The sequence below is a fragment of the Acinetobacter sp. HZNU-JH01 genome (assembly GCF_037996845.1).
In the GTDB taxonomy this organism is placed as follows: domain Bacteria; phylum Pseudomonadota; class Gammaproteobacteria; order Pseudomonadales; family Moraxellaceae; genus Acinetobacter; species Acinetobacter haemolyticus.
Window position 1 is genome coordinate 1268774 of record NZ_JBBMZX010000001.1, and the last position, 461373, is coordinate 1730146.

433 protein-coding genes, 14 tRNA genes, 3 rRNA genes and 3 pseudogenes (2 of these 453 only partly in view) are annotated in these 461373 nt (G+C 40.5%); 182 read left to right on the plus strand and 271 right to left on the minus strand.

Going from position 1 to position 461373, the window contains the following annotated elements; translation table 11 throughout:
- From gigA to AAC851_RS06055, 5 genes are all read left to right on the plus strand, one after another.
- A protein-coding gene (gene gigA, locus AAC851_RS06035) for an RsbU family protein phosphatase GigA (protein ID WP_004637991.1) crosses the window boundary here: on the plus strand, window positions 1–434 show its 3' end. 535 nt of this gene lie to the left of the window's left edge; only the last 434 of its 969 coding nucleotides appear in the window; its start codon lies beyond the left edge, outside the window; the stop codon is at window positions 432–434.
- A gap of 102 nt (window positions 435–536) precedes the next feature.
- Window positions 537–1058 carry an anti-anti-sigma factor GigB gene (gene gigB, locus AAC851_RS06040; protein ID WP_004637990.1) on the plus strand — a complete coding sequence of 174 codons (522 nt, stop codon included), beginning with the start codon at window positions 537–539 and terminating at the stop codon, window positions 1056–1058.
- Window positions 1059–1086: 28 nt separating this feature from the next.
- Window positions 1087–1911 carry a carbon-nitrogen hydrolase family protein gene (locus AAC851_RS06045; RefSeq protein WP_340600651.1) on the plus strand — a complete coding sequence of 275 codons (825 nt, stop codon included), beginning with the start codon at window positions 1087–1089 and terminating at the stop codon, window positions 1909–1911.
- A gap of 188 nt (window positions 1912–2099) precedes the next feature.
- On the plus strand, window positions 2100–2462 hold the full coding sequence (locus AAC851_RS06050; protein ID WP_262444313.1) for a DUF4951 domain-containing protein: 363 nt from the start codon (window positions 2100–2102) through the stop codon (window positions 2460–2462).
- A 152-nt stretch (window positions 2463–2614) separates the two neighbouring features.
- The gene (locus AAC851_RS06055; protein ID WP_005085262.1) at window positions 2615–3046 is read left to right on the plus strand and encodes an organic hydroperoxide resistance protein; all 432 of its coding nucleotides are present in this window, start codon (window positions 2615–2617) and stop codon (window positions 3044–3046) included.
- Between the two features lie 56 nt (window positions 3047–3102).
- Here AAC851_RS06055 and gspE read toward each other — a convergent pair whose 3' ends face one another.
- Window positions 3103–4593, minus strand: coding sequence for a type II secretion system ATPase GspE (gspE, locus tag AAC851_RS06060; protein WP_005085264.1), 1491 nt, complete (start codon window positions 4591–4593; stop codon window positions 3103–3105).
- A gap of 93 nt (window positions 4594–4686) precedes the next feature.
- On the opposite strand from gspE, the gene AAC851_RS06065 reads away from it, so the two are divergent.
- Window positions 4687–5505, plus strand: a complete 819-nt coding sequence (locus tag AAC851_RS06065) for a hypothetical protein (RefSeq protein WP_004637985.1) — start codon at window positions 4687–4689, stop codon at window positions 5503–5505.
- Window positions 5506–5514: 9 nt separating this feature from the next.
- A complete protein-coding gene (locus AAC851_RS06070) occupies window positions 5515–6432 on the plus strand; it encodes a mechanosensitive ion channel family protein (RefSeq protein WP_340600652.1) in 918 nt (305 codons plus the stop codon).
- On the opposite strand, the gene AAC851_RS06075 is transcribed toward AAC851_RS06070, so the two are convergent.
- Entirely contained in the window at window positions 6433–9303 is a 2871-nt protein-coding gene (locus tag AAC851_RS06075; protein WP_340600653.1) for a DUF2339 domain-containing protein, read from the minus strand.
- 187 nt (window positions 9304–9490) lie between these two features.
- Between AAC851_RS06075 and polA the strand changes: the two genes are divergently transcribed.
- A complete protein-coding gene (polA, locus tag AAC851_RS06080) occupies window positions 9491–12256 on the plus strand; it encodes a DNA polymerase I (RefSeq protein ID WP_005085272.1) in 2766 nt (921 codons plus the stop codon).
- 65 nt (window positions 12257–12321) lie between these two features.
- Here polA and AAC851_RS06085 read toward each other — a convergent pair whose 3' ends face one another.
- From AAC851_RS06085 to ppx, 5 genes are all read right to left on the minus strand, one after another.
- On the minus strand, window positions 12322–12870 hold the full coding sequence (locus AAC851_RS06085; protein WP_004637981.1) for a YggT family protein: 549 nt from the start codon (window positions 12868–12870) through the stop codon (window positions 12322–12324).
- 16 nt (window positions 12871–12886) lie between these two features.
- The gene (gene proC / locus AAC851_RS06090) at window positions 12887–13726 is read right to left on the minus strand and encodes a pyrroline-5-carboxylate reductase (protein WP_005085274.1); all 840 of its coding nucleotides are present in this window, start codon (window positions 13724–13726) and stop codon (window positions 12887–12889) included.
- Window positions 13727–13729: 3 nt separating this feature from the next.
- Entirely contained in the window at window positions 13730–15001 is a 1272-nt protein-coding gene (gene tilS, locus AAC851_RS06095) for a tRNA lysidine(34) synthetase TilS (protein WP_445290555.1), read from the minus strand.
- Window positions 15002–15057: 56 nt separating this feature from the next.
- Window positions 15058–15882, minus strand: coding sequence for an acetyl-CoA carboxylase carboxyltransferase subunit alpha (locus AAC851_RS06100; protein WP_017396254.1), 825 nt, complete (start codon window positions 15880–15882; stop codon window positions 15058–15060).
- 89 nt (window positions 15883–15971) lie between these two features.
- Window positions 15972–17492, minus strand: a complete 1521-nt coding sequence (ppx, locus tag AAC851_RS06105) for an exopolyphosphatase (RefSeq protein ID WP_004637977.1) — start codon at window positions 17490–17492, stop codon at window positions 15972–15974.
- Window positions 17493–17846: 354 nt separating this feature from the next.
- On the opposite strand from ppx, the gene trxA reads away from it, so the two are divergent.
- The 3 genes from trxA to AAC851_RS06120 all read left to right on the plus strand — a co-directional run bounded on the left by trxA (window position 17847) and on the right by AAC851_RS06120 (window position 20405).
- The gene (trxA, locus tag AAC851_RS06110; protein ID WP_004637976.1) at window positions 17847–18173 is read left to right on the plus strand and encodes a thioredoxin; all 327 of its coding nucleotides are present in this window, start codon (window positions 17847–17849) and stop codon (window positions 18171–18173) included.
- 331 nt (window positions 18174–18504) lie between these two features.
- Window positions 18505–19773: a transcription termination factor Rho gene (gene rho, locus AAC851_RS06115; RefSeq protein ID WP_005085280.1), complete on the plus strand. Its 1269-nt coding sequence runs from the start codon at window positions 18505–18507 to the stop codon at window positions 19771–19773.
- Window positions 19774–20168: 395 nt separating this feature from the next.
- Window positions 20169–20405 (plus strand): hypothetical protein, encoded by a 237-nt coding sequence (locus AAC851_RS06120; protein ID WP_005085282.1) that lies wholly within the window; start codon window positions 20169–20171, stop codon window positions 20403–20405.
- A gap of 93 nt (window positions 20406–20498) precedes the next feature.
- Here AAC851_RS06120 and AAC851_RS06125 read toward each other — a convergent pair whose 3' ends face one another.
- Genes AAC851_RS06125 through pheS form a run of 3 tightly spaced genes read right to left on the minus strand, consistent with a single transcriptional unit; the run spans window position 20499 to window position 24187 of the window.
- Entirely contained in the window at window positions 20499–20795 is a 297-nt protein-coding gene (locus tag AAC851_RS06125; RefSeq protein WP_004637973.1) for an integration host factor subunit alpha, read from the minus strand.
- Window positions 20792–23173: a phenylalanine--tRNA ligase subunit beta gene (gene pheT / locus AAC851_RS06130; protein WP_005085286.1), complete on the minus strand. Its 2382-nt coding sequence runs from the start codon at window positions 23171–23173 to the stop codon at window positions 20792–20794. Before pheT ends, AAC851_RS06125 begins: the two co-directional genes overlap by 4 nt.
- Window positions 23174–23206: 33 nt before the next feature.
- Window positions 23207–24187 carry a phenylalanine--tRNA ligase subunit alpha gene (gene pheS / locus AAC851_RS06135; protein WP_004637971.1) on the minus strand — a complete coding sequence of 327 codons (981 nt, stop codon included), beginning with the start codon at window positions 24185–24187 and terminating at the stop codon, window positions 23207–23209.
- Between the two features lie 156 nt (window positions 24188–24343).
- Here pheS and AAC851_RS06140 point away from each other — a divergent pair, with 156 nt between their 5' ends.
- Window positions 24344–25345: a hypothetical protein gene (locus AAC851_RS06140; RefSeq protein ID WP_005085288.1), complete on the plus strand. Its 1002-nt coding sequence runs from the start codon at window positions 24344–24346 to the stop codon at window positions 25343–25345.
- Here the strand turns inward: AAC851_RS06140 and AAC851_RS06145 are convergent.
- Entirely contained in the window at window positions 25330–25722 is a 393-nt protein-coding gene (locus AAC851_RS06145; protein WP_004637969.1) for a hypothetical protein, read from the minus strand. The genes AAC851_RS06140 and AAC851_RS06145 overlap by 16 nt on opposite strands.
- Before the next feature lie 72 nt (window positions 25723–25794).
- On the opposite strand from AAC851_RS06145, the gene AAC851_RS06150 reads away from it, so the two are divergent.
- Window positions 25795–26922 carry a hypothetical protein gene (locus AAC851_RS06150; protein WP_005085291.1) on the plus strand — a complete coding sequence of 376 codons (1128 nt, stop codon included), beginning with the start codon at window positions 25795–25797 and terminating at the stop codon, window positions 26920–26922.
- Between the two features lie 54 nt (window positions 26923–26976).
- Here the strand turns inward: AAC851_RS06150 and rplT are convergent, their stop codons facing one another.
- The 9 genes from rplT to thrS all read right to left on the minus strand — a co-directional run bounded on the left by rplT (window position 26977) and on the right by thrS (window position 33339).
- On the minus strand, window positions 26977–27336 hold the full coding sequence (rplT, locus tag AAC851_RS06155; RefSeq protein ID WP_000124858.1) for a 50S ribosomal protein L20: 360 nt from the start codon (window positions 27334–27336) through the stop codon (window positions 26977–26979).
- Between the two features lie 11 nt (window positions 27337–27347).
- Window positions 27348–27542, minus strand: coding sequence for a 50S ribosomal protein L35 (gene rpmI, locus AAC851_RS06160; RefSeq protein WP_004637967.1), 195 nt, complete (start codon window positions 27540–27542; stop codon window positions 27348–27350).
- A gap of 201 nt (window positions 27543–27743) precedes the next feature.
- Window positions 27744–28172, minus strand: coding sequence for a YqaA family protein (locus tag AAC851_RS06165; protein WP_004637966.1), 429 nt, complete (start codon window positions 28170–28172; stop codon window positions 27744–27746).
- A gap of 53 nt (window positions 28173–28225) precedes the next feature.
- Window positions 28226–29083, minus strand: coding sequence for an arylamine N-acetyltransferase family protein (locus tag AAC851_RS06170; protein WP_005085294.1), 858 nt, complete (start codon window positions 29081–29083; stop codon window positions 28226–28228).
- A gap of 122 nt (window positions 29084–29205) precedes the next feature.
- Window positions 29206–29637, minus strand: a complete 432-nt coding sequence (locus AAC851_RS06175; protein WP_017394385.1) for a hypothetical protein — start codon at window positions 29635–29637, stop codon at window positions 29206–29208.
- Window positions 29638–29645: 8 nt separating this feature from the next.
- Window positions 29646–30266 (minus strand): glutathione S-transferase N-terminal domain-containing protein, encoded by a 621-nt coding sequence (locus AAC851_RS06180; RefSeq protein ID WP_005085297.1) that lies wholly within the window; start codon window positions 30264–30266, stop codon window positions 29646–29648.
- A 137-nt stretch (window positions 30267–30403) separates the two neighbouring features.
- Complete coding sequence (locus AAC851_RS06185; RefSeq protein ID WP_005085298.1) at window positions 30404–30721, minus strand: DUF7709 family protein; 318 nt, start codon at window positions 30719–30721, stop codon at window positions 30404–30406.
- 138 nt (window positions 30722–30859) lie between these two features.
- Complete coding sequence (infC, locus tag AAC851_RS06190) at window positions 30860–31411, minus strand: translation initiation factor IF-3 (RefSeq protein WP_075316144.1); 552 nt, start codon at window positions 31409–31411, stop codon at window positions 30860–30862.
- A gap of 5 nt (window positions 31412–31416) precedes the next feature.
- Window positions 31417–33339: a threonine--tRNA ligase gene (thrS, locus tag AAC851_RS06195; protein WP_005085301.1), complete on the minus strand. Its 1923-nt coding sequence runs from the start codon at window positions 33337–33339 to the stop codon at window positions 31417–31419.
- A gap of 299 nt (window positions 33340–33638) precedes the next feature.
- Between thrS and AAC851_RS06200 the strand changes: the two genes are divergently transcribed.
- Window positions 33639–35282 carry an acyl-CoA synthetase gene (locus AAC851_RS06200; protein WP_005085303.1) on the plus strand — a complete coding sequence of 548 codons (1644 nt, stop codon included), beginning with the start codon at window positions 33639–33641 and terminating at the stop codon, window positions 35280–35282.
- Window positions 35283–35329: 47 nt separating this feature from the next.
- Here AAC851_RS06200 and yjgA read toward each other — a convergent pair whose 3' ends face one another.
- The 9 genes from yjgA to mazG form a co-directional block, all read right to left on the minus strand.
- Complete coding sequence (yjgA, locus tag AAC851_RS06205; RefSeq protein WP_004637958.1) at window positions 35330–35866, minus strand: ribosome biogenesis factor YjgA; 537 nt, start codon at window positions 35864–35866, stop codon at window positions 35330–35332.
- Between the two features lie 2 nt (window positions 35867–35868).
- The gene (locus tag AAC851_RS06210; protein ID WP_004637957.1) at window positions 35869–36138 is read right to left on the minus strand and encodes an HPr family phosphocarrier protein; all 270 of its coding nucleotides are present in this window, start codon (window positions 36136–36138) and stop codon (window positions 35869–35871) included.
- Window positions 36135–36986 carry an RNase adapter RapZ gene (rapZ, locus tag AAC851_RS06215; RefSeq protein WP_004637956.1) on the minus strand — a complete coding sequence of 284 codons (852 nt, stop codon included), beginning with the start codon at window positions 36984–36986 and terminating at the stop codon, window positions 36135–36137. Before rapZ ends, AAC851_RS06210 begins: the two co-directional genes overlap by 4 nt.
- A gap of 28 nt (window positions 36987–37014) precedes the next feature.
- The gene (gene panC, locus AAC851_RS06220; protein ID WP_004637955.1) at window positions 37015–37860 is read right to left on the minus strand and encodes a pantoate--beta-alanine ligase; all 846 of its coding nucleotides are present in this window, start codon (window positions 37858–37860) and stop codon (window positions 37015–37017) included.
- A 3-nt stretch (window positions 37861–37863) separates the two neighbouring features.
- The gene (gene panB / locus AAC851_RS06225; protein WP_004637954.1) at window positions 37864–38673 is read right to left on the minus strand and encodes a 3-methyl-2-oxobutanoate hydroxymethyltransferase; all 810 of its coding nucleotides are present in this window, start codon (window positions 38671–38673) and stop codon (window positions 37864–37866) included.
- Window positions 38674–38712: 39 nt separating this feature from the next.
- Window positions 38713–39201, minus strand: coding sequence for a 2-amino-4-hydroxy-6-hydroxymethyldihydropteridine diphosphokinase (gene folK, locus AAC851_RS06230; RefSeq protein WP_004637953.1), 489 nt, complete (start codon window positions 39199–39201; stop codon window positions 38713–38715).
- On the minus strand, window positions 39198–40649 hold the full coding sequence (pcnB, locus tag AAC851_RS06235) for a polynucleotide adenylyltransferase PcnB (RefSeq protein ID WP_004637952.1): 1452 nt from the start codon (window positions 40647–40649) through the stop codon (window positions 39198–39200). Before pcnB ends, folK begins: the two co-directional genes overlap by 4 nt.
- A gap of 138 nt (window positions 40650–40787) precedes the next feature.
- Window positions 40788–41213 carry a ComEA family DNA-binding protein gene (locus AAC851_RS06240; RefSeq protein ID WP_004637951.1) on the minus strand — a complete coding sequence of 142 codons (426 nt, stop codon included), beginning with the start codon at window positions 41211–41213 and terminating at the stop codon, window positions 40788–40790.
- Window positions 41182–41988: a nucleoside triphosphate pyrophosphohydrolase gene (mazG, locus tag AAC851_RS06245; RefSeq protein WP_004637950.1), complete on the minus strand. Its 807-nt coding sequence runs from the start codon at window positions 41986–41988 to the stop codon at window positions 41182–41184. Before mazG ends, AAC851_RS06240 begins: the two co-directional genes overlap by 32 nt.
- Before the next feature lie 96 nt (window positions 41989–42084).
- Between mazG and AAC851_RS06250 the strand changes: the two genes are divergently transcribed.
- Window positions 42085–42861 carry an SDR family oxidoreductase gene (locus AAC851_RS06250; RefSeq protein ID WP_005085306.1) on the plus strand — a complete coding sequence of 259 codons (777 nt, stop codon included), beginning with the start codon at window positions 42085–42087 and terminating at the stop codon, window positions 42859–42861.
- A gap of 351 nt (window positions 42862–43212) precedes the next feature.
- On the plus strand, window positions 43213–43641 hold the full coding sequence (locus AAC851_RS06255) for a hypothetical protein (protein ID WP_005085309.1): 429 nt from the start codon (window positions 43213–43215) through the stop codon (window positions 43639–43641).
- 126 nt (window positions 43642–43767) lie between these two features.
- On the opposite strand, the gene AAC851_RS06260 is transcribed toward AAC851_RS06255, so the two are convergent.
- The 4 genes from AAC851_RS06260 to cysM all read right to left on the minus strand — a co-directional run bounded on the left by AAC851_RS06260 (window position 43768) and on the right by cysM (window position 49336).
- Window positions 43768–46074 carry a RelA/SpoT family protein gene (locus AAC851_RS06260; protein WP_004637947.1) on the minus strand — a complete coding sequence of 769 codons (2307 nt, stop codon included), beginning with the start codon at window positions 46072–46074 and terminating at the stop codon, window positions 43768–43770.
- 46 nt (window positions 46075–46120) lie between these two features.
- Window positions 46121–47512, minus strand: coding sequence for a 23S rRNA (uracil(1939)-C(5))-methyltransferase RlmD (gene rlmD / locus AAC851_RS06265; protein ID WP_005085311.1), 1392 nt, complete (start codon window positions 47510–47512; stop codon window positions 46121–46123).
- Window positions 47513–47521: 9 nt separating this feature from the next.
- Window positions 47522–48343, minus strand: a complete 822-nt coding sequence (locus AAC851_RS06270; protein ID WP_004637945.1) for a 3'-5' exonuclease — start codon at window positions 48341–48343, stop codon at window positions 47522–47524.
- A 63-nt stretch (window positions 48344–48406) separates the two neighbouring features.
- On the minus strand, window positions 48407–49336 hold the full coding sequence (cysM, locus tag AAC851_RS06275; RefSeq protein ID WP_005085313.1) for a cysteine synthase CysM: 930 nt from the start codon (window positions 49334–49336) through the stop codon (window positions 48407–48409).
- Window positions 49337–49482: 146 nt separating this feature from the next.
- Here cysM and AAC851_RS06280 point away from each other — a divergent pair, with 146 nt between their 5' ends.
- The 6 genes from AAC851_RS06280 (at window position 49483) to AAC851_RS06305 (ending at window position 56385) form a co-directional block, all read left to right on the plus strand.
- Window positions 49483–52293, plus strand: a complete 2811-nt coding sequence (locus AAC851_RS06280) for a GacS-like sensor histidine kinase (protein ID WP_005085315.1) — start codon at window positions 49483–49485, stop codon at window positions 52291–52293.
- 77 nt (window positions 52294–52370) lie between these two features.
- The gene (locus tag AAC851_RS06285) at window positions 52371–53159 is read left to right on the plus strand and encodes a crotonase/enoyl-CoA hydratase family protein (protein ID WP_004637942.1); all 789 of its coding nucleotides are present in this window, start codon (window positions 52371–52373) and stop codon (window positions 53157–53159) included.
- Between the two features lie 75 nt (window positions 53160–53234).
- The gene (locus AAC851_RS06290; protein WP_005085317.1) at window positions 53235–54098 is read left to right on the plus strand and encodes an NAD(P)-dependent oxidoreductase; all 864 of its coding nucleotides are present in this window, start codon (window positions 53235–53237) and stop codon (window positions 54096–54098) included.
- Between the two features lie 25 nt (window positions 54099–54123).
- Entirely contained in the window at window positions 54124–54918 is a 795-nt protein-coding gene (locus AAC851_RS06295) for a hydroxypyruvate isomerase family protein (RefSeq protein WP_005085320.1), read from the plus strand.
- 81 nt (window positions 54919–54999) lie between these two features.
- Window positions 55000–55398: a ribosome silencing factor gene (rsfS, locus tag AAC851_RS06300; protein ID WP_004637939.1), complete on the plus strand. Its 399-nt coding sequence runs from the start codon at window positions 55000–55002 to the stop codon at window positions 55396–55398.
- Window positions 55399–55563: 165 nt separating this feature from the next.
- Window positions 55564–56385 (plus strand): SDR family NAD(P)-dependent oxidoreductase, encoded by an 822-nt coding sequence (locus AAC851_RS06305; protein ID WP_005085321.1) that lies wholly within the window; start codon window positions 55564–55566, stop codon window positions 56383–56385.
- Between the two features lie 61 nt (window positions 56386–56446).
- Here the strand turns inward: AAC851_RS06305 and AAC851_RS06310 are convergent, their stop codons facing one another.
- The 4 genes from AAC851_RS06310 to soxR form a co-directional block, all read right to left on the minus strand.
- Window positions 56447–57913 (minus strand): NAD(P)(+) transhydrogenase (Re/Si-specific) subunit beta, encoded by a 1467-nt coding sequence (locus AAC851_RS06310; protein WP_004637936.1) that lies wholly within the window; start codon window positions 57911–57913, stop codon window positions 56447–56449.
- A gap of 3 nt (window positions 57914–57916) precedes the next feature.
- Window positions 57917–58240 (minus strand): proton-translocating transhydrogenase family protein, encoded by a 324-nt coding sequence (locus AAC851_RS06315; RefSeq protein WP_004637935.1) that lies wholly within the window; start codon window positions 58238–58240, stop codon window positions 57917–57919.
- Between the two features lie 11 nt (window positions 58241–58251).
- Window positions 58252–59379: a Re/Si-specific NAD(P)(+) transhydrogenase subunit alpha gene (locus AAC851_RS06320; protein ID WP_005085324.1), complete on the minus strand. Its 1128-nt coding sequence runs from the start codon at window positions 59377–59379 to the stop codon at window positions 58252–58254.
- A 692-nt stretch (window positions 59380–60071) separates the two neighbouring features.
- Window positions 60072–60569, minus strand: a complete 498-nt coding sequence (gene soxR / locus AAC851_RS06325) for a redox-sensitive transcriptional activator SoxR (protein ID WP_005085327.1) — start codon at window positions 60567–60569, stop codon at window positions 60072–60074.
- Window positions 60570–60640: 71 nt separating this feature from the next.
- Here soxR and AAC851_RS06330 point away from each other — a divergent pair, with 71 nt between their 5' ends.
- Entirely contained in the window at window positions 60641–61060 is a 420-nt protein-coding gene (locus AAC851_RS06330; protein WP_005085329.1) for a RidA family protein, read from the plus strand.
- A gap of 16 nt (window positions 61061–61076) precedes the next feature.
- Window positions 61077–62264: an MFS transporter gene (locus tag AAC851_RS06335; protein WP_005092324.1), complete on the plus strand. Its 1188-nt coding sequence runs from the start codon at window positions 61077–61079 to the stop codon at window positions 62262–62264.
- A gap of 44 nt (window positions 62265–62308) precedes the next feature.
- On the opposite strand, the gene thpD is transcribed toward AAC851_RS06335, so the two are convergent.
- From thpD to AAC851_RS06390, 11 genes are all read right to left on the minus strand, one after another.
- The gene (thpD, locus tag AAC851_RS06340; RefSeq protein WP_134252856.1) at window positions 62309–63214 is read right to left on the minus strand and encodes an ectoine hydroxylase; all 906 of its coding nucleotides are present in this window, start codon (window positions 63212–63214) and stop codon (window positions 62309–62311) included.
- 2 nt (window positions 63215–63216) lie between these two features.
- Window positions 63217–63630, minus strand: coding sequence for an ectoine synthase (locus AAC851_RS06345; protein WP_005085334.1), 414 nt, complete (start codon window positions 63628–63630; stop codon window positions 63217–63219).
- Window positions 63627–64946, minus strand: coding sequence for a diaminobutyrate--2-oxoglutarate transaminase (gene ectB, locus AAC851_RS06350; protein WP_340600655.1), 1320 nt, complete (start codon window positions 64944–64946; stop codon window positions 63627–63629). The genes AAC851_RS06345 and ectB overlap by 4 nt, the downstream gene beginning before the upstream one ends.
- Before the next feature lie 45 nt (window positions 64947–64991).
- Window positions 64992–65567: a diaminobutyrate acetyltransferase gene (gene ectA / locus AAC851_RS06355; protein WP_340600656.1), complete on the minus strand. Its 576-nt coding sequence runs from the start codon at window positions 65565–65567 to the stop codon at window positions 64992–64994.
- Window positions 65568–65696: 129 nt separating this feature from the next.
- On the minus strand, window positions 65697–66131 hold the full coding sequence (locus tag AAC851_RS06360) for a MarR family winged helix-turn-helix transcriptional regulator (RefSeq protein ID WP_004637923.1): 435 nt from the start codon (window positions 66129–66131) through the stop codon (window positions 65697–65699).
- Between the two features lie 503 nt (window positions 66132–66634).
- Window positions 66635–67354, minus strand: coding sequence for an arsenical resistance protein ArsH (gene arsH / locus AAC851_RS06365; RefSeq protein WP_208464599.1), 720 nt, complete (start codon window positions 67352–67354; stop codon window positions 66635–66637).
- Window positions 67341–68387 (minus strand): ACR3 family arsenite efflux transporter, encoded by a 1047-nt coding sequence (arsB, locus tag AAC851_RS06370; RefSeq protein WP_017396226.1) that lies wholly within the window; start codon window positions 68385–68387, stop codon window positions 67341–67343. The genes arsH and arsB overlap by 14 nt, the downstream gene beginning before the upstream one ends.
- Before the next feature lie 11 nt (window positions 68388–68398).
- Entirely contained in the window at window positions 68399–68872 is a 474-nt protein-coding gene (locus AAC851_RS06375; protein WP_017396225.1) for an arsenate reductase ArsC, read from the minus strand.
- A 6-nt stretch (window positions 68873–68878) separates the two neighbouring features.
- Window positions 68879–69199 carry a metalloregulator ArsR/SmtB family transcription factor gene (locus tag AAC851_RS06380; protein WP_075316165.1) on the minus strand — a complete coding sequence of 107 codons (321 nt, stop codon included), beginning with the start codon at window positions 69197–69199 and terminating at the stop codon, window positions 68879–68881.
- A 58-nt stretch (window positions 69200–69257) separates the two neighbouring features.
- Window positions 69258–69692 (minus strand): arsenate reductase (glutaredoxin), encoded by a 435-nt coding sequence (gene arsC / locus AAC851_RS06385; protein ID WP_340600657.1) that lies wholly within the window; start codon window positions 69690–69692, stop codon window positions 69258–69260.
- 274 nt (window positions 69693–69966) lie between these two features.
- Window positions 69967–70560, minus strand: coding sequence for a LysE family translocator (locus tag AAC851_RS06390; RefSeq protein ID WP_340600658.1), 594 nt, complete (start codon window positions 70558–70560; stop codon window positions 69967–69969).
- Between the two features lie 518 nt (window positions 70561–71078).
- Here AAC851_RS06390 and dusA point away from each other — a divergent pair.
- Together dusA and AAC851_RS06400 are read left to right on the plus strand one after the other, a co-directional pair.
- Complete coding sequence (gene dusA, locus AAC851_RS06395; RefSeq protein ID WP_340600659.1) at window positions 71079–72098, plus strand: tRNA dihydrouridine(20/20a) synthase DusA; 1020 nt, start codon at window positions 71079–71081, stop codon at window positions 72096–72098.
- Window positions 72099–72355: 257 nt separating this feature from the next.
- Entirely contained in the window at window positions 72356–72811 is a 456-nt protein-coding gene (locus AAC851_RS06400) for a CHAP domain-containing protein (RefSeq protein WP_004637913.1), read from the plus strand.
- A gap of 22 nt (window positions 72812–72833) precedes the next feature.
- On the opposite strand, the gene AAC851_RS06405 is transcribed toward AAC851_RS06400, so the two are convergent.
- From AAC851_RS06405 to AAC851_RS06435, 7 genes are all read right to left on the minus strand, one after another.
- The gene (locus AAC851_RS06405) at window positions 72834–73622 is read right to left on the minus strand and encodes a tRNA threonylcarbamoyladenosine dehydratase (RefSeq protein ID WP_208464596.1); all 789 of its coding nucleotides are present in this window, start codon (window positions 73620–73622) and stop codon (window positions 72834–72836) included.
- A 91-nt stretch (window positions 73623–73713) separates the two neighbouring features.
- Window positions 73714–76470: an aconitate hydratase AcnA gene (gene acnA, locus AAC851_RS06410; RefSeq protein ID WP_340600660.1), complete on the minus strand. Its 2757-nt coding sequence runs from the start codon at window positions 76468–76470 to the stop codon at window positions 73714–73716.
- Window positions 76471–76595: 125 nt separating this feature from the next.
- Window positions 76596–77411 (minus strand): TatD family hydrolase, encoded by an 816-nt coding sequence (locus AAC851_RS06415; protein ID WP_340600661.1) that lies wholly within the window; start codon window positions 77409–77411, stop codon window positions 76596–76598.
- 61 nt (window positions 77412–77472) lie between these two features.
- Window positions 77473–78369, minus strand: a complete 897-nt coding sequence (locus AAC851_RS06420; RefSeq protein WP_125502105.1) for an RsiV family protein — start codon at window positions 78367–78369, stop codon at window positions 77473–77475.
- Window positions 78370–78475: 106 nt separating this feature from the next.
- Window positions 78476–79294 (minus strand): hypothetical protein, encoded by an 819-nt coding sequence (locus AAC851_RS06425; protein WP_100833245.1) that lies wholly within the window; start codon window positions 79292–79294, stop codon window positions 78476–78478.
- Window positions 79295–79367: 73 nt separating this feature from the next.
- Window positions 79368–80960, minus strand: a complete 1593-nt coding sequence (locus AAC851_RS06430; protein ID WP_004637906.1) for a peptide chain release factor 3 — start codon at window positions 80958–80960, stop codon at window positions 79368–79370.
- 170 nt (window positions 80961–81130) lie between these two features.
- Window positions 81131–81514 carry a DUF7668 domain-containing protein gene (locus tag AAC851_RS06435; RefSeq protein WP_100833244.1) on the minus strand — a complete coding sequence of 128 codons (384 nt, stop codon included), beginning with the start codon at window positions 81512–81514 and terminating at the stop codon, window positions 81131–81133.
- 277 nt (window positions 81515–81791) lie between these two features.
- Between AAC851_RS06435 and AAC851_RS06440 the strand changes: the two genes are divergently transcribed.
- The 4 genes from AAC851_RS06440 to AAC851_RS06455 all read left to right on the plus strand — a co-directional run bounded on the left by AAC851_RS06440 (window position 81792) and on the right by AAC851_RS06455 (window position 86234).
- Complete coding sequence (locus AAC851_RS06440; protein ID WP_100833243.1) at window positions 81792–82187, plus strand: carboxymuconolactone decarboxylase family protein; 396 nt, start codon at window positions 81792–81794, stop codon at window positions 82185–82187.
- Window positions 82188–82346: 159 nt separating this feature from the next.
- On the plus strand, window positions 82347–83858 hold the full coding sequence (locus AAC851_RS06445; protein ID WP_100833242.1) for a hypothetical protein: 1512 nt from the start codon (window positions 82347–82349) through the stop codon (window positions 83856–83858).
- Window positions 83859–84152: 294 nt separating this feature from the next.
- Window positions 84153–84860 carry a hypothetical protein gene (locus AAC851_RS06450; RefSeq protein WP_100833241.1) on the plus strand — a complete coding sequence of 236 codons (708 nt, stop codon included), beginning with the start codon at window positions 84153–84155 and terminating at the stop codon, window positions 84858–84860.
- Between the two features lie 228 nt (window positions 84861–85088).
- Window positions 85089–86234, plus strand: coding sequence for an alpha/beta fold hydrolase (locus AAC851_RS06455; RefSeq protein WP_100833240.1), 1146 nt, complete (start codon window positions 85089–85091; stop codon window positions 86232–86234).
- A 67-nt stretch (window positions 86235–86301) separates the two neighbouring features.
- Here the strand turns inward: AAC851_RS06455 and AAC851_RS06460 are convergent, their stop codons facing one another.
- From AAC851_RS06460 to AAC851_RS06475, 4 genes are all read right to left on the minus strand, one after another.
- On the minus strand, window positions 86302–88365 hold the full coding sequence (locus AAC851_RS06460) for a putative bifunctional diguanylate cyclase/phosphodiesterase (protein WP_100833239.1): 2064 nt from the start codon (window positions 88363–88365) through the stop codon (window positions 86302–86304).
- 674 nt (window positions 88366–89039) lie between these two features.
- Window positions 89040–90056: a ketol-acid reductoisomerase gene (ilvC, locus tag AAC851_RS06465; protein ID WP_004637893.1), complete on the minus strand. Its 1017-nt coding sequence runs from the start codon at window positions 90054–90056 to the stop codon at window positions 89040–89042.
- 105 nt (window positions 90057–90161) lie between these two features.
- Window positions 90162–90653 (minus strand): acetolactate synthase small subunit, encoded by a 492-nt coding sequence (gene ilvN / locus AAC851_RS06470; protein WP_004637892.1) that lies wholly within the window; start codon window positions 90651–90653, stop codon window positions 90162–90164.
- The gene (locus AAC851_RS06475) at window positions 90653–92377 is read right to left on the minus strand and encodes an acetolactate synthase 3 large subunit (RefSeq protein WP_125502089.1); all 1725 of its coding nucleotides are present in this window, start codon (window positions 92375–92377) and stop codon (window positions 90653–90655) included. The genes ilvN and AAC851_RS06475 overlap by 1 nt, the downstream gene beginning before the upstream one ends.
- Before the next feature lie 507 nt (window positions 92378–92884).
- On the opposite strand from AAC851_RS06475, the gene AAC851_RS06480 reads away from it, so the two are divergent.
- The 7 genes from AAC851_RS06480 (at window position 92885) to AAC851_RS06510 (ending at window position 102546) form a co-directional block, all read left to right on the plus strand.
- The gene (locus AAC851_RS06480; protein WP_153568859.1) at window positions 92885–93235 is read left to right on the plus strand and encodes a DUF4124 domain-containing protein; all 351 of its coding nucleotides are present in this window, start codon (window positions 92885–92887) and stop codon (window positions 93233–93235) included.
- A 143-nt stretch (window positions 93236–93378) separates the two neighbouring features.
- Window positions 93379–96003, plus strand: coding sequence for a leucine--tRNA ligase (gene leuS, locus AAC851_RS06485; RefSeq protein WP_153568860.1), 2625 nt, complete (start codon window positions 93379–93381; stop codon window positions 96001–96003).
- A gap of 207 nt (window positions 96004–96210) precedes the next feature.
- The gene (locus AAC851_RS06490) at window positions 96211–96720 is read left to right on the plus strand and encodes an LPS-assembly lipoprotein LptE (protein WP_005085445.1); all 510 of its coding nucleotides are present in this window, start codon (window positions 96211–96213) and stop codon (window positions 96718–96720) included.
- A gap of 9 nt (window positions 96721–96729) precedes the next feature.
- Window positions 96730–97725, plus strand: a complete 996-nt coding sequence (holA, locus tag AAC851_RS06495; protein WP_153568861.1) for a DNA polymerase III subunit delta — start codon at window positions 96730–96732, stop codon at window positions 97723–97725.
- Window positions 97726–97833: 108 nt separating this feature from the next.
- The gene (locus AAC851_RS06500; protein ID WP_151211275.1) at window positions 97834–99153 is read left to right on the plus strand and encodes a MacA family efflux pump subunit; all 1320 of its coding nucleotides are present in this window, start codon (window positions 97834–97836) and stop codon (window positions 99151–99153) included.
- A 1-nt stretch (window position 99154) separates the two neighbouring features.
- Complete coding sequence (locus tag AAC851_RS06505) at window positions 99155–101146, plus strand: MacB family efflux pump subunit (RefSeq protein WP_153568862.1); 1992 nt, start codon at window positions 99155–99157, stop codon at window positions 101144–101146.
- Window positions 101147–101157: 11 nt separating this feature from the next.
- Window positions 101158–102546: an efflux transporter outer membrane subunit gene (locus AAC851_RS06510; protein ID WP_153568863.1), complete on the plus strand. Its 1389-nt coding sequence runs from the start codon at window positions 101158–101160 to the stop codon at window positions 102544–102546.
- Between the two features lie 10 nt (window positions 102547–102556).
- Here AAC851_RS06510 and AAC851_RS06515 read toward each other — a convergent pair whose 3' ends face one another.
- On the minus strand, window positions 102557–102982 hold the full coding sequence (locus AAC851_RS06515) for a hypothetical protein (protein ID WP_323125760.1): 426 nt from the start codon (window positions 102980–102982) through the stop codon (window positions 102557–102559).
- Between the two features lie 344 nt (window positions 102983–103326).
- Here AAC851_RS06515 and AAC851_RS06520 point away from each other — a divergent pair, with 344 nt between their 5' ends.
- Together AAC851_RS06520 and AAC851_RS06525 are read left to right on the plus strand one after the other, a co-directional pair.
- Window positions 103327–104259: a ParA family protein gene (locus tag AAC851_RS06520; protein ID WP_153568864.1), complete on the plus strand. Its 933-nt coding sequence runs from the start codon at window positions 103327–103329 to the stop codon at window positions 104257–104259.
- Window positions 104260–104652: a hypothetical protein gene (locus tag AAC851_RS06525; protein WP_153568865.1), complete on the plus strand. Its 393-nt coding sequence runs from the start codon at window positions 104260–104262 to the stop codon at window positions 104650–104652. It begins immediately after the preceding gene.
- A 168-nt stretch (window positions 104653–104820) separates the two neighbouring features.
- Here the strand turns inward: AAC851_RS06525 and AAC851_RS06530 are convergent, their stop codons facing one another.
- The 3 genes from AAC851_RS06530 to orn form a co-directional block, all read right to left on the minus strand.
- Entirely contained in the window at window positions 104821–105624 is an 804-nt protein-coding gene (locus tag AAC851_RS06530; protein ID WP_035367398.1) for an enoyl-ACP reductase FabI, read from the minus strand.
- A gap of 199 nt (window positions 105625–105823) precedes the next feature.
- Window positions 105824–106552: a Bax inhibitor-1/YccA family protein gene (locus AAC851_RS06535; protein ID WP_017395631.1), complete on the minus strand. Its 729-nt coding sequence runs from the start codon at window positions 106550–106552 to the stop codon at window positions 105824–105826.
- A gap of 160 nt (window positions 106553–106712) precedes the next feature.
- Window positions 106713–107273 carry an oligoribonuclease gene (gene orn / locus AAC851_RS06540; protein WP_004637878.1) on the minus strand — a complete coding sequence of 187 codons (561 nt, stop codon included), beginning with the start codon at window positions 107271–107273 and terminating at the stop codon, window positions 106713–106715.
- A 124-nt stretch (window positions 107274–107397) separates the two neighbouring features.
- Here orn and rsgA point away from each other — a divergent pair, with 124 nt between their 5' ends.
- The 4 genes from rsgA (at window position 107398) to secB (ending at window position 109726) form a co-directional block, all read left to right on the plus strand.
- Window positions 107398–108456, plus strand: a complete 1059-nt coding sequence (rsgA, locus tag AAC851_RS06545; RefSeq protein ID WP_153568866.1) for a ribosome small subunit-dependent GTPase A — start codon at window positions 107398–107400, stop codon at window positions 108454–108456.
- A gap of 96 nt (window positions 108457–108552) precedes the next feature.
- A complete protein-coding gene (locus AAC851_RS06550; RefSeq protein WP_004637876.1) occupies window positions 108553–108969 on the plus strand; it encodes a rhodanese-like domain-containing protein in 417 nt (138 codons plus the stop codon).
- A 10-nt stretch (window positions 108970–108979) separates the two neighbouring features.
- Window positions 108980–109240, plus strand: coding sequence for a glutaredoxin 3 (grxC, locus tag AAC851_RS06555; protein WP_004637875.1), 261 nt, complete (start codon window positions 108980–108982; stop codon window positions 109238–109240).
- Window positions 109241–109267: 27 nt separating this feature from the next.
- Window positions 109268–109726, plus strand: coding sequence for a protein-export chaperone SecB (gene secB, locus AAC851_RS06560; protein WP_004637874.1), 459 nt, complete (start codon window positions 109268–109270; stop codon window positions 109724–109726).
- 54 nt (window positions 109727–109780) lie between these two features.
- Here secB and AAC851_RS06565 read toward each other — a convergent pair whose 3' ends face one another.
- From AAC851_RS06565 to coaBC, 6 genes are all read right to left on the minus strand, one after another.
- Complete coding sequence (locus AAC851_RS06565; RefSeq protein ID WP_161404853.1) at window positions 109781–110389, minus strand: alpha-ketoglutarate-dependent dioxygenase AlkB family protein; 609 nt, start codon at window positions 110387–110389, stop codon at window positions 109781–109783.
- The gene (locus AAC851_RS06570; protein ID WP_151211282.1) at window positions 110376–110621 is read right to left on the minus strand and encodes an Ada metal-binding domain-containing protein; all 246 of its coding nucleotides are present in this window, start codon (window positions 110619–110621) and stop codon (window positions 110376–110378) included. Before AAC851_RS06570 ends, AAC851_RS06565 begins: the two co-directional genes overlap by 14 nt.
- 4 nt (window positions 110622–110625) lie before the next feature.
- On the minus strand, window positions 110626–111363 hold the full coding sequence (locus tag AAC851_RS06575; protein WP_153568867.1) for a 2OG-Fe(II) oxygenase: 738 nt from the start codon (window positions 111361–111363) through the stop codon (window positions 110626–110628).
- The gene (locus tag AAC851_RS06580; protein ID WP_005085475.1) at window positions 111350–112195 is read right to left on the minus strand and encodes a methylated-DNA--[protein]-cysteine S-methyltransferase; all 846 of its coding nucleotides are present in this window, start codon (window positions 112193–112195) and stop codon (window positions 111350–111352) included. The genes AAC851_RS06575 and AAC851_RS06580 overlap by 14 nt, the downstream gene beginning before the upstream one ends.
- Window positions 112196–112361: 166 nt before the next feature.
- Window positions 112362–112739, minus strand: a complete 378-nt coding sequence (locus tag AAC851_RS06585; protein WP_153568868.1) for a cytochrome b562 — start codon at window positions 112737–112739, stop codon at window positions 112362–112364.
- Between the two features lie 156 nt (window positions 112740–112895).
- Window positions 112896–114149 carry a bifunctional phosphopantothenoylcysteine decarboxylase/phosphopantothenate--cysteine ligase CoaBC gene (coaBC, locus tag AAC851_RS06590; protein WP_005092210.1) on the minus strand — a complete coding sequence of 418 codons (1254 nt, stop codon included), beginning with the start codon at window positions 114147–114149 and terminating at the stop codon, window positions 112896–112898.
- A 114-nt stretch (window positions 114150–114263) separates the two neighbouring features.
- Between coaBC and radC the strand changes: the two genes are divergently transcribed.
- Window positions 114264–114998, plus strand: a complete 735-nt coding sequence (gene radC / locus AAC851_RS06595) for a RadC family protein (protein WP_075316220.1) — start codon at window positions 114264–114266, stop codon at window positions 114996–114998.
- A gap of 44 nt (window positions 114999–115042) precedes the next feature.
- Window positions 115043–115954 carry a bestrophin family protein gene (locus AAC851_RS06600; RefSeq protein WP_075316221.1) on the plus strand — a complete coding sequence of 304 codons (912 nt, stop codon included), beginning with the start codon at window positions 115043–115045 and terminating at the stop codon, window positions 115952–115954.
- Here AAC851_RS06600 and AAC851_RS06605 read toward each other — a convergent pair.
- Window positions 115949–116824 (minus strand): PHP domain-containing protein, encoded by an 876-nt coding sequence (locus AAC851_RS06605; protein ID WP_100833229.1) that lies wholly within the window; start codon window positions 116822–116824, stop codon window positions 115949–115951. The two genes, AAC851_RS06600 and AAC851_RS06605, sit on opposite strands and share 6 nt — an antisense overlap.
- Window positions 116825–116869: 45 nt before the next feature.
- On the opposite strand from AAC851_RS06605, the gene AAC851_RS06610 reads away from it, so the two are divergent.
- Genes AAC851_RS06610 through mnmC form a run of 4 tightly spaced genes read left to right on the plus strand, consistent with a single transcriptional unit; the run spans window position 116870 to window position 120148 of the window.
- Entirely contained in the window at window positions 116870–117481 is a 612-nt protein-coding gene (locus tag AAC851_RS06610) for an inner membrane-spanning protein YciB (protein WP_100833228.1), read from the plus strand.
- Window positions 117482–117503: 22 nt separating this feature from the next.
- A complete protein-coding gene (locus tag AAC851_RS06615; protein ID WP_004637863.1) occupies window positions 117504–117806 on the plus strand; it encodes a YciI family protein in 303 nt (100 codons plus the stop codon).
- Window positions 117807–117809: 3 nt separating this feature from the next.
- Window positions 117810–118223 carry a hypothetical protein gene (locus AAC851_RS06620; protein WP_100833227.1) on the plus strand — a complete coding sequence of 138 codons (414 nt, stop codon included), beginning with the start codon at window positions 117810–117812 and terminating at the stop codon, window positions 118221–118223.
- A 17-nt stretch (window positions 118224–118240) separates the two neighbouring features.
- Entirely contained in the window at window positions 118241–120148 is a 1908-nt protein-coding gene (gene mnmC / locus AAC851_RS06625) for an FAD-dependent 5-carboxymethylaminomethyl-2-thiouridine(34) oxidoreductase MnmC (RefSeq protein WP_340600662.1), read from the plus strand.
- An 87-nt stretch (window positions 120149–120235) separates the two neighbouring features.
- Here the strand turns inward: mnmC and AAC851_RS06630 are convergent, their stop codons facing one another.
- Window positions 120236–120550 carry a rhodanese-like domain-containing protein gene (locus tag AAC851_RS06630; RefSeq protein WP_004637860.1) on the minus strand — a complete coding sequence of 105 codons (315 nt, stop codon included), beginning with the start codon at window positions 120548–120550 and terminating at the stop codon, window positions 120236–120238.
- Between the two features lie 90 nt (window positions 120551–120640).
- On the opposite strand from AAC851_RS06630, the gene AAC851_RS06635 reads away from it, so the two are divergent.
- Both AAC851_RS06635 and AAC851_RS06640 read left to right on the plus strand, forming a co-directional pair.
- Complete coding sequence (locus AAC851_RS06635; RefSeq protein ID WP_004637859.1) at window positions 120641–121129, plus strand: YajQ family cyclic di-GMP-binding protein; 489 nt, start codon at window positions 120641–120643, stop codon at window positions 121127–121129.
- A gap of 14 nt (window positions 121130–121143) precedes the next feature.
- The gene (locus AAC851_RS06640; RefSeq protein ID WP_125502055.1) at window positions 121144–121638 is read left to right on the plus strand and encodes a DUF4442 domain-containing protein; all 495 of its coding nucleotides are present in this window, start codon (window positions 121144–121146) and stop codon (window positions 121636–121638) included.
- A 56-nt stretch (window positions 121639–121694) separates the two neighbouring features.
- On the opposite strand, the gene AAC851_RS06645 is transcribed toward AAC851_RS06640, so the two are convergent.
- The 4 genes from AAC851_RS06645 to AAC851_RS06660 are packed head-to-tail and all read right to left on the minus strand — an operon-like array spanning window position 121695 to window position 123985.
- Window positions 121695–122174, minus strand: coding sequence for a GAF domain-containing protein (locus AAC851_RS06645; protein ID WP_340600663.1), 480 nt, complete (start codon window positions 122172–122174; stop codon window positions 121695–121697).
- 59 nt (window positions 122175–122233) lie between these two features.
- On the minus strand, window positions 122234–122650 hold the full coding sequence (locus AAC851_RS06650) for an acyl-CoA thioesterase (protein ID WP_340600664.1): 417 nt from the start codon (window positions 122648–122650) through the stop codon (window positions 122234–122236).
- Between the two features lies 1 nt (window position 122651).
- The gene (trxC, locus tag AAC851_RS06655; RefSeq protein ID WP_161984771.1) at window positions 122652–123089 is read right to left on the minus strand and encodes a thioredoxin TrxC; all 438 of its coding nucleotides are present in this window, start codon (window positions 123087–123089) and stop codon (window positions 122652–122654) included.
- The gene (locus AAC851_RS06660; protein ID WP_340600665.1) at window positions 123089–123985 is read right to left on the minus strand and encodes an alpha/beta hydrolase; all 897 of its coding nucleotides are present in this window, start codon (window positions 123983–123985) and stop codon (window positions 123089–123091) included. Before AAC851_RS06660 ends, trxC begins: the two co-directional genes overlap by 1 nt.
- 123 nt (window positions 123986–124108) lie before the next feature.
- On the opposite strand from AAC851_RS06660, the gene AAC851_RS06665 reads away from it, so the two are divergent.
- Together AAC851_RS06665 and AAC851_RS06670 are read left to right on the plus strand one after the other, a co-directional pair.
- Window positions 124109–124444 (plus strand): TIGR01244 family sulfur transferase, encoded by a 336-nt coding sequence (locus AAC851_RS06665; protein ID WP_004637851.1) that lies wholly within the window; start codon window positions 124109–124111, stop codon window positions 124442–124444.
- Window positions 124445–124825: 381 nt separating this feature from the next.
- Complete coding sequence (locus AAC851_RS06670; protein ID WP_340600666.1) at window positions 124826–126010, plus strand: hypothetical protein; 1185 nt, start codon at window positions 124826–124828, stop codon at window positions 126008–126010.
- A 157-nt stretch (window positions 126011–126167) separates the two neighbouring features.
- On the opposite strand, the gene rrf is transcribed toward AAC851_RS06670, so the two are convergent.
- The 5 genes from rrf to AAC851_RS06695 all read right to left on the minus strand — a co-directional run bounded on the left by rrf (window position 126168) and on the right by AAC851_RS06695 (window position 131449).
- Window positions 126168–126282, minus strand: a 5S ribosomal RNA gene (gene rrf / locus AAC851_RS06675).
- A 172-nt stretch (window positions 126283–126454) separates the two neighbouring features.
- Window positions 126455–129346 (minus strand): 23S ribosomal RNA (locus tag AAC851_RS06680).
- Between the two features lie 317 nt (window positions 129347–129663).
- Window positions 129664–129739: transfer RNA gene (locus AAC851_RS06685), tRNA-Ala, on the minus strand.
- 36 nt (window positions 129740–129775) lie between these two features.
- Window positions 129776–129852 (minus strand) — tRNA-Ile (locus AAC851_RS06690).
- Between the two features lie 59 nt (window positions 129853–129911).
- Window positions 129912–131449, minus strand: a 16S ribosomal RNA gene (locus tag AAC851_RS06695).
- The 16S, 23S and 5S rRNA genes sit together here with 2 tRNA genes alongside, the layout of an rRNA operon.
- 566 nt (window positions 131450–132015) lie before the next feature.
- On the opposite strand from AAC851_RS06695, the gene AAC851_RS06700 reads away from it, so the two are divergent.
- The 3 genes from AAC851_RS06700 to AAC851_RS06710 are packed head-to-tail and all read left to right on the plus strand — an operon-like array spanning window position 132016 to window position 134194.
- Window positions 132016–132477 carry a YfiR family protein gene (locus AAC851_RS06700; protein WP_335985028.1) on the plus strand — a complete coding sequence of 154 codons (462 nt, stop codon included), beginning with the start codon at window positions 132016–132018 and terminating at the stop codon, window positions 132475–132477.
- A 5-nt stretch (window positions 132478–132482) separates the two neighbouring features.
- The gene (locus tag AAC851_RS06705) at window positions 132483–133706 is read left to right on the plus strand and encodes a diguanylate cyclase domain-containing protein (protein WP_151211590.1); all 1224 of its coding nucleotides are present in this window, start codon (window positions 132483–132485) and stop codon (window positions 133704–133706) included.
- 8 nt (window positions 133707–133714) lie between these two features.
- On the plus strand, window positions 133715–134194 hold the full coding sequence (locus AAC851_RS06710) for an OmpA family protein (RefSeq protein ID WP_100833219.1): 480 nt from the start codon (window positions 133715–133717) through the stop codon (window positions 134192–134194).
- Between the two features lie 56 nt (window positions 134195–134250).
- On the opposite strand, the gene AAC851_RS06715 is transcribed toward AAC851_RS06710, so the two are convergent.
- A complete protein-coding gene (locus tag AAC851_RS06715) occupies window positions 134251–135261 on the minus strand; it encodes a metallophosphoesterase (protein WP_100833218.1) in 1011 nt (336 codons plus the stop codon).
- 167 nt (window positions 135262–135428) lie between these two features.
- Between AAC851_RS06715 and AAC851_RS06720 the strand changes: the two genes are divergently transcribed.
- Entirely contained in the window at window positions 135429–136991 is a 1563-nt protein-coding gene (locus AAC851_RS06720; protein WP_227553777.1) for a phospholipase D family protein, read from the plus strand.
- Here the strand turns inward: AAC851_RS06720 and AAC851_RS06725 are convergent.
- On the minus strand, window positions 136984–137814 hold the full coding sequence (locus AAC851_RS06725; RefSeq protein WP_100833216.1) for a lysophospholipid acyltransferase family protein: 831 nt from the start codon (window positions 137812–137814) through the stop codon (window positions 136984–136986). The two genes, AAC851_RS06720 and AAC851_RS06725, sit on opposite strands and share 8 nt — an antisense overlap.
- Window positions 137815–138013: 199 nt before the next feature.
- Between AAC851_RS06725 and AAC851_RS06730 the strand changes: the two genes are divergently transcribed.
- The 5 genes from AAC851_RS06730 (at window position 138014) to AAC851_RS06750 (ending at window position 141217) form a co-directional block, all read left to right on the plus strand.
- Window positions 138014–138154 carry a hypothetical protein gene (locus tag AAC851_RS06730; RefSeq protein WP_004640892.1) on the plus strand — a complete coding sequence of 47 codons (141 nt, stop codon included), beginning with the start codon at window positions 138014–138016 and terminating at the stop codon, window positions 138152–138154.
- Window positions 138155–138228: 74 nt separating this feature from the next.
- A complete protein-coding gene (gene hflX / locus AAC851_RS06735) occupies window positions 138229–139569 on the plus strand; it encodes a ribosome rescue GTPase HflX (protein ID WP_100833215.1) in 1341 nt (446 codons plus the stop codon).
- A gap of 74 nt (window positions 139570–139643) precedes the next feature.
- Window positions 139644–140006 carry a hypothetical protein gene (locus AAC851_RS06740; protein WP_004640895.1) on the plus strand — a complete coding sequence of 121 codons (363 nt, stop codon included), beginning with the start codon at window positions 139644–139646 and terminating at the stop codon, window positions 140004–140006.
- A gap of 10 nt (window positions 140007–140016) precedes the next feature.
- Window positions 140017–140685, plus strand: coding sequence for an LrgB family protein (locus AAC851_RS06745; RefSeq protein WP_004640897.1), 669 nt, complete (start codon window positions 140017–140019; stop codon window positions 140683–140685).
- Between the two features lie 88 nt (window positions 140686–140773).
- The gene (locus AAC851_RS06750) at window positions 140774–141217 is read left to right on the plus strand and encodes a DUF2147 domain-containing protein (RefSeq protein WP_075314751.1); all 444 of its coding nucleotides are present in this window, start codon (window positions 140774–140776) and stop codon (window positions 141215–141217) included.
- A 72-nt stretch (window positions 141218–141289) separates the two neighbouring features.
- On the opposite strand, the gene AAC851_RS06755 is transcribed toward AAC851_RS06750, so the two are convergent.
- Complete coding sequence (locus tag AAC851_RS06755) at window positions 141290–143473, minus strand: carboxy terminal-processing peptidase (protein ID WP_075314748.1); 2184 nt, start codon at window positions 143471–143473, stop codon at window positions 141290–141292.
- A 248-nt stretch (window positions 143474–143721) separates the two neighbouring features.
- Here AAC851_RS06755 and nagZ point away from each other — a divergent pair, with 248 nt between their 5' ends.
- Together nagZ and AAC851_RS06765 are read left to right on the plus strand one after the other, a co-directional pair.
- Window positions 143722–144744, plus strand: coding sequence for a beta-N-acetylhexosaminidase (nagZ, locus tag AAC851_RS06760; RefSeq protein ID WP_005088267.1), 1023 nt, complete (start codon window positions 143722–143724; stop codon window positions 144742–144744).
- Between the two features lie 319 nt (window positions 144745–145063).
- Window positions 145064–145906 (plus strand): class I SAM-dependent methyltransferase, encoded by an 843-nt coding sequence (locus AAC851_RS06765; RefSeq protein ID WP_004640907.1) that lies wholly within the window; start codon window positions 145064–145066, stop codon window positions 145904–145906.
- Window positions 145907–145971: 65 nt separating this feature from the next.
- On the opposite strand, the gene AAC851_RS06770 is transcribed toward AAC851_RS06765, so the two are convergent.
- On the minus strand, window positions 145972–147282 hold the full coding sequence (locus tag AAC851_RS06770) for an alpha/beta fold hydrolase (RefSeq protein WP_151211589.1): 1311 nt from the start codon (window positions 147280–147282) through the stop codon (window positions 145972–145974).
- 353 nt (window positions 147283–147635) lie between these two features.
- Between AAC851_RS06770 and AAC851_RS06775 the strand changes: the two genes are divergently transcribed.
- From AAC851_RS06775 to pta, 3 genes are all read left to right on the plus strand, one after another.
- Window positions 147636–148901, plus strand: coding sequence for a glutamate-5-semialdehyde dehydrogenase (locus tag AAC851_RS06775; RefSeq protein ID WP_004640911.1), 1266 nt, complete (start codon window positions 147636–147638; stop codon window positions 148899–148901).
- 303 nt (window positions 148902–149204) lie between these two features.
- Entirely contained in the window at window positions 149205–150380 is a 1176-nt protein-coding gene (locus AAC851_RS06780; RefSeq protein ID WP_004640913.1) for an acetate/propionate family kinase, read from the plus strand.
- A 26-nt stretch (window positions 150381–150406) separates the two neighbouring features.
- On the plus strand, window positions 150407–152542 hold the full coding sequence (gene pta, locus AAC851_RS06785; RefSeq protein WP_004640914.1) for a phosphate acetyltransferase: 2136 nt from the start codon (window positions 150407–150409) through the stop codon (window positions 152540–152542).
- Between the two features lie 33 nt (window positions 152543–152575).
- Here pta and AAC851_RS06790 read toward each other — a convergent pair whose 3' ends face one another.
- Together AAC851_RS06790 and AAC851_RS06795 are read right to left on the minus strand one after the other, a co-directional pair.
- On the minus strand, window positions 152576–153181 hold the full coding sequence (locus AAC851_RS06790) for a class I SAM-dependent methyltransferase (RefSeq protein ID WP_340600667.1): 606 nt from the start codon (window positions 153179–153181) through the stop codon (window positions 152576–152578).
- Window positions 153182–153211: 30 nt separating this feature from the next.
- Window positions 153212–154120: a DMT family transporter gene (locus AAC851_RS06795; RefSeq protein ID WP_340600668.1), complete on the minus strand. Its 909-nt coding sequence runs from the start codon at window positions 154118–154120 to the stop codon at window positions 153212–153214.
- Between the two features lie 179 nt (window positions 154121–154299).
- Between AAC851_RS06795 and AAC851_RS06800 the strand changes: the two genes are divergently transcribed.
- From AAC851_RS06800 to AAC851_RS06810, 3 genes are all read left to right on the plus strand, one after another.
- Window positions 154300–155160, plus strand: a complete 861-nt coding sequence (locus tag AAC851_RS06800; RefSeq protein ID WP_004640920.1) for a helix-turn-helix transcriptional regulator — start codon at window positions 154300–154302, stop codon at window positions 155158–155160.
- A 189-nt stretch (window positions 155161–155349) separates the two neighbouring features.
- Entirely contained in the window at window positions 155350–156876 is a 1527-nt protein-coding gene (locus AAC851_RS06805) for a fumarate hydratase (RefSeq protein WP_004640921.1), read from the plus strand.
- A gap of 150 nt (window positions 156877–157026) precedes the next feature.
- Window positions 157027–158283 (plus strand): carbohydrate porin, encoded by a 1257-nt coding sequence (locus AAC851_RS06810; protein ID WP_125503045.1) that lies wholly within the window; start codon window positions 157027–157029, stop codon window positions 158281–158283.
- Window positions 158284–158351: 68 nt separating this feature from the next.
- Here the strand turns inward: AAC851_RS06810 and AAC851_RS06815 are convergent, their stop codons facing one another.
- The 4 genes from AAC851_RS06815 to tig form a co-directional block, all read right to left on the minus strand.
- Window positions 158352–159068, minus strand: coding sequence for a DUF2846 domain-containing protein (locus tag AAC851_RS06815; protein ID WP_004640925.1), 717 nt, complete (start codon window positions 159066–159068; stop codon window positions 158352–158354).
- 160 nt (window positions 159069–159228) lie between these two features.
- Window positions 159229–160539, minus strand: coding sequence for an ATP-dependent Clp protease ATP-binding subunit ClpX (clpX, locus tag AAC851_RS06820; protein WP_004640927.1), 1311 nt, complete (start codon window positions 160537–160539; stop codon window positions 159229–159231).
- 27 nt (window positions 160540–160566) lie between these two features.
- Window positions 160567–161172: an ATP-dependent Clp endopeptidase proteolytic subunit ClpP gene (clpP, locus tag AAC851_RS06825; protein WP_004640929.1), complete on the minus strand. Its 606-nt coding sequence runs from the start codon at window positions 161170–161172 to the stop codon at window positions 160567–160569.
- 206 nt (window positions 161173–161378) lie between these two features.
- Complete coding sequence (gene tig, locus AAC851_RS06830) at window positions 161379–162710, minus strand: trigger factor (RefSeq protein WP_004640930.1); 1332 nt, start codon at window positions 162708–162710, stop codon at window positions 161379–161381.
- Window positions 162711–162967: 257 nt separating this feature from the next.
- Here tig and AAC851_RS06835 point away from each other — a divergent pair, with 257 nt between their 5' ends.
- From AAC851_RS06835 to AAC851_RS06885, 11 genes are all read left to right on the plus strand, one after another.
- Complete coding sequence (locus AAC851_RS06835) at window positions 162968–165157, plus strand: TonB-dependent receptor domain-containing protein (protein WP_340600669.1); 2190 nt, start codon at window positions 162968–162970, stop codon at window positions 165155–165157.
- Between the two features lie 593 nt (window positions 165158–165750).
- Window positions 165751–167445, plus strand: coding sequence for a 2-isopropylmalate synthase (leuA, locus tag AAC851_RS06840; RefSeq protein ID WP_161401490.1), 1695 nt, complete (start codon window positions 165751–165753; stop codon window positions 167443–167445).
- Window positions 167446–167526: 81 nt separating this feature from the next.
- A complete protein-coding gene (gene metX / locus AAC851_RS06845; RefSeq protein WP_005086773.1) occupies window positions 167527–168687 on the plus strand; it encodes a homoserine O-succinyltransferase MetX in 1161 nt (386 codons plus the stop codon).
- Window positions 168687–169280: a methionine biosynthesis protein MetW gene (metW, locus tag AAC851_RS06850; protein ID WP_005086774.1), complete on the plus strand. Its 594-nt coding sequence runs from the start codon at window positions 168687–168689 to the stop codon at window positions 169278–169280. The genes metX and metW overlap by 1 nt, the downstream gene beginning before the upstream one ends.
- A complete protein-coding gene (locus AAC851_RS06855) occupies window positions 169277–169864 on the plus strand; it encodes a tetratricopeptide repeat protein (RefSeq protein ID WP_109441563.1) in 588 nt (195 codons plus the stop codon). Before metW ends, AAC851_RS06855 begins: the two co-directional genes overlap by 4 nt.
- Before the next feature lie 132 nt (window positions 169865–169996).
- Complete coding sequence (locus tag AAC851_RS06860; RefSeq protein ID WP_335985062.1) at window positions 169997–170452, plus strand: hypothetical protein; 456 nt, start codon at window positions 169997–169999, stop codon at window positions 170450–170452.
- A gap of 109 nt (window positions 170453–170561) precedes the next feature.
- The gene (gene rdgB / locus AAC851_RS06865; protein WP_340600670.1) at window positions 170562–171185 is read left to right on the plus strand and encodes an RdgB/HAM1 family non-canonical purine NTP pyrophosphatase; all 624 of its coding nucleotides are present in this window, start codon (window positions 170562–170564) and stop codon (window positions 171183–171185) included.
- A 150-nt stretch (window positions 171186–171335) separates the two neighbouring features.
- Window positions 171336–171554, plus strand: coding sequence for a Sec-independent protein translocase subunit TatA (tatA, locus tag AAC851_RS06870; protein WP_004640952.1), 219 nt, complete (start codon window positions 171336–171338; stop codon window positions 171552–171554).
- Between the two features lie 12 nt (window positions 171555–171566).
- Window positions 171567–172016 carry a Sec-independent protein translocase protein TatB gene (tatB, locus tag AAC851_RS06875; RefSeq protein ID WP_004640954.1) on the plus strand — a complete coding sequence of 150 codons (450 nt, stop codon included), beginning with the start codon at window positions 171567–171569 and terminating at the stop codon, window positions 172014–172016.
- A 71-nt stretch (window positions 172017–172087) separates the two neighbouring features.
- Entirely contained in the window at window positions 172088–172801 is a 714-nt protein-coding gene (tatC, locus tag AAC851_RS06880) for a twin-arginine translocase subunit TatC (RefSeq protein ID WP_370736364.1), read from the plus strand.
- A gap of 173 nt (window positions 172802–172974) precedes the next feature.
- The gene (locus AAC851_RS06885) at window positions 172975–175308 is read left to right on the plus strand and encodes a PhoX family protein (RefSeq protein WP_340600671.1); all 2334 of its coding nucleotides are present in this window, start codon (window positions 172975–172977) and stop codon (window positions 175306–175308) included.
- Window positions 175309–175365: 57 nt separating this feature from the next.
- Here the strand turns inward: AAC851_RS06885 and AAC851_RS06890 are convergent, their stop codons facing one another.
- Complete coding sequence (locus AAC851_RS06890; protein ID WP_075314716.1) at window positions 175366–176148, minus strand: NRDE family protein; 783 nt, start codon at window positions 176146–176148, stop codon at window positions 175366–175368.
- Between the two features lie 106 nt (window positions 176149–176254).
- Between AAC851_RS06890 and lgt the strand changes: the two genes are divergently transcribed.
- Entirely contained in the window at window positions 176255–177067 is an 813-nt protein-coding gene (gene lgt, locus AAC851_RS06895) for a prolipoprotein diacylglyceryl transferase (RefSeq protein WP_004640964.1), read from the plus strand.
- Between the two features lie 35 nt (window positions 177068–177102).
- Here the strand turns inward: lgt and wrbA are convergent, their stop codons facing one another.
- Window positions 177103–177693: an NAD(P)H:quinone oxidoreductase gene (gene wrbA / locus AAC851_RS06900; protein WP_004640966.1), complete on the minus strand. Its 591-nt coding sequence runs from the start codon at window positions 177691–177693 to the stop codon at window positions 177103–177105.
- Between the two features lie 115 nt (window positions 177694–177808).
- Here wrbA and AAC851_RS06905 point away from each other — a divergent pair, with 115 nt between their 5' ends.
- The gene (locus AAC851_RS06905) at window positions 177809–179059 is read left to right on the plus strand and encodes a YihY family inner membrane protein (protein WP_100833194.1); all 1251 of its coding nucleotides are present in this window, start codon (window positions 177809–177811) and stop codon (window positions 179057–179059) included.
- 27 nt (window positions 179060–179086) lie between these two features.
- Here AAC851_RS06905 and AAC851_RS06910 read toward each other — a convergent pair whose 3' ends face one another.
- Window positions 179087–179995: a DMT family transporter gene (locus tag AAC851_RS06910; protein ID WP_340600672.1), complete on the minus strand. Its 909-nt coding sequence runs from the start codon at window positions 179993–179995 to the stop codon at window positions 179087–179089.
- Window positions 179996–180102: 107 nt separating this feature from the next.
- On the opposite strand from AAC851_RS06910, the gene AAC851_RS06915 reads away from it, so the two are divergent.
- A complete protein-coding gene (locus tag AAC851_RS06915; protein ID WP_075314712.1) occupies window positions 180103–180906 on the plus strand; it encodes an AraC family transcriptional regulator in 804 nt (267 codons plus the stop codon).
- Window positions 180907–180949: 43 nt separating this feature from the next.
- Here the strand turns inward: AAC851_RS06915 and AAC851_RS06920 are convergent, their stop codons facing one another.
- Together AAC851_RS06920 and AAC851_RS06925 are read right to left on the minus strand one after the other, a co-directional pair.
- The gene (locus tag AAC851_RS06920; protein ID WP_265937439.1) at window positions 180950–181624 is read right to left on the minus strand and encodes a fumarylacetoacetate hydrolase family protein; all 675 of its coding nucleotides are present in this window, start codon (window positions 181622–181624) and stop codon (window positions 180950–180952) included.
- A gap of 8 nt (window positions 181625–181632) precedes the next feature.
- Complete coding sequence (locus AAC851_RS06925; protein ID WP_004640980.1) at window positions 181633–182130, minus strand: YcxB family protein; 498 nt, start codon at window positions 182128–182130, stop codon at window positions 181633–181635.
- Between the two features lie 155 nt (window positions 182131–182285).
- Between AAC851_RS06925 and AAC851_RS06930 the strand changes: the two genes are divergently transcribed.
- Complete coding sequence (locus tag AAC851_RS06930) at window positions 182286–183581, plus strand: SRPBCC family protein (protein ID WP_340600673.1); 1296 nt, start codon at window positions 182286–182288, stop codon at window positions 183579–183581.
- 49 nt (window positions 183582–183630) lie between these two features.
- Here AAC851_RS06930 and AAC851_RS06935 read toward each other — a convergent pair.
- Window positions 183631–183707: transfer RNA gene (locus AAC851_RS06935), tRNA-Arg, on the minus strand.
- A gap of 513 nt (window positions 183708–184220) precedes the next feature.
- Here AAC851_RS06935 and AAC851_RS06940 point away from each other — a divergent pair.
- The 8 genes from AAC851_RS06940 (at window position 184221) to AAC851_RS06975 (ending at window position 201872) form a co-directional block, all read left to right on the plus strand.
- Window positions 184221–189794: a beta strand repeat-containing protein gene (locus AAC851_RS06940; protein ID WP_340600674.1), complete on the plus strand. Its 5574-nt coding sequence runs from the start codon at window positions 184221–184223 to the stop codon at window positions 189792–189794.
- An 83-nt stretch (window positions 189795–189877) separates the two neighbouring features.
- A protein-coding gene (locus tag AAC851_RS06945) for an IS3 family transposase (RefSeq protein WP_340600307.1) occupies window positions 189878–191256 on the plus strand; the annotation gives its coding sequence in 2 pieces (ribosomal slippage) (window positions 189878–190405 and window positions 190408–191256; 1377 coding nt in all).
- 620 nt (window positions 191257–191876) lie between these two features.
- The gene (locus tag AAC851_RS06950; RefSeq protein WP_445290550.1) at window positions 191877–195539 is read left to right on the plus strand and encodes a beta strand repeat-containing protein; all 3663 of its coding nucleotides are present in this window, start codon (window positions 191877–191879) and stop codon (window positions 195537–195539) included.
- Window positions 195540–196069: 530 nt separating this feature from the next.
- Window positions 196070–197179 (plus strand): porin, encoded by a 1110-nt coding sequence (locus AAC851_RS06955; protein WP_004640990.1) that lies wholly within the window; start codon window positions 196070–196072, stop codon window positions 197177–197179.
- A gap of 516 nt (window positions 197180–197695) precedes the next feature.
- Window positions 197696–198691 (plus strand): tripartite tricarboxylate transporter substrate binding protein, encoded by a 996-nt coding sequence (locus AAC851_RS06960; RefSeq protein ID WP_005086808.1) that lies wholly within the window; start codon window positions 197696–197698, stop codon window positions 198689–198691.
- A gap of 96 nt (window positions 198692–198787) precedes the next feature.
- On the plus strand, window positions 198788–199231 hold the full coding sequence (locus AAC851_RS06965; RefSeq protein ID WP_017395342.1) for a tripartite tricarboxylate transporter TctB family protein: 444 nt from the start codon (window positions 198788–198790) through the stop codon (window positions 199229–199231).
- Between the two features lie 14 nt (window positions 199232–199245).
- Window positions 199246–200742 carry a tripartite tricarboxylate transporter permease gene (locus tag AAC851_RS06970; RefSeq protein ID WP_005086812.1) on the plus strand — a complete coding sequence of 499 codons (1497 nt, stop codon included), beginning with the start codon at window positions 199246–199248 and terminating at the stop codon, window positions 200740–200742.
- Between the two features lie 65 nt (window positions 200743–200807).
- Window positions 200808–201872, plus strand: coding sequence for an AbrB family transcriptional regulator (locus AAC851_RS06975; protein ID WP_340600675.1), 1065 nt, complete (start codon window positions 200808–200810; stop codon window positions 201870–201872).
- Window positions 201873–201891: 19 nt separating this feature from the next.
- Here AAC851_RS06975 and AAC851_RS06980 read toward each other — a convergent pair.
- From AAC851_RS06980 to AAC851_RS06990, 3 genes are all read right to left on the minus strand, one after another.
- Window positions 201892–201968, minus strand: a tRNA-Arg gene (locus tag AAC851_RS06980).
- Between the two features lie 47 nt (window positions 201969–202015).
- A tRNA-Arg gene (locus tag AAC851_RS06985) sits at window positions 202016–202092 on the minus strand.
- 11 nt (window positions 202093–202103) lie between these two features.
- Window positions 202104–202193: transfer RNA gene (locus tag AAC851_RS06990), tRNA-Ser, on the minus strand.
- A 258-nt stretch (window positions 202194–202451) separates the two neighbouring features.
- On the opposite strand from AAC851_RS06990, the gene rnr reads away from it, so the two are divergent.
- The 5 genes from rnr (at window position 202452) to AAC851_RS07015 (ending at window position 208759) form a co-directional block, all read left to right on the plus strand.
- A complete protein-coding gene (gene rnr / locus AAC851_RS06995; RefSeq protein WP_340600676.1) occupies window positions 202452–204890 on the plus strand; it encodes a ribonuclease R in 2439 nt (812 codons plus the stop codon).
- Window positions 204891–205081: 191 nt separating this feature from the next.
- Entirely contained in the window at window positions 205082–207121 is a 2040-nt protein-coding gene (locus tag AAC851_RS07000) for a M3 family metallopeptidase (RefSeq protein WP_340600677.1), read from the plus strand.
- Window positions 207122–207159: 38 nt separating this feature from the next.
- A complete protein-coding gene (locus AAC851_RS07005; RefSeq protein ID WP_005086820.1) occupies window positions 207160–207366 on the plus strand; it encodes a YheV family putative metal-binding protein in 207 nt (68 codons plus the stop codon).
- Window positions 207367–207378: 12 nt separating this feature from the next.
- Complete coding sequence (locus AAC851_RS07010) at window positions 207379–207828, plus strand: hypothetical protein (RefSeq protein ID WP_004641011.1); 450 nt, start codon at window positions 207379–207381, stop codon at window positions 207826–207828.
- Window positions 207829–207889: 61 nt separating this feature from the next.
- Entirely contained in the window at window positions 207890–208759 is an 870-nt protein-coding gene (locus tag AAC851_RS07015; RefSeq protein ID WP_005086823.1) for a DMT family transporter, read from the plus strand.
- Between the two features lie 111 nt (window positions 208760–208870).
- On the opposite strand, the gene AAC851_RS07020 is transcribed toward AAC851_RS07015, so the two are convergent.
- The 6 genes from AAC851_RS07020 to AAC851_RS07045 all read right to left on the minus strand — a co-directional run bounded on the left by AAC851_RS07020 (window position 208871) and on the right by AAC851_RS07045 (window position 214426).
- A complete protein-coding gene (locus AAC851_RS07020) occupies window positions 208871–211081 on the minus strand; it encodes a TRAP transporter large permease subunit (protein WP_004641016.1) in 2211 nt (736 codons plus the stop codon).
- Window positions 211082–211258: 177 nt separating this feature from the next.
- Window positions 211259–211840, minus strand: a complete 582-nt coding sequence (gene rrtA, locus AAC851_RS07025) for a rhombosortase (protein WP_125503235.1) — start codon at window positions 211838–211840, stop codon at window positions 211259–211261.
- 127 nt (window positions 211841–211967) lie between these two features.
- Complete coding sequence (locus AAC851_RS07030; protein WP_125503237.1) at window positions 211968–213011, minus strand: hypothetical protein; 1044 nt, start codon at window positions 213009–213011, stop codon at window positions 211968–211970.
- Window positions 213012–213370: 359 nt separating this feature from the next.
- The gene (locus tag AAC851_RS07035; RefSeq protein WP_171261742.1) at window positions 213371–213577 is read right to left on the minus strand and encodes a hypothetical protein; all 207 of its coding nucleotides are present in this window, start codon (window positions 213575–213577) and stop codon (window positions 213371–213373) included.
- A 209-nt stretch (window positions 213578–213786) separates the two neighbouring features.
- Window positions 213787–214182 (minus strand): hypothetical protein, encoded by a 396-nt coding sequence (locus AAC851_RS07040; RefSeq protein ID WP_005088316.1) that lies wholly within the window; start codon window positions 214180–214182, stop codon window positions 213787–213789.
- Window positions 214169–214426: an FAD assembly factor SdhE gene (locus AAC851_RS07045; protein WP_100833185.1), complete on the minus strand. Its 258-nt coding sequence runs from the start codon at window positions 214424–214426 to the stop codon at window positions 214169–214171. Before AAC851_RS07045 ends, AAC851_RS07040 begins: the two co-directional genes overlap by 14 nt.
- Window positions 214427–214612: 186 nt before the next feature.
- Between AAC851_RS07045 and AAC851_RS07050 the strand changes: the two genes are divergently transcribed.
- Complete coding sequence (locus AAC851_RS07050) at window positions 214613–215785, plus strand: acyl-CoA dehydrogenase family protein (RefSeq protein WP_005086825.1); 1173 nt, start codon at window positions 214613–214615, stop codon at window positions 215783–215785.
- Between the two features lie 51 nt (window positions 215786–215836).
- Here the strand turns inward: AAC851_RS07050 and AAC851_RS07055 are convergent, their stop codons facing one another.
- From AAC851_RS07055 to AAC851_RS07210, 32 genes and pseudogenes are all read right to left on the minus strand, one after another.
- On the minus strand, window positions 215837–216334 hold the full coding sequence (locus AAC851_RS07055; RefSeq protein ID WP_005088321.1) for a DUF2059 domain-containing protein: 498 nt from the start codon (window positions 216332–216334) through the stop codon (window positions 215837–215839).
- Between the two features lie 122 nt (window positions 216335–216456).
- Window positions 216457–217947: a flavin-containing monooxygenase gene (locus AAC851_RS07060; RefSeq protein ID WP_005086827.1), complete on the minus strand. Its 1491-nt coding sequence runs from the start codon at window positions 217945–217947 to the stop codon at window positions 216457–216459.
- Between the two features lie 378 nt (window positions 217948–218325).
- Window positions 218326–218823 carry a GNAT family N-acetyltransferase gene (locus AAC851_RS07065; protein ID WP_125502915.1) on the minus strand — a complete coding sequence of 166 codons (498 nt, stop codon included), beginning with the start codon at window positions 218821–218823 and terminating at the stop codon, window positions 218326–218328.
- 160 nt (window positions 218824–218983) lie between these two features.
- Complete coding sequence (gene rplQ / locus AAC851_RS07070; protein ID WP_004641032.1) at window positions 218984–219349, minus strand: 50S ribosomal protein L17; 366 nt, start codon at window positions 219347–219349, stop codon at window positions 218984–218986.
- An 18-nt stretch (window positions 219350–219367) separates the two neighbouring features.
- Entirely contained in the window at window positions 219368–220375 is a 1008-nt protein-coding gene (locus AAC851_RS07075; RefSeq protein ID WP_004641033.1) for a DNA-directed RNA polymerase subunit alpha, read from the minus strand.
- Between the two features lie 18 nt (window positions 220376–220393).
- The gene (gene rpsD, locus AAC851_RS07080) at window positions 220394–221020 is read right to left on the minus strand and encodes a 30S ribosomal protein S4 (RefSeq protein WP_075314690.1); all 627 of its coding nucleotides are present in this window, start codon (window positions 221018–221020) and stop codon (window positions 220394–220396) included.
- 12 nt (window positions 221021–221032) lie between these two features.
- The gene (rpsK, locus tag AAC851_RS07085; RefSeq protein WP_004641037.1) at window positions 221033–221419 is read right to left on the minus strand and encodes a 30S ribosomal protein S11; all 387 of its coding nucleotides are present in this window, start codon (window positions 221417–221419) and stop codon (window positions 221033–221035) included.
- A 19-nt stretch (window positions 221420–221438) separates the two neighbouring features.
- A complete protein-coding gene (gene rpsM, locus AAC851_RS07090) occupies window positions 221439–221795 on the minus strand; it encodes a 30S ribosomal protein S13 (RefSeq protein ID WP_004641038.1) in 357 nt (118 codons plus the stop codon).
- A 107-nt stretch (window positions 221796–221902) separates the two neighbouring features.
- Window positions 221903–222019, minus strand: coding sequence for a 50S ribosomal protein L36 (gene rpmJ / locus AAC851_RS07095; protein WP_000867907.1), 117 nt, complete (start codon window positions 222017–222019; stop codon window positions 221903–221905).
- A gap of 21 nt (window positions 222020–222040) precedes the next feature.
- The gene (secY, locus tag AAC851_RS07100) at window positions 222041–223360 is read right to left on the minus strand and encodes a preprotein translocase subunit SecY (protein ID WP_171055818.1); all 1320 of its coding nucleotides are present in this window, start codon (window positions 223358–223360) and stop codon (window positions 222041–222043) included.
- A gap of 45 nt (window positions 223361–223405) precedes the next feature.
- Window positions 223406–223846 (minus strand): 50S ribosomal protein L15, encoded by a 441-nt coding sequence (gene rplO / locus AAC851_RS07105; RefSeq protein WP_004641042.1) that lies wholly within the window; start codon window positions 223844–223846, stop codon window positions 223406–223408.
- A 4-nt stretch (window positions 223847–223850) separates the two neighbouring features.
- Window positions 223851–224027 (minus strand): 50S ribosomal protein L30, encoded by a 177-nt coding sequence (rpmD, locus tag AAC851_RS07110; RefSeq protein WP_000849088.1) that lies wholly within the window; start codon window positions 224025–224027, stop codon window positions 223851–223853.
- A gap of 6 nt (window positions 224028–224033) precedes the next feature.
- Window positions 224034–224531 carry a 30S ribosomal protein S5 gene (gene rpsE, locus AAC851_RS07115; protein ID WP_001141025.1) on the minus strand — a complete coding sequence of 166 codons (498 nt, stop codon included), beginning with the start codon at window positions 224529–224531 and terminating at the stop codon, window positions 224034–224036.
- A gap of 2 nt (window positions 224532–224533) precedes the next feature.
- Window positions 224534–224884, minus strand: coding sequence for a 50S ribosomal protein L18 (gene rplR, locus AAC851_RS07120; RefSeq protein ID WP_004641044.1), 351 nt, complete (start codon window positions 224882–224884; stop codon window positions 224534–224536).
- 14 nt (window positions 224885–224898) lie between these two features.
- Window positions 224899–225432, minus strand: coding sequence for a 50S ribosomal protein L6 (gene rplF, locus AAC851_RS07125; RefSeq protein WP_004641046.1), 534 nt, complete (start codon window positions 225430–225432; stop codon window positions 224899–224901).
- A gap of 13 nt (window positions 225433–225445) precedes the next feature.
- Entirely contained in the window at window positions 225446–225841 is a 396-nt protein-coding gene (gene rpsH / locus AAC851_RS07130; protein WP_004641048.1) for a 30S ribosomal protein S8, read from the minus strand.
- An 11-nt stretch (window positions 225842–225852) separates the two neighbouring features.
- The gene (gene rpsN / locus AAC851_RS07135; protein ID WP_004641050.1) at window positions 225853–226158 is read right to left on the minus strand and encodes a 30S ribosomal protein S14; all 306 of its coding nucleotides are present in this window, start codon (window positions 226156–226158) and stop codon (window positions 225853–225855) included.
- Between the two features lie 9 nt (window positions 226159–226167).
- Window positions 226168–226704 (minus strand): 50S ribosomal protein L5, encoded by a 537-nt coding sequence (gene rplE / locus AAC851_RS07140; RefSeq protein ID WP_004641052.1) that lies wholly within the window; start codon window positions 226702–226704, stop codon window positions 226168–226170.
- A gap of 15 nt (window positions 226705–226719) precedes the next feature.
- Window positions 226720–227037 carry a 50S ribosomal protein L24 gene (rplX, locus tag AAC851_RS07145; protein ID WP_004641054.1) on the minus strand — a complete coding sequence of 106 codons (318 nt, stop codon included), beginning with the start codon at window positions 227035–227037 and terminating at the stop codon, window positions 226720–226722.
- 9 nt (window positions 227038–227046) lie between these two features.
- On the minus strand, window positions 227047–227415 hold the full coding sequence (rplN, locus tag AAC851_RS07150; protein WP_004657680.1) for a 50S ribosomal protein L14: 369 nt from the start codon (window positions 227413–227415) through the stop codon (window positions 227047–227049).
- A gap of 92 nt (window positions 227416–227507) precedes the next feature.
- The gene (gene rpsQ / locus AAC851_RS07155; protein ID WP_004641057.1) at window positions 227508–227765 is read right to left on the minus strand and encodes a 30S ribosomal protein S17; all 258 of its coding nucleotides are present in this window, start codon (window positions 227763–227765) and stop codon (window positions 227508–227510) included.
- Window positions 227762–227959: a 50S ribosomal protein L29 gene (gene rpmC / locus AAC851_RS07160; RefSeq protein WP_000849927.1), complete on the minus strand. Its 198-nt coding sequence runs from the start codon at window positions 227957–227959 to the stop codon at window positions 227762–227764. Before rpmC ends, rpsQ begins: the two co-directional genes overlap by 4 nt.
- Window positions 227959–228372, minus strand: coding sequence for a 50S ribosomal protein L16 (rplP, locus tag AAC851_RS07165; protein ID WP_004641059.1), 414 nt, complete (start codon window positions 228370–228372; stop codon window positions 227959–227961). Before rplP ends, rpmC begins: the two co-directional genes overlap by 1 nt.
- Window positions 228312–229128: pseudogene (gene rpsC / locus AAC851_RS07170) on the minus strand (30S ribosomal protein S3). Before rpsC ends, rplP begins: the two are co-directional and overlap by 61 nt.
- A 1-nt stretch (window position 229129) precedes the next feature.
- Window positions 229130–229459, minus strand: coding sequence for a 50S ribosomal protein L22 (rplV, locus tag AAC851_RS07175; RefSeq protein WP_005086837.1), 330 nt, complete (start codon window positions 229457–229459; stop codon window positions 229130–229132).
- Window positions 229460–229470: 11 nt separating this feature from the next.
- Window positions 229471–229746 (minus strand): 30S ribosomal protein S19, encoded by a 276-nt coding sequence (gene rpsS / locus AAC851_RS07180; RefSeq protein WP_004641066.1) that lies wholly within the window; start codon window positions 229744–229746, stop codon window positions 229471–229473.
- 13 nt (window positions 229747–229759) lie between these two features.
- A complete protein-coding gene (gene rplB, locus AAC851_RS07185; protein ID WP_004641068.1) occupies window positions 229760–230584 on the minus strand; it encodes a 50S ribosomal protein L2 in 825 nt (274 codons plus the stop codon).
- Window positions 230585–230595: 11 nt separating this feature from the next.
- On the minus strand, window positions 230596–230916 hold the full coding sequence (gene rplW, locus AAC851_RS07190; protein WP_004641070.1) for a 50S ribosomal protein L23: 321 nt from the start codon (window positions 230914–230916) through the stop codon (window positions 230596–230598).
- Entirely contained in the window at window positions 230913–231515 is a 603-nt protein-coding gene (gene rplD, locus AAC851_RS07195; protein ID WP_004641072.1) for a 50S ribosomal protein L4, read from the minus strand. Before rplD ends, rplW begins: the two co-directional genes overlap by 4 nt.
- A gap of 11 nt (window positions 231516–231526) precedes the next feature.
- On the minus strand, window positions 231527–232165 hold the full coding sequence (gene rplC, locus AAC851_RS07200; protein WP_005086841.1) for a 50S ribosomal protein L3: 639 nt from the start codon (window positions 232163–232165) through the stop codon (window positions 231527–231529).
- Window positions 232166–232222: 57 nt separating this feature from the next.
- Window positions 232223–232534 carry a 30S ribosomal protein S10 gene (rpsJ, locus tag AAC851_RS07205; protein WP_000070912.1) on the minus strand — a complete coding sequence of 104 codons (312 nt, stop codon included), beginning with the start codon at window positions 232532–232534 and terminating at the stop codon, window positions 232223–232225.
- Between the two features lie 229 nt (window positions 232535–232763).
- Window positions 232764–233492 carry a type 1 glutamine amidotransferase gene (locus tag AAC851_RS07210; RefSeq protein WP_004641076.1) on the minus strand — a complete coding sequence of 243 codons (729 nt, stop codon included), beginning with the start codon at window positions 233490–233492 and terminating at the stop codon, window positions 232764–232766.
- Window positions 233493–233660: 168 nt separating this feature from the next.
- Here AAC851_RS07210 and AAC851_RS07215 point away from each other — a divergent pair, with 168 nt between their 5' ends.
- From AAC851_RS07215 to AAC851_RS07240, 6 genes are all read left to right on the plus strand, one after another.
- Window positions 233661–234854 (plus strand): PLP-dependent transferase, encoded by a 1194-nt coding sequence (locus AAC851_RS07215; protein ID WP_017395327.1) that lies wholly within the window; start codon window positions 233661–233663, stop codon window positions 234852–234854.
- Window positions 234855–234873: 19 nt separating this feature from the next.
- Window positions 234874–236421 carry a helicase HerA-like domain-containing protein gene (locus tag AAC851_RS07220; protein WP_109441517.1) on the plus strand — a complete coding sequence of 516 codons (1548 nt, stop codon included), beginning with the start codon at window positions 234874–234876 and terminating at the stop codon, window positions 236419–236421.
- A gap of 143 nt (window positions 236422–236564) precedes the next feature.
- The gene (hmpA, locus tag AAC851_RS07225) at window positions 236565–237776 is read left to right on the plus strand and encodes an NO-inducible flavohemoprotein (protein ID WP_017395325.1); all 1212 of its coding nucleotides are present in this window, start codon (window positions 236565–236567) and stop codon (window positions 237774–237776) included.
- Window positions 237777–237855: 79 nt separating this feature from the next.
- The gene (locus tag AAC851_RS07230; protein WP_113996644.1) at window positions 237856–238308 is read left to right on the plus strand and encodes an RrF2 family transcriptional regulator; all 453 of its coding nucleotides are present in this window, start codon (window positions 237856–237858) and stop codon (window positions 238306–238308) included.
- Between the two features lie 71 nt (window positions 238309–238379).
- The gene (gene yihA, locus AAC851_RS07235) at window positions 238380–239156 is read left to right on the plus strand and encodes a ribosome biogenesis GTP-binding protein YihA/YsxC (RefSeq protein ID WP_004641084.1); all 777 of its coding nucleotides are present in this window, start codon (window positions 238380–238382) and stop codon (window positions 239154–239156) included.
- A 129-nt stretch (window positions 239157–239285) separates the two neighbouring features.
- Window positions 239286–240230, plus strand: a complete 945-nt coding sequence (locus AAC851_RS07240; RefSeq protein WP_004641087.1) for a metal-dependent hydrolase — start codon at window positions 239286–239288, stop codon at window positions 240228–240230.
- 74 nt (window positions 240231–240304) lie between these two features.
- Here the strand turns inward: AAC851_RS07240 and AAC851_RS07245 are convergent, their stop codons facing one another.
- The 3 genes from AAC851_RS07245 to AAC851_RS07255 form a co-directional block, all read right to left on the minus strand.
- Window positions 240305–242470: a TonB-dependent receptor family protein gene (locus AAC851_RS07245; RefSeq protein WP_445290551.1), complete on the minus strand. Its 2166-nt coding sequence runs from the start codon at window positions 242468–242470 to the stop codon at window positions 240305–240307.
- A gap of 318 nt (window positions 242471–242788) precedes the next feature.
- Window positions 242789–244030, minus strand: a complete 1242-nt coding sequence (locus AAC851_RS07250; protein ID WP_075314678.1) for a dicarboxylate/amino acid:cation symporter — start codon at window positions 244028–244030, stop codon at window positions 242789–242791.
- Window positions 244031–244158: 128 nt separating this feature from the next.
- Window positions 244159–245031, minus strand: coding sequence for an acyl-CoA thioesterase (locus AAC851_RS07255; protein ID WP_005088334.1), 873 nt, complete (start codon window positions 245029–245031; stop codon window positions 244159–244161).
- A 358-nt stretch (window positions 245032–245389) separates the two neighbouring features.
- On the opposite strand from AAC851_RS07255, the gene plsB reads away from it, so the two are divergent.
- Entirely contained in the window at window positions 245390–247942 is a 2553-nt protein-coding gene (plsB, locus tag AAC851_RS07260) for a glycerol-3-phosphate 1-O-acyltransferase PlsB (RefSeq protein WP_004641098.1), read from the plus strand.
- 49 nt (window positions 247943–247991) lie between these two features.
- On the opposite strand, the gene AAC851_RS07265 is transcribed toward plsB, so the two are convergent.
- On the minus strand, window positions 247992–248972 hold the full coding sequence (locus AAC851_RS07265; protein ID WP_005086855.1) for a putative solute-binding protein: 981 nt from the start codon (window positions 248970–248972) through the stop codon (window positions 247992–247994).
- A 143-nt stretch (window positions 248973–249115) separates the two neighbouring features.
- The gene (locus AAC851_RS07270) at window positions 249116–249943 is read right to left on the minus strand and encodes an NAD-dependent epimerase/dehydratase family protein (protein ID WP_340600679.1); all 828 of its coding nucleotides are present in this window, start codon (window positions 249941–249943) and stop codon (window positions 249116–249118) included.
- 18 nt (window positions 249944–249961) lie between these two features.
- Between AAC851_RS07270 and recG the strand changes: the two genes are divergently transcribed.
- Together recG and AAC851_RS07280 are read left to right on the plus strand one after the other, a co-directional pair.
- Window positions 249962–252007: an ATP-dependent DNA helicase RecG gene (recG, locus tag AAC851_RS07275; protein ID WP_340600680.1), complete on the plus strand. Its 2046-nt coding sequence runs from the start codon at window positions 249962–249964 to the stop codon at window positions 252005–252007.
- Window positions 252000–252659, plus strand: a complete 660-nt coding sequence (locus AAC851_RS07280) for a ComF family protein (RefSeq protein WP_340600681.1) — start codon at window positions 252000–252002, stop codon at window positions 252657–252659. Before recG ends, AAC851_RS07280 begins: the two co-directional genes overlap by 8 nt.
- Here the strand turns inward: AAC851_RS07280 and AAC851_RS07285 are convergent.
- Complete coding sequence (locus AAC851_RS07285) at window positions 252628–253035, minus strand: NUDIX hydrolase (protein WP_020846335.1); 408 nt, start codon at window positions 253033–253035, stop codon at window positions 252628–252630. The genes AAC851_RS07280 and AAC851_RS07285 overlap by 32 nt on opposite strands.
- Before the next feature lie 10 nt (window positions 253036–253045).
- The gene (locus tag AAC851_RS07290) at window positions 253046–253630 is read right to left on the minus strand and encodes an LOG family protein (protein ID WP_340600682.1); all 585 of its coding nucleotides are present in this window, start codon (window positions 253628–253630) and stop codon (window positions 253046–253048) included.
- 173 nt (window positions 253631–253803) lie between these two features.
- Here AAC851_RS07290 and AAC851_RS07295 point away from each other — a divergent pair, with 173 nt between their 5' ends.
- Both AAC851_RS07295 and AAC851_RS07300 read left to right on the plus strand, forming a co-directional pair.
- Entirely contained in the window at window positions 253804–254820 is a 1017-nt protein-coding gene (locus tag AAC851_RS07295; RefSeq protein ID WP_005086867.1) for a CorA family divalent cation transporter, read from the plus strand.
- Window position 254821: 1 nt separating this feature from the next.
- Window positions 254822–255364, plus strand: a complete 543-nt coding sequence (locus AAC851_RS07300) for a hypothetical protein (protein WP_340600683.1) — start codon at window positions 254822–254824, stop codon at window positions 255362–255364.
- Between the two features lie 50 nt (window positions 255365–255414).
- On the opposite strand, the gene AAC851_RS07305 is transcribed toward AAC851_RS07300, so the two are convergent.
- From AAC851_RS07305 to dxs, 8 genes are all read right to left on the minus strand, one after another.
- The gene (locus AAC851_RS07305) at window positions 255415–255702 is read right to left on the minus strand and encodes an STAS domain-containing protein (RefSeq protein ID WP_004641115.1); all 288 of its coding nucleotides are present in this window, start codon (window positions 255700–255702) and stop codon (window positions 255415–255417) included.
- Window positions 255703–255713: 11 nt separating this feature from the next.
- Entirely contained in the window at window positions 255714–256346 is a 633-nt protein-coding gene (locus tag AAC851_RS07310; RefSeq protein WP_004641117.1) for an MlaC/ttg2D family ABC transporter substrate-binding protein, read from the minus strand.
- Between the two features lie 19 nt (window positions 256347–256365).
- Window positions 256366–257028, minus strand: coding sequence for an outer membrane lipid asymmetry maintenance protein MlaD (mlaD, locus tag AAC851_RS07315; protein ID WP_340600684.1), 663 nt, complete (start codon window positions 257026–257028; stop codon window positions 256366–256368).
- The gene (mlaE, locus tag AAC851_RS07320) at window positions 257028–257804 is read right to left on the minus strand and encodes a lipid asymmetry maintenance ABC transporter permease subunit MlaE (RefSeq protein WP_004641120.1); all 777 of its coding nucleotides are present in this window, start codon (window positions 257802–257804) and stop codon (window positions 257028–257030) included. Before mlaE ends, mlaD begins: the two co-directional genes overlap by 1 nt.
- Window positions 257801–258619, minus strand: coding sequence for an ABC transporter ATP-binding protein (locus AAC851_RS07325; protein ID WP_005086872.1), 819 nt, complete (start codon window positions 258617–258619; stop codon window positions 257801–257803). Before AAC851_RS07325 ends, mlaE begins: the two co-directional genes overlap by 4 nt.
- 418 nt (window positions 258620–259037) lie before the next feature.
- Complete coding sequence (locus AAC851_RS07330) at window positions 259038–260966, minus strand: DEAD/DEAH box helicase (RefSeq protein WP_005086875.1); 1929 nt, start codon at window positions 260964–260966, stop codon at window positions 259038–259040.
- Between the two features lie 423 nt (window positions 260967–261389).
- Complete coding sequence (locus AAC851_RS07335; RefSeq protein ID WP_004641131.1) at window positions 261390–262220, minus strand: inositol monophosphatase family protein; 831 nt, start codon at window positions 262218–262220, stop codon at window positions 261390–261392.
- Between the two features lie 131 nt (window positions 262221–262351).
- Window positions 262352–264247, minus strand: coding sequence for a 1-deoxy-D-xylulose-5-phosphate synthase (dxs, locus tag AAC851_RS07340; protein ID WP_075314652.1), 1896 nt, complete (start codon window positions 264245–264247; stop codon window positions 262352–262354).
- Window positions 264248–264553: 306 nt separating this feature from the next.
- On the opposite strand from dxs, the gene ribA reads away from it, so the two are divergent.
- The 5 genes from ribA to aroE all read left to right on the plus strand — a co-directional run bounded on the left by ribA (window position 264554) and on the right by aroE (window position 267874).
- The gene (gene ribA, locus AAC851_RS07345) at window positions 264554–265156 is read left to right on the plus strand and encodes a GTP cyclohydrolase II (RefSeq protein ID WP_026056260.1); all 603 of its coding nucleotides are present in this window, start codon (window positions 264554–264556) and stop codon (window positions 265154–265156) included.
- Window positions 265157–265286: 130 nt separating this feature from the next.
- Window positions 265287–266228: an oxygen-dependent coproporphyrinogen oxidase gene (gene hemF / locus AAC851_RS07350; protein ID WP_340600685.1), complete on the plus strand. Its 942-nt coding sequence runs from the start codon at window positions 265287–265289 to the stop codon at window positions 266226–266228.
- A gap of 110 nt (window positions 266229–266338) precedes the next feature.
- Window positions 266339–266611, plus strand: coding sequence for a type II toxin-antitoxin system Phd/YefM family antitoxin (locus AAC851_RS07355; protein WP_335962453.1), 273 nt, complete (start codon window positions 266339–266341; stop codon window positions 266609–266611).
- Window positions 266605–267036, plus strand: a complete 432-nt coding sequence (locus tag AAC851_RS07360; RefSeq protein WP_335962455.1) for a type II toxin-antitoxin system VapC family toxin — start codon at window positions 266605–266607, stop codon at window positions 267034–267036. Before AAC851_RS07355 ends, AAC851_RS07360 begins: the two co-directional genes overlap by 7 nt.
- A 49-nt stretch (window positions 267037–267085) precedes the next feature.
- A complete protein-coding gene (gene aroE, locus AAC851_RS07365; RefSeq protein ID WP_340600686.1) occupies window positions 267086–267874 on the plus strand; it encodes a shikimate dehydrogenase in 789 nt (262 codons plus the stop codon).
- 49 nt (window positions 267875–267923) lie between these two features.
- Here the strand turns inward: aroE and AAC851_RS07370 are convergent, their stop codons facing one another.
- Complete coding sequence (locus AAC851_RS07370) at window positions 267924–270275, minus strand: hypothetical protein (RefSeq protein WP_340600687.1); 2352 nt, start codon at window positions 270273–270275, stop codon at window positions 267924–267926.
- A 240-nt stretch (window positions 270276–270515) separates the two neighbouring features.
- Here AAC851_RS07370 and AAC851_RS07375 point away from each other — a divergent pair, with 240 nt between their 5' ends.
- Window positions 270516–272339 (plus strand): acyl-CoA dehydrogenase C-terminal domain-containing protein, encoded by a 1824-nt coding sequence (locus tag AAC851_RS07375; protein ID WP_340600688.1) that lies wholly within the window; start codon window positions 270516–270518, stop codon window positions 272337–272339.
- A gap of 52 nt (window positions 272340–272391) precedes the next feature.
- On the opposite strand, the gene AAC851_RS07380 is transcribed toward AAC851_RS07375, so the two are convergent.
- Window positions 272392–273036, minus strand: coding sequence for a hypothetical protein (locus AAC851_RS07380; protein WP_004641147.1), 645 nt, complete (start codon window positions 273034–273036; stop codon window positions 272392–272394).
- A 352-nt stretch (window positions 273037–273388) separates the two neighbouring features.
- Here AAC851_RS07380 and AAC851_RS07385 point away from each other — a divergent pair, with 352 nt between their 5' ends.
- On the plus strand, window positions 273389–273658 hold the full coding sequence (locus tag AAC851_RS07385) for a PspC domain-containing protein (protein ID WP_004641148.1): 270 nt from the start codon (window positions 273389–273391) through the stop codon (window positions 273656–273658).
- A gap of 71 nt (window positions 273659–273729) precedes the next feature.
- On the opposite strand, the gene AAC851_RS07390 is transcribed toward AAC851_RS07385, so the two are convergent.
- Window positions 273730–274845 carry an HPP family protein gene (locus AAC851_RS07390; protein WP_445290552.1) on the minus strand — a complete coding sequence of 372 codons (1116 nt, stop codon included), beginning with the start codon at window positions 274843–274845 and terminating at the stop codon, window positions 273730–273732.
- Between the two features lie 612 nt (window positions 274846–275457).
- Here AAC851_RS07390 and AAC851_RS07395 point away from each other — a divergent pair.
- Window positions 275458–276873, plus strand: a complete 1416-nt coding sequence (locus AAC851_RS07395) for an SLC13 family permease (protein ID WP_075314646.1) — start codon at window positions 275458–275460, stop codon at window positions 276871–276873.
- A gap of 52 nt (window positions 276874–276925) precedes the next feature.
- On the opposite strand, the gene AAC851_RS07400 is transcribed toward AAC851_RS07395, so the two are convergent.
- The 3 genes from AAC851_RS07400 to AAC851_RS07410 all read right to left on the minus strand — a co-directional run bounded on the left by AAC851_RS07400 (window position 276926) and on the right by AAC851_RS07410 (window position 279907).
- Window positions 276926–277720 (minus strand): TIGR03915 family putative DNA repair protein, encoded by a 795-nt coding sequence (locus AAC851_RS07400; RefSeq protein ID WP_340600690.1) that lies wholly within the window; start codon window positions 277718–277720, stop codon window positions 276926–276928.
- Between the two features lie 2 nt (window positions 277721–277722).
- On the minus strand, window positions 277723–278985 hold the full coding sequence (locus AAC851_RS07405) for a putative DNA modification/repair radical SAM protein (RefSeq protein ID WP_160124165.1): 1263 nt from the start codon (window positions 278983–278985) through the stop codon (window positions 277723–277725).
- Window positions 278986–279094: 109 nt separating this feature from the next.
- Window positions 279095–279907, minus strand: a complete 813-nt coding sequence (locus tag AAC851_RS07410) for a DUF2971 domain-containing protein (RefSeq protein WP_160124164.1) — start codon at window positions 279905–279907, stop codon at window positions 279095–279097.
- A gap of 136 nt (window positions 279908–280043) precedes the next feature.
- Here AAC851_RS07410 and glyQ point away from each other — a divergent pair, with 136 nt between their 5' ends.
- The 5 genes from glyQ to AAC851_RS07435 all read left to right on the plus strand — a co-directional run bounded on the left by glyQ (window position 280044) and on the right by AAC851_RS07435 (window position 285042).
- Window positions 280044–281033, plus strand: coding sequence for a glycine--tRNA ligase subunit alpha (gene glyQ, locus AAC851_RS07415; RefSeq protein WP_150024909.1), 990 nt, complete (start codon window positions 280044–280046; stop codon window positions 281031–281033).
- Window positions 281033–283102 (plus strand): glycine--tRNA ligase subunit beta, encoded by a 2070-nt coding sequence (glyS, locus tag AAC851_RS07420; protein WP_340600691.1) that lies wholly within the window; start codon window positions 281033–281035, stop codon window positions 283100–283102. The genes glyQ and glyS overlap by 1 nt, the downstream gene beginning before the upstream one ends.
- 79 nt (window positions 283103–283181) lie before the next feature.
- Window positions 283182–284141: a COG2958 family protein gene (locus AAC851_RS07425; RefSeq protein ID WP_100833168.1), complete on the plus strand. Its 960-nt coding sequence runs from the start codon at window positions 283182–283184 to the stop codon at window positions 284139–284141.
- A 1-nt stretch (window position 284142) separates the two neighbouring features.
- Window positions 284143–284562: a hypothetical protein gene (locus tag AAC851_RS07430; RefSeq protein ID WP_340600692.1), complete on the plus strand. Its 420-nt coding sequence runs from the start codon at window positions 284143–284145 to the stop codon at window positions 284560–284562.
- 66 nt (window positions 284563–284628) lie between these two features.
- Window positions 284629–285042, plus strand: coding sequence for a hypothetical protein (locus AAC851_RS07435; RefSeq protein ID WP_340600693.1), 414 nt, complete (start codon window positions 284629–284631; stop codon window positions 285040–285042).
- 94 nt (window positions 285043–285136) lie between these two features.
- Here AAC851_RS07435 and AAC851_RS07440 read toward each other — a convergent pair whose 3' ends face one another.
- Both AAC851_RS07440 and AAC851_RS07445 read right to left on the minus strand, forming a co-directional pair.
- Window positions 285137–286483: a S8 family peptidase gene (locus AAC851_RS07440; protein ID WP_340600694.1), complete on the minus strand. Its 1347-nt coding sequence runs from the start codon at window positions 286481–286483 to the stop codon at window positions 285137–285139.
- A 70-nt stretch (window positions 286484–286553) separates the two neighbouring features.
- Window positions 286554–286865 (minus strand): hypothetical protein, encoded by a 312-nt coding sequence (locus tag AAC851_RS07445; RefSeq protein ID WP_134251408.1) that lies wholly within the window; start codon window positions 286863–286865, stop codon window positions 286554–286556.
- Window positions 286866–287454: 589 nt separating this feature from the next.
- Here AAC851_RS07445 and AAC851_RS07450 point away from each other — a divergent pair.
- Complete coding sequence (locus tag AAC851_RS07450; RefSeq protein ID WP_325771358.1) at window positions 287455–288030, plus strand: hypothetical protein; 576 nt, start codon at window positions 287455–287457, stop codon at window positions 288028–288030.
- A 70-nt stretch (window positions 288031–288100) separates the two neighbouring features.
- Here the strand turns inward: AAC851_RS07450 and AAC851_RS07455 are convergent, their stop codons facing one another.
- Window positions 288101–289372: a hypothetical protein gene (locus AAC851_RS07455; RefSeq protein WP_008941183.1), complete on the minus strand. Its 1272-nt coding sequence runs from the start codon at window positions 289370–289372 to the stop codon at window positions 288101–288103.
- 112 nt (window positions 289373–289484) lie between these two features.
- On the opposite strand from AAC851_RS07455, the gene AAC851_RS07460 reads away from it, so the two are divergent.
- Together AAC851_RS07460 and AAC851_RS07465 are read left to right on the plus strand one after the other, a co-directional pair.
- Window positions 289485–290264, plus strand: coding sequence for a class I SAM-dependent methyltransferase (locus AAC851_RS07460; protein ID WP_004641198.1), 780 nt, complete (start codon window positions 289485–289487; stop codon window positions 290262–290264).
- A gap of 8 nt (window positions 290265–290272) precedes the next feature.
- On the plus strand, window positions 290273–290815 hold the full coding sequence (locus AAC851_RS07465; protein WP_017395949.1) for a hypothetical protein: 543 nt from the start codon (window positions 290273–290275) through the stop codon (window positions 290813–290815).
- Window positions 290816–290894: 79 nt separating this feature from the next.
- Here AAC851_RS07465 and AAC851_RS07470 read toward each other — a convergent pair whose 3' ends face one another.
- Window positions 290895–291458 carry a hypothetical protein gene (locus tag AAC851_RS07470; RefSeq protein ID WP_004641202.1) on the minus strand — a complete coding sequence of 188 codons (564 nt, stop codon included), beginning with the start codon at window positions 291456–291458 and terminating at the stop codon, window positions 290895–290897.
- A 169-nt stretch (window positions 291459–291627) separates the two neighbouring features.
- On the opposite strand from AAC851_RS07470, the gene AAC851_RS07475 reads away from it, so the two are divergent.
- Window positions 291628–292260: a class I SAM-dependent methyltransferase gene (locus AAC851_RS07475; RefSeq protein WP_340600695.1), complete on the plus strand. Its 633-nt coding sequence runs from the start codon at window positions 291628–291630 to the stop codon at window positions 292258–292260.
- Here the strand turns inward: AAC851_RS07475 and AAC851_RS07480 are convergent.
- On the minus strand, window positions 292257–292724 hold the full coding sequence (locus tag AAC851_RS07480) for a Holliday junction resolvase-like protein (protein ID WP_005086937.1): 468 nt from the start codon (window positions 292722–292724) through the stop codon (window positions 292257–292259). The genes AAC851_RS07475 and AAC851_RS07480 overlap by 4 nt on opposite strands.
- A 132-nt stretch (window positions 292725–292856) precedes the next feature.
- On the opposite strand from AAC851_RS07480, the gene AAC851_RS07485 reads away from it, so the two are divergent.
- Together AAC851_RS07485 and AAC851_RS07490 are read left to right on the plus strand one after the other, a co-directional pair.
- A complete protein-coding gene (locus AAC851_RS07485) occupies window positions 292857–293501 on the plus strand; it encodes a ParA family protein (protein WP_004641207.1) in 645 nt (214 codons plus the stop codon).
- A 121-nt stretch (window positions 293502–293622) separates the two neighbouring features.
- Entirely contained in the window at window positions 293623–294720 is a 1098-nt protein-coding gene (locus tag AAC851_RS07490; RefSeq protein WP_340601038.1) for an AI-2E family transporter, read from the plus strand.
- A gap of 91 nt (window positions 294721–294811) precedes the next feature.
- Here AAC851_RS07490 and craA read toward each other — a convergent pair whose 3' ends face one another.
- A complete protein-coding gene (gene craA, locus AAC851_RS07495; RefSeq protein WP_340601039.1) occupies window positions 294812–296041 on the minus strand; it encodes a chloramphenicol efflux MFS transporter CraA in 1230 nt (409 codons plus the stop codon).
- 351 nt (window positions 296042–296392) lie between these two features.
- Complete coding sequence (locus AAC851_RS07500) at window positions 296393–296764, minus strand: hypothetical protein (protein ID WP_340600696.1); 372 nt, start codon at window positions 296762–296764, stop codon at window positions 296393–296395.
- A 252-nt stretch (window positions 296765–297016) separates the two neighbouring features.
- Here AAC851_RS07500 and AAC851_RS07505 point away from each other — a divergent pair, with 252 nt between their 5' ends.
- Together AAC851_RS07505 and AAC851_RS07510 are read left to right on the plus strand one after the other, a co-directional pair.
- Complete coding sequence (locus AAC851_RS07505) at window positions 297017–297607, plus strand: NAD(P)H-dependent oxidoreductase (protein ID WP_340600697.1); 591 nt, start codon at window positions 297017–297019, stop codon at window positions 297605–297607.
- A gap of 12 nt (window positions 297608–297619) precedes the next feature.
- A complete protein-coding gene (locus AAC851_RS07510) occupies window positions 297620–297934 on the plus strand; it encodes a putative quinol monooxygenase (protein WP_340600698.1) in 315 nt (104 codons plus the stop codon).
- Between the two features lie 296 nt (window positions 297935–298230).
- Here AAC851_RS07510 and AAC851_RS07515 read toward each other — a convergent pair whose 3' ends face one another.
- The 3 genes from AAC851_RS07515 to AAC851_RS07525 all read right to left on the minus strand — a co-directional run bounded on the left by AAC851_RS07515 (window position 298231) and on the right by AAC851_RS07525 (window position 301987).
- Complete coding sequence (locus tag AAC851_RS07515) at window positions 298231–298995, minus strand: nucleotidyltransferase domain-containing protein (protein WP_340600699.1); 765 nt, start codon at window positions 298993–298995, stop codon at window positions 298231–298233.
- Window positions 298992–300512 carry an anti-phage dCTP deaminase gene (locus tag AAC851_RS07520; RefSeq protein ID WP_227554105.1) on the minus strand — a complete coding sequence of 507 codons (1521 nt, stop codon included), beginning with the start codon at window positions 300510–300512 and terminating at the stop codon, window positions 298992–298994. The genes AAC851_RS07515 and AAC851_RS07520 overlap by 4 nt, the downstream gene beginning before the upstream one ends.
- Window positions 300513–300577: 65 nt before the next feature.
- Window positions 300578–301987 (minus strand): FAD-binding oxidoreductase, encoded by a 1410-nt coding sequence (locus tag AAC851_RS07525; protein WP_161411338.1) that lies wholly within the window; start codon window positions 301985–301987, stop codon window positions 300578–300580.
- Between the two features lie 361 nt (window positions 301988–302348).
- On the opposite strand from AAC851_RS07525, the gene serA reads away from it, so the two are divergent.
- Window positions 302349–303581: a phosphoglycerate dehydrogenase gene (gene serA / locus AAC851_RS07530; protein ID WP_075314614.1), complete on the plus strand. Its 1233-nt coding sequence runs from the start codon at window positions 302349–302351 to the stop codon at window positions 303579–303581.
- A 54-nt stretch (window positions 303582–303635) separates the two neighbouring features.
- On the opposite strand, the gene AAC851_RS07535 is transcribed toward serA, so the two are convergent.
- Window positions 303636–304463 (minus strand): M23 family metallopeptidase, encoded by an 828-nt coding sequence (locus AAC851_RS07535; protein ID WP_161401354.1) that lies wholly within the window; start codon window positions 304461–304463, stop codon window positions 303636–303638.
- A gap of 428 nt (window positions 304464–304891) precedes the next feature.
- On the opposite strand from AAC851_RS07535, the gene AAC851_RS07540 reads away from it, so the two are divergent.
- Window positions 304892–305773: an EamA family transporter gene (locus AAC851_RS07540; RefSeq protein ID WP_075314612.1), complete on the plus strand. Its 882-nt coding sequence runs from the start codon at window positions 304892–304894 to the stop codon at window positions 305771–305773.
- A complete protein-coding gene (locus AAC851_RS07545) occupies window positions 305770–306636 on the plus strand; it encodes an EamA family transporter (RefSeq protein WP_075314610.1) in 867 nt (288 codons plus the stop codon). Before AAC851_RS07540 ends, AAC851_RS07545 begins: the two co-directional genes overlap by 4 nt.
- 24 nt (window positions 306637–306660) lie before the next feature.
- Here AAC851_RS07545 and AAC851_RS07550 read toward each other — a convergent pair whose 3' ends face one another.
- The 3 genes from AAC851_RS07550 to truB form a co-directional block, all read right to left on the minus strand.
- Complete coding sequence (locus tag AAC851_RS07550; protein WP_335982842.1) at window positions 306661–307107, minus strand: hemerythrin domain-containing protein; 447 nt, start codon at window positions 307105–307107, stop codon at window positions 306661–306663.
- 146 nt (window positions 307108–307253) lie between these two features.
- Window positions 307254–308024, minus strand: a complete 771-nt coding sequence (locus AAC851_RS07555; RefSeq protein WP_075314606.1) for a TSUP family transporter — start codon at window positions 308022–308024, stop codon at window positions 307254–307256.
- Between the two features lie 11 nt (window positions 308025–308035).
- A complete protein-coding gene (gene truB, locus AAC851_RS07560; protein WP_075314604.1) occupies window positions 308036–308929 on the minus strand; it encodes a tRNA pseudouridine(55) synthase TruB in 894 nt (297 codons plus the stop codon).
- Window positions 308930–309065: 136 nt separating this feature from the next.
- Between truB and AAC851_RS07565 the strand changes: the two genes are divergently transcribed.
- Together AAC851_RS07565 and AAC851_RS07570 are read left to right on the plus strand one after the other, a co-directional pair.
- On the plus strand, window positions 309066–310112 hold the full coding sequence (locus tag AAC851_RS07565) for a lipase secretion chaperone (protein ID WP_335982837.1): 1047 nt from the start codon (window positions 309066–309068) through the stop codon (window positions 310110–310112).
- A gap of 103 nt (window positions 310113–310215) precedes the next feature.
- Window positions 310216–311190: an esterase/lipase family protein gene (locus tag AAC851_RS07570; RefSeq protein ID WP_340600700.1), complete on the plus strand. Its 975-nt coding sequence runs from the start codon at window positions 310216–310218 to the stop codon at window positions 311188–311190.
- Between the two features lie 61 nt (window positions 311191–311251).
- Here the strand turns inward: AAC851_RS07570 and rplS are convergent, their stop codons facing one another.
- From rplS to ispH, 18 genes are all read right to left on the minus strand, one after another.
- Window positions 311252–311623 carry a 50S ribosomal protein L19 gene (rplS, locus tag AAC851_RS07575; RefSeq protein ID WP_004641247.1) on the minus strand — a complete coding sequence of 124 codons (372 nt, stop codon included), beginning with the start codon at window positions 311621–311623 and terminating at the stop codon, window positions 311252–311254.
- Between the two features lie 135 nt (window positions 311624–311758).
- A complete protein-coding gene (gene trmD / locus AAC851_RS07580; RefSeq protein WP_004641249.1) occupies window positions 311759–312499 on the minus strand; it encodes a tRNA (guanosine(37)-N1)-methyltransferase TrmD in 741 nt (246 codons plus the stop codon).
- A 45-nt stretch (window positions 312500–312544) separates the two neighbouring features.
- Entirely contained in the window at window positions 312545–313093 is a 549-nt protein-coding gene (gene rimM, locus AAC851_RS07585; RefSeq protein ID WP_004641251.1) for a ribosome maturation factor RimM, read from the minus strand.
- 18 nt (window positions 313094–313111) lie between these two features.
- Window positions 313112–313369 (minus strand): 30S ribosomal protein S16, encoded by a 258-nt coding sequence (gene rpsP, locus AAC851_RS07590; protein ID WP_004641253.1) that lies wholly within the window; start codon window positions 313367–313369, stop codon window positions 313112–313114.
- 165 nt (window positions 313370–313534) lie between these two features.
- On the minus strand, window positions 313535–314014 hold the full coding sequence (locus tag AAC851_RS07595; protein ID WP_340600701.1) for a type IV pilin protein: 480 nt from the start codon (window positions 314012–314014) through the stop codon (window positions 313535–313537).
- Window positions 313998–318239 carry a PilC/PilY family type IV pilus protein gene (locus AAC851_RS07600; protein ID WP_340600702.1) on the minus strand — a complete coding sequence of 1414 codons (4242 nt, stop codon included), beginning with the start codon at window positions 318237–318239 and terminating at the stop codon, window positions 313998–314000. The genes AAC851_RS07595 and AAC851_RS07600 overlap by 17 nt, the downstream gene beginning before the upstream one ends.
- A gap of 13 nt (window positions 318240–318252) precedes the next feature.
- A complete protein-coding gene (locus tag AAC851_RS07605) occupies window positions 318253–318987 on the minus strand; it encodes a pilus assembly PilX family protein (protein ID WP_004641259.1) in 735 nt (244 codons plus the stop codon).
- 2 nt (window positions 318988–318989) lie between these two features.
- Window positions 318990–319937, minus strand: coding sequence for a PilW family protein (locus tag AAC851_RS07610; RefSeq protein ID WP_252716628.1), 948 nt, complete (start codon window positions 319935–319937; stop codon window positions 318990–318992).
- Window positions 319938–320121: 184 nt separating this feature from the next.
- Window positions 320122–320610, minus strand: a complete 489-nt coding sequence (pilV, locus tag AAC851_RS07615) for a type IV pilus modification protein PilV (protein ID WP_004641261.1) — start codon at window positions 320608–320610, stop codon at window positions 320122–320124.
- On the minus strand, window positions 320607–321203 hold the full coding sequence (locus AAC851_RS07620) for a pilus assembly FimT family protein (RefSeq protein WP_340600703.1): 597 nt from the start codon (window positions 321201–321203) through the stop codon (window positions 320607–320609). Before AAC851_RS07620 ends, pilV (AAC851_RS07615) begins: the two co-directional genes overlap by 4 nt.
- Before the next feature lie 275 nt (window positions 321204–321478).
- Entirely contained in the window at window positions 321479–321937 is a 459-nt protein-coding gene (locus tag AAC851_RS07625) for a type IV pilin protein (protein ID WP_004641266.1), read from the minus strand.
- Entirely contained in the window at window positions 321931–322428 is a 498-nt protein-coding gene (locus tag AAC851_RS07630; protein ID WP_340600704.1) for a type IV pilin protein, read from the minus strand. Before AAC851_RS07630 ends, AAC851_RS07625 begins: the two co-directional genes overlap by 7 nt.
- A 9-nt stretch (window positions 322429–322437) precedes the next feature.
- Entirely contained in the window at window positions 322438–326448 is a 4011-nt protein-coding gene (locus AAC851_RS07635) for a pilus assembly protein (RefSeq protein ID WP_340600705.1), read from the minus strand.
- Window positions 326449–326464: 16 nt separating this feature from the next.
- On the minus strand, window positions 326465–327253 hold the full coding sequence (locus AAC851_RS07640) for a hypothetical protein (RefSeq protein ID WP_005086993.1): 789 nt from the start codon (window positions 327251–327253) through the stop codon (window positions 326465–326467).
- Complete coding sequence (locus AAC851_RS07645; RefSeq protein ID WP_320532904.1) at window positions 327250–328383, minus strand: PilW family protein; 1134 nt, start codon at window positions 328381–328383, stop codon at window positions 327250–327252. Before AAC851_RS07645 ends, AAC851_RS07640 begins: the two co-directional genes overlap by 4 nt.
- Before the next feature lies 1 nt (window position 328384).
- Window positions 328385–328885, minus strand: a complete 501-nt coding sequence (gene pilV, locus AAC851_RS07650) for a type IV pilus modification protein PilV (protein ID WP_005086996.1) — start codon at window positions 328883–328885, stop codon at window positions 328385–328387.
- Entirely contained in the window at window positions 328885–329373 is a 489-nt protein-coding gene (locus AAC851_RS07655; protein ID WP_340600706.1) for a pilus assembly FimT family protein, read from the minus strand. The genes pilV (AAC851_RS07650) and AAC851_RS07655 overlap by 1 nt, the downstream gene beginning before the upstream one ends.
- A 140-nt stretch (window positions 329374–329513) precedes the next feature.
- Window positions 329514–330464 carry a 4-hydroxy-3-methylbut-2-enyl diphosphate reductase gene (gene ispH / locus AAC851_RS07660; protein WP_017396547.1) on the minus strand — a complete coding sequence of 317 codons (951 nt, stop codon included), beginning with the start codon at window positions 330462–330464 and terminating at the stop codon, window positions 329514–329516.
- Window positions 330465–330566: 102 nt separating this feature from the next.
- On the opposite strand from ispH, the gene gmk reads away from it, so the two are divergent.
- The 6 genes from gmk to bfr all read left to right on the plus strand — a co-directional run bounded on the left by gmk (window position 330567) and on the right by bfr (window position 335526).
- Window positions 330567–331190: a guanylate kinase gene (gmk, locus tag AAC851_RS07665; protein ID WP_325771336.1), complete on the plus strand. Its 624-nt coding sequence runs from the start codon at window positions 330567–330569 to the stop codon at window positions 331188–331190.
- A 69-nt stretch (window positions 331191–331259) separates the two neighbouring features.
- Entirely contained in the window at window positions 331260–331538 is a 279-nt protein-coding gene (gene rpoZ, locus AAC851_RS07670) for a DNA-directed RNA polymerase subunit omega (RefSeq protein WP_004641282.1), read from the plus strand.
- A 233-nt stretch (window positions 331539–331771) separates the two neighbouring features.
- Window positions 331772–333880, plus strand: a complete 2109-nt coding sequence (locus AAC851_RS07675; RefSeq protein ID WP_005088484.1) for a RelA/SpoT family protein — start codon at window positions 331772–331774, stop codon at window positions 333878–333880.
- 100 nt (window positions 333881–333980) lie between these two features.
- Entirely contained in the window at window positions 333981–334361 is a 381-nt protein-coding gene (locus AAC851_RS07680) for a RidA family protein (protein WP_004641286.1), read from the plus strand.
- A gap of 246 nt (window positions 334362–334607) precedes the next feature.
- Window positions 334608–334802: a bacterioferritin-associated ferredoxin gene (locus tag AAC851_RS07685; protein ID WP_004641287.1), complete on the plus strand. Its 195-nt coding sequence runs from the start codon at window positions 334608–334610 to the stop codon at window positions 334800–334802.
- A gap of 259 nt (window positions 334803–335061) precedes the next feature.
- Window positions 335062–335526 (plus strand): heteropolymeric bacterioferritin subunit Bfr, encoded by a 465-nt coding sequence (bfr, locus tag AAC851_RS07690; protein WP_008941153.1) that lies wholly within the window; start codon window positions 335062–335064, stop codon window positions 335524–335526.
- A 49-nt stretch (window positions 335527–335575) separates the two neighbouring features.
- Here the strand turns inward: bfr and AAC851_RS07695 are convergent, their stop codons facing one another.
- The 25 genes and pseudogenes from AAC851_RS07695 to AAC851_RS07815 form a co-directional block, all read right to left on the minus strand.
- The gene (locus tag AAC851_RS07695; protein ID WP_340600707.1) at window positions 335576–337213 is read right to left on the minus strand and encodes a PglL family O-oligosaccharyltransferase; all 1638 of its coding nucleotides are present in this window, start codon (window positions 337211–337213) and stop codon (window positions 335576–335578) included.
- A 73-nt stretch (window positions 337214–337286) separates the two neighbouring features.
- Entirely contained in the window at window positions 337287–337832 is a 546-nt protein-coding gene (locus tag AAC851_RS07700) for a Uma2 family endonuclease (protein ID WP_340600708.1), read from the minus strand.
- A 162-nt stretch (window positions 337833–337994) separates the two neighbouring features.
- Window positions 337995–338504 (minus strand): acetyltransferase, encoded by a 510-nt coding sequence (locus AAC851_RS07705; protein WP_340600709.1) that lies wholly within the window; start codon window positions 338502–338504, stop codon window positions 337995–337997.
- A 36-nt stretch (window positions 338505–338540) separates the two neighbouring features.
- Window positions 338541–338717, minus strand: a complete 177-nt coding sequence (locus AAC851_RS07710; protein ID WP_340600710.1) for a hypothetical protein — start codon at window positions 338715–338717, stop codon at window positions 338541–338543.
- A gap of 80 nt (window positions 338718–338797) precedes the next feature.
- Window positions 338798–339480: pseudogene (gene tfpZ / locus AAC851_RS07715) on the minus strand (TfpX/TfpZ family type IV pilin accessory protein).
- A 61-nt stretch (window positions 339481–339541) separates the two neighbouring features.
- A complete protein-coding gene (locus tag AAC851_RS07720) occupies window positions 339542–339955 on the minus strand; it encodes a prepilin-type N-terminal cleavage/methylation domain-containing protein (RefSeq protein ID WP_340600711.1) in 414 nt (137 codons plus the stop codon).
- A gap of 118 nt (window positions 339956–340073) precedes the next feature.
- Window positions 340074–341543, minus strand: coding sequence for a pilin glycosylation ligase domain-containing protein (locus tag AAC851_RS07725; protein WP_340600712.1), 1470 nt, complete (start codon window positions 341541–341543; stop codon window positions 340074–340076).
- A gap of 46 nt (window positions 341544–341589) precedes the next feature.
- A complete protein-coding gene (locus AAC851_RS07730; protein ID WP_445290556.1) occupies window positions 341590–342045 on the minus strand; it encodes a pilin in 456 nt (151 codons plus the stop codon).
- A gap of 365 nt (window positions 342046–342410) precedes the next feature.
- Window positions 342411–343601 (minus strand): Fic family protein, encoded by a 1191-nt coding sequence (locus AAC851_RS07735; RefSeq protein ID WP_340600714.1) that lies wholly within the window; start codon window positions 343599–343601, stop codon window positions 342411–342413.
- A 149-nt stretch (window positions 343602–343750) separates the two neighbouring features.
- Window positions 343751–344161, minus strand: a complete 411-nt coding sequence (gene vapC / locus AAC851_RS07740) for a type II toxin-antitoxin system tRNA(fMet)-specific endonuclease VapC (protein ID WP_008941148.1) — start codon at window positions 344159–344161, stop codon at window positions 343751–343753.
- Entirely contained in the window at window positions 344162–344389 is a 228-nt protein-coding gene (vapB, locus tag AAC851_RS07745) for a type II toxin-antitoxin system VapB family antitoxin (protein WP_161409140.1), read from the minus strand.
- 54 nt (window positions 344390–344443) lie between these two features.
- Window positions 344444–345004 (minus strand): TPM domain-containing protein, encoded by a 561-nt coding sequence (locus AAC851_RS07750; RefSeq protein ID WP_340600715.1) that lies wholly within the window; start codon window positions 345002–345004, stop codon window positions 344444–344446.
- Entirely contained in the window at window positions 344998–346056 is a 1059-nt protein-coding gene (locus AAC851_RS07755) for a TPM domain-containing protein (RefSeq protein WP_320532898.1), read from the minus strand. Before AAC851_RS07755 ends, AAC851_RS07750 begins: the two co-directional genes overlap by 7 nt.
- Before the next feature lie 24 nt (window positions 346057–346080).
- On the minus strand, window positions 346081–346671 hold the full coding sequence (locus tag AAC851_RS07760; protein WP_004641306.1) for a LemA family protein: 591 nt from the start codon (window positions 346669–346671) through the stop codon (window positions 346081–346083).
- Window positions 346672–346844: 173 nt separating this feature from the next.
- Window positions 346845–347735, minus strand: a complete 891-nt coding sequence (locus tag AAC851_RS07765) for a metal-dependent hydrolase (RefSeq protein WP_320532897.1) — start codon at window positions 347733–347735, stop codon at window positions 346845–346847.
- A 170-nt stretch (window positions 347736–347905) separates the two neighbouring features.
- Window positions 347906–349327: an FAD-dependent oxidoreductase gene (locus AAC851_RS07770; protein ID WP_005087020.1), complete on the minus strand. Its 1422-nt coding sequence runs from the start codon at window positions 349325–349327 to the stop codon at window positions 347906–347908.
- Between the two features lie 71 nt (window positions 349328–349398).
- Window positions 349399–353877 carry a glutamate synthase large subunit gene (gltB, locus tag AAC851_RS07775; protein ID WP_340600716.1) on the minus strand — a complete coding sequence of 1493 codons (4479 nt, stop codon included), beginning with the start codon at window positions 353875–353877 and terminating at the stop codon, window positions 349399–349401.
- Window positions 353878–354338: 461 nt separating this feature from the next.
- On the minus strand, window positions 354339–355211 hold the full coding sequence (locus tag AAC851_RS07780; RefSeq protein ID WP_340600717.1) for a hypothetical protein: 873 nt from the start codon (window positions 355209–355211) through the stop codon (window positions 354339–354341).
- 15 nt (window positions 355212–355226) lie between these two features.
- Complete coding sequence (gene aroB / locus AAC851_RS07785) at window positions 355227–356312, minus strand: 3-dehydroquinate synthase (protein ID WP_325771328.1); 1086 nt, start codon at window positions 356310–356312, stop codon at window positions 355227–355229.
- Window positions 356313–356331: 19 nt separating this feature from the next.
- Window positions 356332–356874 carry a shikimate kinase AroK gene (gene aroK / locus AAC851_RS07790; RefSeq protein WP_005087029.1) on the minus strand — a complete coding sequence of 181 codons (543 nt, stop codon included), beginning with the start codon at window positions 356872–356874 and terminating at the stop codon, window positions 356332–356334.
- 38 nt (window positions 356875–356912) lie between these two features.
- On the minus strand, window positions 356913–359045 hold the full coding sequence (pilQ, locus tag AAC851_RS07795; protein ID WP_167365854.1) for a type IV pilus secretin PilQ family protein: 2133 nt from the start codon (window positions 359043–359045) through the stop codon (window positions 356913–356915).
- 61 nt (window positions 359046–359106) lie between these two features.
- Window positions 359107–359634, minus strand: a complete 528-nt coding sequence (locus AAC851_RS07800; RefSeq protein ID WP_005088514.1) for a pilus assembly protein PilP — start codon at window positions 359632–359634, stop codon at window positions 359107–359109.
- Entirely contained in the window at window positions 359634–360344 is a 711-nt protein-coding gene (locus tag AAC851_RS07805) for a type 4a pilus biogenesis protein PilO (RefSeq protein ID WP_005088515.1), read from the minus strand. The genes AAC851_RS07800 and AAC851_RS07805 overlap by 1 nt, the downstream gene beginning before the upstream one ends.
- Window positions 360341–360985, minus strand: coding sequence for a PilN domain-containing protein (locus AAC851_RS07810; protein ID WP_004641325.1), 645 nt, complete (start codon window positions 360983–360985; stop codon window positions 360341–360343). Before AAC851_RS07810 ends, AAC851_RS07805 begins: the two co-directional genes overlap by 4 nt.
- Window positions 360985–362043 carry a pilus assembly protein PilM gene (locus tag AAC851_RS07815; RefSeq protein ID WP_004641327.1) on the minus strand — a complete coding sequence of 353 codons (1059 nt, stop codon included), beginning with the start codon at window positions 362041–362043 and terminating at the stop codon, window positions 360985–360987. The genes AAC851_RS07810 and AAC851_RS07815 overlap by 1 nt, the downstream gene beginning before the upstream one ends.
- A 163-nt stretch (window positions 362044–362206) precedes the next feature.
- On the opposite strand from AAC851_RS07815, the gene ponA reads away from it, so the two are divergent.
- Entirely contained in the window at window positions 362207–364798 is a 2592-nt protein-coding gene (ponA, locus tag AAC851_RS07820) for a penicillin-binding protein PBP1a (protein ID WP_026070395.1), read from the plus strand.
- 28 nt (window positions 364799–364826) lie between these two features.
- Here ponA and AAC851_RS07825 read toward each other — a convergent pair whose 3' ends face one another.
- From AAC851_RS07825 to rsmH, 7 genes are all read right to left on the minus strand, one after another.
- The gene (locus tag AAC851_RS07825) at window positions 364827–365645 is read right to left on the minus strand and encodes a putative RNA methyltransferase (RefSeq protein ID WP_340600718.1); all 819 of its coding nucleotides are present in this window, start codon (window positions 365643–365645) and stop codon (window positions 364827–364829) included.
- 62 nt (window positions 365646–365707) lie between these two features.
- Window positions 365708–366826 carry a phospho-N-acetylmuramoyl-pentapeptide-transferase gene (mraY, locus tag AAC851_RS07830; protein ID WP_005087040.1) on the minus strand — a complete coding sequence of 373 codons (1119 nt, stop codon included), beginning with the start codon at window positions 366824–366826 and terminating at the stop codon, window positions 365708–365710.
- The gene (locus AAC851_RS07835; RefSeq protein ID WP_340600719.1) at window positions 366827–368224 is read right to left on the minus strand and encodes a UDP-N-acetylmuramoyl-tripeptide--D-alanyl-D-alanine ligase; all 1398 of its coding nucleotides are present in this window, start codon (window positions 368222–368224) and stop codon (window positions 366827–366829) included.
- 22 nt (window positions 368225–368246) lie between these two features.
- Complete coding sequence (locus AAC851_RS07840) at window positions 368247–369746, minus strand: UDP-N-acetylmuramoyl-L-alanyl-D-glutamate--2,6-diaminopimelate ligase (protein WP_340600720.1); 1500 nt, start codon at window positions 369744–369746, stop codon at window positions 368247–368249.
- A 7-nt stretch (window positions 369747–369753) separates the two neighbouring features.
- Window positions 369754–371583 carry a penicillin-binding protein PBP3 gene (gene ftsI, locus AAC851_RS07845; protein WP_004641338.1) on the minus strand — a complete coding sequence of 610 codons (1830 nt, stop codon included), beginning with the start codon at window positions 371581–371583 and terminating at the stop codon, window positions 369754–369756.
- Between the two features lie 10 nt (window positions 371584–371593).
- A complete protein-coding gene (ftsL, locus tag AAC851_RS07850; RefSeq protein ID WP_004641340.1) occupies window positions 371594–371932 on the minus strand; it encodes a cell division protein FtsL in 339 nt (112 codons plus the stop codon).
- Complete coding sequence (gene rsmH, locus AAC851_RS07855; RefSeq protein ID WP_340600721.1) at window positions 371932–372855, minus strand: 16S rRNA (cytosine(1402)-N(4))-methyltransferase RsmH; 924 nt, start codon at window positions 372853–372855, stop codon at window positions 371932–371934. Before rsmH ends, ftsL begins: the two co-directional genes overlap by 1 nt.
- A gap of 419 nt (window positions 372856–373274) precedes the next feature.
- On the opposite strand from rsmH, the gene AAC851_RS07860 reads away from it, so the two are divergent.
- From AAC851_RS07860 to AAC851_RS07890, 7 genes are all read left to right on the plus strand, one after another.
- Window positions 373275–373514, plus strand: coding sequence for a DUF4179 domain-containing protein (locus AAC851_RS07860; protein ID WP_445290557.1), 240 nt, complete (start codon window positions 373275–373277; stop codon window positions 373512–373514).
- A gap of 105 nt (window positions 373515–373619) precedes the next feature.
- Complete coding sequence (gene gltX / locus AAC851_RS07865; protein WP_340600723.1) at window positions 373620–375128, plus strand: glutamate--tRNA ligase; 1509 nt, start codon at window positions 373620–373622, stop codon at window positions 375126–375128.
- Window positions 375129–375186: 58 nt separating this feature from the next.
- Window positions 375187–375262, plus strand: a tRNA-Ala gene (locus tag AAC851_RS07870).
- Between the two features lie 121 nt (window positions 375263–375383).
- Window positions 375384–375459 (plus strand) — tRNA-Glu (locus AAC851_RS07875).
- 111 nt (window positions 375460–375570) lie between these two features.
- On the plus strand, window positions 375571–376986 hold the full coding sequence (locus tag AAC851_RS07880) for an amino acid permease (RefSeq protein ID WP_340600724.1): 1416 nt from the start codon (window positions 375571–375573) through the stop codon (window positions 376984–376986).
- 214 nt (window positions 376987–377200) lie between these two features.
- A tRNA-Glu gene (locus tag AAC851_RS07885) sits at window positions 377201–377276 on the plus strand.
- 31 nt (window positions 377277–377307) lie between these two features.
- Window positions 377308–377383, plus strand: a tRNA-Glu gene (locus tag AAC851_RS07890).
- Between the two features lie 56 nt (window positions 377384–377439).
- Here the strand turns inward: AAC851_RS07890 and AAC851_RS07895 are convergent.
- Together AAC851_RS07895 and AAC851_RS07900 are read right to left on the minus strand one after the other, a co-directional pair.
- Window positions 377440–378375, minus strand: a complete 936-nt coding sequence (locus AAC851_RS07895) for a hypothetical protein (protein ID WP_004641354.1) — start codon at window positions 378373–378375, stop codon at window positions 377440–377442.
- 168 nt (window positions 378376–378543) lie between these two features.
- Window positions 378544–380163, minus strand: a complete 1620-nt coding sequence (locus AAC851_RS07900) for a hypothetical protein (protein WP_340600725.1) — start codon at window positions 380161–380163, stop codon at window positions 378544–378546.
- A gap of 226 nt (window positions 380164–380389) precedes the next feature.
- Between AAC851_RS07900 and AAC851_RS07905 the strand changes: the two genes are divergently transcribed.
- Window positions 380390–380728 carry a hypothetical protein gene (locus AAC851_RS07905; RefSeq protein ID WP_004641358.1) on the plus strand — a complete coding sequence of 113 codons (339 nt, stop codon included), beginning with the start codon at window positions 380390–380392 and terminating at the stop codon, window positions 380726–380728.
- Window positions 380729–380752: 24 nt separating this feature from the next.
- On the opposite strand, the gene AAC851_RS07910 is transcribed toward AAC851_RS07905, so the two are convergent.
- The 7 genes from AAC851_RS07910 to AAC851_RS07940 form a co-directional block, all read right to left on the minus strand.
- A complete protein-coding gene (locus tag AAC851_RS07910; protein ID WP_005087053.1) occupies window positions 380753–381697 on the minus strand; it encodes a cation diffusion facilitator family transporter in 945 nt (314 codons plus the stop codon).
- Window positions 381698–381909: 212 nt separating this feature from the next.
- On the minus strand, window positions 381910–385071 hold the full coding sequence (locus AAC851_RS07915; protein ID WP_160126437.1) for an efflux RND transporter permease subunit: 3162 nt from the start codon (window positions 385069–385071) through the stop codon (window positions 381910–381912).
- On the minus strand, window positions 385061–386302 hold the full coding sequence (locus tag AAC851_RS07920) for an efflux RND transporter periplasmic adaptor subunit (protein WP_160126436.1): 1242 nt from the start codon (window positions 386300–386302) through the stop codon (window positions 385061–385063). The genes AAC851_RS07915 and AAC851_RS07920 overlap by 11 nt, the downstream gene beginning before the upstream one ends.
- 4 nt (window positions 386303–386306) lie before the next feature.
- Window positions 386307–387728 carry a TolC family protein gene (locus AAC851_RS07925; RefSeq protein WP_161419758.1) on the minus strand — a complete coding sequence of 474 codons (1422 nt, stop codon included), beginning with the start codon at window positions 387726–387728 and terminating at the stop codon, window positions 386307–386309.
- 54 nt (window positions 387729–387782) lie between these two features.
- Entirely contained in the window at window positions 387783–388211 is a 429-nt protein-coding gene (locus AAC851_RS07930) for a cation efflux protein, CzcI-like (protein ID WP_005088536.1), read from the minus strand.
- 150 nt (window positions 388212–388361) lie between these two features.
- Window positions 388362–388547, minus strand: coding sequence for a hypothetical protein (locus AAC851_RS07935; RefSeq protein WP_161419757.1), 186 nt, complete (start codon window positions 388545–388547; stop codon window positions 388362–388364).
- A gap of 163 nt (window positions 388548–388710) precedes the next feature.
- Window positions 388711–389070, minus strand: a complete 360-nt coding sequence (locus AAC851_RS07940) for a cation efflux protein, CzcI-like (RefSeq protein ID WP_445290553.1) — start codon at window positions 389068–389070, stop codon at window positions 388711–388713.
- Between the two features lie 211 nt (window positions 389071–389281).
- Between AAC851_RS07940 and AAC851_RS07945 the strand changes: the two genes are divergently transcribed.
- Both AAC851_RS07945 and AAC851_RS07950 read left to right on the plus strand, forming a co-directional pair.
- Window positions 389282–389974 carry a hypothetical protein gene (locus tag AAC851_RS07945; RefSeq protein ID WP_340600727.1) on the plus strand — a complete coding sequence of 231 codons (693 nt, stop codon included), beginning with the start codon at window positions 389282–389284 and terminating at the stop codon, window positions 389972–389974.
- Between the two features lie 145 nt (window positions 389975–390119).
- A complete protein-coding gene (locus tag AAC851_RS07950) occupies window positions 390120–390335 on the plus strand; it encodes a hypothetical protein (RefSeq protein WP_340600728.1) in 216 nt (71 codons plus the stop codon).
- A gap of 40 nt (window positions 390336–390375) precedes the next feature.
- Here the strand turns inward: AAC851_RS07950 and ettA are convergent, their stop codons facing one another.
- Window positions 390376–392037, minus strand: coding sequence for an energy-dependent translational throttle protein EttA (gene ettA / locus AAC851_RS07955; RefSeq protein ID WP_262570607.1), 1662 nt, complete (start codon window positions 392035–392037; stop codon window positions 390376–390378).
- Between the two features lie 305 nt (window positions 392038–392342).
- Between ettA and AAC851_RS07960 the strand changes: the two genes are divergently transcribed.
- Window positions 392343–393620 carry an O-acetylhomoserine aminocarboxypropyltransferase/cysteine synthase family protein gene (locus tag AAC851_RS07960; RefSeq protein WP_004641379.1) on the plus strand — a complete coding sequence of 426 codons (1278 nt, stop codon included), beginning with the start codon at window positions 392343–392345 and terminating at the stop codon, window positions 393618–393620.
- Between the two features lie 249 nt (window positions 393621–393869).
- On the plus strand, window positions 393870–394757 hold the full coding sequence (locus tag AAC851_RS07965) for an SDR family NAD(P)-dependent oxidoreductase (RefSeq protein ID WP_004641380.1): 888 nt from the start codon (window positions 393870–393872) through the stop codon (window positions 394755–394757).
- Between the two features lie 108 nt (window positions 394758–394865).
- Here the strand turns inward: AAC851_RS07965 and AAC851_RS07970 are convergent, their stop codons facing one another.
- Entirely contained in the window at window positions 394866–395960 is a 1095-nt protein-coding gene (locus AAC851_RS07970; protein WP_340600729.1) for an SDR family oxidoreductase, read from the minus strand.
- A gap of 100 nt (window positions 395961–396060) precedes the next feature.
- Between AAC851_RS07970 and AAC851_RS07975 the strand changes: the two genes are divergently transcribed.
- Window positions 396061–396438, plus strand: a complete 378-nt coding sequence (locus tag AAC851_RS07975) for a MerR family DNA-binding protein (protein ID WP_151211506.1) — start codon at window positions 396061–396063, stop codon at window positions 396436–396438.
- Window positions 396439–396579: 141 nt separating this feature from the next.
- On the opposite strand, the gene AAC851_RS07980 is transcribed toward AAC851_RS07975, so the two are convergent.
- Complete coding sequence (locus AAC851_RS07980) at window positions 396580–397344, minus strand: HD domain-containing protein (RefSeq protein ID WP_340600730.1); 765 nt, start codon at window positions 397342–397344, stop codon at window positions 396580–396582.
- Window positions 397345–397444: 100 nt separating this feature from the next.
- Window positions 397445–398329, minus strand: a complete 885-nt coding sequence (locus tag AAC851_RS07985) for a LysR family transcriptional regulator (protein ID WP_075314513.1) — start codon at window positions 398327–398329, stop codon at window positions 397445–397447.
- 107 nt (window positions 398330–398436) lie between these two features.
- Here AAC851_RS07985 and AAC851_RS07990 point away from each other — a divergent pair, with 107 nt between their 5' ends.
- Window positions 398437–399192 carry an SDR family oxidoreductase gene (locus AAC851_RS07990; protein ID WP_075316482.1) on the plus strand — a complete coding sequence of 252 codons (756 nt, stop codon included), beginning with the start codon at window positions 398437–398439 and terminating at the stop codon, window positions 399190–399192.
- Window positions 399193–399240: 48 nt separating this feature from the next.
- Here the strand turns inward: AAC851_RS07990 and AAC851_RS07995 are convergent, their stop codons facing one another.
- The 4 genes from AAC851_RS07995 to AAC851_RS08010 all read right to left on the minus strand — a co-directional run bounded on the left by AAC851_RS07995 (window position 399241) and on the right by AAC851_RS08010 (window position 403692).
- On the minus strand, window positions 399241–399558 hold the full coding sequence (locus AAC851_RS07995; protein WP_005087073.1) for an AzlD domain-containing protein: 318 nt from the start codon (window positions 399556–399558) through the stop codon (window positions 399241–399243).
- Window positions 399555–400265: an AzlC family ABC transporter permease gene (locus AAC851_RS08000; protein WP_075314511.1), complete on the minus strand. Its 711-nt coding sequence runs from the start codon at window positions 400263–400265 to the stop codon at window positions 399555–399557. The genes AAC851_RS07995 and AAC851_RS08000 overlap by 4 nt, the downstream gene beginning before the upstream one ends.
- Window positions 400266–400343: 78 nt before the next feature.
- Window positions 400344–401174 carry an AraC family transcriptional regulator gene (locus AAC851_RS08005; protein WP_160126824.1) on the minus strand — a complete coding sequence of 277 codons (831 nt, stop codon included), beginning with the start codon at window positions 401172–401174 and terminating at the stop codon, window positions 400344–400346.
- A 160-nt stretch (window positions 401175–401334) separates the two neighbouring features.
- Window positions 401335–403692, minus strand: coding sequence for a Tex family protein (locus tag AAC851_RS08010; RefSeq protein WP_340600732.1), 2358 nt, complete (start codon window positions 403690–403692; stop codon window positions 401335–401337).
- 388 nt (window positions 403693–404080) lie between these two features.
- On the opposite strand from AAC851_RS08010, the gene ompR reads away from it, so the two are divergent.
- From ompR to AAC851_RS08025, 3 genes are all read left to right on the plus strand, one after another.
- Entirely contained in the window at window positions 404081–404845 is a 765-nt protein-coding gene (gene ompR / locus AAC851_RS08015; RefSeq protein ID WP_004641409.1) for an osmolarity response regulator transcription factor OmpR, read from the plus strand.
- A gap of 18 nt (window positions 404846–404863) precedes the next feature.
- Window positions 404864–406318 (plus strand): ATP-binding protein, encoded by a 1455-nt coding sequence (locus tag AAC851_RS08020; RefSeq protein WP_004641411.1) that lies wholly within the window; start codon window positions 404864–404866, stop codon window positions 406316–406318.
- A 121-nt stretch (window positions 406319–406439) separates the two neighbouring features.
- Window positions 406440–407954: an acetyl-CoA hydrolase/transferase family protein gene (locus tag AAC851_RS08025; RefSeq protein WP_340600733.1), complete on the plus strand. Its 1515-nt coding sequence runs from the start codon at window positions 406440–406442 to the stop codon at window positions 407952–407954.
- A gap of 136 nt (window positions 407955–408090) precedes the next feature.
- Here the strand turns inward: AAC851_RS08025 and AAC851_RS08030 are convergent, their stop codons facing one another.
- The 5 genes from AAC851_RS08030 to AAC851_RS08050 all read right to left on the minus strand — a co-directional run bounded on the left by AAC851_RS08030 (window position 408091) and on the right by AAC851_RS08050 (window position 410338).
- Window positions 408091–408810: a hypothetical protein gene (locus AAC851_RS08030; RefSeq protein ID WP_161409116.1), complete on the minus strand. Its 720-nt coding sequence runs from the start codon at window positions 408808–408810 to the stop codon at window positions 408091–408093.
- A gap of 66 nt (window positions 408811–408876) precedes the next feature.
- On the minus strand, window positions 408877–409308 hold the full coding sequence (locus tag AAC851_RS08035) for a hypothetical protein (RefSeq protein WP_340600734.1): 432 nt from the start codon (window positions 409306–409308) through the stop codon (window positions 408877–408879).
- A gap of 262 nt (window positions 409309–409570) precedes the next feature.
- Window positions 409571–409646, minus strand: a tRNA-Phe gene (locus AAC851_RS08040).
- 137 nt (window positions 409647–409783) lie between these two features.
- Window positions 409784–409859 (minus strand) — tRNA-Phe (locus AAC851_RS08045).
- A 101-nt stretch (window positions 409860–409960) separates the two neighbouring features.
- Window positions 409961–410338, minus strand: a complete 378-nt coding sequence (locus tag AAC851_RS08050) for a GNAT family N-acetyltransferase (protein ID WP_125502257.1) — start codon at window positions 410336–410338, stop codon at window positions 409961–409963.
- Between the two features lie 104 nt (window positions 410339–410442).
- Here AAC851_RS08050 and hisB point away from each other — a divergent pair, with 104 nt between their 5' ends.
- Entirely contained in the window at window positions 410443–411036 is a 594-nt protein-coding gene (gene hisB, locus AAC851_RS08055) for an imidazoleglycerol-phosphate dehydratase HisB (protein WP_002116767.1), read from the plus strand.
- Window positions 411036–411653, plus strand: coding sequence for an imidazole glycerol phosphate synthase subunit HisH (hisH, locus tag AAC851_RS08060; protein ID WP_004641424.1), 618 nt, complete (start codon window positions 411036–411038; stop codon window positions 411651–411653). Before hisB ends, hisH begins: the two co-directional genes overlap by 1 nt.
- 46 nt (window positions 411654–411699) lie before the next feature.
- Here the strand turns inward: hisH and AAC851_RS08065 are convergent, their stop codons facing one another.
- Complete coding sequence (locus tag AAC851_RS08065; RefSeq protein ID WP_075314499.1) at window positions 411700–412356, minus strand: hypothetical protein; 657 nt, start codon at window positions 412354–412356, stop codon at window positions 411700–411702.
- 213 nt (window positions 412357–412569) lie between these two features.
- Between AAC851_RS08065 and AAC851_RS08070 the strand changes: the two genes are divergently transcribed.
- The 4 genes from AAC851_RS08070 to AAC851_RS08085 all read left to right on the plus strand — a co-directional run bounded on the left by AAC851_RS08070 (window position 412570) and on the right by AAC851_RS08085 (window position 416570).
- Entirely contained in the window at window positions 412570–413109 is a 540-nt protein-coding gene (locus AAC851_RS08070) for a DUF805 domain-containing protein (RefSeq protein WP_075314497.1), read from the plus strand.
- A 167-nt stretch (window positions 413110–413276) separates the two neighbouring features.
- The gene (gene hisA / locus AAC851_RS08075) at window positions 413277–414008 is read left to right on the plus strand and encodes a 1-(5-phosphoribosyl)-5-[(5-phosphoribosylamino)methylideneamino]imidazole-4-carboxamide isomerase (protein WP_005087083.1); all 732 of its coding nucleotides are present in this window, start codon (window positions 413277–413279) and stop codon (window positions 414006–414008) included.
- Window positions 414009–414244: 236 nt separating this feature from the next.
- Window positions 414245–415699 (plus strand): SulP family inorganic anion transporter, encoded by a 1455-nt coding sequence (locus AAC851_RS08080; RefSeq protein WP_150024811.1) that lies wholly within the window; start codon window positions 414245–414247, stop codon window positions 415697–415699.
- Complete coding sequence (locus AAC851_RS08085; protein ID WP_340600735.1) at window positions 415686–416570, plus strand: DMT family transporter; 885 nt, start codon at window positions 415686–415688, stop codon at window positions 416568–416570. The genes AAC851_RS08080 and AAC851_RS08085 overlap by 14 nt, the downstream gene beginning before the upstream one ends.
- A 36-nt stretch (window positions 416571–416606) precedes the next feature.
- On the opposite strand, the gene AAC851_RS08090 is transcribed toward AAC851_RS08085, so the two are convergent.
- The 3 genes from AAC851_RS08090 to AAC851_RS08100 are packed head-to-tail and all read right to left on the minus strand — an operon-like array spanning window position 416607 to window position 418613.
- The gene (locus tag AAC851_RS08090; protein WP_150024808.1) at window positions 416607–416999 is read right to left on the minus strand and encodes a DUF4870 family protein; all 393 of its coding nucleotides are present in this window, start codon (window positions 416997–416999) and stop codon (window positions 416607–416609) included.
- A gap of 36 nt (window positions 417000–417035) precedes the next feature.
- Window positions 417036–417653, minus strand: coding sequence for a DUF1294 domain-containing protein (locus AAC851_RS08095; protein ID WP_017395073.1), 618 nt, complete (start codon window positions 417651–417653; stop codon window positions 417036–417038).
- 9 nt (window positions 417654–417662) lie between these two features.
- The gene (locus tag AAC851_RS08100; RefSeq protein WP_153568359.1) at window positions 417663–418613 is read right to left on the minus strand and encodes a homoserine kinase; all 951 of its coding nucleotides are present in this window, start codon (window positions 418611–418613) and stop codon (window positions 417663–417665) included.
- 112 nt (window positions 418614–418725) lie between these two features.
- Here AAC851_RS08100 and hisF point away from each other — a divergent pair, with 112 nt between their 5' ends.
- Window positions 418726–419484, plus strand: coding sequence for an imidazole glycerol phosphate synthase subunit HisF (gene hisF, locus AAC851_RS08105; protein ID WP_004641438.1), 759 nt, complete (start codon window positions 418726–418728; stop codon window positions 419482–419484).
- A gap of 301 nt (window positions 419485–419785) precedes the next feature.
- Here the strand turns inward: hisF and AAC851_RS08110 are convergent, their stop codons facing one another.
- Complete coding sequence (locus AAC851_RS08110; RefSeq protein WP_161419756.1) at window positions 419786–420433, minus strand: sterol desaturase family protein; 648 nt, start codon at window positions 420431–420433, stop codon at window positions 419786–419788.
- 115 nt (window positions 420434–420548) lie between these two features.
- Here AAC851_RS08110 and AAC851_RS08115 point away from each other — a divergent pair, with 115 nt between their 5' ends.
- Window positions 420549–421556 carry an AraC family transcriptional regulator gene (locus AAC851_RS08115; RefSeq protein WP_100833088.1) on the plus strand — a complete coding sequence of 336 codons (1008 nt, stop codon included), beginning with the start codon at window positions 420549–420551 and terminating at the stop codon, window positions 421554–421556.
- A gap of 169 nt (window positions 421557–421725) precedes the next feature.
- Window positions 421726–421851 (plus strand): annotated as a pseudogene (locus AAC851_RS08120) (aquaporin); the annotation flags it as partial.
- Between the two features lie 69 nt (window positions 421852–421920).
- Here the strand turns inward: AAC851_RS08120 and AAC851_RS08125 are convergent.
- Together AAC851_RS08125 and AAC851_RS08130 are read right to left on the minus strand one after the other, a co-directional pair.
- On the minus strand, window positions 421921–422163 hold the full coding sequence (locus tag AAC851_RS08125; protein ID WP_075314483.1) for a hypothetical protein: 243 nt from the start codon (window positions 422161–422163) through the stop codon (window positions 421921–421923).
- Window positions 422164–422234: 71 nt separating this feature from the next.
- Window positions 422235–423311, minus strand: coding sequence for a DNA/RNA non-specific endonuclease (locus AAC851_RS08130; RefSeq protein ID WP_100833087.1), 1077 nt, complete (start codon window positions 423309–423311; stop codon window positions 422235–422237).
- Window positions 423312–423546: 235 nt separating this feature from the next.
- Here AAC851_RS08130 and AAC851_RS08135 point away from each other — a divergent pair, with 235 nt between their 5' ends.
- A complete protein-coding gene (locus tag AAC851_RS08135; protein WP_008942576.1) occupies window positions 423547–424704 on the plus strand; it encodes an IS4 family transposase in 1158 nt (385 codons plus the stop codon).
- A gap of 46 nt (window positions 424705–424750) precedes the next feature.
- On the opposite strand, the gene AAC851_RS08140 is transcribed toward AAC851_RS08135, so the two are convergent.
- Window positions 424751–426631 (minus strand): potassium transporter Kup, encoded by a 1881-nt coding sequence (locus tag AAC851_RS08140; RefSeq protein ID WP_075314479.1) that lies wholly within the window; start codon window positions 426629–426631, stop codon window positions 424751–424753.
- A gap of 121 nt (window positions 426632–426752) precedes the next feature.
- Between AAC851_RS08140 and AAC851_RS08145 the strand changes: the two genes are divergently transcribed.
- Together AAC851_RS08145 and AAC851_RS08150 are read left to right on the plus strand one after the other, a co-directional pair.
- Window positions 426753–426843, plus strand: a tRNA-Ser gene (locus AAC851_RS08145).
- Between the two features lie 344 nt (window positions 426844–427187).
- A complete protein-coding gene (locus AAC851_RS08150; RefSeq protein WP_171456354.1) occupies window positions 427188–427346 on the plus strand; it encodes a hypothetical protein in 159 nt (52 codons plus the stop codon).
- Here AAC851_RS08150 and AAC851_RS08155 read toward each other — a convergent pair.
- Together AAC851_RS08155 and AAC851_RS08160 are read right to left on the minus strand one after the other, a co-directional pair.
- A complete protein-coding gene (locus AAC851_RS08155; RefSeq protein ID WP_262569023.1) occupies window positions 427340–427957 on the minus strand; it encodes a Fic/DOC family protein in 618 nt (205 codons plus the stop codon). The two genes, AAC851_RS08150 and AAC851_RS08155, sit on opposite strands and share 7 nt — an antisense overlap.
- Before the next feature lie 45 nt (window positions 427958–428002).
- On the minus strand, window positions 428003–428707 hold the full coding sequence (locus AAC851_RS08160) for a type I restriction endonuclease subunit R, EcoR124 family (protein ID WP_316965035.1): 705 nt from the start codon (window positions 428705–428707) through the stop codon (window positions 428003–428005).
- A gap of 133 nt (window positions 428708–428840) precedes the next feature.
- Between AAC851_RS08160 and AAC851_RS08165 the strand changes: the two genes are divergently transcribed.
- Window positions 428841–428916 (plus strand) — tRNA-Thr (locus tag AAC851_RS08165).
- 49 nt (window positions 428917–428965) lie between these two features.
- Here the strand turns inward: AAC851_RS08165 and AAC851_RS08170 are convergent.
- The 3 genes from AAC851_RS08170 to AAC851_RS08180 all read right to left on the minus strand — a co-directional run bounded on the left by AAC851_RS08170 (window position 428966) and on the right by AAC851_RS08180 (window position 432388).
- Window positions 428966–429793 carry an SAM-dependent methyltransferase gene (locus tag AAC851_RS08170; RefSeq protein ID WP_125503178.1) on the minus strand — a complete coding sequence of 276 codons (828 nt, stop codon included), beginning with the start codon at window positions 429791–429793 and terminating at the stop codon, window positions 428966–428968.
- A gap of 1 nt (window position 429794) precedes the next feature.
- A complete protein-coding gene (locus AAC851_RS08175) occupies window positions 429795–431093 on the minus strand; it encodes an FAD-dependent oxidoreductase (protein WP_005088626.1) in 1299 nt (432 codons plus the stop codon).
- Between the two features lie 434 nt (window positions 431094–431527).
- The gene (locus AAC851_RS08180; RefSeq protein ID WP_340600736.1) at window positions 431528–432388 is read right to left on the minus strand and encodes a pirin family protein; all 861 of its coding nucleotides are present in this window, start codon (window positions 432386–432388) and stop codon (window positions 431528–431530) included.
- 285 nt (window positions 432389–432673) lie between these two features.
- Between AAC851_RS08180 and ycaC the strand changes: the two genes are divergently transcribed.
- Together ycaC and AAC851_RS08190 are read left to right on the plus strand one after the other, a co-directional pair.
- Window positions 432674–433300 (plus strand): isochorismate family cysteine hydrolase YcaC, encoded by a 627-nt coding sequence (ycaC, locus tag AAC851_RS08185; protein WP_340600737.1) that lies wholly within the window; start codon window positions 432674–432676, stop codon window positions 433298–433300.
- A gap of 23 nt (window positions 433301–433323) precedes the next feature.
- Window positions 433324–434295, plus strand: coding sequence for a LysR substrate-binding domain-containing protein (locus AAC851_RS08190; RefSeq protein ID WP_340601040.1), 972 nt, complete (start codon window positions 433324–433326; stop codon window positions 434293–434295).
- Between the two features lie 8 nt (window positions 434296–434303).
- Here the strand turns inward: AAC851_RS08190 and AAC851_RS08195 are convergent, their stop codons facing one another.
- Window positions 434304–435224, minus strand: a complete 921-nt coding sequence (locus tag AAC851_RS08195; RefSeq protein ID WP_340600738.1) for a LysR substrate-binding domain-containing protein — start codon at window positions 435222–435224, stop codon at window positions 434304–434306.
- A gap of 136 nt (window positions 435225–435360) precedes the next feature.
- Between AAC851_RS08195 and AAC851_RS08200 the strand changes: the two genes are divergently transcribed.
- On the plus strand, window positions 435361–436038 hold the full coding sequence (locus AAC851_RS08200) for a hydrolase (protein WP_340600739.1): 678 nt from the start codon (window positions 435361–435363) through the stop codon (window positions 436036–436038).
- Window positions 436039–436130: 92 nt separating this feature from the next.
- On the opposite strand, the gene AAC851_RS08205 is transcribed toward AAC851_RS08200, so the two are convergent.
- Together AAC851_RS08205 and gabT are read right to left on the minus strand one after the other, a co-directional pair.
- Entirely contained in the window at window positions 436131–437579 is a 1449-nt protein-coding gene (locus tag AAC851_RS08205; protein WP_340600740.1) for an NAD-dependent succinate-semialdehyde dehydrogenase, read from the minus strand.
- Window positions 437576–438868: a 4-aminobutyrate--2-oxoglutarate transaminase gene (gabT, locus tag AAC851_RS08210; RefSeq protein ID WP_340600741.1), complete on the minus strand. Its 1293-nt coding sequence runs from the start codon at window positions 438866–438868 to the stop codon at window positions 437576–437578. The genes AAC851_RS08205 and gabT overlap by 4 nt, the downstream gene beginning before the upstream one ends.
- Before the next feature lie 154 nt (window positions 438869–439022).
- Between gabT and pdxR the strand changes: the two genes are divergently transcribed.
- On the plus strand, window positions 439023–440525 hold the full coding sequence (gene pdxR / locus AAC851_RS08215) for a MocR-like pyridoxine biosynthesis transcription factor PdxR (RefSeq protein WP_008941075.1): 1503 nt from the start codon (window positions 439023–439025) through the stop codon (window positions 440523–440525).
- A 57-nt stretch (window positions 440526–440582) separates the two neighbouring features.
- Here the strand turns inward: pdxR and AAC851_RS08220 are convergent, their stop codons facing one another.
- The 4 genes from AAC851_RS08220 to AAC851_RS08235 all read right to left on the minus strand — a co-directional run bounded on the left by AAC851_RS08220 (window position 440583) and on the right by AAC851_RS08235 (window position 445628).
- Window positions 440583–442016, minus strand: coding sequence for an amino acid permease (locus AAC851_RS08220; RefSeq protein ID WP_017396719.1), 1434 nt, complete (start codon window positions 442014–442016; stop codon window positions 440583–440585).
- Window positions 442017–442416: 400 nt separating this feature from the next.
- The gene (gene ssb, locus AAC851_RS08225; RefSeq protein ID WP_004641476.1) at window positions 442417–442998 is read right to left on the minus strand and encodes a single-stranded DNA-binding protein; all 582 of its coding nucleotides are present in this window, start codon (window positions 442996–442998) and stop codon (window positions 442417–442419) included.
- A 51-nt stretch (window positions 442999–443049) separates the two neighbouring features.
- Window positions 443050–444414, minus strand: coding sequence for an MFS transporter (locus AAC851_RS08230; RefSeq protein ID WP_004641478.1), 1365 nt, complete (start codon window positions 444412–444414; stop codon window positions 443050–443052).
- Window positions 444415–444545: 131 nt separating this feature from the next.
- Window positions 444546–445628: a DUF475 domain-containing protein gene (locus AAC851_RS08235; RefSeq protein WP_004641480.1), complete on the minus strand. Its 1083-nt coding sequence runs from the start codon at window positions 445626–445628 to the stop codon at window positions 444546–444548.
- 172 nt (window positions 445629–445800) lie between these two features.
- Between AAC851_RS08235 and tenA the strand changes: the two genes are divergently transcribed.
- A complete protein-coding gene (gene tenA / locus AAC851_RS08240; protein ID WP_340600742.1) occupies window positions 445801–446475 on the plus strand; it encodes a thiaminase II in 675 nt (224 codons plus the stop codon).
- 151 nt (window positions 446476–446626) lie between these two features.
- On the opposite strand, the gene AAC851_RS08245 is transcribed toward tenA, so the two are convergent.
- Together AAC851_RS08245 and AAC851_RS08250 are read right to left on the minus strand one after the other, a co-directional pair.
- The gene (locus AAC851_RS08245; protein ID WP_340600744.1) at window positions 446627–446980 is read right to left on the minus strand and encodes a DUF1304 domain-containing protein; all 354 of its coding nucleotides are present in this window, start codon (window positions 446978–446980) and stop codon (window positions 446627–446629) included.
- A 55-nt stretch (window positions 446981–447035) separates the two neighbouring features.
- The gene (locus AAC851_RS08250; RefSeq protein ID WP_340600745.1) at window positions 447036–447608 is read right to left on the minus strand and encodes a DUF2939 domain-containing protein; all 573 of its coding nucleotides are present in this window, start codon (window positions 447606–447608) and stop codon (window positions 447036–447038) included.
- Between the two features lie 260 nt (window positions 447609–447868).
- Between AAC851_RS08250 and uvrA the strand changes: the two genes are divergently transcribed.
- Window positions 447869–450700 carry an excinuclease ABC subunit UvrA gene (gene uvrA / locus AAC851_RS08255; protein WP_340600746.1) on the plus strand — a complete coding sequence of 944 codons (2832 nt, stop codon included), beginning with the start codon at window positions 447869–447871 and terminating at the stop codon, window positions 450698–450700.
- A gap of 23 nt (window positions 450701–450723) precedes the next feature.
- Here the strand turns inward: uvrA and AAC851_RS08260 are convergent, their stop codons facing one another.
- The 3 genes from AAC851_RS08260 to blaOXA form a co-directional block, all read right to left on the minus strand.
- The gene (locus AAC851_RS08260; RefSeq protein WP_005087150.1) at window positions 450724–452487 is read right to left on the minus strand and encodes a P-loop NTPase fold protein; all 1764 of its coding nucleotides are present in this window, start codon (window positions 452485–452487) and stop codon (window positions 450724–450726) included.
- Between the two features lie 53 nt (window positions 452488–452540).
- Complete coding sequence (locus AAC851_RS08265; RefSeq protein WP_340600747.1) at window positions 452541–454265, minus strand: GGDEF domain-containing protein; 1725 nt, start codon at window positions 454263–454265, stop codon at window positions 452541–452543.
- Window positions 454266–454595: 330 nt separating this feature from the next.
- Window positions 454596–455423, minus strand: coding sequence for an OXA-214 family carbapenem-hydrolyzing class D beta-lactamase (gene blaOXA / locus AAC851_RS08270; protein WP_340600748.1), 828 nt, complete (start codon window positions 455421–455423; stop codon window positions 454596–454598).
- A 717-nt stretch (window positions 455424–456140) separates the two neighbouring features.
- On the opposite strand from blaOXA, the gene omp33-36 reads away from it, so the two are divergent.
- A complete protein-coding gene (gene omp33-36, locus AAC851_RS08275; RefSeq protein ID WP_257787227.1) occupies window positions 456141–457064 on the plus strand; it encodes a porin Omp33-36 in 924 nt (307 codons plus the stop codon).
- A gap of 119 nt (window positions 457065–457183) precedes the next feature.
- Here the strand turns inward: omp33-36 and AAC851_RS08280 are convergent, their stop codons facing one another.
- Window positions 457184–457837: a response regulator gene (locus AAC851_RS08280; protein WP_075314441.1), complete on the minus strand. Its 654-nt coding sequence runs from the start codon at window positions 457835–457837 to the stop codon at window positions 457184–457186.
- 350 nt (window positions 457838–458187) lie between these two features.
- Here AAC851_RS08280 and msuE point away from each other — a divergent pair, with 350 nt between their 5' ends.
- Together msuE and sfnG are read left to right on the plus strand one after the other, a co-directional pair.
- Window positions 458188–458928 (plus strand): FMN reductase, encoded by a 741-nt coding sequence (msuE, locus tag AAC851_RS08285; RefSeq protein WP_075314439.1) that lies wholly within the window; start codon window positions 458188–458190, stop codon window positions 458926–458928.
- Window positions 458929–458951: 23 nt separating this feature from the next.
- Window positions 458952–460058 carry a dimethylsulfone monooxygenase SfnG gene (sfnG, locus tag AAC851_RS08290; protein WP_004641501.1) on the plus strand — a complete coding sequence of 369 codons (1107 nt, stop codon included), beginning with the start codon at window positions 458952–458954 and terminating at the stop codon, window positions 460056–460058.
- Between the two features lie 84 nt (window positions 460059–460142).
- Here the strand turns inward: sfnG and acs are convergent, their stop codons facing one another.
- Window positions 460143–461373, minus strand: partial view of an acetate--CoA ligase gene (gene acs / locus AAC851_RS08295; protein ID WP_075314437.1) — the 3' portion only. Its footprint extends 728 nt past the window's final position; the window shows 1231 of its 1959 coding nt (coding positions 729–1959); the start codon falls outside the window, past its right edge; its stop codon occupies window positions 460143–460145.

A 461373-nucleotide genomic window follows, 5' to 3' on the forward strand; every position in this document is an offset into this window, starting at 1 on the left:
CCTTTCATGGTCGTTCAAAAACACCAAGTCAATTGATAAAAAAACTGAATGCCATGTTGATGCAAGAAAATATTGAAAAACATATTACAATGGTTGCTGCTATTCTAAATTTAGAAACCAATGAAGTACGTTGGTCTAGTGCGGGGCACTACCCCCCTCCAATTATTTTTGAACCAAACCAACCACCACAAATTTTAACCACGAGTAGTTTTCCTTTAGGTCTTACAGAAGAACTAGACGTGGAAGAACATCATTGCATCCTCAACCCTCAAGCACGGTTTATTTTATGCTCAGATGGCGCATTAGAACCTTTTGATGGCAGGCTCAATGATCAGTTCAACCAATTAGTTGAACATCTTCAGAACAATGCTTTCCAAGCTCCTGAACATGTTGCTGACGATATAGCAATCCTAAGTCTCTGTCGATTGAATTAACTTTAAAATCAATATTTTAACCAAGTCACACCATCCAAGTACTTGTGTCTAGAATATCACTATGGGATAATTTTATATCCTTTCTCTGAAAATGGCATTTATATGTCAACAGGTCATGTTGAATATGCAAGTTTGAACGGAACGCATATTTTCAAGCTTATTGGCGAAGTGCGTGCTCACTCTTGTATAAGTCTAGACAAACTACTCAACCGAATTGAACAGCAGCAAAATGTTGTTGGTGCAATCGTTGACTTAACCCAAACCACATTTATTGACAGTACTGTTTTAGGCATACTGGCAAAATTAGGTTTAAAGCTTAAGCAAGCTCACAACATACAAGCTGTCATGCTTTCAACGAATCCAGATATTACAACCTTGGCCAATAGTATGGGCTTAGGGCAAGTATTTGTGATTTTAAATTATTGTGGCGATCCAAATGTATGCACTTTAGAGCTTACAGAAGAACATGTCACACATAGTGCTATGTTAAATACTGTACTTGATGCGCACAAAACGCTGATGCGCTTAAATGAAAACAACCAGAATATGTTTGAACCACTGGTTAAACAGTTGCAAAAAGAACAAGACTGCTTGAGTAATGATGATCACAAGCAAAATGCTTAATCATTAAATTATATATTTCGGCTAGCTTATGACCTTACTTTCCGTTGTACAAATGAACTCCCAAGATGATATTGAATTAAATTTCTCTATTATCGAATCATTGATTCAACAAAGTAAGGATCAAGCTGCTGAGCTAATCGTTTTTCCTGAAAACTTTGTTTGTTTTGCCGCAGGTAAACAACGTCAGACTGCAGAACAATTTGAAAGTATTCAAAAACGTTTAGAAGATTTAGCACATCGTCATCAGATCTGGATTATCGCTGGCACACTTCCTTGTCCATACCGCCCTAATGGTTCAATCATTTCTGACGGTCGGGTTCGTACGGTAAGTTTATGCATTAGTCCTGAAGGTACTGAAGCACGTTATGACAAAATTCACTTATTTGATGTTCAAGTCGGTGATGCTGTAGGCGGTTATCAAGAATCAAAGTTTTTTGAACCTGGCGATGAAACCATTATTGCCAAAACTCCTTTTGGCAATATTGGTCTTATGGTCTGCTATGATCTGCGCTTCCCTGAGCTGGCTCTAACACTGCGCCAACAAGGAGCCAATATTTTAACAGCACCTGCAGCATTTACTTACACGACAGGTCAGTTGCATTGGCAACTACTGCTTCAAGCACGTGCGATGGACAGCCAATGCTATGTTCTTGGTGCAGCACAACAAGGATGGCATGGGCAACAACACCAAACATGGGGACATGCAGCTATAACAGATAGCCGTGGACAGCTCCTGCAAATATTGAACACTGAAGGTCATGCTTTAATTACCAGTGCAATTGATCTAACAGAACAAAAGACCATTCGTCTCTCAATGCCATTGATGCAACATCGTCGATTATTGAACTATTAATTTTTATCCCAAATACTTGTGATCAGCATAATTGAAAAATTTAAATCTGACTGAACTGGTCAATTTTCAGCTATATGCTGGGATTAAATCGTGATTTAATACAAATGATTAAATGACTTAAAACCAAAGCAAAATTGTGCTTTGATTTAATCACCACTCACGACCATTTTTATTTTAAGCTTTAATTCATGTTTAGATTGATTGCAGCATTTTTACTTCTTGGGGCTACTACACAGCTACACGCAACATCAGTAGATGAAAATACACACGAGTCAACACCGACATCCACTCATTCAATGACACCACAAAATTTATCTTTAAATGCATTTGGTCAGTGGGTTATTGGCTGGGGTACAGGTCCAGAAGGTGCGAGACAGCGTCTAGATTATATTCAACGTGAAGATGTGGTGATTATTAAACAAAAAGGCACAACACTGGAAATGATTCGTGCATGGCAACAATATTATGAAAACGAAGTCCAGAATAATGCCAACAATCCAACAGCACGCTATCGTGCTCGCCTGATGAAAAAAATTGCAGACTTATGGTAATTTTTTCTTGTAATCTTTCTTTCAGTATTCGCATAAGTCTCAGCACTTATGCTTTTTTATTTTAAGGGTATAGCAACGTTTGCTGACTTGTATTTTAATTTAGATCAAGTACGATCAAATGGCATTGAATAGTATTATTAGGAATAAGAATTATGTCTCTTGAACAAGTTGTTTATCGCGCAAAAGCAAAAGCGACTGGTGGTCGTGATGGTCGTGCCACCTCTTCTGATGGTGTATTGGATGTCAAATTAGGTGTTCCCAAAGAAATGGGCGGTGCTGGTGGTGAAGTGACCAATCCTGAACAGCTTTTCGCTGCTGGTTATTCGGCATGTTTCTTAGGTGCTATGAAGTTTGTCGCAAACCGAGATAAATTAAAAATTACCCAAGATGCTTATGTCGAAGGTGAAGTTGGGATTGGCCCCATTCCGAATGGTTTTGGGATCGAAGTCACATTGAATGTGTATCTAATTGGCTTGGAACAGGCTGAAGCTGAACAACTTGTAGCAGCAGCGCATATCGTCTGCCCTTATTCAAATGCGACACGCAATAATATCGATGTAAATTTTAATATCGTAACTGCTTAACCAAATAAAAAACAGCATGCATTAGCATGCTGTTTTTTTATAATCTTAATTAAAGCTTACTCTTCAGCAGCTTCATTGGTAACTCGTAAGACTTCCTCTAAAGTGGTCTTACCTGCTAATACCTTTAATAAGCCATCATCACGAATAGACGCAGCTTGACGACGTGCATGATTTTCCAACTCATATTCAGCAGCATTACCATGAATCAAACGGCGCATTGACTCATCGACAGGAACAATTTCATAAATCGCGGTTCGCCCACTAAAGCCTACATGTGAGCATTTATCGCAACCATGAGGTTCTGGCAGCTCCATATGCTCATCTACTTTTAGATGTTGAAAGACTTGCCGCTCAAAAGCATCAGCTTTACGCCAAGTCACACAATGCGGACATAGGGTTCGAACCAGACGCTGTGCAATCACACCAATCAATGAGCTTGCCAGCAAGAAGGGTTCAATTCCCATATCTTTTAAGCGTGTCACCGCACCAATTGCAGTATTGGTATGTAGCGTTGATAACACCAAGTGACCCGTTAAAGAGGCTTGTACTGCAATTTCAGCAGTTTCTAAATCACGGATCTCCCCCACCATCACCACATCAGGATCTTGACGTAACATCGCTTTGAGTGCACGTGCAAAGGTCATATCCACTTTGGTATTCACTTGCGTTTGCCCAATGCCTTCCAATTGATATTCGATTGGGTCTTCAGCCGTCAGAATATTGCGCGTATTGTCATTCAGATCAGAGAGGGCTGCATATAGAGTAGTGGTTTTACCCGAACCTGTTGGTCCAGTTACCAAGATAATGCCATGAGGACGATGCACCAACTGAGTCAAACGATCATAATCATTTTGCATTAAGCCTAAATGGGTCATATTTAAACGCCCAGCTTGCTTATCCAACAAACGCATTACCACACGTTCACCATGCGATGATGGCAATGTTGAAACACGCACATCGACTTCACGTCCAGCAAGACGTAATGAAATACGACCATCCTGAGGGATACGCTTTTCAGCAATATCCAACTTTGCCATGACTTTGATACGTGAAACCAATAACGGTGCTAATTCACGGCGTGGTTGTACGATTTCTCGAAGCTGACCATCCACTCGTAAACGTACTGAAAGTTTTTTCTCGAAAGCTTCGATATGAATATCAGATGCGCTTACTCGAATCGCTTCGGACAATAAGGCATTGATCAACCTGACGATTGGCGCATCATCTTCTTGATCCATTAAATCTTCAGCCTCAGGTACTTGATCAGCGAGACTCAATAAATCAGGATGATCTTCCAAGCCTGCCGCAACTTGCTGCGACTCACCTGTATCCCCGGCATAGCTCGAACTTAATAAAGCATGAAACTCTTGATCGGTACACAATTGATCATGTCCCGACTTCCCCAAAATTCGTCGAGCTTCCTGCAAAGCAATTCGCGCAGTATCCTTACGCCGCACAATAAAAACTTGATCGCCTTCGTAACGGAACAAAACACCATGACGTTTGGCAAAACTATAAGGAATTTGTATTTGTTTAAGTATTTGCATCACACAAATAATGATAAGAGAAAGTATTGAGTGTACTCTAAGCAGATTACAGCGTGAAGTCTGTTTAGCATACTCACAAAGGAATTTTGCATCTTGTCTCAAAATAATCAATACGAAACTCCACATTCAAACAGTTTGAAGTGGTGGGGCGAACAAAAATTCGATATTCAGCAAGCCAAAGCTTGGCAATTCGGTTCATTGCTATTCCGCCTTACCCGTGGAATCAAAGAATGGCGTCTAGAATATCATCGCCCTCAATCTCAGCATGACTATGAGCAGCAATGGCAAGCGTTGCTGGATACAGAGTTTGCAATGCCACACCCTGCAAAAATTGAACGCTATATGTTTCACAAAACCAATGATAGCTTTCATTTAATGCCTCGCTTAGCAGATCGATCTGTGGTAATTAAACCCGTCGATCCGATTTATATCCCCGCAGGTCAACGTGGTACGCTCTATATCAGCACACCGTTATGGATTGCAGGCTTGGTGGATGGCTTAACCGAACCGTTATTCGACATTCCTGTCATTCAACCTAAAGACACTTGGTTTGGTAAAAGTCCTCAACAAGGTGAAGTTTGTTACGCCACTTCTGTTGATGGTCGAACTGATCTCAACTTATTACCACCCCGTGCCTTCCGAGCCGTTACACCGATTGAATTTCACAACACCAGTCATCACCAATTACGTTTTGATCGAATGAATGTCCCCGTTCCTGCACTGCCGCTATTCTATAGTGAAGGCACTGGACGACTATGGACCTCGAAAATTAAAGTTTATTATGATGGTGAAGAGTTAGTTCGTATTCGAATTGAAAATCGAACACCACATCAGGCAGGTGAAGTCACTTATATTCATCCTCCACGCTCACCCAATAGTACTTTTTTAAATATGTTTGATTCATTCTTTTAAGAGGTTGCTATGCCAGATACTAATATTCCAAAAGATGTTGCTAGCAACCTCACCAGTATTTTCACCAATATTAATTTTGAACGGCTCAGTGAAATCACAGTCGCGATTATTTTGTGTTTTATCGGGTTTGTGATCGCTCGATTAGTATCCAATGCTTTTATCCGCACGATTGGCAGCCGTTTCAATGCACACCAACGCTTACTGTGGCGTCGGGGTATTTTTTACTTTATTTTCTTGTTATTCATTATGACCAGCTTGAGGGAAGCTGGCTTTAAACTTAGTGTCTTCTTAGGTGCAGCGGGTATCTTAACTGTAGCTTTGGGTTTTGCTTCACAGACTTCTGCCACCAACTTGATTAGCGGTCTATTCTTGATTGGTGAAGGCTCATTTGAAGTCGGTGATACCATTCAAATCACGCTCATTCGTGGTCAGACTATTGAAGGTGAAGTCATCTCAATCGACCTCTTATCCGTCAAACTCCTGACTTTGGATAATGTCTATATTCGCCTCCCCAATGAACAACTGATTCGAACTCCAGTAATGAACTTATCAAAGTATCCGATACGAAGGATTCCCATCACATTGGCGATTAATTTCCATGAAGATATTATTAAAGTCAGACAAGTTCTATTGGAAGTTGCTACAAAATATCCACTGGTCATGGATGATCCAAAACCCGCAGTCGCTGTCACAGCATTTAGAGAATCAACCATTGAACTTTTATTTTCTGTGTGGTGTCGTCAAGAAAATGCATTGAAAGTACGCGATGAAATGCAAGAACGTGTTCGCAATGGATTCTTGGAAAACTCAATCGAAATCCCAGTGCCTAAAATGGGCTTAATTGACCGACCTCAACCTTTAGAAAATGATGAAATCGATCAATACGCAAACCAGAAAGCACTCAAAAAAGAACCGAAAGAGAGTTAATCAGCTCTCTTTCTCAGTCTGATCAAGTACAGGTGGCAATGGCGCTAAATAGGCAATCACCAACATAATTGCCCCTGAACCAATAAATGAAATAACACGCGTCAACGTACCACTTTGAGATAAGTCCAGTAATAACAGCTTAGCAACTACGATTGCCAATAATGCCGCCCCAACAAACCAAATCTGACGAAGATGGCGGCGACTAGAAAAAGTCATCAAAATAAATGCCAAAATAACCCAAAGCAACGTTAAGCTTAATTGCACATCACCATTCGACCAAATTTCCACACTCCATAGTGGTGTGTTGAAATAATGATGCATTGCTCGCACCACCACACTACTCAAAACCAATAATCCCATCAAAATCGTCGAGACTTTGAAGCTCCATTCAATTGAACGTTCAGTACTGAAGTCATGGTGATAAATAATCCAAATCAGACCAGCAAACATCAACAATGAGAAAATATCAGTAAAATTTAACAGTGGGAAAAAGTAATATTGCTCAGCAGAATAAGGATCTAAACTAATCAACAACAACCAGAACAAGGTTAAGCACCAAACAGGTAATTGTTGAAGTAACTGCATTCGTTTTGAGCTAAATGACCACACCCCATAGAGAAGTGGAACAATTGCAAGTGCGACAATCGGCATCGCTGGAAATAGAGCTAAACCAATAATCGCCAGACTTAACCACAACAAGGTTGACCAAATATCTGTATATACTTTGGAATTAGAAAATTTGAGACGAAGTAGCATCAGACTGAGAAGCACTGCCGCCAGCGCAAAAGTGGCCTGACTTAAAGCACTTGGCCAATGCCATACTGCATATACGTTTGCTGCAAAACTTGCTGCATAAAGTAAAAATAACAGACCCGCCAACAAGATCAACTGAATACGATCCCAACGGACTTGGCCTTTGTAATCAACAAGCAAGCTATAAATTACGAGTAATCCAGTTGCAATCGCTAAATATGGACTCAAACCATGTTGTTGCCATTGCATGAATTCCACACCTGCAATCGCTCCTGCATACATACCCAAAATGACAAATATGCCACTTAGCATACGTGCACTGAAATATTTCTCCACATCCTGATAATGTAGTAAATAAAATGCTGAAATGAATTGAGCCAATGCATAAATCATAGTACTCAAAATTGGAAATTGCTCAGTTGACCAAACCTGAAAAATCAATGCCACTGAGCTTAACAACACTAAGGCAACCCCAATATAACGGCTAAGACGATAACGTTCCGTTACCCCCCAAACAATTAAAGCAGTTCCTTGAATTACCCACCCCGTTGAAGTCCAATGTGCACCTTTGGCCAATGGAAAAATCAGTGCCAAAAATACGACTGCAAGAATAAAAAAGCTTTTTGCCAAAATCGAAAGCTGTGGATATTGGCGCTTAATCCAGATATTTAAAACTAAATAAATTAAGGCAAGCGCAACAGCTCCCCAAGTCAATGCTTGAGTCGAGTTATGCATCAGATAAGCATGCAGAGAAAAACCCAATACGGGCACACTAAAAATCAACCCGATATCTAAAATCGGCTGTAAACGAGGCATATCTAGTTTTACATCATCATGCTGCTTTTGAGCACGTAACATCAACTGGCTATAGCGAACACTCAACCAAATAAATAGTGCAATATGCAACCAGAGGATGATATCCAGCGTATTAAACTGTTGACGATCAGCATAAATGCCAATCACAGCACCGCCGATTAACATCGTGGCAAAAAAAGCAATTTGATGCAGAATTTTCCAAGGCTGAATAAAATTAACAACAGCAACGGCTAGGTTAATAAGGAAGTAATAAGAAAACAGAAAAATTACATCTGGATGGTGTTGCGGAATCACCAACGGCGCAAGATAAGCCATGGTCAATGCCAACAATGCCAAATACAAGGCTTGTTGCTTTAGACTGAGATAAACAGTCAGCGAGAGCAAAATCACAAATAAAATGCTTGCACTCGTTAGACTTGCAATCACACTAAAATGATGTGAGAAGATCAATGTCAGAAAAACAACTGCCAATCCCAAACCTTGTAAAGCAACTGCAAATAACTGATTTTTCTTTTGTAATATATATCCTACAAATGTCGTTATACCTCCAGCAGCGGCAATAAAGCCAAGCTTAGCACTCAAACTTAACTGCCAATGTTCGCTTGCAAATCGAAGCAATAAGACAACCCCAACCATAAGTACAGCCACGGCAACACGCAAAATAGGATTACCATGCATCATCCAATCAACAGCAGGTCGCCACCATGTTGGTTGTTCGATTTGTTTTGAACTCATCTCATCTATAGAGGATTGTGTGGTTTGATCATGCACAGGTGGTTGATCAGCACGCATCCATGCTGGCTGCTCTGATTGTGAACCGGAAGCGGATAATGACGATTGTGGTAATGGGGCTTGAGTCAAGGAATCTGGATTTTGGAGTTGTGGGGACACCTTCGTAAGATTGTCAGTTTTAGACAGACTCTGATGATATTGCTCTAAATGTAAAAGTCTCGTTTGAAATGCACTCATGGTTTGAATCAGACACAAAGTAAGCACCAATAATGCCCCACCCGCTAACCACATCCACGTATTGGCATAAGCAAAAAGTGCAATCAGTGAAGTACTATATATAACGATTCGTTGAACAGTAATACTCGCCGTTTGTGCGAAATAACTGGGTGCAGCCTGTTCCAATTGGCGTAAACGCTGATGAATCTCAGAAAGAATGTGCACAATAACGACAGTTAGACCAATTGCCGCGGCAACAATTGTTGCTTGCCACTGGAAAGCAACAGCAAAACCCAACAAAACAGTCAATGCAATTAAAACAATAATAATTCCCTGTTTATCTTTTTTATACATAGGCTTAGATCAATAATGACAAATTTATTAAATCTATCTTACTGGATCACTGGGTAAGCAGCTATTTTTACATACAAAATTCTGCAATTTTTAAACGACACCAGCCGCCGCCTGATCACACCACAACAGGGACAACCCAGACTTTTTCACGTAAAATACCCGTCAGTTCATAATAAGGATTTGCACAATGCCACCTTTTGTCTTGGTTGACGGGTCTTATTTTTTATTTCGTGCTTTTCACGCATTACCACCATTAACCACATCTACTGGCTTACATACCAATGCAATACGTGGTGCAAGTTCTGCGATTCAAAAACTCATGCGTCGCACTCAACCGACGCACATGGCGGTTATTTTTGATACACCAGAGCCCACCTTTAGGCATAAATTATCACCAATTTATAAAGGTGATCGCCCAAGCATGCCTGAGGAGTTATCACAACAAATTCCTTATTTACATGCACTGATCAAAGCACTAGGCATTCCCCTTTACAGCCTTCCTGGTGCTGAAGCCGATGACATTATTGGCACATTAACCAAACGTGCGCTTTCAGAAGGTCACCATGTTCTTATCTCAACAGGAGATAAAGATATGGCGCAACTTGTCAATCCACATGTAAAGCTAGAGGATAGTTTCAAAGAGCGTGTTCTTGATGAAGCAGGTGTTTTAGAAAAGTTTGGGGTACATCCACATCAAATTATTGATTATCTTACGTTGATGGGCGACGCCTCTGATGGCATCATGGGAGTTCCTGGCGTAGGTGCTAAAACAGCAGCAAAGCTACTCACCGAATATGGCTCACTCGACAATATCATTGCCAATGTAGATCAACTCAAAGGCAAAATTAGCCAGAATATCAAAGATAATTTGGACAATATTAAAATTGACCATCAGCTTGCGAGTATAGTCTGTGATCTTGATTTAGCCTTAGATTGGCATGATCTTAAACTCAGCAATCCGAATATTAATCAATTACGTGATCTCTATACTGAATTAGAATTTCGTAATCAATTACAGTCTTTGGATCATCCTAACAACCCAAATACGCCTGCATATCAACAGACCTCGCAAAGTATTGTTAAATCAGAACAGAAAACTGAGCAAGTCATCGCCGAGGATCATGCCAATCTCTCTAGTCAAGATGATCAATTAGGTGATGCAACTTATCATACGGTGCTCACGCAAGCAGATTGGGCGACATTGTTGCAACGCATGCAACAAGCAGATCATTTTGCGATTGATACAGAAACAACCAATTTAGATTATCGTATTGCTGAACTTGTTGGTTTCTCAGTCGCATTTGATGCACATGATGCCTATTATGTTCCTGTTGCTCATGATTATGAAGGAGCACCTGAACAACTCAATCGTGAACATGTTCTGGAACAGATCAAACCGATTCTCGAAAACGAACAAGTAAAGAAAATCGGACACCATTTAAAATATGATGCTCATATCTTTGCCAATCATGGTATTACGATCCAAGGTTGGTACTTCGACACCATGCTCGCTTCTTATGTATTGAATGCAGCAGCGACACGACATGGTATGGATGATGTAGCACGCGTTTATCTCAGCCATTTAACAACCACTTTTGAACAAATCGCAGGCAAAGGTGCGAAACAAAAAACCTTTAACCAAATTGAACTCGAAGTTGCTGCGCACTATGCTGCTGAAGATGCTCATGTAACCTACCGTCTATATGAAGTGTTATCCGCTAAACTTAAACATCATCCTGAACTTGTAAATATTCTACATAACATCGAAATGCCTGTTGCACGCGTACTAACAGGTATGGAAGAAGATGGGATTAAGCTTGACCACGCATTCCTAGATCAACTCAGCGTTGAATTCTCTGAAACTATGCAAACTTTAGAGAATCAAGCCACCGAATTAGCAGGCGAAGCATTTAACATCGCCTCTCCAAAACAAGTTGGTGAGGTGCTATTTGATCGTTTAGGCCTCAAAGGTGGTAAAAAAACAGCTACTGGTCAATACAGCACCAGTGAAAGTATTCTAGAAAAAATCGAGCATCCTTTAGCAGAAGTAATTTTAGAGCATCGTGGTTTAGCTAAACTTAAAAATACTTATACAGATCGCTTGGTTGAACAATCGCATGATTCTACACACCGTGTACACACAAGCTATCATCAAGCTTTGACAGCGACTGGACGCTTATCTTCAACCGATCCAAACCTACAAAATATCCCAATTCGTACACCGATTGGTCGTCAAATCCGCAGAGCTTTTATTGCACCCGAAGGTCGCGTCTTGTTGGCAGCCGATTATTCACAAATTGAACTTCGTCTCATGGCGCATTTTTCTCAAGATGATGCGCTGGTCCATGCGTTCCAACAAGGTCAGGATGTGCATCGTCGTACTGCTGCGGAAGTGCTTGGTATTGATATTGAAGATGTTACCAATGACCAACGCCGTCAAGCGAAAGCCGTCAATTTCGGTTTGCTTTATGGGATGTCTGAATTTGGTTTAACCCGCCAATTAGGGTTTACACGGGAAGAATCTCGTAGCTATATTGCACGTTATTTCCAGCGTTATCCGGGCGTTTTGGATTATATGGAACGCACCCGTCAAATTGCTCGTGAACAAGGCTTTGTAGAAACCATTCTAGGTCGTCGTCTGTATACACCTGATATTTTGGCAAACAATAAAATGATCAAACAAGCTGCTGAACGTGCTGCGATTAATGCACCACTGCAAGGTAGTGCCGCCGACATCATTAAACTTGCCATGATCGCAGTCGATAAAATTTTACCAAAAGACCAAGCAAAACTTTTACTTCAAGTACATGATGAATTGGTATTTGAAGCAGATGAAACGATTGCAGATGAGCTATCTAAACAAATTGCGGAGGTGATGCAATCTGTCTTAGATATTTCAGTTCCTTTCGTGGTAGAGGTGGGCCAAGGTCAAAATTGGGACGCTGCACACTAATCCTTTGTAATAAAAAAGAGATGCTCAGCATCTCTTTTTTATTGACTCATATTCTAAAATCAAGCTTAGATAATCGCTCTGAGCATGGTTTCAGCAACAAACAATACCAAAAATGCAAGAATCGGTGATAAATCAATCATCCCCATATTCGGCATTACTTTACGGAATGGCGCAAGAATTGGCTCAACCAGTTCCTGAATAACCTCAATATATGGCGATCTGAATTGTGAAAGCATCATAATCCAGCTACAAATAATAAAAGCAAAAATCATATATTTAAGTAAGGTCACCAAAGACAATAACATTTCTTTGATCGTCGAAACGATAAAGTAAATGGTGCTTCCTGTGCCAATACCCGATAAATGCTTTTCTCCCCACATTTTCAAGAAATAAAGCAAAACCACCAAAATTAATGCTGCTAAATTTACTCGCCCTTTGCCAACGGTTGGGAAAATACGACCAAATATATCTACAATCTTGGTTGCTTTCGCAGTGGAAAGCACCACAGGATTATAAGGACTGACTGCCGCCAATTGCATTAAAAAACGGAAAAAGACCAATAAAATTGCAACATTGATCAAAACACCAAAAATTAGCGCAGAACTAGCACCCATAATTGTCTTATCCTACTTAAACCGATTTAGTCTTGTCACTCAACTCTTGCGCTAGCTCTTGGCTACGCTTTTGAGCCGCTGCAAGTGCTGCTTGAATATTCTGTGAAATCTGGGCACGATCAAACACCTCTAATGCTGCCTGCGTCGTACCATTTGGAGAAGTCACATTTTTACGTAACTCTGCTGGAGAATTAGAGCTGGTTATTGCCATTTGCGCCGCGCCTAAAGCTGTCTGCAAAGTCAATGCTGTTGCTACTTTTTCATCCAAACCAAGATTCTTTCCTGCGCGAATCATACTTTCCATTAAATAGAAAAAGTAAGCTGGGCCAGAACCGGATACCGCTGTCACTGCATCTATTTGGGCCTCATTATCCACCCAAATCGTCAAACCAGTCGCCGCTAAAATTTGACTGGTTAATTCACGGTCTTGCGTCCCTACTGCCGCTGGAGCATAGATCCCATGCGCACCCGTTTGAACCAATGCTGGTGTATTTGGCATCACCCGAACAACTCGTTGACTTCCACCAATTAAGTCTGAAATGGTTTGAATCTCTGCGCCAGCAATAATTGAGATCACAAGTTTATCTGACAACAGCCCTTTTAATGGTTGTAATACCGTTGCCAACACTTGTGGTTTAACTGCCAGAACAACCACATCCGCATTTTTAATCGCTTCGAGATTATCTGTGGTGGTCTGAACGCCTTTTTCTTCTAATATTTGACGAATCTGCTCAACAGGATCTGAAACTGTAATGCGTGTTACGGGTAAACCGCGTGAAAGTAACCCACCAATCAAGGCCTGCGCCATGTTACCGCCGCCAATAAAACAGATATTTTGATTCAATGAAGTCGCCATGTCCTACTCGTGATATGAAAAAGACTGATCAGAAAAATCATTACAGTCAGAAATTAAACTTGGTTGCCAACCGCCCTGTACCACATACTCAGATTGCGCCAACCAAAAACCCTTTGGGCTAAAAACCCCAAGCATAACATTATCTACGACTAATATTTGAATTGTATGACGTAACCAAGGCAAAATCTGTGCTTCTTGTATCGCTTTTTTTAGCGGCCAATGCCCCACTCGACCATAGAGATGAATTTTTTCCCCACCTTGTCGCTTGAGCAACTTTAATTCTCGTCCAAGTAATTCTGGCGCAAGCCCAACTGTTTGAGAAATAATTTCAAATTTTCCAGCAGCAACCTGTATAGATTGCCCTGCAAAAAAACAGAGGGGGGATATATTGGGGATCGTCGATACTTTTTCAGCATAAAGCTCATCATGCGTAAGACGATATAATCTTTTCTGATAGCGCAGGTAATAATATGGATGAATATGCAAACTAGCCTGTGCGTCTGGCTTAGAAAAAATAACTTCATTTTGTAGACGCTTGACCATCTCATAACTTGGACGATATTGCCCATCACCTTTAATCCAAGCTGAAAGTAATTGGCGTTGCCGTGCAGTGGAAAGCTGAGCTAACTGCTCTAAATCAAGCTGATGATCGACAACACATTGCTGATAATCTGCCTTTAACACATCATCCAAGATTTCAGCAGCATCCTGCATTAAATAACTTGTTCGTGCTACAGCTAACTGCATTTTAGGGAAGCGCTTTTCTAAGACGCCCCATAACTCCTCTCTACACCACGCTCGATCATAATGAATATCCGAATTGGTCGGATCAATCACATATTCAAAGCCGAGTTGATTTGACCATTGTTCAATCTGTTCTCGGCTTAAATCTAAGAAAGGTCGCCAAATGGTAAAATCTTTTCGATTGTCAATTTGCTGCATTGCAGCCAACCCATTGACACCAGCCCCAGAAAATAACCGAAGTAATAAAGTTTCAGCTTGATCCTGTTGATGATGTGCCAGCACAAGAATTTCATGGCCATCTAAATGTTGTTGATACGCTTGATAACGGACATGCCGTGCTTGTTGTTCTAAATTGCCTGCATCAACAGATACTTTTTGAATAATACAAGGGATATTCAAAGCTTCAGACTGCTGTTGTACAAGTATTCCCCATTCAGCACTCATCTGCTGTAGCTGATGATCAATATAAATTGCACGGATTTGCTTGGGGAAAATTTCAGACATTAGATACAGCAACAGCATGGAATCCATGCCGCCGCTACACCCAATTAAGAATTGAGCTTTTTCTGTAAAATGCTGTGCTTGAGTTAAGACGCGATGCCTAAATTGCTGCTGCCAAACTTCATTAAACGTTGATAACGTGCGTCGCATCGTGCTTGTGCATCCATTGGTTGCAATTCATCTAAAGCTTGTTTTAACACATCTTTTAGGTCATGCATGACTTTTTCAGGATTTAAATGAGCACCTTCACCTTCATCCACAACGTATTCAACAATACCTAAAGCCTTTAATTTATCAGCAGTTAATGCTAATGCTTCACTAGCTTGTGCTGCCTTTTCAGCTGTCTTCCATAAAATAGACGCACAACCTTCAGGAGAAATCACTGAATAAATACTATGTGACAACATAATCACACGATCAGCAACACCAATACCAAGCGCACCACCCGAACCACCTTCACCCAATACAGTGGCAATTACAGGAACTTTTAAACTAGAAAGTTGTGCCAAACTGGTCGCGATCGCTTCTGCTTGACCACGCTCCTCAGCACCTACGCCAGGATAAGCACCCATAGTATCAACAAAGGTAAATACTGGTAAATTAAACCGTTCAGCCATATCCAGTAAACGTTGCGATTTACGGTATCCTTCAGGATTACACATACCGAAGTTGTGCTGTAACTTTTCACGAGTACTTCGTCCACGATGTTGACCAACCACCATGACTGGATGACCGTCAAAACGAGCCAAACCACCAATCATTGCACCATCATCACCAAATAAACGATCACCATGTAGTGCATCAAACTCGGTAAAAATTTCACTTACATAATCAAGAAATTGCGGACGCTCAGGATGGCGTGCAATTTGAACCGTAGTCCAAGCCTTGGACTGAGTCGCTTTATTTTTCATACGTCGTAGAAAATCCCTAACAAGGATATAAGGTATATTGACACTTTATAAGCCGCGTATAATTAACTCAAAGGTCAACAATCCTTATGTTAATCAACAAATTTGTCTGACTGAATATTTAACTCAATGTCCCAATTTTTAAATTGCACTTGCTCATCATGCAAGTCAGCAACTAACAAAGGCCATTGTTTAGCATCGCCAGATACGCTCAATTGCCATTGTTGATCATTTACCACACTCAGTTCAATGGCAGGAAGCATCTGATCGCTACGACTATGGTTAAGTAAAACAGCTAGGCGAAGTAATAGACAAAGATAGACTAAATGCTTTCCTCCCACCTTAAAAACATCATTTTTTGCATCAGCACGTAACTTACGTCGATGATGCGAAACGAGATGTGAAAGATGATTTTGATCAATTTGAGAGAAGCCTGGAATATCCGAATGTTGCAATAAATATGCTCCATGTCGATGATATCCGCCATGACTAATTGCTAAACCAATTTCATGTAAATAAGCGGCACGACGCAGTAAGTCACTGTCTTCAGTCGTTAAATTTAAGGCATCAGCAACACGATCAAATAAATGTTGCGCAGTTTTGACGACACGTTCTGCTTGCTTAGGATCAGCGTTGTAACGTCCCATCAATGCTTGAACACTACGATCACGAATATCTTCATGTTGGAAACGACCCAGTAAGTCATACATGACACCTTCGCGTAATGCACCATCCGAATAGGCAAGTTTATCAATATCTAATACATCAAAAATTGCATACAAAATCGCCACCCCTGCTGGCAAAACTGCTCGACGATCTTCGCGTAGACCTTCAAAGTCAATTTCAGATGTATGCTTAAATTTGAGTAAACGATCTTTTAATTTATAAAGTCCTTCTCGGGTGAGATTTTCTTGCTCATCACTCCATCCAAGGTGCACTAAAATCTGGCGACAAGCTTTAATGGTACCACTCGAACCGACCACGGTATCCCAACCGACGGATTTATAAGTATTGGCAATACCTGACATTTCTTTGCGTGCAGCAACTACTGCCTTGTCAAAAGCTTTGGTTGAAATCTCACCATCAGCGAAGTAGGCTTTGCTATATGCCACACAGCCCATTTGCAAGGACTCAGTATGTAGTGGTTCAAATTTCTCACCGATGATAAACTCAGTTGAACCACCACCAATATCGACCACCAAACGACGTCCACCATTGGCCATGGTATGGGAAACCCCAAGATAGATCAGACGCGCTTCTTCACGACCTGCAATGATTTCAATGGGTTTAGGTAAAATTTCAGCAGCCTTCTGGATAAATTCATGTCCATTTTTCGCTTGTCTAAGCGCATTCGTTGCTACGATCCTCAAACGATTCGGCTGAACTGAACTCAAACGCCCGACAAAACGCGCTAAACAAGCTAAGCCTCTTTGCTGTGCAGCTTCAGTTAAATTTTTATTTTCATCGAGTCCAGCAGCTAACTGTACTTTTTCTGACATTGAAGCAACTTTTTTCACTTCACCGTGATCAACACGAGCTATTGCGAGATGGAAACTATTTGATCCCATATCAATCGCAGCAAGTAATTCCTCATCAATCAGAAAATCAGACATTATTTATATAAACCCATGCTCAATTCACGCATTAGAGTAATTCACACGCTTAGAATTTTAAAGTCATTTTCATCAATAAAAACCAGGTATTTCACTTTTCTTGCATAAATCATTGTATAAGTCGATGATCGGCATCGTGAGCAACCATTAGACTTTTTACTTCGAAACTTGAATAATCGTAATCAACCCTTACATAAATAGAGTCCGTTGATACTCGAGGTATGCTTTGCGGTGTAGGCTAAAACAACACGAATGAGGCATACATTCATGAAATATCGACAGACCCTCACGTAGCAATGTAATATTCACTCTGAAATTGAATTGATACTTTTTTAAAAAATTTGGAGCAATCCCATGTCTGCGACTATTGTTAATACATCTGATGAAAACTTCCAAGCAGATGTTTTAGATGCTGAAACTCCCGTTCTTGTTGATTTTTGGGCTGGCTGGTGTGCGCCTTGTAAAGCAATCGCACCTGTACTTGAAGATCTATCAAATGAGTACGAAGGCAAAGTCAAAATCGTCAAAGTTGATGTTACTGCTTGCGAAGAAACAGCTGTGAAATACAACATCCGTAATATCCCAGCATTACTTATGTTTAAAAACGGTGAAGTCGTTGCTCAACAAGTTGGTGCAGCACCGCGTTCTAAACTTGCAGCATTTATCGATCAAAACATCTAATTTATAGATGTTTTTATGTCTATCTGCGGAACTACGTTTTTATTGAACAGCGTAGTCCGCGGTAAACATTGACAACACAGCCAATTAGGTCTATATTTCTCGATCAAGAAGCTTTGAATGGAATCTACTTCATTGCGCTTCTTACAAGACACAAAACATAAGATCGCCGCTCGGCAATAACAATTGTTTTCACATTTCTCTCTGAAACAATGAACCAGACTACTGAATCGTGGTTGTTTAAATACAATTACCTCAGCATGTATGTACGCGGTCGATTTTTTATTCTTCCCTTAACGTAGTCCTCCACTTATTCCATTCTGTCTGACCACTTATGAACTTAACTGAACTCAAGAAAAAACCCATTGGCGAACTCATTAAAATTGCGGAGTTTATGGGCCTTGAAGGCATGGCACGTAACCGCAAACAAGATATTATTTTTGCTATTTTAAAACGCCATGCAATGAATGGCGAAGAAATTTTTGGTGATGGCGTTCTCGAAATCCTTTCTGATGGTTTTGGTTTTTTACGCTCCGCTGCTGGTTCATATTTAGCTGGACCAGATGACATTTATGTCAGTCCATCCCAAATTCGTCGTTTTAACTTACGTACAGGTGACACGATCACTGGTACGATTCGCCCACCAAAAGAAGGTGAGCGTTACTTTGCCTTATTAAAAGTCAACCAAATTAATTACGACACACCTGAAAACTCACGTAATAAAATTTTATTCGAAAACTTAACACCTCTATTCCCAACCGAACAACTTGTTATGGAGTTGGGTAATGGTACAACTGAAGATTTAACAGCACGTGTTGTCGATTTGGTTGCGCCGATTGGTAAAGGTCAACGTTCAATCATTGTTGCACCGCCTAAAGCGGGTAAAACCATGTTATTACAGAACATCGCTCAATCGATCGTCCGTAATAATCCAGAAGTTTTTCTTATCGTACTTTTAATCGACGAACGTCCTGAAGAAGTAACAGAAATGGAACGTACTGTCCGTGGTGAAGTGGTTGCATCTACATTTGATGAAGCACCTGCTCGTCATGTACAAGTTGCAGAAATGGTCATCGAAAAAGCAAAACGTTTAGTCGAGCATAAAAAAGATGTCGTGATTCTGCTTGACTCGATTACACGTCTAGCTCGTGCATACAACACCGTGATTCCATCTTCAGGTAAAGTCTTGACGGGTGGTGTAGATGCACACGCATTAGAACGACCAAAACGTTTCTTTGGTGCAGCCCGTAATATCGAAGAAGGTGGTTCACTCACCATCATCTCTACTGCTTTGATCGAAACTGGCAGTAAAATGGATGATGTGATCTATGAGGAATTCAAAGGTACAGGTAACCAAGAGATCACACTTGATCGCCGAATTGCTGAAAAACGCGTTTTCCCTGCGATGAATATCAAAAAATCAGGAACACGTCGTGAAGAACGCCTCATGGACGAAGATAACCTTCGTAAAGTATGGATTCTCCGTAAACTGCTTCACCCAATGGATGAGTTAGCAGCAATGGAGTTCTTACTAGATCGCATGAAAGAAACCAAAACCAATGATGACTTTTTTGATCAGATGAAACGCAAAGCAGCAAACTAATCTACTGTGCGACCCAAAGCAGCCACCTTTATGGTGGCTGTTGTTATTTGGTTGACATGGTTACATAATGGTTACAATTTACCTTGTTTTTATCAAAATCCACTATCCAATTGATTTAAATATAAATAAATATACCCTCAAAAGCATTTTGTTCAATATCTCCGATTTATAAACACTAATCCATAGTTATTTTCTATCAAAAAATAACCAATTTTTGTCCATTTTTGACGTTTTGCCAGACAGAATAGTAGTAATTCATGATGCGCTTTGATAGGATAGCAACTGACTAGTTAGGCTGCTCCCTGCGTTATTTCCTAAAAATTTTAGGAAAAATAAAAGCACAAACAGACTAACTCAGGTTCTTTTTAATCTCACAATTTTATGAGAGTGATGCCATGTTATTCAAAAAATTTGCTGTTATTGCTGCTGTTGCAACTACTTTAGCTTTCGTTGGTTGCTCTAAGAAAGAAGAAGCACCTGCTACTGACGCAACTGCTGCTGCTTCTGAAGCTGTAGCTGCTGCTTCTGAAGCTCAAACTGAAGTTGCTGCTGCTGCTTCTGAAGTTGCTGCTGCTGCTTCTGAAGTTGCTGTTGCTGCATCTGAAGCTGCTCCAGCTTCTGCTGCTCAATAATCTATTTATAGATTATAAAAAAAGAGAACCTTTGGTTCTCTTTTTTTACGCCTATACTTTCTGAGATTCAAAAAGTTAAGATGAAAAAGCAGATCAATCGACCTGCTCGTTCCCCACACGCTGTCTAAATTTTTGACCTGCTCTGAACGTTACTACACGGCGCGCAGAAATTGGAATCTCCTCACCCGTTTTAGGATTACGTCCAGGACGCTCACGCTTATCACGTAGCTCAAAATTACCGAATCCAGAAAGTTTGACTTGTTCGCCAGAAATTAATGCCTGACTAATTTCGTCAAAAAACAACTCGACCATTTGTTTTGCTTCACGACGATTTAAACTCGTTAGCTCACTTAAATGGTCCGCCATATCTGCTTTTGTTAATGCTGTCATGAGGCCCTCAATGTCGCTTGATAAGTGTTTTCCAACACTTGAATAATGTTATCCATACCAGATTTGATTTCAGCATCTTCAAGCGTACGAGCCGGATGTTGCCACAACAATGCAAAAGCTAAAGAGCGCTTGCCTTGTTCAACCCCTTGCCCCGTATACACATCGAACAACCATGTGGAGTCAAGTAACTCACCACCTGTTTGTTCAATCATGCGCTGAATATCTTTCACTTCAATATTATCAGAGATTAAAAGCGCAATATCACGTCTAACCGATGGAAAACGTGATAATTCTGTAAAATTAGATACATAAGATTGCAAAACTGCTTGCTGATCTAGCTCAGCAACCCATGTTGTACCCAAATCTAAATCATTTTCCAAAGAAGGATGCAAACGCCCCAAGTAACCAATTGACTGTCCATTTACCAAAATTTCAGCTGATTGTCCTGGGTGTAGCCATGCTCTCTGCGTACGAGCAAACTCTGCCTTCACTCGACCTGCTGCCAAAATTTCTTCAATTTCACCTTTAAAATCAAAGAAATCCATTGCTTGAGGTTTTACATGCCATGATTCAGGTGCAAGTGAACCCACAGCAATCAATGCCAACGTTGGAATCTGCTTAAGATCATGGATATCTTTTGCACCTTGATAGTCAAAACGTAAGCCTAACTCAAAGAAGCGGACACGATGTTGTTGACGATTCAAGTTATATTGCACACAAGGAATCAAGCTTGAAAGTAACGTACTACGCATCGCAGCTAGATCACTTGAAATCGGATTAGCCAACATCAAGGGCTGTACAGCTGGATTCAGTTGTTTTTCCAATTTTGCATCAGCAAAACTAAAACTAATCGCTTCTTGATAGCCTAAAGTTGCTACGGTTTGACGTAGTTGTGCAATTTCAAAACGATCTTGATACTTCTCTAACTTCACATCAATCTTTGGCAAACTGATTTGGATGTTGTCATAGCCATGAATACGTGCAACTTCTTCAACTAAGTCTTGATAGATTGCGATATCATAACGATGCGATGGAGGAATCACATTCCACTCACCTTGTGCTGTCGTTTCAACCACACAACCTAAACGCATCAACGCATCTGCGATAAAATCACCCGCGACCTCATAACCCAGTAGTTGATCCACTTGAGCCTGCTTTAACTGAATCGCTTCACGCGTTGGCAATAAAGCCACTTGTTCAGCAACCGTAATTGGACCAAACTCACCACCAGCAAATGTCTGAATCAACTCACATGCACGATGCATCGCGATGATTGGCAATTCAAAATCAACGCCACGTTCATAACGCTGTGATGAATCAGTATGTAAGCCAAAACGACGCGCACGACCAGCTATTGCTAAAGGTGCAAAAAATGCACTTTCTAAGAAAATATCTTGTGTTTCATCCGTAACAGAAGAGTCTAAGCCTCCCATGATGCCAGCAATCGCCAATGCTTTTTGATCATCCGCAATGACCATGATGTCATCTTGCAATTCAACTTCTTGATCATTTAGCAGCATCAATTTTTCTTTTGGCTGAGCTTGACGGACTTGAATCGAACCTTTTATCTTCGTCAAATCAAAAGCATGCATTGGTTGACCCAACTCAAGTAACACATAGTTGGTAATATCAACCAAAATACTATGGGTACGAATACCTGAGTGAGCTAGAGCTTGTTCCATCCACTCTGGTGTAGGGGCTTTCACATTCACATTTTTGATAATACGACCTAAATAACGCGGCGTACCTTCAGTCGTGATGATGACTGCTTTTTCATCAGTGATGGTTGCAGGAACAGGTTGAATATCAGGTTCATTCATCTTCAACTGATTGATTACTGCGATTTCTCGTGCAATACCACGAATACTAAAACAGTCACCACGGTTTGGCGTGATACTGATGTCAATCACATTGTCATCAAGTTTTAAATATTCACGGATATTCATGCCAACAGGTGCATCAGCAGGAAGCTCTAACAAGCCATCAATCTTGTCTTCTAAATCAATTTCAGAAGCACCACATAGCATGCCTTGTGATTCAATACCACGAAGCTTGCCTTTTTTAATTTTGAAATCGCCTGGTAACACTGCACCAATGGTGGCAACAGGTGCTTTCATCCCCACACGAACATTTGGCGCCCCACAAACAATCTGTAATGGCTCACCCGAACCAACATTTACAGTCGTGACACGCAAACGATCTGCATCTGGATGCTGCTCAACCGTCAGAACTTCACCAACAACCACGCCTGTAAATGGCTTTGCCACAGGCGCTAACTCATCAACTTCTAAGCCAAGCATGGTCAATTGATCAGACAATGTATTGCTATCAATTGCTGGATTAACCCACGTGCGTAACCAATTTTCACTAATTTTCATGTGTATAAACCTTATTTAATCCTGAAAAACTGTTTAGGCAAACTGGCGTAAGAAACGCACATCATTTTGGTAGAACATACGTAAGTCATTAATGCCATAACGTAACATTGCAAAACGCTCTACCCCTAAACCAAAAGCAAAGCCTTTGTACTTATCAGGATCAATACCTGCAGCACGTAATACATTTGGATGTACCATGCCACAGCCCAAAACTTCTAACCAACGACCACGCTCATCCATAATATCCACTTCAGCACTTGGCTCAGTGAATGGGAAATAGGATGGACGGAAACGTACTTTTAAATCTTTTTCAAAAAATTCAGTGAGCAAATTAATCAACAGACCTTTTAATTCTGCAAAACTGGTGTTTTCGGCAACGTACAAACCTTCGATCTGATGAAACATCGGTGAATGCGTTTGATCTGAGTCACAACGATAAACACGGCCAGGACACACAATACGGATTGGTGGCTGATTGGTTTCCATCGTACGGATTTGCACACCCGAAGTATGAGTACGGAGTAAATGAGTTGCATCAAAATAGAAAGTATCGTGCATTGCACGTGCTGGGTGATGCCCCGGAATATTCAATGCCTCAAAGTTGTGATAATCATCTTCAACTTCTGGACCATGTGCCACTTGGAAACCTGCTTTGGTAAAGAACTGACAAATACGCTCTTGAACTTGGGTCACCGGGTGGATACTTCCCATACGTTGACCGCGGCCAGGTAAAGTAATATCAATGGTCTCACTCGCTAATTTTTTAGCAAGCTCAGCTTGTTGTAATGTTTGTTGACGCTCAGTCAATGCAGCGTTGATCGCTTCACGAACAGCATGAATAGCAGCACCTTGTACTTTACGCTCTTCAGGATCCATTTTTCCAAGTGCTTTCGATTGCTCTGCAAGCTGGCTTTTTTTCCCTGTAAATTGCACACGTACTTGATCGAGTGCAGCAAGGTCTTGAGCCGCTGCAATGGCAGCAAGCGCTTCAGTGGTCAGGGCTTCCAGTGACATAGTAACTCTCAAAGCAACAAATTATAGAAATATAATAAAACGCTATAGTTTATCAGCTTTTTACCTATTTTTTGAAGATTAAGCCTATTGAAAAAACATATGTCGCAACAATTTGCTAAAATCTTTCTTATCGCTAAAAGTCAAAGAGTAAAAACAATGGCGCTCGATCAAATTTGGAAAGTTCAATTGACGCTTGTCAGCTATGGCAATGAGTTTTTACAACAAAATCTTCCCTTCAGTGTCTGGGTTGATCACCCCATCTTTGCTCAACATCATTTCGAGTTCCGTGACCTCCAGTCACAACATCTTTTAGCACAACACTTTCAAGTTTGGTTGGAAGGTTTAAAACGTCAAGGCGTTGATCGATTAAGCTTGCACAATGCACAGCTCTTACAAGATCACCAAAACCCTAACGCCAATGTTGAATTACTTCCCTATGCTCACTTCATCGTGAGCCATGAAGGTAAAAATAAAACTGCATGGATTTGTGGGCATGAACTTGCTGAGTGGTATCAACATGACAATCCTTTCGAAGCACCCACCTCACAACAAATTTCACTAAGACAGGATGTATTTTGGCGTTACCCACTTCCAGACTCAATTGCTAAAAAAGTGACCCAAGAATTAAAAAATAATGACTGGCACGAAATTGAAAAGTTTATTAACCAAGAGCTTTTTAGCCATAAATGCGCAGAAAACTTCTTAGAACCAGAACAAGTAGAGCTACCTTTTTATGGTTATGAACTAGAACACAGCCATTTAGATCATGCTGACTTGGCTATTATTCCAACCACCTATCAAGCAGATTCAGCTCATCAACTCATGTATCGTATGTCAGCATTGACAGATTTTATCGAGAATCAACGTCGCCATCCTTATAACACCGATGGAGAAATGTTAAGTCCTGAACAACAAATTGTCTTACGCAACTTCGGACAAAAAACAGATGACTTATTTGCGAAACTGATTTCAAGAATTGCTAACCACTATAAAAATATTGATTTTGAAATGCCGATGGAACCCTATGACCGTACTATGGATGTAGCGAAAACGCCAACTCAGGCAGCAGCCCAACATAAAATGAATCATATCAGTGTGATAAAATTAGTCTTCATCACGATCATCATTTGTGGATTGGCTTATTATTTCGGATTATAAATATCCGTGTAATCAAGCTCATCTTCATCAATATTCATAAAATCAGGCTCAGGTGTTTGCTCAAATTGCACTGCAAGAATATCGGAATGCTTGAGTAAACTTGCCTTTGCCACACGATGCATACCGTCCATCACTCGACCCTGCGCACAAAGAATAATTGGGTAATTGAGGTCTGCATCCTGAATCAATTGAATATGCTCAATGATTTGCTGAGTTGTTGGATATTCATCTGTAAACCAATAGGCCTCGTTGAGTTCTTGAATATCATTCAGTGCAACTTTTTTGACAATGAAATTTTGGGTCAGTTCTACTAAGCGATGAACATCCCAAATACAAGTATCGTCCCCCACTTGTCTAAAGTGATATTGTCTGCGCATGTTTTAATCCATCATTAATTTCAGATATGATAATGAGCCTAGCTTCCCACCAATAACAGCATATATAAAACGATGACCGATAATTACTGGAAGTTTATATTAGGTTTGCAACATAATGCTCAACTCTATTTTGACCATAAAATTGCTGAATATAAGATCGAACATAAATGGTGTGATATAACTCATGATCTGTTTCTGGTACGTGATTTAGAAACAAATGAATTACTCTATGATTCCATTTCACACTTAATTGCCGATCTCAGAGACCAACAGATTCAGCATTGCCAGCTCACTCCCTCAGACCTACTATTGCCTGAGTTTACCCGGCATTTTAAACAATTCATTTTTGATACAAGCAATTATCCTGTAGCCGTCTTCTTGGGAAGAGATCAAAATTTTGCTTTAGTTAAAGTACATGCAGAAAAAGTAAAGAAGTTCTCGACGTCTACAGATCCTCGTGAATTTCATGGTTTTGCATCCTCTCAAAGCTATAATAAATATCTATTGTTTACTCTCATCAGATTAGATCAAAAACAACTCCAGATTATTGATGCGTTCAACAAAAATCTGAATTGGAAAAACTTACATGAGGATTTTCAAAGTAGATTTTTAGATAGCCCATTTAATTTTAAACAAGATAAAAGTCTACTATTAACCAATAACCTATTTTTAAAAAATGAAATAAGCGATTATCCTCTTCTTGATGAGCCGAGCCCTGAATTCAATCTGGCATTTTCTTGGATAAATAAACTCGGTGACTTACAAGACCAAATTGGAACTGAAGTGGCAATGGCGCTAGCCTCAAGATCATTTCATGCTGATATTATTGATCAGAATTCTATAAAAATAGATCTTTTCCAAGAGGATCTAAACAATGCATTCATCAGCTTAGTTTCACATAGTGCAAATAGCTATGAGAAAGCATATGTGAATGAAGATTTTTCCTATATTCCTCCACACGCACTACAACATACATCCCAGATTAATAGTGAAACGAATAATGAACTGAACAGTGATAGCTCTACAGAAGAAAAACCAACTTCTGTTACAGCTTCGACACTTTATCTTATCTTCTTTTTAGCGGTTGTCATTGGGCTACTCTACGGGGTGTTCTGGTTAGTTAACCATTATGAATTCGCCAAATTCATGGTGATTACCTTTGGTGTGATTATTTTTCTAATGATATGGTCCAGAAAGTAAAGAATAAAGCATAAAAAAGACCGCTAAAAAGCGGCCTTCTTTGAATCTCTAAGCTTATGCAGCTAATGCGCCTTTAGCTTTTTCAGCTAAAGCAGCAAATGCTACTGCATCATGCATAGCGATGTCAGCTAATACGCGACGGTCGATGATCACTTGAGCTTTTTTCAAGCCATCGATCATGCGGCTGTAAGACAAACCGTTTTGACGAGCACCAGCATTGATACGCGCAATCCATAAAGCACGGAATTGACGTTTCTTTTGACGGCGGTCACGGTAAGCGTATTGACCAGCTTTGATTACCGCTTGGAACGCTACGCGATAAACACGTGAACGAGCACCATAGTAACCTTTAGCGCGAGCAAGAATTTTTTTGTGACGGCGATGAGCCACTACACCACGTTTTACACGAGCCATTTATAATCTCCTTAGATGTATGGGCACATAGCACGAACTGATGCAACGTCACTTACGTGAACCATTACACAACCGCGCAATTGACGGATACGCTTAGCAGATTTTTTGGTCAAAATGTGGCGCTTGAATGCTTGTTTGCGCTTGAAACCGTTTGCAGTCGCTTTAAAGCGTTTAGCTGCACCACGGCGAGTTTTTAACTTAGCCATAGTAACCTCTTTTAGTCACCTGTTCGGCTCGTTTGCACTATTGCAAATCGACCTGCAGGTAAGGAAGGCAGTATCATATAGCATCTTCGTTTAAATTTAAAGCAAAATTTCTGATCACAAAATACAATCGATTTGAGCCACATCAACAATGTCGAACTTACCTGGAGCTAACGAGAATCTACAACATAAACAGAAAGTAAATTAAGAAAATAATCCGAGATATAAGCCATACATAAACAAATAGCGTCCTGCTTTAGCAATTGTGACAATCAATAAGAACCGCCCAAAATGCTCTTTCATCAATCCAGCAATCAACGTAATCGGATCACCTATGATCGGCACCCAACTCAACAATAACGAGTAAAAACCATATTTATGATAGATCTGTTGTGCTTGCTGCAAACGTGGTTCTGAGACAGGAAACCACTTTTTATCTTTATAATGCTCTATTTTCAATCCCAACCACCAGTTAACACAAGAGCCCAAAACATTTCCAACTGTCGCAACAAGCAACAAATAAAATGGATTGGACATCCCCTGCACCAATAAAGTCATAAGCACAGCTTCAGACTGTAAAGGTAGTAATGTTGCAGCACCAAAAGCAGAGAGAAATAATAGAAAATAGGACATCAGGGTGTGAAAGCACTTACATAGAGATCAAAGCAATGCCCAGACAATATCACTTAAACTGATTCAATCAAAGTAAGTTTATCCCATGCTTGTCTAAGTTTCTGTGGGTTCATTTGTATCTTAAAAACCGCTTGTATTATTTCCCCAAACTCATGCGGGGTTGATAAAACCTTTTTATCAGATTTTTCTTTACCATGAATTCTCAATACCTGATCTTTCAATGTCATTCTGGCTTCCGTGGTCGCTGTAAATAACATTAAATGTTGAGTAAATAATGATTCAGGTGACGTTGATATATACCAATTGGCAATTTCCGCATCCGCCATCGCGATCTGTTGATCAGGATTAATTGCATACACATTGACCCATTCATTATGTAAAAAAACCTGAAGCATATACTTCACATCTGTCAGCACAGCCATGTCCAATCCACACTGTGCAACATCCACAAATCGAAACTGTTCCAAAGGTGTTGACTGCGCCTCTCCGATACAATCTAAAGATAGAATTGTTGTTGGTGTCATCCCCCCAAAGCCGGGATCATATAAAAATAATTGCTGATCGATTCGCACCAACGTGACTAAATGAGTACGGATAGGTGCTGTGGTATGTGCACTTTGATAATAGACACGACCTAATACATTATAAGCGTCATATCCCAACTCAGTTAATGCAATTCTGCTCAGAGTGCTGTGCTCCAAGCAATATCCTTCCCGATTTTCATATAATAATTTTTGAGCAAGTTGTTCAGGTACTAATGAGACTTCCTCCCCAAGAAAAGAGGATAGATTACCAAAAGGAATGTGCTCAACATGGTAACTTAGCAGAGTCTTTAAGTTCTCTAGCGTAGGTAAACAGTGCCCTTGAAAATCAAGTTTTTTTAAATAGTCTGTCGCGATTGTAGAGTTCATAACGCTTTATACTTGTTTTAAAATTACATTATCCTATACCGATCATCGAGCTTTAAGTCTAAAAATTACACAACTATAAAATAGTCACGCTGATAGGGCTAAATGCATGGTTTTAACACAGATTATTTCTTCATTTTGGCGACCTTAGATCGCACAGAAAAATTCACGACGGAAAAAATGAATGGAAAAGCAAATGCGACCCAAAATGTAAGGTCTGACGTTACAACTCGTTGATATAAACTAAGTTGGATACCATCATCTGAAACTGCCGCCCAGTCCATGGATACCGTATGATAAAGATAAGTGCTTAACAACAACGACAGGCTTAAAAAGCTCACGAAAAGCCAAGTGCTACCATATGAGTTTCTAGTTTCCACCTGCAGCCAAGCAAATAACGTAGAAAATAAAAGCCCCAATACACCGATCAAAGCAAAGACCAAAATCCCCAAATGATCTTCGGAATAGCGATTGTGTAGCAGAGCGCAGACGATTGCTGTAAGTACCAACAATCCCATCGCAATCGCCCAATGTCTCAGATAAAGTTGTTGTTTCACAACACGTATTATCCTACTTTGATCGATAAAGCTCTTTGTATGGCAGGACGTGCAGTTAAGCGATCGATATAATCTTTCACATAAGGATAATCTTCGAGTTGAATACTTTGCCACTCATAGCGTAATGCCCAAGGTAAAATCGCCATATCTGCGATCGAGTATTCACCAGCTACAAACTTCTGACCAACCAGCTGTTTATTCAAAACACCATACAGCCGTTTGGTTTCATTGATATAGCGCTCCGTCGCATAAGGAATACGCTCAGGTGCAAACTTGTTGAAATGATGGTTTTGCCCAAGCATCGGACCAAAACCACCCATTTGCCACATCAACCATTGCTCTACCTCAACTCGCTCTTGCTCATCAAGGGGATAGAACAATCCAGTTTTGCGACCTAAATATTGCAAGATTGCGCCAGATTCAAATACAGAAATTGGTTCACCACGTGGACCATTTTGATCAACGATTGCTGGAATTTTATTGTTTGGAGAAATCCTTAAAAAGTCTGGCTGAAACTGATCATTTTCTAAAATATTAATCGGGAAAATTTGATATTCAAGCCCCATTTCTTCTAAAGCAATCGTTATTTTATGGCCATTGGGGGTACCCCAATAATATAAGTCAATCATTTAGTTATCCTATTCATCTTTATCTTGACTGTTGTTGCGTTATATCACATTTTTCAGAATTTGATCAGCACAGCAGCACGAAAAAGAAACAATAAAATTATGTTTGCACAGAGCATATTAAAAGGTGTATTTGATTTTTATCGATTCGCCAAAAACTCTTTCGCCTTTTCCCCTACAAATCGACGACCAGCGTTATCCCCCTTGATCCACTCATCAACCGAAAACAGATCAAATAAACCTACTTTGACTAAGGTTGGGATAGCACACTCTAATTCAGCCTCCACCTCACCTCTTGTACCTGCATTATATAAATTAATATTATGCAACATGGTTGCTACAGTGCCTGTTTGTACCTGACTACCGTCTTTTAAGCGAACTTGAGGCAACACCTCACCCTCTTGCACCACTTTTTGATTTATTTCAGACAACTCATGTGTACCATTAACGATAGTCATCTTTTGATTCTCCAATGATAATATACTTTACTTTTCAACTAAAATTAACATAAATCTGCTCAAAAATTAAGCCTTGTTTCCACATTTGTATAAACAAAAAAACACCGCAATAGCGGTGTTTTTTTTATTAAGAAAAAATTACTTTTTCTTTTTCGGACCAAGCAGCATACCCATTTGGCGACCTTCCATTTTTGGAGGTTGCTCAACAACGCCAAACTCAGCCACATCAGCTTCAATTTTTTGTAATTGAGCAAGACCAAGCTGTTGGTGTGCCATTTCACGACCACGGAAACGTAAAGTAATTTTCACCTTATTTCCTTCTTCAAGGAAACGTAAAATTGCACGCAATTTTACTTGGTAATCACCTACGTCCGTCGCTGGACGTAACTTGATTTCTTTCACTTGCACTTGATGCTGTTTTTTCTTCGCATCTTTTTGCTTTTGCTTTAAGTCAAATAAGTGCTTGTTGTAGTCCATGATTTTACAAACAGGAGGTTCTGCATTAGCAACGATCTCAACAAGGTCAAGATCAGCTTCTTCAGCAGCACGTAATGCTTCATTTAATGAAACGACACCTTTCTGTTCCCCATCAGCAGCAACGAGACGTACTTCTTTCGCACGAATCTCATCATTAATGGCTGGACGGTTACTTTTAGCACCTTGTTGTTGGTTACGATCAGGCTGTTTAATCTTTATTACTCCACAATGTACCGGCCGCGTTCGGCAACGGCAGATTTCACTAAATCAATGAATGCATCAATTGACATAGTACCTAAATTTTTTCCTGAGCGTGTACGCACATTTACGGTGCCCTCTTCAACTTCTCGATCACCGAGAACCAAAAGATAAGGAATACGCTCTAGGGTACGCTCACGAATCTTAAATCCGATTTTTTCATTTCTCAAGTCAGAAATAGCACGAAGACCACTTTCTTTGAGTTTTGCAACCACTTGCTCACACGCATCTGCTTGTGAATCGGTAATATTCATCACACAAGCTTGAATTGGTGCAAGCCAAGGTGGCATGAAACCAGCGTAATGTTCAATTAGTATACCAATAAAACGCTCAAAACTGCCAAGAATTGCACGATGCAACATAACTGGTTGATCACGCTCATTGTCTTCAGTCACGTACGAAGCATCTAAACGGATTGGCAAGTTGAAGTCACACTGGATTGTACCGCACTGCCATACACGACCTAAGCAGTCTTTCAATGAAAATTCAATCTTCGGACCATAGAATGCACCTTCACCAGGTTGTAGATCCCATGCTAAGCCTGCATCATTTAAAGCATCAGCCAAAGATTTTTCAGCAATATCCCAAAGTGCATCGTCACCCACACGCTTTTCAGGACGTGTTGAAAGCTTCATTTGTACTTCTTCAAAGCCGAAGTCTTTATAAACATCTAAAGTCAGTTTAATAAAGTCTGCAACTTCTTGACCAATTTGTTCTTTGGTACAGAAGATATGCGCATCATCTTGAGTAAAGCCACGTACACGCATGATACCGTGTAAAGAACCTGATGGTTCATTACGGTGACAAGAACCGAACTCCGCTAAACGGATTGGTAAATCACGGTAAGATTTTAATCCTTGGTTGAACACTTGCACGTGACAAGGGCAGTTCATTGGCTTTACTGCATAATTACGACTTTCTGAGTGAGTCGTAAACATGTTTTCAGCATAGTTTGCCGCATGTCCTGATTTTTCCCAAAGCGTAAAGTCTACGATCTGTGGTGTCTTAATTTCTTGGTAACCATTGTCCTGCTGAACTTTACGCATGTATTGTTCAAGCACTTGGTAAATCGTCCAACCATTGGCATGCCAGAACACCATACCTGGCGCTTCTTCTTGCATGTGGAATAAGTCTAAAGCTTTACCAATTTTACGATGGTCACGTTTTTCAGCTTCTTCAATACGTTTGATATACGCAGCCAACTGTTTCTTGTCTGCCCAAGCTGTACCATAAATACGCTGTAACTGCTCATTCTTGGCATCACCACGCCAGTAAGCACCAGAGATTTTAGTGAGCTTGAATGATTTTAAGAATTTAGTATTCGGTACGTGCGGACCACGGCACATATCCAAATAATCTTGATGGTAGTACAAGCCCATTTGAGTTTCTTCTGGCATGTCTGCAATCAAGCGTAATTTATATTCTTCGCCACGTGCTGTGAATTCTGCAATCACTTCATCACGCGGTGTCATCTTTTTAATAACGTCATAATCTTGATCGATGAGCTTTTTCATACGCTCTTCAATCGCAGCCATATCATCCAAAGTAAATGGACGTGGCATCCAGATGTCGTAATAGAAACCTTCTTCGATCACTGGACCGATTACCATTTTCGCTTCAGGGAACAATTGCTTAACCGCATGTCCGACTAAGTGCGCACATGAGTGACGAATGATTTCTAAACCTTCTTCATCTTTCGGGGTAATAATCTGAACTGTTGCATCTTCTGTGATTAAATCACAAGCATCCACCAAACGATCATTGATACGACCAGCAACGGTATTTTTCGCTAGGCCCGGACCAATGCTCTGAGCAAGTTCCATCACGGAAATCGGTTGATCAAATTGCTTTTGATCACCATTTGGTAAAGTAATGATTGGCATAATAAAATCCTTAAGGAGTGATGCCCCGCACAATGGAGCATATCACCGCGAGATTATGTATTGAGGCGGACCTCAAAAAATAAAAAACGGCGGATAAAAAAGTACCCGAGATTTTACACAGGTTTAGACAAGGAAGAAACCTTTGATTGGAGAAAAACCCAAGTCAAAAATATATCTCAGACTAAAGCCTTAGTGATTTCGTGTCAGCAGCGTACTATGGTGATATAGATATATGGGGACTGCGGTCATTTTTAACACCCCAGCAAATTTCCTCATAAAATAAACATGGAGCAATACACATGGTTAGTGCATACGACGAATTACCCAAAAACCCAGCGAACTTTGTTGCGTTATCACCATTACGCTATTTAGAGCGTGCAGCTTATATTTACCCGAATCAGGCCGCAATTATTCATGGTAAACGTCAGATTACATGGCAACAAAGCTATCAACGCTGTCGTCAATTTGCACACCAACTGACACGTTTAGGTATCCAAAAGAACGATACCGTTTCTGTACTTTTACCAAATGTTCCAGCGATGATTGAAGCCCATTTTGCCGTTCCCATGGCAGGTGCCGTTCTAAATACGCTAAATACGCGCTTAGATGCCAAAACCATTGCCTTTATGCTAGAACATGCTGAAGCAAAAGTGCTTTTAGTTGACCCAGAGTTTAAAGCGATTGCAGAAGAAGCACTCACATATATTCATCAAGATATGATTGTAATTGACGTTTTTGATAATGAGTATGAAGGTGAACAACTGCCCCTTGGTCAATATGAATATGAGTCTTGGATAGCTCAAGGCGATCCTGAGTTTGAATGGTTACTTCCACAAGATGAATGGGATGCGATCAGCCTGAATTACACCTCGGGAACAACAGGAAATCCAAAAGGTGTGGTTTATCATCATCGTGGTGCTTACCTCAATGCAGCAAGTAATATTTTGGCATGTGGCATGAAACCTCGTGCTGTGTATCTTTGGACCTTACCCCTGTTTCATTGCAATGGCTGGTGTTTTGCATGGTCTATTGCCGCCAGTGGCGGAACCAATATTTGTTTACGTCGCGTCGATCCAACACTAATCTTTCAATATATTGCCGAACACAAAGTAGATTATTTCTGTGGCGCACCGATTGTTTTATCGATGCTGATCAATACGCCTCAGGAACAAAGAACCGCATTTGACCATCATGTGGAGGTGATGGTTGCTGGTGCTGCACCGCCAGTTGCGATTATTGAAGGGATGCGTAATATCGGCATCAATGTCAATCACGTCTATGGTTTAACCGAAACCTACGGTCCTTCAGCGCTATGTGCCTCACAAGCAGGTTGGAGTGAGTTATCTATCCAAGAACAAGCTCAATTGCATTCACGTCAAGGCGTTCCATACCCTCTACAAGACAGTATGCGAGTACTTGATCCTGAAACCATGCAACCTGTGCCAAATGATGGCGAAACCATGGGCGAAATCATGTTCCGTGGCAATATCGTCATGAAAGGCTATCTCAAAAACCCACAGGCCACTGAAGAAGCATTTCAAGGGGGTTGGTTCCATACCGGGGATTTAGCCGTATGCCATCCCGATGGCTATGCCAAAATCACGGACCGCTCCAAAGACATTATTATTTCAGGTGGGGAAAATATTTCTTCATTAGAAGTCGAAGATGTTTTGTATCGACACCCAGCAGTCATGACTGCAGCCGTAGTCGCAAAGCCTGATCCACGTTGGCAAGAGGTGCCTTGTGCTTTTATTGAATTAAAACAAGGTAGCACAACTTCACCAGAAGAAATTATTCTGCACTGTCAAAAAGAACTTGCACGCTTTAAAGTTCCTAAAGACGTGGTAATTACTGAGATCCCTAAAACATCAACTGGGAAATTACAAAAATTTATTTTAAGAGAATGGGCAAAAGAACGAGCTACAAGTGAGTTTGGAAATTAATTGCCTAAATGCAAAAGAAGTTTCCTTAGAAACTTCTTTTTTTCAAGTTAACCTTGATCAGATAACAGCGCGACTTGTTGTACGTAGTTTACAAACTTACGTTTAGAAGCTTCGAGCTCTTCCTCACTCACCTGTTGTTTGATGTCACGATGAATACGAAGAACATGCTGACGTAAAGTATGGCGTTCTGATGCATTAAATACTTTGCTGAATTCATTAATGATCGGATCACCTTGCTCAATCATACGATCAACCCAACGCATCAATTGCATTTGTTTCTTTGCACCTTGTTGCGGTGTGAGATAAGACAAAATTATGCTTTCATCTTCATTACGCAACAATTTGCCAATTCGCTGAAACTGACGACGACGTGCTTCAAATGAACTAATTTTTTGAACTTCAAGCAACGCATCTATCAGACGTTCATCCACAGGAAGTTTTTGAATTTGTTTTACATTCAATTGAGCCAATTGCTCACCTAAAGCAGCCATACGTTGTACAGCTTTCTTTTGCTCTGTTCTACTCGCACGCCCTTCTAATGACTCAAAATCTTCATCGGTATAACGTTGGGTACCACGTGCCACTATTACTCTGCCTCATAAAATTTTGCTGCGAACAGCGTTTGAATTTCTTCCAGTGCTTTGTCTTCATCAGCACCATCAATCACTAACCTTAATGTCGTGCCCTTACCCGCACCCAACATCAACAATGACATAATATTTTTTGCATCTACCAGCTTATCACCCTTACCAATTTGAATAGAAGAGCGAAATTTGGTCGTCACCTCAATCAGTTTACCTGATGCGCGTGCATGTAAGCCAAGTTTATTAATTACATCAATTGTTGTGTCTATCATGACCAGTGCTTCATTTCTCTATGTAAGATTTGGACAGCCCATTTTGCCTCAAGGGCTTGCTTGAGTCTATCCACGATATAAACTGAACGATGTTGTCCACCCGTGCAACCCACAGAAATGGTCATATAATGGCGATGCCCCTCTGCAAAAGCAGGTAGCCACTTTTCCAAGAAAGCATAAATATCAGCAAACATTTCATTGGTTTGCTGACTGCTCTCTAAAAATCGACGTACAGGTTCATCTAAACCAGATAAACGACGTAAATCTAAATCCCAATGTGGGTTAGGCAAATGACGGACATCAAATACATAATCAGCATCTAAAGGGATGCCATGCTTATAACCAAACGATTGTAAAATAACAATTAAGTTATCAGACTGCCCTAGTTTGGACAGTAAAATATGTTTTAAATCATGAACACTTTTATCTGTCGTATCAATATGCACTGTAGAGCGAAATTGTATCGGAATCAGCAGTTGCTTTTCTTCTTGTATACACTGCAATAAACTATTAAAACGGCTCGCTAAAGGATGCGGGCGTCTAGATGCACTAAAACGAGCAATCAAATCTTGATCTTGGGTAGTCAAATAAATGACATCAACTGAACCATGTCTTTTTAATTGCTCAAACACATGATCAAACTCTTGCATATCAGCACGTGTGCTTCGAATATCAACACCTAACGCCAATTGCTCCAGATTATTTTCATGATCAAGTTTCGCCACTATTTCAGGCAACAGTGCCAAAGGTAAGTTATCTATACAATAGTAGCCTAAATCTTCAAGCACTTGTAACGCTGAAGATTTTCCTGAACCAGATTGTCCTGTGACGATAAGAATACGCTTCATGGCATGTTGCCCTTTTTATTCTGAAGTTCTAAGTTTTAAAATTTACTTGTAAATTATCGATTAAACGCGTCGTACCTAATTTTGCCGCAACGAATAAAACCAAATCTTGATCAAATTGCGTAATCGGCTGTAAATTGGTTTGACGAGCTTCCACATAATCCACAACAAAACCTGCTTGTGTCAATTCAGTTGAGATATTTGCTAACACTTGCTCCAACACTTGACCATCATGCAATTGCTGTTCCGCTTTCTTTAACAACTGGTAAATTTTAGGGGCAATTTCACGTTGCTCTTGAGATAAATAACCATTGCGAGAACTTAAAGCCAAGCCATCCTCAGCACGCACGATGGGCACACCAATCACTTCCAAAGGCATATTTAAATCTTGTACCAACTGACGAATCACCGCGAGTTGCTGATAATCCTTTTGACCAAAGAAAGCATAGTCCGGCTGTACCATATTAAATAATTTGGTAACAACAACCGCCACGCCATCAAAATGACCAGGGCGAGACTTTCCACACAAATCATCGGTAATTTGCCCAACACTAATATTGGTCAAGCGTGGTTGTGTTCCATACATTTGCTCAACAGAAGGCGCAAAAATAATATCGCAACCCACATCCGCCAACAAACGACTATCTTGCTCTAAAGTACGTGGATAGTTATCAAAATCTTCACCCGCACCGAATTGAATTGGGTTGACAAAGATGCTCACCACAACCACATCACAAATCTTTTTAGCAGCACGAACCAAGGTCAAATGACCTTCATGCAAATTTCCCATCGTCGGGACAAAACCAATCATTTTTTTGTTGCTGCGTGCTGTTGCAAGTGACGCAGTTAAGCCTTGTATCGTTGTTTCAGTTTTCATGAATTAAAGCTCAACTTGGAAAGTATGTTCTTTAGCTGGGAAAGATTGGTCTTGAACAGCAGCATGATAGGCTTTAAATGCATCTAAAATTGCTGTTTCACCCGCCTGTTCTTTCATAAAATTACGGACAAAACGTGCAACTCGACCAAAAGTAAGCCCCAACATGTCTTGTGCAACCAATACCTGCCCATCTGTTTCATTACCTGCACCGATTCCAATCACAGGCGTATTTGGAAATAACTCAGCGATCTCTTTACCCAACTGAGCAGGAACGCATTCTAGCAGTAATACTGACGCACCTGCGTCAACCACAGCTTGACAATCTGCAATTAATTGATCGGCCGCTTCGCGTGTTCTTGCCTGCAATTTATAACCGCCAAACACATGTACTGATTGCGGCGTCAAACCTAAATGGACACAGACGGGAATACCATTGCGAGTCAACACTGTAACTAACTCACTGAGCCAAGCACCACCTTCAATTTTGACCATTTGAGCACCAACTTGCATCACGGCTTTAGCACTTTTTAAGCCATCTTCAAGTGTTGCATAACTCATAAATGGCAAATCAGTCATGATTAAGGCATGTGTATTTCCACGGCGGACTGCCGCAGTATGATAAGCCATATCTTCAACTGTAACAGGAAGCGTTGAATCTCTTCCTTGAATCGCCATCCCCAGAGAATCACCGATTAAAATCGTATCAATTTGAGCCAATTCCATTGCTTTCGCCATACTTGCATCATAGCAAGTCAGGCAAGAAAACTTGCGTCCGTCAGCTTTAAACTTTCTTAAGTCACTTAGACTAATCATGATGATGTCCTCTACAGGCGTTTTCAGAACGAAACAATCTTAAGCAGCCGCCCAAGATTGATCGGCTATTACAGTCAAGTTTGCTTGCTGTACCAGTTCTAAGTCTTTTAATGAATGACCATTTAATTGTAAATGAGCATCTAAATCTAATAAGGGAAGAATTACAAAATCACGTTGTAAAATACCAATATGGGGCACAGTTAAACGTTCATTTTGAATTTGTTCTTGACCATAGATTAACAGATCAAGATCTAGGGTTCGCTCTCCCCAACGTCGCAAACGAACACGCCCCGCATCTTGTTCTAACTGTTGCAATTGGTCTAACAAGTCAAGTGGTGTCAATGTCGTGTCCAGTTGAACAACAGCATTTAAATAATGTGGTTGATCTTGAGGTCCCATCGGTGGACTTTGGTAAAGACGAGAAACCTGAACTTCACCCAACATTGATAATTTCGCAACAGCTTCACGAAGAATTTGTTGCGAATCACCTAAGTTACTACCTAAACCGATATAAGTACGAATCGTCATTGAGTCGGTCCAAAAACGACTTGCTTTAAATCACGTTGCACACGTTTTCGCTTTAAAATTGGATGATCTGAATTGATTTGACCTGTATCTGCCGCCTTTTCAAGAAAACGATTTGCTGAATCACCAGCCCGCACACGCTCTTTTTTCGCACGACGATTTCTTGGTTCTGGAACATCAACCAATGGTTCAATTTCAGTATGCTTCAACTCTTCGGTGTCAGCAGCTTTACGTCGGGTCTTCGTACGTTGACGGTTATACTGACGAATAGCGGCTTCTTTTTGGTCAGTGGTCATTTCTTGGTAATTTTCCCACCAAACGCCCATACCTTCAGTGCTGGCATCACCTGATTTCTCACGTAGCAACAAGAAATCGAATCCTGCACGGAAACGCGCATGCCCAGCTAATGCTTCTATTTGTTGAGGTTTTGGATTGAGCAATCGACTTTGCATTTCCCAAACTTCACGAATAAAAGTTTCAGCAAAACGAGGAATAATCGTACGAGTTGCTTGACGCTTAAGCACATCAAGGCCTGCTTGAGCACGCGCTTCAGCTGGAACGACGCCTTTATTGAGATAAAAATCACAGCGCTCTAAAAAGGGTTTCCATAACAAGACCGCATAGAAAAAAGCAGGATTGATGGTTTTACCGATTTGAATTCGCTGATCAGTATTCTTGGCTGCACGCTCGATAAATGAGGTGATGTTTGGCGGAATTTCAGCAAACAATTGTTTCCAAACACCAAACTCAATCAACATCGGCAAAACCTGAGTGAGATGCCCCATAGTAAAGAGCTTTTGTGACTCATCATAAAGTCGATGTGGTGAAACATCACGCAATAATTGCGTCATCTCAACATCAAAAACGTCAAGAATGGATTGATCGATTTGAAAGTTCAGTTTCGCCGCAAAACGCAATGCACGCAACATGCGTACAGGATCTTCCTCAAAACGCTGAGCTGGCTCACCCAAAAACCGTAAAGTACGGGTTTTGATATCTTCAACACCTTGGCAGAAGTCCAGCACAACTCCCTTACGAGGTTGATAATAAAGCGTATTGATCGAAAAATCTCGACGAGCAAAATCCTGCTCAATTGTTCCCCAATTATTATCACGAAGAATCATACCAGAAGCACTGGTGACTGCTTTTTTCGGAGGGGCACGGAAGGTCGCGACTTCGATCAGTTCACGACCAGAATACACATGAGCTAACTCAAAACGTCGCCCAATAATACGACAACGCCGCCCAAACACTTCTTTTACTTGGGCTGGAGTAGCATTGGTTACCGCGTCAAAATCCTTTGGATTAAGACCTAACATCATATCGCGAACACCACCACCTACAATATATGCCTCATAACCTGCTTTAGTCAGACTATCGATCACATCTAATATTGAGGAAGGGAGTTGAGTTGTGGACAAACCACATTTTGACGCACGCAAAGTTTGCAAAAGACACTGTCTCCTACGTCAGGACGTAAATAACAATTTGTCGCTAATCATAGCTCTAACACACACAAAGGGCAATTTATTCTGCTGAAGTTTCAAGATATCGGTACGCATTTTTTTACCACCAACACTTTAACCAACCTATAAAATAAGTCTCGACCTATTCTTTTCAAGCAGTTTCGGCCCAATTCCTTTGACATTCATGAGTTCATCTAATGCTTTAAATGCACCATGTTTTTGTCGATATTCAATAATCGCTTGGGCTTTTTTCTCACCTACACCACTTAAACTTTGCAACTGCTGTAAGTTCGCTTGATTTAAGCTAATTTTATCGCCTGAAATATTTACAGAAGATGAAACAGGTTTCACATTTTGTTGCTGGGTCGGTCTAGATAAATAATATTGGTCATCTTGTCTAGCCAATTGCTGATCATGTTTTTGTTGCTGTGCTTTCCACTGTATATAAGACTGATCAAATTGTTTTGCATTCAGGTGAGAGATAACCCCGAACCCTAGAATAATCAATAATAAAAAATTAATTTTGCTGCGTAACTGCGGCAATTTCATCAGAGCTCCCCTCAAATTTTAAATGTCTTTTTGCTTGCTCCCATAGCTGGTCCATTTCCGCCAAACTCATTTCTTGCAAGTCTTTCTGTTGTCGATGTGCTTGTTGTTCGATATAGGCAAAGCGACTTCTAAATTTATGAATTGTCGCCAGTAATGCCGTTTCACTCGACAGCCCAAGTTTACGACCTACATTGATCAAAGAAAATAGACAATCTCCAAATTCTTCTTGTATTTCATCGGTTTTTCCCGTTTTAAGCGCTTGTTGTAATTCTGCTAGCTCTTCGTCTAATTTTCCGTAAGCATCCTCTACCGTTTCAAAATCAAAACCAAGTTGTGCTGCTTTTTTTTGGATTTCATCCGCTTGAACTAAAGCAGGTGCATGCTTCACCTCATCTAATCGAGATCTTGGCTTACCCTGTTTCTCTTGCTGCTTAATTTGTTTCCATAGCTCGCTTACCTGTTCAGGGTTCAAGTTCTGAAACTTTTCAGCTTGAAATACATGCGGATGACGTCGAATCAGTTTCTCACTAATTGCATCAACCACATCATGAAAATCAAAAGCCCCTTGCTCACTGAACATTTGTGATTGAAAAACCACTTGCAACAATAGATCTCCAAGCTCTTGACGAATTTCATCCAAATCACCAACACGAATCGCAGCTTCGACTTCATAAGCCTCTTCAATCGCATAACGCGTTAAGCTCTCAGGTGTTTGTTGTTGATCCCATGGACATTTTTGTCTTAGCTCACGCATGATTTCTAATAGCTTTTCCATGATTATCTCCTCACCCCTTACGCTGTTGCAGTTTTAACCAGCTTCTGTCTAATATACGCTGGTCCGAAAAGTATCAATATAAAGTAAGGAAAAGCAATGCAACATAGTGTTTTTATTAGTGGTGCAGCTCAAGGCATAGGTGCCGAAATTGCCCGTCTGTTTCATCAAAAAGGCTATAAAGTAGGCATCTACGATATCAACTTAGAACAAGCGCAAGCTTTAGCTACGGAACTGGGTGCAAATACGAAAGCGGGTTATTTAGATGTTAGCGATTATCCACAATGGCAAATCGCATTACAGGAATTTCAAAACTGGGCAGGCGAACTCAATATTCTAATTAACAATGCTGGAATCTTATATTCTGGTGCTTTTGAAAATACAACCATCCCCTCTCATCACCGCACAATTGATATCAATGTAAAAGGTGTTCTTAATGGTTGCCATGCAGCTTTAAATTATTTACAAAAAGCGAGTTTTGCTCGGGTCATCAACCTCTCTTCTGCTTCAGCTATTTATGGACAAGCCGATCTAGCCTCATACTCTGCCAGTAAATTTGCCGTGCGTGGTTTAACTGAAGCTCTAGATGTGGAATGGCAAAAATATAATATTCGTGTGCTCGATGTTATGCCATTATTTGTGCAAACCAGTATGGTAAAAAATATGGATGCTGGGAGTATTCAAAATATTGGTGTGGATTTAACTCCAGCAGATGTTGCACAACAGGTTTTCGCTTTAACACAACAAAAAAATCACTTCCTTATTCCTACCCACACTCCTATTGGCATTAAAACCAAACTGATGTATCAATTATCACGTATTAGCCCACAGTTTTTAAACCGAATCACCAATATATTATTATCCAAGCAAGCATAAAAAAAGAAAAGTGCTTTATATTTTAAACAATATAAAGCCTAACAACCCTACATATTAATTCACTTTTCACACAAATATAAAAATCATTAAAAATAAAACCATCACATTAATCAATAAAAATTAAAAATAGCGCACAAAACAGTAAAACTGAAAGTAAAAAAATATTATAAATCATTAAATTAAATAAAAAATAAGATTACAAATAAAACCTGATCAAATACCACAAAAACAATAGACAGACAAGTCTTTAAAATATTTAAAAAAAATAGTGACTTTAAAATTTATTTTAAATAGAATCCGCCTGCTACAAAAATAGCAACTTAATCTAAAATCTTTTAAAGTGTTTATAATATGAAAAAATTATTAGTTTTAACTGCTGCTGCAACGTTTTCTTTCTCTACTTTTGCAGCGACCGAGGGTAAACCATTTTCAACTGCTGAATTAAAGGCAATGGATTGCGCAACACTTTCTGTTGAGCAATCAAATGCAAAACGTGAGTTAGCAAGCGCAGAGAAAAATATTGCGAATATTAATGCAAATGCTCAATCACCAAACAAGGCAGTAAGCAAATGGGCTGGTCTTGCAAGTGGCGCATTAACTGCTTTCGGTGGCAACTCTGAAAAAACTGCCAAAGCCAGTCAAATTGCAAATAATCTTGCGGGCGAAGAAGATACATCTGACGTAAATAATTTGACTGTTCAAGAGTCAATTAAAGCGAAAGCCCAAGCAAATATTGAAAATATTGCAACATTCCAAAAAAGCAAAAAATGCAAAATCTAAAAATCACAATCAAACCCATTTTGATTTTATGATGATGCCGTGTGCTTAAAATAATAAAACCCGCCTATTGAACGATCCCCCATGAAAGCAGTCAGTTCAAAAAAGCGGGTTTTATTCTAAATATAATTAACTACCTTGTACTAAACGTCTCGCACTAATGATGCCGGGTTGTTGCTCTAAACGAGCCAACAAACGAGAGAGCTGTGCTAAACCTTTCACTTCAATCAGCAACTTCATATTAGCAATCCCATCCGCCTCAGAAATCGTATTGACCTGACGAATATTGATTTGATCAGAGAAAATCACTTGAGTGAGATCTTTGAGTAAACCACGGCGATCATAGGCCTCAACCACAATCTGAACGCTTTGTCCGCGTGTTGGTTGCATTTCCCAATCGGCTTCAACTGCACGCTCTGGTTCATGTGTCGTCATACGCACATAATCTGGACATGCGACTTTATGGATGCTCACCCCTCGATTTAAAGTGATATAACCACCAATCGATTCACCATGCACGGGCTGACAACACTGTGCTATATGCAATTCCACATTGTCCAAACCATCAATCAAGATACCATGTGCCGATAATGTATGGCTTGCACGTGGATTTAATGCTGGTTTTAACACCAGCTCTGGTTCATCTTGATCTAAATGCATTTGACGATTTACTTGGTTCATCAATGCATGCAGACTAATGTCACCACTCACCAATGCCACCAAAATATCATCACCTGACTTCAGGTTAAAATGAGATGAGTAATCGTTTAAATCAATACTTTTTGGATGAATAGCCAGACGAGCGAGCTCTTTATTGAGCAACTCACGTCCCACTTCGACGTTCTTGCTGCGATCTTGCTGTCTAAACCAATGACGCAATTTATCTCGCGCACGAGCTGTTTTGATATAACCTAAAGAGTTAACCAACCAATCTCGATTTGGCTCACGGTCTTTTTTGGTTAAGATCTCAACTTGCTCACCTGTTTTTAAAGTATAAGTCAGTGGCACATAACGCTGGTTTACACGTGCTGCATAGCATTTGTTTCCAACTTCAGTATGGACGTGATAAGCAAAGTCAAGCACAGTCGAGCCGCGCGGTAACTCTTTAATGTCCCCATCACGACTAAACACATAAATCTTTTCAAAATTTTCAAAATCTTGAATTTGATCGATACCATTCGACTCATCATCTTCAGCATGCGGTGTCGTTTCCGTTCGCTCCTGATAATGCTCAAGTACAGCGCGAAGTGAATGCAATCGATCATTAAAAGAATGATCCGTATTTTTCGCACCTTCTTTGTAGTTGAAATGAGAACAAACTCCCAATTCAGCTTCTTCATGCATCTCAAAAGTACGAATTTGAACTTCGAGTGATTTATTTTCAGCAATCACTGCCGTATGCAAAGACCGATAGCCATTGGCTTTCGGGTTAGTCACATAATCATCAAACTGGTTGGGAATGTGTCGCCATAACTGATGTACGATCCCTAAAGCATGGTAACAATCTGGTACCGTTTTTAATAACACCCGCACTGCACGAATATCGTAAAGCTGGTCAAAGCTAAGATTTTTGCTTTTCATTTTTCGATAAATCGAATAAATGTGCTTCACTCGCCCCGTGATTTCAGCATGAATATCATAAGCATCCAGTTCGGTTTTAAGCTTATCAATCACAAACTGAATATACTGTTCACGCTCTAAACGTTTTTCATTGAGCAAAGAAGCAATTTCTTTGTATCGTTCTGGCGCTAAATAGCGAAAAGCGAGATCTTCTAGTTCCCATTTTAGTTGGGCGATTCCTAAACGATGTGCAAGTGGAGAATAAATCGTTAAAATTTCACGTGCAACACGTTCTTGACGCTCTTTGCTTGCAGTTGCCAACTCACGTAAAGCATAAGTTCGCTCTGCCAGTTTAATCAGCACCACACGTACATCTTCTGTCACAGAAATCAGCATTTTATAAATGCCGTTTAGATGTTCACGTTGATTATTATTAAAATGATCTTCTAGACGCTTATTTTTTTCAATCAGCTCCGATAGCTTACCCATTGCAAGCGTGCCTTTTACTAGGCCCAGAACTTGCTCGCCAAACTCACGCTGAATATCCTCTAAGGTGATCAGTCCTTCACGTACACTTCGATATAATACTGCCGCTGACAACGTATCTTCATCTACATGTAAATGCGCCAAAATATCCGCCATACCAATACCGATACTGAAGGTGTTGGTATGATGATTAACCGTGCTTTCAAACTCTTTTTGTAAGGTAAGCTCTGCAACCCGTTGTAGCTGCTTCAGCTCAGCCCCATCCAAGATATCACGCACTCGATCTAGCCAAGATACTAGACTACTTTGCGCTTCAGCGGCATGTTCTACAGTCGCTTCCTCAGACAACTCATGGAGTCGTCCAGGTAACTGTTCACGTACTGTGACCATACCATTCTCCTCTGGATATGTAACTCATGTTCTAATCGTTTATCTCTTAAATTTTATCAGACTCATTTTTTTCAAATAAGGCAATAGATTCAACATGTTCAGTATGGGTAAACATATCCATTACCGCAGCTTTTTTAAGCTGATAACCATGTTGTGCCAGTACACCTGCATCCCTTGCCAGTGTTGAAGGATTACATGAAACATAAACGATTCTATTTGCTCCGAAGCTCGGTACATATTGCATCACCTCAAAAGCACCCGATCGCGGAGGATCAATTAATAATGCATCAAATCCTTGTTTCGCCCAAGGATGATGTGAAAAGTCTTTTGTTAAATCTTGTGAAAAAAAGATAGCTTGGTTCAACGAATTTGCTTTCGCATTTTCAGTTGCACGCAATACCATTTCATCACTTGCCTCAACACCTATCACCTGACCAGTATCTCCTACACATCGTGCTAAAGGTAGAGAAAAGTTGCCTAATCCACAAAATAGATCAAGCACACGTTCCCCTTCCTTTAACTGTAGCAATTCACATGCCAACTGAATCATTCGTGCATTTACCGCACTATTCACTTGGGTAAAATCCAATGGTGAAAATGCAAAACGAATATCGAAATCATCTAAATGATAGTGTAACCGCATTGGTGCTTGCACATCGTCGACCCGATGTAAACTATCAGCGCCTCTGGGTTGTAAATACAACTGCCACTGTCTTTGTAACGCAAATTGACGCAAATGGTTGACATCCGACACATTTAATTCTTCCAAGTGGCGAATTAATAACGCAACTTCGTGATCCCCCATCGCCAATTCAACATGACCAATGTGTGCTTTGGCCATCAAGCCTTCAAGACACTTTCTCAACTCAGGTATCGCATCAGATAAAGTCTGATCCAATACCTTGCACTGGTGAATGGTGGTTAAATGATTACTGTGATGCTCTCTAAACCCCATGACCAAACGATCTTGTCGCGGAATATACCGCACACCAATTCGGGCACGACGACGGTAATCTATTTTGCTAGAACGAATTGGTGTTAACCATTGTTCAGGTTGTAGACCAGCAAAATGCTGTAAATGCGATTGCAATACATTTTGCTTCAACAAAATTTGTTCGTCAGGATGAATATGTTGCAAGCTACAGCCACCACATATCCCAAAATGCGGGCAAATTGGTTCTACCCGCCCAGTAGCGGCCTCACCTTCTAGTTTCAGCATTTCTGCTTCTTCTAGACGCGTGGTTTGGTGGGTAATTTTCGCTTGAACCGTTTCACCCACCAAGGCATTGCGAATAAAAACTTTCTTACCCTGTTTTTCTTTAGGATGGTCAGGGTGAGTTCCATAGTGCGCAATACCACGACCTTCATGCGAAAAAGCTTCCACTTTGAAGGTATAAATTGGCTGATGTGCCGGGCGCTGTTTCGCTTTATGTTTCAAAAGATGAACCTAATTTTTGGGCGCAAACGTCGGTGCGGTAAATACAGTATATTGCGATGTTTGGCGCCATACTTGTAAAAAATCTGATTGTTGCGTTTGCGTTTGTAAATAATCAATGGTTGACTGAATAAACTGCTGATGATCTAGTTGATTTAACTGACCTTTTAGTAAAAGCCAACGCAAATAAACCAACCAAGTATTCAGTACATCACCCTCACAATAACTGGTTAGTTTTAACCAATTATTGTTACGTACATATTCTGGCACACGATAACCAGACTCACCACGCTTTCCAGGAAAACCGAGCAAGCAAGCAATATCATCTAATTTCTGGAAATTTCGACCATTAAACATGGCCATCACATCCATCAAGTCGACATGTCGATGATGATATCGGTTTTGATAGTTATTAAACCGCTTCTGATTGTCGATTTCGCCTTGATCAAACAAACTTGGGGCAGATAGTCCGTGATACATCGCTCGAAATAAAATGACAGGCAAATCAAACTGAGAACCGTTCCAACTCACAAGAGTTGGCTGTTTTTTATCAAAAATCGATAAGAATTTTGCCAGCATCTCAGCTTCAGTATTTTGCTCTTGGCTAAATGAAAATAAACGAAAGCCTTTTTCATCGATCCACAAACCAGAAATGCATACAATTTCGTGCAAAGGTAACCGTTGAAAATCCATCCCTGATTCTTGACGGCGAATCTTGGTCAAGGCCTGCTCGACATCAGACTCAGGTAAATCAAGATGATATAAATGAGCGCCAGCTTTTAAATCAGTGAGCGTTTCAATATCAAACACTAAAATCGGAAAACGTAAGCTCATTTTCAAAACTTCCTCAGAGAACTGAAGAATTCTCTCTTTTTAATAGAGAGCTTGGGCGTAATTTTATTCATCATCTTTTACTGAGAATAAACCCGTTGATAAATAACGATCTCCACGATCACAAATAATGCAGACAATCACAGCATCTGGATTTTCTTCAGCAATTTTAATAGATGCCCAGACCGCACCACCAGACGATGTCCCTGCACTAATCCCTTCGCTACGAGCCAGTTTACGCATGGTACGCTCTGCTTCAATTTGTGGAATATCAATAATACGATCGACTCGACTACGATCAAAAATCGTTGGTAAATATGCCTCTGGCCAACGACGAATCCCTGCAATACTTGAACCATCTGAAGGCTGTAAGCCCACAATTTGAATCTCAGGATTTTGTTCTTTTAAATATTTAGACACCCCCATGATGGTGCCCGTGGTTCCCATTGAGCTGACAAAATGGGTAATTTTCCCGCCCGTTTGTTTCCAAATCTCAGGCCCCGTAGTCAGATAATGTGCTTCCACATTATCTGGATTACCAAACTGATTTAAAACATAACCCTGACCGTCAGCCTGCATTTGCAAAGCCAAATCTCGAGCTCCTTCCATGCCTTGTTGCTGAGTAACTTCGATTAACTCTGCACCATAAGCTGACATAGCATCTTTACGCTCTTGGCTCATGTTATTCGGCATGATCAGTTTCATTTTATAACCACGCATGGCTGAAACCATCGCCAAAGCAATTCCTGTATTACCGCTGGTTGCTTCAATCAAGGTATCACCCGGTTTAATTTGACCGCGTTTTTCTGCCTGAATAATCATGTTATAGGCAGGTCGATCTTTCACAGAACCTGCTGGGTTATTGCCTTCTAATTTTGCTAATACCGTGGCTTGAGTATGACTTGCTAAACGCTGTAAACGCACCAATGGTGTTTTACCCACATATTCATCTAGTAAAAATTCATCTGCTAAAAAATCTGGTTGCGTATTGGTCATGATCGACACCGATATCAAGGTGGCGTCTATTGTATGAAAAAAAACACAAGACTGCATCTTTTCCCACTGCTTTTTATAGTGAGATAAATGCTAGCCTGTTTAAAGCATGCTAAGATATTTTGCAGAATGATAAGTCTGACCCAACTATGTCAAATTTCAATAAAACTCTTTCTAAACGTTTACGGCTCAATCATGCCTATGGACAGCTGATCGCGCTGATTCTGGTTCCGATTGCGATTTTGACAGGCGTAGGCATTTTGTGGGTTTTATCTGAAACAACCAATGCCGCGAAACAACAGCAAAATGCAGAAGCATCTGCGATTTTGGCGCGTTATCATCAAACAGCAAATGAACTACTTCACTTGGTCGAAGAACAACCCGATCAATATGACCGTGCGCAAAACCTGTTTCAAAAAATGTTTGATGAAAAAAACCTACAACGTGCGGTTTTAATTGACAATAAAGGACAGACTTATTTAACCATTGGTTATCAGAATAATCGTTACTGGCCTAACTTTCCGAAAAACAGTGATTTTTTTGGCCCTATTTCCCACAATCACAATAGTATTTATGGCTCTAAGCTGGATAGTGAAAATCCAAATTCTGTTTGGTTGATGATTGAATTAAATAATCATCCACTCGAACTTGCGCGTTATAAAATCTTATTATCACTCGTCGCAACCGGATTGATCACCTTATTAATACTGTTATTTTGTCTAAATGTTTTTTCTCGTCGCTGGCTAGCGCCGCTATACGAAATTCGTATGCAAATGCAGCGCCTAAATGCAGACACTTTAGATCAACATATTGTGGTTAATAGCACAGGTGAATTGCGCTTACTGCAACGTGATATCGCCAATGTCGTCAAACGACTTCATTTTAGTTTTTTAGAGCTTAAAGAACATACTGAACAGACTGAAGAAGATCTACGTCGTACATTGGATACTTTAGAAGTTCAGAATATTACTTATCGCCAAGCACGCGACCAAGCCATTTCATCTAACCAATCTAAATCCGTTTTCTTGGCAAATATCAGCCATGAATTACGCACACCGCTCAACAGTATCGATGGTTTTATCCATTTATTATTACGCCAACAAAATTTAAGTAACGAACAGAACCTCTACCTGCAAACGATTCGGAAATCTTCTGCTCATTTATTGGCGTTAATTAATGATGTACTCGATTTTTCTAAAATTGATGCCGGTAAACTTGAGCTCGAGACCGCACCCTTTGATCTCGAAGAAGCCATTTTCGATGTGATGGATATGTTGTCACCTTTGGCAGCACAAAAACACATTAATATGGCATTCTACTATGCAGAAAATATCCCGCAGCACGTGGTGGGTGATGCATTACGCTTTAAACAAATCCTGACCAATCTGATTTCCAACGCAATCAAGTTCACTCCTGACGGTGAGATTATTGTGCGTGTTCGTATGGAAGATGATGACATTGGTCAGTGTTTATTGCATTTCAGCGTACAAGATAGTGGAATTGGCTTAAGTGGTACCGATCGCAAGAAATTATTTGAATCTTTCTCACAAGGCGATGCCTCTGTTACGCGTCAATTTGGTGGCACTGGACTTGGTTTAGCGATCTCCAAACAATTAGTACATCTAATGCGTGGTCAAATCGGCTTTGAAGACAACCAAGAACGTGCGCCTACCGAAAAAGGTTCGACTTTCTGGTTCACCGCAGCATTTAAAGTTGAAGAAGAAGATGCTTTCGTTGAACATCCTCGTTTTGATCATCTACAAGTGGTATCTTATTTAGCGCATCCAGCGACGGCAAGCGTACTGCGCCTCTATCTTGAAAATTATCATGTGGCGCATATTGAGACACAGTCAATTTTAGATTTATTCAGTCGCCTCAACCATTTGAATCAGCAAGAAAATACATGGTTGATTGTAGATCACAGTGGCGATACAGAAGCTTTATTGAAAGAGATTCGCCAACGTTATCATGGCAATTTAGCGGTTTATGGTTATCAAATGAGCCTTGATCCAAACATGCTCAATGAATATCGTGCTCGCCCAATCTATCAACCATTAAGCCGTCGCGAGCTTATTCAGCTCTTAGCAAATCAGCCAATTTTCGAACAAGAGCCTGAAGACTTCAATGGTCAAGGGTTGCATGTCTTAGCTGTCGATGATCATTTACCAAATTTGATTGTCTTAGAAGCATTACTAGGCGAACTCAATGTAACCACCACCAAAGCATTGAGCGGGCAAAAAGCGATTGATCTGATTCAAGAGCGAATTGAACAGAAGTCTCCCCCATTTGATCTAGTATTTATGGATATTCAAATGCCTGTGATGTCAGGCATTGATACCACGCGGGCCATTCGCTCACTCGAATCAACGCTGGATACGGGCATGCAACTTCCAATCATTGCCTTAACTGCACACGCCTTGGCAGATGAGAAACAAAAGTTGCTTAAAGTCGGCATGAATGATTATGTGACCAAACCAATTCAAATGGAACAAATCATTCAGATCCTCACCCAATGGACCAAGAATAATTTTAGTTCACAGCCAACCACCACCGAAACAAAACGCCCAATCGAGTCAATTGATCCTCAAATCTTAAATTGGCAACAAAGTATTCAACTCGCTGCTAACAAAGAAGATTTAGCGCAAGATTTATTAGGTATGTTAGTGGATAGTTTTGATACCGAGCTAAATGAAATGCAACAGCTGATTGAGGTCGAGGATTTCCCTCAACTTGAGCATGTTTTACATCGTCTCTATGGCGCGACGCGTTATGTAGGCACGCCAACCTTGCAAAGAATTGCAGGTGAGTTTGAACAATTTGTTTCTACCTTACGCAAAGAACGACGCAAGGCAGATGATGTGTTTATTCGGGAAACCAATCATCGCTTTAATGAGCTTAATGCCGCTATTGAACAAGTTAGGCAAGCAGCAAATCTCGTCTTGAACGGACACGACAACTAAGATGACTGTCGTGTCATGTTTCATGACAAAAACTCATGCTATGCTGCCAATCATCAAACACAATAAGAGTATGACCAATGGCACTTTTACGCGTTGAAAAAAACAATGGAATCGCAACAGTTTCGTTAAATCGTCCAGACAAACGCAATGCAATGAGTTTTGCATTACTAAAAGAATTGGTCTCAACAGCTAAAAAAATTGAAAAGGATCGCTCTATTCGCTGCGTCATTTTAACAGGTGAAGCACAGGTCTTCAGTGCAGGTATCGATTTATCAGACCTAAACAACCCTAAAAACACCGCATTTGCGGCATGGGAACTGATCAAACCTGGACAAAGCCTATTCCAAAAAGCTTTTCTGATTTGGCAAAACCTACCTATCCCTGTTATTGCAGCAATTGAAGGATATTGCTTCGGTGCAGGCATGCAACTTGCACTTGCGGCAGACATCCGGATCGCAACACCAACAACACAAATGTCGATTATGGAAAGCCGTTGGGGACTTGTGCCCGACATGGGCTTAACACGTTCACTCAAAGGGCTTATTGGGGTTGACTTAGCCAAAGAGCTTACTCTCACTGCTCGGATTTTTGATGCTGAATATGCCAAAGAAATCGGCTTAGTGACGCACTTGGATACAGATCCTCTCGCCAAAGCCAATGTCATCGCTCAAGAGATGTTGCAACGCTCACCAGATGCATTGATGGCAGCAAAACGTGTTTTAGACGCGATGGAGCATCAACCAGAAAAGGCTCTACGTTTAGAAAAACTTTGGCAACTCAAACTACTATTAGGCAAAAACAGTACGCTTGCGCGTAAGAAAGATAAGAACCCTGAAATTGAGTTCTTACCTAGACAATATAAATAGACGTTGAGAAGCTTATAAGTGGGGGCATTCGGCACGCTCCCGCAAATAGACTCAAAAACAGCACAGGCTATAAACATGATACTTGATCAAAGAAATCCCATCGCTTTCTTAGGTATGGGTTTAATGGGCACGCGTATGGCAGCCCGACTGCTTCAAGCAGGCTACTCAGTTGCTGTTTGGAATCGTAACCCACTTGCATGTGAAGCATTGATTCAACAAGGTGCAACCGCCTTAACTTTAGAAGAAATTGGCAACTACCCTGTCATTTTGACCTGTTTAGCGGATGATCAAGCCGTTCAAAGCGTTTTTAACCAGTTCCAGCCTCACCTAAAAGCTCAACAAATCATTGTCGACTTTTCGAGTTTATCTGTTGCAGCAACACACCACCTTGCAACTACAGCACAACAACAACACGTTATATGGATTGACTCCCCAGTATCTGGTGGAACCACAGGTGCAGAGCAAGGTACTTTAGTAATTTTTGCAGGTGGCGATGCCAAAACAATTCAGCAGCTCGAACCAATCTACTCAGTACTCTCCCAGCGTGTTACCCGAATGGGCGAATCTGGTACAGGGCAAGCCACGAAGATTTGCAATCAGTTGATTGTTGCAGCCAACAGTACGCTGATTGCGGAAGCAGTTGCACTTGCAGAGCAAGCAGGTGTAGATACCCGTTTGCTCGCCCCTGCGCTTGCAGGGGGGTTTGCTGATTCCAAACCTTTTCAGATTCTTGCACCGCGTATGGCAACACATGTGTTTGAACCTGTGCAATGGAAAGTCCAAACATTATCTAAAGACTTAAACAATGCGTTACAACTCGCGCAAAGTTTTAACCTAAAGATACCTGTTGCACAAAAAGCCTTAGCACAGTTACAAGCGCACCAACAAAATGGCTTTGCTGAGAAGGATTTAGCCACTATCATCAAACTTATAGAATAATAATTAATGCTTCATGGAGTTTGATATGAGCCATCTTGCAGTCAATTTATCGATGATTTTTACAGAAGTGCCACTCATCGAACGTTTTGCATTGGCACACGCACACGGATTTCAACATGTCGAAATCCAATTCCCATATGAGCTTGAAATATTTGATATACAAGCACAACTTAACCAATACAACCTATCACTTTGCCTGATCAATGCACCTGCGGGTGATCTAATGCAAGGAGGTAATGGCTTAGCAGGTGTGCCTGGTTTAGAAACGACATTTCACCAAGCACTAGAGCTTGCAATCAGTTATGCAACCGCATTAAATGTTCCGCGTATCAACATCTTGGCTGGCAAACAACCTTTGGATGCAGATTTATTGCCATGCTTAAATACACTTGCAAGCAACTTAAAACTAGCTTGCCACATGTTGACTGAACATCATATTGAGCCTGTCTTTGAAATGATTAATGGCACAGATATGCCACGTTTTTTAATCCAGAACATTGCTCAAGGTCAAGAAATGCTAGAAGCAGTGAATCACCCAGCGTTAAAAATGCAATATGATTGTTACCACATGGCAATGATGGGCGAAGATGTGTTGGCGGGGTTACAAGAAAATATTCATCAAATTGGACACATCCAATTTGCGGATTGTCCGAGTCGTCATGAGCCTGATACTGGAAATATCCCCTATAAACAAATCTTTGACTGGTTATTACAAAGTGATTATCAAGGAATAATTGCGGCTGAATACAGACCAAAAGAGCATTCAGATCAATCATTTGCATGGAAACAGAAGTATTTTTCCAATGATGTGAATACATAAACTGTTACGGCTAAAATTTGAGTTTTTTTGTTAAAAACGGTATATTTGAGGATGAGCAATTGTCAGGAAAATATACCCTCTATGAATTTAGAACCATCGCCCAGCGCTTCTAATTCTCACGACCTAAAAATCACAACATCAAACAAAGATGTACACGCTTGCTTAAAAGTGGTACATGAAGCCCTCACTGATGTAAAAGCCAAAGATATTTTAGAACTTGATGTAAGTTCTATTAGCAATGTCGCTGATGCAATTGTAATTGCTAGCGGTACTTCAACTCGTCATGTCAAAGCCCTTGCTGACAATGTTGCTGATGAAGCACGTAAAGCAGGTTTTCGTCCGATTGGTGTCGAAGGTGAACGAGATGCCGAATGGATCTTAATTGACTTAGGTCACGTTGTAGTTCACGTCATGTTACCTACTGCTCGTAAGTTTTATGACCTTGAAAGTTTATGGCGTACACCTGAATCTGTTGCCTAATCCCTGATACACAAAAAAGCGATCTATTAAAGATCGCTTTTTTATTACCTATCTTATTAAGCTCAATTCCTCACTCCAAAATTGACATGACAAATTGTCATATTTAAGACATTATAGAATCGCTTTAAACTCAATCGATAAAAAGTCATAACTGGAGTGAACGAAGTGAAAATTCTAATTACTGGTGCTAACACAGGAATTGGTTTTGCGACCGCTGAACAACTGATTAAACAAGATCAACATGTCATTTTAGCTTGTCGCAACCCGCAAAAGGCTAAAGAAGCACAAGACAGATTACGTGCGTTAAACCAAGGTCAAGTTGACGTAGTATCACTTGACTTAAATAGCCTCGAAAATACAAGTAAAGCAGCCGATGAAATTGCAGATCGTTATGGCAATCTAGATATATTAATCAATAATGCTGGGCTTTTTTCCAAAACCAAACAGCTCACTCACGATGGCTTTGAGCAGCAATTTGGGGTGAACTACCTCGGACATTTTCTATTTACCCAAAAGCTACTTCCTGTACTAAAACAAGCACCCCAAGCACGAATTATCCATCTCGCATCCATTGCGCATTGGGCAGGGTCAATTAAGCCTAATAAATTTCGCGCTGAAGGTTTTTACAATCCTTTGTTTTATTATGGTCAATCTAAACTTGCCAATCTCCTATTTAGCAATGCACTAGCTGAGCAAATGGCCGGCACCAGCATTACCAATAATGCATTGCATCCTGGCGGTGTTGCATCTGATATCTATAGAGAACTGCCAAAACCTGTTTATGAAGTCATGAAAATCGGTTTAGTACCCACTTCTGTTCCTGCAAAGCTGATTACTCAAATGGCGATTGGAGATAGCTGGGCCAACCGTAATGGCGAATATGTTAGTGCACATATGCCAGACTGGAGATCTCCTCATGCTAAAAACCAACAGCTTGCCCGTGATCTCTATGCTCAATCTATGGATTTTGTAGAAAAGTATCTTTAAACGATTAGAACGAAATAAAAAAGCCACCCGAGGGTGGCTTTTCAATCCTGATGAGGTCAGATTAGTGACCACCACCATTGATTGCTTTCGTCATGTCTTCAACAACTTTCTTCGCATCACCAAAGACCATCATGGTTTTTTCATTGTAGAACAAGTCGTTGTCTAGACCAGCATAACCTGTTGCCATAGAACGCTTGATCACCATGATCGTACGAGCTTTGTGTGCTTCAAGGATCGGCATACCATAAATTGGCGAGCTTGGATCATCTTTCGCAGCTGGGTTTACAACGTCATTTGCACCGATTACAAGTACAACGTCAGTTGCTGGGAAGTCAGAGTTGATTTCATCCATTTCTAAAATGTCTTCATATGCAACATCAGCTTCAGCTAACAATACGTTCATGTGACCAGGCATACGACCAGCAACTGGGTGAATCGCAAAACGTACTTTCACGCCTTGCTCTTTTAAGATTTCACACAGCTCTTTTACCGCATTTTGTGCACGGCCTTGCGCCATACCGTAACCCGGTACAATCACAACGCTATCAGCATTTGACATCAAGAAGCCAGCATCATCCGCAGAACCTGAACGATAGTTACGTTGTACTTGCTCACCTTTGTCAGCAGCAACCGCAGTACCACCCATCGCACCACCAAACAATACATTGATGATCGAACGGTTCATTGCTTTACACATGATGTAAGACAGAATCGCACCAGAAGAACCTACAAGTGAACCCGCAACGATCAACATGTTATTTTCAAGTGTGAAACCAATACCTGCGGCAGCCCAACCAGAGAATGAGTTCAAGAGTGATACCACAACTGGCATATCACCACCACCTACTGGTGCAATCCACATCCAACCAAATGCCAGTGCAAATAGTGTCATGATATAGAATGCTGTTAAGCTATCAGTTGCGAAGTAGATACCACCAAATACAAGCATTGCAATAAATAATGCAGCTTGAACAGGTTTTACCCATGCACCAGAGATTGTTTTAGCCCATTTCTTCGCAGCCAATTTACCGTAAGCAAATACCGATGCAGTAAAGGTAATCGCACCAATGAAACAACCTACAAATAATTCAAAGCGATAAGTACTACTAAAACCAACAAAAGCTGAGTGACCTTGTGCCACCATTGCATCGTTCACCAATACAAGCTGTTCTGCATCGTATTGACCGAAGTGTGCAGCTTTTAATACGGTTGCGATTGCAATCAATACTGCAGCCAAACCAACCAAAGAGTGCATCAATGCAACCATTTCTGGCATTTGTGTCATAGGAACTGCACGTGCTTTAGCGATACCGATTACCGCACCAGCAGCCATTGCAACACCGATCATCCATACCACTGGACCTTCAGCAACGAAGAATGTTGTCAATACGGCGATTGCCATGGCAACCATCCCGTAGCGGCTACCTGCAATTGCAGTCTTAGGACCAGACAAACCACGTAAAGTTAGGATAAAGAGGACAGCACCTACTAGGTAGAACCAATCCGCATAATCTCGAATAAATTCCATCGCTTAGCCCTCTTTTTTCTTTTGCTTTGGTTTAAACATTTCCAGCATACGAGCTGTTACCGCAAAACCACCAAAAATGTTAATGCTTGCAAGGAATACAGCGATTGCACCTAAAATACTAATCGGGTTGATGGTCTGAAAATGCACAGAACCTTCAACACCAAGAAATGGCAAACCAACTGTTTGAATCATTGCACCAACAACAATAATTGAAGACAAAGCATTCGTTACGGCCATAAGTGGTGTATGTAACGCAGGCGTTACACCCCAAACAACGTAATAACCTACGAAGATGGCAAGGACGAAAATTGTAATCGTTTCAACCATGAGAAATCTCCTTAACCACGCTTGAGCAGTACTTGACCGCCATGTGTCACGAGTAACGCTTTTTGGATTTCATCTTCTTGATTGATCGCAAAGCCTTTTTCTTTATCAAACAATGTTTCAAGGAAGTTGAATACGTTACGTGCATACAATGCAGATGCCTCTGTCGCAACTGTGCCTGGAATGTTTGGAATACCCAAAATTTTCACGCCATTTTCAGTAACAACAGTTTCGCCTTCTTTCGAACCTTCAACGTTACCGCCAGTTTCAACCGCCATATCTAAGATGACTGAACCTGGTTTCATTTTGGCAACGGTTTCAGCTTTGATCAGACGTGGTGCATTACGACCTGGAATTAATGCAGTCGTGATTACGATGTCAGCATTTGATACAGCTTTATCTACGATCGCAGCTTGATCTTTGATGTATTGCTCACCAGGCTGCCAACCATATCCGCTTTTCGCAGCTTCAGCAGCACGTTGTTTTTCTTCATCGGACATTGGTACGTCTAACCATTTACCGCCTAAAGACTCAACCTGCTCTTTTGCTGTCGGACGTAAGTCAGTTGCTTCTACCACTGCACCTAAACGTTTTGCAGTCGCAATCGCTTGTAGACCTGCAACACCAACCCCCATGATCACAACACGCGCAGGTTTTACGGTACCCGCAGCTGTCATTAACATTGGGAACATGCGCTGATATTCAGCCGCTGCCAACAATACAGATTTATAACCTGCCAAGTTTGCTTGAGAAGAAAGTACATCCATGTTTTGTGCACGTGAAAGTGTACGTGGAAGTAATTCCAAAGCAAAAGCAGACACTTGCTGTGTAGCAAACTGATCTAATTCTGGATTGCGGTAAGGGTCAAACATTGCTACTACAGTGGTATTAGCCGCAAGTTTTTGAATTTCGTCACCTTTCGGAGCACGTACCTTCAAAATAATTTGGCTACCTGTATATGCATCGTCCGTAATGGTTGCGCCAACTTGTTCATAAGCACTGTCAATATAGGCTGCTTTAACACCAGCACCACGTTCAATGACAATACTATGACCTGCGTTAATCAACTTCTTAACTGTCTCTGGTGTAGCAGCTACACGACTTTCACCTGCGACAGTTTCGGTTGGGATTCCGATCTGCATGAGCGTTCCTCAAGCTAGTTTTTCTTAAGTAAACATCGCGACTCGCAATGTTTCCCCCAGGAGTATTCTTTGTAGAGATTTTGGATTTTAATGGAACTTTTTTAAAATTCCACCCAATATTTATTTAATAAATACCTATATTTTGAACTGATGATTCACATTCGAATTTAAAACTTGTATGCTCAGCACGTTTGACTTTTGATAAAGCAAATGCTGATTGAGATAAGTTTTTTATTCAAATCACTTGTCTTCAAGTCAATAAAGCTGGCTTACATTACGCATGTTTTAAAACATGATCACCAACCAAACTCTATAGTATTTATTCGCCTCTTTCCTTTTAAGCTCACCATCAGAGCACTAAATGCACATGATTGATATATCCATATGATGATTTACAAGCTTTACAAATTGAGGACTTGATTTGGCATCATAATCATGCAATTTCGTAGTGGGATTGGCTTATTTGAACTTTTATTGGTCTTTTCGGCGACTTGTTTTACTGATTTTTCACTGTACGTAAATTTATAACTATTGAAAACTCAATTATTTTCTCTGTATTTAGGTTTAATCTTTCCAACAGACCCTCAAAATGCAGCAAAAAGAAATGTAAAAAACCAATTCAGCATTTTTTCGAGTGATATTTATGACGGTTTTGCCAGACAATTTGATCTTATTGCACAATATTGGTGCATTTATTCAACAGATCCTCTGTCTGCTAAGTCTTTTTGATTCAATAAAAATAAAATTTCCTGAAAATGAGCACCCATTGCTTGCTCTGCTAAGCAATCATCTGGATTTCGCAATGGACATTGTTCCAAAGACAAGCAACCACAACCAATACACTGATCCAACTGCTGGCGTAATTGCAATAACATCATAATTTGCTGATCAAGCTGTCCTTGCCATTGTTGTGACATGGTCTGCCAGTCCTTTTTACTTGCGATCTGTTGCTTAGGTAAGGTCGCAAATGTCTCTTTGATTTGTTTTAAGCTAATTCCAACTTGCTGCGCTGCTTTAATAATTGCAATCCGTCGTAACATTGCCCGTTGATAGCGACGCTGATTTCCAGTCGTTCTCAGCCCCCAAATCAATTCTTTTTCTTCATAAAAGCGAATCGTCGGGACACTCACACCACTCCGTTTTGCCAACTCCCCAATACTGAGCCAAGTTTGTAATTGTTGTGATTTCAAAATTTACTTGACCTCTAGTTAACTTGAGCTTTGATACTAGCATAACTTCGTTTTCTTTATGGAATCTTGCTATGAATCTTATTAACCCACCAGCCTTTAAAATGATCAATCCAAGTGAGCTATACGACCCGATCAGCAATGGGTATAGCCATGTCACCGTGATTCAACCCAATATGCGAACTATTCATATTGCAGGACAAGGTGGCGAGAATAAAAATGGTGAACTTTCACAAGATTTTGACCAACAGGTACAACAAGTCTTTTATAATATCCAATACGCTTTAGCATCGGCACAAGCCAAACTTCAAGATATTGCTGTTTTACGTGTCCTCGTTGTCAATCATAATGAGGATAAACTTCACAGCTTCACACAAATCATGCAACGCTTATGGAAAGATCATCCATACCCTGTGTGCACGCTTATACCTGTGCCATGTTTAGCATTGAAAGGCATGCTGATCGAAGTTGAAGCAACAGCATATATCGCATAACCAGATCGAGAGAATCATGTCTGCACCTCAAGATATTAGTCAAAATAAGGCCCTGCTATGGTTTATGGCGACTGCATGTGGTTTATGTGCGGGCGCTAACTATTATAGTCAGCCTCTGATTCACTCTATTCAACAATATTTTGCAGTGACGGAGGGCCAAGCAGCGCTCACCGTTACTTTTGCTCAAGTGTCTTATGCTTTGGGCTTGCTTTTTATTGTACCTATGGGCGATGTCGTCAACAAAACCAAGTTCATTCCACTATTAATGTGTTTATGTGCGCTCGGTTTATTCGTGAGTGCCTTTTCGGTCAATTTACCCATGCTATGGCTTGGTACGATTATGGCTGGGATGTTCTCCGTTGCAGCACAAATCCTGATTCCACTGGCGACAATGACCGTCAATCCTGAAAAGACAGGTGAAGTGGTCGGATTTTTGATGAGTGGGTTATTGGTTGGGATTTTACTGTCGACCAGTTTGGCAGGATTATTTTCTAATTTATTCCACTGGAAAATGATCTACGTTGTTAGCGGTATTTTAATGCTTATCCTTGCATATGCTTTAAAAAGCCGTCTCCCTTATGTAATGCGCATGAAACTGAATTATGGGCAAGTCTTTGTTTCAATGGGACAACTGCTCAAACAAGAAAAGCGTTTAGTCTTACGTGCACTTTCAGGCGCTTTTGCCTTTGCCGCTGTTAGTATCTTATTTTCCACTATTGCATTATTACTCACAGCCGCACACCATCTTCCAGACCTTATGATCGGGATGGTCGGATTGGTTGGTATCTTTGGCGCCTTATCTACACAATATATTGGTAAATATGCAGATCAAGGCTATACCAAACAATTGACATGGATGGGTTGTGGCTTATTTATCATTAGTTGGATCTGTTTCTATTTCGGACAGATTTATTTATTGAGTTACATCCTTGGCTTTGCATTAATTCAGCTCGCTTTAGCCCTTGTCCATACCAGCAATCAGAGCATTATTTTCCGTTTACGTCCTGATGCCAAATCTCGGATTAATGCGATCTATATGACGGCATATTTTACTGGAGGTGCGTGTGGTTCAGCCTTAGGGATTTTTTCGTGGAATCACGGCGGGTGGAGCATGACCTGTTTAGTGGGGATCTGTTTAGTCTTTGCGTGTATGTTGTTTAGCTTTTTGGATAATCGCATTTCCACTCAAAGTGTCCAGACATAAAGTCAGAAGCCAAGAAGAATCAATATTCTTCTTGGCTGGATGTTTTATAAGATGAGATTTTTGGGCTTTATCGGCGCAATATCTTCTCGCGCTGCAATAAATTCAGGTCGAGGCTGGATCCCCCCTAGAGGTTGTTGCAATTGGTTGTCGATACTATTGTAAACAAAGAAAATATTACTTCGAGAAAACGGTGTAATATTGCTGTTTGAACCATGCATCAAATTACAATCAAAAAATACAACACTACCCGCACGTCCAGTACAAGAATGAATACCGCCCATATCCGCTAAATAATGCAGTAGACTTCCATCAGGAACGCCGTATTCTTGCTTTTTCAGTGACTTTTTATAGTGCTCATCCGGCGTCTCACCTTGGCAAGAAATATAATGTTGATGTGATCCCGGAATCACTAGCAAAGGCCCATTATGCTCATTATTGTCAGTCAATAAAATCGAACAACTGAGCGCACGCATTCTCGGCATACCATCTTCACTATGCCATGTTTCAAAATCAGAATGCCAAAAAAACTCTTTGCCATGTAGCCCAGGTTTATAGTTAATCCGTGATTGGTGTATATACACTTCACTGCCTAATAATGACCGAGCAATGTTTAAAACACGCTCATCTGAGACCAAGTTTTTAAACACTTCATTGAGTCGGTGGACATTAAAAATAGAACGGACTTCCTGACTTTCACGCTCAATAATTGCTTCTGGTCTTTGCTGCATCGCATATGCATGACGCATTTGATGTAACTCGTCGAGCAGATATTTGACCTCATCTGTGCTAAACAAATCATCTATTTGCAAAAAACCATTGGTTGCATAATCTTGCTTTTGTTGTGCTGTTGCCCCTTCAAGCAGAATCGAATCATAAACGACGGGATCTGCACGAGAAATAATAGCTGCCGCATCACTTCTTCGTGTCAGATAAGGATTGCTCATTTGCATATTTAAGCCTCCTCCTCCGTCTGCTTCATCATTTGTGCAGGTGTTGCATAGACACCATCCTTATCATGCACTTCATTCCCGACCAATGCAGGATTGAAGGTACAGACTAAAACTAAATCAGTTTTAGCACGCAGATAGTGATTGTCATGCTTATCAAGCGCATATAGTGTTCCAGGTGTGATTTTATACACCTCACCTGATGGGATCAGTTCAACCTCTCCTTCACCTTTGACACAATACACAGCTTCTAAATGGTTCTTATACCAAATATGCGTTTCTGTACCTGCAAAAATGGTGGTTTCATGCATCGAAAAGCCCATACCATCATCTTGTAATAATAAGCGGCGACTTGCCCAAGTTTCTGTTTGCACATCACGCTCAGTATTTAAGATATCTTGTAGTTGACGAACGATCATGAAACAACTCCCTGTACTTTTGCTTTGGATTTGGTTTTATGTTGAGATGAAAGAGAAGGTGAATAGACTTGAACCACATGTTTAATCGCTTGTTCAAGCAGATCAATACCTTGCTCTAAGGTTTGATTTTCAATGGTTAATGGGGGTAGTAATTTCACAACCTCCCCCCGACTGCCAGAGGTTTCAATCACAAGACCGAGCTGAAATGCATGTGTGGTGACTTCATCAGCCCAATCAGGATTTTTAAATGCAAGTCCTTGCATCAGACCACGACCACGATGAGTCAATTCCGCAGTCGGAAATTTTTGCACGATCTCTTGTAAACGGCGACTAACCAAAGCTGATTTTTCTACAAGTTCAGTTTGGAATTTTTGATCAGCCCAAAAATGTTGTATTGCCTTAGTTGCCGTCACAAATGCGAGATTATGTCCTCGGAACGTGCCATTGTGCTGCCCCGGACGCCAAATATCCAATTCTGGCTTAAACAACACCAACGACATCGGCAAACCAAAACCAGATAAAGACTTTGATAAAGTCACGATATCGGGATTAATCTCAGCAGTTTCAAAACTAAAGAAATGCCCCGAACGACCGCAACCTGCCTGAATATCGTCGACAATCAATAAAATTTTATGTTGCTTACACAGTGCAGAAAGTCGCTTCAACCAATCAATACTTGCCGTATTTAAGCCACCTTCGCCTTGCACGCACTCCACAATAATCGCAGCAGGCAAATCCACACCGCTACTTCGATCCGTCAATAATTTATTGAGCATATCAATCGTATCAACATCTGGACCGAAATAACCTGCGTAAGCTGCATGATGGACATTTCCCAAAGCAACGCCGGCTGCTTCACGAAACTTTTGATTACCTGTGAGTGCCAGTGCACCCAAACTCACCCCATGAAAACCATTGGTAAACGCAATAACATTATGACGTTTAGTGACATTTCGCGCTAACTTAATTGCAGCTTCCACGGCATTGGTTCCCGTTGGACCTGTAAATTGCAACTTATAATTCAGACGACGCGGTTTCAAAATATATTGTTCAAAGTTTTCAATAAACGCCTTCTTTGCAGAAGTCGCCATATCCAAACCATGCACAATCCCATCTTGTACCAGATAATCAATTGCAGCCTGCTTCAACACAGGATGGTTATGCCCATAATTTAATGTGCCAGCTCCTGCGAGAAAGTCGATATAAGCTCGATCCATCTCATCCACTAATACTGCATTTTTTGCGGTTTTAAATACAGTTGGAAAAGAATGGATATAGCCGCGGACTTCAGACTCCAATCGACTGAAAATATTCATGAATAACTCCAAGTAGTTAAAAAGTTAAAAGACTTAAAAAGTCGCTCAATCCCATTTCCAAAGACCAATGGTGTACAGATCTTCTGGTTCGTGTTGGATATCAAAAGGTTCAGGCTGAATCGGTTGAAGTGCTTGTTTTGACAAAAAAGGACTGACTTTGCAATCAACGTCAAATCGTTCAGCGAAACTTCGGAAAAGATTTTGAGAGGCTTTGTTACTTGGAGAAATTGTTGTTTTTAAAAATTCTAATTGTCTGGATGCTAAACATTGTTCTTTTACTTGATCAAGGAGCAAGGAGCCAATCCCTTTTCCTTGCTCACTGGGCGATACTGCAATCTGCCACAAGAAATAGGTGTTGGGGTCTTCTGGACAAACATAGCCTGTCACCGCACCACAGATCTGATCTTTATGATCATAGGCAACAAAACAGGTATCGGTATGATGCTCGGCAAGTAATGCGTATGCATACAATGAATTAAGATCCAAAGATGGACAAGACTGAATCAACGCATGCACTTCACGTACATCTTGGGGTTGAAAATTACGAACTCGACACTGATTCAGTTGATGAATAATTGATGATTTGGTCAAACGAATTGACTGTCTTGATAAAGCTTCCACGCTATCTCCTTTTGTATTTCCATACTCGGCATACTCAAGTTAGTAGTGGCATCAGAATCATGAGACATTAGTCATTGAACACAATCAAACTTATAATCTTTATTACCTGTTAAAAATTTTGTACTGACTTTAATTCGGTACTTTTGCCTCAAGCAACTGGGCAAACTGCTCTAATGAAATCACAAGACGTTGCCGCTCATCATCCGTTAAAGCTTGTAAAGCCAGTGAAAAACCTTCAGGTAACGCAGATGGTGATTGATCTAAGAGTTGTTCGCCTTTTGAAGTTAAGCTCACATGTACATGGCGACGGTCTTGTGTATCTCGCATTCGTAATACCAAGCCCTTTTCTTCTAGACGATCAACAATTCCAACAACTGTACTTGGACTCACAAAAATGGCTTTACCGATCGTAGACATACTACATGGACCCATTTTTGCGATGGTCATAAGGGCAACTAATTGCGGCGTTGTAATCTGGTGAAGTTGAGACAACCGTTTGGAGTATAACTCCACACATTGTTCAATCCGCCGAACACTTTGTAAAACACGAACAGCATCATCCATCTTAATCACGCACAAAAAAAGCTAAACACACTATTGTAGTACGTTGTACATGATGTTGTCTGTATTTTCAGAAAAACATTCGTGTTCTATCTATTCGCCTTAATCATCACTCCAAATACATTTGATCTCTGATACCTTGAGTAGAAATCATTATAGGTAGTGAATATTTCTTCTTCAAATCAATTGATCTCAAATAGTTTCAATAAGAACTATTTTATTCAGAATAAACAAATAAAATACTTATTAATCATGCGATTAAAAATCATGTAATTTTATGTAAAGCGAATAAAATAACAATGGTCGATATTTATGAACAAATATCGACCATTTCCAACTTTAGCGCATAATCGTGATTTGCTGGTCTAATCCACAAACAGGATTAAACTTTTAATCTAAATCAACATCAAGTCATACGTGATTGAATCATCTAAAAGCTTCAAAACAGCACAAATAAAAGTGATTTTTCATGCATTTTATAATTCATTTTGACATCAACAAGTACTTTAAATTGAGCGTTGATTGACTCGCTTAGACAACTCTTCCGCGGACTCCTTTCGCTCCGAATAACGATCTGTGAAATACTTACTTTGTCCACGTGTGAGCAAGGTAAATTTAAACAACTCTTCCATCACATCAACAATACGATCATAGTAAGACGAAGGTTTCATGCGACCATCCTCATCAAACTCTAAAAATGCTTTAGGAATCGAAGACTGATTTGGAATCGTGATCATCCGCATCCAACGCCCCAAAATACGCATTTGATTAACACTGTTAAAGGACTGCGAACCACCACTGACTTGCATCAATGCCAAGGTTTTACCTTGCGTAGCACGAATCGCACCACCCGCAAGTGGAATCCAATCAATCTGTGATTTAAAAATTGAACTCATCGAACCATGACGTTCAGGTGAACACCATACCATTCCCTCTGACCATGCCAATAACTCATGTAATTCTTTGACCTTTGGATGTTCCATATCAGCATCTTCAGGTAGAGGTAAACCTTTTGGATGGAAAATTCTCACCTCAGCACCCAAATATTGCAAAATGCGTCCTGCCTCCATCACCGCTAAACGACTATAAGAGCGTTCACGATTTGAACCATATAACAATAAAATACGTGGTGGATGATCCAACTCTACTGCCTGAATCTGTTTAAATTCAGGCTTAGCTAACAGTTCAATTTCGATATTTGCAACATCAACATCAAATTCGTTCATTGGGAAAATACTTCTTCTTTAACCACAGTGAAACACTCACCAGTGCAATTAATACAGGAACCTCTACCAACGGACCGATTACAGTCGTAAATGCAACTGGAGAAGCTAAACCAAACGTCGCAATCGCCACAGCCAATGCCAACTCAAAATTATTACCAGCCGCCGTAAATGAGATCGCCGTAGTTCGAGGATAATTATTCCCCATTGCTTTACTCATAAAGAAGCTGATAAAAAACATTAAGACAAAATAAATCGTCAATGGAATTGCAATACGAATCACATCTAAAGGTAAGCTCACAACATCACTACCTTTGAGACTAAACATCGCCACAATAGTGAACAATAATGCAAGCAAACTTAAAGGGCTGATCTTAGGCAAGAATGTATTTTGATACCAATCTAACCCTCGCGATTTAACCAAAATCAATCGTGTCAAAAAGCCAAGTAAAAATGGAATGCCAAGATAAACCAATACGGCATGTGTAATCGTCCAAAAATCGACATCGATCACCTGTCCTGCCACACCAAAATACGGTGGTAAAACAGTTAAAAACAACCACGCATAAGTACTAAAGAATAAAATCTGGAAAATACTATTGAATGCGACCAAAGCCGCAACATATTGATTATCACCGCAAGCAAGTCCATTCCAAACCAATACCATTGCAATACAACGTGCCAACCCAATCAGGATCAAGCCAGTCATATACTCTGGATAGCTATGCAAAAAGATGATCGCTAGTAAAAACATGAGGATCGGTGCAATCAACCAATTCTGTACCAAAGATAAAACCAAGGTTTTTTTATCTTTAAATACTTCTGGCAAGGTTGCATAATCTACTTTAGCCAAGGGCGGATACATCATCAAAATCAATCCAATCGCAATGGGGATATTGACGGAATCCACACTCATTTGGTTCAAACCAACAGAAACTTGCGGGAAAAATACACCGATCGCCACCCCAAGCCCCATCGCCAGAAAAATCCAGAGGGTGAGATTACGATCTAAAAAGGACAATCCTGATTTAGCCATGTTCAATCCAGTTAGTCGATGTGTGAGATTTGATTAATCGCAGCAATTTTTTCTGGACGTGTCATATTGGTAAGATCATGTGCAAATAGCGCATCAAGACGGCGATTAATATGATCAACGGTCTCTTGGAAAGCTTTGAGCTTTTCATCTTTAGGTAATTCTAAATGCGAAGGATCCGCCAAGCCCCAATGCGCCTTGATTGCACCGCCTAGATAAAGCGGACATGCTTCTTGTGCCGCCGAATCACAAACTGTAATCACCACATCAGGTTGGTATTGCTCACAATCATCGATGGTCTTACTCCAAAGCCCATCCGTTTCAAGCCCTAAACTTTGTAAGGTTTCAATAGTCAATGGATGCACTTGTCCTGAAGGCTTACTGCCCGCACTATAAGCCTTCCACCCCACTGGCGCACGATGATTAAAAAGCACTTCTGACAAAATGCTACGACAGCTGTTACCTGTACATAAAAAAAGAAATTTCATAATGTTTTACTCACAATAACTTTGTGTTGATAGCGTCGCTAATGTTGAAAGATTACCCACTGACGTGGTGCTTAATATTTTCAAGATGTCATGGCACCAATCAGGCAATTGTGGATTAATACTGTAATACACCCATTGGCTCTGTCGTCTGTCTTGCAATAACCCTGAAGAACGCAATAAAGCCAAATGTCTAGAAATCTTTGGTTGGCTCAGTTGTAATTTTTCGGTGAGATCACATACACACAATTCTTTATTTTCTACGACTAAGGTGACGATATTGAGACGAGTTTCGTCCGATAAACATTTAAAAAAATTGACTTGATCCATATCCACCTCTAAATCTCATATTTGAATATGCAGATAATCACATATAAAAACTAAATATTTAATTTACTCTTTGCCCATTTTCATCAATAACTTGCTCACCATCTTCTTTGATAAAAGCACCTTTTTGTGGCAACGGTAAAATATCTAAAACTACTTCAGATGGGCGGCTTAAGCGTGTACCCAATGCCGTCACAACAAAAGGACGATTAATCAAAATCGGATGTTCAAGCATAAAATTAATAAGCTCATTATCGCTCCAATCCTCACGCTCCAGCACCAAATCACGATATGGATCGACATTTTTACGCATTGCGTCCCTTACAGATAAACCAGCATCAGCGATCAGTTGAATCAACTTTTCTCGTGTAGGTGGTGTTACCAGATATTCGATTACTGTTGGCTCAATCCCTGTATTACGGATCAAAGCCAAAGTATTTCTAGACGTCCCACAAGCTGGGTTATGGTAAATCGTTACATCTAAAGAAGCTGTCATTTGGATTCATCCAAGCTTTATATTCTTATATCTTTATATACGAATTAGCATATATAAACAATGTACATCAAATTTATTTTTCCTTCTACGCGACATAAACTTTGACCTTTATTTCTATTTATATAACAAAATCAAAAACAAAGAAACCACAACGATTAAATTGTGGTTTCCTCTATTTCACGATTCTCAAGATTTTAGTAACACTATTTGCTCAGAATACAAAGGTTCTTAACTTTGATTTGATCGGATTGATTCGAAATTCCAGTTTCAAAACTTAAAATGATGTAATTGCAGAAAAAGCCAATGGCATAGCAAAGAAAGTTAAGACACAAGATGCTGTACGTTGTAAATTACGCTGATTCAACCAAGCGATTTTGTTTGAAATCAAAACTGTTCCAAAAGCAATCCATAAAAATGCAATCGGTGTAATCAGTGCCAAAAATGTTCCCATATGAATTATATATTCATGGAGACTCACCCAAACTGTAGGCGGAAAAATTGCCGAAGCAAATAACAATGCTTTAGGGTTAAGTAAAGTAGCGAAAAACAAAGCTTTTGATGTAATTAATAGTTGATTTAGATCTATCTGCTTAGTTGAGGTTATCCATAGTTTAATTGCTAAGTAAATAATAAAAGCGGCGCTCAACAACTTTATAAGAGGTGGTAACCAAGGTATATAGTGTGAAACTGATTCAAGTAAAAACCCCCATGCAGTAATTGCAATAAAATATCCCAGAACCTCAGATGGAATTAATTTAAGTGAACGTTTGATACCAATTTGAATTCCAGATGACGCCAATAATGTATTCGTTGGACCTGGTGTAAGTAAGATCGTAATGATCAAACCAAAGAATAAAAATGTCACCATAAACAAATACCTTTGTTAAATTGTGCAGGTGCACTATGGCAAAATAGATAGAGATTTGTCGACAAAGTGGTTGTAACAAAAAATATTTAACATCAAGTTTCAATATAAAAATCAATAAATTAAATAAAACGAACTTTTTAGCCTACTTAAACAAAATATGTGAGAGGCATCACCTTTTATCATGTTTTAGCCAATTAACCTTTTTTTTAATTCATATATTATTCTGATTATTAAGAACAATTTATGATCTAGATTAAAATATATGAACGTTAAAGTGATCAAAACTCACTCTCTTTTGAATGACTTACACATGTCTCCATAAGCAAATGTACTGCTTGTAGTTTTATGCTAATATTGCGCGCAATTGGCCCATTGATCATTCAGCAAGATCAAGCACGGGCTAGCATTTTCGACCTCTTCCTCCGATCCAATGTATTGTATTCAGCCCATACAGATATGTGCAGTGTATTCCTTTTGCTTGATTACAATCCGATTGGCTATTTAAGGTATGATTTTTAATGACGCTTAAGCAAACCGTTGAAACCATTAGTAATCCAAGAATCAGCGTAGCACCGATGATGGATTGGACAACGAAGGACTATCGTTTCTTTGCGCGTTTGTTTAATCCGAATGTTGTCTTATATACTGAAATGGTCACCACAGGCGCGATTATTTATGGTGGTGCAAATCGTCATTTAGACTTCAATAAAGAAGAACACCCAATTGTATTACAGCTCGGTGGTTCCAATCCGAAAGAGTTAGCAACCTGTACCCAAATGGCTGAAGAATGGGGCTATGATGAAGTCAATTTAAATGTTGGTTGCCCAAGTGATCGAGTACAAAATAATAAGATCGGTGCATGTTTAATGGCGGAGCCGAATCTCGTTGCTGAATGTATTCATAGTATGCAAAAAGCTGTGTCGATTCCTGTAACCGTCAAACACCGTATTGGTATTGATGACATGCAATCCTATGAAGAAATGCTGCATTTTGTCGATACTGTCGCTGCAACAGGTTGTACCCATTTTATCGTGCATGCACGTATCGCGATTTTGCAAGGTCTATCACCAAAAGAAAATCGAGAAGTGCCACCGCTACGCTATGATGATGTTTATCGTTTAAAACAAGAGCGCCCACATCTTACGATTGAAATTAATGGTGGTATCAAAACCTTTGATGAGACACAACAACATTTACAGCATGTTGATGGTGTCATGATTGGACGTGAGGCCTATCACAATCCTTATTTGCTCGCTGAAATGGGACAACTTTGGAATCTAGAAGCGCCTGATCGTTTTGAGATTATGCAACAAATGATGCCATATATTCATCAACGTGTTGCAGAAGGCGCACCATTATCAATTATCACACGACATATTCTAGGTTTGTTTCAAAACTTGCCGGGTGCACGCAAATGGCGTCAAGCCCTAAGCGGTGGCAATGCAAAAACTATTAATGATATTGAAAATGCAATCCAAAATATCCAAGCGGCCATGCAACGCACTGAAGATTATATTCGAGCGCAAAAGTGTGATTAAAATCACACTTTACCCCTTTATTCAATCAAAATGAAATATTATTTTACAAATCATTTTATTTAAACTAAACAAACCTCAAAGGCATGATAAAAAAAGAATTATTCAGTCCGCTGTTTTTATAAGTTATCCACAGCACCCGCAAAATGATACATTATTACATTACAAATGACTTTTCAGACGATTTTTCGCTTACCATGTCTTCCGCCAAGAGTCTGGCACTAAATTTGGTTATATAGAAAATGCGATAGAGTTTGACGATGATTTATGATGCGCCCTCAGTTGATCACAGCATGGTTCACACCCCACCCCATCAATTGATTGTGACCACCCCAAAACAGCCTGCTATAGATGTAATGACATTTGCTCAAAAGTTAACACGTAGAGCATCTTATCGTAGCTCATCACAATGTGCGCGGTTTGTTCGCATCGCACTACAAGCAGCTGGCGCCAATATTGTGAATCATCCTGTTGCCGCATCTGATTGGGGAAGAACCTTACAAGATATCGGATATAAAAAGATTAGCCCTGCTTTTGACAATCCACAAAAGGGTGATATTTACATCATTCACCGTACTGCCAAACACCGCTATGGTCATATTGCAGGCTTCTCTGGTACGCAATGGATCTCTGATTTTAAACAACGTAGTCATGATATTTACAAAGATAAAAACGTGACGTATAGCTACTACCGCTTAAGTTCAAATTATATCTAATCAAACCTCAGGGCTGTGATCATCAGCCCTTCTTTGTATCTAACTTTTTCAGAACTTCTGCCACTGCAACCATCGCAAAGCTTGATGTCACCACCACGGCTGATCCATAGCCACCACAGCGCAAGCCAGCACTTGGATTAAATGCAGTATCTTCCGATGTCGAACAAGCTTCTGTATTTGAAAATGGGTTGTCGATTGAATACACGCACGTAATCCCAAACTTTTCTTTAGGCTTCTTGCAGATACCTTTAGAGCGCAATTGAGCGCGTAACTTCGCCAACATCGGGTCTTGTTCTGTCTTTGATAGATCTGCAACTCGTATTTTGAGAGGATCGAGCTTACCGCCTGCCCCACCCGACACAATTAACGGGATCTTGTTAAAGCGACAATGCAGCATCAATGCGAGTTTGGCTTTGACATCATCGATACAGTCTAAAATGATATCGGGAGTAGGATTTAAAATCTCTTTGACATTTTCAGGTGTTAAATAGTCATCAATTATATTCACTGTCATGCGTGGATTGATCTGACGACACCGCTCCGCCATCACTTCGATTTTTTCTTGTCCCAAAGTGGATGTCATCGCTGGAAGCTGACGATTAATATTCGATGCGGCAACCACATCCATATCGACAATAGTTAACTCACCGATCCCTGTACGCGCCAACGCTTCTACTGCCCAACTCCCAACACCACCAACACCGATCACCATCACATGACTATTTTCATAATGGCTAAATGAACTTTCTCCATAAATTTTTGCCACACCAGCAAAACGGCGGTCATATTCATCATTTTGGAGATCGGTCATGCGCAACATCTAACATAAGAAAATCAGAAGTATTTTACCTGAATACAGACTTAGAAAACAAAGCCCTGTACATGACAGGGCTTTATTAGCTTTATGCTGCGATTAGATTCCGCAATACATAATGCAAAATACCGCCTGCCTTGAAATATTCCACTTCATTTAAAGTATCGATACGGCACAAGACCTTAAATTGATCCTGCTGACCATCTTCACGAAGCACACTCACATCCAACGTTTGATGTGGTTGAATATCATCCGATAAACCGTGGATAGAGAGAACTTCTCGGCCTGTTAAATTTAAAGACTGACGCGATTGCTCATCGATAAATTGCAAAGGTAAAACCCCCATCCCAACAAGATTCGAACGATGAATTCGCTCAAAACTTTCAGCGATAACCGCTTTTACACCAAGTAAATTTGTTCCTTTAGCAGCCCAGTCACGCGAAGAACCTGTGCCATATTCTTTTCCAGCGATAATTACTAAAGGCGTTTTTTCCTGCTGATAACGCATCGATGCATCGTAAATCGAAAGTTTGTCACCACTCGGAATATGAATGGTATTGCCACCTTCTTCGCCACCCAACATTTCATTCTTAATTCGAATATTGGCAAATGTGCCTCGCATCATCACTTCATGATTACCACGACGCGAACCATATGAGTTGAAATCTTTTGGATCTACACCTTGCTCCTGCAAATAACGTCCCGCTGGACTATCCTTCTTAATATTTCCCGCTGGAGAAATATGGTCAGTTGTCACAGAATCACCTAACACCGCTAAAATACGTGCCTGTTCGATATTCTCAATTGATCTTGGTGGTTGATCAATCTCATCAAAGAATGGCGGATGACGAATATAGGTTGAATCATCTTGCCACGTATAAGTCTGACTTTGTGGGATTTGAATCGCCTGCCATGTTTCATCACCATCAAAAACAGCAGCATATTCCTTATGGAACATTTCTGTATTTACTTTTTGCAGCATCTGATCAATCTCAGCCTGCGTCGGCCAAATGTCTTTCAGATAAATATCCTGTCCATCTTTCCCTTGCCCAATCGGTTGAGAAGTTAAATCCGTACGAATATTCCCCGCTAAACCATAAGCAACAACCAAAGGCGGTGATGCCAACCAATTGGTTTTCACCAGTGGATGAACACGCCCTTCAAAATTACGATTGCCTGACAGTACAGAAGCGACATTTAAGTCATGACATTGAATTGCTTCTTCAACTGGATCAGGTAAAGGTCCAGAATTTCCGATACAAGTGGTACAACCATAGCCGACAAGGTTATAACCCAATTGATCTAAATAGGGAGTCAAACCTGCCGCAGCAAGATAATCTGTTACGACTTTTGAGCCTGGTGCAAGTGAACTTTTCACCCAAGGTTTTCGCTGTAGACCTTTTTCAATTGCTTTCTTCGCCAATAAGCCTGCGGCTAACATCACACTTGGGTTCGAAGTATTGGTACATGACGTAATGGCTGAAATCACCACATCACCATGGTTCAAAGGATAGATTTGCCCATCAATCGTGCAAGCTGGACTTTCATGAGGCAAATTAGCCTGCTTAGCCGCAACCGCTGTGCCACCTCCGCCTTCATTTTCCAATTGTTCTTTCATTTCATCGACAGGCTTTAGTGTTAGTTCCATCAATGTATTAAAAGTCTTTGCTACATCCGCCAGTAGCACACGATCTTGTGGACGTTTTGGACCAGCTAAGCTGGCTTGAACCGTACTCATATCCAAACTTAATGTATCGGTAAATACGGGTTCATCTCCTGTATTTCGCCATAAACCTTGGGCTTTACTATAGGCCTCAACCAAATCAATTCGTTGTTGTTGACGGCCTGTCAATGCCAAATAGGACAATGTAACTTCATCAATCGGGAAGAAACCACAGGTCGCACCATACTCAGGTGCCATATTGGCAATCGTCGCGCGATCAGCCAACGGCAAATCAGCTAAACCATCACCATAGAACTCAACGAACTTACCGACCACACCCTTTTGGCGAAGCATCTGTGTAATCGTTAAGACCAGATCTGTCGCAGTAATTCCCTCATTTAGTCTACCCGTTAATTTGAAACCGACGACTTCAGGTATCAGCATCGATACAGGCTGTCCAAGCATTGCAGCTTCCGCTTCAATCCCACCGACACCCCAACCCAAAACACCTAAACCATTGATCATAGTCGTATGCGAGTCAGTACCGACCAAGGTATCTGGAAATGCAAACGTCTGCCCATCATCTTCACCTAACCAGACGGCTTGAGCAAGATACTCCAAATTGACTTGGTGACAAATGCCTGTACCAGGTGGCACAACACTAAAATTATCAAAAGCAGATTGCCCCCAACGCAAAAATTGATAACGCTCGCCATTGCGCTCCATCTCAATTCTCACGTTCACATCAAATGCATTTTGATTGGCAAAATGATCGACCATCACCGAGTGGTCAATCACCAAATCTACAGGTGACAATGGATTGATTCTGTTTGGATCTCCACCTGCCTTTGCCATCGCAGCACGCATTGCCGCCAAATCAACAACAGCCGGTACCCCTGTAAAATCTTGCATCAGGACACGTGCCGGGCGATATTGAATTTCTTGATCAGAGCGTTTGTCTTTTTGCCAATCAACTAAGGCTTGAATATCCTCAACTTTTACACTTTTTTGATCTTCAAAGCGCAATAAATTTTCCAATAAAACTTTTAAAGACTTAGGTAACTTATCAATATTACCGAGTTGCTCAGCTGCTCGAGCTAAGCTATAGATTTGATAGGATGTAGAACCGACTGTTAGTGTTTGTAATGCATTGAAACTATTAATTTTGCTATATCTGGCCATAAGGTTACCCTCCCAGTATTGGCGCTTTGTTTATTATGAAGTGCTTTATTTAATGTACCCTTGTTTGGGAAACAATGTGTTCCCTTTTAGTATCTTATTGGGGCTGAGATTATGTTCTTATTATTCTAAAATTTTATATTCAAAGTGCTCAAAGAGTTTAGCCATATTTGTTGGGCAAGGACTTCTTGTGATTGCCCCAGAATTTCAGCCAAATACTCAAGTACATACGGTAAATTAACAGGGGTATTACGTGTGCGGTGTTCGGTCGATGTTTGACAGCATAATGGTGTCATATCAGGACAATCCGTTTCTATCACTAAATGTTCTGAGCCGATCGCGTGTACCACTTGATGTAATTTCTTGGCGTTTGGATTGGTGATTTGTCCTGTGATCCCAATTTTAAATCCGAGTTTTACCAATGCTTTCGCTTCTTCGACCCCACCACTAAAAGCATGTGCAATCCCACCCAATTTAAATTTCTGTGCTTTTAATATCGCGATACTTTCAGCATGTGCTTTGCGAATATGCAATAACACAGGCTTGTTGTATTGGCTGGCTAGTTCAAGCTGGGCATTAAAATAATATTGTTGTTTGGCGAATAACTCAGGCTGCTTATGCTGTTTTAAAAAGGTATCTAGACCAATCTCTCCCACCGCAACACAATCATGTTGCTGTAATATCCGCTCAAGCTGTTGTAGATGAGCCTCATGATGTTGCTCAATATAAAAAGGATGTAAACCGGGTGCAAGATACGATTTGGGAACATTGTCCCAACCTTGTAATTGTTGATGGGTTTGAATCAATGTATCAAAGCGGGACTCAATAAAACCGATTAAAATCAGCGCTTCCACGCCGACCTGTTTTGCCTGCACCGCCAACTGTTGCCGATCTAGATCAAAATCGGCAACATCGAAATGGGTATGGGTATCAAATAGCTGCATATTGAGTTACCTATCCCTTCTATTATTTTGCAATCTACCGACCTTCAAGTTTCATAGGAAGTTAGGAAGATGTCACAGGTGTCGAAGCTGCTGGCGCATCCACTTTCGGTAAGTACTCAGGTTTTATTACACCTTGCAGTTGATCATAAGGAATAACCAGACGCGGCAAACCGACTGCATAAGGACCTATTTCGTATTCACCATATTGTAAAATTAATCCTTGTTCTCCAAACAAGAAATTCTCCGTCATTTGAAATGGCCATGCTTGCTCATATTCTTCAGGATTATTGGCAAGTTTAGTATCCACAATCCATGTTTTAAATGCATCATGGGTCAGCTTTTTCAACACAGCTTGCTGTTTAGGTAACAATAAATCTTTTAACTGCACCTGCTTTTGCTGGACTAAATCAAAATTAAAATATTGTTGTGCAGTGGAGCCATGCGCTCCCCCCATATAACTACTACTATTTAAAACAATCGTTGCCAAGCTACCTTCTGTTTGTAAGATTTTAGGCTTCACCATCAAACTAATTTGATGATTAACGCTCAATGCTTTTAACTCCTCATCTACTTTAATAAAAGCATTAGCATACTGTTGAACTTGAGGTGTTATTTTAGGCTCCTGCTCAGCTGCTTGTACACTAGATACTGCCGTTTCAATATCAACAATATCTAACATTTTGCTTAACTGATCTAAGATCTGCTGATCTAAAAATTGATCAATAAATGGGAAATTACTCTGCAAACGCTCTACAACAAATTCTGGACAAGTATTTCCCTTACATTCTGGCAAAGTCAGCTCTACTTTCACCGTTTCACCACGCAAAGTTGTTTCTGTTTGCTGCTCTACAACAGGATCTTTGGTTTGTTCCTGTGATTCTTTCGGTTCTGATTTTGGTTGGCAAGCAGCAAGTAAAATTGCACAGGCAAGAACGCTATATTTATAAAATGTTTTCATCTGGAACCTATAAGCATTGTTATCACACAAGATTTTTTAAATGCTATCGAACTTCATTTGAAACTACTAGGCATACATGCAATTTCTATACGTAGCCGCCCAAAATTTAAAACATTTTTTGGTAGATTTCAGGTTGTAGCATTTGTTTCGTTTGTTCAGTCGTAAAGTAAATATCCAGTTGTGGTGCATCTTTACTAATCTCATTGGCACGATAATGAATACCAATCCCTTCACCATCAAAAAACCAATCTGCTTGCCCCCAATATAAAGTTTTCGGAAGCTGTTTATTGACCTCAGCAGACTGTTGTTCACGCCATGTTTGATAATGTGCCTGAATTAGACTATGCATCACCGTTTGTTGATTCTTTTGAATCACATCCAATACCGTTAAAGATTTTAGCAGCTTCCGATCAGCAACAAAAAAATAGTAACGATCCTTGACCGAAACATCTTCTTGTTTACTATCTACCCCAATCTGCAACAATACATATTGGTTACGTTGTGAGGCAATACGAGTGCTCATCTGTAACTCATAGGCTTTATTTTGTGAATATTTATCCTGCCACTCATCAGACTTTTTCACATATGCATTGATCGCTTGTTGCAAGCTCATATTTTGCTTTAATTCGATTTGATGCTGAATCACATTTGACTGTTGCTGCTCAATCCATGAATTAAGCCAATGATCTTGAGTATTGACCGTTTGAATCGCAATATCGATACAATTTTTCTTCTCACAAAAAGGTAAAGCATACTTCGCTTTTGCTTCTTGGATATTTAAATAAGGCAGTACCTCGGCTTTTTCTATTTTAGATGTCTGCTGTATTGTGGAATCTGCTTCACTTTTATCAGGACGATCACATGCGGTTAAAGCCATTATTCCCATCATTAAACTGATCGTAGCAAGTGGTTTTAAAATATTCATGATCACTCATCCCTTTATTTTTAGCATCTTCAATTAAAAACAGCTTCTAATCATAGAAGCTGTTTTTATATTTTTAATGTTCTCGTGTATTACGGAACTCGATATCAGGCCAACGCTCTTGCATTAACTGTAAATTAACACGACTCGGCGCTAGATAAGTTAAATGACCACCACCATCAACTGACAATTGATCATGTGCTTTTTTCTTAAATTCATTAAGGATCTTTTCATCGTCACAATGAATCCAACGCACCGTATGAACATTCACTGGCTCATAAATACAGTCCACTTTATATTCTTCTTTTAAGCGATAGGCGACCACATCAAACTGTAACACACCGACAGCGCCCACTATCAGATCATTATTGATTTGCGGCATAAACACCTGAGTTGCACCTTCTTCAGATAACTCTTTTAAACCTTTTTGCAATTGCTTAGATTTCAAAGGATCTTTTAGACGGACACGGCGGAACATTTCAGGTGCAAAGTGTGGAATCCCTGTGAAATGTAATTTTTCACCACTAGTAAAAGTATCGCCAATCTGGATGGTACCGTGGTTATGTAAACCAATAATATCGCCTGGCCAAGCTTCTTCTAGATGCTCACGCTCACCTGCGAGGAAAGTTAATGCATCACTAATACGTACATCTTTACCAAGACGCACATGATTCATTTTCAAGCCTTTTTCATATTTACCAGAGCAAATACGCATAAAGGCAATACGGTCACGGTGTTTCGGATCCATGTTTGCTTGAATCTTAAAGACAAAGCCTGAGAATCCTTCTTCGTTCGCATCGACTGTACGTTCTTGAGTCGGATGTGCTTTAGGTTCTGGTGCCCAATTGATAAAGGCATCCAATACATGATCAACCGCAAAGTTACCTAGTGCTGTACCAAATAGAACTGGTGTTTGTTTACCTTGTAAGAATAACTCACGATCAAGTGGCTCGTTTGCCATTTGAACTAACTCAAGTGACTCTTCAAAAGATGCCCAAGCCAACTCTCCAACTTTCTCACGAATATCCGCATGATCATAACCATCACGAACTTCAATATCCGTAATGGTTGAACCAAAACCAGCTTTATATACATAAAATTTGTTGTCAATCAGGTTGTACACACCTGCAAAATCACGCCCCATACCTAAAGGCCATGTGATCGGTACACAACGAATATTGAGAACATTCTCGATTTCATCAAGTAATTCCAATGGCTCGCGAATTTCACGGTCCATCTTGTTCACAAATGAGATAATCGGTGTGTCACGCATACGACACACTTCCATCAATTTAATGGTTCTTTCTTCGACACCTTTTGCACCATCGATCACCATTAAAGCAGAGTCAACCGCCGTCAAGGTACGATAGGTATCTTCCGAGAAGTCTTCATGTCCCGGTGTATCCAATAAGTTGATGGTGTGCTTTTTATAAGGGAATTGCATGACCGACGTGGTAATAGAGATTCCACGTTCTTTTTCCATTTCCATCCAGTCTGAGGTTGCTGCACGATCAGATTTACGGCTTTTTACCATACCCGCAACCTGAATTGCTTTCCCCCATAACAACAGTTTTTCTGTCATCGTTGTCTTACCCGCATCGGGGTGGGAAATGATCGCAAATGTGCGTCGTTGGGCAACCTGTGCTGCCAATTCGTCTTTAAAACTCATGAGAAAAATCTTCAATATATACGCAGTTCAGTACATATCATTTTCTAATATGAACTAACTGAAAAAGTGAGAATTCGAAATTGGCGCAATTGTAGCAGATTTAGAGAGTATGTTTTATGCATTGTTGATAGCTCTTGAGTTATTCACAAAACAATCATCTTCATGATTTTCTAAGGTACATAGATGTCTTGAATTGAGTACTCGAATACTCCATTTGTCTCAAATACTCTCATCGACAGAATTAAATCGCTACGCCCTTCTCTTTCTGTAAACAAATCAAGGATAATATCCCAACAAAATCCCATCCAATATGCTTGTGAGCTGTTCCACGTTTCGTCGGGCAAGCTCACTAATGTTTCACCATAATTTATAATATTTTCTGCAATCTCTTGAAGATACTCTAACTCAATATTTTGGACACCTTCAATATGATTAATAGATGTCAAATCATTAGTTCTAAAAGCTTCTACTATTTGTATAAGTGTCTCTCTCCAAATAGTAGGTATTGGGGTAGCTGTATCTTCATCATATAAAACAGGAACATCAGTACTCATCTATTGATTACCTTTTTTATCCAAAAAATTATGATAACGAGTTAGATCAGTAAATTACTTTCTTCATATTTAAGGCATATATCTATATAACTTTATTGTTAGACAAATTGAATTAAAAAATTACTATAGCGTACTTATCTTAAAAATAATTTCATTTATTTAAATTGAGAACATCACAGTCAGCTAGTATAACTTTAGCTCAAATAATGATTGAATTAGGATGAGTCTATATCGATGGACAAATCCAATCTTTTCCGCTGCTATAAGAGTAAAAAATATGTCACAACAAGATTATGAAAATGGTTTAAAAGTTCGCACCGAAGTGATGGGAGAATCCTTTGTCAAACGTGCTCAAGACAATACCGTACCTTTCACTCAACCCTTACAAGATTGGATCAATGAACATGCTTGGGGGTCAACTTGGCAACGTGACGGGATTTTACCACGTAAATATCGCTCTTTAGTGACGATTGCTTTTTTAACTGCACTAAAAAGTCCAACGGAACTTAAAGGTCATATTCGTGGTGCATTGAATAACGGCGCCAGTGTTGAAGAAATTCAGGAAGTTTTATTGCATAGCCTACCTTATTGCGGTGCACCAGCAACACAAGAAGCATTTCGCGCTGCACTTGAAGTGATCAATGAATATCAGCCAAAATCTACGCATAAATAGTTTTAAATGCGAACTAAATCTCTTCCAATATCAATCAAATAAAAACTTCAATTCATTAATACACATTTTGCCATCTTCTTTACTTGATTGGGTGACTAAGATGGCATAGATGATGAATGAGATCTTTTGAATTAAGTTTGAAGATAATGGAGTATTCAGTTGAGTAAAAAAATACAATCCAATCGTGATGGCATACAATTTCCGATACCATCAGGAAGAAAAGTACCCAGTACAACTCAAACCGCAAAACAAATCCTTAAATCAGCACTACAAAGTGTTGATTCACCTTATGCCTCTAAACTCATTGCCGAAAAAAACTGGAGAAAAAATTACCCTGTTTATTTTCAAGAATTGGTTAAAGCAGGTATCGAATCTGTCGATCATCCTATACGAATTGCACAAAGTGGACTGGAAGCGGCCAAAGCCTCATTTAATTTTAATCGTGCAGAACAAAATGATGCTTTAAGTCATGCCATGGCAAATATTAAAGATCAACCATTTGAACGTTTTATTTTAAAAGGAACAGGCAATTCAACCATTGAACCGTGGTTTATTCCTTATCATGGCAAAAAATTACAAGGCGAAGCGCTATTACAGCAAATTGATCTTTGGGAACAACAACAAGTCATCGAACCTAGTCATGCCAAGGCACTCCGCTTACTCAATCAACATCCTGAATGGTTTGATTTATCAAAGCGCACTATGGTGTTATTCGGTGCAGGCTCAGAAGCAGGTCCTTTAAGTTGGCTGGCAAAATGGCGTGCCAATATTGTTGCAATTGATTTACCAAACCCTGCGATTTGGGAAAAAATTACCAAAGTGATTGAAACAGGAAATGCGACTTTAATTGCACCTCAAATCTCTACAACAAAAGATGGACAGCAGCTTGGTGCAAATTTACTGACTCAAACACCAGAGATTGCCAATTGGTTAAACACCTTTTCTAAGAGTTTAGATTTGGCAGGTATTGCATATCTAGATGGTGAAAAACATGTCCGTGTTTCGATTGCGATGATCAGTATCATGGAACAAGTGAGTCAACACAAACCTGATAGCAGTATCATGTTTATGCTGACGCCGACCGATATCTATGCCATTCCAAAAGCAGTCGTACATTCTATACAGAATAAAATTAAACAGCGCCCAATCGTAGAAAAACTGCTCACTAAATTCATTCACAATATTTCTCTTAGCAACTTTTTCAAACCCAATTTGAAACAGTTAATTCAATCAGATAATGGTCAACAATATGGTATTTCCGACTGCATGGTGATTGAGCAAGGTCCAAACTATGCACTCGCAAAACGCTTGCAACAGTGGTTTGCGATTTCTGCACGTGCGCGTGGTCAAAAAACCGTAATCAATATTGCCCCATCAACAACCACTCATTCTGTTGTGAAAAATCCAATTTTAAAAGCAGCTTTTTCAGGTGCAGATTTATTTAAAGTTGAAACATTTAGCCCCGAAACCACCAATGCAATTATGGCTGCACTTTGGGTACATGATTTAAATAATCCAGAAAGTGCGACCAACCCAGAAAAGGTATTGGATCATCCACTTGAACTGATCATGGAAAATGCCAATCATGGCGGATTATGGCATGTCCCTTATTTGGCTAGAACAGCTCTGCCCTTTGCTGCGGCATATGGTTGGGTTAGAGAAAAGTTTTAAGATCGATAAACATATACATTGATCGTCATGAAAAATTCACTTGTAAATTTGCGTCATCGATTGCTAAAATCCGCGCAATTCATTTTAAGGGGCTTCATTGTGAGTACTTGTTCTAGCAACAGTTGTAGTCGATCTATTTTCGTCTAGTATCCACAAAAAGCTCTTCTCTTAAGACCTTTCCTTGTGGATACAAGGTAAGGTCATCTGTATCTTTCAGACCTCTGTTTTATCTATCCAAGATTTAATGAGATAACAAGCACTCACATTCGCCCTCCAACAATAGGAGTGATGTGTATGTTCAAATTAAAAAGTCAATTACTAAAACTCGTTCTCAGTTTCACTGCACTGTCGATCAGTATGCAGCTCTTTGCAGGGCGACCAATGCATGTAGATGATGCATCAGTCGTCGATGCAAAAAGCTGCCAACTCGAAATATGGATGCAAAAACATGCCGATGATCGAGAGTACTGGAGTATTCCAGCTTGTAATTTTGGCTCTAACTTCGAACTCGCCTTGGGTATGGGACGCACGGATACAGATCAAGCAGACCCGCAAAATTATGCAGTTCTACAAGCCAAGACATTACTAAAAGCATTAGAAACAAATAGTTGGGGAATAGGCTTGGTCACCGGTAGTCAGTTCAATGTAAATGATTCCACTGATCAGATTTGGTACACCTCTGTTCCAGTCAGCCTATCCATTATGGATGATGCTTTTATAGTGCATGCTAATCTTGGCTGGTCACATGAAAAACAAGATCATCGGAACTTTTTTACTTGGGGTGTGGGCAGTGAAACGCAGGTTGCTCCGCGCCTCGCACTCACGAGCGAGTTATATGGCAATGATCGCAAAGAATCATTCGTACAAACAGGTTTTCGTTATATGTTGCGCAAGGATCGTATTCAACTTGATACAAGCTATGGAAAACAATTACAAAGAAGCAAGCAAAGTGATTTCTTCTCACTTGGGCTTGTTTTATATAGTTCAGCCTTGCTTCCATAATTTATAAAATCGCCTTAGGGGCAAATCTTTCGCCTATTACCACGAAATGACTAGTAAAAGTAATCTGCCCCTAAAAATTTCATTCCACAGTCTGTGGGACTGTTTTTATAGTAAAACACTTAAATTGATCATTTTGGAATATAAGTTAAGCAGATGAGTCACTGAGCTAATTTCTTTTTTCTTCTAATATGCGGCTATTCCATCGCAACCTTAGAGTTTTAGGTTCCAATGACTCAATTGCCAAAAGTTAAACGTAATTTGCTTGGTTCTCAAGCTGCACAGAAAATCTTCAGCAGTCGTGCAGGTCAACGCACACAACATGTATTTACAAACGCAGCTGATCGTATTTTAAGAGGACATCAACTGGTCTTATCAGGAAAAACACCTTTTGATGTCATTTATCAGCGTGAAATCATTAGTTTACGTCACTACACTGCGCATTCGGATCAATCCCCTAAACATCGTATTCCTCTTGTGATTGTTCCTCCTTTGGCTGCGAACATGTTGATTTATGATCTATTTCCCCATCGTAGTCTAGTTCGTTATTTTCTGGCTCAAGGATTTGATGTCTATCTCATTGACTGGGGTAGCCCGAGTCTACGCCAAGCCAAATATAATCTTGGTACTTATGTAAAAACGTTTATGCCTGATTTTATTGAAAAGGTCCGTGAGCATAGCGGTCAGCAACAGCTTTCACTTTATGGTTGGAGTTTAGGTGGTGCACTTTCGCTATGCTACACCGCACTTTTCAAAGACAAAAACATCCAAAATCTACTGATTTTAGCATCCCCAATTAACACGCATAAATCAGGTTATATGGGCAAGTTTTATCAGCGCCTGACCATCCCTGCAAAATGGATTCGCAATAATACCAACTTTCGTATTCGTCAGATTCCAAGTCGCGTCTTTCACATTCATGGCTGGCAAAACACGCTAGGTTTCAAACTTACCGATCCTATCGGAAACGTCAAAAACTACTGGGAACTTTTAAAGAATTTGAATGATCGTCAGTTTGTGATTAACCATGCAACTTCAAGTTCTTTTGTCGATAACATGCTGGCTTATCCTGGTGGTGTCATGCGCGATATCATCATACGCTTCTGGATAGACAATGAGTTATCAACAGGTCGAGTTCAATTTGGAGATCAAGTTGCAAACCTAAAAGATATTGATTGCTCAGTACTGGCAATTGGCGGAGATACAGACATCATCGTCACAGCTGAAGCTGTTCGCCCACTCATGGATTTGATTAGCAGTGAAGATAAACAATTCAAAATCGTAGCTGGTGGGCATATGGGATTGGTATCTGGCAATCAAGCACCTCAAGCCGTTTGGCCAGTGGTCAACCAATGGTTAGCGGAACGGTCTGATTAAAACATCTATACCATTGAAATTTAGGTTGTTGATTTACATCCAAGCAACAACCTAATCTCATTGATACTTAAGCAAAATGTTGTTGCCGATGCAATACCAAGCCTTCAACATTGACAGGGATCCCTAACAGGTAACCTTGTAATTGATGACAACCTAATTTAGTTAAAATATCTGCTTGCTGTTGAGTCTCTACACCTTCCGCTGTCACGGTTAAACCCAACTTTGTGGCAAGGTGGATGATACTTTCTAAAATTGCTTCTTCTTTTGAGTTTGGCTGCAAATCAATAATAAACCCACGATCAATTTTAAGTTCATCTACAGGCAAATCTTTTAAATATAAAAAACTCGAATACCCTGTTCCAAAATCATCAATCGCAATACGAATACCGAGTTGTCGTAAGCGTTCCAAAGTGCGAACACTAGCATCAATGTGATGCATGGCTGTTGATTCTGTAATTTCGAGAATTAGATTATGTGGTTTGATCTGATATTGTGCGATCAGTTGTTCCAGTACACTAAATAATTTTTTATTTTCAAATTGTAGTGCGGATAAATTTACAGCGATCGGATAAAACGGACTGTTACTCTGTTCCCATTTTTGAATTTGCTGACAGGCTTGCTCTAATGCCCAATAGCCCATTGGAATGATCAAACCTGTTTTTTCAGCGCCGTCAATAAACATCTGTGGCGTTAATAATCCCAAGCTTGGATGTTTCCATCGGATCAATGCCTCAACACCACAGACTTCGTAATTCGCTGTAAATTTGGGCTGATAAAACAGAACAAACTGCTGCTCATCTACTGCTTTGTATAAGTCATTGATCAATTTTGATCGACTACGCACGTCCTGTTGATCAGACATTGCATGAAACATTGTATAGGTATTACGTCCCTGATCTTTAGAGGTCAGCATGGCGATATCTGCATTAATCAGAAGATCTTGTATATTACGACCATGCTCAGGATAGATCGCGATCCCCAAACTGGCTGAAATATTAATATCCTTTCCTGCAATCAAATAAGTTTCTTGAATATGATGCAATATCTCATCTGCAAATCTCATTGCCTCAGCACTTTCGGTATTTTCTGAGATAAGAACAAACTCATCTCCTCCAATACGGAAAAGCCGCTGATTTGCATTTAACTTCGATTTCAAACGATGTGCCATTTGAATCAAGAGCTGATCACCAATGTGGTGTCCAAATGCATCGTTCACTGATTTAAAGCGGTCTAAATCAATATAGAAAAATGCGACTTTTTGATTGTGTAAATGATGAAGAGGGAAAATAACTTCGGCGTAGTCAGTTAAAAATAAACGGTTAGGCAGTTTAGTTAATGAGTCATGCAGTGACTGTGTCGCAAGCTCTTTATTAATCAGCATGAGCTGCTGATTACGTTGCTCCAAACGAGCTTCTAATACCGCCACAGCAAAGCCTGCAACAAAAACCAAACTGGCAATAAAAATGATCGTAAATAATAAAATACTTTGTTCAGTTTGTGCAGGTGTAGCGATGTCAAATAGGCTTTCATTAAAATATGTCGCCGCCATACCTGTGTAATGCATACCGACGATACTGAGTGCCATGAGTAGAGCAACAACTGCTTTTAGAGCAACACGGTGATGAACTGCCACCTTGTATTTAAAAACAAAGAAAAAGCTTAAACCAGAGCCACTGATTGCAATCAAAATCGAGCAAATCACCAACAACGGATCATAATACATTTGATGGTAATCAACCGTCAGTGCCATCATACCAATATAGTGCATACCTGATATGCCTAAGCCCATAAAGACCGCACCTAAAATTAGACGAGCAGTCGGCAAAGTAGGTCGAGTGGTTAGCCATACCGCAAAAATTGATGCAACAGCACCTATCAGATATGACAATACTGTCAATCCGATATCAAAATGATATCCCTCTGGCAAATGACTTGCCAGCATCCCCACAAAATGCATTGACCATATCGCTAATCCAAGGATTAGACCACTCGCAATTAAAATGTTCTTTTCAAACTTTTTATAAGCAGCTTTAAAAACGAGTTCTTCCATCGAAACTGCAGCGTAACATGTTACCACTGCAACCAGAATGGAAACGATGACCAATGTGCTATCGTAATCAACGTGTACCATAAAGGACTTCCATGATTATTCAGTACTTTTTTTTATTTACGGAGCAATATGCCCAAAAAACCAGAACGATCCTTCACACTCAAGAAAGCGACGAAATACAATTCATAAACTTTTCTTAACAATAACATCATCTAGCATAAGGTCAAGTCTTTTTCACTTTATAAATCAATAGAATATAAACATAGAATTATTTCACCCCAATGAAATCAACTGTTTCATTCATTCTATTTTTATCTATAAATTCCGTCTTCGCTAGATTTTTATAATCGTTCTATCTCGCTATCAATATACATTTAAACTGCACAACTCCCCCAGATAATGCAAAATTTTATTTATTTTGATATTTTAACAACACAATTATGTTCAAAACATAATCAATATTAAGCCTATTTTTCTGTTTAGATTGTTATAACTCTGTTATCCAAACAAAAAACCCTTGTTATTTCAACAAGGATTTTTTAACTAATTCAGAGACTAAGAATTAGTTTTTTCTCTTTATCAACAATCTTGTTTGCTTGAATCCTGAGTAGGGAATAAGAAAGCATCGCTTTCGCCCTACGCAAGGAACAAAAATGGAAAGCAGTGCTTTCATCTTTTTGAGGCACGTAACAATAAACATAAAAAACCCACTCAAATAGAGTGGGTCTTCGCATTCAAATCAATTGATTAGAGAATTAGTTTTTCTCTTTATCAACGATCTTATTCGCTTGAATCCAAGGCATCATCGCACGTAATTTAGCGCCAGTCACTTCGATACCGTGTGCTGCATTTTGACGACGACGAGCAGTCATAGATGGATAGTTCAATGCACCCTCTTGGATGAACATCTTCGCATATTCACCAGACTGAATACGTTTTAATGCATTACGCATTGCTTCACGAGACTGTTCATTGATTACTTCAACGCCAGTTACGTATTCACCGTATTCAGCATTGTTTGATACTGAATAGTTCATGTCAGCGATACCACCTTCGAACATCAAGTCAACGATCAATTTAAGTTCATGTAAGCATTCGAAGTAAGCCATTTCTGGTGAATAACCAGCTTCAACCAAAGTTTCGAAGCCCATTTTAACCAACTCAACCGCACCGCCACAAAGAACTGCTTGCTCACCGAATAAGTCAGTTTCAGTTTCTTCACGGAAAGAAGTTTCGATGATACCCGTACGGCCACCACCTACGCCAGAAGCGTAAGAAAGTGCAACATTACGTGCATTACCAGAAGCATCTTGGTGAATAGCGATAAGATCAGGAACACCTGAACCACGTTGGAATTCTGAACGTACAGTATGGCCAGGTGCTTTTGGAGCAACCATAATCACGTCTAAATCTTTACGTGGAACAACTTGGTTATAAAGAACAGAGAAACCGTGTGCAAATGCTAAAGTTGCACCTTCTTTGATGTTTGGCTCAATCACATCACGATAAAGTTGAGATTGGAACTCATCTGGAGTCAAAATCATGACTAAATCAGCTTGAGCAACAGCTGCAGGCACTTCAGATACTTTAAGACCTGAGTTTTCAGCTTTTTTCCAAGATGCTGAACCAGCACGTAAACCTACAGTTACGTCCACACCAGAGTCTTTCAAGTTAAGCGCATGAGCGTGACCTTGTGAACCATAACCAATGATGGCAACTTTTTTGCCTTGGATGATTGATAAGTCACAGTCTTTATCGTAAAAAATTTGCATCTGTTTTCTCCGCTAAAATTTTTGTCATTTCCCTTGTTATACAAGGACAGATTTGGTCGCTCCCAATTTTGGCATTGCTTCAACCAAAATTGGGAGAAATATATACTAAATTGTTAGAACTTTTTCGCCACGCGCGATGCCTGAAACACCAGAGCGTACAACCTCTAGGATGGTATTTTCAGCCAATGCGTCAATAAAACCATCAATCTTGTCCGTTGTACCCGCGATTTGAATTGTGTAAGTGGTCGGTGTTACATCCACGATTTGAGCACGGAAGATATCGGCAGTACGCTTAATTTCAGCACGTGCCGCACCCAAAGCTTTCACTTTGATTAACATCAATTCACGCTCGATGTGCGCACCTTCTGACAAATCAACCACTTTTACAACTTCAACTAATTTGTTGAGTTGTTTGGTGATTTGCTCAATTTTATGATCATCACCATAGGTGGTTAACGTCAGACGAGATAAAGTTTCATCTTCTGTTGGTGCAACGTTTAACGTTTCAATGTTATAGCCACGTTGACTAAACAAACCAACAAGACGAGAAAGCGCACCAGCCTCGTTTTCAACGAGTACAGAAATAATATGTCTCATTATGTACGCTCCCCTTTACCTAACCACATATCCTTCATCGATTGACCCGCAACTAACATTGGGTAAACATGCTCTGTACGATCAACCATGACATTAATGAATACACATTTGTCATTGATCGCCATCGCTTCAGCAAGCTTAGATTCCAACTCATCTGCATGGTTAATCTGGATACCCACATGACCATAAGCTTCCATGAGCTTGGCAAAGTCAGGTAATGAATCCACATAAGAACTTGAATGACGTCCTTCATAGTTCATATCTTGCCACTGCTTAACCATACCCAAAGCTTGGTTGTTTAAGCATAGAATTTTCACATTTAAGCCATATTGCTTACATGTTGATAATTCTTGGATACACATCTGAATTGATGCTTCACCAGTGATACAAACCACTTGTTGGTCAGGGAATGCAAGCTTTGCCGCCATGGCATAAGGTAAACCCACACCCATCGTTCCAAGACCACCAGAGTTAATCCATTGACGTGGACGCTTATATTTATAGTAGTTTGCACCAAACATTTGGTGTTGACCTACGTCAGAAGTGATGATTGCTTCACCATTGGTCACACGATCTAATGCCTCAACCACTTGCTGAGGTTTCATCACACCATTTTGACCTTCTTCATAACGCAAACCATGAACTTTACGCCACTCATTAATTTGAGACCACCATGCCGCAATCGCTTCAGGGTTTGGCTTAGATACGTTCATTTGTTTCAATTGCACCAGCATTTCTTGAAGAACTGGCTCTACAGCACCCACGATTGGGATGTGTGCCATAATCGTCTTCGAAATCGTTGCAGGATCAACATCGATATGAATGACTTTTGCATTGGTACAGAATTTTGCAGGATTATTGGTTACACGGTCATCAAAACGCGCACCGATCGCTAAAATCACATCCGCATTGTGCATCGCCATGTTGGCTTCATATGTACCATGCATCCCTAACATACCCACGAACTGTGGATCGTTACCTGGGAATGCACCTAATCCCATCAAGGTATTGGTTACAGGGTAACCCAATAGATGCGCAAGCTCAGTCAATAGATCTGAAGCATTGCCTTGAACAACACCACCACCCGTATAAATGATTGGGCGCTTCGCTGAAATCAATTCATCGATTGCTTTACGAATTTGACCTGAATGACCGCGTGAAGGTGGCTGGTAAGAGCGCATTTTCACTTTTTCTGGGTATTCATAAGCAAATTTTTCTGCTGGATTAGTCGCATCTTTTGGAATATCAACTACAACTGGACCTGGGCGGCCAGAAGACGCAATATAAAATGCTTTCTTAATAATTGCAGGAATTTCGCTAGCGTGACGTACTTGGAAACTGTGTTTTACGATTGGGCGAGAAATACCCACCATATCAGTTTCTTGGAATGCATCCTCACCAATTAAATGACTCGCAACCTGACCAGACAAAATCACCATTGGGATTGAGTCCATATAAGCAGTTGCAATTGGTGTGACTGTATTGGTTGCACCTGGACCAGAAGTCACTAGTACAACACCCGTCTTGCCTGTTACGCGCGAGTAAGCATCAGCCATGTGACCTGCTGCTTGTTCATGACGTACGAGGTAATGATTGATTTTGTCTTGTTGAAATAGCGCGTCATAGATATGTAAAACTGCGCCGCCTGGATAACCAAAAACATGCTCTACGCCTTCGTCCGCAAGGGCGCGAACGAGCATTTCACCACCAGATAAAAGTTCCAACGTGATTCACCCTAGTGTTTGCACAATTTATGGAAGACATAAACTGTGTTTCATTCATTAATTTATGCACTTTTTATAAGTGTGCATATTCTACTCGTTTTTGCTGCAATAGGAAAAATTTTCTGACTCATCAGCCGTATAAGCTGTTATTACATCTCGAATCAAAACATGTTGGGATAAACATATTTCAAAAAATCATCCTCTCGGCTAGAAAGAATGTCCATTGCAAGCCATGTTATTTATTCGAAGGGTGATCAAATAAACACATATAAAACTAAAGCAAGCATTTTTGTTGCTTTCCTGCACAAAGTCAAGATTAAAGGAACAGATTTTATATAATATTTTTTGGCTGCTGTTTTTTTAAACAGTGCAGTTATAAAAATAACAGCATATTCAAATGAGTTTTATTTCAATTATTGTACTTTTGGTATTTATAAATTCCAGTTAAAGTATTTATTTTGAATATTAAACAACTGATCAGATCAAATGATCTTGGGGAAAATGACAATGCAATCATCTCGTTTAAAAACAATCATATCCATAACCTTAACCAGTTTATTCATGCTCTGTTCTGGCCAAATATATGCTCAACAATATTATAAATGGATCGATGCGAATGGTTCGACCCATTACACCACTACTCCACCACCTAAAGGAGCAAAACGCTTAGATAAAATTTCAACCTATGGTTCAAATAACAGTCAAAGCAGTGCCAATGCATCTTCACAAAATCAGCAAAAATCACCTCAACACACCACCACATCGACAACAAATCATCCTCAACAAGAAAGTACGCCTAGAGATGAAACATACCAACCTCAAGATATACAAATAGCAGAAGCGCTGGCAGATCGATAATTCAAAAGTTTATGGAGAGTGTCCAAGACATTCTCCTCACTTATATCCAATAAAAACACTGCTAAAAACTGACATTTCACCTGATTTTGCGCTATGCTGTGCAGCAATCTTAACTTTACTTTTTTGTTGTATCGCATATCCCTATGACGACTTCTCACATTGACTCCGAATATCAAGCAAGTGCCATTGAGCCTCAAGTTCAACAAGACTGGGACAATCGCAAAGTTTTTAAAGTTGCAGACACTGTAGAGGGCAAACATCGCTATATCCTGTCGATGTTCCCTTATCCAAGTGGCAAACTGCATATGGGGCATGTGCGTAACTACACCATTGGTGACGTGATCAGCCGTTTTTATCGTTTAAAAGGTGAAACGGTATTACAACCAATGGGCTGGGATGCATTTGGTTTACCAGCTGAAAATGCCGCGATCGCTCATCAAGTTGCACCAGCAAAATGGACATTTGAAAATATCGCATATATGCGTGACCAATTAAAAAAATTGGGTTTATCTGTCGATTGGGATCGCGAATTTGCGACCTGTACACCAGAATACTATCACTGGGAACAATGGTTATTTGTTCAGCTTTATAAGAAAGGCTTGATCTATCGTAAGCTTTCAACTGTAAACTGGGATCCTGTAGACCAAACCGTTTTAGCCAATGAACAAGTTGAAAATGGTCGTGGTTGGCGTTCAGGTGCATTGGTGGAAAAACGTGATATTCCAATGTACTACTTCCGCATCACCGACTATGCACAAGAATTATTAGACGATTTAGATACATTGAAAGATGGTTGGCCGCAACAAGTGTTAACCATGCAACGTAACTGGATTGGTCGCTCTACGGGTATGGAAATTACCTTCCCATCGAGCAACACCGAAATTTATGCCGAAGGATTAACGGTTTATACCACTCGCGGTGATACCTTAATGGGTGCGACCTATGTTGCGGTTGCGGCTGAACATCCGATGGCGTTGAAGGCTGCTGAAAATAATCCTGAATTGGCTGCATTCATTGAAGAATGTCGCATGGGATCGGTTGCTGAGGCTGATTTAGCCACTGCCGAAAAGAAAGGCATGGCAACCGGCTTATTTGTTAAGCATCCAGTGACAGGTGCAGATCTCCCTGTTTGGATCGCAAACTATGTATTGATGTCATATGGTTCTGGTGCGGTGATGGCTGTTCCAGCACATGACGAGCGTGACTTCGAATTTGCCAATAAATTCAACTTACCAATCAAACAAGTGATTGATGCCAAAGGTGCTGATGATGCTGAATACTCAGCGACTGAATGGCAGGAATGGTACGGCTCTAAAGAAGGTAAATTGGTTAATTCTGGCGAATTTGACGGTTTAGATTTCCAAGCTGCTTATGATGCTTTCCTCGCAAAATTAGAACCACAAAGTTTAGCAAATGCTAAGGTTCAATTCCGTTTACGTGACTGGGGTGTATCTCGTCAACGTTACTGGGGTTGTCCAATTCCAATGATTAACTGTAACACCTGTGGTCAGGTGCCAGTACCAGAAGATCAATTGCCAGTGGTATTGCCAACAGATGTGGTGCCAGATGGTTCTGGTAACCCACTGAATAAAATGCCTGAGTTTTATGAGACTAAGTGTCCTAACTGCGGCGGCGATGCGCGTCGTGAAACAGATACGTTGGATACCTTTGTAGAATCATCTTGGTACTATGCTCGCTATGCATCTCCAGACTTTACTGGTGGAATGGTTAAACCAGAAGCTGCTCAAAACTGGCTTCCTGTAAACCAGTATATCGGTGGTGTTGAACATGCCATTTTGCATTTACTTTATGCACGCTTCTTCCACAAATTAATGCGTGACGAGGGTGTAGTACAAGGTAATGAACCATTTACGAATTTGCTTACTCAAGGCATGGTGCTTGCAGATACTTTCTATCGTGAAGCTGAGAATGGTAAGAAGACTTGGTTTAACCCTGCGGACATCGAATTAGAACGTGATGAGAAAGGTCGTATCCTTTCTGCGAAATACTCAGGTGATGGTCAAGAAGTTGTTATCGGCGGACAAGAAAAAATGTCGAAGTCGAAAAACAACGGGATCGACCCACAAGCAATTATTGACCAATACGGTGCAGATACGGCACGTGTCTTCATGATGTTTGCTGCGCCACCAGATCAATCTTTAGAATGGTCTGATGCAGGTGTAGAAGGTGCTAACCGTTTCTTAAAACGCGTATGGCGTTTAGCTGCTGGATTCTTGGAAACGGGCAATCAAACAACTGTCATCGATACTGCGAACTTGTCGAAAGACGCACAAGATTTACGTCGTAAAACGCATGAAACCATCCAAAAAGTGGGTGATGACATCGAACGTCGCCATGCATTCAATACGGCGATTGCAGCGTTGATGGAGTTACTCAATGCAACTAACAAGTTTGAAGCAAAAGATGATAATGATGCTGCTGTAGCACGCGAAGCAATCACTACGTTATTGATTTTACTTGCGCCATTTGCACCACACTTGAGTCAAACATTATTGACTCAGTTTGGAATGGATTTAACTACGGTTGAATTCCCTCAAGTAGATGCATCTGCATTGACACGTAATACACAAACGATCGTTGTACAGGTGAATGGTAAACTCCGCGGTAAATTAGATGTCGCTGTCGATATTTCAAAAGATGATTTATTGGCTTTGGCTAAAGCGCTACCAGAAGTTCAACAATTCTTGACGGGTCCGACCAAGAAAGAAATTGTTGTACCAAATAAACTTGTGAATTTGGTGGTTTAATTTCTTAGTTATGTTCCCTCTCCTCTCAGGAGAGGATTAGGGAGAGGTTATTTTCCTCATCCAACCTTCTCCTAAAGAGAGTAGGAACTTTATCGAAACAAAACCGCATCAAAGCCCGCTGTTATTCAACGGGCTTTGATTCTAAAATATGGTCAATTTATCAAGATTACATCTTCCATATTTGATGGAAGATCATAAGGACAAAGCATGCATATAGCTCAACGTTTCGCTGCGATTGTTTTAACTTTAGGTCTAAGTGCAGGCTTAGTCGGCTGTGGTTTCCATTTAAAAGGCAACAATCCAGCGGCAACACCACTGGTTTACAACAAGTTGACTTTGGTCTTGCCTGACTACACCGATGAGCTTGAAAATCGTTTAAGTATTTATTTAACGGCAACAGGTATACAGCTCAGCAACTCAAATGATGCTTATGTGCTCCGTGTACTGGATTATACCCCTCGCCGCCAACTTCTTAACGGTAAATTAACTGAAGTGCTTCTTCGTTTAACGGTAACTTTTCAGATTGAAGATCGTGAGGGTAACAAAATTACTGAACCTCGTACTTTAACGGCTTCACGTACCTACCAATACGATGTAGCAACGGTAAACACCGATAATCAGCAAGAAGCATATCTTAATCGTATTGTGATTGATGATGTCGCACAGCAAGTGACACGTCAAATTGCAGCGAACCGCCTTCCTAAAGCTCAATCTTAATTCTGATTTATGAAACTCGATTATGTTCAGGCTTTAAAACGTGTTGCAGAAGCTCGTGGTGCATGGATTATGCATGGGCAAGAGCCTTTGCTTGAACAGAATCTACTGGATGCGTTTCGCAAAAGCTGGCAAGAGCAAGAAGTTGAACGTCAACGTTACGACATCAGCAGCGCCAATGACTGGAAAAATGTTTTTAATGCGCTAAATAGTTTATCTTTATTTTCGCAGCAACTTGCCATCGAAGTTCATGGCAATGTTAAACCTGATGCCAACGGCATCAAACAGCTCAAAAGTTATATCCAACATAATGAACATAACTTGTTGTTGATTGTTTTACCAAAGCAGGACAGTAGCAGTTTAAAATCTGCTTTTTTCCAAGTGGTCGAAGCAAATGGCGTCGTTGTTCCACTCACTGCAAGTTATCCTCAAGACCGTCAACGCATCTTAACGATTGAAGCAGAAAAGCTTGGCATTCAACTCAACAATGATGCATGGCAATGGTTGATGCAGCACCACGAGCATAATTTGCTAGCCGCAAAAAATAGTTTGATGCGTGTTGCAGATACTTTTCCTGACATTCAGCAGATTCAAATCGAACAGCTTTATGCGTGTTTACAAGATCAATCGCGCTACACCACTTATGATTTAAGTGATGCTCTATTGCTAGGTAATCTAGCTCAGTCGGTCAAGATCTATCAATATCTGATCGCCGCAGGTGAACCCGACAGCCTTATTCTCTGGACGCTAAGTAAAGAAATGCGTTTGCTAATGCAGTTATTTGAACAACCACATAATGCTATCCAACTGGGAATTTGGAAAACCAAAGTCTCACAGTATCAACAAGCATTGCGTCGATTAAATCCAAGACAATTTTTAACGTGGTCTGATTTATTATTGCGCATTGATGCTGCAATTAAAGGAATGTCTCAAGAGAACTCAGAGCATTTAATGCTGCAAGCCATCAGTGAACTCTGTGGACGCACATTATTTACCCCATCGATCTAAACAAAAAAATTAAATAGAGAATAATTCTCATTTTAGGTTAAAAATATTCACGCTTTATCCTTATTTCACTTTTATACTAAATAAAATTTTTAACTTTGCACTCGTCCCATGCCAAAAATGATTTCTAAAAAGATGAAACCTGTAAAAACAATCATCATTGTGGTCTGTATTATCGTGATTGCTTTATTAAGCTGGCTCATGTTAAAGCCTAAAACAGAAACCCCACAATACATCACGGCTGAAGTAGGACGTGGTGATATCGAAAATTCAGTTTTGGCAACAGGAATTTTAGAGGCCACGAAAATGGTCAGCGTGGGTGCACAGGTTTCTGGTCAAGTCAAAAAAATGTATGTGCAACTTGGCGACCAAGTCAAACAAGGGCAACTCATCGCACAAATTGACTCAGTACGCCAAGAGAATGAGCTAAAAACAGCGGAAGCCAATATTAAAAATCAACAAGCTCAACTGGCCGTACAACAAGCCAATCTCGCTAAGGTTGAAGCCGAATATAAGCGTCAACAAACCATGTTCAGCCAAGATGCCACCTCTCGTGCTGAGCTAGAATCGGCACTAGCAAGTTATAAAACAGCACAAGCTCAAATCGCAGCAATCAATGCCCAAATCGAACAATCACGTCTAACCCTTGCAACAGCTAAAGAAGATTTAGGCTATACCAGTATTGTTGCACCGATGGATGGGACGATTGTGGCGATTGTGACTGAAGAAGGTCAAACGGTAAATGCGAACCAAACTGCACCGACCATTGTCAAACTCGCAACGCTAGATAACATGACCGTCAAGGCGCAAATTTCTGAAGCAGACGTGATGAAAGTGGAGAAAGGCCAAACTGTTTATTTCACAACGCTGGGCAACAGTGAAAAGAAACACTATGCAAAGTTGCGTCAAGTTGAGCCTGCACCCAATTCAATCAATACTGAAACCTCAAGCAATAGCTCTTCATCCTCATCAAATTCTGCTGTTTACTACAATGCACTATTTGATGTACCAAATGAAGATGGCAAATTACGAATCGACATGACAGCACAGGTTTACATTGTCCTAGCTGAAGCTAAAAATGTACTAACGATTCCTGCGGCAGCAGTTCAAAGTAGCAAACGCCCTGCTCGTAAAGATCGTGCTGCGCCTGCATCAAATGATGAAACCGAGCAACGTCCGAATAACCGCCTTGAGCTAAGTCCAGAACAGCGTCAACTGGTCGCTGACGGAAAAGCCAGTATCGCAAGTGTACGTGTCATCCAAGCAGATGGTTCTGCCAAAGCACAACCAGTATTGGTGGGCTTAAATAACCGTGTCACAGTTGAAGTCATCAAAGGTCTTAAACAAGGTGATCAAGTAATCATTGCTGATGGTTCAGATAGCTCAAATGACGCAGCCAAACGCAGTAGCCAGCGTGCGATGAGAATGTAATATGACTCAAGATCAAATTCATTCGACCAAACCACTGCTCGAAGTCAGTAACCTGACCCGTGAATTTCCAGCGGGGGAAACTACGGTCCAAATTCTCAAAGGCATCAATTTAAAGATTTATGCAGGTGAGTTGGTTGCGATCGTCGGTCAATCAGGATCGGGCAAATCAACCCTAATGAATATCCTCGGTTGTTTAGATAAACCAACTGAGGGAAGTTATTTGGTCAATGGCCGTGAAACACGGCAACTTGAACCTGATGAACTCGCGCAATTACGCCGTGAATATTTTGGATTTATTTTCCAGCGTTATCATTTATTGGGGGATCTGAGTGCATCGGGCAATGTCGAAGTTCCTGCAATCTATGCAGGTGTAGATAACCATTTACGCCAAGAACGTTCCGCAGAGCTGTTGTCTGAACTCGGACTAGGAGAACGTTTACATCATCGCCCAAGCCAACTTTCAGGCGGTCAACAGCAACGTGTATCGATTGCACGTGCTTTGATGAATGGTGGTGATGTTATTTTGGCAGATGAACCGACGGGTGCATTAGACAAAAATAGTGGTATTGAAGTCATGCGAATTTTGCGTGAACTTAATGCCAAAGGTCATACCATTATCTTGGTGACCCATGATCTAAATGTTGCCAAAAATGCAACGCGTATTATCGAAATCAGTGATGGTAATATTATTTCGGATCGTGCCAATACGCCTGAAAATACTGATCCAGACATTGAACATCAACCGTTGCAACGGGAGCCGCAAAAGAAAACTTCTGCTTGGCGTTCTTTCTTTGATCGTCTCGGTGAAGCTTTTCGCATGGCACTGCTTGCAATGAATGCCCATCGCATGCGAACCTTTTTAACCATGCTTGGGATTATCATCGGGATCGCATCTGTCGTCTCTGTTGTGGCGCTCGGTAATGGTTCGCAAAAACAAATTCTAGAAAATATCAGCAGTCTCGGAACCAACACCATCACGGTCTATCAAGGTCGGGGGTTTGGTGATACATCAAGGGCCTCCCAAGTCAAAACCTTGGTTCCTGCGGATGCTGATGCATTAGCTGAACAGCCTTATGTCGATGGGGTCAGTCCATCTGCAAACACCAGTGTAACGTTACGTTTTAAAGATACCGAAGCTTCCGCAACCGTAAATGGTGTGAGTGAAGACTTTTTCTATGTTCGAGGCATGACCTTCAAATCGGGACAACCTTTTGACAAAGCTGGTGTCACCCAACGTGCACAGGATGTGGTGATTGATGCCAATACAGAAAAGACTTTTTTTGCTGATGGTACCAATCCTGTAGGTCAAGTCATTCTATTGGGAAGTGTTCCAAGCCGAATTATTGGTGTCATTGAGGCGGAAAAAGGCTTTATGGGGAGTTCCGACAGTTTAAATGTCTATCTCCCCTACTCCACTGTGATGAGCCGTATGTTGGGACAGTCCAATGTTCGTAGCATCATCGTGCGTATCAAAGATGAATATCCAAGTACAGCAGCTGAAAATGCCATCCTGACTTTGCTTGAGCAGCGTCACGGCGCGCAAGATGTCTTTACTCAAAACTCAGACAGTATTCGTGAAACCATTCAACAAACCACAGCCACGATGACTTTATTGATCTCAGCCATTGCCGTCATTTCTCTGGTCGTAGGTGGGATTGGCGTGATGAATATTATGCTGGTTTCAGTGACTGAACGAACCCAAGAAATTGGGGTACGTATGGCAGTCGGCGCAAGACAAAGCGATATTTTGCAGCAGTTTTTGATCGAAGCGATCTTGGTCTGTCTGTTAGGCGGTGTTCTAGGTGTCCTGCTCTCTTTAGGCATTGGTCAAATCATCGGGCATTTTGCCAAAGGCGTAATTGAAATGAGTTACTCAACCACTTCAATTGTTGCTGCCTTTGTATGCTCAAGTTTAATTGGTATCGTTTTTGGTTTCTTACCAGCACGAAACGCAGCACAACTCGATCCAGTTGCTGCTTTAGCAAGAGAATAAGGAATTTGAGTATGTCTTTTCAATTTAATAAATTAGGACTTGCCCTAGCACTCACAGGTTCCTTAGCTGGCTGTTCTGCTGTGGTCAAAACACCGTATAACGCACCAACAGTCCAAGTACCACAACAGTTTCAGTACGATGCACAAAAGGAACAAAATGTAAAACTGACTGATCAATGGTGGACATTATTTAATGATGCTCAACTCAATCAATTAGTTGATCAGGTTTTAGCAAAAAATACGGATCTTGCTGTTGCAGGTATCGCCTTGAAACAAGCTCGTTTACAAGCAGGCTTGGCTGAAAATCAGCAAGGTATTCGAACCAGCTCTAGTGTTTCTACAGGTCACAACTACGATCTCCGTTCAGGAAATGGTAGTGATCGCGGTTTATCAACCAGTGTTGGCGTGAGTTATGAGTTAGATTTATTTGGAAAACTTGCCAATCAAACTGAGGCAAGTCGTTGGGAAGCTCTGGCAAGCGAACAAGATCTTCAAGCAACAGCGCAAAGTTTGGTGGCCACCACGGCCAAACTCTACTGGCAACTAGGTTATTTAAACGAGCGTTATAACACCATCCAACAAAATTTGGCTTCTACGCAAAAAATATATGAATTGGTTCAATCTCAATACCGAGCAGGTGCAGTTTCAGGTTTAGACCTTACCCAAGCCGAACAATCGGTACAAAGCCAAAAAGCCAGTTTAAGCCAGATCGAACAACAACGTGTTGAGGCACGCACTGCCATTGCGGTACTGCTGCATCAACCTGTGCAACAACTGAATATTCAAGAGCCAGCGCAATTACCTCAAAGTGCATTGCCTAATATTGCTGTTGGATTGCCAGCCGAAATTTTATCTCGTCGCCCTGATTTACAAGCATCTGAACTGCGCTTACGCAAAACCCTTGCCAATAAAGATGCCACCAAAGCCAGTTATTATCCTTCGATTAATTTGACTGGTAACTTGGGTGCATCGAGTACCTCTTTAACGCAACTCTTGCAAAATCCTGCTTTAACTTTAGGTGCAAGTTTAAGCCTTCCCTTTCTGCAATATAACGACATGAAGAAAGATCTTGCGATCAGCGATCTGGAATATGAAAAAGCAATTATTCAATATCGCCAGACGCTATATCAGGCTTTTGCAGATGTAGAGAATGCTTTATCCAATCGAACTCAGCTTGATCAACAGGTGCAATTGCAACAACGTAATCTAGAGCTAGCGGATAAAACAGAGCGATTAACGGAGGTTCGTTATCGTAATGGTGCGATCGCTTTGAAGAATTTACTGGATGCTCAAGCGACCACCCGTAACGCACGACTCAGTTTGGTTGAAACCAAACAGAATCAGTACAATGCTTATGTGACCTTGATGCAGGCATTGGGTGGAAGCCCGATCAAACAATAGTCTATCTAGACTATTGTTTTAATTCTGCATGGTCTTCAGTATTGGTATGAATCAACTGAGAAGATTTCACTTTATCTTGGGCATCAAATACAACCTCATATGAGAGTTTTTGCCCATTAAAGTAGATCTCAGTTGGTGAACCAATAATTTCCCATAGACCAATCGTGGCGATATCCGCAGTCGTGTGCCACAGTGTACGGCTGATTCTTGCTGCTTTTGAATATCCTTGTTGAAAGGTATAAATCTCTTTACGTTCGCCATTTATGGTTTCTGAGGTGACTGGCGCACCCAATTCAGAAATCACGTTATTACGATGTTTTCCGACTTCTAAAACGGTCAAGTTCTTTTTATGCGGTTGGTTACTTGCCATAACCGCTGCACAGCCTTGTAGCGATAGTAGCATTGCTAAACTGAATACAGTGATAATTTTCTTCACGTTATGATGACCTTCCCCGAAGCATTAAAATAATATGTTTATCGACACTCTATTTAAAAATTTTCGATTAAACAAAAAACCAGCATTAATTATCATATAAAGTATGGGATGACAAATGATTCCTTATATTTTTTGATATATTTTCGATGTGAAATTTATTGCTAAATTAGATGAAAAATCAAAAAAATGAAGTAATATTAACTAGACTTTTTATATTAACGTAAATATAGCGGTTTTATATGCTGATTAAAATAAGATAGAAAATTTTAATTTTATGTAAAAAATATGGCATATAATTTTAACTCTACGCAATATTTAATCAACAAGTAATGATAAGGAAAACCATGAAGATAATATCTGTAATTAATTATAAAGGTGGGGTTGGAAAAACAACGGTCACAGCCAACATTGCTGCAGAGCTAGCTAGAAGGAATAAAAAAGTCTTACTTTTAGATATGGATGCACAAGCCAGTTTAACTTTTTCTTTTATTGCACCTGACTTTTGGAATAATAATTTAAAAGAGATACGAACAATCAAAAATTATTTTGATGCAATTAGTCAAGGCAACACACCTCCACCCATTTCTGATTTTGTAATTAGGCCATCACAGATAAATAATTATCTACAACATTTGGGTTCAAGTGGTTTTGTCGACTTAATATCATCACACCTAGGCTTAATTAACGTTGATTTAGAGCTTGCAACACTATTAGGTGGTGCTAATATGAATCAAACTAAACTTAACTATATCAAAGTACATGGAAAATTAAGAGACTCTATAATTCAGTATGCCTCTGGTAACTACGACGTTGTACTAATTGACTGCCCTCCAAACTTTAATATTGTAACTAAAAATGCGCTAATTGCTTCGGATCAAATTTTAATCCCAGCCAAACCAGACTATCTCTCAACACTTGGAATTGATTATCTACATCGAAGTGTTAATCAGTTAATAATGGAATTCAATGAGTTTTTAAACATAACTCCAAGTACTATAGGACCAGCAAACCCACACATACTAGGTGTTGTGTTTACTATGATTCAAATCTATAGTGGTAATCCTATCGCCTCACAGCAGCAATTCATCTCTCAAACACAGCGTTTAGGGATACCAACATTTGGAACATACTTTAGAGAGAATAAATCGATTTTTGCTTCAGCACCTCAAAATGGAATCCCTGTTACACTTCACGCATACAACAGTGGCACATACTCAGATGTTGTAATGGAAATTAATGCTTTTGTTGATGAATTTCAGAGAATTGCAGGTATATAAATGAGTAAAAAAGTTATTTCTAAATTTTTACATGAATTAATTCGTCTATTAGAAACGCTTTCGGAAGCTGATCTAAAAAAATTAGAAACGGGGGAATATACTTTTGACCTCAAAATTCTAAAAAAAGATGTTAGACATTCAGCTAAGCTTGAAAGAAAGGATGTTAATTATTCTGAAGCCATCGAAAAGTTGAGTACATGTGATTCACGTGAACTAGGTTACGAAATACTCAATGCTTATTTCTCCAATAAGAAAGAGCTAGAGTTATTCGCTAAATACATCGATATCTATGTTATGAAGCAAGATAAAGTAGATAAAGTCAAAGAAAAAATCATAGAAGGAACAATTGGTGCTACTCTAAGGTCTAGTGCAATACAAAAAGATAATACATAAGAATTGCTTGAGATTGATGTTAAAAAATATGCGTTACGTTTAGGGTTTAAAAAGGCTCGCATTAACATCTTTATTAGGTTATTTAACACAACTTTATTCTTTTTAGAATCCCACTAAAAAACAAAGCCGCTAAAAAGCGGCTTTATCAAATAATGTAGACTAATCTAATTATTCATCATCCATCATTGATTGGCTCATACCTACAGTATTGAAACCGCCATCAACATACATGATTTCACCAGTAATACCCGAAGCCCACGGTGAGCATAGGAACAATGCGGCATTGCCCACTTCTTCAATGGTCACATTACGTTTTAATGGCGCAATTTTTTCATTGGCATCTAACATTTTACGGAAAGATTTAATACCGGATGCTGCCAAAGTACGGATTGGACCCGCTGAAATCGCATTTACACGAATACCATCTGCACCCAAGCTAGAAGCTAAATAACGAACACCTGCTTCCAAAGATGCTTTTGCCATACCCATCACGTTGTAGTTTGGCATCACACGCTCAGAACCTTGATAAGTCAAGGTCAATAAACAACCTTGGCGCGCTTGTAATAAAGGCTTCGCTGCACGAGCCATCGCAACAAAACTATAAGCACTGATGTCATGCGCGATTTTAAAACCGTCACGGTCTGTCACGTCAGTGAAATCACCATCAAGTGTATGTGCAGGTGCGAAACCAATTGAATGCACTACACCATCTAAACCATCCCAATGTTTTGCAAGTTCGACAAAGGCATTATCAATTTCTTCATCTACTGCCACATCACAAGGAAAAACCAAGTTTGAGCCAAATTGTGCTGCAAAATCATCAACACGTTTCTTTAACTTTTCATTTGGATAAGTAAACGCTAACTCCGCACCTTCACGATGTAAAGCTGCAGCAATACCGTAAGCAATTGATAATTTGCTAGCAATCCCAGCAATTAAAAAACGTTTACCAGTTAAAAGTCCTTGTGACATCTTATTCTCACTCGAAAAATTTTCACCCATGATGCCAATATTCCGTGTTTTTCGGAATTGCATAATGCATCTTTTTTCTCAATCCTACAAAAAAACACGCTGAAATCGTTTGCATCTACCTCAGTTTAAACATGAAGTCAGATGCATAAAACGATTCAGCGTGTTTAGTTGAAGTCGATAAAACAACTCGAATCTATGATTATTTCTGAATTAAGCTCAATAAGCGCATGAACGAATAATACATCCAAACCAAAGTTGCCAATAACGCGATACTACATACCCACTCAAAGTTTTTAGGTGCATATTGAGCAGCAGCATTTTCAATCAAATCAAAATCTAAAATAAGATTTAAGGATGCAATTACCGCAACAAAAGCAGCAAAACCAATTCCCAGCCAATTGCTTTCAAAGATATAAGGAATGGTCGAACCAAGTGCGAAACTTAAAAAAATCTGTACGACGAATACCAATGCAATCGCAATCGAAGCAGAAATGACTACAGCCTTAAACTTCTCTGTAGCACGAATCACTTGGAACTTATACAAAGCAAACAAAACCAAAGTGGTCACAAACGTTGCAAGTAAAGCTTGTAATGGCACACCAGGAAATTTCACTTGGAAAATGAAAGAAACACCACCTAAAAATGCACCCTCAAATAAAGCAAAAGGAATCGCCAAAGCTGGGGCTGTATTTGGTTTAAACGTGGTGATTAAACCAAGCGCAAGACTACCAATAATACCGACAATCGTCGCTGCATAAGCAATTGAAAAATTAGCAGTCATCGCACAATATAAAAATAATGCAATGCCTAATGCCGCTGCAATCACGGTTAATAACACAGACTTCTGAATAGCCCCTTGGATGGTCATGGGCTCGGCTACATTACTATAGGTTTCAACACGGGTTAAAATAGGGTTATCGCTTTGCATGTCTGCTCTCTTTTTATAGTTAACGAAATAAAAATGTGAGTGTAAGTGATTTTGCAATTTAGCCCAATATTTTTTTTACATTCGATAAAAAAGGAGCCGATTTAAGCTCCTTTTCTCAATAATAATGATCTATTCTTTTAGAGAAGATCAAAAACCATGATTATTTATCATTATTCATAATAAAAAAATATTCACGGTAATATTTTAACTCTGCAATTGAATCTCGGATGTCATCCATCGCCAAATGTGACGCATTTTTCTTTAAGCCACTCATAATTTCAGGTCTCCAGCGTTTGGCTAACTCTTTCACTGAAGATACATCCAAGTTTCGATAATGGAAGAATTGTTCTAATTCAGGCATTAAACGATGCAAGAAACGACGGTCTTGGCAAATCGAGTTACCACACATCGGCGATGATTTTGGATTGACCCACTTTTTTAGGAATTCCAATGTTTGCTGTTCCGCATCTTGTGCAGTCAATTTACTGCGACGCACACGTTCAATCAGACCAGATTGACCATGCTGTTTGGTATTCCACTCGTCCATTGCATTTAAAATCACATCAGACTGGTGTACGGCTAAAACAGGACCCTCAGCTAAGATATTAAGATTGTCATCTGTAATAATTGTCGCAATTTCAATAATCTTGTCGTTATCGGTATCAAGACCTGTCATTTCAAGGTCGATCCAAATTAATCGTGTATCAGGGGTGCTGCTCATGGATGGCGATTCTAATGTGCTTAAAAACATCAATAGTAGCAAATTAATTACATCTTGGCTGTAATTCTATAGCGGCTTCGTGCTATTTTTGCGGTCTTGAAAGTGTGGATTTTTTGGGATATGAATGGCTTTAATTCGTAAGCGTCGATTAACTGAACAGCAGCAACGTCGTATTGAGAAACAACATAAGTCTCGTCAAGATGACATTGATACATCGCAAGATTTAGATGGACTGGTGGTTCAGCATTATGGTCGTCAACTCGAAGTACAAGCTTTGTCTGTACCTGCACAACATCCCGAAAAACCGCTGGTTGCAGACGGTGAGCCAGAACCGTTTTGGAAACCGATTGAATTAGATAGCATTTGGCGTTGCCATACCCGTACCAACTTAGAGTTGTTAGTGACGGGTGACCGTGTCAAATGGCAAGCAGATCCAAATACAGGACTTGGGATTATCACCGCGATATACCCTCGACAATCCTTACTCACGCGTCCAGATCGTTATCATAAGGTCAAACCCGTAGCTGCCAATATCAGTCTGATCGTGATTGTATTTGCACCCCTACCTGAACCTGCACCGACATTAATTGATCGCTATTTGGTCGCATGTGCAGATGCCAATATTCCAGCTTTATTGGTGCTGAATAAATCTGATCTGCTCACAGAAAATGATCCCATTCTAACCTTGCTCAGCGAATATGAAGCTTTGGGTTATGAAAGTTTGATTTGCCAATCACAAGGTGATTTGTCTGCGCTTGCTTCACGACTGGATAATGAAACGGTGGCTTTTGTAGGTCAATCAGGGGTAGGTAAAAGCTCATTGATTAATACCATTGTTCCTGACGCTGCACAGAAAACCAATGTCATTTCTGAAAACTCGGCATTGGGTCAACATACCACCACCTCAACCCGTTTGATTAAATTTGGAACAAATGGTGCGTTAATCGATTCACCGGGTATTCGTGAATTTGGACTCTGGCATTTGAGTTTGGAAAAAGTACGTACAGGCTTCCCAGAAATCGAAGCACACTTAGGGCTTTGCCAATTTCGCAACTGTACCCATACCCATGAGAAGAATTGCGCGTTGAAACAAGCGGTTGAAGCTGGAGAGATTTTGCCTCGTCGTTTAGACAGTTATTTGCGACTGAGCGATGAAATCCAAGAAGCTCAACAAAAAAATTAACATTAATTAAAACTTGCCCTTGAACTAAGGTTTTTGATCACCATTGAGATAAGTTATACTCAGTGGCAATTTTTGATTTCTAACTTTAGGTGACTTGTGGAACGTTGGTTTGAGTTTATGGGGAATCACCCCTTCTTGTTTGGCACACTTGGGGTGTTAATCATTTTGTTCTTTGTTTTAGAAGGACAACGCAATGGTCGTAAAATTTCACCACAATCTTTAGGTATTTTGGTTAAAGCAAAAAATGCCATGCTGATCGATCTTCGTGATGCGAAAGATTTCCGTGAAGGTCACATTAGTGGTAGCCGTAACATTTCTTACAGCCAAATCACCAGTCACATAGATGAATTAAAAGCCAGTGACCGTCCATTGGTCTTTATTTGTAACTTAGGGCAAGTTGCAGGCACCGCTTTGCAAAAAGTGGGTCATGCAGACAGTTACCGCTTAGACGGCGGAATTAGTAACTGGAAAGCACAAGGCTTGCCATTAGTGAAAAGTAAAACCAAAGCTTAAGGAGAGACAGATGACAACTCCAAACGTCACGATCTATTCAACACTTTCTTGTCCATATTGTGTCCGTGCGAAACAATTGCTGGAACGTAAGGGTGTTGCTTATAAAGAAATTAATCTTTCCAATGAAGCGCCGGAAGTTCGTATTGAGTTAATGCAACGTACTAATCATCGTACCGTGCCACAAATTTTTATCAAAGACCAGTTTATTGGCGGTTTCGACCAACTTTATGCTTTAGAGCGTGAAGGTAAACTCGATTCATTATTGGCTTAACTACACTCCAAAATTTAAGGAAAAACAATGAGCGAAGAACAAGTTCAACCACAACTCGCATTAGAACGTATCTACACAAAAGATATTTCATTTGAAGTTCCAGGTGCACAAGTATTTACTAAACAATGGCAGCCTGAACTTAATATCAATTTATCTTCTGCAGCAGAGAAAATTGATCCAACACATTATGAAGTGTCTTTGAAAGTTGTGGTTCAAGCGAACAACGAAAATGAAACTGCGTTCATCGTTGATGTAACTCAATCAGGTATTTTCTTGATTGATGGTGTAGAAGAAGAACGTCTTCCATACATTCTTGGTGCTTATTGCCCAAACATTCTGTTCCCGTTCTTACGTGAAGCAGTAAATGATTTAGTAACAAAAGGTAGCTTCCCACAATTGCTTCTTACACCAATTAACTTTGATGCTGAATTTGAAGCAAACATGCAACGCCTACAAGCAAATGCTGATGCGGAAGGTCAAGCTTAATCAAACTTAAGCTTACTTATAAAAAGGGACTGATTTTTTCAGTCCCTTTTATATTCACCCCACAATAGTTCTAAAGGTTAGGTTTATCCTTGCAGTACTGACTTTTTTAGTGGGCGGTAAACGATGTAGCCAATGCGTTTGTGTCACATCTTTCATGACCAATAAACTACCATGCTCTAAATATAGTTCTACTTTTTCTTTACTTTGTTTATGTTTAAACGCGAATTTTCGTTCTGCCCCAAAGCTTAATGAGGCAATCGCACCATTTTTTTTCAGATCTGTTTCAGCATCACTATGCCATGCCATTCCCTCCTCACCGGAATGGTAAAGATTGAGTAGACAAGAGTTGAATGTTTCGCCTGTTAACGTTTCAACCAGTGCTTTGAGTTCGATGAGTTCAACTGTCCACGGCAACGCATATTTATTCATGTTGGAATAGGTATATTCAAAGCGCCGATCACCATACCAAGCCACTTTACGTTTGGTGGTGAATAGTTTGCCAAAAATCAGTGCTTGATCATTTTCCCAAGCAATTGTATGTAGCAATGCCTCAAAATAATGATCTGCCGCCGCTGTTTGCACCACTTTGCCATAGTACTGTACCGTACCATCATAAGGTAAATAATTCTGCTCTGGATCAGCTTCAATATCAAATAGTTGCATCTTTCCACTTCTTATAGGCTTGCTGCATACAATGTCCACAAGGGCGATAACCTTGTCCCCTTGCTTCATGCTCATCAGCAAAAAACACCCGATTACTTTTTAGCATGCGCTTACCTGAAGTACAGGTCAATCTGCCATAAATTTTAAGCTGAGCATTGCCTGCAAACCGAATTTCCTGCTGTTTTAATTTTAGATGTAACTCAGTTTGCTCTAATTCACTATGCCGCCACATCAGACTAACTCATCGCATCATGGAAAATAATACCGAGGCTATAACGCTCACCTTGTAGGATCGGACTGACGCCATGTTTGATATTGACCCGATAATAGCCCTGACTGCCTTTTTCAGGTTTAAACTGTGTCGTAAAAACCAATATATCGCCTTGCTGAGGTTGTATAACTATAGCCTTGGACTGTGCCCTTGGATTTTGTTGGGTTAAAACAAATTCACCTCCCGTAAAATCCATATTTGGCTGGCTCAATACAATCACCAGCTGTAAAGGAAAATAAACCTCACCATATAAATCCTGATGAAGTGTATTAAAACCACCTTGTCCATATTTCAAAATCAGCGGCGTTGCCAGCGTTTGCCCATATTGATTGCATTGCTGTAAAAATTCTGCATGTGAGGATGGAAATGAGCGCTCTAATTTCAATACCCTAAACCATGCATTGGCTATCGGCACCAGATGGGGATAAACTTCATGGCGTATCCGTTCAATCAGATTTGGTAAAGGATAAGTAAAATATTTATATTCCCCCAAACCAAAGCGATAGCGTTGCATCTCAACTGATTTACGATATAGATCAGGTTGCGAATATAGCTGTTTGAGCAGATCACATTGCTCAGTCGATAAAATCTGCTTAATCAAGGCAAATCCCTGTTGATGTATTTGCTCAGTGATAACATCCCAATCCAGCGCTTGAATCTTATCGATCACGGCTTGGATCTGTGTCAGTTCAGATTGCTGCATGTGTTTGAACACCTTCCCAACCGATAATCGCCGTTTTACGGACACTGCCCCACTCATAACCACCAAAGAGACCACTTGACTGAATTACCCGATGGCATGGGATTAGAAATGCCACAGGATTACTGCCGATCGCCGATCCTACCGCACGGGCTGCTTTAGGATGATTAATCACTTTTGCAAGCTCACCATAAGTCGCAAGTTGTCCCATCGGAATTTTAAGCAGACTTTGCCAAACCTTGAGTTGAAAATCAGTTCCTTTCAAATGCAGTTTAATCTCAGCCAATTGCTGCTGGTCTTTTTGAAACAAAGCTAAAGCACTCTGTTGAAAAGCATCGATCTGCTCAATAAAGACAGCTTGAGGAAATTGCAGCTTTAACTGCGCTAAGGCCTCAGCACGATCATCGACAAAACTTAATGCACAAATCCCTTTATGCGTCGATGCAATCAGTACTTCACCAAACAAAGTCTCTGCGAATTGATAGTGGATCGTCAGACTCTGACCACCATGTTTATATTCGGCCGGAGTCATGCCTTCTATCTGAACAAATAAATCATGCAAGCGGCTGGTACTGGACAATCCTGTGGCAAAGGTCGCGTCAAAAACACTACCCTGCTCCTGCTTCAAAATCTGTTTGGCATATTCAACACTAATATACTGTAAAAACTTCTTAGGACTAGTGCCGACCCAATCCGTAAATAACCGCTGAAAATGAGCAGGGCTTAAGTGAATATGTGCGGCCACCTCATCCAGTTGTGGCTGTTGCTGAAAGTTCTGCTGGATATACTGAATCGCTTGAGCAATGCGCTCATAATTACGTTGTTGTGAGGACATATCATCACCTCTCATCATTCATGTTTTCACTGTAGCAACTTTGTCTTTCAGTGAAAATCTGAATCATGCTCAGTCTTAGCTTTAAATACTAACCAGCTGAATTCCAATAAAAAAAGCTGCACTTTTTTAAGTACAGCCTTATCCTATTATTCCTGCCACTGATCGATTAATGCGAATAATACTTATGCCCTTGGTCACGTAACGCAGCAATTTTTTTGCCTTGTTGCTTTGCTTCATCTAGCTTACCAGCTTGAACAAGCGCTTTTGCTTTATCAATTTCGACAATAATTTGCTCAAATAAATCCGTTGAGCTTGGCACTTTTTCAGAAGTATGTGCAGCCAGCTTAAATTGTTTTGAATTTACAGCTGCACCGCGCATATTATTTAATGCAGCCGTTGCATCTTGTGGATTTTTAGCTTGATTAAACACTTTATAATTTTTGCCAAGCGTTTTCATATCATCAGCAAGACTCGCAGCCATAACAGCACTGCTCAATGAAAAAGATGATACTAAAATGATTGTGGCTAAAGTTCTTTTCATCATCAGGATATCCCTAATAAAAACTGTGGCTATTCTCGGTTTTACGCAGATCCATCGACCACCTAAGCTCAACAAGCTCAAATGTCTATGCCGTTTTAGCATACATAAAAAATGCAACGATTTCGTTGCATTTTGATAAAACGGCAAAGTCAAGTTACTCTATTTTTGCAGTAACGCATCATGAATGGCTTCAACCAATTGTTGTGATATTTCTTGCTTAGACGCTTTCTCTAACTCACGTTTCTCTAGATGATAGGATTGTGCAAAGAATACGGTCATCGCATTTTCATCAGAAGCAAAACCAATATCAGGACGAGAAACATCGTTACATGCAATCATATCGAGCTTTTTAGCAACCAACTTCCCTGCTGCATATTCTTCCACATTCCGTGTTTCAGCAGCAAAGCCCACCATAAATGGACGCTGTTGTTGCTGTGCAATGGTCGCAACAATATCAGGATTTTTCACCAACGATACTGCCAGCTCATCACCCGCTTTTTTGATTTTATGCTCAGCTACTTCAGCCACACGATAATCCGCAACTGCCGCAGTCGCAATAAAGATATCGCAGCCTTCTTCAAGCTGATTCATACTGGCATCTAACATTTGCATTGCAGATTTTACGTTAATTCGCTCTACACCATTTGGGGTATCTAAACTGACTGGCCCCGCCACCAACGTTACTTTTGCGCCTGCAGCATAGCATGCGGCTGCCAAAGCAAAGCCCATTTTACCCGTACTATGATTTGAAATATAACGTACAGGATCAATCGCTTCACGCGTTGGCCCCGCAGTAATGGTGACACGTTTTCCTGCCAGTAAACCAAACTTTTCCGCAATCGCACGTTGTGCTTTATGGAAGTAAGCAGCGACTTGTCTTGCCAAGTCCTCTGGTTCAGGCATACGCCCTAAACCTACATCACCGCAAGCTTGCTCACCTGCATCAGGCATAATGACATGCACGCTATCTTCAACCAAAGTTTGCAAATTACGCTGAGTCGCTTTTGCCGCCCACATCTGCTGGTTCATTGCTGGTGCCACCCAAACAGGTGCTTTAGTTGCTAAATATAATGTGCTGAGCAAATCATCAGCTAAACCATTTGCAAATTTTGCGATCGTGTCACAACTTGCAGGTGCGACTAACACTAAATCTGCCCAACGCGCCAATTCAATATGCCCCATACCTGCTTCAGCTTCTGGATCAAGTAGCTCCGTATGTACAGGATTACCCGAAAGTGCCTGAAAGGTTAATGGCGTAATAAAAGCTTGTGCGCCATGTGTCATGACCACACGGACATCAAAACCAAAGTCTTTTAAACGACGTACCAAAATGGCACTTTTATAGGCAGCAATGCCGCCAGTAACCGCCAATATAATGTTTTTATGAGGAATAACACTAAGATCGAAGCTCACAAACAGGATACCTTGCTGTTGCAGTGGCGCTCACAATAGCATTAAATACGATCAGACCCAAGTGATGGGTTTTTAAAAAGTCATAAACACAATAAAATCAAAGTGAATTTAATAATGAATCAATCTATTAAGCAGTCTATCAAAGCATGGCCTGAACAAGAACGACCAAGAGAACGTTTATTACTTCAAGGGGCTCAAAGTTTATCCGATGCAGAACTTCTTGCGATTTTTTTACGTTCAGGTTCTAAACAACATTCCGCAGTTGAACTAGCGCGCATCCTCATTCAACACTTTGGTGGGCTTAATCCTATTTTTGATGCTTCACTTGAAGATTTATCCCAATTCAATGGCATCGCCTCCACTAAATATGCACAGCTCATGGCAGTAAAAGAACTTGGACGGCGCTATTTAAACAATCATTTTCAACAACAACGACTTTGTCTGGATACCTCTAGTCTGGTACTCGACTATTTACGCTATGAATTGATGGGTGAAAAACAAGAAGTCTTTGCGGTACTGTGTTTAGATGCTGAGTTAAGGAAGTTACATTTCAAGAAATTGTTTTTTGGTTCGCATCATTCGTGTAGTGTTTCATTGAATCAAACGTTGCGTTATGTATTACAACAACAAGCCTGCCAAATCGTGGTTGCGCATAATCATCCCTATGGAATTGCTCATCCTTCAACTGAAGATCTTTACCTTACACAACAGCTCAAACAAGCGTGTAAATTACTTGAAATCCATCTGATCGATCACTTTATTATTTCGCCTGAAAGCTATTTTTCTTTTTCTGAGCAACAACTACTCAACCCTAATAAAATCAAGCAATCTGATCTTGACAAAGAGTAAAGCAAACGAGAATATCAACTGATAAAATTAATGATCCAAATAACATGATTGTTCGTGACCAGCCCAGTATTTTTAAAGTTTTATTTTCGTGGCGTGGGACGATTTTACCTAAAATTTTACCCTCACTTGGCTTTGTTATGCTGGTCTCAGCCATCATCGGTGGTATTGAGTATGTCAATTTATACCGCTTTCCTGAAATTCCGTTAGTTGGCTTCACTCTAATCGGCGTCGTACTCTCGATTTTCCTTGGTTTCAAGAATAGTGCTTGTTATGAACGTTGGTGGGAAGCGCGTAAACTATGGGGTGTATTAATTGCCACAGCTCGGCATTTTGATCGTGATTGTCGTGTTCTAACCCAAGCTCGTCGTGAACGTGTAATCCAAAATGTGATTGTGTTTGCCAACGTTTTACGTGACCGTTTACGTCATCAAACTGCCAATCCTACAGAGCTGACTGAAACAAGTGGTTTAAGTCCGCAAGCGCTGACTCAACTCTATCAACAACAAAATGCGCCACAGTACACACTTAGCTTAATCCAATGGGAGCTTTTACAAGCACTCAAAGAAGGCGAAATCACAGATATTATTTATACTCAAATGAATCAACATGTAGCAGCATTAAGCGAAATGCAGACAGGCTGTGACCGTATTGCGAACACCCCGATTCCATTTGCGTATTCTGTTTTGCTGAATCGGACGGTGTATTTTTTCTGTGTCATGTTACCGTTTAGCTTAGGCTCGTTATTAGGCTTAGTCACGCCTCTTTTAGTGGGAATCTTGGCTTATACTTTTCTCGGTTTGGATGCATTAAGTACAGAAATCGAGGAACCTTTCGGTACACAAAGCAATGACTTACCATTAGATGCAATGGTACGTAACATTGAAATCGAGCTACTCGGTACTCTAGGTCGCCCGACCCCACCGCCAATTCAGGCGCATGATCATAATTTATTATGATGTTGGATATTTAAATTGCTCCCAAACCCCTCGTTGCCCTTCTTTAACTCGAGGTGTTTGTCCTAATTTAATCCAAGGCATATTTTCGCCATGAAAATCACTGCCAATCGATACAGCTAAATCACATTGCTGAATCATTCGATCCACCATTTGTCGAGTCGAAGCTGGTTCTATACTTGGCGGCAACTCAACGGCATCACCACCGCTTGCAGCAAATAACTCAATCAGATAGCGAATATTGGTCGCAGAAAGATCATAACGTGTTGGGTGTGCTAACACGGCAAAGCCCTGACTGGCATGAATCACATCGATGGTTTCTTTTAATCCAACGCCATCAAACTTAACAAATGCTTTTTTGCCTTCTTTGAGAAAGCGATCAAATGCTTGTTGAGGGCGGCTCACGATATTCTTTTCGACCAAGGTTTTGGCAATATGTGTTCGTGTCACGCGATCCGCATGTCCATCAACTTTGGCAATCACCTCAGGATAAATATCAAAACCAATACATTTTTCCAATAAATCACAAATGACTTTTGCACGTTCGGCACGCACTTTCTTCTGCTGTTCCAGCAGTTCCCTGATTGGGGTTTCATCCTGCATATTCAAAGCGACAATATGCACCCCATAACTCTTTTTGGTATTTGGTCTAGACCATTGGCTTGATACCTCTACACCTGAAATCAGCCGAATATCATGATCTTGAGCATGCTCATCAAGATAACGCTGCGCCCGCGTTAAACCATCCATTGTGTCATGGTCAGTCACCGCTAAAGTATGAATTTTTAAATCCACAGCGGCTTGTACCAATTGCTCAGGAGAGTAGGTTCCATCTGAAATGAGCGTGTGTGTATGTAAATCGACACCGAACATGGTTTGTATTATGCTATCTGACCTATTTCATCACTGTACTGTAACATGAAAGCGTTGCTCGACTATCTCCCTCTGATTATCTTCTTCTATTTTTATAAAACCACTGACCCTAAAGATAGTCAGCATCCATTGTTGGAATTGGTTGGCAGTACTGGCAATACCGATCAAAATCACATTCTTGTCGCAACCTGTGCCTTACTTATTTCCACATTGGTGGTGTATGGCTGCTTATTTTTATTCCAAAAATTTAAATTGGAAAAAATGCAGTGGTTTATTGTGGTCATGTCCGTCATTTTTGGTGGTATTACCTTAGCATTCAGTGATGTAACCTATATCAAATTAAAAGCGGTCATTATCAATGTCGGAATTGGTCTCGGGTTTTTGATTACCCCATTATTCAACAAAGAACGTATGCCGATTATCCAGAAAATGCTTGGCTCAGTATTGGAGCTCAGTAAAAAAGGCTGGATGAATCTTAACTGGGCATGGTGTGGTCAATTCTTCTTACTCGCAAGTTTGCATTATTTCTTCGGCTTTTTATTTTTAGATGGAAAATACTGGGGCGAATTCACTGCTTTTGGCGATATTATCGTTTCTCTCACTTACCTTGCTGTTATACTATTTTGCTTAAGAAAGTATTTTAAAACCACCACCTAATTTCCGTTATTGAGCCAATGCTATGCCCTATTTCGTACTCAGCTGTACTGATCGTGAAGGTACTTTAGAAAAACGTTTAGCAACACGCCCACAACATATAGAACGCCTACAAAAACTAGATGATGAAGGACGTTTGATTGCTGCTGGTGCTCACCCAATCGACCCAAATAATCCACAGGCTGGTTTTCTGGGCAGCACGATTATTGTTGAATTTGATAGCCGTGAAGCATTGGATGTGTGGATTGAAGAAGAACCATTTTTAAAAGAAGGAATTTACGCAAGTATTGACGTAAAACCTTTTAATAAAGCTTTTCCAAAAGGGTAAATCATGCGTATTGCACTACCAAGCTTATTCGCTCTAGGTTTACTCTTTAATACTACAATTTGGGCTGTAGAAACTACACCAGCAGTTACAACCGCTGCTACCACACAAAGTACTGCGAAACCACTCACAGCAGAACAAATTGCCAAAGCAAAACAACAGCAAGAAGCAAAAGTAAAAGCACTGGTTCAAGATCAAGCCAATCGCTTAAAGCAACTTGAACACGCCAATCTTGAAGCCCTTGCACAAAATCAGGAATTGCAGTTAAAAAATGATAATTTAACAGTGCAAGTCCAAGTACTACAAAGTGAACGTAGTGCTCAGATGTTCCTGTATGGTGCTATGACGATCGCGGTAGGTGTCATTCTCGGCTTCTTTGTTGCTAGCTATGTTTACACTAAACGTCGCCGTCAATGGTAAACACAATACTGTAATTTATGTCTCACTCATCAAAAATACAAACCGCTGAATTGGATTGGGAAATGGTCGATGGTATTGATCTTCCCATTTCTAAACAGTTTGGTGATGTCTACTTTTCCAAAGATAATGGTTTACTTGAAACTCGCCATGTATTTTTAAATGGCAATGATTTAAGTGAGCGCCTATCACAACTCAACGATTATCAATATTTCTGTGTGGGTGAAACGGGTTTTGGCACAGGTTTAAACATTTTGACCCTATGGCAACTCTGGCAACAGATTCGTCCAAATAACCACAGCCATTTACATGTCATTAGTGTAGAAAAATTTCCGCTTCGCCGAACTGATTTGATCCGAGCGCTGAATGCTTGGCCTGAGTTAGCGCCTCTAGCACAAAAGCTCATTGCACAATATCCTCTGCCTATTGCAGGATGTCATCGTCTTAGTTTTCCAGAGGAAAGATTTAGCATCGATTTGTGGTTAGGTGATGCACAAGATATTTTTCCAAATATCCCTAAAACACAAACCGTACATGCGTGGTTTCTCGATGGTTTTGCACCCTCTTGTAATCCAGACATGTGGCAAGAAAATGTGCTGAATAATATTGTACGTTTATCTGATTTTGGAACGACCTTTGCGTCCTTTAGTGTGGCTGGTGTACTCAAACGAGGACTGAAACAACATGGTATTCAAATCAGTCGCCCACGTGGTTTTGGTCATAAAAGAGAAATGCTCAAAGCGATTTGGCTCAATCAAGCATCCTCGGAAACGCATTCGATCGATTCAATAAAAACAGTCATTCGTGCTCAAAATGAGCAAATACCCCAGTTCACCAAACAACAAAAAATCGCAATTATCGGCGCAGGAATTGCGGGTTTAAGCACAGCATGGGCATTTGCCCAGCGTGGTCATCAAATCACGATCTACGAGCAAAATGAGCCACTCTCAGGCGCATCTGGCAATCCTCTTGCCTTACTCAACCCCAAATTATGTCCAATCGAACAGGCACATGAACATTTGATGACCTTAAGCTGGCAGCATGCATTGAATTTTTATGCACGTTTCAAAGCTTTTCGAGCCATTCAAGTTGAGCAAATGGCCTTAAAGAATCCAGATGAACTGTTGCAGCTAGCCGAACAATATCCAGACCAAGTATTAACGACTCATACATCGGATGAAATTAGGCCTCAAACAGAATTTCCGAGTTTGACGTTACAACAAGCAGGGGCCGTGGCACCACATCAGCTCCGTGACGAAATCTTACAACATCCCAACATTGCTGTGAAAAAAGCCAAAGTTTCACGCTTAAATAGCATAGGAACACAAACTGAGCTATGGCAAGATCAACACCACCTTGCCACTGCCGATCACGTCATTGTTTGTTGCGCAAAACAAAGCGCAGCATTGTTTGACCATTATCCTGTTTTAAAACCGATTCGTGGGCAAGTGAGCTGGGTTAAAAATACCAATCAAGCATTATCTCTTGAACAAGCCTATAGCTATGGTGGCTATTGCATGCAATTGGATTCATCACAATTGATCTTAGGTGCATCCTTTTATCCGAATCGTGATGACACTGAAGTTTTGCTTGAAGATCATGTGCATAACTACCAACTTATCCACAGTATCTTTCCAACATATGCAGAGCAACTTTCCGCTACAGATACTTGGCAAGGTCGAGCATCAGTTCGTGCACAAACTTTGGATTACTTTCCGTTGGTAGGCAAGATACAAAACAACCGACCTATTTATACGTTTGCGGGTTTAGGTTCTAAAGGTTTCTTATTTGCGCCATTATGCAGTGAAATCTTGGTGGCATTGGTATTAGGTGAACTTTGCCCTGTACCGCAAAGCCTATTGAGTAAACTCGATCCTCAACGCTTTCAAAAGAAAGCTAAAGTAAAAAAACCGTATTATTCAGGTTAAATTATTATTCATATATAACGATGACTTAAATCTGTTTTTTAAATTTGCCAAAATACATAATGTATCTTGGCAAATTTTAGGGTTCTTTTAAGCACCTTGCTCCAAAGGCAAGCCGGCATCACGTGCTGCACGTGTTCCGCCCATGAGAACCACATATTCACGAGAACTATCAATCCCGTCTAACAACTCTGCCGCACGTGGTGCTTTACTACCACCACCACATAGAATATAAATCGGCTGATCCGCTGCAACTTGAGTCAAACTATCCGCATTTAACTCAGCAATTGGACGATTCATCGCCCCTTTAACATGAGCCTCTGCATACGCTTTGGTATCTCGGACATCCCAAATGACAGCGCCTTCTGGGAACTCAAATGTTGTAATTTCTTGTTTACGGATCATTGTGCACTCCTTTGATGTAAACAACACTTGGCAAATGAAGAAAACCCCCTTAGCATCTCAGATATTCTTTCCCTTTGTAAAGGTCTAACCATGCCTTCTTTTGATATTGTTTCTGAATTAGAGTTATTTGAAGTCAATCATGCTGTGCAAAACACACAAAAAGAGATTGGCACTCGTTTTGACTTTCGTGGACAAGACGTTTCGATTGAGCTAAATGAGAAAAATAAAGAAATTAAAATCTCAACTGAAAGTGACTTCCAATGTGAGCAAGTTTATACCATGCTTGAAAATCACTTCTACAAGCGTAAAGTAGATGTACAAGCTTTAGATCCTCAAAAAGCAACGGCTTCGGGCAAACATGTTGTTCAAGTGATCAAGCTTAAGGATGGACTTGACTCAGATACTGCAAAAAAAATTAATAAAGCCATTAAAGAAAGTGGCATCAAAGCGCAATCTTCTATCCAAGGAGACAAAATCCGTGTCACGGACAAAAAGCGCGATACTTTACAGCAGGTGATGAACTTTTTACGTGAACAACAATTTGGTCTACCACTGCAATTTAATAATTTCAAAGACTAAGCAATAGGTTCGCTATGGCAAAAGATAACCGCCTTTATACGCTGGTTAAAACCACTTCTAAATTTCCGAAAAGCATCCGTAGCACACTATGGAGTAAAGCCTTTGGTCGTGTTGTTCCAATGGTTGGAACTGCAAATATTCGCTATTTAGAAGTGGATAAAGACCATGTCACAGTTCGTATCGAAAACCAACGTAATATGCAAAATCATATTAAAGGCGTTCATGCAGCGGCAATGGCATTATTGGCTGAAACAGCAACAGGTTTTTTAACAGGTTTACATGTGCCAGATAATCGTATTTTATTGATTAAATCTCTACATGTAGATTATTTAAAAGTTGCTCAAGGTGGTTTAGTGGCAACAGCAACATTATCAGCAGATCAACAAAAGTTTATTGCTGAAAATGAAAAAGGCGAGTTATTGATTCCCGTTACAGTGATTGATGATTCAGGTAATGAGCCAATCCAATGTCAAATGCTTTGGGCTTGGTTACCAAAACGCAAAAAATAACCTCTAATCGTTAAAAATAAAGCCCAAATCAATTGGGCTTTATTCTTCAGTATACGCTAGATAAACGTCTCAATAATCACAATCAGTTGTCTGAGATATTCAGCATCAACTTCATCAAATTGATTCAGTTTTTCACTATCAATATCCAAGACTCCGACACACTCACCATTTTTCATAATCGGCAACACAATCTCAGATCTTGAAGCGGAGCTACAAGCAATATGACCAGGAAATTGTTCTACATCAGGCACAATCATTACTTGCTGCTGTTCCCACGCAGTGCCACACACGCCACGGCCTTTGGCTATACGAGTACATGCAATCGGCCCTTGAAATGGTCCCAATACTAATTCATTTTGTTTAACAAGATAAAAGCCAATCCACAGCCAACCAAATTGTTGTTTTAACGCTGCACAAATATTCGCAAGATTGGCGATCACATCAGACTCACCCTCAACAATTGCCTGAATCTGCGGAATAATACTTTGATATTGCTCGGCCTTATGACCTTGCTGTAAAACGAGTTCTTCAGCCATTCTCTTTATTCCAAATAAAATAATATTTTTAGCGCATTCCTAATCACAAAACCTTAGCTTTATCGACTGGCTGCAAAAGCCTGTTTAATCTCTTCTGCAATCACACGCTTATTACCATTTATGTCAACTGCCACAAAAGTAAACACGCCTTCCGTAATACGAACAGGTTCACGAGAGTCATCATGGCTATTCCACACTTCAATTTGGACTTGTACTGAGGTGTTCCCCACTTTCAAAATTTTGGTATAACAACTAATAACATTCCCCACCTTCACGGGAACAAGAAAACTCATCTGATTAATTGCAATGGTTGCACAACGCCCTTTACTAAACCGCTCAACGTGAATGGCACCGGCTAAATCCATCTGTGAAACAATCCAACCACCAAACACATCCCCGCTCCAGTTGGTATCTGCTGGCATTGCAATTGTCTGTAACGATAAAATTCCTTCTGGTTGGTTTAGGCGTTCCGTCATGTTAATGTCCTTGATGTTGCTGTAATTGTTGATCTAACCATTGTTGTAACTCTGGCGTCCGTAAAGCACCACTAACTCTTGCCAACTCTGTTGTTTTATTCATTAAAACAAGGGTTGGAATACTACGAACATTAAACGCCGCACTCAAACGTGGATTGGCTTCAGTATCAATTTTTGCAAAAATGACATAAGGATTTTGCTTAGCAACCTGAGCAAAATGCGGTGCCATCATTTTACAAGGACCACACCATTCAGCCCATAGATCAATCAAAACAGGGAGATCATTATTGCTAATAAAATGACTAAAATTTTGTTCGTTTAACTCGATGGGCGTTAAAGGTAATAAAGCTTGATGACATTGACCACAATTTGGATGAACAGCTAGCTTTTCTTCAGGAACACGATTTTTTGCACCACAGGATGCACAGACAATAATCATCACATCACTCCAATATGTTGATGTAAAAATTCTAATTGGGTTGTGACCGCTTTTTCAAACCAAGAACCATGATAAATATCAAAATGCTTCATTTCCCACTCATGATAGCTCACAAAAGGGGCGATATTGGTTGCGGCTTCACGACTAGATGCGATGGGAATCAAACTATCTTGTTTTGCAGCAATGAATAAAACAGGAATGTTTATCTTGCGTACATACTGAATAGGACGATAACGCATTAAATTAAAAAAAACACGAGCAGGAACTTCCCCACTCCAATAATAATCAGGATTCACAATGGAATGATAGCCATAATAACTATCAGAGGTTGGTAGAAAACATAATTTATATTGGTCCACAACTGGTAATGTCTTTGGCGCCAACCCCATTTTTGATCCCATATAATCTTGGCTAGAACGCTTTAAGGCTTCAGGATAACGCTGGAGTGGATAAAGTTTAGCTGTTTCAGCACCATCAACATAAGGCACTTGTACCATGACAGCTTGAATATTTTTTAGATCCGTGGCCAAACTCAGGGCATATCCACCACTTAAAGAAGTTCCCCAAAGAATGATTCGTCTGTTATCAATCAACTTACAATTTGATGCAAACTGCACAATTGTCTTCCAGTCATCAAGCTGAGTCGTTAAAGACACCAACTCTCTAGGCTTGCCCGTACTCCCCCCCCAATAGCGATAATCAAATAAAATGACCGCATATCCGGCTTTCGCAAACCGCTGAGCATATTGAACTAATTTAAATTGACGTAATCCAGCAAACCCATGAGCCATGATAATAACTGCTGGCTTAATGTTAGATTTGGGAAGATAAAAATCTGCTGCGATTGTTTCATCACCACTCGGAACATACAACGGCTCAACGGTATAGGTGTGCATGCGCGCTCCATTTCATTATCTTTTTACTGAACATCACTTATTTGTTATAGACATTTAAACTCAAGATCAAGCTTAATGCTATGATAGAGCATAAAATGTTTTGTTTGTTTTTGGAGTGACAAGATGTCAGAGAATGTAGGTTTTGCAGGTCAAATTGGCCCAGAACACGTAGAACAAGTTGTTGAAAAAGGCTTTAAATCTATTATTAACAACCGTCCTGATATGGAAGGTGGCCCTGAACAACCAACTAGTGCTCAGATCGAAGAGTCAGCGCGTAATGCAGGATTAGATTATGTTTATCAACCTGTCGTTGCTGGTCAGATTACTGAACTTGATGTTCGTGCATTCGCAAATCATTATAATGAACTCCCAAAACCAATCTTAATGTTCTGCCGCACTGGAAATCGCTCTAACAATTTATATCAACTCGCCAAACAAATGGATTTGTTGGATGATTAAATAATTTTTATAAAAGTAATAATCACATCACATTTTAGATTTGTTTTGGCTATTAATTTAGTTAAATCAAAAAATTGTAATAAATTTAAGTGGTTTAAATAGTGCTGAGATTTCATCTCAGGTGATTTAATCAGCACTATTTTTAATGTATGCTAGCATGGTTAATTTAGAGCGATTAAATTCAAGTTATTATTTGCGAGTCACTAGAATTAGATAAACAATGGTATCTAAACTTCAAATATCTTCAATATTTTAGTGATTATGAACACCAAAATGGACTTAGTTTGAGACAGAATTAAAATATCGGTTATCTATTACTGTCGCAAATAATTATGAAATATTAATAACTCTACATTTCACATAATTTACTTGGGGAAGACTATGAAGTTTATCAAGGGGACTCTTGCCATTGCTTTAACCAGCGTAATTACCGCTTGTGGTGGTGGTGGAAGTAAAGGCTACTATAATCAAGGTAATAGTGGAGGTAATAATACTGCACAACCACCCATTACCTCTCCAGAGTTAGAAGCTGCTGCTACAACACTAGCTTCTTTAAAAAAAGAAGGGAAATTTTTATTTGGTAACTACGATGCTAGCGATAGCAGCATATCAAAAGGCTATATAGACCATGCATTAGATACCTTTGCTCAAGGCCCATTACAACTCACCGTTGATGTGAAGAAATTATTTGATCAAGATAAATCTCATTTCTCTTATTATGAAACGTGTTTTGGCGGTGAAGGTAATCGAATTTATGAAAATACGCCTTGCTATGCTCTAGAAGGTGAAGAGAATATTAAAACTGCACTTAATATAATCACACCAAACAAGTATAATGATTGGGATTTTAAAATCACGAAAGAACAACTCAATTCACTTAAAATTACACCAGAGCAAATTAAAAAATTTACAGGTGAAACATTCATTTTGATTTTTGATAATCAAAATGCAGATAAGGCTTGGAATGACATATGGATCGCAGGTGTATTTGGTTATCCTTATCAGCAATCTTGGGGCTTGACACAATCTAACCAATTACGTGTTGTCTCCATGAATGGTGAAGGTCAATATAATGTCACTGTTACCCACCCAGATGAAGAAAGTAAAACTTATGGTGCATTAAGCATTTATAAAGATCCAAAAAGTTTAGATGGAGATTTATTCGTTTTACAAAATAATTCCAGTTTCGATGTCCTTATTAATGATAATCCAAGTACACCAGATTTAGAGCCTGTATCTTTTGTTGTAAACTCTACACCCGGAGATGCAACTGCTCTTGCAACATATCGTATTAAGCCTTCAGGCGATAAAATATTGAATATCCCAAGTGTTTCAGCGATTTCGGGCTCTCGTATTACGAATGAAACACCTTCAAACGACACACAAAGTTTCACAGGTAGTATATATTTAGAGGGTCCTGATATCTTTACATTTAAGAAATCATTAAATGGAACCATGCTAAAATTTAAACATATTTTTAATAATATTACTTTTGAAGGTAGCTCTATTAACCATAATGGTACTGTAACTACAACATTAACTAAACCCAATAACCTTCAATATTAAATTCATAAAATTGTAGTTATAAGGCCCATCAATTGGGCCTTTTCACGTCACGCTTTATCTTTTCTCCAATAGTTATACCGTAATTTTCCCCAATTTATTTTTCTCGTTGCCATAAAAAACACCCCTAACCGTTAGGTTAGGGGTGTTAGTATTTAAAAGCTGGCGATGACTTACTCTCACATGGCAAGTGCCACACTACCATCAGCGCGAAGAGGTTTCACTTCTGAGTTCGGGAAGGGATCAGGTGGTTCACTCTTGCTATTGTCGCCAGCAAACTGTTTTGGCTTTGGGTGGTCTTACTTTTGAACTTATTAAGTTCATGCCACTTAGTACCGAAAGAGTTATTAACGGATTAGTTAATCGAGTCGTATTGTAACTAGTTTTGACACTAAATCAAGTTATGTATTGAATTTATCTTGAATACAACAACTGTTTGGGTGTTGTATAGTCAAGCCTCACGAGCAATTAGTATTGGTCAGCTTCACACGTCACCGTGCTTCCACACCCAACCTATCAACGTCCTAGTCTCGAACGGCTCTTTAGAGGAATAAATTCCTAGGGAAATCTTATCTTGAGGTAGGCTTCCCGCTTAGATGCTTTCAGCGGTTATCCCTTCCGAACATAGCTACCCGGCGATGCGACTGGCGTCACAACCGGTACACCAGAGGTTCGTCCACTCTGGTCCTCTCGTACTAGGAGCAGATCCTCTCAAATTTCCAGCGCCCACGGTAGATAGGGACCGAACTGTCTCACGACGTTCTAAACCCAGCTCGCGTACCTCTTTAAATGGCGAACAGCCATACCCTTGGGACCTGCTTCAGCCCCAGGATGAGATGAGCCGACATCGAGGTGCCAAACACCGCCGTCGATATGAACTCTTGGGCGGTATCAGCCTGTTATCCCCAGAGTACCTTTTATCCGTTGAGCGATGGCCCTTCCATACAGAACCACCGGATCACTAAGACCTACTTTCGTACCTGCTCGACTTGTGGGTCTCGCAGTTAAGCGCGCTTTTGCCTTTATACTCTACGCGTGATTTCCGACCACGCTGAGCGCACCTTCGTACTCCTCCGTTACTCTTTAGGAGGAGACCGCCCCAGTCAAACTACCCACCAGACATGGTCCTCGTCCCGGATAACGGGACAGAGTTAGAACCTCAACATTACCAGGGTGGTATTTCAAGGACGGCTCCATTGGAACTAGCGTTCCAACTTCAAAGCCTCCCACCTATCCTACACAAGTAAGGTCAAAGTTCAATGTCAAGCTGCAGTAAAGGTTCACGGGGTCTTTCCGTCTAGCCGCGGGTACACTGCATCTTCACAGCGATTTCGATTTCACTGAGCCTCTGCTGGAGACAGCGCCGCCATCATTATGCCATTCGTGCAGGTCGGAACTTACCCGACAAGGAATTTCGCTACCTTAGGACCGTTATAGTTACGGCCGCCGTTTACTGGGGCTTCGATCAAGAGCTTCGCTTACGCTAACCCCATCAATTAACCTTCCAGCACCGGGCAGGCATCACACCCTATACGTCCACTTTCGTGTTTGCAGAGTGCTATGTTTTTAATAAACAGTTGCAGCGGCCTGGTTTCTGTGGCTGCCAATAGCTCAGGGAGCAAGTCCCATCACCGTCAGCAGCGTACCTTCTCCCGAAGTTACGGTACCATTTTGCCTAGTTCCTTCAGCAGAGTTCTCTCAAGCGCTTTGGTCTACTCGACCTGACCACCTGTGTCGGTTTCGGGTACGATTCCTGTGTAACTGAAGCTTAGAGACTTTTCCTGGAAGCATGGTATCAGCCACTTCACTGTACAAGTACAGCTTGCTATCAACTCTCAGCATAGAGCACCCCGGATTTGCCTAAGATGCATGCCTACTGTCTTCCACCTGGACAACCAACGCCAGGCTGACTTAACCTTCTCCGTCCTCTCATCGCATTACACAGAAGTATTGGAATATTAACCAATTTCCCATCGACTACGCCTCTCGGCCTCGCCTTAGGGGTCGACTCACCCAGCCCCGATTAACGTTGGACTGGAACCCTTGGTCTTTCAGCGAACGGGTTTTTCACCCGTTTTGTCGTTACTCACGTCAGCATTCGCACTTCTGATACCTCCAGCATACTTCTCAATACACCTTCATCGGCTTACAGAACGCTCCCCTACCACTTGACTTAAAGTCAAATCCGCAGCTTCGGCACATAGTTTTAGCCCCGTTACATCTTCCGCGCAGGCCGACTCGACTAGTGAGCTATTACGCTTTCTTTAAAGGGTGGCTGCTTCTAAGCCAACCTCCTAGCTGTCTATGCCTTCCCACATCGTTTCCCACTTAACTATGATTTTGGGGCCTTAGCTGGCGGTCTGGATTGTTTTCCTCTTGACTACGGACGTTAGCACCCGCAGTCTGTCTCCCGGATAGTACTCATTGGTATTCGGAGTTTGCATCGGTTTGGTAAGTCGGGATGACCCCCTAGCCGAAACAGTGCTCTACCCCCAATGGTATTCGTCCGAGGCGCTACCTAAATAGCTTTCGGGGAGAACCAGCTATCACCAGGCTTGATTAGCCTTTCACCCCTATCCACAAGTCATCCCCTGGCTTTTCAACGACAGTGGGTTCGGTCCTCCAGTTAGTGTTACCCAACCTTCAACCTGCTCATGGATAGATCGCCTGGTTTCGGGTCTACACCCAGCAACTAAACGCCCTATTAAGACTCGATTTCTCTACGGCTCCCCTATTCGGTTAACCTTGCTACTGAATGTAAGTCGCTGACCCATTATACAAAAGGTACGCAGTCACACCACGAAGGTGCTCCCACTGCTTGTATGCATGCGGTTTCAGGATCTATTTCACTCCCCTCACAGGGGTTCTTTTCGCCTTTCCCTCACGGTACTGGTTCACTATCGGTCAGTCAGGAGTATTTAGCCTTGGAGGATGGTCCCCCCATATTCAGACAAGGTTTCACGTGCCTCGCCCTACTCGTCATCATTGTGTGTGCCCTTTCGTGTACGGGAATATCACCCTCTACGTTCGCACTTCCCAGAGCGTTCCACTAGAACACACATAACTTAATGGGCTGCTCCCCGTTCGCTCGCCGCTACTAAGGGAATCTCAATTGATTTCTTTTCCTAAGGGTACTGAGATGTTTCACTTCCCCTCGTTCGCTTCAATAACCTATGTATTCAGTTATTGATACCCGCCTTGTAGCGGGTGGGTTCCCCCATTCAGACATCTCCGGATCAAAGGATATTTGCCGCCTCCCCGGAGCTTTTCGCAGGCTATCACGTCTTTCATCGCCTCTGACTGCCAAGGCATCCACCACATGCACTTAATTACTTGACTATACAACCCCAAACAGTCGTTAATACCTACAAGTAGTATTACCAACATTACAGTTTAGAGCACTGTGCACTTAAGCACCGTACAGCTTCAATCTAAATTCATATACCAAAACGCTTGATTCAGTGTTTTTGCTAGTTCTCAATTTCATTCTTTCGAATGAATTGAGTGAACAATTTATTTCAGACTCAATTCTACTAATCTGTTAATGATTAACTACAGCCTCGTCAGCTTGCAGTAAACTGTGATAAATCACAGAAGTTAATAAGCGTTTAACTTACTAAGTTCTGTAATCTTTAGCCCGTACTCCGTAAAGTACGTGGTGGAGACTAGGAGAGTCGAACTCCTGACCTCCTGCGTGCAAAGCAGGCGCTCTACCAACTAAGCTAAGTCCCCAGCTTTAATCATAATGAACGACATATCTTTCAGATTTGGTGGGTCTGACAAGACTTGAACTTGTGACCCCACGCTTATCAAGCGTGTGCTCTAACCAACTGAGCTACAGACCCTCAGATACATCTTCGAAGAACAACTTGTTGTGGATTCTTACCAGCCATCAATCTTTCGTTAAGGAGGTGATCCAGCCGCAGGTTCCCCTACGGCTACCTTGTTACGACTTCACCCCAGTCATCGGCCACACCGTGGTAAGCGTCCTCCTTACGGTTAGACTACCTACTTCTGGTGCAACAAACTCCCATGGTGTGACGGGCGGTGTGTACAAGGCCCGGGAACGTATTCACCGCGGCATTCTGATCCGCGATTACTAGCGATTCCGACTTCATGGAGTCGAGTTGCAGACTCCAATCCGGACTACGATCGGCTTTTTGAGATTAGCATCCTATCGCTAGGTAGCAACCCTTTGTACCGACCATTGTAGCACGTGTGTAGCCCTGGTCGTAAGGGCCATGATGACTTGACGTCGTCCCCGCCTTCCTCCAGTTTGTCACTGGCAGTATCCTTAAAGTTCCCGGCTTAACCCGCTGGCAAATAAGGAAAAGGGTTGCGCTCGTTGCGGGACTTAACCCAACATCTCACGACACGAGCTGACGACAGCCATGCAGCACCTGTATGTAAGTTCCCGAAGGCACCAATCCATCTCTGGAAAGTTCTTACTATGTCAAGACCAGGTAAGGTTCTTCGCGTTGCATCGAATTAAACCACATGCTCCACCGCTTGTGCGGGCCCCCGTCAATTCATTTGAGTTTTAGTCTTGCGACCGTACTCCCCAGGCGGTCTACTTATCGCGTTAGCTGCGCCACTAAAGCCTCAAAGGCCCCAACGGCTAGTAGACATCGTTTACGGCATGGACTACCAGGGTATCTAATCCTGTTTGCTCCCCATGCTTTCGTACCTCAGCGTCAGTATTAGGCCAGATGGCTGCCTTCGCCATCGGTATTCCTCCAGATCTCTACGCATTTCACCGCTACACCTGGAATTCTACCATCCTCTCCCATACTCTAGCTGACCAGTATCGAATGCAATTCCTAAGTTAAGCTCAGGGATTTCACATCCGACTTAATCAGCCGCCTACGCACGCTTTACGCCCAGTAAATCCGATTAACGCTCGCACCCTCTGTATTACCGCGGCTGCTGGCACAGAGTTAGCCGGTGCTTATTCTGCGAGTAACGTCCACTATCTCTAGGTATTAACTAGAGTAGCCTCCTCCTCGCTTAAAGTGCTTTACAACCAAAAGGCCTTCTTCACACACGCGGCATGGCTGGATCAGGCTTCCGCCCATTGTCCAATATTCCCCACTGCTGCCTCCCGTAGGAGTCTGGGCCGTGTCTCAGTCCCAGTGTGGCGGATCATCCTCTCAGACCCGCTACAGATCGTCGCCTTGGTAGGCCTTTACCCCACCAACTAGCTAATCCGACTTAGGCTCATCTATTAGCGCAAGGTCCGAAGATCCCCTGCTTTCTCCCGTAGGACGTATGCGGTATTAGCATTCCTTTCGGAATGTTGTCCCCCACTAATAGGCAGATTCCTAAGCATTACTCACCCGTCCGCCGCTAGGTAATGTAGCAAGCTACACTTCCCCGCTCGACTTGCATGTGTTAAGCCTGCCGCCAGCGTTCAATCTGAGCCATGATCAAACTCTTCAGTTTAAAATCATTAGTAGCTTATGGCTACAAATCTTGGCTCATCAATTTTCTGACATTAATTTCTCAAATAAACTTCGAGTAATTTCTACCATTCAATCAATGAAATATTTTCGATTGATCAACCAGTAAAAATCCACACAAGTTGTTCTTCTATTCTCTTAATGATCTTCTCGATGATTCGTCATCATCAAGCTAGGTCGGCTATATTACTCTCAATCTCTTAAAAGTCAACAGGTAATTTAGATATTTTTAAAACTTATCAAACAACCCAAAAATCTAACCACTAAAGCCAAATCCTTGTTTCTCAACAAGTTTTTATCCGCATCACCGCCGATGGATGTGCATTCTACAGCATTTCTTACCCAATGCAACACCCTCATCTATTTTTTATTATCAAGTGAACGTTTTTTGAACGCACCAGTTACTTTTAATACTTTTTCTTTGTCTTTAAGAGCTATTTTTAAACAATTAAGTAAAGTAGAATATGTTTCTTGCTTCACATTTTTTGGCATTTTTGATTGAAAAGACGGTGTATTTTTAGGAAAGCTCAATATTTATGGCTAATAGGTTTGATTTCTATTAGTCCGTTTACTCATGCCATTTCGAGCCATAGTTTTTATGAGTTAACGCTATCTATATTAAGTTATAGCAAATGGCCGAATACAACACGCCCAACCATTTGTGTTTTAGATAACAATGAGGCTGCATCTCAATTTCAAGTCAATATTCGTCAACTTGCGTATGACTATCAAGTGCAAGCAATAGCGACGAAAGATTTCACAAAAACCGATTGTAATGTTGTTTATTTTTCTACGACTACACCACAACAACAACAAAATCTTATTCAAGCACACCCTTCTCGCTCGTTACTTTCATTAAGTACGAATAATCCCGCATGCGAGATTGGAAGTATTTTCTGCTTGTATAGTCGTCAGACTTTTTCTTCATTTAAAGTGAATCTGGATGCTTTAAGTGCCTCCAAAGTTCACATTGATCCACGTGTTCTACTCTTGGCAAAAAACACGGAGTGATCAACGTGATTTCAAGTTTATATCAATCAACTTCATTACATGCTTTATTCCGTAAGTCTCAATTTACTATTTTTGCGATTACTTTTTTTATTTGTTCTTTTACCTTTGCCACGATTTCAATGTTTACCATGGAAACTTATGCAAAGCAGAATCTTCAATTATTGAGTCAAACAGTCCTTGAACGAATTCAACCTGCTGTGGTGTTTAAAGATAAAGGAACCATAGATCAAATTCTTTCCGATTACACCACAAGTCATGCCATCCGCAGCATCCATGTTTATGATGCTCAAAAGCAGTTGCTTGCAGAAAGTAGTAAAACCATTGAATACACCTCTTTTTTGCAAGATTTGCTCGACAATTGGTTCTTACACGATCCTGTTCAACTAACAGTAATTCATAATAAAAAACAGGTCGGTGAACTAGTACTTTATGGCAGCTCTGAAAATATTTTGCATTTTCTTAAAACCATTATCATTGGATTAGCCATTTCAATGTTTTTTATCGTGATCGCCTTATTGTGGTCAGTCAATCTAACCTACCGTCAGATCATGCAAGCGATCAAGCCACTCACTCACATTGCACAATTGGTGAGTGACCAAAAAGCATATAATTTACGCTTCCCAAACAATCATATCCGTGAATTCCAAAATTTAAACACTGTTTTTAATGAGCTACTTGAGGAAATTCAAATTTGGCATACACATCTTCAAAAAGAGAACCATCAACTATCATTTCAAGCACACCATGATCAATTAACAGGTTTACCTAATCGTCATTACTTTTATGATGAGTTGAATAATATTTTTGATAATCCTCAGTATCGTCACAACTCAGCATTGTTATTTTTAGATAATAACAAATTCAAAGCAATCAACGATCAATATGGTCATTTAGCTGGCGATGCTGTTTTAACTGAAATGGCATCTCGCTTAAAACTCTCTGTTCGCCATGAGGACTTCATTGCACGCTTAGGTGGAGATGAGTTTGCTATCATTCTTCATGCTATTCACCAAGCAGAACATTTAGAGACAATTGCAGACACCATACTTGCAAGTTGCAAAAAACCTTTAGACTTTAATGGTCAATCCATTCATTTCAGTTTTAGTTTGGGAATTGCTTTCTCCCAGTTCGCTGAAAACCCAGAAGATTTGGTCATGCAAGCTGATCAAGCCATGTATAAAGCTAAAAACTTAAACCCTCATTGGTTTCTTTATAAACCAGAAAATTAGGATATGTTATGCGCACACACACACTTAAAATTTCATTTATTGCGTTACTCTGCCTAACATTGGCTGGATGTTTGAGTTTTGGCCCACTAAAGTATCGCCAAGTCAAAATGTTGAAACAAGAAGGTTTCGTTTTAACAGATGAAGGCTGGAGTTTGGGCTTACCTGAACGCTTACTCTTTGACTTTAATAAGTCAGACATCAAGCCAGAACATTCAAATGAGATTGCTCGTTTAGCGAAGCAACTCAATAAATACGATTTACAAAAACTAAAAATTGTCGGACATACCGATGATGTCGGCAATCCAGAATACAATCAAAAACTTTCAGAGGAACGTGCTCAAAGCGTTTCTATGATTTTTGTTAATGAAGGCTTTAAGCAAAATAATTTAACAGTGATTGGTCGTGGCTCTAGTCAACCCTATTTGCCAAATACCTCAGAGGAAAACCGTGCGAGCAATCGTCGAGTAGCTGTGATCATTATTCCTTAATTTCTAGATCACTCTTTCCCCAAAAAGCCAACTCATAGTCAGTTGGCTTTTTATTTTTAGATGAGTTCAATCATATCAATGGTAGGCGGCACTCTAAATCGAAAAGGCACACCAACCATCCCCGTTCCAACAGTTACAAAGACATCTGCATGCTCATGTGAATAAAAACCTTTTTTATGTCCCAAAATTGAGACTTTTTTCATAATATAATTTGTCACCCACGGTAACTCAATTTGTCCACCATGCGTATGGCCAGACAGCATCAATGGACGCATAGGTAATTCGGGCACCATATCTACAGTATCTGGGTTATGAGATAAAATTAACCAAGGTTTATCTTGGGGTAAATCAGGCAAAAAGCGCATATTCGCTTTACCAGCCCACAGATCACCAATACCGATGAGACGAAATTCATCAAAATCAACGATCTTACCCTCAATATCTATCACATTATTTTGTGCCAATGCCTCACTTAATAACGCTTGGATTGGTGGTCCTGGATATTGTTCATCGTGGTTCCCTGGTACAGAATAGACAGGTGCTTGAATTTTCTTTAAAACTTCAAGCTCATAAACAAGTCGATTTTCTGGCTCATAAGTCCAGTCTCCAGCTACCACAACTAAATCAGGTTGTTGCTGATTCAACTTTTTAACAATACTTTTAAGTTGACGCTCATGCCCCGAGAATAAACCAATGTGCAGATCTGCAACCAACGCAACTTTAATAGGACGCTTAAATTCCTGTGCAGGATTTAAACGAAACTGATGCTGTTTGACATGAATTTGATGTGGCTCAATAAAGCGGGCGTAGACCAAGACGCTACTCAAGAGAAAAACAAAAGCGGTTTGATGGATATTATAGTACCCAGACCACCCCGCATATAAGCTAAAAAACCATAGAGGTACGAGTAAATAAGAGAGATAAAAAGCAAGCAAATGCACAAAAGCTTTAAATGGATGGATGGTTTCTGTACGCGACTGATGAACCCATGCTTCAATAAAGGCCCAAAGTGCTAAAATCGCAAAAATAAGATAAAAGCCAAAAATAATAGGATCTGAATTCGACATTAAAGCCCTCTTTCAATTTACTCAGGGACAGAGGTTGCATCTTATATTTATCTTTTTCGATGAAATGGTATACTCAACCCAACCTTTAATAAGTAACCATTATGACGCAATTTTCTCATTTAAATGGCAAACATACAAAGATAAGTACAAGTACTTACAATAAAAACATGCTTGCGTTTTCTTGTGCAATTGCCTTAACCATAAGTGGATGTAGTACTTTACCCCAACATAAAACACCATCAACACCCTCTATAAGCATTCAAACTGAACACTCAGAAACATCACTGGCTCAGGTCATCCAACCTCTACAAGCCCAGCACCCTGCACTGACAGGTTACCATGTATTATTTGAACCACTAGAAGCCTTATCTGCCCGTTTAAGTCTGATCGATAAAGCAGAAAAAAGCTTAGATCTACAATATTATATTTGGGATAACGACAAAGTTGGAGCTCTTGCTTTACATGCACTGATACGTGCAGCTGATCGTGGAGTCAAAGTTCGACTATTAATCGATGATAACAATGCAAAAAAAACAGAAGGAATTTTTTTAGCTTTAGCTCAACATCCCAATATTGAGGTTAAGTTATTTAATCCTTATCGGTTTCGTAAATATCGTGCCATAGATATGGTGCTCGACTTAAAGCGCATCAATCGACGAATGCATAACAAAAGTTTTATTGCTGATCACCAAGTTGCATTGATTGGTGGGCGTAATATGACGAATCAATATTATAATATCAGCGAAAATTTCCAATTTTCTGATGTCGATGTCATGCTATTTGGCACAGCGGTAAATGATATTTCAGCATCCTTTGATGATTATTGGAACCATGAATACGCTTATGATGTGAAAGATATCGTTAAACAACGATCACATCGCCTTAGCTATGAAAGCTTAAAGCAGCAATTAGATGAACATTATCAACTTGCCACGGTGCAAAACTACTTAGATATTACCAATCACTCACAGACCATCAATGGTTTAATGAATCAACGCATTTCACTCGACTGGGTCAAAGCAGAAGTTGTCAAAGACTCTCCAGATAAAATAAGAGCAAAAGCCAAGAAAGAAGAACATTTAAATTTTCAATTGATCAATCACCTCGAACAACCTGAAAAGAATATCGATCTCATCTCCGCTTATTTTGTACCAGAAAAGAAAGGAACGAAGGTTTTAACAGACTTGGCGCAAGATGGAATTGAAGTCAGAGTTCTCACCAACTCATTTAAAGCCAACGATGTTGCCGTTGTTCATGCATTCTATGGAAAATATCGTCAAGAGTTACTCGAAAAAGGGGTTCAACTCTACGAGTTTTTACCCGCAATAGACAAAAGTGATTTAGATAAGCGGACGGAAGAACTGGCCAAAAAAGCAAAAGTGAGTCTTAAAGGTTTAAGCCGCTCTAGTTTGCATGCAAAACTAATGGCACTCGATGAAAAGCAAGTTTTTATTGGTTCTTTTAATTTCGATCCTCGCTCGGCATATTTAAATACCGAAATCGGCGTTCTTCTGAATAGCCCACCACTTGCTCAAGCCGTACACACCACCATGGATCAGAACCTTACCAAATTTGCATACAAATTAGTTTTGGATGCAAATAATAAAATTACATGGCAACGCCAAACACCTCAAGGCCCGATTATCTACAGAAAAGAACCAAAAATGAAATGGTGGCAAAGAGCTGGTATGAAAGTCATTTCATGGCTTCCAATTGAAGGATTTATGTAAGATCCTCTTCAGGCAATATTTTTAAAACTTTACGGTGTAACTTCTTCAGACCTTCACGCATCTTTAAATCCACTTCTTTGGTTAAACTATCCACCGTGTGCCCTTCAACCGAGATTGCAGGTAAAGTCAATAAATGCGCTGTGACTCTTGGCATTTCCAACACACGTTGTACATGTTCAACAAAAGTCATTGCACCAATGAATGGCGCAACCATATCTAGCTCACCTTGCTGATTGACATAGCAAATGACACAAATCTGCACGGGTCGTTGAGCTTCTATCGCCGCACCTAATAAGCGACCATGCACTTTTTTAACCTGACGACCATCTGTAGTTGTGGCTTCTGGAAAAAATAAGACAGGAATATCTTGTTTTAAAAAATCTGTAATTTGCTCTCGAATACGCAGTGAGTCCCCCGAGCCTCGCTTAATAAATAAAGTTCCACCACCTTTAGCTAAATTACCTAAAATAGGCCACTTTTCTACTTCAGCTTTCGCCAAAAAGAAAATACGTGCTCCTGAGCCGAGTACCGCAACATCTAACCATGAAATATGATTACTAACCCACAGTGAAGGTTCTCTAGGTATGCTGCCATGCACTTGTACATCTAGATTAAAGACCTCACATAATCGTCGGCAAAAATATTGAACATATCGAGTATTCACAGGATTATTCGGATCTTTGTAAAGACCATGTCGATAAATCAGATAAAATCCTTCACCAATGGTTTCTAAGCCTGCTGCTAGTTTTCGGCTATATAAACTAAATTTGGAAAGTAAATTTAATGGCGCGCTGCTTTTTGCTGTTGATACTTCTTGAGTCATAAATCATTAAAACCATCGGATCAGTAAAACACTGAACATGTATACATTGAATTAATCAAGTTATATCACGCTCATATCCTCTTATAAAAGTTTGTGTCATAACAAAAACCGAATGTAAGCATAATATTTTTCAATTTTAAATGGTTTTATAGATTGATTATAATTTAAAAATCGAATTTTCAAATTAAAAGGTGAGCAGATGAAATCTCAAGCAACAGCATCTACGTCACAAACCACTGTACCTTACGGTTATGCTTTAAGAATGTTTATTGGCTGGTCAATCTTATATTTTGGAACATTGGTAGGATTTATAGAACTTTTACGCAGTAATATTATATAAATCTACTCAGTCTTTGCCCTTTACTTTCAGTTTGTTCTAGAATAAGACTTTGAGACCAAGGATTTATAAACAGCGTGGAAAATTTTGAGCAGCGTCAGCAGCATGGTGAACGAGCAATTTTGGTCAGTGTTTCCGTTCAACTTCTTGATGATCTTGATGCTGAAGAGTTCCGATTGCTCGCTCAATCCGCAGGTGCTGAAATTCTTGAACATGTTTCAGTTCAACGTCAGAAACCTGATCCAAAATTTTTTATTGGCTCAGGTAAAGTTGAAGAAATTGCAGAATTAGTTAGAGCACTTGATGCTGAATTGGTGATCTTCGATCACTCATTATCTCCTGCTCAGGAACGTAACTTAGAAAAAGTTCTAAAATGTCGTGTCATCGATCGTACAGGCTTAATTTTAGATATCTTCGCCTTACGCGCCCGTACACATGAAGGTAAATTACAAGTTGAATTGGCTCAACTCAAGCATTTATCGACTCGCTTGATTCGAGGTTTTACGGGCAATCTAGAACAACAAAAAGGTGGCATTGGTCTACGCGGTCCTGGTGAATCGCAACTCGAAACAGATCGTCGACTCATTCGAGTCCGAATTACCCAACTTAAAGATAAACTTATTAAAGTACAACAAACACGTTTACAAGGTCGTGCCGCTCGCCAAAAGGCAGCGATTCCCACCATTTCCTTAGTAGGTTATACCAATGCTGGAAAATCAACATTATTTAATATTTTAGCAAAAAGTGATGTCTATGCTGCTGATCAACTCTTTGCAACACTAGACCCGACCTTACGCCGACTTGAGTGGGATGGTATTGGTACAGTTGTACTCGCTGATACGGTTGGGTTTGTACGTAATCTACAACATGATTTAGTTGAATCATTTAAAGCAACTTTAGAGGAAACACTTGAAGCAACACTCCTTTTACACGTTGTCGATAGTAGTAGCCCCAATATGCCTGAACAAATCGAAGCGGTAGAGTCAGTTCTAAAAGAAATCGGGGCAGATGCACCTATTTTGCATGTCTACAATAAAATCGACCTGAGTGGTGATACTGCTAAAATCACCTATAAAGCACCCGAACTACCCGATCGCGTTTATCTATCTGCACATTCAGGTCAAGGATTGGATTTACTCAGTCAAGCAGTACAACAATGTCTGATGGGACAGTTACAACAATTTGATTTAGTCCTCAAGCCTGCTTACGGTAAACTACGTACACAACTTTACACGTTGAATGTTATTCAATCAGAACATTATGATGATGAAGGTGACTTGCATTTATCCGTATGCATCGCCCCTCACAAGTTAGAACAACTGATTAAACAAGCACACTTACCACTCGATGAAATTGTCGGAGCAAAGTCGTTCTTATTTCATCGTGTTTTAGAAGAGTTCGAATCTAAACAGGAATAAGTCGCTGGGGCTCGCTTCTCGTGCAAGCGTAATAACACGATTCATCATTGTTATAAACATGGGTAAAAGAGAACATGAAAGAAATCGATTGGACAGCTTGGTTTTACACGATTCTATTAATTGTTGTATTTCGTGAAGGAGCTGTCGCCATCACCACTTTCTTTCAACATCCAGAACTCGGTAACTTGGTCGGGCTAATTAGCCTACTTAGCGTGTTATTAATCTGGAGAAAGTTTAGAAAAATTTCCAATCGTCTGATTGATACCAACAATAGAATCATGAAAGAAAGTTCTTTTGCATTTTTACCGATTTGTGCAGGGTCCTTGATCATGCTAGTTCATTTGGGTAAAGAAATTCCTGTGTTTTTATTTATTCTCACCCTAAGTACTTTATTGCCATTGTGGATTTACGCCAAAATGGCGAAACGTTGGTTATAGGAGTTCGTATATGTTTATGGTTATTTACGGATTCGTGATCACCTTGGTTAGTTATTTGATTGCTAAGCCTCTCAATAAAAAAATGCCTCAAATTCCATTAATTGTATTTGCCATGTTTATTGTGATTGGTCTATTAGCTGTCCTAAGAGTTCCTTACGAACACTACATGGATAACGTGAATGGTATATTTAATCATTTACTAGGTTATGTCACCGTCGCTTTAGCGATACCACTTGCTGCAATGCGCTATGATGATTTACCAATTAAATCCATGATTGGAATTTTAGGTTTTGCCAGTATCAGTGCTGTCGCTTTACCTATGAGTCTTGCTTATTTGCTACATATGTCTGAACCCACAATCATGGCCTTTGCTACACGAGCAGTCACCACGCCTATCGCACTAAACATTGCAACTTTACTCCACGCACCCTTGATGATGGTTACCCTGATTGTGATTTTATCTGGCGTTATTGGTGCTGCTTTTTCACCTTGGATCTTAAAACATATTCATGATGAACGTGCTTCTGGTTTAGCATTAGGCCTTGCAGCTCATGCGATTGGTACAGCACAAGCATGGCAACGCGGTCCTGTTGCAGGGCGTTATGCTGCATTTGGTATGGCGGTGAATGGTGTATTTACAGCCATTTGGTTGCCAACATTTATTTTATCTCTATCATAATTTTTGTCACAAATCACATATTAATATTGAACTAGTTATTACAAATCACTCATAATAGAGCACTTGAACATTAAATGGATTTTTGATCATGGGAAAAAAATTAATAAGTGCTTTACTTTTATCAACAATCAGCAGTTTTGCCTCTGCAGTTGATATTACAGGACTCTGGCAAAGTATTGATGACAAGACGGGGGCGCCAAAAGCGTTAATTGAAATTCGCCAAGAATCAAATGGCAGCTATGCTGGGAAAATCGTAAAGATTACACCTCGTACAGGCTACACACCGAAAGAAACCTGCGTAGATTGTCCTGCACCTTATACCAATAAACCAATTTTAGGTTTAGATGTAATCACAGGTCTAAAATACAGTGAAGGTCTAAACTATACCAATGGTCGAATTTTAGATCCGAATACAGGTAAAATTTACAGTATGCGGGCTAAATTAAGTGCAAATGGCAAACGCTTACATTTACGCGGCTATCTAGGTGTATCCGCATTAGGTCGTAACCAAATCTGGATTCGTGCAGATTAACGATTAAAACAAATCCTCAGACAAAACAAAAAGCCCTATCATGTTATAGGGCTTTTTGTTTGCACGATTAAATTATCGTGCTTGTAACTTTGCATAATCCAACAGAACATTTGCCGCCTCTGTTACGAACGCTTCTTCCTCTGGTAAAGGTGGACGTTGATGTGCTTTCATCTTGGCACGCGCTTCAATTAAAGCATCAATGGAGGCTTGATAACTTTCCCAATTTGCATAAGGCTTTTGACCAGATGCTACACGTCTTTGATTTTCAGCCTCTAAAGTCTGCTTTTCTAAATCAATTAGTTCTGCACGACGCTGGTTAATATCTAATACGACCTGTTTCTGATCAGAGGTTTTCTGTGCAATTGCCTTTCTCGCCTCTAAATATTTAAACTGTGCATCCAAAGCAACACGCTCAGCAGAGAATTGGGATAATTTAGCCACATAAGGTTGAACCGAACCCTCTCGTTTGAATGGTGCTGTTGGAATCGTATCCCACTTCAACGCATTCTTCGCTTTACGTTCACCAAACTCCTCGTTATAAATATCGACAAGTTTGATATCTGGAATCACCCCCTTATTCTGGGTACTTCCACCTGTAATACGATAGAATTTACGTTGTGTCAGCGTTGCCTGCCCATAGGCTAACGAATCCAACTGAACCTGTGCAGTTCCTTTTCCTGTCGTGGTACTACCAATTACGATACCACGCTCATAGTCCTGAATCGCAGCAGAATAAATTTCACTTGCCGATGCAGATGCTAAATTCACAAGAACAGCCAATGGTCCTGCATAAATTTGTGCACCACCATCTGTGTCCTCAAACACATTGACATTACCGTTGCCATCTCGGATCTGAACTACAGGACCAGATTTGATGACTTGTCCCAACATCCGCGCAACTTCTTCCAAAGAACCACCCGGATCATTTCGCAAGTCAACCAAGATTCCTTCTACTTTTTTCGCTTTGAGGGCTTCCAAAGCCTTGGCTGTATCAACTGAAACTGAACGATATTCTGCTCCTGCACGACGAGAGCGGTAATCAAAATAGAAAGATGGAATTTCGATCACACCAAAGGTATGTTTCTTTCCATCTCGTGTGATCTCAATGGTACGTGAACGAACGCCTGCATCTTCCTCTTGAATAATATCACGGGTTAAAGTGACATTACGCGCTTGACTCATCGGAGCACCTGGTCCAAGTAAACGTACAACCACTTTGGTTCCTCGCTTACCGCGAATCAAGCCAACGATTTCAGAGCTTGGCCAGCCGATGACATCCACCATTTTCTCGCCGTCTTGCGCAACGCCAATAATGCGATCACCTGATTTAACTTGTCCAGACTTACTTGCAGGACCACCCTCGACGATCGTTTCAATCCGAGTGTAATCTTCATTGCCACGCTCTGGACGAATCGAAACACCGATCCCCTCTAAACGCAAAGTCGTTTGGCGATTCAGCTCCATCGCATCAATTGGTGGATAATAATTACTATGTGGATCGTATGTCGCCAACATCGCATTCAAAGTTTTTTCTAAGACATCATCACTTTTTAGACGTGCCATGCGCTCTAACTGACGCGTATAACGCTTGGTCAATGTCTGCACAGGTGTAAGATCCTCAGGTCCTGTCAGATCCTGTCCATTTGCAAGTGATGGATTTTCTTTTAATGCCTTTTGCTTGGCTAACTCTTCTTCTTTACTAATAGTTAAGTTAATTAACTGTGATACCAGCATTTTACGCCAATGCGCTTGCTGTTCAGCAGTGGTCTGGAAATAAGGAGCTTTTTCTCGTTTCAGATCTAAATAAACATCTTTTTGCTGCAAGTTTTGCGGCTTTTTCAACTCAGCCAACATAAAGTCATAAAATTGTTTCAAACGTTCACGATATTGCGCATGAATTTCAAATGGACCCGTTAAATTCCCAGCTTTGAGTGAACTACCAAAATTTGAACCATATTTATTTTTATACTCCTCAACCTCACCACTCAAAAAAAGTGAATGATCAGGATCAAGACTATCTAAATACATATCCAAAACGCGGTTGGAAGTCGATGCATCTAAGCGCATGTTAAGGTAGTGTTGGCGATCAACCAATGTTGCTAACTGACGTGCAACCAGTGCTTGTTCTTGTGTAGGCTTAATCACCGTTGAGACAGCAGATGCTTCTGTTGCCGCAAATGCCTCATTAATTGTATGAGAGAAAAACAAACCACCAGTCGCAATTGCAACTGCACACGCTATCATTTGAAGTTTCATAAAATTTGGGTACTTCCTTGGATATGGCAATTATTACACGCTGATACAGCGATTAAGAACATATTTCATCCGACACTTTATCAGCCTGCATACTTATCAGGTGCTATTAATAACCTCACAATAAGTATTTATCATCAATATCATGTAGTTTTATCATAATCTGTACTGACAAAATGTAGCAAATCATTGCACAATTTTGCTATCGTTTTTTTCATCAATTTTTTAATCAAAATTCAAACGGAATACATATGATTGGCGCTTTGATGCTAGATATTGCTGGCACAGAACTTACTCAAGAAGATATTGAACTATTACAAGCCCCGCAAGTCGGTGGTATGATTTTATTTGCACGAAATATTGAATCACCTCAACAAGTTCGCGCCCTAACCGATCAAATGCGCCAAGTACGCCCTGATATTCTGATTGCCGTAGACCAAGAAGGCGGTCGAGTACAACGCTTGAGACAAGGTTTTACCTTATTACCTGCAATGGGAAGACTCGGTGAACACTACCTCGAAAACCCACAACAAGCGATTGAGTTAGCAGAACAATGTGGTTGGTTAATGGCAACCGAAGTTTTAGCTGTTGGTATTGATTTCAGCTTTGCACCTGTTTTAGATCTGAATGATGTCAGTGATGTGATTGGTGATCGTGGTTTCGCTAAAAATATGCAAGATATTGTTCCTCTTGCCGACGCTTTTATGCGTGGGATGAAAAAAGCAGGTATGGCTACCACAGGCAAACATTTCCCTGGACATGGTTCGGTAAAAGCAGATTCACATATCGCCGCTGCCATTGATAGCCGTTCATATCAAGAAATTTATGACAAAGATATGCAAAGCTTTATCAAACTCATGCCACAACTTGATGCCTTGATGCCTGCTCATGTGATCTATGATCAAGTCGATCCAAACCCTGCTGGATTCTCTCCATTTTGGCTACAAACAATTCTTCGCCAAGAACTTAAATTTGACGGAGTTTTATTCTCCGATGATCTAAGTATGCAAGCGGCATGTGTTGCTGGCGGTGCAGATGCACGGATTCAAGCGGCATTAAGTGCAGGTTGTGATATGGGCTTAGTCTGCAATGACCGTGATGCTGCATGTACAGCTCTGGATGGAATCCAAGAATTGGCGTTGCCAAATCAACAACGATTAGAGCGTATGCGTGGCAAAATTCCAAATATTCAAATCGGCACGACATTAACTTTAGACGATGAAAACTGGCACAACGTCAGAAAAGTCATTGAAGAATTTAAGAATTCGTTCTAACTTTGATTAGATTTTTTTAATTGTTCTATTCACACGATGGAATCTTGCCGAGAGCTCATCCGATTAAATGATTTGGACTTCGGCTCGACTTACTTTTCAGGGATGAAAAGTAAGCAAAAATCCTTTGTTAGTCTGAGGGTACATCCTGAGCCATTTCAAAGCAACGCTTTGAAAACAGCGCAAGGCTGCCCTAACAGCGGCATCCATGCCACCCCACGATAGTAAATAACAAACCTAAATCAAGATGTAGTCAAAACACTCTATATTTTAAAGAGATGAATTTTATATCTAAATTAGGAAAAAATAGAGTCTAGGACAGATGACACAACAACTTTCAAAACATCGCCACATTTCATTTACCGCACACTACACAGGCTATATTTGGTATCAGATGGGGATTTCACATCCCTCTCTTGCAACAGCCAAAGGAAAAACACTTGCTGCTTTAGTCCATCCGATTGAAAGTTGGGCGGAAAAATATGTGGGCGGTAGCATGCGCACCACGCTCAAGCAACGCCACACTATGCTAGATGCCCATTTAGAGCAACTCATCCGCCAACATCCAGACTTGCAGGTACTTGAAATTGCTTGTGGCTTATCTCCGCGTGGCTGGTGGTTTAGACAACACTATCCAGATATTGTTTATCGTGAACTCGATCTACCTGATATGGCTGCAACCAAGCAAGCCGCATTACAACAAATCGAAGAAAATGTCGAAGATGTACTATCAGTAGACTTATTTACAGAGGCATTTGCAGCCGCCTTTGCCGTATTTGATTCGAAACGCCCATTGGTGATTATTAGCGAAGGTTTAATTAACTATTTTGATAAGCCTTTACTACACCAATTGATCCAATCCATTGCGACTTATGGAAAAGATTTTATCGAACTTCATTATCTTACTGATCTTTATCCAGAACCAACGCAAAACAAACTTGCCACAATTATTTGGAATAGCAGCCGCTTACTCAAATGGATGTCTCGCAGTGCATTTAGTTTTCACTTTCAAACACCATCAGAAGTTGAGCAGTTTTTCTATGAAGCTGGTTTTAAACAAGTAACAGTCTTGCAACCTAAACAATTCTTCGAGCAAAAAATACTGGAAAATAAACAACAACATTTAGGTGATCTGGTTTGGACCATTCAAGCAAGTAATAACTAACCCACAAGAAAAAAGAGAAGTGATCAAATGATCTACTTCTCTTTTTTACAAATCGTAAGCTAAAATTACGACTGTTTTTGACGCTCAATAAACCGTGTTAAACGCTCAGCAACATCGAAATTGCCATGTTTAAACAAAATACGTAATCCTTGCGCTGTTGCTTCGAAAGTTAAGCATTCAATTTTAAACTCACCTTCTTCATCAGCTAAATGTAAAGCTAAATCACGCGGATGTTGGCTAACAGAATCAAGCTGTTCTAAGTCATCAAGTTTTAAATACACACCAAAGAAAGTGATATCAACGACTTTAACTAAAACTTCAGTATCTAAATAACGATGTGTTAGTTTAGTTTCTGGTTGCAAGACGGGAATACGTTCTTCACCACGACGTTCGATTTGTTTCATTTCCTCACGTGTCATGGTAATAATGCCATCAAGGTCATCGATGGATTCACCCTTCAAGAATGAGGTAAACAAATTCATCGTTTCTTTACGGCGTTGTAATTGTGGTACATGATCTGCATTGGCAATCAAAGCAAACTGCATATCTTGACATTGAAGTGCAAAGTCCGCATTTTCATGAGGTAAAGTAAAACTATCGTACTGCCCTGCTGCAACCAATGTTTTACACTGCGGCACAGGCACATCACTTAGACGCAATAAACGATTGCAATTGATCTCGTAACGTTCACGCTCGGTTGCACTAAACTCCGCCATCTGTCTAAAAAACAAACGTTTTGCCGTCGGTGACATGCGTGTTTTATCCAATTTGGCATGATTAACCAAATACAAAATAACAGCTTGCCCAAACTCTTCCATGCGATCCTCTCGCATGAGATGCAACGACTCTTCAAGTAGCATACGCCAACTTTTACGTGTCTTTTGCATGACACCCATCAACACCATACGATCAATAAGTTCTGGACGTTGATGTGCAAACGAAGAAGCAACCACCGATCCCAAAGACATTCCCATCATGGAAACTTTATCGATTCCTACAATATCAAGCCATTGACCAAGCATTTTTGATAAGTCTGGCAATTCTAAAACACCTGCAGATTCACCAGTATCAACATTACGAATTTGTTGATTTGCACCCATGGATGGTAAATCGATTAAAATAACAGGACCACTCTCAAAAAGTTGCTCAACACAATATTTATAAGAGTTAAAGTTTTGAAATGCGCCCCCGACAATTACAATCGGCGTGTTATAGATCGTTTTAGGATCTGCAATCGCCATATATTCAATTTTCCAACCATCAATCCATGTTGTGCGTGCTGGTTGCTTAAAACTGTTTTTATTGTAGATGTCGAAAAAACCAAACCCTGTGTAGGTATGATTTAAATCCGAGTCCATTTGGATAATGGAATTCATGTCCTTCCTCCATCCTTGTTTATTTTTTTGATGCAAGAACCTCATTGTCAGCGATTTATACTTGCAAGTTAACAAATTTATAAAATTTGTATTACATTTATCCTATACTTTTTCATTCTATACAAATGCACGTTTTATACGCAATCATTTCCTTTACCACTTATCTTGTTTAATCCAATAATCTTTTGCAAAATATGTAATCTCCGTTTTATATTCAATATCTCTATCGCACTAAAATAAAAAAATTTGCTTCAATTAACATTTTTAATTTTTTTGAATTGTCAGTTCCGCCTATTCATTGTTCTGCATTTGACTGTTACTATCTTATTAGTACAGGCAATCCTTAAAATGCTATGCAAGATTCTATTGAAAATTATATGCAACAAGTGGGTATTCAAGCGCGCCAAGCTTCTCGTGTTTTAATGAGTGCATCAACTCATCTTAAAAACCATGCTTTGTCTGCGATTTATACAGCGTTGGAAAATAACCAAACACAAATTTTAGCGGCCAATCAAATTGATATGCAAAATGGTCGTCAAAAACAATTAGACACTGCCTTGCTAGACCGTTTAGAACTTACACCCGCGCGTTTTAAAGGAATGCTTCAAGGTTTAAAAGATGTCATCGCCTTAATTGATCCTATTGGAGAGATTACCGATCTCGCTTATCGTCCATCAGGTATTCAATTGGGTAAAATGCGTGTCCCATTGGGTGTCATTGGCATGATCTATGAATCACGTCCAAATGTTACACTTGAAGCAGCGTCTTTAGCTTTAAAGTCTGGTAATGCCATTATTTTACGTGGCGGTTCAGAAGCTCTTGAATCCAACAAAGCAATTGCAACCGCGATTCAACATGGCTTGCAAATTTCAGGTTTGCCAGAACATGCCGTTCAAGTGATTGATACACCAGATCGTTCAGCAGTTGGTCATCTGATTACCATGACTGAATATGTTGATGTGATTGTACCGCGTGGTGGAAAAAGCCTGATCGAACGTATTAGTCAAGAAGCACGTATCCCTGTTATTAAGCATCTAGACGGTAACTGTCATGTGTTTGTTGAAGCTCAAGCAGATCTGCAAAAAGCACTTCCAATTGCATTAAATGCCAAAACCCATCGCTATGGGGTGTGTAATGCAATGGAAACTTTATTGGTCGATGAAGCAATTGCAGAGGAATTTTTACCGCATATTGCCGAATTATATGCCGAGAAACAGGTCGAGTTACGGGGCTGCCCAGAGACACAACGTATCTTAGGTGTTTCTGTTAAAACTGCGACAGAAGATGATTGGTATACCGAATATTTAGGACCAATCCTTGCGGTAAAAGTGGTTACAGGCATGGATGAAGCAATCGAACATATCAACAAATATGGTTCGCATCATACAGATGCCATCATTACTGAAAACTTTAGTCTAGCGCGAGAGTTCTTAGCGCGTGTTGACTCAAGCTCTGTAATGATCAATGCATCAACTCGTTTTGCAGATGGCTTTGAATATGGGTTAGGTGCTGAGATCGGTATTTCTACTGATAAAATTCATGCCCGTGGTCCTGTAGGTCTTGAAGGATTAACCTCTCAGAAATGGATCGTCTTTGGTGATGGTCAAATCCGTCAATAATTAAAACTCATCTAGTTAAACCAAAACACGATAAAGTTCATTCATTTGATCTTTATCGTGTTTTTATATATTTTCATACAAAAAAATAGTGAAAACCAACAGATTAATCAAAAGTATTTCTTATTTACAAACTATACTGAAAAAATATTAATTCCGTTGATTTATAAAAAGTTGTATAGGCTAAAGTCTATTTTGCCAATGCAACACCTCATGTTAAAACATTGCGCTTGTTTTTACTGTTCTTCGATGATCGTAAACTCAAAATGCTTATCATAAAATTTAAAATTGGTTAGGTGTTCAAACGTGGCTATATCAGTATTAGTAATTAATTGTGGCTCTTCATCTATTAAATATGCCCTGATCTCAGAACGTCGTGAAGATCGTATTTACGGTTTGGCAGAAAATTTAGGCGCGGCTGATGCACGGATTAAAGGCATCACAATCGGTGGTGAACCACTTGAACTATCCATCCCTTACGCAGATCACGCCAAAGCACTTGAAACGCTATTAGCTCGTCTAGCAAATTATAATCCTCAAGCGATCGGACATCGAGTGGTACATGGTGGGACCATGACACATGCTGAACGTTTAACGCAGGACACCATTGATCGTATTCGTCATGCGGTTCCTTTAGCACCGCTACACAATCCAGCCAATTTAATTGGTATTGAAGCCACCTTAGCGCTATTTCCACATTTACCTCAAGTCGCTGTCTTTGATACTGCTTTTCATCAAACTATGCCTGAACGTGCTTATCGTTATGCACTACCACAGTTTTTATACTCAGATTATCAAGTTCGCCGTTACGGCTTCCATGGTACGAGTCATGCCTATGTTTCAGAGCGAGCAAGTGAATTAGCTGGCCAAAAAAATCAAGGTGGATGGCTCAGTGCACATCTTGGTAATGGCAGCTCAACCTGTGCAATCTGGAATGGTGAAAGTATTGATACCTCTATGGGAATGACACCGCTAGAAGGTGTCGTTATGGGCACCCGAAGTGGGGATGTTGATCCAAGCCTCCCTTTGTTCTTATCCAATAATCTAGGATGGGATATTCAGAAAATCGACAATATGTTGAATAAAGAAAGCGGTTTACTGGGTTTATCTGATCTTTCTAATGATATGCGAACCCTAGTTGAAGCCTCAGAAAATGGGCATGAAGGTGCAACTCTCGCAATCGAAGTCTTCTGCTATCGTCTCGCTAAATCTTTATCAGCTTTAAGTTGTGGGCTCCCTCGTTTAGATGGTTTAATTTTTACAGGTGGTATTGGTGAGAACGCTGCCAATATTCGTGAGAAAACCGTAGCCTATCTACCACACTTTGGTTTGCAATTTAGTGTAGAAAAAAATAATAGCTTAGCACGTGGTACCGAAGGTCGGATTGATCATGGTACAGGTCCACAAATCTGGGTCATCCCAACCGATGAAGAAGGAAGGATTGCCAAAGAAACGCGCCAAGTGCTTGGACAACTTAATTAACCAATAAATCGAATTTTAAGGTCATTATGAATACAATTTTACTTATTCCAACTGGTGAAGGTGTAGGTTTAACCTCAGCCTGTCTAGGCATGATCTATGCACTAGACTGTAAAGGCATTAATGCAGGATTTTTAAAACCCTTCTCTCAAATTGCTGAAGCAACTGTTGATCGCACCACAACCTTATACCATCATCTATTTCAGCATCATGCTGTAGAACCGATGACCTATGATCGATTAACACAATTGATTGCGCTCGGTGAAACAGATGAATTGCTTGAAGAAGCGGTGGCTTTACACCGCCAAATCGCGGCGCATCATGATGTGATCATTGTTGAAGGGCTTGTTCCAAATGGCCAAGACCATTTTGTGAGTGAAATCAATGCTGCCTTAGCACAAGCTTTAGATGCTCAAGTGGTCTTGGTCAGTACCGCTGACTTGTCAGATCCTCGCAAAACCGCCGAACGAATAGATGCACATCTTCGACAATTTGGTGGCGCTGCTTCAGCACGTACGACTGGCATTCTATTTATGCGAACCAAAGGTTTGCCCGAAAGTACGGCTCAAATCCCTGTCACACTCGATCCAAGTTTACGCTTAGGTGAAAAGATAGACAATTATGCTGTAGAGTTGCAACGTTATAACCGCCATATCGGAACAGAGGCTCTACCCATCATTGGCTTAGTGCCTTTTAGTAATATTTTGAGCGTTCCGCGAAGTTTAGATATTGCCCCGATTGTTAATGGAACATGGTTACATCAAGGTGAAGCCAAACATCGACGTATATTACATACCAGTTTAATTGCATCTAATATTGAATCTGAACTTCACAAATTTGTACCAGGTGAGCTGATTATTGGTGCATCTCAGCGCGCTGATATTTTACTTGCTGCCAGTCTTGCCAGCAGTAATGGAACACCATTGGCAGGATTAGTTCTCACAGAACCGTCCCCACCCGCAGCAAATGTGCTTGAGTTTTGCCAAAGTGCAATCAAACAAGGTTTACCAGTCTTACACACCCCCCTCACAACCTTAGAAGCATTGAAGAAACTCAGTCGTTTTGGTAATGAAATTCCAATCGATGATACTGAACGTGCGGAACAAGTTACACGCTTTGTATCAAGCCATATTGACAGTCAATGGCTGGATCAACACACCCAAAACAATTTACACCCGCGCCTATCTCCTTCAGCATTCCGTTATGAGTTAGTCCAAAAATCTATTTCTGCGAAAAAATGCATTGTTCTACCTGAAGGCGATGAACCTCGCACCGTACAAGCGGCTGTGATTTGTCAGAATCGAGGTATCGCACAATGTATCTTATTGGCAAAACCCGAATCTGTTGCAGAAGTTGCAAAAGCTCGTGGTATTCAATTACCAAGCGATTTAAAAATCATTGATCCTGACACCATCCGTGACCGCTACATCGATCCAATGGTTGAGCTACGCAAAGGTAAATTAGATGCCTTACAAGCCAAAGCACAACTTCAAGATACCGTTGTTCTTGGTACGATGATGTTAGCCTTAGATGAGGTTGACGGCTTAGTTTCTGGTGCGATTCATACGACAGCCAACACAGTCCGCCCAGCCTTCCAGTTGATTAAGACTGCGCCTAATTATTCGTTAGTTTCTTCTGTGTTCTTTATGCTGTTACCAGATGAAGTCTATGTGTATGGCGATTGTGCAATTAACCCAGATCCGAATGCAGAACAATTGGCCGAGATTGCCATTCAATCTGCTGATTCTGCAAAAGCGTTTGGTCTCGACCCTCGTATTGCGATGATCAGCTATTCAACAGGAACTTCTGGCACAGGTGCGGATGTTGAAAAGGTCGCTGAAGCAACTCAAATCGCCCAACAGCGTCGTCCCGATCTCCTCATTGATGGACCCTTACAATACGATGCGGCTTCAGTAGAAAGTGTCGGTCGCCAAAAGGCACCTGATTCGCAAGTGGCTGGTCGTGCCAATGTATTCATATTCCCTGATTTAAATACGGGTAATACCACTTATAAAGCAGTACAACGTGCTGCCAATGTGGTCAGTGTCGGCCCAATGCTGCAAGGTTTAAATAAACCAGTCAATGATTTGTCTCGCGGTGCTTTGGTCGATGATATCGTGTTTACCATTGCGTTAACGGCGATTCAGGCAGCGCAAAGAAGTTAACAGATCATTCAACGCTAATCCGTTAAATAGGGATTAGCGTTTTTGTGCCAACCACACTGTATGCCCTGCACATTCAGCATCCTCTGCTATCATTTTTATCACTTCAAATCCATGTTGATCTAATAAAAGTCGATATTCGTCAGCAGCTAAACTGGCATGGTACAAAGGCTCACCAAACATCTCACCAATCGCCTCCCCATGTGCAGGTCCACTGGTAAACATTAATGCAGCACCCGCCACAGCATGATCTGAAAATAACCCAAACATTTTTCTTTGATCATCATGCGTCAAATGAAAAAAACTGTCCCAAGCTAAAATCCCTTGAAACTTTTGATCTGATTGAAAACTACGAAAATCTTGCTGTATCCAGTGCTGTTCAGGAAAATTTTGCTGAGCCATTTCAATCATGACATCCGAAGCGTCCACCCCCGTTACATCATGACCATGCTCAATCAAATATTCCGCAATTGGCTTGGCTGAGCCACAGCCCAAATCTAGAATTTTGGATGGAACAGGAATTAAAGATAAAAAACGATCTAACCAAACCTTTTCATACAAATAGGTTCCTCGACGTTCAGTCCATGAACGTCCATATTTCTTATAAATATCGATAATCTGCTTTGCCAAATGCGCCTGCATTTTTCTCTTCCTTAAATATGGCAAGCTCATTCAGAGTTGCTTAGAAGACGTAAATATCGTTTGGATTCGTGGCATTTTGATAAAGAAAATAGCATTTCCACCAAGAATCAAGACCACGCCGATCACAGCGTTGAGCTGCCATTGATAGCCTTCCCAAATTGTCGCCACAACTAAAGCCACCAACGGAAATAATAACGTACTATAAGCTGCCTTCGCTGCACCAATCCGTCCGATGAGATAGAAATAGGCAGTAAATCCAATCACTGACCCAAAAAGCGCTAAATACAATAAGGCACTCAACGCACTGAACTGCATACTCGGAAAGAAATTGTCTTGCTTAATCCCCGAAATCAACGCCATCAAGATCGCACCATATAACATGCCGTAAGCATTGGTACTAAAAATTTCTAATCCATGTTTTTGATGTCGAGTACTAATCATATTGCCCAGTGAGAAGCCATACGTACCCAATACACACAATCCGATCCCAATCAATGTCTGATAGTTCAATGTTGTACCAAAGACATCATGCCAAAATAAGGCCAGCATACCCAAAAGTCCCATCAAAGCTGCTGGATAAAAGCGCGGTGAAATCTCTTGATCAAAAAAGAATTTAGCATTGATTACATTGAAAATCATGGCCATAGAAAAGATCACCGCTTCCAACCCACTGCTAATATATTGCACAGCATAATAAAAACAGACGAAATTTAAGCCAAAAACACATAGCCCCTGTAATACACAAAATAGATGATCTTTTAATGCAAGTTTCTGTAATTTCTTGGTGAGCGCAATAAAGACAAAGAGAACAATCGCTGAAATAAAGAAACGCCAAAACACTGCGACATTTGCTGAGATTCCACTTTGTTGTTGCAAACTAATCGCAATCCATGTGGTTCCCCAAATCACCACCACCAAAGCATATAACAGCGCATTCATCTCATTTAACCCGATCATATTTACATAACCGCTATTTTGCGATGTTTCAAATCATCTTAACTTGCATGTTCTTGCGATGATTATCATCAAATTGCGATTATATTTACCCTCGCTGTACTAATGACAAACGCGATTAAAAATCGCTACACTAGTCACATATTCAAACCTTTGAGTAGAAGATGAAATATCAGATTCTAGATCAATTACAACAATATAAAGCCGAATTGCTTGACTCAGTAGAACTGGGTTCAGGTATGCAACTCGCGATGTGGCACAATAATCAAGATCGCGTCAATGTTTGCAGCAATCACCATACACTGAGTATGTATATTCAAGGCGGATATCAAAGCTATCAAAAAACTGCTCAAGGTTGGCATAATGGTGGTGGCCCTGATCATATGTGTCTGATGCCCCAAGATTTTGAATCAACATGGGATCTTCGTGACTCACTCACTTTTGTCCATCTCTATTACACCCAACAACATTTACAACGTGTCGCAGAACAAGTTTGGGATCGTGAACCCAACCAAATTATTTTAAATCCACAGACTTTTGTTGCTGATCCACACATTGCCATGATTTACCGACATTTTTTACTCAATGGTGCATGGCAAAATCGTGAAAATCACTTACAAATGAGCACTGCAACCACACTGCTACTTAACCATTTAATTAAAAATTATAGCCACGCCCAATGGCAAGCACCGGAAGTTAAAGGGGGATTATCACCGTATGTGTTGAAACAATTATTGCAGTGGATTGATCACAATCTCCATCTCAGTTTGACACTCTCTGACTTGGCACAGCAAGCTCAACTGAGTGAGTATCATTTTGCTCATATGTTTAAGCAATCGATGCGAATGCCACCCCACCAATATGTAATGCAACGTCGCTTAGAACAAGCACATCAAGCATTACAGCAAACCAATCTCAATTTAACCGAAATTTCTGCGCAATATGGTTTTAGTTCTAGCAGTCATTTTAGTAATCGATTTAAAAAATATTTTGGTTACTCTCCCTCTCAAATGCGCATGAAGTAAGTTCATGGTTAGGTCTCTTATATTTTTTTGAATTAAAGAAAACCCAATAAGGTTTAGATCATTGAGAAAGAAGTCAAAAATTCAAATCTTTAGGCCTTTAGCCAAAAGTCGTTTAAAACTCCCACAATCCAAGCTTTTTGTCATATAATTTAGCCCGCCAGCTAATCGCCCGCTCAAGAGAATTTTGATATGACAACGATCATCAAACAAGATGACTTGATTACATCAATCAAGGATGCCCTCCAGTTTATTTCTTACTATCACCCGCAAGACTTCATCCAAGCGATGAGCCGTGCGTATGATCGTGAAGAAAACAAAGCTGCAAAAGATGCTATTGCACAGATCCTCATCAACTCACGTATGTGCGCTGAAGGTCACCGACCAATCTGTCAGGATACAGGGATCGTTAACGTTTTCCTTGAAGTTGGCTTAGATGTTAAATTTGATTTAACCATGAGCTTAGATGATGCAGTGAACGAAGGTGTGCGCCAAGGTTACCTAGAGAATTCAAACGTACTTCGTGCTTCAGTTCTTGCTGATCCAGCTTTTGGTCGTAAAAATACCAAAGACAATACCCCTGCGGTTATTCACTATAAACTCGTACCAGGGAATAAAGTCGATATTACCGTTGCAGCAAAAGGTGGCGGTTCAGAAAATAAATCTAAACTTGCGATGCTTAACCCATCTGATTCGATCGTGGATTGGGTACTTAAAACCGTTCCAACGATGGGTGCAGGTTGGTGTCCACCAGGTATGCTCGGTATTGGTATCGGTGGTACTGCTGAAAAAGCCATGATGCTTGCGAAAGAAGCACTCATGGAAGAAATCAACATGGACGAATTACTTCGTCGCGGTCCACAAAACAAGATGGAAGAACTCCGTATCGAGATCTTCGAAAAAGTAAATGCGTTGGGTATTGGTGCTCAAGGCCTTGGTGGTTTGACGACTGTTCTTGATATTAAAATCAAAGATTACCCATGTCATGCTGCAGGTAAGCCAGTCGGTATGATTCCAAACTGTGCTGCAACTCGTCACGCACACTTCCAGTTAGATGGTACAGGTGTTGCACACATTCAAGCGCCTAAACTTGAAGACTACCCTGCTGTGACTTGGGATTCTTCTCAATCAAAACGTGTAAACCTTGATACCATTACACAAGAAGAAATGGACTCTTGGAAACCAGGAGATACCTTACTTCTTAACGGTACAATTTATACAGGTCGTGATGCAGCACACAAGCGCATGGTCGACATGTTAAATAATGGTGAAGAACTTCCAGTCGACTTAAAAGGTAAATTTATTTACTACGTCGGTCCTGTTGATCCAGTAGGTGATGAAGTGGTTGGTCCTGCAGGTCCAACAACTGCAACACGTATGGATAAATTTACGCGTCAAGTCTTAGAAGCAACTGGCTTATTCGGCATGATTGGTAAAGCGGATCGTGGTCCTGCGGCTGTTGAAGCAATCAAAGACAATAAAGCAACTTACTTGATGGCTGTCGGTGGTGCTGCTTACCTCGTGTCTAAAGCTGTACGTGAAGCGGAAGTCGTTGCATTTGCTGACCTAGGTATGGAAGCAATCTACAAGTTTGTGGTTGAAGATATGCCTGTGTCCGTTGCAGTTGATGTCAATGGTACATCTATCCACGCAACTGCTCCAAAAATCTGGCAAGCAAAAATTGGAAAAATTCCAGTGGTTGATGCTGCACAAGCTTAAGCTTCCGTGTATATCAACAAAATATAAGTGATATTCACTTTAAAGGCATTGAGGTTATCCTCAATGCCTTTTTAAATGCTTGAAATTTGATAATACGATGAAACCTCTATTACACTGCTTAAACATTAACAAGGGAGGGCGCTCAATATTATGCTTTATCAAAGATTCTTACTTCTATCCACATTTGCTATTTGTTCTAGCAGCTATGCTCAAAGTGAACCTGACTTACAGCAACAGATCAATAATTTAAAACAACAACTTGCTGCACTCGAAACCAAACTACACCAACAACAAGCTAAAGCATCAGATGAGAAAATAGAGACCACCCACACTGAGGCTAAAAAAAGTAAAGTTGAAGTCGGAGGAGCAGTTCGTGCCAATTTAGGTATCAACTCATACGAAAAAGGCAATAAAGACCGTCATGGCGATTTTGATTTCGATATGATCGCACTCAAATTTAATGGCAATGTTGACGACATCCTGCTCGGTGCAGAACTGCGTTTTTATGACTACATGACGACCGTCAAATATGCGTGGTTGGGTTATGAATTCCTACCGAATTGGGAAGTTAAAGCCGGTATTACCCCTGTCCGCTTTGGTAATCAGCCCTACAACTCTCACAGCTATTATTTCAGCCCCAATTATTATATTGGTCTAGAAGATGACTTTGATCTTGGGATCTTAGTTTCACGTCAAATGAAAGATAATTGGCGACTGGATTTAGGCTTCTATAAAAATGATGAATTAGGCGGTGTTGATGGTTATGTTGATGATCGTAGTAAACGCTACTCATACGATGTAGTTGGCGTACGAACTAAAGGTGAGGATATTTATGCTGAGCCCACACAAAAAATTGGTGAATACAATACGCTTTCAGGTCGCGTAGGTTATCAATTCGACATCGGTGGGGTTATCAGTGAAATAGGTACATCGGCCCTTTATGGTGGATTACATGACAACCAAAACCGTGTCGGAAATTACCACGCATGGGCGGTTCATCTCAATAGTAATTATCAGCGCTGGAACTTCCAATTACAGCACAGCCAATATGACTACAATGTCAACAACAATGCAGATCGTATGATTGTAGGTGCTTACGGTTTTTATGATTCTATTGCAGCTCAGGCCAAGTCATTAAGTGCAAATATTGCTTATACATTACCCGTTTCTCTAGGGCCAATTTCGCAACTACAATTTTATAATGATTACGGGATGATTTACGATAAATCTGACAATAGTCGCGATACCTTTATGAACACGACAGGTGTTGCGGTTTCTGCGGGTAATTTCTTTAGCTATATCGACTTTGTGAACGCAAAAAATCAACCTTTCATCGGAGGAAGTGTTGCAGGTGATAGTTCTAAAACTGAACAACGTTTTAATATTAACTTAGGTTACTATTTCTAAACCTTAATTAACTATATGTAGAAAGGCAAAACTAGATTGCGCCTTTCTACATAGATCATCATGGCATATTACCACGTCAAAGGATTCCATAATTTAAATGGCTTCACGAGATGCACTTCTGATTTAACATCGTATTTTTCAGGTTTAAGTTCTTGTGGTTTGGAACGTACTTTCCCCGATTCTTCCTGTGCCACAAAATTATAACTAGACGATTTTAAACGGGTAAATGCGATTTCCTGACGAGCAACTTTATCAGGCGTTGGCATAAATGGACCTGAACGCACACTACGCTCAACTTTGTTCTCTTCGTCGTACTTAATAAAATAGGTCTGCCCTGCGTCCACGCTAAAATCGATGTACTTCGGTTTTTGAAAATGCAATCCAACCAAAGGACGACTCACACTTAAACGATAAGTGCCAGCAGGCAATTCAAGCCAATAATAGTGATTATGCAATAAGCTTGGAATGCGATGCCCATTGATAAATAAATTTGCAGCGGCGATCTCTTGGCGATTCCAACGCGTATCAGGACGATATAAGTAGACCACAGCAGCCTGCTCATTTTGCGGTTTAATCGGACTGAAATGCTGACCTAATTTTTGATTTACCCAACCACCCACTGTGAAACCACCCACATGGTATTGATCAAATAAACCAGGCTCTTTCTCAGTATCAATAGGTGGTAGCGTTGCAGTCAGCGCTGTTGGTTTTTCTTCAACTGTCTTATGACTTTGACAGCCTGCCAACACCCCTGCACAGCACAATGATAATATTAAATAACGCATGACATCCCTCAAGGCGTTTTCTTGGATTTATTTTTAACTACGCAATACTATGCGGATTTTTCAATTTTTAAGATTAACACCTCAACGTCTAATTGCAAATAAAAAAAGCATGAAAAGCGAAGCCTTTCATGCTTTTTAGATAAACGATACAAGATCAGGATTATGCTGACTTGGAGTCGATCACCTTTAAGTCTTTCTTTTCAACTGTTTCTACACTGGTCGTTTGAGGTAAGCGCTCAGCCTTAAACTTCGGCTTCGCTGTTCCATTGATCACAGCTTCATCAACAATCACAGTACCCACATCTGAACGACTCGGTAAATCATACATCGTTTCAAGCAGTACATTTTCCAAGATAGAACGCAGACCGCGAGCCCCTGTATTACGTTCTAATGCTTTCTTCGCCACCGCACGTAAAGCTGACTCTTCGAAGACTAGATCTACATCTTCCATCGTAAACAAATACTGATATTGACGAGTTAATGCATTTTTCGGTTCTGTCAGAATCTGCATTAATGCCTCTTCATCCAGTTCTTCTAATGTTGCAATCACAGGCAAACGACCAATGAATTCAGGAATCAAACCAAACTTCACAAGATCTGTTGCTTCCACCTGACGGAATAGTTCAGAGACTTTTTTACTGTCATCTTTGTTTTTCACATCAGCGGTGAAACCAATTCCACCTTTTTCTTGACGCTGCTGGACAATTTTTTCTAAACCAGAGAACGCACCACCACAAATAAACAAAATATTTGCAGTATCAATCTGAATGAATTCTTGCTGAGGATGCTTACGGCCACCTTGTGGAGGAATTGATGCGACAGTACCTTCAATCATTTTTAATAACGCTTGCTGTACGCCTTCACCAGACACATCACGGGTAATCGATGGATTTTCAGATTTACGCGTAATCTTATCAATCTCATCAATATAGATGATTCCTTTTTGCGCTTTCTCAACATCATAGTCAGCTTTTTGCAAAAGCTTTTGTACAATGTTTTCAACATCTTCCCCTACATAACCAGCTTCGGTTAATGTAGTTGCATCAGCCATTGCAAAAGGAACATCGAGTAAACGTGCAAGTGTTTGTGCAAGTAAAGTTTTACCTGAACCTGTAGGTCCAATTAGCAAAATATTACTTTTCGCAATCTCAATCTCTTTATGTGTATGACCTGACTGCCCTGCTTTTAAACGCTTGTAGTGGTTGTACACTGCAACAGATAAGGTTTTCTTAGCGATATCTTGTCCAATAACATACTGATCCAAGGCAGCACGTATTTCATGCGGCTTAGGCAAAGGTTTACTCGCCCAATCACCTGCCTCAACTTGTTGACTCGTTTGAACCAAGTCCATGCAGACATCCACACACTCATTACAAATATATGCGTCCTCACCTGCAATCAGTTTCCCGACTTCAGACTGCGTTTTACCGCAAAATGAACAATGTTTTTGTCCTTGAGGATGTTCGGACATATTTACTCCAATTCTAAATCTTTAAAATTACGGACGCTTACTTAATACTTGATCAACTAAACCATATTCTTTCGCCGCTTGCGCTGTCATGAAGTTATCACGATCAGTATCACGAGCCACTGTTTCATAGTCTTGCCCACTATGCTCAGCCATCAAACGATTCAAACGCTCTTTGATAAATAAAATCTCACGTGCATGGATTTCGATGTCAGAAGCTTGACCACGGAAGCCACCTAATGGTTGGTGAATCATGACGCGTGCATTTTCAAGACAGTAACGTTTACCTTTCGCACCTGCATTTAACAAGAATGCACCCATAGATGCTGCTTGTCCCATACAATAAGTCACAACATCAGGTTTAATAAACTGCATGGTGTCATAAATCGCCATACCCGCAGTGACTGAGCCACCTGGTGAATTAATATAAAGGTGAATATCTTTTTCAGGGTTCTCTGCTTCTAAGAATAACATTTGTGCAACGATTAGGTTTGCCATGTTATCTTCAACTTCGCCCGTTAAGAAAATAACGCGCTCACGCAATAAACGTGAAAAAATATCAAATGAACGTTCACCACGAGATGATTGCTCAACGACAACAGGAACTAAAGCATTTTCAATTGTTGGAACATACATACGTTTATTTATTCCTAAATTATTGTGACTCGGTCTATGCCAACAATATGAGGGATAATCGATGAAATTGCAAAAGGTTCACTCTGAATTATTCGATTATTTCAGCTGATTTTTGGCAATTTTTCGACAAATTAACACATTCATAACAGAGACAAAGACAGATAAAAAAAGGCGCTTACGCGCCTTTCTTCAGAACTTTTTAAAAATTAGCCACGGCGAGCTTGTTGTTCTTTCAATAAGTCTTCATAACTGATCGCAACATCAGTTACTTTAGCAGCAGCTAAAATGTGATCAACCACTTGATCTTCTAACACAACAGCTTCAATTTGAGCGCGTTGTTGTTTGTCATTTTTGAAGTATTCAACAACTTCTGTTGGATCTTCATAAGAAGAAGCCATGTCATCGATATAAGCATCAACACGTGCTTGATCAACTTCAAGTTTAGCATCAGCCAATACTTTGCTTACCAATACGCCTAGCTTAACTGATTTCTCAGCTTGTTCTTTGAACAATTCATCAGGAAGCATGCTGCTGTCAAATGCACCTGCGCCTTGAGCACCAAACTGCTGAGTGAATTGTTGGATCATTTGTTGACGTTGACGGTCAATTTCTTGAGCAACCATAGAAGCTGGAACTTCAATTTCGTTTGCAGCAACAAGTGCATCAAATGCCGCTTGTTTTACTTGGTTACGAAGACCATTGCGAACTTCACGTTCCATATTCTTACGAACGTCAGCTTTTAATTTGTCTAAGCCTTCTTCTTCAGTTAAACCAAAGATTTTTAAGAACTCAGCATCAATCTCTGGAAGCTTTTGTTTTTCAACAAGCTTTACAGTGATTTTGAATTGAGCTGCTTTACCAGCCAAGTTTTCAGCTTGATAGTCTTCAGGGAAAGTAACATCAATCACTTTCTCTTCGCCTTTTTTCATGCCGATGATGCCATCTTCAAAACCTGGAATCATACGACCTGAACCAAGAACAAGTTTAAAGTCTTCAGCAGCACCACCTTCAAACTTCTCACCATCAACTGTACCTTCAAAGTCGAAAGTCACTTGCATGTCTTTTTTCGCCATGCCTTTGGTTTCAGTCCAAGAAGCACGTTGCTTTTGCAAGTTTTCAATCATGACATCAACGTCTTTATCATTGATTTCTGATGACTTACGTTCAACTTCTAAGTCAGCAAAAGCTTTCACTTCTACTTCTGGATAAACTTCAACAGTTGCTTCATATACTAAAGCATCATCTTTGTTTTCCACTTTCTCAATGTTCGGCATACCGACAGCATTGATTTTCTCTTGTTGAATTGCTTCGAAAACAGTGTCACGGATGACGTCATTTACAACTTCTTGATAAATGCTTGCACCATATTCACGGCGAACAACATTTAAAGGCACCTTACCTGGACGGAAGCCGTTGATCTTCACAGTTTTGGCAGTGCGTTTTAAGCGAGCTTCAAATTGCTCGTTAACACGGCTCGTCGGTACAGAAACATTTAAACGACGGGCAACGCCCGAAACCGCTTCAGTCGTTACTTGCATGGCTTCCTCGATATTTAGTTAGTAGTAACAATTTTTTAAAGTGCCACATTATATGACAACTTTTCAGATATACAAAATTAGATGATGAAAAAGTCACTTTATCTGCCCACCCACCCTAATTTATTAAGATTCTTAAATCAAACTTAAAACAATGTTTCTTTTTGTTGTTAATGATAAGTTTTATCATTATCATTAATACATCTATATACCACCCACATTCTCGTGACTTTTATTTTTGTTTAGGGATATTTTTAATTATGGCAAGGTTTAATCCTCATCCTCTCTCCGCCGCTTTGCTCGCGCTTGCATCGAGTACTGTATATGCCAATAACAATGAGCCAACCACCCATCAGCTCTCAACCATTGTGGTATCTGCTGCAGGTTATGAGCAAGATATTAAAAATGCACCCGCTTCTATTAGTGTCGTAACAAAAGAAGATATTGAAAAGAAAAATGCGACCAGCATTGCAGATCTACTATCGGACGTGCCTGGCATTGATATCCGTGATGGTATTGGCAAGACCTCTGGCTTAAATATTAAAATGCGTGGTTTGGACAATGAATACAGCCTGATTCTGATCGACGGCCGTCGCCAAACCACCTCTATAGACGTGACACCAAATGGTTTTGGTGAATCCTCTAATGGTTTTTTACCTCCGTTAGCTTCTATTGAACGAATTGAAGTGATTCGAGGACCAATGGCAACGCGCTATGGTTCAGAAGCAATGGGTGGTGTGATTAATATTATTACCAAGAAAATTAGTGATGAATGGAATGGCAATGTCACAGTAAGTGGCAATGTGATGGAACATAGCGGTGAAGCCGACTCATGGAAAACCAGCTTAGTCGTCAATGGTCCAATTATTCAGGATAAACTTGGCGTACAACTACGCGGTTCTTATTTAGATCGCCAAAAGTCGGAACGTGTTCCAGGCACTTCAGGTCGTGACCCACGCCCAAGCGAAGCAGACATTTATGATGTTGGTGGAAAATTATCATTTAAATTGAATGATCAAAATAGTTTTTGGATAGATGGCTTTCACTCAAATCAAACTTATAAAAACGATGATAGCCGTTTAGGTACACAAGATTGGACGACCGTACCAAGAGGTGCAACGGAACTGGGCGCTACAGGCTATAAAGATAAATTGGAGTTTAAACGTGATCAGATTGCTTTAGGTCATGACGGTGACTATAGTTTTGGTCAATGGACCTCCTATGTTAGTCAAACCAAAACTGAAACGATTGGGCGCACTATACCGCATAATACATTCCCTGGAAATGCCTCAGCAGGTCAGGATCGTACACTAAAAAATACTGATTTTGTTGCCGACTCGCATGTAGTTTTACCTATTGCTGATCATAAGTTAACGGTTGGCGCTGAATATAAAGAGGCTAAAATTGCAGATGACATAGCTGGCTTTGGTTCTACGTTCAAAAAAGATTCTTTCTCTGTCTATGCTGAAGATGAATGGCGTATCTTGGAAAATCTCGGTTTCACTCTTGGTGGTCGTTATGAAGATCACTCTGGGTTCGGTGGTCAATTTAGCCCACGTGCTTACCTAGTCTGGAACGCAAATGACAACTTGACACTAAAAGGTGGTGTCAGCACAGGCTACAAAGCACCTTCAGCCAAAGATCTTCACAATGGTATTATCAGTATCACTGGACAAGGAACCTCTTTTAATGTGGGGTCCCCAAACTTAAAACCAGAAGAATCAACCAACTATGAGCTTGGGTTTAATTATAACAATGGCAATTTAGACCTTACCACTACAGCGTTCTTTAATAAGATTAAGAACCTGATTACAGATGGGCCAGAATTATTAAATTGTTCTTCTGCAACAAATCCGAATCAACCAGGTTGTGTGAGTTATGGTTCACATATTACGCAAAATAGCTTTAACCAAAAAATCAATGCGGATGAAGCAGAAACCAAAGGTATTGAACTTAGCCTCAAATATAGCATTATTCCAGAATGGGACATTAAAGCTGCATATACCTACATGGAATCAGAAATTACCAAAGGTAAAAACAAAGGTTCATACCTAAGTAACGTACCCAAGAATGCATTTAACATGACCTCAACTTGGCATATCAATGATGCATTTGATTTATGGTTGCAGCATGAATACAAGTCAGATCGTAAGCGTTACGATACTGAGCAAACTACCGGTGATGCCGCTATTATTTACAATGCAACCAATAACAAACTAAAAGGCTATAATTTATTCAACTTAGGTGCAAGTTACAGCGTTAATGATCAATTACGTTTTAATGGTTCTGTTAACAATTTACTTGATAAAGATTTTAGCAGTAATGGTTCATATATAGATGCACAGGGTAATCCTGCGTCTTATTATGACTACATGCAAATCAGCTCAAGTATGTCAGGCACCTACCTATCAGGTCGTAACTATTGGTTATCTATATCTTATGATTTCTAATTCAGTCACGTTGTAAAGATTCAGCTTCGGATAAAACCATTTTTGGGGATTTGGATGAGTTCAAAAACTCCAACTCCCTCAAAAGGGTTTTAAATTTTAAAAGAAGAATTAGAAATCACCATGGCTTTGATGGGAACAGCGAGCATAGATGACATTAACCAAGATTTTATTTACCGAGATTAGCCAATATCTCGGTAAATATTTTCATTATTTTTCTATTTAGCGCAAAAATAGGAAATTATTTCTTGTTCATACAAATTAAAATGCTTTATAGATTTAGATAGACCTTTGCAGTTGCCTGTATTTTCACCTAGACTGTTTTCTATTACGTGATTAATATAGCAACACAACCGAATAACTGCGTTGAATGGTAGATGATGAAAACAAATCGCGGCTTTATCCATCCGTCTCATAAAAAACATCTCGCTGCTCTCCTGATGCTGCGCCTCGTGCGCATATAACTTTTTTGACCTAAATTTTTAGGCACTCGACACAGATTCTCTTTAAATTATTTCGAATAGACACCATATATAAAGTAGCACGTTGCATTTACGCTGAATTTGCAACCCCTGCTATGACAAGGAGTTAGCAAAATGTTGGCAGATCCAAGTAAAAAATACCGCCGTATGTATCAACGTGTGGATTTACCAGACCGTCAATGGCCAAATAATGAAATTAACCAAGCGCCAATTTGGATGAGTACCGATCTTCGTGACGGTAACCAAGCGATTTTTGAACCGATGAATATGGAACAAAAATTAAAAATGTTCCATATGTTGGTAAAAATTGGTTTTAAGCATATTGAAATTGGCTTTCCATCTGCATCACAAATCGACTTTGACTTTGCGCGCAAATTGATCGAAGAAGATTTGATCCCAGAAGATGTCTACATTGAAGTCTTAGTGCAAGCACGTGATCATTTGATTGAACGTACTTTTGAATCCTTAGTGGGCGCAAAGCGTGCAATCGTGCATATCTATAATTCAAACTCACCAACATTCCGTCAAAAAGTCTTGAATGTCGATGTCGATGGTGCGAAACAACTTGCCATCAACGCTGCCAATAAAGTCAAAGAATATGCAGCACAATATCCTCAAACTGAATGGGTATTTCAATACAGTCCTGAATGTTTCACTGCAACAGAATTAGAAGTTGCCAAGGATGTATGTGATGCAGTCACAGAAATTTGGGAAGCATCGCCAACCAATAAAGTGATTTTGAACTTACCTGCAACTGTTGAAGTGTCAACGCCAAATGTTTATGCCGATCAAATCGAATGGATGCATCGCAACTTGGCGCGTCGTGATGGTGTGATCATTTCTGTTCACTGCCATAATGACCGTGGTTGTGGTATTGCAGCATCTGAATTGGCGATTATGGCTGGTGCTGACCGCGTTGAAGGTTGTGTGTTTGGAAATGGTGAGCGTACAGGTAACGTTGACGTTGCAGCCATCGCTTTGAACATGTATACCCAAGGTGTTGCACCGAATTTAGATTTCTCGAACATCAATGAAATCATCGCTACAGTTGAAGAATGTACAGGCTTGCCTGTTCATCCTCGTCATCCATACGCAGGTGATTTAGTCTTCACAGCATTCTCTGGCTCGCACCAAGATGCGATCAAAAAAGGCTTTGAATTCCAGAAAAATGAAGAAATTTGGGATATGCCTTACTTGCCAATCGATCCGAAAGACTTGGGTCGTGACTACGATGCGGTAATTCGTGTGAATAGCCAATCAGGTAAAGGCGGTATTGCATACTTATTAGAATCAAATTACAACGTTGCCTTGCCACGTCGTGTTCAGATTGAGTTTAGTCAGATCGTTCAACAACACACTGATGAAAATGGTACAGAAATCAGTGCGCATGAGATTTGGACATTGTTCGAAAAGACTTATGTGGATATCAAAAACCACCATTATCAAACTAAACACTATCAGTTGTCTGATATCAATGGCACACAAATCATTGAATTAGATATTGAAATTGAAGGCGAAATTCAACGTTTACGTGGTGAAGGTAATGGCCCAATCTCTGCAATGTTGAACGCTTTACAGTTGCCAATCGATGTTGTGAACTATGAAGAACGTAGTATTAGTTCTGGTGCAAATGCCAAAGCCCTTGCTTTAATTGAACTCCAAGTGAAAGGCACAGGCAAAAGCGCATTTGGTGCAGGTGTACATGACAATATCGTCACTTCATCAATCGAAGCCATTATTGCATGTACCAACCGATTGATTGAACAAGGTGTGTTAACAACGGATCAAGTGGTTGCCGCTGCAGTTTAACAAAAACAATCGTTTAAAAAGGATACCAGAGTTGGTATCCTTTTTATTATTGATAAAAGATTTATAGGACGAACGATTCCAGTGTCTTTTCCATCGGATTCAGTGGGTTTAGTCACACCACAAAAATTTTCATTTGAAGCACCATTAGAACTTGAGTGTGGGAGAGTCTTACCTCGCTTTGATTTAATGGTTGAAACCTATGGAACACTCAACGCAGATCATTCCAATGCCATCTTAATTTGTCATGCCCTATCAGGTCACCATCATGCCGCAGGTTATCATCATGAAGATGATAAAAAAGCAGGTTGGTGGGACAGTTGTATTGGTCCTGGCAAAGCAATTGATACCAATCACTTTTTCGTAGTTGCACTGAATAATATCGGTGGTTGTAGTGGCTCTACGGGACCAATCTCACCCAATCCTGAAAATGAAAATCGTCCCTATGGCCCTGACTTCCCTCTCGTGACTGTACGAGACTGGGTAAAGACCCAAGCCATGCTTTCTGATCGTCTTGGTATTGATGTATGGTACGCTGTCATCGGTGGTTCATTGGGAGGCATGCAAGCTTTGCAATGGTCGTTGGATTATCCAGATCGTTTAAAGAAATGTGCGATTATTGCGAGTGCACCAAAGCTTTCTGCTCAAAATATTGCGTTCAATGAAGTCGCACGCCAATCTATTCTGTCCGATCCAGACTTTCATCATGGACGTTATTTAGAGAATGATAGCTATCCAAAACGTGGCTTGATTTTGGCGCGGATGGTTGGTCATATCACTTACCTATCAGAAGAAGCCATGAAACAAAAATTTGGGCGGGATCTAAAATCTGGCAAATTTATGTATGGTTTTGATGTTGAGTTCCAGGTTGAAAGCTATTTGCGTTACCAAGGCGAACAATTTAGCCGTAATTTTGATGCAAATACTTACTTGATTATGACCAAGGCTTTGGATTATTTTGACCCCTCACGTGAGTATGAGCATTCATTGACCAAAGCAATGAGTCAACCGAAATGTCAATTTTTGGTAATTTCATTCACCACAGACTGGCGTTTTAGTCCAAGCCGTTCACAGGAATTGGTTGATGCTTTGATTGATAATCATAAACCTGTGAGTTACTTGGAAATTGATGCTGAACAGGGCCATGACTCTTTCTTGTTCCCAATTCCGCTGTATGTAAAATCCTTACGTGCATTTTTAGGTGGAGAACAACAGTTGCAATCGACATCGCAGGAGCTGAACTAATGCGTATAGATCAACGACTCGCCGAAAAATGGATTAATCCAAATTCTAGCGTGCTAGACTTAGGTTGTGGCGATGGCGAATTATTGGCTCATATGAGCAAACAGCACAATATTCGTGCTTATGGCTTAGAAATTGATCAAGAAAAGATTGCAATTGCCATCAGTCGGGGGTTAAATATTATCCAACAGGACTTAAACTTAGGTTTAAGCCGTTTTGCCGATCAATCTTTTGACTCTGTCGTGATGGCACAAGCTTTGCAAGCTGTAGATGCACCTGATGTATTACTTCGTGATATGGTGCGTGTGGGTAAGCAAGCAATTATTACTTTTCCAAATTTTGCATATTGGAAGACGCGTTCTTTTCTTGCATTAAAAGGGAAAATGCCTGTTTCGGAGGCTTTACCTTATATGTGGTATAACACTCCGAATATTCATTTATGTACATTCCGTGACTTTGAAGCCTTATGTGCTGAGAATCGGATTAAAATTATTAATCGACTTGCCGTTAATGGTGACCAACAAGGTAGTTTGCTCAGTAAGCATATGCCGAACCTATTTGGTGAAGTCGCAATTTATCGAGTGAGCGCTCTATGAAAAAGACATTAATCAGCACATTTTTATTTGGTCTGATCAGCATACAAGCGCATGCAGACTATGTTGCTCAACCGCAATCCGTTGCTGCACAAGCAGCACGATATTCAGTGATGAGTATTGGTGAATTGCAAAACGCTGCAAAAGCAGGTCAGGCTGGGGCACAGTTTTATTTAGCAACTCGTTACCAACATGGTAAGGACGTTGCAAAAGATGAGAAACAAGCGTTTGCTTTATTTAAAGCTGCTGCAGACAAAGGTATTTCCGCTGCACAGCTCAATGTTGGTCGTATGTATGCCGATGGCATTGGCATTAAAAAAGATGAAGTGTTAGCGCGCAAGTATTTTGAAAAGGCTGCAAGTAATGGTGATAACCGTGCCAGCTTTAATCTTGCTGTGATGGAAGAACAAAAGAAAAACTATATTGGTGCTTATCAATGGTATGAGCTTTCAACACGTGATGGCATGCTCGATACTAAAGTGATTAGCTTGTCAGAAGGTAAGAAAACAGCTTTGGCTGCAAACTTAACTCAAGAGCAAATCCGCACTGCACGCGACCGTGCTGATAAATGGATTCAAGCACAATAATCTTTTTTAAGATTTAGTGAAAATATAAAAACCGACTTGTGAGAGTCGGTTTTTTAAACCCAAGATAATTAAAACTTTTGCAATTATATGATAGATAACTCTTATTTAGATAAGCTGATTAAAGATTGCGAAATGGCTAAGCAATCAAGACCTATAAATACTTATCTTTATTCTAGTGATGATGATTTAGAAACTTTTCTCTCTCTTCATCTTAACGAGCTAACACAAGACAAAATTTCTGCAATCTATATTATTAAAGAAATCAATGGTAACCCCGAAGAAACTCGTTCCAAATTTAAACAATTTAAAATGAATAAAGAAATTGCATGTCCAAAGCTTAATCTTAATGCTTCTGAAGTTTTATATGTAGGGTCTTCATCAAAGAATATAATAAATCGCTTAAAGCAACATATTTTAGGTACTCATGCAAAAACCTATGCACTTAGACTAAAAGAATGGTTTCAGGGTCAATACGAGATTGAAATTAGAACTTACAAAGTATCAAATAGTATATTGCAACTAATAGAAGATAACTTATCTCATACCTTACAACCAGCATTTGGAAAAAAAGGAGGAAACAACAAATAATTAAAAGAATATAAAACTATCATTAGAAAAATGTATGAGTTTTCAACACTACCCTATTCCATAAAAACCCCCTAAAATCCAACTCATTCTATTGTGATACAAAATTGCTATGTCCACTCCACATTGGTTAAGTCAAGGCAGCCTTGTCCTTGCTAGTAACAACAAAGGTAAAATCGCAGAATTTGAACACCTATTTCAACAGCTCAATCTACCTACCGAAATCATTCCTCAAGGCAAACTCAATATCGATGATGCTGTTGAAGATGGTCTAAGTTTTGTCGAAAATGCGATTATCAAAGCGCGCCATGCATCTAAACTTTCAGGAAAACCAGCGATTGCGGATGACTCAGGTCTATGCGTCCCAATTTTAGGTGGTGCACCTGGGATCTATTCTGCACGATATGCCGGTGAACATGGCAATGATACAGCGAACAATGAAAAGCTTTTGGCTGATCTCATTCCCTTCCGCAAAAATAGCGAAAGCATAGAAGGCATGTTTGTTTGCGTATTGGCATTAGTTACGCATGCAGAAGATCCTCTTCCACAAATCTTTCAAGGTATCTGGAAAGGTGAGATTTTAGAAGAAGCACGCGGCGAAAACGGATTTGGTTATGATCCTTTATTTTGGTTGCCAGAACTTAATCTATCCAGTGCCGAATTAAGCAAAACAGATAAAAATAGAATCAGCCATCGTGGTCAAGCGATGCAACTTTTTAAAGCAAGTCTAAGTTAATATTTATAGAAACCTGAAGCATCTATTCAGGTTTCTGTCCCTTTTGCAAAACCATCTACCATCCTCATTGTCTTAAAATTGCAATATAAATGTCACATCTTTGTCACGCCAACCTGTTGAGATAGAGCTAAATTTTAAGAGGAAACGGTTATGGCTGGTTTATCTATTTGGCACGTGCTCATTTTTGCAATCGTGGTTATTTTACTATTCGGTACATCAAAACTAAAAAATCTGGGTAAAGATGTTGGTGGTGCCGTTAAAGATTTCAAAAAGTCGATGAAAGATGAAGAAGAAACTACAGCTTCTCTAAATGAACCACGTACCATCGACGCTCAAGTAAAAAATTCTGAAAGCTCAATAAAAAGCTAAGCGAGCACCATTATGCTGAATTTGGGAATGTCCGAACTCCTAGCGTTCGGCATTATCGCCTTACTTGTACTAGGGCCTGATAAATTACCTGAAGCTGCCCGATTCGTTGGGAAATGGTACGCAAAAATTAAACGTACGGTTAGCAATGTTCAAAATGACATAGATCGTGAATTACGTCTGTCCGAACTACGAGAGCAAATGCAGCAAGAAATGCAACGCATTGCTGAGCTTGAACAAAAAATGCAGGCGCAAATGACAGCATTTGAGCAGCAAAAGGTCTCGCTTCAAGAAGATCCTCAAAAAGCTGCTACGCAAAAATGTCAGATTCAGGTGGTCTACCACCACATTCGTCAACCATTGCCTGTGATTTACCTTCCGAAATTTGCCCTATTGCATACATCGGTAACAACTTCATCATTAGAACAAACAACTTCGGTTCCAGAATTAAAGGTAGCAGTATGAGTTCACCCTCTAGCTCTCAACTTCCCCAGTCTTCTTTGGGTGAGCAAGAACAAGACGTCAAGCTTGAGGAAATGCCGATCACCAAGCATTTGATGATCCTACGACAGCATTTATTTAAAATCGTTGCTGCTATTCTATTACTTTTTTTCTGTTTATTGCCCTTTGCCAATCGTACTTATCAAATCCTGTCTGAACCGTTACGAGCTCAGTTGCCTGTAAGTTCATCCATGATTGCAACGGATGTTACGGCAACATTTATGGCACCTTTCAAACTAAATTTCTTCGTGGCATTAATGCTGGTTATGCCCTTTATCATTTATCAGATTTGGTCTTTCGCTAAACCTGCCCTATATGAAAAAGAGAAATCTTTAGCTCTCCCGATCTTAGTGAGTAGTATTTGCTTGTTTTATTTGGGTATTGCCTTTGCTTATTTTATTGCTTTACCTTCAATTTTACATTTTTTCATCAGTGTCTCACCCGAAACAGTGGCACCAATGACCGATATTAATAGTTATTTGGCTTTCTGCTTAAAACTTTTCTTAGTCTTCGGTCTGACCTTTGAGATTCCAGTCGTTACCTTGTTACTGATCTTAATCGGTGTTGTCAGCACGCAAAGTTTAGTTGAGAAAAGACGATTTATTATCGTGGGATGTTTTTTCATTTCGATGTTTGTTACCCCACCTGACGCTATTTCAATGATTATGCTCGCCGTTCCAATGTGGTTATTGTTTGAACTTGGTCTCTTATTAGGCAAAGTTCTAGAAAAATCAAAAGCAACAGCTTAGACTTAAATGATCCAATTTTAGAACAGGTCTAGCACCTGTTTTTTTGACTAAACGTTTTATTATTTATTGATTTTTAATGTATTTGTCACATAACTGTCAAGGCAGCGTCACAATTAAAAACTAAGTTAAAGGCGGGAAATTTTTTATCGCACATTTAAACTTAGGATGATTCCATGACACAGCTGACGCCATATCATGAAGACCAAGAACTGGATAATAACACGTCTACAAATGTTCATTTCCGTGACATTTTAGAACAACATATTAACCGCCGTAGCCTCATCACTAAAACTGCAAGCGGTGCTGTCGCACTCACCTTGGCATCAACTTTAACAGGCTGTAATGACAACGATAATAAATCGAATAATAATAACGGCGGAACCAACCCTCCTATTGACCCAAATAAGAAACCTGAAAAATTAAACTTCACTACAGTGCCTAAAAATCTAAACGATATCGTGACTGTACCTCAAGGTTATGAAGCACATGTTCTGTATGCTTTAGGTGACTCAATCAATCCAACATACGCAGAATGGGATGACAACAATATTCCATCAGGTCCAAGTTTCCAATTCCGTTCAGGCGACTGTCATGATGGCATGAGTTATTTTGGTCTAAATACTGCAACAGGTCGTTATGATGAACAGCAGTCAAATGATGGTTTGTTGGTTCTAAATCATGAATATATCAATCCAACATTCTTGCATCCTAAAGGACCAAGCAAAGTCGATGGCCGCCGTCCAGAAGATGAAGTAATCCGTGAAGTAAATGCTCACGGCGTCTCGATCATTCATGTGAAGAAAGATACCAAAACTCAAAAAGTTGAACTGGTCAAAAACTCAGTTTATAACCGTCGTATTACTGGTTCGACTCTAATGGAGTTTGCTGGTCCTGCTGCGGGTAATGCATTACTTGCCACTAAGTTCTCACCATCGGGTGTACAAACCCGTGGTACACATAACAACTGTGGTAATGGCTACACGCCATGGGGAACTTACCTCACTACTGAAGAAAACTTCATTGGTTACTTCCAACGTTCAGGTACTGATAAATACCAACGTACTTCAACAGAAGAGATTGCGCTCAAACGCTATGGTTTAGGTCTATCTATTGATTATCAATATGAAAAAAATCCAGATGGGACGCCAAAGAAGAATGAAAAAGGCGAAATTATTTATATCTTAGATGCTCAAAAAAATAAAATACCAAACTTAGATGAACAAGGGCAAATTCAATATTTAAATACAAATTCACGCTATGGTTGGGAAACTGCACAAGGTCAAGTTGAATCCCAAGATCTTTATGATCGTTGGAATGCTGATGTAAAAGCAGCTAATGCAGGACAAGATTACCGCAATGCACCAAATACTTTTGGTTGGATGGTCGAAATCGATCCATTTGATAGCCGCCAAGCACCTGTAAAACGTACTGCACTTGGACGTTTTGCTCATGAAGATTGCCGTACTAGCCGCGTCATTGAAGGTCAGAACCTAGCTTTTTATATGGGTGATGACTCACGCGGTGAGTATATCTATAAATTTGTATCCGATGCTAAGTGGGATCCAAAAGATATCAACGGTGGTTACCGCGCTGGTGATAAATATATGAACAGCGGTAAATTCTATGTTGCTAAATTCAATGCTGATGGTACAGGTCAATGGGTAGAGTTAAGCTATGGTAAGAATGGCTTAACAGAAAGCAATCCTGTCTATCCATTTAAATCACAAGCAGATGTCGTAACTTTCGCACGCTTGGCAGCAGATTCTGTTGGTGCAACTAAAATGGACCGCCCTGAATGGTGTGCAGTCAATCCTGTCAATGGCGAAGTTTATGTGACTCTCACCAATAACTCGAATCGTGGTTCAAGCTATCCAACTGACGCAGCGAATCCGCGAAATTATGAAGATCTATATAACAATCAGAAAGTACAAAAAGGTAATGTGAATGGCCACATCATTCGCTTCCGTGAAGCTGAGGATAAAACCACAGCTGAAAGCTTTAAATGGGATATCTACTTATTTGGTGCAGAAGCAGCAATGGCATCAAACATTAACCTTTCAGGTTTAACTGATAGCAATGACTTCTCATCACCAGATGGCATGTGGTTTGACCCACGCGGTGTATTGTGGATTCAAACTGACGATGGTGCATATACGGATGTTACGAACTGTATGATGCTGGCAGCACTACCGGGTCAACTGAACGATGGTAGCAAGGCAACAACATCGAATGGGACTGAAACCATCGTTGGGGCAAAAGTGAATGATGAAAATCTTCGTCGTTTCCTCACAGGTCCAAAAGAATGTGAGATCACAGGTGTAACGATGACCCCTGATTACAAAGCTATCTTCATCAACGTTCAGCACCCAGGTGAAGATGCTAAAAGTTATGCAGCACCAACTAGTAACTGGCCTGCAACTCAAACTGACCCGAATAACACCACGGCCCGTCCACGCTCTGCAACAGTGGTGATCACTCGTAAAGATGGCGGTGTAATTGTTGGGTAAAACTGCTTAGTTTTAAAAGTAGATTCAAGCCATGCTATTTTCGGATAGCATGGTTTTTTATTTCAACAAACTGATTTTTTGCTCCACAATCTCCCCCTGTTGCTCACCTTGTTGTGCTTTCTCTGTCCATAACCATTGCTGCTGACGCATACGCAAAAAGTTAGAACATCGTGTTCCGTAGATAGGACTTTGAATAAATGTCGAAGACAATAAAGCCTCCATTTCAGCATTAATCCCCGTATCGGGAAGCAAATCGGGTATCACCTTACGCTCATCCTCCAAAATATCCCAAACTGTAGAATGCAGTGCAGCTTCAGTCATATTCGGCTGTTGTAACATCGGTAAAAACTCTTGAGTAAAGCGTTTACGTAAATGTTTGGTTTTTTCCCAATCTTCAGACATTAAACCATTCGAAACAACATAAACACCATTGGCAAGAACTTGTGGTGCTTCGCCACGATTACTCATATAAACGGCTTGCTCTCGATCACCTACAAATAAGTTAAAACCTGCGTATTCTTGTTGTTTTAACTCTAATTGCTGCGCAAAACGAATCGGAGTTAAGTCGCTTTCTAAAAAGGTCTGTATCAAATGACCTCTTGAGGTTTGATATTGATTTTTATCTCGACCATTACGAAAGTTAGTTACAATCGCCCAGCGTCCAGATGCTGTTATCCCCATCCATGTCCCGCCTGACTGTAAATCTTGTCCAGCAATAATGCTGCTATTTTCCCAAGCATGTAAACAAGCACTCGGGCGATGATAAAACTCATCTCGATTTGAAATTAAGCAAAGTGGCATGTCTTCAAGAACATGCCATGCAAAAGCGACAATACACATTGATTTTGTTCTCACATCTTTACACATTGAATGTACAACATTTTTCACATCATTCCGCTACAATCTGTTCAAAACTTAATTTCAAATTCTAAATTGAGGAACAGCCATGCTGACCTATCCAAATATAGACCCAGTTGCACTGAGCTTGGGACCAGTACAAGTGCATTGGTATGGACTCATGTATTTATTGGCGTTTTTATGTGCATGGGGACTTGCCTCTTATCGCGCTAAGCAGCGTGATGGCTGGACAGGAGACATGGTTTCAGATCTCGTTTTTTACGGTGCGCTAGGTGTTGTACTTGGTGGTCGTGTGGGGTACGTCCTGTTTTACGAATTTGGAAAATTCTTAGAAAACCCACTATGGCTATTCCAAGTTTGGACAGGCGGCATGAGTTTTCATGGTGGTTTTCTTGGTGTAATGATTGCCATGTTATTTTGGTGCAAGAAATACCAAAAAACCTGGTTTCAAACACTGGATTTTATCGCACCTTGTGTACCGACAGGTTTAATGTTTGGTCGTATTGGTAATTTCATTGGTGGTGAACTGTATGGTCGTCAAGTTCAAGACCCAAGTTATCCATTTGGTATGATTTTCCCAACAGACCCTTTGGGGCTGGTACGCCATCCATCACAAATCTATCAAGCATTGTGTGAAGGTTTATTACTCTTCATCATTTTATGGTGGTTTAGCTCTAAACCTCGACCACGTATGGCCGTTTCAGCAGTATTCTTAGTTGGATATGGCGTAGCACGTTTCTTTATGGAATTCTTCCGTCAACCCGATGCAGATCAAGGATTCATCTTATTTGGTTGGATGACCAAAGGACAAATTCTAAGCTTCCCAATGATTATTATTGGTCTTTGGATGATTTGGTATGCTTATCGTAAAAATATCTATGATTGGCAATTGAAAAAATAAACAAAATAATGGGAGCCTTGGCTCCCATTATTCATTCAAATGAGCTTTTTAACCAGTTCACCTAAGCGTTTACCTTGAGCTTCACACAATATTTTTTCATCCTGACTTAAACTCTGATCATGACGCGGTCCACTAACATGACTCGCACCATAAGGTGTCCCTCCAGTTTTAGTATTCGATAGTGCAGGAATCGAGTTAGGCAGACCTAAAATCATCATGCCATGGTGAAATAGCGGTGGTAACATCGTCAATAATGTACTTTCTTGTCCACCATGCATTGAACCCGAAGAGGTAAAAACACAAGCAGGTTTATTATGCAAAGCACCATTGAGCCATAAACTGGTAGTCTGGTCCCAGAAATATTTCATCTCACTGGCCATATTGCCAAATCGAGTGGGTGAACCCAAAGCTAAACCAGAACAATGAGCCAGATCATCTAAGCTACAATATATATCGCCATCTGCCGGTATACTCGGTTGTGCCTCTGTTACAACAGTTGCAAGATTCGGTACTGTTCGAATCCGAGCATTCACCCCTGCTGACTCGATTCCATCCGCAATTAAATGAGCCATTTGCCGAGTAGAACCATATTTGCTGTAATAAAGTACAAGAACGTAAGGTTGCATCACTTTTCATAATTTTGCTAAGTTAAGAACACTATACGACATTTTTACCTTTTTTAGCTGTAGTTGATCTTGTGGACTCACCAAGATCTTGATTAAAAATAACTAGGATATTTCCATGATCTTAAACCGTTATCTAAAAAAACTGAATTTTTTAGAAAAAACATGGTTTCAATTTATTGTCTTTGTATTGCGCCGTTTTGAGGCTGATCGCTGTCGAGAACAAGCAGGATCCTTGACCTATACCACCTTATTTGCTGTCGTCCCAATGCTGACTGTGTTTTTGGTGATTATTTCTTCGATTAAAGCTTTAGAGCCTGCTAGGCAGCAGCTACAGCAATTGATTTATAGCAATTTTTTACCTAAAAGCACCATTGCCTTCGATAAAGCCTTAAGTGCCTTTACTGATAAATCGAGCAACCTAACTATTATTGGTATCTTGTTTCTATTTGTCACAACAGTATTAATGCTGTCATCGATTGAGAATGTTTTTAATCGTATTTGGCGTGTCAAAGAAACGCGTACAGGCTTGGTCGGTTTTATGCGCTATTGGACCATTATTTCTTTGGGTCCGATTTTATTAGGGAGCGCATTCGTACTCTCCTCTACAGTTGCCTCAATGAATATCTTAAGCAATAACTTCGCAGGTTATCAGCTAAACGGCGCTTTTCTTTTATGGTTAATTTCATTTTTATTAACCATTATTGGTTTTTTCATTTTGTATTGGACCATACCAAATCGCAATGTTCCCATGTACTCAGCCATGATCGCAGCATGTTTTAGTGCGACAGTGTTTGAAGTCTTAAAACGTCTCTTTGGCTGGATTATGAGTAACTTCACCAGCTATGAAATTGTGTATGGTGCTTTTGCTGCCGTCCCTATTTTTCTGCTTTGGATTTTCTTGTCGTGGAATATTATTTTACTCGGTGTGGAAATCAGCTATGCACTGACCGCATTTCATTCAGGTAAGGAACAAAAGCGTCATCCAATCATGATGTTATTAGATATCTTAGAGCTATTTTATAAGAAGCAACATGTTGGAAATAGTGTAAGTGAGCATGAGCTACTTGATATCGTAGGTCGTGGTGAGCTGGGGCGTTTACCTTCATATATTCTGCAATTAGAAGCACAAAATCTGATTAAACGTACAGACAATGATGAGTATGTCTTGGTTCGTAATTTAGCACAGGTTGATTTTTGGAGTTTCTTCACCGCACTCCCATATCCACTACCACTACGAGATGATGTTGCCAATGTTCATGCAGATGATGAATGGATGGAAAAAATTGGACCCGCCTTGATTGAAAGCAATGATTATTTAGCAGCTAAACTTTCTATTCCGTTATCCACTATTTTTGAGCAGAAGTAGCAAGAAGACCTCATATTGAGGTCTTTTTTATTTCCTTAACCAACCCTGTAAGCTCACCACCACAATCCCTGCTAACACCAGAATTGAGCCGAGCACGAAGTTAGGTTCAATTTGCTCATCGAGCAACCATACTCCGAAAATGATTCCAAACAATGGGGTTAAAAAAGAGAATACGCCTAAGCGCGAAGCTAAATAATTTCTAAGCAACCAAAACCAAGCTAGAAAACTCGCAAAAGACACCACGAGGGTATGGAATGCCAAACTACCAATTACCAATGGGGTAAAATGAATACTTGCCTGCCCCAAAAACACAGCCAAGCCAAACAATAAAATAAAGCTACCTACCAATTGATAGAATAAAGTCTGTGTCACTGCAGCTTGTGCCAATGAGGATAAGCGTACGGTAATTGTGGTTGCTGCCCAAGCAATACCAGCAGCCAATGCCAACAAATCGCCCCAAAGCATTTGTTGCTCAATCGCAGAAGCTGTCCCTGATTGCCCTCGGATAAATGTCACCACTATGCCGATAAAAGCTAGAGCAATACCACTCCATTGCAACCAACTTAAACGTTCAGCGGGTAACTTCCAATGCAAACCCAACGCCACAAAAATTGGTGCGGTATATAGCAATACCACGGCATGTGAAGCAGAAGTCCATTGTAATGCTTGTGCCAACAAAAAAAATTCCAAAGAGAATAAAAAGGCAACCAAAGCACCCGCTTGAAGATTTTTGCGATTGAATAATTCAGTGGCTTTATCTAAATACAATAAAGGCAATAACAAAATTGCTGCCAAGCCCGAACGTAGCGCGATTTGCATAAGAGGAGAAATATCAGGAGCTGCCATTTTTAGAATGACTTGTTGTAATCCCCAAATCATGCAGAGTCCGATCATAAGACCAGATGCTCGTGCATCTAATGTTTTACGCTCATCCATTGCCAGCTCCCAATTTTCATAATAGAAAGCCAATATAAACCTGTCACTTTTTCATGATATAGTGAAAATCCGACAATACATGTGTGTTTTCTGACAATTCTCAATCCATGAAAAAAACAGCACAAAGAATTCAGGATTTTCAAAAGATTCCTACCATCAAAGATATTCCTGCCCCGTTATGGTTAAGAGTTCGAGATGCACCGGCCGAAACAATTTACCCTGAACATGCACATGCTTGGGGCGAATTTATTTACGCTTTTGATGGTGTTTTAGAAGTGAGTATTGAGCAAATCCATTATTTAACACCACCACCTTACGGCATTTGGTTACCGCCACATATGCAGCACAGTGGCATTAATCGAAATGATGTCACTTACAGTTCGCTGTATGTCCATGAATCTTTGTGTCAGCAGATGCCACAACAAGCGGGTATTTTACTGACTGCACCATTGGTTCCAGCGTTGCTTGAGCACATTCGTAAACACCCATTTTCAGAACAAGATCCAGAATATTTACGCTTACTACAAGTATTATTAGATGCACTCACACATGCTGAATTGGTAGGAAGTTATTTACCTACCACACAACATCCTGCCTTATCAAAAATATTAAGCCACTTACATGCATATCCAGCGGATAATAGTACCCTGCAGCAGCTTGCGGAAATGATAAACATGACCGAAAGAACCTTGGCTCGTTATAGTCAAAAGGAGCTTGGCATGTCGTTACATGAATGGCGACAACGTCTCAAGGTGATGAAAGCGATGTCGATGCTCAATCAAGGGAAAACCATTGAAAATATTGCATTAGATTTGGGTTATGCGAGTTCTTCCGCCTTTATTTATATGTTTAAACGTTGGATGCACTTTACTCCAGATCAATTTAGGAAATTGTATCAAGGCAGTGGATAGCAAAAACGCTGATACCTAGATACCAGCGCCATATCACTCATTCTTATGCTTTAACAAAGGTATCCCAATCATATTCCCCAGACTGAGTAATTAATTTCATCGTAAGTTGATCATTTGGATTTAAAGCACCTACTCCAGCTGGCGTACCAGTCATAATCACATCACCTGCTTGTAAACTAAATGACTGATTAATTTCGACCAATAGCGCTCCGATATCAAACAACATATCCCGACTAAAACCATGCTGACGCTGTTCGCCATTGATCATTAAAACCAATTCTAATTCTTGTAAATCACCGATTTCATCTGCTTCAACCCAATCTGCCAATATACAAGCACCATCGAACGCTTTTGCTCGCTCCCAAGGCTGTCCTTTGTTTTTCAATTCACTTTGCAAATCACGCAAAGTTAAATCTAAACCTAACGTAATCGCACCAATTGCTTCTAATGCTTTGTTCTTATCGGTTTCTTGAGATAAAGGATGTGCAATTTGCAAACAAATTTCACACTCATAGTGACACTCGCCTAAAGTCTGATTCCAAGCGACACCTTGTGCTAACGTAGCAAGGCTACTTGGTGGTTTCATAAATAAAATCGGACGATCTGGGACAGCATTCCCCAACTCTTTCGCGTGCTCAGCATAATTTCTACCCACACAAACAATTTTTGAAGGCTGCGTACTCATGAAAACTCCTTGTTGTTTTGAACCGTTATTTATTTTTACAACTATTTTTTAAAACTATTTTCAAATTTATTTTGATCTGCTGGATTAGTAAAAACACGTTTGGGTACGATCACAACTGTTTGGTTTTTAAGTTCCAACATATAAGTCAATTTGCCAATTACAAAAGATTGAACTTCACTATATTGTGCTTTTTGTTTCTTCCCTGCAGCATATAACTCAAAGTAGTCTTGATATAGGTCAATACCTTGTTCACTTTTCCCAAATTGATAGCGCACAAATTGACGTTTAAACAACAGCGGCAATAACCAAAAGCGCATGATCGCTTGCATGATCAAGAAGAAAACACCGAGTGCCACATAGTAACGACCAACTCCGGTGAACCCCAAATAAATTCCCCAAAGGATAATTGCGATGCTAATTGCGGGGGTTAGAAAACGAGTAATCGGTTTTTTGCCAAAAGTGACTAAAGCAAAGCCATCTTGAGATTCTTCCAGATTAAGATAAAAACGTGCGGATATGGTTGGACGCTGTTCAGACATATAACACTTCAATTCGGGTGATCATAGACAGGCATAGATATTACACCAGTTTTTCATCATTCAGACTCGTTTTACATAATAGGGCTATTTCCTTAGCAGAAAAAAGTTATAAATTGTTGTAGTTGGAATCACCAAAAGAAAATCAAAGGAACGTGATGTCTCGTTTTATCACTCTATTTACAATTTTTCTATATTGCTCAATACAGTATAGCTTCGCACAGCTTGTTACATGGTCAGATAATATTCCGAGTGCTATACAACCATTTCAAAATCAACCAAAAACTCTGGCAAGTTATACGCAAAATGATATTTTTATCTACGGACACCCAGCCGTAAAAACCTCAGTTCCGACCCTAAAGAATAATCCTCAGCCAACCGCAAACTTTACGACAGCTGCGATGATTGTTCCTGTGAATGCACAACAGGTTGAAAAAACACTGACCGACTTTCATCAATATGTTGGTCTTTTCCCCACACTGAAATCTGCGAAAACATTAGCTCAATCTGGCAATATCACACAGATGAAATATCGTGTTTCGATACCAACCCCCATCCCTGTTTTAAACTTTAATGAAAATGTCATCATGCAACACCAATTGGCTGAAAATAGTATTTCAACCCTGGTGATTGATGCCCCTATACCCTATGGTGTCGGTAAATTTGAATGGTTTGCTTTGGATGAAAATCGAACCTTAATCACGCTAACCCAATGGGGTGACCTAAATCAACCTCAAGGTTTTTTAGTTAAAAAAATTCTAGCTGCGATTCCCGAAGTGAAGCTTGGCATTCCCAGCAGCGGCAGCGCTTTTATCTTAGAATCATTAAGAACACGTTTTAACACACTCACACCTATCGCACTTCCTGCTGGTCAGACACCCTCTCCACAACTGACACCTGCCCAATTAGTTAAAATTGCACAACTGAGTCAAGCGGCTCAACAACCTGTAAGTTTTCTACATTCCCCAACTACAATCGCTTATACACATGGTCGGGAGTCAATGCGCTTTACCACAACCTACCAGTTTTACAAGCAATCACCTCAACAACTACAAAAATGGCTTGTACCAGTGACCTATAAAGAGTTATTTCCACGTCAAATTAAAAAAGTAAGCACCACACCCATTCAAAATCAAAGCCAGGATGCAGATATTCAGGTCAATGTTGGTTTAGGTGTAATTAACATTCCATTTGCTTTTAAATTGCAGTTTAACTACCCACAGACCACCGAAAATAACTTTCATGCCAATGGCGGAGATTTACGCTATATCAAAGGGCGAATGCAGATAAATACAGTGAATCAAGGATCTTTATTTAAAATGACGACTGCTATGAAAATTGATGAAAAAGCACCATTTTTATTAAGAGCGATGCGCAGCCTTCCTTATCACGATACGTTACCTGCCGTTGGTGGGAATACCGTGTTTGTACAAAAAATACGAACCAAATTCTAAAAGCAATAGACACAAAAAAACCGCATTTAAGCGGTTTCTTTTTTCAAATTGGTGCGCTCAGAGAGATTCGAACTCCCGACCCCTTAGTTCGTAGCCAAGTGCTCTATCCAGCTGAGCTATGAGCGCATATTTGATGTTGGGCATTATACGTATTTTTTCTCAATTGATAAGCTCTTTTTCACTCGATCATGATCAACTGGCTATAGATTGCTCTTTTCATACATAACCACTGCTTCAAAAATAATAAAAACCTTAACCCGTACCATCTTAACCTTATAATTAAATTAAATATTATTTAGAATATTTTTTAACAAGCGATCTAATTTTACTCTTATTATTAAGTTTAAATTGACTAACCACTCATTCATTAACGATCTTTAATTCATATTATATATTTTTTATAAATAATTTGAGTTGATTAACAGAATATATGTAGAAATTCTAATAAAAAATAGCTTTTCAAAAGCCAGCTTATTGATTTATATTCAATTTATTACTGTTAAAAATATGATACATATAACAATATTGACATAACAATGCAAACCAATAAATACTATTACATGGATTATGAGACAGGAGTCACATAATTATTAAGGTAAATAAAACAAAACTTCAATAATTATATATAGGTATACCGACATGTTATTTAAAAATATTTTATCACCCATTACAAATATACTCTCGCTGGGGAGTAGCAACAGTCAAGGTTCATCTTCTTCTGTCAACACAGTCTCGACAATAAAACAAGTTCATGTCGAGGAAAGTACCACAACAAACAACAGTAATAGTGGCACTCAAGTTGATGATGGTCTATTCAATGGCATTGCAGCAGGTAATGGCGATCAGAACTATGGTATCGGTGTGGGTAACGGTGATGGCCTGAACTTCACTTATCCATTTACAACAGCATTTCACTCACTTGGTAATTCTTATTCTTGGCTTGGTGAAGCCTCACCTGTCACCTCAGTCAATACTTCAACCACCTCTTCTTCAGTTCATATTGAAGATAACGACACCACAGATAATAGTAGTTTAGGCATCTCTGCGGGCAATGGCAGTAACGGTGGTTTCTTAAATGGTATTGGTTCAGGCAATGGCGAACACAACTACGGCATCGGTAATGGCAACGGAGATGACGTCAATGTCACCACGCCTGTCACTGTGCCATTTGAAGCTTTAGGCAACTCTTTCGCTGCAATTGGTGGCGGAGATGTTAACTCAATCAATACGACCCCAACTAGCTCAACCACAGTAATTGAAGATAACGATACCACCAACAATAGTAACAGTGGTGTTGGTGCTGCGGGTAACGGAAATGGCGGCGGCCTACTCAACGGGGTGGCGGCGGGTAATGGTGAGCATAATTATGGGATTGGCAATGGTAACGGTGATGATGTAAATGTCACTGTGCCTTGGACGACGCCTGTTCAAGCTGTGGGTAACTCAATCGCTGGAATTGGCGGCGGTGACGTGAATTCAATCAATACTGCTCCAACCACTTCATCCACTCATATTCAAGACAATGACACCACCAACAACAATAACAATGGAACTGGTACTGCGGGCAATGGTAATGGCGGCGGCTGGTTAAATGGGATTGGTGCGGGTAACGGTGAACAAAACTATGGGATCGGTAATGGTAACGGCGATGATGCTGATATCACCATGCCAGTCACTGCTCCATTTCAAGCTTTGGGTAACTCAGTCGCAGGCATCGGTGGTGGTGACGTAAATTCAGTCAATACTGCACCAACCACAACCTCCAATGTCATTGAAGACAACGATACCACCAACAACAGTAACAATGGCGTCGGCGCAGCAGGTAATGGTAATGCTGGTGGATTGTTAAATGGTGTATCAGCTGGAAATGGCGAACATAACTATGGGATCGGTAATGGTAACGGCGATGATGCCAGTGTGGTTGCACCATGGACAACACCATTCCAAGTGCTCGGCAACTCATTTGCAGGAATTGGCGGCGGTGAAGTCAACTCTGTCAATACAGCACCAACCACAACTTCAAATATCGTTCAAGACAATGACACCACCAATAATAGCAACAATGGTATTGGTGCAGATGGTAGTACGGGCAATGGTATTGGTGGTTGGGGCAATGGACCAGCCTCAGGTAATGGCGAACAAAACTACGGTATTGGGAATGGAAATGGTGACGATGTGGGTATAACCACACCTGTTACGACACCATTTAATGTTCTCGGAAACTCATTTGGTGGTACTGGCGGCGGTGGTGTTTCATCGACAAATACAGCACCAACCAATACGCTCAATCATGTCCAAGACAACGACACCACCAATAATAGCAATAACGGCACAGGTGTAGATGGTGCAACTGGCAATGGTATTGGTGGATTGCTGAATGGTGTCAGTGCGGGTAATGGTGACAAAAACTACGGCATTGGTAACGGCAATGGTACAGATGCCGATTGGACTTCGCCGATCGTTACGCCTGTCAATGTAATGGGAAATAATGTTTCTTGGTTCGGCAGTTCAGATCCAGATCAACCCACTAACACCTCAACCAATATTGCATCGACCAACACCACCAATATTGTTGAAGACAATGATACGGTCAACAATAGCAATAGCGGCACAGGTAATGCAGGCAATGGTATTGGTGGCTGGGGTAATGGCCCAGCATCAGGCAATGGTGAGCAAAATTACGGTATCGGTAACGGAAATGGCGATGATGTAGGTATTGTGATGCCAATCACTACCCCGCTCAATGGTCTAGGCAACGACTTCTCATTCTTTGGCAACTCGCATAATGCTTCAACCAATGATGCCTCAACAACCACTTCAAATTTTGTCTTTGATAATGACAGCACAGACAACAGCAATAGTGGTACTGGCAGTGCTGGCAACGGTATCGGTGGTGGCTTATTGAATGGTGTCAGTGCGGGTAATGGCGAACATAACTATGGTATTGGCAATGGAAATGGTGATGATGCGAGTGTGGTTGCACCGATCACGATGCCAATCAACGGTCTAGGCAACTCCTTTGCAGTCTTTGGTGACTCGACCAATAACTCAGTCAATAATGGCTCAACCACCACGGTCAATTATATCGAAGACAACGACAGTATTGACAATAGCAACAGTGGTGCAGGTGTAGGTGGCGCTGCTGGCAATGGTATTGGCGGTGGCTTACTCAATGGCGTAGGCTCAGGTAATGGCGAACAAAACTATGGTATCGGCAATGGAAATGGTGACGATGCGAGTGTAGTTATGCCGATTACAAGCCCAGTGAACGCATTAGGAAACTCCTTCTCTATCTTCGGGAACTCAACTTCTAACTCTGTCAATGACTCATCTACAACAGCAATTAACCATTTTGAAGACAACGACAGTACCAACAATAGTAATAGTAGTACTGGCCTAGTCGGTGATGGTAGTGCAGGTAACGGTATTGGTGGCTGGGGCAATGGCGCTGCAGCTGGGAATGGTGACAAAAACTATGGCATTGGGAATGGGATTGCCAATGATGCTGCTGTAGTCGCACCGATTACCACTCCAATCAGTGCCAACGGTAACGCCTTTTCAATCTTTGGTGATGCAACCTCTAATTCCGTCAACAACTCATCAACCACAACCTCAAATTATTTCCAAGACAATGACAGTATCGACAACAGCAACAGTGGCAGTGGTGTCGGTGGTTCATCTAGCAATGGCCTAGGTGGCTTGCTCAATGGTATTGGTGCAGGTAATGGTGAACACAACTATGGTATTGGGAATGGTATTGCTGATGATGCTGCTGTCGTTATGCCAATCACTACCCCAATCAGTGCCAATGGTAATGCTTTCTCAATCTTTGGCAATGCAACCTCCAACTCAACCAATGACTCATCAACCACAACCAGTAACTTTTTCCAAGACAACGACACAACCAACAATAGCAATAATGGTGGGAATGGATCAGGCAATGGTACCGGTGGTGGCATAGGCAACGGTATTGCCGCTGGAAATGGCGAACATAACTACGGTATCGGTAATGGTATTGCTGATGATGCAAGTATTGTCGCACCAATCACAGTACCTATTAGTGCTAACGGTAATGCCTTCTCAATTTTCGGCAATGCAACCTCCAACTCAACCAACAACTCATCAACTACAACCAACAACTACGTTCAAGACAACGACACAACTGACAACAGTAATGGCGGCGGTAATGGTACAGGTGGTGGCTCGGGTGGCGGTTTCCTAGGTTTAGGTGGCTTGCTCAATGGTGTTAGTTCAGGTAATGGCGAACATAACTACGGTATCGGTAACGGAAATGGCGACGATGCCAGCATTGTCATGCCAGTAGCAATTCCAATTAACTTCTCAGGCAATGCAATCTCCGTCTTTGGCACTGCGACATCGAACTCAAACAACAACTCATCCACCACAACCAACAACCATGTTGAAGATAACGACACAACCAACAATAGCAATGGTGCGGGAAATGGCTTCGGCACAGGTGCTGGCCTATTAGGTGGCTTGCTCAATGGTATTGGTGCGGGCAATGGTGAACATAACTATGGTATCGGTAATGGCAACGGAGATGATGCAAGTATCGTTGCACCAATCACCATTCCGATTAACTTCTCAGGTAATGCAATCTCCGTATTAGATCTGAATAGCCTCAGTGAAGGAGACATACTTAGCCCAGTCTCAAATATCGTTGGCATAATTGCTGGTGATGGCAATGGTGGTACTGGCATTGTCGGCACGATCACAGGAATTGCTGGTGGTATTATTGGTGATCCAAATGTCGGAGGCGGCTTGCTTAACCCAATCACAAATGTCATTGGCGGTATCACAGGTATTATTGGCGGTGGTGATGGCGGAAGCCCGCTTGATCTAATCACTGGCATCATTGGTGGTATCGGTGGCATTGGTGGTGATGGTAGCCCACTTGATCTGATCACTGGCATCATTGGCGGTATCGGTGGCATTGGTAGTGATGGTAGTCCGCTTGACTTGATCACTGGCATCATTGGCGGTATCGGTGGCATTGGCGGCGATGGTAGTCCGCTTGACCTGATCACTGGCATCATTGGCGGTATCGGTGGCATTGGTGGTGACGGCAGTCCACTTGATCTGATCACTGGCATTATTGGCGGTATCGGTGGCATTGGCGGCGATGGTAGTCCGCTTGACCTGATCACTGGCATCATTGGCGGTATCGGTGGCATTGGCGGCGATGGTAGTCCGCTTGACCTCATCACTGGCATCATTGGTGGTATCGGTGGCATTGGCGGTGACGGTAGTCCGCTTGATCTCATCACTGGCATCATTGGCGGTATCGGTGGCATTGGCGGTGATGGTAGCCCGCTTGACCTCATCACTGGCATCATTGGCGGTATCGGTGGCATTGGCGGTGATGGTAGCCCGCTTGATCTGATCACTGGCATCATTGGCGGTATCGGCGGTGGTGATGGCGGTAGCCCTCTGGATATCTTGACAGGCATCATTGGTGGCATCGGTGGTGGTGATCTTGGTAACAATCCAATCACTGGTGTAATTCAAACAGGTATTGATATCCTTCAAGGCGTTGAGAGTCTAAAAACTGATCTCATCAATACAGGCATCAATACCGTGGCTGATGCAATCATTGGCGTATTCCCTCAAGCTGAACATCCTGTTAGCGATCTTGCAAATCTCGGCACTCTCACTTTCGAAACTTCTCGTGATACCGTCAACGGTACACTTGAAGCGATTTCTGATCTAGCTGGTGCTAACTTTGGTGGGGCCCTAGGCAATGCAACGGGTGTAATTGGCACGCTTATCAACAATGGTTCAACTGCTGCCGATATCATTCAACATATCGTGGGTGATGATCTTCTTGGCGGAGGCATCCTCGGAAGCATCGGTGGTGGCATTGGCGGTGATGGCGGTTTATTAAGTCCAATCACTGGCATCATTGGTGGTATCGGTGGTGGTGACGGCGGCGTATTAGCGCCTATCACAGGTATTCTCAGTGGAGATATAGTCGGCAATCTTGGTGGCCTATTATCGATTAACCTGGGAGATAACTGTGGTTGTACTAGCTCGAATGGTGGCGTAGATAATATTCTAAACTCTGTTCTAGGTGCTGCGTCTTCATCTCAAATCTTCTCGATGAGTGGATCAACAACCAACTTCACAGACAATCTATCGACTCCAAGCTTGAACTTAAACGAACAACTCTTTGGAAATAGTAGTCTTTTCTAATCCTCCCCAAATCAAAAACCGCTGACAATGAACTGCACCCCGAAAGTTGGACACTTTTAGTCTAATTTGAAGGGTGCTTTTCTATGGCTAAATATTCTCAAGAATTTAAACTTGAGGTTGTCCAGTACTACTTATCCGGTTTTGGAAAGGCTGCTACAGGTCAAAAATTTAGTGTTGACCATATGGATGTTCAGAAATGGGTTACAGCTTTTGAACAATATGGTATTTCAGGTTTAAGTGTAAAAACCACTAAATCCCACTATTCTCAAGAATTTAAATTTCAAGTTGTACAAAGCCTTTTAAATGAAGGACTTTCAGCTAAAGAGGCTTCACAACGGTTTCATATCAGAGAAAAAGCAACCATTCTGCAATGGTTAAATCTATATCATGAATATGGTATAGATGGCTTAAAAGCCAAACCTAAAGGACGAGCCAAACAGATGCCAAAGCCGCAAAGAACCAGAACTCAATATTCTCAAGCAGATCGCGATAAAACACAGGAACAGTTGCTTGAAGAACTTGCATATCTACGAGCTGAGGTTGCACTTTTAAAAAAGCGGAGAGCCTTAAGACTGGAACAAGAAGCAAAAGAAGCAGCCGAACAGCAGCGTTTGCAGAACTTATATCAGGATTAAGGCAAGATCATGAGCTAAAGCATTTATTGCATGCAGCTCAAATGGCCCGAAGCACCTATTTTTATCATGAACAGCAACGCAAACTTGAAGATAAATATAGTGATCTTAAACAACAAATAAAGGCGATTTATCATCAACATAAGGGACGATATGGTTATCGTAGGATTACGCTTGCCTTAAGGAATATGGGACGAATCATCAACCATAAATGTGTTCAACGGCTGATGCAGTCTATGCAGCTTAAATCACGTATCAGGGTGATGAAATATCGCTCTTACAAAGGGCAAGTGAGTAAGATTGTAGACAATGTATTACAACGTCAATTTAAAGCGGATCAACCAAATCTGAAGTGGGCTACGGATGTGACAGAATTTAATGTACGTGGTGAAAAATTGTATTTATCTCCAGTCATAGACTTATTCAATGGAGAAATCATTGCATTTCAAACCCAGCGCAGACCACATTATGCTCTAGTCAAAAACATGCTAGACACTGCGTTAGGTAAGCTCAAGCCCGATGACAAGCCTCTTTTACATTCAGACCAAGGTTGGCAATACCAAATGCGTCATTATCAGCAACAATTGAAACAGCATGGTTTAACACAAAGTATGTCACGTAAAGGAAACTGCTTGGATAATGCAGTGATGGAAAGCTTCTTTGGCATACTTAAATCTGAATGTTTCTATGGAGAGAAATTTAATTCAGTTGATGAACTAGAACAGACAGTGAAAGAATATATACACTATTATAACCATGAAAGAATCAAGGTTAAATTAAAAGGACTGAGTCCTGTACAGTACAGAACCCAGTCCTTAAAAGCGACTTAATCAAACCGTCCAACTTATTGGGGTCAGATCACAATAGTTGGCGGTTTTTTATATGACACGTCCTTGTGCCTCTATCATTGTTTACACAACGTTTCCGTAAAAGATTCTAAATTAATAAGTATTATTAACAGCTCCTAAAAAGAGCATGAAATAGCAGATCAGATAATACGAATGACAATATAGATAATTAAATCTTAATTCATTGAAATATATTAATAATTTAAAAAAATAGGTTTAGCAGAAATATTTACTTTCAAACAAATAACAAATTTCATAAACTCCAAACCAGACACTTTTATCATCATCTAAAATAAATCATCATATACAATTCAATTCATTGATTTCTAAACTTAAAAATATAAATCACATCAGCATAATCAACGATTAAAGCAAAGGCTTAACGAGAAATACAAAAGAAAAATCTACCAATAAACAATAAAATTCAATAGCCTACTTAATATTAATTCATATTTAACAATTAACTGCAAAGCATCACATAGATTGACAAAATAATTGAAAAGAATAACATTAAAAATGATTAATGCGACACAAATCACAATATACGCAATCACTAAATAATCGAATCACAACAACACAACTTTAAAAATATAGGTAAAATTATGCTATTCAAAAGTCTTCTTTCACCCATAAAAAGTATTACCTCAAGCCTAATTGACAGTAATACCTCATCAGCTAGTACTTCTGCCCTAGCGCCTCTTTCACTTTCAACAATTACAAATATTATTTCCCCAACTACAGTTACAAATACAATTAGCAGTATTACTAATGATATCGATAACAATCCTTTAAACACCGTAACAAGCATTGTGGGTGGTAGTAGTGGTGGCTTATTGAGTCCCATCACTGGCATTATTGGTGGTATCAGCAGCGGTGGTGACGGCGGTTTATTAAGTCCAATCACAGGTATTATTGGCGGTATCAGCGGCGGTGGTGACGGCGGTTTATTAAGTCCAATCACAGGTATTATTGGCGGTATCAGCGGCGGTGGTGACGGCGGTTTATTAAGTCCAATCACTGGAATTATTGGTGGTATCGGTGGTGGTGATCTTGGTAACAACCCTGTTACTGGCGTGATTCAAACTGGTATCGATATCCTTCAAGGCGTGGAAAGCCTAAAAACCGACCTTATCAATACAGGTATCAATACTGTTGCAGATACAATTCTTGGTGTATTCCCTCAAGCTGAACATCCTGTCAGCGATCTTGCAAATCTCGGCACTCTCACTTTCGAAACTTCTCGTGATACCGTCAACGGTACACTTGAAGCGATTTCTGATCTAGCTGGTGCTGACTTTGATGGGGCCCTAGGCAATGCAACGGGTGTAATTGGTACGCTTATCAACAATGGTTCAACTGCTGCAGGCATTATCCAGCATGTCATCGGTGAAGATATTCTCGGTGGCGGCATCATTGGTGGTATTGGTGGCGGTGACGGCGGTTTACTAAGCCCAATCACTGGCATTATTGGTGGTATCGGTGGCATTGGCGGTGACGGTAGTCCGCTTGACCTCATCACTGGCATTATTGGCGGTATCGGTGGCATTGGCGGTGACGGTAGTCCGCTTGACCTCATCACTGGCATTATTGGCGGTATCGGTGGTATTGGCGGCGATGGTAGTCCGCTTGACCTCATCACTGGCATCATTGGCGGTATCGGTGGCATTGGCGGTGATGGTAGCCCGCTTGATCTGATCACTGGCATCATTGGCGGTATCGGTGGCATTGGCGGTGACGGTAGTCCGCTTGACCTCATCACTGGCATCATTGGCGGTATCGGTGGCATTGGCGGTGATGGTAGCCCGCTTGATCTGATCACTGGCATCATTGGCGGTATCGGTGGCATTGGCGGTGATGGTAGTCCGCTTGATCTGATCACTGGCATCATTGGCGGTATCGGTGGCATTGGCGGTGATGGTAGCCCACTTGATCTGATCACTGGCATTATTGGTGGTATCGGTGGTGGTGATCTTGGTAACAACCCTGTTACTGGAGTGATTCAAACTGGTATCGATATTCTTCAAGGCGTGGAAAGCCTAAAAACCGACCTTATCAATACAGGTATCAATACTGTTGCAGATACAATTCTTGGTGTATTCCCTCAAGCTGAACATCCTGTCAGCGATCTTGCAAATCTTGGCACTCTCACTTTCGAAACTTCTCGTGATACCGTCAACGGTACACTTGAAGCAATTTCTGATCTAGCTGGTGCTAACTTTGGTGGGGCCCTAGGCAATGCAACGGGTGTAATTGGCACGCTTATCAACAATGGTTCAACTGCTGCAGGCATTATCCAGCATGTCATCGGTGAAGATATTCTCGGTGGCGGCATCATTGGTGGTATTGGTGGCGGTGACGGCGGTTTACTAAGCCCAATCACTGGCATTATTGGTGGCATTGGCGGTGACGGTAGTCCGCTTGACCTGATCACTGGCATCATTGGCGGTATCGGTGGCATTGGCGGCGATGGTAGTCCGCTTGACCTCATCACTGGCATCATTGGTGGTATCGGCGGCATTGGCAGTGACGGTAGTCCGCTTGACCTCATCACTGGCATCATTGGTGGTATCGGTGGCATTGGCGGTGACGGTAGTCCGCTTGACCTCATTACTGGTATCATTGGCGGTGACGGTAGTCCTCTTGATCTGATCACTGGCATCATTGGTGGTATCGGTGGTATTGGCGGTGACGGTAGTCCTCTTGATCTGATCACTGGCATCATTGGTGGTATCGGCGGTGGTGATGGCGGTAGCCCTCTGGATATCTTGACAGGCATCATTGGTGGCATCGGTGGTGGTGATCTTGGTAACAATCCAATCACTGGTGTAATTCAAACTGGCATCGATATTCTTCAAGGCGTTGAGAGTCTAAAAACTGATCTCATCAATACAGGTATCAATACCGTGGCTGATGCAATCATTGGCGTATTCCCTCAAGCTGAACATCCTGTTAGCGATCTTGCAAATCTCGGCACTCTCACTTTCGAAACTTCTCGTGATACCGTCAACGGTACACTTGAAGCGATTTCTGATCTAGCTGGTGCTAACTTTGGTGGGGCCCTAGGCAATGCAACGGGTGTAATTGGCACGCTTATCAACAATGGTTCAACTGCTGCAGGCATTATCCAGCATGTCATCGGTGAAGATATTCTCGGTGGCGGCATCATTGGTGGTATTGGTGGCGGTGACGGCGGTTTACTAAGCCCAATCACTGGCATTATTGGTGGTATCGGTGGCATTGGCGGTGACGGTAGTCCGCTTGACCTGATCACTGGCATCATTGGCGGTATCGGTGGCATTGGCGGTGATGGTAGTCCTCTTGACCTCATCACTGGCATCATTGGCGGTATCGGTGGCATTGGCGGTGATGGTAGTCCGCTTGACCTCATCACTGGCATCATTGGTGGTATCGGTGGCATTGGCGGTGATGGTAGTCCTCTTGATCTGATCACTGGCATTATTGGCGGTATCGGTGGCATTGGCGGCGATGGTAGTCCGCTTGACCTCATCACTGGCATCATTGACGGTATCGGTGGCATTGGCGGTGACGGTAGTCCGCTTGACCTCATCACTGGCATCATTGGTGGTATCGGCGGTGGTGATCTTGGTAACAATCCAATCACTGGTGTAATTCAAACAGGTATCGATATTCTTCAAGGCGTTGAGAGTCTAAAAACTGATCTCATCAATACAGGTATCAATACCGTGGCTGATGCAATCATTGGCGTATTCCCTCAAGCTGAACATCCTGTTAGCGATCTTGCAAATCTTGGCACTCTCACTTTCGAAACTTCTCGTGATACCGTCAACGGTACACTTGAAGCGATTTCTGATCTAGCTGGTGCTGACTTTGGTGGGGCTCTAGGCAATGCAACAGGTGTAATTGGTACCCTTATCAACAATGGTTCAACTGCTGCCGATATCATTCAACATATCGTGGGTGATGATCTTCTTGGCGGAGGCATCCTCGGAAGCATCGGTGGTGGAATTGGCGGTGATGGCGGTTTATTAAGTCCAATCACAGGTATCCTTGGTGGTGATATTCTTGGCAACCTTGGTGGCCTATTATCAATCAATGTTGGCGATAACTGTGGTTGCACCAGCTCAAATGGCGGTGTAGATAGTATTTTAGACTCTGTTCTAGGTGCTGCGTCTTCATCTCAAATCTTGTCGGCGAGTGGATCAACAACCAACTTCACAGACAATCTATCGATTCCAAGCTTGAACTTATCTGAACAATTATTTGAAAGCACAAATCTGTTCTAATTAATCCTCTCGCAGGATAAAAAACCGCTGACAATCGTCAGCGGTTTTTTTGAAGCTGAATAATCTATTTTAAATACAATCCCTTCCCTTACTCACACTTACATCTCTTTAATAATAAAACTTTATATCTAATCACAATTTAATTAAGACCAAAGTCTAATTGCATACACTTCAAAAACAATATAATCAACAAGATGCATAATCAAATTAAATACCCTAAACACACCCATAATCAAATTAAATGCCCTAAACAATTTAAATACCATAAAATCAGCATTGAATAAGTTCACAGGCCATGCCTCGTGCATTAATCTATTCTTTAGCGAAGGATTGCTTAAACACTTAAAGTACGAAACCTACGTTTAAGTGTTTAATTATGAAAATACAGCTTAAGGCTTATGCTTAATTAGTTTATATCTCTATTTTTAAGACATATATTTCACTAAGATGCATGGCCTATTTTATATTTTGTTTATTTAAATGAAATGACGGTTGCTTATTCATAATTTTAAATTGTTAGGATGACATAAATGAAAGTTAATTTTTTAATTGCCAGCATATTAACGGTTATTACCAGTTCAGCAATCGCTGCTCCAAAGATTTATGGTGAGATTGACGCAAGTCTCGACTATTTACCTGAAAACAATGCAGCCAAATCTGATCGCGATGTATGGAAGGTCAACAGCAACAGCTCATTTCTCGGCATTAAAGGTGAAGAAAAACTAACAGAGCGCCTAAGCGCTATTTACCAAATCGAATGGTCATTTAATGCTGACGGCGATGGCACCGATTGGTCACAACGAGATCGCTTTGTAGGATTAAAAGATCAAAAATTAGGGACTCTAAAGATCGGTAAAAACAACTCACCATTAAAAAAATTATCGACTGCAGTTGATAGCTTTAATAACTATGTTCGCAATACTGCAGACATTACCAGCATCATGCCTGGTGAAAACCGCATTAATAACTCCGTTGTATATGATTCACCTAAATTCTCGATCGGAGAACAAGGAAATCTTGAATTTAGTGCACTGTTGGCAACAGGCGAAGCACAAGGTATCCGGAACAATCAGGGTGGCGTAACTGTTGATGGTGGTGGCTTAGGTGATGCTTGGTCAACTTCGCTTACGTATTCAGATCCAATATTTCTTGCCGCAATTGCTTATGACAAAGCCATTCCAAGCAATCTCCTTGGTCAAGGCTTTCTTAACGCATCAGACACTCATATCGATATCGACAAAGTTTTTGCTGCCGCCAATACACTACGATTAACTGCACGCATTAAACCAATCGAAACACTTTCACTCAAAGCATTAATTCAAAAATCTGAAATAGAGGAAGCAAAAGGCAATCCAGCAAGCGCAGCTAACATTGACGATTCGGTTGGCTGGTTAATTGGTGCAGAGTATCGAATACCAAACCATGATAAATGGAACATAAAGGCGCAATACAGCCAAAATACAACAAGCTTTAAGAACAATGACGCAGACTATGATGCACAGCAAATCATGGCAGGTGTCGATTATGCATTTAACAAACAAGTTAGAGCTTATGGTTACACAGGTTATGCAACATTTAAACAAGCGGATGCGAAAGACAAACAACCTGTCGTCGGAACGGGGCTTGAGTTTAAGTTTTAAACACATCTAATCCCGATAAAATATCTTAAGCCAGAATGATTAATATTCTGGCTTTTTTACAAGCCATATTTAGAATAAAAAACTTAAATAAACAATTAAACCCCAGAGCAAAATTTCAAAAAACAAAATAAAAAGCAATTCAAACACCCCAGTAAGATAAATTAAAACACATAATTCGTGCTTTAAAAGTTAAATTTAAAACAACAACCCTTAATAAAATATTTTTTTATTTTATATAGTTAAACTCAAACATTTTTAAAATAAATTGAATGTAATTTGATATTTCTAAAATGAATCATCACAAGATATAAGTTGATGCTATGCTTTTTCTGTTTAATTTTATGATGAACACCCTGATTTAAAGTTATTAAAATGTGATAAAGAGCACCCCAGATTCCAAAAGAATAATGCTCAATTTTACGCATGTAACTTTATTTAATTATGGCAAAGAAGCCAATATAAATATGCACTATTATTGTGCGTATAAATATAATCGTTTATGGAGAAACATTTAAGATGTTAAGAGGAATTATATTAACCAGCACTTTAGTGACCTTAGGATTCGGTTTAACAGCATGTGGAAAAAATAAAGGTGAAGTTGGAGAACCCAAACGCCCAGAATGTATCGCCCCAGCAAAACCAGGCGGTGGTTTCGATCTCACATGTAAACTGGCACAAAATGCTTTCAAAGAAACCAAACTCTTAAATTCTCCTATGCGTGTAACCTATATGCCCGGTGGTGTAGGCGCTGTAGCATACAATAAAATCGTTGCCAATGACCCTGCAAATGACAATGCAATTGTTGCATTCTCTACCGGCTCATTACTCAACCTTGCCCAAGGAAAATTTGGCCAATATACGGAAAAAGATGTTCGCTGGTTAGCAATCGTCGGTACAGATTATGGCGTGGTTGCGGTCAATGCAGAATCTCCATATAAAAATCTTAACGACTTAGTTGCTGCACTCAAGAAAAATCCGAAATCCGTGAGCTTCGGCGCAGGTGGTAGTGTGGGCGGTCAGGACTGGATGCAAACTGCGATGCTTGCAAAAGCTGCAGGTGTAAATCCTAAAGACATGACTTACATTGCCCTAGAAGGCGGCGGTGAGGCGGTAACATCTGTTCTGGGTAATCACATCCAAGTGGTCAGCGCTGGAATTGCTGAAGTCATCCCTCATATTAAATCAGGAAAAGTACGTGCTCTAGCCGTGTTTGCTCCTGAACGTCTACCAAATGAATTAGCAAACATTCCGACTGCAAAAGAACAAGGTTATGACATTCAATGGCCAGTTGTACGTGGATATTACGTTGGTCCAAAAGTCAGTGACGAAGCTTATCAATGGTGGAAAACTTCATTTGAAAAAATGATGCAAGATCCAAAATTTGAGCAATCACGTCAACAGTTTGAGCTACTCCCGCTCTCCATGACAGGTGAAGAATTAGATCAGTTTGTAATCCAACAAACCAATCAATTAAGAGCGTTATCTAAAGAGTTCGACCTCGTTACAAAATAGCACTTAAAACCCAGAAAACATTTCAACCGCTGATCTTTCATAGAATGAAACTCAGGGTTGAAGTGTTCCTGAATTTTAATGAAAAAGGAATGATCTATGTCCGCAGAAAGGATTTTTTCAGGGACCTTAGGACTCGTCAGTCTTGGCCTACTCTACTTGGCTTGGGGCTATGTCGCACCCATTGCATATGACCCGTTAGGACCACGTCCTTATCCCGTACTCCTGTTATTACTTTTAATTTCATGTTGTTTATATCTTACCTTTAGACCTCAAAAACTCGCTGAATTTATTGATCTGGGATACACCCCATCCGTCTTAAAAAAAATCGGTTTGTTGATGCTGTTTATGCTGATTTATGCCGTTACTTTTGAGTTCTTAGGTTTCCCTATTGCAACAGCCATCATGTTTTTCCTTGTCGGCACCCTCTTCGGAGGAAGTTTAAAAGCATCACTAATCACAGGCATTGTTTTTGGCTGCCTCTTATATGGATTATTTGACTACATATTAGATGTACCACTGCCATTAGGATTTTTTAGTTAATCAAGGAAGAATTAATGGACGTTTTTGAATATTTAATGTACGGCTTTCAAGTCGCATTAACCCCACAAAACCTATTCATTGCACTGATTGGTGCATTCATTGGTACGATTGTCGGCTTATTGCCTGGTCTCGGTCCAATTAACGGTGTTGCATTACTCCTTCCTTTTGCTTATGCCTTAGGACTCCCCCCTGAGAGTGCATTAATCTTACTGGCAGCCGTTTATCTCGGATGTGAATATGGTGGACGAATTTCCGCCATTCTAATCAATGTCCCCGGAGATGCAGCAGCAATTATGTCCACCATGGACGGTTACCCACTTGCTAAACAAGGAAAAGCAGGGATTGCGCTGTCACTCTCGGCGATGAGCTCATTTATTGGCAGTTTAATTGCAATTATCGGGATCGTATTATTTGCTCCCCTTTTAGCAAAATGGGCAATTGTTTTCGGACCAGCTGAATATTTCGTTTTAATGGTATTTGCTCTGACCTGTTTAAGTGGCCTCGTGGGTGATCAACCGATTAAAACAGCCGTAGCAGCCTTGATCGGATTACTGTTTGCTACCGTTGGTGTCGATGCAGTGACAGGTGTCTATCGCTTTACATTTGACTCAGTAAACCTCAGTGATGGCGTTCAGTTCACTACCATCGTGATCGGTTTTTTCAGTATCAGTGAAATTCTGATTATGTTAGAAAAAACAGCGATTGGACAGAAAGCACTTGGACAAGGTAAACGCAGTCTTTTCAACCTAAAAGAATTTTTATTCACCCTAAAAACCACGATTCGTAGTTCGCTACTGGGCTTCATTGTCGGCATTTTACCGGGCGCAGGCGCAACAATTGCCAGCGCAATGTCTTATACCAGTGAACGAAAACTTGCGGGAAAAGATGGAAAATTTGGTGACGGCGATTTACGTGGTATTGCAGCACCTGAAGCAGCCAACAATGCTTCGGCATGTGGTTCATTTATTCCAATGTTAACTCTAGGTGTACCTGGTTCAGGTACCACAGCCGTGATGTTAGGTGCTTTAACGCTTTACAATATCACCCCAGGCCCACAGTTATTCACTGAACAACCAACGATTGTTTGGGGACTAATTGCATCATTATTCATTGCCAGTATTTTATTATTGATCATGAATATTTCATTGGTACGTTTCTTTGCCAAGTTGTTGAGCGTTCCAAACTTTATTCTTCTTCCTGCAATCGCAGCAGTCAGCTTCGTTGGTGTGTATGCAATACATAGCACAGTATTCGACTTGGTTCTGATGGTTGGATTGGGTATTTTTGGTTATATTTTACGTAAACTCAACTTCCCATTATCCGCCCTGATCTTAGGCTTTGTATTAGGTGAGCTTATGGAATCAAGCTTACGTCGTGCACTATCTATTTCTCAAGGTGAATTGTCAATCTTGTTCGATGGCTACATCACCAAAGTATTATGGATTTTAGCAGGTATCATGATCGTACTTCCTTTGATCCGCTGGTTACGTAACCGTCACAGAGCGATTTAAATAATGTTGACCGATAGAGAATAAAATCTATCGGTCATTTATCTTTTATTTATGCGATTTGATTTATGCAATTGTATCTAAAGTATGCTTTGAGTCTAAGCCTTGCATTTTTAGGTGCACTTGTTGCACAGTGGCTACACTTACCTATTCCATGGCTGCTCGGGCCATTATTCATCACCGCTCTTCTTAAAATAAATCACGCTCCCATCGAATGTCATAATTCTGCACGCAGTATTGGACTATCCATCATTGGACTCACGCTCGGTTTATATTTCACACCAGAGATGATTCACCTAATCGCATCACATTGGCTGGTATTACTGATCGGCCTGTTGTTTGCATTATTACTCGGTGCAATCGGTGCCTTTATATTGCAACGCTGGGCAAAAGTCGACTTTAAAACCGCATGGTTTGCTTCTGCAACTGGTGGGGCAAATGAGATGTCTCATCTCGCAGAACACTATCAGGCACGCGTTGATCAAGTTGCATCAGCTCATACATTACGCGTATTAATGGTGGTGGTGATTGTGCCTTTCTTTTACCAATTTATGGGCTGGCATGGTTTTGATACGGATCAAATCGCAAAACATCTCGAAGTGAACTGGTTTGGTTTTTTCGGCTTGGTCTTGATCTCTTATATTGCCAGTCGTATTTTTATTCAGTTTAAACTCCCTAATCCATGGACCTTTGGTGCATTATTGGTTGCTATCTTCTTTACAGCACAAGATATTCATCTATCCGCAATTCCGACACCGATTATTCATCTAGGGCAAGTCTTACTCGGCTGGTCATTAGGTAATAAATTTAAACCTGGATTTTTTAAAACCGCCCCGCGTTATTTAAGCATTGTGGCACTTTGTAATCTAGGCGCATTACTCTTAACTGGGCTGCTAGCTTATACACTGATGCAATGGACGGATCTTCCTATCGCCACCCTTGGTTTAGGACTTGCGCCCGGTGGTGTCGCTGAAATGACGATCACAGCCAAGGTTCTGCAACTCGGTGTTCCAATCGTGACTGCATTTCATGTGGTTCGTATGGTAGGTGTCTTGGGAACAGTCGGATATTTATATCTTTTCTTCGATAAAATACTGCAAAAGAAAATTCAGACACAAAAAAACCGCAATTAAGCGGTTTATTTCATTAAGTTGGTGCGCTCAGAGAGATTCGAACTCCCGACCCCTTAGTTCGTAGCCAAGTGCTCTATCCAGCTGAGCTATGAGCGCATTACTTATGTGCCTATGCAGGCGTGTGTTACTTTTAAATCTTTACTTGGTGCGCTCAGAGAGATTCGAACTCCCGACCCCTTAGTTCGTAGCCAAGTGCTCTATCCAGCTGAGCTATGAGCGCCTTAAGTAAAGTGGCGGTGAGAGAGGGATTCGAACCCTCGATACAGTTACCCGTATGCATCCTTAGCAGGGATGTGGTTTCAGCCACTCACCCATCTCACCGTAACACGAGCGCAATAATACAAACTAAATCCCCATTACACAAGGGAAGAACCCTATTTTTTCTGTTTTTTTAAATCAATCAAATATTTTTTAAACAATTTTGGTATTTTTTCAGCATTTTTTTGCTTTTCACTTGTTAATATAGGCATCTCTTTTATACAGATCCATGACATAAACACAATCTTGCAATCTTTGACGTGCAGTCTAAGTTTGAATGTCTTATGCTAAAGTGATCTGCCAGATGTGAAATGAAACGATATGACTACAAATTGGGTTGATCCCGAAGCAAAAGCAGAAGCTGAACGTTACGATAATCCTATTCCGAGCCGAACTCTTATTCTTACTACATTAGAACAATTAAAAACTGCGCAATCTCACGCAGAACTCGTTGAGCATTTTAATATTCAAGACCAAAAAAGTATTGATGCCTTGAACCATCGTTTAAGTGCGATGGTTCGCGATGGTCAACTGATGAAGGATGGTTTTAAATATCAGCCCGCAACAGATGCGCCTAGCTACGAAGCAACGGTTTATATCAATAGTAAAGGTTTAGGTACTGCAAATATCGCAGGACAAGATGATGTCCTCTTACCTGAACGTGAGTTGCGTCTCGTATTTAATGGTGACCGCGTTAAAGTACGTCAGACTTCAGTTGATCGCAAAGGTAAAGCTTGGGGCTTCATTACTGAAGTGGTACAGCGCCGCGTGAAACAAATCATTGGTAAAGTTGCTGAACATCAAGGTGAATACTTTATTCAACCAAGTAATCCAAATCAGCATCAACCGATTACACTAGAAAAAGAACTGATTGAACATGCCAATGCCAAAGTGGGTGATATGTTACGTGTTGCGATTGATGATTATCCGACTCGTGAAGAACTTGCAACTGGTCACGTGGTTCAATCCATGGCAGACAAAGCGGATACTGAAATTATTATCCCGCAAACAATTTTAGAATTTGGTTTGCCTTATGAATTTCCAGAAGCAGTGATTAAAGAAGCTGAAAGCTTTAAAGAACCTTCTGCACAAGACATAAAAAATCGCGTTGATTTACGAGATCTGCCACTCGTCACTATTGATGGTGAAGATGCACGCGACTTTGATGATGCAGTGTATGCAGAGAAGCGCCCAGGAGGCGGTTACCGTGTTGTGGTGGCAATCGCAGATGTAAGCCATTATGTTCGTTTAGAGTCGCCTTTAAACGAAGAAGCGGAAGATCGTGGCACATCGGTTTATTTCCCACACTTCGTCCTGCCAATGTTACCAGAAGCCTTGTCGAATGGATTGTGTTCTCTAAATCCGCATGTAGACCGTTTATGTATGGTTTGTGATTTAAAACTATCACGTGCAGGTAAAGTGACAGGTTATGAGTTCTATCCTGCGGTGATGCATTCCAAAGCACGTTTGACCTACACCCAAGTTGGTCAATATTTCGAAGGTGCAACAGATGCGATTCCTGAAGATAAAACCATTCATAAATCACTAAACACACTATTCCAACTCTATCAAACGCTTAAAGGCCTACGAGCTGAACGTCATGCAATGGAATTTGAAACCATTGAAACCTACATGACCTTTGACGAGTTAGGTGGAATCAAAGAAATTTTGCCACGTACGCGTAATGATGCGCATAAACTCATTGAAGAATGTATGTTGCTCGCCAACGTTGCCGCTGCAGAATATTGCTTAGAACACGATATTCCGATGTTGTATCGTGTACATGAAGCACCAGAGTTTTCACGTATTCAAAAAGTTCGTGATTTTGTGAAGTTGCTTGGTTTACCGTTCCCTGAACAGCCAACACAAGCGGATTATCAACGTGTTATTGAAGCAACTAAAGATCGTTTAGATGCACCAAGTATTCATGCCGTTTTGTTACGCTCGATGATGCAAGCTTATTATGGTGCGAAGAACTCAGGACACTACGGTCTTGCTTATGAGGCGTATACGCACTTCACTTCGCCAATTCGTCGTTATCCTGACTTGCTCTTACACCGTGCGATCAAGGCTTATTTACAACAAAAACCTTATCCATTGTCAGGCGCTGCGCTCGATGATGCAGGTGAGCATTTCTCACAAACTGAGCGTCGTGCTGACGAAGCTTCACGCAGTGTAACCACATGGCTGAAATGTCACTACATGCAACAACATCTAGGCGATGAATTCGTTGGGGTGATCAGTGCCGTGACTGAGTTTGGTCTATTTGTTACCCTTAAATATCTCTATGTCGATGGCATGATTCATGTGAGTCAATTAGGTGAAGACTTCTTCCTCTATGATCAAGCCAGCCAAAGTTTGATCGGACAGAACCGTGGACAATCGTTTAGCCTCGGTGATGAAGTCAAGATTCAGGTTGCAGGCGTGAATCTAGAGGAACGTAAAATCGACTTCCAATTGGTACAACAGTTGACTCATTTGGGTCGTGTAATTCGCCAAAAAGCACCTCGTACTGCGAGTCCTTCTAGCTCGAATCGTGCTTCAACAACTGAAGAAGTATTCGGCAAAGCACCTTCATCGACGAAAGCTAAAGTCAGTGAAGACGGCGAAAAACCTGTACGCAAGAAAAAAGATAAGAACAAACCAAGTTCTTATAGCAAAAAGCCAGCTAAAAAGGCTTCGACTAAGCCTGATACGAAAGAAAAGGCCAAAAAGAAAGTGAAAAAGAAAAAGTCGAATGCGAAAGCAAAGGCTGAATAATTGATAAAAGATAAGGGAGCTTCGGCTCTCTTATTTTTTCGATTTGAAGCATGTGCTCGCTATCTATACCAATAAACAAAATTGAATTAACAACAAAACAATCATCTAATAAATCATGAATCAACCTTGATTTCCGTGCTTGTAAGCCTTACATCTATAGCTATGTTTAAAGATGATATGGCAAAAATACAATGACACTACAGCAAGCAACACTTCCCACTCCCCAGTTTGATCAAATCCAACTTGCCGACTTAAAACAACAGATTGAAAGCACCATTCAAAATGGTCAAAACTTCTTAAATCAACTCAATGAAGCTCCTCAAGACATCGAAACACAACTTGCAACGCTGACGGAAGTCGATCAACTTGAAAATAACATGAGTGAATCTTGGGGCATTTTGTCACACCTCAATGCGGTCATGAACAATGCCGAAACCCGTGAAGTGTATCAATCACTTTTACCGAGTTTAAGCGAATACTACACTCAGCTTGGACAGCACACAGCGTTGTATCAAACCTATCAACAGATACATGACAGCGCTGCATTCCAAAGTCTGAGCGAAGCTCAACAAAGTGCCATTAAACTCGCGTTACGTGATTTCAAACTTTCAGGCGTTGCACTTGAAGGCGAAGCCAAAAAACGTTATGCGGAAATCTCAGCACGTTTATCACAACTATCTTCAGATTTCTCTAACCATGTACTCGATGCAACGCAAGCTTATTTCAAACCATTAGCAGAAGAACAACTCAAAGGCTTACCACAAAGCAGTATTGAACTATTAAAGCAATATGGACAACAGCGTGAGCTTGATCAAGCCGTTGCCACACTCGACTTCCCTGCTTATTTTGCGATTATGACCTATGCTGATGATCGCGAACTTAGAGAGGAGCTGTATAAAGCCTACGTGACTCGTGCCTCAGAGCAATCTGACAAGACTGAATTTGATAATACTCCTGTGATGGAAGAAATTCTGAGCTTACGTCAAGAAATGGCACAACTACTTGGCTTTAACAATTTTGCTGAATACTCCTTGGCCAGCAAAATGGCGCCTGATGTTGATACCGTCGATAAATTCCTAGTGGATTTGGCAGAACATGCACGCACACCAGCTCTTGCTGAAATCGCCGAACTCAAAGCAATTGCACAACAGGATGGTATCGAAGAACTCAAACCGTGGGATGCAACTTACTACTCTGAGAAGTTAAAACAGCAGCAATTCAATCTTTCTCAAGAAGCACTTAAACCTTACTTCCCAGCTCCCAAAGTGGTGACTGGTTTATTCCAAATCGTACAACGTCTTTATGGTATCCAGATCGTTGAACGTCAGGCACCTGTTTGGCAAAACGATGTGCGTTATTTTGAAATTGAAGATCAAGGCCAAGTAGTGGGTGGTTTCTACTTCGATTTATATGCCCGCAATGGCAAACGTGGTGGCGCATGGATGAGCGGCTTCCGTTCCCGCGTACAAACCACAAATGGACTGCAAAAACCAATTTGCTATATGGTGTGTAACTTTACACCACCGATTGGCGATCAGCCCGCCCTGCTGACGCATGATGAAGTGATTACACTATTCCATGAATTTGGTCATGGCTTACATCACATGCTCACCGAAGTGGATAATATCTCGGTTGCAGGCACACACGGCGTTGCATGGGATGCAGTGGAGTTACCAAGCCAGTTCATGGAGTTTTGGGCATGGGACAATGAAAGTTTAGATGTACTTAGCGAGCATATTGAAACCAAGCAAACCTTGCCGCAAGAATTGTTAACTGCATTGTTGAATGCACGTTTCTTCCAGTCAGGTATGCAAACACTACGTCAAATCGAATTTGCACTATTTGACCTCACTATTCACCGTCAATCGCCAGCTTTAAATAGCGAGCAAATCCAAGCCACATTGGATGATATTCGCAATAAATTTTCAGTTGTTCCTGCTGTTGCTTATAACCGTTTCCAACACAGTTTTAGTCATATTTTTGCAGGTGGCTATGCTGCAGGTTATTACTCCTACAAATGGGCAGAAGTTTTAGCCAGTGATGCCTTTGACCGATTCGAAAATGAAGGTATTTTTAACACAGAGACTGGAAAAGAATTTCGAAAGTTTATTCTAGCAGTTGGCGGAAAAGATACAGCACTTGATGCGTTTCGCAATTTCAGAAAAAGAGAACCAAAAATAGATGCATTATTGCGTCATCAAGGTTGGACGAATACAGATAAAACCGCTTAAACTACGTCATTATTGTTCACAGGATGGTATTAACTGACATGAAAAGACAATTCATCGCGGGCGCTAAATGCCCAAAATGTGGGGCTTTGGATCGTGTCGTTAAAATCATTACTGTGGATGACGAGTGGATTGAATGTATCGAATGTGCTTATAGCGAAAAACGTCCGACCCATGTGGAAGAGTCGCAACCCGCTGAGCCAGATGAAATTGGGGTGATACAGTTCAAACCTCGTCATTTTGACTAGAAGGTTAAAAAAATGACGTCACCAGCCCAAACAAGCAACTCCAAATTATTATGGATGATCATTGGTGGGATTAGCCTCGTTGTGCTGATATTTTTTACTGCACAGTGGCTGTTATCTAACCATACAGCAGAAACTGAAACAGCTGTAAGCCAACCCAATCCTGTAACGACTTCATTAGAAAATGTCGAAGCCGCTAGCGCTGCGATGATGAGTCATGTAAATGAGGAAAGTGACCCAGCTCCGATTCAACTGGTTGAAGAATCAATACTCAAAGCAGCTGTGCCAAACAATGAAAGCCTAGCAAAAGAAGAAATTGCTAAATTAGATGATATTCAACACCAGCTCAAAGATCAGAAACAAGAGTTACAAGCCCAACACCACGATGCTGATACTTTAATAAAACTCAAAGAAGAACAAATCAAACTATTAGAAGCACAACTGCTCCAAACACAAGCATCGTAAAACAGCTTTTAAGCTATTCAATTTGCTAGAATGTGATCATCCCTTCTAGCATTTTTATTTTATGCCTATCGTCAGTCAACGTCACCCCGTCGTTCTTGCAATCGCATGCCTGACGTTTTCAGCTTTTTTATTCTCACTTATGGGCATATGCATCCGTTTTGCATCACATACCGTCGATAACTACACCATTGTCTTTTTCAGAAACTTAGTTGGATTGATACTGTTCTTACCTTTCATTTATAGACAAGGCACCGATTTTGTCAAAACAGAAAAAATCTGGATGCATACTTGGCGAAGTATTATTGGATTAGCTGCAATGTACGGTTTCTTTTATGCAATTGCTCATCTTGAATTATCCAATGCGATGGTCTTTACCTACTCTTCCCCAATCTTTATTCCTTTTATTGCATGGCTCTTTCTTAAAGAACGTATCAGCACGCTAATGCTTTGCGCGGCAGCACTCGGTTTTATTGGGGTATTTTTTGTGGCAAAGCCTGATCAAGGGCTATTGAACTGGTTATCAATCATTGGAATCACCTCTAGTTTATGTGCAGCGATGGCATTTGTGACTGTCCGCGCGCTTACCCAGACCGAGCCCCCAGAGCGCATCGTATTTTATTTTTGCTTTATCGGTGCTCTACTCTCAGGCATCCCGATGTTTTGGGTTTGGCGCCCCTATCAACTTGAAGAATTATTCTTTCTGATTGCGGCTGGTGTACTCGCCAATGTTAGTCAACTATTTATGTCACATGCGTATCGTCTAGCGCCAGCAGGTCAAATCGCTCCAATCAACTATGTCGCGATTATCTTTGCAGGTATCTGGGGCTTTTTACTTTGGCACGAATTACCTGATACCTACAGTCTAATTGGTTTTGGCTTTATTTTGATTGCGATCTTTTTATGTAGTCCAATCATGCAAAAAGCCAAATAATCTCCTCTTATACAATTGATGACAACAACATAAAACCGATTTTCTATCCCACTCAGATTTACACATGCCATAAAAAAGCACCCGAAGGTGCTTTTTTATTCACTGCTTATTTTATTGGTACCAACCAAACAACTTAAAGTAATAAGGAATATACGCAACAATCAGGATTGCTGGGACCATTACCAATAATGGCAATATCCAACGTTCGAAACGATAGTAGAAGGACAAATGCTTCACTTCTTCGTCGGCTGCTCGTACTTCATCATCACCAATTGCTTGTCGTGCCAATAAGTGATTCAAGGCAACAGGTGGTGTGACATAACCTAGCTCGAAGCCAATCAATGCAATCATCCAGAAGTGAACAGGATCTATACCATATTGATAAGCCACTGGTGCAACCGTTGCGGAAATCAAAATTACCGCACCAAATGGATCCATGATCATCCCGACGAGAACCATGAACACAACCACTAAACTGATCACAATAAACATACTACTGATGTCACGCGGGAATGCTTCCATCACTTCAATATGTTCTAAGAAACCACCTACGCTGACAGACAATGCCATAAGGATAATCAAGGCACCAATATGACCGACTGTTTCAGTTGTTGAGAGATGTAAAGCTTTTCCAAATGGAACTTTACGCTCTGGGTTGCGAGGATCATCTGCAGGATTCACTTTCGGTGTAGGTTGTGAACCATCTGGCGGCGCAGTATACGTGTTTAAAGTACTGTCCCAATGCCCGACTGGCGCTAGTGGTGCAGGTTCTTTACGTAACTTATCAAACAATACCATCAGCAATAGAATTACTGGCATCATCACTGGTGCTGTAAATTCATTTAGATCCGTTGACAATGCATGCTTGTAGAATAACCAAATCAGAATAAAGATTACGATATATGGTGCTACAGGCACAAACGCACGCAATGATTTAGGCAAAGCAATTTTCGGCGGTGAAATGCGGAATTTTTGCTCTGCAAAGAACAAAGAAATGATTAAGAACAAGGTTGAAGTCAATAAGAAGACATACATACCATGTGTATAAAGTAAATCAGTTGTCACTTCTTTATTTAAAGAGGCTACGACAACGATTAATAAACATGGACGTAAGACCACACCCAATGAACCAGAGAGTGCTGTTGCTGCCAATGCAAACTGACGACGACCACCAGCATTCCACACTTCTTTATAAATAATCGCACCGGCTGCAATAACGAAGATACCAGATGCCCCTGTATAGGCGGTTGGTAATGCAGCTGCAATCAAAATTAACCATGTTAAGGTTTCTGGCGCTAAGTTCCACGGACGTAAAATATTTAAGAATAAATCAACAATACGTGTCTGCTTAAGCAACATACCTGCCCAAATAAACAAGGCAAGATTTAAGAAGATATTTGAAAACTCAACCAACTGACCAAGATAGATCCCTTGCCCCATTGGATAATCCATGAAGAAGGTAAATGCCACCCCTGTAATAATCGCCATATAAGCATATAACGGGATACTCAAGAAGGCTAAACCAACATTACCTCCTTCACGAGTTGGCGGTGGTGATTTAATCAAATGGAATAGACTGATTAAGGTCAATGATCCAAATAAAATCATCCATAACCAATAAATCACATTCATGCCAGAGGCAAAAGGTACACCAGAATTAAGTACCGAGTTGTATTGGCTAATCACAGAGGAAGTAAGTAAACCATTACCTAATACCATTGCCGTATTATAAATACGGAAATCGATTCTAGTGGCTGGACTACGTAAACCAATATGATGTGATTTAATCGTGGCGCTAATAGCAGCAAATACCACCATAATGACTAACAATAATGCACGATTTTCAGAGCCAAATTTAAAGATGCCGAAAAAGGACGTCTCTATCGTACGATAGGTACGAACACTCGGATTCGCTTCAATATGCGCCATTGCTTTATCATAGAATACATATTTTTCTTCACACTGTTGTTGTGCAGCCAGTAATGAAGAACGAACATCAGATTCTGAAGCAACACCGAACATGCTTGCAAACTCATCCGCAGCATTGATCTTCATTTGCTCTTGAACTTGTGCATCGATATTTGGGTTACGATCACAGGTTGGCTTACTCGGTTCAGCCCGTAGAAACGAATATTGCATCCCAATATTCGGATCGCCGTACAGACGTTCACCCATACGTAATAACTGCCCATGGATCATCTCACCCGTACCAATCACGAGTGTTACTAAGAGTAAGATGAGAATAACAAAGGCTGATATCCACTCTGTCCAGATATAACTCAGTAGACCTAATCCAGACTTTTTCTCTTGATCATTTTGCATGTCTATTCCAATTTATTGTTATCAACATCCATCCAAAGATGTTGAATCATGCGATGTCTATGGTTGATAGATAAATGAATTTACCCTCTTAACACCAATCCCTTTTAAACCGCCTAAATTTGCAGCAATCTTTCGCTAAAAAAAATGGCTACAATTATTTTTTTATGGACTTTATTATCAATGTGTCTGTTCTTTATCTTTCCCAACTAAAAGTAAATAACCTGATCCACACAACACACCTCCAATTGCACCAATCAAATGTGCTTCGGTTAAAACAGGGCTACCAATTAACTGTGCTGTTCCTGATTGTCCAAAAGTATTTTCCCAAATCAATTTTGCAGCGATCAGAACTAACACCAACACCGCAAACTTGCGCTCATTTTGATATTGCAGATAAACAATACTGACTGCAGTATAGAGACCATGTAAAACACCAGATAATCCAGCATAGGCATCGATATAAGGTAAATAATAATAAAAAACCAGACTAATAAATGGAGGGAGAAGCAATAATAAAGCAACCAAATGCCAATTACGCACATGTGGAAAAATGAAAGGTAAACATACAAAAGCCAACATATTCAACAAGAAATGCATCCAACCAACATGCACCCAGTGTGCAGTCCACAACCGCCAAAACTCGGTTAATAAACTGGATTTCCAATAAATGAAATGATCAGCAAATACTTGCAAACATGCTGCCACTGACACACAGACAGCGATCAAAATGACTTTCCGTATCCATATTTGATCTTTCATTTATGCACCTCTCTGGAGAAAACAGACCTTTTACGATTTACAAATCATAGATAACTTGTTTAATCCATATTGTAAAAGGTCGTTTAATTCAGGTTACTTCATCATATTGCGTCTATAGAACAGATGCTTACTCACCACCATCAAATAAATCATCTAGCTCAGATGAACTTTCTTTGGTTTCATCCCAGAATGAATACAAACCTTCATCACTCGCTCTTACGCCCGTATTTTCAGTCCAATAACGATCCGCAATCCCTTTCACCATGGCACCCGCCATTTGGTCAATCAATTTGAACTGAGGATTTGCGGGTTTATCTTCACCTGTTGCAGCAGCATAAGAGCGCAGAGCATCACGCATTTTTACATCATCGCCACTTGCCTGCGCTGCCACAGCATATAACGCATGGGCTAAACGAACGCCTTTCTTTTCACCGATTTGCATAGACTGTTTCATGGTTGCATAAGGTTCAGGCTTGCCATCACCAGCACCAGGTAAGAGTGTCCAGATCACAGCACGGGTTGCCATTGGCGCACCCCAATACTTTTCATTGTCTAAACATGCCATACCACGTTCAACGATACCTGCAATATCTTTAGGCACGTGAACCGCACCACCAGAGTTAATATCATTGGTCATTGCTTGCAAACCACTGACCATCCCTAGTAGGTAAACGGTTTGATCTAGATCATTTCGCATCGTCGGACACGAATCACCTAATTTATATTTATATTTGCTTTCCCAACGATTTGCGAATAATTGATAACCTGCATATTGACGCTCTGCTGCTAGTGCAGCCCAGCGCTTTTGCTCAATACGGGCATCCTGTGCTTCAGAAACTTGTCCTGATTTTGCAGCACGTAAATAACGCAATTCAGCTTCTAATGCTTTATTTTCTGCACACATCCCCGCCGCAGAATACATCAGAACAGCCATACGCGTCGGATCAGCCCCCATATCTTTGGTGGACATAATTGCTGGAGTTAAAGCATTACCCGTATTACACACCATATCTGCATCATCCATTGCGAGAATTGGTGGTACGATATGCCGTTCACTAAAACCTAATGCAACATTAGCCCCTGTTTTAATGACGTAAGAACATCCCGTTAACATTGATGTTGTGAATAATGCGACCGCCACACCTTGTCCAATTTTTTGGAATTTAGACATGCTTCCTGTCCTCTAATTAATTTGTTTTTCCTTTTAGTTGTACCTTATCAGATGCCATACCCAAGTTAAAGAGTAATTGCTCTAATTTTGATAGGGTTATTTTGACACACTTCACAGAACAAAGAATTGACAGATATTTGGGAATACAGAAATTTCAGGCAAAAAAAAGTAGCATTGCGACGGTTCAGCACATGCTACTTATTAACTGGTAAAATCGTGAAACTCTTTATATTTTAGTTTTGTTGAAAATAATCCTTGAGTAACGTTCCAGCTCTTCCTACAACAATCGCCATAACGATTGCAATTACTAGAAACATCCACATTGAAATCTCCATAGAGACCTCCTACACTTCACGCATCTACTTTTGATAGATACTCGATTGATGTTCATCATCATTATTCATGGGAGAATGATATATTGATGACACTTTCAATCTCTTTCTCTTGTTCACTTCAACCTTAGATCGACGTGATTCAAAAAGTTCCCTGAGTAAAGTTCCTGCTCTTCCTACTACAATTGCAAAAACGATTGCAATCACCAGAAACGACCATGTTGGAATTTCCATCATTTTGGACCTCCACCATACTTTACGTTGGTGTTTGTACTTTAACGAAAATAAATCAGACTTGATCGCCAGATTGTCTGACAATCATCATTTTCACGTTTTTTAGAGTATTTAATCTAACAATTTTGATTATTTCACAAACAAAATAGCTTAAGATTTTGAATTATAATTATTTATTAATAATATACACCCATACAATTGTCTAACAATTATGCAAGTTTGACCCATGTTCTGAGCTTTTTCCACTGTAAAATCGACAATTGATCCCACCAAATCACACAAGGTCGACATTGAGAGTCATAAAAATAGATGACGATATAACATTGATGATCGATCATTTTTCGAATTTTCCTTTGCTCGATCCTCTGCATCTCATCACTAAAACACAAGGAGCAAAGCTGATCATCTAAATATTCAAAGTGTTTAAGCTGAGGTTGTTTGAGTAATAATACCCAAGCAATTAGCATCAAAGGAAAGCTAACAAGCCATAAAAACCAAGGAAGTAAGTAATACAATAAACTAATCAGTACGATAAAAATAAAAAGTTGAAACGCAAATGCAAAACGACTGCGTTTCAACACAAAAACCCGATCAGCCGTGGACATACTGTTTTAATTTTGAAATAAACGCTTTTAACTCTGGACGAGGAGGTTCACCCACCTCCATGAACCAATCCAGTAAATCAGGATCTTCTTGATCTACCAACTCTGCAAACAATGCTTTCTCAGCCTCATCTGCTGTGAGATAACAATTTTTAACATAAGGATCAAAATACACATCGATTTCTTTCAAACCACGACGTGCACGATAAATCACTTTACGTTCTTCTAGTGTCAATTCTTCAGACATTCTTTGTTCCACTATGCAACAATTTGCCCCATAGTGTACTCGAACCCACTAAAGTTCGCAGCGATTTTTATGAAGTGACCAAATACATCAATTAAATTGAGCATTGATCACATTGTCCAATATTTTCGATTTCTTGTATCGTGATGATGAGTCTGTAACTTCAACAATTTAGGGAAAAAATAACAAATGCAATCAGGTGCAATTCGTCCAATTCCAAACATGTTAGCGCGAAAATTATTTACTTCAGACCATGAAGCATTTCGCGAAACTGTGCGCAAATTCTACGAAAAAGAAGTTGTTCCAAATATTGAAAAATATGAAAAACAACAACATGTTGACCGTGATCTATGGAATAAAGCTGGTGAGTTAGGTTTACTTTGCACCACTATGCCAGAAGAATACGGTGGTTCAGGTGTAGATCGTTTATACAGTATGATTCTCATTGAAGAACAAGCTTATGCGATGGATTCTAGTACTGGATTTTCGTTGCATTCAGATATTGTTGCCAATTATATCAACAACTTCGGTAACGATGAGCAAAAGCAAAAATGGTTACCTAAAATGGCGACTGGTGAAACCGTAACAGCAATCGCCATGACAGAACCGGGTACAGGTTCAGATCTACAAGCAGTACGCACAACAGCCGTACTTGAGGGTGATGAATATGTCATCAATGGCTCTAAAATCTTTATTACCAATGGCTATCTTTGTGATATGGCCATTGTGGTATGTAAGACGGGTAATACAGAAAAAGGATCTGCGAATTTATCATTAATTATTGTAGAAGCAGATCGTGCTGGTTTTAGCAAAGGCAAGCCTTTGAATAAAATTGGGATGAAAGGTCAAGATACCTGTGAACTGTTCTTCGATAATGTACGTGTACCGAAAGAAAACCTTCTTGGTATGGAAGGCATGGGCTTTATGATGCTAATGAAAGAGCTCGCATGGGAACGTATGCTCGTTGCAATCATTTGCCAAGCAGGTGCTGAAGCTGCATTTGCTCATACAGTACAGTACACCAAAGACCGTAAAGCGTTTGGTAAACCGATTGGAACATTTCAAAATACACGATTTAAATTGGCAGAATTACGCACAGAAATCGATTTTTGCCGTACGTATTTAGACCGTTGTATGGAGTTACAGCTTGAAGAGAGTTTAGGTGTAGATGCAGCAGCAGCAGCTAAATATAAAATTTCAGATATGTTCTCAAAAGTTGTAGATGAGTGCTTACAATTACATGGGGGCTATGGCTATATGCTTGAATACCCAATTGCACGCGCCTATATCGACAATCGTGCAAACCGCATTTATGCAGGAACCAATGAAATTATGAAAGAATTAATTTCACGTACTCTTTAATTTTTAGATTTAAAAAATCAGGGATAGTACTAAATGTACTATCCCTTTTATTTACTTTGACTGCGGCGATTCCGATGGTTGAGATGGTGGATTCATCCGAACCATCAACTGCTTAACCTTAGGATGATCAATATGTTGTTGCATCGTTTCATTTAGTGCAGTGCGCGCATGTTGTGTCGTGAAATGTGCAACCTCGCTTCCAACTTCACTGGCTTTATTTGCCCATGCTTTACCTTCAGGTAATTGATAAAAATTTAATGCCGCTTGTAACTCTTTCTGGTTAAAAGTCTCAACATAGCGTTGCACAATAAACTGTTTACGTTGCTCACTATTTAGATTCTTAGTCAAATCCGTATAAAAACTCTCTGGTAGATCTTTAGGTAAACGCATCCGAATCTGCTCTAGGATCATTTTATCCGTGCTTAGTAAACCTTGCTCAGTACCATCAATAGAAACCAATTGTTGAGCTAATTTTTCTTTTTGCTTCAGATCATCCGCAAAGGTGGCATTACTAAACAGTAATATCCCCAAAAACCATAATTTTTTCATTGAATTGTCCTAAATATATAAATTTTATAATCAACATGTATACGCAATATTTTAACAACAATCATTATTTAAAACAAAAGAACCCTGTGTCTACACAGGGTTCTTGCTTAGCTTAAAATAAATTAAGAAACTAATTTTGGTTTACGATCTACTTGTTCATCACGCTTACGGAATTGTAAGACACCATCGTTAAATTTTGCATCTTTCAATTCTTTACGATCAGCAAGATAGTTGTTAGAAATCTTCCATGGTGCTTGCTTGCCTTGTTTTGGCATAATATCCGCTGCACGAGCGATATAACCTGAAGATAGTTTACCCATAATCGTATCTTGCTCAAACTGAGCAGGGTCAGCATGTGCGATCACTTCATCAAAGCCGTTTTTGTCCATATGATTAAGCAAACGACAAATATAGTCAGCAGCAATATCAACTTTCAATGTCCAAGACGCATTGATATAACCAATAATCATTGCCATATTCGGTACATCACTCACCATCACACCTTGGTACAACATATGATGTGAGGTATTCATCGGCTTACCATCAATAGAGCCTTTTACGCCACCTAAGATTTGAATTTCCAAGCCAGTCGCTGAAATTACAATATCAGCTTCCAAATGTTTTCCAGATTTCAACTGGATACCATTTGCAGTGAACTTCTCAATCTGATCAGTTTCAATACTTGCTTGACCTTGGCGCAATGCTTTAAATAAATCGCCATCAGGTACAACACATAAACGTTGATCCCATGGATTATAGCTTGGCGTAAAGTGTTTCATATCCACTTTGCCTTTTAGCTGCAACTCAATGCCTTTTAATAATAGGCGACGCACAGTTTTTGGATGCTTTTGAGCTAAGGCGTAGATCGCACGCTGCATCCCAATGTTACGAGCACGGGTAAATTTATATGCTGTTTCTTCTGACATAAATCTACGTGTTTTTTCATAGATGAAGTCAATTGAAGGAACTGTTGCGATGTACGTTGGAGAACGCTGTAACATAGTCACATGACCTGCTCCACCTTTCACCATTGAAGGAACAAGGGTAATCGCTGTTGCACCACTACCTACAATCACCACTTTCTTACCTGTATAATCTAGGTTTTCAGGCCAGTGTTGTGGGTGGATAAATTGCCCTTTAAATTTATCTTGCTCTGGGAATTGTGGTGCATAACCTTGATCATAGTTATAGTAACCCGTACATCCCATTACAAAATTTGCTGACCACGTTTGTTTTTTGTTGTTGCTATCTTCAATTTCAACAAGCCACTTTTTCTTAGCAGAATCATAATTTGCAGAAAGAACACGATGACCAAAATGGATTTTTTCTTTTAACTTAAACTCATCAATGACTTCTGAAAGATAGCCCTTAATTTCTGGACCACTTGCAAGAACTTTATCTTTTGCCCATGGTTTAAAGTTAAAACCAAAAGTAGACATATCTGAGTCTGAACGAATACCAGGATAACGGAATAAATCCCAAGTCCCACCAAAGCTGTCACGACGCTCTAAAATTTCAAATTGGCGTTGTGGACAGTTTTTAGAAAGGTGTACAGCGAGCCCAATCCCAGAGATACCTGCACCAATAATTAGAACATCAACTTGCTTTTCCATTTTTTTTATACCCTGTATAAACCATGTCTTTATTAAAGCACAAATTTGACAATACACAATGTCAAGTTTAGTCATTCATCGGTTTTTTTATATCAGTTCGGGACATTTTGAGAAAAAACGAAGCTAAAAAATCTTGAGATTTCTACTAGGAATTTCCAGATCAGACTTCAGCAGCATAAGAAATTTATGTGTAGTTTAGAGATTATCAAAAAGTAATCTTGTTGGCATAAGACTTAAGAAAATCAAAATAGCATAAGAAAATTTACTAAATGTACTCAAACAAATTGTGCTTTAAAAAAGTTTGGGATGAACTATTGTTTAATGGTTGATCTTTTATCAACTTTAACGATACCGTGCTTTAGAGCTTTGAAAAATGACTTAGAACAGAAAAAGCTTCATCAGAAGCTCATCCGTATATCCTGTATCATTTTTCAAAGCTTTCAATTCCACCCCATAGGTTTGAAAACCATTTTTTTGATAAAGATGAATCGCTGACTGATTATCATCAGCGACACTCAGTAAAATTTGTTCTACTTGCTCTTTACTATAAGCTATAACAGTACGAAGCAACTTTGTTGCGATACCTTGTCTTTGAAATTCAGGTTCAATAAATACACTGGATAGAGAAGCCTTATGAGACAGCTTCATTCCGCCCTCTCGTGTTAAAGTCGCTAAACCTATAATTTTATCTTTATGGTAAACCCCAAAGACTATTGAATTTGATAAGCAACTTTCAAAAAAACTGTATGGTTTTAAAACTTCTATCTCATAAGTTGAACCAAACATTTGTGGGGCTTTTGCTAAAGCTGAAAGTCTAATCGTTCTAAAATCATTCAGTTCATCTACACTTAGGATTCTAATCGTAATATCTAACATATTTATTTGAAATTTTAATAATGTCATAACCTAATTTAGCATATTAACCATTTACCCAAATTTAAGTTAGAAAGAAAATTATTAACTAATAAGCAATAAAAAAGGTCGGTTATTACACCGACCTTTTTTGGAACAACTGAGCTGCTCTTGTATAGAAGTATTATTTTACTTCACGATCTACAAGTTCAACGTAAGCCATCGGTGCAGCATCACCTGCACGGAAGCCCGCTTTAAGAACACGTAGATAACCGCCGTTACGCTCTTTGTAACGAGGGCCAAGAACGGTAAATAATTTACCAACAGTTGCTGCAGAACGAGTACGAGCAAACGCTAAACGACGGTTTGCTACTGTATCGTTTTTTGCCAAAGTGATTAAAGGCTCAGCAACACGACGAAGTTCTTTCGCCTTAGGCAAAGTTGTTTTAATTAACTCATGCTCAACTAAAGCATTTGTTAAGTTTTGGAACAACGCCTTACGGTGGCTGCTTGTACGGCCTAATTTCACACCACTATTACGATGACGCATGGTGATAGTCCTACTTAATTAACGGCTACGATAGGCAAAACGGTCATCCATACGGAGACTAGCTGGTGGCCAGTTCTCTAAACGCATGCCGAGTTGTAAACCTTTCGATGCCAAAACATCTTTGATCTCAGTTAACGATTTTTTACCCAAGTTAGGAGTTTTTAACAACTCAACTTCAGTACGTTGAACAAGATCACCAATGTAGTAAATATTTTCTGCCTTCAAACAGTTAGCAGAACGAACAGTTAGCTCGAGATCATCTACTGGACGAAGCAAAATTGGGTCAACTTCTTCGCGAGGTTCTTGAGCAACAGGAGTTTGATCTTTCTGAAGATCAACAAAAATTGCAATTTGTTGTTGCAAGATTGTTGCCGCTTTGCGGATAGCTTCTTCTGGATCAACAGTTCCATTTGTTTCAAGATCGATCACTAGCTTATCAAGATCGGTACGTTGTTCTACACGCGCATTTTCAACGGTATAAGAAACACGTTTAATCGGGCTATAAGAAGCATCTAACTGTAAACGACCCACTGGGCGAGTTTCGCCTTCTGGGAAACGAGAGTCAGATGTTTCATAACCACGACCTTGAGCAACTTTAAGGCGCATTTTCAATGAACCACTAGCACTCAAAGTACCAATTAAATGATCAGGGTTAACCACTTCAACATTATGAGGTAAACGAAGGTCGGCTGCTGTTACGTCACCTGCACCTTGTTTCTCTAATGTTAAATATGCTTCATTTTGATCGAACAGCTTAATAGACAATCCTTTTAGGTTCAGCAAGAGCTCGACGATGTCCTGCTGCAAGCCTTCTAAAGTACTGTACTCGTGCTCGACGCCTTCTATCTCAACTTCAACCACAGCAGCGCCAGGCAAAGAAGACAATAGAATGCGACGTAAAGCATTACCTAGAGTATGACCAAAGCCACGCTCTAAAGGTTCCAGAATCACTTTTGCCGAGGTCCCGCTCACCGCTTCGACCTTGATCGCTTGCGGAGTTAGAAACTCGTTTGCAGTACGCGTCATTTATTGCTACCTCAAGGATTATTTAGAATACAATTCTACAATCAAGCTTTCGTTGATTTCAGCAGGTAAATCAGAACGATCAGGTGCAGTTTTGAACGTACCTTCTAGCTTAGAATGGTCAACTTCCATCCAAGCAGGGATACCACGTTGAGCAGCCAATTCAATTGCATTTTTAATACGCAATTGTTGTTTAGCGCCTTCGTGAACCGCAATTACATCGCCCGCTTTTACTTGAATAGACGCAATGTTGACACGACGACCATTTAAAGTAATAGAACGGTGAGAAACTAACTGACGAGCTTCTGAACGTGTAGAACCAAAACCCATGCGATAAACTACGTTATCAAGACGGCTTTCAAGCAATTTCAACAAGTTTTCACCTGTTGCGCCTTTCACACGAGCTGCTTCTTTATAGTAGTTACTAAATTGACGCTCTAACACACCGTACATACGACGGACTTTTTGTTTTTCACGTAATTGTAGTGAATACTCAGATTGCTTACCACCACGAGCCTGACCATGTTGACCAGGTGCTTTATTGTGTTTTTTGGTTTTTACATCAAACGGTTTAACGCCTGATTTAAGTTGCAGGTCTGTCCCTTCGCGACGAGAGAGTTTGCATTTTGGACCAATATAACGAGCCATGAATGTTTCTCCTTACACGCGACGTTTTTTAGGTGGACGGCAACCGTTGTGAGGAATTGGAGTCACATCGGTAATGCTGTTAATCTTATAACCCACTGCGCCTAATGCACGAACCGCAGACTCACGACCTGGACCAGGACCTTTTACAAGGACGTCTAGGTTTTTCAAACCGTAATCTAAAGCTGCTTTACCAGCAACTTCAGCAGCTACCTGAGCAGCAAACGGAGTTGATTTACGTGAACCACGGAAGCCTTGTCCACCTGAGGTGGCCCAAGCCAATGCATTACCTTGACGATCGGTAATCGTAACAATGGTGTTATTAAAAGACGCGTGAATGTGTGCAACACCTTCAGAGACGGTACGAGAGACCTTCTTGCGTGTGCGAGTATCTTTAGCCATCTTTTAGCTTCCAGAAATCTTACTTTTTAATCGGTTTGCGCGGACCTTTACGGGTACGTGCGTTAGTTTTGGTGCGTTGTCCGCGAACAGGCAAGCTGCGACGATGACGAAGACCGCGGTAGCAGCCTAAATCCATTAAACGTTTAATGTTCATGGAAATTTCGCGACGTAAATCACCTTCGGTCGGAACCTTAGCAACTTCTGCACGAATCGCATCAAGCTGAGCATCATCTAATTCACGAATTTTCGTAGTTCCAGCAATACCTACAGCAGCTAAGATATTCTTAGCAGTGTGGCGACCGATACCAAAAATATACGTGAGAGAGATAACAGCGTGCTTGTTATCCGGAATGTTTACACCGGCAATACGAGCCATTCAATTTTCTCCAAAAAGGCAGTCAAGATAATCAACCGCCCCACAAAAATCTTGAGGGGCGGATAATAACCTAATTAGCCTACTGAAATCAACAGGTCTTAATTAAATTAACCTTGACGCTGCTTATGACGAGGTTCTGCGCTACAAATTACGCGAATAACCCCATTACGACGGATAACTTTACAGCTACCACAAATTTTCTTTACAGAAGCTTGTACTTTCATGATGAAAACCTCTAAGTGCGCTTATCCCTGCGGATGAGCAGTCGTTTTTCTCATTAACGTTTGATTATCATATTGATGCGAGGTCAAGTGCGCTTGAAGTTGCGCCATAAAGTCCATCACAACTACAACTACAATCAGTAAAGATGTCCCACCCAAATGGAATGGAATACCAAACGAACTTTGTAGCACCATAGGCATTAAACACACTACGGTAATGTAGATAGCACCAATAAATGTCAAACGGTTAAGAATATGATCTAAATAACGAGCCGTTTGCTCACCTGGGCGGATACCAGGCACATATGCTCCGCTACGTTTCAAATTCTCTGAAACTTCTTTCGGGCTAAAAACAAGCGCCGTATAAAAATAACAGAAGAAGATAATTAACGCACCAAAGAGCATTAAATATAACGGCTGTCCAGGTGATAACACCAATGCCAGATCTTGCAGGCTACGCTTAACAAATCCTGCATTTGGATCAGCACTTCCTAACCATTGCCCCAAGCTCGCTGGAAATAATAACAGTGAGCTAGCGAAAATCGCTGGAATAACACCTGCCATATTAATTTTTAATGGCAAATGTGTTTGCTGTGCAGTAAATACACGACGGCCCTGTTGTTTTTGAGCATAATTTACTGGAATACGACGTTGTGCTTTTTCAATAAACACAATCGCGGCTAAGACAGCTAACGATAATAAACCGAATACCGCCAAACCAATTAAGCTACCTTGACCATTTTGTACAGACGTGAACGACTGAATTACAAGATTTGGCAAGCCAGCTACAATACCAGCAAAAATAATCATTGAGATACCGTTACCAACACCACGTTCGGTAATCTGTTCACCCAACCACATCAAAAACATTGTTCCTGCAACAAGCGAAGTCACTGCTGGAACATAGAATGCCAAGCCTGAAGTCAAAGTAATACCCTGACTAATCAGACCAGCACACATCCCTATACCCTGCACGAGTGCAAGAAATAGAGTGCCGTAACGCGTATATTGATTCAGTTTACGTTTGCCTTGCTCGCCTTCTTTTTTCAAAGCTTCTAACGAAGGAACCACGGTTGACATCAACTGCACGATAATCGATGCAGAGATGTATGGCATGATCCCTAACGCTAGAATTGACATGCGTTCTAATGCACCACCAGAAAACATATTAAATAAGCCCAAGAAGGTACCTTCATTGGCCTTAAAAAAGCTTGCTAGTGCCACACTATCAATGCCCGGCAACGGAATATGCGCTCCTAGTCGAAAGACCAATAACGCGCCAATTAAAAACATTAATCGACGAATAATTTCACGATATTTCACATGAAACGGTTGGCCTTTCATCATGTTTACATGACCAGAAGAACTAGGAGTCATAGACACTCGAGATTACTCCTCGACTTTACCGCCAGCAGCTTCAACAGCAGCTTTAGCACCTTTAGTCAACGCTACACCTTGTACAGTGAACGCGCGAGTGATTTCACCTGAAAGCACGATGCGAGCACGAACTTGGTCACGACGAACAACATTCGCAGCCTTCAAAGTTTCTAGTGAAACAACATCACCTTCAACTTTGTTTAGCTCAGACAAACGTACTTCAGCAGTTTTCAAAGCGATTTGGCTAGTGAAACCGAATTTTGGTAAACGACGATATAACGCAGTTTGACCGCCTTCAAAGCCTGGACGAGTACCACCACTTTTACGTGAATTTTGACCTTTGACACCACGGCCACCAGTCTTACCAACGCCAGAACCGATACCACGGCCTAAACGACGGTTTTCACGCTTTGCACCTTCAGCAGGTGCAAGCTCATTTAAACGCAGAGTCATGGCATTATTCCTCTACACTAACCATATAGTAAACTTTGTTGATCATGCCGCGGTTAGAAGGCGTATCTTGCACTTCTACAGTATGACCAATACGACGCAGACCTAAACCTTGTAAGCAAAGCTTGTGATTTTTCAAGCGATGTGAAGAAGACTTAGTCTGGGTAACTTTAATCGTTTTCATGATTGATTACCCTTGAATTTCTTCTACTGACTTACCACGTTTCGCAGCGACTTTCTCAGGAGAAGTCATATCACGCAAACCTTTAAAAGTCGCGTTTACTACGTTAGCAGCGTTAGTAGAACCATAACATTTAGCAAGTACGTTATGTACACCTGCAGCTTCAAGAACAGCACGCATCGCGCCACCAGCAATTACGCCAGTACCTTCTGAAGCAGGTTGCATGTATACACGGCTTGCGCCATGACGAGCATTCACAGGGTGTTGTAAAGTAGTCCCCGCAAGGTCTACAGTAATCATGTTGCGACGAGCAGCTTCAAGTGCTTTAGAAATAGCAGCTGGAACTTCACGTGCTTTACCACGACCAAAACCTACACGACCATTACCATCGCCCACAACAGTTAGTGCTGTGAAAGAGAAGATACGACCACCCTTTACTACCTTGGCTACACGATCAACGGCAACCAGCTTTTCAACGAGACCTTCGTTTTGTTCAACTTTCGCCATGATTAGAACTCCAAGCCGCCTTCACGAGCAGCATCAGCCAAGGCTTTGATACGACCATGATATTTAAAACCAGAACGGTCAAATGCAACTTTAGTAACGCCAGCTGCTTTAGCACGTTCTGCGATCAAAGCACCAACTTTCGTAGCCGCTTCAACATTACCAGTAGTACCACTACGTAAAGATGCATCTAAAGTTGAAGCTTGCGCTAAAACTTTGCCACCATCCGCTGAAATAACTTGCGCATAGATGTGACGCGGAGTGCGGTTTACACACAAACGAGTCGCACCCAATGCACGAATGTGCAAGCGTGTGCTTTTCGCACGACGCAAACGGGTTTGTTTCTTTTCGTTCATAAGAACCTCGCGCCTTATTTCTTCTTAGCTTCTTTACGAAGAATAACTTCATCCGAATAACGAACACCTTTACCTTTATATGGTTCAGGAGCACGGTATGCACGGATTTCCGCTGCCACTTGACCTAACAACTGCTTGTTTGCTGATTTCAAAATGATTTCAGTTGCAGTTGGAGTTTCCGCTGTTACACCTTCCGGTAAAGCGTAGTCAATCGGGTGTGAGTAACCAAGGTTAAGGTTTACAACAGTACCCTTAACCGCAGCTTTATAACCAACACCAACAAGCTGTAACTTACGTTCGAAGCCTTCGCTAACACCTTTTACAAGGTTGTTCAATACAGCGCGAGCAGTACCAGCCTGCATCCAAGCGTCTTTCGACTCTTTAGCCGGAGCAAGTTGAAGTTTACCTTCTTCCTGTTTTAGCTCGACCAGCGCATGCAGGTTGAAAGACAATGTACCTTTGCTGCCTTTCACTTCGACCTGCCGGCCGTTCTGAGTAACTGTTACACCATTCGGTACAGTTACTGGGGCTTTAGCCACACGAGACATGAGGAATCACCTATTAAGAAACAAAAGCAATAACTTCACCACCGATGCCCGCAGCACGTGCAGCGCGATCAGTCATGATGCCTTTGCTTGTAGAAACAATTGCAATACCTAAACCTTGCTTAACGCTAGGAATTTTATCTTTACCGCGGTATTGGCGAAGACCTGGACGGCTTACACGCTTAACGGTTTCGATAACTGGTTTGCCTTCGAAATATTTTAACGTAATAGTCAAAGTAGATTTGATCTCTTCTTGAGCCACTTCTACATTTGAAATATAACCTTCTTGTTGAAGTACATTTGCAATTGCAACTTTCAACTTAGAAGACGGCATAGAAACAGTTTGTTTCTTCGCCATTTGTGCGTTACGAACACGTGTTAACATGTCGGCAACGGTATCTTGCATACTCATTTAGTCGCTCCTTACCAGCTTGCCTTAACAACGCCCGGCACATCACCTTGCATTACTGTATCGCGTAATTTGTTACGGCTTAAACCGAACTTACGGAAGTAACCATGAGGACGACCAGTTAAACCACAACGGTTACGAAGACGTACTGGAGATGCGTTACGTGGCAATGCCTGTAACTTTAATGTCGCTTCGAAACGTTCTTCGTCACTCGCATTTACATTTGCAATCGTTGCTTTTAATTCAGCACGTTTTGCAGCGTATTTAGCAACTGTCTTTTCGCGTTTCAATTCGCGATTAATCATACCTTTCTTAGCCATATCGACCTCTTATTTGAACGGGAAGCCGAATGCACGCATAAGCGCACGGCCTTCGTCATCGCTACGAGCAGTGGTCGTAATCGTGATATCTAAACCACGGATACGATCAATTTTGTCAAAATCGATTTCAGGGAAAACGATTTGCTCTTTTAAACCCATAGAGTAGTTGCCGCGACCATCAAATGATTTCGCAGAGAAACCACGGAAGTCACGAATACGAGGGATTGCGATAGAGATCAAACGATCCAAGAATTCGTACATTTGGTCGCCGCGTAAAGTAACTTTACAACCGATCGGCCAACCGTCACGGATTTTGAAACCAGCGATTGATTTACGCGCAAGAGTCACAACTGGTTTTTGACCAGCAATGAGTTGCATATCAGCAACAGCACCATCTAATAATTTCTTATCAGTTGCAGCTGCGCCTACACCCATGTTAAGAGTGATTTTCGTGATGCGAGGAATATCCATCACGTTCTTAACGCCAAGTTCTTCTTGTAACTTCGCTTTAAGTTCGTCGTTGTAACGTGCTTTAAGTCTGGCCATTGCCTTTTCAACCTATTACTTCGCTACCGCCACTGATTCACCATTTGATTTGTAAACGCGAGTTTTCGCGCCATCAATCACTTGGTAACCAATACGGTCAGCCTTTTGGGTTGTAGCATTAAAAATTGCCACGTTTGAAATATGAAGCGTTGCCTCTTGAGTAACGATACCGCCTTCAGCGCCAGTTACACGGTTTGGCTTTTGATGCTTCTTCACTAAGTTAAGACCTTCGACCTTAACTCGATCTTCAGAAACAGACAAAACAACACCTTGTTTGCCTTTTTCTTTACCTGCGATCACAATTACTTGATCGCCTTTTTTAATCTTAGCCATGATTGCCTCTTATAGAACTTCAGGAGCCAATGAAATGATTTTCATGAACTGTTCAGTACGAAGTTCACGAGTCACTGGTCCGAAGATACGAGTAGCAATCGGAGCTTTGTTGTTATTCAAAATAACAGCTGCGTTATCGTCGAAACGAATAACTGAACCATCTGGACGACGGATGCCGAATTTTGTACGAACAACTACAGCATTCATCACGTCACCTTTTTTAACACGTGCGCGTGGGATTGCTTCTTTTACAGTAACTTTAATAATGTCGCCAACTGAAGCATAACGACGGTGTGAACCACCAAGTACTTTAATACATTGTACGCGGCGTGCACCACTGTTGTCTGCTACGTCGAGCATACTTTCGGTTTGAATCATTGCCCTACTCCAAAACCGAGCATCACCGGTCACAATTTCGAAAGGCTCAAAGAGTACTCGAAATTGTCCGATGATGCAACAAGAACGTCTAATTACTCAGCAGCTGCTTCAACGACTTCCACTAAAGTCCAAGCTTTAGTTTTAGAAATTGGGCGGCTTTCTTTGATGGTTACCAAGTCGCCAGTTTTAGCAACATTGTTCTCATCATGAGCGTGTAGTTTAGTTGAACGGCGGATTGATTTGCCATACAACGGGTGTTGAACACGGCGTTCAATAAGTACAACAATAGACTTGTCCATTTTGTCACTTACGACTTTGCCGGTTAACGTGCGGACTGTTTTTTCACTCATTGTCCGTTCCCCTGTTTTTCGGTAAGGAGTGTCTTGATACGAGCAATTGTCTTACGAGCAATTTGCACTTCATGCGATTTGCCTAATTGACCAGTTGCTTTCGCCATACGAAGACGGAATTGGTTAAGCTGTTGCTCATCAAGCAAAGCTTTCAACTCTTCTACCGATTTTTCACGTAGATCTTTAGTTTTCATTACATTACCGTCCGAGTCACGATAGTGGTTTTAAACGGAAGTTTAGCAGCAGCTAAAGCAAAAGCTTCACGCGCTAACTCATCGTTAACACCTTCAATTTCGTACAGGATCTTACCTGGTTGGATCTGACAAACCCAATATTCCACGCTACCTTTACCTTTACCCATACGAACTTCTAATGGTTTTTCGGTAATTGGCTTGTCCGGGAATACGCGGATGAAGATTTTACCACCACGCTTAATACGACGGCTGATGGTACGACGGCAAGCTTCAATCTGACGCGCAGTCATACGACCACGTTCAGTTGCTTTAATTGCAATCGAACCAAATGATACTGTACTACCACGATGCGCTAGACCAGTGTTACGGCCTTTGTGCACTTTACGGAATTTGGTACGTTTAGGTTGCAACATGGATTATTCTCCCTTGTCAGCAGCACGGTCACCGCGACGACCACGACGCTCTTGACCTTCACCACGTCCACGACCACGTTTAGCTGGACGCTCTTCAGCAGGAGCAGGGTTCATGACTTGTTTCATGCCACCTAAAATCTCGCCACGGAAAATCCAAACTTTAACACCGATCGTACCGTAAGTTGTTTCTGCACGCATAGTTGCATAGTCGATGTCAGCACGAAGTGTATGCAAAGGTACACGACCTTCACGATACCATTCAGTACGAGCAATCTCTGCACCACCTAAACGGCCAGAAACTTCAACTTTGATACCTTTCGCGCCAGCACGCATTGTGTTTTGTACCGCACGCTTCATAGCACGACGGAACATAACACGCTTTTCTAATTGTGAAGCAATTGCTTCAGCAACTAAACGAGCATCTAGGTCTGGGCGATCGATTTCGTTGATGCTAACTTGCGCTGGAACACCCATAATGTTGGTGAGTTCGCGCTGTAATTTTTCAATGTCTTCGCCTTTCTTACCGATTACGATACCTGGACGAGCAGTGCTAATTGTTACTTTAGCAGCACCAGTAGGACGTTCAATAAGAATATTGCTGATCATCGCATTCTTAAGTTTTTTAGTTAAAAACTCACGAACTTGAAGATCTTTAAGCAAGTATTCAGCGTATTGTTTCGGACTCGCATACCAGTTAGCGTTATGGCGTTTCACAACACCCAGGCGGATACCGATTGGATGAACCTTCTGACCCATATCAAACCCCTACCTTAACGGTGATGTGACAAGTACGCTTAGTAATACGATCTGCACGGCCTTTAGCACGTGGCATGATACGTTTAAGGCTCATGCCTTCATCAACGTAAATCGTAGTTACTTTAAGATCGTCAACATCTAAGCTGTTATTGTGTTCAGCATTCGCGATTGCAGATTCAAGTGCCTTTTTAACGAGCACAGCTGCTTTCTTGTTGCTGAAGTTTAAAATGTCTAGCGCGCGTGCAACCGATTTACCACGAATCAAATCAGCAACTAAACGTGCCTTCTGTGCCGAGATAGCGGCACCGCGTAATTTAGCAGTTACTTCCATCATAGCACCTATTAACGTTTAGACTTCTTATCAACACCGTGACCACGATAGGTACGAGTTGGCGCGAATTCACCTAGTTTATGACCAACCATGTGTTCAGTAACAATTACTGGAACGTGGTTACGACCATTGTGAACAGAAATTGTTAAACCAACAAAGTCTGGAAGGATCATTGAACGACGAGACCAAGTCTTGATCGGCTTACGGTTGTTTGCTGCAATAGCCGCTTCAACCTTAGCGAACAAGTGCGCGTCGACGAATGGACCTTTTTTTAATGAACGAGGCATTAGTCAGATTCCTTTACTTGACGCGACGGTCGCGAATAATCATCTTAGTCGTACGCTTATTGGTACGTGTCTTGTACCCTTTAGCTTTTTGACCCCATGGACTTACAGGTTGAATACCTTTACTACGTCCTTCACCACCACCGTGTGGATGGTCAACTGGGTTCATCGCCATACCACGAACGGTAGGACGAACACCGCGCCAGCGCGAAGCACCAGCTTTACCCAATGAACGAAGGTTGCTTTCTTGGTTAGAAACTTCACCAATTACAGCACGACATTCAACATGGACTTTACGCATTTCACCAGAACGTAAACGAACGATAGCGTAAGAACCATCACGACCTAACAACTGAACTGAAGTACCAGCAGAACGCGCTAATTGAGCACCTTTACCGATTTTAAGTTCAAGGTTATGAAGTGTAGAACCAATAGGCATGTTACGAAGTGGTAAGCAGTTACCTGGACGAATTGGAGCATCGTTACCAGATTGAACTTTATCACCCGCACGTAAACCTTTAGGAGCAATGATATAACGACGTTCACCGTCAGCATATTTCAATAAAGCAATATGAGCTGTACGGTTAGGATCGTACTCAATGCGCTCTACAGTCGCTGGAATACCATCTTTATTACGTTTAAAGTCAACAATACGATAGTGTTGTTTATGACCACCACCTACATGACGTGTAGTGATGTGACCATTGTTATTACGACCACCAGTACGTTTTTTAGCTTCTACCAACGGTGCATAAGGTGCGCCTTTGTGAAGATGGCTATGAACCACTTTCTCTACAAAGCGACGTCCTGGAGACGTTGGCTTACATTTTTGAATTGGCATAATTTTCGTCCTTATTCCGCTGCGTTTTCAGCGGTATCGCCCAAGTCAGCCATTTCTACATCTTGGCCAGCTTTCAGGGTGACGTATGCTTTTTTCACATCAGAACGACGTCCTAATGTTTTACCAAAGCGTTTTGTTTTACCTTTAGTGATCGTTGTATTAATTTTTACAACTTCAACACCAAAGAGCTGTTCAACTGCTTTTTTGATTTCAAGTTTGTTTGCATTTAATGCAACTTTGAACACTTGAACACCAGCAGTATCACCTAAAACTTGTGCTTTTTCTGAGAATACTGGTCCTAATAGGACTTGATAGATACGTTCGTTGTTCATCCGAGTTCTACCTCAATTTTCTTAGCAGCAGCTACAGACATTACAACTTTATCAAATGCGATCAAGCTAACAGGATCAATAGCAGTAGCATCAACCACATCAACGTGTGGAAGGTTGCGAGCTGCGAGATACAAGTTCTCATCTACAGCATCTGTAATGATCAATGCGCGAGTTGCATTCAAGTCGGTAAGTTTTGCAAGCAATTCTTTAGTTTTTGGAGCCGCAACAGCAAACTCTTCAACTAATACAAGGCGATCTTGGCGAACAAGTTCAGCTAAGATACATTGCATTGCACCGCGATACATCTTACGGTTTACTTTTTGAGACCAATCTTGTGGACGAGCAGCAAAAGTTTTACCACCACCAACCCAGATCGGGCTACGAATAGAACCCGCACGAGCGCGACCAGTACCTTTTTGACGGAATGGTTTTTTACCACCGCCAGAAACATCTGCACGTGATTTGTGAGCACGAGTACCTTGACGACCACCAGCTAAATAAGCTGTAACAACTTGGTGTACAAGAGCTTCGTTAAATTCACGTCCGAAAGCAACTTCAGACAATTCAACAGCAGAGCCGGAAACAGTTTTTAAATTCACAGTATTTCCCCTCAGGCCTTGATGGTAGGACGCACGATAACGTCGCCGCCAGTTGAACCAGGAATAGCACCTTTAACAACTAAAACAGAACGTTCAGCGTCAATAGATACAATTTCAAGACCTTGAACTGTTACGCGTTCATCACCTAAGTGACCAGCCATTTTCTTGCCTTTGAACACGCGACCAGGTGTTTGGTTTTGACCTGTAGAACCTAATACACGGTGAGATACAGAGTTACCATGAGTAGCATCTTGCGTACGGAAATTCCAACGCTTAACACCACCTTGGAAGCCCTTACCTTTTGATTGCCCAGTTACGTCAACAATTTGACCAACTGTGAACAAATCAACACCGATAGAACCACCAACTTCACGACCTTCAAGCTCAGCTTCAGTAACACGGAACTCTTTAACTAAACGACCAGCAGCAACACCCGCTTTAGCGAAGTGACCTTTCTGAGCGTTCGTTACGCGCGATTCGCGACGTTCACCAGTAGTTACTTGAATTGCTTGATAACCATCAGTTTCAAGTGTTTTGATTTGCGTAATGCGGTTTGGATCGACTTCGATAACTGTAACAGGTACAGATACACCAGCATCTGTAAAGACGCGAGTCATACCACATTTGCGACCGACTAAACCAATAGCCATGTGCATAAACCTCTAAAAAAGCGGCCTAATTAACTTAGAGTTAATTAACCGAAAGCCTTAACCCAAAGCGATCTGAACATCAACACCAGCAGCAAGATCTAACTTCATCAATGCATCAACAGTTTTATCTGTTGGTTGAACGATATCGATCAAACGTTTATAAGTGCGGATTTCATACTGATCACGAGCGTCTTTGTTGACGTGTGGTGAAGTAAGAACGTTGAAGCGTTCGATGCGAGTAGGCATCGGGATTGGACCACACACTTGTGCGCCAGTACGCTTAGCGGTTTCTACGATCTCTTGAGCAGATTGATCAATCAGACGATGATCAAAAGACTTCAAACGGATACGAATTCTCTGGTTAGACATACCAGTAAACTCCAAGCCAAATATATAAAGAATCACCCATGACGCACCTCACCTTTTTTGGTAAGTGTCAAGGGCAGTGAAAATCACTATGGTCGTGATCGATGCCACGACTGTAATGCGTTAACTACTTTCTTCGTAGAAAACGCCCTCCTTTTGAGGGTCGCCCATTATAGCGATTGTTTAAGTCTTATGCAATTCCTGTTTTTTATTTTTTATAGTTTTATCCTCTTTAAACACCTACAACATATTCTATCGCTCGATTCAACAACTGATTACCTTGTTCGAATCTACTTTTTAGTGTCCTTTTTAGCTCCGATATGGGTTGAACGTACTCGCCATCAAAAATTGCCATTTCTTCTTCATTTTCAATCAACAACTCCAATGCATGTGGTGTCATTTCTGGATGAAATTGAAAACCAAGCACATTGCGTCCAATTTGATACATTTGGTTTCGACAAACTTTATTTTCTGCCAAATGTACTGCCCCCTTTGGGATTTCAAAAGTTTCACTATGCCACTGTAAGATATTGATCCGCTCAGGAAATTGGAAGCATGTTTCTGGAATATGTGAAGCACGCCCAACATCCATCCAACCTAGTTCCTGATGAGGATTACGGCTTACTGCAGCACCTAAAGCATTTGCAATCAACTGCCCACCTAAGCATAAACCAATGGCGGGTTTTCCTGCTGCCAAATAGCGGCGTAACCAGCGTTTTTCCAGCCTCAACCATGGATAGTTCGCTTCATCATTTACACTCATGGTTCCCCCCATGATAATGAGCAAGTCCACCTCATCCACACGCGGCAACGCCTCTAGCTCAAGCGGTAAATCTACAGGCAAAGCAAAAAACTCAGTGGCTGTGATTTTTGCTTTATGTGCCTTTAGAAATTCATAACAACTTCCAAAACCCTCACCGGCGATGTGCTGAAAATAATGCACTCTTAAATGCGACTTCATGCGCTAAAACCTATTATCGTTAGAATGATAATAATTCTTAGCAAAAATAACGCCAGTTTTATTCCAAAGCATGATGCCCGTACCGATTCTGTACAAAAGCTGCAAATTACTGGCAGATAGATCACTTTTATCTTAACCTAGATCATCATATCGTTTTGATTTTGCCCCATGACTACACATAAAAATAGACAAACGCTTCTTATTCATGCACCACGCCAAGCCCCTCAATACATTGAAACCATACAACCTCCCCTATTTCGTGCATCCACCATCATTTTCCAGTCGACAGCGCACCTTTTTGATCGTCACTGGACCGATGCCTATGACTATAGTTATGGCACACATGGCACCCCCACAACATTCACTCTAGCCGATAATATTGCTCAGATTGAAGGGGGGCGATATTGCTTACTTGCACCGAGTGGTCTATCCGCGATTAATCTCGTGAATAGTGCAATATTAAGCAAGGAAGATGAAGTCTGGGTCGCTGATAATATTTATGGCCCTAATTTAGAACATTTAAGAAATCTGCAAGAACGCTACGGCATCATTGTTAGCATTTACAATCCAATTGATGCTGACAGTTTCCAACCGACAGACAAAACCAAGCTAATTTGGCTAGAAGCAGCAGGTTCAGTTACCTTAGAATTTCCCGATCTAAAAAATTTAGTTAAAAAAGCCCAACAAGCCAATGTACTGACTGCACTTGATAATACTTGGGGTGCGGGTCTTGCATTTAATGCTTTTGATTTTTCAGATGAACACCTTTCAATTGATATCACTGTTCATGCTTTAACCAAATATCCAAGTGGTGGTGGCGACATATTAATGGGTTCAGTGGTGACACGTGATCAAGCTTTACATCACAAATTGTTCCGTATGCATGCCATTCAAGGCATTTCTGTTTCAGGTGATGACACTGCTCAAATTCAACGTAGTTTGGCACACATGTCCTTTAGATATGACCAACAAGCACAAAATGCGCTTACTTTAATGAACTGGTTAAAGCAACAACCTCAATTCGCCCAAGTACTCCATCCAAGCCTTCCAGACTCTGCTGGCCATGCATTTTGGAAACAAATTTGCACCACAGGCAAAAGTGCAGGTCTTGTCAGTGTCATCTTTAAGCCTGAATATGATCTCGCTGCAGTTCGAAAATTTTGCGATCACTTACAACTATTCAAACTTGGATTTAGTTGGGGAGGTCCTGTGAGCCTAGTAATGCTATATGACTTAAAAACAATGCGTTCACTCAAGAATACACATTTACAACAAGGATTATTGGTTCGCTTCTGTATTGGACTAGAACATGCTGAGGATTTAATTCAAGATATTCAAAATGCATTAAAACAACTGGAATGAAATCAAGAATAGGTGAAGAATGAATACACCCATCGTTATTGCTAAAAAAACCACAGATACCACACAAGATATTGTTCTACATTCTAAATTTGCCAACAGACACGGATTGATTGCAGGTGCAACAGGAACAGGTAAAACCGTTACCTTAAAAGTATTGGCAGAAAGTTTTTCTCGCCTTGGTGTGCCTGTATTTCTTGCTGATGCTAAAGGTGATGTCTCGAGTCTCGCCAAGGCAGGTTCGAGCAATCCCAAATTTGAAGAACGCCTTAGTCTACTCAAAATCAGCGATATCCCTTTTGCAGCATCACCTGTCATTTTTTGGGATTTATTTGGTGAGCAAGGTCATCCTATTCGTACCACCATTTCTGAGATTGGACCCTTATTATTAGCCAGAATGCTCAATCTCAATGACACACAAGAAGGTGTGCTTTCAGCAGTTTTCCGAATCGCAGATGATCAAGGTTTATTATTAATTGATTTTAAAGATTTAAAATCGATGTTGAGCTATGTCAGTGAAAATGCTTCGGCACTCAAAGCTGAATATGGCAACCTCTCTCCCGCAAGTCTTGGTGCCATTCAACGCAATTTACTAGCACTAGGTGATCAAGGTGGCGAACAATTCTTTGGTGAACCGAGTCTCAACATTTTAGACTTTATTCAGACCGATACCAACGGTCACGGCTATATCAACATTTTAGCTGCGGATAAGCTTATGAATACACCAAAGTTATATGCCACTTTCTTACTTTGGATGTTATCAGAGTTATTTGAACAGCTTCCAGAAGTGGGTGATATGGACAAACCTAAATTGGTATTCTTCTTTGATGAAGCACACTTACTGTTTGATAATGCCAGCACAGCCTTGCAACAAAAGATTGAACAAGTGGTGCGCCTGATTCGCTCAAAAGGTGTCGGAATTTATTTCATTACTCAGAATCCACTGGATCTACCAGAGAGTGTACTTGGGCAATTAGGTAATCGCGTTCAACATGCTTTACGTGCATTCACGCCAAAAGATCAAAAAGCGGTCAAAACAGCAGCAGATACATTCCGTGCCAATCCAGAGTTTAAAGTTGATCAAGCGATTACCGAGCTTGCTGTAGGTGAAGCACTCGTGAGTTGCCTCGACGAGCAAGGAACACCACAAATTGTTGAGCGCGGCTGGGTGATGCCACCTTACTCATCCTTTAGCCCAATTACACCGGAAGAACGTCAAGTTATCATTGCACAGAGTATTGTTGCAGGTATTTACGATCAAGCCGTTGACCGAGACAGCGCGTATGAAATGCTACAAAAGAAAGTCTTGCAACTATCTCAACAAAAAGAAGCCGATGCCTTGGCAAAACAACAGGAAAAAGAACAAGACGCTTTAGCCAAACAACAAGCCAGAGAACAAGAACGTTTTGCACGTGAGCAACAACGAGCCGCTGAAAAAGCACAACGCGATCGAGAAAAACTCACACAAGACATTGTAGGGACTTTTGCGAAAAGTGCTGCACGTAGTCTAGGGGGAAGCTCAGGACAAAAGATTGTCAGAGGTTTACTTGGATCTTTATTTGGTAAATAACAACCACATCTGCTTATAAATTAAGGGATAATAAATTATCCCTTAATTTTTTTATGGCTTTTATCATAAGATGTATTGCAAATACATTTTATAAGATGTATTTTAAATATATCTTATAAAATGATAGCCAAGAGAGATCAAACATGACTCCGCAGCAAATTGAACTCGTAAAAGCAACCGTCCCTGTTCTTCGTGAAAATGGCGTGGCACTCACTGGTTATTTTTATAACCGCATGTTAGGGAACAATCCTGACTTAAAAGAAACCTTCAATATGGGTCATCAACGTAGTGGTGCTCAAGCTCAAGCACTTGCAGGTGCCGTTCTCGCTTATGCAGAAAATATTGAAGATCCATCAGTATTGCTGCCAGTAGTTGAATTGATTGCGCATAAACATGTCAGCCTCAATATCCAAGCACCTGATTACAGCATTGTGGGCGAAAACCTGCTGCACTCGATCAGTGAGGTCTTGAGTATCTCTATGGATGATCCACTCATTGATGCATGGGCTGCGGCATACGGGCAATTGGCTGATTTATTTATCAGCACAGAAAAAGCGATTTATGATCAACACCAGCAAACAAAGGGGAGCTGGCTAGGTTGGCGTAATTTTAAAATCGCTCAAAAAGTGATTGAAAGCGATGAAATTACTTCGTTCTATTTAGCTCCTGTCGATGGTGGTGATTTACCCAAATATGAAGCAGGTCAATACATCTCTGTGCGGGTATTTGTACCTGAGCTAGGATTAAGACAACCACGTCAATATACGCTATCAACCTCACCTCAAGCTGACTATTTAAGAATTTCAGTCAAACGTGAAGATGAAAAAGAAAATTTAGCTGCGGGCTGGGTGTCCAATACACTACACAGCTTAGCCGAAGGCTCACAAATTGAAGTGTCAGCACCTACAGGCAACTTCTATCTGATTGATCATACAAAACGTAATGTATTTATTAGTGGGGGTGTCGGCTTAACTCCAATGATTGCGATGTTAAATCAACTTGTTACCTTAGATATGCCACAGCCTGTGAGCTTTATTCACGCATGTCGTAGTAGCCAAGTACATGCAATGAAAAAACATATTCATGATCTTAAAGATAAGTATCCCCGTCTTAGTACGTTTACAGCTTATGAATTTCCACATGACGGCGATGTATTAGGTATTGATTATGATATTGCTGGACGTTTAGACCTCAGCAATGTAGATGCGGCTTTATTACCTATTAATGCAGATTATTACTTATGCGGCCCTATGCCATTTATGGCGGAACAACATAAAGCTTTAATCGCACGCGGTGTTCCTGCCCAGAACATTCACAGTGAAGCTTTTGGTACAGGTGGGGTCAAACTCAGCTAATCGACACTGCATTTTGCACGGGGCTAGTCTATGATAGACTAGCCCTTTGTATTTAAAGCAATAGATTGAGTGAAATCCAATGCAACTCAATAAGTTTACTGATTATGCGCTTAGAATTTTAATGTATGTCGCTCGTCCGAGTGATGTACCTTATACAATCGCAGATATTGCAAAAGACTTACATGTCTCCCAAAACCATTTGGTTAAAGTGGTTCATTTTATGGGAAAGCAACAGTGGATTGTCACGATTCGTGGCAAAGGAGGCGGTCTTCGCCTCAATCCTGAAGCAAAAAGTCTTAAACTCGGTGAGATCGTACGCACTCTGCAAGGTCATCAACAAATTGTTGAATGCAATACCCCACCCTGTGTTTTACGTTCACATTGCGGGCTCAAAGGAATTTTAGACCAAGCTTTAGAAAGTTTTTATCAAAGTCTAAATCAATATACGCTTGGTGAGGTCATACAGCACGGCATTCTTCCATCTTCGAAGCATTCAAATATTGAGTTTCTAGAACTCATTCAAAAAGCATAACCATCAGATTCGCACGATTGACTGACATCCTTTATAATAGCTTTGCTATTTCAATTCAAAAGTAAGCTTCTATGCGTCAGCGTCAACAATCAAAAGACACCAAAGCCAAACTCGCACCCAAACAAAAAATCAGTTATGAAAAAAAGACTGATCCTGCATTGACTGAATATGCGGTACAGTCTTTGAATTGGCTACGCCAAGCTGAGTTTTTGATGAGTGCGCCAAAACTGGCTTTGTGCGTAGAAGATACGGGATATGAAATTGCATTCGCTGGACGCTCAAATGCAGGTAAATCTAGCGCGATCAACGCACTGACCAATAAAAAGCAATTAGCACGCGCCTCTAAAAAACCGGGTCGTACACAAATGATCAACTTTTTTAGTTTAGGCAACCCAGATCAACGCCTTGTGGATTTACCGGGTTATGGTTATGCGGCCGTGCCTGAATCGATGAAAATTGTGTGGCAAAAAGAACTCGAAAACTATTTAATCCATCGCAAAAGCCTACAAGGTCTAGTCTTATTGATGGATATTCGCCATCCTTTACAGCACTTTGATTTGATGATGCTGGAATGGGCTCATTCTCGTCATTTATTTGTGCATATTCTTTTAACCAAAGCGGACAAACTGAATCGTGGTCCAGCCAATAAAACCCTACTTGATGTAAAACAGCAATTGAAGAAAATGAAATTAGATTTCTCGATTCAACTGTTTTCTTCTCTGAATCGGATTGGTTTAGAAGAGCTCGCCAGTGTTATGGCAGGACGCTTAAATTACACCCTCGATCAACCCACTGAATTTGACCTTGATCAGATTCCTGAAGCCTCAGAAACAGACGCTGAAGAGTAAATTTCGCTTTTCATGCAACTTGATGCATAAAATAATTTTTAATTGTCCTGTATTGCTAAACACAAACACTAGGGAGTTTTCATATACTGCTTAGTGTTGGTTCATTGCACTATCGATTAGGACTAAACGATGAAATTACTATCATTTGTGAAGAACAAAGTTCTTGGTTCTTCGATTGACTATAAAATTCTCCCACGCAAAGTAAAATTTGACTGGGAAAAAACACCAGTAGACTGGATTCCAAACCAACCTTTTGCAAGTTATTTTATTAATGAAATTAATAATATATTACCTGCTGGTGAATTTTGGTTTTGCCGATTGTACAATAAAGTACTCCCACAAATTACTGATGAAAAATTAAAGCAAGATGTCCAAGCTTTTATTCGTCAAGAAGCGATGCACGCTGTGGCACACACTTCTGCAAACAAGGAATATCTAAGCCAGCGCAATATAGATATTCAACGTAACTTAGATATTATGGACTTCCTTTTCACCAAAGCGCTTGCAGACAAGCCTTTTGATAAAGAAGTGCCACAGTTTCTAGAGCATCAATGGGATTTATTCCGTTTAGGTGTCATTGCAACTGTCGAACATATGACTTGTGTACTGGGTAAATATGCACTTTACAATAAACGTTGGGAAGAATTAGGCGCAGACCCTGAGATGATCGATCTCATCAAATGGCATGGCTCTGAAGAGATCGAACACCGTACTGTTGCATTTGATCTTTATCGCCATTTAGGCGGTGGCTATATTGCTCGTTATTATCTCAGTGTTGCGGTGATTATCGGCGTACTAGGTTTATGGGTAGATGGCGCAGCGCATATCATGAGCCAAGATCCTCGCTTTGCGGATAAAAAACCAAGTTTATTTAAACCTTGGATCTGGATTGAATGGTATAAACAAGGCCGCAAAGATGACCAAATCCTCCCAAATCCAATTTGGCTCGTTGCACAACAAATTGATTACCTCATGCCGTGGTATGATCCTGTCAAAGAAGGAAATACCCAAGATGCGGTCAACTATTTAAACAGCTCACCTGCTGCAAAGCGCGCTTTACAACAAGCAGCTTAAAACAAATTATTGTTTCCTTATACAAAAAACCCCTCATCCTAGGATGAGGGGTTTTTCACAATCAGCAAATACAATTAGAAACGATAGCGAACACCAGCTTCAAACGAACGTTCAGGACCTACGTAGATACCTTGGCGTAAGCTCGCAATATAGCGCTTATCTTCTAAATTCTTTACTGCACCATAGAACTCAACTTGATCATTCAAAGTATAACGAGAGGTTAAATCAACAGTCGTATAACCATTGATTTTACCCGTAAAGAAACCTGACGTGTTTTCTGTAATTGGCTTAGTATTCAAATCATCAGTAAATTGAGAGCCCGTGTAATTTGCACTCAGCTGAGTACGCAAACCAGCATAAGTATAACCAAAACCAAGATTTGCAACCCATTCTGGTGTATATGGTACACGATCACCATCTTTTGATTTAAGCGCGCCATTTTTATTAAAACGGTCACCCTTAAATTCAGCATCGGCAACCCAAGTCACATTAGCAAACATATCAAAACCGTTTTCTAACTCAACATTAATCGCACCCTCAAGACCTTGGTTAAAAGTCTTACCACCATTAGTTGTTTGGAAATCAGAATTACTGTTCGCAGGGATGATTTGATTGTCAAAATCCATTCGGAAGGCAGTCAACTCATATTTAAAGATATCTTGCTGCCCTCTTAAACCGAACTCCCAACTAACTGCAGTTTCTGCATCCAGTTTTTGATCTTTCATACCACTGAGGGAGTCGCCATTCAAAGCAGGAGAAAATGCTTTGTATACACTACCATAGAGCTGTACTGCAGGAACTAATTGGAAAGTAAGTCCCAGACCAGGCATCACTTCAGTATTTGAAGTTTTGACTGTTTCATTCTTTTTCTTATCTAAACGCTCTTGTTCATAACGTTCAATACGCAAACCAGGTGTTACTGATAGTTGATCCGTTATATCCAAACGATTCTGTGCATATAATGCAACACTTTTTGCTGAATCTTTAGTGTCTTTACTAACACTACCTGTACGTGGCATTGCGCGTGTTGCATCAATAGTAATGTCATCCATTTTTTCATTCATCAAGCGTAGACCAACTTCAGCCTCACTTGGAATATTAAATAGCGCATGTTTTGCCACCAAGCGAGTTTCAGCACCAATACGTTCAAAAGCACGGTTATTGCCACGCAAATCCCAATTATCTTGACCACCTTTTTCATTACCACGTGTTCCTGGTCCATTACGGTAATTCCATCGCCCATCATCAGTAATTGGGTTAATTTTATCAACCTCATAACGCCAGTAATCGCGGTTCATTTCACTCCAATACACTAGAGTCTGAAGTTCTGTATCCGCATTGATATTCCAACGGTGGTTAATATCGAATGAATTACGTTCTGTCAAAAACCAATCATCTGGTGCAGGATTGTTCTTTTTCTTGGCGTGATATTCACCCAAGAACTGTCCACGATATGAAATATTGGCATCATTCTCATAATGGGTAAATTTAACACCTAACCATTGGTTATCACCAATCGCTGTGCCTGCTTTGATCACAGCGTCTTTCATTTCATAGCCTTTGTCCATGAAACCATCACTTTTCGCCCAACTTAAAATTGCGCCAAAATTGCTGTCTTTATTTGGAGAACTACCACCGAGCTCAACTGTTGTTTTATAGGTTTCCCAAGATCCAATCGATACATCCACCAAAGCACCATCTTTTGGTTGCTTGGTACGATAGTTAATTACACCACCGATATTCGATGGTCCATAACGTAATGCCGAAGAACCTTTTAGTACTTCAATACTATCCATGCGCTGTACACGTGGATTGTAATAACGACCATTTCCGACAAACAAGCCTGGTGCAACAGGTACACCGTCTTCTAAAATTAAGGTTTTATAATCCTGTGAACTAATACCGCGCATACCAATATTTGCGACAACAGCCGATTCTTCCTCAGGTTTCACATATACGCCAGAAACACGCTTTAAGATGTCCTCTGTCGATGTTGGAACAAACTGCTGAATCTGCTCTTGATCCACAATCACAGCCGCGCCAGGAATTTTTGAGACAGCATCATCTTGTGAACCAATCACCTGAATAGTAGGTAACACCACCGTTTTGCGTTCTTGCTCAGTTTCAGCATGCAACATAGGTGCAAAGCCACCAAACAATAAGCCACTCATCACGATTGGATTTTTTAGAAAAGAACGGTTTTTCATAGCTTCCCCCGAAGCAGCAAAAAGATGGATCATCTTTTCCAACCCAAAAACTAGTAAGTGGTTAAAAAAGACACCAAACAAAAACGGACAAATGATAGTGCAAACAAGAATGATTATCCATAAAATATTAAGAATTTCGAAATAAACTACTTTATTTTCATAACTTTAATTTTAATAAACCTATTTTATTAAATTAATATTCACACACTTTATTGTTTTAAATCTGCCTATTAGAAAATTTAATCATTATTTTTTAATTTACTTTTCAACCATTTCACATAAATGTATCTACTATATTGATGTGCCAATTTTTTAGTTAAGAAATAAAACTGATGCAAATTTTGCATCAGCTTACCCTTGATCTGTTGTGGACTCCGATGCGTGTCGATCCACAACAACACTAATCATCATATCCCCCTGAACATTGACCACAGTACGTACCGTATCTAATAAACGATCAATTGGTAATAATATGGCAATCGCTTCCGCAGGTAAGCCAACAGACTGAAGCACCATAATCATGGTGACCATCCCCGCGCTCGGAATTCCTGGCGCACCTAAAGATGCAATGATTGCCACTAAACACACAATAATTTGTTGTGTAATGGATAACTCCAATCCCATTAAATTTGCAATAAATAAAGCTGCAGCTGCCTCATAGAGTGCAGTTCCATCCATATTCAGCTGCGTCCCCAAAGGGATTACAAAGCCTGCAGTTTGTGGCCGAACACCTAGATTTTCTTGCGCGCATTTTAGGCTTAATGGCATCGTCGCCGAACTAGAACTCGTGGCAAAAGCAGTTACTAAAGCCGTTCTGGCCCCACGAAAGAATGTGATCGGATCCATGCGTCCAAAAATCCATAGCAAAAGTGGTAGTACCACAAGACCATGAAAAATCGTCGTCCCTGTCACCACCGCAGCAAACTCAGCTAAGCGGCTCAAGACAGAAAGATCCTCTGTCACGATCAGTTTCGCCAACAGAGCAAAAATACCAATCGGAGCAAGTTTCATCACCCACCCAACCAGCATCATCATTATTTCAAAAAACTGCTGAAAACTATTCCGTACCAGTGCGAAACGTTCTCCCCCTTGTACCAAGGCCACACCTAAAAATAAGGCAAATACTACAACAGCCAATACATTCCCTTCACTAAATGCTTTGAATGGATTGATTAAGGTGTTTTGGACAAAATTGCTTAGAAAACTCGAAGGAGTCAAAGTATCAGGGCTTTGATGACTCTGCATATCCGCTTGAAAAAGCTGAATATCAACACCTTTACCCACATCAAAGAGATGAGCACATCCTATACCTAAAATGAGCGCTAGTGTGGTCGTTGTAATGGAACATAATGCCGCGATCTTCCAAACACGACCAAATTGTCCACCTGCTTGTAGATTAGATACGCCCACAACAATTGAACTAAAAATCAATGGAATCAATAACATTTTCAAAAGACCAATGAAAATGCTGCTTAAAATTCCTAAGCCATAAAGACTATGCTCTACAAATGCTGTTTCAGGGAAGGCGTTTAACAGGAAGCCAAACACTACGCCTAAAATGGCTGCAAATAAGATCTGGGTATTTAAATTCATTATCGGTATGAAAGCATTTTAACTTTTCAGTACTATCGCATGCTCAAACATAACAATCGAGCAATTTTTTGTCACATTTGCATCTTAAAAAAAGCCATCATAATAATGGCTTTAATCTAATTTAATCGTTACTGCGTTTCAATTTCTCTGAGCCGAATCAAACCTTCTTGAACCGTGCTACAAACCAGCTGACCATTTTGCCACATACGACCAAAATTCAGTCCACGTGAACTTGCACTCACGGTTGCTTCCATTTCGTAGAGCATCCATTCATCTGCACGCAAAGGACGATGAAAATAAATCGTGTGGTCAATACTTGCACACTGAAGATTTGGAGAAATCCAAGATAAACCATGTGGACGTAATGCTGTGGTCATTAACGTAAAATCAGAATAAAATGCGACAATCGCCTGATGTAACGATATCTCATCAAGATTTTTTGCAATATCACCATGTGTACGAATGTAATGCGCATAAAATGGCGCTTCAGGCTGTGGCTGAAAAGGATTGACAGGCTGAACTGGACGAATCTCAACATGACGTTCACGCATGAAACTTGCTCGAACATTCTCTGGCACGAAGTTGAGCATACTTTCTTTTAATTCATTTTCAGATTTTAAATTTTCTGGTGCAGGATATTCAGGCTCTTTGTGTTGGTAATTCAATCCTTCTTCTGGATTGGCAAAAGATACCATTGCCGAAAAGATAATACGTCCATGCTGAATAGCACGCACTTGACGACTGGCAAAACTTTTTCCATCTCGAAGAGAATCAACTTCATAAATAATCGGTGCGTCTACATCTCCACCATAGAGAAAATATGCATGAAGCGAATGCGCTGGACGATTGGTCGTATAGGATGCTGCTCTTAATGCTTGCCCCAAGACCTGTCCACCAAACACACGTTTGCCAACCAAATTACGACTATTACCCCGAAAGATATTGGCTTCCAGCCTTTCTAGCGTCAAAAGCTCGACGAGTTCTTGCGTTAACGCATTCATTTAATCACCTTTTTAACAACAATTAGGGAGAGATAATTCAAGCAAAAGCAAGGTCCTAGTGAGAATAAGGACTAGCACGAAACAAGAACAATTATATTAATCGAGATTTATCGATTAATACAGTTAGCACTCAATATAAATGTTTTTCTCAGTATAACTTTATATTTATAACCGCTAAAAATACGTTTTTTAACGATAAAATCTACCAAATACGCTATATTTTGTCAGAAAACAACATACCGTTTTATGTAAGAATACCGCAGAATGTCGTGTTCATGTTTGTGTATTGGACATGGCCTTGTGCTGTTTAGATTGCAGCGCTATGCATTTGCTTAGGGTTATCATTTAGGAGTTTGTAATGTCCAAGACTGGATTTGGTCAAATGTATCGCCAACTTTCGAGTAAGTTACTTGACCTTGTGGTTACACCACATATTCTTGGTGAAGTTCCTGTAGAGTCCACCACAGAACAAAGCACAAACGATGCAAAAAAAGTCGTGTGTTATGTATTACAAAACTACTCTCATAGTAATGCACTGGTGGTCGATGGTGAAACCCGTCGTCTACAACTCAAACCCGCTTTGGATCCTTTGAGTTTTGGCGATTATCAAGAAAAAAATTCTGTTCTTTTTTTACATCAAAATGACAATATTCTTTTTAATACACAAACCTTCCCACCTCGTCTTTTACAACTCATTGAAGCACTCGAAAAAAATCCAGAAATCGAAGTACAACTCATCCCTGTTACTGTGCTATGGGGACGCTCCCCTGATAAAGAAGACTCTTGGTTTAAGCTTTTATTTTCAGACACTTGGGCAACCCCAAGCACTGTAAAACAATTGGTAAATATAGGCTTACATGGTCGCCAATCGTATTTAGAGTTCCATGAACCACAATCCTTACGAGAATTGGTTGAGTATGCCAAAACCAATCATCCAAATGTTTCGCCAGCTACTTATATTGCAAGCTCACTGGATAGCTACCTCGACCAACAGCGTGAAGTGGTACTCGGCCCAGATTTATCAGATCGTCGTAATGTAATGCAGTCTGTAGTGAAAGCACCTGACGTACAAGATGCGATTCGCCGCGAAAGTATTCAACATAAAATTAGTATGCTCGAAGCAGAGCGACGTGCGATTGGTTATGTAAATGAAATTGTATCAGACTATTCAGCCTCGGCAGTTCGCTTTGCTGATATGGCCTTAACACGATTATGGACACAGCTTTACGATGGTGTAGACGTACATAACTTTAGTACTGTCCGTGAACTTGCCAAAGATTACGAAATTATTTATACCCCATGTCATCGCAGCCATATTGACTATTTATTACTGTCCTACGTGATTTTTAAACGTGGTCTGATGATTCCTTATATTGCAGCCGGTGATAACCTCAATTTACCTTTTGTTGGTCAGCTATTACGTGGTGGTGGTGCTTTCTTTATTCGCCGTTCATTCCGTGGAAACGCACTCTATACCTCTGTGTTTAAAGAATATTTATACAGCATCTTATCTCGCAACACCCCAATCGAGTACTTTATTGAAGGTGGACGTTCACGTACAGGTCGCTTATTACCACCAAAAACAGGCATGTTGGCAATGACCGTACACGGACATTTACGTGGTCGCGCCAAACCGATTGCCTTTGTTCCGACCTATATTGGTTATGAACGTTTAATGGAAGGTTCAACCTATGTTGGTGAAATGCAAGGTAAACCTAAAGAAGCTGAATCCATTTTTGGTATTCTCAAGTCATTGCGAAAAATTGAACGTATCTTTGGTAAAGTACATGTGAACTTCGGTGAGCCTGTATTCTTAGATGATGTATTAAAACAGCACAATGCTGACAAGATTCAAATTGAAAAGAATGATGCACCAGCACCAATTGAAATTTCTCGCGTTGTCTCTGATTCAGCCAACCGTATCTTAGAAAACATTAACCGCGCAGTGGTGATCAACCCTGTATCGCTATTGTCTTTAATTTTATTAGCGACACCAAAACATACTTTAGATGAAGAAATTTGCGCAAAGCAACTAGATATCTACCGTGACCTTGCCGCTAAACAGCCTTATGATCAACGTACCCAAGTGACGTCGTTATCAGGTAAAGAGATTATCGAATACGGTTTAAAACTTAAACTCATCAAACGCGTTCAACATGTCTTAGGCGATATTATTGCGATCGAAGACAATCAAGCCGTATTACTAACGTATTTCCGCAATAACATTTTACATGCCTTTGTCCTACCTTCATTGGTTGCATCTTTGGTTGAACATAATGGCAAGATTCACAAAACAGATTTAAGTAATGTCATTCGCACCTTATATCCATTCTTAAAAGCTGAATTGTTTATGAAATGGCAGTCATCTGAGTTACAACAACAGATCGGTGCCTATATCGATGCCTTGTCAGAAATCGGGTTAATTTTCCAAGATCATGATGGCAATCTATTCAGCCCAACACCAAATAGCGAAGAGCATCAAAAACTTCTCACTTTGGCGATGCCAGTAAAACAAAGTTTAGAGCGTTATTACATGACCCTTGCGCTCATTACACAACGTGGCTCTGGCAATATCTCGACCAAACAAGTTGAAGAACTGAGTCATTTATTGGGTCAACGACTCTCTGTACTTTATGAGTTCAACTCACCTGAATTCTTCGATAAATCATTGTTCCAAAGTTTTATCAAGGTACTGACTCAGCAAAACTATATTCGCAACAATGAACAAGGCTTCATTGAATACGATGATAACTTTAGTGAAATGGCGGCAGGTGCTCAACTGGTACTGGATGAGACTACTTTGCAAATGCTGCAACATATCACCACATTTAGTGATGAAGAGCTTGCCGCTGCTTTAGAAGCGATGGCATCACAACAAGCAAAACGACGTTTAAAACGTAAAAAAGCATAGGTGCAGTAAAAATAAAACGGCAACTTTGAGTTGCCGTTTTTATTCATCCCTACTTTCTACATTCTATATATTTGGGGTCATCCAGACATCGTAATCGCCGAATCAGTTCAACCAAATAAGCATCATAATATCCCGATGCAACATAGCGATTGCGAATTCTGGTGACTAATGCATCATAGCCCTGCTTTTCGTAACTCGAAATATCTGCCCAATAATAGGCAGGCAAATGGTTTTCCCACTGCATCGCTTGTGCAGCCAATACATGGCTATTTTTTGCAAACCATGCGCGAATCGTATGACCAAATCCTGTAGGGTAAGCTTGTGGTCTGATTACAATATTGACTGCGAAATATGCAATAGGAAAATTGACCACTTGAGTCGATTCTCCAAATTCTTGTTTCAGGTTATACGGCAAAATACCATAGGCTGGCGAAGCCAAAATATCCATTTTCTTTTGTTTAAATAAATCAATCGCATTTGAGAAGTCCACATACGTAGGTTTTGCCCCAACACTTTGCGCTAGTGCCAACTGCGGAGGGTTATCTACCAAAATGCCGATACTCTTATTCCTAAGCTGTGAAACTTTATTAATCCTTTGGGTATTCATAATCATATAAACCGTACCCACAGGAATCATTCCAACCGCTTCATACTCAGCTTCTCGCATGCGCTTTTCAACATTCGGATTGGTAAATAACTGTAAAAATACACGTGCGGTTCGATTATTGGGAATTAAACCAATGGCGGCAGTACTACCCATAAATCGATTATAACGATAGGTATTAAAATTTGAGGCAACCAAACCTGAACATTCTTTTTGATCAAATGCTTTAATCGCCTCTTGTTCATTTTTAAACGTTTTAAATTTCAACTGTACTTGGCTTTGCATTGCATGCACACGTACATCTTGCAAACGACGGCTTATATCACCTTGAGTACTTAAAGGATCAAATACACACCATGTCTGCTCTCCAGCCCAACTGATTGTTGCCATCAGACCAAGTAACATCGAACACATTATTTTTTTCATCATTGACCTTCAATGCCTCGCTGCAAACCCTGTGCACAATTCAGGCAGTTCCTTTACGGAATCTATTGGTATTTAAAATCCAAAATCCATACCAAGTATTATGGGCGCTTAAATATCAAAAACACCTTAATATTGTTTTTAGTTTAATCTAATTTTTCAGCATTACTATGTGCCGATAAAGCTGCTGCGTAGTCATTAAAGCAAATCAAATGGTCAAATTTAAAACCTGTCTGCATTAATCTGGTTGCATAAATTCGTTTGCCTGTTTGCTGCTCAGTGAGAAGTTTTAAAAGAGGTAAACCTAACTGCTGTTGAAACCACTGCAAAATTTCATGCATTGGCAATGGCTGATTATTAGACACAATATAACTGGCTTCTACATGGGGCAGATCGACCAACAATGCTAAAAATTTCGCTAAATCATCGATATGAATACGATTGCTAAAATGCAGGTTTGGATAGCTTAAAGTCTGCTCAGCCAAACGCTTCAATCGTGCAATCGAGATGCCATAGATCCCCGTCGGTCTAACAATAATACTCTGCAGTGGATAATAGGACTGCCAAAGTAATTCCATCTTCCGTAATAAATGTCCTTGCTCATCAACTGGTTGGATTTCAGAATCATCATCAACTCGCTCCCCTGCATTCTGACCATAGACACGTGTTGAAGATACAATCACGATACGTTTTACAGGATGCGAGGCTAGCGCTTGTACAATCGGTTTAATGCTATCCACATAAGTGTGTTGGTACGCATCTAGACGACTTTGAGACGGGGCTAAGATCACATAAACCACATCAATCGGTGCTAGGTCAGTCACATCCAAGCAATGAACATCTTGAGTATAATGCGTCGCGTAACAATCTGTTTTCGGTGTACGACTAATTGTGCTAATGTGGTGACCACGCTCAAATAAGTGTTTAGCAACACGCTGAGATGTTTTACCATAACCAATAAATAAAATATGCATATATATCCTTGATCAAGAATGACTTCAGTCCAGCAGTTACAAGGCGTTGGTGCTGCCGCAGCGACCTTATTAGAAAAGCTTCATATTTTTAGCACGGATGATTTGTTGTTTCATCTGCCGCGTGACTATGAGGATCGTAGCACTATTATTCCGATGAATCAGCTCATGGTCGGACGTAGTTACCTGCTAGAAGGCGAAGTTCGCTCTATCGACTTTCCACCTGGAAAAAAGAAATCTCTTGCAGCATTGCTACAAGATGATTTTGGCAAAGTCACTTTGCGTTTCTATCATATCTACAAAGGCTTAACTGATCGTATTCAAGTAGGAAATCGATTACGCATATTTGGTGAAGTTAGAGTAGGTGCACGAGGGCTTGAACTTTATCATCCCGAGATACAAGTGATTCTACAGCACACACCTTTGCCTAAAACACAACTGACAGCGATCTATCCGAGCACTGAAGGGCTTACGCAGCCCAAATTACGCGAATATGTGCGGCAGGCTTTGGCACATCATAGTGATGATTTAGCAGAGCTATTACCCAGTAAATACAGCAATGGTTATGAATTAAAACAAGCGCTGCATTATATCCATGAGCCACCGATTGATGCCAATATGGTTCAACTCAATCAAGGTTCTCATCCCGCACAACAACGTTTGATTTTTGAAGAATTGGTTGCGCATCAAATTAGCCTATTAACCCGTCGTGCCTATATTCGCCAAATTGCAGCCCCCCAATTTACCAGCAGTAAAGTTTTAGCCAAACAGCTCTTAGAAGCGTTGCCGTTTCAGATGACCAATCCCCAAAAGCGCGTATCCAAAGAAATCTTGCAAGATCTAAAACAACAGCAACCCATGTTACGGTTGGTTCAAGGTGATGTTGGTGCAGGTAAAACACTTGTCGCAGCTATCGCAGCGTGTCATGTACTTGAAGCAGAGTGGCAAGTCGCACTCATGGCACCGACTGAAATTTTAGCAGAACAGCATTATTTGAATTTTAAACGCTGGTTTGAACCCTTAGGCATCGATGTCGCATGGTTGTCTGGTAAACAAAAAGGCAAAGCTCGCACCCAAGCAGAACAGCACATTAGAGAAGGTCATTCGCAACTGATCGTCGGTACACATGCTTTATTCCAAGACAATGTTGCATTTTCTAAGCTTGGTTTGGTGATTATTGATGAACAACATCGTTTTGGTGTTGACCAACGCCTTGCCTTACGCAATAAAGGTGCGGATCAATTTACACCACACCAACTCGTCATGACGGCGACACCCATTCCCCGCACCTTAGCTATGAGTGCGTACGGTGATTTAGATACCTCAGTGATTGATGAACTCCCACCAGGACGTACACCCATTCAAACCGTAACCATTCCGCTAGATCGTCGTGAAGAAGTACTACAGCGAATTGCCCAAAATTGTCGTGAAGGTAAACAAGCCTATTGGGTCTGTACCTTGGTTGAACAATCTGAAACACTTGATGCTCAAGCTGCAGAAGCCACCTATCAAGAAATTAAAGAACGTTTCCCTGATCTAAATGTCGGACTTGTACATGGCAAAATGAAAGCCGATGAGAAACAAGCTGTTATGCAAGCCTTTAAAGATAATCAATTACAACTGTTGATTGCCACCACAGTCATTGAAGTAGGAGTGGATGTTCCTAATGCTTCGATTATGGTGATTGAAAATGCAGAACGTTTAGGCCTTTCCCAATTACATCAACTTCGAGGCCGTGTGGGACGAGGCGCGACTGCGAGTTTCTGTGCCCTTCTTTATAAAACACCATTATCGCAAAATGGTCAGGAACGACTCTCCATCTTACGAGAAAGTAATGATGGCTTCGTGATTGCAGAAAAAGATCTAGAAATTCGTGGACCAGGTGAGTTACTTGGAACTAAACAAACGGGAGACATGGGTTTCCGTGTGGCACGTCTAGAACGAGATGATCATTTACTGACACAAGCACATTATGTTGCAGAACAAATTCTGAAAGACTATCCGCAACATGCAGAAGGCCTATTAAAACGTTGGTTACCTGAAGCACCAAGATATGCCTATGTTTAAGTTACTTGGCAGTCAAACCCAACGATTCTTAGATCATTTCACTGCATGTGATTTATGTGAAATAGGAGCCAAACAATACTTTGGCGTATGCAAAAATTGTTGGGATGATATGCCTTGGTTAAAACAAACAATTGAACGCAATCAACAGCAGGTCTTCGTTGCCTGCCATTATCAATATCCCATCAACCGCATTATTCAACAATTTAAATATGAGCAGAAGCTACATCACCAGCGAGTGCTCAGTGGCATATTACAACAAGTTAGACTTCCCAAAGTTCAAGCGATTGTTCCCATGCCCATTTCAACCGATCGATTAGTCGAACGAGGCTTTAATCAATCTTTATTATTGGCTCAAGGCTTAGCACAAACGCTCAATATTCCAGTTTGGCAACCTGTTCGACGTTTAGCCCAACACTCTCAAAAAGGCTTATCCCGCCTAGAACGTTTGGAGAATATCGAGTATCAGTTTATTGCTCATCCACCGAATAAAATCCGTTATCGCAAAGTCTTAATTGTTGATGATGTCATCACGACTGGCAGCTCGATTGATGCATTATCCAAAAGCTTACGCCAATTGGGCTGCCAACAGATCTATGCTGTTTGTCTTGCTGCTGGTGGGGTTAAGGACTCAATCCTGCCATCTGTTGCTTAAGCATCCACGGGATCACCACCTCTTTGGTTAAAGGGGCGAGTAAAGTCGCTGAATCATTTAAATCAATCCATTTCATTTCTGCAATTTCTGCTGCAATCTGCGGTTGTTGTTTTAACTCAACCATGTAGAGATAACTGACTAATAGATGATCAGGTTCATTGGCAGCAGCTGTCTCAAACTTTCCAACAAATTGCTGGATCTCACACTCACAACCAATCTCTTCCAAGATTTCACGTTGAATCGTAATTTCAGGTGCTTCATTGATTTCCAATTTACCGCCGACCTGCATAAATGCTTGCGTATTCTTTTTTCGCACTAACAAGAGTTGATCATGTTGATTTACGATGACCGCCGCTGCAACCGTTATAATTTTCAATGAAACGTCCTCATGCTTGAATTTCATCAACCGAGATCCATTTAGGCGTCGCTGGTTGATAGGTAGAAAATGCGGTTAGGATTTCATTAATATCATTTGCCACAATCAATTGATCAACAAAACGTGACTGACTAAATCCACGTGCCACCGAACCTTGAATCATTTTAATTAAATCATCGTAAAAACCACCAACATTTAAAAATGCACATGGTTTTTGATGAATGCCGAGTTGATTCCAAGTCCATTGCTCAAAGATTTCTTCTAATGTTCCCGCACCACCAGGTAATGCAATAAATGCATCTGCTTGCTCAGACATCTGGGTTTTACGCTCATGCATATTATCAACCACATACAGTTCGGTTAACCCCTTATGTGCAAGCTCCCGATCAACCAATGCATTTGGAATAATACCAACCACACGTCCTCCAGCCTTTAATGCACTATCAGCAACGACACCCATTAAACCAGAACGACCACCACCGTAAATCAGCGTCTTACCTTGCTCTGCAATCGCCTGCCCAGTTGCTTGTGCCATTTGTTGATATATCGGATCTTTTCCAAGAGAAGAGCCACAGAAAACACATATTGAATTCATACAATTAAAACCGTTTTATGCAATTGTCATGCTGTTAAAGTAAGCTAAGAAACAAGATTTTTGAGAAAATAACGATTAGGCAAGTGTTTTTCATTGCATCCTTGTCTAAAATACACGCTGACTTTCTGCAAAGTGCAAAAAGTCTTAATATTCACTGCGCGAGGAAAAAAGACATGCTTGAAGCCTTTTATGCCACAGAGCGCGGTAGCCTAGAAGACGCAACCATCAATGGTGGTTTTGATCTCTACCCTGAGTTGGTCTGGATCGATCTAATCGCACCATCCCAAGAAGAGCAGCAATGGGTACTCGATGCCTATGAACGAAATTTACCTACCTTAAAGTCACTGGAAGATATTTCCTCATCTGCACGATTTTACCGTGATGATGATGGGATTTTGCATATCAGTACTTATTTTTTAACAAAGAATAAAAACTTTCAATCTGATCGAGAACAAGAAGATTTAGAAAATACATTGGCGGCGACGGTACATACCGTTGCATTCTTGCTTGAAAAAAATCGACTCATTACTTTGCGTGGTGAAAAACTCGTTGCTTTCCGCGCCTTTCGTTCACGCGCTCGGCGGAATGATTATGAGATGGACTATAAAAATCCCGTTTGGATTTTATTAGGACTCTTAGAAGCTAAACTAGATGAACTGTCAGATATTCTTGAGGATACTCATCGATACCTTGAAGAATATTCTGCTGAGGTTCTCAATGATCATCATCGTGAGCAAATCTTGGACCTTGATGACATGATCACACGGTTAGCGCATCAAGAAGATATGCTAGGAAAAGCACAGCTCTGTCTAACTGACTTACGTCGAGTGCTGACCTTCCTATCACGTCCACGTGCATTAGGCAGTCATATATATGATGCTGATATTCGAGAAATGAGTGAAGATGTACGCTCTTTACTTGAGCATAACGCGTTCTTATTCCAGAAGCTAAAATTCTTACTTGATATTACGACTGGTTTTGCCAACACTGAAATGAATGAAACCTTTAAGCGTTTCTCTATTTTACCCAGTATGTTAGCCCCACCCATGTTGGTTGCCAGTATCTACGGTATGAATACAGATGTATTACCTTTTGCTCAAGGGGATACTAGCTTCTGGATTGTTATTACCTTTGTTACTACATTATTAATCGGTCCAATCCTCTATTTCCGTTGGAAGAAATGGATTTAGTATGAAAGGTTGCGCTCTTTTTATGAGCCTAGCTATATTGGGATCAATTGCGTTAACACCTACTGCATTTGCATGCTTGCCACATATATCTGATGACGTGTTTGTTGCACGTCTTCAAGCTGTTCAAAAGACAACAGCTAAAGATTATTATCATCTAACAATAAAGCATCCTCAGTTTATCTTCCGAGGTTTTGGTGCATGGATAAAGTATCCAAAAGCAAAGCAATGGCAGAGCCACTTCTATCCAAACCTAAAAAAAGATGATTTAGTGATTGGCTTAGCCTACATTCAAGATAGTGCAAATCCAAAAATATATAGCATTACGTCCTTAGCGCGATTGTATTGCCAAAATGATATTCTCTCAATTGGTCAACCAATCACACCATTCACCGCATGGGATAGAAAAAATAAAAATTGCCAATACAGCACCTCTATAGGATTATTAGGTGGTTTTTTAGCGCATGATCAAAGTTATTATCTTAAAAAGCTACGCAAAAAATACCCAACTTGCCAGTCTCTTTTATCAGCCTTTCCAAAATTATAGTTACAAAGAAAAAAGAGCTTTATCAAAAGCTCTTTTTTCATACTTCTATTTCAGATCAATTTCAGATCATCTTGCAAATGACTCGCTTGGATGATTTTCAACATTTTCTCAGAAACGTTTTTGAAATGCAGTCCTTTACGCTCAGGTGTTTGACGCAACCATTGCACCAATACTGCCAATGATAAAGTATTACCATTTTCAAGCTGCGCAAGATCAACCACCAAAGGAAAATTCTGATGTTGCTGAATATGCTTTAAGCCAGCCTGATAAACTTGCTCTGCATTCTCAAAATTAATCGTTTTCGAAACAATCAATTGCTGATCAATATACTGAATCACCCATCACCTACTTATTTCTTTGTAACTGCAGCATCTGCATCTGGTTTGAAGGTTGCGATTGCTTTGTTGATGTCACCACCATTACGCTGAACAGTCGCAGCAAACTGGTTACGGAATTGCAAACCTAAGTCAATACCCGCCACATTCACATTACGGATGCGCCATTGGTCGCCTTTATCTACCAACTGGAATGACACTGGAATCTTCTCACCATTGTTAAGAAAATCTAAAGTCACTACAGGGTTTTTCGAGTTTGTCGCACGGTATGGACGCATGGTGTAACTTTGATTCGTGTATTTCGCAAAAGCACTACCATAGTTTTCAATGATCACTTCACGGAAGTTTTTTTCAAACTGTGCGCGTTGTGCCGCAGTTGTATGCTGATTATTTGCATAAGTACCCAATACGATACGAGTAAATGCTTGTGAATCTACATATGGATCAAGATTTTGGCGAATAATTGTTCTAACCAATTCAGGGTTGTTTTGTAACTTCGCATGATCAGCTTTTAAACGTGTCACCAAACCGTCCGCCACACGCTTTACAAAGTCTGGTGGGGTTTCTGTTGGTGCTGCAAATGCTGCACTAGCAAGCATAGTTGATAATACACTTGCAGTTAAAGTCTGTTTCAATAATGTGTTCACTTTAAACTCCTAAATACGATTACTCAGCAAAAGATGGTTCAGCATCTGCTGGTGATACTGAACTTCCAGTATCAGATGCAACTTTGCCAGCACCGCCACCAGTAATAAACTTACTGATTAAATCTTCTAGATCCATTGTACCTTGGGTATTTGAAATTACGTCACCACGCTTTAAGTAGTTCACACCACCACCTGGGATAACTTTCAAATATTTCTCACCCAATAAGCCATTGGTCGCTACCATTATATAAGCATCTTCATCAATACTGGTGATGGAGGTCATGTTACTGATAAGTTGCTGTTCAATTGCTTTTTGTTGCGCAGCGTCGGCTTGCTCATAATCAGCACTGTAACGTAACTCTTCCAAAGCATTGTTTTGAACGTCTTTGAGTTGTTCTGGATTAAAGCTCGTGAGTTTTCCATCTAGATCAAATTTAACTGTTGCTAAACGAGTCACTGGATCAAGCGTAATCGAGTCCACACGACCAATGGTAACACCACTCATGGTGACCTTAGCGCGCGTTTTCAACCCATTAATATTGTCAAACTGGGCCGTCATGCTATAACTGTCACGAAGATTAGTACCAACTAAACCACTCACCTTCATTGCCAGAAAAAATAGAGCAATACCGAAGATAATGACAAAAATACCTACGGCCAGCTCACTAGTACGTGATTTCATTAAATCCCTCCGAACATGACCGCAGTCAACACGAAATCAAAACCTAATACACAAAGCGAAGAATATACGACTGTTCTCGTCATCGAAGTCGCGATACCCTCTGGGGTCGGATCACAAGCATAACCTTGATAGACCGCCACCCATGTACAAATCAGAGCAAATACAATACTTTTGATGATGCCGTTGACCACATCATGTCCAAATTGAACACTGCTTTGCATCCCCCCCCAGAATGAACCTTCATCCACGCCAAGGAAATCAACACCCACCAACTTACCGCCAACGATACCAATTGCAGCAAAAATCACCGTTAGCATTGGTAAACTCACAATACCAGCCCATAATCGTGGCGATACGATTTGTTTCAGTGGATCGACTCCGATCATTTCCATACTTGCAAGCTGTTCACTTTGCTTCATGGACCCAATTTCGGCAGTCAGTGCTGACCCAGCCCGTCCTGCAAATAATAAAGCAGCTACGACAGGCGCTAACTCACGTAACAGGGTTAAAGACACCATGGTACCGAGCATAGCTTCACTGCCCACATTGACTAGAATCGAATAGCCTTGCAGCCCTAATACCAAACCAATGAATAAACCCGATACGGAGATAATCAATAAAGACATCACCCCGACACGGTACATTTGGTAAATAAAGCGTTGGAAACCACCTTTTGATGGCATTGAAAATAAAATTTGTAGGAGCATCAGTGATGCAGCACCAATCCCCTTTATTCGCTCAATAACGAGTCTACCTAGCCAGGCAATCGTATTCATGGACGAACCTCGTTATCTAAATATGCTTGATGCGTAAACTGGTATTCAACAGGCCCCTCTATTGAGCCTGTTAAAAACTGACGAACAAATGGTGAGGCATGATTTTTTAATTGTTCAGGTGAACCTTCTCCCTGAATTTTCCCTTCTGCAACCACATAAATATAGTCAGCAATCGACAATGTTTCCGCAACATCATGTGAAACAATAATTGTAGTTAAATCAAGTGCTTCCCGCAAAGATCGAATTAAGCGCGTCAATACACCCATCACGATCGGGTCTTGTCCAGCAAACGGCTCGTCATACATAATGAGTTCTGGATCTAATGCAATCGCACGTGCTAAAGCCACTCGACGATTCATCCCGCCTGAAAGCTCAGAAGGCATGAGTTGTTCAGCACCGCGTAACCCGACAGACTCAAGCTTTAAACCAACCAGTTCAGCAATAATGTGTTCAGGTAATTTGGTATGAGCGCGGATTGGGAAGGCAACATTTTCATACACAGACATATCTGTAAATAAAGCACCGCTTTGAAATAACATGCCCATACGCGCACGAGCAGCAAAAAGCTCTTGCCGAGACATCGTGGCAATATCTTGACCGTCTAGCAATACTTCGCCTTGATCTGGAACCAGTTGTCCACCGATCAAACGTAGTAAGGTGGTCTTACCCGTACCAGAAGGCCCCATAATTGCAGTAATTTGACCACGTCGAATTTTAAGACTGATATCGTCATAAATGACGCGTTCTCCTCGATTAAAGCTTAAGTTTCTAACTTCAATTAAGGCTTCAGCATCGAGAGGAGAGTTATTATTCATAATGGCATTCATTCCTGCACTTTTTATGCACGCATACTATACACTGAAAGATTAAATGGTTGTTTTTATTTTGATAAGTGATGTATCAAGATTATTTAATTTATGTAGCCATGTTTGGAATCAATATGCTCAGTTGTTTGTTGGGTATTTACTTTAAAAACATTGGCGTTAGTTTGATCAAAAACAGCATAAGCAAAAAATAAACCATTGCATAACATTAAGATGACGAACAAGCATGGCAGCCCTTCATTGCAAATGAAAGACCAGATTTGATGGCTAAAACCGTTGTTTTGATTAATCCTATTCATTTCTTTTATAAAATTTGAATTAGTACTCGTTTTTACAATTTTACCTGACTAATCACAAATAAAAAAGCCAGTTTTTCAACTGGCTTTTTCTTTTCATCGGTTTTTATCGATTAAAAATCGTTTTTGCGACGACGGTCGCCACCGAAAGTCTCTTCACGTGCACCACGTACCGGGCGATCATCGCTACCAAACTTACGTTTTGGACGGTCATCACCACCACCGAAACTACGTTTTGGACGGTCATCGCCACCACCGAAACTACGCTTTGGACGGTCACCAAAACCACCTTCACGCTGTTGCGGACGATCACCAAAATCACGTTTTGGACGATCACCGAAGCTGCCTTCACGACGTGGCTTATAATCTACACGGTTACCACGGTTGTCATCATTCGAGTCAAAACGCGGCTTATCATTGAAACCACCCTCACGGCGTGGGCGATCTGAATTAAATTCGCGACGTGGACGGTCTTCACCACCAAAACTACGCTTTGGACGGTCATCAAAACCGCCTTCACGACGTGGGCGATCTGAATTGAACTCACGACGCGGACGATCTTCAAAACCACCTTCGCGGCGTGGACGATCTGAATTGAACTCGCGACGCGGACGGTCTTCAAAACCACCTTCGCGACGTGGGCGATCTGAATTGAACTCACGACGTGGACGGTCTTCACCACCAAATGATGGACGTTCACCACGTGGTTTATCATCGAAACTACGACGTGGACGATCATCACCGCCTTCACGACGTTTGAAGTTACCTTCACCTTCGAAACGACGACCACCGCCAAAACCACCACGACCACGACCGCCGCCATCACGACCACCGCGACCACGACCACCGCCATCACGACCTGAACGTGCAGGAGGTGGAGATGGCTCTAAACCTTCAATTTCAGATACATTCAAACGTGCATCTAAATAATCTTCTAAAGCGCGAATTTTGCCGCGTTCACGGTAAGTTGCTAAAGTCACAGCTTGACCTGTACGACCCGCACGACCTGTACGACCAATACGGTGTACATAGTCTTCATTTTTCATCGGTAAACCGAAGTTAATCACGTGTGAAATCGTTGGTACGTCTAAACCACGCGCTGCAACGTCAGTCGCAACTAAGATTTTTGCACGACCTTCACGAATGCTACGTAAACGACGGTTACGAACGGTTTGTGGCATCGCGCCATGCAATGCAACAACAGAGTGACCTGCTTCAGCCAATTCTTCAGCAAGCATGTCTGTGTCTTCTTGCGTGCTCGCAAATACTACAGCTTGATCTACTGACTCATCTGATAACCAGTGAGTTAATAATTTTTTCTTGTGTTCGAAACCATCAGTCCAATGCAATGTTTGAGTTACATCAGTGTTGGTGCTGTGACCAGTTTCAATCGCAATACGTTGTGGATCATTCATCATACGTTCAGCAAGACGAATAATACGATCTGCAAAAGTTGCAGAGAACATTAATGTTTGATTACGGTTTGCAGCTAATTCACCAATCGCTTCTAAATCTTCAGCAAAGCCAAGATCAAGCATACGGTCTGCTTCATCAACAATTAATGATTCAACTTTATCAAGTTTTAATTGACGACGATTTACAAGGTCAAGTAAACGACCCGGGGTCGCAACAACAACTTGTGCACCTTTAAGCTGTTGAATTTGTTTACCAAAAGGCATACCACCCATAATTGCAGCGATACGAACACCTTTCATGTGACGTACAAATGCAATCGCATCTTGGCTAACTTGTTGAGCCAATTCACGCGTAGGAGAAATAACTAAAATCGTTGGCTGAGTCACTGCTTTCATGCGCTCTTTAAATGGCACAAAAGTTTCCTGACCCGCTAAAGCATTTAATGTAGGGAGTAAGAATGCTGCTGTTTTACCAGAACCAGTCTGGCTTGAAACCAATAAATCTTTTCCTTCTAACGCAGCTGGAATCGCTTGTTCTTGCACAGGAGTTGGTGTAGTGAAACCTAAACCTTCTAAAGCTTGTTGTAAGGTTTCGTGCAAAGAAAATTCGGCAAAAGTTTTGCTCATAGAGAGTTTCACCCTAATGGGTGCTCCATTTTAATAAATACAAAAAATAGACATCGGCAACAAGCGGCAAAGCGACTCAAGCTGAAAATAAATAAAATTCAGCGGCAATCCGAATAACGACGATGTGGACTAACGCACGCTTGATTACTGCCTCAACCTGAAGAATCGCTAAGCGATTTGGGCGCAAGATGTGGTCCTCTCTATGGACAGCGTGCGCATAATATGAATAGAACTGAATGTTCAGGTAATGAACTGGAATTTAAGTGCGTGGGCGGATTATAGCAGAATAATTTTAAAAGTCACCTATTTTGATGGGTTTTTCCAATTAATTATATTTAAAACAAGTTTAATCAAAATTAAATTATTTATATTCAACTGGTTAATAAAAAAGATGGCTAGTGCCATCTTTTTTAAATCTACAAATTATTTTGCAGCTTCGCCCCAAGCTGGAACAACAGTCTGCATCAATGGTTTTAACAATTTAAGTGAACATGCTAGCACTTGACCATTATCAAATGAATCATTACCACCACGAGCATCGACCACGACACCACCCGCTTCTTTGACAATCAATTCACCCGCAGCGATATCCCACGGTTTTAAACCTAGTTCAAAGAAACCATCAAAACGACCCGCAGCAACATATGCTAAATCTAAAGCAGCTGAGCCACCACGACGGATTTGCGCGCCAGATTTAGTCACTGCCAATAATGAAGCGAAGTGTTGCTCTGCATAAGAAACAATTTCACCATTACGTTTTGCACGGTACGGATGTCCCACTGCAAGAAAAGTGTTTTCAAGACTTTCTTTGACATTGGCACGAATACGACGTTGATTCATCACTGCACCGCGACCGCGACTCGCAGAAAACAACTCATCACGTACTGGATCGTAGATCACACCGTGTTGAGTTACACCTTTGTGTTGTACAGCAATAGAAATACAGAAATGTGGGAAACCGTTGATAAAGTTTTGCGTACCATCTAAAGGATCAATCACCCAGCACCAATCTGCATCGTGACCTTTACCTTCTTGCATACCAAACTCTTCACCATGGAAGCTGTGGTTTTTATAACTTTTACGGAGGGTATCAATTGTTAGTTCTTCCAAGTAACGATCTACACGCGTTACTGGACCATCAATGCCTTTTTCTTCAACTTGTAAATCGAGTTTATGACGATTTTGATGAGCCTTTAAAAGCTCTTGACCAACTGTTTGAGCTGCGCGCGCAGCCATAACCACCATAGGTTCCATTGAACACCCACAAATTTGAAGATTTTGACAAAGAATAATGCATAAAAGCCCGCATATTCTATCAAATATACGGGCTTTTAGGTAAAAAATGTTTACTAAAAATTATCTACATATTTACAGATGCTTATGTGTCATAACCAAGCTTGTTCAATAGAAAGTAAAATTCCTTTGGCATCCAAACCACAGTCTACAAGCATTTGTTGATGTGTTGCTTGATGTAAGAACTCATCTGGAAGCCCCAGATTTAAAATTGGTTTTACAATCTTCGCTTGCGCCAAGAACTCATTCACGGCACTACCGGCACCTGCCATCACTGCATGCTCTTCCACTGTCACAAAGAGTTGCGTACGTGGCGCCAAATCTCGCAGTAATTGCTCATCCAATGGTTTCACAAAACGCATATTCACCACGCGCACACCAACAGCTTGTTGATTAGCAAATTGCTCAGCTGCTTCGATTGAAGCTGCAACACGACTACCAAATGCAAGAACACTAATTTGCTGATCTGCGTTTGAATTAAACTCAGCAACAATCTCAGCCTTACCAATCTCTAAAGCTGTCATTTGCTGTTGTATTTCCACACCCAAACCGACACCACGCGGATATCTTACTGCCGTAGGTCCGTTAAAATGATAAGCGGTATGTAGCATTTGACGGCATTCGTTTTCATCTTTTGGTGCCATGATGACCATATTTGGGACAGTCCGCATAAAGGCATAATCATAAGCCCCAGCATGCGTTGGACCATCTTCACCGACTAAACCTGCACGATCAATCCCAAAAGTGACATCCAAATTTTGCAATGCAACATCATGGATCAATTGATCATAACCACGCTGCAAGAAAGTTGAATAAATTGCAACCACAGGTTTTAGACCTTCACATGCCATACCTGCAGCTAACGTCACTGCATGTTGTTCGGCAATCGCAACATCAAAAAAACGTTCAGGATATTGCTGGGCGAACTTCACCATGCCCGACCCTTCACACATCGCAGGGGTAATCGCCAATAAGCGCTGATCTTGAGCTGCTTCATCACACAACCATTGTCCAAACACATCAGAATATTTTGGTGGTGCTTTCTTAACGGTTGTAGAGGTTACTGGTGCAATTTTAGTAATTGCATGATAAGTAATTGGATCGGCTTCAGCTGGCGCAAAACCTTTACCTTTTTTAGTATATACGTGAACTAAACGTGGTCCTTTGCGTTTTTTCAATGCCTGAAAAACTTGCGTCAGTTGTTCAACATCATGACCATCGAATGGGCCAAAATAGTCAAAGCCAATCGCTTTAAATAAATTATCAGCAGCATCTGTTGCAGATTGATGCAAACGTGAATTATAAGTCCATTTTGGATGGGGTTGAACATAGGCTTCGCCATGTTCATTGACATTAACAAGATGTCCTGTTTCCCAGATTGCAGCCAAATGTTTGGCAAAACCACCTGTACTACACGAAATAGACATGTCATTGTCATTTAACACAACAATTAAATCAGCATCATGAGCTACTGCGTCATTCATGGCTTCAAATGCCATACCTGCAGTCATTGCACCATCACCAACGATCGCTACTACATCACATGGATCTTTTTGATAGCGACGTGCAAGCGCCATGCCCAAACCGGCTGAAATTGCAGTAGATGAGTGTCCTACACCAAAAGTATCAAACTCAGATTCGTCACGGGCTGGAAATGCAGCTAAACCGTTTTTTGTACGAATCGTCGTGATCTGCTCACGGCGACCTGTGAGTACTTTATGTGGATATGCTTGATGCCCTACATCCCAGACCAAACGATCTTGTGGTGTATTAAAGCAATAATGCAAAGCAACAGTAAGCTCAATCACGCCTAGATTTGCGCCAAAGTGACCACCGCTTTGCCCTGCTGCATACAAAATATATTGACGTAACTCATCCGCCACTTGTACGAGTTGGCTTTGCTCGAGCTGACGTAATTGTTGCGGATGATCAATTCCATCTAACAATGGCGTAACAGGGCGTTGAGTTGGAATTTCGGTATACAACATAGTGTGGCAAAGCCTTTTTAAGCCTGGCAAATCCGAAGCTGGGTTAAATGAGGCCAATCATACAATTAAATACGATCTACCTTCAATCAGCCACCTGTGCGAATGATGCAGCGCTGAACATTCTTTTACCAATCATTGGTGACTGGCTCGGTGATTATCCTGAATTATGTCACTGTTAATCAACCATTATTGTGTGGTTTGTATGAAAAAGAAAAACTCAATATAAAAAATCAGAAATTCCAATTCACTCAATCTTCACACATTAAGCTATACTTTCACTGTTTTAATCATAATAGTGAGCTATCTGTGCCAATTGAATTTATTGCTACATCAAAGCTACCAACTGCTTTTGGTGACTTCAATATTTCCGTGTTCCAAGACCCAGAAACAGGTGAAGAGCATGTGGCGCTTTCTAAAGGCTTAGAAACTGCTCCCAATCAACCCGTACTGGTACGTATTCACTCTGAGTGTTTAACTGGTGACGCTTTTGCTTCATTAAAGTGTGATTGTGGACCACAGCTGCAAGCCACGCAACGCCTAATTAATGAGGCTGGACAAGGTGTAATTTTATATTTACGTCAAGAGGGTCGCGGGATTGGTTTGACCAATAAAATTCGTGCCTATGCCTTGCAGGATCAAGGTCATGATACCGTTGATGCAAACTTATTGTTAAATCTACCTGCTGATGCGCGTCGTTATGATATGTGCAGCATTATGCTCGATCATCTGCAAGTGAAAGAAGTAAAATTGCTGACGAACAATCCACTCAAACTAAAAGCACTCACTGATCTTGGAATTAATGTGGTCGAGCGCGTTCCGCTCACTGTAGGTCGCAATCCGTTCAATGAACATTATTTAAAAACCAAACGTGAGCGCATGGATCATCTTTATAAAAAAGATGACTTCTAATTCACATTTTAAAACTTATAGAAATAAATGAACTAAGGGATTTTTAATCGTACTTTTAAAAATCCCTTACTTTTTTTATGGATTTATGTTTTGATGTTACTAATTCCTAGATCACCTTAAGAGGATCATCATGCAGCATCCAACTTCAGCTGATATTCAACGTGTTCGCGAGTTTTTACTCGATCTTCAAGCACGAATTTGTGCAGGAATAGAGCAACAGGAACGTGCAGGCGGCGGAACCGCTGAGTTTATCATTGATGATTGGCAACGAACCGAGGGGGGCGGTGGTCGCTCACGGGTTTTGCAAAATGGTGAAGTCATTGAAAAAGGTGGAGTGATGTTCTCCCACATCAATATCAGCAAACTCCCCACTTCAGCCACTGAACGCCACCCACAAATCGCTGGTGCAAAAGCACAAGCGTTGGGTGTATCACTTGTGATTCATCCTAAAAACCCGAATATTCCGACCTCACATGCCAATGTGCGTTTATTTGTCGCAGAGCCAGAAGGTCAAGATCCCGTGTGGTGGTTTGGGGGTGGTTTCGACTTAACCCCATTTTATCCAGATGATGAGGATGTTCAAAACTGGCATCAAACTGCCTATGACCTATGTCAGCCTTTTGGCGAAAATGTCTATGCTGAACATAAACAATGGTGTGATGATTATTTTTACCTAAAACATCGTGATGAACAGCGTGGCGTTGGTGGTTTATTCTTTGATGATCTCAATCAATGGGATTTCGAAACTTGTTTCAAATATATACAGGCCGTAGGGAATGGTTATTTAGAAGCAATCTTACCGATTTTTGAAAAGCATCGTGAACAGCCATATACCGAAGCACAGCGTGAGTTCCAACTGTATCGTCGTGGTCGTTATGTTGAATATAATTTAGTTTATGACCGTGGCACTTTATTCGGCCTACAAACAGGTGGACGCATTGAATCCATTCTCGTGAGTTTGCCGAATCTGGCGGGCTGGTCTTATCGTCCAGAGTGGGAAGCTGACTCCCCAGAAAAACGTCTTACCGATTATTATTTAAAGCCTCGAGATTGGTTAAATCTGGAAAAATAACAAGTAGCAATCCCTAATCGTATATTAGGGATTTTTTTTGAATATTAAAAAATAGACACTACTCCCCAATAAAATGTACAATAAAATGTACAATAAAAAGAGGGTTTAAAATGTCACATATCTCATTTACACATGCCCGAGCCAATCTGGCTAAATTAATTCAGCAAAGCCAACAAGGCCAAAGAACCTTTATTGCCCAACACGGTCGCACTTCTGCAGTTCTTCTTTCTTATTCTGAATATCAAAAATTACAAAGCGAGCCAGAAGACTTTATGCAGGCTTGGGAAAACTGGCATCAACAAGCACTTCAAGAATTAAATACCGAAAATACTGAATTTAATCCTGAGCGAGACTCAAGCCAAGGACGTGACTTTTCATGGTAAGCCAGCTCAGCTATTTACTTGATACCAATATCGTTTCTGAATTAGCCAAATCTCAACCAGACTCAGCCGTGTTACAACAGTTTTATCTTGTGCAACATGAGATTGCGATTTCAAGTATCGTCTGGCATGAATTACGTTTTGGCTGGCTCAAAATGCCTGATGGACAGCGCAAGCAACTCATCACAAAATTTTTACATGATGTGGTGAGTTTAATTCCGATTCTAGATTATGATGCACAAGCTGCTAAAATTCATGCAGAAATTAGAATACAAACCCAAAAAATGGGAAATAATATTCCTTTTGTTGATGGACAGATTGCAGCCATTGCAATGGCTCAGGGTTTGACACTGGTCACTCGAAATACGAAAGACTTTCAAGCCATAGAGGGATTACGACAGATCAATTGGTTTGCCGATTCCTTATGACCAAAAAACATTAGCACTTGATCCTCTTCCTGATATTGGTGAATCATTCATGACCAAACAATTTGCTGTAATTGGAAATCCAATCGAACAATCTCGCTCACCAGAATTGCATCATGCTTTTGCAGCAAAAACAGGTGTTGATTTAAATTATAAAAAAATTCTTGCTCCACTAGATGGTTTCGAATCCGCAGTCAAAGCGTTCTTTAATCAAAATGGTGTAGGCATGAATGTCACTGTGCCATTTAAAGAGCAAGCTTTTGCGCTATGCGATCAATTGACTGAACGTGCCAAGATTGCCAAAGCCGTAAATACTTTATGGACACAAGATCGCAAACTCTATGGCGATAACACAGATGGCCAAGGTTTGGTTGCAGCGATTCAAGCATTAGGCTGGAAACTTGAAAATAGCCACATTCTCATTTTAGGTGCAGGTGGCGCAACCCGTGGTGTAATTTATCCACTGGTTCAAGCTGGCGTAAAACAGGTCGTGATCGCCAACCGTACTTTAGCCCGTGCAGAACAATTGGTTGAGGATTTAAAAGATGCTGTACCAAATGCAGTACTTCAGGCTATCAGCCTAGAACAACTCACTGGCGAATTTGATATCGTAATTAACGCAACATCGGCAAGCTTAACAGGCGATGCGTTACAACTCCCCGAAAGCCTTGTGTTCCACCATGCTTATGAAATGGCCTATGGCAAACCGTCAAGTTTTCTCGATCAAGCCCAAGCTCGCCAAGTTCCCGCGACAGATGGTTTTGGTATGCTGGTTGGGCAAGCAATAGAAGCTTTTTATATTTGGAATAAGGTTAAGCCGGAATTAAAAGATTTTTTGTAAATCCAATAAAAAGAACCTGCATGATGCAGGTTCTCTTTAGGTCTGAGTATTATTTGACCATTAACATCTTTTGATAAACATCTTTAAAGATTTCATAATCAATAAACTCTTCATGTTCAACCTTTAAGTTTTGAATCGTCTTCAAAGTCAATTTGTTATGACGTGCGGCGACATAAACTTGCCCTAGAATATTTGCCGTCTGCTCTAGTAAGACTTTTTCTTCACTTGAAGCACCATTCTCACGTTCAAATTGAGCTTGGTATTGCTTAGCAAATAGCTGCTGTGGCTGTTTATACTGCCCTTGCAATTTTTTCCATGCTTGGCGATCTTGATCGCTATGCATTGCATCGCTCACAATACGATTCACAGACTCACCCAAACGATAATCGAACTGCTCGTCATCTTCTAAATGATGTTTTTTCTGTAAGGCTTCGATTGTTTTGAGTGCTGTGCCTTTGGGATTATAGACGTCTTCACTAGAATACCAATACGCATAAACACTTGCTATTTCTTGCAACTCTTGAGTGGAGTAGCGTTGGACCATCTGTGGTGAGCTTTCAGTTAATTTAGCAATAAATACGGCTTTATACGTTTGCTCATAAGAGCGTGTTGCATCATAGCGTTGTGCTGCAATCACTTTGAGTTGATCATCTAAAGAAAGGGTATAAGGTTCGGCTGCACGCTCGACAATTCCCGACTGCCCCATTTTTTCAGAGAAACGCCCTATCGCTTGCTCAAACATCGATCCTTTACTGACTTCTGACCATGACTTTGCACGTTTTAATTGTGCTCGATCAATCGGCGTGCCTTTCCCATAATTTAAAACTTGCATATCCGCTTTAATGTTCACGCGCGATCGCAATTCTGGGGAAGTGTAATTTAAATCATAGTCATAGTTAATCGCACGCCCTTTTTCATCCAAACTAATATCCATGATCAATGGATTGCGTTTATTAGTCGCTGGCAAGGCTTGATTGATTTCAGTCTGATGCTTCATCCAAAGTGCTTTGAACGCATGATCGTCAATAAACTGAGCTTGGTTATAGACAGAGAATAACTCTTCTAACGCACTTAATTTCGCGATATAAGAAATTAAACTTGAGGTACTAGACTGTGTTGGATTGAACACATCAATACCATACATACTTTGGCAAAATTGTGCATTGCCATAGGTAATTTTAGGATTTGATGATAAAGAGTCACATTGCTCACGACTTAAACCACTTTCATCAGCAGCATCCATATCCGATTCGGAACCATAGTCGCTTTCTGCTGCATGATCCTCACCATCACTTTCCCATGCAGCTGCTTGGCTTGATTCCGCTGCGGCCATGGCTTCTAAAGCGGCAACAGTTGCGTCATCAGAAGCAGAACCATAGACATCATCTTCAACACCAAAATGTTGATTCACCAATAGATAGAGCTGCTGGCTCACCACACTGGCATCATTCGATGAAGTTTTGGCATTTTTAGAAGATCCTGCTTTAGCCTTAGTTTGAGCATCAACTTCATCTGCAATTAGCTTTTCTAAGCTTTGTTCATTGATATTTAAAATGCTTTGCATTAAATATTTTTCATTGACCTTGCCATATAGCGTCGATTGTAAGATCGCTTCCTCAATGGTGGTTTTTAAGCGAATTTTCTCAACAACACCTGCTGCACGCTCTTTAGATGACACAGGTAAAGTATGTATATTTTGCGGATCAGCTAAACGATAAAACACGCCACTTGAAGCTTTTAGATACTCAACAAACTTCTTGTAATCAACTTGTTTGATCAAACCTTGATATTTAGAAAAATCGAAATAGGCTAAATTATTCTGATTTTCTTTATTCACCAAATACGGCATCAAGCCAAAGTAATTGACATAAAACTTATGGTCGTTTAAATCCAGCACCATAGGCAATTTGGCTTGTACCAATAGCGTCGGTTTCTCATAACGCGCTGTTAGATTAAATGATCCCATTTTTTGACGATAATGCACTGAACCATCGTATTCAAATTGCATATCATTCAAAATCGTTGCCATTCCTTGGATCACTTTATCCACTTTGGCTTGACCATACGAACGATTATCTTGTGCCAATACATCATATAACGCTTGTTTTTGTTGCTGATTCAACTTGACTTTTTGCTCACGCAAATATTGATCAACTTTTTGTTTCACCCCAGTATCTAGCGTTGCTTTGGTTTTTGAATTGCTTGATTGATCACCATCTTGCTCAACCTGGATATTAAACTTTCCTCGATAATCATAACTTGGATATTCATACATCGCATTGATGCTATTAATCGCTTTTTGATCCAACCCCACCTGAGCATTATTGGTTTTAATGACATGCTGAGAACAAGCTGACAGACTCAGTCCCAACAAACATAAAGTTAAATATTTTAAACGCATAGTTTTACCAATCACCCTTATATCATTATATTTTCAATAAAAAACCGACCTATTCTCATTGTAAACTTACGTTTAAAAATCAAATAAAAAAAGGACTCACTCACGAATTAAAGCCTTACAAAATTCGCTTTTCTGACATTTTTTTCTACTGGGCTTATCAATGTATTTTGATTACCATTGTGAATAATCTAAATTATCGAAACAGATAATCCAAAATGATTCAAATACAGGATTAAGATTATGCCAGCATATAAAGCCCCGCTCCGTGATGTTCGTTTCTTAATGAACGAAATGTTAGATTATCCAGCACATTACCAAACTTTGACAAGTGGTCAAAATGCGGATGCTGAAACTGTAGATATGATTTTGGAAGGTGCAGCAGATTATTGCGAAAATGTACTTTCTCCACTAAACCAATCTGGTGATGAAGAAGGTTGCACATTCAACAACGGTGAAGTGACTACGCCTAAAGGCTTTAAAGAAGCGTATGACCAATTTGTAATGGGTGGATGGCAAGGTCTTTCTTATCCTGAAGAGTTTGGTGGTCAAGGCTTACCAATGTCTCTAAACCTCATCAAGTCTGAAATGATGGGTACTGCTAACTGGTCATTCACCATGTACCCTGGTTTAAGTACAGGTTGTATGAACACCATCATGCAGTTCGGTACGGATGAGCAAAAAAATACGTATATGCCTAAACTCGTTGAAGGCACTTGGTCTGGCACAATGTGCTTAACTGAGCCTCAATGTGGTACTGACTTAGGTCAAGTAAAAACTAAAGCAGAACCTGCTGCGGACGGTACTTACAAAATCTCTGGTACAAAAATCTTCATTTCTGCAGGTGAGCATGATTTAACAGAGAACATCATCCATATCGTACTTGCTCGTCTTCCAGATGCACCTGCTGGTACTCGTGGTATCTCTTTATTCATCGTACCTAAGTTCATTCCAACTGCTGATGGTGGCGTAGGTGAGCGCAACACGGTTTCTTGTGGTTCGATCGAGCACAAGATGGGGATTAAAGCCTCAGCAACAGCAGTATTGAACTTTGATAACGCAACTGGTTACTTAATCGGTGAAATCAACAAAGGTTTACATGCAATGTTTACCTTTATGAACACTGCACGTATTGGTACAGCTGTTCAAGGTATCGCACACGCTGAACTTTCTTTCCAAGGCGCTTTACCTTATGCGAAAGATCGTATGTCAATGCGTGCACTTTCTGGTAAGAAAGAGCCAGAGCGTGTAGCTGATGCCATCATTCACCATGCTGATGTACGTCGCTTATTGTTAACTCAAAAAGCTGTCGCAGAAGGTGGTCGTTCAATGATCTATCATGCTGCTAAACTTGCTGACAAAATGGCTGATGCATTGGCAAATGGCGATCAAGCGAAGTTTGAAGAATATGATGACAAACTTGGTTTCTACACGCCAATCCTTAAAGGTTTCTTGACTGAACTCGGTTTAGAAGCAGCGAATCACGGTATACAAGTTTACGGCGGTCATGGTTACATCCGTGAATGGGGTATGGAACAAATCGCACGTGATGCGCGTATCTCTACACTGTACGAAGGCACAACAGGTATTCAAGCACTTGACTTAATTGGTCGTAAAGTTCTTTTAAGCTCAAAAGGTAAAGTTGTTCGTGACTATACTGCTGAAATCTTAAAATTCTGTGCTACACATGCTCGCAACAAGTATCTACGTCGCTTCGCTTGGGACTTAACTAAGCTTTGTGCACAATGGAACACATTGACTGTTCGCATCATGCTTGCTGCACGTAAAGACCGTGACATCGTATCTTCTGCTTCTGTAGATTTCTTGATGTTCTCTGGTTATGTCATGATGGCTTACTTCTGGGCTCAACAAGCGGTGATCGCTTCTGAAAAATTAGAAGCTGGTAACGGTATTGAAACACCTGAATTCTATAAAGCAAAAATCAAAGTTGCAGATTTCTACTTTGATCGCTTGTTGCCACGTGCTCAAGGTCATGCAGAATCAATGGTTTCAACTTCTCGTACCTTGACTTCACTTGCACCAGAACACTTCAGCTTCGATTATTAATTCAATCTAAACTGATAAATAAAAAGAGCGCTTTAAAGCGCTCTTTTTTACTTTAACCAACTCGTTTAAAAACATACGCTTTTTTCGGGAATGGGTACTCTTTAAAGAATGCTTGATTCTCTCCATTATTTGCATGCCATAACTTATCTAAATCTAAGACCAGATCTCTATCTTGATTGATCTGATAATACAGACTGATATTGGCAGCGTCACAACGCACCATAATTTCATTCTGTGCTTCATGCGCATACCATTGCACTTGATTACACATCTGCTCTATTTTCGTCACATTGCGTGAAGGATCTACCCCTAAACGGCCAAAACTGGTATTGGTCCAATACACAGAACCATCTTCAAGCAGATTGAGAATATACTCCGCCTCATTTTCATGATTGACACAACCCGCAAAAGGATCAGTACATGGGATACGAGCATGGTAACGTCCCACATATGCCAAACTCGCTTCTGAGGGCTGAGTCAAATTACGCACTGGAGTTCCTGAATAAGGCAATGATGCTTGCCCTGCAACTTTCGTTAGGGACATTCCTTCAGCGACCACTGACTGCTCATCTGCCTCATGGCTTGGTTGCGTCTGGGCTTGCTGGGTTGACTCTGGGTGCTGGCGATCACAAGCACTTAAACCCAAAACCAAAAGGATTCCTACACTAAAATGCGGGAAGGACAACCGGAACTGCATATCCACAAATCTCTAACATCAACAACATGGCTATCGCACATTACACTTAGATCTTTGATAAACGATAAGTGTATTAATTACATAAGAGTACTGGCTTATTGAATGTTCATTCAACCAATACTGCGGCAAAGCGATAGGACTGTAGCACAAGGGACAAAGCGACCTGCTTTAAGTCGGTGCATTTTAGGCGATACTGTTGGTTTTTCCAGCAAGAAATTACACATCGTAACTAATTTATCTCTTATTTAAACTTTAAATCACCCGAATAGCCCCTATCTCATAATTATCAGTAATTCACAAAGCTATTGTTTATTTTTTACTGAGGTTTCATTTAGTTAAGGAGAAGAAATCGATGACCAATTCTGGTTTATATCGCTCAAACCAAAAAAGCATGATCGCAGGTGTAATGGGCGGTATTGCTGAACGATTTGGTTGGAATGCAAATTTACTACGCCTGATCTTTGTTGTGATCTCGATTATGAGTGCAGCGTTTCCTGGGATTTTGGTTTACCTCATTTTATGGTTGGTTATTCCTAAAAAGCAGGATACCCAAACCGCACAGGTACAAGGTTATCAACAACCTGTAAAAACGATTTATGAAGAGAAAAATATAAACCGTTAATCTTCCCCTTACCTTTTGGTCGCTACGGTTGAGTTCACCCCTAATACAACCGTAGCTTTTTTAGTCAAAATTTATTGGCTTAACTGCTGTTGCATAGCAGCAATCATATCTGCACGGCTGATCATCCCGATCAAGCACTGTTCTTGAACCACAGGAATATAATTAAATGATTTCTCTACAAAGTAAGGGAGTAAATCCTGAATTGGTTGTCGTGGATCCACCGTCACTACTCGACGATGCATAATTTGTTTGACGTAATGCTGCCAAGAGTTTCGCGGATCTGTGGCATTTTTAAACCACTCTACTACTTCATATAAAGCAAGTGTCCCGACTAAGTGATTCTGATTATTTACAACTGGCAAACTCATCAAATTCACTGCCTTAAATTTATCTAAGGCTTGATGAATATCATCATCTTCATGCAACTTAATCACATCTTTACTCATAATATCCTGACAGACAAAATCAAGATGCAATCGCCCTTGTGCACGTTCTTGTGCATCCAAAATAATTTTTTCTAAGTCATATTGACTAATATCGAGCAACTCCGTGTGTTGCTCTAGCGCATATTCAATATCTTTTGGTTGAATAGAAACCTTTTGAGTTGGCGTTGGATCCTTAGAACGTGCATTGACATGTGCGGTCATTGGATAATGACGCCCAATCACACGATTAAACAAAACGGCAAAGAGCAATAATATAACCGTGTTGAGCAATACAGGATAAAGAATGAAATAAAAACCTAAACGATGAACAGCCTCCCCTCCCAATACCGCTGTAATTGCTACAGCACCACTCGGCGGATGCAAAGAATCAGTCGTCATCATCACAAATATTGCCAGTCCCACAGCAACACTGAAAGCGGTGGTTAAATCAGGCAGTAACTCAACACATGCCACCCCAATAAAGGCTGCCAGCGTATTACCGATAATGACATTCCAAGGTTGTGCCAAAGGGCTACTTGGTAAAGCAAATAATAAAACAGATGAGGCTCCCATAGGCGCAATATACCAAGCATTCATACCGTCTAAAACATGCCAGCTTAACAAAGAGGAAATTGCCAAACCGCATAAGGCGCCAATTGCTGAAAGGAGACGCTCTCTTATCGGTAGAACTTTGTAGTTTGGTTTAAGCAAATTTAGCCAGTCTGATCGGGTCGAGCTCACAATGCACCTTGCTGGAAGCATATCATTATCATCAATCGCACAATTATATGCTGAATAATGAGAAAGATGTATTTAAGTTACACCTTAAAAACATAGACTCCCCCTCCGTAAGCGTTTAATATTACAGCACTTAAGTAAGGATTAGACTAAAGTCTAATCCAGAACAAAACATGATTTATTATTAAAAAACAATGAATTAAAATTAAACATCGTTTTATAAGTGAAATAAATATCTCTCATTTTTTTATCAAAAAACTAAATATCCATTTGTGTTTAAATACAATAAAATTCAAACGTTCAAAAACTGGACAGCATAATCTTTGAAATTCATCTTTCAAAGACAGGACGACGCTTAAAAACATAAGGGATTGATTAAAAAGGTTTAATTTTAAATTTTATCTGCATAATGGGCTTATTCCACCCATAAATGATCATTTTTTTCTAATCCAATCCCTGTGTTAGCAACAAAAATTTAATCTCAACATCTATGAGATGAGTTGGGTAAATCACACAACTCTTTGAAAGATTTTACATGGATGATCGAAGTTAGTTTTTACGATATATTTGCGAGCAATATAGTTATTCTGCCAAATGTAGCTTTGTGGCAAATAACAACACAAATAAGGATATTGTATGAATGTTCCTCACTTAGAAACACCAAACAATGCGATGCCGAAAGGTGTACTCCGCGGTTGGGTGATTATTGCAATTGCAGCCCTGCTGTCTTTCGGTTTATATGAAATTTTGCCTTATGACCAAAATGCCAATAAAGGTCTAAGTCTTTTGTTATTTATCGGTATTTTGTGGCTGACTGAAGCCATTCACATCACCATCACGGCATTGCTAGTCCCTGTGCTCGCGGTTCTGGTCGGTATGCCGAGTGTGGGAGGAGATGGTGAGATTGAAGCTATTTCTACCACTAAGGCACTGAGTACTTTTGCTGATCCAACGATTTTTCTATTTTTTGGTGGTTTTGCCTTGGCAACTGCATTGCATGTGCAAAAACTTGATCGAAAAATTGCCATGTGGATTATTGCAATGTCTAGAGGGCATCTGGGAGTAGCTGTTTTAGCAATCTGTTTGGTCACAGCCGTTTTGTCGATGTGGATTTCAAATACTGCTACCGCGGCTATGATGCTTCCACTTGCATTAGGTTTGCTTTCACATTTTGATGCGAAAAAAGAACGCAAAACTTTCGTATTCATCCTCTTAGGTATTGCTTATTCAGCAAGTATTGGCGGCTTAGGTACTTTAGTTGGCTCACCACCCAATGCAATTGCAGCGAAAGCATTAGGCTATGATTTTGCAGACTGGATGAAAGTCGGTTTGCCTATGATGCTCATCATTCTCCCTGCGATGTTATTTAGTTTGTATATCGTGCTCAGACCTAAACTTAATCATCGTGTGGAATTCAGAACAGAAACTATCCCTTGGAACCGTGATCGTATTCTAACCATGTTAGTTTTCGCTATCACTGCATTGGCATGGATTTTTGGTAAAAGCGTCAGCGAACAATTTGGAATTACTCAACCTGATACATGGATTGCAGTACTCGCAGCCTGTATGGTCGTGATCTTAGGAATCGCCACTTGGAAAGATATTACAGACAATACGGACTGGGGCGTATTAATGCTATTCGGTGGTGGCTTAACTTTAAGTGCCGTTTTAAAAGACTCTGGTTCTTCTTTGGTACTTGGGCAAACTCTGGCAAATGCATTTGGTGATGCATCACCATTCCTAGTCATCGTGATTGTAGCTGCATTTATTATTTTCTTAACTGAATTTACCAGTAATACAGCCTCAGCTGCACTGCTGGTTCCAGTATTTGCAGCAATCGCTGATCAAATGGGAATTCCAAAAGAAATTCTTGTGGTTGTCATCGGAATCGGGGCTTCATGTGCGTTTATGCTCCCTGTCGCAACACCACCGAATGCGATTGTATTTGGTACGGGGCATATTCAACAAAGTGAAATGATGCGAATTGGCTTTATCCTCAATATTTTATGTATCGCACTGGTTTCAATATTTGTTTACTGGTTTTTCCTCTAAATATAAGAAAAGCGCTACGGCGCTTTTTTATCGCTTTCAATAAAAGAGAAGATCAAACGTATTTTTCATTCAAATATCGCCAATAACGTTTAGGCAAATATTGCACATGCAATTTCACATTCTGACGCTCTTTAATATTGATACTATTGAAATAATCTTTCCAAAGCTGATCATATAATTCTTCTTGTTCATCTAATTCTAATTGAAAGTTTTGACTAGCCCCATTTTCGATATTACGGTCAATCTGATGGGCTTCTAAAGAGACTTCATGGATCTCGTGTAAGTCATAATACAATCCATATTTGCGTTGTTCGTCATAAATCAACCAACGTTGATCTTGATAACGACGTTTAAAATGCGGTTGAATCAAAGGCAATACATTAAAATCAGGACGTACCAAACTTAAAAACAATCCATCTGTGGTTTTCTTAAAACGCACAAAAGCTTCCATGCGATGCTTTTCGCGCCCCACCTTTTTGGTCCATTGTGAAATCGCCAAAACACTAGGATGCGAATAATTTTTCTCAACTGAATGTTGATGTCGAAAGACATAGATACAGTAATTAAATAAATGCTGATAGGCATCCAAGGATTCTGATAAATAGGCAAAATAAAATTGTCTCAAAGATGAATGCGATAATTTCTGCTGTAAGGCTGACCAAACACGTGCTGCATGTTGCTCATGATTTGGAATTTCAACCACCGTCGCGAATAAGCCATGCTGTGCGCCTTGGTTTAAACAGAGTTGCACGTGGAATTCTTTAAATTGAAACGCACGAAATACACAGTTAAGCAAACCCACCATTGATCCATCAAAGTAGTAATAAACCACACTATCACTGGCCATGGTTAGAAGCCTAAACTCAGTTGTGGTGACAGTTGTTTTACGTATTTAGATGAACCCTGCGTTAATATTTGCTGACGAATATCAGTCGTAGAAAGTTCCTTTTGAAACCGTGGACTGTCTTCACAACGAATAAAAAACTTGGCACGTGAATACGCCACACCGAGTTGTTTCAGTAAATCAGTATGTATCTTGCCAAAACGACGCGCTTGTACGATTTTCTTGGCTGATTTCACGCCGATACCGGGTACACGAAGGATCATGCGATAGTCAGCACGATTTAAATCCACTGGAAACTGTTCTGGATGACGTAATGCCCAACTCAGTTTTGGGTCTACATCCAAATCTAAATGTGGATGCTTTTCATTGACGATTTCATTGACTTCAAAACCATAAAAACGCATCAACCAATCACTTTGATAAAGACGATTTTCACGTAACAAAGGTGGTGCTGAACCGACAGCAGGAAGATAATTATTTTCTGTGTTGATTGGAATATAACCTGAGAAATACACCCGTTTCAGTTTAAATTCTTTGTAATGTCGATCTGCCATTACCAACACATCTTGATCTGTTTCCTGATGTGCGCCGACCACCATTTGTGTGGTCTGCCCTGCGGGTACATATTTCGGCACATGCTTAATAATTTGACGTTCATTTTTAAGCTGAATCAGTCGATCTCGAACTAGACCTAAATCTTTTTGTACTTCTTGATGTGATTTTTCAGGGGCAAATGCTTTTAATCCGATCTCAGTAGGCATTTCTAAATTGATGCTCATACGATCCGCATAAAGCCCTGCTTCATGAATCAGTTCAGGCGATGCTCCGGGAATGGTTTTAAGATGAATATAACCATTAAAATTTTCTTCTAGACGTAGTTTTTTCACCACTTGCAGCATCCGCTCCATCGTATGATCTGCGGATTTAAAAATGCCTGAGCTAAGGAATAATCCCTCTATATAATTACGACGATAAAAATTAATGGTCAGATCAACCACTTCTTGTACGGTAAATGCAGCACGTTTGACGTCATTAGAACGGCGTGACACACAATAAGCACAGTCGAAAATACAGACATTACTGAACAGGATTTTAAGTAATGAAACACAACGACCATCTTCAGTATAGCTATGGCAAATCCCTGACCGACTGGCATCACCTAAACCTTTGTCTTTATTTTTACGGTCACTACCACTGGATGAACAGGACACGTCATATTTGGCAGCATCCGCAAGAATTTGCAATTTTTCACGAATGCGATCAGACATTTCAAACGACCTGATGAGAACAGAGAATATCGTTTAAAAATTAGCATTTTCATATTGTGAAATTAAGAGCATGGGAGATGCAATGCGTCATGAGGTGACGTGTAAATATTCAAAATCTTCTTTCAAAATTATACCATGGCGAACAATTTCTCCATTTTAATTGTGTATATTCAGTTCCTTTATTTTTTGTCATCTCAACTATTTTAGAAATATTTTCTTCCGAACAATTAGCTCCAAATACAATACCTTTCAATGAGTTTAGATAGTTGAATAATGGTTCTCGATTAACATCTCCTCCCATCAGAACCCAACGGTATTCTTGTTCTTGCTCCCAATCTAATAGTTTTTCAAAAAAGAGCCTATCTTTATGGGTTTCTAAATGACATAAAGCATACTCTTTCATGTCTGAGTCTAGACTTTCCAAAAAATCTACATTTATTATGTATGCGGAATTTCTTTCCGAAATGAACCTATCAACATAGTTAATATTCTGAGCAAAATAAGTAAAATTAGAAAACTCGTTATGAAATGCTTGACCAAGTAGATCATTGTCAAAAACTAAACAAATACCTGTATGATTTGCAGCATATTGAGCCCACATTCTTGAGTGCCCATACCCTCTGCTCAATAGATCATTTAAATGATTACCCGTTAAAACTTTATCCTTAGAAAAACATATAACATATGTTTTAGATTTAATTTCTCTGTTTAGTTCATCAGATAGCGCCCATAAGTTATATGTACCGAGATCCAAATTATGATTTGTTCCTATTTCAAATAACCAATTCTTAGATTCTTTGGGATCATTAGTATTTTGAAAAGAACTAACTTTAAGTGTGTTACTTTGTAAAATATAATTGATTGCTGTATCAGCTCGTGTGTAATGATATAAATATTTTTTAGAGTCTCTATTGAAAATCATTTAGTTATCCATTTTTTTCAAATTTCACCTTTATTGAAGCAATATAACATGCATTAACCACTTTCTTCCCTTTGCCACTCCCCCCCAAAATCCTTATACTTAACCACAATTTTTGTTTGATTCCAGTGGATGCACCATGAGTCGTGCTATATCGCATATTGATACATTTCAGGGCTTAATTCTTGCCCTACAAAACTATTGGGCGGAGCAAGGCTGCGTCGTATTACAACCATATGATATGGAAATGGGTGCAGGTACATTCCACACTGCAACTTTCTTACGCGCATTAGGTCCAGAAACTTGGAACGCGGCTTATGTTCAACCTTCACGCCGTCCGAAAGATGGTCGTTATGGTGAGAACCCAAACCGCTTACAACACTATTATCAGTTCCAAGTAGTACTTAAGCCAAACCCAGACAATATCCAACAGCTTTATCTTGATTCGTTAAAAGCAATCGGCATCGATACACTGACTCACGATATTCGTTTCGTCGAAGACAACTGGGAATCTCCAACACTTGGCGCTTGGGGATTAGGTTGGGAAGTTTGGCTCAATGGTATGGAAGTGACTCAGTTCACTTACTTCCAGCAAGTCGGTGGTGTTGAATGCTATCCTGTTACTGGTGAAATCACATACGGTTTAGAACGTCTTGCGATGTACCTTCAAGGTGTAGACTCAGTTTACGATCTTGTTTGGACCAAAGGTCAATTCGGTACAGTCACTTACGGTGATGTATTCCATCAAAATGAAGTGGAACAATCGACCTATAACTTCGAATATGCGCCAGTCGATAAATTATTTGAATTATTCGATTTCTATGAAGCTGAAGCAGCTCGTTTAATGGAAGCTGAACTTCCACTTCCTGCTTATGAGCAAGTGATTAAAGCATCGCATAGCTTTAACTTATTAGATGCGCGTGGTGCGATTTCTGTAACTGAGCGTCAACGTTACATCTTACGTGTTCGTACCTTAGCACGTTCAATTGCACAAAGTTATGTGGCTGCACGTGCGAAACTCGGTTTCCCGATGGCAGAACCTCACTTACGTGATGAAGTATTGGCTCAACTTAAAGCACAAGTTGAGTTCGATGCAGCCCAAGCTGAAAAAGCGAAGGAGAATAAATAATGACAAAGCATACTGTTTTATTCGAACTTGGCTGTGAAGAACTTCCACCAAAAAGCTTAAAAACGTTACGTGATGCTTTAAAAGCTGAAACAGAAAAAGGCTTAAAAGATGCGGGCTTGAACTTCACTTCAATCGAAGCTTATGCCGCACCTCGTCGTTTGGCACTCAAAATTGTTGATATTGATGCTGCTCAAGCAGACACACAAAAACGTTTTGACGGCCCTGCTGTTCAAGCCGCTTATGATGCAGAAGGCAAACCAACCAAAGCACTTGAAGGCTTTATGCGTGGTCAAGGCATCACGGTTGATCAGCTTTCGACGTTCCAAGCAGGTAAAGTAGAAAAGGTTTGCTTTTTGAAAGATGTGAAAGGTCAAAGCCTTGATGCTTTACTTCCACAAATTTTACAAACTGCATTAGACAACTTACCGATCGCAAAACGTATGCGCTCAGCAGCAAGTCGTACTGAATTCGTGCGTCCAGTAAAATGGGTCGTATTGCTGAAAGATGATCAAGTGGTTGAAGCAACCATTCAAGATCATAAAGCAGGTAATGTGACTTATGGTCACCGTTTCCATGCACCTGAAGCGGTGACTTTAGCACATGCAAATGACTATTTAGCTGCTTTAGAAAAAGCTTATGTGGTTGCGAACTTTGAAAAGCGTCAAGCAACGATTCAAGATCAAGTGAAAAAGTTAGCTGATGAAGTCAATGCGACTGCGATTGTGCCAGCAAACTTACTTGATGAAGTAACAAGTCTGGTTGAATGGCCTGTTGCGTTACGTGCGACCTTTGAAGAGCGTTATTTAGCAGTTCCTCAAGAAGCATTGATTACCACGATGCAGGACAATCAGAAGTATTTCTGTTTGATCAATGCTGAAGGTAAATTACAGCCTTACTTCATTACTATTTCAAATATTGAGTCGAAAGATCCGATTCAAATTATTGAAGGCAATGAAAAAGTTGTACGCCCTCGTTTGTCGGATGCAGAATTCTTCTTCTTACAAGATCAAAAACAACCGCTTGCATCGCGTAAAGAAAAACTCGCCAATATGGTATTCCAAGCACAATTGGGTACGCTTTGGAACAAATCAGAACGTATTGCGAAATTAGCCGTTGCCTTGTCTTCAATTACAGGTGCAAATGCAGCCGATGCTGAAAAAGCAGCTTTACTGGCTAAATGTGATTTGACCTCTGAACTTGTAGGTGAATTCCCAGAACTTCAAGGGATCGCTGGCACGTATTATGCTCGCCTTGAAGGTGAGAATCATGAAGTAAGCGAGGCTTTAGGTGAGCAATACTTACCTAAATTTGCGGGTGATGTCTTACCACAAACTAAAACAGGTACAACGATTGCGCTTGCAGATCGTTTAGATACGCTGGTTGGTATTTTTGGTATTGGTCAAGCGCCAACAGGTTCTAAAGACCCATTTGCATTACGTCGTTCTGCAATCGGTATCTTACGTTTGATCATTGAAAATGAACTCGATGTCACGATTGAAGAACTGGTTAATTTTGCGCTTCAAGGTTATGGCGATGTGGTTAAAGATCATGACAAGACGCGTGCGGATGCCGTTGCGTTCCTTGAAGGTCGTTACCGTGCTAAGTATGAAGACCAAGGCGTATCCGTTGATGTGATTCAAGCGGTTCAAGCACTTGCACCAAAATCTCCTCTTGATTTTGATAAGCGTGTGACTGCGGTCAATCATTTCCGTACCTTGCCAGAAGCGGCTGCATTGGCTGCGGCTAATAAGCGTGTTGCGAATATTCTTGCTAAAGAAGCGACACCTGAAGGTGCTGTGGTTGAAGCGAATCTGGTAGAAGCTGCTGAAAAAGCACTTTATGCAGAACTTCAAGCATTGACGCCTGTGGTTCAGCCATTGCTTGCTGCACGTAACTATACAGAAGCCTTGTCTAAGCTCGCTGCGCTTCGTGCACCAATCGATGCCTTCTTTGAAGGTGTAATGGTTATGGCAGATGATGCAGAGTTAAAAGCCAACCGTTTACGTTTATTGGCTCAGTTACGTGATTTATTCACGGCAATTGCGGATGTAAGTGTGTTGCAGGGGTAAACGCTGTAATTCATTGAAATAACATAGAAACCCTGCTAATAATAGCAGGGTTTTCTTTTTAAAATAGCTCTACTAAAGTATGTCTAAATTATCACAAACACAAAAAGTTGCAGAATTCTTAAAAGTGAATCCAAATAAAAAATTCAAAGCTCGGGAAATTGCCGAAGGCATTATCTCTTTATTTCCAGAAGATTATGTTCAAAAACGACAAAATCCACGATTCAAAACGGATGAGGATTTTATTAATCAAGTCTTTGCAGAAATTGGGTCAATAAAACAGAGTATCCTTAAAACATCACCATTTATTCATGTACAAGATAAACCTCGACCACGAGTGTATTGGTATGATCCCAATATTCAATCCGAACATACAGAATTTTTTGACGAAGAAGAGTTAACTACAACCGAAAATATAGAAGATGTAAAAATAAATCTCCCTTTAATCAAATCAGGGAGTTTATCTGAGCATGATTTATATCCAATTCTTATCGAATTTCTAAAATCAGAACTCAATTTATATTGCCTTAGAATTGATGAAAAACGTTCTAAAAACTCTCGTGGACAAAATGGCAACCAATGGCTACATCCCGATATTGTTGCCATGCAGCCATTAGATAAACACTGGAATGAATTGGTTAAAACCTGTGTTAAACATGGCTCTGGGCAAAATGTACGTTTATGGTCATTTGAAGTCAAGAGAGAACTTAACAGCTCAAATATCCGTAGTAGTTTCTTCCAAGCTGTAAGCAATTCGAGTTGGGCAAATGAAGGCTATTTAGTTGCAACTTCAATTTCTACAAATGATGTTGAAGATGAACTTCGCATGTTATCTGCCTTACATGGAATTGGCGTTATTCTATTAACACCAGAAAATCCAACAGAAAGTGAAATTTTATTACCCGCACGCAGACGAACAGAGGTTGATTGGCAATCCATTAATCGCATTGTGAATGAAAATGCTGATTTCAAAAACTTCATTGAACTCGTATCAATTTACTACCAAACTGGACGTATTCGCTCACAGGATTGGAATCATTAACATGTCTAAAGCCAAGATTTTATTTATTAGCACAGCCTTATTTACATCGTCTTCTCTCTGGGCAGCCGAAACAAATACAACTACGGCGAATGCAAATACTGCAACGGCTGAAAAAACACTTCCTTATGGTGACAACCCTAGTCTCGGTCGAGTATTGCTATATAAAACAGGTAAAGGCATGCAAAACCTAGATGAGTCCATCCAAGGTGCATCTGAAAACACCTCACAAAAAATGAGTGAGAGGTGGAAAAACACCAAAGAATATACTGCCGAACAATCAGAAATCGTTCAGGAACAAACCCAAAAAGCCAAACAGTACACTGCTAAAAAATGGCAAGATACCAAAGATGCGGTGGTGGGTACCAATGATGGAAATGTTCCTATTGAGCGTGCTGAACTTAGTCAATCTTCATCAAACTAAATTGAACTTAACTCGCTTTGCCGACACACTGAAATGATTGATATTTATAGAACTGGAATTTCGCATATGAATGTAACGCCGTTAAAAGCACTTTTATTTTCAATCACCACAAGCTTTATCTTTACAGGCTGTTCTTCCTCTCCGATCCAGACAACTACAGCTACTCAAATTTTAGAACAAGTTCAAAATATCGAAGCAACCCCTACGACCGAAAACAATACCGCTCGACTTATTCAACAACCGAAAAATTGCTTTATTGAATTCACGGGTAATTTTGAGGGTGGTCAAGCTGTGGAGCATTGGATTTTTAATCGTCAAGGCTTAATCTCAGCCAGCACCAACACAACACAATATTCAAATAATACCAACTCACCCACCCAAACATCCGCCATATTTAATATTCAAGAACCAGCCATTCAAGCAAATTTTAAGAAGCTGCAAAGTAATTTTAGTGCTGACAATTTAGCTAAATGTCATTAATAATTAAAAAAACTCGTTGCAGATTAAGATCATGCAACGAGTTATGGCACTTTTAAACGTACTCTAGATCAATTTAAACTATAAAAAATTAACCTTAATTGGATGATAAGCCGTTACTTGCAGCCAATACATCAATACGCGGGAAGACCAAACCAGTTCTCGTATCGGTAACTGACTTGCCTGTGACTCTCAAGCGATGAATAGTTTGATCAATGCTTTCCGTTGGACTCACACTATTGGCACGCAACAATGCTATCGCCCCTGCCACATGCGGTGCAGCTTGTGATGTTCCACCTTGTGTCTCACCACCTGCGGTAATCAATGCACCTGGTGCGAGTAAAGTGACCAGTGAACCACCATTGCTGAAACAAGTAACCTTATCCGCATTTGTAGTTCTATCAGTACAATTACTCCACGCTAAACTTCCCATATTACTATCGTATACAGCACCTACACGCACGGCACCTGCCACACATGCTGGTGAAGATATCCCATCAGCAAATCCATCATTACCAGATGCGACGACAGGAACAACTCTGGCTGCACGTGCATTGGCAAAGGCAGTTGCGTAACTACTGTTTTGGCATTCCGAGGTATATTTCACTCCAGGCACGCCCAAACTCATATTAATCGCTTTAATATTATAGGCTTGAGCATTATTTACTGCCCAATTTACACCTGCGAGAATATCACTATCATAGGCCGTGCTGACCCATTGCCCTTGGGATCTGACCTTTCTAAATGCATCGATACCAATAATTTTAGTTTTCGTCGCAACTTTAGCAACGATGGCCGAAACATTACTACCGTGCCCATCATCATCTAAGCTGCCATCGTCAGGTGCAGTATCAAAGGAATGCACCACGCGACATGTTGAAGCTGGCGTATTGACTGCCGTACAACCAAAATCCGAGTGCTTATAATTCACCCCAGTATCGATCACCACGACACTCGAACCTTCGCCTGTTAAGCCATTCGCTACAGCTTGAGGTTGATTGATTAATGGCAAACTTTGCATTGTGGTCGGTGTATTCTTACGATTCGGATATACCCCTTTGACTGAAGGATCATTTAGAACCTGAGCCAATGTTTTTCGGTCTTGAATTCGATAGAGCCCCATCGGTATTCCATTAAATTCGCGTAAAGTTTGGAAACCTGAAGCTTGAGCAAATTTTGCTTTAAACTGCGTTTTTCCCTCAGCAATATAACTCCGCTTTTCTGCACTTGGTGAAATATGAGAAAAATTCGTCTCATACTCAATGAGTAAATCATTCGACTCATTATTTACCAAAGCATTAAGATCGATCTTGCCTTTAGCAACTTTAGCTAAAGCAGTTGAATTCAACTGTTGCTTTAACTGTGTTGCACTCAGCGCTGCTGCTGTAGTATTGGTACTGTATAAAATACATAAACTTAGTAATAACAACGTTTTATTTTTCAATTTCTATCTCCATTGTTCTTGGATAAAGAACATGTATCTCTCATGGGCTTGGATAAAGACCATGCGATGATTAAAGCGTTTTAATTTGATTTGCTGGATCAGTTTCTGGATCTATCGGTTGAATCGCTGAGTCACTTTTGGTGTTATAAAATTGAGCCTCCTCTTCCGATGTGCCAGATTGGTTTAATAAAGTTGTTGTTTTAATCTCTTTTTGGTTAATCTCCTGCTGATTGAGTGGTTTGGATGGAACTTCAAGATAATCATCTTTCATCTGGTGGATATACAGATCATTTGATGAAGTCAGTGGGTCAGATGGTTGGAAATACAGTACGATCACGCCTAATCCAACCAATAAGAGTAAAAATGCCGCAATCATTTTCATTCATATTCTCCAATATTTCTTTTACTGCTTATTGCAAGGTTTTGTTTTAATCATCTATTAACCAATAATTATTAACATTAATATTCACATTAATTTTCATATTTTACAAACATTGAAATGAATTAAATGCAAATAGCGATAATACTTGGTTTTTAGACGGCAATTACCTCATAGTAGAATGGTTTGAGAGATGATAAGTTTTCTATTGAGATCAATAAATTTAATGAAAACTCAAAATAAATTTTCCACACTTTTATACCAAGCAATAAAAATGCCACTTTTAAATTTAAATCATATTTGAGTAAAAATTAGATAAAAGAACGGCTCTCCTTCATTTTCATCGAGATTAGCTGCATCTTAAAATAAGCTAATCACCAAGAGATACATAAATTTAAAACCTTAATTAAAAATATATATTTCACATATTTATAGTTTTAGGCATTCTCCACAATTTACCGCTAGAGTGTGTTTCTGCTGTAACGTGCTTGTAAAGTTTTGCTGAAATCCATAGCTTTCTCCTTTTTGCTCGCTATGATGCAATGGCGATTATGAAGTGCCCTGATATGGCACATCACTTAAGGAAACCGCAATGAAAAAAATGATCAAAACAGCTATCGTGACAACAAGTATTCTTGCTTCTGCATCAGTTTTTGCACAAAACGTTGGTGCAAATGCGAGTGGCTCAGCACAAGTTTCTGTACAGTCAAGCGGCTTAATTAAAGGCGTTACGGGTGCAGTCAAAAATACAGCACAAGGCGTAGGTCAAACAGCTCAACATGTTGGTCATGCAGCTGTAAACACTGGGGTAAATGTCACCCAAAAAACGGTGGGCACTGCTGCAAATGTTGGCTCATCTGTCGTTCACACGACTGGTGCTGCTGTTAAAAATGGAAGCAACTATGCGGTAAACAAAGCAGTAGATGGTAAAACTGTCGCTACTGAGACACGTGCAGAGGCTAAAAAACGCTATCAGGATCGTAAAGCTGAATCAAAATCAATTGGTCTAAATACACAAACTGGCGTTCATGTTGGCAACTCATCTGTGCAAGCACAAACAGGCTTGAATGCTGATCGAAAACAAGCACAAGCAGGTGCAAATGTTGGTGTAAAAGTGTTAGGCGTAAACGCGAATGTAAACACCAATGCTAAAGTGGGCGCGAACTAAACTCAAATACTCATCAAAAAAAAGCCTTTTGAATGCTCAAAAGGCTTTTTTTATGCTTCTGATTTCGCACTCAAATCAAGAATAATTTGGTCTGTTCATCTACGTTATTTTCAATAAAATGGCTTAAACCGTTTGCATCACAAGCCAGAGTCAATTGCTTATAGCTCACACTGCAAAATTCAGCATATTGCTTAAAAATTAACGGCGATTGATCCAAAGGTAACGGTTCATCTAACGCGATCAGCTTATGTATCCCCCGATCATTCATCGTCAATAAGTAATGGTCGCCATTCAATGCTAACTCAATCAAAGCAGTACCTTTACCACTTAAAGGAAGCAAATATTGCGACTGTGCAGCAATCACATCTGCACTATAACTTTCGAGTTTTAAACTCACCAAATTAAAAACCAAGAACTCATGCTGACTCGTGCTAACTTTTGGGCTTACCGCCCCATTTTGTTGCACAAAATGGGGTAATGCTCCTAATTTCACTAAGTTCTGCTCAGTGCCTTGTTTCAATCTGAACAATTGCTGCACGAGTTTTTGTTTCATCACCGCATCGAAATAACGTTCATCTAACTGTAGATCGTTATTTTCTAAAATTTTTAATAACGCCTGATGATGTCGAGGCAGTAAAGCATCAAGTACATGACGATAATAGAATTTACTCTGCTTCTTCACTTGACGAACCCGCTGATAGAAGTAGGTAATATCAAATGGCTTTTCAACAAAATCATTCAGTAATTCAGAACTCGCCAAAACAGAAAGTGCTTCATGTCCTGTAAAGGGTAAATGAATCACATGCATTTGCGGTAATAATGGTTTAATTTTTAAGAAATGCTCTTTGTCTTCAGCAAAATATGGATCATAGACAATGATATATTCACGAGATGAATCAACTTCATCCGGTTGAATTTCCATATGTTGATGAATTGATACATCAAAAAACTCTGCATAACGGCGGTCTTGCACCACTTCAGGATCAATGGTGTATTGCGGTACAAAAGCCACAATTTTTTGCATATTCAATAAATTTGAATACTTAATGGCAGCATAGCCACCCATCGAGCCACCATAGCCGACTCGCTCTTTAAACTGTGCTAAAAATGGTTGAATCTGTTGCTGCATGTTGAGCATGCTGCTTTTGGGAAACCATGTCTTTTGCTTCGGCATAATGCCGATCACATTGTATTGGTATTTTATTAATGATTTTTCAGCATTGATGGACATGCCTTTAGCGCGACTAATCAAATCGCCAAACGAAACCACTAAAGTATCACTTGAACCTTTTAAAAAAATAACGCGAATATGATCATCTTCAAATATTATTTGTTTATCCATGCTCACACTAAAAAAAGATCCTTGATGGGAATCAACAAATACTTACTTTGCCAATCCAAAATTGCGGAGTATCTTATTTTATAGAGATCGGGCAGATTAAAAAGCGCAAAAAATGACACAATCCTTGCATCCAGCGGCACAAAAGGGCTTTAGTTCAGGGGCTGAACTCTACCAACAGGTTCGCCCCAATTATCCACAAGAAATAGGGGTTTGGCTGCAAGATCGACTCCAGATAGATGAAAATTCCACTGTTATCGACCTAGGTTCTGGGACTGGCAAATTCTTACCTTACCTCTTACAAACCCAAGCAAAAATTGTTGCGATCGAGCCTGTAACCGAAATGTTACAGCAGTTACAACAAGCACATCCTATGGTAATTTCACTACAAGCGTTTAGTGATCAACTCCCTTTGGATGATGAATCCATTGATGCTATTGTTTGCGCACAATCATTTCATTGGTTTGCTAATCTAAAAACATTGAAAGAGATGCATCGTGTGTTAGCACCTTCAGGACATTTAGGCCTAGTCTGGAATCAACGCGATATTGACGTCGATTGGGTGAAAGCCCTAGCAAATGAGATTGCACCATTCGAAGGTGATACGCCTCGTTACCATACTGGACAATGGAAACAGGTATTTGAACATCAAGGACTGTTCAAATTCAATGGACTACAAAACTTCCAGCTCTATCATCATGGTACTGTAGAACAAGTGGTGAGTAAGCGCTTACTTTCGACCAGTTTTATTGCTGCCATGTCCCAACACGAGCAACAACGATTAAAGGCAAAATTTGAACAAATTGTATTTGATTTTACGGGATTAAATCCGCAAGATCAGATTGACTTTCCTTATCGTACTTTTGCTTATCATTTTCAGAAAATATCAACTTGAGTGGAACTATGTCTAAAATTAAAAAAACGCTGGCGATCACATTTACATTAACTGCAGCGCTCATGCTCAGTGCATGTAACAAAGAACAAGAACCCTCACGATCAAATGATCGAACGAGTGATTCTGTCAAAGATGCAATTGGTCAACTCAATCCAGTGCCAATCAAGCAATTTCCTGATACTGCAAATGACGCTGCGGATATTGCCATTCTAGAAGATTACGATCAACGCTTCACGGACATGACGGACAGTATGGAAATTGAAGTAGCGGAAATGCGTGAGAAAGGGACACTCACACCTGAGTTTGAACAGCAACGCCAAAAGGATAATGTAAAATCTGCGCTGATCATGCTCAAGGAACTAGATCTTAAAACCGAACAAGGACGTTATATCCAAGGTCTACTCTATAGTTATTGGGAACATCAAGCCAAAGTTTTGGATCAACCGAATACTCAAGCAGATTCTGCTCAGCAAGTAGACCAACTTAATCAGTATTTGCATGCTCAAAGCCAATTACACCACTGGAAAAACAAGCAAACACCTGAAGACTAATTGAAAGTTTATACATTTATCTCATAAAAAAGCCCCTGGTCTTAAACTCAGGGGCTTTTTTCCATTTAAAGCTATCTTTTTAAATTTTCTGTCTTTCGATCCATTCAATCGAACTCACACGAAATAACTCACACGCCCCATCACCTACACCACCAGGAGTTAGAGAAGATGTCCAAACTAGATCTTTATCACGCACTTCAACCAACTCACCTTTTAGATTGACCAAATCCCCACGCTTGACCTGTTTGATTTGTTTTGCAATCTCAGGATTTGCTGGAATGATGTGCATATTTGATACCATTTTAATGGCTTGATCAGGTGGCACAGGCAAAGTTTTCATATTCCAATTGAGATAACGATCATACTGACGAACCGAGATGGTTCGAGCAATTTCTGGATCGGTAAATAAATCCAGACTCACGGCGTAATCAATCGGTGAAAATTTTGCTTGTTCATCATCATGATAGACTTTAGAACCAAGAATTCGAAAGTTCCCATCAAAAGGTTGAAGCACAGAAATTGATTGGTACTTCACGACTGGCGCTAAGCCGTTGGCAATATTATATTCAACGCCATTACTTGATGCGTGTGTTTGTCCAAGTGCCGCAACCATGCATAAACTCATCCATAGACGCTTTTTCATGGCTCAATCATCCTCAAAATATCACTAAAAACTTAAAAAACTAACTCTCTTCATAGTATGCTTGGATGGTGAAAAAAAGTGCGTTTTTTAGTAACAATCAAACTCACTTTGGTCATATTTTTGTGCTGTTATTTATGTGTTGCTTTATTTAATCAAGGGATGGATCTGTATGATTTATCAATTTTATCAACGCCGTATCTTTCCTCATTTACTCAATCAAGTCATGCAAACAGCCAGTTTGATGGATCGACGTCGTGAACTATTACTGCCGATTGAAGGCGATGTACTAGAAATCGGCTTTGGTACGGGCCTGAATATTCCATTTTATGGCAATATCGACACGCTATATGCATTAGAACCAAATCCTGATATCTACCAACTTGCGGTAGAACGTGTTCAACATGCACCATTCTATGTCAAACATATTCAAGCCAGCGCAGAAAAGCTGCCTTTTGCTGATGCGTCTTTGGATCATGTTGTTTCAACATGGACATTGTGTAGTATTCCTCAACTCGACCAAGCACTTGCAGAAGTTTTCCGTGTGCTAAAACCAACGGGAACATTCCACTTACTCGAACATGTCAAACATCCAGATTCTGCTAAAATCCAATCTCTACAAACGATATTAACACCAATTCAAAAGCGCATTGGCGATGGCTGCCATCTCAACCGAGATATAGAACGAAATCTATTGCAAACAAAGTTTCAATTTGCAGAAAAAGAATATTTTGACGCTGAAGGTATCCCCGTCATTGCTCAAAAAATGTTATTGGCAAGAGTACAAAAGTCTAAAAATGCCTAGCCCTCAAAATCGATTCTCAGCGTTTCAAAGCGTACCCGCCCTTCTTGCACTGCTTGAGCAATGGCTTGCTGCCCTTTACTCAAGCGTGCACCGCCACTTTTAATATCCAGTAAAATCACCTCAATATCTTCGGCCTCGCCATCCCCATCACGAAAGTCGGTATAACCATCAAAAATGACATAATCCACTGGGTCGCCCAAAAACTTAGCATCACTGGGTAAATAACGAAACTCTGGAAGGATGGGCGCAAACTGCTCAGCCATTTTTCCTTTGAGTACAGCACGACTGGTATTCACACTGCGTTTCTGTGCATCTAATAATGCTTGTTTATGTTCCAACTCTAATTCTGCAATATATTTTTCATACTCTGCTTGAATTCGTCCGTTACGACTATTGGACAAAATAATTGTGGTCAAAACCACACCGATACAAGCACCTATCAGCATTGCAAGCCAAACCGACATAAAAACGTCCTTATCCTTCAAGGTTGCTATTTAACTGCAACATTAAACTTTTGTCATGTGTCACACACTCTGGTAAAAAAGATGCTAAGGTATAGTTGAATATATAAAGACCTGTTAAATAAATCTAAGTTCATGAAGACAATATTAATCGCAAATCAAAAAGGTGGCTGTGGTAAAACCATGACGGCAATCACCCTCGCTACAGCATTATCACAAAAAGGATATAAGGTTGCTTTAGCAGACGCTGACAATCAAAAATCCGCATTACAATGGTTAAAACAACGTCCTGAAACCGTCACAGAGATCCAAAGTCTAGATTGGCGCCATGAGAAATCAATTGGTGATGCACCTAAAAACTTGGATTATTTGATTATTGATGCGCCTGGGGCACTTTCAGGTGAACATGCTGAACAATTGGTCAGTGAAGCACATGCGATTGTCACACCGATACAGCCTTCATTTTTTGATATTGATAGTACTCGTCGCTTCCTCAAACATTTACAAGAGATTAAACGCATTCGTAAAGGTAAAGTACAAATTTTACTGATTGCCAATCGCGTTAAGCCAAATAGCGCGAGTTCCAAAGATATTCAAAACTTTTTTACCAAAATTGAGCATCCCCCTGTGGCATGGATTTCTGAACGAAGCGCCTATGGAACACTCGCTATGCAAGGTTTGAGTATTTTTGATAAATCACAAAAGAATTTTGTGACGATACAAAGCCAATGGCAGCCTGTGCTCAATCAGTTGGTTGATGATCCGAGTGAATGGTTTTAGTCTTTGCAAAGAAAGGTAATCTTTTGATATCAAATCTTAAAAGATGAAAAGGAAAATATCGCTGCTCTGATTTTTCAGTTAATATGGATTCATTCAACTTCAAGCACTAGAGAAAATTATGGTGCAACAATACGCTCCTGTCTTACAACGCGTTTTGCTGTTTGGACTGTTCTTTGTCCTGATGTTTTTGGGATTTAATATTCTCAAATATTTTATTGTTCCTGTGCTTTGGGCTGCTATTATTGCCTATATGACCTGGCCTGTGTATCTATGGGTACAACGTCGCTTCTTTGGGGAAAATCGCCCGACCTTAAATGCGACGATTATGATTAGTCTGGTCATTTTAGTGATTGGGGTTCCCTTTATTTTTGCGATTTTCTTGCTGCAACTTGAAGGTCGAAATCTATATCTCAATTTACAAAAACAATTGTTCTCGGGACACATCCAAGTTCCTGACTTCATCCGCAACCTACCCGTTATTGGTGAAGATATTAGTCACACCATCAATGAACTCAGTGGTGACCCCAATAGCATTACCCGCAGTATTGCAGAATGGATTCAAAGTCATTTAAGTTATGGCCGCTTTGTCCTCAGTGAAATCAGTCGTAATTTAGTCAAATTGACCTTTGCCTTGATGACCTTATTCTTTTTCTATCGTGATGGACAAATCATCTTGGCACAAGTAAGACGTGCCTTAGAAATGGTGATTGGACCACGTGTACAGCATTATATGCAAACAATCTCTGAAACCACACGTGCTGTTGTCTATGGCATCGGCTTAACTGCGGTTGCTCAAGCACTTTTGGCTGGTTTAAGTTACTTTGTGGCTGGCGTACCAAACCCGATGCTATTGACCATTGTCACCTTTATTTTGGCCTTGATTCCATTTGGGACACCAATTTCTTATCTCGGGGTTGGATTATGGTTATTCTCTCAAGGACAAACTGTTGAGGCGATTGGAGTCATCATCTGGGGGGTTGTCATTGTCAGCAGTGCAGATAATGTTATTCGCCCATTAGTAATCTCTGGCGCAACACGGATTCCATTCATTTTGATTATGTTTGGTGTATTAGGTGGCATTGCCAGTTTTGGTCTAGTCGGCTTATTTATTGGCCCTGTGATTTTGGCTGTATTACTGGCAATCTGGCGTGAGTGGTTACATGAAAATGTAGAGCAACAACCTGTGGCACAACTTGAAGCCCCACCCGATTCTAAATAAAGAAAGACTGTGGGTATCTAAAAAGATATCCACAGTCTTGCTGTTTTTTCCAACAAAATAAAAAGCTGAGCCTCATGACTCAGCTTTTTTATTAATATAAGCCTTCCGCTCGACGTGCTTGCATGACCTGTTTTAAGACACGTCTCGGCTGAGCAAACCATAAAGCAATCAAGGTCACGCTTGCGAGTGCAAAAGCCCAAATATGGAAATAAGTATACATTAGACGAACCAACTCGATGATAATGAAGAAACTCATCATCATCACCATGGATACCGCTGCAGCTACTGTTCCCTTCGATACTTCTGAGGACATCAAGGCAAAACGATACATCACAGAGAAACTAATCCCTTCGCCAAAGCTGATCAAAGTCATACCGATCAATAAACATGGCACTAAATACAGCGGCCAAATTACACCCAAAATCAGAAATAATGTACCGAGAAACATAATCGGCAAACCCACCAAGATGGTTTTACCTAATGCAAAACGATCCATGACTTTGATCAAGACGATGTTGCCCGCAATCAAACCGAAGAAAATTGGAAATTGCGCCAAGCCATATTGCAAACTACTCAGTTTCAATTCATCGACCAAAATCACAGGAGACAATGCAATCCATAACATCAATGGCATCGCAACCAACGGCAAAGCTAAACTTGTACCTAAGAAACGACGATTACTAAATACCTTTTTGAAATCATCAAAGATATAACTAAATGGTTGCTTGGCTCTGCTTTCTTGTACAGATGGCATAAATTTCTTTAAACCAAACCAACTCAAAAAAGAAACTGATGCAATTGCAACAAAGCCCCAATGCCAAGAAATATGTTCAATTAAAAAAGCACCCAGTACAGGGCCTAATAATGGCGCAAGCAAAGAAATATTGGCCATCAACGCCATGACCTTAATGGCATCTCGCTCTTCAAATGTTTCTTGAATAGCCGCGTAACCAACTGCGGAAATGACAGTCAAACCAATGCCTTGCAAGAAACGCAATGCTAAGAATTGTTCAATGTTATGTGTCAATAAAATCAACAAGCAACATATCGTAAAGAAAGCGACACCCGCTAGCAGGACTTTTTTACGTCCAAGTCGATCTGAAAGGGGGCCAAGCAACCACGCAACACTGGCACCACCCAATAAATAAAATGACATAGATGAAGGAGCCCACGTCGCACTGACACCAAATTCTTGGGTAATCGACAGCATTGCAGGCTGTATCAAGTCATTACCAATATAAACCGCAAACTCAAATAGCACCAAAGCTAAAGGAAACATGAGCGTTATACGGTTTAACGTCATATTTTGATTATTCGTCATCATGTTCTATTCACAAAAACAACCAATTCGGATGCGCCCCATTTCCATACAAAGAAAATAGGAACATCACCACACGATTTTATGGTTTAGATTTAAATTAAATTTTGATTTTCATGCTGTGAGAGCGCATGTAATAAATGTGAAAACACCGTATTCACAAGGTGTATATAAGAAAAAATATATTTTCGTGAGATTGATAAAATATTTTATCGTTAGGAAAAATTTCCACGCGCAACTGTAGCACTTTTTAAAAATGACCGCAATTTAGGCAAATGTTTTAATATGTGAATAACCCAAAAGTTATCCACAATATTGTCTATCTTTCAGTCAACTCAAAATCATATCAATGGATCAAGGGCATAACTCAAATTGGAAGTTAGCTGTGTTCTCCCCTCTAGCACATTGATAACTTTGTTTCTTATTCACGATTTTCCACACCGTTTGATCACGTTTTAATTGATATTCTGTACGAATGGCAATCACAGAATCATCAAGTTGAGACTGTTCAACTGTCACTTGTGCTTCACTAGGATTTTCTGCACGATTAAATTGCTGATCTATTTTTAGATTACTGTCTTCATCAAATAAATTCGGCTGATCTGATAATACCGCATGCATCGCTGTATTCGGTTCGGTCTCGGCTTGCTGCGGAGATGATGGCGTAGGTTGATTACATGCAGTCAAAAACACCCCTACCCCTAAGATCATACAAAGTTTATGCATTTTTCATTTTCCTCGTAAAAGTATCTATTTATGTTAACCCTTAGAAATAAATCGACTAGTCGTGATATGTATACATGCTGCAGATCCATGTTGTATTTACGATATAAGCGACTGAGAGCGAACTTGGAAGCAGCGTTCGTCGAGCAATCGTTGATTTTTGGTCAATAGTATTTTGCTTATTTATACATTTTTACTCATGAATAGACGCTCTAGAATGCACTCAAGTTTTAGAAATCTATTTTGAGTTATTCCATGAGCAATATTTTAATTATTAATGGTGCTAAACAATTCGCTCACTCAAATGGTGAGTTAAATGACACGCTGACTGACTTTTCTGAGTCACATCTAAAAGCCTTAGGTCATACTGTACAAGTGACACGTACTGACTGTGACTATGATATCCAAGCCGAAATTGAAAAATATCTATGGGCAGATGTAGTGATCTATCAAATGCCAGGTTGGTGGATGGGTGCGCCATGGACCATGAAAAAATACATTGACGATGTGTTTACCATTGGTCATGGTTCACTCTACGCGAGTGATGGACGTAGCCGTTCTGATGCTTCTAAAAAATATGGTTCAGGTGGTTTGATTCAAGGTAAAAGATACATGTTGTCGCTCACATGGAATGCACCAATGGAAGCATTCACTGATCCTGATCAATTCTTTCACGGTGTGGGTGTAGATGGTGTGTATTTACCTTTCCATAAAGCCAATCAATTCTTGGGTATGGAATCACTCCCGACCTTTATCGTGAATGATGTAATCAAAATGCCAAATGTCCCAAGCTATATCGAAGATTATAAAGCCCATTTAGATCAGTTTTTTACGAACATGAATTAAGAGAGAAATACTATGTTGACGATTATTGCTGAAATTCAGACACATACAGGCACAGAACACCGCCAAGCCGTATTAGATGCATTCCAAAAAATCATTCCAACTGTATTGGCAGAAGAAGGTTGTCACGGTTATGCCCCATTGATTGATCATCTACCAGCGATTGCGATGCAGACGCAAGATGAAAATAGCATTGTGATGTTAGAACAATGGGAAAGTACAGCTCACCTTGAAGCACATATGCAAACGACACATATGCTGAAGCATTTTGAAGCGACCAAAGGGCATGTGGCTGATGTAAAAGTGCGTATTTTGGAAGCTAGTTTTTAAAAAGCTCTAATCACTTGATGGTCTTAGAGGAAAAAGGAAAGAATAGTTTTCTTTTCAGTGTCTTACCGTGATACATCCTATATAACCTATAGGCTTACGTTACTTTTTTAAAAAAGTAACCAAAAACCTCGTCACCCACAAAACCTGTTCACTACTGGGATATATTTACTTATTTTGCAAAAACAATATATTACCAATAGCATGCAGGTTGTGGATGACATTTAGCACAAGCAGATTAATGTATAAATTCAGAGTAAATGCCTTTTATCTCCCTATTAAATAGCAAAAGACATTTTTTACTGATAATAATACTGCTTCAAATGCCGACTATATTCCGTTAAATAACGTTCTAAGCCCTCTCGACGATCAGCTTTTTGCATCTCTTTAGCAGCCAACTGCTCAATCTTAGTTTTAAGTAAATTCAGAATCGCTGCTTGTTCCACTTCAGGGAGTTGGGCTTTTTCTTTCTGCTGTTTTTTAATTTCTAAATAATCTTCTGCCCAATGACGTAATGGATCGTGCTCAGAGACTTGCGCAAATAAATCGGTAATCAATAATTCAGGCATCACTTCTTGGGTTGCTAACTCTGCCGACATCAAACCACGAATCGAATAAAATACTTTCTTATAAGTAAAATTATCCGCAGTTTGCATCACTTTCATGCCACCTTTAGCCAGCGATAAGTAGTGATGGTATAGCGCGCTATAATCGATTCGCTCAAGCAATCCATCTCGAAAGGTTTGCCATTCTGGAAAAGCATTAAAATATACAATATGTGCTCTGACCCATTCCAAAACCGTTGGGTTACTTTTTGCCAGTAATCCAAACATTTTATCGAGATCATAAGAAACGAAATCAAAATCCCCATCCATGATTTCGATTAGATCACGGTACTTTTTATAGTCAAAATATTGATCTTTACTCGGTAAATGAAAACCACGTACATCATAGTCGCTGTCAGGGCTAGCCATACCCCATAAACGACTACCACTTTCGATATAAAATAATGGTATGTCTTGGCGCTGTTCGAATAATTTTTCGATTTCGTGATGGATGTTCATAAATGCTTTTTCTCTAATTCTTTAATAATTTGTAACTCTAAATCTTTATAGGACAAAATATTCAGAGGCATTCTTAAAGTTGCCATTTTCGAATCCCACTCTATAACTTTTCCATCCTTATTTTTTCTCTTAAGTTTTGTACCAATCCCTAAAGACATAGAAAATAGGTTTACAAAACTACGAGCACCTACCCCTACAAATGGTTCGAATACTAGTTTCTTATTGTATTCATTCTCATGACTTTCCCATTTTTTTGCTATTGAGTCACTATGTAAATGAAGTGCTTTGCTTTTTGGATATGGCTCTACAAAAATTACTTTTTCGATACCAGCTGCAATAATATGCTTTGCACAATTATGGCAAGGAAAAGTAGTAACAAATAAAGAAGCCCCAGCAGTTGAAATATTACTTCTACTACATGTTAACAAAGCATCCATTTCTGCATGAACTGCTCTACTATATTCAGTAATATCTTTTATTTTACTCTCTTGAAGAATATTCTTAATTTCTTGTTTAATATTTTTTGTTCTATCTTGATCAATAGACTTATCAATTACAACTTCAAGCTTATTAAATAAGTCCGTAATTATCTCATTTTTTTCAATAGCATTTGCATCTTCTTTACAAGTGAAATCTCTACCATTTTCGTAATCCTTTATTTCACCAGTACTTTCATCAAAATATGGCCAATAAGTTCCTCCTTTGAATTTAGGTACATCATTTGAACCTAGTGCTAGAATGGTTTGATCGCGTGTAATCACAGCACCAACTTGTCTTGATAAATCAGCTGAACGAAGGCTTGCCGTGAATGACATATAAGTTGCAAACTCATTAAATGTCGGAGTTACATATGGATCGGCAAAGACAATTTTTAAAAAACGAAAACATGATTCCTTTAATTCATTATGACTCTTATCAAATTTTAGAAAGTAATCAGCTAAATGAAATGCTTCACTAGTATGTTGTCCATATGAATTACTCTCTCCCTCGTCACGTTCAATTAACTTATTTGCACTTTCTTCACTAATACCATGTTCATGAACTAAAGCATTAGTTCTAGCTGTCTTAGATTCGTACAAAGATAACTGAAAAAAACTATTAGAGTAGATCTGTCTTAAGGCATGAATTTCAGCCTCATGTTTTAAAGAGTTAATAATATAAGCAACTCTACGTTTAGAGCTATCTGCTTCATGATTATTTAGACTCCATTGCTTTCTTCTATTTGCTATAAGTTTTGAAACTTCTAAAGCCAAATAGTCACTTTCATGCTCTTTTCTAAGATAATTCCCTTTATCCATGTAGTCACTAATTCGATTAAAAGTATTGCTAGCTTCATAATCATGAGGAAAATACTTGGTTAAAATATCCTTAGAAATTTTTATAATTTCCACTTCATAATTAAATTTTTCTTCTAATAAATTTTTAGTAATATTAGTCAAAGAGGTCAAACTACTTCCCACCGCACCAACCAAACCAATTACTAATTCATTACTTGTAATTTGTATTTTCTCTAACATTTTGTTTCTCATTAGAACGTATATTTACTATACGTTCTAAGTGATATTTTAATATTTTACAAGCATTAAAGATCAAATAACTTCCCAGGATTCATCACCCCATTCGGGTCAAATGCCAATTTTAATGCTTTCATATATTCAATTTCTTCAGGCGAACGAGAATATTCCAAATATGGCTTCTTGGTCATGCCCACACCATGCTCAGCAGAGATCGAACCATCATATTTTTTCACAGTTTCAAACACATATTTATTCACCACCTGACACTTCGCAAAGAATTCGTCTTTAGTTAAGTTTTCAGGTTTTAAAATATTTAAGTGCAAGTTACCGTCGCCAATATGACCGAACCAGCAGATTTCAAAGTCTGGATAGTTTTGTGAAACGATCGCATCAATTTCTGAGATAAACGCAGGGACATGCGAAATTAACACTGAAATATCATTCTTATAAGGAATATACGGTGCAATCGATTCCGAAATATCTTCACGTAAACGCCATAAGCTCTGTGCTTGTTCTAAGCTTTGACTCATTACGCCATCAATCACCCAACCTTGTTCCATACAATGCTCAAAAATCTGCATGGCCTTGTCCATAATCGGCTCATACGGCGCTTCAAATTCGAGTAATACATAGAATGGGCAAGTTGTTTCAAATGGACGTTGTACATGACCACGATCCAACACTTTTTGCATTGCCACTTCACCAAAAAACTCAAACGCAGTTAAGTCGATTTCTTTTTGGAACGCATGCAATACTGGCATCACCGCATCAAAATCAGGTGTACCCAAAACCATTACTTGCAAGTTTTGTGGTTGACGCTCAAGTTTAATTTCAGCTTCTGTGATTAAACCAAGTGTACCTTCACCGCCGATAAATAGATGCTGCAAGGCATAACCTGTCGCATTTTTAATCATGCCTTTGTTTAGGCGTAAAATGTCACCTTTACCCGTAACAACCGTTAAACCAAGCACCCAGTTACGAGTCATACCGTATTTGATGACTTTGATCCCGCCTGCATTAGTACCAATGTTCCCACCGATCTGGCTTGAACCCGCTGATGCGAAATCCACTGGATAGTACATGCCTTGTTCTTCAGCATAATTCTGTAGTTGCTCAGTCACCACACCCGCTTGGACGCGTACCATACGATCTGCTGGGAAGAACTCCAAGATCTGATTCATCTTGTCAAAGCTAATCACGATCTCGCCATTGCTTGCCACTGCACCAGCCGAAAGCCCTGTACGACCACCTGATGGTGTAATCGCAACATTAAATTGGTTGGCAAGTTTGACAACAGACTGAACTTGTTCAGTGCTTGAAGGAAAAACGATGACTGATGGGTTCGGATCAAAATGTTTAGTATGATCTCGTCCCCAATTTTCCAAGCTATCGGCATCGGTTTTTATACGGTTTTCACCCACAATTGCCGTTAATTGGGTCAATAACTCAGGGGTTAAAGCGACTGAAGCATTCATCGTTTATAGGCCTAGCAAGAAGTAAATATAGGGCATTTGAATCACAACATTATTTTTCTAATCTTGAGAAAAATGAAGATGATGTGATCACTCAAATATAGCAACACTACAGAACAGCTCAAACCCGTTTATATTCAGGTGAGCGCATTAGGTCTATCCATTTTACATCGAAGCGCGCATTGGATAAAGCATTGCATCAAGATACTGCATCGCACAAGGCTAAACTTGAAAATCAGTCAACATTTCCATGAAAAATGATCAGTATTTCGATGCCCCAATTTGCAATCAAATCGCCCTCATTTTGATCAAACATGTTATGATACGGCGATTTAAATCCGACCTGATATAGCGTAGAGCCGTTATGAGCCAACATCTATCACTCCCTAAAGATAAAATCCGTTTTCTATTGTTAGAGGGCGTTCATCAAAACGCTATCGATACTTTAAACGCTGCGGGTTATACCAATATCGATTACCACAAAACTGCACTTGAAGGCGACGCATTAAAATCCGCTGTCAAAGATGCGCACTTTATTGGTATTCGTTCGCGTACTCAATTGACTGAAGAGATCTTTGAAGCAGCGAATAAATTGATTGCGGTAGGTTGTTTCTGTATCGGTACAAACCAAGTCGATTTAAAAGCAGCGATGTCACGTGGTATCCCTGTTTTCAACGCACCATATTCAAATACACGTTCAGTTGCTGAACTCGTTCTAGCTGAAACTATTTTATTACTTCGTCGTGTTCCTGAAAAATCAAAAGTTACACATGCTGGCGGTTGGGATAAATCAGCTGTTGGTTCGTATGAAACTCGTGGCAAAACTTTAGGTATTGTCGGTTACGGTTCAATTGGTTCACAACTTTCTGTTTTAGCTGAAAGCTTGGGTATGAAAGTTATCTATTTTGATGCTGTGACTAAGTTACCTCTAGGTAATGCTCGTCAAGTTGGTTCTATGGATGAACTTTTATCAACGGCTGACGTAGTTTCATTACATGTTCCAGATGTACCATCTACACGTAACTTCTTCAAGAAAGAACAGTTTGCAAAAATGAAACAAGGTTCGATCTTCTTAAATGCAGCACGTGGTACATGTGTTGTGATTGAAGATCTCGCAGATGCGATTAAATCAGGTCACCTTGCAGGTGCAGCGGTTGACGTATTCCCGAAAGAGCCTAAAGCCAATGGTGAAGAGTTTGTTTCACCACTACGTGGTTTAGACAACGTGATCTTGACTCCACACGTTGGTGGTTCAACCATGGAAGCGCAAGCGAACATTGGTTTAGAAGTAGCTGAGAAATTTGTTGCATATTCAGACAAAGGTATGACGCTTTCTGCGGTGAACTTCCCTGAAATCGCATTACCGCTTTCTGATGGTCAACACCGTTTACTTCACATCCACAAAAACGTTCCTGGTGTATTGTCTAAGATCAACACCTTATTTGCTGAACAAGGCATCAATATCTCTGGCCAGTCATTAATGACTAAAGGCGATATCGGTTACTTGGTGATGGATGTAGATGCATCTGCATCTCAAGAAGCTTTGGATACCCTACATAATGTAGAAGGTACAATTCGCGTACGTGTATTGTTCTAAGTCCATTGACTAAAAAAAATCACAGCATTAGCTGTGATTTTTTTTGCTCAACGATTAAGGACAGTTTGGAATAACGACACCACTGTTATCTTTAGCTTCATCATTACCCCAACGAGATAGCATATACGCGGAAACCCATTGATTGGTCGGACCAACATCTAAATCTGTTTTTAACCACCAATGGTTCCACTGGGTACCTGTCGAGTTTTGAACCTTAGGTCCCCAAACCTTACAATACACATAATGAGTACCTTTATATAAAGTTCCAGTAATCGTACCACCTGGACTAGAACGTCCATTGGCATCCGCCCACGTGTCTACCCAATATTTATTGCCACTTGGTGGCGGTGGTGGAGGTGTTGTACCACCACAACCATTATCACTGGTGAGAACTCTTTGCCCATAACTTCCAGGATAAGGGGCAAGCGAGTTTCCATTAATCACAATACTTTGTGCTGTACTATTTAGACGTTGTTCATAATGTAAATGTGGTCCTGTACTCTGCCCTGTACTTCCGACAGTACCAATTTGTTGACCTTGACCAATTGAAGCACCCACACTGACATGAATGGCATTTAAATGGAAATAATGAGTTGACCAACCATTTCCATGATTGATCACCACCATATTACCTGCACCACCATTCCAACCGATTGAGCTTACCGATACAGTTCCACCAGCAGAAGCAAGCACAGCTGCTCCTGATGTCGCACCATTATCCCAGCGCACAAAATCTAAAGCATTGTAGTTGTGACCTGGGTAAGTGCTATAACTCCAAGTTTGACCACAGGAAAAAGGGGCTTTAAAAGCAGGTGCAGCATATACTGAGAAAGGAATGAATGTCATGATACCGATGGCAAAAACTTGTTTTATTTTCAACATCTTATTACCTCCATAATTATTATTTCATTTATTTAAGTATTGTCAGTTTTACTACTTTTCGGGGTCTATAACGCCCCCAAGTTTTATAGCAGAGATACAGAAAGCTTTGTTTAGTGATCTGACGAACTGCATCGACTCTCACGACTATTCACACGAATTTAGAAGATTAAACACTTCATCAAACTTGGAATTAGAATCCAATGAATCTGAATATGTATGACAGTTATTCGTAAAATAGGATCAATAAAATCTGAGCGATAAAATGATATAAATAAATAATTATTAAAAAGAACCTTAAAGCTTATTTAATAATTAAAACAGTCATCATCGCAACTTCAAAATCAATAAAATTATGCTCGTTTCACAACCAATCTTGAGATAAAATTAAATTATTATGTGAAAATTACACCAACTTGATTGATGATTAAATGTCCAATTCTTCTCTAAAGTCACCACTCTATGCCATAGCATTATTGATGCTTGCAATGATTTGCGTTCAAGGCAGTGGTTCTTTAGCAAAAATTTTATTCCAAAGTTTCCCAGTTTTGACCGTTTCTGCGATGCGTTTATGTTTAGGTGCAATCATTTTGGCGGTAATTTTCAAAGTTTGGACTATTAACTTTCGTGCAGTCCGCTGGAAAGCGATCTTGAGCTATGGTATTGCTTTGGCTGGAATGAATGGATTGTTCTACTTATCGCTAGAGCGACTTCCTCTCGGGATTGCCGTTGCTTTTGAATTTATTGGACCTTTAAGCGTCGCGCTCTATCATGCGCGCCAAAAATATGACTTTATTTGGGTTGGTTGTGCCATTTTAGGCTTGATTCTCTTATTTCCATTGCAACAGGCTCAACATAGTCTTGATCTCGTTGGTGTATTCTTTGCCGTCAGTGCAGGTGCATGTTGGGCACTCTATATTATTGCAGGACAAAAGCCTTCAGGTATTTCTGGCAATCATACCGTCTGTCTTGGAATGAGCATCGGTATGCTGTGTTTGCTGCCTTTTGCAGTATTTTCTGGTGCAATTGATCGTGTTTTTGAACTGCCAAATCTGTATTATTTTATTGGGCTTGCAATTCTCGCCAGTGCCTTGCCATTCTCATTAGAAATGATTGCTTTGCGCAATCTAACACCTTTGAGTTTTGGTACATTAATGAGCTTGGAACCAGCAGTTGCGGCGCTTTCAGGTTTTGTATTTTTAGGTGAAAAATTATTGTGGAATCAATGGCTCGCCTTAACCACCATTATCATCGCCTCCATCGGCTGTACTTTTACCATGCAACGCGCTCGACAGCAAAAAGAGGCTAAATGAAAAATCTCCAATTGGTTGCTGTGCTTTACATGGTGTTGTCCATGGTAGCTTATCAAATCAGCGCGTCATTTGCTAAACAACTGATCACAATACTTGACCCCCTCACCGTGACGATTTTAAGGCTGAGCTTTGCAACGATCATCGTGGCAATCATGTTTCGGTCTTGGACCATTATTTCCAAGCTCAAACACCTGAAATGGCGAGATTTACTGCTTTATACAGCATCCTTAGGCTGTATGAATATTCTGTTTTACACCTCTTTGGGCAAGCTTCCTCAAGGAATTGCTGTAGGTTTAGAGTTTATTGGACCGCTAGGGTTAGCATTGCTTTCAATCAAACAACGCAGTGATTATCTTTGGGTCGCATTTGCAATTTTAGGCATTGCCTTAATGGTCCCTTGGCATGATGCCAACCAACATAATTTTTCTTATTTTGGCGCCGCTTGCGCTATAGGCGCTGGGATTTTTTGGGCCTTATATATTTACTACGGACATCGAGTCGCGCAACAAAATATAGGAATGCATGCATTAACGATTGCCATCGCATTATCTGCCTTGACCTTATTGCCATTTGGTTTATGGAATAATGCGCCTGTTCTTCTAGATACCCAATATTGGGGTAAAGCTCTCGTGATTGCGATCCTTGCGACAGCGATTCCGTATGCGCTCGATCTAATGGCATTGAAACGTTTGAGTAAACTGAGTTACGGGACATTGACCAGTCTAGCCCCTGCTTTAGCGGCATTGGCGGGATTGGTCATTCTCCATGAGCAAATCAGCCTGATTCAGTGGGTTGCCTTGTTTTGTATTATGATCGCATCCATTGGTGTGACCTTACGTGGAGAGAAATCTCCAGCCCCGTAAGATCACTAAAATTTTATTTAAACCTCAAACAACTTCGGTTTTATATTTTTTATACTCCGCAAGATATTGTTTGCCTAACTTTTCTTTTTCAGCATCTGCCAAGATTTTTCCAGCTTGCTGGAAAAATTTATGTTCCTCTTCTTTTAAATGATGATGTACCTTTTCACTTAATTGTTTAGCAGTTGCCAGCCAGCTTGGACTACTCATATCTGTTTCTTCAAGTGTCTCGACTAATTCATCCATTTCATGATGTTCAGCCAAGGCATGACGTGTAATGTCCAAACCGACATCATCAAACATCAGTGGAATATATAAATAACGATCTTCAGCAACTGAGTGTGCATAGAGTTCATTTTTCAACAAATCAAAAAGCTCTTTTCGCTCCTCACTATGTCCGCTGGTTTCAACTATTTTTTTTGCAAGTGAACGTTGCTTATCATGACTTTCTCGTAGTGCTTCAAATATATTCATTCTTCACCTCTAAAATTGGCTAACAACCACAATACGAGACATATCTCGATACTGTGGAACTTGGCTAGAATTTCATCTTAGAAAGTGTGCGTTTTTTAGACAGCATCATTTAAGTATGTTTTTGTTGTCAAACTTTATCTTTCGGATTAAACCGCCACAATAATTTGATAACCCAAACGACAAATTAAGATACTCACTAAAATCAAAAATAAGATACGAATAAAACCACTACCATATTTTAACGCCAAACGAACACCGAGTAATGAACCCGCAATATTGGCAACCGCCATCATCAACCCCAATGTAAACAGCACATGACCTGTGGGGACAAAAAAGCTGAGTGCAGCGAGATTGGTCATAAAATTGCCAATCTTCGACAAGGCTGAAGCATGTAAAAAATCGACTTGTAGAAAGCGAATGAAAAAGAAAATAAAGAAGCTACCCGTCCCTGGGCCAAAGATACCGTCATAGAAACCAATTGCTAAGCTTCCGATCGCAGCGAACATAAGCAGCTTCGGTGTAATCCGCTGATCGACATGCACTTGCCCAAATTGCTTTTTCATCAAGGTATAGACTGCAATGACAATCAACATGATCAAAACAAAGGGTCTTAGAATATGTGTCGGAATCATTGAGACACATGCCGCCCCTGCAAACGAGCTGACAAATGCAAAGATTGCTATCACCAACAATAGTGACCATTTCAATTTTACTCGTCGTACAAATGAAAAAGCAGCTGAAGCAGTGCCACAAATCGAAGCGAGTTTATTGGTTCCAAAAATCGTGGCTGGTGCGGTTTGAGGTAGTGCGCCCATCAATGCAGGAATTTGAATCAATCCACCACCACCAACGGCAGCATCAATCGTCCCCGCACAAAAAGCAAAGAAGATTAAGCTGAGAATGAGTTCCCATTCCATGGAGCAAGACCTTATAAGTTGAGTAAGCGTTTTGGTACAAGACGTTTTTTATCAGTGATTTCAGCTAAACCTAAACAACGCTCGCCATCGAAAACTAGCACCTCAGCTACAGCCTCATGATCAATATTGCTTTCTTGACCATTACCAAAATATTTTTCACGTCCTTCTGGTAATTGAACACGTGGAAAATGTTCTACAGGTGCATACACTGGAAGCAATAATGCATCCCGTTGTTCTTGTGACAAACTTTCTAAATACTCAATGGTATAGTCTGGATTAATTTCAAAATGACCCGTCTGAGTACGATGTAAATACGTCAAATGACCACCGCAACCCAAAGCTTCACCTATATTCTCTCCAAGTACACGGATATAAGTCCCTTTTGAACAGGTCACATCTAAAGTTAAACTATCTTCGTTAAAACTCACCAAAGTTAGATCATAAATCGTGACAGGACGCGCTGCTCGTTCAATCTCAATGCCCTGACGTGCCAACTCATATAAAGGGCGGCCTTCTCGTTTCAATGCAGAATACATCGGAGGCACTTGCTGAATATCACCACGAAATTGAGCCAAAACCTGTTCTACACTTTCACGAGTCAAAAGCGGAACATTTCGCTTTTGCAGAACATCGCCTTCAATATCTCCAGTCGTTGTGGTTTGTCCAAGTTTTACCGTCGTTTGATAACGTTTGGTTGAATCCAATAAATAATGAGAAAATTTGGTTGCTTCCCCTAAACAAATCGGCAATAAACCCGTTGCTAATGGATCTAAAGCACCTGTATGTCCTGCTTTTTGTGCATTAAAAAGTCGACGTACTTTTTGCAATGCTCCATTTGAACTCATCCCTATTGGCTTATTTAAAAGAAATACACCACTCAAATGACGATAAGCACTTTTTTTCATAAATAAAAAGTCGAAATACAAAGATACATTTTATCAAAACTATTCATTAATTTTTTAAAAATAACTGTTCAAAAAAAAAGCAATCATGCTAGACTCTTTTCGCTTTCGAAAACAAAAGAAAAATGGATGCGATTTTATGAATAAGAAAGGAAACAAAACGATCATCTACACTGGACTCATACTCAGTTCCATTTTATGTATCGTCGTTATTTATTGGTTCTATCTGAAGTCCGAAAACTATTCAGTAAATATAACATCGTCTTCTGAAAATCAATCTAGTCAACACGTTCAACAACTCAATTCACACAATAATTTAGCCCAAACATTACATGGATTTCAAAGCTCAAGCCAGACAGACACAGAAACCAATTGTCAGTTGCAATTTAATTCCTCAAAAAAATTGATTATAAATGAACAAACCCGAAACTGTTTCGAATATTTCCTATCACAGTATGGAGAAAGAAATATCACAGAAATTCGCAAGAATTTTCAACTTTATTTGGAACATCATTTTCAATCAGCACAACAACAGCAAATCTTAGCATTTTGGTCTCGTTATTTAGATTACCGCGAAGCACTGAGCCAACTACAAATACATGAAACAGCGAAGGAAAACTATCGCTATTTCCAAGCAGCTTTTCACGCCATACAAGATCTAAAACAACGCTTCTTTTCTACCACAGAAATAGAGGGGTTATTCGGCACAGAAGATGAATATCAACAATACACTCTCGATCGTATGCAAATTTTAGAGAATAACTCGCTAGATACGTCAACTAAAGCCAAATTACTCCAAGAGCGTTTTGAACAACTTCCTCAGGACTGGCAAGAAAATATTAAAGATTTATCTAGATTAGAAGATTTACGTGCATTAACAGCACAAATTAAAGCCCGCAATGGTTCTCCACAAGAATTACGTGATATGCGTCTTCATTTAGTTGGCGAAGCAGCAACACAACGCCTAGAACAACTTGATCAACAAAGATCAGTATGGAAGCAACAAGTACAATCCTATTTAGAAGAACGTAAAACCATCATCGATAGCAATATGAGTGCGTTTGCCAAGACTCAAGCAATTCAACAGCTCAAACAACAACAATTCAAATCCACACAAGAACAACAACGCCTACAAACATTTGAAACGATCTATGATCAAGGAGGGACACTACCATTTAGTTATTAAAAAACAAATACAAGACATTGAAAGATCATCAAAGGACAACGATGCAATGTCGGATTCAAATAAATCATTAAAGACCCAATTTAGGAATTTTAAAGAGAATAAAATGCAAAATTTAATTCGTTATCTTGCTTTAACTGCAATGACCATTGGTATCTCAACAAGCTATGCTTCAAATGCGACCCAAGTCAAAAGCAGCTTTGTTATTTCAGACTATGCAAAAACCAAATATCCCATTGTTTTTGTCCATGGTGTCGCGGGCTTTTCCCGTGTAGGTAGCGACCCGATGGGGGTCGATTATTGGCATCAGATCTTACCCAATATTGCAAGAAATGGCGGCAATGTTTGGGCTGCCCGTTTATCCCCATTTAACTCAAATGAAGTTCGTGGTGAGCAACTCTTACAGCAAACTGAAGAGATTTTAGCGATTACAGGCCAATCCAAAGTGAATTTTATCGCTCATAGCCAAGGCGGACCAACTTCCCGCTATGTTGCAGCGATGCTTCCTGAAAAAGTAGCGTCTATAACCAGTGTGAGTGGCACTCATAAAGGCTCACCTGTCGCTAGTCTTTTAATGAAAAGTACGGGAACCATGTTTGGTGATGCGAGTATTGCCTTGACTAATTTCTTTTCAGCGGCAACTGTTTGGGCCCAAGGACTTGATCCCCAAAGCTACCCTCATGATGCTGAGGCGGCTGGACAAAGTATTTCTGTGGAAGGTTCAGAAAAGTTCAATGCTCAATATCCAATGGGCGTTCCAACGACTGCTTGTGGAGAAGGTAGCTATCAAGAACAAGGAATTTATATGTATTCCTTTTCTGGCGTTCAAGCCGCGACCAATATTCTTGATCCACTTGACCCAATATTTATCGGTGGCAGTCTGATTGTTGATCCTAAAGGAGATAATGATGGTATGGTCAGCCGTTGCAGTGCGAAATTCGGTCGTACTATACGCGATAATCTGCCATGGAATCATGCGGATGAGGTGAACCATGTAATGGGATTAAAAGCACTGTTTGCACCTGATCCCGTTGATATCTACCGTCAACATGCTAATCGCCTTAAGTTGCAAGGCTTATAAACTCAGCATAAAAAAATGCGCCTCACGGCGCATTTTTTTATGCTTTACAACAAAGTTAAAATTAACCTTGTTTACGAGCTGGTAACTTTTCACGAATACGTGCAGCTTTACCAGACAACTCGCGTAGGTAGTAAAGTTTAGCACGACGAACGTCACCACGACGTTTCACTTCGATTTTAGCAACAATTGGAGAGTGAGTTTGGAAAACACGCTCAACACCAACACCGCTAGAAATTTTACGAACTGTGAAAGCTGAGTTTAAACCACGATTTTTCTTCGCGATTACAACACCTTCAAATGCTTGAAGACGCTCACGATCACCCTCTTTTACTTTAACCTGAACAACAACTGTGTCACCAGGAGCAAAAGCAGGGATATCAGTTTTTAACTGTGCATTTTCAACAGCTTGAACTAAAGGATGTTTACCACTCATTGTGGAATCTCCAATATGTGCGGGAGAGAAGAGGTCTCTTACACCGCTGAGGATAGAGGCTAAAGCGCATATCTCTCGTTTAACTTTCCCTTTAAAGCAGAATGCCTTAAAGAGCCTATTTATACTTAAATAACTTTAAGTATCTAAACTTTTTAGCCATTTTTTTTGCTGTTTGGTCAGCTCAACTTTTTCCACCAATTCTGGTCGACGATCTAAAGTTCGCTGATAACGCTGTAAAAAACGCCATTTCTCAATATTGGCATGATGTCCTGATTTTAGTACTTCAGGGACATCCAAACCTTCGAAATGGTCTGGCTTTGTATATTGTGGACAATCCAATAAACCATCCACAAAAGAATCTTGAACTGCAGATTGTTCGTCAGACATAACATTCGGCAAACGACGAATAATACTGTCCAACAACACCATCGCAGGTAATTCACCGCCCGATAAAACGTAATCTCCAATTGACCATTCTTGATCAACATAATGCTGGATTAAACGCTCATCAACACCCTCATAACGTCCACACAATACAATCAAACCATCATAATCAACGAATTGTTGTACTGCTTGTTCATTTAAGGTTTTGCCTTGTGGTGACATATATACCACTGGAGCATGAACACAGCCTGCTTGCGCTGCAAGTTGTTTAGCATGGGTAATTGCTTTCGCGAGTGGCTCAGCCATCATCACCATACCAGGACCACCACCGAACGGACGTTCATCCACTCGTCTATAGTTGCCCTCTGCAAAATCTCGAGGATTTATACAAGAGACTTGTACAATCTCTTTTTTTACAGCTCGACCGCTAATCCCGTACGCTGTAATCGCTGCAAACATTTCAGGAAATAATGTGATGACTGCAAAAAACACCGCAGACTCCTCTATTTTCCTGCTGCGCTACAACTCTATCAAGAGTTAGTAATCTACGCCCCAATTGACGTAAATGCGACCCGCTTCAAGATCAACACGTTGTACTACATCTTTATGCCAAGGAATCATTCGTTCTTCAGCGTCAATACTGTCAGGAGTTGCTTTTACAACCATGACATCATTGGCACCTGTTTCAAAAAGCTCAAAGATTTGACCGAGATTGACTTCCTGTTCATCCTCACCAAGACCAAACACAGTTAAGCCTTTAAGATCAGACCAGTAGTACTCGTCCACATCCGCTTTAGGAAGCTGAGATTTAGCAATCCAGATATTGGCACCGACTAAGTTTTCTGCACCAGTGCGATCAATCACACCTTTGAGCGAAACTACTAGGCCTTTACCATGTGGTTTCCAACGTTTTACATCGATGGTTTGCCAACCTGCCTTAGTCTCAATGTACCAAGGAAGGTAGTCAAACATATTGCTCATAGGCTCAGTATTTGAGTAAACCCAGAGCCACCCATTCAGTCCATATGCTGAACGTAACTGTCCAATCTGAATACGATCTTCGGGTACATTCTGTGTTGCTGTCATGGGTTACCTACTACAAACTTATGCAGTAGCTGCAGCTTTTTTAGCTTGAGCAGCTAAAGAAGCAACACGCTCAGAAGGTTGAGCACCTTGTGAAATCCAGTGTGCAAAACGGTCAGCATCTAAACGAACTTTTTCAGCTTTACCTTGTGCAGTTGGGTTAAAGAAACCAATACGCTCGATGAAACGACCATCACGTGCATTACGGCTATCAGTAACAACGATTTGATAGAATGGACGTTTTTTTGCACCACCGCGCGCTAAACGAATAACAACCATGAGAACAACCTTATAGTTTTTACGGATTATCCCTGCGCCGACCATCGACAGCATTTCAAACCCCTTTAATAGAGGGCGATATTCTACGTCAAATTTACACTGAATGAAAGATTAAATATTAAGTTATCCGCAGCTTTGAATTTAAATCGCTGAAATCTAAATTTATTACCACTCTTCAGAAGCTAAACCACAACTTTGATTGGTGATATTGGCTGGTGTTTTGGTCTTACATTTTAGGCCAGTACTGGTCATAAGTAAGGAGTAATTACGTGGATTTTGGCTTTCAGCCTTAAGTGACCAAGTCTGTGAATCAACCGTTAAAATCAAGGTGAATTTTTGCTTACCACTCGATGCATTTAAAGGTAAAAGCAACATTGTCTTGGTTGCATTATCCACATCTGCATAGGGTCCTACATTGCGCACAGGATCTCTTAATATGAATCCCTCATAACTGAAGTTACGCGTTCGATGTTGTTCTAATAATGCAGCAATCTTATGCATCTCTTGTTGAGCTGTTGATAAGTCTGCTTTACGAATATAAATGTCATAACTCGGGATGGCGATCACTGCTAGGATAGCAATGATCGCCACTGTGATCATCAGCTCAATCAGAGTAAATCCAGATCGCCTATTCATTACTTTCATACCATTTTAGTGGCACAATTTGACGGCGCATGGTATTGATTGGCATGCCATTCCCCCCTACGATGCTATCTTTGGCATTTGGATTCAATATTTGACGTGTTGCTTCATTTTTCTCATCCACTCCTGTACCCACCCCAGCCATTACATCTACTATTCCTCGTCCCGCGCCAAAACTCATATCCGTAACATTGAGTTCACAGATACCAAAAGGTAAACAATAACGTTGTACCGTAGTAATACCTTGAGCTTGCACTCGACAACTATCTGATGTGCCATTTGGGTTGTAAACGCTGGCATATAAACTTTTATTCATGACCACCATTTCACCCAAGACTTTACTCGATGCGGTATTGGTTATTGTTGTTTCATTACCATTTGAGTCTAGCTGCTTACCAATGACAGTTTCAGCAGAAATATACCAACCATTTTGTACGCGTTTATTACCTGAATTTTGTACATCTGACAGCGTCAAAGCAGTACCATTTAACTGAGATACATCCATTTTATGTAAATCATTTAATGTAAATTTTGCTGTCAGGGTTTGATGTTCAAACTTAAAGTTGGGATGAATGACTTCACGATCAAAAAGGTTGTAGATTGTACTCGTCGATGTTCTATCACTGAAAGGAAGACTCCGATTTCCTGAAGCAATACTAATCACAGCACGAGGTTGTTCATGCCCGTATACACTAAAGTTTGGCGCTTCATAAAAGCGTTCAGTTGGATTCTTGAAAATAAGTCGAGCAAATCCTTTATTCGAGCTAGCACCTAGATTTGCATCAAAATCGATACGCCAAACTTGCCCTCCCAAATCTCCAAAATAAAGATGATCTGTCAAACCATCACCATTGCGATCTGCTGTATTAATCCGACTAACCACACTGTATTTCATTGCATCGATCTGTAAGCTACTTGCTGCATTGGCACTCGCCCACCATAAAAGCTCCCCATTTTCGGCATCAAACATATACACACCCGCACCTTTTTCACCAGCTTGATGCGAATAGGCTAGGTTTTCATAGCGTGCATCATATCCACCACCAACGATCATGACGCGTTTCAATTGCCCTTTCCAATACACTTGCGTAATTGTTGGTTTAGACCAACTTTGCCCCATTTGGCTCAATGCGATCTGTGTATTGGTATCATTGATGATCTGATCTTGATTAATAATACGTTGATGATCTGGGTCGATGTGGAATTTAAGGACTGGTTCATTCAACTTAGCCAAATCGAGTGCATAATAACTACGCCCCCCCATACGCAAACCGCCATAGGCAACTTGTTTACCTTTTATGACTTTACCGGCATTATCTTTTAAGGTTGTGCCACTTGCATTTCTTGCTTCACCTACAGTTGCGACAACTCGACTACTACTGCTACCACTACTTACACGTTGCATTCCATAGACATATTCACTATATAAAGTCCAAGCACCATCTACACCATATGCCATATTGGCTTTAACACCTGTTTTCTCTTTTAAGAAAGCGTTACGTTGTTGACGGTTTTCCAACATTTCATTTGGTACAAATGCAAAAGTCTCCTCACCTGTTTTAGCATCGACCACATGTAATAAACCTTGTGTTGTACCAAACAACATATAGTCTTTACGCTCATTTATTGTACTATCCGCATTAAAAGTCGCTTCTTGCGTTAGTTTTATTGGCGTTGAATGTAGGTTCATACCAACCTGCCAATTGGTACGATTTGCTTCAGTTAAGTCGACTGCTGTAGCACCTTTTTCTAATTTATAGCCCAAGAGGCTCATCAAGTAATAATCTTCATCATTTGCATTGTCCCTTTGATTTGGCGCCAAGGAACAGCGACTACTATTTGAAGTATCTAAATAATGGTTATCTATTGTTTTTAATTGATGGGTAGCAACAAATCGAGTTTTCCCGCTTTCGTCATTTTCACAATCACGATTAATGAGCAAAGTCCTACCTGTAAGATTTGCTGATGTTTTCAAGCTCTCAAGTTTGGCAAGCAAACCGCCTTTATTCCAATCTCTTACATCATAAGAAGATGCGTTCGTACTCCACGCATCTTTAAGCTTATAAACTGAATTATCATCTTGAGCATAGTATTTTTTAAAGTTGCCTAACCAACTGGCTTTTTCCGTTGGCTCAAACATACTTTTATACACATCATTGGTCATACGATACGGGGTAAGCGGATCAGCAGGAAGCGTTTGCAATCCGACTGGGTCAGATTCCATTTCAATCAGATTTTGATTAAAGTCAAGAATACCTTCTGCAATACTCTGAGCACTCGATAATTGATACCAACCACCACCACCATGCACCCCCCAACGCGCTAAATTTGCAACATCAGCGTTATGATTAGGGTCTAATGGTACAGGAACGACATTATCTAATAACTTCGTGAGTTTGTTGGCCAAGTTATCCAAACCCAACAATCCCAACACAGCATTCAGCGCACTTAAAAGATTACCTACAACCCCAAGTAAGCTAGACAAAACTGTGGTTGGGGCTTTTATTGTTCCCAACTCTTCCGATGTCTTCGCATTTGGAATATGAGCAAAGTCTCGCCCAATACCACCAACTCCAGTTTTTATACCTACACCATTATTATAAGTTCCATCTTTCAGCACACCTGCATAATTTGCAATACAGTTCCAAGTCGCTGAGGATGAACCATTTGCCCATCCACTAGGAACAGTACCGCAATTAAAAACTGTATTACTTGATGGATTTAATGATCGACTCATTAATTTACGTACTGGGCTATTACTCGAATTAAAAGGTTCACGCGTTGCCCCTCCTAATAACCCATCAAGCAAATTTGGATCTAAATCAGGAATGCTACCAGTTAATACATATAGACCTTTAGCACTACACTGATTGCTTATTGTTGATGGTCCAACATAACGATTTCCTGATTTACTGGTAGCAACAGAGACAGGGAATCCACTATAAGCAGATGTATATTGGAGATTATCATTATAGCGATAAAAAGACTTCCATTGATTTAACTCTAGACCAATCAATGATGTTCCAGACGTAGGCACATCATGGCAATTTGTTGTATTTGTCGCTGTACATTTATTTCTATACCAATCCGGCTCACCTATCCCTAAAAGGCTAGAACTCGAGCCGCCCCAGCTACTACATTTCCCAGTTACATCATAATTATTACAACTTTGATATTCTCCATAACCAACAGGAATCCCGAGTACATTTAGTTCGATTTTTCTTGCACGACCAATCTCAACAATTCCAGTGCCTTTGGTAGTATTACTCAGCAAATATGCGCCTGTTTCAGCATAAGCTGTCGCTGTTGGCGTACTTAAACCAGCAAGATTTTTTAAATCATTAATTAAAGTCGGGATTGTACCCAAAGCTCCAAGAACGACACCAACAAGATCAAGCGCCAACAATTTACCCACCAAATCATTTACTTTGGTGGTGAGACTTGTGACTGGATCAACGCTACTTACTTCAGTGATTTTTGCTTTAATGTTGGCACGTTGTGCTGCATCTAATGGTTTCGCTTCAACAGCAATCATACCAGCCAATTCATTTTTTCCACTACCAGAAGCATTCATTGCAGGAAAAACAGAAAGACCTACAGAGACATTGTCAGGTAAAGCACTAATTCCCTTTTCAGGGTTTCCATCAATTACATCGTGGATGGCTTGTTTAACGCGATATAAGCGGTTGTAACAGCGATATGCAGGGCCTGCAATTGCTAGCGGCGGTCTCTCAACCAACTCACAACTATCTTTAATATATTGAACGGAGCCTTTTAATCCGAGAAGATCAGCACCCAAAACAGGATTGGTGATACCATCAACCCCTTCTAGAATTTGTGTAACAAGTAGAGATGGGATATAACATGATTGCGGATCTGTTGGCGCTCCCGTATCTAACTTCACCAAGCCTAATAAATTAATATCAACTGTAGCAACTTTACCAAGTAAACTGGTGACATTCCCGAGCAGACCACCACTTAAACATAGTGGATAATCACGCTGTAGATCTGCAATTGGATCTGCCCCCATACTTTGAGATAGATCCACCATCAACATAATCGTGTTACTACTGCTATTTTGTTGATAAATCTCAATATCACTTGCTGAAGCAATAGAGGAGAGTATTAAAAAGCTTGATAGCACAGTACAACTGAGCAATAACCCTTTTGCTTTGTCTTGTTGTTTACGCTCACGCTTGGTTAGTTTTCTCATTTTATTATTATTCATGACTCTTACTCCCCTATGAACCTGAAGGTTCAAAGTCAGATAAGAAGCGATATTCCGCTACTTGCATATTATACAAAGGGTTTTCTTCATTACTTTTTAAACAATTGGCTACCTGATTGTCGCCATCGTGATCAATACTTTTAGTCAAACAACCTTGTTTAGGATCCGTACTATCTGTAAACAATGTTTTATTAGGATCAGAAAGTAAGCCTTTCATTACTGAAATAACGTAAACACGTAAACGGATATTATTTTCAGTTTTTGCACCTAGACTTTCAGTACCGCGTGCTAAATCCGCAAATGGCACAGTCACCTGTTCTGTCTCGCGTTTAATGTATACCTGTGTCACAACAGCAGAACGACCACTCGATACTGAATCTTTATGGCAAGCTCCACTCCCCGTTGCCATATTTACAAAAGAGGTGCTGTTTAAACGATAGCTTGCATTACTCAATTGAAAGGGTTCAGTGCCCTCAAAGCACATCACCAATTCAGCATCTCTGTTGTTTTCATTCTTAAAGAAACCAACAATGCCATTTGTTGCAGCAATATGTTGCTGAAATGCAGGATTTTGGAAAGCCATTAATGCTGCATCAGAATTTTGTAACAACAATGTTTGCATCTGATTGTTACTCACCAACTTTAATGAACTCACACTTTGGCGAATAGCAAGCGTTCCAATGATCGTGATCAACAGCACTATCATGAGTACGATAATGAGTGTTGAACCTTTTTGATTATGCATCATGCTCAAGCCCCTCCCGTACAAGTCGTTTTACTGCTATCACACCCTTCAGTTACCCAACCCATTGCATTACGAAGTGATATTGTTTGATCTACAACCTGACGTAATCGAGTATCTTGATAGGTTGGTGTTAACGTTACCTGAGTACCAAGTACCTGAAATGGCTGTTTATTCCGATCTTTGATAATAGATTGATGCCCCGCAGAATCGGCAGATTGGACCAATACACCTATTTGAACAGCATGCACATGTGGGCGTACAGTTTGAACAACGCCATCTATATTCTTGGTTTTAGCACTCAAAGCCATATAATTTTTTATATCAGTATAAGCAAGTGAGCTATTTGCGCTCTCAAGCTCACCATCGATATAACCTAGACGAACTTGAAAAAAGTCTACATTTGGTAAAATCACCTGACTTGCTGACCAACTTAATAGCAGAGGATTTGCTTCAGTGGCAGCATCTAATTGTGCTTGTGTATATTGAGCAGCTTGACAACGCAGAGATTGACGTAAATCCGTTGATGTTGAACCAACAAAATAACGCTGAACAACAAATGTATCAGTTGCTATAGTATTTCCAGAACAATCGAAACCATCTTGTGGAGATCGATAACGAATTAACAACTGATCATTAGCTAAACCTGTAACATTGGCATTTCCAAAGCTGGTTAATTTGTTATCAGAAAAGCATGCCGTGCAATTTAAATTAATTTTTGATCCAACATTCTTTGAAGTTAGAATGATTCCTGAATACGCAATTTGATCATTGACCGCTGGCATCGGCGAGCTCAAATTTGCTTTACGAATATCATCAACGATGAAGTTTAATCCGAAACTTGCGCTATCCTGAATATGTGCCATCGCCTTTTGTAGCTTATAACTGGTCAGGCCAGTAATAAATAATTGTGTTGCTGCAGCGACAATAATTAAGCCTAGAGCCAAAGAGACCATCAGCTCAATCAAAGTAAATCCTGAGCGAGGATTAATAAAGTGAAACTTTGTCCGAGCGCAAGACGGAGAGCTATGCTCGAAGTGGCCCGATACCTCAAGACGAGAAGCTATGCTTTGGGTCCGAGGGTTTCGAGCGTAAGACGAAGAACTGTGTTTAACGTGATTTGTGAGGCTTTTTTTCATTTTAATACGCCTCCAAAAATAAACAGTGTGATCCTTTTACATACACACCATCTTTAATACATGTTTCTATCCCACGATTCCCAGATAAAGAAGTCTCTTCCCATGCAACATAGATACACTGTCTTGCTGCACCTGTTGGACATTCAGAAATAGATAAATTCATTCCATTATTTTTAGCATTTAGAGCAGCAATATTTAAATCTTGTTTTGCAATACTTGCGGCATCTCCAACAGTGGCAACCACTTCTGATGTTGGCACTGATACAGCACCCACAACATACGCTCCATCTCTTACCGCTTGAGGATTTGCTCTCATACGTTCTGCGAGATCACGTGCGATCGTGAGTGCTAAAACTTGTTTACTTGCCTCTAAACTAGCATCAACTGCCCTCAACTGTAAGGCAGCAAAACCAAGTACAGCAACAGCCAATAAGAACAATGCAACAAGTACCTCAACTAAACCCACACCTTTTTGATTGTTATATTTCATGTGCAAGCCCCCTCTCTTATTCTTGTATCTCCAGTGAGTCCAACGGCTATACAATAGGACAGCCCATTACGGAGCAAAATAAAATTTGAAGCAGCAGCAATACTTCCGTTATTTCTAAAAATAAGATGAGTTTCGGAACGACTATCAACCGTAATCCCTTTTTCTAAGTGTGCGACAAAAACTTTATTTTTATTTGGGTCAGTGATTCCAAGTGCTGTTATACAACTTGCTTCCGATAAAGAACTTAAACACATGCCTGTTGTACTACGTAATGTAACGGCTTGAGCCCGTGCTTCAGATATCTTTATTGCAATCTCACGTGCTGATGATTCTAATTTCTGTTTTGAATACATACTGGCAAATGAGGGGGCAGCCATGACCGCAATAATGGCAATAATGGAAATGGTTACAATCAGTTCAAATAACGTAAAGCCTGAGCGAGAATGAGCAAAGTGGAACTTTGCCCGAGCGCAAGACATAGAGCTATGCTCGAAGTGGTAAAGATAACACTGGGCAAAGCTTAGTCGCGTCGCGAGACGAGAAGCTATGCTTCGAATACGAGGATTCGTAATGCAAAACTTTATCCGTTGCATACAGCCCTCCTATATGCACAATTTTTATAATTTTGAATAATGTTCTAATGTTTAATTATCAATTTCCTACCAAAACAGAAGGAAATCTATTTTTTGTAGATAAAAGGTAGATATTGTCAGATAACCGATAAATTGTTTAAATAAAATTAACTTAAGTTGTAAAAATGATAAATAAATCACACATCAACAAGGTTAAATAAAGAGTTTAAGTAAATAAAAAAGCAAATATCGTGTGATATTTGCTTTGGTTAAATATTAATAAATTTATGATGAAATCAACGGCCATCCCAATTTGAAGTTGCTGACGGAACACAAGTCAATCCTGTCTTTTTATTACCTTTATCCCAACAACGTTCACCACGATGATTCAAGACAATATCACCATCTCCAACTTGTACGCCAGTTGGAACTGCTGTCAAAGTCCAAGTACCAGCCGTTACATTAGACAAGGTAAGATTATATAAGGTTGTTCCTCCAGACTGAGGTAAGGTTCCACTATGTCCAACATCAGCCAAACTGATTGCAGTGCCATTAGGTTTTAAAAACGTAAAATTCGCAATCTTATAACGCTGTAAGCGATTCGCCAGTTCCATCAAGTCTGCTTGAGCATCTGTACGTTTGGTCTTACGCACATGCTCTTGGTAGGATGGATAAGCGATTGCAGCTAAAATTCCAATAATTGCAACAACAATCATCAATTCAATAAGGGTAAAGCCTTGTATTTTTCTTACCATTCTTCTCGCCCTGTACCACATGTCGCATTATCGACATTCGTTGCTGTAATGTTTGCCTTGGTTTTATTTTTACAGCGGACTCCTGAACTGGTCATCAAAAAACTAAAGTTATCCACATTTGTTGTTTCGGCTGTTTTCCAAATACCGCGCATGACCCAGCTTTGTCCTGTTGCTGCACTATCTGTTAGTGATCTACTCACATCTGCTCCGTCACTAACAGTAATCGTATATTGAATCGCAGAACCTGTTGCACCAACGGGCAAAACAACCGTACTCGGAAACCCCAAATAATTGAAGTTTCTAGCTTTACTTCTTTCCAGTTCAGTTGATATGCGTTGCATTTCCTGCTGGGCTTGCGCAGCAATCGCACGCCGAACATATTCTTGATAACTTGGTATCGCTATTGCTGCAAAAATTGCAACAATAACGACAACAATCATTAGTTCAACCAAAGTAAACCCTTGTACAGAGGTTAACCGATTATTTTGCATTGCTCACCCCTATCTAAAACGTTCATACCAACGCTGTGGTTCTAAGCAAATTCGGCTACTACCTGTGGCTATAACACCTCCTACAGTGGTAGCACCGCGATTCCCTGTTGACAGGCAATAGTTCTTATTGTTGGTACCATCTCCCGGTCCTCCATTACCACCACCTGAAGGCCCACATGTTGGATCTGTTGGATCACAATCTTTTTCATCATCAACAATTGTTGAATATTGAATACCTGCCCCTAATGAACAACCATCACCTGTACTACAAGCAATACCTGAATCGGTAACTAATTTTTTGTCACATTGCCCGTATGGCAAGCAGAATTGGTTTAAGAAACTTTCCCCTTTGACTCCTGCACCACAGTCTCCAGAAAGTCCTGGCTTACTACCATCAAAGGTCGAAACGAATAACCGATTATTCAAGGCTATTGGTGTTGAAAACACTTTAGCGCTCTGCAACTTATTCGATTTAAATTTATAATACCATCCCTGCATTGCAGTTGGAGACATTGGATAAGGTGCAACTAGCGTTGTATTATCATTTCGATTTGCTTGTGTAATCTCTCCTAAATTAGACTTGGTCAAAGTAGGAGTGACAAAGGTGTATCCTGATTGATATAACCTACGTGCAGTAACATCTCGATCATAAATATTATAGACAGCATCGTAATCATAACCAGATGTACCAACCGTATAATCTTTTAATGGTAAGCTACGATTTCCACTTCCGATTGAAACTACCGCAAAAGTTTGCCCTGCATGATCATAAACTGAGAATGATGGCATCTCATAGAAACGAGGACTCTTTTCTGCTGCATTCAGATTCAGTAAACGTCTCGGTGTCTTCGCGAAATCCTTGGTGGATGCAGCATTATTATCTAAGTCAATTCGGAATAATTGCCCCCCTAGATCTCCAAAATACAAGTGATCGGCAAGTCCATCACCATTACGATCTTCCGTACGAATTTCACTGACAACACTATATTTCAAATCACTTGCTGCTGTTTTTACAACATTTGTAGAAGCAGTAGTACTATTTGCGCCTGCCCACCAAAGTAGCTTGCCATTATCGGCATCGAACATATAAACACCACCACCCTTTTTATTGGTTTGGTTATATGTATCACTCTCATAGCCACCTGTGTTCGCATTACCGTCTACACCACCAGCATCATATCCACCACCAACAAACATCACACGTTTACGCTGCTTATTCCATTTAACCCAAGTAATCGCAGGCTTAGACCAACTCTGCCCCATATCCCCCAATTCGTTATATGTTGTTATCGAACCATCACGGCTATAAACCTTTTTATCATCAGGAGAAATATGGAAAAGTAACTCAGGATCGTTGATATTCTGCAAATCTAAAGCATAGTAACTACGCCCGCCCATCCGCAAACCACCATAAGCCATTTGTTTACCTTTCTGATTCGTACCTTTACCCGAACCAACAGTTAAATTACCTGATCCATCAACCACATACTCTGTATATGTTGTCCAAGCGCCATCGATCCCATAATACAAGTTCGACAAACCACCAGAAGTCGTATCATATTTTTGAAATGCTTCCTTTTGTCTTTCAATCATTTCATTGGGTACAAAAGCGAACTTTTCTTGCCCGGTTTCAGCATCAACCACATGTAATAACCCCTGAGTCGTGCCAAATAGTACAAAATCCTCACGATTTTCTGTTTTCAACTCACCATTTTTATAAACAATCTTCCCTTTATTGGTAACGAGCAATGGGGAAGAATGCATAACCGCACCTATTTGGCGTAATTCAGGCGTAGTCGCTGTAATTTCTGGATTAGATGGATTTACGTTATATCCCAATAACTGCATCAAATAACCACGGTTTGCATCATTTTTATAAGTCGTATCAGTCAAATCAGCACTACTCACTCGACGTAAGCTAGTCCCTGTAACAAAAGTTGCCGCTGTGCCAGTACCACTTGCGATACGATTAGTTAATAATTTTCGGTTATCAACTGTTGCATCTGTATTCTTTCTCAGCTTCAATTGCGACCAGGCGCCACCCTTTAGAGCAAATTTAGTGCTTCCAAAAACATCCTCATCACCATCTTTGATCGCAGGATTAGTACTCACTGCCGGAGACCATAAATCATAGTTATCTACAATTCGACCTTGACTATCAACTATATTATTACCTGCATTGTCCTTTAGCACTCCAACAACGACATTGTATTTCTTTAAGTTTCCAGCCCAAAGTTGATAAGTTTTATCTGGCGTAGGTTGGAACTGCGGGAAATAAGCTTGTTTTTGTAAAACAGCAGGATTTAGTCTATCTTTAGGTACAGTTGGTGAGCCTGTTGTAACTGCTGGAATCGACCCACCTAGCCCATTAATAAAGTTATTAACACTGTCCACTACATCTTGTGAGCTATTACCTGAGTACCAACCACCTTCACCTTTAATTCCCCATTCAGCAGCAGCCTTAGTTGCAGAATTTATAGTTCCCAAAGCGTTGAGATTTTCTTCTTGTGTTTTGCCTGGATCATAAGATGGTATGTCATTAAACTCACCACCAAATCCAACTACTGCTGTTCTAATTTTCAATCCTGTCGGATTGTCATTTAAGAGCCTTTGGCTAAACGCTAAAGAGCAACTGGTTGCTACAGTATTATTGGTTGAATCACCAGCTTGTTCAGTACATGTAAAGCTTGCCCCATTCAGTGCATTTCGCATTGCTTTTGCTTGATTATGCTGACTTGAAGGCGCCCCATCGGTTAGCACATAAATTCCCTGACCACTACATTTCTTTACATCGTCAGATTGTTCTAACGATGCTGGCTTTTGATATCGTGTACCGTCAGCTGTTTTGATTCCCAGTCCAGCCGAATAATTAAAACCGTGCGGATGATCACTGCTTCTCGCTATATTTCCTCTTAAATAATAACAAGTACCTGTAATATTACTGGTCAAATTAGAACCAGAAGTATTATTCGCCAACCGAACTGTACAGGAGCCTGTTGTATATTGAGAAAGGTCTAAAGGTAAATAATCAAAAGTACGTGCAGAAGTATTTGGATGACTGGTGCTCGGCCAAAATGTACAGTTTCCAGAATTATCCCATTCATTACATTGGGTATAATGTGTCGTTCCATTGCTATTATATTGAAAATAAACAGGCGCACCTGTAGAGAAGTTTGAGAGCTCATTCGCGTTGAAGGTTCTAGTTCCCATAAAATATGCTGCTGCTTCCGCATAAGCATTACCCGTCGGCGTACCCCCACGAGCATAGAGCTTCGAGGCGACAATATCCAATAACAATTGTCGATGTGTCTTAGTTACTCCATTCACATTTACCACAGCATCCAACCGCCTTGCTGGGGCTAGAATATAACCATTTCGACCAATCCCGTTAAAAGAATATGCTGATAATCCAATGATTTTATCATCTGCAATTCGCTCAATGCCTTTTGTTGTGTTGCCATACAAAAGATCAAACATTCCATCTTTTAAACGTGTAATGCGATCATAGAATTTAGCATTAGCTGACGTTTTATACCAAAATCTTGGATTACTTCCCGTTGTAGTCATACCACTAGTAGAAGGTAAACTCGATATAGGAGTAGTACAATCATCTTGTTCAATAGAACCGTCACTACCGCAACTATAATATCTGTAATTGCTACTAGATGATCCAGTCCTCTTATAATAATAAAGTGGAGCATTTGCTGTGCAAAAATAGCGTGTGTAAGATGGTGAACCGTTTGTTGATGTCTCACTACCACTTCCTTGTACAGAATATTGGCTAGGAATATCACAAGCACTAGCATTTCCTATTAATTGAGGTGCTCCCATACTCCCCGAAATATCGAACAACATCATGAGGCTAACATCACCAGACTTTGCTTCTTGATAAATATCAATATCACTCGCTTGAGCAACACTGGTAATCACCAAACCTGAGCTCAACGCAGCAATCGTTGTCGCGAGTAATTTCTGACGATAAAGCCTATATTGCTTACTTTCTTGCATTTTATTTTTCATCTTTATTTACTCCCACTCAAGAGAAATTCTGGGTGATCGTGTATTCACTTACCTGAGTGGTAAATGGTACGTTCAAACTTGCTAAACATTCTGTGACCGTCTTAAGCGGATTGTCCTTATCTGCTGTCCCTGCAGGAATTGTTGGTGCTGTTGTATCTTCTGGAATTGAAAGTTCACTCATACGTTGTTGCAAACAAACATTAATAAAATTCCGATCCACACTGCTTAGACTAGGCATCAAAGACACAGCAAAAATTTTTACGCGTTTCGCTTCCTCTATTTGAGCTTCTTTTGGATCAGTACCCCTTTGTCGATCATAAAAGGGATCTTGCTCAATGGCCGTTGGGAACTTTACAGCTACCTGTGTCATCACTGCTTTTCGTCCACTGGTAAACCAATTCCCAGAAACATTTGTACGTGCATCACAGTAACCATCTGTTCCTAGAGCATTATATGTTGGCTGAGTTTTACCTGATTCCCACTGCATCAAACTGATTTTATTGATATCGAAGAAATCACTTTGATCACCCCGAAAGCAAAATACCAACTCTTTATCTTTATCACTTTCATTATTAATATAGCCAAACATGCCACTCCCACTGAAGCTTTGGGCTAGATTCTCAGCATGCTCAATATTGAAAAATGCGGCATCCGAGTTTTGCATGACTAACTGCGAGACCTGACTATTTGTAGCGATATTGAGTCCGACGATACTTTGCCGAATCGCAATCGTTCCAATAATCGTAATAGCGACTAAAAATATAAGCACAACGATAAGCGTTGCACCTGACTGATTATGTTTCATCGACCACGCTCCCCAAAAACATTACGCAAAGCAATGGTTTGCGATACAACTTGTCTAACATATTTCGTATTCGAACTTTCTGGCACTTTGACTTGGACGGTTTGATCAAGCACAATAAATTCCTGATCGTTTTTTATCGTACTTTCCGAGCCAACAGATTGAGCAGAACGGACTAACATACCCAATTGGACAGAGACAATCCGTGGTCGAGGCGCCGGAAGATTTAAATAATCATTGATTGAGACATATCGGCGCCCTGCTGTTTCATCACTTTGAACATTTAGAAGCACTCTAAAGTGATCAACTCGCTTCATAATGATTTCACCAGCGTCCCCATAATTCGTAATGTTCGCTGGAGATCCTTCTACAGGGTAATAACCCGCATCACATGCCAAAGCTAAAGCTTGGTTCGGCTCGTTGGCTTGTTTATTATTGTCTTCTCTTAAAAAATAGCGCTGTACAACCACCTGTCGACCAAAAGGGGTTGTAGGGTTTGCCGCATCTTGTTCCACTCGGAACCTTAAAGTATTTCCTTCACAATCGAATCCACCAACGAAAAAATCAACAGCTCCGACACGTGTTTGTGTGTACTGCGGGACGTATTGGATCACCAACTGATCACTTTCCGTCTCCTCACCATCAATCGTGATATTAGATACGCCAGTCCACATCGGTGCTGTGCCTGCAATCATTCCAGAACTGCGTGAAAGTAAATTCACATTTGCAGTCGTGCCTATAATCGATCGGTTAAGGTTACTTAATGGTGTCGCTGGTGTCGTGGTTTCATCTAATGTTGCATTAACAGAGGAGGTCAAGACGATTCCCGCAGCAGCAGTTTCATCATTGATAATGGCTTTCGAATTATTAAGATTGGTCAATCGGATATCTTGGGTGATGTAATTTAAACCAAAATTCGCATTATCCTGTATATCCGATACCCCTTGTTGCATGGATAAACTTCTTTGACCTGTCAAAAACAATAAAATCGCAGCAGCAGTAATAATCAAACCTAACGCTAGCGATAGCATGAGTTCGACCAATGTAAATCCTGAACTGGCTTTGATAAATCTTCGATTTACTGACTTATATGCTGGAAAAGCATTTCCTATAGAGTCCTTATTATTGTTCATATTAATAAGTCTCCATAATCACACAAGTTGAGGTTGGGTTATAAGCATTGCCGTTTGTACAATCTCCTGTACCAGCCCCATCTGTAGCACTTGAGTCCCCCCAAGCCACGTAAATACAACTTCTATTATTTGTATTTTGGCAATCCATAATATTCATTGTCATCCCTAGCGAAGCAGCTCGATTTGCTACTTGGGACACATCAAAATCAGCTAAATCACTGTCTGTACAAGCAGTTGCCACACAGTCTGTCTGGAATGTTTTTTGTTTCGAAGCTGTTTGAATCTCTTCTTGATAAACAGCAAAAGCATTCCGATTCACACGAATTCTCTCTGCGAGATCACGTGCAATTGAGATCGCCTGTACACGAGAAGTGCTTTCAGCACTCGCTTCTAATGCTCGATATTGTAATGCTACGAAGCCCAACACCCCGATCGCTAAAATCATTAGTGCAACTAATATCTCAACGAGACCAACGCCACGTTGATGATTTAACCCGCTCATTAACATGTCCCCGTTTGTGTCTGTTGAATTGTGCCCATTTTAGAAATACTGACTAACTTAGATTTACCGCCCCCGGCCTTATCACAAATCTCAAATATATCGGTAGTTGAATCAATTAATCGCTGACAAGTAGGCGGAGTACTATTGTCCGCGATACAAACCCCACCATTTAGATTAAATAAAAGTGCGGTAGGTGATGTTGACTTCAAAACACTCTTTGATTCTGGTTGCCAGTGGAAAAGTGCTGCAGTGTTAGCATTGGGAGTCCCTGATGAATCTGTCTTTAGTTCTACTTTTATCGCTCTACGTTCAAGAACGGCTTTTGCTCTCGCCTCATTGAGAGTTGAGACCAAAGTTTGAGTACTTTTATTTAAACCTTGATTCAACACCATATTATTGAATGCAGGCGCAGCCATCATCGCCACAATTGCTAAAACAGCAATCGTCACCATCAACTCAATTAAGGTATATCCCCAATTTTTCCCCATCGCCTTTACCAATATTTTTTTAAATTTATGAGGTTATAATAGATTTTATTTTTACAGAACCAATACAAAGCAGATAAGAACCAAAAAAAAACAGATGGAATGCAATCCATCTGTTTCTAGTTCACATTTTTCTAGGAAAATTAGGCTTGTATCACCTGTATACGCAACTCTTTTGGCAAGCTAAAAGTGATATTTTCTTCAGTACCTTGTAACTCTTGGGGCGGTGTTGCTCCCCAATCTTGCAACCGTTGAATTACTTGTTTAATTAAAATCTCAGGTGCAGATGCGCCTGCCGTCACCCCTATTTTACTATCCGATTTAAACCATTTTTGCTCAAGCTGATCTGCGTTGTCGACTAAATAAGCTGACTTTCCCATACGCTCAGCAAGTTCACGCAATCGATTTGAATTAGATGAATTTGGAGACCCTACCACTAACACGACATCACATTGTTCTGCTAAATCGCGTACTGCATCTTGACGATTTTGTGTTGCATAACAAATATCATCCTTGCGCGGCCCTTGGATCTCAGGGAACTTACGTCGTAATGCATCAATCACTTTTGCTGTATCATCGATTGATAGAGTCGTTTGCGTCACAAAGGCAACTTTATCTGGGTGTTTCACTACCAAGTCATCAACATCTTGTTCATCTTCAACTAAATAAATCGCGCCGCCGCGAGACTTATCATATTGTCCCATCGTACCCTCAACTTCAGGGTGACCTTCATGGCCGATTAAAATTGCTTCCGTTCCCTCACGCGCGTATTTGGTAACCTCAATGTGAACCTTGGTCACCAAAGGACAAGTTGCATCAAATACTTTTAATCCACGTCGTTCAGCCTCTTGTTGTACAGCTTTTGATACGCCATGTGCGCTAAAAATCACAATAGAGTCATCAGGCACCTGATCAAGCTCATCAACAAAAATCGCGCCACGCTGACGCAAATCATCTACCACAAATTTGTTGTGTACGACCTCATGTCGCACATAAATTGGCGGATTAAAACATTCGAGTGCTCGATTGACGATCGCTATAGCACGGTCAACACCAGCACAAAAACCTCGTGGATTGGCCAACACGATTTCCATAACATCCTCTCTCATCATCTGAATATTTCAATCAAACTATTTCGTTTAGCAGCTCGCTACACTACAATAGCCAAGATATTTTATCATATCAGGAAAAATATCATGTCGGGTCTATTGTTTGTCGTTTCTGCTGCCTCAGGAACAGGCAAAACATCTTTGGTAAAAGCCCTACTCGATCGCGTCAGCAACCTTCATGTTTCAGTATCGCATACGACTCGCAATCAACGCCCAGGTGAACTAGACGGCGTTCATTATCATTTTACCAATAAAGAATCCTTCTTGTCTCAAGTCAAGGAAGGCGGTTTTATCGAGTATGCAGAAGTCTTTGGTAACTATTACGGCACATCGCAAGCCAAGGTAAAAGAGCAACTTCAACAAGGTCATGATGTTTTACTTGAAATCGATTGGCAAGGTGCTGAACAGGTTCGTCGACTATTTCCAGAATCAAAACAAATATTTATCCTACCACCAACACAGTACGATCTAAGACAACGTCTTTCAAACCGTGGTACTGACTCAGTTGAAGTAATTGAACACCGCCTCAGTTGTGCTGTTGAAGATATGCGCCATTTCGCAAGCTTTGACTATGTGATTATCAATGATGACTTTAATAAAGCCGTACATGATTTAGAAGCAATTATCACTGCAAATCGTCTAGAAACATTGCAGCAAAGTAGCCGTCATCAACAGTTAATTGAAAACTTGATTACACTCAATCGCGAATGACTTGAGTCTTGGACAAAAGCCTTTTATACTATTTAGTCTTTCAGATGTATTGTTCAAACGAGACAACTTATGGCACGTGTAACCGTTGAAGATTGTTTAGACCATGTCGATAACCGCTTTGAGTTAGTACTGGTAGCGAGTAAACGTGCACGCCAAATAGCACGTCAAGGCATGGAACCTACTGTAGAATGGGACAATGACAAACCAACAGTTGTCGCTTTACGTGAGATTGCAGTGGGTCATGTCACCAAAGAAATTTTGAAACAACGCGACCAAGATTATCAAACTTCAAATCTAGATATGGTGTTATCTACAAATTCATTAAATTTAGAAGGCTTTTCTTTCTAAGTCGAATTTGCTATACATCGAAGCCCATTGTGAAGACACTGGGCTTTTTTGTTTGTTGATCTTATTGTGAAATTTTCTCCATATTGAGAAAAGCAATATACTTCATTGAAAAAACTTACGAGTTTTTATAATGAACAAATTGACAAGTTTAGCAATATGCTTTTCATTAGAAGATAAGCAAAGTATCAACAAAGATTATCCTTACTGAATCCAAGTTATTAAAGGTGTTTTCTATGCCAGGCGAAGAGGTCAGCCAAGCCAAGCAACAGCTAAAAGTAATTATTGATGCCTATCTGAAAGATAGTGACGTCCAGCGTGTGCTTGCTGCCTGTGATTTTGCCGACTTAGCGCATAGCGGTATTACCCGTAAAAGTGGTGAGCCATATGTCTTACACCCAATTGCCGTCAGCTGTATCTTGGCCCATATGCGTCTCGATGCAGATACGCTCATGGCAGCACTATTACATGATGTCATCGAAGATACTGATTTTAGCAAAGATGAAATTGGCGAAAAATTCGGACTGGTCGTTGCCGAGCTAGTCGATGGCGTAACCAAACTCAGCCATTCCAGCGATAAGGAATACAATAAAGCGGCCTCCTTCCGGAAAATTCTGCAAGCGACTTTACAAGACCCACGTGTCATTATTATTAAACTTGCCGATCGTTATCATAATATGACCACTCTAGGCGCACTTCGTCCAGACAAACGTGCACGAATCGCCCAAGAAACGCTAGATATTTTTGTACCAATGGCGCGTCTGGTTGGTATGAATGAAATGGCAGACAACTTAGAACATCTATGTTACCAAAATCTCGATTTGGATATGTTCAATGATGTACAAGCTGCTCTTTTAGAAACCAAGCCAAAACGTTGTGAATATCAGGCCATCTGGGAACAAAAATTATCAGACCTCTTAGAAAATCACAAAATTAAAGGTCGAATTAAAAAGAAAAATAATAATATCGAGTTGCTGCGCCATTTTGTAAAAAATGAAATTGATTTAAATGAACTTAGCCACAGTCATGCCTTCGAGATTATTCTGCAAAGCATCGCGGATTGTGATCGTCTTGTGACTGCATTAAAAGATAATTTCCAAGTCTTACAATACAAAGACTACATTCGTCGCCCGTTGCCAGGTGGCAATCAATCATTAATGATCAAATTAAAAGGGGAAAAAACCACCCTTTCTCTCACCATTCAAACTGAGCTTATGCGCAAAGCCGCTCGTTTTGGTGTCGTACTGGGTGAAAATGCGCCTCAAGCATGTCGATCTGCCATCCAAGCATCCATGCAAAACCTGAATACTTTAATCGATAGTGACTGTGCGAAAACCACTTTTAGCGATTTATTGGATTATTTACACCAAGAGAAAATTTGGGTGTATACCCCACACGGGCAATTGCATGAACTTCCTCAAGGCGCAACTGTTGTTGATTTTGCTTACTCAGCTAGTTTATTTCTAGGTAACCACGCTGTTGGTGCCAAAGTTGATGGAGAAATTCGTCCTCTCTCAACGCCATTGAATAGCGGTCAAGTAGTGGAAATCATTACTGATGTACTCGCTACACCTAATCCAGACTGGCTCAGCTTTATCAATACGCAAAAAGCGCGTCGGGCTTTGCAAAATATTTTAAGAGAGCAAGATCTTGATGAACAACGTCTAGTGGGACAACAAGCCTTGAATCGAGCATTGAAACTCTTTCACCGCTCTATTAACGACCTCTCGCAACAAGACTGGATTAATGTCTTAGAGTGGCGACATCTCACTGACAAAGACACCTTATTTGAACAGATTGCTGTTGGGGACTTATTACCTCAATTGGTTGCAAACCATCTCTTTGCTCAAGATCATCAACCTCATCCACAAGACAGTTCCGATCGTTTGATTGTTGGTACTGAAGGGGTTGATGTTAAATATGCACATTGCTGCAATCCTGTTTTGGGTGACCCAATTCAAGGACATTTATCTCGTCGCGGATTAATCGTCCACCGCGCACGATGCCGCAACCTCTTACATGAGCAACATTTACACCCAGAAAACATCATGCCTTTACATTGGCAATCTGAAGAAATCGAAGATGTTCGCTTTAGCGCCTATCTTTGTATTCACATGGCAATGAATGATGAACAAATCTCTGACTTGATTTATCAATGCCGTAAGGCCAAAACAGGGGTTGAAATGGTGCATTCACAAGAGCAAAAGACGTATGTGAATATCGTGGTCAATAATCGAAAACAATTAGCCCAAATTATTCGAGATTTGCGTATGCATCTTGGCTTCCCTCGAATTGAGCGTTTAAATATGCCTGTAGCACAGCCAGAAATGGCAAAAATAGGTTAAAACCAATCGCAACGACTACTCAGTATTCAATTGCTCCCATGCTAGATTTTTGTGTTAAAGTCGCTGTGCTTAAGATAGGAAAATGACATAGGAGAGCTTAATGTCACGTCAAGTTATTCATACTGAACACGCGCCTGCAGCGATTGGAACATATTCTCAAGCAATTCTTGTTGGCAATACGCTCTATCTTTCAGGTCAAATCGGCTTAGACCCATATAGTATGGAACTTGTAGACGGTATAGAAGCTCAAATTCGCCGCGTCTTCGATAACCTTAAAGCAGTATGTACCGCAGCGGGTGGCAGCTTAGCTGATATCGCTAAATTGAACATCTTCCTTACTGATTTATCTCACTTTCAACTTGTTAATCAAATCATGGGTGAATACTTTGCCCAACCTTATCCAGCACGCGCTGCACTCGGTGTTGCTAGCCTACCAAAGGGTGCATTGGTTGAAATGGATGGAATTGTGATTATTCCATAATATTTAACTCATACTTTTCAGTCAGATATATAATTATAAAAATAATCGGTCTTAAATATTTAGCTCTAAATGATGAATCAATCTTGCGCGGAAATCCGAGTTTAACTCGGATTTCCGCTCATGTTTAACTTTTTTATCCAAATTCCCAATAACCAAGACAAACCGTTTAGAATGAAATTCATTGACAAACGATAACAATTATCAATAATATCAATTATCGCATTTGTATTTGTGGATACAACTCCCATGTATGTTTGTTTATGTCGCGGAATCACCGATCAGGATATTAAAGATGCTGTTGCGAACGGCACCGAAAGCTATCGTGAAATCCGTGAACAACTCGGCTTAGGCACTTGCTGCGGACGTTGCGCTCCAGAAGCCAAAGCCATTATCAGTGAAGAACTTGCAGAAATTGCTGCACGGATTTCCGTGGCTGCATAATTTTGAATTAAATCCTTCGTGTTTACGACTCCACCGCTTTTTGTAGAACTTTAACCACTCTTCATCCAAGCGGTTTTTTTATGACAAATCACATCCCTATAAAAATTTAATCCTGCAAACAATAAGGCACGATACTCATTCATCATGATTGTGATTTTCATTTGCCGTTCTATAAATTACTCGCCAGATTCTTATTTGTTGATTAAGATAATATAAATTGCCGAAAAGGCATTTTGTTGGTGTTTATGGAGCAAGTGCAATGAAAGGCAATCGTGAAGTGATTAATCAGCTGAATCAGGTGCTTTATCACCATCTGACTGCAATCAATCAATATTTTTTACACTCTCGTATGTTTAATGATTGGGGTATTGAGCAACTCGGTAGCGCTGAATACAAAGAATCGATTCGCCAAATGAAACATGCAGACAAAATTATTGAACGTGTTTTATTTCTAGAAGGTCTACCTAACCTACAACATCTCGGAAAACTATACATCGGACAACATACTGAAGAAGTGTTGAATTGTGATATTCGCAAAGTCAAAGAAAATATCGTAACACTCAAACAAGCCGTTGAATTGTCTGAAGCTGAACAAGATTACGTGACCCGTGATCTGGTCCAAGAAATTTTAGAGAAAGAAGAAGAATATTGGGATTGGCTCGATACACAGCTCGATCTAATCGAAAATGTTGGCATCGAAAACTATATCCAAAGCCAAATTTAAAGTTTTAAAAAGCCCTCTCAGTTTAACTTGAAAGGGCTTTTTATTCACTTTAGCTTTTAGGCTGACCCACCACCTGCTCAAAAGTAAATTGCTTTCGATATAAACGATTCCACACCGCAATATATTGTTTCGCTTCAGTTTCCTTACCGTTATACGCTAATAATTGCGCATATTTCTTAAGATTATACGGTGTAGCACGATTTTTCACGATTTTAGCCAACTGCTGTAACTCAGCATCAGACATTTTGGTATTCGGTGACAATGCAATCCAATTTAAACGCCATTTAAATTGCGTCAATAAGAAAATTTCGGAACTCCCTAAAATACTAACGGTTGGTTGCTTATTTGCAAACACTAAACGGCTATTCTCTTGGTAAAGCTTATAATCTCGCCAAATGAGTAGCATGACCACAATGGCAATCACCCATACACAACGCACAATATTTTTATGAACTTCAATCCCTTTTAAATTCGGCGTTTGCGACTGAACTAACCCAAGTAAGAAACCCATAGGCAATAAAAAATAGGCATAGCGCTGAGGAAACTCTAACATGGCATGAATCAGGATCGCCGAAACCATGAGCATCGCCACAATTGAAACGGTTTCTTTGCTCTGTAGATTTAACCAAAATAGCCACAATCCCACATACCCGATAATTAACAACCCGAGTGGAATACCATTCCACACCAATACATCTAAAAGAATATTATGTGAGCTGTTAAACCAAACTTGTACTGTATTGAATTCCAGGCTTTCCACAACCGCAATACTGGTTTGATTCCAGCCATAACCCCACCAAGGTTGTTCAGCTATCGCATGTAGGATTTGCATCCACATACCTAAACGCTGATGTCCTTGACTCGCACGATCAACAATAGAGGCAGTCTTGGCAACTTCGGTAAGCTGCTCGGTTGCGATCCATTGCGCCAACAACGGCAAAAGATAAGCTGACATCAACACGAATGCTGCACACCAAAAAATCAGTTTAGGAAAATTCAGACGCGGGCTATTTCTATGTTGTTTATAGATCCAATAAATAAAAACAAAAATGAGTACCATCCATGATGTTCTTGACTGCCCCAAACTGATCGCAAATAAGATGAGTAAGCTCGCTGGAAGCAACAACCATGATGCCGCTTTGTGTTTTTCATATAGATAAAGTGCACCAAACAGACCAACAATCAAAAAAGTTGCCATATTATTGGGTTGCCCAAAATTGGCAAAAGGACGATTTCCTTTCAATTGATTGACAAAGCTAAAGTAAGACTCTAATTTTAACCATTGCAGAATTGCCATCAAACTCGTTAGCACTGCGGTTGCTAGAACAAGATAGCTAAATCCTTGCATCAATTGTTCACGGCGGTTTGGATGCTGTAGCGATAAATTAAAACCCAACACGATCATTAGCCAAAACGTAAACAAATAGAACGTACTTAATAATGCGATACTTAAATCACCAATTAAACCGAAACCCCACTGGATGAGTGGAATCGACATCATCGGTAGCATCCACAGTTGTGCTTTTGGTATTTTTATATTTTGGTTGAATGCTAAAGTAAAAAGTGCAATTGCAGCTGCAAATCCAGCGAGATCACTGGAAAATGTCACCCATGGATAGGTATGGAATGGCGAGAGCCATGCAAAGCCAAGCAAAATGCCGGCGAGAAGAAAACAGAGAGCTTGCATAGGATGTAGAAAAATAAGGCTTCGCTGTAGTATATAACGAAGCCTTTTATTGATCTCAATTTGGTAGGAAAAACTACAATTTTAATCCATCATAAACATCCGCCACAGACATCTGTAAACCAACGGATTGTAGGATAAAACTTTCACCCAATTCATAGTAGTGTGGCAGCCAACCATCTAATCGACCTACCACCTCAACCAATTGAGTTTCTTGCTCAATCATGACGTATTCCTGCAAAGTTGGAATATTTTTATATTGTTGCAACTTAAAGGTTTTATCGTAGTTTTTGGTTGAAGCAGATAAGACCTCAACGATTAAAATCGGGGTTTCCACAAAGTAAGCATCATTTGAAATATCACTACAATCGACCACGACATCAGGATAATAGAAATTTTCAGCAATTTTAACTTTCATATCGTTGATATACGGACGACATGGTTTTCCTTTTAAATGAAGACTTAAAGCCATCAAAACGTTGACTGAAATCAAATTATGTGAGGCACTCGCTCCCACCATAGCGAAGACTTCGCCTTCTACAAATTCATGTTTAATCTGACTGTATAATTCGCCTTGCAAGTATTCTTGTTCGTTTAGACGGTGTTTATTGACGATGCTCATCTTTGAACCCTATGGGTAGATATCGATACTATGACTATAGCATAGTCCTATATTTTTTATACAGCGCGACTCCCATGACCTCAAGTCCACAATCTGCACCACTTCACCTGTTTCTTTATTGATGAGGGGACAGTTTTAACTCAGGTTTGATCAACAATTATTTTAATTTTTACACTTCACCAAATTAGAAATATTGTAATACATTGTTTTTAGATTCGATTGAATATCACTTTCTAGTTCAATCAACTCAAACCCATGTTTTTGATACAGTGAGATTAAGTTCTGCTCATCCTCACACTCTAAAATCACAATACGTCCACCTACAATTTTTTGAGCTTCGAATAAAACCGAATATATTTCATCTAAAATAAACTTTAAGCATATTGAGTTATGCTTCACATTTTTATTTTTACCAATTTGACCAATTAAAAAAGCATTAATAAATTTAGCATTCTTACTCATACCATCTATAGACTTTATTTTTGTTTTGCTCATCATGGCATGATCAATATGAATTTGTTTAAATGTTAATGCAAAGTATGCCAGTATATGTTCTGTATGTTCATCAAAAATTAAATAAGTTCTTGAATTTAAACTTTGTTCAAAACGTATAGATTTTTCTCTTAAAAAATTTTCAACATCTAAATTTCTTGGACAAGAAAAAAGACCCAAGAACAAATTGTGTTGTATCTACACCAAGTTCTTGGATCATTTCTCCGAGTTGGATAATCGTCGTTTTAATTGCTCAATTCCTTTTTTGTTTTCTGCAACATAATCACGCTGTTTGACATAAGTTGTTTTGGATGTATCCAATGACTTGGTCAATTTTTCAAATGTCGCCTGATCTGAAAGCAAAAAACTTTTTTCAAAAGATACTGTTGCCATCATAAAACCCTCCATAAAAGGTAGATTTATATTTTAACAGCTCCCATCGCAAAACAATAGCTTCATTTTATCCACCACACCTACCCCCAAGGCCGCAAATCTACAATCTTTACAACTTCTCCTGTTTCTTTATTAATCAGCACCGTCATATCGACTGCTGTTGCTTTAAGTGGAACAAATGCATCGGCTTGAGGATATTTGGCTAAAATTTTTTGTACAGATTGCGAATCATTAAATTGCTTAAGCAATTCCAAGTTTTGGGCACGTTGTTGAATTTGGTGCTTGACTTCATCCATCGGTACATAACGCTCAGGTTTTTGAGCAATTGAAATACCAGCAAACAACTCTTGAAACATTTCATCACTACGAATGTTATTATCTTTTGCAAAAGCAACCCCAACAAACTGTGGTTTAAACCATGAGGGTTGTTGATATTGTGGCAATGCTTGTGCAATATGATCCTCGATCAATTCATTTTTCCGCACAACTTCAAAACGATCAACAGTGTAAGCCAACCATACTGGACGACCTTGCTCAATACTATAGATACCATAAAGCAAGGCAGATAGTTGAATTAAAATAATGATACTTAAATCCATTTTTAAGGTTTTTTTACCTTCTTTATAAACCAACCATCCCAATACTGGCCCTACGACAACATCAATCACCAGCAACATCAGAAAGATATCCGTTACCCCAACTGCGGTCGCTAGTGTAGAAGGATACCAGATTAAAAAATAACACCTACTATAATCAATGCAATAACAAAAGATTATAGTAGAAGTATAACTCATTTTGACATAAAATATTACATAGATTTTATACTATATACATTGCTTTGGAATATATTTACCGACAATATTTTCTGCATGACAATCATAAACGCCATCAGCACTGCGGTTAAAATAAATTTTTGCTCCAACTCCAAAAATTTCATCATTTTTAAACGAACAAGTAATTGCTTTTGTAGTAACAAGTGTTGATAGATCAGGAGCATTAACTGTTATTACACAGTAATCTGATTTCATAGAAGATATTTGATTTAACTGATTAAAGCCTGAATAATTTTCATTAAAATTAAGCTCATAATCATTCCTCAAAGAGGAAATTTCAGTTAAGGCAGTAGTTATAATAGAGCGTTTCACATAATTACTATAAGCAACTACGGCTACAGCAGCCAATATACCAATTATTGCAATTGTGATCATCAATTCAATTAAAGTAAAACCTTTATTCATGTCAGCCCCCCTTTTTATATTGAAAAAGCAATCTTCATGCCAATACTATTATACAATAAAATCAATATCTTATTATTATTCAAGTGACATAATTTGACATTTTTAAGCAATATTTGTGCTATTTATAGCTTTTTATTTTCTTCTGAAATTTAGCTAAATTTTCATCGTAATAACCCAAATCTAGATAATATTTTACATGAACAGGATAGGGATAGTGATATATAACTTTCCGCATTTCAGATGAAGTAAGTGATCCACAATATAGTTGAGCATAATTACTCATTAAATCCAATACAATCGGACTACCCTCTATACTTTCGCATTTTTGTATCTGTGCAAAAAAAGCACTGCGTGAAAAACGATTAAAATCAATAAAGACAAAAGAAATTAATAAAAAATACACAAATAGAAAAAAAATAATAACTGATCGTTTAATACACATTATTTTTACACCTCCCACTAAGGAAAGTATAGGAATAGTCAATATTAAAAAATAAAGATACCTAAAGGGATACTCCAGTAGTGAATGTACTATAAAAGGAGTTAGAAACAGCAAAATACCGTAGCAATTCTTTCGATCTTTATATATTTTTATAAGCATATATAATACATAAATAGTGTATAGTAATCCACCAATTACACCAAACCAGAGGAAAAAATCAATAAATATATTATGTGATGAGACGTAGGAGACTTTGAAATCTAAGCTACTGAATAATCTTGAGGTTCTAACACCATTTATTCCATAACCTACCCATGGATTCTCTATAACTGAACTGATGCTATCTTTCCACAATATTAATCTTGAATCACTTACTGAACTTTCAATTACCTTGAGGTTATGTCTTGAATTTATACTGAAGGAATACGAAAAAAAAATGTATATTAAAATAAGACTTCCAAAAAATGATGTATCAAATTTTCTATTATTTTGTAAAATCAGCCCGATCATTAGTAAAATAAAAAAAGTCAACAACCCTGTTCTTGAACCTGTTAAAAATATAAAAAAAGTAAGATATATTGAAAGTATACAGAGTGATAAAAAACTTATTTTTTTCCTTTTATATAAAATCAATAATGACACCACCCCCATTATAAATAATGTTGAAATATGATTTGGCTGTCCAATATTTCCATAAAACCGTTTCATACCTGAATGTTCAAGTACAAACATATTATTTACATTAAAATACTGAAGCAACATAACAACAGAATTTAAAAAACATACTAAAACTATTATCTTAAGAATAAGATTTATATTTTCACCCTTAAGAAAGACTTCACCTAACAACAACAATAATGCTATAAACAGCATATAAATACTGATAATAACTAAATTTTCAAGATAGTAACTTTCTATAATTAAATACTGAAAAAAAGATAAAATTAGAATAATTATTGGAAATAATATAAATTCATTTACTTTTATATACTTATACTTAAACAATGAAAATGACATTATTATTGATAAAAGCAGGATGAAAAACTCATTTTCTGCCACTATCCAAGGATAGTAATGAAATGGGTATAGCCAAGATAATATCAGCAATAACACTATAGTATATTTAATATAATTTTCAATTTTCATAATAAAAAAGCAAGAGAGTGACTTCTCTTGCTTTCCTTAAAATTTATTAAATTGCACATCCTTTTGGTGCAATAGCTGCTGTAATGGCAGAAGTACCACCATTTGTAATTTTACAATCCCAACCAGCCACGTTCGTACTGTTACCAGAAGCATCGACTGTGTCAACTCCACGCTCCAGTTTTAATGTTGCACCTGTGATAGTTGCTGAACCTGATAATGTGCAACTAATCTCTCCTGTAGTACCAGTAGCTGATACTGCAATAGCACTACAGTTTTTAGTTGAAGTTTTCAAACCAATACTGGCAGGGGTAGTAATCGTTGTCGCATTACCCTCTGAAAGTGCAAGTTCAAACTGTGTTTTCCCTGGGCTGATTTCAGCAAGAGCTGCTGTAACCTGCGAGCGGGCTGCATATTTTTGATACTGAGGAATCGCAATTGCCGCCAAAATACCGATAATCGCGACAACGATCATTAATTCAATAAGAGTAAAACCCTTTTGCATTGTGTTCATAACATTCTCCAATGTATAAATTTTTTATAAGCTTTATTCAGCTACTTGTATTCAGCACGTTTTATGCCAGCTCCTAGCTTAGCCAATTTTAACTCAAAAAAACAGTGACTTAAACCATTATTAGCACTGATCAGAATTAATGCAATTCAGACACTTTATGAAAAAATATGACAATTAACGTCATGTTTATCTCATTCTCTACGCTAAAAGTTCCTCCCATTTTTGATGATTTTCGAATTGTTTTAAAATTGAGCGAAATAAGTCACATAAAAATTAATTTTTATTTTTTGAAGATTTTTACCGTTCATCTGAAGATAGAATGCACTAGCCGATTGATAGCGTATCACATCTAAGGTTTAGTCCGCTAAAATAATGAACCCCTCTTGCTCATATAAAAAATTCAGTTCAATCAATCGAGCTATATCGCGATAAAAAGTACGTTCCGTTTTACCTGTATATAAAATTTGGATTTGAGCTATACGATACAAATCGGCTTGGGTTAAAAACTTTTTCGTCTGACCCGCTACAAGCATAATGGTTTGAATCAAATTAAATTGTCTATCCGAAATACGCTTGCTAAATTTGGCATCGTTCAAAGCAGTTTGATAAAGCAAAAAACTGATCAAGCCATTACTTTGATCATGTAAGTTGTTGATGGTTTCAAACATTCCTTTTAATACAAACTCAATAAAAGCTTGGTTAGGCAATGGCTCTTTTTTATCAGCAGACTTTCGACATATATTAAATAATGCAAAATACTCATGAATATTGATTTGATAATATGCCCAAATTGCTGATGAACTAAAACGATAACCTGACTGTTCAAGCACGAGCATTTCAATTAAACGACCTGTCCGACCATTGCCATCCCAAAATGGATGAATTAACTCAAAATAATAATGTGCCAAACATGCACGGACAATCACAGGTTGATTAATCACATTTGGACTATTGAGCCACTCTACCCACGCCTGTATCAGATACTCAATATCCTCAATACATTTCGGTGGACGATATGTCCCACCATGTGCACTATTGCCTACCACTGTCTTTTGGCTAGGTTGATTGTTTCTAAACTGCCCTGCTGGATTATGTTGTTCTTCTAAGTTTTGCGATACCAAGCTATGTAACTGAATAACAGATGTTAAAGATATGCTTTGTCCATCTAGAGGTTGTAATCTTTTCTGACTAAACTGCTTAATCCAACCTATTGCCTCTTTAAGATTAGTTAAGCGGCGCTCCTCAGTCTTTTGTATCATTTTAGGATCTAGTCTTAAAATGTCCTCAGTTTCTTGCTCAGTAAATTGCCCCCCCTCAATGGTATTTGTACTATAAATACTACTTGCTAAAACCTTTTCCTGCACTTGATCTATGATTTGAGGCAAACTTGGCATCTTATTAAATCTATTTTGCGCATCATTCACACGATCTAGCATAGGTTTAATCTGTTGTAGATCAAACCCAAGTTGAAAAATAAAAGAGCCAGATTTATAAGTCATCACTCTTAAAGTCGCATCATCTAACCAAGTTTTACTTTGTTCAGGCATTTTGTCAAAAATTCTGTCAAATAAAATGTCAAAACATTATTATTTTAAATCATGAATTTAGTCAATTTTTAATTGTAAAAATGTCAAAACTTATGTCATTGATACTGTCAAGTTTTACTTAAAAAATAAGCGTGTTTTGATCTTCAGCTTCAACCGCTTTCTTTCAACCAGTTTTCTATCTGTAGTGCAGGCACACGCTCAAACTCTCTTGTATTATTGGTCACCAAAATCAATCCCCTACTTCTCGCATGAGCTGCGATATGTAGATCATTCTCGCCAATCGGTTGACCTTTTCTTTTTAGCTGAGCTTTAATATTTCCATATTGGATTGCAGCATCTACACCATAATCCAAAATTTGCAATCGTGATAAAAAATCCTCTACAACTTTTAAATTCTTCTCGGGCATTTGGCTATTTTCCGCCCCAAAAATTAATTCCGCAACAGTGATACTACTGATACAAAGTTGTGTTGAAACAGCATTAAACCTTTCTTTAACCGCCAGTGGTCTTTGTTTTATTGTATAAATCACAATATTGGTATCAAGCATATATTTCAGCATTTAAAACGACTCTCTCTCTGCTGAAATTTGTTCGCCACGCTCAAAGTCATCTGAAAGTTGTAACTCAGGATCTTCGAAAAAACTATCCCAAACCTGTTCTACTGGGCTAATCACTCGCTCAACCCCCACCTGTCGCACAAAAACTTTTTGAGTTGTTTCAGAAAAACGATAAATACTCGGTAGTCTTACTGCTTGGGTACGATTATTCATAAATATGGTTGTAATCACAGCACACCTCCCTCTCGCTATATACAACAAGTATATAGCACAACTAATATCCTATCAATTCAAAATAATCGGCTCATTTGGTAATTCATTGGTTTGTTCAGGGAGCGGTTGATCATAATATTGCGCTAGCACTTGACCAATTTTTTCAATACCCACTAATACGCCCTGTTGATACTGTTTATTTTTTAAATTCTCAATGATCAAAGCACAAATCTGTTGCCAAGTTTCCACATCCGTTGCATTTTTTAAGCCACGATCAATCACAATTTCAACTTTGCGCTCGCATAAATTTAGATACAACAACACCCCACTATTCAGTTCTGTATCCCACACCCCAAGTTCAGCAAAAAGTTGCTGAGCCCGTAAACGCGTATCTTGATAATAGGCCTGAGAACACGGAATATGCCCTTCAATGACAACTTGGATTTCGCCAACGTGTCCCTGCTCGGCTTGTTGTACACCTTTGGCAATCTCAACACGGTCCTGTTGATTAAAATAACGATGTGTCGCAGAGATATACAAAAAGTGTTTAAACCAACGTTTTAAACTAGGTGTGACACGCTCATCCAACTTCGGTTGAGTAATAATCTGTGTTGTGTCTGTTTTCGTTACCATGAGCCTGAAGCACCTCCTCCACCAAAACTACCGCCACCGCCACGGTAGCCTCCACCACCAAAACCGCCACCGCCGCCGCCACGCCCCCCACCAGAGAGAAAAGCCTGAAAGATGAGTTGTGCCAAAGAGGTGATTAATAAAAAGAATACACCGATGCCCAAAATTAAACTCATCACAACACCAGCGCCATTGACCAGCCCTGCAACAGCAGCAGCCACACCAGCAGTTGATGCACTCAGACGCTTTCCAACCACAAATGATCCAATCACACCAGCAACCAGAATAAACAGTGCCATCGACATGGTGTTCTCTTTGGCTTGCTGTTGCTGTAACGCTCGCTCATGTCGTTCTTTTAGTTCTTGTGCAGACTGTTGTGCAATTTCAGGATCAAGATTCACAATACGGGTAATTTCATCCAATCCAGCAGATATACCTTGTGCGTACTGCCCTTGTTTAAATGCGGGTGTAATTTGATTACGAATAATTCGACTCAATACCACATCAGGCAACACACCTTCTAAACCATAACCCGTGAGGATTTGAATGTTCCGATCATTAATCGCAATGGCGATGAGCAAGCCGTTGTCTCGTTTCGCTGAACCAAGCTGCCATTTCTCCCCTGCTCTCAATGCAAAATCAAAAATCGCCTCTTGCCCTGTGGTGGGCACAATAATCACACCAATCTGAGCCTTACCTTGTTGGTATAGATTCAGAATCTTTTGATCTAATTGCTGTATTTCAGCAGGGCTCAGAATCTTCGCCTGATCTATCACAGGTTGATTGAGTGTTGGCAGCCCTCGAATCGACTCTCCATCTGCCATATCATTGGCAACTTCGATTGATGTTTGAGTATTTTGATTGTTGGCGGTCGAGGTCGAAGGTTGGGCTCTTTGTTGCTCTTGAATAATTTTGCCTGCAATCAACACATCACTTTGATCAGTGGCGGTTGCTTGCTCTGCCCATACCTTATGCTGAAAACAAATTGCGCTCAAAAGAAGCATACAAACGACGACCAATCGCTGTTTGTATGTTTGCTTCAATGTTTTCAGCATAAAATTACTCCCAAATATTCAAAGTTAATTAAATGAAACCGTAGGAGCTTGTTGAGCAGATTGTTCCGCCTTGAAGTTTTCTTTGGTTTTCATGCCAATCACTTTCGCAGTCATGACTTGTGGGAATTGGCGTGAATAAGCATTGTAATCTTGAACACTGGTAATATATCGATTACGAGCGACTGCAATACGGTTTTCCGTACCTTCAAGTTGCGCTTGTAAATCTCGGAAATTTTCATTGGCTTTAAGATCAGGATAATTCTCTGAAACTGCAATCAGGCGGGATAGTGCGCCAGTCAATTGACTTTGTGCTTGCTGGTAACGCTCAAATAATACAGGATCTTCTAGAACTTCTTTATCCACTTTTAAGCCCGCAACGTTAGAGCGTGCCTGTGTGACTTCAGTCAATACTTGCTCTTCATGTTTGGCATAGCCTTTCACAACATTTACTAAGTTAGGTACAAGATCAGCCCGTCGTTGGTACTGGTTTTGCACTTCTGACCATGCAGCCGTCACCGCCTCATCTTTAACTTGCAATGTGTTATAGCCACAACCCGTGAATAGCAATGTACTTGCCAAAATTGTTGCAAGTGCAGTTTGTTTCATCAGTTTCATACCTATTTATCCTCAAGTTTTTCTTTATATTTTTAACGATAATTTATTGTAATGTGATTTTTTACGCGCTGTGTAAAGTTTATTAAATTTGGTTATTCAATATTTAAATAAAAAAGGCATCACTTCCATGTTTGAAGTAATGCCCCACTAAACACAATTTGCGTCGATTTAAATTAACTATAAATTTTGGATGCTGTTCCTTCTTGAAATGAAATCATGCCATATTCATCGGCCATACGTGCTTTCCAATAATTGACTAACTTCGTATAGTCATGCTTGGCAGGGTGAAAATCTGCTTGATAATAAGATAAATATTCAGGAATGAGCTGAATTAACATTTTTACAAGCAAATATGTACCAAATAAATTACCGCCGACTTTAGGCAAACTATTCCATTTATCTTGCCATATTAAACGCGTCGTTCCATAAAAAACCAAACTCGCAAAACCTGTGGTGACGCTACGCATCAACAAACGGCGAATACGATCATCTCCATACACTTCTTGGTAAACATCAAAGGCCACGGAACGATGCTCAATTTCTTCAATCGCGTGCCAGACCCAGAGTTTCATTGCGTCATCGTCCAAGGTACTCAGAATCTCTGGATGTCTGAGGATATATCCCCCTAACATCGCAGTAAAATGTTCAAAAGCACAGGTTAAAGCCAATTGCAATTTCGGATGAATATTCCGAAGTGCATCATCTCGTTTTGCCAGCCACGCTTGGAAACGATCTAAATTATAGTCATCGCGTCGCCATGCATCATTGAATTCAGTGTGTGCCTTGGAGTGCATCGCTTCTTGACCAATAAAGGCTGCAATCTGTGCTTGTAATTGAGGATCTTTGACTTTATCTCGTACATTGCGAACACTATTGACAAAGTATTGTTCCCCAATCGGAAAAGTAGAAGAAAGTGCCGTTAACAAATGAGACATCAGTGGAGAATTCGCGAAATAATGCCGCTTAATTTTTTGTGGATTAAATTGCAAACGTCGCACCGTAATTCCCAAGGCTTTAGGACGGTTTAAATAACTCTTTTCTTGATTTACATTTGCAAGTGCCATATCGAATGCCTGCGCAATTTTTATACTGAGTTTGAGTATTACGCTAGGAAAACTCGATGCACAGGGCAAAAAAGCTTATAAAATTTGCCAAAACTACCAAACGGACCAGATGAAAGAACAAAGCCTGCATTTCGCAGGCTTTGTTTAGAATAGGTTTCAGCGTTAAGTGTTTAGACACCAAGGTAATCTAATATACCTTCAGCAGCTTGACGACCTTCCCAGATTGCGGTTACGACAAGATCTGAACCACGCACCATATCTCCACCCGCAAAAATCTTTGGATTAGAGGTTTGGAACTTAAATTCTTGTTGCTCAGCAGCAACCACACGACCTGAACCATCAAGGCTGACTTTTGCATTCGCAAACCAGTCCGCTGGACTTGGACGGAAACCGAAAGCCAATAAAACTGCATCAGCTGGTAAGACTTCTTCAGAACCAGGAATTGGTTCAGGGCTACGACGACCACGGCTATCAGGCTCACCCATCTGTGTCGTCACAACTTTTACGCCTGTGACTTTGCCATTCTCGCCTACAATTTCAATTGGCTGACGATTGAACAGGAATTTCACCCCCTCTTCATAGGCATTCTTCACTTCGCGCGCAGAACCTGGCATGTTGCTTTCGTCACGACGGTAAGCACAGGTGACTTCTTGTGCGCCTTGACGCAACGAAGTACGGTTACAGTCCATTGCGGTATCACCACCACCAAGCACAATCACCTTTTTACCATCAACACTGATATATTCGCTTGGATCTTTTTCCCAACCTTGGCAACGATTTACGTTTGCAATCAAGAAATCCAATGCGTCATAAACACCATCAAGATCTTCACCTGGGAAGCCACCTTTCATGTAGGTATAAGTCCCCATACCCATGAACACTGCATCGTATTCAGCAAGTAATTGTTCAATTGTAACGTCCACACCGATTTCAGTATTCAAACGGAATTCGATGCCCATCCCCGTGAAGATTTCACGACGACGCTTCATCACATCTTTTTCCATTTTAAATTCTGGAATACCAAATGTAAGTAGACCACCAATTTCAGGGCGTTTATCAAACACCACTGGCTTGACACCACCGCGCGCAAGAATGTCAGCACAACCTAAACCCGCAGGACCTGCACCGATAATGGCAACTTTTTTATTGGTCCATTTTACACCAGACATATCTGGACGCCAGCCTAAAGCAAAGGCAGTGTCATTAATATATTTTTCCGCATTACCAATCGTCACTGCACCAAAACCATCATTTAAGGTACAAGCACCTTCACACAAACGGTCTTGTGGACAAACACGACCACATACTTCTGGCAAGGTATTGGTTTGGTGGCACAGCTCGGCTGCTTGGAAAATTTGACCTTCTGCAATCAGCTTTAACCAGTTAGGAATATAGTTATGTACAGGACATTTCCATTCGCAATACGGGTTACCACAACCTAAACAACGATGCGTCTGATTCGCAGCCACTTCAGCAGTAAAAGGTTTATAAATTTCCACAAATTCTGCTTTGCGGACAGTAATATCTTTTTTCTCTGGATCTTGGCGTGGTACGTCCAGAAATTGAAAGTCATTATTGAGGCGTTCTGCCATGTCTCTCTCCGTGGGTAGGCGCAGCGGTTTTCTTCACCTCTGCACCTGCCTATGTCTTTGCAGTCGTGGAATTATTGTGGATCAGCTTGGGTTGTTTTCAAAAGCGTTTGCAAATTAGCAGCTTTTGGTTTTACAAGCCAGAACTTACGACTATAGAAGTCGAACTCATTACGGATTTTGTAAGCCCAAGCACTGCCTGTTTCTTGGATATGCTCATCAAGAATACGTAATAGATATTCTTTATGATCTTCCATCGCTTCTGTCGAGATACGGTTGAGGTCAATCAACTCATGGTTGTAGTAATCAACAAAGTCATTGTCGAGGTCAAGCACATAAGCAAAACCACCCGTCATACCTGCACCGAAGTTGTGACCAACCTTACCTAATACAGTCACCACACCACCCGTCATATATTCACAACAGTGGTCTCCTGCACCTTCAATCACTGCAAATGCACCTGAGTTACGAACGGCAAAACGCTCACCTGCGGTACCCGCTGCAAACAACTTACCGCCTGTTGCACCATATAAACAGGTGTTACCAATGATCGCAGTATTTTGTGTTTGGAATGGTGAACCTTTTGGTGGGAAGATCGATACACGACCACCCGCCATGCCTTTACCAACATAGTCGTTAGCATCACCTTCAAGTTTGATATGCAAGCCACCTGCATTCCACACACCAAGTGATTGACCAGCAGTACCAACCAAATTCATCACAACAGGGCTGTTTTCCATACCCAAGTTGCCATAACGACGTGCAATCTCACCCGAGATACGCGCACCGATTGAACGATCACAGTTACCTACAGTAAAGTTAAATGAGCCGCCTGTTCCCGCTTCAATCGCTGGTAGCATTTCTTCAACCATACGTTCAGCCAAGACACCTTTGTCGAATGGTTCATTGCCTTGAACTTGACAATATTGTGCCTTACCTTCTGCTGCAGGATGAGAGGTTAATAATGCACTTAGGTCTAAGTGTGCATGTTTTTCAGTTTCACCCGGTAATACTTCTAGTAAATCAACACGACCAATCAAGTCTTTTAGTGATGAAACGCCTAATGCAGCCAACCATTCGCGTGTTTCTTCAGCAATGAATTTGAAGAAGTTAATTAACATTTGTGGCTCGCCAATATAATGCTCTTGGCGTAAATGGTCTTGTTGGGTTGCCACACCAGTTGCACAGTTATTTAAATGACAAATACGTAAGTATTTACAACCTAATGCGATCATTGGTGTAGAACCAAAACCGAAACTTTCAGCACCTAAAATAGCGGCTTTAATCACATCCAAACCTGTTTTTAAACCACCATCAGTTTGAACACGAACCTTACCACGCAAGTCGTTTACACGAAGAGCCTGATGCGCTTCACTTAAACCCAACTCCCATGGTGAACCCGCATGGTGAATCGACGAAAGCGGTGAGGCTGCTGTACCACCGTCATAACCTGAAATGGTGATGAAGTCTGCATAAGCTTTTGCAACACCAGCGGCAATTGTCCCTACACCCGGCTCAGATACTAATTTCACTGAAACCATCGCTTGAGGATTGACTTGCTTCAAGTCAAAGATCAATTGCGACAAATCTTCAATCGAATAAATATCGTGGTGTGGAGGTGGAGAAATCAAGGTCACGCCTGGCACCGAGTAACGTAAACGCGCAATCAAGCCATTTACTTTACCACCCGGTAGCTGACCACCCTCACCTGGTTTCGCACCTTGCGCCACTTTGATCTGTAGAACTTCAGCAGAAGTTAAGTACGCTGGTGTTACACCAAAACGACCTGATGCGATCTGTTTAATTTTTGAGTTACGAATCGTGCCATAACGTGCAGGATCTTCACCGCCCTCACCAGAGTTCGAACGACCACCGATAGTATTCATTGCGATCGCAATTGCTTCATGTGCTTCTGGAGACAATGCGCCTAAAGACATACCCGCAGAGTCAAAGCGAGGCAAGATCTCTTCAATGGTTTCAACTTGATCCAATGCAATTGAATTGGTGGTTTTTAACTTAAATAAATCACGAATCGTTGCAACAGGGCGATTATTTACCAACTCTGCATATTCTTTAAAGTCTTGGTATTGACCTGAGCGAACAGCCTTGTGAAGTGAGTTAATCACGTCTGGGTTGAACGCATGGTACTCTTTACCAAAAACAAATTTGAGCAAACCACCTTGATCAATCGGCTTACGGTTCTGCCAAGCAGTGGTCGCCAACTTCTTCTGGTCTTTCTCTAAGTCAGCAAAGGTTGCACCTTGAATACGACTTGGCACACCAAGGAAACATTGGTCCACAACCTCTGAAGATAAACCAACTGCTTCAAATAACTGACCACCACGATAAGAGGCAACCGTCGAGATGCCCATTTTAGAGAGTACTTTTAATAAGCCTTTCTCAATCCCTTTACGGAAATTCGCTTGTGCGTGAATTGGATCACCCAATAACTCACCTTTAGCAACCAAATCATTGATTACGTCATAAGCTAAGTACGGATACACCGCTGTTGCACCAAAGCCAAGCAATACAGCGAATTGATGTGCGTCACGAGCAAAACCCGTTTCAACTAAAATGTTTGCATCAGTACGCAAACCGGTTTTAATCAAATAATGGTGAACTGCACCTGTTGCCAATGCTGAATTTGCAGGTAAGAAACCTTCACGAATATTTTTATCCGTTAAAACAATCAAAGTCTTACCATCACGAATTGCTTGCGCGGCTTCTTCACAAATACGTGTAATTGCAGCTTGCAAACCCTCAGTCTCAGCGTAATTCAAATCAATATCAACTACGCCATAGCCTTCGCGCTCTTTTTCTACATCACGAAGCTGCTGCATTTTCGAATTAGACAATACAGGGCTTGAAATGATGATGCGATCCGCATGTTCTGGACCTTGTTCGAATACGTTTTGCTCACGACCTAAACAAGTTTCCAATGACATTACAATTGATTCACGTAATGGATCAATTGGTGGATTGGTGACTTGCGCAAATTGTTGACGGAAATAGTCAGACACATGGCGTACTTGACGAGACAATACTGCCATTGGCGTATCATCACCCATCGAACCCACCGCCTCTTGACCACTTTCAGCAATCGGACGTAACAATTGATCACGCTCTTCAAATGTTACCATAAACATTTTTTGAGCTGCTTTTAATTGATCACCTACTAAACCTTGATCAATCAATTGCTCTTCTAACTCAGGATTCGCTTTCAGGCGAATGGCATGATCACGCAACCATTCACGATACGGACGCATATTTTTAAGATGATTACTGACATCTTTAGTGTCCAGCACTTTACTAGTTAAAGTATCAACCACCAAGATTTGACCTGGACCAACGCGGCCTTTAGACACCACATCTTCTGGATGATAGTCCCATACGCCAATCTCAGAGGCCAACGTGATGTAATCATTCTTTGTGATCACCCAACGTGCAGGACGCAAACCATTACGGTCCAACATACAGATCGCATGACGACCATCTTGAATAACTAACCCAGCAGGACCATCCCACGCTTCCATATGCTTAGAGTTGAACTCATAGAAGGCACGTAAGTCCGCATCTAATGTTTCAACGTTTTGCCATGCTGGTGGAACAAGCATACGTAATGCACGGAATAGATCCATACCACCGCCCACAAGGATTTCAAGCATATTATCTAAGCTAGAAGAGTCCGAACCAGTACGGTTTACAATTGGATTTAACTCAGTTAAACCTGGCAATAATGGGTTTTCAAATTTTGGAGTACGCGCCAAAGCCCAATTACGGTTTGCAGTAATGGTATTAATCTCACCATTATGCGCAAGATAACGGAACGGCTGAGCCAACGGCCAACGCGGTAATGTGTTGGTTGAGAAACGCTGATGGAATACCACGATATGTGATTTTAAACGCTCGTCCGCCAAGTCAGTATAAAAGTCAGCAATTGCCGCAGGCATCATCAGACCTTTATAGCTGATTACCGTTGTTGCTAAAGTCGTCACATAGAATAAAGGATCATTGTGCAACTGTTGTTCAGCACGACGGCGCGCTAAAAATAACTTACGGTTGAATTCAACCTCAGTTAAGCCCATTGGGCAATTTACAAGAATTTGTTCGAACACAGGCAATGATTGCAATGCAATCTCGCCTAATGCGTCATTATTTGTTGGCACAACACGCCACGTTGCAACTGTTAAACCTTCCGCTGCAATTTCCTTATTCAGAATATTCTTTGCATTTTGAGCAAGTGCTGGATCAATATTTAGAAATACAGTACCCGCAGCAAAAATTTCTGTCAGGTTGACCCCTAATTTTAGTGCTTCATCACGGAAAAATTGTTTAGGCATAGCCAATAACAATCCGCACCCATCTCCTGTCTTACCATCTGCGGCAATACCACCACGGTGCGTCATGCAACTTAAACTGTGAATCGCGGTTTCAACTAAATGATGGCTTGATTCCCCTTTCATGTGGGCGATCAGACCAAAACCACAGTTATCCTTAAACTCATCAGGTTGATATAAACCTTGAGCGGGAGCTACAGTATTAGGCGATGGCATGTGCATAGCGTACCCTTCTTTTCAACATGGCTCTTTCGAGCAACAAACAATCAATTCATTTTCTGCGATATTGCCGATTAACTCATACAAAGTTCAATGCTTCGCGAAAACATTTTTCATGGCGAATTTGCAATATACGTCTTTCTCATCCAAGAATCAGCGTATTTACCATGTAATGTGTTTTCAGTTATTACACCTTAGCAAGGCTTTGTAAAGCAGAAAACTTTACATTTCACCAAATTAATGAGTCATTTAGCACCAAAAAGAACATTGAGCAGACAAATTAGCACCACAAAAAAGCAAAAAACATGCCAACAAGATATAAATTTACTAAATCATTAAAAAAATTAAAATAACTTTAATTTATAGTGATCTGAGACCAAGATTTACTGACCAAAAATGCACCACAAAAAAGCATAGCGCCACAATATTGCACTAATAAAGCACCATTTTAGTGCTCATTAATTAAAGGGGTCACTGATTTCGCGCTTAGAAGAATCTGAATTTTCTTTTATTTTCTCTGCATTTGTCGGTGTATGGACAGCAGACTGATTTTGCTGGACATTCACGACATTGCCTTGTGCATCACGGCGAGTCACCATTGTTCTCACGGTTGTCGATGCATCTACTGATGAAGTTGCTTTATTGGCTGAAGTCGCACTTCGAGTGGTCCCAATTAATAGCGTTTCATCAACCTTTGGTAAAGCAGCGGGTTTTAATTGAATCGCATAGAGCTGATTGGTGGACAGCTTCATCTCATCTGCACCCAAATCATTCACTAAATCGACATAAGTTTCGAGCCGCTGTGCTTTCGGTTGGATTGATTCTGGTAGACTCAACTCTAATTGTGCAAATTGACGATTCGCTTCATCTGGATTGGCAAACAGACCATATACCAAAACATATTGTTCAACTTGATCTTGGCCACTTAAACGAAAATAGGTAAATTTTTTCCGATCTGAGCGATTTAATAAAAAGTTTTTAATAATTGCTTCGTTTGAACTACGAAAAATTTCCATCGTCCAACGACGCTGATTGTCTTTGACAAATTTCGTCCCACGAAATTCAGGAAGATGCTCGTTAGCAACCACCACACGCGCTTTTAAATCCAAAGGTCTTACACTATCTGATAAGGCACCCAAATGCGTCGTGGCAGCGACCTTTTCAGGTTGAATTTGCACAGAGGTTTCCGTTTTCGAAGGTTGCTCCACTTCAACCAAAGCATCACGATCCGTCACCGCCCAAAAAACCAATGCAGCAATTAAACAAGCGAGCGCTAAAACTAGCCAGCTATATTGTTGAATATTTTGCCAAATTGATCGTGACACAGCCATGCTTTCCTTCGTGATTTATATTGCAGATTGATTTGCAAGAATAGATTGTTTCATTAGCTCAATATCAAAGTCTTTAGTGATCACAGCTTGCCCTAACTTTTGGAGCAAAACTAAGCGCAATTGACCATTTAAAACTTTTTTATCATGTGCCATATAAGCAAGAAACTCATCTAATGGAATTTTTGGACATGATATCGGTAAATTAGCACGTTGAATGATTTTTTTTGTACGTTCTACATCTTCAACCGCGATCCACCCTAAACGCTGTGATAAATCTGCAGCCATGACCATACCCGTTGCAACAGCCTCTCCATGCAACCATACGCCATAACCCAAATAAGACTCTATCGCATGACCAAAAGTATGACCTAAATTCAATAATGCTCGCTCACCTTGTTCTTTTTCATCATTAGCAACAATACGTGCTTTATGGGCACATGAGCGATAAACCGCTTCTGCTAGTAAATTTGCATCACGAGCAACCAATGCATCCATATGTTGCTCTAACCATAACAAGAAGTCTTGATCACCCAATAGTGCATATTTAATGACTTCAGCCAAACCCGCTGATAGCTCGCGATCAGGCAAGGTATCTAGCTGGGCCATATCCGCAAGCACCACCTGCGGTTGCTGAAAAGCACCTAACATGTTTTTCCCCAAAGGATGATTAATCCCCGTTTTCCCCCCAACGCTCGAATCTACCTGAGATAAAAGCGTGGTCGGTACTTGTACAAAATTCACGCCACGCTGAAAACATGCCGATGCAAATCCAGCCATATCGCCAATTACACCACCACCCAAAGCCAGTACCGTGCAGTCACGATTAAAACCAGACTCTAATAAAGCATCAAAAATCAAGTTGAGATGTTGAATATCTTTGAATTGCTCACCATCAGGTAAGATGCACTGCGCAACCTGCTTATTCAGTTGAATGAGCGCATCTTTGTAGCTTTGCAAATATAAAGGAGCGACAGTGGTATTGGAAACCAGCATGACTTGTCGCCCATGTAAATATGGCTCAAGCAAAGTTTTAGGATCTAAATGACTTCCAATAAAAATCGGATAACGACGCTCGCCTAACTCGACATATAATGTTTGCATAACTTAAACCAACGACAGATTACTTAACTTGTTTAGATAAAATTACTTGCAGAATTCGCTGAGCAAGATCACGTGCAGCACCTTGATTAGTTTCAATAATATGATGTGCGACCTCACGATACAAAGGATCACGTGTCTCCAATAAGTCACGTAACTTCTGTTCTGGGTTTTCGACTTGTAATAATGGACGATTTTTGTCGCGATAGGTTCGCTGTAGTTGTAGCTCTACAGGAGTATATAGATAAACAACAATGCCTCGTTGTTTTAAAAGTTCTCGATTGGGTCGTTGGGTCACTGCCCCGCCACCTGTAGCCAAAACAAGTGAAGAGCGGGCAGTTAAATCATTCAACACATTTGTTTCACGCAAACGAAACCCCACTTCACCTTCTTTTTCAAAAATCCATGGAATCGTCGCCCCTGTTTTACGTTCAATTTCATGATCGCTATCCATGAAATCTCGTCCTAACAGTTCAGCTAAGTGTCGACCAACAGTTGTTTTTCCTGCCCCCATCGGCCCTACCAAATAGATATTTGGTAGGGATTCAAACGCTTTGCTTGGCAAAGGCGCCACCTATATTAATTGCAATTATTGAAAATATATTAATGATTTCTGGTCAAAGTGTCATTAACAATTCTCGGTGTCACAAAAATAAGCAGTTCACGTTTATTGTCTGTTTTCAGATCACGACGGAAAAGTCGTCCCACATACGGAAGATCACCTAAAAATGGCACTTTAATTTGTGAGCTGATATTTTCCTGCTCAAAAATACCACCAAGCACTACAGTTTCACCATTATCAACCAAAACATTGGTATCAATTGAATTCTTACTAATGGTTAATTGACCCGTTGGCGTTGGTGCGCCAGGTGCATCTTTTGCAATGTTAAGTTTCATCATGACTTTTCCATCGGGCGTAATGCTTGGAGTCACATCTAAGCTTAAAGTTGCATCAATGAACTCCGTTTTAGGTACCGCATTTGCGCCCCCACCCGTCGAAGATGCATAAGGAATTTTGGTTCCTGACTCGATCTTTGCAGGTTGCTTATCAGCAGTCATCACTTTAGGCGTTGAAATAACCTCACCAAAACCATCCGCCTGTACTGCAGAAAGTTCTAAATCCAACATAAAATCAGAGAGGCTAATTAAGCCAAAAGCAATACGACTTGCACCCGGAGTAACTGCACCCAAATCTACATTTAAATTATCAGGACGTTCGATTTCATATTTCCAACCACCAGTATCACTATCCTTTTTCGGCTCTCTCAAATTCCACAGCGTAGTGTCACTTCCACCGACTAATAAATCATTATTGCGGGTGACACCTTGAGATAAGATTCCCCACTTGACCCCCATCTCCCGAGTAAAGTCTGTGCTCGCCCGAACAATACGGGCTTCGATCATCACCTGTTTAACTGAAACATCTAACAGATCCACCATCTTACGGATCTTGTCAATATTTTGGGCAGTATCATTTACGATCAAAGTATTAGTACGCACATCTGCGACAGCACTACCTCGCGGACTCAATAAGCTTTCTAAAGCAAGTGAATCTGTGTTTGCTGTCCGATTGGACATACCAGCTTTACCATCACGAGAATCTTCGATCAGTTTTAAAATATCTGCTGCTTTTGCATAGCTCAGCTTGATATATTCAGATTGAATTGGTGCAAGCTTTACACTTTGAGCAATGGCTTTTGCCTCTTCTTCCTCAGCCTTAATCAACTCTGAAACTGGCGCGATCCATATCACATTACCATTACGACGCTTATCTAGATTTTTGGTCTTTAAGACGATATCCAAAGCCTGATCCCAAGGTACATCTTTTAGGCGTAAAGTAATATTCCCTTGTACCGTATCAGCAGCCACCATATTGATATTGGTAAAATCAGCAAGTAACTGCAGCACACGACGCACTTCAATATCTTGGAAATCTAAAGAAATCTTATTGCCAGTATAAGTTTGAGATTTTGCTTTTAATGGTGATTTTTCTTCAGGTCGCTTTAAACTAATCGTCAGTTTATTTTCAGCTTGATAAGCCATGTATTCATAACTACCCGCAGACTGAATGGTAATCACACCATTACCTTTATCATTATAGGCATCAATACTTGCTACAGGAGTCGCAAAATCATTGGTATTTAAACGACGTGCTAAATGGGTCGGAATTTTATTCCCCATCGTCCGCACAACGATTTTACTCCCTTGCTGCTGTACATCTACTGGCGTATTACTACCCAATAAATCAATCACAACTAGACCTTCACCTTGATTGCCACGTTGGAAACCAATATTTGAAACCCCTTGTTGTACTTGACGGGCAGTCGCAGATACAGGACTCGCAATAGCAGGACGCGCAGAATTAATTTTTAGAATAAAAGTATTACCTTCTACACGTGTGGTAAAAGCGCCTGCATCTTTCAAATTCACAATCACGCGAGAACGCTGGTCATCCGCAGCGACTTCTACTGAACTGGCTTCATTGGTTGCAACAGGTATAGAACTCTGCTTTAAGGTTTGTTTAGCTTTATCAAAATCCAAAATCAAACGAGAGGGTTGTTCAAGTTGATATGCCTGCGGCTGTGGTGGCAGACCATTAAACATGACACGAATTTCAGTCCCCTGATCAGCCAAACTCATTGGCACAATGTTGGTCATGTTCACTTGTGCTGATGCTACCTGCATCACTGCTATTGCGACAGCACCCATTGAAAATTGACGGAATGCACGATTCATGGTCTTCGCTTCCCCAAATAAAGAATCTTTAAACTGTTTTTTCATTGTTATTCCCTTAATCTTACGGCGCAGGTCCAATTAAAACGAGTGTTCTTGGTCTCTCAACATAACCCTCTCGCCCATCAGGAACGATTTCAACCAAATCGATTTGTGTTGGACTAATTTTAATAATCCGCCCCTGATTCATCCCCAGATAGCTTCCCACTTGCACCCGTTCAATCTGCCCATCTGGTGTTTGAATCAGTGCAATGGTTTCATTAGCACGGCCACGCATACTGCCTTTCATATTCAAAGACTCTAAGGCATAGCTTTCTAAAGGCTGAGGCTGGCGATTAAAATTAGGATAAACACGTTTACCTGCCATAATTTTTAATTCAGCCGCCAACGAACTTGGCATAAATGGACTTTTCAGTTGGTGTGCTGCGTAATTAAATAGAGGAACTGGCGTAAAAATAGGCGCAGGTTCAATCGGTAACGGTGGCTGATTACGGATTTCAGCCATTTTTTGATTCACCGCATCAATGCGAGAGTCACACCCCACTAACCCAAGACCAACGAATAATGTAAGTAATAATTTATAATTATTCATTAGCGTTGCCCTCCTGAAACAGCAGTGCTATCAACCTGATCATCCGCCCCAACATAACGATAAGTTTTTGCTTTAACCGTATAATGGACAACAGGGATATCAGATTTTTTCTGAGTATCTTCTTTCGCTTCGACGATAAAATCATGCAAAGTTACGATTCGAGGCAAAGCGGCAATACCTGTCGCAAAAGCACCGAAGGCATGATAATCGCCTGTTGCTTCCAGACTAATTGGTTGCTCAATGAAGAACTCTTGTCTAACTTCTTTTTCTAAACGAATATTTTTAAATTTCAGACCCGAATTTACCCCAGTTAAGTTCATATCCTCAACCAAACTCGGAATTTCAGTTTCTTTTGGCAACTGCTCAAGCTGTTGATTAAAATTCGCTTCCATTTCTTGCAATTGAGTTTGGTATTGCTGCAAGTTACGTAATTTAGATTCCTTTTCTCTAAACTCATTTAATAGACTTTGTTCACGCGCTTCAGCATTAGCTATCGTCTGTAGCTGCTTTTGGATCACAACGAAATAACCCAATGCCGCAACAGCGAGTAAAATAAAAATCCAACACGTCACTTTTACCGACCATGGCCAACTGCCATAGTTGTTCATATCTAAAGTATTAAATTGCTGAAAAAATTGCTCAACTGTCATTTTCTTTTTCTTTACAGCTGCGCCTTCTTGATTGAGATCATTTAGTTCATCTTGACTCATTGTGCGCCTCCCACTGTTACTGATGCAGCTGATTCTGAAGCAGGATCAGTTGTCACCGTGGTTCCAATTTCACCCAAGTCTACAGTAACAACGAAACTGCCATAATTTTCTTCGACACGAGGAACTAAAGAGCTAACGGCTTTATCTTTTTTCTCTTCTGATGCCAAAAACGAATTCATAAATGCGTTACGATACCAAGGTGAAGCTTCCAAATTTCGTAACAGCTCGGCAACGGTATTTGGACTCTCTGCTTTTCCTTCGATGGTAAATTTATCACCTGTACGCGTAAACTTAGTGATGTACATTGTTGGAGGGGTTACACGCACCAACTCATCAACCAAACGTACAATGACTGGTCGTTGTCCTTGCAGTCCTTGAATCAACTTCATGCGTTCAATAATCGCATTGCGACGCTCTTGCAATCCCTCTAATGACTTCAGTTGAACATCTAAGTTTTGATTGGTACTCACAATAAACTGGTTTGCTTGTTCTTGATCATTCAGCTTGTGATCAAAATACATCCATGCTGTAAATACAGATGCGATTCCTAAAGCAGCCACCCCAACACAAAATGCAATAAATTGTTTCTTTCTTTGTTCTCTTAGCTCATCACGCCAAGGGAGTAAGTTAATCTTTGCCATTAATCAAAACTCCTCAATGCCAAACCACATGCAACCATCAGTGAGGACGCATCATTTTCAATTTTTTTAATATCGATTTGTGGAGAAAACCCCATTTGTAAAAATGGATTGGCAATCGTTACTCGGTAACCTAATTTTTGTTGTAATAACTTCGCTAGACCGGGAATATTCGCATTTCCGCCTGCCAGCAAGATGTGATCAATTTCATTAAACTGAGATGATGAAAAGAAGAACTGTAGTGAACGTGCTGCTTGTTGTACCACTGCATCCAAGAATGGCTCTAATACTTCAATATCGTAATCATCAGGTAAGGTTCTTTCTTTTTTTGCACGACCGGCTTCTTCAAAAGATAAACCATAACGACTTTGAATATCTTGTGTCAGTTGACGTCCACCAAAAACCTGCTCACGCGTGTAGATAATTTTCCCTTTCTGCATAACAGACAAGGTGGTCATCGTATGGCCAATATCTAATATCCCAACAGTATTGGCACCCATCGGCAAGGTATCAGAAAAGACGCAGAATGCACGTTCCATTGCATAGCTTTCAACATCTGCTTTCTTTGCTGTTAAGCCAGCCAGTTCCAACACTTCAACACGGGTATCTACATTTTCAGTACGTGTTGCAACCAGAAGTACATTCACCCGATTTGGATTATTTAATCGATCAGGCAGGACTTCAAAATCAAGACTCACTTCATCTAATGGGAACGGAATGTATTGCTCAGCATCCATACGAATTTGAACTTCACGTTCTTCATCCGTCATGTCAGCATCCATTTCTATAATCTTATTAATGACCATAGATGTCGGAATTGCCATCGCAACATTACTGGTGTGAGGATTCGCAAGGTTCACCACTCTTTCAAGTGCATCACCTACCGCCTCTGGGTTCAGAATGCTTTTTTCCACCACACTATTTTCAGGCAGCGGCATCACAGCATAACTTTCAACCCAATATCTACCGTTCTTTACAGAGAGCTCCAATAATTTAACAGTTGTCGAACTAATATCGACCCCCACTAACCCCTTATTTGGTTTACGATATAACCTGAGCACAGTACTTTCCTATTTATTTTTTTATCCCCAAAAAATACAACATACTAATTTGTTTTGGTCTTTAATTAATACGGATACAATATCTCATCTAACAATCCGCATGTCTAAAGGATATACTGACCACAATTAGTTTGCCATTCGCTCTTATTAAAACTTACTTATTATGAAAAAGCTATCCAGTTCTGGTATTGTTCGCCCATTTTTTTTGATCCTTATTATTATCTTAGTCTCACTTCCAATGGGATTCTATGGCATGTATCTCTATCTGGCACCATCTCTGCCAGATATGAGCTCATTAAAAAAGGCGCCACTTATAAAACCATTGCAGGTCTATACAGCAGATAATCAACTTATTGCTGAATATGGCGGTAACCTTTCCATTCCTGTTGAATATGAGCAAATTCCACCCACCTTTATCCATGCGTTTCTGGCTGCAGAAGATTCTTCCTTTTTTGAGCATAGTGGTATCAGTTTTAAAGGTCTCGGGCGAGCGATAACCGAGTCAATTACTGGATCTGATGTGCAAACGGGCGGCTCAACGATCACCATGCAGGTTGCAAAAAATTATTATTTAAGTCCAGAACGAACACTACGACGTAAACTAACAGAAGTCTTTCTTGCCAGAAAAATTGAACAAAATCTAAGTAAACAAGAAATTCTCAGTTCGTATGTAAACAAAATCTTTTTAGGTAAAAACGCCTACGGAATCGCAGCAGCAGCACGAATTTATTACAACAAAGAGATTGATGATCTAAGTATTGCCGAAATGGCGATGATTGCAGGCTTACCTAAAGCCCCATCTCGCTATAACCCTGTTGCCAATCCACAACGCGCACTGGAGCGCCGTAATTGGATTCTTGGGCGCATGTTACAACTCGGCTATATTAATCAAAATCAATACCAAAAAGCCGTCGCAGAGCCGATTAACTTAAATATGGTTGATCGCTCAGTGAGCAATGTATTTCCGTATGTGGGCGAAATGGTCCGTGCTGAATTAGTCAAACACTTTGGTGAACAAGCAACAGATTCTGGCTATAAAGTTTATACAACCATTGACAGTAAACGCCAACGCTACGCGGAACAAGCCCTCCAAGATGGTTTAGAAGCTTATGATCGACGTCATGGGTGGCGTGGTGCTGAAGCTCACGATCAACCATTGAATCAATTTATGGCTTTTGCCAACACATTTCCGGCTCAAGTGACCAAAGTCAATAACAACTCCTTTGAAGCCTTATTACAAGACGGCTCAACGGTTACTGTAAATTGGTCGGGCATGTCATGGGTTCGCCCATACCGCAATGTGAATAGCGTAGGCGGAGCACCTTCGAATGCCTCACAAATTGTTAAGGTTAAAGATATTGTTCGTTTACGTCCAAATAGCGATAAAACAGCTTGGGCATTAACCCAAATTCCGCGGGTTCAAGGCCAATTGATTGCTCTAAATCCGAATGACGGCGCAATAGAAGCTGTTGTAGGGGGCTATAACTTTTATCATTCAAAATTTAACCGTGCCATCCAAGGCTGGCGTCAACCAGGTTCAACCATCAAGCCGTTCGTCTATGCCCTTGCATTAGAACGCGGCATGACGCCATATAGCATGGTCAATGATAGTCCAATTACCATTGGTAGATGGTCACCAAGAAACTCTGACGGCCGCTATCTCGGTATGATCCCGCTACGACGTGCTCTATATCTTTCTCGAAATACAGTTTCAGTACGTTTATTACAAAATGTTGGAATCGAGCGTACACGTCAGTTATTCATGGACTTTGGCTTACAAGAAGATCAAATTCCACGTAACTATACCATTGCCTTAGGAACGCCACAGGTACTGCCTGTACAAATGGCAACAGGGTATGCAACTTTTGCCAATGGTGGCTATCGTGTTCAACCGCATTTTATCCAACGTATCGAAGATGTCACTGGCAAAGTGATCTATACAGCCAAACCTGAATATGCATGTATTCCATGTATCAACAAGAATTCATCAGATGCCCAAGCTATAGCGCCAACAGATGAACAGCAAAGTAATGTTACTGAAATCACCAATCAAAGCCTAGAGCAAGACAATGCCGCTTCTGAAGTAATGGAAAATACAACTCAAACTGAACAAATGGTCAAAACCAACAGTGACTATCGTCAAGCACAACGCATCCTAAAATCCAGCTCTGCCTATGATATGGCTAACATATTGCGTGATGTTATTCAGCATGGTACTGGTCGGGCTGCACTTCGAATCGGTCGTGATGATTTAGGGGGTAAAACAGGGACAACCAACGATGCCAAAGATGCATGGTTCGCTGGTTTCAATGGAAATCTTGTCGCGGTTGCTTGGGTTGGATTCGACCAACCACGAACACTGGGCCGCAGAGAATATGGTGGAGTCGCTGCATTGCCAATTTGGACGAACTTTATGGCAAATGCTTTAAAAGACACACCGTCTGCATGGGTAAAATTGGACAAAGATGCCAAAGACCCGATCTCACATGATCAAATGCAAGTTCAGCAAAATCAGGATCGTAAAGAATACCGAGCATCTCCACCTTTGGCTCGTCCACTTTATCGCCCTGCGCCGCCAGCGCCCACCACTTCAGCTCAAAGTGATTTTTCAGATTTATCTGAAACGACATCCAATACTGAACAGACGATCACCCCTGCGCGCAGACAGCCTCCAAACATGGGCTCTACCACCCAGAACCCACCACAACAAAGAGAGCGTGATGGTATCGAGAATTTAATTAATCAAATTCAATAGTTTCAAGTTTTAACAGAACCAACAGTCATCAATTTGATGGCTGTTGGTTTTTTTCAAATACATAAATCTGAAAAGCAGCAATGACCGAAAATTGCTGTACTTGTTCTAGCTTCATACGTCGCTCAGGATTGGCTTTATAAGCATAAGGCGTCATTGCAATTAAGTTTTTTAATGCATATTGATCAAGCAACATTGGTGCTTCGACGCATTGTGATTGAACCAGCTTGAACTGTGCAGCTAACTGTTCCACAAATTTCTGAGGCTCATGCAAAGTTACTTGCTCGAACAAAGCTTCACGCAACTCATATAAATGTCTTGGTGCAGGTGTCACTACGATCAGATAAGCTTTCTCCCTTAATACACGAACAATTTCACTTTGAGGAATTGGGCTAAACAAGCTGGTACACACATCAATAGTGCGGTCTCGTACAGGCAAAGTTGCTCCTGTACCAACAACCCAAGTGACGTTCGCATTGAGCTTGGCTGCACGCTGTATCGCTGTTTTGGCAATGTCTACCCCAACACATTGATCTGTGCACCCTTGCATTGCGCTCGTATAGTACCCCTCACCACAACCGATATCTAAGACTGATTTAGGTTGTAGTTGCTGTAACAATGCAACCACCGCCTGTTGTAAAGGTTGATAAAATCCTTCCTGTAAAAATTCTCGACGCGCCAATACCGATTCAGGTGTATCTCCAGGTGTCTTACTGTGCTTATGCTGCACCACATGTAAATTGACATAGCCTTGTTTTGCCACATCATAACTATGACTATTCTCACATCGCCATGCATTTTCTGCCAAGTGTAGAGCTTGGCGACACACAGGGCACATCAATAAACTCATTCATTTTCTCCAAACATAAAAAAAGCTGGCATTTTCACCAGCTTCTTTCTTTGAATCGTGGTTTAACGTAATTTTAAGGTCATTAAACCTAAAACAACCAAGAAAATCGTAATAATCCAGAATCGAATGACCACCTGTGTTTCTTTCCATCCCTGCTTTTCATAGTGATGGTGCAAGGGTGCCATTAAGAACACACGCTTATTTCGCATACGCAATGAACCAATCTGCAAGAAAACAGAAATTGCTTCCATGACGAAAACACCGCCCATAATCGCAAATACGATTTCCTGACGCACCATCACCGCAATCGTACCTAACATTGCACCCAATGCTAAAGCGCCAACATCACCCATGAAAATCTGCGCAGGGTGGGCATTGTACCAAAGGAAAGCTAAACCAGCACCCACCATTGCTGAACAGATCACCACCAATTCAGAGGTATATTTGATGTAAGGAATATGTAGATAAGTTGCAAAGCGAACATCACCAGACAAATAAGCAAATACACCTAAACCAGCAGCAACCATGACAATCGGCATAATCGCCAAACCATCTAAACCATCAGTTAAATTAACCGCATTCGAAGCACCATTGATCACCAAGTAAGTAAAAGCAATAAATGCTAAACCGAGTGGAATTGCAGAAAGTGGAATTGAAAGATTTTTAAAGAATGGTATCAACAAGTCCAACATGTTTGCCGTATGCACAGGACTATCTTGTTGTTTTGCAATCACATAAAGCGCAACACCCGCCCCAAGTGCAGCAAGTGAAGTCCAAAAGAATTTTTTTCGAGCAGGTAAACCAGCATTGTCTTTATAGCGAATTTTGATCCAGTCATCTGCCCAACCGACTGCACCGAACACCACCATCACCCCTAACACGATCCAAACATAAGGGTTAGATAGATCAGCCCACAACAAGGTACTTATCCCGATGGAGAGTAAGATCAAAATCCCCCCCATCGTAGGTGTCCCCATTTTTTTAGCATGGTTTTCTGGAGCAAAAGAGCTGACCGCTTGACCATATTTTAATGCTTGTAATTTACGAATCATCATCGGCCCAAGGAACAACCCGATCATCAACGCGGTCAATACACTCAATAAAGAACGAAGTGTTAAATAACGAACAACTTGGAACGAGCTGTTATACCCGGCCAATTGTTCAAATAACCATAGCAACATTTAAAGTTTCTCCATCAAATCAGCCATCAACGTTTCCATATGGGTATAACGAGACCCTTTAAAGAGGAAACTCATTGACTGGGGTTGATGTGTTTGGACTAAATTAATTAAAAACGGTAGAGCGTCTGCTTGTGTTGCAAATGCATGTAAATTTTCTGCACATCCAGAACCTTGTTGTGCTGCTTCAGCAAATTCACCAACCACCACCAAATGATCTAAGGGCAACTCAATCAAATCACGACCCAAATCATGATGTTCCTGCCAACTACTATCGCCTAATTCCCCAATATCCCCCATCACCATCACTTTTAAACCCTGCTGTTGTAGCAAGACCTTTGCTGCGGCGCGCATTGAGGTAGGATTCGCATTATAAGTATCATCAATGAACAGATAACTTTGATGTTGAATAAAGTTCAAACGGCCCTTGGCCCCTTGGGCTTGCTCTAAACCTTGAACAATATCATCTAAAGGTATACCTATCGCTAATGCAAAGGCAGTTGCTGCTGTTGCATTCTGCACATTATGTGCACCAGCAAATGGGAGATTGACTGTTCTCGAGCCTTCTGGCGTATGGAGGTTAAATTGTGCGGACTGCGGATTCAGCTGAATCTCCGTTGCGTACACATCACCACCCTCACCAAAACTCAGGATTGGATGATTGCCTGCATTTTGACGAATAGTGGCGGTGAAATCATCATCTGAAGGAACAATGGCAGTCCCGCTAGGTAGGATATGTGCATAAATTTCGGACTTAGCACGACAAATTCCATCACGCCCTCCGAACTCACCCAAATGAGCAGTTCCAATATTCAAAATCCCTGCAACATGTGGCTGGACTAAATTAGACGTGTAATCTATCTCACCTTGGTGATTCGCACCCAATTCCATTACCGCAAATTGGTGCTCTGGGCGGAGCTCAAGCAACATCATCGGCACACCCAGATCATTATTCAGGTTGCCACGTGTGATTAAAGTCGGTGCTAAACGAGATAATATGCTGCCTAACATTTCTTTAGTGGTGGTTTTTCCACTGCTTCCTGTTAAAGCAATAACCTTTAACTGTTGATTTTGCTGACGACGATAAGTCCCTAAATGACCTAAAGCCAATCGAGTATCTTTGACAATCAACTGTGCAATATCTGAATCTATTGGACGCTCAACAATCGCAATTTGACATCCTTGAGCGGCAACTTGCGTAACAAAATCATGTGCGTCAAAACGCTCACCTTTTAAAGCCAGAAATGCATCGCCCATTTCCGCATGACGTGAATCCGTTAAAATACGCTTAATTTCACTCTTCGGAAGATTCTGCCGAAACCATTCCCCTTGAGTCGCTTGTTGTAATTGTTCTGCTGTCCACGCTTCTAATGGAACAGTACTGGTTGTTGAGGTATGCATGGTTTTTATTTACCTTTTAACGCTATTGTGCAGAATAAGCAGAATCTAAGGAATGTGGTTGGGCTGCTATCGCAGACTGCACCTCAACCACATCATCAAACCAATGACGCACGCCATCAATCTCCTGATAGTTTTCATGCCCTTTCCCTGCAATCACCACAATATCACCCGCTTGAGCTTGAGCAACGACAAATTTAATTGCTTCTCTACGATCATGAATTTCATGCATGAGATGCTCAGTAAAATTCATCCCTTGTTTCATGTCAGCAAAAATCTGTGCTGGATCCTCAGTTCTAGGATTATCCGAAGTCAAAATAACGGGATTAGCATGATCAAGTGCTGCTTGCGTCATCAACGGACGCTTGCCACGATCACGATCACCACCGCAACCAAATACAGCCCACAGTTGACCTGTAACATGTCGCTTCAAAGTTGTTAGCACTTGAATTAAAGCATCTGGCGTATGTGCATAGTCCACCACGAACAGGCGATTTGAGTCTTGAATCACTTGCATACGACCCGGCGCGCCTTGAAGTTGTGGCACAAATTCAACTAAATCCGCCAAGTCAAAGCCTGCACACTCAGCAGCAATTAAACTGGCCAATAAGTTTTCAACATTAAAATGCCCAAGCAATGGACTGTGAACTGCATATGAACCTGTTGGTGCCAACAGCGTAAAATTCGCGCCGCTCAAACGATACTCTAAAGCATCGATATGATAATCAGCCGTTGCTTGGGTTAAGGAGTACGTCAGAATTTTCGGTTGAGATGGATTGGCTTTAGCCGCATCTAACATGAGTTGGGCATATGCATCATCCAGATTAATCACCACTGCTTTTAAGGTCGTAAATTTGAAAAGCCGCGCTTTTGCTTCAGCATACGCTTCTAATGTACCGTGATAATCCAAATGGTCACGACTTAAATTACTGTAAACCGCCATTTCCAAATCGCAGCCATTCAGACGACCTTGCTCCAATCCATGTGAGCTTGCTTCCAATGCCACAAATCTTGCACCTTGTTTTGCATAATCATGCAAAGCATGTTGAAGTTGCAAAGCATCTAAGGTGGTATGGGTAGATGGTGTTAAATTGGGCAAAATACCATTACCCGTGGTGCCCATCACCGCACAACCTTTACCTTGCGAGCTAATCAACTCAGCAATCAGGCGTGAAATCGTGGTTTTTCCATTAGTACCTGTGACTGCAACACCGCATATAGGCTGTACAGGATCAATTGCCTGTAAATATTGCTTTTGCCATTCACCCATTTGATAACGGACATCTGGACACACCCATTCATTCACAAAGCCTAAAGCAGTTTCACTAATAACCGCCAATGCACCTGCATCCAGTGCATTTTGAGCAAACTGGCGTGTTTTTTCAGGTTGGCTATAACTGCTCAGAGCAATAAAAATTTGCCCCTTCTGAACCTTACGACTATCCAGACTAAAGCCTTGAAAAGGTTGTGTATACCAAACCGCATCTATGCTGATCGGATGTATCTGTTGAAAACTAATCGACATAATTTACCTACGGATTGGTTTTTATAGAAGTATCTAATGGTTTATCTAATGGTACATTTAGCAAACGTAATGACTCTTGCATGATCTTGGCAAATACAGGCGCTGCAACTAAACCACCATAATAACGACCTTGTGGATTCTCGACGACAACAATCATTGCCAAACGGGGATCACTTACAGGTGCAACACCTGCAAACAAGGCACGATATTCACTGTTCGAATAACCTTTTCGGTCAGCACGAAGTTTGTGTGCTGTTCCTGTTTTACCGCCGACGCGATAACCCGGAATAACAGCTTGTTTAGCCGTCCCACCAGGTAAGGTCACTTGTTCCAACATCATCAAGACTTGATCTGCAATCTTAGGGTCGAGCACCTGTCGCCCTTCAGGCACCTGATCGAGCTTATGAAGACTCAAAGGCATTTCCACGCCATGGTTTGCCAACATGGCATAACCTTGTGCAAGCTGTAAGATCGTCGCATTCAAACCATAACCATAGGCCATCGTACCTAATTGTGATGAGTTTAATTTATCGGCAGAATAGAGTAAGCCTGCACTTTCACCGGGGAATTTTACATCTGAGCGTTGACCAAACCCAGCTCGACGGAAGAAAGAAGGCAATGCCTCCTTCGGTAAAGATAATGCCAACTTGGCAGATCCAACATTTGATGACTTGACAATGATTCCTGTCAGCGTCAATGCGCCATAGTTATGTGTATCACGAATAGTATGCCAACCTAAACGCATTGTGCCCGGAGCGGTATTCACAATCGAGTTCGGTGTGTATTGACCACTTTCCAATGCCGCAGCAACGGTAAACGGCTTCATGGTTGAGCCTGGTTCAAACATATCAATTGCACCGCGGTTACGCATGGCATCTTTATTGCTCAAACCACCTTTGTCATTTGGGTTGTAAGAAGGCCAACTGGTCATCGCCAAAATTTCACCCGTTTTGACATCGACTGCAATCGCAGTGGCAGAGCGTGCATTATTTGCCACGCCCGCAGCAGTCAGCTCCCGATACATGATGTATTGCAAACGCGAATCGATACTAAGGGTAATATTTTCACCAGATTCGACTTCTTTAATCACTTCTGAAACTTTTAAGCGATTACCCTTTTTATCACGAATAATTTTTTGTTCGCCATCTACACCAGCAAGTCGAGTATTCAACTGCATTTCTAAACCTTCAATCCCCCGACCTTCACTATTGGTCAAGCCAATAATCTGGGCATTCGGTTGCGGTTGAGGGTAATAGCGCTTATAACTTTTCTCCGTATAAACACCCTGAAAATTATGTTGAAGAATCAAATCTGCTTGCTGTGGTGGTACTTCACGCTGTAAGACTAAATAACGAGATCGTGCACGATCCGTCATGTGTTTTTTCAGCGTTTTACGATCCATACCGACAACGTCAGCCAACTCATCTAAATTCAGATTTTTATTGGGTAATTGGCGTCTTAATCGACGATTATTCGGATCCTTTTTCAGTTCAGCAGTAATCTCATCAAATTGGGTCTTGGCATCCCAATAATCTCTTGGGTCAATCACAATTTTCATGATCGGTGTACTAATCGCCAAAGGAACGCCATGTCGATCACTGATCACACCGCGCATCGCCTCTAAACGTTCAGTACGCAAAATATTGGCATTGGCCTTATTCTGAAGAAAGTCCTTATTAATAACCTGTACATAGAAAGCACGTGCAACAATCACGATAAAACAAAGTAATACCGTTCCCCAAAGCAAATAAAACCTCCACATATCCAAAGCCAGTGTCGGTTTAGCAGAAATGGATTGCTGTTTTTTTCGTGTTGGTTTATTTCGCTTGTCTACCATACAGCGTGCCTTATTTATCTTGCTTTGAAGTCGTTGGTAAAGAAATCACAACCGTTTGGGATGCAGGTGGTGAAAACATACGGAGCTGAGTCACAGCACGAGAGCCGATTTGTGCAGTTGCGCCAAAAGTTTGCTGTTCAATCAGCAAACGTCCCCACTCTGCATTCAAGTCATCTCTTTCTCTCATTTGCGCACTCAAGTCACGATAGTCATGTCGGTATTCAAACACTTGAAATACCACCATCAATGCACTTGTGAACACCAGTGCAACGAGTACAGCATAAACAACGACTTTTTTAAGTCCAGTTTTGCTGCTTGTTATTACCTCGTCATCATTTTTGTTGTCCATTATTTGCCTTTTTTCTCTAAACGTTCTGCCACGCGCAACCATGCACTGCGTGAGCGAGGATTTGCTTTTACTTCTGCTTCACTCGCACGAATACGAGAGACTTTCTTTAAACGGCGGGTATCAATTTGCGCTTGAGGCATTCCCCAACCATGATCTTCAGCCAAACTCGACTCTTTTTGAATAAATTGTTTAATCAAACGATCTTCCAAAGAATGGAAGCTAATCACTGCCAATTGTCCTGTTGGTTTTAATAATTCTACAGCTTGCGGCAAAAATATCTCAATATCATCTAGTTCTTTGTTAATTGCGATACGAATCGCTTGGAAAGTTCGAGTTGCAGGATGTTTATGCTTCTCCCATTTAGGGTGAGCCACTTTAACAATCTCAGCGAGTTGAGCTGTAGTTGTAATTTCACCGGCCAACTTAATCGCCTTGGCAATACGTCGGCTATAACGCTCTTCACCATATTGGTAAATAATATTGGCTAATTTTTCTTCTTCAATTTCGAGTAACCACTCTGCGGCAGTCAAACCTTGAGAGTTATCCATACGCATATCAAGAGGACCATCTTGCATAAAGCTAAAACCACGCTCTGCTTGGTCAAGCTGAGGGGAAGATACCCCAAGATCCGCCATAATCCCGTCAACTTCAACAATACCAATCTTGGCTAACTCAGCTTGAATGTCAGCAAAACTAGCATGGATGATTTTAAAACGAGAATCTTCTTGTTCTAACTGAGCTGCAACCTCAAGTGCTTGTGGATCTTTATCAAAGGCATAAACACGCGCATTTGGATCAAGCTTGGAAAGCAACAACTTGGTATGACCACCACGACCAAAGGTTGCATCGACATAAACACCCGTGTCGCGACCTGCCAATACGCCATCAACCGTTTCGTGAAGTAAGACAGAAATATGCGACATAAGAGATAAATCAACAGCTAAAAATGTAACTGCACATTATCACCTTGTTTTAAGCCAGCACCAAACGACTTTTTGTAGAGAATTCTTAACTTTTCATAGGTAAAACCGTTTTTTATACCATTCAAGCTATCAATCCATGTTTTCTACACATTTGCTTGCTAAATTCACCTTGTATACAAAGTAGACGAACTATTATAGTTAGTAGGTATTAATAGCTATAAATTTTATTATTTTTGTAAAAAGTGTGACGTAGTTCTACTTTTTTATTAAGATTTATGTTTGAATCGTATTATTAAAGCAATACTATATTTGCTTAGTTAGTCTTTTAGACTCAATTAATGAAGGGGATGTTAGCAATGCGAGCATTAGAAATGAAAAAAACATTATGCCTCAGTTTATTTTTAGTATGTTCTGTGCAAATGGGACATGCTGCCGCAATTAAAGAAAATAACAACCTAAAAACTATGGAAAAAACTGCATCACCAATTGTGAAGGCACTTGACCAACAAAAACGCAATACTGCGATGTTACCATCTACAGATGATGAGCTCAAAATGTTAAATACCATTCGGACAACACCGACTCAAACATTTTTTGCCAGTCAACATGAACGCTTTTCACGTTTTGTACAGACGATATTCCAACCACATAGCTCTTAGTTTTTAAATATGTAACCCTTCACATGTTTAAATGAGCCTAGTCATGTTGTGACTAGGCTTTTTCGTTATAATAGCTTCAATTCTAATTTAACGTCCTGATTACCTATGAAAGTTCGTACCCGTATTGCTCCCTCTCCTACAGGTTTCCCACATGTAGGTACTGCTTATATTGCATTATTTAATTTATGTTTTGCGAAACAGCACGGTGGTGAATTTATTTTACGTATCGAAGATACAGATCAACTGCGTTCAACTCCTGAATCTGAAAAAATGATTTTAGACTCATTACGTTGGTTAGGTCTGAACTGGTCTGAAGGTCCTGATGTAGGTGGTCCACATGCACCTTATCGCCAATCAGAGCGGATGGGAATTTATAAACAATATGCGCTTGAATTGGTCGAAAAAGGTCATGCTTTCTATTGTTTCGCAACTGCAGAAGAACTCGATCAAATGCGTGCGGAACAACAAGCTCGTGGCGAAACGCCCAAATATGATGGTCGCGGCCTTAAACTCACACAAGAAGAAGTACAACAACGTTTAGCCGCAGGCGAACCACACGTTATTCGTATGAAAGTGCCAGAAGACGGTATCTGCAAAATCAATGATATGTTACGTGGTGAAGTTGAGATCCCATGGGCACAAGTAGACATGCAAGTGTTGTTAAAGACTGATGGACTACCAACTTATCATCTTGCCAACGTCGTTGATGATCATTTAATGCAAATTACACATGTATTACGTGGTGAAGAATGGTTACCATCAGCCCCTAAGCATCAATTACTGTATCAATACTTTGGTTGGGATATGCCAACGCTTTGTCACATGCCACTGTTGCGCAACCCTGACAAATCAAAACTCTCTAAGCGTAAAAATCCGACTTCTATCAATTACTATCGTGACATTGGTGTCTTACCTGAAGCCCTCCTCAACTATCTCGGTCGTATGGGATGGTCAATGCCAGATGAACGTGAAGTATTTACGCTGCAAGACATGATCGAGAACTTCGATGTACAGCGTGTTTCATTGGGTGGACCAATCTTTGATGTTGAAAAGCTTAACTGGCTCAATGGTCAGTGGATTAAGGGCCTAACACCTGGACAACTCCTAGATCGTTTATTGTCGTGGAAAAGTGATCGCCAAACCCTTGAAGATATTGCTGCCGCTATTCAGCCTCGTATCAACTTACTTTCTGAAGCTGTGAATTGGGCAGGTTTTTACTTCAATCACATGCCGCAAATCAGTAAAGAACAATTTGAAAGTAAGAAATTAACTGAAGAGCAAGTTCGCCAAAGTTTACAGTTTGCGATTTGGCGTTTAGAAAGTCAGTTTACGTGGAATAACGATACAGTGAGTCAAACCTTAATGGACTTGGCAAATCAAATGGAGATTAAACTGCGTGATTTCATGCCAGCATTCTTTATTGCAATTGCGGGTTCAACCAGCTCTACTCCTGTGATGCAGGCAATGTTTACACTTGGACCAGATTTAACCTTTGCACGCTTACGTCATGCCTTGGAAATTGTAGGCTCTCCAAGCAAGAAAGAATTGAAAGTTTGGGAAAAGTTAAATGAATCGCTAAAATTGCCGAAAAATGATGCAACTAGTGAGAATTAATTCAATTTAATCATTGACGTGTGAGGGTAATCACCCTAATATTGCCCTCACACAAACTGGGGCCATAGCTCAGTTGGTAGAGCGCTACAATGGCATTGTAGAGGTCAGCGGTTCGATCCCGCTTGGCTCCACCAAATTTTAAGATTAGAAAAGTAAAACTTTTCCTTAAAATTTAAGCAAATAGCTACGCTGTGCACAGGCAAGCTCAGTTTAAATGTGTACAATATTTTATTGAACACAAACCATGCCTCATCTGTCCCTATCGTCTAGAGGCCTAGGACATCGCCCTTTCACGGCGGTAACCGGGGTTCGAATCCCCGTAGGGACGCCATATTCTTTCTCTAATAATTATATTTTTCTCACAATCTTTCCATTAATCGGATTGCACATTTCCGAATTTTACATAAAATAGCCGCTTCTCCATGTTTGGACAAATTGTCGTATGCAATCTTCCAACTCAAATACTCATCAGGATCAAAATGCGCCACAAACATTAAAACGCGCAATGAGTACTCGCCACTTAGTGATGCTATCTCTCGGTGGTGCGATTGGTACAGGGCTATTCTTAGGTTCGGGTGAAGTTATCGCCCAAACAGGACCGATTGGTGCAATTCTCGCTTATATTCTAGGTGGTTTAATCGCCTACATGGTGATGTTGTGCCTCGGTGAACTTGCCGTACATATGCCTGTAGCAGGGTCCTTCGGTACATACGCCAAACACTATATTGGTCCAGGCACAGGGTATATGGTCTCTTGGCTATACTGGCTCACTTGGACAGCAACCTTAGGTACAGAATTTACCGCTGCGGCTCTGCTCATGCAGGAATGGTTTCCACATATTTCGATGTGGATTTGGACCATTATTTTTGCAGTGACTATTTTCGGGCTAAATCTGAGTTCTACTCGCATCTTTGCAGAATCTGAGTTTTGGTTAGCTTTGGTTAAGGTTGTGACCGTCATTGCCTTTATTATCCTTGGATTGCTAGCCATTTTTGGTCTAATTCCTTTCGAAGGCAAAGAATCTGCTCCGTTGTTTCATAACTTGACCTCACACGGTTGGTTTCCTCAGGGTCTCATTCCAATTTTTACCACAATGCTGATTGTTAACTTTGCCTTCTCTGGCACAGAGTTGATTGGGGTCGCTGCGGGTGAAACTAAAGATCCAGCTGTAAATGTACCTAAAGCGATTAATGCAGCGATTTGGCGCTTATTAATTTTCTTTGTGGGTACCATTATCGTCATTAGTGCCTTATTGCCTTTTGAAATTGCAGGCTTGGGCGGTGAAGGCGTTAGTAGCAGCCCGTTCGTCACGGTATTTAATTATATTGGTATCCCATATGCAGATGACATCATCCGTTTTGTGATTATTACCGCATTACTTTCTGCAGCGAACTCAGGGCTTTATGCAGCATCACGTATGATGTGGTCTCTATCGGATCAACGCCAACTGCCAAGTATTTTCTCAAAATTATCTAAGGGCGGCACGCCGATTATCGCGCTTGTGGTGACCATGTTTGGTGCGATACCAGGGCTTTTATCAGAACACTATGCGCCTGAAACCATCTTTAAAAATCTCTTAGGTGTTGCTGCATTTACCATGGTAATCGTATGGATGTGTATTTGTTGGAGTCAATTTAACTTTAGACGCCAATGGTATAAAGCGGGTTATACGGCAAAGGATTTGAAATTTGCTGCGCCACTATATCCAATCGTGCCAATCTTAGGTTTTGTTTTCTGTACAATTACAGGGTTAAGTATGGCCGCAGATCCAGAAATGCATGCTGGTTTTATTGCTTGTTTAATCTTTATCGCAGGATGTTATTTGAGCTATTACATGTTCTACCGTGATCGCACATAATAAGCACCTATAAAAAAAATGCAGCTTAGTCTGCATTTTTTTATACCACCATAAAATCAGAATGATCATAAATTTAGATATAACTGCTTATTTTTGATTATTTATTCCTCAATATGTTTTATTTTTAGACACTCATTCTATTTTTTTAAATTTTATGCGGAAAAGTGTTTGACACCCCACTTAATTCACCCTAATATACGCCCACCTCTGAAACGTCCCTATCGTCTAGAGGCCTAGGACATCGCCCTTTCACGGCGGTAACCGGGGTTCGAATCCCCGTAGGGACGCCAATTTATAGTTTCAGATGTATGCCTCATATAAGTCCCTATCGTCTAGAGGCCTAGGACATCGCCCTTTCACGGCGGTAACCGGGGTTCGAATCCCCGTAGGGACGCCAAATTCTAGAAAGCCACTGCATGACAGTGGCTTTTTTCTATCTATATGTTGTATTTGCTATTCGATACCAATACCAACTTGCACTTCCAAACGTCCTGATTGAACACGCAACCCACGAATTTCAAATTGATCAACCAACTGCTGTACCAACTCACGGCTTTCTTGCAAAATATTCAAACCAGGTAAAATACTAAAGTCGGTTAAATTTAATAACTTATCAACCATCCATGAACGATTGTTAATAAAGTCAATAAAACCTGCTTCTTCAAGATCGATATACCAAATGCGATGCCCTTCTTTTTGAATACCAGGCACATCACGAATCAAATGATTGATCAGAAAAGGAATAGGTAATGAATTAATCAGATCAAAACTGATATTACCAACTCGCCGTGTTGCCCAGTTGGTGAGTGTACCGCCATGACGAACTTGTAGATCTAGATGTTCGTCAACCTGACGCAATCGCAGATATTTTTCTTGACCGATACGACACTCCAAGACATTAAACTCAAGTGATAAACGGTACAAGAAACGATGATAATGCCCATCCAATTCAATGTGAAAGCGATCATTTCCACACTCGACTTTAATATCATCGATCTCACTGCGATCAATCCGCTTTCTAATCTGATTATTGAGTAACATTTCGGGAAGATACAAGGTTAGGCTGCTTCGCCCCAACGAAGCACGAGCCATACTCAATGCAACTTGACGTGCTGCTTCACTGGTTTCAGTCACCATACCGCGCACAGAGTTTCGTACCCCCTCTACACCACGTTTAGTATGATGCGTGACGTGATCTAAAGCATCTAATGCTGCATCAGCCACCTCTGCGATATTACGAGATGTATCACTGGCAAACTCTACCGCATCCTGTGCGTGTTGTAGCGTTTTATTAATTAGGCGACGTGACAATGATGGCTTCTCATCAGATGATGCTGTGTCGGCAGGCATAATATCGAACATTGCCTTTTTATCATCTTGTCGATTCAAGATGTTCTCCCTCTTCCCTTTCTTACTCGTTCATTGTTATTCGTGACGATTCACTTTTTGAACAGTTCGAATCTTTCTTTCTAGATTAGCATGCAACAGAAAGCGATTTGCTTATTTTTGTTGCATAACATCAAGTTTTTAACCACTCAACATTGAGTTTTATTTTACCTACTGGTCATCATGCTGTTGTACAGGAGATATAGCGACCGTTGGTTGTACCATGACAATCTGTTTTAAACGGATTTGTCTATAGTGTTCTAAACTTCGCTGTAACTGTGCGATCTTTTCTTCTCCCTCATCCAAATGAAAATGTTTCAATTCCCTTAAGCTCACCCACGCAGCCTGTATTTTTTCGAACTCTGTGCCTTTGTCCAATTTTCGTTGTAACCAAACACATAAATCCTGTGCTCGTTGTTGCTTCTCGTATTGATAAGCAAATAATCCACTGGATAAAGTCATGTTATTCAATTGCTCACCCAAATGTTTTTGCATTTCCTGCACTTGTCGAGCTTGTTGGTCAGCGAACGGATAAAGAATAGTTTGTTGAAACCAAATCGCTAACCCAATCATTTCCGCAACCAACGCATCACGCTGCGCATACAATATAGACCGCTCAGGATGATGCTTATCAAGTCGAGCATCGCCTAGATAGGCCACTAAGCCTTGATTAAGAATAGTTTGAATGTCACCAAGTTCCAATGACGAAGTTGTCTTAAGCTGATGATCATTCAGCAACTCATGTAGTTGATTGCTTTGTAATGATTGAGTGACTAATGAAAGTGCTCGATTGTTTTGACTGAGCAATAGCCATAAATTCCCCAAAAGATGTGTCGAGACCGTTTGCTCAATTGATGATGATCCACATAGGCGCTGCATTGCAGCTTGCATGAGATCAGATTGAATTAAACTTTCTACAATATGTGAATCCATTAATAACTGGGGCGCACTTTCGATCACCTGCTGGCTGTAAGGAATATCGACATTTTTGCTCCCGAATATCCCACCCATCGATTTGCCTATAGCATTTAAACTGCGTCCAACATCTGCTAACACATGCGTTTCTACAGCGCGGCTTTGGAGAGTCGCAGGTGGTAAAAATGCGGTGACTGCATTTTGAATAGTTTTTCGATAGGCTTTTTGATCAATTGGCTTTTTATAGCGACATAGCAGATCAATCGCATAAGCCACATCACTTACATCAGCTCGATATTGTTGTTGCCGTTGAATCAAACAATTTACATAAGCAAAAAAAGCCACTTCATTGGGTTGGGTCGCATATTGCATTGCCCATTCATATTGTTCGATTGCCTGAGTATATTGTTCTGCACCAGCATAAGATTTTGCCAAAGCAATCGCATGTTGAGTGCTAGGATAATGCTGCTGAAAATACTTTAACAAATCAATTTTAGGTGCTTGATCTAAGCACTGATCCAGCTGTCGTAGATACGCATTGATTTGCTGCTGTGTGGGATGTAAAACCACGAAGTTCAAGAGATACATCAAGCACTGTTCATACCAAGCATATTTCCGTGCATGCATTTCATAAGCAGCGATCAACTCTGTCTCGATCAATTCGATCAATTGCGTTGAGTAAAAGATGTCTTCTGCTGTCTCATGTTTAAATTTCCATTGCTTTGGCAATGACATTTTAAATAAACGTAAAATAAAGTGAGCACTCAGATCTGGGCTTTCCATAGTGACTAACATGAGTTTGTTTTGTGTGGAAAGATGTGCTTTTCCTTTGGCAATCCGTGCCAAACGTAATTTGAGAATTTTGGTCGGTAACATGCCTTTCCTTGCGCACTATTCAGCCAATTTAGCTTCAACTTAGCATGAGTTCATGTCGATTAGCGACCATGTTTAGACGAGATGCAGGTGGGTTTAAAATAGTGAAATAAAGACTTGAGCAATTCTCTCCCCTTTCGGTCATCTAAATTTGACGATTTAAACATTTCTAGATTTTAGCTTTTGCGGTTTTTTCGCTAAACTACTCAAAACACAATAGGAAAAATCTATGCAATACCGTTGTCCTAAATGCCAAAGCGTAAAAATAATGCCTGCCAGTCAGGGTGCAAATAGTCCACGCCCTAACGTGCCAAAAAGCTTAGTTCTTTTGGTTCCTGCTATTTTTATTTTACTGATCTTGGTACTGATTAGTATTGCCATGTGGATTTTTGGTAATGGTGCAGGTCAAGGGCTTCAAATCACAACGATTGTAGTATTTGTGATCTGTGTGATTGCAGGTGGTTTATTTTGGCGTGATCTACCAGATTTTAAAATTTCAATGCAAGCTTTCATGCAAGCACAAAAACATTGGAAATGCCGTGACTGTGGCCATGACTGGCACAACTAAGTACCGTCAAAAATTCACATCAGCTTAATGCTGATGTGAATGATCTGTATCAGATTTGGCATCATGTTGATGTGTGTGTTCACAATTCATTTCTGCATCATCTTCGATTTGTATCGTCATTTCCCTGATTTCATGTTGATGTGCCAACATTTCCGTGGCCGCTCGATGTAATTGATTACGATCGGCATGAGGTGCAAATAGATGGACCGTCAGATGAATATTTTTAGAAGTAATCGCCCACACCTTAAGTTGATGAATGCTTTCAACGCCATCCAATGCCAATAAATCATTCCTTAATTTTTCAATATCGATTTCTTCAGGTACGCCTTCCAATAAGATATTGATACTCTGCTTCAATAAAATCCATGTTCTCGGAAGTACCCAGAATCCAATTGCAACCGCAATAATCGTATCCACCCAATACCAATTGGTGTAATAAATCACGATTGCACCCACAATAACGCCGACTGACCCCAAAGCATCACTGAGTACTTCTAGATATGCACCTTTGATATTTAAACTCTCTGAAGCACTGGACATCAACATTTTCATCGAGATCAGATTCACCACTAAACCCAGTGATGCCACAATCAGCATACCTAAACTATTAATTTCAGGTGGTTGAGTAAAACGCTGATAGGCTTCATACAAAATATACATCGCAACAAAAAACAGCATACAGGCGTTAAATAATGCCGCGAGAATTTCAAAACGCTGATAACCAAAGGTACGTTTATTATCTGCTGGTCGTTTTGCGATTTGGATCGCAGCCAAAGCAATCGCCAGTGCAGCAGCATCTGTAAACATATGTGCAGCATCGGACAACAGTGCTAAACTTTGTGTGATTAAACCTGCAATCACTTCTACAACTAAAAACGTTGATGTCAGAATAAGTGCGATTGTGAGTTTTTTTATATTGCCTTCAGTTACAGCTGCATGGCTGTGATCATGACCTTGATGTCCACTCATGTTGGACTCCTTATAATTATGTAAGCAAGAATATTGATTTTATCTTGCTACACTGCCTCGAATTAAAGGTTAAATCAAATACATTATGTATAGGCGTTTTCCTACTTTGAAGGATCAAAGTAGGCAAAATCCCTTGTTAGACAGAGGGTACATCCCTGTAAACCCTGTCTAACAGGCGGCATCCTTGCCGCCTATCACGATAGCCAAGGCTGTCATTCCTCCAAAATAGCCTGACTGGTCGCTTTCTCATTCATCCAACGATAGACCACAGGCAAGATCACCAAAGTCAGTAAAGTCGATGAAATAATTCCACCGATCACCACTGTTGCTAGTGGACGCTGAACTTCAGCACCTGTACCCGTTGCGATCGCCATCGGAATAAAACCCAGTGATGCCACAAAAGCAGTCATCAAAACAGGGCGTAACCGTAAAATCGCACCTTGCCATGTGGCAATATGCAGGTCAAATTGTTCACGAAGCTCTTTAATAAAACTGAGCATCACCAAACCATTTAGGACTGCGACACCTGAAAGCGCAATAAAACCGACACCTGCAGACATCGACAATGGAATATCTCGCAACCACAACGCCACAAGACCGCCAGATAAAGCAAATGGCACACCACTAAACACCAATAAACTCTCTTTGAAATTATGGAATACCGCCATTAACAAAGTAAAAATTGCAATCAAGGCCAAAGGAATGACGATCTGCATACGTGCCGCCGCCGATGCCAAGTTTTCAAACTGTCCACCGTATTCCAGCCAATAGCCCGCGGGTAAAGGTTGCTGTTTTAATGTGGCTTGTAACTCTTGCACAAATGAACCTAAATCACGACCTTCCACATTTGCAGTGACAATGACTCGACGTTTACCATTTTCACGACCGACTTGACTCATACCAGAAATCGTTTCGACTTTGGCAACGTCTTGCAATTGAACTAAACCACCATTCGGTAACTGGATTGGGAGTTGTGCCAAGCTTTGTGCGGTACGTTGGTTGTCTGGCAAACGAATTTCAAAATCAAAACGACGATCTCCTTGCAAGATTTGCCCAACATTTTGTCCACCTACACTCGCAGCAACAACATCCTGAATACTTCTTACGGATAAACCATACTGCGCAGCCAAAGCGTGATTAATCTCCACATTTAATACAGGTAATCCACTGGTTTGTTCGACTTTTACCGCTGTCGCACCGGATATATTCTGTACTTTTTGCGCAATTGCTTGAGCTTGCGTATTCAATACATCCATATCATCACCAAAAACCTTGATACCAACATCACTACGTATGCCTGAGATCAACTCATTAAAACGCAATTCAATCGGTTGGGAAAACTCACTGTTATTACCAGGAATCGTTGCCAAAAAGGCTTGCATTCGTGTACGTAATTCATCAATGCTCTCTTTGGGATTTTCCCATTCCTTTTTCGGCTTTAATAAAATCACCGCATCTGAAATATTAGGTGGCATCACATCGGTTGCCACCTCAGCCGTCCCTGTTCGTGCAAAAATCGCTTTTACTTCAGGGAAGTTTTTCAAAATCAACTTTTCAGTGGTTTCTTGCATCCGCAAAGACTGCTCTAAACCCGTACTTGGAGAACGCATTTGCTGCACGGCAAAATCACCCTCACTTAACTGTGGCGCAAACTCACTCCCGATCTTGGTGCTTAAAATTCCCGTCAACAGTAAAATGCTGATCGCTAAAGTCACCACGACCAACCTAAACTGATAAGCCAGATCTAAAAGCTGTTGATATTTTCCTTTTAAAGCTTGCATCCAACGCGATTCTTTCTCTTTCACCTCACCCGTGACAAATAACGCAACCGCAGCTGGTACAAACGTGACCGACAGAATCATTGCACCTAGCAATGCCATGACTACGGTCATCGCCATTGGATGGAACATCTTCGCCTCAACACCTGTTAAAGCGAAAATAGGTAAATACACCACCATAATAATGGCTTGCCCAAACAATAAAGGTTTCCGTGCCTGTTTTGCAGCAAGAAAGACTTCTTTAAAACGCTCTTGTCGGGTTAATAACCGCCCTGCATGATGCTGTGCTTCTGCCAATCGCCGAATACAGTTCTCTACAATAACAACTGCGCCATCGACGATAATCCCGAAATCCAATGCACCCAAGCTCATCAAGTTGGCACTGATGTTCTGCTCTGCCATTCCTGTAAGCGTAAATAACATTGAGAGTGGAATAACGCAGGCTGTAATTAGTGCTGCTCGGAAATTTCCCAAGAAAATAAATAGAATGACGATGACGAGAATCGCACCTTCTACTAAGTTTTTTTGAACTGTTTTAATGGCTTTATTCACGAGACTGGTACGATCATAGACCGTTTCAATCTCAACACCTTTTGGCAAGGTCATTTGAATTTCTTGGATTTTCGCATCAACAGCTTGGGCAACGGTACGGCTATTTTCACCCATCATCATCATGGCAATGCCAAGAACGGTTTCCTCGCCATTATAGGTTGCCGCACCTGTGCGTAAATCATGACCAATCGCAACCGAGGCAATATCTGCAACACGAATGGGTAGACCATTTTTAACACTGACCGTAATATTTTGAATATCTTCAACGCTGCTCAACATCCCCGGTACACGCACTGTGAGCTGCTGACCATTTTCTTCAATAAAGCCAGCACCACGGTTCTCATTATTTTCCTGTAACGCCGTTTGGAATTCGGTTAAGGAAATCTGGAGTTGCTGCAACCGCTTTAAATCTGGGGAAACAATATAGGTTTTGTTATAGCCACCAATACTATTAATTTCGGCTACACCTTTGACTCGCTGTAATTGAGGCCGTACGATCCAGTCTTGGATCTCTCTCAAATCCATAGCCGTATAGGGTGTTCCGTCCTCTTTTTTGGCATCGGCTTTGGCTTTAATCACCCATTGGTAGATCTCTCCAAGTCCTGTGGAAATCGGTGACATCACAGGATCAACTGCATCAGGCAACTGCCCATCAGCCTCCTGCAAACGCTGATTAATCAACTGTCGTGCCCAGTAAATATCCGTACCATCTTTAAAAATAATGGTCACTTGGGATAGACCATAGCGCGAAATTGAGCGCGTCTGTTCCAGATTCGGAATACCAGCCATCGCTGTTTCAATCGGATAAGTAATCCTTTGCTCAACTTCTAAAGCAGTATAACCATTGGCCTGAGTATTAATTTGTACCTGCGTATTGGTAATATCAGGTACCGCATCAATCGGCAGTTTTTGATAACTCCAGACACCAATGGCAATCCATGTCATCACAAAGAGCATAACCCAAATGGCATTGCGAATCGCAAACTGGATCAAACGATCAAACAGCCCTTCGGGTTTAGGTAACTGAGAAGAATTAGTGGTCATGTTCCGCTTCTCCTTTCTCAAGTTCCGATTTCAGTAGGAAACTGCCTGCTGCGACATAGGATTGCCCAACACTTAAACCTTGCTTAATTTCAACCCACTCACCATCCTGCCTCTCTGAAATGTTTCGCTGCCCAATTTGTACTGGAACTGCTTTAAACTCAAAACCTTTGTCCTGATTTTTCTCTGCAACGAATACCACCTGCTTGCCATCAACTTGTTGAATTGCCTCTGCACTCACACGCATCACTGATGCAGTTGAACCAGATTGCAATTCCACATTCACCATGAGATTTGGACGCAATTCAGTCGCATTGGATTGCACTTTGGCACGAACCTGTAAACGACCTGTTTGTGCATCAGCTTCTGTTGTCAGGCTTTGTACTTGAGCATTAAAAATATTGCCTGTTTGTAGTGACTTAAATCGAATCTGTTGGTTTGGTTGCACATTGACATTCGCTATAGTCGGCAACACAAATTCCAACCACAATTGATCTAGCTGATCAATGGTAAATAATTGGTCAGCGAGTTGAACATTTTCTCCAATCACAATATCTTTATTGCTAATTACACCACTAATGGGTGCGGTTAAGGTGTACCGACCATTCGAGCCAGAACCAGCGCCAAAAGCCGTTAAACGTGAACGTGCAGCTTGAACTTGGATTTGTGCTTGGCGATAGGCATTGTAAGCACGTTGATATTCTTGCTTAGCTGAAATTCCTTGTGACCATAAGCTTCGTTCACGCTCATAATCTTGCTTTGCAAGTTCCAAATTGGTTTGCGCAATTTGCAAGTTGGCTTGTTGATCAACCAAATCTGGCACGAGAAGATTTGCCAATGCTTGACCACGTTTCACTTGCTGCCCTAATTCGACATAAACCGATTCAACTCGTCCCGCAAAACTTGGCGACACATGAGCTTGTCGATCCGTATTAACAACCAATTTTGCAGGATAACTTTGAATCTGATTGACCTCACCCATAGCCACTTGAGCAAGCTTCAAGTTATGCTGTTGCATTTGCTCTAAGGTCAAACTCAGACCGTCTTCATCATGCTCCTCAGTTGATGCCTCACTTGTATGTTCATCTGCCTCATTTTCCTGATGAGAATGACCTTGTTCACTTTGTGGCTTACTGCCTTTTTCCCAGAGTAAAACTGTTGCGAGAAAACCTGTAACAACAAGGATGACTGCAATCCAAACCCATTGCTTAGGCATTTTTGATTTCATCTTCATTACATTATTCTCCGACTTGGCTTGGGAAAGCACTTGCTTGTTGCCACATGCGTTGGTTGAGTTGCATCAATGCATCTTTAGCAGTGATCTGATCTGAGGAAAGCCCCATACGTGCCGTTTGCACATCGATATTGAGTTGCCATGCTTGCTTGAGCAGTTGGACTTTACGCAAACGAACGTCTTGTAGCTGGATTGTGGCTTGCTGAACATCTGTCACGGAAAACTTACCCAACCGGAAACCTTGCAAGGTTTTTTGTTGAACTTGTATCGCTAACGGTATTTGCTGATCACTCAATTGTTGATATTGGCTTTGCAAGGCTTTTAACTCAGTCATGCGAAGATCGATATCCAACTGATTTTGCTGACGATAAAAACGCTGCTGTTGTTGAATTAAAGTCTGTTTAGCTTGCGCAATTTGGATTCCATATTTTTGTGAATTAAAAATATTGAGTGGGATCTCTACGCCTAATCGAATTTGACTTTCAGTATTTTGGTCTGCCGAACGCGTACGATTTACCCCCAAAGTCATCGTTGGTTGAGGACGCGACTGCGCTTTGAGCTGTTCAATATGCGCCTGTTGACGCTGCGTTTCGAGTTGTAAACCTTGTTCAAAAAGGTTCTGATTTTGTTCAGACACAGTTTGAATGGTCATTGCCTGCGTCCAAAGCTCATTTACATTGGGCTGAATCGAAAAAGATGGCGTGCTTTCCCCCCATAATCCAGCCAACTGTTTTTGCGCAACTTGGAGCTGTAAATCTGCTTGTTGGCTAAGTCGCTGGTTCTCAAGATGTGCCATACGAACCCGCTCCACATCAACCTGAGCGATACTGCCCGCTTGATAGCGCTTTTCAGTTGCGTCTAAGTTTTGCTGACTCACTTGCAATTGCTCAGCAATCGCTGTTTTTTCCAATTGCAATAAAGCCACTTGAGACCATGCATACTGCACGATCAATTCCAATTCAGCGTTATAACGCTGCTGTGACAAATCTACTTGGTGAGCAGAAAGCTTCGCGACCTTTTGCGCGGCCTTTCGCTGCCCAAATAGATCTAAAGGTTGTGAAATACCAATGGACAGTTCGCGATCCTGATCACTTTGCAAGCCTGTTTGTTCGACCGAAAGACTAGGATTGGCCCACAGAGCACTTTGCTTAAGTTGCACACTCGCCATTTGTTGCTGTGTTTGCCAACTGGATTGTTGATTTTGATAGTTGCGAACACGCGCTAACACCCCATCAAAGCTCGCATTTTGCTGTACGATAGTGATCGATGATTGATTCGCATTTAATAATGATTCCGCCAAAACCGATGGGCTGGAAAGCACCGCAATTAAAGCCAATACCGAATATTTCAAAGCAATGGAATGCGTCGCAGGATTGAGCGTGTGATTTTTCAACGTACCGATACGCTGAGATAGATTAAAAGACATATAAAGCCCCGCAAATAAATAAAGTTGCGGTGGGCTATTTTTTGGCTACCCCACCTATAGCGGGGTTAGTAGCGGCGGCGGATTTAATCCAGATAGATGCGGAGACTGATAAGAATTAGACCAATAATATTTTTGTTTTGTTTCATGATCACTCAAAACAAGATGATCAAGCTGTTGCTGTGCTTCAGTAACCACCACATGAAAACAAGATGGCAAATGATCATGGTGATCTTGCAAACTTAATGGCATCGGCAAATCACTTGAATCTTGATTTACCTTCAAGACAGATATTTCCGTCACATCTATATTTTCTGGTACATGATGACCGAAATGACCAACAGAAACAGTTTGCTGCGTTGTACTTTCATGACCACAATACGCTGCCGCCACATTCCAAAGGCTTTGGAATATGAAAAGGCTGAGCAAGACGGTTATAAAAATACTTGATCGACGCAAAGTTTTCTCTTTAGTCAAAAATTGCACAACTGAACTATAGCAAGGAAGTTTGATGTAATAAAATTACATCTCTCCATTCAGCACTAAAATCTTTTTAAAAACACAAGATTCACAAAAACTAATCAATACATTTTGACAGTCGGGGACTGCTCACTTGCCAAGCAGTCCCCTAAAAAATTAACCCGATGATTTACACTTATGCTTGGTATTGCTGTGCTTCATGTCATGTTCGACATTTGCTTTCATTTCTTGCTGAGACTGAAGATTTCTTTCTAAGAAAATCAAACCTCCATCTGCATTTGCCAAGCTTGCTGAAAGGAATAACACCATAAAACATAGTTTTTTATTAAATTGAATCAACATTATCTTCACCTGATTTAAATGTTTTTGATTCATCTGATTCGAGGATTTGACCTCCAAACAAAATGAATAAAATTGTTCATTTATGATCTACTTCAATCATTTACCTAGCAAAATGGTAAAATGATGTATTGAAATAGAGCGCTTTCTGGTGAGTATTTTGAAACTATCCCACCAATAGCAGGGCAAAGACTGGAGGGGGATTTAAGCTTGTTAGATATGGCGACTGGTAATGATTGGACCAGTTATATTTTTGTTCTAATTCATGTATCCGTAGAATTGGTTGCTTCAATTGCTGTTGTTCTTGAATAACAATTGCATGAAAACATGTTGGCAAATGATCGTGATGATCTTGCACATCAACCAACCATGAAGCATCTGCCTCTTGAACTGCGACTAAAGAACTTTGTTGCTCTTTAGAGTTATCCAACGCATGATGACCAAAATGATTAACCGAAACAGCCTGCTGAGTTGCACTTTCATGACCGCAATACGCTGCCGCCACGTTCCAAATACTTTGGAACATGAACAAACTTAGCAAGAGTGTCATGAATACAAGTGAACGTCGCAACAGCACACCATTAACAGTAAATTGCAGAAAGGTACTATAGCAGCCAAGCATGCTGTAATAAAATTACAATAGGGTTGTGAGTTGCGCTTTTATTCAATCAAGCAACACAACTTAACACTTCATGAGATAGACAAAAATAATTTCTTTAATGGTTCGAGTAATATTTATGTATAAAACTTTTTTTATTTTCGCAGTAACAGCATGTTTAAGTCTTGGCGGTTGTGCGACGACATTGCTTTCCGACGCTTTACCCAATGAAACAACACAGACGCAAACCACGACCTTAAAAACAGATCAAATTATTGCATTGGGCCAAGCAGTCCAAGATCAGAAGGAGTACGGTTTTATATTTGTCGGTCAAGACTATAATTATTTGATGACGGAAGGCAGCTCAAACTTACTCAATATTATCAAAAGCATTCCAGCAGAACAGAGAACGTTAAAAACACCATCCCCAATCGAGCTAGTGATGGATGATGCTACCCATTTTCATGGTGAAATCACGATTCGATATAATACAACAACGTCGAAAATGGATGAAAAGCAGAAAGAGTTTTTAAAATCATTAGGGTTTATCAACCATTACATGGCGATGGAAAATCAACAACAAGTTTTTTACCCTTTCACCATCATTCGCTTTAAGGGCAAGATTTATCAAAACACAGAAGCACAAAAGATCCAACAGAAACTCCCAGTGCCCTACGCGATTACCTTACAGCAAAAGACTGAGATAACGACAAAGCATCCATTTAAAAAGGCAACGCGCATGGCTTTATATCCATTAGCCATGACCTTTGATGTGGTTACTGTCGCTCCGTCACTGATCTGGGCAGATCTAAATGGTGATTTTAATAAATAGCCTATTATAGAACTCAAGACCTTATTCAGCCTAAAATAAGGTCTACATCATTACTCAAAAATATTAAATTAAAAGCATGCATATCAACCCCGACCACTATTTAGAAACTGTCTCTGGTAGAGTCTTCACAAGTGAACGAAATCAGATGGCATGGGCAAAATGCTTTCATGACTTGGAAAATGAAATCATTAACAACTCAAACGTACAAATCGTTTATGTCCTGATTGGTTGCCAAGCTGCTGGTAAAAGTACTTGGGCTGACGAAAAAATAAAGGAAGAGCCTTATAATATTATTTTTGATGCCATAGAATCCCCAACACTAGATGAAGGATTTGCAAGTATCATTCATATAAGAAATTAAAAAACCAGCCCTCAGGCTGGTTTTTTTTATCAATCAGGTCTTAACCCGAAATTTTCTTATATTTAGAACGTTTGGTCGTAGCGGCATCACCTAAACGTGACTGGCGATAAGCTTCGTATTCTGCATAGTTACCTGTGTAGAATTCTGGCTGTTCGTTCTCAAATGACAGAATATGCGTTGCAATACGGTCAAGGAACCAACGGTCATGCGACACCACCATCACAGTACCAGGGAATACAAGAATTGCATCCTCAAGTGCGCGTAAGGTTTCGATATCCAAGTCGTTTGATGGTTCATCCAGTAAGATGACGTTAGCACCCATTTGAAGGATCTTAGCAAGCTGTAAACGGTTACGTTCACCACCAGACAATTCACCTACGCGTTTCTGCTGATCTTGACCTTTAAAGTTAAAGCGACCGATATATGCGCGTGATGCAATTTCGTAATCACCAATTTTCAGGATATCTAAACCGCCAGAGACTTCCTCCCAAACCGTTTTGTTGTTATCCAAGGTGTCACGAATCTGACCGACATAAGCGACTTTAACTGACTCACCTAAAGTCACAGTACCGGTATCTGGTTGCTGCTCGCCAGTCATCATACGGAATAAAGTGGTTTTACCCGCACCGTTTGGACCAACAATACCCACAATCGCTGTAGGCGGTACACTGAAGCTTAAGTTTTCATACAATAAGCGGCCGTCGAATGATTTGCTGATACCTTCTACTTCCACAACCTTGTTGCCTAAACGTGGACCAGGTGGAATGTAGATTTCAGACGTTTCATTACGCTGTTGGAATTCTTTAGAGTTCAACTCTTCAAAACGTTCCATACGCGCTTTGTTTTTCTTTTGCTGGCCTTTGGCATTTGAACGAACCCATTCAAGTTCTTTTTTCAATGCTTTAGCAAAAGATTCTTCTTGTTTCTGTTCCTGCTCTAGACGGGCATTCTTTTGTTCCAACCAAGAAGAATAGTTACCTTGGTAAGGAATACCATGTCCACGGTCAAGTTCAAGAATCCACTCAGCCACGTTATCCAAGAAATAACGGTCATGCGTAATCGCAACGATTGTGCCAGGGAAATCTTTCAAGAAACGTTCTAACCAAGATACTGATTCAGCATCCAAATGGTTCGTCGGTTCGTCTAGAAGCAACATGTCTGGCTTAGAAAGCAATAAACGGCACAATGCAACACGACGACGCTCACCACCTGAAAGCAATGATACATCGGCATCCCATGCTGGAAGGTTCAATGCATCAGCAGCAATTTCAAGTTGGTTATTGAGGTTGTGTGCATCCCATGCATGGATGATTGATTCTAATTTTTCTTGCTCTTTCGCAAGCGCATCAAAATCAGCATCAGGATCCGCGTATTCAGCAAAAACCTGATCAAGACGTTCTAAAGCGTCAAGTGCTTCACGTACACCATCTTCAACGTTACCACGAACGTCTTTAGTTGGATCAAGTGGTGGCTCTTGTTCTAAGTAACCGATTTTGATTCCTGGTTGTGCACGAGCTTCACCTGAGAAATCTTTATCTACGCCCGCCATAATACGGAGCAAAGTAGATTTACCCGCACCGTTTAAACCAAGCACACCAATCTTTGCACCTGGGAAAAATGATAAAGAGATGTCTTTTAAGATTTCGCGCTTAGGCGGAACCATTTTAGACACTCGGTTCATCGTATAAATATATTGGGCCACGCAGGACTCCTCAATTGAAAAACCAATACATCGCTAATCAGAATAAGCGAAAAATAATCGGACGTATTATACGCTGAAAAGCCCTTTAACTTGAAGTTAAGTTGAGATTTGTTTGTTTGCTTTAAAAGGATTTTCTTTTTCAAGACATTACACGATCAACCCAATCACAGTATCTCTCTGGATAAATGCAATTTTATTGAGATTGATATGAATAAAACTGCTAAAAATTGCATCATTTATGCACCATTTTGGATAGCTTTTAAGCTACACTCGCTTATTATTTAACTCACGTAGATGATGTAATTATGACCTATAAAGATGAAACTTTAGCCATTCATGCGGGATATTCACCAGAAGCAACCACCAAAGCAGTCGCAGTACCCATTTATCAAACCACGTCTTATGCCTTTGATAACACACAACATGGGGCAGACTTATTCGATTTAAAAGTTCAGGGAAATATCTACACTCGAATCATGAATCCAACCACCGCTGTGCTGGAGCAACGTCTCGCAGCGCTTGAAGGTGGTATTGGTGCTTTAGCTTTAGCCTCTGGTATGGCAGCAATCACTTACTCGATTCAAACCATTGCTGAAGCAGGCGACAATATTGCTTCTGTTTCAACTTTATACGGTGGGACCTATAATTTATTTGCCCATACTTTACCGAAACAAGGTATCGAAGTACGCTTCTTTGATTATCAGAATCCAGAAGCATTACGTTCAATTATTGATGAGAAAACCAAATTAGTTTTTGTGGAATCAATTGGTAATCCACTCGGTAATATTATCGACCTAGAAGCCATCTCAAAAATTGCGCATGAATATGGCGTACCCGTGATTGTGGACAATACCGTGGCAACGCCTGCCCTACTCAAACCATTTGAATTTGGTGCCGATATCGTAATTCATTCACTCACTAAATATATCGGCGGTCATGGCAATAGCATTGGCGGCATCATTGTGGATAGTGGGAAGTTTCCTTGGGGTAAATATCCAGAACGTTTCAAGGCATTAAATACCCCTGACCCAAGCTATCACGGCGTCAATTATGTGGAAGCACTTGGAGAAGCTGCTTATATTGCACGCGCGCGCGTCGTTCCATTACGTAATACAGGCGCAGCAATTAGCCCTTTGAGTGTGTTCTTAATTCTACAAGGATTAGAAACTTTAAATCTTCGTATGGAACGTCATACTGAAAATGCAATCAGAATTGCGGAATATTTAAAACAACACCCAAAAGTAAAATGGGTGAACTATGCAGGTTTAGAAGATCATCCACAGCATGATTTGGCACAAAAATATGTGAAAGGGAAACCTTCTGCGATCCTCTCATTCGGTGTCCAAGATGGATTAGAAGGTGGAACTCGTTTTATTGATGCATTACAGCTATTTACCCGCCTTGTAAACATCGGCGATGCAAAAAGTTTAGCGTGTCATCCTGCAACCACAACTCATCGTCAATTGAATGCAGAAGAACTCAAATCGGCAGGTGTCAGTGAGGACCTAGTGCGCTTGTCTATTGGCATTGAGCATATCGATGACCTCATTGCTGATCTTGAACAGGCTCTCGCACAGGTTTAATCGCATTGAAATCAATGAGCCTCCTGATGGGGGCTTATTTTTTGTTCAAATTAAGCAGAATATGATTGCTTTTTCAACTATTACAACAGCTTGTTTTAGAGTTTTTACTCTAAAAAAGCTATTATTTTTCAAACATTTACACTAGACAAACAAAAAATATCGGTTAATATTAATACAAAATAAAGTGCAATGTTTAATCGCAACAAGGATACATTGCAAACAACAGCTCGATTAATGTAGGACACTTACATGAACGCAAAACTCAAAAAACTTTTTCAGCAAAAAGTCGACGGGAAAACAATCATTGTCACAGGTGCTTCAAGTGGTATTGGTTTAACGGTTTCAAAATACCTTGCTCAAGCAGGCGCACATGTCTTATTGATTGCTCGTACCAAAGAAAAGTTGGATGAGGTAAAAGCTGAGATTGAAGCTGAGGGCGGCAAAGCAACTGTATTTCCATGTGATTTGAATGACATGGAATCTATCGATGCCGTTTCAAAGGACATCTTAGCGGCTGTAGATCATATTGATATTCTTGTAAATAATGCAGGACGCTCAATCCGCCGTGCAGTTCATGAATCGATTGACCGTTTCCATGATTTCGAACGCACCATGCAACTCAATTATTTTGGTGCAGTCCGTTTGGTATTGAATCTTCTTCCACATATGATGCAACGCAAAAATGGGCAAATCATTAATATTAGTTCAATCGGTGTTCTCGCAAATGCAACGCGTTTTTCTGCTTATGTTGCATCAAAAGCCGCTTTAGATGCTTTTAGTCGTTGTCTATCAGCTGAAGTACATTCACATAAAATCGCGATTACTTCGATTTATATGCCTTTAGTACGTACGCCAATGATCGCACCGACAAAGATTTATAAATATGTACCAACGCTTTCTCCAGAAGAAGCTGCGGATCTGATTGCGTATGCAATCGTGAAACGTCCGAAGAAAATCGCAACCAATCTTGGACGCTTAGCTTCAATTACTTATGCTGTTGCTCCAGACATTAATAATATCTTGATGTCGATTGGTTTCAATTTATTCCCAAGCTCAACCGCATCTGTCGGTAAGCAAGAGAAGCTCAATCTTATGCAACGTGCCTATGCACGTTTGTTCCCAGGTGAACATTGGTAATCTGATGGTGAACAAAGACCTTTCTCTCTGAGGAAGGTCTTTTTTTATTGATCTTCAAAATGTGTATAAGTTTAAACTTATCCACAAGTTTGTTGTTTTAATCGGCAACTAGCTATGTTGATAAATCCATTGACTGGTCTTTGCTAAAGATTTCTCCAAATCAGACTCTTGGATATTCCACTTTTGAATCAAAGTTTTTAGTTCAGAAACATTCAATGGTTCTGTTCGAATAAAATCCAGCATTTCTACAGACATTTCTAATTTCTGCGCCAGCCATTTCCATTTCAAAATCATTCTTAATAAATCTAACGAAACATATCGAGTTGGAGCTTTTTGACCCACTTGTGCAGCCATAATATTAAACATGTCTGCAAGCGTTAAACGTTGTTCATGAGCAACCAATAATTCAGATCGAGCTAAACGAGTTTCAGTCGCTGCATAACCTATTACTTTGACTAAATAATCAATACTAACCAAAGGCAAATAATGTTGTGGTGTTGCTGGAATTGCACTCATTTTCTTTCGCTTTAATAGACTAATCATGTGTGCAATCGGTTGATTAACTGGTATTTCCCCAGTGACTTCATCACTAATCACCGTTGCAGGATGAATAACGGTCCAGTCTAAACCCAAGCTTTGCGCTTGTTTAATCCACGCATAATGCGCTTCGATCTTAGAAGCTTCATATGTACCTAATTGCTGATAAACCCTTTGCCAATTGGTTTGTTCAGGTTGATCAATACAGACACCAGCTTGGCGTAAATGATCTTGTAATGTCAGCATATAACCAGACACATGTACCACACGTACTAGATCACAATGTTGATTTACACAGGTTAATAAATTCAAAGCACCTTCTACATTTACCTTTCGTCCTTCACGCATACTCAGATTCCATGCAAACAATGCACTTGCGTTATATAAGATATTGACTGTTGTAAGTTTCTCCCAGTCTTTTGAATTAATTGCCAGATCTTCTTGCGTAATGTCCCCTTGAATGAATCTAAGCTGATCAAATGCGATATTTTTATTTTTTAACCAGTTTTCCATATCTTTTTGCTGCTTTGCTCGATCACGAACAAGTGCGAAGACCTGATGGCCTTGACTAAGTAATTCAGCAATGAGGAAACGTCCAATAAAGCCTGTTGCTCCAGCCACTAAAGCGATCTGAAACTGATTAAATTGGGTTTGCTTATTCTCCATCTTTATAACTCCTATTTTTAAAGATAGGTATAGGCTAAAGGATGGAGTACACTCAAAGGTCAAGTAGTTTTTATCACAGACATATAATAATGGTGACCTCATGTTGATTGGAGAATTGGCAAAACAAGCTCAGTTAAGCAGAGATACGATTCGCTTCTATGAAAAAATAAAATTAATTCAATCTATTACACGAAATAATGGATATAAAGATTATCCCGAGCAAACACTGCAGCAATTACAATTGATTCGTACCGCTAAGCACCTAGGTTTTTCATTAAGCGAAATTCAACAAATTCTACAAATGACTGAACAAAATGAAATTCCAGCCCCCCAAGTTCAAAATATCTTTCAAGAAAAACTAAATATGATTGATCAAAAAATTGCACAGTTAAATCAAATTAAAAATATGCTCAATCGATTTACACAAGGCGAAGCCTGTCCCTTAAGAAGAGATTGTACAGTTCCCCAAATAGATTGATTCATTTCAACCCAATACCTAATCACATCGTTTTCATGCTGATGATCTCTGTCTTGAAAAACTTATAATTTAAAATACGATCACCCTTGTGACTGAATCATTAAGCTAAACCAGTTTTGTTCTCACAAGATCATTTTTGCCTCAATCATGATAAGGATTAAAACGTACCAAATGCTTAAAGCCACTTTGTACCACCATTGCTGTACGCGATTTTGGTCGAACAAGTGCTTCATGTTGGGTAAATTCAATCATCTGCTGATTAAAGTCCAAGCGCGGATATTGCGCATATAATTGTTGTCTAAATTGCGTAGAAAACTCGAAACCTCGACTTCCAATCACATCACAACTGGCTGCTTGTTGCAGTAAATGTGCTTCGATCCCTTCATGAACCGCAACATAAGGATTCATGTGCATACTGATCACATCAAATAATTGCTCAGCACGTGGTGCTTGCCATCCTTGCACTAAAGACCAATCCTTTGCAGCATAAGCCCCTTGTCCTGCAAAACAACGACAATTTTCATGATGCTGATAATGCAGTTCAGTCATCCCCAAGTCATGTAGTAAACACGAGACTGCCAATAACTCCTCATCATGGCTCAAGCCTTGTAACTTGGAAAATGCCACGGCGTAATACCATGTTCGTAAACAATGATTCTGCAAACTTACTGAACTACAGGATCGCATCTTTTCGGTCGCCTGTTTGACATCACCACTATCAGGCAAATGTAAATCCTCTACACTCAAAAACTGCCGAGCGTTCAGCTTAGAATGACCTGCTAACGCATACATCTTGATGCTTTGTTTAAGTACTGGGAATAGGCTATGACGTAATAAAGCCATCCGATCTTTTAAAGACAAATCACCTGAAGTTTGAGCCATCCATGCTTGTCGACCAATCTGCATTTTTATCCACCTATAAAATTAGAGTAATTACTCTAATTTTTAGTTTTACTGTAAATTTTTCTCCATGTCAAAGTGATCTGAGGTATTGTTCTTATAGAAGTTAAAGTAGTTTTTTTAAATGTTGCTCTAACCACTCGATAAAGTCTTGGAAATATTTTGGGCGATATTGTCGATCTGTCAGCAAAATATTTACTGGCGATTCCAAGCATGGAATATCTGAAAAAAGCCGCTGTAATTGTCCTTGCTCCACATAAGTTTTCGCATCGAATTCAGGGATCTGAATCAAGCCAAGGCCAGCTAAACCTGCTTGAATATAGGCTTCTGTATTTTCAACCAGTAAACGATAAGGCATGTTAATCCGATGATTTTGAAATGCTAATTCACTCCGTTCTCGATAATGTTTTGCCACATGGTAATCCACAGCAAAATGCCGTTCTAACGCATCAAAATGCTTCGGTTCACCATATTCCGCCAAATATTGTGGCGATGCCAAAGTCCAGATTTGCGTCTGTTTAATCGGTCGAATCAGTAAATATTCATCCTGAACCTGCCCAACTCGCACCACACAATCCAGTTGTTGTTCAATCAAATTTGAAAAATCATCGCTGCCATTAATCAACACTTTGACTTTAGGATAGCGTTGATAAAATGCGGATAGATGAGGAATCAACACTTGTGTTGCCAAGCGTTTCGGCATACCAATACTGATCTTGCCCTCTTGACTACGCACCTGTGTTTTAAAACGATTTAGCTCTTTAAGTTGGGCAACCAGACGTATTGCCTCCTCATAAAACAAACTGCCTTCATGTGTTAATGCAACTTTGCGTGTGGTTCGATAAAACAGTAATACTTCATATTCTTTTTCCAAAGCTTGAATCGCATAAGTCACATTTGAACGAGGCAAACCCAATTGCAGTGCAGCTTGGGCAAAAGATTGTTTCTCAGCCACCAGACAAAAAATCTTTAAACGCTCAATTTTATCCATTTTATTATTCAACTTTTTTGCACAATCAGTTCAATACTAACAACTATTTCAAACAAATAAATTCAATTAGGATGTTTTTTATGCAAAACAACATGAGGAATAAAGCAATGTCACAACATGATCTAAAAGGAAAAACGGTACTGATTACCGGCGGTGCAAAAAACTTAGGTGGATTAATTTCACGTAAATTTGCTGAACAAGGGGCAAATTTATTGATTCATTACAACAGTGCAGCAACGCAATCAGATGCAGAAGAAACCTTACAAACGGTACAAGCACTGGGGGTTAAAGCAATTTTGGTACAATCAGATTTATCTAATATCCAGAACATTGAAGACTTATTTGTAAAAGCCAAAACAGAGTTTGGCGGTGTAGATATTGCGATTAATACTGTCGGACGTGTACTCAAAAAACCGTATCTAGACACCACTGAACAAGAATTTGATGGCATGAATGACATCAACAATAAAATTGCCTATTTCTTTATTCAATCGGCTGGCCGCCATCTCAATCCAAATGGAAAAATCTGCACCATTGTCACCAGCTTACTTGCCGCTTATACAGGTCTTTATTCAACCTATGAAGGATTAAAAGCCCCTGTGGAACACTACACACGCGCTGCATCGAAAGAGTTTGGTGAACGCGGTATTTCTGTTACTGCTGTTGCTCCTGGCCCGATGGATACACCATTTTTCTACGGCCAAGAATCACCTGAAGCGGTGGCGTATCATAAGTCAGCATCAGCGTTGGGCGGTTTAACCAAGATCGAAGATATTGAACCCTTAGTCCGTTTCTTAGTCACTGATGGTTGGTGGATCACAGGGCAAACCATTTTCGCCAATGGTGGGTACACCACGCGTTAAGGCATTGGCAATGAAAACTGGGAGTATAATCTATATGCTCCCAAGCTTTTAATTTAACCAAAACACCAATCCATAAAAACATGCCAAACTCAAAATAATCGTCAACAAGGTATGACGGACTTTATACGCAATCAAAATCGTTAGAATCGTCGCCAGAAAATAAGGATTCAATAAAGTTTCACGAAATACACCATGTTCATCCATAAATACAATCGGTGTTGCAATAGCCGTCAATAAACACGGTGCGGAGTATTGCAAAGATTGTTGAAACCATTTGGGTAAACGCAAAGGCAGATTTGGTTCAAGCAAAATATAGCGATTCATAAACACCACCAATGCCAGAATAATCAGGACAAACCAAGTCATGCTTTACGCTCCCGAAAATTCTGTAAGCAGGTTGCTGTAAACATTCCAATCACCCCTGCCATAATCGCCGCACTTTTAAAGCCTAAACTTAGGAATACCACCGTTAAAGTGACTGACACGAGTACTCCAACCAAAGTATTTAAGTTTTTTATAAATGGAATCACGATTGCGATAAACGTCGCAACGATAGAAAAATCGAGATGATATTGGTCTAAATTGGGAACGGCAGAGGCTAGAAAGACTCCACAAATACTAAACAAGACCCAACACAAATAAAAGCAAAGCCCAGCACCAAGCAGATAATGAATATAATGCGGTTGCTTTTTAATACTCACTGCAAACAATTCATCCGTCAGCAAAAAGCCCAACATTAACCGATCTTTTAAAGGTTGCTTAGAAATATCTTCACGTAAATACAGTGCATATAAATAATGCTGCGTGGTAATCAGAAAAACGGAAATGATAATGGTGATTGCAGGTGTTCCTGCCATGACTAAACCTAAGGTCATCAATTGTGCAGCACCAGCAAAGACCAGTGCCGACATCCCAATAGCTTGTAACGTCGTAAGCCCCGCTTGAATCGCCATTGAACCTGCCAGCAAGCCCCACGGCAATACCGCAAAACACAATGGCAGTATCTTGATTGCGCCATTCAAAAATGCCCGTGATTCGGACATCTGCGTATCATCTATGCTTTCACCTAACATTTACATCACAACAGTTCATTAAAAACCTAGTAACTATGCCAAAAATCAACCGCTGGAGATTGCATAAAATTGCTATTTTTATTTGAGGTAAGCGATATAACCGCCCGGTGTAATTCCAAAAGTTTGACGAAAATGTCGACTAAAATGACTTTGATCCGAGAAACCACACTGCTGCGATACCTCGGATAAATTCAAACCTTGTCTTAATAATTTTTGTGACTTCTGTAAACGTGCTTGGATCAACCATGCATGCGGCGCAAGTCCGACATGCTTTTTGAATTGACGTAAGAAATGCCACTGACTCAAATTTGCTATTTCCGCCAATTCGATGAGTGAAAACTCTTGCTCAGGCATACTCGCCATTAAATCTTTAATATTTAGAATGCGCTGTTTGGCATTGCTCTGATCATTAGCTTGAGGCTTGGTTTGACTATATTTTGAGATTAGCCAAGCAATTGTCGATAAAAATAAAGTTTGTTTAAGCAGCTTATTATTCGGTTGTTCAAGTAAATCAAAGAGTAATCGGAGTTGCTGTGCTAAACCTTCATCGTGCAACACTGCTTCTCTAAACCACGGTGCAGTACCATGTATGGTAGTCAAATCACGTGTCAGCTCATGAAAAATTTCTGGTGTTGGATAGATCGCACGGTAACGCCAACCTGTTTTGACGGCTGATGAGCCGGTATGCACCTCATCTGCATTCACTAAAATAATATCGCCTTGTGGTGCAACATGATTACCGCCTGTGCGATAGAACCGTTGTGCCCCCTCTTCAATCACACCAATACAAAATCCTTCATGAACATGCCGAGAGAACTCCTGCTGAAAGTAACTGGCTTTCAACATTTCTAAACCACCGAGTTCTTCGAGGTGTAAGTAATCGACTTGTTCTCGAGGTCTACGTGACATCACGACCTCCTTTAGATTTTTGCATCAAATCAGGTTAACGTAATGGGATAAGATTTATAGAACAAAATTGCTGTTTTATCTTCCATTATCAATCTATCACTTTATCCGCCCAAACAAAAAACCTTCCCGAAGGAAGGTTTTGTAAGTGGGCTAAATTAGATTATTTAGATCCTTTAATGCCAGCTTGTAATAACAAGGCACCCAAACCACCAATTTTTTGCTCTTGCGGTTTTTCATTTTTTGGCTTGTTATGTTGTGGACGCTTAAAGTCACCGTCTTTACGTGGCGGACGTTGACCTTGTGGCTTACGTTCTGAACGTTCAGTACGCTCTTGCTGTGGACGCTGCTGCTGACGTGGTGCTTTAGCAGGCGCAGAACCTTCAGCACGCATACTCAAGTTCACACGATTACGTTCCACATCCACTTGCATCACACGGACTTGCACGATTTGACCTGGTTTCACCACTTTATGTGGATCAGAAACAAATTCATTCGCAAGTTCAGAGATATGTACTAAACCATCTTGATGTACACCCACATCCACGAATGCACCGAAGTTCGTCACATTGGTTACAACACCTTCAAGCTGCATTCCTTCAGTGAGTTGAGCAACTTCAGTAATGTCTTCACGGAACTTCGCAGTGCGGAATTCTGGACGAGGATCACGACCAGGTTTTTCCAATTCTGCTAAAACGTCTTGAATGGTTGGTAAACCGAATTTGTCATCAACAAACTCTTCTGCTTTCACTTGGCGAATGATTTCAGTATTGCCAATAATGTCTTTTACCGTGGTTGCTTTTGCTGCGACGATTTTTTCCACTAAACCATAACTTTCAGGGTGAACTGCTGACGCATCTAATGGTTCAGAACCATTTTGAACACGTAAGAAGCCTGCTGATTGTTCAAAAGTACGCTCACCTAAACGTGGTACTTTTTTCAAGGCTTGACGGTTATCAAAACGACCGTGCTCTTTGCGGTATTCAACGATTTGCTGAGCAATTGCTTTGTTCAAGCCTGCAATATACGCCAAAATCGCTGGTGACGCGGTATTCACATCAACACCGACCGCATTCACACAGTCTTCAACCACAGCATCCAATGTTTTTGCTAAACCTGTTTGATTCACATCATGCTGATATTGACCAACACCAATTGATTTAGGGTCAATTTTTACCAGCTCAGCCAATGGATCTTGTAAACGGCGCGCAATTGAAACCGCACCACGAATAGATACATCAAGTTCTGGAAGTTCTTGTGCAGCCAGTTCACTTGCAGAATAAACAGATGCCCCTGCTTCACTTACAGTGATACGTGTTAATTTCAGATCCGTATTTGCTGCCATCATTTCAGCAACAACAGCTTCGGTTTCACGGCTTGCTGTTCCATTACCAATCGCAATAAGTTCCACGTGGAACTCTCTGCATAAACGCGCGAGTTCTGTAATAGAACCTTCCTTGTCTTCTTTCGGTGCGAAAGGATAAATGGTGCTGTGTGCCAGAACATCACCCGCATCACTCACCACAGCAAGCTTCACGCCTGTACGAATACCAGGATCCACACCCAATGTCGTGCGGCTACCTGCTGGTGCAGAAAGTAACAAATGGCGTAAGTTTTCTGCAAATACATCCATCGCTTCAGCTTCAGCAGCCAAACGCTTATCCGTGAGTAATGAGTGCTCAATTTGTGGACGTACTTTACCCAGCCAGAATAGTTTTGCAGTTTGCTTCAAATAATCCTGACGGCTTTGTGGTTGAATCTGTTCAAGATTATACTCAGTCTCAATACGTGCTAATGGTGCATCATCTTCACCATCCACTTTTAAGCCTAAGACATTTTCTTGACGACCACGTAACATCGCCAATAAACGATGTGAAGGTACTTTGTTTAAGTTCTCTGAAAACTCAAAATAATCACGGAATTTCTTACCGACTTCTTTCTTCTCTTCAGAAGCCACTGCACTTTTCAAGACCGCAGTTTTAGCGAAGGTTTGTTTTAATTCAGTGGTCAACGCAATATTTTGCGCCCAATCGTCAATCAAGATATGTTGAATCGCATCCAGTTGGCTTTCAACATCTGGATAATCTGCATGGCTAAAACCAGCCAATGCTTCGGTTGGGTCAATTTGTTCAGCAATAATTTTTTCTGCGATCGGACCTAAACCCGCTTCTTTTGCTTTAAAAGATTTACTGGTGCGTTTTGGTCGATATGGCGCGTAAATTTCTTCTAATGCATTTTTGGTTTCTGCCGCATTAACACGTGCCAATAAATCATCACTTAATTTATCTTGTTCTGTTAAAGACTGAATCACTTTTTCACGACGTTCGTATAAATCACGCAAATACGTTAAACGTGTATCGAGTTGGCGCAATTGGGTATCGTCTAAGCCTTGCGTGACCTCTTTACGGTAACGTGCGATAAAAGGAACACTGGCGCCTTCATCAATTAAACGAATAGCAGCTTCTACTTGGTTTGGACGTACGGCAAGTTCATTTGCCAACTGCTGAACTATGTCAGTCATCGTGATTGATTCCACAAGGGTTAAGTCTAAAAGCACTGATTATAAAGTCCATGACCATAAAATCCACTATTGTTTTTTTAAAATATTGTGCACAGGCCCCATTCTTTTCTGAAAAAGCCTACAGTTTATGCTAATTCACCAATGTTTCTAAAATACTGTGCTTTTTTTGCCTATCTATTGAAAAATAGATTGATTGTCATAATTTTACCTGTATATATTTGGTATCTTTCTCTTGATTTTATTGGCAATATTTGTTGCTTTATAACATAGTCAAATCTGTGCAATGAATCGTATACTCGTGGGTCTACGGATACTTCATAATTGAATTATCAATACTTCATATAGCATTGCATAAAGACGATGACAATAAACGATAAAGGAGCACAGCATGAGTTTAGTTGTACCTGCCGAATCGACGGAAACTGTTCAGCATGAAACAGACCGCGTCGAACGCATTTTAGTGGTCGATGACGATGTGCGTTTGCGTACGCTTTTACAACGCTTCCTCGAAGACAAAGGTTTCGTCGTTAAAACTGCCCATGACGCAACACAAATGGATCGTTTGCTACAACGCGAATTATTCTCGCTGATTGTTCTTGATTTTATGTTACCTGTTGAAGATGGTCTCAGTATTTGCCGTCGTTTGCGCCAATCCAATATTGACACTCCGATCATCATGCTGACAGCACGTGGCAGCGACTCGGATCGTATTGCAGGCTTAGAAGCGGGTGCTGATGATTATTTACCAAAGCCATTTAACCCAAATGAGTTACTTGCACGTATCCGTGCGGTATTACGTCGCCAAGTTCGCGAAGTTCCAGGCGCACCGAGCCAACAAGTTGAAGTGGTCAGCTTTGGTCCGTGGGCACTTGATCTATCTACCCGTACCTTAACCCGTGAAGGTCAGGTCGTCACCTTAACCACAGGTGAATTTGCAGTATTAAAAGCATTGGTTCAGCATCCACGCGAACCCTTAACCCGTGATAAGTTAATGAACTTAGCCCGCGGTCGTGAATGGGGTGCCATGGAACGCTCAATTGACGTTCAGGTTTCTCGCTTACGCCGCTTAATTGAAGACAACCCTGCTCGTGCTCGCTACATCCAAACCGTTTGGGGTGTAGGCTATGTATTTGTTCCAGATGGTGCTGAATAAGTTCAGGAAATTTAGACGTTGAAACTTGAACCTATCGATCCACAAGAGTTTACTGATTTCGTGGCCTATTCAGAGCGGCCACGGACCAAATGGGAACGCTTTTTAGATAAAATCAAACCTCGTTCCGCAGCCATGCGTACCACGATCTTGGTACTGCTCATGGTTTTTTTCAGTCTTTTCATGTCGTTATGGTTCTTTTGGCGTACGCTCTATTTACCTGAATTACAGCAACATGCACGCTATCTCGCGATTGAACTTGAACTGGTTAACAATCCTGATATCCGTATCTTGCATCGTGATACCGAAGTCGATGTGGATACATGGCTTAAAAATCGCATTGGCATTGAATACATTACCGACCCCAAAGAGTTTCCTAAAGTTGAAGATAAGTTTTTAGCTGAACTATTTACCAACCAAATTGAGGAAAAACTTGCCAAAGAATTAGGTGTCGATGACGTTACCGTCTATTTTAAATTTAAACCGATTCCACGGATCTGGATTCAAACTCCAGAAATGAATGGCAACTGGGTACGCGAGCCATTAAAAACCTATGCCAACTACAGCGTTGAACTGATCGCAACGTGGCTATTTGGTGTGCCGATTCTTTCTTCGATTATTATCCTTATTTTGGTTCGTCAGATGAATCGTCCATTACGACGACTACAAAATGCGGCGAATACCTACAGTAAGACGGGCAAAGCCCCTTATTTAGATACCAATCACGGCCCACTGGAGATTCGTCAGGTCAATCAAGCCTTTAATCATATGGTGTATACGCTTGAGCAGACCGAACGTGATCGTCAAATCATGCTCGCAGGTATCTCACATGACTTACGTACACCACTAACACGTATCCGTCTCACCGCGGAAATGTTACCTGATGAGTTTCTGCGTGAAGGTCTGGTATACGATGTCGATGATATGGATGCGATCCTAAATCAATTCATCTCGTATATGCGTGATGGTTCAGATGAAGAACTCAGCGACACCAATATCAATACTTTATTACAAGAACTGGTGGTGCAATTCCAGCCTCTCGACATCCAGTTTGAAATGCAAGAATTGCCGATTATTCCTGCACGCAGCTTGTCATTAAAACGATTGATTGCAAATTTATTGAATAACGCTAAACGCTATGGCTCAGAACCAATTGAACTATCAGCAAGCCATGTTGATGACCATATTCTGATTACAGTTGCAGATCATGGCGAGGGTATTCCACCGGATCAAGTTGAAGAACTGATGCAACCTTTCGTTCGTGGTAATTCGGCACGAACAATCCAAGGCAGTGGACTCGGATTGGCAATCGTGAAACGAATTGTGGATATTCACCAAGGTCAGATCAATATTCGTAACCGTGAACAAGGTGGTTTAGAAGTCGTGATTTCATTACCGATCCCATCACCTGAATCAGATGAACCACAAAGTAATACCATTGATAAAATTAGACAAACACTAACAGGGCACTTTTAATCAGACAATTTTTGATCAAATATATTGTTACTCACCTTAGACCTTAGCCTAAATTCAATACACTTTTCACATTTTAGGTCTAAAATCCATTACTGATAAAAAGCAACATTGAGAATGGATGATGTCACTAAGTCGCATTCGCCTTCACAGTCTACATAACAAAGTTATGAGTGCTGATGAGGCTTCCAACTTTATTGAAAATGATATGACAGTTGGCATGAGCGGTTTTACGCGTGCAGGTGAGGCAAAAGCCGTTCCGCAAGCACTGGTCAATCGTGCCAAAAAAAATCCGTTAAAAATCACATTAATTACCGGTGCAAGTTTAGGCAACGATTTAGACAAGCAGTTGACTGAAGCAGGTGTATTGGCGCGTCGTATGCCATTCCAAGTGGATAGTACATTACGTCGTGCCATCAATCATGGTGAAGTCATGTTTGTCGACCAACACTTATCTGAAACTGTTGAACAGATGCGTAATCAACAGCTTAAACGTCCAGATATTGCCATCATCGAAGCGGTTGCGATTACTGAACAGGGACATATCGTTCCGACCACGTCTGTGGGTAATTCGGCAAGTTTTGCGATTTTTGCAGAAAAAGTAATTGTCGAAATCAATACCTCATTAAGTGAGAACTTTGAAGGCTTACACGATATTTATATCCCAACCTATCGTCCAACGCGTACACCAGTACCGCTAACCCAAGTCGATGATCGTATTGGCTCTACAGCAATCCCGATTGATCCCGCTAAAATTGTAGGAATTGTTTTCAATGATACGGCGGACTCTCCATCCACCGTGACTGCACCAGATGTAGAAACACAGGCGATTGCCAATCACCTAATTTCATTCTTTGAAAAAGAAGTTGAAGCGGGGCGTTTGACTAAAAATTTAGGGCCATTACAAGCTGGCATTGGTTCAATCGCCAATGCTGTGCTCACTGGTCTAAAAGACTCTCCGTTTGAAGATTTAGTCATGTACTCAGAAGTACTTCAAGACTGTACTTTTGAACTCATTGATGCAGGGAAAATCAAGTTTGCCTCAGGCAGCTCGATTACGCTTTCTGCAAAATGTGGCGAACGTGTTTTTGGTCATTTGGAACAATACAAAGACAAGTTGGTATTGCGCCCCCAAGAAATTTCAAACCATCCTGAAATCGTACGACGTTTAGGCATTATTGGGATCAATACTGCACTTGAGTTTGATATTTATGGAAACGTAAACTCAACACACGTTTGCGGCACAAAAATGATGAATGGAATTGGCGGTTCAGGCGATTTTGCACGTAATGCACACTTGGCTATTTTTGTGACCAAGTCCATTGCTAAAGGCGGTGATATTTCGTCAATTGTTCCAATGGCAAGCCACGTCGATCATTGTGAACATGATGTAGATATTTTAGTGACCGAGCAAGGATTAGCAGATTTGCGAGGCTTAGCACCACGTGAACGTGCTCGCGTGATTATCGATCATTGCGTACATCCACTGTATAAAGCAGCATTGAATGACTATTTTGATCGTGCTTGTGAGCGTGGCGGGCATACGCCTCATATTTTACGTGAAGCGCTGTCATGGCATGCCAACTTTGAAGAAACAGGTCATATGCTCAATGCTTCTCAAGTCGCTAAAACAGCTTAAAAACAACCTCTACACTAAAGAAGTCGCTACATAGCGACTTCTTTTGTATTTAGCGTTATTCGATAGCTTCACCATCGAAATCATCCAACAAAACCAACAAACTTAGAGTTTACTGCATCTATAAACAGATACACGCTTATAAAATCTCAACAATCCGATAACTTGCTTGAGCAATCGGCTTAAGTTGATCATGCATTTGATAAACCTTGACATCATAAATACCTATTTGCCATCCAGTTGGAGGCGCAGCACTTACCCAGTTCTGGGAAACATCTTGGGTAATCTTTCGTGGTGTAAACATCAACACTTCGCCAGTGTCACGGTTTAACCAACGAATAAATATTTGCTCATCTGCAGGAAACTTACCCAAGGTATCAAAATGCGCAAAAATGCTTTGATTTGAATGGACCTGACTTAAATCTTCAGAGATTTGCGGCATCACAGGGGTACGTCCTAACACTAAACGACCAGATAAAGTCTGTTGATCATTATGCGAACTCAATTCTTCTAAAGCCCGCTGAGCAAACAATTTTTTATTTTGGATCGCAGTGAAATCCTGTTTAGGAAAAGCTTTATTTAAATATTCATCGATTTGCTGTTCAGATGCATTTTCAATAATTTTAGACACTTGTTCGCGTTGTTGCTCTGACAAGGTCTTGATTGATGATGTTGCGCTGTTGGTTATCGGTGATGGCACTGAAGCGACGATTGCTTGTAAATCGTTAACGACCATCGATGGACTCTTTGCATGTTTATCGAGTGGCGCAGATGAAGGTACGATTTGCTTAAAATCAGCCACTAGATACCCTAGACCAAAGCCAATGACTAAGAACAAAATATATAAATACTTTTCCATGATGGACCCCAAAATTAAAGGTGAACGCATCACCTTTAATTTTCATCAATATATTTAATGAGTAAGTTAGCTACAGCTTACTTTAATGCCATTTAATATGACGCTACCCGCACTAAATGTTGCGCCTTCAGCAATTACTTTCTGTTTAGTATGACCTGTACCTGTTAGCATTTTCAATGCAGTTCCTGAACAGACACTGGTTTGTTGCCCGTTACCAATGGTTGCAATACATCCATTTTCAGTCGCTTTGACTGTGCCAGCTCCTGTAACACACTGCGCAGTAATTACTACACCCGGTGTTGAAGTCTCACAGGCGGTACAATCGTTATTATTTTCACACGCATTGGCAGCAGACTGCGATTTACAAACATAGGTCACCCCATTTTTAGTAATGGTTTTAGAGAAAGAAGAGTTAAAATCATCACCATCTCCTCCTCCACATGCCGTTAAAGCACCCAATAATAATGCAGCAGTCGCTAATTTGATTTTGGATAACATACTAAGACCTTTATCATTTTATCTAATTAAAAGTTTTGTTTGTTTGAGTTGTTGTACTCAAGTTTTTAATTCCGCACGCTTATTATTTTTTGAGTTCACATCGTTTCACATAAGCATACTCAGCGAAATACAAGCCGAAGATTAGCTCAAAGATACATGATTAATCAACAAAATAAATTAATCAAAGGGTTAAAAATCATTTTTCTAATTCAGTCAAAGCAATAAAAAAAGCCCCAAACTTTTGTTTGAGGCTTTTTGAATATGGTGGCGTGACCCAGGATCGAACTGGGGACACACGGATTTTCAATCCGTTGCTCTACCGACTGAGCTATCGCGCCAATGGCCTGTATTAAGCCGTATCTAGCCAAAATAGTCAATCAATATCATGAGCTTTTGATTTAAATGCTTATTTTTCAGACAAGCACTAGGCAAAAAAAAAATCCCTGATGGGATCAGGGATTGAAATTTGAATCTGTGGTGGCGTGACCCAGGATCGAACTGGGGACACACGGATTTTCAATCCGTTGCTCTACCGACTGAGCTATCGCGCCAAAGTGGGCGTATTAAACAATGTTTGTCAAAATCCGTCAAGTATATTTATGGATTTTTCGATTGAGCGCTTAATTTTACTGCAACCCATTATCCAAGCGATTTAAATTTTACCAATATGCGATAAGCAACGATGAATTGCACCACACCCTGGTTCAAACAATTTCACCCCTTGTTCTTCCTCTATACGACACACCTCTTCTACAAGGCGCTCAGCTACGCCACGGCCACGATTTGCAGGGTGCACCACCACATATTCCAAAACTCGGCTTTCACCTTGTCCTGTCACCCAAATTGCACCTATAATTTTGCTGTTAAATTCAGCGGTATAAACTGTGGTATATTGCTGTAGATTTTGTTCAAGTTGCTCCACAGCATCTTGCCCATCACCAAACTCTGGGCTGGTGTCATAAAGTCGCTCTAGCTGGGTGCGAATTCCTAGATTTTCTAGTGAACTGTAAGCATGTACGCTAATAGGCATTGATTAACCCTCCTGAGCAAACTATGATGCTGTCACTTTTTCGTCACAGCGAAACTATTGGTTTTTAATTCAATCATTTTTGACGTTTTTTGAGGAACGTGTCCATGACGCAACGTATTAGTGAAGTGGTAAGAAATACCAACGAAACAAAAATTCGAGTTCGTCTCAATCTCGATGGTACTGGTCAAGGCACACTCAACACTGGAGTTCCATTTTTAGACCATATGATTGATCAAATCAAGCGCCATGGTCTATTTGATATCGATATTCATTGCGATGGCGACTTAGAAATCGATGATCACCATACTGTTGAAGATTGTGGAATCACCTTGGGACAAGCCTTTGCTCAAGCGTTAGGCGATAAAAAAGGTTTAAAACGCTACGGTCATTTTTATGCACCTTTAGATGAAGCCTTATCTCGTGTTGTGGTTGATCTTTCTGGTCGCCCTGGTTTGTTTATGGATATTCCATTTACTCGCGCACGTATCGGAACATTCGATGTCGATTTATTTTCAGAATTTTTCCAAGGTTTTGTCAATCACGCACTGATGACCTTGCATATTGATAACCTGAAAGGTAAAAACAGCCACCACCAAATTGAAAGCGTGTTTAAAGCATTGGCACGTGCGTTACGTATGGCATGTGAAGTAGATCCTCGTGCAGAAAATACCATTGCGTCAACCAAAGGTAGTTTGTAATGACGCGTATTGCTTTACTTGATTATGGCATGGGCAACTTACACTCTGCTGCGAAAGCACTCGAACATGTCGGTGCAACTGTTGATGTCACTAATGATCCTAAGTTAGTTGCGAAAGCAGATAAAATCGTATTTCCCGGTGTAGGCGCAATGCGTGACTGTATGCAGGGCATGCACGAAGCTGGAATTGATGAAGTGGTCCGTCAGGCTGCTTTTAACAAGCCTGTTCTCGCAATTTGTGTAGGCATGCAAGCCTTATTGCAAACATCAGAAGAAAATGGTGGTGTGGATGCACTTGGAATTTTTGATGGTGTGGTGAAGCATTTCCCAGAAATGCCAAACTTAAAAGTCCCTCACATGGGTTGGAATCAAGTACATCAACTTGACCCAAGCCATCCGATGTGGAACAACATCGAACAAGATGCGCGTTTTTATTTTGTCCATAGTTATTATGTTGAACCAAATGACTCGTCTGTGATTGCGGCAACTTGTGATTATGGGGTGAATTTCTGTACTGCGATTCACAAAGATAATTTATTTGCCACACAATTCCACCCTGAAAAGAGTCATACTGCTGGTTTGCAATTGTTGAAAAACTTTGTGGAATGGAAGATTTAGATCACTCAAATATACAAAAAAGCTCACATTAGTGAGCTTTTACATTTTAAGAAATTAGTTTTTTAATAATCTCCGCCCCTTTTTGGGGATGGTAATAACTCATGTGTGGAATACCTATAATTTTTATTGGATGATCAAATAAATATCCTGAAAAGGTACGAATTTTCCATGAACCATGTTTTGCATCAAATTCTTCTATTTCCGTTTTATTCCTTATAAATTGCTGTATATAAGTAAAACTAGAAACAGCACCATTGCCATTACAAAAAATAACTTCAGGTTGAATAATGTTTAAGAAAACTTCATGTGCTTTCCAACATTTTTGTGCTTCTTGTTGAAAACTTATACTTTTTGAATTAGGGCTTGGTAGAAAAATAAGATTCGTTGTAAAAATATGCTCAGGGTTAGTCTCAAGAATACTATCGCATAAGGATTTATAACGATTCTGTAAAGGTTTCATTTTTTCCTGTCCTTTATAAGGCACACAATAAAAATGCTTTCCTCCTCCTAACACATTTTCAATAGCTGTTTTTAAAGTTAAATTATCATCTTTTATTTCATCCCCACCAGGATTAAAACTTAAAAAGTAATACTTCCCTTTTTTTAGCGTCAAGTTAGGATCACTACAAATAATATCCCCACTCAGACTTTTTAGTTCATTTTGGTCAAATTTTTCAAGCAATTGCTGAATAATATTTTGCATTTTTCTACTCATTGATAATTTGATTAAACAACAACAGGCTTTAAACTATTTTAACGAAATAGAGATTTATTTTGCTCTAAGCATTTTAGAATAAATATAATCTGCTTTTTATCAAAATATTCTGTAATTCTTGCCTCATTTTCTTTATTATTTCAAACTATACAGATCCTTCCATTTTGAACAATTGTATAAAAACATCTAAAAAGGCATAAAATGAATTCATCTACTCCAACTGTGGATCATCCGCTCAGCGCTAAAGGCCGTTTTGGTCGATTATCTTTTGCCGCATGGACACTGTTAATGACGATCGTACTTTGTATCGTTATTTTCATTTTGGCCTTCGCAAGTTTTGGTGGCAATCTTCTAGCAAGCAGTGATTTTCCCTTAATCACCGTACTACTTTTCATTGTGATTTATGCTGCAATGATCTATGTATCTTTTATTTTCACTATTCGCCGTTTACATGATCGCAATCAAACAGGTTGGCTATCATTGTTAATGCTTATCCCCTTCTTCAACTTCATATTTTTAATCTATCTACTCGCAGCAAAAGGTTCAGATGGTGAAAATAGTTATGGTCCTCTACGAGAAACAGCAGGTTGGGAAAAAGTATTCGGCTGGATTTATATTGTGATTCTTCCACTGGCATTTGTTTTCGGTATTATCGGAGCAATCGCACTACCAGCGTATCAAGACTACGTTGAGCGAAGCCAACAAATTCAAATGCAATATCAACAGTACGACGCTGAATAACATTCTTTATCACCACTTCACCCAGCCAAGCTATGATGCTTGGCTTTTTTATGAGCACAAATTCTAAAGAAAGATGCAGTCGTCTAACATCCAAAGCTTAGCGATTGAACAATACTTTGCTAATATGTAGCCAATTTAAACTCCATGATGACGCAAGGAGCGAAAGCATGCTAATCATCCCTGCAATTGACCTGAAAGATGGCAAATGTGTTCGTTTAAAACAAGGTCGTATGGAAGACGATACCGTTTTCTCTGATGATCCTGTCGCAACAGCACAGCACTGGGTCAATGAAGGTGCACGTCGATTACACTTAGTTGATTTAAATGGTGCTTTCGCAGGTACACCGATTCATAAACCAGTTGTCGAAGCGATTGCGCGTGCACAACCTGAACTCCCGATTCAAATCGGTGGTGGTATTCGTTCACTTGAAACCATTGAACACTATCTTGATGCGGGCGTAACTTTTGTCATTATTGGGACAAAAGCAGTGAAAGAGCCTGAGTTTGTTGAAGAAGCATGTAAACGCTTTGCAGGTCATATCATTGTGGGCATTGATGCAATCAATGGCATGGTTGCAACTGATGGTTGGGCAAATGTCACCGATGTAAAAGCCACTGATTTAGCGAAACGCTTTGCTGATGCGGGTGTGTCTAGCATCGTTTACACCGACATTGCACGTGATGGCATGATGCAAGGCGTCAACGTAGAGCAAACTGTAAACTTAGCACAATATTCTGGCTTGCCAGTGATCGCTTCAGGCGGTGTCACCAACCTAGATGATGTACGTAATCTAAAAGGTCAAAAAGGCATTTTAGGCGCGATCACAGGACGTGCGATTTATGAGGGTACATTGAATCTTCGTGAAGCACAGTTATTGCTAGATGAAGACCGTCTATAATCGATCAGAAGCTCTAGTGATTTAAATAATGGCTAGAGCTTTTTAAGCTTAAATGTTATCCTTGCACCGATTTTTATTTTGCTCTTCAATTTTATAATGACACTTACGCCACCCTAGTTTTTACAGCCCTCCTTTTTGTAAATAACTCATCACTGTCTAGTGATGTGGTGTAGTCGTGTGTTTGTTATATATCACATCACTAGCCTTTAAAATATTTTTTAAAATAGGCTATTTCTATGTTTTCCAATGTACGAGAACAATGGTTCTCTAATATCCGAGGCGATGTCCTGGCAGGCCTGGTGGTCGGCTTGGCGCTGATCCCTGAAGCTATTGCATTTTCCATCATCGCGGGTGTAGATCCCAAAATTGGTTTATATGCTTCTTTCTGTATCGCCGTGGTGATCTCATTTGTCGGTGGTAGACCAGGCATGATCTCCGCTGCCACGGGTGCGATGGCTTTACTCATGGTCACTTTAGTCAAAGAGCATGGTTTAGAATACTTACTTGCTGCCACCATACTGACTGGGGTAATTCAAATCATTGCGGGTTATTTAAAACTGGCTAAGTTAATGCGATTTGTCTCCAAGTCAGTGGTGATTGGCTTTGTGAATGCGCTTGCTATTCTCATTTTTATGGCACAGCTTCCTGAACTGATTAATGTGACTTGGTATGTATACGCCTTAGTTGCATTTGGTTTAGCAATCATCTATTTATTTCCTTTACTGCCGAAAATCGGCAAATTAATTCCTTCTCCTTTGATGTGTATCATCATCATTACCCTGATCGCGATTAGCTTCGGTATTGATGTTCGCACCGTTGGGGATATGGGGCAATTACCAGATACCCTTCCAGTGTTTTTGTTACCTGATATCCCTTTAAACCTTGAAACATTGACGATCATCTTGCCTTATTCAATTGCACTTGCAGCCGTGGGTTTACTTGAGTCGATGATGACTGCCACAATTGTGGACGAAATGACAGATACGCCGAGTGATAAATTCCAAGAATGTAAAGGTCAAGGTATTGCCAATATTGCTTCGGGCTTTATGGGGGGTATGGCGGGATGTGCCATGATTGGTCAATCCATGATTAACGTCAAATCAGGTGGTTTAACACGATTATCTACATTTTCAGCTGGTGTTTTCCTTCTGATTCTGGTGGTATTTATTAGTGATTGGCTGAGAGTTATCCCAATGGCGGCTTTGGTTGCTGTCATGATTATGGTCTCAATCAGTACCTTTGAATGGAAGTCGCTCACCAGTTTTAAAGAAAATCCGCAAAGTAGTAACATTGTGATGATCGCAACCGTGATCGTTGTTGTGGCAACCCATAATCTTGCACTTGGGGTACTTACTGGTGTGCTGCTTTCTGCCTTGTTCCTTGCCAATAAATTGGAAAATGATATTCGTGTAGAACGCCACCTCGAAGGCTCAACCCGTGTTTATGATCTCAAAGGACAGATCTTTTTCAGCTCCGCAGAAAAGTTCATGCAGGGTTTTGACTTTAAAGAAAATATCAATGACGTCATTATTGATTTAACCCATTCTCATATTTGGGATGTCACCTCTGTGGCAATGTTGGATTCTGTGGTCAATAAGTTCCAAAGAAACGGGGTCAATGTCACAGTACGAGGGTTGAATGAAGCCAGTTCAATCATGATTGATAAATATGGTACACATGCAAAAATCTAACTCTTATCTTCCCCAAATGGCGCTGATTTTGATTACCGTCATTTGGGGCGGGACATTTCTAGCGGTGCAATATGCACTGAATTTTAGTACGCCAATGTTTTTTGTTGGCTGTCGCTTTGCAGTGGCGGCATTCGCAATCCTCCTGATTTCATTAAAATCAATGACAGGCTTAACCTTAAAAGAAACCTTTGCAGGTACAGCAATTGGAGTCATGATCGCAATTGGCTATGGAACACAAACCATTGGTTTGCAAAGTATACTCAGTAGTGAATCCGCCTTTTTGACGGCATTGTATGTCCCCTTGGTTCCAATTTTAATGTGGATTATTTTTCAGAAGCGTCCTGCTTTGATGACATGGATCGGCACAGCCTTGGCATTTATCGGTTTGGTGTTGCTAACTGGTAATGGTTTTTCGAGTATCACCTTGAGTTATGGGCAAGTCCTGACCTTGATCTGTGCATTTGTGATTGCCTTAGAAATTATCTTGATTGGCTTTTTTGCTGGCAAGGTCAATTTAAGACGTGTCACTGTTGTTCAACTCATCGTTGCCTCGGTTTTGTCATTTGCTTGCATGCCGCTTGTGGGTGAACATCAACTTCCTGCATTTTCATGGCCACTGGTCTTTATTGCCGTTGGCTTAGGACTTGCAAGCGCATTGATTCAATTTGTCATGAACTGGGCACAAAAAATGGTTGATCCAACACGTGCTGCGATCATTTATGCGGGTGAACCCGTTTGGGCTGGGTTATTTGGACGCATTGCTGGTGAACGTTTACCACTATTGGCTTTGTTTGGTGGATTACTCGTGGTCTTAGGTGTATTGGTCAGTGAATTGAAATTTAAATTCTTTGAAAATAAAAAAGAGAGCTAAAAAGCTCTCTTCACCAATTCTTCAATTAAAAATAAACTACGAATACATTGGTTTATTATCATTGAGTGCGATCAAACCACGAATGGCACGATAAACAATCCAAATCCATGCGACGAACACCACAGCAAACGCGAATGTAACCGCAGAAAGTGCAACACCTGCAAATAGGTTCGGATTATCACCTGTAAAAAACAGGAAAAGGAACGGAATAAAGGCGATAATATTCCATGCCAGATACCACCAGAAAGTGCGAATCTGCCATGTAAAATGACTCTCAAAAATTGAGCCTTGCACATCACGACGTTTGACATAGTTAATAATCAAAGCCACGATTGCCAACAAACCGCCCGTAAAAATCGCAATAATATAAAGAACATAAAGAATTAAGGTCAAGGTGCGATTCGGATCTTGATCAACAGAATAATTCATTTTTTATTTCTCCAGTACGAACCAACTCCCCTTAATTTAGTAAAAAACATTAAGAGGAGAAATTAACCAACATATCAACAATATATGAAAAGCTATGGTACAGAAATAAATCTGACGAAACGGTTGTTTTTGTGTTTTATGTCTCAGTTTTTGCTGAGCATACCAACCAGCGCACCATCCGCCCAAAGCATCGACAATATGTAAAGTCTGTTCAGGTACACGGCGATTGCCCAACTGCGCTGCTTCTTTATCTTGAGCATATAACCAATAACTTAGTGCATTCATCAAGCTCACAAACAGTAAGCTATATGGTGGCAACCATTTAGCCAAACTGGCAATTACCATAAAGCCGATATAAACCAAGATTCCAATTTTCATCGGCGTCCATGTCTGTTTTTGCTGAGATTTGGTCGGCGCAGCCTTATGCTCAATCACTTGCGATGCTTTCAAATAAGTGACTTGCTGTGCACGATAACGCCCACGTTCATCCAAAATCACAAGGTATTCCAACGCACAACCAACGATAGGACGAGGCCCAGGACGAGCAAAATCTTTGATATGTAAAAAAACACGATCTTTAAATGCATCATTGGGTTGAATAAAGCCATAGCCTTTGTCATCAAACCATTCCACTAAACGTCCTTGATCTCGCATGACTTCTCCCTAAGCTGTGATCTGTTGTAAACGGTCTTGCAACATCATGCGCATTTCCATCGGGTCTTTTTGCAAGATATCGCCACCTGTACGTCCATGTTCGGCATTTTTTTGGGCAACTTGCAAACGCATACTCCAAAAACGGCATGCAGCCATCGCCAAAAACACATCCAAACACGCTTTCTCATCTTGGGTGAGCATACGAATCGTTTGATAAGCTTGCAAAAACGCGTCGGCTTTGGCTTGATCAAGATGAGCTTGCGGATAGGCGGTACAAAAATCATTGATACTAATCGCAATATCAAACAGCCATTCATCCTGATTCAACTCATAAAAATCTAAAATACCCTGCAATTGATCGCCTTCAAACAGCGTATTGTCTCGAAACAAATCTGAATGAATAAAACCTGTTGGACGATCTGGATGCTGCTGAGTAATGTCTGCAAATTGTTGAAAAACCTGCGCCAATAAGTCCTGATCCGCTTGATTCATGTGAGGTTTCAACTGTTCAGCAACGTCAGTCCAATACTGATGATTGCGATTAAAATCACGCACTAAAGGAAAATCTTTTAAAGCCAAATGCATTTTTGCTTGAGCTTGAGCGATCGCTTGAATCTGTTCTATCGTGGCATCTTCGGGATGTACGCCCATCAAACGGGGTGCAATTTGGGCGGGTTTATTTGCAATACTATGAATCGCTTGACCATGGTGCTTGAGTGGCACCGCGACAGCAACACCTGCCTCACCCAAGCAGTCCAATACAGGGACCAACTCACCTGCACCTTCCGCATCTAACTCTTCAAATACTGTCAAAACATATTGCTTTTGTGTTTGATCCACCAAAAAATAATTGGTGTTTTGAATACCGCCTTGGATCGGAATCAGATCAATCACTGCCAAACCATAAGGCTCAGCAAAGGCTTGAACTTCTTCTAAACTCAACGGGGTATAAACCGACATGGAAAACCTGCAAAAAATAGCTGTGAAGTTTGATAGAATACCCTTTCCCACCATGAAGGTGTAGCACCTAAGTCGGTCTCCTTTCTTTATTGGCGATTTTTTGGAAAATTTTATGCTCGCAAAACGTATTATCCCTTGCTTAGATGTTGATAATGGTCGAGTCGTCAAAGGCGTTCAATTCCTTGATATTCGTGATGCAGGTGATCCTGTAGAAGTTGCTCGTCGTTATAACGAACAAGGTGCCGACGAAATTACCTTTTTAGATATTACTGCCACCCATCATGGACGTGATACGACTTATCGTACCGTAGAGCGAATGGCAGAAAGCGTCTTCGTTCCTTTAACTGTAGGCGGTGGTGTCCGTAAAGTTGAAGATATTCGCTTATTGCTCAACGCAGGTGCGGATAAAGTCAGCATTAACTCAGCGGCGGTGTTTACCCCAGAGTTTGTTCAAGAAGCATCACAACGTTTTGGTGCACAATGCATCGTGGTTGCAATTGATGCCAAGCAAACTGGCGAAAATAAGTGGGAAATTTTTACCCACGGTGGACGTAAGCCAACAGGTATTGATGCAATAGAATGGGCTGTCAAAATGGCAGACTTTGGTGCAGGTGAATTGTTAATTACCAGTATGGATGCTGATGGCACTAAAGCAGGCTATGATATTGCCTTGATGCGCCAAATTAATGATCGTGTCAGCATTCCAACCATTGCTTCAGGTGGTGTTGGCAATTTACAGCACTTAGCTGATGGTATTTTAAAAGGCGGGGCAGATGCAGTATTGGCAGCCTCTATTTTCCACTTTGGTCAACATACTATTCCAGAAGCGAAACAATATCTGGCTGATCAAGGTATTGAAATGCGTTTATAAGCATTAAAGTGATAAACAGCAGCCTCCCAGCATGATCGCTTGGGAAGTTTTTTATTCGAGAAATTTTAGTCAAAAAAATACCTTGCTATGCAAGGTATAGAAACTGCGTTTATTCAACGCCAGAGGGTAACTTCAACAACAATAACACTGGATTAATCTGAAACATTCACGCTGCTTGCACTAACATAGCGATAATCAAGTGGTAAATATTGACAGTAAAACCCTATATTATTGACCATTCACGACATAAGCACATGGTCATCATCATATTTTATCCCAAATACCCTCTTTGCGTTTTTCATCAAGATGCCACTGATACTGTTTCGGTGTCCTTTACCTGAGCGGTAGTCACTAATTTTGGTTTTTGCTCCACCCATTTAGCAGGAAAAATGGATTCAATGGCTTGCGTTAGTACTTTAGAAATAGGCGCTGGCAATGGCAAGCCAAGTGGATTGGCTTCTTTTAAATCAGCAGAAGATACCACCCGCGTTCCCATGACATAGTCAAACCAAGGACGTGTCACACACCAATTGGCATCTTGATTTGAATTCATATGATGATCATAGTGCCAAGGAATGGTACGTCGTGCCCAATCTGGCTCTAAATGCGCACGACGATGTACATAATAATAATTCCCAGCGCTATAAAGTGCAGCGAGTGACATTCCTTTTGAAAATGGATAGAACGCCACACTTGCGACTCCAGCCACAACGGCCAAGGACATCACTTCGTTACGTGTGCGCCAATGTTCAAATCCTTGTACATAGCATTCATCCGAAAATTCCTGTTTACGGACTTCACGATGATGTGCCCAGTGTGATTCCATGCTTTTTGGTACAGGGCTATAACGTGGCTGTCCTGGTCGATGAACACCATGCAAAATATATTTATGTGCAAACCACTCAAATGCATTGGCTACGGCTAAGCCTGCGATAAAACCCTTAATCATGGTTTTCTCCAAATGTTTCCTTATTTTTATTCAAGATATAAATTTTTGTAGGCGAAGTATTGACAATACGATATATTTATATTGACAAAACACGACAAGATAAGGAGTAGACAGGATGTCTCAACTCAAGAACTATACTGGCTCTGTTTTTGGTGGTTTGGGGCATTTATTAAAAGCCTACTGTGAAGCGAAACATATCGCTATTCCAGAACAATTACAGCGTGTTCAAAATCAAGAACGCTTCGATTATGTCATTTGGCGAGATTTGCTGGAAGACCTCAATCGCATACATCCCACCACCGCCTTAGGGCTGGAAATCGCTGAATATGTTCAGCCCAAACATTTAGGCATCATTGCTTATCTGGCACTGTCATGTGAAAACCTAGGCGAAGCGTTGGCTCGTTATCATGATTTTCATCGTCTTATTTATGATGGTAGTCCCTTGATTGTAGAGTTTGATCATCCTTATGCATCGATTCGTTGGGAAGCACCAGAGCCTCACCCCACCCAACTTACAGATGAAATTGCGATTGCCTTAATGGTGCAATTTCTCAAATTATTTATGTCTGGCGAAACAATTCATTTACACGAAGTTCATTTCGTCAATATTGCACCCAAGCACATACATATTTACGAGCAATATTTCCGTTGTAAAGTCCGCTTTGAACAAGCAAAAACACAGCTTCTTTTACCCGTGACCGAAGCATTTAAACCGCTAAAAACAGGTGATCACACACTACAGCAATTGTTATTGCAACAAGCCCAAGCCTTATTGGAAAAGCTGCCAAACTCCACACAACTGGACCAACGTTTACAGCATGCCATTTTGACAGGGCTGCAAAAGGACCAATACCAAATCGACTTTATTGCTGAAAAGCTAGGGCTTTCAGTTCGGCAGCTTCAACGACACTTGCAGCAACAGGACACTACATTTCAGGCCCGTGTTCAGCAAGTTCGCTTTATGTTGGCAGCAGAATATTTAAAAGACCCCCACCTTAGTCTGCAAGAAATCGCCTTGTTACTGTGTTATTCGGAACAAAGTGCTTTTCAACGTGCTTTTAAGCTTTGGACAGGGAAAACACCGCAACAGTGGCGGAACAATAACACAATTTACAATTCGTAATAAAACTCAATTCAAACTTACGGTTTCACAACTGTTCATTGTTTTTACAGCATTTATACAAGAGCGTAGAACCTGTGTGAATTAATTCACATTTTTTCACAGGTCATCAGAAAATCCATAATAAATTTTTTTGGATGTTTTTTTATTTTTTATACATGGTTTGGTGATAACAGGGGTGGCTTTCTTTGCCGAAACAGCGGCGTTAGGTCAACTTTGGTTATTCTGGGTTGCCCCAATTATCGGTGCTGTGATTGGTGCAGTGATCTATAAATTGGTTGGACGTGAAAATAACTAAATCATGATGAAGTTCCAACGATTTATGATTAAAAAATGCCCCCTTTAAAAGGAGGCATTTTTATTGTGCTTATAAAAATGGATTATCTATTTCCTTTTCAGGCAAACGCTCAATCTTTGCGGGTAAGTCGTCTTTCTCTAATGCGATGACCACATCATTGATGAACTGCTGTAGTGCTTTTGCTGTTTGCAATCCCACCTGATCTTTGGTGATCTGCAAATTCCCATACAAACTGACGCAATCCACCTGATTTTCCAAAGTCAGATCATCAATCGCCGAAGATTCATTGCCATTTTCAAACGGTTTAAACATTTCAGCCTCACATTGTTATTTTATTTGAGATAGCCTGCGCTGTGCATTCTTGCTTTGCAAGTGATCCTACATTATCTCAACACTTGTAAAAAATACTGCACCAGCATATCCACCAACTGTCGAATAACTTCTTGCTTTGCTTCCTCATCTATTGACGACACTGGGCGTTCAGCCGTTAGCGTTGAGTTATTCCTAAACTGACGTTGTTGTGCCTGAATACTGTCTGCGCTGGCATCTTCTGCGCATTGGCTTTGACCATCCCAATGCAAATACTTCAACTCGCTCTGTGCTTTGACCTGCTGTGCAGAGGTGGGTAGCTGATAGACATTACGCTTCTGTTGTTCTGTTAATTGGGGAAATAAATTAATGCCTAATTTCTCTTCCAAATAACACACACTGACTACTTTTACCTGTAGCGAATTATTATTCGGAGCATAATACGCCCCAATAATCCCCTGCTTCGGCAAATACACCGCTTTATAAACTGCGGTTGGAACAATGACACCATTACCAATGGTTTTTAGTCTTTGCCCTTCAAACACAGGCCCTGTAATCACATAAGCATCTTTATGCTGCTTACTCACCACTGCACGTACCGCTTCCTCAACTTTACGCCAGACTTCCTGATTATTTTTAGGCGCTTGCGGCACCATATTTGCCAAGGAAAAACTATCGTATTGTGCGGCTTTGTTATTCATATCACCGTTTGGCGCCATATGTCCACGATCATAACCTGAACCACGATAGTCCGATAACAAAGCACGATGACGTTCCGCTACACGTGTTTCTTCATGGAAATTGTCTTCACGCTTGATCTTGATACTCAAACGTTGTGGAGTCAGATAGGCTGCTGACCAAAGTGGTGTTTTGGACACCCCTGAATACATCACATTAAAATCATTAAAGCACAGTGCATAACTGTCTTTTTGCAAACTGGCTTTGCTGAGTAAGGGCGGAACATCACGATAAAACTGCTTTAAACAAGTGGGATTACTACTGCTTTGCAAGGGAATAAATTTGGCAATTTTTTCATTGCCAAAAGCTATTGCAAAACTACTTGTTGCAAGCAGCGCTAATACGATCTTTCCAAAATTTTGGCTCAAAAAAGCGAATTTCGCTTTACTCTTCCTGCTCGTTCTTCTTGCCATAACCATATCAAAATCAACATGAACGCGCAGCTTATCAAGTCAAACCCTTGCTGTACATTGAACAGCGGCTTAGAACGACACTTTATGTCGTAAATCTGAACACTCAATCACCAAACATAAAAAATGGCACCCGATGGTCACTGCTGTCCCATAGTTTTGTTTAAATAAAAAACCTGAGTCCAAAATAGTTAAAATATAAGTGCGAACAAACACTTTAACTACAAGGACTCAGGTTTTGTCACATCAGAATACCGTATTTCATCAATTACTTAAACCTATTTCACGATGTGATTTTGAACGTCTTGCCAAGCAGCATCATTGTGGACAAAAATTAAGATCAGCCACACGCTGGGATCAGTTTATTGCCATATTGATGTCCCAGCTGTCCTGTCGGCAAAGCTTAAGAGATATTCAATCCAATCTCGAATCACAGCAGGAAAAGCTCTATCACCTCGGTGCTAAGACTATTGCACGAAGCACCTTGGCAAGAATCAATCAAGAACAACCTGCCAGCCTATATCAGCAATTATTTACTCAGTTACTTCGGCATTGTGAAAACACAAAGATTGCACATAAATTTCGATTTAAGAATCCGCTGTATTCACTTGATGCAAGCCACATTGATCTTTCACTGTCCTTATGCGAATGGGCAAAAGTACATGAATCCAAAGCGAGCATTAAACTGACAGTTGGATTAAATCACAGCAATACGATTCCTGAATTTGTTGCACTCGGAGATGGTATTGAAAATGATATGGTGCAAGGCAGATTACTCAAATTTCCACCTGGAAGTATCGTAGTTTTTGACAAGGGGTATGTTGATTATCAGTGGTTTGCAGAGATGACTGACCGAAAAGTCAGCTTTGTGACACGGCTAAGACCGAAGACGGTTTATGAAGTAAAGTCAAAACGTGAAGTATACGCTTGCAAAGGAATTCTTGCGGATGAATATATTGAGTTGAGCAGTGATTATGCTAAAAAGCGTGGTGCACCGAAGCGATTAAGACGAATAGAATTTTATGATGTTGAAAAGAAAAGGACATTTGAATTTCTAAGTAACAACTTTCATCTAGCTGCATCGACTATTGCAGCAATTTACAAAGATCGTTGGAAAGTAGAATTATTTTTCAAAGCGATTAAACAGAATTTAAAATTGAAATCATTTCTAGGTCGAAGCCGAAATGCCATACAAACTCAAATATGGATTGCATTAATTGCCTATTTATTAGTGAGTTTTGCAAAACATATGGCTCATGAGGGATGGACTGTCCAGAGATTATTAAGAATTATTCAGGTCAATTTATTTGAAAGAAAACTTCTAAAGGCATTATTTTTACCCGATAAGAAGTGGCGAAAACAAGAAGAACCTCAATTGAGGTTCTTCTTGGAATAATTGTGGGACAGCAGTGACCCGATGGTGCCATTTTATCGATCCAAGTTTAGATTTCGATCTGACTTCCTAACTCAACTACACGGTTGGTTGGAATCTGATAAAAGTCGCTGACTGGACTGGTATTACGTTGCATCGAAATAAACAGCTTTTCGCGCCAAGGAGACATTCCGTCACCCACCGTATGTACAATACGATCTCGTGAAATAAAGAAACTCATTTGCATCATATCAAACTCAAAACCAAGCTCTTGATATGCTTGTTCCAACGCATTTGGAATATTTGGTTGATCTTTAAAACCATAATACATATAGATACGATAGAAATGATCATCGAGTTTTTCGACTTTGATTCGATCTTCTCGTGCCACATATGGAATATCTTGGGTATATACCGTAACGATTACATTGCGTTCATGCAGTACTTTATTGTGCTTGATATTATGCAACATCGCATGAGGCACAATATTTGGCGTTCCTGTCAAAAAGATCGCTTCACCCGGAACAAATTGTGTTTCCTTGCTCATTCCAATACTTTTGATGAACAATTCAATCGATAAAGCATTTGTCTCCATGCGCTTGAAAACAATCTCACGACCACGCTTCCATGTCATCAAAATAGTATAAACCACCGCACCAATTAAAATTGGCACCCAACCACCCGCCAAAATTTTTAGTGAGGTAGAAGCAACAAAGACTAAATCCAACAGTAAAAATGGGATGGCCAGCAACGCCACTTTCCACCACGACCAACGCCACACACCATATGCCAAAGTCGAAATCAGAATCGTGCCACACAACATGGTCATGGTCACCGCGACACCATAAGCACTGGCTAATTCGGTACTACTTTCAAAAAGTAAAATCAAAATGAAGACCGAAATAAACAACACCCAGTTGATAAATGGCAAATAAATCTGACCTTGCTCCACATCAGAGGTGTGATGCACAGTTAATCTCGGTAAATAACGGAGTTGCATCGCCTGATTAGCAACTGAAAATACCCCCGTGATCACCGCTTGAGATGCGATAACCGCGGCAGCCGTTGCCAATCCAATCATCGGGAATAACGCCCAATCTGGAACCAAAAGGTAGAATGGATTTTCAATTGCTGCTGGATTACGCAGTAGTAATGCACCTTGACCAGCATAGTTGAAGAGCAAACATGGCAGTACAATACAGAACCACGCTAATTTGATCGGCATACGACCAAAGTGTCCCATATCCGCATAGAGTGCTTCACCACCCGTCATGGTCAAGATCACTGCTCCCATGGTGATAAATGCAATGGTCGGCTGTTCATAAACAAAGTTAAATGCCCAGTAAGGATTGATCATCATCAAGACATAAGGGGTTTGAATAATACTCCACAATCCCACTAGACCGATCGAGATAAACCATAACAGGGTAACAGGACCAAAAAGTTTTCCCATCGTAGCAGTACCATGACGCTGTACCATGAACAACCCTGTTAGAATCCCTAATGCAATCGGAACTAACCATTGGTTAAACGCAGGGGTGACAATACTCAGGCCTTCAATTGCAGACAACACTGAAATTGCAGGCGTAATAATGCCATCCCCAAAAAATAAAGACGCACCAATAAAGCCTAGTGCAATGAGATATATTTTATTCCTATCTGAAAAAATCTTAGACCGAAGATTTAATGCCAGTAAAGATATGATTCCACCTTCACCATTGTTATCTGCTCGCATAATCACGGAAACATATTTAAAGCTGATGGTTAAGTTCATGCACCAGAAAATTAAAGATAAAATCCCAAGTACTGATGCTTCACTAATTGCCATGTGACCGGTGTTAAAACACTCTCGTATGGCATATAGCGGACTTGTTCCAATGTCTCCAAAGACCACCCCTAAGGCTGCCAATGTCATCACTGGCAATGCGGCTTTTTTTGCAGAACTTTGCATATATTTCAATCAAATCAACTTTGAGATCGTGCCATCTTACCACTAGCTCAAAACTTTTTCTGCAAATCTGTTTAGTGATAACTTGGCAGCTGGCTTTTTTTTAGTTACTATCGCACACCTTGGTGAGGTGTCCGAGTGGCTGAAGGAGCACGCCTGGAAAGTGTGTATACGTTTATAGCGTATCGAGGGTTCGAATCCCTCTCTCACCGCCAAGATGATTTTCTATGATATCTCATAGAGTCCTAAAAGCTTAAATCTAAAGGGTTTAGGCTTTTTTTATTGCCTTATGCTTTCCAATAAATACTATTGAATCCTGAATTAGTTGGGGGTATAACTGGGGGTATAATAAATTACTCCTATTTTTATACCCCCAAATTTCTACGGGAAGCGTTGCAATGCTTACAGATGCGCAAGTCAGAAAGATCAAACCTTCTGAAAAAAAAGTAAAATATCCTGATGGAAAATGAGTTATAAAAGAATTACTCTTTATAAGCTGTGAGATTTTTTATTGAATTCAGTATCTGTTATAATCAAACTAGTTTAAGAGGACGAATTTATGGATACTAGAAAACCGACCAAGAAAGTCAGTAAAACACGTATTTATCGTTCAGTGGCGAGTTCAAGTGCTATTGAAACTGGCACACCAATACAAGAAATCGAAACTCGACTAAAAGACAAAAATACAAAATACAACCACCTAACTTTAGCTCAATGAGCTTTAATCAAAATGTCTCTAACTAATCGTTCCATGTGTTGGTAGTCTCCTGTAACACCTGCCTGAATTGAACCAAAATAAAAGTCCTTATGTTGATCCCATAGAGAATAGTCTAAAGGACCAAAGCCTGCTTGTGTTGCCAATACATCCATTAATAATCGTGACATACGTCCATTCCCTTCCCGAAATGGATGAATCAAAATGAACTCAACATGGCTTTTTGCCAAAAAACTAACTAATTCTTCAAAATCAATTTGGTTTAATTTACTGTAGCAATTCAAAAACTCATCTTCAAAAGGTTGTATTTGTGCTTGTAAAAATTGAGCTGCAGCGAATCTAAAATCTCCTTTGGACATATCAACAGTTCTCAACTCACCAGCCCAAGCATAAATAGGTTTCAACCATTTCCTATGCCAAACCATAATATCTTGGAAAGACAATCTCTCTATTGAAAACTCGTCTGCAAAAATATAATTATACAACTGCAGCAACAAATACTCTTCAGCTTCTTGCATTTCTGTTTCAGAGGTAATACCAAGTTTATTCTTTAGTACTCGACCATCAGATCCTTGCTCATAATCACCCTCAGTCGTGCCGATAGAATATTTCAAGTGAGTTTCCCTTCTTAAACAATGTATCGCCTAGATTGAATTGAACTAACAGGTCTTCGAGCTACGCAAAATAAATTCTCTTAAAAATTTATCGGTTTTCACTTTAACTTTAAATGCTGGGATTGCCTGCTCTTCTTTCCTTTCAAAATACTGCTTTGCCTTAGCTTTATCAACAGTACTTAATAACGCATCAAAGCGTGCAAATTCATTGATATTATTTTCATTAACATGCGCGCTGATCAACTGTCTTAGTTTGGGCACATCTAAACCAAAAGAAGTCGCAATAGCATGTATTTCATCTTCTTTGGCTTTAAATTGATACTCTGTAATATAGTCTCTAAATGACTTAGCTTCTTGCAATTTCACGTCACCACGTTGAACATCATGCAAAAAGATATTTGCAATTCTTTGCTCATCATGCGTTAAAGCTGCAAAACTCTTATGCAGTTCATTTAATGCTTCTTCAACCGAGATTGTCTTTTCATTGTCATGTAATGCTTTTAAGTATTTGGTAAAGCGACTGTTCATGTAATCTGAATCAATTTTATCGGTATCAATTTCAGTCAAATAACCATCTATCTCAAATGGAACACTGCCCCCACCGCCACCACTTCCACCTTCAGAAAATAATTCCTTATAACGTAAAGCAAGAATGAGGTATGTTTGCTCATCTATTACAACTTGGAATAGTGGTTCATCAGTACCCTTAGCGTCAAAGTGATATGTCAGTGTGTTCCTATTAAAGACTATTGAATCCTAAGATAGTTGGGATTTACTCCAATCAACACAAATGAAAATTGATCAACAATCAAATTAAAGTTATTCATTTGCTCATTTTTTCGCTTGTCTTTTTAGCTAGATTAGGTAAAATGCTCGCCACGTTGCCGGCATAGCTCAGTTGGTAGAGCAACTGACTTGTAATCAGTAGGTCCACAGTTCGAATCCGTGTGCCGGCACCATCAAATTCAAAAAAGGCTTAAACTTTCAGGTTTAAGCCTTTTTTATTGCCTAGCTTTTCACTGCACTGATCTGAACATAACGTACCAAACCATCTCTGTAGAGTTTGCGGCACAGCTTGGCCGTCATATTGATTTTCAACTGAGCAAAGTCCAATGCTTTTTTGTCGATTTGCTGCATTTCAATATATCGCGCAAAACCAGCCAATACCGCTTCAGAAAAGTCCTGAATCTTGATCTGACTTAAACCATGTTGCGCTAAAGTTTGCGCAAGCTGTGGTTCATTCATTAAATGCTGCCAATCAACATCCGCCCCTTTTAATAACAAACGATATTGTTGCTTTTGCATATAGGAACACTGTTGCCACGCGTCAGACCACATTAAATAGTGAAAAACAACACGACCTTTTGAATTTAAAACGGGAATGACTGAATTCAGAAATAAATTCAAATGACTGTGATACGCCGCATCAATGCAGATCACGGCATCAAATGAATTTAAAAAATGAAGGGTGTTTAAATTCAAAAAAGATTGGCAATAGCTTTCAATCTGTGGCAAGTTTTTTTGAATTTGTTCAATGCAGGCGGGTTGTAATTCAACTACACAGAGCTGTTCGACGTGATAACGCTTGAGCCAATGCAATACACTCGCACCTTGCCCACAGCCGAGGTCTAAAACACGATCCTGCTGTTGCAATTGGATCGAATCTGCGGCTTGATCAGCGAGACTTTGGCATGCGAGTGGATAATCATCATATTGGGCTTGCCAATATCCTAAATTACTCCAAGCAAGCGTTGCATCATCACCGAGCCGTTTGGCATCAATGGCATACTTATGCCCAATGAATTTTTCAATCCATGCCTGCTTGAAGCGGGTCATCTTAGTAACCGAGTTCAGGTGCAACGGTAACTTTCGGTTTAAGCCCAACAAAAGGTAACGGCGCACCTAAGATTTCAGAGATATGCATCGCCGAAGTAACCGCTGATTCCAAGATTGGTAGACCATCACATGACCAAGAACCACAGTAGAAAACTTTACGATTTTGGTCTAAATGACGTTGCTGAATTTGCTTATTCAACGCCACCGTTTCTGAGTCCACCACCGCACGAGTAAGTTTTACTTTAGAAATAATTTTCTTCGGATCAATATCAATCACAGGGCACCATGTTTGGAACACGGCATTTTTACCCACTAGAGTTGGTTCAATCGCGTTGATCCACACCGTAAACTGTTGACGAGTAAATTTACGATCCATCATATAACTCAACACAGCCCAGTCTTTTCGGCGTGGTGGCATGACCACAGGATCGGTATGAATGACCAAATCCCCTTGTTCAAATCTGAATTTCTTTAACAAGGCAATATCTTCAGCAAATTGTGGCTGTTTCAAGAAATTTTCAATCGCAGGAGTAGGTGTTGCGATGACCACACGATCAAACAACTGGCTTTGACCGAGTGCATTTTCTACCAAAATCTTGTCGCCTTGCTCTTCGACTTTCTCAACCGCAGCGCCACTATGGATCTCAATCCCCTCAATCAGACGACTGACCAAAGCAGGTGTTCCGCCTTTCATTCGCAGTAACGCTTCACCTTCGGTCAACTGACGAATAAATTCTAATAAAGGTTTCGCTGGCCATTCTCCAATAGTTTTTGGATGGCAGGTGCAAATGGTATAGAGAACTGGCATGACCGTTCCATGCCAAAACACTTCTTCAATATGGTACTGATTCATAAACTCAGCAAGCGTGATGTCTTGATTCTCAGATTTAAAGAACTGATTGACGGCTGTTTTGAGCTGTAGCATTCCTTTGACCAAGCGCCAACCGTATTGCTGAATACCTTTGCGGTTATTAATAATCGGAAAATTACCGATACGACTACGAGAGGTTGTCAACCATGTGTCTGTTCTATCTTCAAATAACCAACTGCATGCCATAAAGGTACGGACAGGAAAAGTTTCTATGCCTAGATAACTGGCTAAACTTAACGTGTTCTTCCAAAGCTTTGGATTCATCACACGCAATGGAGCATCAATGATACCGCCATCAAAATCTATACTATGGCTATCCATACCCCGACCTGCGAGTGCTTCGAAGATCGTTACTTTATGTCCTGCATCATGTAGGATTCTGGCTGCAGCAAGCCCTGCCATTCCACTGCCGATAATTGCAATATCCAAAATTATGTCCCATCAGTTGATGATTTTTATTGATTATGACCGATCATTAACCTAAACACCTTATTAAAAAATACCAGATTCAGCATTTCAGGCAGACTTTTCTCTAAATATCGTATTCACACCTCGTTACATTTTACCAAGATGCATTTTTTACCATAAGCATATGAAAATATTAATTAAAATTTAAACACACCACAAAAATATACAGATCCTTCTACATTTTTTCATTTTTTAGGCTTGAAAGGCTTTGCAAAGTACAAAATTCAGGCTATTCTGTTTATACAACAATGAGAACTGAGTCACATAATAAACTGTATAATTATAAGTGACCTAACATTAAAAAAATCAATAGAGAACGTTATAGCCGAAGCCCATAACTCTAGCGGAGTTATGGGCTTTCTTATATAAACAATTGATACCTAAAACAATATAGATTACATCACGCCAAATTTACCACTATTGAAATCATGTATCGCTTCGGCAATCTCAGTTTTACTGTTCATGACGAATGGTCCATAACCTTCAATCGGTTCATTGAGTGGCTGACCCGTTAAAATCAAGAATTTACTGTCCTGCTCAGCTTTGATTGAAAAATCAATTTCTTCTCGGCTAAGCACCACTAAACTTGGCGATTGTATCTGTTGTACTTCATTTAAAGTCACCTCACCTGCAAGTAACACCAACAACGTTGTATGACCTTCAGTCACATAAAAATGATGTTGCTGACCTTCAACAATTGTCCCATCCCAAACATTGACTGGACTGAATGTCGTTGCAGCGCCTTGGGTGTCTTGATATTGCCCAGCAATCACACGTAACTCACTGCCCACATCATCAAGTGCAATACGTTGAATCTGTGCAGCATCAATTGCTTGATACTTGGCAGGGGTCATTTTGGAATGAGTAGGTAAATTTACCCAAAGCTGTACCATTTCAAATAGACCACCTTGCTCAGCAAAGGCTGGTGAATGAAATTCTTGATGCAAAATCCCACCACCTGCGGTCATCCATTGCACATCACCTGCTTTGATGGTACCACCACCGCCAGCAGAATCTTTATGCGTCACCTCACCTTGATAAGCAATCGTTACCGTTTCGAAGCCACGATGTGGGTGAGTACCCACGCCATGCTGAGCGGTGGTTGGTTCAAAGCGATACGGTGCAGCATAATCTAATAGCAAAAATGGGCTGATGCTTTGTCCTAAACGATCATAGGAAAATAGGTTATAGACAGGAAAACCGTCACCTACCCAGTGCATATGTTTATTTTGATAAATACCAACAATCTTTTTCATCTATATACTCCTATAGTGTAGAAGTTCTGATCTTGGTCTTTATTTTACGCCCCTCTATCCAAGGCTTATAGCATCAGTTTGACAACACATTATTCTATATACGGGACAATTCAAGTAATTATCACCAATAAAACTGATACAAACCTTAATCATCCCATTTTTGATATTGTTTATCCTATTTTTTAGACTTCATTCAATTCAATAATTTCACTAGCATGATTCAAAGCAATACAAACAGAGCAAATTAGGCTCATTTTTATTTTACAACAACATGAGGAAACAACGATGGCTAAAGACTATATTCGCCTTGATAAAGACAACGCTGCCGTACTCTTGGTTGACCACCAGACAGGTTTACTTTCATTGGTTCGTGATATTGATCCAGATAAATTTAAAAACAATGTATTGGCACTTGCAGATGCCGCAAAATACTTCAATTTACCGACAATTTTAACCACAAGCTTTGAAAATGGTCCAAATGGTCCACTGGTTCCTGAACTCAAAGAAATGTTCCCAGATGCACCTTACATTGCTCGTCCTGGTCAAATCAATGCATGGGACAATGAAGACTTTGTAAAGGCGGTTAAAGCAACTGGCAAAAAACAATTGATTATTGCGGGTGTTGTGACTGAAGTTTGTGTGGCATTCCCAACACTTTCAGCACTTGCAGAAGAGTTTGAAGTCTTTGTGATTACCGATGCATCGGGTACCTTTAACGAATTGACGCGTGATGCAGCTTGGGATCGTATGTCTAAAGCTGGCGCTCAGTTGATGACATGGTTTGGTATGGCATGTGAACTACATCGTGACTGGCGCAATGATATCGAAGGTTTAGGTGCATTATTCTCCAATCATATCCCTGATTATCGCAACCTGATCAATAGCTATAATCAAAATACATCACAAAAATAAAATACACACTGAAGATTAGAGTCCTGCATGCGACTCTAATCTTCTCTCGATATAGGACTACATCGACCTTGATTAATTCATTTGATGATTTCCATTATTTCTATCTCGTGGTGAAACACGGTGGCTTTAGTGCTGCCAGTGAGGCAGAACATATTAGTAAGTCAAAGCTCAGTCGTCGAATTATTGAGTTGGAAAACAAATTTAATGTCAGCCTCATCCAACGAACCACACGGCATTTTAAGGTGACTGAACTCGGTCAAGAGTTTTATGAAGAGTGCTGCAAAGTGATTGCACAAGTTGAATGTGCTGAAAATGTGTTACTCAAACAAAAAAGTGAACCTCAAGGTTTGGTCAAAATCAGTTGCCCACCACTGATGATGCATTTCCAAATCCGCAAGTTATTAAATGAATTTCTAAAAGCCTATCCCAAAGTCGAAATTGCCTTAGAACTGACCAGCCGTCGTGTCGATCTCATGCATGATGATATTGATATCGCCATACGAACCAGCTTTGAACCTAACGAAGACTCAAGTCTCATTGTCCGTGATGTGATTCAGACTGAACATTGTTTGGTTGCTGCACCAGAGCTTTTGCAGGGGCAACACATCCACCATTATTCAGAGTTATCACACTACCCAAGCGTGGCTTTAGGGATCCAAAAAAACCAATACTTTTGGCATCTGTGTCATGTGAAAGACGATAAAAGCGTGGATGTTCCCTATACGCCTCGCGTTAGAAGCAATGATCTTGCGGGAGTATATTATGCTGTCAGTGATGGTCTAGGCATCGCAGATTTGCCCTATCTAACCGTACAAGCTGATATCGAAAAAGGCAAATTGATTCATATCCTACCCGAATGGAAGTCTAATCGAGGTACGGTTCAATTGGTCTACGCCTCGCGTAAGGGGCAACGTCTCGTGGTGGAAAAACTGATTGAAAGCTTAATGACGGGGCTACGTGAATTGGCAAAAACTGACAGTGGCTATTCTTTATAGTGCAGTTTTTAATACAACACTGAATTTTCTTGTTTCAGCTCAGCAAATTTTTTCACCAGAAAATCGATCAATAATTTCATCGATGGGAGCAAGCCGCGTCTTGATGTGTACACCAAATGGATCAACTCTGCCTTGGGTTGCCATTCAGGTAACACATGAATCAAGCGCCCCTGTTTAATATCTTCAGCGATCATTAACTCAGGTAATTTAGCGATACCCAAACCTTGTAAAGTGGCTTCTCTTAATGCTGTTAAATCGGTGGTAGTCAATCGGGGATGACACTGTACTTTAATTTCTTGCTGATGATGCGAAAATAAATGCCAATAATACTCTGGTGCAAAAGATTCCATCATCAGCACTGGAAATTGTGTCAACTGCTGCGGCTCAGTAATCGAATAAAACTGATGCAGCAGATTTGGACTCGCCACAATAAATTGCCGCGCCAAAGCCAGCTCTCGTACAATTAAATCACTGTCCGCCAACGGCAAAGGACGAATGCGCACCGCCAAGTCAAAACGTTCGTTGATCAAATCCACACGGCGATTGGTGGCTTCCACATGCAGACTAATCTTCGGATAAAGCTGTAAAAACTCATTTAACATTTGACTGATATTGATATGCAACAAATTGGTCGGGCAAGATAATTTAATCAGCCCACGTGGCTCTGCTGTTAAAAATTCAATCGCTTCCTCTGCGGCCTCAGCTTCAATTAACATCGCTTTGCAATGCTGATAATAGATTTTACCCACTTCAGTAATAGAAACCTGTCGGGTCGTTCGATTAATCAGCTTGACTCCAAGGCGTTCTTCTAACTCGGCAATACGGCGGCTCAATAAAGACTTGGTGACCATCAGTTCTTGGCTCGCTGCCGAAAAACCGCCACAGTCGATCACTTTGACAAAAAAATATAAGTCATTTAAATCTTTCATATCTATCTACTCAGCCCCTATATTGAAACCTCATTGTTCTCTATACATGACAATATATCCTATATAAGATATTTTTCAGCCATCATCCTATCTATATTATCAATTATACCAACCATAACATGATGAGGATAGAACAATGACAACACCAGCAAATTTCAATGGTCAAGCACCAGTCATTGATGCCAATGATGCCGTAATGCTATTGATTGATCATCAAAGCGGCTTATTCCAGACCGTCGGTGATATGCCAATGCCTGAGTTACGTCAACGTGCCGCTGCACTTGCCAAAATTGCAAGTTTAGCCAATATTCCTGTGATTACTACGGCATCAGTACCGCAAGGTCCAAATGGTCCACTGATTCCTGAAATTCATGCCAATGCACCCCATGCACAATATGTAGCACGTAAAGGTGAAATCAACGCATGGCATAATCAAGACTTTGTTGAGGCAGTGAAAGCGACTGGACGCAACACCTTAATTATTGCAGGAACAATTACCAGCGTATGTATGGCTTTCCCAGCGATCAGTGCCGTTGCAGATGGCTATAAAGTATTTGCGGTTGTGGATGCTTCAGGGACTTATAGCAAAATGGCAGAAGAAATTACCTTGGCGCGAGTGGTTCAGGCAGGTGTCGTGCCTATGGATACAGCGGCTGTTGCTTCTGAAATCCAGCGTACATGGAACCGTGACGATGCGCAGGAATGGGCGCAGGTTTATACACAAATTTTCCCAGCCTATCAGTTGCTGATCGAAAGCTATAGCAAAGCGCAAGCTGTTGTTCAGAATCATGAAGTTTTGGACTCGGCACGCTAGTTCCAGACCTTATTGAAAAAAGCCAGTCATGAATGGGCATGACTGGCTTTTTATCAAACTTGTGCTGTGTAGAGCATAAAACGTTTTATGTCTTATTCAGATAAATCTACACAGAGATACTTCATTTCAACATATTCTTCTATGCCGAATTTTGAACCTTCACGGCCTAAGCCAGACTGTTTAACACCACCAAATGGCGCAACTTCATTTGAAATAGCTCCAGTGTTGATGCCAACCATGCCATATTCCAGTTCTTCACCCACTCGCCATTGACGAGCTGTACTTTGGGTAAATAGATAAGCCGCTAAACCAAACTCGGTATCGTTCGCCATTGCCACCGCTTCATCTTCGGTTTTAAAACGGAATAAAGGAGCAAGTGGACCAAAGGTTTCTTCTTTCGACACCTTCATGTCTTGGGTGACGCCCGTTAACACGGTCGGTTCAAAGAATGTTCCACCCAAAGCTGAACGCTGTCCACCAATCCGTACCGTCGCCCCTTTCGAGGTCGCATCGGCAATATGCGACTGAACTTTGGCAATTGCATCTTCATCAATCAATGGGCCTTGGGTTGATGTTTCCTGACGACCATCGCCGACTTGTAGCTTGGATACTGCTTCGACTAAACGGTCTGCCAAGGCATCGTAAATACCCTCTTGCACATAAATTCGATTCGCACAGACGCACGTCTGACCACTATTGCGATATTTGCTCGCCATAATGCCCTGAACGGCTTGATCGAGATTGGCGTCATCAAACACCAACACAGGTGCATTACCACCTAATTCAAGCGATAGCTTCTTAATGGTTGGCGCACATTGCTGCATTAAAATGCGACCCACTTGGGTTGAACCTGTGAAGCTCAGCTTGCGCACAATATCGCTCTCGCACAGCGTTTTACCGACCTCAATCGCGTCACCGCTGATATTTAACAAGATATCAGCAGGCAAACCTGCTTTGAGAGCTAAAACTTCTAGTGCGTATGCAGTTAAAGGCGTTTGTTCAGCGGGTTTGACCAACATCGAACAACCCGCAGCAATTGCTGGAGCAGCTTTGCGTGTGATCATCGCCGCAGGGAAATTCCACGGCGTGATCGCAGCCGTTACCCCAATCGCTTGTTTAATCACAAGCAAACGTTGATTTGGCAATGTCGGTGTTAAAACCTCACCATCGATACGACGAGCTTGCTCTGCAAACCAACGGATGAATGAAGCCGCGTAACCAATTTCACCTCGTGCTTCAGCCAACGGTTTGCCTTGCTCGGCAGTTAAAATCTGAGCAAGATTTTCTTTATGCTCAAGCACCAACTGATACCACGCCAAAAGCACATCAGCGCGAACTAAAGCGGTTTGCTTTTTCCATACGGCTTGGGCTTGGACTGAACGCTGAATCGCGGCTTCAACACCTGCACGGTCATAGCTTTTCACCCATGCCAGTGTTTCGCCGGTCGCAGCATCTTTCACTTCGATATCATTATGAGCTGCTGGCGCAGCGAATGAAATATCGGGGTGCTGTAATAAATACTGCAAATTGTTTTGAATCATGCAGATTGCTCCACTGTTTGTGCACTGTCTGCTGTTAATGCTGCAAAACCTTGTTTTAAAATATCGAGACCTTGACGGAATTGCTCAGCAGGAATGGTTAACGGATATAGGAAACGAATGACATTACCGTATTTACCACAAGTAAGAATCAATAAACCATGTTCCATTGCATAACTTTGTACTGCTTTTGCTTGCTCCGCTGTTTCTAGCTCGGCAGCGACCATTGAACCCAAAGCACGAATTTGAGTAACAACTTCGCCTGAAGCCTGTTGAATTTCTTTTAAAACAGTAACCAACGCTGTACCTAGCTGATTGGCACGCTCACATAAGTTTTCTTCTTCGATTGCATCAATCACCGCATGCGCAGCAGCAACCGCGATTGGGCTACCTGCATACGTGCCCCCTAAACCGCCTGGGTTTGGCGCATCCATCACTTCAGCACGCCCCACTACACCTGAGATAGGGAAACCTCCCCCCAAACTTTTCGCCATCGTGATCAAATCGGCTTTGGTTTCATAATGATTCATGGCAAATAATTTGCCTGTACGGGCAAAACCAGATTGCACTTCATCTGCAACCAATAAAATACCGTGCTTATCACACAAAGCACGTAAGCGCTTTAAGAATTCAGCAGGTACTACATTAAAACCACCTTCACCTTGTACAGGTTCAAGCACAATTGCCGCGACATCATGCGGGGCAATATCTTCGCTAAAAATATCTTCAACACTTTCAATCGCCGCTGCAACCGAGATGCCCTTTTCTGGCACTGGATAACGCGCATGAAATACACCTGCTGGCATCACACCAAAGTCACGTTTATACGGTGCTGTTTTACCGGTCATTGCCATCGTCATAAATGAACGACCATGGAAACCATTGCCAAACGTAATGATGCCATGACGACCAGTATATGAACGTGCAATCTTCACCGCATTTTCAACAGCTTCTGCACCTGTGGTAAAAAATGCCGTTTTCGCTGCACCTGCGATCGGTGCGCGCTGATTAATGCGTTCAGCCAAAGCCACATAACTTTCATAAGGTGTCACTTGATAAGCCGTATGGGTAAATTTAGTCAGTTGCTCTGTGACAGCAGCGATCACTTTCGGATGGCGATGCCCTGTATTGAGTACCGCAATACCCCCAGCAAAATCGATATATGGTTTACCTTCCTTGTCCCAAATCGTTGCATTTTCAGCTTTTTCTGCATACCACTGACACATCACACCGACACCACGTGGCGTTGCTTGCTGTTTACGTATATTCAGTGCAGAATGTTGAGCGTCCATTTGATTCCCTCATATTTCATCATCAGTTACAGCTTTGGTCTTACATCCTAGGAGTCGATTTTTGGGATGCGATACAATGGCTGCCTATAGCTGTAATTTCGCTTGTCTGATGGCAAGTGACGAGAGCCATTTTTAAACTGTAGGAGAGAGCCAATTGCGTAGCTTACTTGGAGATCATTTACTGCAAAGACTCCAACAAGACACTGAAGGGAAACTACATCAACGTCTTTTCCGTTGTCTGCGCGCTGCAATTATGGATGGTGTGATCCAACCGATGACGCGTCTACCTGCGTCACGTGATTTAGCTAGCGAAATTCATGTCTCTCGAAATACCGTATTGAGTGCTTATGAACAGTTGCAAGCGGAAGGTTATTTAGAAGCACGCACGGGACATGGCACTTGGGTCGCTGAAAAACTGCCTGAAACTTTTTTAAACAGCAGAAATAAAAATAAGAAGGCTGAAATAGCTCATATTGAAAGCTCTTATGCTTTATCACAGCGTGGCTCAAACTTATTGGGTTATGCAGCAGCTTCACCCCATCAATGGGGAGCGTTTGTGCCGGGCGCACCCGATGTAACTGAGTTTCCCCACCATATCTTTAGTCGCATTCAAGCACGTTTGAGTCGTGAACCTGATGTCAATCGGCTAATTTATAGCAATGCAGGGGGATGTATTGAGCTCAGGAGCGCATTGGCAGATTATTTAAAAGTCGCACGCTCTGTGCAATGCGATGCGGATCAGATCATAATCACTGAGGGTATTCACCAAGCCATTGATTTAGTATCTCGTGCACTCAGTGACATCGGGGACCGTGTCTGGATCGAAGATCCTGCCTATTGGGGCATGCGCAACACGCTCAGGATCAATGGTCTGGATATTCAGCCCATGCCTGTCGATGCAGAAGGCATTATTCCTGAAAATAACCCGACCCAGCCGCCAAAATTGATCTTTGTTACACCCTCGCACCAATATCCATTAGGCTCCCATCTCAGTTTAGATCGACGTCGACAATTGATTCATCTTGCACGCCAGCACAACAGTTGGATCGTGGAAGATGATTATGACAGTGAATTTCGATTCTCTGGGCAACCTTATCCAGCCCTGCAAGGCTTAGAACATAACGCCCCCGTGTTATATATGGGCACCTTTAGTAAAACCATTTATCCTTCATTGCGGATCGGTTATTTGGTAGTGCCTAAACCGCTATTTTCACCATTACGCATCGTAGCGGCAGAACTCTATCGTGGTGGACATTTACTGGAACAAAAAGCTTTAGCCGAATTTATTCGTGAAGGTCATTATGAAGCGCATATTCGACGTATGCGCCTATTGTATGGCAAACGTCGGGACTATTTGGTGAGCTTGATTCAACGTTATCTAGGTGCTGCGTTTTTACATGAATACGATGAGGCTGCGGGCTTACATCTGGTTTTAAAACTCCCCGATTATTGTGATGATGTCGCGATTGCAGCAACTGCGCTGGAACGTGGAGTCAAAGTCCGCCCCCTGTCCCAATACTACATGCAATCACATGCCCACGCCCAACGAGGTCTGTTGATGGGCTTTGCCTGTGTCAATGAAAAAGACATGGTGATGGCGTTTGGAGTCTTACTGCAATGTCTACGTGAAGCAAAAGTACCGACGCTTTCCGCATAAATTCAATAAAAAAAGAACCTCGATATGAGGTTCTTCAATTCGCTTCAACGTTTCGGATTAAAGCGATGGCTTTTCTTGAATCATTTCACTTTGTGCGCTCTTTCCCCAGTTGAATTTCTGAACCAGAAAACCTACTGCCACAATAAATAAGGCCAATAATGAAGTATAGGTCACTTCTTTAAAATATGTGCCTTCAATCAACATGGTAATGATCGAACCAATGATCGCAAAAATCACCAGATAAGTCAGCCAAGGAAATAGCCACATTTTAAAATCAATTTTGGCCCCTTCAGCTTCAAGTTTTTTACGCATCCGTAGCTGTGAAAAGGCAATGGTCAAATACACATACAACGCTGCCGTACCCGTTGCCAGCATGAAAATATCATACACATTCATACTCTCTGTGGCGGTCAAAAAAGTTGCGAACAAGGCAAATAAACATGATGCAATTACACCAATGCCTGGACTGCCTTTTTTATTTAAATAACCAAAACTTTTGGGTGCATCACCGCGTTTAGATAATGAAAATAGCATCCGTGAACAGGTATACAAGGCGGAGTTAAAGCAACTACACACTGAGGTCAGCACCACGAAGCTCACAATATGACGTGCTTCAGGAACGCCCAAGGCACTCAAGGTTACACTATAGGTTCCCCATGTCGGGTCTTTTAATAATGGGTTGTTATAGGGAATCAAACATACGGTAATCAACATCGAACCCACATAAAACAACATAATTCGCCATACAATCGAGTTGGATGCTTTGCGGATTTCCTTAGATGGATTTTTCGACTCTGCTGCAGCAACGGTGACTATTTCAGCTCCGATATAGGCAAACATCACCCCAAGTAAAGCGGTAATCACAGAGGAAAAACCATTGGGCATAAAGCCTTGTGCGGTGAGATTACCCACACCTGCGGCAGATACCTCTCCCCAAGGCCAGAGGTGCATAATGGCTAAACTACCGATCACTAAAAAGATCACAATCGCAATGACTTTAATCAATGCAAACCAAAATTCAAACTCACCATAATTCTTAACGTTTTGTAAGTTGATCCAAACCAGTGACCCAATCACCAACAGCATATAGCCCCAAATGGGAATAAAGGGAAACCAGTTATTCAAGATTTTGCCTGCAACATAGGCCTCCCATCCCATGAGTAATGCCCATGAACACCAATATAACCAACCAATGGTAAATCCCGCCCAACGACCAATGGCACGGTCAGCATAAGTTGAAAAAGAGCCACTGTCAGGGTTTTGAACCGCCATTTCCCCTAACATACGCATAATAAATAAAACCAGTAACCCACCTAGGGCATAAGCCAAAACGGCCGCAGGTCCAGCGGAGTAAATCACATTGCCCGAACCGATAAATAATGATCCACCAATCACGCCTGCAATAGAGATCATGGTCAAATGTCGTGATTGCAATCCATGTTTTAAATTTTGGGAGAGATTGGCTTCAGAACCGTGTTGATGTGCTGCCATATCATTTTCCTTAACCTATTGGGGATATTTGCAACCTGAGAACTGTTCATCTCAATGCCCCATATATCCCTAAAAATGGTGTTGTTCAAACCTGCTCTCCTCAAATAAAAGAAAGGACGAATGAACAACGCTTCCGTATGCATACTTGCTATGGCTTTAATTTGTCGTTTTGACTCTGAAGAAACGAGAGCCATTTTTAGAATAAAAGAGAGAGCCAATTGTAAAAATTATGCACAATTTTGGCGAGTTTTATGATCAACTTGGTCTGAGTCGCGATCAGTGAATGATCTTTTTAGGAGAATTTATATAAGGAATAAAGTTGTTGTCGTGGCATAACAAAAGCCCCTTTTCAATCGCTGAAAAGGGGCTTTTTGAGAAACTTGTTCGGTGGATCTACAAGTTAGAATGGCAAATCATCATCTAAATCAGCAGGTGCTGTCGCAGCAGGTTGTGGTGCAGACTTTGGTGTATTAAAACCATTACCCGCTTGTGGATTGCCTGCATAATTGCCTTGATTACCACCATTAAAACCACCACCTTGACCATAACCATTTTGATTGTTGTTATGACCTGTATTTTGGTAACCACCGCCTTGATTATTGTTAAAACGTGGTTGATTGAAATCACCACCGCTTTGTTCACTTTGCTGACGTGAATCAAGCATTTGCATTTGATCACCGCGAATTTCAGTGCTGTAGCGCTCTTGACCATTTTGGTCAGTCCATTGACGGGTACGTAGTGAACCTTCGATATAGACTTTAGAACCTTTGCGAAGATATTGCTGTGCAATTTCACCTAAACGGTTATGCAATACAATACGATGCCACTCTGTTTGCTCTTTACGTTCGCCTGTATTTTTATCTGTCCACGATTCACTTGTTGCAATCGAGAACTGTGTTAGCGAGCCACCATTCGGAAAAGTCTTTGTTTCTGGATCTTTACCCAAAGTACCGACTAAAATAACTTTATTCACACCACGCATTAGCTGTCTTCATCCTATCTATTTCTATGTTTTACTTTATAAGAGTTATGCTTAAATGGCTACCTCTTTGCCAATCAAGTGCGTTAAATCTTGTCGCCCAGCATCATCTAAACACTGTTTATCGACCTTAATATAAGCAACTTGTTGTTCGGGCATCACCACCACTTCTTCAATACCACGAATTGCCAAAAGTTTTGAAGTCCACTCGTCCGTTTCTTGCATTTCAGGCAGTGCAAGCACTACTGAAGTTAAATAACGCGGCTGAGCAAGACGAAAACTAATCAGCAGCCATAGTATAGCAATGACCGTGAGCACACTCCAACCCAGTGCAGTATTCTGTAACATGATCAATTGACCACCTAAAATCCCGCCACAGAATGCCCCTAAAAATTGGGCACTGGCATTGATCCCCATGGCGGTGGCTTTAGATTGTAAGGGTGCAGATTTAGACAGCCATGAAGGCAATAAAGCCTCCATCACATTAAACGCAATAAAGAAAATCCCCAAACCTGCAAGTAATACATATTTTGATTCATAACCAAAAATCAAAATAAATAAACCAACAATAATCCCTGCAATAGCGGAGAGAAAAATGCCACGCATTTTACGATACTTCTCTGCCACGATAATGCTTGGAAATGCAAAGAACAGACTGATCAACAATAATGGTAAATAAACCCAACCATGTTGTGATAATGGAATTTGAGCATACTCAATCAACTGCGAAGGCACATAGATAAACATGGCCGTTAACAGCAAATGTAAGGCAAATACAGAAATGTGCAGTCGATTCAGGTCGGCCATCTGAATCACTTGTTTAAGCTGTGGCAAATAACCTTGCTGGAAGTTGCGATGATGACGTGTGACTTTGGGAACCAGTAAGAGCATGACAATTGCAATCAAGCCCATTAACGTGGTCACCCAAAATAAGCCTGAAATCCCAACCAAACTGGTTAACCAAGGCCCTAAACTAAAGGCAACCACAAAGGATAAACCAATACTCATACCCATAATCGCCATGGCTTTGGTTCGCTGTTCTTCACGTGTGACATCTGCCAACAGTGCCATCACCACAGCTGAAACAGCCCCAGCCCCTGCGATCGCACGGCCAATAATCACGCCATAAATCGTTTCAGACATCGCCGCAATCGCACCACCCAAGGCAAAGAGTAATAAGCCAAGTACCACCAATGGCTTACGGCTAAAGCGATCGGCAAGCAAACTGAATGGAATCTGTAACAGTGCCTGAGTCAGCCCATATACCCCGACAGCCAAACCAATCAATGCAGGCGTTGCATATTGATAAGACTGCCCTGCAACTGCAAATACAGGGATAATCATGAACAAGCCCAACATGCGTAAGGCAAAAATGCTACTTAAGGCAAAGGTTGAACGGCGTTCTAAAGCATTCATCATTTTAAGACACTAAAACTGGCTGAACGGATTATAAGCCATCCGCTCGCAAAGCGTTGAAAAAAACATAACCAAAAAACAAAAAGGGACGTTACCGTCCCTCATCATCTTAGTCGTTTGAACTGAATCCAAACTTAAGAGAGTTGCTGCTGTCGCTTACTATACTGTATCGAGGCAATCACCGCCCAAACAATAAAGGCAACGCCAATCAAACCTGTCACAACTTCTGGCACATGTAAACCTGTACCACTTGCAATCATGATAAATGCTAAAGCACCAATCGCATAATGCGCACCATGCTCCAAGAAGATATAGGCATCCAATGTGCCTTTTTCGACTAAATAAATGGTCATGGAACGGACAAAGATTGCACCAATTGCAAGACCCAACATAATGATCACGACATCACTGGTAATCGCAAATGCTCCGATCACGCCATCAAAACTGAATGATGCATCGAGCACTTCTAAATACAAGAAACCACCAATCCCTGCTTTTACCACACCCTTCGACGCACCATCTGCACCTTGCGTCACAGCATTGCCATTGTCGTCCACCTCAGGCTCACCACCCAATAAGTGGCTCAGAACTTTCACACCGATGTATACCACGATGCCCCAGATGCCCGCCATGGTCACCACCAGACGCTTTGCTTCGTCCACATGTGCCGCCATGATCAACATCGCCACCAATGCAATAAAAACTGACATCGCAGGCACACTGGCTAAATGTGCCAGTTTGGATTCAATCCAACGGAACCAATGGGTTTCTTTCTCATCATCAAAAAAGAAGTTTAAAAACACCATGAGTAAGAATGTCCCACCAAAGGCTGCGATCTCAGGATGATGCTCCATTAAACGTTCAGAGTAGGACTTCGGATCATTGAGCGCCAATTTCACCACTTCCATCATGCCCATATCAGCAGTGACAGCAACAATCAAAATCGGGAAAATTAAACGCATGCCGAATACAGCAACGAGAATACCAACGGTGAGGAACAACATCTTCCAGAAGTGATCCCAATTGCGCAGGACGGATGCGTTGACCACAGCATTATCAAAAGATAAAGAAACTTCCATAATCGCCAAAATGACGGTAATGGTGAGTGCCTTTAACATGGTTGAAATGCCAGCTTCTGGGCCATGGGTATAACCCCAATACGCAGACAGTGCTAAACACACAATGGTGAAGAATATGGAAAAACGGAAATGCTTCATGAGCTGCCTTTTAGACAAAATTATTGGGTCATAAAAATGGCTCTATTGTAGGCGAGTTTTAACCGAAAGATAGAAAAGATTGTTGGACTTATTTGCAGATTCAAGCAGCATAAAACGGACTTCTGTTATAGTTTGGACAAAATTCATTTTTATCATTCTGCAGGTTCATTTCATGGCATTTTCACAAGCGCTTTGGCAGCAAAATCACGATTTATACCAAAAAATATTAGCCCTTCCTTTCAATCAAGAACTGGCAGCAGGCACATTAGATCCAAAAGCATTTTGCCACTATGTGATTCAGGATGCGCATTATTTATTGGCGTATGGTCGTGCACTCGCGATAGCCGCAGCCAAGGCTTATGAAGCGGATGATGTGATTCAATTTTCTGAAGCGGCAAAGATTGCCATCATTGTTGAACGTAGTTTGCACAATGATTTTATGCAAGAATTCCACATTAGCAAAACTGAGTTTGAAAACACACCTTTAACTTTGGCTTGCCATCACTACACCTCTTTCTTGACCGCCACAGCATGGTCAGAAAGTTATCCCGTGGTTTTGGCAGCATTACTGCCTTGTTTCTGGATCTATGCCGAAGTCGGCAAGGATATTATTCATCAATCTGTCGCCAACAATCGCTACCAAGCATGGATTGATACCTATGCAGGTGAAGAGTTCAATACTGCCGTAGCGAATGTGATTTCGACCGTGGATAAAGTTGCCGCGCGTTGCGACCAAGATACTTTAGCGAAAATGCATGCAGCCTATACCATGGGCGCAAAACTCGAATGGTTGTTTTGGGACAGCGCCTATCAGCAACGTCAATGGTTAGGTCTCGACCAAACCTAAGCCGTTCAGTTATTTTTTAGTTTTTAATCGACATAAAAAAGCCCCAATTAAGGGGCTTAGTCGTATATCGTATCGTCCGATATACTGTATGAGGCTCATCTCAAACTGAGGGCATTAAAACACAAAGCTCAAACGCTGCATAGCACCCGCATTAAAATAAATTGACGACAATTAAAGCGACCAAGGCAGGCAGTGCTTGGATATAGATAATCTTCTTACTGGCAGTCAACCCACCAAAAATTCCGGCCACCAACACACAAGCTAAAAAGAAATTCGCCAAAGGCAGTGCATAGTTTTCAGGTGCACACAATGACCAAAATAAACCTGCAGCAAGGAAACCATTATAAAGTCCCTGATTTTGTGCCAGTACCTTAGTGAGTTGTGCTTTTTCAGGCGAATTTCCAAATGCTTTCAAACCTGCTGGTTTATCCCACAAGAACATTTCCAACACTAAGATATAAACATGTAATAGACCAATCAATGCAATTAAAATATTTGCTAGCATGTTTTTCGATTCCTTATTCTGCTCATCCTATGATTGAAATGAATGTAGCACTGATCTAGCGATTTTGCTCGATCGGCAATTGGATTTGTGTGACTTTCCAGCTCAAGCCCGTTCTTTGCAAGATAATTTTGGTCGGCAAATGATTGTGTGGATGCTGAATTTGCACGGCGAATTGATTGAAAGACTGGTAGCGACCTTTGTAGTTCACTTTTTCAGCACCAGATAAAGATGCGGATTCGGATGAATGTGTGGTTTGAAAATCTGACTGCGTTTGCATAGGCAAACTGTCCTTGAGTTGTTTGCCTTGCATCAGTATCGTGATTCCCTGCGGTGACACCATAATATCCACCACCTTATCCAGCATCGATGACGCCAAAATTGCCCCAAGTGCAGCGAGTCCACGCTCCGAAGAAGGCGCTTGAGGCATGTCTTGCAACATTTGTGCGTTCACCTGATCTTTTAAACTCTGGCGTACACTTGGAAAATCAATATGACTGGCCAATGCTGCACTATCCTCTTGTTCAATTGCTTGACGGATTTGATAAATCGTTAAATAGGGTGAAGCAAATAAATAGCCGAAGACCAATAACACCAGCACAATGCTGGTCATCTTTAATTTTTGTGACATCTTATCCTCAGCAATGAACAATTTTTTTTACTAAATGGTCTGTGAAACTCACAGATAAACACTTGGGCAATATAAAAATTTCATGTTAAAACATGAGCCACACCATTTATCCGACACAAACTGACGCTTAAAATCGTTTTGTTACAGCTTGAACAATTTTAAATCGCTATTATATAGAGGGTTTGAGGAAACTTCACAATTCCTTGTAGGGAAACAGATTACACTCCCTATTTCAATTTTCACATTACTGAGATGTATTTATGAGTCAAAGTCATATCCGTATTCGAGGCGCACGTACCCATAATTTAAAAAATGTGTCACTCGATATTCCACGTGACAAGTTTGTGGTGATTACGGGACTTTCAGGCTCAGGAAAGTCATCCTTAGCATTTGATACCTTATATGCTGAAGGTCAGCGTCGCTATGTTGAATCACTTTCGGCCTATGCACGCCAATTCCTTTCGCAAATGGAAAAACCTGAAGTTGATTCAATCGAAGGTTTATCGCCTGCAATTGCGATTGAACAGAAGTCGACAAGTCATAACCCGCGTTCAACCGTTGGAACGATTACCGAAATTTATGACTATTTGCGCTTACTCTATGCGCGTGTGGGGACACCCTACTGTCCTGAACATGACTTACCGATGGTCGCACAAACCGTTTCGGAAATGGTCGATGCAGTAAAATCGCTTGAAGAAGGTACGGCACTGATGTTGCTCGCACCTGTGGTTCGTGAGCGAAAAGGTGAATACAGTAACTTATTTGAACAATTACAAAGCCAAGGCTTTGTGCGTGCGCGTGTCGATGGCGAAATTATTGATATTGATACCCCACCTGAATTAGATAAAAAGAAAAAACATACCATCGAGGTCGTGGTTGACCGTTTCAAAGTACGCGATGATCTTGGTAATCGAATTGCTGAATCCTTTGAAACTGCCTTACGTTTAGGTGGCGATATTGCAATTTTATCGTGGATGAATGGCGAACACCCTGAACGTGTCTTTTCAGCGAAACACTCTTGTCCTGAATGTGACCGTGCGGTTGCTGAACTCGAGCCTCGTTTGTTCTCGTTTAACAATCCTTTTGGTGCTTGCCCTGTCTGTGATGGTTTAGGGACGCGTAGTCATTTCAGCGCCGACAAACTTATTCCAAATCCAGAAGTATCGATCAGCCAAGGTGCAATTCGTGGTTGGGACAGACAGCGACCGTATTACTATACGATGCTTCAAAAAGTCGCAGATCATTTTGATATTCCACTCGATACCCCGTGGAATCAACTGGATAAAGAGACACAAAAGAAATTCTTACAAGGTACAGGCAAAGAAAAAATAGACCTCAGTTATATTGATGAACGTGGTCGTAAACATAATCGTGTGCAGCCTTTTGAAGGAATTTTGCCACATTTGGAACGTCGCTATCGTGAAACGGAATCGAATTATGTCCGTGATGACTTAGCCCAATACTTATCTAATGCCGCTTGTGATGCCTGTGGTGGTTCTCGTCTCAATGAAATCTCGCGTCATGTTCGTGTGAAAGACAAAACCATTGCTGAAATTACCAAGATGTCGATTGGAGATGCCGAAAGTTATTATCAAGATCTCAATCTCGAAGGTGCTAAAGGCGAAATCGCCGATAAAATCTTTAAAGAAATTCGTGAGCGTTTACACTTTTTAGTGAGTGTGGGACTCAATTATTTAAGTTTGGCGCGCTCGGCTGAAACCCTTTCAGGGGGTGAGGCGCAGCGTATTCGCCTAGCCTCGCAAATCGGTGCGGGTCTGATGGGCGTGATGTATGTGCTTGATGAACCGTCGATTGGTCTGCACCAACGTGATAATGATCGCTTATTACAAACGCTGATTCGTTTACGTGATTTGGGCAACACCGTGCTAGTCGTTGAGCATGATGAAGATGCGATTCGTGCTGCGGACCATATTATTGATATCGGACCAGGTGCAGGGATTCACGGTGGTGCGATCATCGCCGAAGGAACCTATGATGAATTGGCAAGCCATGCCGATTCGCTTACAGGCCAATATCTTTCAGGCAAATTAAAAATTGCAGTACCGAAACAACGTACTCAATCACCACGTCCTGATGAAGTAATTAAGCTTTCAGGCGCAAGTGGACATAATCTTAGAAATGTCGATTTGACCATTCCTTTAGGCATTATGACCTGTGTCACTGGCGTTTCAGGCTCAGGAAAATCAACCTTAATTAACCGTACTTTATTGCCTTTAGCAGCCACTCAACTCAATGGTGCAACCACTCTTACCGCAGAAAAGTTTGATTCGATTGATGGTTTGCAACACTTGGATAAAGTGGTCGATATTGACCAAAGTCCAATTGGTCGTACGCCACGTTCGAATCCTGCAACTTATACAGGGTTATTTACCCCAATTCGCGAGTTATTTGCGCAAACCCCTGAAGCCAAAGCACGTGGTTATAGCGCAGGTCGTTTCTCGTTTAACGTAAAAGGTGGACGCTGTGAAGCCTGTGAAGGCGATGGTATGATCAAGGTCGCGATGCACTTCTTACCTGATATGTATGTGCCGTGTGATGCTTGTCATGGCAAACGTTATAACCGTGAAACATTGGAAGTCGGCTATAAAGGCAAGAATATTTCCGATGTACTCGAAATGACGGTAGAAGATGCAGCAGAATTCTTTAGTGCTATTCCTGTCATTCATCGTCGTTTAGAGACATTGACTCAAGTTGGTCTTGGTTATATTCGTTTGGGTCAAGCTGCGACAACGTTATCAGGTGGTGAAGCGCAACGCGTGAAATTAGCGCGTGAGTTAGCAAAACGTGATACAGGGAAAACTTTATATATCTTGGATGAACCAACTACAGGTTTGCATTTCCATGATATTTCCAAGTTACTCGACATCTTGCATGAACTACGCAATAAGGGTAATACCATTGTAGTGATTGAGCATAATCTGGATGTGATCAAAACTGCCGATTGGGTGATTGATCTAGGCCCTGAAGGGGGTTCTGGTGGTGGTCAAATTATTGCAGAAGGTACACCTGAGCAAGTCGCTGAGGTTGAAATCTCACATACAGGACGTTTCTTAAAACCGATGTTGAAGTGATTTTAATGGGCTCGGAAGAGCCCTTAATTTTCCCTTAATATTGATATAATAAGTTCAATATTTTTTCTAAGATAAGTATCACCATTATCTGCTTTTTCTTCTAAGATTTCAAAAATCATGCTTTTAATTTGAGGGCTTAAACTAGTATCTATCTGCTGTCCAAATATCTTATTTATTAATGACATTTTATGAATTTGAGTAAATCTAGGATCGTTAGGAATTTTATCCCATATTAAAACTTCCCAATCACTTTTAGTTGCATTTTTTAGAGTCACTTTATCTCTATCATTCCAACTTTTAGTTAGCAAATAATTACTCATAACATTAAATAAACTTGGTACAACTAGATCTTGGTTGTGATATTGCCAATATTTAAGATATCGATGAAACAAGTTTTTCCTATTATACCCAAAATCAAAAGCTAGATTAATGGTTCCTAAAGCATCTTGATTTAAACAGTGCTTTAAATTTTCTTTAACTCTTTGATTCAACTCTCGTGATAAATCATGTCTGCCAAACTTTTTCAGCAAATCACTATAAAAGTATAAATTCTCTAAAGTTTCTACACCTACAACTGCATTTGATAAGCAGAAAATCTGATCACAATAAGACTCATTAACTTCCAAATTTCTCCACTTATACATTAAATCATACAAATCATTTTTGGATTTATTATTTTTTTCAGATATTAGAGTTGAGTTAGCTAATTTATTTAACTCATAAAAATCAACTCTATCGCATTGTTCAAACCATTTCTTGAACTCTAAAAACCATAAATCATCATGAGCAAATGAATAGGATACCTTTTGTAAACTTTCATAAGTTTGCTTTTTTCTATCCGACCAACTCTCTTTTGTCTGTTCTGAATAATATTTGCAATCATTCCAACCATATTCAAAATTAGTAAATTCATGAATTAAGTAGCCTTGAAGAACTCTTACTAAAATAATTTCTTTAGTCGACAGAGCAATATCAACTGATAGTTCACTCCTAAACTGCTGATACAATTTAATTACTTTTTGAAAAAATCGAAAATTATGAATTTCTAATTTATCAGCAAAATCAATCATCAGATTAACTAATGCTTCATCAATATCTTTCGCATTTTCCCTTATCAAAGGCTCAACAGAATTAATAACAATCGTTTCATCGATTAACTTTTCTTTATAGTCCGCATACTTTTTCTTATTGTCACCTTCAGCTTTATCTTCATCTAAAATCAATATGACCTGACAATTCTTTTCTAATTTTAAATAGTTGGCTAGCCCCATGACATCTTTAATATCAAGTTTATTAGACATACGCTCAAAGTCATCAAAACAAATAATTGCATCTTTGACTTGCAAGAAAAGCAAAGACTCTAAAATTCTTGCCGAAGCACTGACACCATAGTTGGATACTTTTAAATCTCTAAATTGAGCAATTGTATTTTTTAAAAGCTGGATGAATTCAAACCTACCAACATCTAATTTTGCATAAGGGTTAAGACTAAGTTTTGTGCATATCGTATTCTTCAAATCACTTAAATTTTCAATACCAAAAAGAGAAATATAGGCATATTTGTGACAATCAAAAATACTTTTATAACTAACTCTACTCGCTTCGTAAAAAAAATCTTTCTTATCTTCTTTTTCTTTCTGTGTAACATCCTTTAGAAACTTATTCCAAAAGAAAGTCTTACCAACACCCCAAGATCCAGTAATCGCAATTGCGGTACCAATTTTCTCATTTTTTATATTATGTTCTAATATGCCTTTTAATCTTTCTTCTTTCTCTGAGATATTCATCAGCTACAACACTATAATTATAAAATTCTATAATAATTAAATAATTGAACGAATCAAGTCTCAACAATATTCTTCCCTTTTGCCTTAGCCCTTAACATCGATTGATCCGCATTTTCTAACAGTTCAAGCCAGCTTTCTGCACCGACTGCGACACCAATACTCACCGAAACTTGAATGATCTCACCCAAACTTGAAACCTCAATCGATGCATTAGAAATTTCAGTACGAATACTTTCCGCAATTTGCTTTGCTGCATCCATTTCAATATTTTCAATAACCACCAAAAACTCATCACCGCCATAACGGACGATTAAATCTGAGGCACGTACATTGTGCTTTAACTGTTCCGCGATCATTATAATCACCTGATCACCGACAATATGCCCATATTGATCATTCACAAATTTAAAATTATCAATATCAATCACGATCACACCCAAATGCCCAAGAAGCTCAGGTTTAGATTGAAGTAGATCAAGATACTCATCTAGTGCAAGGCGATTGGATACCCCTGTCATCGGATCCGAGTTGGCAATCTGCTTTAATTGCAACTCCATCGTATCCCGTTGACCTAACATGATTTTGAGTTTGTCTATCGCTTCAAATAAAGAATAAAACTCATTTTGAGATTTGCGTGGATTCACAGGCTCATCGCTGACATCAGACAATCCAAGAATCATATTTCGGGCCTTAATCAATGGACTAAACACTTTTTGCTTAGCATAAATCATCGTAAAAAGCGCAATCATCAAAGAGAGACTAGAAATACCAAGGGTAAAAAGAAACTGTTGTCGAGCATTTTGATTTTGGGTAGTCGCAAATTCAATGCTGTAATCCAAAATATAGTTTTGCAGATCAATCACCGTTGTAAACTTGTCTACGATTTGCTCTGTTAGCTCCGTCCCAGAAATAAAATAATCTTCATTATTATTTTTACTCTGTAATAATAATCGAGTTACGATCGGAAGTCCTTGATCCAAAAACTCAGTTTTGACTCGTTGATGCAACCGACTATATTCAGGTGTTTTGGATTGTTCTAAATGAATGGTGTCCACCAACGCCCATAAATAGCGTGTTTGATGTTGTGTTTGCAAAGATCGAGCAAGATTTTCATCTGAGATTTTTTCATCAAACGTAACGGGAGCCATAATATTAGAAGCAACACGTCCCGCCTGATCACGCATATCCGTTAAGATCAGAATAGAAGTAAAGTAATTTGAAATTTTACTATCTTTGCTCTCTGATAAAATCATCCATTTATTTAAAAGTTCACGTGCTTTATCCCATGCAGTAAACATCGACAAAATCGCTTGATCGAACTGCAAAGATGTTCGTTGATGAGGTGGAATAAGTGCATAAGCATCCACTGTAATTCGCGCTTGCGCCAATTCTGCTTTTAAATCAGTCTGCAAAGACTGAGCTATTGATGGAAAGCCACCTTGCTCCAAGATTGTGACTGTTTGATCAATTTCAGCATCTACAATATCTCTAAAAGCGTGTAACTCTGCTTGGTTTGCAGCCAGCTCATCGGGTGTGCTGGACATTACCTTATTTGCCGGCGCACGTTCCCTAGAGATTTTATTCACAGTCTTAACCAGTGCTCGTAAACTGGTCGTATCTGTCAGCACTTGTTTGGTTTCGGTATATTCTTGACAACTCCGGATAATCAGCGGAATAGAAATATATAAGATCGATAAAATGATCACAGCCATACATGAAAACAAACGGAGGCTGATCTGCTCAGAACGTAGTTTTGAGTTTTTTAAATCACGTCCCATGAACATACCTTGCTTTTCTCACCCATTGTTTTGGTCAATTCATAACCAAATAAACATTTTAGCGATGTTCTAACAATCACAAAACCTTTATACAACCAGCATCATATACGCCCACCCACTTCATTGCCGAAACAGATTGTAAAAATGAAAATTATCAATTTTACAAATCAGCCATCAAGCCACATACTTTGATCAATGAATATATGACTTACTACTCACTCGTTACCCTCTAGGATGTTTTCTCCCCCCAAATGTAAACATCCTATTTCTCAGCCCAACTCATGCTAAGAGATTGGGCTTTTTTTTTGCTTAAAATCAGTGGATTACGCATTACAATAATTTCAATTGCGTAAGTACCTGATAAACAATTTCTTTACGTGCAGTTGCATGCGCAGGTTGATTCATTTCCATATTGAGAGAAAAAGCGATCACTTTTCCGTTCGGATCTTCAATCCATCCAGTCCACCATCCTACTTGTGGGGTAATATCCATTCCCCAACCACTTTTGGCGTAAACTTTAGTTCCCCGTATTTCATCCACCAGCAGCATATCAATCACTTGCTGTTGTGTTTTTGGGGTAAATGGTAACTTCTGTTTCGCAAGCCTGTAAGCAAATTGAGCTTCTTCGATTGGCGTGATCTTTAAAGGTCCAATGAGCCAGAAGTTATCAACTTGTGTTCCGATGCGTGTATTACCGAAGCCGACTCTTTTGACTTCCTTTGCCATCAAATCCAATCCGATTCTCTGGGCAAGCGCTTGATAAACAGGTACAGCAGAAGCTTGCATGGCTTCAGCTAAAGTCAGATCTTTTTCCCAACTTTCAAAAGCACGTTTCTGACCATCCCACTTAAATACTTCATTTGGTGAAGTTTTATCATGTTCAATGCCAATCAAAGCATTTAATATTTTGAAAGTAGATGCTGGGATATACGCAGTTTTGGCACGATTCAGATCATTACCGTAAGCTTTATACGCCTGTCCATCAAAGGTAATTAGAACACCTGTTGTTTGAACATTCTCAAACAAGGAAGCGATCTGCTTTGTTTGATCGTTTTCAATTTGATTGAATAAGACTGGAGTATGGATATGCTGGCAGGCGACACCGCTTAATCCAAATCCTATGAGCACAGTGAGGGTGTATAATTTTGATAGCTTCATTTTCTGTATTTAAAATTATCGGAGTTTAGTTGTCACTATAGACCTTTTTATACAAATTACTTTGTGATATTTATTGATCTAGATCTTCTACTATAAGTAAATAAAAAAAAGCTCGACCTTGGGGAAAGCCGAGCTAGAAAACTTAAAAAATACACAAGGAAAATGTTAGGAGATCGTAAAATGCAAATTACATATCTCTTGATTCGTATTATGTGAACTATGCCTCAAAAAGTAAAGTAAATTAAATAAATTATTTTCTGTTTTTTAATCGGTTTATTAAATACTGATGATTATTTAAGCTTGTCCACAACCAATTTGGCTGATTTTATCAACAAGATTACTGCTATTTTTTTGCTAATTTGATCGCATATTTGTGAAATAAACGCATTAGAAACACATTTTTCATGGCAATTTTATGACAAATCACCACAGCAAATAAACGTAAAAACCGATTATAACAATCGAATTAACCAATCAATATCCTTTCATTCCCTACATGCATAAAGCATTTATTTTTATAACAAAATGATCATATCTAACTGTTAGTTATATATTTTCTTTCAGGTTGACAAGAAATGATGCTTTTGTTTGATTTTTAATCAACCTATTGTACTGATTTTACCCTTGGTCGAGTAATTCGATTTATGACATTGACAACATACTTTGTTACAATACAATGACTCCAACTTAACTCAATCACTGTTAAAGCTGGAAATTATTATGAAAAAACTCGGTTTAGCCACTGCTTTATTATTAGCCATGACCGGTGCCAACGCTTACCAAGTAGAAGTTCAAGGTCAATCTGAATTCATCAACGCAACTGATGCAAATGACAAAGACTTTACTGGTGCTGGCCAAGCAACTTATTACTTCAAAGATGTAGACGCTTCTAAAGGTCCTTTAGCTGAAGCTGCGTTCTTAAACCAAGCTTCTAATGTTTCTGCAGCATATAGCTTTGCAAAATTAAGCGGCGATGAAGTTGTAACATCTAAAACCCAATCTTATGGTGCTAAAGGTGAAGCTTATATTCCAACACCTTACCTACCAGTATATACAAGCGCATCTTATAGCCACACTAAATCTAAAAGTGATGATGAGCGAGACAATGGCGACCGCTTCGCATTAGAAGTAGGTACTATGCTTACACCTAACTTCTTAGTTGCTGTTGGTTATACTAACATTGCTGACCAATTTGCTTTAGATGCTAACAGCGTACTTTCTAGTGGTATTGCTAAATCATTTGCTCAACCATTAGTTATTGGTGAAGACCAAGACGCAATCACTGCACGTACTAAATACGTTGGTAACATCGACGGTACAAACATGGCTGTAGGTTTCGAAGCAGGTCTTGTTTATGGCGACACAACCGCTTATGAATTAAAAACTGACTTCTATGTAACACCTAAGTTAAGCGTTGGTGCTTCTTATGCAGAAGTAAGTGCAAGCTCTAACCAAGCAAATGACAAATTCTCTCCAATCAAATCAGCTTGGGGTGCAAATGTAAATTACTTCATCACTCCAGCGATTGCTGTTGGTGCAAGCTACGTAAATGCAAATGCGAAAAGCTTCCTAGATGAAGATGCTGAAACTGTAAACTTAGATACGCAAACTATCGGCTTAAACGCGAAGTTCCGTTTCTAATTTTGGATTTTGGTTCTTTCTATAGAACATATGATTCATAATAAAAAAACCAGTTCTTTTGAACTGGTTTTTTTATGCAACGATTTGCAGAGTAAATTGATAATAACTGAAAAATAAAATCAGGAAATTTTCTTCTCATCAATATTTAACGCACTGATTGCTAAAACAGCTTGGGTACGATTCTGCACGCCCAATTTACGGAAAATTGCCGTCACATGTGCTTTAATTGTTGCCTCAGAGACATCAAGTTCATAAGCAATTTGTTTATTTAATAAGCCTTCAGCAACCATCATGAGTACGCGAAATTGCTGTGGCGTTAAGGACTGCAAGCGTTCTGCCAAAGCAGTTTCATCTGCTGCTCTTGGGTCAAAGCTCGCATGCGTCGGTAAATTTGGAGGGAGCCAGATTTCGCCATCTAAAACATGCTTGATGGCTTCACCAATATGGCTTGGATGAGATGATTTGGGGATATATCCCATTGCCCCATGTGCAATGGCACGTTGAATAATCGAAACTTCTTCATGTGCTGAAACTACAATAATTGGAATCGCCGGATATTGCGCTCGCACATAAACCAGAGCAGAAAAACCCGATGCACCAGGCAGGTTTAAATCAAGCAAAACTAAATCAGGTTCAGCACCATGCTCTAAACGCTTATAAAACTCATCTACATCAGCCGTTTCTTGAATCTGCGCTTGTGGCAAACTGTAACGCACCGCTTGAATTAAAGCGTGTCTAAAGAGAGGGTGATCATCTACAATTAAAATATTCATAAGCGCTATAAGCAATCTGCTGTTTTAGTACGTCACTGTACGGTGTTTATTAAAATTAACCTATCTAAGCCTATTTTTAAATAAACCATTGGTCAAGCACTCTGACATTTTTTCTTTCTTTTTCCAGTAAAATAAATCATATATTTGTATAAATCATCACGATGATGGTTCGATCTTAAAAATTTTGAATAGAAACATAAAATTAAATCATCGTAAATTTACGATTTTGTATGCTTACGCGATATATCTTTAAATCAGATAAGCTTGCAGCATTTCCTTATTTTACAGCACGACATCAGACGTAGATAAATAAAAGCCATTCGTAATGAACTTTTATTTAGGCAATGTCTATGTCCAATCGTAATACTGTTTCTACTCCGCTCAACATCGTTGCCGTTTCAGGTGGCTTGAATAGTCCATCAAAAACAGAAAGTCTCGTTCAAGCAATTCTTAATGAGCTTGCAGAAGCAACGCAGATCAAAGTCCATTTTGTAAAACTCAGTGAAATCGGACCTTTATTAGGTGGTGCAATCTATCGCAACCAATTACCACAACGTGTACAAGACGATTTGGCTGCGGTAGAGGCTGCAGATGCATTAATTGTTGGAACACCTGTTTATCGTGCTTCGTTTACAGGGCTATTTAAACACTTTTTTGATTTCGTTGAACAAACTGCCTTAGTTGATGTTCCTGTACTATTGGCTGCTTCGGGTGGTAGCGACCGCCATGCTTTGGTACTCGAGCATCAACTACGTCCTTTGTTTAGCTTTTTCCAAGCGCAAACCTTACCAATCGGTGTATACGCGACAGATCGTGATTTCACACCAGCGTACACGGTCAATAGTGAGCAATTGTCTGATCGCATCACCTTAGCTGTTGCCCGCGCCTTACCTATTCTGGAATGGGCGCCTGCCAAGGGACAACGCGCAGCAGTCATCAAAGCCAAAACTGAGCAGGCCAATCAGAACTTGGGGATCAACAAGCAAATTGAACAAGCAGAGGTTTTACCATCAGCGGCTGTTCCAGACCTCGATGCCGCTGAATCTCGCTTACACCCCAAACCTACAAAAAATTTAACCCACGTCGCTTAGAAGACTATTTAGAGGGTAAAAAAATGACTATTTCTTCATCTGCAATTAAATTTGCGTATTGGGTTCCCAATGTCAGTGGCGGACTTGTGGTCAGTAACATCGAACAACGCACTGATTGGAGCTATGACTACAATATCCGTTTAGCACAAACCGCAGAAAAAAATGGGTTTGAATACGCGCTCACCCAAATCCGTTTTACCGCGGGCTATGGTGCAGAAAATCAACATGAATCGGTGAGCTTTAGTCATGCTTTGTTGGCAAAAACAGAGAAACTCAAAGTCATCGCAGCAATTCTGCCGGGTCCATGGAAACCTGCACTTGCAGCGAAGCAACTCGCGACCATTGACTATTTAACCCAAGGTCGCATCGCAATCAATGTTGTGAGTGGTTGGTTTCGTGGAGAGTTTGATGCAATCGGTGAGCCTTGGCCTGAGCATGATCAACGTTATGTTCGCTCTGAAGAGTTTATTCGGACACTCAAAGGTATTTGGACTACAGACAATTATAGCTTTGAAGGTAAATACTACCAGTTTCAAAACTACACGCTAAAACCAAAACCTTTGCAAAAACCTTATATTGAGGTCTTTCAAGGCGGCAGCTCCCGCGCAGCTCGTGATATGGCAGCTCGTGTCTCAGATTGGTATTTTACCAATGGCAATAGCGTCGCAGAGATCAAAAAGCAAATCGATGATGTACGTGCCAAAGCAAAACTCGAAAATCGCCAAGTGAAAATCGGAGTGAATGCTTTTATTATCGCCCGAGATACAGAGCAAGAAGCCCATGCTGTGCTAAATGAAATCATCGCTAAGGCAAATGTAGAGGCAGTCAATGCCTTTGGTGATGCAACACGTGAAGCAGGGGCTGCAGCGCCAGAACAAGAAGGAAATTGGGCTAAATCAAGCTTTGATGATCTTGTGCAATACAATGATGGCTTTAAAACCAATTTGATTGGTACACCACAGCAAATTGCGGAACGAATTGTAGCTTTAAAACAGGTCGGTGTAGATCTGATCCTGTCAGGTTTTCTACATTTTATTGAGGAGGTGGAATATTTTGGTGAAAAAATATTACCGCTGGTACGGCAATTAGAACAACAACAATTGTCTCAAGTCACTGCAAAATCAGCTTGAGTTTCCGTCATTTTTGAATAAGAAGAAAAATAAAGATAAAGGCGCAAAATTACCCCCAAGACTCGGCTTGGGGGCTTTTTAAGTTTAACCTTCTGCACTACTCACTTCTGGGTAAACCGTTGCGATTAACGCATCTACCACGGCTGGCTCAGCAAGCGTTGAAGTATCACCTAAGCTGTCCAGTTCATTTGCTGCAATCTTTCTCAAGATACGGCGCATGATTTTACCTGAGCGTGTTTTTGGTAAAGCAGGTGCCCAATGCAAGGCATCTGGCGTTGCCACTGGTCCAAGAACTTTACGTACCCAATTGACCAACTCCTTACGCAACTCCTCAGACTCTGACACATCTGCTTGTAAGGTTACAAAGGTACAAATTCCCTGCCCCTTAATGTCATGTGGCATACCAACAACAGCAGCTTCTGCAACCGCTTCATGGGCAACCAATGCACTTTCAATTTCAGCAGTCCCTAGACGATGTCCGGAAACATTAAGTACATCATCAACACGACCTGTGATCCAATAGTATCCGTCTTCATCACGACGTGCACCATCGCCAGTGAAATAGCAGTTCTTGAAAGTTGAGAAATAAGCTTCAATAAAGCGCTGTGGATCACCCCAAATCGTGCGCATTTGACCCGGCCAAGAATCCTTGATCACGAGGTTCCCTTCATTCGCACCTTCAAGTGGGTTACCTTCCCCATCAACCAATGCAGGTTGTACACCAAACATTGGACGTGTTGCCGAACCCGGTTTTAAAGCGGTTGCACCCGGTAACGGTGAAATCAAAATACCACCTGTTTCCGTCTGCCACCATGTATCGACAATCGGGCAGCGTCCTTCACCAACCACTTCGTGATACCAGTTCCATGCTTCAGGGTTAATTGGCTCGCCGACTGAACCGAGTAAACGTAAGCTACTACGATCACTCTCACGGACATAAGCATCCCCTTCACGCATCATGGCACGAATCGCAGTAGGTGCGGTATATAAAATAGTAATGTTATGCTTATCAATTACATGGCCAATACGTGCCCATGTTGGATACTGAGGAATCCCCTCAAACATCACCGTGGTTGTACCATTACACAGTGGACCATAAAGTAAATAGCTATGTCCTGTAATCCAGCCCACATCTGCGGTACACCAGTACACATCATCTTCTTTGAGATCAAAGACTTCTCTAAATGTGGTATTGACATAGACCAGATAACCACCCGTTGTATGTAACACACCCTTCGGCTTACCTGTTGAACCTGATGTATAGAGAATAAATAACGGATCCTCTGCCTTCATTGGTTCAGGTGGACAATGCTCG

Coding starts and splice junctions, on each gene's coding strand:
- gigB (WP_004637990.1), top strand. CDS start 537: ATGTCAACAGGTCATGTTGAATATGCAAGTTTGAACGGAACGCATATT.
- AAC851_RS06045 (WP_340600651.1), top strand. CDS start 1,087: ATGACCTTACTTTCCGTTGTACAAATGAACTCCCAAGATGATATTGAA.
- AAC851_RS06050 (WP_262444313.1), top strand. CDS start 2,100: ATGTTTAGATTGATTGCAGCATTTTTACTTCTTGGGGCTACTACACAG.
- AAC851_RS06055 (WP_005085262.1), top strand. CDS start 2,615: ATGTCTCTTGAACAAGTTGTTTATCGCGCAAAAGCAAAAGCGACTGGT.
- gspE (WP_005085264.1), bottom strand. CDS start 4,593: ATGCAAATACTTAAACAAATACAAATTCCTTATAGTTTTGCCAAACGT.
- AAC851_RS06070 (WP_340600652.1), top strand. CDS start 5,515: ATGCCAGATACTAATATTCCAAAAGATGTTGCTAGCAACCTCACCAGT.
- AAC851_RS06075 (WP_340600653.1), bottom strand. CDS start 9,303: ATGTATAAAAAAGATAAACAGGGAATTATTATTGTTTTAATTGCATTG.
- polA (WP_005085272.1), top strand. CDS start 9,491: ATGCCACCTTTTGTCTTGGTTGACGGGTCTTATTTTTTATTTCGTGCT.
- AAC851_RS06085 (WP_004637981.1), bottom strand. CDS start 12,870: ATGGGTGCTAGTTCTGCGCTAATTTTTGGTGTTTTGATCAATGTTGCA.
- proC (WP_005085274.1), bottom strand. CDS start 13,726: ATGGCGACTTCATTGAATCAAAATATCTGTTTTATTGGCGGCGGTAAC.
- tilS (WP_445290555.1), bottom strand. CDS start 15,001: ATGGATTCCATGCTGTTGCTGTATCTAATGTCTGAAATTTTCCCCAAG.
- AAC851_RS06100 (WP_017396254.1), bottom strand. CDS start 15,882: ATGAAAAATAAAGCGACTCAGTCCAAGGCTTGGACTACGGTTCAAATT.
- ppx (WP_004637977.1), bottom strand. CDS start 17,492: ATGTCTGATTTTCTGATTGATGAGGAATTACTTGCTGCGATTGATATG.
- trxA (WP_004637976.1), top strand. CDS start 17,847: ATGTCTGCGACTATTGTTAATACATCTGATGAAAACTTCCAAGCAGAT.
- rho (WP_005085280.1), top strand. CDS start 18,505: ATGAACTTAACTGAACTCAAGAAAAAACCCATTGGCGAACTCATTAAA.
- AAC851_RS06120 (WP_005085282.1), top strand. CDS start 20,169: ATGTTATTCAAAAAATTTGCTGTTATTGCTGCTGTTGCAACTACTTTA.
- AAC851_RS06125 (WP_004637973.1), bottom strand. CDS start 20,795: ATGACAGCATTAACAAAAGCAGATATGGCGGACCATTTAAGTGAGCTA.
- pheT (WP_005085286.1), bottom strand. CDS start 23,173: ATGAAAATTAGTGAAAATTGGTTACGCACGTGGGTTAATCCAGCAATT.
- pheS (WP_004637971.1), bottom strand. CDS start 24,187: ATGTCACTGGAAGCCCTGACCACTGAAGCGCTTGCTGCCATTGCAGCG.
- AAC851_RS06140 (WP_005085288.1), top strand. CDS start 24,344: ATGGCGCTCGATCAAATTTGGAAAGTTCAATTGACGCTTGTCAGCTAT.
- AAC851_RS06145 (WP_004637969.1), bottom strand. CDS start 25,722: ATGCGCAGACAATATCACTTTAGACAAGTGGGGGACGATACTTGTATT.
- AAC851_RS06150 (WP_005085291.1), top strand. CDS start 25,795: ATGACCGATAATTACTGGAAGTTTATATTAGGTTTGCAACATAATGCT.
- rplT (WP_000124858.1), bottom strand. CDS start 27,336: ATGGCTCGTGTAAAACGTGGTGTAGTGGCTCATCGCCGTCACAAAAAA.
- rpmI (WP_004637967.1), bottom strand. CDS start 27,542: ATGGCTAAGTTAAAAACTCGCCGTGGTGCAGCTAAACGCTTTAAAGCG.
- AAC851_RS06165 (WP_004637966.1), bottom strand. CDS start 28,172: ATGTCCTATTTTCTATTATTTCTCTCTGCTTTTGGTGCTGCAACATTA.
- AAC851_RS06170 (WP_005085294.1), bottom strand. CDS start 29,083: ATGAACTCTACAATCGCGACAGACTATTTAAAAAAACTTGATTTTCAA.
- AAC851_RS06180 (WP_005085297.1), bottom strand. CDS start 30,266: ATGATTGACTTATATTATTGGGGTACCCCCAATGGCCATAAAATAACG.
- AAC851_RS06185 (WP_005085298.1), bottom strand. CDS start 30,721: ATGACTATCGTTAATGGTACACATGAGTTGTCTGAAATAAATCAAAAA.
- thrS (WP_005085301.1), bottom strand. CDS start 33,339: ATGCCAATCATTACTTTACCAAATGGTGATCAAAAGCAATTTGATCAA.
- AAC851_RS06200 (WP_005085303.1), top strand. CDS start 33,639: ATGGTTAGTGCATACGACGAATTACCCAAAAACCCAGCGAACTTTGTT.
- AAC851_RS06210 (WP_004637957.1), bottom strand. CDS start 36,138: ATGATAGACACAACAATTGATGTAATTAATAAACTTGGCTTACATGCA.
- rapZ (WP_004637956.1), bottom strand. CDS start 36,986: ATGAAGCGTATTCTTATCGTCACAGGACAATCTGGTTCAGGAAAATCT.
- panC (WP_004637955.1), bottom strand. CDS start 37,860: ATGAAAACTGAAACAACGATACAAGGCTTAACTGCGTCACTTGCAACA.
- panB (WP_004637954.1), bottom strand. CDS start 38,673: ATGATTAGTCTAAGTGACTTAAGAAAGTTTAAAGCTGACGGACGCAAG.
- folK (WP_004637953.1), bottom strand. CDS start 39,201: ATGACGATTCGTACTTATATCGGTTTAGGTAGTAACTTAGGTGATTCG.
- AAC851_RS06240 (WP_004637951.1), bottom strand. CDS start 41,213: ATGAAATTGCCGCAGTTACGCAGCAAAATTAATTTTTTATTATTGATT.
- mazG (WP_004637950.1), bottom strand. CDS start 41,988: ATGGAAAAGCTATTAGAAATCATGCGTGAGCTAAGACAAAAATGTCCA.
- AAC851_RS06250 (WP_005085306.1), top strand. CDS start 42,085: ATGCAACATAGTGTTTTTATTAGTGGTGCAGCTCAAGGCATAGGTGCC.
- AAC851_RS06255 (WP_005085309.1), top strand. CDS start 43,213: ATGAAAAAATTATTAGTTTTAACTGCTGCTGCAACGTTTTCTTTCTCT.
- AAC851_RS06260 (WP_004637947.1), bottom strand. CDS start 46,074: ATGGTCACAGTACGTGAACAGTTACCTGGACGACTCCATGAGTTGTCT.
- AAC851_RS06270 (WP_004637945.1), bottom strand. CDS start 48,343: ATGAGCTTACGTTTTCCGATTTTAGTGTTTGATATTGAAACGCTCACT.
- cysM (WP_005085313.1), bottom strand. CDS start 49,336: ATGACCAATACGCAACCAGATTTTTTAGCAGATGAATTTTTACTAGAT.
- AAC851_RS06280 (WP_005085315.1), top strand. CDS start 49,483: ATGTCAAATTTCAATAAAACTCTTTCTAAACGTTTACGGCTCAATCAT.
- AAC851_RS06285 (WP_004637942.1), top strand. CDS start 52,371: ATGGCACTTTTACGCGTTGAAAAAAACAATGGAATCGCAACAGTTTCG.
- AAC851_RS06290 (WP_005085317.1), top strand. CDS start 53,235: ATGATACTTGATCAAAGAAATCCCATCGCTTTCTTAGGTATGGGTTTA.
- AAC851_RS06295 (WP_005085320.1), top strand. CDS start 54,124: ATGAGCCATCTTGCAGTCAATTTATCGATGATTTTTACAGAAGTGCCA.
- rsfS (WP_004637939.1), top strand. CDS start 55,000: ATGAATTTAGAACCATCGCCCAGCGCTTCTAATTCTCACGACCTAAAA.
- AAC851_RS06310 (WP_004637936.1), bottom strand. CDS start 57,913: ATGGAATTTATTCGAGATTATGCGGATTGGTTCTACCTAGTAGGTGCT.
- AAC851_RS06315 (WP_004637935.1), bottom strand. CDS start 58,240: ATGGTTGAAACGATTACAATTTTCGTCCTTGCCATCTTCGTAGGTTAT.
- AAC851_RS06320 (WP_005085324.1), bottom strand. CDS start 59,379: ATGCAGATCGGAATCCCAACCGAAACTGTCGCAGGTGAAAGTCGTGTA.
- AAC851_RS06330 (WP_005085329.1), top strand. CDS start 60,641: ATGAATCTTATTAACCCACCAGCCTTTAAAATGATCAATCCAAGTGAG.
- AAC851_RS06335 (WP_005092324.1), top strand. CDS start 61,077: ATGTCTGCACCTCAAGATATTAGTCAAAATAAGGCCCTGCTATGGTTT.
- thpD (WP_134252856.1), bottom strand. CDS start 63,214: ATGCAAATGAGCAATCCTTATCTGACACGAAGAAGTGATGCGGCAGCT.
- AAC851_RS06345 (WP_005085334.1), bottom strand. CDS start 63,630: ATGATCGTTCGTCAACTACAAGATATCTTAAATACTGAGCGTGATGTG.
- ectB (WP_340600655.1), bottom strand. CDS start 64,946: ATGAATATTTTCAGTCGATTGGAGTCTGAAGTCCGCGGCTATATCCAT.
- AAC851_RS06360 (WP_004637923.1), bottom strand. CDS start 66,131: ATGGATGATGCTGTTCGTGTTTTACAAAGTGTTCGGCGGATTGAACAA.
- arsH (WP_208464599.1), bottom strand. CDS start 67,354: ATGAACGAATTTGATGTTGATGTTGCAAATATCGAAATTGAACTGTTA.
- arsB (WP_017396226.1), bottom strand. CDS start 68,387: ATGGCTAAATCAGGATTGTCCTTTTTAGATCGTAATCTCACCCTCTGG.
- AAC851_RS06375 (WP_017396225.1), bottom strand. CDS start 68,872: ATGAAATTTCTTTTTTTATGTACAGGTAACAGCTGTCGTAGCATTTTG.
- AAC851_RS06380 (WP_075316165.1), bottom strand. CDS start 69,199: ATGGATCAAGTCAATTTTTTTAAATGTTTATCGGACGAAACTCGTCTC.
- arsC (WP_340600657.1), bottom strand. CDS start 69,692: ATGACAGCTTCTTTAGATGTAACGATTTACCATAACCCAGCTTGTGGG.
- AAC851_RS06390 (WP_340600658.1), bottom strand. CDS start 70,560: ATGGTGACATTTTTATTCTTTGGTTTGATCATTACGATCTTACTTACA.
- dusA (WP_340600659.1), top strand. CDS start 71,079: ATGACGCTTAAGCAAACCGTTGAAACCATTAGTAATCCAAGAATCAGC.
- AAC851_RS06400 (WP_004637913.1), top strand. CDS start 72,356: ATGATTTATGATGCGCCCTCAGTTGATCACAGCATGGTTCACACCCCA.
- AAC851_RS06405 (WP_208464596.1), bottom strand. CDS start 73,622: ATGACCGATCTCCAAAATGATGAATATGACCGCCGTTTTGCTGGTGTG.
- acnA (WP_340600660.1), bottom strand. CDS start 76,470: ATGGCCAGATATAGCAAAATTAATAGTTTCAATGCATTACAAACACTA.
- AAC851_RS06415 (WP_340600661.1), bottom strand. CDS start 77,411: ATGCAGCTATTTGATACCCATACCCATTTCGATGTTGCCGATTTTGAT.
- AAC851_RS06420 (WP_125502105.1), bottom strand. CDS start 78,369: ATGAAAACATTTTATAAATATAGCGTTCTTGCCTGTGCAATTTTACTT.
- AAC851_RS06425 (WP_100833245.1), bottom strand. CDS start 79,294: ATGAATATTTTAAAACCACTTGCTACGATCAGTTTAATGATGGGAATA.
- AAC851_RS06430 (WP_004637906.1), bottom strand. CDS start 80,960: ATGAGTTTTAAAGACGAATTGGCAGCACAGGTTGCCCAACGACGCACA.
- AAC851_RS06435 (WP_100833244.1), bottom strand. CDS start 81,514: ATGAGTACTGATGTTCCTGTTTTATATGATGAAGATACAGCTACCCCA.
- AAC851_RS06440 (WP_100833243.1), top strand. CDS start 81,792: ATGTCACAACAAGATTATGAAAATGGTTTAAAAGTTCGCACCGAAGTG.
- AAC851_RS06450 (WP_100833241.1), top strand. CDS start 84,153: ATGTTCAAATTAAAAAGTCAATTACTAAAACTCGTTCTCAGTTTCACT.
- AAC851_RS06455 (WP_100833240.1), top strand. CDS start 85,089: ATGACTCAATTGCCAAAAGTTAAACGTAATTTGCTTGGTTCTCAAGCT.
- AAC851_RS06460 (WP_100833239.1), bottom strand. CDS start 88,365: ATGGTACACGTTGATTACGATAGCACATTGGTCATCGTTTCCATTCTG.
- ilvC (WP_004637893.1), bottom strand. CDS start 90,056: ATGCAAATTTTTTACGATAAAGACTGTGACTTATCAATCATCCAAGGC.
- ilvN (WP_004637892.1), bottom strand. CDS start 90,653: ATGAGACATATTATTTCTGTACTCGTTGAAAACGAGGCTGGTGCGCTT.
- AAC851_RS06480 (WP_153568859.1), top strand. CDS start 92,885: ATGCAATCATCTCGTTTAAAAACAATCATATCCATAACCTTAACCAGT.
- leuS (WP_153568860.1), top strand. CDS start 93,379: ATGACGACTTCTCACATTGACTCCGAATATCAAGCAAGTGCCATTGAG.
- AAC851_RS06490 (WP_005085445.1), top strand. CDS start 96,211: ATGCATATAGCTCAACGTTTCGCTGCGATTGTTTTAACTTTAGGTCTA.
- holA (WP_153568861.1), top strand. CDS start 96,730: ATGAAACTCGATTATGTTCAGGCTTTAAAACGTGTTGCAGAAGCTCGT.
- AAC851_RS06500 (WP_151211275.1), top strand. CDS start 97,834: ATGCCAAAAATGATTTCTAAAAAGATGAAACCTGTAAAAACAATCATC.
- AAC851_RS06505 (WP_153568862.1), top strand. CDS start 99,155: ATGACTCAAGATCAAATTCATTCGACCAAACCACTGCTCGAAGTCAGT.
- AAC851_RS06510 (WP_153568863.1), top strand. CDS start 101,158: ATGTCTTTTCAATTTAATAAATTAGGACTTGCCCTAGCACTCACAGGT.
- AAC851_RS06520 (WP_153568864.1), top strand. CDS start 103,327: ATGAAGATAATATCTGTAATTAATTATAAAGGTGGGGTTGGAAAAACA.
- AAC851_RS06525 (WP_153568865.1), top strand. CDS start 104,260: ATGAGTAAAAAAGTTATTTCTAAATTTTTACATGAATTAATTCGTCTA.
- AAC851_RS06530 (WP_035367398.1), bottom strand. CDS start 105,624: ATGTCACAAGGACTTTTAACTGGTAAACGTTTTTTAATTGCTGGGATT.
- AAC851_RS06535 (WP_017395631.1), bottom strand. CDS start 106,552: ATGCAAAGCGATAACCCTATTTTAACCCGTGTTGAAACCTATAGTAAT.
- orn (WP_004637878.1), bottom strand. CDS start 107,273: ATGAGCAGCACCCCTGATACACGATTAATTTGGATCGACCTTGAAATG.
- rsgA (WP_153568866.1), top strand. CDS start 107,398: ATGGCTTTAATTCGTAAGCGTCGATTAACTGAACAGCAGCAACGTCGT.
- grxC (WP_004637875.1), top strand. CDS start 108,980: ATGACAACTCCAAACGTCACGATCTATTCAACACTTTCTTGTCCATAT.
- secB (WP_004637874.1), top strand. CDS start 109,268: ATGAGCGAAGAACAAGTTCAACCACAACTCGCATTAGAACGTATCTAC.
- AAC851_RS06565 (WP_161404853.1), bottom strand. CDS start 110,389: ATGCAACTATTTGATATTGAAGCTGATCCAGAGCAGAATTATTTACCT.
- AAC851_RS06570 (WP_151211282.1), bottom strand. CDS start 110,621: ATGTGGCGGCATAGTGAATTAGAGCAAACTGAGTTACATCTAAAATTA.
- AAC851_RS06575 (WP_153568867.1), bottom strand. CDS start 111,363: ATGCAGCAATCTGAACTGACACAGATCCAAGCCGTGATCGATAAGATT.
- AAC851_RS06580 (WP_005085475.1), bottom strand. CDS start 112,195: ATGTCCTCACAACAACGTAATTATGAGCGCATTGCTCAAGCGATTCAG.
- AAC851_RS06585 (WP_153568868.1), bottom strand. CDS start 112,739: ATGATGAAAAGAACTTTAGCCACAATCATTTTAGTATCATCTTTTTCA.
- radC (WP_075316220.1), top strand. CDS start 114,264: ATGAATCAATCTATTAAGCAGTCTATCAAAGCATGGCCTGAACAAGAA.
- AAC851_RS06600 (WP_075316221.1), top strand. CDS start 115,043: ATGATTGTTCGTGACCAGCCCAGTATTTTTAAAGTTTTATTTTCGTGG.
- AAC851_RS06605 (WP_100833229.1), bottom strand. CDS start 116,824: ATGTTCGGTGTCGATTTACATACACACACGCTCATTTCAGATGGAACC.
- AAC851_RS06610 (WP_100833228.1), top strand. CDS start 116,870: ATGAAAGCGTTGCTCGACTATCTCCCTCTGATTATCTTCTTCTATTTT.
- AAC851_RS06615 (WP_004637863.1), top strand. CDS start 117,504: ATGCCCTATTTCGTACTCAGCTGTACTGATCGTGAAGGTACTTTAGAA.
- AAC851_RS06620 (WP_100833227.1), top strand. CDS start 117,810: ATGCGTATTGCACTACCAAGCTTATTCGCTCTAGGTTTACTCTTTAAT.
- mnmC (WP_340600662.1), top strand. CDS start 118,241: ATGTCTCACTCATCAAAAATACAAACCGCTGAATTGGATTGGGAAATG.
- AAC851_RS06630 (WP_004637860.1), bottom strand. CDS start 120,550: ATGATCCGTAAACAAGAAATTACAACATTTGAGTTCCCAGAAGGCGCT.
- AAC851_RS06635 (WP_004637859.1), top strand. CDS start 120,641: ATGCCTTCTTTTGATATTGTTTCTGAATTAGAGTTATTTGAAGTCAAT.
- AAC851_RS06640 (WP_125502055.1), top strand. CDS start 121,144: ATGGCAAAAGATAACCGCCTTTATACGCTGGTTAAAACCACTTCTAAA.
- AAC851_RS06645 (WP_340600663.1), bottom strand. CDS start 122,174: ATGGCTGAAGAACTCGTTTTACAGCAAGGTCATAAGGCCGAGCAATAT.
- AAC851_RS06650 (WP_340600664.1), bottom strand. CDS start 122,650: ATGACGGAACGCCTAAACCAACCAGAAGGAATTTTATCGTTACAGACA.
- trxC (WP_161984771.1), bottom strand. CDS start 123,089: ATGATTATTGTCTGTGCATCCTGTGGTGCAAAAAATCGTGTTCCTGAA.
- AAC851_RS06660 (WP_340600665.1), bottom strand. CDS start 123,985: ATGCACACCTATACCGTTGAGCCGTTGTATGTTCCGAGTGGTGATGAA.
- AAC851_RS06665 (WP_004637851.1), top strand. CDS start 124,109: ATGTCAGAGAATGTAGGTTTTGCAGGTCAAATTGGCCCAGAACACGTA.
- AAC851_RS06670 (WP_340600666.1), top strand. CDS start 124,826: ATGAAGTTTATCAAGGGGACTCTTGCCATTGCTTTAACCAGCGTAATT.
- AAC851_RS06710 (WP_100833219.1), top strand. CDS start 133,715: ATGCGCACACACACACTTAAAATTTCATTTATTGCGTTACTCTGCCTA.
- AAC851_RS06715 (WP_100833218.1), bottom strand. CDS start 135,261: ATGTCGAATTCAGATCCTATTATTTTTGGCTTTTATCTTATTTTTGCG.
- AAC851_RS06720 (WP_227553777.1), top strand. CDS start 135,429: ATGCTTGCGTTTTCTTGTGCAATTGCCTTAACCATAAGTGGATGTAGT.
- AAC851_RS06725 (WP_100833216.1), bottom strand. CDS start 137,814: ATGACTCAAGAAGTATCAACAGCAAAAAGCAGCGCGCCATTAAATTTA.
- AAC851_RS06730 (WP_004640892.1), top strand. CDS start 138,014: ATGAAATCTCAAGCAACAGCATCTACGTCACAAACCACTGTACCTTAC.
- AAC851_RS06740 (WP_004640895.1), top strand. CDS start 139,644: ATGAAAGAAATCGATTGGACAGCTTGGTTTTACACGATTCTATTAATT.
- AAC851_RS06745 (WP_004640897.1), top strand. CDS start 140,017: ATGTTTATGGTTATTTACGGATTCGTGATCACCTTGGTTAGTTATTTG.
- AAC851_RS06750 (WP_075314751.1), top strand. CDS start 140,774: ATGGGAAAAAAATTAATAAGTGCTTTACTTTTATCAACAATCAGCAGT.
- AAC851_RS06755 (WP_075314748.1), bottom strand. CDS start 143,473: ATGAAACTTCAAATGATAGCGTGTGCAGTTGCAATTGCGACTGGTGGT.
- nagZ (WP_005088267.1), top strand. CDS start 143,722: ATGATTGGCGCTTTGATGCTAGATATTGCTGGCACAGAACTTACTCAA.
- AAC851_RS06765 (WP_004640907.1), top strand. CDS start 145,064: ATGACACAACAACTTTCAAAACATCGCCACATTTCATTTACCGCACAC.
- AAC851_RS06770 (WP_151211589.1), bottom strand. CDS start 147,282: ATGAATTCCATTATCCAAATGGACTCGGATTTAAATCATACCTACACA.
- AAC851_RS06775 (WP_004640911.1), top strand. CDS start 147,636: ATGCAAGATTCTATTGAAAATTATATGCAACAAGTGGGTATTCAAGCG.
- pta (WP_004640914.1), top strand. CDS start 150,407: ATGAATACAATTTTACTTATTCCAACTGGTGAAGGTGTAGGTTTAACC.
- AAC851_RS06790 (WP_340600667.1), bottom strand. CDS start 153,181: ATGCAGGCGCATTTGGCAAAGCAGATTATCGATATTTATAAGAAATAT.
- AAC851_RS06795 (WP_340600668.1), bottom strand. CDS start 154,120: ATGAATGCGCTGTTATATGCTTTGGTGGTGGTGATTTGGGGAACCACA.
- AAC851_RS06800 (WP_004640920.1), top strand. CDS start 154,300: ATGAAATATCAGATTCTAGATCAATTACAACAATATAAAGCCGAATTG.
- AAC851_RS06805 (WP_004640921.1), top strand. CDS start 155,350: ATGACAACGATCATCAAACAAGATGACTTGATTACATCAATCAAGGAT.
- AAC851_RS06810 (WP_125503045.1), top strand. CDS start 157,027: ATGCTTTATCAAAGATTCTTACTTCTATCCACATTTGCTATTTGTTCT.
- AAC851_RS06815 (WP_004640925.1), bottom strand. CDS start 159,068: ATGCGTTATTTAATATTATCATTGTGCTGTGCAGGGGTGTTGGCAGGC.
- clpX (WP_004640927.1), bottom strand. CDS start 160,539: ATGTCCGAACATCCTCAAGGACAAAAACATTGTTCATTTTGCGGTAAA.
- clpP (WP_004640929.1), bottom strand. CDS start 161,172: ATGTATGTTCCAACAATTGAAAATGCTTTAGTTCCTGTTGTCGTTGAG.
- tig (WP_004640930.1), bottom strand. CDS start 162,710: ATGCAAGTAACGACTGAAGCGGTTTCGGGCGTTGCCCGTCGTTTAAAT.
- AAC851_RS06835 (WP_340600669.1), top strand. CDS start 162,968: ATGGCAAGGTTTAATCCTCATCCTCTCTCCGCCGCTTTGCTCGCGCTT.
- leuA (WP_161401490.1), top strand. CDS start 165,751: ATGTTGGCAGATCCAAGTAAAAAATACCGCCGTATGTATCAACGTGTG.
- metW (WP_005086774.1), top strand. CDS start 168,687: ATGCGTATAGATCAACGACTCGCCGAAAAATGGATTAATCCAAATTCT.
- AAC851_RS06855 (WP_109441563.1), top strand. CDS start 169,277: ATGAAAAAGACATTAATCAGCACATTTTTATTTGGTCTGATCAGCATA.
- AAC851_RS06860 (WP_335985062.1), top strand. CDS start 169,997: ATGGCTAAGCAATCAAGACCTATAAATACTTATCTTTATTCTAGTGAT.
- rdgB (WP_340600670.1), top strand. CDS start 170,562: ATGTCCACTCCACATTGGTTAAGTCAAGGCAGCCTTGTCCTTGCTAGT.
- tatA (WP_004640952.1), top strand. CDS start 171,336: ATGGCTGGTTTATCTATTTGGCACGTGCTCATTTTTGCAATCGTGGTT.
- tatB (WP_004640954.1), top strand. CDS start 171,567: ATGCTGAATTTGGGAATGTCCGAACTCCTAGCGTTCGGCATTATCGCC.
- tatC (WP_370736364.1), top strand. CDS start 172,088: ATGCCGATCACCAAGCATTTGATGATCCTACGACAGCATTTATTTAAA.
- AAC851_RS06885 (WP_340600671.1), top strand. CDS start 172,975: ATGACACAGCTGACGCCATATCATGAAGACCAAGAACTGGATAATAAC.
- AAC851_RS06890 (WP_075314716.1), bottom strand. CDS start 176,148: ATGTGTATTGTCGCTTTTGCATGGCATGTTCTTGAAGACATGCCACTT.
- lgt (WP_004640964.1), top strand. CDS start 176,255: ATGCTGACCTATCCAAATATAGACCCAGTTGCACTGAGCTTGGGACCA.
- wrbA (WP_004640966.1), bottom strand. CDS start 177,693: ATGCAACCTTACGTTCTTGTACTTTATTACAGCAAATATGGTTCTACT.
- AAC851_RS06905 (WP_100833194.1), top strand. CDS start 177,809: ATGATCTTAAACCGTTATCTAAAAAAACTGAATTTTTTAGAAAAAACA.
- AAC851_RS06910 (WP_340600672.1), bottom strand. CDS start 179,995: ATGGATGAGCGTAAAACATTAGATGCACGAGCATCTGGTCTTATGATC.
- AAC851_RS06915 (WP_075314712.1), top strand. CDS start 180,103: ATGAAAAAAACAGCACAAAGAATTCAGGATTTTCAAAAGATTCCTACC.
- AAC851_RS06925 (WP_004640980.1), bottom strand. CDS start 182,130: ATGTCTGAACAGCGTCCAACCATATCCGCACGTTTTTATCTTAATCTG.
- AAC851_RS06930 (WP_340600673.1), top strand. CDS start 182,286: ATGTCTCGTTTTATCACTCTATTTACAATTTTTCTATATTGCTCAATA.
- AAC851_RS06940 (WP_340600674.1), top strand. CDS start 184,221: ATGTTATTTAAAAATATTTTATCACCCATTACAAATATACTCTCGCTG.
- AAC851_RS06950 (WP_445290550.1), top strand. CDS start 191,877: ATGCTATTCAAAAGTCTTCTTTCACCCATAAAAAGTATTACCTCAAGC.
- AAC851_RS06955 (WP_004640990.1), top strand. CDS start 196,070: ATGAAAGTTAATTTTTTAATTGCCAGCATATTAACGGTTATTACCAGT.
- AAC851_RS06960 (WP_005086808.1), top strand. CDS start 197,696: ATGTTAAGAGGAATTATATTAACCAGCACTTTAGTGACCTTAGGATTC.
- AAC851_RS06965 (WP_017395342.1), top strand. CDS start 198,788: ATGTCCGCAGAAAGGATTTTTTCAGGGACCTTAGGACTCGTCAGTCTT.
- AAC851_RS06970 (WP_005086812.1), top strand. CDS start 199,246: ATGGACGTTTTTGAATATTTAATGTACGGCTTTCAAGTCGCATTAACC.
- AAC851_RS06975 (WP_340600675.1), top strand. CDS start 200,808: ATGCAATTGTATCTAAAGTATGCTTTGAGTCTAAGCCTTGCATTTTTA.
- rnr (WP_340600676.1), top strand. CDS start 202,452: ATGACTACAAATTGGGTTGATCCCGAAGCAAAAGCAGAAGCTGAACGT.
- AAC851_RS07000 (WP_340600677.1), top strand. CDS start 205,082: ATGACACTACAGCAAGCAACACTTCCCACTCCCCAGTTTGATCAAATC.
- AAC851_RS07005 (WP_005086820.1), top strand. CDS start 207,160: ATGAAAAGACAATTCATCGCGGGCGCTAAATGCCCAAAATGTGGGGCT.
- AAC851_RS07010 (WP_004641011.1), top strand. CDS start 207,379: ATGACGTCACCAGCCCAAACAAGCAACTCCAAATTATTATGGATGATC.
- AAC851_RS07015 (WP_005086823.1), top strand. CDS start 207,890: ATGCCTATCGTCAGTCAACGTCACCCCGTCGTTCTTGCAATCGCATGC.
- AAC851_RS07020 (WP_004641016.1), bottom strand. CDS start 211,081: ATGCAAAATGATCAAGAGAAAAAGTCTGGATTAGGTCTACTGAGTTAT.
- rrtA (WP_125503235.1), bottom strand. CDS start 211,840: ATGAAAGATCAAATATGGATACGGAAAGTCATTTTGATCGCTGTCTGT.
- AAC851_RS07030 (WP_125503237.1), bottom strand. CDS start 213,011: ATGTCTAAATTCCAAAAAATTGGACAAGGTGTGGCGGTCGCATTATTC.
- AAC851_RS07035 (WP_171261742.1), bottom strand. CDS start 213,577: ATGGAAATTCCAACATGGTCGTTTCTGGTGATTGCAATCGTTTTTGCA.
- AAC851_RS07040 (WP_005088316.1), bottom strand. CDS start 214,182: ATGTCCACGGCTGATCGGGTTTTTGTGTTGAAACGCAGTCGTTTTGCA.
- AAC851_RS07045 (WP_100833185.1), bottom strand. CDS start 214,426: ATGTCTGAAGAATTGACACTAGAAGAACGTAAAGTGATTTATCGTGCA.
- AAC851_RS07050 (WP_005086825.1), top strand. CDS start 214,613: ATGCAATCAGGTGCAATTCGTCCAATTCCAAACATGTTAGCGCGAAAA.
- AAC851_RS07055 (WP_005088321.1), bottom strand. CDS start 216,334: ATGAAAAAATTATGGTTTTTGGGGATATTACTGTTTAGTAATGCCACC.
- AAC851_RS07060 (WP_005086827.1), bottom strand. CDS start 217,947: ATGGAAAAGCAAGTTGATGTTCTAATTATTGGTGCAGGTATCTCTGGG.
- AAC851_RS07065 (WP_125502915.1), bottom strand. CDS start 218,823: ATGTTAGATATTACGATTAGAATCCTAAGTGTAGATGAACTGAATGAT.
- rplQ (WP_004641032.1), bottom strand. CDS start 219,349: ATGCGTCATCGTAATAGTGGTGTGAAATTAGGCCGTACAAGCAGCCAC.
- AAC851_RS07075 (WP_004641033.1), bottom strand. CDS start 220,375: ATGACGCGTACTGCAAACGAGTTTCTAACTCCGCAAGCGATCAAGGTC.
- rpsD (WP_075314690.1), bottom strand. CDS start 221,020: ATGGCTCGTTATATTGGTCCAAAATGCAAACTCTCTCGTCGCGAAGGG.
- rpsK (WP_004641037.1), bottom strand. CDS start 221,419: ATGGCTAAAGATACTCGCACACGCAAGAAGGTCTCTCGTACCGTCTCT.
- rpsM (WP_004641038.1), bottom strand. CDS start 221,795: ATGGCTCGTATTGCCGGTGTAAACATTCCGGATAACAAGCACGCTGTT.
- rpmJ (WP_000867907.1), bottom strand. CDS start 222,019: ATGAAAGTACAAGCTTCTGTAAAGAAAATTTGTGGTAGCTGTAAAGTT.
- secY (WP_171055818.1), bottom strand. CDS start 223,360: ATGAAAGGCCAACCGTTTCATGTGAAATATCGTGAAATTATTCGTCGA.
- rplO (WP_004641042.1), bottom strand. CDS start 223,846: ATGACTCTGCGTTTAAATGAGCTTGCACCTGCTGAAGGTGCAAAGCGT.
- rpmD (WP_000849088.1), bottom strand. CDS start 224,027: ATGAAAACGATTAAAGTTACCCAGACTAAGTCTTCTTCACATCGCTTG.
- rpsE (WP_001141025.1), bottom strand. CDS start 224,531: ATGGCGAAAGTTGAACAAAACGAAGGTCTCGTTGAAAAGCTGGTTGCC.
- rplR (WP_004641044.1), bottom strand. CDS start 224,884: ATGAACGAAAAGAAACAAACCCGTTTGCGTCGTGCGAAAAGCACACGC.
- rplF (WP_004641046.1), bottom strand. CDS start 225,432: ATGTCTCGTGTGGCTAAAGCCCCAGTAACTGTACCGAATGGTGTAACA.
- rpsH (WP_004641048.1), bottom strand. CDS start 225,841: ATGAGTATGCAAGATACCGTTGCCGACATGTTAACACGTGTTCGTAAC.
- rpsN (WP_004641050.1), bottom strand. CDS start 226,158: ATGGCTAAGAAAGGTATGATTAATCGCGAATTGAAACGCGAAAAGACA.
- rplE (WP_004641052.1), bottom strand. CDS start 226,704: ATGGCCAGACTTAAAGCACGTTACAACGACGAACTTAAAGCGAAGTTA.
- rplX (WP_004641054.1), bottom strand. CDS start 227,037: ATGGCTAAGATTAAAAAAGGCGATCAAGTAATTGTGATCGCAGGTAAA.
- rplN (WP_004657680.1), bottom strand. CDS start 227,415: ATGATTCAAACCGAAAGTATGCTCGACGTAGCAGACAACAGTGGTGCA.
- rpsQ (WP_004641057.1), bottom strand. CDS start 227,765: ATGAGTGAAAAAACAGTCCGCACGTTAACCGGCAAAGTCGTAAGTGAC.
- rpmC (WP_000849927.1), bottom strand. CDS start 227,959: ATGAAAACTAAAGATCTACGTGAAAAATCGGTAGAAGAGTTGAAAGCT.
- rplP (WP_004641059.1), bottom strand. CDS start 228,372: ATGTTGCAACCTAAACGTACCAAATTCCGTAAAGTGCACAAAGGCCGT.
- rplV (WP_005086837.1), bottom strand. CDS start 229,459: ATGGAAGTAACTGCTAAATTACGCGGTGCCGCTATCTCGGCACAGAAG.
- rpsS (WP_004641066.1), bottom strand. CDS start 229,746: ATGCCTCGTTCATTAAAAAAAGGTCCATTCGTCGACGCGCACTTGTTC.
- rplB (WP_004641068.1), bottom strand. CDS start 230,584: ATGCCAATTCAAAAATGTAAGCCAACGTCTCCAGGACGTCGCTTTGTA.
- rplW (WP_004641070.1), bottom strand. CDS start 230,916: ATGAACAACGAACGTATCTATCAAGTCCTATTAGGACCAGTATTCTCA.
- rplC (WP_005086841.1), bottom strand. CDS start 232,165: ATGGCTATTGGTTTAGTCGGTCGCAAATGTGGTATGACTCGCGTCTTT.
- rpsJ (WP_000070912.1), bottom strand. CDS start 232,534: ATGTCTAACCAGAGAATTCGTATCCGTTTGAAGTCTTTTGATCATCGT.
- AAC851_RS07210 (WP_004641076.1), bottom strand. CDS start 233,492: ATGAAGTCGCATTTAAGAGTGCATTATTTTCAGCACATCGCCGGTGAG.
- AAC851_RS07215 (WP_017395327.1), top strand. CDS start 233,661: ATGACTACACATAAAAATAGACAAACGCTTCTTATTCATGCACCACGC.
- AAC851_RS07220 (WP_109441517.1), top strand. CDS start 234,874: ATGAATACACCCATCGTTATTGCTAAAAAAACCACAGATACCACACAA.
- hmpA (WP_017395325.1), top strand. CDS start 236,565: ATGACTCCGCAGCAAATTGAACTCGTAAAAGCAACCGTCCCTGTTCTT.
- AAC851_RS07230 (WP_113996644.1), top strand. CDS start 237,856: ATGCAACTCAATAAGTTTACTGATTATGCGCTTAGAATTTTAATGTAT.
- yihA (WP_004641084.1), top strand. CDS start 238,380: ATGCGTCAGCGTCAACAATCAAAAGACACCAAAGCCAAACTCGCACCC.
- AAC851_RS07240 (WP_004641087.1), top strand. CDS start 239,286: ATGAAATTACTATCATTTGTGAAGAACAAAGTTCTTGGTTCTTCGATT.
- AAC851_RS07245 (WP_445290551.1), bottom strand. CDS start 242,470: ATGATCCATCTTTTTGCTGCTTCGGGGGAAGCTATGAAAAACCGTTCT.
- AAC851_RS07250 (WP_075314678.1), bottom strand. CDS start 244,030: ATGAATTTAAATACCCAGATCTTATTTGCAGCCATTTTAGGCGTAGTG.
- AAC851_RS07255 (WP_005088334.1), bottom strand. CDS start 245,031: ATGAATGCGTTAACGCAAGAACTCGTCGAGCTTTTGACGCTAGAAAGG.
- plsB (WP_004641098.1), top strand. CDS start 245,390: ATGTCCAAGACTGGATTTGGTCAAATGTATCGCCAACTTTCGAGTAAG.
- AAC851_RS07265 (WP_005086855.1), bottom strand. CDS start 248,972: ATGAAAAAAATAATGTGTTCGATGTTACTTGGTCTGATGGCAACAATC.
- AAC851_RS07270 (WP_340600679.1), bottom strand. CDS start 249,943: ATGCATATTTTATTTATTGGTTATGGTAAAACATCTCAGCGTGTTGCT.
- recG (WP_340600680.1), top strand. CDS start 249,962: ATGACTTCAGTCCAGCAGTTACAAGGCGTTGGTGCTGCCGCAGCGACC.
- AAC851_RS07280 (WP_340600681.1), top strand. CDS start 252,000: ATGTTTAAGTTACTTGGCAGTCAAACCCAACGATTCTTAGATCATTTC.
- AAC851_RS07290 (WP_340600682.1), bottom strand. CDS start 253,630: ATGAATTCAATATGTGTTTTCTGTGGCTCTTCTCTTGGAAAAGATCCG.
- AAC851_RS07295 (WP_005086867.1), top strand. CDS start 253,804: ATGCTTGAAGCCTTTTATGCCACAGAGCGCGGTAGCCTAGAAGACGCA.
- AAC851_RS07300 (WP_340600683.1), top strand. CDS start 254,822: ATGAAAGGTTGCGCTCTTTTTATGAGCCTAGCTATATTGGGATCAATT.
- mlaD (WP_340600684.1), bottom strand. CDS start 257,028: ATGAAATCACGTACTAGTGAGCTGGCCGTAGGTATTTTTGTCATTATC.
- mlaE (WP_004641120.1), bottom strand. CDS start 257,804: ATGAATACGATTGCCTGGCTAGGTAGACTCGTTATTGAGCGAATAAAG.
- AAC851_RS07325 (WP_005086872.1), bottom strand. CDS start 258,619: ATGAATAATAACTCTCCTCTCGATGCTGAAGCCTTAATTGAAGTTAGA.
- AAC851_RS07330 (WP_005086875.1), bottom strand. CDS start 260,966: ATGAGCAAAACTTTTGCCGAATTTTCTTTGCACGAAACCTTACAACAA.
- AAC851_RS07335 (WP_004641131.1), bottom strand. CDS start 262,220: ATGGAACCTATGGTGGTTATGGCTGCGCGCGCAGCTCAAACAGTTGGT.
- dxs (WP_075314652.1), bottom strand. CDS start 264,247: ATGTTGTATACCGAAATTCCAACTCAACGCCCTGTTACGCCATTGTTA.
- hemF (WP_340600685.1), top strand. CDS start 265,287: ATGCAGCATCCAACTTCAGCTGATATTCAACGTGTTCGCGAGTTTTTA.
- AAC851_RS07355 (WP_335962453.1), top strand. CDS start 266,339: ATGTCACATATCTCATTTACACATGCCCGAGCCAATCTGGCTAAATTA.
- AAC851_RS07360 (WP_335962455.1), top strand. CDS start 266,605: ATGGTAAGCCAGCTCAGCTATTTACTTGATACCAATATCGTTTCTGAA.
- aroE (WP_340600686.1), top strand. CDS start 267,086: ATGACCAAACAATTTGCTGTAATTGGAAATCCAATCGAACAATCTCGC.
- AAC851_RS07370 (WP_340600687.1), bottom strand. CDS start 270,275: ATGCGTTTAAAATATTTAACTTTATGTTTGTTGGGACTGAGTCTGTCA.
- AAC851_RS07375 (WP_340600688.1), top strand. CDS start 270,516: ATGCCAGCATATAAAGCCCCGCTCCGTGATGTTCGTTTCTTAATGAAC.
- AAC851_RS07380 (WP_004641147.1), bottom strand. CDS start 273,036: ATGCAGTTCCGGTTGTCCTTCCCGCATTTTAGTGTAGGAATCCTTTTG.
- AAC851_RS07385 (WP_004641148.1), top strand. CDS start 273,389: ATGACCAATTCTGGTTTATATCGCTCAAACCAAAAAAGCATGATCGCA.
- AAC851_RS07390 (WP_445290552.1), bottom strand. CDS start 274,845: ATGCTTCCAGCAAGGTGCATTGTGAGCTCGACCCGATCAGACTGGCTA.
- AAC851_RS07395 (WP_075314646.1), top strand. CDS start 275,458: ATGAATGTTCCTCACTTAGAAACACCAAACAATGCGATGCCGAAAGGT.
- AAC851_RS07400 (WP_340600690.1), bottom strand. CDS start 277,720: ATGGCCAGTGATAGTGTGGTTTATTACTACTTTGATGGATCAATGGTG.
- AAC851_RS07405 (WP_160124165.1), bottom strand. CDS start 278,985: ATGTCTGATCGCATTCGTGAAAAATTGCAAATTCTTGCGGATGCTGCC.
- AAC851_RS07410 (WP_160124164.1), bottom strand. CDS start 279,907: ATGATTTTCAATAGAGACTCTAAAAAATATTTATATCATTACACACGA.
- glyQ (WP_150024909.1), top strand. CDS start 280,044: ATGAGTCGTGCTATATCGCATATTGATACATTTCAGGGCTTAATTCTT.
- glyS (WP_340600691.1), top strand. CDS start 281,033: ATGACAAAGCATACTGTTTTATTCGAACTTGGCTGTGAAGAACTTCCA.
- AAC851_RS07425 (WP_100833168.1), top strand. CDS start 283,182: ATGTCTAAATTATCACAAACACAAAAAGTTGCAGAATTCTTAAAAGTG.
- AAC851_RS07430 (WP_340600692.1), top strand. CDS start 284,143: ATGTCTAAAGCCAAGATTTTATTTATTAGCACAGCCTTATTTACATCG.
- AAC851_RS07435 (WP_340600693.1), top strand. CDS start 284,629: ATGAATGTAACGCCGTTAAAAGCACTTTTATTTTCAATCACCACAAGC.
- AAC851_RS07445 (WP_134251408.1), bottom strand. CDS start 286,865: ATGAAAATGATTGCGGCATTTTTACTCTTATTGGTTGGATTAGGCGTG.
- AAC851_RS07450 (WP_325771358.1), top strand. CDS start 287,455: ATGAAAAAAATGATCAAAACAGCTATCGTGACAACAAGTATTCTTGCT.
- AAC851_RS07455 (WP_008941183.1), bottom strand. CDS start 289,372: ATGGATAAACAAATAATATTTGAAGATGATCATATTCGCGTTATTTTT.
- AAC851_RS07460 (WP_004641198.1), top strand. CDS start 289,485: ATGACACAATCCTTGCATCCAGCGGCACAAAAGGGCTTTAGTTCAGGG.
- AAC851_RS07465 (WP_017395949.1), top strand. CDS start 290,273: ATGTCTAAAATTAAAAAAACGCTGGCGATCACATTTACATTAACTGCA.
- AAC851_RS07470 (WP_004641202.1), bottom strand. CDS start 291,458: ATGAAAAAGCGTCTATGGATGAGTTTATGCATGGTTGCGGCACTTGGA.
- AAC851_RS07475 (WP_340600695.1), top strand. CDS start 291,628: ATGATTTATCAATTTTATCAACGCCGTATCTTTCCTCATTTACTCAAT.
- AAC851_RS07480 (WP_005086937.1), bottom strand. CDS start 292,724: ATGTCGGTTTGGCTTGCAATGCTGATAGGTGCTTGTATCGGTGTGGTT.
- AAC851_RS07485 (WP_004641207.1), top strand. CDS start 292,857: ATGAAGACAATATTAATCGCAAATCAAAAAGGTGGCTGTGGTAAAACC.
- craA (WP_340601039.1), bottom strand. CDS start 296,041: ATGACGAATAATCAAAATATGACGTTAAACCGTATAACGCTCATGTTT.
- AAC851_RS07500 (WP_340600696.1), bottom strand. CDS start 296,764: ATGCATAAACTTTGTATGATCTTAGGGGTAGGGGTGTTTTTGACTGCA.
- AAC851_RS07505 (WP_340600697.1), top strand. CDS start 297,017: ATGAGCAATATTTTAATTATTAATGGTGCTAAACAATTCGCTCACTCA.
- AAC851_RS07510 (WP_340600698.1), top strand. CDS start 297,620: ATGTTGACGATTATTGCTGAAATTCAGACACATACAGGCACAGAACAC.
- AAC851_RS07515 (WP_340600699.1), bottom strand. CDS start 298,995: ATGAACATCCATCACGAAATCGAAAAATTATTCGAACAGCGCCAAGAC.
- AAC851_RS07520 (WP_227554105.1), bottom strand. CDS start 300,512: ATGTTAGAGAAAATACAAATTACAAGTAATGAATTAGTAATTGGTTTG.
- AAC851_RS07525 (WP_161411338.1), bottom strand. CDS start 301,987: ATGAATGCTTCAGTCGCTTTAACCCCTGAGTTATTGACCCAATTAACG.
- serA (WP_075314614.1), top strand. CDS start 302,349: ATGAGCCAACATCTATCACTCCCTAAAGATAAAATCCGTTTTCTATTG.
- AAC851_RS07535 (WP_161401354.1), bottom strand. CDS start 304,463: ATGTTGAAAATAAAACAAGTTTTTGCCATCGGTATCATGACATTCATT.
- AAC851_RS07540 (WP_075314612.1), top strand. CDS start 304,892: ATGTCCAATTCTTCTCTAAAGTCACCACTCTATGCCATAGCATTATTG.
- AAC851_RS07545 (WP_075314610.1), top strand. CDS start 305,770: ATGAAAAATCTCCAATTGGTTGCTGTGCTTTACATGGTGTTGTCCATG.
- AAC851_RS07550 (WP_335982842.1), bottom strand. CDS start 307,107: ATGAATATATTTGAAGCACTACGAGAAAGTCATGATAAGCAACGTTCA.
- AAC851_RS07555 (WP_075314606.1), bottom strand. CDS start 308,024: ATGGAATGGGAACTCATTCTCAGCTTAATCTTCTTTGCTTTTTGTGCG.
- truB (WP_075314604.1), bottom strand. CDS start 308,929: ATGAAAAAAAGTGCTTATCGTCATTTGAGTGGTGTATTTCTTTTAAAT.
- AAC851_RS07565 (WP_335982837.1), top strand. CDS start 309,066: ATGAATAAGAAAGGAAACAAAACGATCATCTACACTGGACTCATACTC.
- AAC851_RS07570 (WP_340600700.1), top strand. CDS start 310,216: ATGCAAAATTTAATTCGTTATCTTGCTTTAACTGCAATGACCATTGGT.
- rplS (WP_004641247.1), bottom strand. CDS start 311,623: ATGAGTGGTAAACATCCTTTAGTTCAAGCTGTTGAAAATGCACAGTTA.
- rimM (WP_004641251.1), bottom strand. CDS start 313,093: ATGACAGCAACACAGAATGTACCCGAAGATCGTATTCAGATTGGACAG.
- rpsP (WP_004641253.1), bottom strand. CDS start 313,369: ATGGTTGTTATTCGTTTAGCGCGCGGTGGTGCAAAAAAACGTCCATTC.
- AAC851_RS07595 (WP_340600701.1), bottom strand. CDS start 314,014: ATGAAAGTAATGAATAGGCGATCTGGATTTACTCTGATTGAGCTGATG.
- AAC851_RS07600 (WP_340600702.1), bottom strand. CDS start 318,239: ATGAATAATAATAAAATGAGAAAACTAACCAAGCGTGAGCGTAAACAA.
- AAC851_RS07605 (WP_004641259.1), bottom strand. CDS start 318,987: ATGATGCATAATCAAAAAGGTTCAACACTCATTATCGTACTCATGATA.
- AAC851_RS07610 (WP_252716628.1), bottom strand. CDS start 319,937: ATGGTCTCTTTGGCTCTAGGCTTAATTATTGTCGCTGCAGCAACACAA.
- pilV (WP_004641261.1), bottom strand. CDS start 320,610: ATGAAATATAACAATCAAAAAGGTGTGGGTTTAGTTGAGGTACTTGTT.
- AAC851_RS07620 (WP_340600703.1), bottom strand. CDS start 321,203: ATGCAACGGATAAAGTTTTGCATTACGAATCCTCGTATTCGAAGCATA.
- AAC851_RS07625 (WP_004641266.1), bottom strand. CDS start 321,937: ATGGTAAGAAAAATACAAGGCTTTACCCTTATTGAATTGATGATTGTT.
- AAC851_RS07630 (WP_340600704.1), bottom strand. CDS start 322,428: ATGCAAAATAATCGGTTAACCTCTGTACAAGGGTTTACTTTGGTTGAA.
- AAC851_RS07635 (WP_340600705.1), bottom strand. CDS start 326,448: ATGAAAAATAAAATGCAAGAAAGTAAGCAATATAGGCTTTATCGTCAG.
- AAC851_RS07640 (WP_005086993.1), bottom strand. CDS start 327,253: ATGAAACATAATCAGTCAGGTGCAACGCTTATCGTTGTGCTTATATTT.
- AAC851_RS07645 (WP_320532904.1), bottom strand. CDS start 328,383: ATGAACAATAATAAGGACTCTATAGGAAATGCTTTTCCAGCATATAAG.
- pilV (WP_005086996.1), bottom strand. CDS start 328,885: ATGAGCGGGTTAAATCATCAACGTGGCGTTGGTCTCGTTGAGATATTA.
- AAC851_RS07655 (WP_340600706.1), bottom strand. CDS start 329,373: ATGGGGAAAAATTGGGGATATACCTTAATTGAGTTGATGGTGACGATT.
- ispH (WP_017396547.1), bottom strand. CDS start 330,464: ATGGAAATCGTGTTGGCCAATCCACGAGGTTTTTGTGCTGGTGTTGAC.
- gmk (WP_325771336.1), top strand. CDS start 330,567: ATGTCGGGTCTATTGTTTGTCGTTTCTGCTGCCTCAGGAACAGGCAAA.
- rpoZ (WP_004641282.1), top strand. CDS start 331,260: ATGGCACGTGTAACCGTTGAAGATTGTTTAGACCATGTCGATAACCGC.
- AAC851_RS07675 (WP_005088484.1), top strand. CDS start 331,772: ATGCCAGGCGAAGAGGTCAGCCAAGCCAAGCAACAGCTAAAAGTAATT.
- AAC851_RS07680 (WP_004641286.1), top strand. CDS start 333,981: ATGTCACGTCAAGTTATTCATACTGAACACGCGCCTGCAGCGATTGGA.
- AAC851_RS07685 (WP_004641287.1), top strand. CDS start 334,608: ATGTATGTTTGTTTATGTCGCGGAATCACCGATCAGGATATTAAAGAT.
- bfr (WP_008941153.1), top strand. CDS start 335,062: ATGAAAGGCAATCGTGAAGTGATTAATCAGCTGAATCAGGTGCTTTAT.
- AAC851_RS07695 (WP_340600707.1), bottom strand. CDS start 337,213: ATGCAAGCTCTCTGTTTTCTTCTCGCCGGCATTTTGCTTGGCTTTGCA.
- AAC851_RS07700 (WP_340600708.1), bottom strand. CDS start 337,832: ATGAGCATCGTCAATAAACACCGTCTAAACGAACAAGAATACTTGCAA.
- AAC851_RS07710 (WP_340600710.1), bottom strand. CDS start 338,717: ATGGCAACAGTATCTTTTGAAAAAAGTTTTTTGCTTTCAGATCAGGCG.
- AAC851_RS07720 (WP_340600711.1), bottom strand. CDS start 339,955: ATGAATAAAGGTTTTACTTTAATTGAATTGATGATCACAATTGCAATA.
- AAC851_RS07725 (WP_340600712.1), bottom strand. CDS start 341,543: ATGAAAATTGAAAATTATATTAAATATACTATAGTGTTATTGCTGATA.
- AAC851_RS07730 (WP_445290556.1), bottom strand. CDS start 342,045: ATGCAAAAGGGTTTTACTCTTATTGAATTAATGATCGTTGTCGCGATT.
- AAC851_RS07735 (WP_340600714.1), bottom strand. CDS start 343,601: ATGCCTGAACAAAGTAAAACTTGGTTAGATGATGCGACTTTAAGAGTG.
- vapC (WP_008941148.1), bottom strand. CDS start 344,161: ATGCTGAAATATATGCTTGATACCAATATTGTGATTTATACAATAAAA.
- AAC851_RS07750 (WP_340600715.1), bottom strand. CDS start 345,004: ATGGTAACGAAAACAGACACAACACAGATTATTACTCAACCGAAGTTG.
- AAC851_RS07755 (WP_320532898.1), bottom strand. CDS start 346,056: ATGCTGAAAACATTGAAGCAAACATACAAACAGCGATTGGTCGTCGTT.
- AAC851_RS07760 (WP_004641306.1), bottom strand. CDS start 346,671: ATGAAACTGATGAAACAAACTGCACTTGCAACAATTTTGGCAAGTACA.
- AAC851_RS07765 (WP_320532897.1), bottom strand. CDS start 347,735: ATGGCACTTGCAAATGTAAATCAAGAAAAGAGTTATTTAAACCGTCCT.
- AAC851_RS07770 (WP_005087020.1), bottom strand. CDS start 349,327: ATGGCAGAACGCCTCAATAATGACTTTCAATTTCTGGACGTACCACGC.
- gltB (WP_340600716.1), bottom strand. CDS start 353,877: ATGCCATCGCCTAATACTGTAGCTCCCGCTCAAGGTTTATATCAACCT.
- AAC851_RS07780 (WP_340600717.1), bottom strand. CDS start 355,211: ATGGCTGTGTCACGATCAATTTGGCAAAATATTCAACAATATAGCTGG.
- aroB (WP_325771328.1), bottom strand. CDS start 356,312: ATGCAAACATTATATGTCGAGTTAGGCGAGCGTCGTTATCCGATTTTT.
- pilQ (WP_167365854.1), bottom strand. CDS start 359,045: ATGAATCGTGCATTCCGTCAATTTTCAATGGGTGCTGTCGCAATAGCA.
- AAC851_RS07800 (WP_005088514.1), bottom strand. CDS start 359,634: ATGAATAATTATAAATTATTACTTACATTATTCGTTGGTCTTGGGTTA.
- AAC851_RS07805 (WP_005088515.1), bottom strand. CDS start 360,344: ATGAGTCAAGATGAACTAAATGATCTCAATCAAGAAGGCGCAGCTGTA.
- AAC851_RS07810 (WP_004641325.1), bottom strand. CDS start 360,985: ATGGCAAAGATTAACTTACTCCCTTGGCGTGATGAGCTAAGAGAACAA.
- ponA (WP_026070395.1), top strand. CDS start 362,207: ATGAAAAAGCTATCCAGTTCTGGTATTGTTCGCCCATTTTTTTTGATC.
- AAC851_RS07825 (WP_340600718.1), bottom strand. CDS start 365,645: ATGAGTTTATTGATGTGCCCTGTGTGTCGCCAAGCTCTACACTTGGCA.
- mraY (WP_005087040.1), bottom strand. CDS start 366,826: ATGTTGCTATGGTTATTTGAACAATTGGCCGGGTATAACAGCTCGTTC.
- AAC851_RS07835 (WP_340600719.1), bottom strand. CDS start 368,224: ATGCATACCTCAACAACCAGTACTGTTCCATTAGAAGCGTGGACAGCA.
- AAC851_RS07840 (WP_340600720.1), bottom strand. CDS start 369,746: ATGTCGATTAGTTTTCAACAGATACATCCGATCAGCATAGATGCGGTT.
- ftsI (WP_004641338.1), bottom strand. CDS start 371,583: ATGGTAGACAAGCGAAATAAACCAACACGAAAAAAACAGCAATCCATT.
- ftsL (WP_004641340.1), bottom strand. CDS start 371,932: ATGGACAACAAAAATGATGACGAGGTAATAACAAGCAGCAAAACTGGA.
- rsmH (WP_340600721.1), bottom strand. CDS start 372,855: ATGTCGCATATTTCTGTCTTACTTCACGAAACGGTTGATGGCGTATTG.
- AAC851_RS07860 (WP_445290557.1), top strand. CDS start 373,275: ATGGGACATGCTGCCGCAATTAAAGAAAATAACAACCTAAAAACTATG.
- gltX (WP_340600723.1), top strand. CDS start 373,620: ATGAAAGTTCGTACCCGTATTGCTCCCTCTCCTACAGGTTTCCCACAT.
- AAC851_RS07880 (WP_340600724.1), top strand. CDS start 375,571: ATGCAATCTTCCAACTCAAATACTCATCAGGATCAAAATGCGCCACAA.
- AAC851_RS07900 (WP_340600725.1), bottom strand. CDS start 380,163: ATGTTACCGACCAAAATTCTCAAATTACGTTTGGCACGGATTGCCAAA.
- AAC851_RS07905 (WP_004641358.1), top strand. CDS start 380,390: ATGCAATACCGTTGTCCTAAATGCCAAAGCGTAAAAATAATGCCTGCC.
- AAC851_RS07910 (WP_005087053.1), bottom strand. CDS start 381,697: ATGAGTGGACATCAAGGTCATGATCACAGCCATGCAGCTGTAACTGAA.
- AAC851_RS07915 (WP_160126437.1), bottom strand. CDS start 385,071: ATGACCACTAATTCTTCTCAGTTACCTAAACCCGAAGGGCTGTTTGAT.
- AAC851_RS07920 (WP_160126436.1), bottom strand. CDS start 386,302: ATGAAGATGAAATCAAAAATGCCTAAGCAATGGGTTTGGATTGCAGTC.
- AAC851_RS07925 (WP_161419758.1), bottom strand. CDS start 387,728: ATGTCTTTTAATCTATCTCAGCGTATCGGTACGTTGAAAAATCACACG.
- AAC851_RS07935 (WP_161419757.1), bottom strand. CDS start 388,547: ATGTTGATTCAATTTAATAAAAAACTATGTTTTATGGTGTTATTCCTT.
- AAC851_RS07940 (WP_445290553.1), bottom strand. CDS start 389,070: ATGTTCCAAAGTATTTGGAACGTGGCGGCAGCGTATTGCGGTCATGAA.
- AAC851_RS07945 (WP_340600727.1), top strand. CDS start 389,282: ATGTATAAAACTTTTTTTATTTTCGCAGTAACAGCATGTTTAAGTCTT.
- AAC851_RS07950 (WP_340600728.1), top strand. CDS start 390,120: ATGGCATGGGCAAAATGCTTTCATGACTTGGAAAATGAAATCATTAAC.
- AAC851_RS07960 (WP_004641379.1), top strand. CDS start 392,343: ATGACCTATAAAGATGAAACTTTAGCCATTCATGCGGGATATTCACCA.
- AAC851_RS07965 (WP_004641380.1), top strand. CDS start 393,870: ATGAACGCAAAACTCAAAAAACTTTTTCAGCAAAAAGTCGACGGGAAA.
- AAC851_RS07970 (WP_340600729.1), bottom strand. CDS start 395,960: ATGGAGAATAAGCAAACCCAATTTAATCAGTTTCAGATCGCTTTAGTG.
- AAC851_RS07975 (WP_151211506.1), top strand. CDS start 396,061: ATGTTGATTGGAGAATTGGCAAAACAAGCTCAGTTAAGCAGAGATACG.
- AAC851_RS07980 (WP_340600730.1), bottom strand. CDS start 397,344: ATGCAGATTGGTCGACAAGCATGGATGGCTCAAACTTCAGGTGATTTG.
- AAC851_RS07985 (WP_075314513.1), bottom strand. CDS start 398,329: ATGGATAAAATTGAGCGTTTAAAGATTTTTTGTCTGGTGGCTGAGAAA.
- AAC851_RS07990 (WP_075316482.1), top strand. CDS start 398,437: ATGTCACAACATGATCTAAAAGGAAAAACGGTACTGATTACCGGCGGT.
- AAC851_RS07995 (WP_005087073.1), bottom strand. CDS start 399,558: ATGACTTGGTTTGTCCTGATTATTCTGGCATTGGTGGTGTTTATGAAT.
- AAC851_RS08000 (WP_075314511.1), bottom strand. CDS start 400,265: ATGTTAGGTGAAAGCATAGATGATACGCAGATGTCCGAATCACGGGCA.
- AAC851_RS08005 (WP_160126824.1), bottom strand. CDS start 401,174: ATGTCACGTAGACCTCGAGAACAAGTCGATTACTTACACCTCGAAGAA.
- AAC851_RS08010 (WP_340600732.1), bottom strand. CDS start 403,692: ATGACTGACATAGTTCAGCAGTTGGCAAATGAACTTGCCGTACGTCCA.
- ompR (WP_004641409.1), top strand. CDS start 404,081: ATGAGTTTAGTTGTACCTGCCGAATCGACGGAAACTGTTCAGCATGAA.
- AAC851_RS08025 (WP_340600733.1), top strand. CDS start 406,440: ATGTCACTAAGTCGCATTCGCCTTCACAGTCTACATAACAAAGTTATG.
- AAC851_RS08030 (WP_161409116.1), bottom strand. CDS start 408,810: ATGGAAAAGTATTTATATATTTTGTTCTTAGTCATTGGCTTTGGTCTA.
- AAC851_RS08035 (WP_340600734.1), bottom strand. CDS start 409,308: ATGTTATCCAAAATCAAATTAGCGACTGCTGCATTATTATTGGGTGCT.
- AAC851_RS08050 (WP_125502257.1), bottom strand. CDS start 410,338: ATGCCTATTAGCGTACATGCTTACAGTTCACTAGAAAATCTAGGAATT.
- hisB (WP_002116767.1), top strand. CDS start 410,443: ATGACGCAACGTATTAGTGAAGTGGTAAGAAATACCAACGAAACAAAA.
- hisH (WP_004641424.1), top strand. CDS start 411,036: ATGACGCGTATTGCTTTACTTGATTATGGCATGGGCAACTTACACTCT.
- AAC851_RS08065 (WP_075314499.1), bottom strand. CDS start 412,356: ATGCAAAATATTATTCAGCAATTGCTTGAAAAATTTGACCAAAATGAA.
- AAC851_RS08070 (WP_075314497.1), top strand. CDS start 412,570: ATGAATTCATCTACTCCAACTGTGGATCATCCGCTCAGCGCTAAAGGC.
- hisA (WP_005087083.1), top strand. CDS start 413,277: ATGCTAATCATCCCTGCAATTGACCTGAAAGATGGCAAATGTGTTCGT.
- AAC851_RS08080 (WP_150024811.1), top strand. CDS start 414,245: ATGTTTTCCAATGTACGAGAACAATGGTTCTCTAATATCCGAGGCGAT.
- AAC851_RS08085 (WP_340600735.1), top strand. CDS start 415,686: ATGCAAAAATCTAACTCTTATCTTCCCCAAATGGCGCTGATTTTGATT.
- AAC851_RS08090 (WP_150024808.1), bottom strand. CDS start 416,999: ATGAATTATTCTGTTGATCAAGATCCGAATCGCACCTTGACCTTAATT.
- AAC851_RS08095 (WP_017395073.1), bottom strand. CDS start 417,653: ATGCGAGATCAAGGACGTTTAGTGGAATGGTTTGATGACAAAGGCTAT.
- AAC851_RS08100 (WP_153568359.1), bottom strand. CDS start 418,613: ATGTCGGTTTATACCCCGTTGAGTTTAGAAGAAGTTCAAGCCTTTGCT.
- hisF (WP_004641438.1), top strand. CDS start 418,726: ATGCTCGCAAAACGTATTATCCCTTGCTTAGATGTTGATAATGGTCGA.
- AAC851_RS08110 (WP_161419756.1), bottom strand. CDS start 420,433: ATGATTAAGGGTTTTATCGCAGGCTTAGCCGTAGCCAATGCATTTGAG.
- AAC851_RS08115 (WP_100833088.1), top strand. CDS start 420,549: ATGTCTCAACTCAAGAACTATACTGGCTCTGTTTTTGGTGGTTTGGGG.
- AAC851_RS08125 (WP_075314483.1), bottom strand. CDS start 422,163: ATGTTTAAACCGTTTGAAAATGGCAATGAATCTTCGGCGATTGATGAT.
- AAC851_RS08130 (WP_100833087.1), bottom strand. CDS start 423,311: ATGGCAAGAAGAACGAGCAGGAAGAGTAAAGCGAAATTCGCTTTTTTG.
- AAC851_RS08140 (WP_075314479.1), bottom strand. CDS start 426,631: ATGCAAAGTTCTGCAAAAAAAGCCGCATTGCCAGTGATGACATTGGCA.
- AAC851_RS08150 (WP_171456354.1), top strand. CDS start 427,188: ATGGATACTAGAAAACCGACCAAGAAAGTCAGTAAAACACGTATTTAT.
- AAC851_RS08170 (WP_125503178.1), bottom strand. CDS start 429,793: ATGACCCGCTTCAAGCAGGCATGGATTGAAAAATTCATTGGGCATAAG.
- AAC851_RS08180 (WP_340600736.1), bottom strand. CDS start 432,388: ATGAAAAAGATTGTTGGTATTTATCAAAATAAACATATGCACTGGGTA.
- ycaC (WP_340600737.1), top strand. CDS start 432,674: ATGGCTAAAGACTATATTCGCCTTGATAAAGACAACGCTGCCGTACTC.
- AAC851_RS08195 (WP_340600738.1), bottom strand. CDS start 435,224: ATGAAAGATTTAAATGACTTATATTTTTTTGTCAAAGTGATCGACTGT.
- AAC851_RS08200 (WP_340600739.1), top strand. CDS start 435,361: ATGACAACACCAGCAAATTTCAATGGTCAAGCACCAGTCATTGATGCC.
- AAC851_RS08205 (WP_340600740.1), bottom strand. CDS start 437,579: ATGATTCAAAACAATTTGCAGTATTTATTACAGCACCCCGATATTTCA.
- gabT (WP_340600741.1), bottom strand. CDS start 438,868: ATGGACGCTCAACATTCTGCACTGAATATACGTAAACAGCAAGCAACG.
- AAC851_RS08220 (WP_017396719.1), bottom strand. CDS start 442,016: ATGGCAGCACATCAACACGGTTCTGAAGCCAATCTCTCCCAAAATTTA.
- ssb (WP_004641476.1), bottom strand. CDS start 442,998: ATGCGTGGTGTGAATAAAGTTATTTTAGTCGGTACTTTGGGTAAAGAT.
- AAC851_RS08230 (WP_004641478.1), bottom strand. CDS start 444,414: ATGATGAATGCTTTAGAACGCCGTTCAACCTTTGCCTTAAGTAGCATT.
- AAC851_RS08235 (WP_004641480.1), bottom strand. CDS start 445,628: ATGAAGCATTTCCGTTTTTCCATATTCTTCACCATTGTGTGTTTAGCA.
- tenA (WP_340600742.1), top strand. CDS start 445,801: ATGGCATTTTCACAAGCGCTTTGGCAGCAAAATCACGATTTATACCAA.
- AAC851_RS08245 (WP_340600744.1), bottom strand. CDS start 446,980: ATGCTAGCAAATATTTTAATTGCATTGATTGGTCTATTACATGTTTAT.
- AAC851_RS08250 (WP_340600745.1), bottom strand. CDS start 447,608: ATGTCACAAAAATTAAAGATGACCAGCATTGTGCTGGTGTTATTGGTC.
- uvrA (WP_340600746.1), top strand. CDS start 447,869: ATGAGTCAAAGTCATATCCGTATTCGAGGCGCACGTACCCATAATTTA.
- AAC851_RS08260 (WP_005087150.1), bottom strand. CDS start 452,487: ATGAATATCTCAGAGAAAGAAGAAAGATTAAAAGGCATATTAGAACAT.
- AAC851_RS08265 (WP_340600747.1), bottom strand. CDS start 454,265: ATGGGACGTGATTTAAAAAACTCAAAACTACGTTCTGAGCAGATCAGC.
- blaOXA (WP_340600748.1), bottom strand. CDS start 455,423: ATGAAGCTATCAAAATTATACACCCTCACTGTGCTCATAGGATTTGGA.
- AAC851_RS08280 (WP_075314441.1), bottom strand. CDS start 457,837: ATGAATATTTTAATTGTAGATGATCACCCTCTCTTTAGACACGCTTTA.
- msuE (WP_075314439.1), top strand. CDS start 458,188: ATGTCCAATCGTAATACTGTTTCTACTCCGCTCAACATCGTTGCCGTT.
- sfnG (WP_004641501.1), top strand. CDS start 458,952: ATGACTATTTCTTCATCTGCAATTAAATTTGCGTATTGGGTTCCCAAT.